This is a genomic window from Streptomyces sp. NBC_00038, from assembly GCF_026343635.1.
Taxonomy (GTDB): Bacteria; Actinomycetota; Actinomycetes; order Streptomycetales; family Streptomycetaceae; genus Streptomyces.
In genome coordinates this window covers 7,777,794-8,239,166 of record NZ_JAPELQ010000001.1, presented here as the reverse complement: position 1 = coordinate 8,239,166, position 461,373 = coordinate 7,777,794, and the positions used below count along the sequence as shown (strand labels likewise).

Sequence of the window (461,373 nt, the reverse complement as noted above, 5' to 3'; positions counted from 1 at the left end):
TGGCGGGCGCGTCCGGGAACAGGCCGTAACCCTCCACGCCGAGGCGGTAGTTGATCGAGACGAGGACGACGCCGTCGCGGGCGAAGTTGCGTCCGTCGTAGACGGGCACCGCCGAGGAGCCGCGGACCAGTGCCCCGCCGTGGATCCACACCATGACGGGGAGCCGGGCGCCGGGGCCCGGCTCCGGCGTCCACACGTTCAGGTTGAGACAGTCGTCGCCCGGCACGACGGGGTCGGCGAGGAGCCGCGCGAATGCCTCGGAGTACGGCGGCTTGGGCGGCGTGGGCCCGAAGGCACCCGCGTCCCGCACACCGTCCCAGGGCTCGGGCGGCACCGGTGGCCTGAAGCGGCGCGGGCCGAACGGCGGAGCCGCGTACGGGATGCCGCGGAAGACGGCGATCCCGTGCTCGTATCTGCCTCGTACGTCCCCGTGTGGCGTCCTGACCACGGGATCCGTCGACTCTGCCGCCGCTGCCGTCATCTGCCCACCAGCTCCTCGCCGCCCGTGAACCGTTCACATCAGAGCATCACATGATCTCCCGGTATTCCTGCGGACGTCGCTATTTGGCGTACATCACCGTGCCGAAGCCCAGCTGGTCGAAGCCTCCGCTGGCCGTGCCGTAGTCACCGCCGCCGCCCTCGGGGCGGACGCTCTCGGCCATGGCGGTGATGTAGGGGACGGACAGTCCGCGCCGGCGGGCGTAGTGGTAGTGCAGGATGTCCCAGACCGGCCGGACCTGGCCGCGACTCGCGGACGAGATCACGGTCTGCGACTGCTGGGCGCAGTTCTGGCCCGTGCCCCAGGTGTACGTCGTGTAGGGCACGTCCTGGCCCAGGTTGTACTTGGCGACGTACTGGGCGGCCTTCATGATCCGGTTGCTGTCGTAGCCGTACAGGTCCTCGCCCTGGGACCAGGCCATCTCGCAGAACGAGGCGATCTGTCCCATGCCCATCATGGTGTGGCCCTGGTCGCGGCCCGACTCCTGCCACTGGGCGAGGCCCTGGCTCTCGTACACGAAGGGGACGGCGTGGGTGATGGAGCCGTTGCCCGCGCCGGTCTTGAAGTAGTTGACCGCCTGGTCGTACTTGGCCGCGTCGTCGCAGAGGATGCCGATGGCCAGGATCGAGTTCATGTTGCAGAGATCCCAGTTGGCCCAGTAGTTGGTGATGCAGGCGTCGTTGTGCCCGGTGAGGAACTGGTTGTTGAGCGGGTAGAAGACGTTGAGCATCATCGTCTTGAACCGCGCGAGGTCGAATCCGCTGTAGCCGCGCATGAGTTCGGCGGCGTTGGCGAACTGGTAGCCGTAGATCCCGGCGGCCAGGAAGCGGTCGGCGTTCCCGGTCACCGAGGTCAGCGTGGCCGACCAGGCGTTGAGGATCCTGACGGCCGCGTCGCCGTTCGCGGTCGTCCCCGCGATCTTCCAGCGCAGGGCGTTCTGGTAGGCGGCGTGGATGTCGTTGTAGAGGATGCCGTAGTTCTGGCCCGTGCCGCCGCGGATGATGGTGGCCTGCGGGTTGGGGTTCCAGGTGGCGGCCGAGTGGCCGTTGGCGGTGAGGCGGTTCCAGCCGGAGAGCCACGGGTCGTCGCCCGCGGCGACCCGTACCTTGGCGCGGTTGAGTTCTCCGTAGGCGTGCAGCATTCCGGGGTGGGTGAAGGTCGCGGGTGCCGCGTGTGCGGCGGTGCCTACCGAGGCGCCGACGGCGAGGGCGGCTGTGAGACCAGCCGCCGTCGTCAGCAGGCCTCGACGGCTCAACTCTTTTGCCTGGCCTTGCTCGTGGGGGTTGGTGCGGCTCATGACTGCGCATCTCCAATCCAGTGGGGATGGATCTACTCGGTGATGGAACTCCTAGGGGGTGTCCGGGCTCGCGGTCACCGAGCCCGCCGCCTCTGCGGTCGTTATGAACTTCAGGGCCTTCACGTGCTCGTTGGCGTACATCGGCACGTAGTCCGAGGTGACGAACCAGCTCGGCTTGGTCATCGAGTCGGCGATCACCGTGCCGTTGACGACGAGGTTCTCGAAGGTGATGTTCTGGATCAGGCGGTCCTTGTCGTAGCCGATCAGCAGCGCGGTGCCGGCGTGGGTGCCGGTGTAGCTGAGGTCCTTGATGTGGACGCCGTCGATGCCGCGGCCCGCCGAAGTGTTGTACTTCTCGTTGAACATGATCCGCATGTTGATGAGCTGGCCCTCGCGGAAGTCCTCCACGCGCATGCCGTCGACGCGGACGTTCCTGATGAGGTTGCTGTCGCCGGGGTTGAGGGCGAGGACGCCCTGGTAGAGGATCTGCGGTTCGCGGTGGTCGCAGACGTCGATGTTCTGGAAGGTCAGGTTCTCCAGGACCTCGGGGGCGTCGGTGTTGCCGTGCGTGCCGACGTTGATGGGGTGCGCGACGTCCGCCCAGAGGGTGGAGTTCCTCACCGTGATGTCGCGGGTGTCGCCGTAGTACTCCCAGCGGTGGGTGTAGATGGCGATGCAGTCGTCGGCGTTGCGCATGAAGACGCCGTCGATGGTGACGTCGCTGCTGGAGAAGATGTCGATGCCGTCGCCCCAGGCCTTGGAGCTGAAGGAGCCGAGGCCGGTGATGGTGACGCTCTCGGACTCGGCGACCGTGACCGCGTAGCCGTCGGGGTTGAGCATCGTCACCGCGCCGATGGCGATGTTCCTCGACCCCTCGACGGTGCAGCCGCCGCCCGGTGACGCCCAGATCACTCCGCGCCCGGCGAGCCCCGCGTTCGCCACGTCCTTGAAGTGCACGCGGGACCTGAGCACCGCGCCGCCATCCAGGTAGACGGTCCTGCCCGAGGGGACGGTCACGACGCCGCCTTCGGTGGTGTGCAGGCCGGGGCCGAAGTAGAGGACGTCCGGGTCGTCGGGCGCGGGGCGGTCGGTCTCCAGAGGGCGGGCGAACAGGTGCAGCGCGTCGAAGACCTCGTCGTTGACCTGGACGACGAGGTTGCGCGGCTCGGTGAGCTCGAACCGTACGGTGTCGGCGCGCAGTTCGGGCTCGATGCCGTACGAGTCCGGACGGATCCGGGCCTTCCGCATGCCGCCCTTGACGTAGCCGACCTCGACTTCGACGGTGTCCGCGAAGTCGAAGAACGCTAGGGACGAGTTCTGGATCTGTCCGGCGCCGGTGGCGGTGCTGATGAGGTTGAGGGTGGCCAGGTAGGTGCCGAGATTCTGCCAACTGCCGCCGGGTGTACGGACCTTGACGGTGTAGCTCGCGTTGGTCGGAGCGCCGTCGGGGACGGGGTAGGTCACGAGCCGGGGGGCGCCTTCGGCTTCGGCGGCCTGGGCGGTCGTACGACGAGACGTGGACGTCCTCATGCCGGGCTCCTTGTGCGGAAGGATGCGGAGGGATGCGAGAGAGCGGGAGGGGAACTCCTACGGCTGATCGCGCAGTTCGAACCAGTCGAAGTCCGCGGAGACCCGGGTCCCGCCCAGGTCCTGGACGCAGACCCCGACGAACGCGCCGGTGAACCGCAGCCGGCTCCCGTAGTCGTCGGAGAGCTTGCTCGCGTCCAGGGCCGGGCCCACCTGCCGCCAGTCCGTCCCGTCCGGCGAGGCGGAGAAGCGGAGGTCCGCGCCGTCGAAGCGGGCCCGGAGGTGCACCAACGGCCAGTCGTCGGTGGACAGTTCGCTGTCCGGAAGCTCGCGGTAGGTGCCGTCGTCGGTGAGGACCACACCCAGCGTCCGGCCCACGCCCTCGACGTGCGTGAGCCGCAGGTAGTAGTGGGTGGACGTGTCGTACCAGCAGACCAGGCCGGCGAGTTGGCTGAAGTGCGCGGGGCGGAAGTCGAGGACCGTCGTCGCCTCGCAGTGCATCGAGGTGAGCGGCCGTGCGACCAGGCTCTGATCGAAGCGCGAGTGCAGACTCTGTCTGCCGCGCAGCCGCAGGTGGCCCGGCCGCTCGGCGAGCGTGAGCCAGTCCGGGGCGGCGGGCGTCCGCAGCGTGCCCCAACCCCCTTCCAGTACAGGCGCGTTGAAGTCGTCGAGCACGGCGGACGGCTCGACGGGCCCCGGCTCCACCCCCGTGGGCGCCGGAACCTCCACACTCGGTCTCCGCCCCCCGTCCGCCAGCCGCAGCCACCCCTCCGGCGTCCAGGTCACCCGCTGGAGGCAGGTCTCCCGGCCCAGGATGCAGCGCGGCCCCTCCTCGGTCTCTACGGGGCGTGAGGCCAGGTGGGCGAGGTACCACTCCCCCTGCGGGGTCTGGACGAGCTCGCCGTGCCCAGCCTTCTGCAGCGGCCACTCGGGGTCGTCGCGGGTGGTCAACAGCGAGCCGTCCGGGTCGAGTTCGTACGGCCCTGCCAGCTCACGCGAGCGCGCCATCACGATGCCGTGGTTCCAGCCCGTACCGCCCTCCGCGAGCATCAGGTAGTACCAGCCGTCGCGCCGGTAGACGTTGGGGCCCTCGATCAGCTCCTCCCGCGTGAGGATCGTGCGGGGCTGCCCGATCAGAGCCCGCTTCCCGGCGTCGTACTCCTGGAGCAGGATCCCGGCGAAGGACGGGTGTCCCTCGCGGGGATCCCACTGGATGTTGAGCAGCCAGCTGCGGCCGTCCTCGTCGTGGAAGAAGGACGGGTCGAAGCCGGAGGAGTTGAGGAAGACCGGCTCCGACCACGGGCCCTCGATCGCGGGGGCGGTGATCAGGTAGTTGTCGACGTCCTTGTAGGGGTGCCCGATGGTCCGCACGATGCTGTGGACCAGCCAGAACAGGCCGTCGTGGTACGACAGCGAGGGCGCCCACACTCCGGCGGAGTCGGCGACTCCGCGCAGGTCGAGCAGGTCGGTGCGGTCCAGGAGGTGACCGGCCGGTTCCCAGTGGGCGAGATCGGTCGAGCGGTGCACGGGCACGCCAGGGAACCATTCGAAGCTGGAGGTGGCGAGGAAGTACTCCGCGCCGACGCGCACGATGCTCGGATCCGGGTGGAAACCGGGCAGTACGGGGTTGCGGATGCGGCCCACGGTCATGCCGCCACCCGTATCCCTTGGCCGGCTTGGTACTTCATGCCCTCACCCCTTTCTGTTCCACGGCCCGCATGTTCGGCATTTCGAAAGTTTCAATGTTCGGGAATTCCGTGAATCCCCGCTTCTTCACTCCGTGTTGAGGCGGGCTTAATGTAGAAAGCGGTTGCTACGCGGTCAATGTTTCCGTCGCGTGAGCAGCCTTATTCGAAACTTTCGGGGCCCCTCGGGGGCCGGAGCGGCGGCCTTCGGGCGGGCCGGAGGGGTGGACTCCATGGTCCGTACGGGAAGCGTGGCCGGGCCGACGCTGGCGGTCGTCGCCCGGGAGGCGGGGGTGTCCGTGCCGACGGCGTCGAAGGTGGTCAACGGCCGGGAGGACGTGGCGCCGGAGACGCGCCGCCGGGTGACGGAGGCCCTCGACCGCCTCGGCTACGTCCGCAGACCCCGCTTCGAGGCGTCGAAGGCACCCGGTCTGGTCGACCTGGTGGTGCACTCCCTCGAAAGCTCCTGGTCGGGTGCGGTGCTGCACGGCGTGGAGGGGGCGGCGCACGACGCGGGCCTGGAGGTGGTGGTCTCGGCCGGGCTGACCCGGACCAGGGGCGGGCGCCCCGAGCGCGGCTGGCTGGACAAGCTCACCACCCGGGGCTCCTCGGGGGTGTTGTTCAACCTGGCCGAGCTGACTCCGTCGCAGTACGCCTGGCTCGACCAGCACCGCATTCCCTTCGTGATGATCGACCCGGTCCACGAACCGCCGCCGGGTGTCGTGTCGGTGGGAGCGGCGAACTGGCAGGGCGGCCTCCTGGCGACGGAGCATCTCCTCTCCCTCGGCCATGAGCGCATCGCCGTCATCGGCGGCTACCGCCGCAAGATATGCAGCAGCGACCGCATCGCCGGCTACCGCTCCGCCCTCGCGTCGGCCGGGATCCGCCACCGCCCCGAATACATCCGCTACGGCAGCTTCGACGAAACCGTCGCCCACTCCCGCATGCTGGAACTCCTCGACCTCCCCGAACCGCCCACCGCCGCGTTCGTCTGCTCCGACAAGATGGCCCTCGGCGCCTACCAGGCCCTGGCCGAACGGAAGTTGAACGTCCCGGACGACTTCAGCGTGGTCGGCTTCGACGACCTCCCCGAGTCCCGCTGGGCCACCCCCGCACTCACCACCGTGCGCCAGCCGCTCTCCGAGATGGCCGCGACGGCACTGCGCCTACTGGTCCGCCTGATGGCGGGCGACCAGCCGGAGGGCACCCGCACGGAGCTGTCGACCCGCCTGGTGGAGCGGTCGAGCACGGGCCCGGGGCCGGTGGCCCAAGAGGCAGCCGCCCAGGTGATGCCGCCGAGCAGATGCGCCCGGAAGTAGTACCACTCGCCCGTGAACTCCCGGACAAGCGGCAGGTGTTGGGTTGGACTTGGGCTCGTTGGCAAAGCGCGAGGCCAGGACCTCAGGAAACGTCCTTCCGCAACGACGCGATGAGACGGTCGAGGTCTCCGCGTGCCGTGTACGTACGGATCGGGTCGATGTAGTCGCGTGACTCGATGATCTGACCGTCCCGGACACGCATGACGAAGACGCAGGGCACCTTGGCCAGAGAGTCGTCCGGCAACGTGAACTCATAGGCGAACTCGGCGACGATCACTTCCGGATCGGCGGTCTCGTGAACGACGACATCGACGACTCGCCTCTTCGGCAAGAACTCCCGAACTTCCGGCGGCACCGTGAAGTGCTCCTGGAGCACACGCCGACTCGTCAACGGCTCGGACTCCGGCGTCGCCATCGGATGCCGGACATCGGTGACCTCGGCATACAGGTCGGGCAACTCGTCGAAGTTCCCGCCGGCGACCCCATGAACAAGCCGGAGAAACACCTCTCGCGGACTCGGACTCACAAGACCTCCCCAAGCAATACGCACAGGCAGTTGGTGATCACTATCCCCTGATCCATCGGTAGATCTTCGGTAGACCTTGCCGGGCTCACGGGTCCGACCGCGCAGACGGCCCTGATCGCCCTGCGGGGATGCCGCTCAACCACCGGCCCCCACCCCGTTGTCGGGCGCCCCGTCCCCGACCGGGGGCAGGTCGCCGCGCTCCACCGGTTCGGTGGCCGCCGCAGGTGCGGACGGCAGGAGGGCGGTGAGTTCGGCGGCGTCGGGGTGGTGGGCCCCGAGGGCGGCCTCGTGCAGGACGTCGCGCTTCACCGTGGCCGTGTCTCCGACGACGCGAATCACGTACCCGTCGCCCGGCACCAGGTAGTCGTGCTGCCCGCCGGAGCTGCGGTACCAGGCCTTGCCGTCGCGCGCGCAGGTGACGGTCTCGCCGGACGCCTCACCGACCGGCCGCTCCGGGCAGTTGTCGGCGGTCACCGTGCCCCGGTCCACGTACAGGTGGATCTGGGCACCGGTCTTCTGCGACCAGTACGCGCTGGAGAAGCCGTCGTTCCCGTACACGCCGACCGACTGCTGAGCGACGGTGAAGCCGGGCGCCTCGATGACGTAGACGAGCTCCGGGGCGACGCCCAACGCCTTTGCACGGGCGCTGAGTTCGGCCGGGTCGGCAGCCGCCCCGGCCTTCTCGTCACCGCACGCGACGAGCAGCATGGGCAGGAGCAGCAACGGCAGCGCGCGTACGGAACGGGCGGGTACGGAACGGATCATGCGCCCATCCTGCCGCACAGGTGTTCCACATGCCCCGCAAAGAGAGGCAGTCCGAGCGCCTCGCGCGTCAACGCGGCCAACAACACCGGTTGTTGAGTCGGATCGACCCCGGCACACACACCGACTCCGCAACAATGCGTGCATGTCCGACGACTGGCAGCGACAGATCCAGGCACTCCATGAGGAGTTGCTCCACCGCGACGACCCCGCCGCCTGGGTGCGTGAGGCCGACGCGATGGAGGCCTCCCGGCGTTATCCCCATCTCGCCCTGCGCGGGCCGGTGTTCGGGGTCGCGGTGCAGGACCCGGCGGCGGGGCCGGGGTGGCGCCTGCTGAAGCCGGTGGTGGACGGCATGCCGCAGATGGCCCGGGACGGGCTGAACTCGCATCTGTGGTTCACCGCGAAGGACGACACCGACGACCCGGCCGTACGGCGGGAACTGCTGGCGGCCGTGGCGGTCCTGGAGCGGGATCCGGCCGACGAGGTGGAGGCCTGCGGGGTGCGCTACCGGGTGGTGCGCGGGGACGAGTTCGCCCGCGTCGGGGACGACGGCCTGGAGCCGCCCCGGCCCACCGACCCGGAGCCGGTGGAGCGGTCGTGGCAGCGGCAGGTGCGCGACACACCCTCCCCGGACGTCGGTTTCGCCCTCGACCCCGACCACGCGGACGGCCCGGCGGCGGGCGCGCTGAAACTGGGGCTGCGGGACTTCGCGTACACGGGCTCCCGCTTCCCCGCCGACGTACGCGCGGACTCCGGGCGGGCGGTGGCCACCCATCCGAACGTCGTCCTGCTGCCCACCGGCTTCAGCCTGGCCGAGCGCGGCGAACACGGCTGGCGGCCGAGCGGCGCCCTCATGGCCACCCCGCACGACGCACGGCGCATGTTCTACGACGGCATGGCCGAGATGTGGGCGCTGCTGTACCGGTTCGACGACGCCAAGAAAGCCAGGTACGCGAAGGCGGCCGAGGAGTACCGTGCGCTCGGCCGCGCCGACGAGTTCCGCGTCGACGACCGCGTCTTCCGGATCTGCCGCGTGGAACGCGTGCTCCGTACGGGCCCCGCCGGCCCGGAATCCCCGCGCCCCTCGGACGTCGACGAGTACGGCCCCACGAAGATCCACCCGACGATGGACGAGACCGGCGCCTTGACCTACGAGTGACGGCGAGTCACGCAGGCCTTCCGCGCGTCACGGTTCGCTCGGCCCCTGATCCAGCCGGTACGGCGGATAGACGTCCGTCAGCAGTGCCGCGTACGCCATGACGCGGACCACCCAGCGGTGCAGCCCGATGTTGAGGTCGTACATGCCGCGCGGATAGCGGCCGGTGAACAGCAGCGAGACACCCGCGTAGAGGGCCAGCAGGCCCGCCAGTCCGCCCGCGAAGCGGAAGCCGCCCGCGAAGACGGCGGCCACGAACAGCTGCGGCAGCACCAGGAGCCACCACTTGACGAGAACGAGGCCACGGGAGAGCTGTTCGGCGTGGGCCACGTCCAGGTGCGCGGGATAGTCGGGCACGTCCGCCAGCGTGAAGGGCGGATAGCGGTCGGTGCCGAGCGAGCCGTACCCGTAGTACGCCACCCGCCAAGTCCAGCGCAGCACACCGACGTTGAAGTCGAACAGCGCGCGCGGATAGCCGCCGGTGATCAGGATCGCGAAGAAGGCGATCACGGTGACGACCAGGAAGGCGATCCAGAGGAAGACCAGGGCGACGTAGTGCGGAATCGCGAGCAGCCATTTGACCAGCCACAGCCAGCGGGACAGGGCCGGGTCGTACTCCGTCTCCAAGGTGACCGGACTCTTGGGGTAGTCGCTCAGCGCGGTGGTCACGTGGGCCATGTCGTTCCCCTCTCCCCCGCGGACGCGGAGCAGATCCGTCCGCTTTCACCGTATACGGGCCTTTCTTCCGTGTACAGCCGAGCGGCGAGCCCCGCAAGGTCCCGGGCCCGGACCGTGTCCGATTCGTTCAAGACCGGCCGCCGACGCCCTGCCTACCGTGGCCGCATGACTCCACGATTCGATGTGATCGGCCTCGTCGTCTCCGACATGGCCGCCTCCCTGGCCTTCTACCGTCGCCTCGGGCTCGTCTTCCCCGAGGGCTCCGAGGATCAGCCGCACGTCGAGGCCGAACTGCCCGGCGGGCTGCGCCTCGCACTCGACACCGAGGAGACGATCAGGTCCTTCCACGCCGGTTGGCGACCCCCGGCCGGCGGCGGCCGGGTCTCGCTCGCCTTCCTCTGCGACAGTCCGGCCGAGGTCGACTCCGCGTACGACACCCTGGTCGGCGCCGGCCATGAGGGCGAACTCAAGCCGTGGGACGCCTTCTGGGGCATGCGGTACGCGGTCGTCCAGGACCCGGACGGCAACGGCGTGGACCTGTTCGCACGACTGCCGGAAGCCAAGTAGGCCGTCGACACTAGGGGCGCCCGAGCAGCTCCCTCAGCGTCATCCCCGCCAACTCCCTTACGTCCCTCGCGAGATGGGCCTGATCCGCGAACCCCGCCCGGACCGCCGTCTCCGCGAAGGGCACCCCGTCGCGTGCGAGGGCAAGTGCCCGTTGGAGCCGCAGTACGCGGGCGAGCGTCTTGGGCCCGTATCCGAACGCGGCCAGTGAGCGGCGGTGCAACTGGCGTGCGCCCAGACCGAGTTCGTCCGCGACGGCGGCGACGGGGCGGCCCGTCTCCAAGGCCGACACGACCTCCCGCAGCAGCGGGTCGGAGGGTTCCGCGTCGGCCGCCCGTTCCAGCGCGACCTCTTCGAGCGCGCTCACGGGGTCGGCGGCCGAGTCGACCCGCGCGGTGAGGTGTCGTACCTCCGAAGCGGGCCAGAGGTCGGCCAACTCCACGCGTTGATCACGGAGTTCGTGGGCGGGTACGCCGAGGAACGCAGGAGCGGTGCCGGGAAAGAAACGGACGCCCGCCCAGCCGCCAAGGGCCCCCTCCGGGACGTACGCGCGCGTGTCCGGCCCGGCGACCAGCAGCCGCCCCTCGGTCCACAGCAGGTCCATGCACCCGTCGGGCAGCACGGGCCGCGCACCGGAGGCGGCCGGGGTGTTCGTCCACACCACGGCACCCGGCAGCCGGGACGCCCTCTCCGCGTACACGTACGACACGCTACGCCGCCCGCGTCCGATGCTCCTGCGGACTGACCCCGTACACCCGCTTGAAGGCGCTGGACAGCGCGAACGAGCTGCCGTAGCCGACCTGGCGGGCGATCGCGCCGATGGTGTCCTCGGTGTCGCGCAGCCGGTCCGCCGCGAGGGCGAGGCGCCAGCCGGTCAGGTACGTCATCGGGGGCTCGCCGACGAGTTCGCTGAAGCGGCGGGCGAGGGCCGCGCGCGAGACGCCGGCCTTGGAGGCGAGGGTCGCGACCGTCCACGGGTGGGCCGGGTCGTCCTGGACGAGCCGGAGCACCCGGCCCACGACGGGATCGGCGAGGGCCTGGTACCAGGCGGGTGCCTCGGCCTCGGGGCGGGAGAACCAGGACCGCAGCGCGGCGATGACCAGCAGGTCGAGCAGCCGGTCGAGGACGACCTCCTGGCCGGGTTCGTCGCGGACGATCTCCTCGGCGAGGATGTCGGTGAGCGCGCACTCCCACATGTCGGCGGTCAGTGTGAGGAGCGGCGGCAGCGCGTCGAGCAGCCTGCCGCTGATCTCGCCCTGCATCATGTACGTCCCGATCAGCATCACCGCCGAACCGTCGAGCCGGTCGCCCCAGCTGCGTACGCCGAGGTCCCAGTGGCCCTTCATGGAGCGCCCGTCGGGATAGCTGCACTCACCGCCCGGCAGGATCACCGCCTGCGGGACCGTCCCCGGGGCGTCGGCCACGGTGTACGGGTCCGGGCCGCGCGCTATGGCGACGTCGCCCGCGCCCAGCCGCACCCGCTCTCCCCCGTCCGCCGTGACCCACGCGTCACCGCGGACCAGGAGCATGATCGTCAGGGGGGCGCGGTCCTCGACGCGGATGCCCCAGGGCGGGTCGAAGCACGCACGGATCATGAAGGCGCCACGGGCGCGTGGGCCCTCCAGCAGGCCTGCGAGAGCGTCCATGGGGCCAGCGTAGACGCGCACATATGGGAATGAGCGGTTCAGCGATGGTTCCTTGCGGCGCACGGAAGTTCACTGGCCGTATGACGGAAAACACGGCACGTGCGAATGACATGACGGTACTGGTCACCGGGGCCACCGGACGCACCGGCAGCCGGGTCGCGGAGGCCGCGCGGGCGGCCGGGTTCACGGTGCGGGCCGGGTCCCGCTCCCAGGGCACCCGCTTCGACTGGGCGGACCGCTCGACCTGGGCGGACGCCCTGCGCGGCGCCGACGCGGCGTATCTCGCCTACCCCACGGACGTCGGCTCCCCGGAGGCCACCGAGGCCGTCGGCGCCATCGCCCGGGAGGCGGTCTCACTCGGCGTACGGCGGCTGGTGCTGCTGTCCGCGCGGGGCGAGGAGCGGGCGCTCGCGACCGAGGAGGCCCTCAGGACGTCGGGCGCGGACTGGACGATCGTACGAGCGGCCTGGTTCGCGCAGAACTTCAGCGAAGGTCCGCTGGTGGAGGGGATGCTCCACGGGGAGCTGGTGTTCCCGGCCGGTGAGGTGCAGGAGCCCTTCATCGACGTACGGGACATCGCGGACGTCGTGGTGGCCACGCTGACCTCGGGCGACCGGTACGTCGGGCAGGACATCACCGTCTCCGGGGCCCGGCTGCTGTCCTTCCGCGAGGCGGTCGCCGAGATCTCTGCGGCGACCGGCAGCGAGCTGGCGTACATCCCGGTGACCGCGCGACAGTACGGGGACACCCTGGCCGGGTTCGGGGTGCCGCAGCAGGAGGTCGACCTCCTCGTCGAGGTCTTCGAGGACCTCCTCGACGGCCACAACGCCCACCTCTCGGACGGCGTCCAGCAGGTCCTGGGGCGCGAGCCGCGGGACTTCACCGACTTCGTACGGGAGAACACGGCGGCCGGAGTCTGGAAGGCCTGAGCCCGCCCGGCGGTGTCATTCGCCCGACGGCGGCACGTCCCCGTTCTTGTGCTGCGGGTGGTGCGTGCTCTTCACATGCGTCCGCAGCCGGGAGGTCACGTCCTCCGGCGGGAGGAAGCGGGACCAGCGCTCCGGGAACTCGGAGGGCATGTCCGGGTCGTCGGAGTCGTCGAACTCGGCGTCGTACGAGCGGGACGCGGCGACGCGGGCGACGTACTCGGCGACCTGGGCCTCGCGCAGGCGTTCGTTGTTGGCGCGAGCCGCCGCCGTGGCGGCGGCCGGCCAGACGCGGTCGATGGCGGCGTTCACGGCGGCGCCGACCAGGACCGCGAACGCGGACACGCCAATCCACAGGAGGACGGCGACGGGCGCGGCGAGCGAGCCGTAGATCGTCGGGCCCTCGACCGTGTTGGTCAGGTAGATACGGAGCAGGAGGCTGCCGAGGACCCACATGCCGAGGGCCACCAGGGCACCCGGCACGTCCTCCACCCACGGGGACCGCACCGGCACTGACACGTGGTACAGGGTCGTCAGGAACACGACCCCCAGGACGATGACGACCGGCCAGTACAGGATCTGCACGACCGTCTCCGACCACGGCACGATGTTCACCACCGCGTCCGGTCCCGCCACCATCAGCGGCAGCGCGATCGACCCGATCAGCAGCGCCACGATGAAGAGCAGGAACGACACGATGCGGGTCTTCACGATCCCGCGGGTGCCGTCGAGGCCGTACATCACGGTGATGGTGTCGATGAAGACGTTCACCGCGCGCGAGCCCGACCACAGGGCGAACAGAAAGCCGAGCGAGATGATGTCGGGGCGGCCGCCCTTCGTCACGTCGTGGAGGATCGGCTCGGCGATGTCGTGCACACCCTTGTCGGACAGGACCGTGCGGGCCGCCTCCAGGATGTTGGTCTCCAGGCTGGCGATCGTGTCGGCGCCGGTCCATGCGTCCACATAGCCGAGCAGGCCGATCATGCTCAGCAGCAGCGGCGGCACGGAGAGCAGCGTGAAGAACGCCGCCTCCGCTGCAAGACCCAGGATCCGGTACTCCATGCACGAGTTGACCGTGTCCTTGAGCAGCAGCCAGGCGGTCCTGCGCTTCGACACGTTCCGGTACAGCGCGCGAGCGCGGTGAAGACGACCCGAGGGAGGCCGTTCAGGTGTTTCTTTTGCCTGGTGCACGTCCTTACCGTATCCGTATGCCAGCCACCACCCACACAGTGACCAACCAGCCTCCACCCCTGGTCGGATATGACGTCTTTGCCGCCGACCGGGCCCTCGTGGAGGCGGTCGAACGGCACCTCGAACCAGCTCTCCTCGACGAGGCGCGCGACGAGCTCACGGCGCTCGGCCGCACGTCCGGTTCCGCCCAGGTACAGGAGTGGGGCGTGCTGGCCAACGAGAACCCGCCCAAGCTCCGCACCCATGACCGCTACGGCAACCGGATCGACGAGGTCGAGTTCCATCCGTCCTGGCACCGGCTCCTCGGCAAGGGGGTGTCGGCCGGGCTGACGTCGGCCTGGTCGCGGCCCGGCGGGCATGTGCGGCGCGCCGCCGGTTTCGTGGTCTGGACGCAGGTCGAGGCCGGCAACGGCTGCCCCCTGTCGATGACCCACGCGGCGGTGCCCGCGCTGCGCACCGACCCGGCGCTCGCCGCCGAGTGGGAGCCGCGGCTCACCTCCACCGTCTACGACCAGGAGTTGCGGCCCGCCGCCCAGAAGGCCGGTGCGCTCTTCGGGATGGGCATGACGGAGAAGCAGGGCGGCAGCGACGTACGCGCCAACACGACCGAGGCACGGCCGCTCGCCGAGGACGGGACGTACGAGCTCACGGGCCACAAGTGGTTCTGCTCGGCGCCGATGTCGGACGGATTCCTGGTCCTCGCGCAGGCCCCCGACGGGCTGACCTGCTTCCTGGTGCCGCGCGTCCTGGCGGACGGCACACACAACGTGTTCCGCATCCAGCGGCTCAAGGACAAGCTCGGCAACAGGTCCAACGCGTCGAGCGAGGTCGAGTTCGACGGGACCTGGGCGCGCCGGGTCGGGGACGAGGGGCGCGGGGTGCGCACCATCATCGAGATGGTCGCCGCGACCCGGCTCGACTGCGTGCTCGGCTCGGCCTCGCTGATGCGGCAGGCCGTCGCGCAGGCCGTCCACCACAGCACCTACCGCGAGGCGTTCGGCGGCAAGCTCATCGACAAGCCGCTGATGAGGAACGTACTCGCGGATCTGGCCCTGGAGTCGGAGGCCGCGACGACGCTCGCGCTGCGGCTCGCCGCCGCGTACGACGACGGGAGCGAGCAGGAGCTGGCGTTCCTGCGGCTCGCGGTGCCGGCCGCCAAGTACTGGGTGACCAAGCGGTGTACGCCGGTGGCGGTCGAAGCGCTCGAGTGCCTGGGCGGCAACGGGTACGTCGAGGAGTCCGGCATGCCGAGACTGCTGCGCGAGTCGCCGCTCAACTCGGTGTGGGAGGGCGCGGGCAACGTCCAGGCGCTGGACGTACTGCGGGCGCTCCAGCGGGAGCCGGGGGCGCTCGACGCGTATCTGCGGGAGGTGGGGCGGGCGCGGGGCGCCGACCACCGACTGGACGGGGCGATCAAGAACCTGCTGACCGAACTCGCCGACCTGGAAGGCATCGAGGGCCGCGCCCGCCGTCTCGTCGAGCGGATCGCACTGGTGCTCCAGGGTTCACTGCTCGTCCGGTACGCGCCGCCAGAGGTCGCCGACGCGTTCTGCGCCTCACGCCTGGGCGGCGACTGGGGTTCGGCCTTCGGGACGCTGCCGCACAGTCTGGATCTGGCCACGGTGGTGGAGCGGGCACGGCCGGTTTCCTGAACGGCTCGGCGGCCGGTTTCCTGACCCGCTCCCGCGGGGACGGTCCTCGAATACGAGGTTCGCCGCGCTGATACGGGGGTGGTGCTGCGCCGACACGGCACCACCCCCGCTTTCAGGCCCCGTTCAAGGAGCACGACGCCGCACGGGCGACGTCATTGTCATTTTCTAGGAACCTTATGACCGTTGGCGAGAGTTGCAGACCGTTGCATTCCTTTGTGTACCTTGCGCGAACATCCGGCGTCCGAGGCCGAGAGCAGGCACGATGTGGGATGACGGCGGCGTCACAGCTTGTACGCGGTACTGGTTTCGGGAGTGCCCAGTGAAGACCACATCGTTCAACCCTGCCCGTTTCGCTCCCTTGGACGCGTCCGAATCTGCCCGGCGTCTGCAGGAAACCTGGGCCGCGACGCTCAGAGGCGACCGCTCCCCGATCGCGCCCCGTCCCGTGATCGGACAGTCATGGCAAAGAGTGAAACGTTTCGGCGTACAACCCGAACAGGGCACGGGCAGCGTCCTGTTGCAGGCCGAGGAGATCGAGCACCGCCGCACCTCGACCGCGCTCGCCGACGTGATGCCGGTCCTCAGCGGCGGCCTCGGCTCGGTGGCCGACGCCTCCCTGCAGATCATGGTGGTCACGGACGCGGAGGGCCGGGTGCTGTGGCGCGAGGGCAATGCGGGCGTGCTGCGCCGGGCCGACACCATCTGCCTGGAGGAGGGTGCCGCCTGGAGCGAGGACACGACGGGCACCAACGCGATCGGCACCGCGCTGACCGCCGGGGCCGCCGTCCAGGTGCACTCGGCCGAGCACTTCGTACGCACCCTGCACAACTGGACCTGCGCCGCGGCGCCGGTGCACGACCCGCGCGACGGGCGGCTCCTCGGCATCATCGACGTGAGCGGGCCCGACAGCACCTTCCATCCGGCCACGCTCGCGCTGGTCGACTCGGTGTCCCGGCTGGCCGAAAGCGAGCTGCGCACCCGGCATCTGGGGTCGATCGAACGGCTGCGCGCGGTGGCCGCGCCCATCCTGTGCCGGCTGGGCGGCAGGGCGCTGGTCGTGGACACCCACGGCTGGCTCGCGGCCGTCACCGGGATGCCGCCCATCGACCGGGTCCCGCTGCCCAACTCCTTCGGCGCGGGCCGGTACTGGCTGCCGCCCCTCGGAACCTGCGTCGCCGAGCCGTTGCCCGGCGGCTGGCTGCTCCGGGTCACCGAGGCCGACACCTCGGGGTGCGCGAGCCGGGTGGTCCTCGACCTCGGTGAACCCCGCCGGCCGTCCGCCACCGTCGCGGGCGCGGCGGGCAGTTGGGCCCAGGACCTGAGCCCACGCCACGCCGAACTGCTCTACGTGCTGGCCCTCCACCGCCGGGGACGCAGCGCGGCCGAACTCGCCCTCGACCTCTTCGGCGACCCGACCCGTACGGTCACGGTGCGCGCCGAACTGTCCCGGCTCCGCCGCCGGTTCACCGGCCTCCTCGACCACCGCCCCTACCGCTTCCGCGAGGAGGTGGAGGTCGAGGTGATCCTCCCGGACGACCCGGTCGACCTGCTGCCGCAGTCGACGGCACCCGCGGTGGTGGGGGCCCGCGTGAGCGGGAGGCATGAGGGACGCCAGTGAGCGGGGCCGCCCGTTCGGCGCCTCCGCCCGCACCTCCGAACCCTCACCGCATATACATTTCGTCAGTTTTCGTAAGTTTTCACCAGTGTCTTCCGGGGTATTTGACCTGGCCCGTGGGTCTCTGCCGTAGCATCCCTTGACAGGCCACCCCACCCGCCTCTCCGTCAACGCACGGATTGTGAGAGGCAGTTGGCCTACGTCGGGAGGACGCATGAGGCAGCGCGGCAGGCACCGTCGTCGTAGGAGGGGTCAGGCGCTGCGCGCCACGCTGGCCGGAACCGCCCTCGCTCTCACCGCGGCAGCCACCCTGATCAGCACCTCCCAGGCCACGGGGAGCGGAAACCCCGGCGCACTGGCCCCGCTCACCTCCTCGTCGGTGGCCGGAAAGCTCGGCCTCCAGGAGAAGCTGGTCTCCGAGGGCACGCTCGACACGCTCACCCGGCGGATGGGCGGCAACGTCGGTGTCGCCGGCATCCTCGACAGCGCCGACCACTTGATGCGGAACGAGGGCGACTGCGACGACTCGGAGCGCGCGGCGCTGCCCGTCGAGCCGACGGCCACGCGCGCGTACTGCTGGGACAGCGCAGACGCGAAGGCCCGGCAGTGGCTGCCGCAGTCCGTCACGACCTCCGGGGACGCCTACGAGGACGCCACCTGGGTCGACCGCCGGGTGATCCTGGCCGGCTGGACGCACGAGGACCAGCAGGCCGCCGACGACTCCCGGGCGGGCGAGCCGACAAGTGACGAGGGCCTCGCCCGGATCGCCTTCATCGACGCGACCGACCCGGACGCCCTCACGTACCGCTACGCCCTGCTCGTCGCGCCCCAGGACGGCGGCAAGGACTTCGAGGCGGTCCGCTCCCGCCTGGGCGGCATGGTCTGGTACCAGGACAAGCTGATCGTCACCGCCCGCAACGGGACCGCCCTGCTCGCCTTCGACCTGCGCCGCATCCTCGAGACCGATGTGAACAGCGCAGCGATCGGCAAGGTGAGCGGCGGCTACTCGGCGGACGGCTACCAGTACGTGATGCCGGCCATCGGCTCCTACGACCTGACCGGCGGCGCGTGCAGCCCGGTCGACGACCACGCCGTCCCCTGCTTCGGTTCGCTCTCGCTGGACCGCACCTCGAGCCCGGACAGCCTGGTGGCGACCGAGTCGTCCGTCCCCGGCGGCAGCGACCGCACCCGCGTCTGGCGGTACCCCTACAGCACCGCGTCCGACCGAACGGGACTGCTCGCCGCCGACTCCAAGGGCCGTGTCGACGTGGACGAGGCCTACGAGACCAAGGCCGCCGGAGTGTCGGGTGTGCTCTCGCACACACCGGACGGCGGTGACGAGCCCGAGTGGTACGTCGCCCAGACACCGGCCGACAACGGCAGGAACGGCACCCTCTGGCGGCAGACGGACAGCGGAGCCAAGGCGGCCACATGCACCACGGACCAGTCGTACGCCTGCTGGGGCCTGCACACCTCGTCGCTCTCGTACTGGCAGGAGACGGGTGAGCTCTGGACGCTGACCGGGACGGTGGCCGCCGACACCGCCTCCGGGCGCGTGCTCTACGCGGTTCCGCTGTCCTCGGTCGACGGTTCGCTCGAATAGGCGCCCCCGTGATTCCCTGACCGGCATGAGCAACGTCACTGTGACCACCTGGTCCCTGGAGCAGACGGCCGCGACCGACCTGCTCCCCGCGATCGCCCCCGACGGGGACGTCCGGATCGTCCGCGCCGAGGTCCCCTCCCCCGAGTTCAGCCGCTTCCTGTACGCCTCGGTCGGCGGCGACATCCGCTGGACCGACCGGCTCGCCTGGTCGTACGAGCGGTGGCAGGAGTACCTGGACCGGCCGGGCGTGGAGACCTGGGTCGCATACGACCGGGGGACGCCCGCCGGGTACGTCGAGCTCGACCCCCAGGACGACGGTGTCGTGGAGATCGCCTACTTCGGCCTGATACCCGCCTTCCGGGGGCGCCGGATCGGCGGGCACCTCCTCAGTCACGGTGTGGCGCGGGCCTGGGACCTGGCCGAGCGCGGGTCCGGGCGGACGGAGACGAAGCGGGTCTGGCTGCATACATGCAGCAAGGACGGGGAGCATGCGATGGACAACTACCTGCGGCGCGGCTTCAAGCTCTTCGACACCAAGGTGGAGGAGGAGCCGGAGGTGGCCGCACCCGGCCCCTGGCCGGGAGCTCGGGCCGTCTGACACGCGGCTGGCCTGCGGCGTACGGGCTCGTCGCCGCGCCGCGGCCCGGCGAAGGGCCCGGTCATGTGACCGACAACACCCTCGTCTCACGATCCGGGACAAGGGTGTCCACATGGTGGATGACGGTGGACTGTCCTGAGACCCCCATGACACGCTTCCGTCATGTCTGGAACTGGGATTGCCTTGGTGAGTCGGCGGCACGTCGACCTCGGCCGCATGTCCAGCGCCATCTGTCCGACGGGCTGACAGCCCCGGCACGGCCGGCATTTCCCCGTTTACCTCCCCTGCGCGATGAGGCGCACGCACTTATGCGTGCGCCCGTTTCCGCAGGTGTGAGCCGCTCTCCTTCCTGTCCCGCAGTCCCGAAGGACGTATCAACCATGGCCGCCACCCCGCAGAATCCCGCCGCAGCGCCCCGCCGCAAGGTGAGCCGTCACCGCGGTGAGGGTCAGTGGGCCGTGGGTCACTTCACCCCGCTCAACGGCAACGAACAGTTCAAGAAGGACGACGACGGTCTCAACGTGCGGACACGCATTGAGACGATCTACTCCAAGCGCGGCTTCGACTCGATCGACCCCAACGACCTGCGCGGCCGGATGCGCTGGTGGGGCCTGTACACCCAGCGCAAGCCCGGGATCGACGGCGGCAAGACCGCGATCCTGGAGCCGGAGGAGCTGGACGACAAGTACTTCATGCTGCGGGTGCGCATCGACGGCGGGCGGCTGACCACCGAGCAGCTCCGTGTCATCGGCGAGATCTCGCAGGAGTTCGCGCGCGGCACCGCCGACCTCACCGACCGGCAGAACGTGCAGTACCACTGGATCCGTATCGAGGACGTCCCGGAGATCTGGGAGCGCCTCGAAGCCGTCGGGCTTTCCACGACCGAGGCCTGCGGTGACACGCCCCGCGTCATCCTCGGCTCGCCCGTCGCCGGCATCGCCGAGGACGAGATCATCGACGGCACGCCCGCGATCGACGCGATCCACCGCCGGATCATCGGCAACAAGGACTTCTCGAACCTGCCCCGCAAGTTCAAGTCGGCGATCTCCGGCTCGCCGCTGCTCGACGTGGCGCACGAGATCAACGACATCTCCTTCGTCGGCGTGAACCACCCCGAACACGGCCCCGGCTTCGACGTCTGGGTCGGCGGCGGCCTCTCCACCAACCCGAAGCTCGGCCAGCGCCTCGGCGCCTGGGTCCCGCTGGACGAGGTCCCGGACGTCTACGAGGGCGTCATCTCGATCTTCCGCGACTACGGCTACCGGCGGCTGCGCACCCGCGCCCGCCTGAAGTTCCTGGTCGCCGACTGGGGTATCGAGAAGTTCCGCCAGATCCTGGAGGACGAGTACCTCAAGCGGAAGCTGGTCGACGGCCCGGCGCCCGACCAGCCCGTCGCCCGCTGGCGCGACCACGTCGGTGTGCACCGGCAGAAGGACGGCCGCTTCTACGTCGGCTTCGCGCCGCGCGTGGGCCGGGTGGACGGCACCACGCTCACGAAGATCGCCGAGCTGGCCGCCGCGCACGGCTCCGGCCGCCTGCGTACCACCGTCGAGCAGAAGATGATCGTCCTCGACGTGGCGCAGGAGCAGGTCGACTCGCTGGTGGAGGGTCTTGAGGCGCTCGACCTGACCGTCAAGCCCTCCTCCTTCCGGCGCGGCACGATGGCCTGCACCGGCATCGAGTACTGCAAGCTCGCGATCGTCGAGACCAAGGCGCGCGGTGCTTCCCTGATCGACGAACTCGAGCGCCGCATCCCCGAGTTCGAAGAGCCGATCACCATCAACATCAACGGCTGCCCGAACGCCTGCGCCCGGATCCAGGTCGCGGACATCGGTCTCAAGGGCCAGCTGGTCCTGGACGACGAGGGCAACCAGGTCGAGGGCTTCCAGGTGCACCTGGGCGGAGCGCTCGGTCTGGAGGCCGGTTTCGGCCGCAAGGTCCGTGGCCTGAAGGTCACTTCGGAGGAGCTGCCCGACTATGTCGAGCGCGTCCTCAAGCGTTTCCAGGAGGAGCGCGAGGACGGCGAGCGATTCGCCGTCTGGGCGACCCGCGCCTCCGAGGAGTCCCTGTCATGAGCGAGCGAGCCGCCCCCTTCTACTGCCCCTACTGCGGTGACGAAGACCTTCGTCCGAGTGAGGAGGGACACGGCGCGTGGGAATGCGCGGCGTGCAATCGAGCCTTTCAGCTGAAGTTCCTCGGGTTGCTGTCCCGGGGGCTCAAGCGAGAAGACGGTGGAGGGGCAGAGATATGACGACGATTCAGGAAGAGCGTACGGACGAGGACTTGAAGAGTCTCGCCGAGCAGGCGGGGCGCGATCTCGAGGACGCGTCCGCCCTGGAGATCCTCCAGTGGGCGGTCGCCACCTTCGGCAAGAAGTTCTGTGTGACCTCCTCCATGGAGGACGCGGTGGTCGCCCACCTCGCCTCCCGCGCCCTCCCCGGCGTGGATGTCGTCTTCCTCGACACCGGCTACCACTTCCCGGAGACCATCGGCACCCGGGACGCCGTCGAGGCGGTGATGGACGTCAACGTCATCACGCTCACCCCGCGCCAGACGGTCGCCGAGCAGGACGCCGAGTACGGCCCCAAGCTGCACGACCGCAACCCCGACCTGTGCTGCGCGCTGCGCAAGGTGAAGCCCCTTGAGCAGGGGCTCACCAGGTACAGCGCCTGGGCGACGGGCCTGCGCCGCGACGAGTCCCCGACCCGGGCGAACACCCCGGTCGTCGGCTGGGACGAGAAGCGCCGCAAGGTCAAGATCTCGCCGATCGCCCGCTGGACGCAGGACGACGTCGAGGCGTACGTCGCAGAGCACGGCGTACTCACCAACCCGCTGCTGATGGACGATTACGCCTCCGTGGGCTGCGCGCCCTGCACCCGCCAGGTCCTCGAAGGCGAGGACGCGCGCGCCGGCCGCTGGGCCGGACGCTCGAAGACCGAGTGCGGGCTGCACTGATGACCGCGACCACGAAGACCGTCGGTACGACCGCGACCGCCGAGAACCCCCAGATTTCCCAGGAGAACCAAGTGACGACCGGAGCCACCGTCTGGCTCACGGGTCTGCCGAGTGCCGGCAAGACCACCATCGCGTACGAACTGGCCGGGCGACTGCGCGAGGAGGGCCACCGCGTCGAGGTGCTCGACGGCGACGAGATCCGCACGTTCCTGACGGCGGGCCTCGGCTTCAGCCGCGAAGACCGGCACACGAACGTGCAGCGCATCGGCTACGTCGCCGACCTGCTCGCCCGCAACGGCGTGAAGGCCCTGGTCCCGGTGATCGCGCCGTACGCCGACAGCCGCGAGGCGGTGCGCAAGCGTCACCGGGTCAGCGGGGCAGCGTACATCGAAGTGCATGTCGCGACACCGGTCGAGGTGTGCAGCGAGCGCGATGTGAAGGGCCTGTACGCCAAGCAGGCCGCGGGCGAGATCTCGGGGCTGACCGGGGTCGACGACCCCTACGAGGCGCCCGAGTCGCCCGATCTGCGCATCGAGTCGCACACCCAGTCCGTGCAGGAGTCCGCGGCCGCGCTGCATGCGCTGCTCACCGAGAGGGGTCTCGCATGACGACCGTCGTGACTGTCTCCCAGGAGACCGGCAGCCCGTACGCGCTGTCCCACCTGGATGCTCTGGAGTCCGAGGCGGTGCACATCTTCCGCGAGGTGGCGGGTGAGTTCGAGCGGCCGGTGATCCTCTTCTCCGGCGGCAAGGACTCCATCGTCATGCTGCACCTCGCCCTGAAGGCCTTCGCACCCGCCGCGATCCCCTTCACGCTCCTGCACGTCGACACCGGACACAACTTCCCCGAAGTCCTGGAATACCGCGACCGCGTCGTCGCCGAACACGGCCTTCGCCTCCACGTCGCCTCCGTCCAGGACTACATCGACCGCGGCCTGCTCCGCGAACGCCCCGACGGCACCCGCAACCCGCTGCAGACCGTGCCGCTGACGGAGAAGATCCAGTCCGAACGCTTCGACGCCGTCTTCGGCGGCGGACGCCGCGACGAGGAAAAAGCCCGCGCCAAGGAACGCGTCTTCTCCCTCCGCGACGAGTTCTCCCAGTGGGACCCCCGCCGCCAGCGCCCCGAACTCTGGCAGCTCTACAACGGCCGCCATGCACCCGGCGAACACGTCCGCGTCTTCCCTCTCTCCAACTGGACCGAACTCGACGTCTGGCAGTACATCGCCCGCGAAGGGATCGAGCTGCCCGAGATCTACTTCGCGCACGAGCGTGAGGTCTTCAAGCGGTCCAACATGTGGCTCACCGCGGGTGAGTGGGGCGGCCCCAAGGACGGCGAGACCGTCGAGAAGCGGCAGGTCCGCTACCGCACCGTCGGCGACATGTCCTGCACCGGCGCCGTCGACTCCGACGCCACCACACTCGAAGCCGTCATCACCGAGATCGCCGCCTCCCGCCTCACCGAACGCGGCGCCACCCGCGCCGACGACAAAATGTCCGAGGCCGCGATGGAAGACCGCAAGCGCGAGGGGTACTTCTAACCATGACCAGCACCACCGAACCCACCGAGCCCTTGTCGGTCGAGCAGTTGTCGGCGACCACCCTGCTGCGCTTCGCCACCGCGGGGTCCGTCGACGACGGCAAGTCCACCCTCGTCGGACGCCTGCTGCACGACTCCAAGTCGGTCCTGACCGACCAGCTCGAGGCCGTCGAACGCGTCTCGCAGAGCCGCGGCCAGGAAGCACCGGACCTGGCGCTGCTCACGGACGGCCTGCGCGCCGAGCGCGAGCAGGGCATCACCATCGACGTCGCCTACCGCTACTTCGCGACCGCGCGCCGCCGGTTCATCCTCGCCGACACCCCCGGGCACGTGCAGTACACGCGGAACATGGTCACCGGCGCCTCCACCGCCGACCTGGCCGTCGTCCTGGTGGACGCCCGCAACGGAGTCATCGAGCAGACCCGCCGGCACGCCGCCGTCGCCGCACTCCTGCGCGTCCCGCACGTCGTCCTCGCCGTCAACAAGATGGACCTCGTCGAGTTCAAGGAGTCCGTCTTCGCCGCGATCGCCGAGGAGTTCACGGCGTACGCCTCCGAACTGGGCGTCCCCGAGATCACCGCGATCCCGATCTCGGCGCTCACCGGCGACAACGTGGTGGAGCCCTCCGCGAACATGGACTGGTACGGCGGTCCGACGGTCCTGGAGCACCTGGAGACGGTCCCGGTCAGCCACGACCTGACGAGCTGCCACGCCCGCCTGCCCGTGCAGTACGTGATCCGCCCGCAGACCGCCGAGCACCCGGACTTCCGGGGCTACGCGGGTCAGATCGCGGCCGGAACCTTCCGCGTCGGCTCCCCGGTCACGGTTCTGCCGTCCGGGCGTACGTCGACGATCGCCGGGATCGATCTGCTGGGCACGTCGGTCGACGTCGCCTGGACCCCGCAGTCGGTGACCCTCCTCCTGGAGGACGACGTCGACATCTCGCGCGGCGACCTGATCGTGCCGACCACGGACGCTCCCCCGATCACGCAGGACGTCGAGGCGACCGTCTGCCACGTCGCCGACCAGCCGCTCACCGTCGGCCACCGGGTGCTGCTCAAGCACGGCACCCGCACGGTCAAGGCGATCGTCAAGGACATCCCGTCCCGGCTGACCCTCGACGACCTGTCCCTGCACCCGCACCCCGGACAGCTCGTCGCCAACGACATCGGCCGCGTGAAGATCCGTACCGCCGAACCGCTGCCGCTCGACTCGTACGCCGACTCGCGGCGCACCGGCGCGTTCATCCTGATCGACCCGGCCGACGGCACCACGCTGACCGCGGGCATGGTCGGCGAGTCGTTCGCCTCGCCGGAGCCGGTCAAGTCCGAGACCGACGACGACGGTTGGGACTTCTGACGTGAATCTCGGCAGAGACTTCTACTCCACGTTCGCGAAGGAGGGCGGCCGCGTCGGCAGCGGCGCCCTCGGCAGCGGGCAGGGCGGAGTCGCGCGATGTGCGCGATGACGTACGCGCACCGCTTGCGCGCCCGGTCCCCCCACCCGCCGTCTCGGACACGACGAAGACCTGCCGACTTCCCGGCCACGACCTGAACCCCGTGACCGCCGGGCCAACGAGAGGAACCCCTCCCGTGCCTGCCATCCGCTCATCCGCCTTTCGGCGCACCGTCGCGGCGATAGCCGCGCTCCCCCTCCTCACCCTCGCCGCCTGCGGCTACGGCTCCGAGTCGAAGGACGAGGGCACCACGAAGGTCGCCGCCGGATCCGAGAAGATCGACGGTCTCGACTCCGTGAAGATCGGCTACTTCGGCAACCTCACCCACGCGACCGCGCTGGTGGGCAACCAGAAGGGCTTCTTCCAGAAGGAGCTCGGTGCCACCAAGGCCAAGTACGCGGTCTTCAACGCCGGCCCCTCCGAGATCGAGGCGCTGAACTCCGGCTCCATCGACATCGGCTGGATCGGCCCCTCGCCGTCCATCAACGGCTACACCAAGTCCAAGGGCACGAACCTGCGCATCATCGGCGGCTCGGCCTCCGGCGGTGTGAAGCTCGTGGTCAACCCGGACAAGATCAAGTCCCTGAAGGACGTCAAGGGCAAGAAGATCGCCACCCCGCAGCTCGGCAACACGCAGGACGTGGCGCTGCTCAACTGGATCTCGGACCAGGGCTGGAAGGTCGACGCGGAGAGCGGCAAGGGCGATGTGTCCGTCGTCCGCACGGACAACAAGGTGACCCCGGACGCCTACAAGAACGGCTCCATCGACGGCGCCTGGGTGCCGGAGCCGACCGCGTCCAAGCTGGTCGCCGAAGGCGGCAAGGTGCTGCTCGACGAGGCGGACCTGTGGCCGGACAAGAAGTTCGTGATCACGAACATCATCGTGTCGCAGAAGTTCCTCAAGGAGCACCCGGACGTCGTCGAGGCCGTGCTGAAGGGTTCGGTCGAGACCAACAAGTGGATCAACGCCAACCCGGACGAGGCGAAGGCCTCGGCGAACGCGCAGCTCAAGATCGACTCCGGTAAGGAGCTTCCGGCGGATGTGATCGACCCGGCGTGGAAGTCCATCCAGTTCATCAACGACCCGCTGGCCTCCACCCTCAACACGGAGGCGGAGCACGCGGTGAAGGCGGGTCTGCTGGAGAAGCCCGACCTTGCCGGCATCTACGACCTGACGCTGCTCAACAAGGTCCTCAAGGCCGAGGGCGAAAGCGCGGTCGACGACGCCGGTCTCGGCGCCAAGTAAGCCCGGATCCCGATGAGTTCCCAGGAGGTGACGACCATGGCCACCACACTCGCCAAGGCTGCCGACGGCGCCGAAGCAGTGAAGCATGCCGCCCGTATCGAGCATGTCTCGAAGTCCTTCGCCGGGCCCGCCGGGCAGCAGCTGGTCCTCGACGACATCACCCTCGATGTCGCACCGGGCGAGTTCGTCACCCTCCTGGGGGCCTCGGGCTGCGGCAAGTCGACGCTGCTGAACCTGGTGGCGGGGCTCGACGCCCCGTCCGCCGGCAGCATCTCGACGAACGGCCGCCCTGCCCTGATGTTCCAGGAGCACGCGCTCTTCCCGTGGCTGACCGCGGGCAAGAACATCGAACTCGCCCTGCGTCTGCGGGGTGTCGCGAAGGACGAGCGCCGCGACAAGGCCGAGGAACTGCTCGGACTCGTCCGCCTGAAGGGCGCGTACGGCAAGCGCGTGCACGAACTGTCCGGCGGTATGCGGCAGCGTGTCGCGCTGGCCCGCGCACTCGCGCAGGACAGTCAACTGCTGCTGATGGACGAGCCGTTCGCTGCCCTCGACGCCATCACGCGGGATGTGCTGCACGACGAGCTGACCCGTATCTGGCGCGAGACGAACGTGTCGGTGCTGTTCGTCACGCACAACGTGCGCGAGGCGGTACGGCTCGCGGAGCGCGTCGTGCTCCTGTCCTCCCGTCCCGGGCGGATCGCGCGCGAGTGGACGGTGGAGATCCCGCAGCCGCGCCGCATCGAGGACGCCGCCGTGGCGGAGCTGTCCGTCGAGATCACCGAAGAACTGCGTGGGGAGATCCGCCGTCATGGCCAGCACTGAGACCAAGACCGACGCGGTCCCCCGGGACACGCACGACCTCTCCGGTCTGGAGGCGGGTCTCGACGCCCTGGAGACGACCCAGACGGGCCGCACTCCCTTCCGGCAGACCTTCGTGCAGAAGATCCTGCCCCCGATCATCGCCATCGCGCTGGTGCTCGTGGTGTGGCAGGCGCTGGTCTCGTTCAAGATCGTGACCGACCCGAGCAAGCTGCCCTCACCGGGCGCCGTCTGGGACCAGATCGAGCAGGCCTGGCTGGAGGGCAAGCTGCTCGGCTACATCTGGACGAGCGTCTCGCGCGGCCTGGCCGGCTTCGTCCTGGCGCTCGCCATCGGTACCCCGCTGGGTCTCCTGGTGGCGCGCGTGAAGTTCATCCGTGCGGCGATCGGCCCGATCCTGTCGGGCCTGCAGTCCCTGCCGTCGGTGGCCTGGGTGCCGCCGGCCGTGATCTGGCTGGGCCTGAACAACTCGATGATGTACGCGGTGATCCTGCTCGGCGCGGTCCCCTCGATCGCCAACGGCCTGGTGTCCGGCATCGACCAGGTGCCGCCGCTGTACCTGCGCGCGGGCCGCACGATGGGCGCGACGGGCCTGCGCGGCACCTGGCACGTCGTCATGCCGGCCGCCCTTCCCGGCTATCTGGCGGGCCTGAAGCAGGGCTGGGCGTTCTCCTGGCGCTCGCTGATGGCGGCGGAGATCATCGCTTCCTTCCCGGACCTGGGTGTGGGCCTCGGCCAGCTCCTGGAGAACGGCCGCAACAACAGCGACATGGCGACCGTCTTCCTCGCCATCCTGCTCATTTTGTTCGTCGGCATCGCCATCGACCTGCTGATCTTCAGTCCGCTGGAGCGGTGGGTCCTGCGCAGCCGCGGTCTGCTGGTGAAGAGCTGAGCCGACCATGCGCCAACAGCCGGTCCTTCTGGTCATCGCCCACGGCAGCCGCGACCCGCGGCACGCCGCGACGGTGCACGCCCTGGTGCGGCGGGTACGGGCACAACGCCCCGGCGTCCGTGTCGAGACCGGCTTCCTGGACTTCAACATCCCGTCGGTGAACGGGGTGTTGGAGTCCCTGGCGGCCGAGGGCGTACGGGACGTGGTCGCCCTCCCCCTGCTCCTGACCCGCGCCTTCCACGCGAAGTCGGACATCCCGGCGGTCCTGCACGCCGCGCCGCGACAGCTCCGCATCCGCCAGGCGGAGGTGCTCGGCCCGTCGCCGCTGCTGCTCTCGGCCCTCGAACGGCGTTTGTACGAGGCCGGGTTGACGCCGGCCGACAAGTCCTCGACCGGGGTCGTACTGGCCTCGGCGGGGTCCACGGACCCGGAGGCGATCGCAGTGATCGCTGAAATCGCGCGGGAGTGGCGGCACACCGGCTGGTGCGCCGTGCGACCTGCGTTCGCCTCCGCGTCGGGGCCCCGCACGGAGGAAGCCGTACGCGAGCTCCGCGCCCTGGGCTGCGCCCGGGTCGCGGTCGCGCGCTACGTCCTGGCGCCCGGCTTCCTGCCGGACCGCATCGCACGGGGGGCCGCCGAGGCGGACGTACTCGCCGATGTGCTCGGTCCGGCGCCTGAGGTGGCACGGGTGCTCCTCGACCGGTACGACGAGGCGTCGCTGCCGGCGCTGGCCGCGGTGGGCTGAGCAGAACGGCTCTGGCGGCGGGGGCTGAGAAGACCGGCGGTCCTACCGGTGTGCGTCGCCCACGGCGGCCCGCCGCGGATCCCGTCCGCTCGCCGCCAGCGCGCGTTCGAAGGCGGGCGCGTCCTCGGGAACGGCCACCGGGTCGGCGAAGCCGTCGTACTGGCGGTAGAGGGCACCGTGCGTCTCGACGACGTCCAGGACGAGCCGCCCCGCGCCGTCCGAGACGCGGAACTCCTGGCCGGTGGCGGTCGCGACGTCCCAGCCGTGGACGGCCGTCTCCTTGACGATCATCGCGGCGAGCTCGGTGGCGGCCATCTTCGCCATCCCGAGGTCGACCTCGCCCTCCCACACGGAAGGGTCCTTCCATGCCGCGACGGCACGGTCCAGCTGGGCCGCGTACGCCTCGGCCCAGTCCGGGTCGGCCGTGAAGTCGCGCCCCGTCAGCTCCTCCGATAGCTGTTCGCGCAGCGCCCGGTGCTCCATTCCGTGCGAGGTGTAGAGCACCCAGTGGTTGACCAGGGTGCGGAGGTCCCAGTCCGCGCAGGGGGTGGGACCGGTCAGTGGGCTGCCGGCGGCCGTGACGCCGCGTGCGACGCGGGCGGCTTCGGCAGCGCATTCGGCCATGTACGGGTACACGCTGTCTCGGTTCATGCGTCCCACGCTAGGCACCCGGCCCGCGCCCCTCTTGAACAAACGCGACGCCGGGTTGACCTTGCCCCCGGGACAGACCCGAGGGTGCTCGTCATGGACCTCTACCTGACACAGAGTGCGTACAGCGACCCGGGCGACCTGGACACCGGTGACCTGCCACGCGATCCCGGCCGACTCGCCCACCTCGTAAGGGAATTGATCATCCACCGGCTGGAGGGATGGCGCTTCGGCCACGTCATCCCGGACGAACGACTGCACGTGGACGCCGAGGCGCGGTACGTGACCGAGCTGCTGCGGATCCTGCGGGAGCGCCGGGACGCACCGCTCACCCGGCCCCGCGCACCCGGGGAAAGGTTCGTCGGCACCTGCCGGGACTTCTCGCTGCTGCTGTGTTCGCTGCTGCGGGCCACGGGGACACCCGCGCGGATCCGCGGCGGCTTCGCCACGTACTTCATCGAGGGCTTCCACGAGGACCACTGGATCACCGAATACACCACGCCGGACGGAAGTTGGCGGCTCGTCGACGCCCAGGTCCTGCACGAGTCGTACGACGTGCCCTTCGACCCGCTGGACGTGCCGCGCGACCGGTTCCTGATGGCGGGCGAGGCTTGGCGGGCGTGTCGCACGGGGGAACTCGACTTCAAGACGTTCGGTTTCTCCGGCGCCCCGGAGCTGAGCGGGATGTGGTTCCTGCGCGCCCGTGTCCTGCAGGACCTGGCCGCCCTGCACGGCGTGGAGCCGCTTCCCTGGGACGGCTGGGGCCCCGAGATCCTCGACGACGCGTCCCTCACCGAGGACGATCTCGCCCTGATCGACGCCGTCGCCGACGCCCGCTCCGAGGACGAGCTGCGGCGCCTCTACCAGGACCCGCGCCTCACCGTCCCGGACGAGATCACCTCGTACACGACCTACGGCGGCAACCGTAAGGTCACCCTTCGACAGCGGTCAGCTCCTCCAGCTTGACGACGGTGTTCCAGTTGCGGGTGGTGGCGGTGATGCCCTTGAGGAGCCGCGGCTTGGACAGGGCTTCGCCCAACTTGGAGCGGCCGAGGCCGTCGGGGGCGTAGAGGTACAGGACGCGGTCGCCGAGCCGGAACTCCTCGGGGAGGAAGGCCTCCTGGTCGACGGAGGCGAAGCGCCCGGCGTCGACGGGGGCGGAGAAGTACGTGGCGTGCAGCTGCTTGCCCTCCAGTTCGGCGGCCGGGAACGGACACGCCTCCCGTACGGCCCTGAGGTAGGCGTGGTCGCGCACCAGCACGCCCACCGTGAAGCCGAAGTGCTTCTCTATGGCCTGTGCCAGCTCGGCGGCGAGGGACTCCTCGTCGCCGTGGCCGGCCGTGAAGACGGCGTTGCCGCTCTGGAGATACGTGCGTACGCCGCCGTACCCGAGCCCCTCAAGCAGTGTGCGCAGCTCGGCCATCGGCACCTTCTTGGCTCCGCCAACATTGATCCCGCGCAGCAGCGCCGCGTACGTCATCGTCGTCATCCGCACACCTTAGGGCGAGCGGTCACCCTGATCACGACCCCCGAGAAGCGCCATTAGGTGTAAGGGGCCGTGATCCTCCGCAGTGCGGAGACGGCGGGGTCCGCACGGAGGAGTCCGGCGCCCGGCGGCTCACCGGGCAGCACGACGAGACGCTCTTATCCGGCCCATACCTTCGAAGTGCGAGGTGGCGGCAGGGGGTTGTCACCGCAGACGAGGGGGCTTGCCCGTCATGGGGAACCGAGACACAAGGGTGCGGGGGATCGCCGCCCGAGCGGGCGGCTGGAGCGCCCGCCACCGATGGGCGGCTGTCGGAATCTGGGTGCTGTTCGTCGTCCTGTCGATGGGGCTCGGCTCGGCCATGGGCAGCGTCGAGGTCAAGGAGAGCGAGGCCCTCAAGGGCGAGACGCACACCGCCGCGAAGATAATCGAGGACGCGGGGATCGAGGAGCCGGCCAGTGAGAGCGTTCTGATCCAGGCGAAGGACGGGAACACCAAGGCCACGGACGCCGGGTTCCGGAGCGCCGTCGCGGAGGTCGTCACGGCGGTCGAGGGCACCGGCGAGGTCACCGACGTGACGTCGCCGTACGACGCCGGCACGGTCTCGAAGGACGGCCTCAGCGCGCTCGTGCAGTTCGACATGCGCGGCGAGGCGGAGACCGCGGGCGACCGCGTCGAGCCGGTGCTCAAGGCCGTCGAGGGGGTACAGAAGGGCCACTCCGAGCTGCGGATCGAGGAGATCGGCGGCGCCAGCATGAACGAGACCTTCGCCGACGCGACCGGCAAGGACTTCAAGCGGGCCGAATTCTCCGCCGTGCCCGTGGCGTTCGGCATTCTGCTGATCGCGTTCGGCGCGCTGGTCGCGGCGCTGGTGCCGGTGGCGCTGGCGATCACCGCGATCATGGCGACGATGGGCCTGATGGCCGTGGTCAGCCATGTGATGCCGATGAGCGACACGGCCAGCTCCGTGATGCTCCTCGTCGGTCTGGCGGTCGGCGTCGACTACTGCCTGTTCTACCTTCGCCGTGAGCGCGAGGAGCGCGAGGCGGGTCGCGACCCCGAGACCGCTCTGCGGATCGCCGCCGCGACCAGTGGCCGCGCGATCATCGTCTCGGGTGTGACCGTGTGCGTGGCGATGGCGGGCATGCTCTTCACGGGGCTCGCCGACTTCGAGGCGATGGGTCTGGCCTCGCTGATGGTCGTGGCGGTCGCCATGGTCGGTTCGGTGACGGTCCTGCCCGCCCTGCTGTCGCTGCTCGGCGAGCGGGTCGAGAAGGGACGGATCCCGTTCCTGCACCGCGCCAAGCGGCGCAAGAACGGCAACGGCCGCAAGAGCAACGGCGAGAGCCGCTTCTGGGGCGCCGTGCTGAACGTCGTACTCGCCAAGCCCGGCCTCGCGCTGGTCGTCGCGGCGGGCGCACTCCTTGCCATCTCCGCGCCCGCGCTCGGCATGAAGACGCAGAACCTCACCCTGGACCAGGAGTTCGGCGACTCGGTGCCGATCGTGGGCACGTACAACCGGGTCAACGACGCCTTCCCCGGCGGTTCGGATCCCGCCGTGGTGGTCGTCAAGGCGGACGACATCAACGCCGCCGACGTGAAGGCCGCGCTCGCAGACTTCCGTACGGAGGCGATCAGTTCGGGCGCCTCGCTCGGCCCGGTCGACATCAAGGTGCACGACGCGCAGAACGTCGCCTTCGTCTCCGTACCGCTGGTCGGCGGCTCCGATCAGGGCAAGGCGGAGCAGAGCCTGGGCCTGCTGCGCGACACGGTACGGCCGGACACCCTCGGCAAGGTCGACGGAGTCGAGGCGCCGATCACCGGGCAGGTCGCGGGGTCGCACGACTTCAACGAGCAGCTGGTCGGCTCGGTGACCCCGGTCTTCGCGTTCGTGGTCGTCTTCGCCTTCCTGCTGATGCTGCTCTCGTTCCGCTCATTGACGATCGCGATCACCTCGATCGCCCTCAACCTCCTTTCGGTCGCCGCCGCTTACGGCATCCTGGTCGCCGTCTTCCAACACGGCTGGGGCGCGTCGCTGGTGGGCGCTGAGGGGGTGGGTGCCATCGTCACCTGGCTGCCGCTGTTCCTGTTCGTGATCCTCTTCGGGCTCTCGATGGACTACCACGTGTTCGTGGTCTCGCGGATCCGTGAGGCACGGCTGCGGGGGCTCGACACCAAGGACGCGGTCCGGCACGGCGTGGTCACCACGGCGGGTGTCGTCACCAGCGCCGCGGTCATCATGGTCGCCGTCTTCGCGATCTTCGGAACCCTGTCCATGCAGTCCATGAAGCAGATGGGCGTGGGCCTGGCGGCCGCGGTGCTGATCGACGCGACCGTCATCCGCGGAGTGCTGCTCCCGGCCGTGATGGCCCTGCTCGGCGAGCGCAACTGGTACCTGCCGAAGTGGATGAACCGCCTGCCCGACCTCACGCACGACGAGTCGGCGGAGGCCTTGTCGCCGCCTCAGCCGCCCGCCGTGGAGGGCGAGAGGGTCGGGGTTTAGCCAATATCGGCTACTCCTGACCGTCGGCGGGCAGTTCGGCCTCGATGAGGTCGGCTGCCCGCCTTGTGCCGCCCTCCCCCGCCATCTGCTGCTGGATCTCGTGCAGGCGGCTCGCCACCCCGGAGTCCGCGGCCAGTGCGAGGACGGTCTCGCGCAGGTGCTTCGCCGTCGCCTCCTCCATCGGTACGTGTCGGGCGACGCCGAGCGCCTGGAGCATGTCGGCGTTCCCGAACTGGTCGACGGCCTGCGGTACGGCGACCATCGGCGTCCCGGTGGCCAGCCCCTCCTGACTGCCGCCCGCCCCCGCGTGGGTGATGAACACGTCGGCCTGGCGGAGGACCGAGAGCTGCGGCACCCACTGGTGCACCTCCACGTTGCCGGGCACCTCGCCCAGCTCGGCGGGGTCGACGAACTTCCCGATCTGCAGCACGACATGCCAGCCGGGCAGGTCGCCGAACGCCTTGACGCACTCCCGGTAGAAGTCGGGCTGCTTGGTGAAACTGGAGCCCAGCGACACGAGCAGCACCTTCTCGGCGCCCTCGGGGCGCTGCCACTCGCCCTGCCCGGCGCGGTCGCCCTGGCAGGCGCCGACGAAGGTGTGGACCGTCTCGTCCACCCGGTCCGCGTGCGGCTGGAGCACCTTCGGGATGAGCACGAGGGAGCGGGCGGGACGGCCACCGAACCGGTCGGGGTCCTGGGTGATCCCGTTCTCCGCCAGCCAGGCCTCGAAGCGTGCGTAGTACGCCCGTCCACGCTCGGTCTTGCGCGGTTCGGCCCACATCGGCTCGCCGACCTCCTCCTCGTAGCCGGTCCAGGCGACGAGGTTCGGCGACAGGGAGACGGCCGGGACGCCCCAGCGGTGCGCGAGGACACGGGCCGGGTAGGACGTGATGTCGTGAATCACGAGGTCCGGCTCATCGCCCTCGTACGCCTTCACGAGCTGCGGCAGCGCCTGGATGGCGTCCGCCAGGAAGGGTTCGACGTTGTCGAGGAGGGTGGTCCCCCAGGCGGCGGGGTCGTCGTCGGGGGACGGCAGCGTCGAGGTGTAGAGGACGGGTTCGGCGCCGGTCGCCGCGACCTTGTCGGCGAAGATCGGCGGAATCGCGTACGTGACCCGGTGCCCGCGCGCGACGAGCTCCCGGATCACCTCGATGCTCGGGTTCACATGCCCGTGGGCGGCGACGGAGAACATGGCGATGTGGGCGCGTCGTGTGGTCATGCGGAAAGGCTAAGCGAGACGAGACGTCTCGTACAACCTCATTTACGGGCGTCAGGCATCCGCACCACCACGAGTCCCGCAGGTGCCGGGCTCACCTCTGATATCGCGCCAGCACCAGATTCCCGTCCTCCACGAGCCGTTTTCTCAGCTCATCGAGGTCGATCGCCCCGCTGTAGTATTCCTGGAACGCGGGGGTGGCGACCTTGTCCTTCCACTCGGGGTAGCCGCGCACGGACTGGGCGGGCGCCGAGCGCAGGTGGGCGGCGAGCGCGGTGCCGGTCGCCCAGTCGTCCTTCGTGGTGTGCAGGGCAGGGTCCTTGAGGGCCTCGGTGCCGGTGGGCAGCATCCAGTCGCCGAGGGCGAGGCGGACCATGTTCTCCGGCTGGAGCAGGAAGTCGATGAACTCGGCGGCCTCCTTCTTGTGCGGGCTGTCCTCGGCGACGGAGAGGGTCTGCGGGCTGACGCCCTGGGTGAGGCCGTCCGCGCCGGCGGGAGCGGGCAGCACTTGCCACTCGAAGCCCTTCGGCGCCTGCTGGACGATCTGCTGCCGGTAGGAGAAGCCGAGCGGGACCATCGCGTACTTGCCACCGAAGAACCCGGGCAGCGTGTCGGAGCCGCCCATGCCGAGCGTCGTGGTCGACGCGCTCCCGTCCGTGTTCACCTCGTCGTGAACCGTCCTCGGCACCACCTCGTCGGCCGCGTCGAAACGGACCGTCACCTTGCCGTCCTCGCCCCGGTGGAACATCTGCCCGCCGGTGGAGAGGGAGAGGTTGAGCGTCGCGGAGACCGGTTCCTTGAGCGGCCAGGCGACCCCGTACTTTCCCCCACCGCTCAGTTCCTTCGCGATCGAGCGGAACTCCTCCCACGTCCACGGGTTCTCCGGTGTCGGGATGCGGACGCCCGACTCCTTGAGCCACTCGGCGTTGGCGATCAGGACGCGCGGCTCCTGCAGGAACGGCACACCGTAGATCCCGTCCCCGAAGGTCGCCGTCTCCCAACTGCGCTGCGGGATGTCGGACTTGAGCCGTTCGGTCAGCAACTCACTGAGATCCGCGAGATAACCGCCGTACGCGAAGTCCGCCAGGTCGTCCGAGGCGTCATGGATGATGTCCGGGGCCTCACCGCCCTCGAAGGAGGTGAGCAGCTGGTCGTGGACGCTGTCCCAACTCCCCTGCACATACTCGACCTTGACGTCCGGGTGCGCGGCATTCCACTCCTCCACCAACTCCTTGTTGGCGTCGACGGACTCCTCCTGCCAGGCGAGCGACTGGAACCGGAGAGTGATCCGTCCGTCGGAGGTGCCGTCGTCCGAGGAGCAGGCCGTGAGCAGCAGCCCCATGACCACCGCGAGGATCCATCGCGTACGCATCAGCTCTTCACCGCCCCGGCGAGCATGCCGCCCGTGATCCGCTTCTGGATGATCGCGAAGATGACCAGCGAGGGGAGGGTCGCGAGGAACGCCGCCGCGGCCAGTGGGCCGAGGTCCGCGACACCCTCGGCTCCGATGAAGTGGGTGAGGACGACCGGGAGCGTCTGTTTCTCCGGGGTCTTGAGGAGCACGAGGGCGAAGAAGAACTCGTTCCACGCGCTGATGAACGCGAACAGCGCCGTCGCCACGATGCCGGGCGCGAGCAGCGGCGCGGTGATGGAGATCAAGGTGCGCACTTTGCCCGCCCCGTCCACCGCCGCGGCCTCCTCCAACTCGGTGGGCACGGCCCGTACGTAGCCCACCAGCATCCACAGCGCGAACGGCAGCGCCCACACCACGTACACCATGATCAGTCCCGGCAGTGAGTTGATCAGCCGGAGGTTCTTGAGGACCAGGAACAGCGGGATGATCACCAGCACGAACGGGAACGCCTGGCTGACCACGACCCACCCGGTGGCGGCCTTCGCGAGCCGCGTGCGGTGCCGGGCCATGACGTACGCCATCGGGGTCGCGATCAGTACGGCGATGACGGCCGCGCCGAGCGCCGCGACGAGGGAGTTGAACGCGGCCTGCAGCAAGGGCTGTTCGTCGAAGGCCTGGCGGAAGTTGGCGAGGGTGGGGTTCCTGGGGATCCAGGTGGGGTGCAGGCTCGCCAGCTCGCGCGGGGGCTTGAAGGCGGTGGAGATCAGCCAGAGGAAGGGGAAGGCGAGGAAGACGAGATAGCCGAGCAGTGCGAGGTACTGGCCGACGCGGGCGCCCTTACTGGTCCTCATGCGTCCTCACCTCCCCTCAGGCGGCCCACGAGGAAGACGGCGAGGAGGACCGAGATCAGCGCGACCATCACGCAGCCCATCGCCGCCGCGTAGCCGAACTGGCCGTAGCGGAAGGCCTCTTCGTAGGCGAAGAGCATCGGCAGGCGCGTACGACCGCCGGGGCCTCCGTTGGTCAGCACGTAGACCAGCGCGAAGGAGTTGAAGTTCCAGATGAAGTTGAGCGCCGTGACGGCGAGCGCGATCGGCCGCAGGGCGGGCCAGGTGACCGTCCGGAAGCGGCGCCAGGCTCCGGCGCCGTCCATCGCCGCCGCCTCGTGCAGTTCGCGCGGGGTGTTCTGCAGGCCGGCGAGCAGGGCCACCGTCGTCTGGGGCATGCCCGCCCAGACGCCGACGACGATGACGGCGGGCAGGGCGGTCGCCAGACCGCTGAGCCAGTCGCGGCCGTCCCCGAGGCCGAGGTCGCGCAGCGTCTCGTTGAGAATGCCCGCGTCCGGGTTGTACACAATGCGCCACATGACGCCGACGACGACCTCGGGCATCGCCCAGGGGATGATCGCGAGGGCGCGCGCGAGCCAGCGCAGGCGGAGCTCCTGGTTGAGCAGGAGGGCGAGTCCGAGCGCGAGGAGGAACTGCGGCACGGTCACCCCGACCGCCCACAGCAGGCCGATCCGGAACGAGTCCCAGAACAGTGTGTCGTGCAGCAGGTCCTGGAAGTTGAGCACGCCGATCCACTGCGTGGACTGGGTCCGCCCCGACTGCGAGTCGGTGAACGCCAGCGCGATCCCGTACAGCAGCGGTCCGACGCTGAGCACCAGGATCGGGATGAGAGCGGGCAGCACCAGGAACCAGGCGCCGTGATCGGCGGGACGACGCTCCGCGCCCCCGCCGGACGCACGCTTCGTTGACCGCCTCGTCGCGGTCGCCAATGTCACGGATTCAGCTCCTTCGGGCGGCTCGTGCGGGTCTGGGCCCGGTCGTCACGGCGGCGGCGTCCGGCAGGCGGCACCGTGACGACCAGGCCCGACGTCCTGGCGGCCCCGTCATCGTGCTGATGGTCTGACGTGACGTCAAGACAGCGTGCAGCCCCCTTCGCGGGCGCCCGACCAGTGCGAATGCAACACTGGCCGACGTAAATGGCGCGATCGTGACGCCGTGTGCGGGGGCCGGCAGGAACCATGGGAGGCGAATGATGGACGAGGCACAGGCGCGGAACGTACTGGCCGCGGCGGGTGTGCTGCCGGAGCCGGTGCGGGAGGCGACTCTCCTCGCCCTGCGCGAGAACGCGGTGTTCGCCGCCGGTGACCTGGTGGTCAAGGTGGGGCGCGACGCCGAACTCCTCGACCGTGCGCGGCGGGAGCTGGACATCGCGGCCTGGCTCGCCGACGCGGACGTCCCTGCCGTGCGGGCCGCGGAGCCCAAGGCGCGGCTGGTCGACGGTCACCCGGTGACGGTGTGGCACCGGCTGCCCGATCCGGTGCGCCCCGCGGAGGCCCGGGATCTGGCCGAACTGCTACGGGTGGTGCACGCACTGCCTTCCCCCTCCTTCGCGTTGCCGCCCCGCGAACTGCTGGGCGGTGTGGAGCGCTGGCTGCGTCTGGCGGGCGACGCGATCGACCCCGCGGACGCGGCGTACCTGCGGGCCCGGCGCGACGGCTTCGCGACGGCCGCGGCCGCGCTCACCCCGCATCTGCCGCCGGGCCCGATCCACGGCGACGCGCTGCCCCGCAATGTCCATGTCGGCCCCGACGGACCGGTCCTGGTCGACCTGGAGACCTTCTCCGCCGACCTGCGCGAACACGACCTGGTGGTCATGGCCCTGTCCCGCGACCGCTACGGGCTGCCTGCCGAGGCGTACGACTCCTTCACCGAGGTGTACGGCTGGGACGTCCGTGAGTGGGAGGGCTGTTCCGTGCTCCGGGGAGCGCGCGAGACCGCCAGCTGCTCCTGGGTCGCCCAGCATGCGCCGAGCAACCCCAAGGCACTGGCCGAGTTCGAGCGCCGGGTGGCGTCACTGCGGGACGGCGACGAGAGCGTGCGCTGGTATTCGTTCTGAGGAACGCAGGGCTCGCCACCAGTCCCGGTCGGGGTACCTCTGAGGAACGACGGGCTCGCCACCAGTCCCGGTCGGGGTACCTCTGAGGAACGACGGGCTCGCCACCAGTCCCGGTCGGGGTACCTCTGAGGAGCGCCGGGCTCGCTACCGGTCCCGGTCCGGAGGTACGGATGTGCCGTGGGCCTCAAGAGCCGGCCACGGTTCGCCCGTGTCCCGGGCCTGGACCGTGCGGGCGGCGCGGCGCAGCTCCGCCAGGACCGTGCGCACCGCCTTGCGGGCCGTGCGCTCGGGGCGGTGCAGCGCATCGATGTGCCGTCTCGCCTGTACGCCGCTGAGCGGCTTGAGGACCAGTGCGGCATGCGGTCGCGTGGTCCAGCGGGGCATCAGCGCGAGGCCGCCCCCGGCGGCGACGGCCTCGGCGACCACCGCGAACTCGTTGATGCGGTGCGCGAGATGGAGCGGCCGGCCGGCCGCGGCGGCGATGGCCTCGATGGTGGCCATGACCGGGAAGCCGTCGTGCACGGTGATCCACGGCTGGTCGGCCACATCGCGTGGGGAGACACGCCGCTTGGTGGCGAGCGGGTGGTCGGCGGGCATCGCCACGTCCAGCGGCTCGCGCAGCAGTGTGGTCACGGTCACCGTGCGCGGCCATGGCGGGGCGTGGTCGAGGCGATGGGCGAGGACGAGGTCGTACTCCCTGGTCAGCCGGGGGAAGTCGTCCTGCGCCACGTCCTCGTCGGCGAGCGCCAGAACCGGTCGGCCGGGTCCGGCGAGGCCGCGCAGCAGCGGCGGGAAGAACGTCGCACCCGCGCTGTGGAACGCCGCCACCGACACCTCGCCGTCGGGGCGGTCGAGGAACTCGTCGACCGTGTGCCGGGCCCGCGCCAGAGCCGTTTCCACCTCGACCGCCGCGCCCGCCAGCGCCTGTCCGGCGTCGGTGAGCACCAGCCGTCGGCCCTGGCGCTCGGTGAGCGGGACCGGGATCGCGCGCTGCAGCAGCCGCAGTTGCTGTGAGATCGCCGAGGGCGTCACCAGCAGTGCCTCGGCGACCGCGGTGACACTGCCCAGTTCGCCGAGCTCCCGCAGGATCCTCAGCTGCCGTTCGTCCACGTGTCCCAGTGTAGGCGGACAATGTAGGGGAACTAAAAGATCGTTTTAGAAGGAGCCTCTGGGCTTCAGGGACACCCTCGGTGCACCGTAGGCAGGTGTCCGACACCCGCCGTACCGATCTGGTACTCCTCCTTGTCGCGCTCGTCTGGGGTTCCAGCTATCTGTCCGCCCAGACGGCCACTTCCGCCCTGCCCGTTCTGGTCGTCCTGTTCGTGCGGTACGCGTTCTCCGCGCTCGCCTGTCTCGGCCTCGTCGCCGCCCGCCGGGGCGCACCCCGGGGCGCGCGCCGATGGACCCGCGACGAGATCCGGGCCGGGGTGCCCCTGGGGGTCACCCAGGCCGCCGTCCTCGTCGTGGAGACGTACGGTGTCGCACACACCAGCGCCGCCAACGCCGGGCTGATCATCAGCCTGACCATCGTGCTCACCCCGCTCCTCGATCGCGCGGGCCGGCGCGGTGGGCTGCCTCCCGTGTTCTTCGCCGCCGCCGGGGTGTGCGTCCTGGCCGTCGGACTCCTGATGTCCGGCAACGGCTTCCACGGTCTCCGCCTCGGCGACCTGCTGATGCTCGCCGCCGCGCTGGTGCGGGCGGTGCATGTCGTGCTCGTCGGACGGCTCACCGCACGCCGGTCGATACGCCCGCTGCACCTGACGGCGGTGCAGACCCTCGTCGGCTCGGCCCTCTTCCTGGCACCGGCCGCGCACGACCTACCGACGCTGGCCCACGCCGACACCGCGACCTGGGCACAACTCGTCTATCTCGCCCTGTTCTGCAGTGTGTTCGCGTTCCTCGCCCAGACCTGGGCCGTGCAGCGCACTTCGGCCAGCCGGGCCAGCCTGCTCCTTGGCACCGAACCGATCTGGGCCGCCACGGTGGGCATCACCCTCGGCGGCGAACACCTCACCTGGCTCACCGGCCTCGGCGCGGCCCTGATGGTCGGCGGCACCTATTGGGGCCAGTCCGTGGAACGGGCCCATCGCACCGCCGCCGAGCCCATGGGGACCGGCGAAACCGCCATCACCGCCACGACGGCGCAGGACACCGAAGCTCAAGGCAGAGAAGCTCAAAGCTCCACAGCTCAACGCCTCGAAAAGGACACCCCATGCCCGACGACGACACTTACCGGCAGCTGATCTCCCTCCTCGACACCTCCTCCGTCGACTACCGCCTCATCGACCACGAACCCGAGGGCGCCACCGACACCGTCAGCGCGCTGCGCGGACACCCCGTCTCCCAGGCCGCCAAGTGCATCGTCCTGCGGGTCAAGACCGACCGCCGCACCACACGTCATGTGCTCGCGGTCGTCCCCGGAGACCGGCGGGTGGACCTGGACGCCGTACGGACGCTCTTCGCGGCCCGCTATGTCGGCTTCAGCGACGCGGAGACCGCGCAGCGGCTGGCCCGGGCCGTCCCCGGGAGCGTCCTCCCGTTCAGCTTCGACCCCGACCTCGTACTCGTCGCCGACCCGGACGTCGTCGCACAGCCGCGGCTGTACTTCAACGCCGCCCGTCTGGACCGCTCCTTGGTCATCTCGGGCTCCGCCTACGCCGAACTCGCCCGGCCGCGGGTCGCGCGCATCGCGAGCCCGGCGCCGGCGTGACGACGCTCAGTCCGTCGGGACCGGCTCGTCCGCCAACTCCCGCAAGGGCCAAGTCCCGTCCACCACCGCGTCCGTCTCGCCCTTGCGGCGCAGGAAGCTCTGGAAGTCGGCTGCCCACTCGGCATACCACTCGATCTGCCGGCGGTGCAGCTCCGCCGGGCCGAGGGCCGCGACCTTCGGGTGGCGGTCGGCTATCGCACGGGCCAGCCGGGCCGCGGCGAGCGCGTCGGCCGAGGCGTCGTGGGCGGTGTCCAGCGAGACCCCGTACTCCGTGCAGACCGCTTCGAGGTTCCGCTTGCCGCGGCGGTAGCGGTCCACCGAGCGGTCGATCGTGTACGGGTCGATGACGGGCGCCGGATCCACGCCGCCCAGACGGTCGCGCAGCGACGGCAGACCGTACCTCCGCAGCTCCGCGGAGAGCAGGGTCAGGTCGAAGGCCGCGTTGTAGGCGACGACCGGCACGCCTGTCTTCCAGTACCCGACGAGGACACCCGCGATGGCGTCGGCCACCTGGTCGGCGGGCCTGCCCTCGGCGGCCGCCCGTTCGTTCGAGATCCCGTGCACCGCCACCGCGTCCGCCGGAATCTCCACGCCCGGATCGGCCAGCCACTCCCGGCGCCCTATGGGCTCTGAGTCCTTGACCTCGATCACGGCACCCGTGACGATGCGCGCCTCGCGCGGATCCGTCCCGGTCGTCTCCAGGTCGAAGCCGATCAGCAGCTCCTGGTGCCAGCCCATGGGCGGCCCCCCTTCTTCGTGGTGCTTTCCCCCAGTGGTCTCCACGATCCCATGCACCACTGACAATCCGAGGGCCGCATTCCGCTTCCCCCGCCTCTCAGCGCGCCGGGAGCGTCAGGACACCGGCCGTGAATCCGCCCAGGCCACCTCGAACTCCTCGCGGTATGTGGAGAAAAGCCCCTCTTCGTCAACCTCGTCCGGTTTGACCACTCGGCCGCCGCCACGCAGCACCAGTACCGGCGCCTCCATGCCGCGCGTCCGGCGCAGATAGGACTGCACGACCGCGATGCCGTCCGAGCCGTCCCCGTCCACGAGGTACGCGGTGAAGCGGGGCGTCTCGTCGTACACCTGGATCTCGAAGGCGCCCGGGTCGCGCAGCCTGGACCGAACCCGGCGCATGTGCAGGATGTTCATCTCCACGGCGCGGCTCAACTCGCCCCGTTTGATGCCGAGTTCCCGCTCGCGCCGCTTCACCGCGCTGGAGGCGGGGTTCAGGAACAGCAGCCGCACCCGGCAGCCCGACTCGGCGAGCCGCACGAGCCGCCGCCCGGAGAAGTTCTGCACCAGCAGGTTCAGGCCGATGCCGATGGCGTCGAGACGGCGGGCGCCGCCGAAGAGATCCTCGGCGGGGAACTGACGCAGCAGCCGCACCCGGTCGGAGTGCACGCCGACCACGTCCGCGTACCGGTCGCCGACCAGGTTCTCGACGGCGTCGACGGGCAGCCTGCGCGCGGAGGGCACGTCGCTGCCGGCGCCGAGTATCTCCAGGAGTTTCGACGCGGCACGCTCGGCCTGCGCGAGGACCGCCTCGGACAGCGCCCGGTTACGCGAGACGACGTTCCGGGTGACTTCCAGCTCGTCCAGGGCGAGTTCGACGTCCCGACGCTCGTCGAAGTAGGGCTCGAAGCACGGCCAGTGCTGCACCATCAGCTCGCGGAGCTGCGGCAGGGTCAGGAAACTGAGGACGTTGTCGTCGGCGGGGTCGAGCAAGTACCCCTTGCGGCGGCTGACTTCGCGTACGGCGACCGCGCGCTGCACCCACTCCTGTCCGGCGGGTCCGGCGGCGGCCACCACCCATTCGTCGCCGTGGACGGGTTCGTAGATGGGACGGAGAACAGCGGCCACGACCGCGCGCAGCCGCTGCTCGACCAGGTTCAGCCAGATGTAGGCGCGGCCGGCCCGCTGGGCGCGCGTACGCACCTCGCGCCAGGCGTCGGCGCCCCAGTCCAACTCCGGTCCAATTGATCCCATTTCCATCGGCCGCGCCAGGGACACCGCGCCGGGTGGGACATCTGTGGAGTTCCCCTCGTGACCCTCGTCACCAGGAGGCAGCTCCAGCCCTCCCGAGCCCACCCGCGCACCGCCTTCCGCTCCCCCGAGCTCTTGCGTGGAGCAAGCCCCCACTCAACGATCAAGGAAGGGTACTCCGGGAGCGGTCGGCGGTGCAGCCCGATGGACAGGTCGTTTCTCAACTACCGTTTTGCGCTTGCCCGTTCTGATCGGCGAGAGCCGGCGGAGTGAGCGGATTCATAGCCGTGACGTCGCGCGGAGCGATGGAGAAGCCCTGCCAGTGGACCGGCATGGGCTGCTGGTCCTCGTCGCGCGCGATGTGGTGGAAGCCCACGTTGACCCAGACGACGGGGTGGGCGAGGTTCTGCCCGTTGACCCACTTGTCGACGGAATTACCTGCTCCGGTACCGCAGTTGAGCGGGTTGTTGCTGGCGAACTGTTCGCACCGCTTGTACTCGGTGAAGTAGATGTCGTGCTTGGTGAAGCTGCGCCCCGGGTACTTGGTGGTGGCGCCCGGGACGATCTCGTAGCTGCGCGCGTGCTCGTCCTTGTTCTTTCCGACCCTGCTGACGACGCGCCACCAGCGCATGTTCTTGGCGTCGCCCGCGAGTTCCTTGGTGATCTTGGTGCGGGTGGTCTTGTTGGTCGGTCCCTCGTTGCCGCTGGCGGGCGGGCTGACCACCGAGTCGTACTGCTCGACGGTGCTCCTGGAGGAGCCGTCCAGACCGAAGTTGAGCTTCCAGAAGACGTTGTGGCTGTGGCTGGTGGCGTACGACTTGGCGCCCTTGCCGATCGGCCAGCCGCGGCCGTCGCCCGCGTCGTAGTCACCGGGCGAGAGGCTGCCGGTGGCGCCGACGTTCATGTTGACGGTGCCGTCGTCCTGGAAGCGCCACTCGGTGATGTACTCGTACCAGCCGACCTGGTTGACGGTGTAGACCAGCAGGTCCTTGCCCTGCGCCTGGTAGACCTTGTTCGCCGTGTCGCCCTGCATGCGGTAGGCGTGGCCGCGCGTGCGGGTCGTGGTGCACAGGCCGTTGGCGGTGGGGCGGTCCGGGTTCCAGGCGTTGGGGATCTTGACGTTCTTGATGGTGCCGCCGGGACACTCGCCCGGGGCCAGGTCCATCAGCCCCTGCCCGAAGCCGGCGCCGGTGAGGTCGTCGTACTCGGCCTGCCCGTCGTCGTAGGGGACGTGGATCTGGGCGAGCTTGGCGCTGGTGAGGACCTTGATGGGGGCGGCCTCGCCCTTGGGCTGGTACGAGATGTTCTCCAGGACGAGCCCGGCCTCGCTCTCGTAGCGCCAGCACATCCGCCAGGTGGTGCCGGTGGAGAGCTTCTGCTCGATCCGGTAGGCCGCGCTGCAGTCGGCGGCCGCCGCGGGAGCGGCCTTGGGCTGGGCGACCGCCGGTCCCGCGGACGCCGCCGCGCCCACGGTCAGTGCGGCCACCGAGAGGCCCACCGCCGTCCGGCTGCGGGCACGGCTGTTTCTGTTCACGCGCATGACTAAGAGACTCCTTGCGAAAGCAGAGAAGTGGGTTGGGAAGGTGAACCAGCGGTGGCCGACTAGCCGAGCTTGCCGACCTTGCGGGCGCTCAGGTCGATCACCAGGTCACGGCTGTCGATCCACGGCCCGTTCTTCACCTTGGGGAAGAGCCGTACGCAGCGGTGCGTGCCGCAGTCCGCGAGCGCGGCGGGCTGGGCGCCCGGGGCCGCGCGGTAGACCATGCTGTTGAGGATCAGCTGATCCGGCGAGGTGAGTTCCTTCCCCGTGGCGTCCTTGTAGTCGGCCCTCAGGCCCGCGCCGAGCGGGTCGGCGATGAGCAGTTGCGCGGCTTCGGTCATCTCGTCGCCGCTGATGGGCGGCTGGACACCGTGCTGGGTGTCGGTCTGCTCGACCTTCCCGGTGTCCAGGTTGACGGTCTTGGTGACGAGCGCGTCGTCCTTGTAGTCGTAGAACCGGACCTCGGCGCGGCGTGGCGCGTTCGGGTCGTCCAGTTCGTCCACGGCAGGCTCGGCGAGGTCGACGCCGATCCGCTGCGGGCCGCGGTCCCCTTCGACGTTCTCGGCGGAATTGAGCAGCTGCCGGTTCAGCGCGATCCCCTCGACGCGCTCGGTCTCGTCGTCGGTCAGCGGGTCGCGGCCCTTGCCCTTGTCGCCTTCGGCCGGCGCCTGCTCGACCACGCCGGGCTCCGCCGCCGCCTGCCCCTGCTGCCCTGCCTCCTGCGAGGTCCCGCCGCTTCCCTTGGCGCCGCCCGAGTCGTCGGCCCCCGCCGAGCCCGGCAGAGTGATACCGATCATCACGGCCGTCCCGGCAACCGCGATGGCGGCACCCGCCACCACCTTGCCCAGATGGCGGTGCACTATGTTGCGCACATTTCCCCCTACTCCCCCTGATCCGTCTAGGAGTGTTTAGAGCCCCACTGGTTCGGCATACGACGTATGCCTGGTCATTGGGTAAGAGGGACGTAAGTCATAGGAGGTTCCCTCACTTTCGGGGAGACTCGGCCCGGAGCAGCCCCCAGGGGCACGGCACAACTGGAAGAGTCGTATCCATGCAGGTCTGGCCTGGAGAGGCATATCCACTCGGTGCCACGTACGACGGTGCCGGTACCAATTTCGCGGTCTTCTCGGAGGCCGCCGCCCGTATAGAGCTGTGTCTGCTGCACGACGACGGCTCGGAGACGGCGGTGGAACTGCGGGAGAGCGACGCGTTCGTACGGCACGCCTATCTGCCCGGAATCATGCCCGGGCAGCGCTACGGCTTCCGCGCGCACGGGCCGTACGCGCCCGGCCGCGGCCAGCGCACCAACTCCGCGAAGCTGCTGCTCGATCCGTACGCGCGCGCGATCAGCGGTGCGGTCGAGTGGGGCGAGGAGGTGTACGGCTACCACTTCGGGGAGCCCGACAAGCGCAACGACCTGGACTCGGCGCCGCACACCATGACGTCGGTGGTGGTCAACCCGTACTTCGACTGGGGCGACGACCGGCCTCCGCGCACCGAGTACCACCACACGGTGCTCTACGAGGCCCATGTGAAGGGCCTCACGATGCAGCACCCGGAGCTGCCCGAGGAACTGCGCGGCACGTACGCGGCGCTCGCCCACCCGGCGATCATCGAACACCTGACCAAACTGGGCGTCACCGCGCTGGAACTGATGCCCGTGCACCAGTTCGTGAACGACCACCGTCTGGTGGAGATGGGCCTCAACAACTACTGGGGCTACAACACCATCGGCTTCTTCGCCCCGCACAACGCGTACGCCTCCTGGGGCGACCGCGGACAGCAGGTCCTGGAGTTCAAGTCGGCGGTGCGGGCCCTGCACGAGGCCGGGATCGAGGTCATCCTGGACGTCGTCTACAACCACACGGCCGAGGGCAACCACCTGGGTCCGACACTCTCCTTCAGGGGCCTCGACAACGCCTCGTACTACCGCCTCTCGGAGGACCAGCGCTACTACACGGACACCACGGGGACCGGCAACTCCCTGCTGATGCGCTCCCCGCACGTGCTCCAGCTGATCATGGACTCGCTGCGCTACTGGGTCACCGAGATGCACGTCGACGGATTCCGCTTCGACCTCGCGGCCACCCTGGCGAGGCAGTTCCACGAGGTGGACCGGCTGTCGTCGTTCTTCGACCTGGTGCAGCAGGACCCGGTGGTCTCCCAGGTGAAGCTGATCGCCGAGCCCTGGGACGTCGGCGAGGGCGGCTACCAGGTGGGCAACTTCCCGCCGCTGTGGACCGAGTGGAACGGCAAGTACCGCGACACCGTACGGGACATGTGGCGGGGCGAGCCGCGCACGCTGGCGGAGTTCGCGTCCCGTCTGACGGGCTCCTCCGACCTCTACCAGGACGACGGCCGCCGCCCCCTCGCCTCGATCAACTTCGTGACATGCCACGACGGCTTCACACTGAACGACCTCGTCTCGTACAACAACAAGCACAATCAGGCCAACGGCGAGGACAACCGCGACGGCGAGAGCCACAACCGGTCCTGGAACTGCGGTGTCGAGGGCGAGACGGACGACGAGTCCGTCCTGGCCCTGCGCGGGCGCCAGAAGCGCAACTACATCGCGACGCTGATGCTCTCCCAGGGCGTGCCGATGCTCAGCCACGGCGACGAGTTCGCGCGTACCCAGGGCGGCAACAACAACGGCTACTGCCAGGACAGCGAGGTGTCCTGGGTGCCGTGGCCGGAGGAGGACGGCGAGCTCCTGGAGTTCACCCGCGCGATGGTGTGGCTCCGCCGCGACCACCCGGTCTTCCGGCGCCGCAGGTTCTTCCACGGGCGTCCCGTCCAGGGCACCCACGACGAGCTGTCCGACATCGCATGGTTCACCCCGGAGGGCCAGGAGATGACCCAGCGCGACTGGGGCTCGGCGCAGGCGCGCGCCCTGTCCGTCTTCCTCAACGGCAACGCGATCTCCGAGCCCGGCCCGCGCGGGGAACGCATCTCCGACGACTCCTTCCTGCTGATGTTCAACGCCTCACCGGGGCCCCTGGAGTTCGTGGTGCCCGTCAATCACGGGCGCCAGTGGCAGGTGATCGTCGACACGGCACGTCCGGAGGGAGTGGCGCCGGGAACGGGCGCGAAGGTCGAGGCCGGGGACCGGCTGTCACTGGTCGACCGGAGCATGACGGTGTTGCAGCGGCCCGCCTAGGCGAGTGCGTCAGCCGTTTCTCCGGGTGCACGCGCGCGTAGAGGGTCTCTCGCTCCAGGCGCGCGTGCCCGTTTGCAGGCCTCGATGTCACGAAAGGCGGCGGGGCGGGTACGTAGGTTCCCATGACACCTGAGCGTCCAGAACCGGTGACTCCCGAGCCCGTGGATCCCGAGCCCGCGGTTCCCGCCGTGCCGACCGCCACGTACCGGTTGCAGCTTCAGCCGGAGTTCCCCTTCGGGGCTGCCGAGGCTGCCGTGCCGTATCTGGCCGCGCTCGGCGTCTCGCATCTGCATCTGTCCCCCGTCCTGGAGGCGGTCCCGGGCTCGACGCACGGCTACGACGTCGTGGACCACGCGCGCGTACGGGGTGAACTGGGCGGGGAGGACGGGCTGCGCTCCCTGGCGCGCACCGCGCGGGAGCACGGGCTCGGTCTGGTCGTGGACATCGTGCCGAACCACATGGCCATGGCCCCGCGGCACAACCGCCCCCTCTGGGAGGTGTTGCGCGAGGGCCCCGAGTCGCCCTACGCGCGCTGGTTCGACATCGACTGGGACGCCCAGGGAGGACAGCTGCTGCTGCCGGTGCTCGGCGGCCGGCTCGGCACGGAGCTCGGCGAGCTGAAGGTGGACGGCGACGTACTGCGCTACTACGACCAGGTGTTCCCGCTGCGGGAGGGCACCGAGAAGCTGCCGTTGCCGCAGCTGCTCGACGCGCAGTGGTACCGCCCGGCGTGGTGGCGGCTGGCGAGGACCGAGCTCAACTACCGCCGGTTCTTCAGCATTTCGGAGCTGATCGGGGTACGCGTCGAGGACCCGGAAGTGTTCGCGGCGACCCACGCGAAGATCCTTGAACTGCTCGACGACGGCGTGGTCGAGGGGTTGCGCATCGACCACCCGGACGGGCTGGCGGACCCGGACACGTATCTGCGCCACCTGCACGAGGCGACGGACGGGCGCTGGACGGTGGTCGAGAAGATCCTCGCGGACGGCGAGCCGCTGCCTGCCGCCTGGCCCGTCGCCGGGACCACCGGCTACGACGCGCTGCGACAGATCGACGGCCTCTTCACGGACCCGGCGGGCGCGGGCGAACTCCTCGGCCAGTACCGGCGTTTCGCGGCCCCGCAGAGCGACCGGGGCGGCCACTGGGAGGCGACCGTGCGCCGGGCGGCGTACAAGGTGGTCACGCACGAACTGGCCACGGAGGTCGACCGCCTCACGCGCGTGGCGAGCCGCCTGTGCACGGCCTCCCCGGACCCCGCGCTGCGCGACCACGCCCCCTGGGCGCTGGGCACCGCACTGCGCGAACTCCTCGTACGGCTCGACGTGTACCGGCCCTACCCCTCCTCGGACGCCGCTCTGGTGGTCACCGAGGAGGCCGCCGCCGAGGCCCGGGCGGTCTTCACGGTGCCCGAGGAGGCGCACGCCGTGGACGTCGTACGGGACCTGGTGCTCGGGCGGGCCGGTGACGGACCGGGGCACGCGGAGTTCCGGGCCCGGTTCGCGCAGACCTCGTCCGCACTGCGGGCCAAGTCCGTGGAGGACACGGCGTTCTACCGCTATGTGCCCCAGCTGTCGGCGAACGAGGTGGGCGGGAACCCCGGGAGCCCGGCCGTGTCCCCGGAGGACTTCCACGCGTACTGCGCGCGCGTGCAGCGCGACTGGCCCGCCACCGGAACCGCCCTGTCGACCCACGACACGAAACGCAGCGCCGACGTACGAGCCGCCCTCTCCGTGCTCACCGAGTGTCCCGGGCAGTGGGCCGACGTCCTGACCGAGGTGACCCGCGAGGGCGCGGGCGTGCCCGACCCGCAGGTGGCGTGGGCCGCGTGGCAGACGGTGTTCGGGCTCGGCCCGGCCGACCCGGAGCGGGTGCAGGGAGCCCTGCTGAAGCACGTCCGGGAGGCCGGACTGCACACCGCCTGGACCGAGCAGGATCCCGCCTACGAGGACGCGGTGGCGGCGTTCGTCGCGGCCGGGCCCTGCGGGGCGCCAGGGCGGCGCGTGGCCGACTTCCGGGCGGCCCTGGCGCCGCATGTGCGGGCGAACGTCCTGGGGGCCGCTCTGGTCCATCTGACGATGCCCGGGGTACCGGACGTCTACCAGGGCACCGAGGGCGAGTACCTGGCGCTGGTGGACCCGGACAACCGGCGGCCCTTCGCACCTCTGGAGCAGGCGTCGGCGAAGGCCGCGCTGACCACGGGGGCCCTGCGGCTGCGCGGGCGGCGCCCCGCCGTCTTCGGCGACTCGGCGACGTACACGCCGCTGACGGCACAGGGCCCCGGCGCCGCAAACTGTGTGGCGTTCGTACGCTCCGGGGAGGTGATCACGGCCGTCACGCGGCTGTCGCTGCGGCTGGCGGAGGCGGGCGGCTGGCGCGACACCCTGCTCCCGCTCCCCGAGGGACGGTGGAGCGATGTGCTCACCCCGGGGCGGGAGTTCACGGGGCACGCGCGCGTGGCGGAGCTTTTCGAGCAGTTGCCCGTGGTGCTGCTCGAGTGGGTCAGCGAAGGCGCACCGGAAGGCTCCGCGGTGAGCGGCTGATCAGGCCCTCCGGGGTGGGCCGGAACCCCGGGACCCACCGGAGGTCCGGCAGGACCGTCAGAAGGGCGCGCAGGCCGTGTTCTGCGGTGAGCCGGGCGAGCAGGGTGCCGGGGCAGAAGTGCCGTCCGGAGCCGTATGCGAGCTGCCCCGGGTCGGTGCGGAAGGCGTCGTAGCGGTCCGGGTCGGCGAACCGTGCGGGGTCGCGGCCCGCGGAGCCCACCAGGCACGCCACGGTGGCGCCCACGGGTATCGCGCCGACCGGCTCCACGGCCCGCCGCAGGACGACGTGCAGCGGCGGATCGCGGCGCAGCGACTCGGCCCAGGCGCCGGCCGTCAGCGCGGGGCGGACGCGGACGACCCCCAACTGGCCCGGGTGGTCGAGGAGGTTGGCGAGGAACGACGCCAGGCCGCGGGCGGTCGCCTCGCCGCCCGCGCCGAGGACGGACCCCGCCAGGCCGACGACGGCCTCGTCGGACAGCGGTCGCCCGTCGGCCCGCGCCGTGCACAGCGCCGACAGCAGATCGGCACCCGGGTGGCAGCGGCGGCGGGCGATGTGCGGCCGCAGGAAGGTGTCGAGGTCGGGGTGGTGGCCGCCGAGATGGCCGAGGCCCGTGCGGCACCAGGCCTGCACGCGCGCGGTGTCCTCGTACGGCAGCCCGAGCGCGGCGACGGCCGCCGCGGTGGGCAGCCATTCGCAGAACTCGGCGACGAGATCGGCCTCCTGGCGGTCGGCGAGACGGCGGGCGAGGACGTACGCCGTGCGGGCGACGCCGGCGGTCAGGGCGGCCAGCGCGGCCCCCCGGAACGCCGGGGAGACAACGGCCCGGTGCGCGCTGTGCGTACCGCCCTCCAGGTGGGCCAGGGTGCGTCCGGGCGGCACGGCGACGAGCCGCGGGTCCGCGAGCGCGGCGCGCACATCGGCGTACTTGCTGACCAGCCAGGCGCCGAACCGCTCGTCGTACACGAGGGGATGGCGCTCGCGCAGGACGCGGTACAGCGGGTACGGGTCGCGCTCGGTGCCCGCGGCGAGGAGGCTCGGGGGTGCCGGACGGTTCGCCGTCGGTGGCGGTCCCGTCCTGGTCGCCGGGCCGGTCCGAGGGAGCGTGCTCGGCAGCGCGGGGCAGTGACTCGGCGGCGCGGCCACGCTTTCCGGCCACGGACTCAGCGGTTCGGAGGAGACACCCGGCCACAGGCTCAACAGTGGAGGCGCGTCCGCCGGTCGAAGGCTCCCAGGTGCGGGCCCGTCGTCCAGGAGGGCACCCGGAGTCGAAACCCGCGGCGGTCCCGTCGGTGTGGACGTCGGTGCGCCTTCGCCGGGAAGTCCGTGAGGACACAGCACCGCCGGCCTCCCGCCTCGGGTCTGCGCGCTGGACCCGCGCGCGGTTGGTCCCAGCCGACCACCGCGACGCCCGGACCGCAGGCCTCGTACACCCGAACGGGTGACACGGGCGTCTCCTGCGGCACCGATCCGGGCGAGGCGCCGACGGCCGTCGCCAAGGGCAGGTTGCACGGCCAGGGCGAGACGTTCCGGGCGCTCCAGGGGCGGGGCGTGCATCAGCGGTGAATCCGCCGTCTGTCGGTGCACACCCCCCTGCCAGCGGTAAATGCTATTTGGCGCCCCCTGGAGCCGCCCCACCATTTCCTTGACACTTCACTCAGTCCGTGGAGTACTGCGGAAAGCGACGCAGGGCGGACAAGTCGGGGGTGAGTCTCCTGCCGGAGTTGCGCTACCTCACTGTGACCGAAATCGTCTCGACCGCCCGGGCGTTGGCGGCTCACCGGCCCGGCCTGTGCGCGCTCAGACAAGTCGGTGTCTCGCGCGGGGGCAGACCTCTCCACCTGCTGTCCATGGGCCACGCACCGCGCGCGGTCCTCGTCGTGGCGGGCGCGCACGCGAACGAGCCGACCGGCGGCTCGACCGTGCTGGCGGTGGCCGAACGCGTTCTGCACGAGCGGGAGTTGCGGTCCGGCACCTCCTGGCACTTCCTGCTCTGCGCGGACCCGGACGGGGCGAGCCTCCATGTGACGCCGGCGCCGCGCACCCTGTTCGACTACCACCGCGGTTTCTTCCGTCCGGCCGGGCCCGAGCAGCCGGAGTGGTCCCCCTCCGTCCTGCCGCCCGACCAGCTGCCGCCGGAGACCCGCGCCCTCACCCGGGTGATCGATGAGGTGCGGCCCTACCTCCAGGTCAGCCTGCACGGCACCGATCTGGGCGGCAGCTGGGTGCAGTTGACCAAGGACGTCCCCGGACTGGCCGAGCCGTTCGCCAAGTCCGCGGCCGAGCTGCACATCCCGGTGGAGACGGCCGCGTCGGACGCCGCGGGCTGGCCCGCCTCCGGGCCCGGGGTGCATGTGATGCCTGCACCCGGCTCGGACGCGGCGTACCCGAGCATGCCCGACGACGCGCGGCACAGCACCTGGTACCACGCCCACCGGTACGGCGGTCTCACGGCGGTCGTCGAGGTGCCGATGTGGGCCAGTGACCTGGTGGACGATCCGACGCCGCACCCGGCCCCCGCGGCGGCGATGCGACGGCTGGCGCGCAGGCTGCTGTGGGACGCGCTCCAGGTGGAGGCGGCGCTCACGGAGGCGCTGCCGCGGCTCCAGGGCCTCGACGGGCCGCTCCTGCGCGCCTCCAAGTGGGCGCTGGACCTGGTGCCGGGCCTGGCCGACGACTGGGTGCGGACGCCGCCTACGAACACGACGATGGCGTACGTCGGCAGTGTCGACGCGTTCGGACGCCGGCTCCCGCTGCGGGCCGCCGCGATGCTGCTGCGGGTTCTGCGGGAAGCCGGCGACCGCGGGGCGCCGCGCCTCGAACGGCTCGTCGCCACCTGGAGCGACGCCTTCGCCGAGCGCTTCCGTGCCCGCTGGGTTCCCCTGGAGCACCAGGTCGAGCACCAGGCCCGTACGGTGATCGCGGCCGCCCGCCACGCGCGCGACACACAGCCCTGAATCGGCTGCTACGGAGTCAGCCTCCGAGCGCGAACACCGATCCCGTCTCGACTCCCATCATGCAGGTGTTCGAGAAGGTGTGCGTGTACTCGGTCCGCCGGCCGTTCCACTCCCCGCGCGCGGAGGCGGTGACCGGCGCGTAGATCATCGGGCAGAGGACATCGGCCCGCACGGGGATGCGGGTGATGTCCCCTTCGGCGGCGCTGAGTTCCTCGCAGGCCTGTGCCGCGTGGGTGTGGCCCTGGGGCGGATCGCAGAGCAGCAGTGTGCCGCGGGTGTCGCTGGACCGGGCGTCGCCGGTGGTGACCGTGAGGTACAGCCAGTTGCCTTGGACGGCCTGCTGAGACACCGCCGGGGCCGCGCCCAGGGTGAGGAGGGCGACCGCCGCGAGCAGACCGCCCCGTACCGCTTGAGTGGTTTTCGTCATTCCCGGTGCATCGGCACCGCGGCCTGCGAACCCCACCCCGTCTCACCCGAACGGGAGCGCACGGGCGCGTGCCGTCCGGCGAGTTCGAACGCGGAGAGCACCACGCGCGCCTGGTACTCGACCTGACGCGCGACCGGGATCCAGCGCGCGCCGCAGCCGTCGCGGTAGTCGGCGCACCACTCGTCGATCAGCCGGTCGAGCTCCGGCAGCACTCCGCGCGGGTCGTGTCCCGAGCCGGTCACGAGCTGGTGCAGCAGTCCCGCGGTGCGCAGGGCGACCCGGCGTCCCGCGAGGCGCAGGGCGGTCAGCCGCGCGGTGTTGAGCGGCGGCAGGGGGCGCGCTCCGCCGTCGTGCAGGTCGGGGTCCCACGAGTCGGCGAGACCGGGGCCGACCAGTAAATAGTCGTCCACGGGCGCGAGGAGGCAGGCCGCGTCGGGGGTGCCGTCGAGAACGGGGCGCACGCGGGCGAGGATGCCCTCCAGGAGCCGGGTGTCGCCGCGCAGGGTGTGGCTGACGGCGCGCAGTGCCGCGTCGGCGTCGGCGGGCGGTGAGGGGTCCTCCACGGCGGCGACACCCCACATGGGGGCCTCGACGACCGCTGTCACGGTGCCGTACGAGTGCGGGTGGAACCAGGTGGACTCGACGGCGGCCTCGGTTATGGCGGCCGCCAGGTCTCCCCTGCGCGGCGGCGGGATGCGGTAGACGGCGGGGCCGAGCGTCGGCCAGTACAGGGTGTCGTACGGACCGAGTTCGCGCGGGATGCCGAGGCGCGTCGCGTTGTGTGCGACGCGCTGGGCGATGCCGGGCAGCTCGCGGGTGAGTTCGACGAAGGCGCCGCCGACGTCGACGCCGTGCAGGGAGCACTGCAGGAAGGGCCGCAGTTCGTCCTGGAGGTCGAGGAGGGTACGGGTCTCGGGCAGGGTCGCCCCTGCCGCACCCTCGGGCAGCCACTCGGGCTGCTCCAGGAAGCCGGGCCGGAAGAAGTGCCTGAAGTAGTGGCCGAGGGTGTACGGGCCCGACAGCCAGGCCTCGTTGCGGCGGGCGCCGTCGGGGTCGAGGCAGAGCAGCAGGTTCCAGGTGGCGTCGGCGCCCTCGCACAACCGGGGGTCGGCGAGCGCCCGTTCGGCCAGCCGCAGGGCCGTGGCGCCGCCCACGGGTTCGTTGGCGTGCGGTCCGGCGACGACGAGGGCCTGACGGCTGCCGTGCCCGACGGACAGGAGCCACATCGGCGTGCCCGCCCGTGAGGTTCCCACGCGGCGCAGGCGGGCGTCGCGAGGACGGCGGGCGGCGAGTGCGGCCGCACGGGCTCCCAGCTCGTCCACGGTCGGGTAGCGGAGGAGCGGCGGCAGGGCACACCTCCACTTTTGTGGTGCCTTCGGTTCACCTGATGTGCATGTGTACGCACAGTCAGTCACGCCACTGGGGGTACGTCAACACCGTGGAGCGTAAGGAGAGTCGACGAAAACTGAGCGCAAATCCCAGGCCAGAGCTCAGCCGACGGGGGCCGACCGCGCCCCCGAGCGTTCAGTCGGACGCGAGCCGGAACGTCATCCGCCCGAAGCCGATCTGGTCGCCGTCCTTGACGACGGCGGCACCGATGACACGCCGCCCGTTGACGGTCGTGCCGTTGGTGGAGCCGAGATCGCGCAGCACCCACAGACCGCCCTGCCGGCTCAGCTCGGCGTGTATCCGGGACACCGTCTCGTGGTTGAGCCGCAGACCGTTGGCGGGGTCGCGGCCGATCCGCAGCGGGTACATGCCCGCCGGGTGGGGCAGCAGCAGCTTCGGGAGCTTCTCGGCCTGCCAGGCCCTGCGCACCCGTACGGAGAAGCCGGAGACCGCCTCGACGGTGCCGAACACCAGCTTCGACCAGCGGTTCTCGGTGGGCAGGTCGGCGGTGAGCACGGCCAGCTCGTCGGACCTGCGGGCGGTCAGCGCCAGCTCCATGCGGCGGATGAACGTGTCGTGCGAGAGGCGCCCGAGGGCGACGCCGTCACGGAGCGCCTTCAGCGCCCGGTCGCGCTCCGCGTCGGACAGCCGCGCGGGGTACGTGTGGAACTCGAAGGACGACGTCACGCTCGTGATTGTCGGGCAGCGCGGGCGGGGTGTCCAGAAAACCCGGAAACGGCGGCTGCGGCCGACCGGACCGTTCCAGGTGGAGAACACGCGGCAAAAGGGTGGATTCGAAAGCGAATTGATCTCACGTGAAGCACCATGGACGAGCTGCCTCACGGTGAGCGGACAACGGCGAGCGATCAACGGTGAGCGAACAAGGGGGAACCGTCAGTGCGGTTCGAGGTGTGGGCACCGCAGGCCGACCGGGTGACACTCCACTGCGAGGGTGCCACGCGCGCGTTGGAGCGCGATCCCGAGCGTGCCGGGTGGTGGACGGGTGACGCGGAGGCGCGGGACGGGACGCGGTACGGCTTCGCGCTGGACGACGGCCCCGTGCTGCCCGACCCCCGCTCCCGGCGGCAGCCGGACGGCCCCGACGGGCTGAGCGCGGTGGTCGACCCGGAGCAATACGGCTGGCGCGCGGAGTGGGCGGGGCTTCCGCTGCCGGGCGCGGTCCTGTACGAGCTGCACGTGGGGACGTACACCCGCGAGGGCACCCTTGACGCGGCCGCCGAGCGGCTCGGGCATCTCCGGGAACTGGGCGTCACACACGTCGAGTTGATGCCGGTGTGCCCGTTCCCCGGACGGCACGGCTGGGGGTACGAGGGTGTCTCGCTGTGGGCCGTGCACGAACCGTACGGCGGCCCCGAGGCGCTGAAGCGCTTTGTCGACCGGGCGCACGAACTCGGCTTGGGCGTCGTACTCGACGTCGTGCACAACCACCTCGGCCCGTCCGGCAACTACCTGCCCGCGTTCGGGCCGTACTTCACGGACACCCACCAGACGCCCTGGGGCTCCGCGGTGAACCTGGACGCGCCCGGCTCGGACGAGGTGCGCGCGTATCTCGTGGGCAGCGCGCTGGCGTGGCTGCGCGACTACCGGCTTGACGGGCTGCGCCTGGACGCGGTGCACGCGCTGCGGGACACCCGCGCGCTGACCTTCCTGGAGGAACTGTCGACGGCCGTGGACGGCCTCGCCGCGGACCTCGGGCGGCCGCTCTTCCTGGTCGCCGAATCGGATCTCAACGACCCCCGGCTCATCGCCTCCCGCGAGGAGGGCGGCCTCGGGCTGCACGCGCAGTGGAACGACGACTTCCACCATGTGCTGCACACCGCGCTGACCGGTGAGGCGCAGGGCTACTACGCGGACTTCGCGCGCGCCCCGTTCGCATCGCTGGCGAAAACGCTGACTTCCGGTTTCTTCCACGACGGCACGTATTCGAGCTTCCGCGGGCGGTCGCACGGCCGCCCGCTCGACCGTACGCGCGTCTCGGCCCACCGCCTGCTCGGCTACACCCAGACCCACGACCAGATCGGCAACCGCGCCCAGGGCGACCGGCTGTCGGCCTCCCTCTCCCCCGGACTGCTGGCCTGCGCCGCCGCGCTGACGCTCACCGGGCCCTTCACACCGATGCTGTTCATGGGCGAGGAGTGGGCCGCGGGCACGCCCTGGCAGTTCTTCACCGACCACACCGACCCCGAGCTCGCCGATGCCGTACGGCGGGGCAGGCGCCGGGAGTTCGCGGCGCACGGGTGGGCCGAGGAGGACGTCCCCGACCCCCAGGACCCGGCCACCCGGGACCGCTCCTGCCTGGACTGGTCGGAGCCCGAAGCGGCACACCACGCGCGCGTACTGGCCTGGTACCGCGACCTGATCACCCTGCGCCGGCAGCAGGCGGACCTCTCGGACCCCGACCTCGCCGCCGTCAAGGTCGCCTACGACGAGGAGGCCCGCTGGCTGGCCCTGCGGCGCGGGGACGTCCGGGTGGCCGTGAACCTCTCCAAGGAGACCGCGGAGATCCCCCTCGGCATCCGCCACGCGCGCGTGCTGGCCGCCTGGGAGCCGGTCCCGACGCCGGGCGAGGACGGGGTGTTGAGCGTGCCGGGCGAGTCGTGCGTGGTGCTGCGGCAGGCGTGAGCCGGTGGCGGGTCAGTCGTCGCCCGTGAGTTCCGTGACGCGTTCCAGCAGGATCGCCTCCCAGGCTCGGCGCAGTTGGGTCCTCAGGAGGGCGACGGGGCGCTCGTCACGCCCGTCGAGACGGTCGGCGAGGCGGATCACGGTGTCGCAGCGGGACAGCCACAGGCCGCGCAGACAGGGGCGGGCGCCGTACCCGGCCAGGGTGGCGGCGCGTACGGCCGCGGGGGCGCCGACGGCGACGGCGAGCCCGGCGATGTCCTCGGTGGGGTCGCCGATCACCGCGTCGGTCCAGTCGAGGACGCCGCGCACCCGGCCGTCGGCGCTGACGACGAGGTGTCCGCCCTTGAGGCCGTGGTGCACGAGGACGGCAGCGCCGGGCTGGCCGGCGAGCTTGACGGCGGCGGCCGCGGTGAGCTGGGTGAGCCGGGCGGGGTCGAACTCGTCGGCGGCCGCGAGCTGTTCCGCGGCCCGTTCGGCGGAGGTCCGCAGCGCCTCCAGGGAGCGCGGCGCGGCGCGCGGAACACCGAGGGCCTCGGCCTGTCGTACGGGCACCTCGCGCAGCCCTGTGAGCAGCGCCGCGAGGTCCGCCTCGCCGATGGCGGAGACGTCCTGTTCCTCGCCTGTGACGCCGGCCAGCCTGGTGTCGAGGGTGTAGCTCAGACCGGCGGCCCACTCGCCGTGCGCGACGCTCACCGGGACCGCGACCCCGACATGCGGGCGGACCACGTCTCGCAGCCGCAGTTCCCGGCGTTGGCGTGCGGAGGCCTCGCGGTCCGGGGCGAGCCGCAGGACATGGCGCGAACCGACCCACCAGGTGGAGTGTCCGCCGCCCTCGGTGACGAGCCGCACGTCGGGGCCCCGGCCCGCCGCGGGGGCGTCGGCGAGCAGGGAACGGACCAGTCGGCGGACGGTGTCCGCGGTCGGTGTCGGTGCCTGGGTCATGGTCGCGCCGCTGTCGTTCGGGGACGTGGGAACCGAGCGTGGAAGGACCTTCCGGTCGAGCGTGGGAAGAACTTCCGGTCAGTCGACGATCACCAGCTCTCGGGAAGTGGTGTTGAGACGGCGCCCGCCGTCCTCGGTCACCGTCACGATGTCCTCGATGCGCACTCCGAAGCGGCCGGGCAGATAGATGCCGGGCTCCACGGAGAAGCACATTCCGGGAACGAGGGGCAGTTCCTCGCCCTCGATCATGTACGGCGGTTCGTGGGTGGTGACGCCGATGCCGTGCCCGGTGCGGTGGATGAAGTACTCGCCGTACCCGGCCTCGGTGATGACCGCGCGGGCCGCCCGGTCGACGTCCTGGCAGGCGGCGCCGGGCCGCACCGCCCGGAAACCCGCCTCCTGCGCCTCGCGCACGATGTCGTGCACCGCGCGCTCCTCGTCGTCCGGTTCGCCGACGTGGACCGTGCGGGAGGTGTCGGAGCCATAGCCGTGCTTGAGGCCGCCGAAGTCGAGGACCACCATGTCGCCGCGTTCGATGACGCGGTCGCCTGCCTCATGGTGCGGGTTGGCTCCGTTGGGGCCCGAGGCGACGATGGTGAAGTCGACCTGAGAGTGCCCGAACTGCCGCAGCAGGGCGGCGACATCGGCGGCGACGTCCGTCTCACGGCGGCCCGCGAAGGAAACCTTCCTGATCTCCTCGTACGTCGCGTCCGCGGCGGCGCCGGCAGCCGCCAGCCGGTCCAGTTCCGCCGCGTCCTTGACACCTCGCAGCATCGGCAGGGCCTCGGTGAGGGCAACGTAGCTCGCGTCCGGCAGCCGCTTCTGGAAGCCGAGCAGGTGCAGGGCCCAGGTGTTGTCGCTGACGCCGAATCGGCCGGAGCCGGCGAGGAGAGCGCCGGTCGCCTCGTACGGATCCTTGCCGTCGGTCCAGTCGCGGAGTGCCAGCGTGGGGGCCGCCGCTGCCGCGTCCGGGGCCTCCAGGGTGGGCACGACCAGGACGGGATCCTGGCCGGGCCTGAGCACCAGCACGGTGAGCCGTTCGGTCTCCACGGGCCGGTACCCGGTCAGCCACACCAGATCGGGGCCCGGCGCGACCAGGACGCCGTCGAGCCCCGCGTCCGCGGCGGCATCGGCCGCGCGCCGCATACGGGCCTCGTAGTCACCGGCGGTGAAGGGCTCGGGTGTGCCGGTCATCCATGCCTCCGTCTTTCCCGGATTCCCCAGGGGGCTACGGGCAGCATCCTGCCCCTCCGGTGGGGCGGGCGCGAGCCGGTTGCCGCCATCGCGGCGCGCGGTCCCGATCAAGGCCAACCCTTGTCCGGCAACCCGGAGTTAATGGTCAGTCATTGCCATGCCATTAGACCTAATGGTTAGATCGACGTGTTCCATTAGTTCGATGAGGGGATGGGCATGCTCGTACTGGCACACATCAGCGACCTGCATCTGGATGGGACCGAACGGGCTACGGAGCGCGCCGAGCGGGTGCGCGACCGGCTGTGGGAGCTGCCCGGGCGTGTGGACGCGCTGCTGGTGACCGGGGACATCGCGGACCACGGCACGGAGGCCGAGTACGAGGAGGCGGCGCGCGTTCTCGGGCTGCGCGACGGCGCGGCGCCCTTCCCCGTACTCACCTGCCCGGGCAACCACGACAGCCGCGCGCCCTACCGCAAAGCGCTGCTCGGGGAACCCGCGGCCGACGGGCCGGTCAACAGCGTCCATGTCTTCGACGACGCGGCCGTCCTGATGTGCGACTCCAGCATTCCGGGCCGCGACGAGGGCGAGTTCGACGAGGAGACGTACGCCTGGATCGAGGCGACGCTCGACGAGCTGAACGGCGACCTGCCGACGCTGCTCGCCTTCCACCACCCGCCGGTGGCGCTGCACCACCCCTTGCCGGACGCGTACCAGCTGCGCGGGCCGCGTTCCCTGGCCGCACTGCTGGAGCGCAGGCCCGAGGTGGCCGGGCTCATCACCGGCCACGCGCACACGCCCGCCGCGACGTCCTTCGCCGGGCGGCCGCTGGTCGTAGGGCCCGGGGTGACGTGGACGCTGCGGCTGCCCTGGGAGGGCGAGGGCGCGGCTGACCGGGACGCTCCTCCCGGGTTCGCGTTTCATGTGCTCGACGACGAGGGGCGGCTGACGAGCCACTTCAGGGTGGCCTGATCTCAGGTCACGACCCCTGGGGTGGTGGACAACTGCTGCTGGTCGCCGTTCGCGTGCCGCACGGTGAGCGTGACGGACCTCCCGGGGTCGGCCGCGGCGACCGCCCGCGCCAGGTCGGCGGCCGACTCGATCCGGGTCTCACCGAAGGCGAGCAGGACGTCGCCGCGCACCAGGCCGGCCGAGTAGCCCGGGCCGGGGACGTGAACGCCGACGACGAGTGCGCCCGTGCCCTCGAAGACGTCCACAGCCTCGACGGCGAGCGTCGCCCGCACCGGCTCCTTCCCCGAGTCGTCCTCCGACTCCCCCGGCTCCTTCGCGGGCGTTGAACTCCCGCTGCCGGGCGCCGACTTGGAGTCACCGGGCGGTGCCGATCCGGAGGCCTGCCCCGACGGCCCGGACGGACCCGGTGCCCCCGCGCCTGCCCCTGCCGCCTGCTTCTGCAGATCCGCCAGCTTGCTCATCCCGATCACCGTGGCGCCCACGGTGCCGAGTCCGACGCCCGACAGGACCAGGACGGTCCCCACGAAGAGGCCGAACAGCAGAGTCATCAGCCGTTTGCCGCGTCGCCGTGCGGCGTGCGGACGCCGGGCGCCGGCTGACGGACGGCCACCGCCCGGCTCCCGACCGGGCATCGGCTTGGGACGCAACGCGGTCTGTTCCATTGATCGCCTCCGGCAGATGCTCTACGGACCGCCCCCCGGCTGTTGCTCTACCCGGCGCCCAGGCGCGCGACGATTCACGAACGAGTGAGACTGCAAAACGTGTTCGAGAAGTGTCAGTGGTGGCTGTTACGTTCTGTGACATGACCGAGCACGCCCTGCGGCTGCTGCGTGAGAACCCTCGCCTGGCCGAACTTGCCGCGTTCCCCTTCAACTTCGACCTGGACCGCGCGGACCACGGCGAGCCGGTCCGGCTCGCCTCCGGCCGTCCGCTGGAGCCGATAGCGGGGGACGACATGGGCGGCACGTACTTCCTGTGCGCGGACGGTCCCTTGCTGTACGCCGACTGGGAGGGCTCGGCCGGAGTCATCGGCAGCAGTGTCGACGAGGCGCTGGAGCTGCTGGTCGGACTGCCCAGCTGGTACGACCATCTCGGCCTCACGCCGGCGGACGGCGCGGAGCGGATCCTCGCGGCGGTCGCCGAGTCGGAGGCGGAGATCCGGGAGCACTACGGGATCGATGCCGAGCGGGCCGAACTGCGCGCTGCTCTGGGCCTGCCCGAGCGCTCCCCCGCGGAGCTCTTCGGCCTGCTGCACGCCGCCGTGTCACGCACCGAGCCCGACTTCCTGCTGCTCGGCGGGGTGGAAGGAAGTGCCTACAACCTGCTGAACCCGCACCCCCGTCCCCGCTGTGGGAGACGGTGCTCGAAGGGGGCCGCACCGATCTCGCTCTCCTGCGGGAAGGCTCGTCGTGGGAGGAGGTGGCCCGGGACCGGGCGCGCCGCGCACTCGCCCTGCGCGCCGCCCAGTACGACCGCCGGGACACCGACCTCGCGCTCCTGCGGCACCTCCTGAAGCACGAGGCCGAGGCCTCGATGACCGACGAACTTCGACTGGCCGCCGTCCTGGTGGGACTGCACGGCCTCGCCGAGGACCTGCCGCTGCTGTACGAGGTCCGGGAGACGACCTACGACACCTGGTGCGGGCTCGGCGGCATGCCCGAGCCGGGCGAGAGCGGGGACCGGCTGCGGGAGTGGGCGGAGGGCCTCGACTACTCGTGTTTCGGCACCGACCCTTCGGACGAAACCCTGTTCACCTGGACCGGGCTGGCGCGCGAGCAGGGCATGGTCGAGCTCGCCAGGGTCGCTCTGATCCGCCTTCTGGACGACATCGACTTCCGGGCCTATCAGAACGAGCGGCAGGGGAAGTCACCCGACAGCCTCGACACGGCACAACTGCGTTCGCTGGCCTACGAGTTGGAGGACCTGGGCGACACCTTCCAAGCACTGCGGGCCCATCGTCTGTACGTCCCTCTCGAGTCCAGTGTCCAGAACCGCGTCCCGGCGCTCCTGAAGCTCGCACGACTGGAACGGCAGACAGGTCGGCTCGCGGCGGCCATAAGTACCCTGGCCCAGCTGCGCGACGCGCTGGCCAGGCCGGCCGAGGACACCCCGCCGTACTGGCGCGGCACGAATCTCGGCGCGTTCATCGTCGAGGAGCACCACGAGCTGGCCGCTGCAGCCGCGGCCGACGGGAGTCTCACCGAGGGGGTCCGCGAGGTCACCGAAGCCGCCACGGCGCTCCTCGCGGAGCTCTCCGAGGCGGCGCGGGCGAGCGTCAGACCGGTGTCGACACCGGAGTCCCCGGCCAGTTGAAGGGGAGTGCGGGTACCCGGTCCGGTACGAAGCCGTGGGCGCGGCGGGCCAGGTCGGCGGCGCCGTAGCGGTGGCAGTCCTGGTGCCACTTCAGGATGCCGGCGAGCCAGTTCTGCAGCTCCACCACGTAGCCCTGCATGATCTGGCGCAGCTCCTCCGAGAGCTTGAAGTCCTCGTACAGGATGGGCAGTTCATGGGTGGCGACGTGCTGGAACTGCTGCATGCGCTGGGTCATCAGGTCGTGGATGACGTGGAGCGCGGTCGGGTAGTCGCAGCCGAAGAAGTTCTGCACGACGAGGATGCCGTTGTGGACCTCGCCCTCGTACTCGATCTCCTTCTGGTACGAGAAGACGTCGTTCAGGAGCATCGCGTAGTCCATGGCCGCGTTCTCCAGCGAGCGGACGGGGCCGCTGCGGTAGACCTCCGGCGGGACCTTCCGGCCGTGGCCGATGCGGCACAGGCTCATGGTGAGTTCGGAGCCGAAGGTGGCGCGGCGCATTTCCAGGTAGTCGACCGGGTCGGGGATGCGGTGCTGGAGCTGGTTGGACAGCTCCCACACCCAGCTCTCCGTCATCACGTCGACCGCGGCCCGGAACTGGCGCCGCTCGTCCGGGGTCATGTCCGCGGCGGTGCGCGCCCAGAGGTCGATGAGACCGCGCTCCATGCCGTTGGCGGGGACGGGGACCTCCTCACCGTCGATGGGCATGCAGGCCGACAGTCGTGCGGTGACCAGCTTGGCGGCGGCCAGGTCGCGGCGGTTGCCGAAGACGAGCGGGTAGTAGTCGTCGCCGTACGTGCCCCAGGCCAGCCACTGGGAGCTGACGTCGAGGGCCTCCGGTGTCGCGTCCGGGTGGATGCCCGCCGCGCACAACGGCAGGTCGTAGGCGAGGAGTTTGTCCTCGTCCCAGACGCCCTCCTGGAGCATCCCCATGTCGCGCATCCAGCCGGTGAGCCGGCCCCGGGCCCCCGCCAGATGCGGGCTGAGCGTCAGCTCGAACGGCATGTAGAAGTCGGGGAGTTGCGAGGGCCCGACCTTCTGGAACGGGACGTGGGTGTACGAGCGCAGCCGCTCCGCGCCGGCCGCCGAGAGCAGCGCGCCGATGTCGACGGCGGACGTCCCGAACCCGGCTGCACCGAAGGGCTCTCCCTGTGACAGGGCCCCCTCGTTCATGTAGCGGCTGGACCGCAGGTGCCATTCGTGGCCGCCGGACTGCCAGTCCTGGAGCCCCTGCGTGTACGCGGCGACCGCCGCGACCTCGTCCGGGGTGAGCCCCTTCTCCAGGGCCAGCGCGGGCACTTCGGTGAACGCTGTGTGCTCGAACTGGTGGAGCCGGGAGGTGAGCACGTCGTTGACGATCTCGGCGGCCTCCTGGGTCGTGCAGCCGAAGAAGGTCTCCAGGACGAGGACTCCGTTGCTGAGTTCGCCCTCGTCCTCGACCTCCCGCTGGTACGAGAACAGGTCGTTGCGCAGGTGCACCCCGTCGGAGAACGTCTCCATCAGCACCCGCAGCGGCCTCGACCCGGCGACGGCGGCGGGCACTTCACGGGTCGCGTACTCGACGAGCCCCGACGACCAGGGGGCACCGCCCACCTTGCGGCGCATCTCGATGTACTCGACGGGGTTGGAGACCCGCCCTTCGTTGATGTTGGAGAGCTCCCACAGCGACTCGTTCAGCAGGTGCTCGGTGGAGACCGCGAACCGCTTGCGCCACTCGACGGACATCGAGGGCACCGTGCGCGCCCAGAGGTCGGCGAGCCCCGCCTCGACGGGATTCTCCGGCTCCGGTACGGGAGTCGACAGGTCGAGCGGCATGAACAGCGGCAGCCGGTCGAGGTAGGCCTTGCCGCCGTCGCGGTCCTGGGTGCGTTTGAAGATCTCCAGGAAGTGGTCGTCGAAGAAGAACACCCACACGTACCAGTCGGTGATGAGCGAGAGCGCCGGGCCGTCGCAGTCGGGGTGCGTGTACGCGCAGAGCAGCCCGTAGTCGTGCGCGTCGAGGTCGGACTGCTCCCAGATGCCGGAGCCCTCCAGCATGCCCATTCCGCGGGCCCACTCGACCGAGTGGGCCCGCGCCTCGTCGAGATGCGGGTTCAGCCGCGCGGGATACGGCATGTAGAAGTGCGGGAGTTCGAACGGCTGCGTCATGGCCGGGCCCTACCCAGGGCCTTCCGGGGGCATCCACGAGCCCGGACATGATCACACCATCGCGTGAATCCGCGCTGAATGCCTGTGTGAATCCGTGCGCACAGGCACGGCGTACGCCCACGGTGTACGGGCGAAGGACGCTACCTGGACGGGAATTGGACGGGACCTCACCGGCTTCCGGACGATCGCGCGCCCGTGCCTCCAAGTCGCCGCCAACCCTTGTGGCGGCCGCGTCTACGCGCAGAGACTACGGGGGTTCACGCGTCCCCTCCCCTTCCCGGAGTCCCGATGAACCAGCCGAGCCCGCCGCACCGCCCGTTCTCACGCCGCGCCGCCCTCGCCGGACTCGCCGGAGCGGCGCTGGCCGGGTCGACGGCGTTCAGCACGTCCGCGGCCGACCGCAAACGCTCCGTACGCTTCGCCACCTTCAACGCCTCCCTGAACCGCGGTACTCAGGGCGCCCTGGTCACGGACCTGTCCACGCCCGGCAACATCCAGGCGCAGAACGTCGCGGAGACCATCCAGAGAGTCGATCCCGACATCGTCCTGATCAACGAGTTCGACTACGACGAGAACGGCACCTCGGTCGGCCTGTTCCTGCGCAACTATCTCGCCGTCGGCCACAACGGCGCCGAGCCGATCCGCTTCCCGTACCACTTCACCGCTCCCGTGAACACGGGGGTCGCCTCCGGGGTGGACCTCGACGGCAGGAACGGGGCGGTCACCACGCCCGGTTCGGACGCGTACGGGCAGGACGCCTACGGGTACGGCTGGTTCCCGGGCCAGTACGGCATGGTCGTGCTCTCCAAGTACCCGATCGACACCCGCGCGGTGCGCACCTTCCAGAACTTCCTGTGGAAGGACATGCCCGGCAACATCATTCCCGAGGGCTACTACAGCGACGAGGCCCGCGCGATCCTGCGGCTGTCCTCCAAGAGCCACTGGGACGTACCGGTCCGTGTCGGCCGCGACACCGTGCACTTCCTGGTCTCGCACCCGACCCCGCCCACCTTCGACGGCACGGAGGACCGCAACGGGCGTCGCAACCACGACGAGATCCGCCTGTGGGCCGACTACATCGGGGGACGCAGGCGGAGCGCCTACCTGTACGACGACAAGGGGGTACGCGGCGGGCTGCGACCCGGGGCGCGGTTCGTCATCGCGGGTGACCAGAACGCCGACCCGCACGACGGTGACAGCTACGACGACGCGATCCTGCAGCTCCTGGACCACCCGGCGGTGCGGCTGCCGAAGACGCCGCCCGCCAGCGCGGGGGGCGTCGAGGCCGCGAGGCTCCAGGGCGGCGCGAACACCTCGCACGTCGGGAACCCGGCGTACGACACGAGCGACTTCAACGACGTCGCGCCCGGCAATCTGCGGGTGGACCACGTCCTCCCGTCGAAGGGGCTGACCCCGCTGTCCAACGGGATCTTCTGGCCCACGTCGGACGACCCCCTGTACCGGCTCGTCGGGAACGGCACGACCGTGCCGACGTCCGACCACCGGATGGTGTGGCAGGACGTGCGGGTCGGCTGACGGCGAGTGGGGGCGGGCCTCCGGAGGCTCCGCCCCCTCGACCCCTCAGCCGCCGGAAAACACCGGCAGAACCTCCTGGGCCACCCACGCGAGCGCGTCGGGCAGCGCCTCCGTCGTCACCGGAAGCCAGAGGGAGCAGGAGGCGAGACCGGCCTCGGCGAGCCTGCCGAGTTCGTCGTTCACGCTGTCGGCGGTGGCCGCCTTGCCGCCGAGCGGCCGCCACGGCATGTCCACCGCCGGAGAGAAGCCCGGTGGTACCAGGAACGCGCCCGAGGTCAGCGCGAGGGTGTCCGGATCCCGGCCGGCCTCCTTGCCGAGCGTCGCGAGCCGTTCCCGTACGACGGTCAGGGCGGCCGCGTCGACTCCCGAGCCGTGCCACCCGTCGCCGTACCGCAGGGCCCTGCTCAGTGCCGCGTCGCTCTCTCCGCCGATCCACACCTCGGGTCCACCGGGGGTGCGCGGCCGTACTCCCAGCCGCATCCCCTCGGCCCGGCCCTCCCACAACTCCCGCATGACGGCGAGCTGTTCGTCCATCCGCTTGCCGCGCCCGCGCAGCGACGCACCCACCGCGGCGAACTCCGCCGCGTCCCAGCCGGTGCCGACGCCGAGCGTGAAACGGCCGCCTGAGAGTCGGTCGAGGGTGGCCGCCTGATGGGCGAGGACGACCGGGTTGTAGAGCGGCAGGATCAGGACGCTGGTCACCACCCGGATCCGGTCCGTCGCGCCCGCGATCGCCGACAGCAGCACCAGCGGGTCCGCGGTCACCCCCAAGTCACCGGCGAGCACATGGCTCCCCGCGACGAGGTGGTCGAAGCCCAGCCGCTCGGCCGTACGGGCCGTCTCCAGGACCCCGTCGAGTTCGCTCTCCTGCCCCGGCCACAGCCGGTGCGGGCCCACTCCGATCCGCATACCCTCAGCTCCTCTCACGCGCCTTCGCACGCCGCGACGTCAGGGCTCCGACACTAGTGTCAGGGTCAACGCACCGACAGCGGACGGCAGTTCGCCGTCACCGCCTGGCCTGAATCAACGCATGCGTGCCACTCGTGCGCCAGCGCTGCTCCTCGGCGGCGACGAGGGCGGCCTCGGTGCGGGCGACGAGGCCGACGGTCACGTCGGACTTGAGGGTGCGCAGGGCGGCGACCGGACCGGGGAAGTACGCGGTGGGGATCTCGAACGGTGTGGTGGCCGGGCGGAACCGGTCGCCGATCAGGCGGCGGTAGTTCAGGTCGCCCTTCATGATCGTCACGTCCGCCCCGGCGAACTCCTCGCGCAGGTCGTCCGGCATGTCGGCGTACGGCAGGGGCGCGCAGGAGAACGGGTGGGCCCGGACCGTGAGGCGGCCGTCGGTCATCGCCGACCAGAGGCGGTGGCCCGACTCACCGGCGGCGCCCTTCGCGGCGGTGAGCCGGCGCACCGCGTCGAGCACGTCAGCGGTCGTGGCGTCGGAGACGTAGTACGGGTACGGCTTCACGTGCAGGACGGCCCGCCCGGCGCGGCGACGGCGCAGGAGATGGTCGATGAGGAGCAGGTCGGGGATGAGTTCGCGGCCCGCGTTGTCCGCGACCACGCAGAGGGTGCCGCCTGCGAACAGCGACCGGAGCAACTCGCTGTCATCGGCTACGAGTTGGGGGCTGCCGGCCGTGTCTCCTTCGGCGCCGGCCAGGCGGAAGCCGAGGTCCGCGCGGTTGCCCCACAGCGAGCCGTGCAGCAGCGCCGACTCCTGGTCCTCGACGGGCTGGTGCGCGAGGTCGTCGAGGGCGGCGAGTTCCTCGTCGGCCTCCGGGGTGTCGAGTTCGGCGAGCTTGAAAGGACGGAAGGGGTCGATGCCACGCCAGGGTCCAGGGGCGAAGTACCCGACCGCTTCAAGGAGTTGGCGATAGAAGTAGCTCTCGGACCACAGGAAGGGCACGTCGAACCAGGTCCGGCCGAAGTACTCCCGTCCCCACGCCTCCCACTGCTCACGGTCCGCCGCCTGCGCACCGAGCGGTTCGATGACGCCCTCGGTGCAGTTCTTCAGCAGGGCGTCGAGCGCACGCTGCCGCTCGGGGCCGTACGGGAAGGCGTTCCGCACCTTGTGGATGAGCGCCGGGTGCCGCTCGGCCAGCACGCTCCAGGGGAACGAGCCCGGCACGTTGCTGAGGATCACGGGTGCGCCTTCGGCGTCAGACATGGCGGTGCGGTCCTCCGGTGCGGGGCAGGGCCTCGGCAGGCACAGTAGCGTCCTTGGCCTTGTCGTCATGGGCAAGCCGGTCCGCGTAGCCCGCCTCGGTCCACATGAGCATCTTGAACTGCTCGGGTGTCAGCGTCCCCTGCCACTGGGAGCCGTCCGGGCAGAACACCGACTCGCAGCCGGAGCAGTAGTACCCCGCCCGCCACAGCCGCTCGGCGCGCGATTCACCCCTGGGCACATCGGCCCTCTCGCGCGCCTCGCCGCGGATCACCACGATGGTCCCGACGAACAGAAGAACCGCGAGGAGCACTCCGCCGATCATGTACAGCGGCTTGTCCTGCTGCACACCGGTGTACGCGAGGCCGACGCCGAGGGCGGTGAGCACCATGCCTTCGAGGAAGTGCATGACCGAGTCGAAGGAGTCCGTCGCGCCGGGTGACACGGCCAGCCGGTCGGCCAGGCTGCCGCGTTCGGGCTTCCCATCGGTCCGCCAGTCGGCCTTCCCGCCGGCTGTCCGCTCGCCGCTGGTCTGCTCGACCGTACGCACCGTGGTTCCGCCGCAGCCCGGACACATCACGTCAGCTGCCCCTTGGGCCGACTCGTTCACCATGCCCGTCACAGTATCCGGCGCGCACAACGGCCTCGCGGCGCCCCGGACCCGGGACGCCGCGAGGCAACGTACGACCTACGACAGAAGCCGGTGGTCAGAAGGTCAGCTTCCAGCTGTTGACCGTGCCCGTGTCCTGCGCGGCCGTGTCCTGGACGCGGAGCTTCCAGGTGCCGTTCGCGGTCTCGCTGGAGGCATCCACCGTGTACGTGGTGCTGACGTTGTCCGCGGAGTCCGAGGAGCTGGCGGACTTCAGGCGGTACGTCGAACCGTCCGGGGCGACCAGGTCGATCACCAGGTCACCGCGGTAGGTGTGGGTGATGTCGACGCCGACCTGGAGGGCGGCGGGCGCGTTGCCGGTGCGGCCGCTGACGGTGATCGGCGACTCCACGGCGGAGCCCGCATCCGGGACGGCGACGGCCGAAGCGCTGGTGAAGGTGGTGCCCCTCGTGGAGCCGCCGGACCCGCTCACCGCCTGCACCGTCTTGGTCGCATCCGCCAGACCGGCACCGCAGCCACCGGTGCAGGCACCGGGCAGGGCACGGGCGTTGGTCTTGATCGCCGACTCGATCTGGGCCGGGGTCAGCGAGGAGTTCGCCGACTTCATCAGCGCGACCAGACCCGCGATGTGCGGGGTGGCCATGCTGGTGCCCTGGTAGTACGCGTACGACTCCGTGGACGGCGTCTTCGTACCGGAGTTCAGCGTGGAGAGGATGCCGTTCGCGGTGCCGGTGCTGGTCTGGCCGCCGGGGGCCGCGATGTCCACGAGGGTGCCGTAGTTGGAGTACGAGGCGCGGGCGCCGGTGCGGCTCGTCGCGGCGACGTTGACGACGTTGCTGCAGCTCGACGGGGAGAAGCCCGAGGTGTTGGCGTTCGAGTTGCCCGCGGCCACGACGACCGTCGTACCGCGGTTCACGGCGGCGGTGATGGCGGTCTGTGTGGCGGAGGTGCAGGCACCCGAGCCGCCGAGGCTCATGTTGATGACCTTGGCGACGTTGGCGTTGGCGGGAACGCCGGAGACCGTGCCGCCGGACGCCCAGGTGATGGCGTCGATGATGTCGGAGTCGTAGCCGCCGCACTTGCCGAGGACGCGCAGCGGGGAGACCTTCGCGTTGTACGCGATGCCCGCGACGCCCTTGCTGTTGTTGGTGACGGCGGCGATGGTGCCCGCGACGTGCGTGCCGTGCCAGGACGAGTTGCTGGAACCGGTGCCGGTGCCGCACTCGTCGGTCGCGTACCAGTCGCCCGGGTCGGCCGGGTTGCTGTCGCGCCCGTCGCCGTCGACCGAGACCGCGGTGTCGGAGATGAAGTCGTAGCCCGCGACGATGTTTCCGGCCACGTCGGAGTGCGTGACGTAACCGGTGTCGATGACGGCGACCGTCACACCGCTGCCGGTGGAGGTGGCCCAGGCACCCGGGACGTTCATGCCGGCCGTGGCCTCGAAGAGGTCCCACTGCTTGGAGTACTCGGTGTCGTTCGGGTCGGCCAGCGGCTTGTTGACGCGGTCCGGTACGACGTAGGCGACCTGCGGGTCGGCCTGGTACTGCGCGATGACGTCGGCGACGTCCGCCTTCTTGAGCTCGGCGCCCAGGTCGACCAGGGCCGCGCCGGTGCCGAGGCGGCGCTGGAAGTCGAGGTCCTCGCCCGCCTTCGCGCCCTTGGCACGGGCGTCGGCGTCGGCGGCCGTGTTCGACTTGGCCTCGGTGGCGCCGGACTTGTAGCCGACGATCAGGCGCTCGGCCGGAGCGGCGGCCGCGGTCGCGGTCGCGGCGACGGTGGTCTCGGCCGGAGCGGCGTCGGGAGTCTGGGCGACGGCGACCGAGGTGGTCGTACCGGCCAGCAGCGCGGCGGATATCGCGGCGACGGATATCAGCTTCCGTCTGGCGTCGCGGGTGGGGGAAGGACGCAAGGGCTTGCCTTTCGTGGCCGGCTCCGGGCAGCGCGGTGCGGGGCGGAGCAGCGGTCGATTCGCTTCGTCGTCGAAGCGGCGGGGGGTGCAAAACCAGAAAGCGGCGCGGTGGCCGACCATGCGCGTAGCGACCCGGTGAGGGGTTTCCTGTGGGGTGGCTGTGGTCGAACGATAGGCAAAGCGCAGGTAAGAGGGATACAGGGGAAACCCTCGATTTGGCTGGTAACCAACCCTCGGCTGTGGGCGGTTGGCCGGGAACACCCTGGTTCGCCACCGTTGCGGATCTGAACGCGGGGCGCCGGTTTCCCGTACTTCACGGTGCGGTGCGGCCGCTCAAGTGATGCGGTGCGGCCGCACCGGCTTCCCTGCTGTGCCTGGCTTGCCGCGTTTCCCGCCTTGCCGCTTTCCCTGCCGTGCCCGCCTTGCCGCTTTCCCTGCCGTGCCCGTCTTGCCGCTTCGAAGTGCCCCGCTGCCCCACCGCCCCGCCGAGGAGACCCGTCCCGATGACCGTGACCGCACACCGCACCGCCGCAGCGGCCGTCGTCGCCGTGGGGGTACCCCTGCTGCTCACCACGCTCGCCGCGGGTCCCGCCCAGGCACATGGCGCGCCGACGGATCCGGTCAGCCGCGTGGTGGCGTGCTCGCCCATAGGCGGAAGCAACACACGCACGGCGGCCTGCGCGGCGGCGATCGCCACGAACGGCGCGCCCTTCACGGCCTGGGACAACCTCCGGGTCGCCGGTGTCAACGGCCGCGACCGCGAGGTGATCCCCGACGGACAGCTCTGCAGCGGGGGCCTGTCCGCTTATAAGGGCCTCGATCTCGCGCGCGCCGACTGGCCTTCGACCCGCCTGACTCCCGGTGCGGCCATGACCCTCAAGTACAGCTCGACCATCCCGCACACCGGGACCTTCAAGCTGTATCTGACCAAGCCGGGTTACGACCCGACGCAGCCCCTGAAGTGGTCCGACCTGGCCTCTCAGCCGTTCGCCACCGCCACCGACCCGGCGCTCGTCAACGGCGCCTACAGCGTCAAAGCCACGCTGCCTTCCGACCGGACCGGCCGCCAGCTGCTCTACACGATCTGGCAGAACTCCAGCACGTCGGACACCTATTACTCGTGCTCGGACGTGGTCTTCGCCGAAACGGACAAGGGCGGGGGCGGGGCCGCCGCACCGGCGACGTCCTCACCGGCGCAGCAGACGCCTTCACCCACGACGAAGTCGCCGGAGCCGCCGCGGACGACCTCTCCGGCCGTGCAGACGCCCACACCCACGCAGGCGTCCGCTTCACCGGCCCAGGAGACCGCTCCCGACAACCTCACCCCCGTCGCCGACAGCGATTCCGGCGGCAACACCGCGCTCCCCCTGGTGGCAGGCGGAGCGGCGGCGTTCCTCCTTGCCGCGGGGGTCGCCCTCACTGCTTGGCGACGCCGCTGAACAGGGTCCCGGTGTGGATCAGTTGACGTACACCACCGGGCTGCCCTCCTGGCTGGTGTCCGTGACGGGCGCGTACTTGGCAGTGAAGTAGCCGTTGCTGAAGCACAGGGACGAGCCGGAGAACTTCGTGAACTGCTGACCGGTGAAGGCGATGCTGTTGTCGGCGTTGCTCGCCGTGCCGGAGAGGCTCGGCGCCCGGTAGACGCAGGTGATGCTGCCCAGCAGGGTGCGCAGGACGACGGTGGTCTGGATCGTCGAGCCGGCGGCCGGAGTGACGGTGACCGTGCCGTCGGAGGCCACCGTGGTGGTGTACGGGAGGTTGTCGACGGTGATGCCCGTGACGCCGAGCACCCCGATGACATTGCTGGTGCAACCGCTGGTGGCGAAGGTGTGTCCGGTGAGCGACTCGGTGGCCGTGCCCGGAGCCGCCGGGTTGTCGGTGACGGTGGCGGTGAAGGCAGACGAGGTGCAGGAGATGCCGCTCGTGCCGGTGCTGCTGGAGTAGAGCGTGGCAGCGGTGCCGCTCGCCAGCGAGGCGTTGAGGACGTCACCGACGGCGACGGGGGTCCCGCCGAGGCTGCCGGTGGTGAGTACCGGGGTGTCGGCGGCGGCGGCCGGGACGGTGGCGGACACCGCGAGCGCGGTGGCGACGCCGATGAGGGCGAGGAGGGATCGAGTACGCATGGGGGTGCCTCTTTCCGAAGGGGGTGCGGGTGCGTGTCCCAAAAGGGGGTGCGGATGCATGCCCCGGAGGGGGTGCGTGGGCAGGGGGCCGCTGCCGGCCCGTGGCGTCTTCTCCGTACGCGACGGGCCGGCAGCGACAACGGGGCTACCGGGCACGACCCAAGGGGGGAAGGCGACCGTGCCGGTGCCGTGGGGGGCTGAATGGGGGATTGCGCAGCGCGCATTCGAATGCGCTTCAGACGCGCATGGCATGCGCTTCGGGTGTGTCACGCCGCCCCGCGACAGAGCGGGGGCCAGGAGGGTGACAGGTGCCGCGCTGCGGATCCGGCGCCACGGATCCGTGGAAACAAGGGAGAGTTCTAGACCCGCCGGACGGTCAACGTCAAGGCAGGGAACGGAAGTTGGAGATCGGAGCGGCCGCCCCCTTCACAGGTACGGCACAAGCAACACCCTTTTCCCACAGGTCCCTTGACCCACAGTTGTAACCCCCGGTAACTTCCTCGACGGCTACTGAGGCGTAACAAGAAAGCCCTTCCATTCGCCAGGGGTGATGAGGGCGCGTTCGTCGCAGCCGCTGTCCGCGCCAGGACAACACGCCGCTGAATCTCCTACCCCGCATCGCCCATGCCCAGGGAGCAGACATGGCCTCGTCCTCGGACGCCACGGCGTCCACCTCACCCACCCCGTCCGACCCGGAGAGCACGGAAAGCGGTTCCGCCACCGACGGACCGGTCAGACGCGGGCGGGTCCGCCTGCGCAGAGCCGCGGTGATGGCGGTGCCGGCCACCGTGATCGCCGCGGGGCTGATGGTCCTCACCGCGGAGGGCGCTCTCGGCGTCCAGTTCGCCATCTCCGGCATGCCGTTCACGGTCACCGCCACCGAGCTCGACGGAACCGGCTTCGAGCAGTTCGGCGGCCTCGACTCGATGGCCGAGGGCAGCCCGAACACCGGCGACACCGGCGGCCAGGTCCTGGTCATCACCTCCGCGATCAAGAGCGCGACGCTCACCAAGCTGTGCCAGAGCGTCGACCTCGGCGGTACGAACCTGCTCATCAAGGCGGGCGGCGGCGAGGAGAAGGTCCAGGCGAGCCACCTCACCACCGACTCCACGGAGCTGTCGGGCGACGCGTCCTTCGAGAACATCGAGATCGGCAACGACGCCAGCACGCTCGACAAGGCCGGGGTCCAGGGGCCCATCGGCGTGTTCAGCCAGCAGGCCGACACCGTCCACATCGCGAACCTGCGGCAGACCAACTACGCGACCACGGCGGCGGTGTTCAAGCTTCCCGGTCTCAACCTCAGCTTCAGCTCCCGGGGTTGCTGATGAACGGCATCCGGAAGCCAGGGAACCCGAGGTCCGATTTCCGGCAGTGGCGCGCGCACCGGCCCTTCTGGGGCGGGCTGCTGCTCGCCCTGGCGGGGGCGGAGATCCTGCTCACCGAGAAGGCGTCCATGAAGGTCGTCATGCACATGGGCGCGCAGGGCCTGGCCGGCTATCTGCTGCCGACCTTGATGGTGCTCTGCGGCCTGCTGATCCTCTTCAACCCGGCCCAGCGCCTCTTCTACTCGATCCTCGGCATCCTCCTCACCCTCGGCACCTGGCTCACCTCCAACCTCGGCGGCTTCCTCGTCGGCCTTCTCCTCGGAGCCGTCGGCAGCTGCCTCGCGTTCGGCTGGCTCCCGGACCAGGAACCGCGCCGCCGCCGTTTCCTGCGTCGAGGCCACGCGTAGCCACCAGAACGATCAACTTGCCTGTACGCGCAGGGAAGTTGCCCTCGTACGCAACGGGCGCCCGGCGATCTCGCTGGGCAACCGGACGGCAGCTTAGGGTGATGTGCCGAACAACCGGCGAGTGCCTGATGCCGTGGAGGCTCCTGATGGGAAACCCCAGCCCCTTAGTGATCGATCCGACCGGCCGCGACATTCACGGCGAGGGCGTCCGCATCCGCGCGGCGGGGCCGGTGGCCCGCGTCGAACTCCCCGGCGGTGTGGAGGCATGGGCGGTCAGCAGCCCCGAGTTGCTCAAGAAACTGCTCACCGATCCCCGGGTGTCCAAGGACGCCCGGCAGCACTGGCCCCGGTTGGCGAACGGGGAGATCACCCCGGAGTGGCCGCTGTTCACCTGGGTCGCCGTGCAGAACATGTTCACCGCGTACGGCGGCGACCACAAACGCCTCCGCATCCTGGTCTCCAAGGCGTTCACCGCGCGTCGGACGGCCGCGCTCCAGCCGCGGATCGAGGAGATCGCCGGTGAGCTCCTCGACCGGATCGAGAAGGTCGCCCGTGAGTCCCAAGTCGTCGATCTGCGGGAGGAGTTCTGCTACCCGCTGCCGATCCAGGTGATCAGCGAGCTGTTCGGCCTGCCCAAGGAGCGGGGCCCGGAGCTGCGCCGGCTGGTGGACCGCATGTTCGACACCTCCGCCGACCCGGGCGAGATGTCCGCCGCCTGGGAGCGGTTGGACGTCGTGCTGCGCGAACTCGTCGCCGCCAAGCGGGAGTCGCCCGGCGACGACCTGACCACGGGGCTCATCGCGGCCCGCGACGAGGAGGGCGGTACGCAGCTCAGCGAGCAGGAACTCCTCGACACCCTGGGGCTGATGGTCAGCGCCGGGCACGAGACCACGGTCAACCTCATCGACAACGCCGTCCACGCCCTGCTCACGCACCCGGAACAGCTCGCCACCGTGCGGGCGGGCGGAGCCTCGTGGGACGACGTGGTCGAGGAGACGCTGCGGGTGGACGCGCCGGTCGCCAGCCTGCCGCTGCGGTACGCCGTGGAAGACCTCGACCTCGCCGGACTCGGCGTCCCCGGCGGGACCGTGATCGCCAAGGGCGAGGCGATCCTGGCCTCCTACGCCGCCGCCGGACGCGACCCCGAGCGGCACGGAAAGGACGCCGACCGCTTCGACGTCACCCGCACCGACAAGGAGCACCTGGCCTTCGGCCACGGCGTGCACCACTGCCTCGGCGCCCCGCTGGGCCGCATGGAGGCCCGCATCGCACTACCGGCCCTCTTCGACCGGTTCCCCGGACTCCGACTCGCCGTCCCCGAGGACGAGTTGCGGCCGGTGGACTCCTTCATCTCCAACGGCCACCGCTCCCTTCCCGTCCGGGTCTCCTAGGGCACGGTCACTCCCCGCGCCACCAGGCCAGCAGTCGGGCCCAGCCGCTCTTCGGACGGTCGGGCTCCGCCGCGGGCCGCTCCCCTGCCGCCACCGGCGCGGCGCTCGCGTACGACGGCCGCGCGCCCTCCGTCCGTACGACCGTTGTGGCGGGCGGGAAACGCACGGGCAGCGCGACGAGTGCTCGGTGGAACGGGCCGGGCCGCCAGACCAACTCCTCGACGGGAACTGCCAGTTCGACATCAGGGAGCCGGTCGAGGAGCTTCTCCACCGCGACCGCCGCGATCAGCCGGGCCGGGTTCTGCGCCGGGCAGTTGTGCGGGCCCGCGCTCCACGCCAAGTGGGCGCGGTTGCCCGCCCGTTGATCGGCTGCCAGAGCGGGGTCGGTGTTCGCGGCGGCGAGACTGACGACGAGCGGGGCGCCCGCGCGCAGCAGTACGCCCTCGTACACGACGTCGTGCATCGGGAAGTGCACGGCGTAGTTGGCCATCGGCGGGTCGGCCCACAGCACCTCGTCGAGGGCGTCCTCCACCGGCAGACTGCCGCCGGACAGGTCCCCCGCGAACCGGTCGTCGGACAGCAGCAGGCGCAGGCTGTTGGCGATCAGGTTCTGCTGGGGTTCGGTACCCGCGCCCATCAGCAGGACAAGGGTGTGGATCATCTCCTCGTCGGTGAGCCGGGCGGGGTGCGCCATCAGCCAGGACGTCATGTCCTGGCCGGGCCTGGCCCGCTTCAGCGTGACCAGGTCCAGCAGGGTGGCGGTGAGCAGTTCGTTCGCCTTCTCGGCGTCCACCCCGTCGAAGATCCCGGACATGCCCTCGACCAGCCGGACACCGTACTCCGCCGGGCAGCCGAAGAGGTGGTTGAAGACCAACAGCGGCAGGACCTGCGCGTACTCACCGAGCAGGTCGGCCGTCCCGAGCGGCGCGAACCGGTCGACGAGCGTGTCGGCGCTGCGCTCCACGTACCCGCGCAGCATGCTCGGCTCCACCCGGGCCAGGCTGTCGGCGATCGCCCCGCGCAGCCGGCGGTGTTCCTCCCCGTCGGTGAACAGCGCGTTCGGCCGGTACGCCATCATCGGCACGACCGGGCTGTCCATCGGTACGGTGCCGTCGGCGAGGTCCGTCCAGCGGCGGGGGTCCTTGGAGAAGGTCTCGGGACTGCGCAGGACGTGCAGGGCGGCGTCGTACCCGGTGACGAGCGTGGCCTGGACGCCGGGGGCCAGTTCGACGGGCGCGGTCGGCCCGGCCTTGCGCAGCCGCCGGTAGACGGCGGCAGGATCGGCCGCGAACTCCGGTCCGTGCAGCGGCTCGTGGAACGGGCAGCCCCGTGGGGGAACGGGCGGAGGTACGGCGGTCACGCTTGCTCCAAGTCGCCGGTGCGGGTCAGCAGATACTCGACGAGGGTGATCAGCGCCTCGGTGGACGAGACCGGGTCGCGCGCGTCGCAGCGCACGAGCGGGGTCGACGGCAGCAGGTCGAGGGCCTCGCGCACCTCGGCCAGACCGTGTGCGCAGGCGTCGTCGAAGTCGTTCAGGGCGACGGCGTACGGCAGCCCCAACTCCTCCAGTACGCCCATGACTTCGAAGGACTGGCCAAGGCGCCGGGTGTCGGCGAGGACGAGCGCGCCGAGGGCTCCGTGGGTCATGTCCTGCCACAGCTCGGTGAAGCGCTGCTGCCCCGGGGTGCCGAACAGGTAGAGGACCAGCGAGTCGTTGAGGGTGAGGCGGCCGAAGTCGAGGGCCACCGTGGTGGTCGTCTTGTCCGTCGTACCCGCCAAGTCGTCCACGAGGGCGCCGGCTTCGGTCATGGTCTCCTCGGTGCGCAGCGGCCGTATCTCGGACAGCGCGCCGACGAAGGTGGTCTTGCCGACCGCGAAGTGGCCCACGATCAGCAGCTTGACGGCCGTCTGCACGCTGGGCAGGAGATAGACGTCGTCAGAGGCGGGCGCGGAGCCCATTGAGCACCTCCTGGAGGATGCTGGTGTCGGACGGCTGGGCGGAGGGGATCGGCGCGCGGGTGACGATGTGGCCGCTGTCCATCAGGTCGGCGATCAGCACCTTCGTGACGCTGACCGGCAGCGCCAGATGCCCGGCCACCTCGGCGACCGACAGCGCTCCGGGCCGGCACAGCTCCATCAGCCGGCGCTTCTCCGGGCTCAGGCCGGTCAGCGGCAGATCCTCGGCGGCGATCAGCAGGGTGACGAGGTCCAGGGTGTTGCGGGACGGCTGGGAGCGGCCGTCCGTGACGACGTACGACCGCACCAGCCGCTCGCCCGGGCGGCCCCTGGGAGTCATACCGGGCTGCCGGTGTCCCGCCGGGCCGGGCTGGTCAGCTCCTTGCCGAGCCGGTCGACCAGTTTGTGCATGCGGTAGGTGACCGCCTCCATGTCCACGTTCTCGGTGGTCGACACCGCGAGGTGGGCACCCTCACCGGCGGCGACGAGGAAGACGTACCCGTGCGCGAACTCGATCAGCGTCTGCCGCCAGGGGGTGTCCGGGCTGCCGCAGAACTCGGCCGTGCTGCGGCTGATCGACTGCACCCCGGACAGGCCCGCGGCCATCCGCTCGGCGTCGTCCCGGCCGATGTCCGCGGAGTGGGCCCGGAGCATGCCGTCGGAGGACAGCAGGATCGCGTGCCGCGCCTCCGGCACCTTCAGGACCTCGTCGAGCATCCACCCCAGCTCGTTGGTCATGGGCGCGATCATCCCTGTGTGTTCCCTTCGGTACTGTGGGGGGTTTCATCGGCTGCGTCGGGGGTGTCCTGCGCGGCCCGCCCGAAGCGGGTGCCGCGGGCGAACGCGCCCATCCGCCGGGCCTGCTCCTCGGCCGACCGGTCCCCGGACTCCTCGGCCGGCGCGGCGGTGGCCGGTTCGGCGTTCTTCGCCTCCCGTGGCGCGCGGCGCCGCCGCTTCGGCAGGCCTCCGACGGTGGTCGCCGCGGCGGACGCGGGTTCGGCGGTACGAGGCTCGGGCGCCGACTCGGTGGTACGCGCCGGTTCGGCCGTGGGCGCGGGCTCCTGGACCGTGACCGCGGCCGTGTCCACGTGCGTGAGCAGTGCGGACGGTACGAACACCACGGCGCGGACACCCCCGTACGGCGAGCGTGTGTCCACGGAGACGCTGAACCCGTACCGCGCGGCGAGCACGCCGATGACCGCGAAGCCGAACTGGGGCGGATCGTCGAGCCGGGTCACGTCCACCGCGTGGCGCCCGGAGAGCAGTTCGGCGGCGTCCTCGGTCGCCTGGCCGTCCATGCCGACCCCGGCGTCGTCGATGACCACGCAGGCGCCGTTGTGCACGGACTGGACGTTGACCTCGACGGTCGTGTTGGGCTGCGAGTGGCGAGCCGCGTTGTCCAGGAGTTCGGCGATGGCGAGGACCACCGGCTCCACCGCCCGGCTCTCGACGGCGATGTCGACCTGCCCGATGATCCGGATCCGCCGGTAGTCGCGGATGCGGGAGGTCGCGCCGCGCACGACCTCGATCAGCGCGGAGGTGGACCGCTGCCGTCCGGGCCAGGAGCCGCACAGCACGGCGATGGCCTGGGCGCGGCGGCCGAACTGGGCGTTGGTGTGGTCGATTTCGAGGAGGTCGCGCAGCACGTCGGGGTGGTCGTGGCGGTCCTGCATCTCCGAGATGGACACCTGCTGCTCGTTGGCCAGGGCCTGGATCGAGCGCATCGACGCCTTCAGGGCGGCCTTCGCGGACTGGTCGGCACGGGACTGCGCGTGCTCCACGGAACCGGAGAAGCGTTCCAGGACGCTGTCGAGGCACTTGGCGAAGTCGGTGTCGGCCAGCCGGACGTCGAGCAGGCCGGCCGCGGGGCCCGGTTGCTGCGGGGAATCGGCGAGGGCCGGCAGGCGGACCGCGACCACATGGCGCAACTCCTCGTCCCGGGCCTGCAGTTCGTCCGCCAGTTCGGCGGTCCGCACGCGCTGCCGCGCGGTGATCCCGCGCTGGCGCACCAGCAGCACGGTGACGGCGAGCAGCCAGACGGCCAGGCACCAGAACGCCACCTCCGGTATCGGTTCGGTCAAGAGGTTCAAGGGGTTCAAGTCCTCTGAAGGCGTACGTGAGTCGATCGGGGCGCAAGTGACGCGGCGCACGACGCTAGCCGCGCGGCGGCTCCGGCACTTGCGCCCGCGCGCAAGGAAGTTGCTCTCATACGCACTGACTGTGTGGACGGGCCTGTCCGGCGGATCAGGTCGCAGGAACCCGACGGCGCCCCATCAACGCCGGTGAGCGGGGTCTGGTGCGTGCAGCTGCAAGGCGGAGGAGGGAGTCAACGCGGAGCGTTGGCGACCGACGACAACGCGGCAGATGTGCGTGCCAGACCCCACGTCTGCGGCAGGATCCGCCGGATAGGCCCTAGGCTGACCGCGAGTAACTGGGGCCATTCGTACGGGAGTTGATGGTGTCGTCGCTGTCCGCGGAAAGCTACCTGGTGGAGACGCGGACGACCGGGGAGGTGGATCCGCGTGAGCGGACCGACTTCTGGAGCGAGCACATCGGGTCCTACGAGCCCCGGATGGGCTTCCGGTACCCCCGCACCGACAACTTCCGCGGTGAGACGGTCCGCCAGCGCACCGAGGCCTACCAGCTCGTCAGGGTCCGGTCGGACGAGGTCGCGTACAGCAGGTCGGCGCGGCAGGTCCGGGAGGACCCGGACGAGGACTACCGGTTACTGCTTCCGCTCACCGGCGAGATCGTCGTACGGCAGAACGAGCGGGAGGCACGGCTGACCCCGGGAACGGGCACGCTCGTCTCCTTCGGGGCGCCCTTCGAGTGCCACCAGGACGCGTCCGCGCAGGCGTTCGTCCTCACCATCCCGGCCCACGAAGTGGACGGCCCACTGAACCGCAGGTCGCCGCTGGCCACCAGCATCGATCTGAGCAGAGGCCTCGGACGCGTGGTCAACTCCATGGTCAACGACCTGCACGCGGAGCGCGACCAGCTCACCGACCCCCAGTTCAACGCCGTCTCCGACCGCGTCGTCGAGCTGCTGTGCATGCTCGCCACCGCCGACGACCGCCCGGACGCGGCCGGGCATCTCACCGACGTGGAGACGATGGTCCGCCGCTACGTACGCGAGCACGCCGCCGACCCGGCCCTCACCGGTACGTCCATGGCCCACACCCTGGGCTGGTCCCTCCGCCAGATCCAGCTGGCCCTGCAGCGCGTGGGCACCACCCCCCGCGAACTGATCCGCGAGGAACGCCTGCGCCTGGTCCGCGATCGCCTCCGGTGCGGTGACTGCGAACACCTGACGATCACCGATCTCGCGTACGCCTCGGGCTTCTCCTCGGCCAGTGCGCTGAGCACGGCGTTCCGGCAGCGCTACGGGGTGAGTCCGCGGGAGATGCGGCACGGCGGGCGGCGTCCCTGAGCCGCCCGCTGAACGTGCCGTGGGCGATCACCAGCTGGGACAATCACCCGAGACGGTAATCTCCGGCAGAGATGGGTACGGCTTCGGGAGCGCGCATGGATCTGCGGCAGATGGAGGTCGCCGTCGCGGTGGCCGAGGCGGGCGGGTTCACCGCGGCGGCGCAGCGGCTGAACGTGGTCCAGTCCGCCGTGTCGAGCACGGTACGGGCGCTGGAGCGGGAGCTGGGCACCCCGTTGTTCGACCGCACCACGCACCGGGTGTCGCTGACCCCGGCAGGTGAGGCCTTCGTACCGGCGGCGCGGGCAGCACTGCGGGCCGCGGAACAGGTGCGGGCGGCGGTCGACGCCGTCCAGGGGCAGCTGCGGGGGCGGATCACGGTCGGCACGATGCAGGGCGTCTGGGCCGACCTCCACCGCCCGCTGGCCGCACTGCGCGCGGAGCACCCCGGTGTGGTGGTCCGGCTGCGGCAGGCCGCGGTGACCGACATCCGGCAGGCGCTGCGCGAGGGCACGGTGGACCTGGCGGTGGTCGCGCTCGACCGGCAGCAGCAGCGCGGCCTGGTGACCCGGCTGCTGTCCCGGGAGGAGATGGTGCTGGTGTCCGCGCCGGCGCGGGCCCTCGCGGGGACCGGTCCGGAGGGTACGGTCACGCTCGCCGAGGCCGCCCGGCTGCCGCTGGTGGACTTCACGCCCGGTTGGGCGATCCGTCTCGCCGTGGACCGGGCGTTCCGTGCCGCCTCGGTGGAGCGCGAGACGACCTTCGAGGTCAACGACATCGTCGCCGCGTCCGAACTCGTCCGCAACGATCTCGGCGTCTGCGTCATGCCCGCCTCGATCGCCGGCCGGTTCCCGGACCTGAGCACCCACCGCTTCGAGCGGCACGCGCCGGCCTGGAAGGTGATGGTGGTACGCCCGCGCGGGGAGGCACCGCCGGCGGTGGCCGCGCTGCTGCGGCACATGGCCTGAGGGGCCCATCTCCATATGCGATAACCAACATCTCGAACCATCGCCGCGTGCGGGGAAGCAGCCGGGCCCGTCGGACGCTGACGCAGGCATGAGTGCGACAAGGAAGCCCTCCGAGCTCCACACACCAGGCGGGCCCACGGTCACCGCCGAGGCCGCGAACGGCATACCGGGCTGGCTGGTGGCGCTGCTCGCCGTCGCCTGCGGCATGACGGTCGCCAACCTCTACTACGCCCAGCCCCTGTTGTCCGACCTGCGCGACGTCTTCCACATCAGCACGGCGGCCGCGGGCGGACTGATCACCCTCACCCAGGTCGGCTACGTCATCGGCATGCTGCTCCTGGTCCCGCTCGGCGACCGCCTGGAGAAGCGCGGTCTGGTCACCGTCCTGCTGGCGGTCACCACGCTCGCCCTCGTCGCGGCGGGCCTCGCCACCAGTTTCCCGATGCTGCTTGTGGCGTCGCTGGTCAGCGGAGCCACCTCGGTCGTCGCCCAGATCCTGGTGCCTTTCGCCGCGAGCCTCGCCCCCGACCACGCCCGCGGCCGCGTCGTCGGCCGGGTGATGAGCGGCCTGCTGACCGGCATCCTGCTCTCCCGCACGCTGAGCAGCCTGGTCTCCGACGCGGCCGGCTGGCGCGTGGTCTACCTCGGTTCCGCCGTCCTGATGGCGCTGCTCGCGGTCGCGCTGCGCGTGGCCCTGCCGCACAACGCGCCGACCACGACCATCCCGTACACCCACGTCCTGCGCTCCACCGTCCGCTTGGTGCGCACGCACCCGGTGCTCGTGCGCCGGGGCCTCTACCAGGCGGCGATGTTCGGTGCGTTCAGCGCCTTCTGGACGACGATCTCGTACGTCCTCACGGGCCCGCACTTCGACTACTCCCCCATCGGAGTCGGCCTGTTCGCCCTGGTGGGAGCGGCCGGCGCGGCCGTGGCACCCTTCGCGGGGCACTGGGCCGACCGAGGTCTGACCCGCCCGATGACCGGCGTCGCCCTCGCCGCGGCGGCCGTGGCGTTCGCCCTCGCGGGGTTCGGCGGCCACCACATCGTGCTCCTCGCGCTGGCCGCCGTACTGCTCGACATGGGCGTCCAGACCAGCCTCATCCTCGGCCAGCACACCATCTACCAACTCGACCCCGACGCCCGGGCCCGCCTCAACAGCGCCTTCATCGCGACCTTCTTCATCGGCGGCGCCCTCGGCTCCGAACTCGCCTCCGTCGCCTACCACTTGGCCGGCTGGACCGCGGTGACCGCCCTCGGTACGGCCCTCCCCGTCCTGGCACTCCTCTACTGGACGTCGGAACGCCGGGCACCCTCGGTGGCCTGACCAGCGGTTGCCGACCGCCGCAACTTCCGCACGGCAAGAGCGAGTTGCAGCCGCAGCCGCCCCTGCGGGGAGTGCACGTCCCAGCCGAGGACGTGCTCAGTCTGTACGAGGCGTTCCTGGAGCGTCGAGTGATGCACCGTCAGTTCGGCGGCGGCCGCGCGCAGGCTCGGCGAGGAGGACACCGCGTGGAGTGTCGCGGCCGCCCAGGGGGCCTCGGCGACAGCCCGTTCCACGGCGAGTTCGTCGGGCACCGGCGGGGTGTCCGGGCCCACCGCGTCCGCGAGCAGCGCCAGACCGCCGAGTTCGTCGGCGTACACCGTGCGGGGCCCGGGATCGTGCGCCGTCCCCTCGGCGGTCAGCCGGAGCGCGGTCCGGGCGCCGGCCCACGACCGCGGGAGCCCGTCCAGTTCCACGGCCGGCCCGACCCCGGCCCGCCGCGCCTCACTCCCGGCCCGTCCGACGGGCACGATCTCCGCACCGCCCCCGTACAGTGCCACGGCACACACCAACTCCCCTTTCCTCAGCCCTAGTTGGACTGCGGCATGCGCCCGTGCGGCCTTCGGCGCGGACGCATCGAGAACCACCTCGACGAGCGCGGGATCGGGGGCGGATGCGGCAGCGGGCGCCCAGCCACGAGTCCGGTCCAGAACGGCCCGTACGGCACCGGCGGCCCGCTCCAGGATCATCGCGCGGACCCCGTCGGGCGGGCCGGGGGTCTCCAGCCAGAGCGCGGCCGGGGGCTCCGAGGCTGACGTATCCGGGCAGGTGTCGGTCGCGGGGGAGGCGGTGGGGTCCAGCGGGGTCGGCGGCGGGGCGGCGTCGGGGGACGGCTGCGGCGGGGCGGCGTCAGGGGTGTCGAGCGATACCTTCGGCAGGGCGGCATAGGGGGTGCCCGGCGACACCGGGGCCGGGGCTGCGTCGAGAGAGCCCGGGGACTCCGATGGCGTGACGGCGTCGAGGGCGCCGAGCTTCGCCCTCGGCCGAACGGAATCCGGGATGCCCTGTGACGACGAAGCCGAGGCGGCACCCGGGCTCCCCTGCGACGCCGGGGTCGGGCCGGCATCCGGGTTCCCCTGCGACTTCGAGACCAGGCCGGCATCAAGACTGCCTGACCGCGCCGAGGCCGAAGCGGATTCCTCGGTACCCGGCGACGCCGACGGCAGGGCGGCATCGCGGGTGCCCAGCTGTGCCCACGGCCCAACAGCATCCGCGATGCCCGGCGGAACTGAGTCCGGGCCCTCGTCCGAGGACCCCGGCGACACCGAGACCGGGCCTCCACCCGAGACCCCCGGCGACACCGGGACCGGACCGGCATCGACCATGCCCAGCCGCCCCGAGGCCGAGGCAGCGTCGAGGGAACCCGGCGGCGCCGAGACCGGACCGGCACCCCGGGAACCCGGCGACACCACGGCCGGACCAGCCCCCCGGGAACCGGGCGACACCACGGCCGCACCGGCAGCCGGGACGGCCGACCGTGCGCCCGGTCCCGCCACTCCGAGGGTGTCGAGCGGCGCCCACGGCCACGTCGGGTCCACCGGTTCCGTGGAGTCCTCGCGGTGGCCGTCCGGGGCGACGCGGATTCGGACGCCGCGTCGCTCGTCGACCAGGCGGGCGGGGCAGCCGGAGAGGACGGCGGCGCCGCGTACCAGGGCCTCGATGCCTACGCGGCCCTCCATCAGGCGGTCGAAGTAGGCGATGACCTGTAGGGCGGCGCCCGCGTCGGGGTCGAGTTCCGCGAGGCGTCCTGCCAGCTCTCTCACAGACACCATCCTGCGACCGTGGGCCCGCCCTGCCAACCGTCGGGGGCCGGGGCATCGCGGGCGAACCGGCCGGTCAGGCGCCGAGGAGCCGGCGCAGCCAGCGGAGCCTGGTCGCCCGGCTCTCCTGGGACAGCGGCACCTGCGGAGCCAGCCCCTCGAAGCCGTGGAAGCCGCCGGGCCACACATGGAGCTCGGCGCGACCGCCCGCCTGCCACAGGCGGGTGGCGTACGCGACGTCCTCGTCGCGGAAGGTCTCCGCCGAGCCGACGTCGATGAAGGCCGGGGGCAGCCCGGACAGGTCGGTGGCCCGGGCCGGTGCCGCGTACGGCGAGACGTCGGGTCCGCCGCTCGCCTCCCCGAGCAGCGCGCGCCAGCCCATCTCGTTGGCGGTGCGGTCCCAGACGCCGAGCCCCACCATCTGGTGGCCGGACAGCGAGTCGTTGCGGTCGTCCAGCATCGGGCACATCAGCAGCTGGCCGATCAGCTCCGGCCCTCCGCGGTCCCTGGCCAGCAGGGCGAGGGCAGCGGCGAGCCCGCCTCCGGCGCTGCCTCCGGCGACGACGATGCGGTCCGCGTCGATCCCGAGTTCGCCCGCGTTCTTCGCCGTCCACACCAGGCCCGCGTAGCAGTCCTCGACCGGCGCCGGGTGCGGGTTCTCGGGCGCGAGCCGGTACTCCACCGACACCACCACGAGCCCCAGCTCCTCGGCCCAGTCAAGCGCCTCGGACACTCCCAGCCGGTTGTCGCCGACGACCATGCCGCCGCCGTGGGTGTAGTACACGGCCGGCAGCGGTGTGCTCACCCCGCTCGGCCGGCAGATGAGCAGCGAGACGTCCGGCGCCCCCTCGAACCCCGGCACCGACCGCTCCTCGACCTGGAAGGCGCCGCCGCGCCGCAGGTCCTCATCCGAGGGCCGCATGGGGTTCGCGCCCGCGCCCTCCCGCAGCAGAGGGATCTGCTCCAGCGTGAAGGTGATCGGAATCTGCTCCCTGACCAGTTCGAGCGCGGCGGCCAGCTCCGGGTCGAAGGGCGGCGGCGGAGGGACAGGACCGGTGTGTGCCGGTGAAATGGCGGTCGTCGGCTCGGCAGTCATGACGGCTCCTCGCGTTCCGGTCACTGCGGTGTGACCAGTGCGTTCATGGTGCCCCGAGGGCGAACCACCCGGGTACGCGCCGTTCGGCTGGAATCCCCCGCCATGCGGCGGGGCGCCATCCCGTGGTTTCCCTCGCCCGCGAGATGACTAGGGCCTGTCCGGCGGATCAGGTCGGAGGAAAGAGGCGGTGCCTCATCGACGCAGGTGAGCGGGGCTTGGTGCGTCGAGCTGCAAGGCGGAGGAGGGCGACGACGCGATGGGGGTCCCCCCGCTCGAGCGAAGCCGAGAGTGGGGGAGTCGGCAACCGACGACAACGCCGCAGATCGGCGCCCGCCGCGGAGCGGCTGATGTCACGGCCGCCCCGCGTCTCCGGCATGATCCGCCGGACAGGCCCTAGTGTCCTGGGAGACAGGTGCGACGCCTGATGCGTGGACTCCAACTCCGCGACGCGGGCGCTTAGTTGACGACGTAGGTCACCACTCGACGGAAGGAACGGCGTTGTCCGACAACCCAGGACCGGCCGGCCGCATCGACACCGAGACCGCGCACTCCGCACGGATCTACGACTACATCATCGGAGGGAAGGACTACTACCCCGCCGACAAGGAGGCGGGCGACGCGATGGCGCGGGAGTGGCCCGCCCTGCCGGTCCACATGCGGGCCAACCGCGACTTCATGAACCGCGCGGTGCGCCATCTCGCCCAGGAGGCGGGGATACGCCAGTTCCTCGACATCGGGACCGGCATCCCCACCTCGCCCAACCTCCACGAGATCGCCCAGTCGGTGGCCCCGGAGTCCCGGGTCGTCTACGTCGACAGCGACCCCCTCGTCCTCACCCTCTCCCAGGGCCTGCTGGCCGGCGCGCCCGAGGGCAGGACGTCGTACCTCGAAGCGGACATGCGCGACCCGGCGAGCATCCTGAACGCCCCGGAACTGCGCGAAACGCTCGACCTCGGCCGGCCGGTCGCCCTGACGGTCATCGCGATCGTCCACTTCGTGCTGGACGAGGACGACGCGGTCGGCATCGTCCGCCGCCTCCTGGACCCTCTCCCCTCGGGCAGCTATCTGGCGATGTCCATCGCCACCGCCGAGTTCGCGCCCGAGGAGGTGGGGCGGGTCGCGCACGAGTACGCGGCCCGCGGCATGCCCATGCGGCTGCGTACGCACGCGGAGGCCGGGGAGTTCTTCGAGGGCCTCGAACTGGTCGAGCCCGGCATCGCGCAGGTCCACAAGTGGCATCCGGACGATGCCGGTGCGGCCACCGCCGAGCCGATACGGGACGAGGACATCGCCATGTACGGGGCGGTGGCCCGCAAACCGTAGGAGCCGACCGCCGATTCAGGCGGGCTGCGGGGTCAGCCGGTGCAGCCCCCTGCGGTCGTAGTAGCGGGTCATCGCGAAGCCGAAGAGCAGCGCGAGGGCGGTGCCGATCGCGATCCACAGCCAGGCGCGGCCGAGGCCGGCGTCCGCGCGCGCGTCGAAGAAGAGGATGGCGCGGACGCCGTCGCTGAGCTGACGCATGGGCTCGAAGACGGAGAGGAAGCGGTAGAAGCCGGGGACGGCCTGCAGAGGGATGGTGGCTCCGGAGGACGGCAGGCCCAGGACGATGAACACGAACATGGACACGAGCTGGCCGATCCCGCCGAACGCGGCGTTGATGGCCTGCACACCGAGCCCGACCGCGAGACTGGCGCAGTAGGAGTAGATCCACAGCAGTGGCAGGTGGGAGGCGTCCATGCCGAGGATCGCGACGGTGGCCACCATGATCAGGGTGGTGGTGAGAACGGTGATCCCGGCGGTCATGCCCATCTTCAGCAGCAGCGACTGGGTACGGCTGAGGGGCACGGTCGGGCGGCGGGTGTGCCAGGGGCCGATCTCGGTGTCCGCGTAGCCGAGGGCGCTGTCGACGCCGGTGCCGATGATGTTGGAGCCCATGAAGCCGGCCAGCACGAGCAGCAGGGTGTAGTAGAACGCGGTCAGGCCGAGGCCGCTGTGCTCGCCGATGGGGTGGCCCACCTTGGTGGTGACAGTGACCGGGTCGGCGAGCAGCAGACGCTCGGTGGAGCCGGCCTTCGCGGTGGCGGGGGCCGCCGTCAGCTCCTTGCCGATGGCCAAGGAGGCCTGCTGGGCGGCCTGTTGGGTGATCCTGCTCGCCAGCGAGGAACCGAAGCTGCCCATACCGGGGTTGGTCAGTACGGTGATCGCCGGCCGCGCCTCGGCGTTCGCGGTGGTGAGCGCGGCGACGGAGGTGGTGAAGTCGGCGGGGACGACCAGAGCGCCGTAGATCTTCCCGGAGGCCAGCTGGTCCTGTGCCTGGGCGGTGGTGAGCGTGCGCCAGTCGACCGTGTCGGAGTTGCCGGAGGCGTCCGAGGTGATGGACCGGGTGATCTGCGTCCCCAGGTTCTCCTGCTGCCCGGGCAGCGGCTCGCCCCGGTCCGCGTTGACGACGCCGATGGGCAGGTCGTGCAGCGCGCCGTTCGGGTTGACGATTCCGCCCATGTAGAGCAGGGACAGCAGCAGTGCGAGGAGCCCGGTCAGAACGGTGGGCATCAGCCACAGCTTGGGGCGGCGCAGCAGCCCGGCGGCGCGCGCCTGCGGGGGAGCCGGTGCGGAGTCCGGTGCGGAAGCCGGTGCCGGAGCCTCGCGGTGATCGCTGTCGTCGGCAGCCATGGTTCTCCCTGGGTTCTGGGGCGGCACGAGTGCGTCACGTCAGGATGTGGGGTGGGACCGGAGGGCCCGATCAGCGACTCGCCGGACCTTCCGGGTGGCCGAGGGCGCGGCCGGGGCCTGGACGAGGCCGCCTTCGTCACCGAACTCGTCCGCCAGGGCGGTGACGGGCGAGTGACGGAGGGGTGACTGCGCCGCTGCACGATGCGGGGGCAGCTTCCGGCGGCCGGACGTCGCCGGGTGAGGGAGGCCGAGGACGCGATGGCGACGCAATTCTCCTATCCCGGTGTCTATATCGAGGAGATCGAGAGTTCGGTCCGGCCGATCACCGGCGTCGAGACGTCGGTGACGGCGTTCGTGGGGCTGGCCCTGACGGGGCCGAAGACGCCCACGGCGGTGGAGAGCTGGGCCGACTTCGAGGAACTGTTCGGCGGGCTGTGGGCCGGGAGCGACATGAGCTACGCGGTCTTCCAGTTCTTCCTCAACGGCGGCACCGAGGCGGTCGTCGTCCGCGTCGGCGGTGAGGTCACCTTCGCGGGGGCCGATCTGGGCGACGGCGTGAAGTTGAAGGCGAAGGTGCCCGGCAAGGCCGGGGAAGAACTCACGGCGACCGTGACGCACGACCCGAACGCCGCGAACGATGAGAACGCCGCGAAGCGCTACACGCTGGAGATCACCGACGGGGAGAGGGTCGAGACGTACGTCGTGTCCATCGACCCGGCGCTGCCGGGCCGGCGTCTGGACGCGGTGCTCGCCACCTCGCAGCTCGTCGAACCGGACACGAAGGTGTTCGACGCGCGGCCGGACGCCGTCGCGGGCGAAGCATTCACCGGCGGCACAGATGTGGTTCTCACGACCGGGGACGTGCTGGGCAACGCCTTGGCCGTCCCGCCCACCGGCATACAGGCCCTGCGCGACGTCGACATCTTCAATCTCCTCGTCATTCCGGCCCAGTTGCCGAAGACCGCGAACCCACCGGACGACCGCGACGACCGCGACGACAAGTGGGCGCCCGTGATCGACGCCGCCGCCCTGCTGTGCGAGCAGCGACGGGCGATGCTGCTCCTCGACCCGCCGTTCGCCTGGACGACGACGGCCCTGGCGGTGTCGGGGGCCCGTGCCGGCCTGCCCGTGGGTGGCGTGGCCGGGCGCAACGCGGCCGTGTTCTTCCCGCAGATCAACATCTCGGACCCGCTGGCGGACAAGGTCCGCCTCGTCGGCCCGGCCGGCACCGTCGCCGGAGTGATCGCCCGCACCGACCGTCGGCGCGGCATCTGGAAGGCGCCGGCCGGGATCGACGACGGCCCTCTGGTGGGCGTGCGGTCGCTCGCCTTCGGGCTGACCGACGCGCAGAACGGCGACCTCAACAAGCTGGGGGTGAACTGCCTGCGGACCTTCCCGGTCCACGGCCGGGTGCTGTGGGGCTCGCGCACCTGCCGCGGCGCCGACGCCATCGGCGACCCCTGGAAGTACATCCCGGTCCGGCGTGTGGCGCTCCACATCGAGGAGTCGCTGTTCGTCGGCACGAAATGGGTGGTGTTCGAGCCCAACGACGAACCCCTGTGGGCTTCGATACGGCTCAACGTCGGCACGTTCATGGACCGGCTCTTCAGGCAGGGGGCCTTCCAGGGACGTACGGCCAAGGAGGCGTACTTCGTTCGCTGCGACGCGACGAACAATCCGCAGAGCGACATCGACCTCGGCATCGTCAACATCGACGTCGGCTTCCAGCCGCTGAAACCCGCGGAGTTCGTCCTGATCCGCATCCAGCAGAAACGCCCCGACACCACGGCCCAGGGGAGCTGAGATGGCCCAGTTCTCGGTCAACACCGCCCGTCTGGACCCGTACAAGAACTTCAAGTTCCGGGTGAAGTGGGACAACAGGTACGTCGCGGGAATCAGCAAGGTGAGCGCCCTCAAGCGCACCACCGAAGTGGTGGAGCACCGTGACGGCGGCGACCATTCCAGCGCGCGCCAGTCGCCCGGGCGCACCAAGTACGAGCCGATCACCCTGGAACGCGGGGTCACCCACGACCCGGAGTTCGAGCTGTGGGCGAACAAGGTGTGGAACTACGCCAACGCGCAGGCCGCGCCGGACCAGCGGGACCGTGAGGTCGCGCTCGCGGGCTTCCGCAAGGACCTGGTGATCGAGGTGTTCAACGAGGCGGGCCAGAAGGTGCTGGCCTATCAGGTGTTCCGGTGCTGGGTGTCGGAGTACCAGTCGCTGCCGGATCTCGACGCCAACGCGAACGCGGTCGCCATCCAGCACCTGAAGCTGCAGAACGAGGGCTGGGCACGGGACTTGAGCGTCACCGAGCCCACCGAGACGGACTTCTGACGGGCGACCGGGGATCGGGACGGGGGCCGGGATGACTGCGGTAGCGGTAGGCGTGGTGAGCGCGCCGGAGCTGCTGGACGCCTGGGAGGCGGGCTGGGACAGCGATCCGCTGCGGCGCGGCCTTGCGCTGCACGCGGTCGCGCTGCGGACCACGGCGGCGACCGCCGCGGGCGTGCCGGTGGGACGCCGCGACCGCGTGCTGTTCGCCCTCCGGGCGGCGTTGTTCGGCACCTCGGTGGACGCGGTGTCCCGCTGTCCCGGCTGCGGGACGGAGGTCGAAGTCGCCTTCGACCAGCAGGAGTTGCTTGCGATCGACGAGGCCGGACGCGCGGCCGGTGAGACGGTGACCGTGCGGGAGGACGGCCGGGACTTCCGGGTGCGCATGCCCACGAGCGCGGACCTCGCCGCCGTCCTCGACTCCGGCACCCCGGCCCCGCAGGAGGCGCTCGTACGCCGCTGCGTGGCCGCCGGGCAACCGGGTCCCACCGCCGACGCGGTCGCCGATGCCTGGGCGGCGGCCGACCCGCTGATCGACCTGCGAATCGGCCTGGCCTGCCCCGACTGCGGTCTGGCCTGGGAGGAGCCCTTCGACGTCGTCGGATTCCTCTGGGCGGAGCTGGACGCCTGGGGCCGGCGGACCCTCATCGAGGTGCACGAGCTGGCTCGCGCGTACGGCTGGTCGGAGGCGGACGCCCTGGCGTTGAGCCCGTGGCGCCGGCAGTGCTACCTCGGGCTGGTGGGCACGTGAACGGTTCCCTGGGACGCCTCCTCGGCCGCAGCCGGGCACCGCTCGGCGGACTGCGGCCGCGCCCGGTGTCGCTGTACGAGCGCCGGTCGCCAGGGATGGTGGCGGTGGGCCCGCACGCTCCCGACGTCGGGGGCGCCGTGGACGTCGGCGTGGTCGAGGCTGTTGGTGAGCCGGCCGATGGCAAAGCCGCCGCCGAGGAGGCCGAGACCTTGCGTGCGCCTCGGATGCCGGGTGCGCGTCCTGAGCATCCGACGCCTGCGACTCCTCTGGAGCCTCTGGCGCCTCTGGCGGAAGAGCCGCCCGCGAACACCGCCAGTCCGCCGCGGAACCCGTCCCTCAAGCCGTCCCCGGCATCTCACCTGCCTTTGGTGCATGGCGACATGACGGATCATCAGCAATCGGCGCACCGTGTGACCGCGGCGGCGGAGACCGGGCCGCGCTCGGCTCCCCCGGCGCCGGAGATCCCGTACGCCCCGGAAGAACCACACCACTTTCCGGACACCGCTCCCGCCGCCCGGCTCTCCGTCCCCCCGAACCGCCCTCTCCTACGCGTGGATTCGACCCCGCCTCCCGCCCTGACCGGCGCGCCGCGCTCCCTCGCCCGGGAGGGGGAACCGGCTGTCGTGGTCGAGGTCTCCATCGGCCGTCTCGACGTACGCACTCCGCAGGTGCCCGCCCAGCCGCAGGTCTCCGCCCCGCGCCCCGCCGCCGTACGGGCGAACCACGCCAAGGCGCTGGAGAGCTATCTGCGCCGTCGTGCCGAGGGGGAGCTGGGATGAGCAACTCCCTGGCCATCGCCGCCGTGACGGCCACCCTGCGCACCCGGATCTTCGCCCGCCTCGGCGGTCCGCAGGTCACCGTCGCCCCGCCCAACCGGGCGCCCGACGCGGTGGGCGGCGACCATGTGAACCTCTTCCTGTACCGGGCGGACCTCAACCCGGCCTTCCGCAACGCCGATCCGCCCGGTTGGCCTCCCGGCGAGTCCCCACGCCCGGTGCTGCCGCTGGTCCTGCACTATCTGCTCGCCGCGTACAGCGACGACGAGGGCAAGGCCCACGAGCTGTTCGGGGCGGCGATGCTCGCCCTGCACGACGGTGCGGTGCTGTCGGGCGAGGAGATCCGCGCGGCCACGGCCGTTTCGCTGCCGTCCAGCGATCTGCACCTCCAGGCCGAGCGCGTGAAGATCACCCAGGAGACGCTGAGTCAGGACGACATCGCCAAGATGTGGACCGCCTTCGGGACGCCGTTCCGGATGTCCTCGGCGTACCAGGTGACGGTCGTCCTCATCGACAGCGCCCGGCCCGGTACCTCTCCGCTGCCCGTGCTGCGCCGGGGTGCCGACGACCGCTCGCCGGTGGCCCGCCCCGACACGGCCTCGCTCGCACCCGCCCTGCTCGGGGTCCGCTACGCGGCGCCCGGCCAGGTCAGCGCCCTGCCCGGCGACTCCGTCACGCTGCTGGTGGAGAATCTTCCGGCCGTCGCGCTGACCGCGCGGCTGCGGCATCTGCGGGTGCCGCGCACGGTCGACGTGCCGCTGCCGGCGCCCGCCGCCGGGGCCAACGAAGTCGAACTCGCGCTGCCCGCGCTCCCGTTGCCCGCCGGGCCGTGGGCGGTGGACCTCGCCGCCACCGCGGACGGCTCCTCCCGCACCAACGAACTCGCCCTCGGTGTCAGCCCGTCGGTCACCGCACTCGCGGCCGCGCCCGCAGGCGGCGCCCCGGGCCGGACGACGGTGACCGTGACCGCCTCGCAGCCGGTGCTCACCGGGCAGCGGGCCGCCGTCCTGGTGGGGGCCCGGCAACTGGCCCTGGATCCACTCGCCGCGGACACCGCGATCTTGTCGGTCATCGCCGAACTGCCGTCCGGGCAGACCCGGGTACGCCTGCGGGTGGACGGCGTCGACAGCGAGATCACCGACCGCGCCGCGGGCGCCTTCCTGACCGGACCGACCGTGGAGGTGACCATCCCGTGAGCCTCGGCGCCCCGCCCGACCTCCACTGGGAGGAGGCCAACAACCGCTATCTGACGGCGTCTTCGGCCTGGCTGCGGGCCCGTCTGGACGCGCTGGCCGCCACCAGGCGCGTCCGTACGGGGGCCTCGGCGCCGGGGGCGGCTCCCGCGCCGTCCACCGACGGCCGGCGTCAGCTGCGCCGGAGCCGGCCCGCCGAGTCGCGGCCCGCTCAGGGCAACGCCACAGGAAGCGCCGCGGGCGAGCCCGGCATCGACCGGCTCGCCGCCGACCGGAGGGACGCGGCCGAGCCGCCGGACACCGCGCCGCCCGCGCTGGTCCAGCTGGCGTCCCGGTTCGGTCTGACCGACTTCGAACGCGATGTGCTGCTGCTGGTGAGCGCCCCGGCCGTGGACCCCGGTATCACCGAAGGAATCGCCGCCGCACAGGGCGACCCCGCAGCGACCGCACCGACGTTCGCACTCGCGCTGCGGCTGTTCGACGACGCCCGCTGGGACGTGCTCTCCCCCGGACGGGCGCTGCGCCGCTGGAAGTTGGCCGAGGCGGTGCCCGGGTCCCCGCAGCCGCTGATCACCGCGCCGCTGCGGGCGGACGACCGGATCGCGAACCTCGTCCGCGGTCTGAACCACCTCGACGAGCGGCTCACCGGGGTCCTCGAACCGCTGCCCGACTCCGCCGCCGAGGTCGACTCACCCGCCTCGGTCCGACGCACCGAGGACGCGTTGGTGGCCGCCGTGCTCGCCGACACCCCCGACGGCCGGTTCCCCGTCGTCCAGCTCACCGGGGCCGACGCCGAGAGCCGCGCGCTCGTGACCGCCCGGGCCTTCGCCCGGCTCGACCGTGAGGTGTACCGGCTGCGGGCCGGGACGCTGCTGCGCGGCACACCGGACCCGGACACGGTGGCCCTGCTGTGGCACCGCGAGAGCCTGCTGCTGCCGGTCGCGCTCCTGCTGGACGCCACCGACGCCGAACCGGACGACGCGGCTCTCGCCGCCGCGGTGCACCGCTTCCTGTCCCGGACCGGCGGGCCCGTCGTGCTGGCCGCCGGCGAGGTGTGGCCGGTGACCGAACGGTCCGCCGCCGTGGTCGACGTGGCCGTGCCGTCACCCAGGGAACAGCGCGACCTGTGGGCCACGTCCACCGGACTCGACCCGGACGGCGTACCCGCCGCCCTGGCGGGGCAGTTCCGGCTGAGCCTGCCCGCCCTGGACCGCGTCGCCACCGCCCACCGCCAGGACACGGATGGTCTGTCCGGCGCGGACGCCGGTGCCCTGCTGTGGGCGGCCTGCCGTGCCGCCGCCCGGCCCCGCCTCCAGTCGCTGGCGCAGCGCTCCGTACCGCGTGCCCGGTGGGAGGACCTGGTGCTGCCCGGGCCGCAGATGGACGTACTGCGGGAGATGGCCGAGCACGTACGGCACAGCGCCACCGTCTTCGACGACTGGGGCTTCGAGGAGCGGATGAACCGGGGGCACGGTGTGACCGCCCTGTTCTCCGGCCCCAGTGGCACCGGCAAGACCTTCGCCTCCGAGGTGCTCGCGGGCGAACTCGGCCTGGACCTCTACCGGATCGACCTGTCCGCCGTGGTCAGCAAGTACATCGGCGAGACGGAGAAGAACCTGCACCGGGTCTTCGACGCGGCCGAGAGCGGTGGCTCCCTGCTGCTCTTCGACGAGGCCGACGCGCTGTTCGGCCGGCGCAGCGAGGTGCGCGACAGCCACGACCGGTACGCCAACATCGAGGTGAGCTATCTGCTGCAGCGCATGGAGGCGTACCGCGGCGTGGCCGTCCTCGCCACCAATCTGCGCACCGCCCTCGACCCGGCGTTCCTGCGCCGGCTGCGGTTCGTGGTGGAGTTCCCGGTGCCGGGTGAGGACGAGCGGCGGCGCCTGTGGGCGGCGGCCTTCCCCTCCCAAGTGCCGTTGGAGGACGTCGACTTCGGGCTCTTCGCCGACCTGCCGGCGACCGGCGCCGCCATCCAGGCCATCGCCCTGGGCGCCGCGTTCCGTGCTGCCGCCGCCGGACGCCCGGTCGACACCGGGACGGTGCTCACCGCGGCACGTGCGGAGTTCCGCAAGCTGGACCTGCCGATGCCCGCGATCAGCAGGGAGGGCACATGGCGGTGACGCGTGTTGTGCTGCGCATCGACCAGGTGGTCGTCGACCGGCTGGTCCTCGACTCGGCCACCGCGGCGGGCCGTTCGCCCGCGCGGATCGCGGAGCTGCTGACGCAGGCCCTGAGGGACCGCCTTGCCGACGGCGGCACGGCCGCGTTCGGGACGGAACCCGGCCGTGCCGCCGCCGGCCGTCTGTCCGTGACCGCGGACGGCGCGGGCCTCGACGGCATCGCCCGCGCCGCCGCCGCGGCGGTCGGCCGTGCACTGTCGGGCGACATGGGCTCCGGTCCCGCTCCCCACCGGGCTTCGCCGAGCGCGAACGGCGGTGGACCACGGTGACCTCCGCCTTTCCCCCGGGCACCCCCGTCGTCCCGCGCGGCGCGCTGGTACTACTCGATCCCGGCACCGGCGCCGTGCTGCGCGTCATCGCCTTGCAGTACAACCCCGACACGGTCACCCGGACGCTTCAGCCGCAGGGGGTCGGGGCCGAGGCCGGGGAGCGGAGTGAGGCGTTGCGGCTGCGCGGGCCCGCGCACGAGACCGTCAAGCTGGAGATCGAGCTGGACGCCACCAATGCGCTGGAGGACCCGCTCGGTCCGGACAGCGCCGCCGTGGCCGAGCACGGCCTGCTGCCGGTGCTCGCCGCCCTCGACCTGCTGGTGAACCCGACCGCGCGGGCCCTCCTCGACCAGGACGCCGCCGCCCGGTCGGGGGCGTTCGAGATCGCGCCGATGGAGTCGCCGCTGACCGTGTTCGTGTGGAGCCGGGACCGGGTGGTGCCCGTCCGGCTCACCGAGTTCACGGTCACCGAGGAGGCGTTCGACTCCAACCTCCATCCGATCCGGGCCAAGGTCTCCCTCGGCCTGCGCATCCTCACCGTCGACGACCTGGGCTTCGGCCACCGCGGCGGCGCCCTGTTCCTCGGGCACATGCGGCGCCGCGAGCAGCTCGCGGCCCTGCACCGCTCGGCCCGCCTCGGGTCGGCCGGCCTCGGCACGCCACCGGGAGGCAGCTGATGTTCACCGCCGCGAGCCGCTACGAGGACGTCGGGACCGCCCGGTACGAACCACCGGACGGCGGCGCCCCGGTCCCGTACGTACGCCGCAGACTGCTCCCTGATCCCGCCTCCCTGACGCCGGTCGCGGTCCACGTCGTGGGCGAGGACGACCGCCTGGACCGCGTCGCGGCCGCGGCGCTCGGCGACCCGGAGCTCTTCTGGCGGATCGCCGACGCGAACCCCGTGCTGGACCCGGCCGAGCTGACGGCGCGGCCCGGCCGCCGCCTGGTGATCGCGCTGTCCGCCGCCGCCGGGAGCAGCCATGGCTTCTGAACTCCTGCTGTCGCTGCGGCTCGGGGCGGTGCTAGCGGAGCCGGTGCCTCGCGAGGTGGCGGACGCGCTGCTGTCCGTCCAGGTCACCGAGGGCGTCGGCAGGCCCGGCGGATTCCAGTTGTCGTTCGCCACCGGAAAGCGGTCCTTGCTGTTCCGGGAGCTGCTCCCCCGGGGTGCGCTGGACCCGCCCGCCCGAACCCAGATCGTGCTCACCGTCCGCGGCCGTACGACCGTGCTGATGGACGGTGTGGTCACCCGCCACGAGATCGCCCCGTCCGCCGAGCCCGGACAGGCCAGGCTCACCCTCACCGGTGAGGACGTCTCGCGGATGATGGACATCGTCGACTTCAGCGGCGTCAAGTACCCGTGTCTGCCGCCCGAGGGGCGCGTCGCGGTGATCTGCTCCAAGTACCCGATGTACGGGCTGGTTCCGGCGATCGTGCCCAGCGTGTTCATGGTGCCGCCCAATCCGCTGAAGGAGGTGCCGAGCCACCAAGGCACCGACCTCGCCTACGTCAAGCAGCTTGCCGCGCAGGCCGGTTACCAGTTCTTCGTGGCTCCCGGCCCCCTCCCGGGCGTCAACATCGCCCATTGGGAACCGCCGAACAAGCTGGGCCTCCCGCAGGATCCGCTGCTGGTGAACTGCGATGCGGCCACCAATGTCGAGAGTCTGTCCTTCTCCTTCGACGGCTTCTCCGCCACGCAGTACGTCGTGCTGGTCCAGGACCCCGACACCAAGTTCCCCGTCCCCGTACCGGTCCCGGACGTCACCCCGCTCAGCCCGCCCATGGGCCGCCGCAAGCCGCTCCCGCTCAAGATCTCCCCGATCCACGGCCTGGCGAAGCTCAGTCCGGCGCAGGCGGCGGGCGTGGCGCTGGCCCGTGCCGCGGACAGCTTCGAGGTGATCTCCGGTCAGGGCAGCCTCGACGTGCTGCGCTACGGGCAGCCGCTGCGCTCCCGGCGCCCCGTACCGGTGCACGGCGCGGGCGAGGCGCACGACGGCACCTACTACGTCAAGAGCGTCACCCACTCCATCCAACGCGGCGCCTACACCCAGCAGTTCGCCCTGACCCGCAACGCCTTCCTGCCGCTGTGAGCCCGGCCACCCAGCAACTTACGGAGCAGTCATGACCAGCATGGACGACATCGGCTACGTGGAGTCGCCGGGCTTCTTCAGCCCGGCGCAGCGCGAGGACGCGGAACCGCCCGGCGTGCGGCGCTTCTACGGCAAGTACCGGGGCTCCGTCGTCCAGAACGTGGACCCGCTGGGCATGGGCCGGCTGCTGGTGAGCGTGCCGGATGTGCTCGGGGTGTTCCCGACCAGCTGGGCGATGCCGTGCGTGCCGCTCGCCGGGCTGCAGGCGGGCATGTTCGTGGTGCCGTCCCAACAGGCGGGTGTGTGGGTGGAGTTCGAGGGCGGTGACCCGGACCATCCGATCTGGACCGGCTTCTTCTGGGGCAGCCGCGCCGAGACCCCGTCGACGGTGAACACCCTCACGCCCGGCTCCCCGGTCTTCCTTGTCGAGAGCGCCGGCAAGAGCAAGGTCGCCGTCAGTGACACGCCTGTCGCCCCGATGAAGGGCGGCGGGGTGCTGGTGCAGTCGCCGTCCGCGTCGATCACCGTGGACAGCGCGGGCGTGACGATCACGGCGGCGAACATCAAGCTCGTCGGCCTCGTCGACATCAACAACGGCGCGCTCGTCGTCAAGACGGCGTGAGGAGGCCTGCCATGCCGGGATTCGTCCTCACCACGGCCGCGACCGTGGCCTGCACGCACCAGGGCCAGGCCGTCCTGACGCCCGGTCAGCAGCAAGTGCTGGCCGGTGGTGCGCCCCTCGTGACGACGTCCGACGTCAATGCCGTCGCGCCCTCCTGCGCGCTGTCGGGGTCCTCGCCGCCGACCCCGTGCGTGAAGCTCGACTTCTCCCCGGCCGCCTCGACGCGGATCCTCGTCCACGGCCGTCCGGTCGTCCTCCAGCCCGCCGGACCGGGCACGGGCACCTGCCTGTCCGCCGCGCAGGCACCGCAGGGCACTCCCGTCGTGTCCGCGATCCAGCAGCGGGTGGTGGGCACATGAGCACCCATCTCGGCTTCCCGTTCCACGTCGACGCGCGGGGCCGGTCGGCCACCACGACCGACGCGGACCACGTCCGCGACATGATCGAGCAGTTGCTGTTCACCGTCCCCGGCGAGCGGGTGAACCGGCCGGACTTCGGCTCCGGCGTCCTGCAACTGGCGTTCGCCCCGGGCAGCCAGGAACTGGCCGGAGCCGTCGAGTACTCCCTGCAGGCCGCCCTTCAACGCTGGCTGTCCGACGTGATCCAGGTCGAGAGGGTCGAGGTCCTGGCGGAGGAGGCGACGCTCAGGATCACCGTCGACTACGCCCTGCTCCCCACGGGCGAGCCCGGCACGGCGGTGCTGGAACGGGGGACCGGGCCATGACCGACCCGCTCGACCTCCTGGCCGGGACACGTGCGGACCGGACCCTGCACGTCCTGCTGCCCACCGACGAACCCGCCACCGCCGAATCGGAACGGAGGACCCGGCCGTGACCGACCCAGCCGACCTCCTTCCCGGCGAGCGCGCGGACCGGACCCGGGACCGCGGACTCGGCGCCGTCGTCGCCGTGAACGCCGACCGGACCACCCGGACCCTGCGTGTCCTGCTGCTCGGCAAGGCGCCGCACCCCGTGCCCGGTCCCGCCGCGGTACGGATCGAGGGGCCCGGCCGCGCCGTGCGGGCGCTGGCCGTACGGGTGGAAGGCTCGTCCTCCGCCACCCGGCGCGACGCGCTCCTCGTGACCCTCGACCGCCTCGGCGACCGCTCGCCGTACACGCTCGCGCTCGTCGACCCGGACCGGCCGGGAGCCCCGCTCGCCGGCTTCGACCCCCGGCACAGCAGCGCCGCCTTCACCTTCACCGCCGACTGCGGGGAGGAGATCGACTGCGGCGAAGAGACCGGCTGCGGGGAGGAGTTCGACCGCGGGGACAAGTTCGACCGCGCCCCCTCCGACGGCCGCACGGCACCCGCCGGGGCCGCGCCCGCCCTCGACTACCTGGCCAAGGACTACGCGAGCTTCCGCCGGCTGATCCTCGACCGGCTCGCGCTGACCGCACCGGACTGGACCGACCGGCAGGTCCCGGACCTCGGGGTCACCCTCGTCGAACTCCTCGCCCACGTCGGCGACCTGCTCTCCTACCGGCAGGACACGGTCGCCACCGAGGCCTATCTGAACACCGCCCGGCTGCGTACCTCGGTCCGCCGTCATCTGCGGCTGGTCGACTACCGCATGCACGACGGGTGCAACGCCCGTACCTGGGTGCACCTCCAGGTCCAGGAGCCCGCGGTACTGCGGGCCGGTACCTACCGGTTCGCCACCGCCGTCCCCGGGTTCACCGACCGCCCGCTGCTCGCCGCGGCGGACCTGCGCGGGCGGCCCGACGGCGGCTTCGAGACGTACGAGCCCCTGATCACCGCCGACTTGGCCCTGCACCCCGCGCACAACGGGATCGGGCTGTGGACCTGGGACGGCCAGGAGTGCCGCCTGCCCGCCGGGGCGACGACCGCGACCCTCGTCGACGCCGTGACCGCACCCGACGCGCAGGGCCACGTGGGGCGTCTGCTGGACCTCGGGCCCGGAGACGTGCTCGTCCTGGAGGAGGTGCGGGGACCTGCCACCGGAGTGCCCGGCGACGCCGACCCGCGGCACCGGCAGGCGGTGCGGATCACCGCCGTCGAGGAGACCGAGGACCCCGTCCACGAGCAGCCGCTGGTGCGGGTCACCTGGGCCGAGGAGGACGCGCTCGGCTTCCCGCTGTGTCTGGCGACCGTCGGCGGCGAGCAGTGCTGCCTGATCGGGGACATCAGCGTCGCCCGCGGCAACATCGCGTTGGCCGACCACGGCCGCGGTGCGACCGCACCGGTCCGGCTCACCGCGCCCTCCCCCGCCGCGACGCCCGTACGCTGCGACGGACTCGGCCGCCCGCGCCGGGACGAGGGGCCCGTGCGCTGGTCGCCACTCCTGGACGCAGGCCCACTCACCCGGCGGGCGCCCTACCCCGATCCCGCCCAAGTGGCCGCCGCCCAGGCGAGGTTGCTCGATGCGATTCCCCCGCGTGCGGCCGAGGCCGTCGAGGAGGTGTGGCACCGGGTCGTGTCGGGGCAGCCGCTCACCGACGACGATCTCGCACTGGCCCGCACCCTGTGGGGGGACCGGGCCGTGGCCGAGTCCGGTCTTGCGGAGGCCCACGACGCCGGGGAACGGCGGGCCGCGCTGGTCCTGCTGCGCTCCCGCTCGGCCGCCCTGCTGGCCCGCCGCACCGCACGTCTGGCCCGCCTCGCCGCCCGCGCCCGGGGCGGCACCCCGCTCGACGCCGGGACGGCCGCGGAGATCGCCGCGGGCTGGGGCAGCGGTCTGACCGCCGGTCTCGGTCCGGCCGACCCGCGCACCGCCGGGCCCGCGTCGGCCGCGCTGGTCCAGGACCCCCGGGCCGCCCTCCCCCAGTTGGCACTCACCTCCGAGGGTGAGCCCTGGACCGTACGGGCCGACCTGCTCGACAGCGGCCCCGACGATCCGCATGTCGTCGCCGAGGCCGACGACGACGGCGGTACCCGGCTTCGGTTCGGCGAAGGGCGGCTCGGCCGGGCCGTGACGGCCGGGCAGGAGTTCGTGGCTGAGCCGCGAGTCGGCAACGGGCCCGCGGGGAACGTCGGGGCCGACACGGTGGTCCACGTGATCGTCACCGAACCCATCGACGCCCGCGTCACCCTCGTACGCAATCCGCTCCCCGCGGTGGGCGGCACCGCACCCGAACCCGTCGCGGACGCCCGGCTGTTCGGCCCGACGCAGTATCTGCACCGCCTGGAGCGGGCCGTCACCGCCGACGACTACAGCTCCCTCGCCGGTGAGCTGCCCGGCGTCCAACGTGCGGCCACCGACCTTGCCTGGAACGGCAGTTGGTACGAGGCCGAGGTCGCGGTCGATCCGCTCGGCCGGCCGGATCCGCCACCCGCGCTGCTCGAAGCCGTACGCAACCGCCTCGAGCACGTCCGGCGCATCGGCCACGACCTGCGCGTGGACCCGCCCCGGCCGGTCCCGGTCGACGTCGGACTGCGGGTGTGCCTCACGGCGGACGCGCGCCGCGCCGCGGCCGGGCGGGAGCTGCGCGCCCGGCTCGGCAACGGCCGGGCGGGGCTGTTCCACCCCGACCGGCTCACCTTCGGCAGCGACCTGTACACCGGGCGCCTGGTCGCCGAGGCGATGGCCGTGCCGGGCGTCGTCTCGGCCACCGTGGTCCGCCTGGGCCGCGCCGAGGCGGTCACCCCCGGCGTACCGCCCGACGGGGTGCTGGCGTTCGGCCCGCTGGAGATCCCGTCGGGCGGCGCGGACCCTTCGCGGCCGGGGGCCGGAGTGCTGCGGATCGAGCTGGTGGGAGGACGGTGAACGCCCATGTGCGGTACTGGTGACGGCACTTGCTGTTGTGCCACGCAGGCGGAGACCCCGCTGCCGACGGCAAACGCGCCCGGCGCGGCGGCCCTGCACGTCCGCGTAGGCACCCACGCCGCCTTCCTCGCGGCGATGACGGGGGCCCTCGCGGACTCCGCGCACCCGGAGCTCGCGAAGCTCACCACCCGCGCCCCGGACGACCCGGCGCTCGCGCTCCTTGACGCGTGGGCCTGCGTCGGCGACGTACTGACCTTCTACCAGGAGCGCATCGCCGACGAGGGCTATCTCGGCACCGCCACCGAGCGGCGCTCCCTGGCCGAGCTGGGCCGCCTCGTCGGCTACCGGCCGCGACCGGGTCTGGCGGCGAACGCCTGGCTCGCCTACACCCTGGACCCGGACCCGGCGGACGTCGCGGTGACCGTCCCGGCCGGCTCGAAGGTGCAGAGCGTGCCCGGCCCGGGAGAGCAGCCGGTGGTGTTCGAGACGGCCGAGGAGCTGACGGCCCGGCCTTCGTGGGGCGAGCTGCGGCCGCGTACCCGTCGGCCGATGCTGCTGACCCGGCCGTGCGCGGCGTACCTGCCGGTCATCCATCTCGACGGGGTGAGCACCGGACTCGCCGCGGGCGACCGCCTGTTGTTCCACTTCGACGAGCCCGCGGCGCCCGAGGTCAGGGTCGTGGAGTCCGTGCACGCCGACCCCGTGCTGCAGACCACCGCCGTCAGCCTGCGCCAGGTGTCGCCCAAGCTGCGCGTGAAGTGCGAGCGCAGCGCCACGAACCTGAAGGCCAAGGCCTTCGTACGGCTCGACGTGCTGCGGGGCAGGGCCGCGCCCTTCGGCGCCACCTCGCCCCTCAAGCGGAAGGCGGGCGCGGCCGGCTCGGTACCGGAGTTCGAGGAATGGCCCCTGGTGGCCGAGCTGTACGACCTGGCAGAGGCCGACGGCAAGCGGGCCAGGCTACTGCCGCTCGACGGCGACAACCCGCGGATCCTGCCCGGCAGTTGGATCGTCGTCGACTCGCCCTCCGGGGAAAGCACACCGTTCCTCGTCGCGGGTGTCGGGACCCGTGGCCTCGCCCACTACGGGATCTCCGCCAAGGCCACCCAACTCACCCTGGAAAGCGCCTGGTTCGAATGGGCACATGCGGACAACGGGGTCGGCCTGGGACTGCATCGCGGCTACACCGTCCACACCCAGCCCGAACCGCTCACTCTCGCCGACGAGCCCGTCACCGACCCCGTCCAGGGCACATCCCTCGACCTCGACCGTGTGGTGGAGGGGCTGCCCCCGTCCCGTGCCGTCGTCGTCGCGGGCGTCCCCGTCGGCGCCACCGAACCCTCCGGCAAGGTCGTCCACGTCCTCGCCGCCCGTACGGTCACCGACATCAACCGCCCGGGCGCGGCCCCGTACACCGTGCTCGACCTGGCCGCCCCGCTCCTCCCGCCCTTCCGCCGCGACACCGTCACCGTGTGGGGCAACGCCGTACGCGCCACCCACGGCGAGACGAAGGAGGAGGCGGCCCTCGGCAGCGGCGACGCCTCCCTCCCGAACCAGCGCTTCACTCTCGGCCAGCACCCGCTGACGTACACCGCCGCTCCCGACACGGACGGCGCGCAGGCCGAACTCACTGTCCGCGTCGGCGAGTTGGCCTGGCACGAGACCGACGAGATCGCCCGGGCCGGTCCCACCGCGCAGGTCCACGAGCTCCGCCCGGACGACACCGGAACCGCCACCGTCGCCTTCGGGGACGGCAGGCGCGGCGCTCGGCTGCCCACCGGTACCGCGAACGTCGCCGCGCGCTACCGGGTCGGCCTCGGCCGCGCGGGCAATCTGCGGGCCGGGCAGCTCAGCCAGTTGGGGACCAAGCCCGTCGGCATCAGCTCCGTCACCAACCCGCTGCGCACCTCCGGTGGCACGGACGCCGACACCGACGCCGCCCTGCGCGGGCGGGCCCCACTGCCCACCCTGGCCATGGACCGCCTGGTCGGCCTGCGCGACTACGCCGACTTCACCCTCGCGCGCGCCGGAATCGGCAAGGCGACCGCCGACCGGCTGGCCGCGGGCGGCCGTGAGCTGGTCCATGTCACCGTGGCCGGGGTCGACGACGCCCCGGTCGACCCCGACTCGGACGTCCTTCGCTCCCTGGTCAAGGCGTTCCGCCGGTTCGGGGACCCGGGTGTGCCGGCCGTCGCGGGGCCCCGGGCCCGCTGGAACCTCGTCATCGAGGCCCGCGTCGGCATCGATCCGGACCGGTCCGCCGCGCTCCTCGAGCCGCGGGTGCGGGCCGCTTTCGAGCGGGCCTTCGGCTTCGAGGCGCGGGCTTTGGGGCAGAGCGCCCACCTCGCCGAGGCCGTCGCCGCGCTCCAGGGCGTGCCCGGGGTCGTGTTCGTCGACGTACGGCGCTTCGGCGCGACCCAGGGGGACACGGTCGCCGCCGCGGACACCGTCACCGGCACCGCGCCGCGCGTCCTGGCCCGCTCCGCCCGCGCCGAGGACACCCTGATCCACCCCGCGGACCTCGTCGTCGCCGCGCCCGGTCTCGCCCGCTTCACCGTGCTGAACCTGGAGGTGGCCCGATGAGCCCTTCACCGCCCGCCGACCGCCTCTACGGTCTGCTCCCCGCCATCCATCGTGTCCGCGACGAGGAGAGCGGCCATCCGCTGCGGGCCCTGCTGCGGGTGGTCGAGGACCAGGTCCGGGTGATCGAGGACGACCTCGACACCTGGTACGCGAACTGGTTCATCGAGACCTGCGAGGACTGGGTGGTGCCGTACATCGGCGCCCTCGTCGGCACCCGCCGTCCGCCGCCCGGCAGTTCCGCCGGGGCGAGCGCCGCGATCTCCCCGCGCCGCGATGTCGCGGACGCACTCGCCAACCGGCGGCGCAAGGGCACCACCGCCGCGCTCGAAGCCGTCGCCCTGGACAGCTCCGGCTGGCCGGCCCGGGCGGTCGAGCTGTACCGGCACCTCGTACGGGACCAGCACACCCGGCACCCGCGCCCGGACCGTCCCGCCACGCTCGACGTCCGTGACACCCTCGCCTGCGCCCGGCTCGGCGGCCCCTTCGACGACACCCCGCACCTCGTCGACGTACGGCGCCCGGACAGCACGGCGACCCGCGGACTGCACGGCATCCCGAACCTGGCGCTGTTCGTGTGGCGGCTGCGCGCCTTCCCGGTGACACGGGCGCCGGCGTTCTGCATCGACCAGCGCTACAGCCGCTATCTCGTCAACGTCCTCGGTATCGACACCCAGTTGTTCGCCCCCGCGCCCGAGGGCGCCGCGATCGCCCGGCCGGCCGGTCCCGGCGACGTACCGCATCCGCTGGGGCGGGAGGAGTTCGCCGATGCCGTCACGGAGTACTACGGGCCCGGCAAGAGTCTACGGATCTGGCGGGACGCTCCCGACAACCCCGTACCGGCGGACCAGGTCGTCGTCGCCGACCTCACCGACTGGCGCTACCGGCCGCAGCCGGGCCAGGTCGTCGTCGACCCCGTCCTCGGCCGGATCGCCTTCCCGCCCGACGAGGCGCCCGAGGACGGCGTCTGGGTGAGCTGGCACTACGGCTTCAGTGACGCAACCGGCGGCGGTGCCTATCCGCGCCCGGTGACACCGGTGGGCGAGCGGAGGCTGTACCCGGTCGGTGGCGCGGACGGGCTCGGTTCCCTCACGGCGGCGCTGCGGCAGTGGCGTACTGACAAGGCCGCGGACCCCTCCCTGCACGACGCGCTGATCGAGATCCGCGACTCCGCCGACTACACCGAGGCCCTGCGCATCGACCTCGACCCCGACGACCGTCTCGAACTGCGTGCCGCACCCCGGCAGCGGCCCGTCATCCGGCTGCTCAACCAGAAGGCCAACCGCTTCGACGCGCTCACGGTCCGCGCCACCGCGAAGAAGCCACCGCCCGGAACGGTCCGCGACTGTCCGCCGCCGGCCGCCCAGCGGCCGCGCCTGGTCCTCGACGGGCTCGTCGTCACCGGCCGCAGCGTGGATGTCGTGGGGCAGATCGGCGAGGTCGTCGTCCGCCACTGCACCCTGGTGCCCGGCTGGGAGCTGGACTCCGACTGCCGCCCCCGGTGGGGCGCCGAGCCGTCCGTCGAACTCCGCCGCACCACCGCCCGGTTGAGGGTCGAGCGGTCCGTCATCGGCACGATCGTTGTCGACCAGGACGAGGTGGCGGGCAACCCGCTCGACATCGAGATCCTCGACTCGGTCGTCGACGCCACGGACCGCGAACTGCCCGCCCTGACCGGCCCCCAGGACCGCTTCGCCCACGCGGCGCTCACCCTGCTGCGCTGCACCGTCATCGGCGACGTACGGGCCCATGTCCTCACCCTCGGCGAGGGCTGCGTCATCACCGGCTGCCTGCACACCCGGCGCCGCGACACCGGCTGCCTTCGCTACTCCTACGCCCCCGTCAGCCATCCCGGGCCGCCCCGCTACCGCTGTCTGCCCGACCCGGCGTCCCACGCGCCGCGGCCCCGCTTCACCAGCACCCGGTACGGCCACCCCGGCTACTGCCAACTCCACTCCACCTGCGATCCGCTCATCGCCGCCGGAGCCCAGGACGGTGCCGAGATGGGCGCCTTCCACGACCTCTACCAGCCCCAGCGCCTGAGCAACCTCGTCGACCACCTCGCCGAGTACGTGCCTCTCGGTGTCGAGGCGGCCGTCATCACCGCCACCTAGGGGGACCTGTCGTGCACGGCGACTTCTCGAACATCACCTTCTCGCCCGGCCACAACTACTCGACCGTCTTCGACCTCCAGGGCCGGGTCGGCCTGGACGCCAACCGCAACGAACAGACCGCGATCCTGCTCCACCAGCTGCGCACCACCATGGCCGACCTCGTCGGCCCGTACGCCGGGCCCGAAGGCGACCATCTGGGCTTCGGGATCAAGGACTTGACGGACAACGACTTCACCATCGGGGCGGGCCGCTACTACGTGGACGGCATCCTCGTCGACAACCCCGCCGACGTCGCGTACACCGCCCAGCCGCACGCCTTCATCGACGTCCGTGACGCCAGTGGCGCCGACAAGCTGTCCGACTCCCGCTATCTGCTCTACCTCAAGGTCTGGGAGCGGCACATCACCGAGGTCGAGGCCCCCGCACTGCACGAGCCCGCGCTGGGCCTGCACCATCCCGACTCGGCGAGCCGGGCGCAGGTGGTGTGGCAGGTCCGGGCGAAGACCCTCGACCCGAACGACGACCCGGAGGCCTGGCTCACCGCGCAGCGCGCTCCGCGGCGCGTCGGCGTCCTCCAGGTCCGGGCCGTCGCCGACGACTCCGCCATGGACGATCCGTGCATCGCCGCCCCCGACGCCGGATACACCGGCGAGAACCAGCTCTACCGTGTCGAGATCCGCGGCGGCGGCCGGGCGGGCGAAGGAGCCGGCTTCGTCTGGTCCCGCGACAACGGCTCGGTCATCCAGCCCGTCCGCCACTGCGACGACACCAAGGTCCAGGTCGCCGGCCTCGGCCGTGACCGGCACACCACGCTCGAACCCGGCCAGTGGGTCGAGGTCGTCGACGACGCCGTCTCCACCCGCCGCGAACTCGGCCTCCCCGAACCTGCCGCCCCCCTCCGCAAGATCGTCGACCTCGACATCGACACCCAGACCGTCATCCTCAACGCCACCCCCGCCCCTCCTGGCACAGGCACCGCCCCCTCCCGCCACCCCTACCTCCGCCGCTGGGACCACACCCCTCCCGACGACCTCCATTCCAAGGACGGCACCATCCCCGTCACCGAGGGCCCCTGGCTCCCCCTGGAACACGGCATCGAGGTCCGCTTCACCCCCGCCCCCGACGACCCCGCCCACGAATACCGCAACGGCGACTACTGGACCTTCCCGGCCCGCCGCACCCTCGCGGACGTCATCTGGCCCTATCCGGAGGGGAGTTCGCCGCATGGGGTGGCGTATCACTATGCGCCGTTGGCGGTGGTTACGGACGCGAAGGCGATCGCTGCGCTGCGGACGTCGTTCAAAGTCCCGTTGGACCGGCAGGTGTGAGGTGGCGTCATGATCCATGCACGGCTCGCAGGCCGCACGAGGTCGGCCGACCCTGCGTCGGCAGGACCGCGCTCCCTCGCCGACACCAGCCGGGGCCGACCGCTCGATCCGGTGAACCGGGCGTTCACCGAGCCGCTGTTCGGCCAGGATTTCAGCCAGGTCAGGGTGCACACCGACGAACGGGCCGCCGAATCCGCACGGTCGCTCGGCGCGCTCGCGTACACCGTCGGCCAGGACATCGTGTTCGGCGCCAACCAGTACCAGCCGCACGACCGTGCGGGACGATCGGTGATCGCGCACGAACTGGCCCACGTGGTGCAGCAGCGGGCGCGGCCCGCGCATCCGGCCATGCGGCTCGGCATCGGCGACGCGGGGACGGCGCAGGAGGCGGCGGCCGACCGGGCCGCGGACGCGGTGGCGCACGGCGAGAAAGTGCCCAGTGCGATGCCCACCGTGTCACCGACGATCCAGCGCAAGGTCGAGATGCGCGACGTCGGTCCGGGACAGCAGTCGGGATTCGACCGGCTGCAGGAACTGGTCGACCGGCTGAACTCCATGGCGGAGGGCGGAACGTTCTCGGCCCCCCTGGGAGGGATCACGGCGTACCGGGTCCGGGCCGACGAGGGCACGCTGGTGCGGGGGAGCCAAACGGTCGAGTTGGAGTACCAGGCCACGGAGGGGAGGACGCCGACCTTCTTCGAGACCCGGATGCAAGCGTTCATCGACGGGGAAACGGTGCTCCCGTTGCGGCTGACGAACCGGCATGGCCTGCTCGGTGACAAGGCGCTTGGATTCCACGACCGGGTCGAAGTCGACGAGTGGCAGTCCGGATACGTGGACGTCGATGATCTGCTCGCGAGCAGCGACCTCGCGCTTCAATCGCAGCTGTTGCACTTTCTCACCGAACGGTCGGCGACCCGCAACTACGCCGCCCGGATCGGCGGCGGCACACTCTTGGGCGCCGAGTTCGACCGCAAGCACGACATCGGCATCAAGGCGGAAGCTGAGCTGCTGCGTGACTTCTTCGGCGATCCGACGATTCAGTTACTGGAGGATTCCCCCAGGGCTACTCCTACGGTCCTGCGGGTGTTCCGGAACAGCCGGCGCGACCGGATCCTGCACCGAATCCGTCAAGGACACGGCGCCGACCATGGCGTTGACGCCTCGACGATCGAGGTGATCACCCGGGACGGCGCGACCCTCACCGCCGATGAGTACCGTCGGCTCCTTGAGGAGGAGCGGGTCGAGCGGCAACGCCTGCGCGGTGCGCCCGAACGGTTCGAAGGAGGGCGCCCGGTCCCCGCGCCCTGAGGGATGTCGGCGCGATCCTTGGGCGCCAGATGGCCCCGGTCACCTGGGACGGTCGTGTGCCGTCTGAAAGGCGTCCAGCCAGTCCCGTACGTCGGCGACGACCGCGTCCCGGCCGACCAGCAGGACGGACTCCCCGGTCACGCGCATGTCCGCGGTCCGGATCACCCGGGCGCGCAGGGCCTGCGCGCCGGGCTCGAACCAGACCGTGACGAGGAGCACGGCGCTCGGGGTCTCCGGAATGCCATCCATACCGGTCCGCTCGTCGGGGAAGTCGGGGCAGGCGGGGCGGCTTTCAGGATGACGGTCGGGCATCACGCGGTCGTCAGTCGCGGGTCAAAACGCAGGCCGGCAGCATCGCGGCGAAGTCCGGGGAAGGCGCGAGGCCGAGTTCCTCGTGGAGGAGGGCGCGGAAGGTGCGGTAGTGGCGGATCGCCTCCAGGACGTTGTTCTCGGCCAAGTGGACGGCGACGACCGCGCGGTGAGCGCTTTCGCGCAGTGGCTCCAGGCGGACGCTTTCGAGGGCGGCGTCGAGGGCGAGCGCGTGCCGGCCGTGGGTGATGAGGTGGTGGGCGAGCGCGTCCAGGGCGTGCAGGCGCAGTTGGCGCAGGCGTTCACGCTCGAAGAGGATCCAGTCGTCGTCCCAGCCGGGGAGCAGGTCTCCGGCGAAGAGCAGGTGCTGGGTGAGGTCGGCGGAGGGCTCTGGCCAGAGGTCGGCGCCCGGGGCGGGGGCCTCGACGACGCGGAGCGCCGAGTCCGCGAGGGCGCGGGCGTCGACCGTGACCGCCGTGGCCAGCGAGAGTGCGTCACCGTCGCTGCGTACGAGCGGCTCGCGGCCGCGGTGCAGGCGCCACAGCGCCGTACGGAGACTGCCGTGCGCCCGGTCCTCCGTGACGTCGGGCCACAGCGTGCCGGCCACGACGGTGCGGGTGCCGTGACCGCGCAGGCCGAGGTAGGCGAGGAGCCGTTGCGCGCCGGTGCAGACGTCGGCCTCGGCGGCGCCGTATTCGAGGGTGAAGCGGCCGAGCAGACGCAGCCGCGGTGCCGGGACCTGCGCGGTGCTCACGGCGTGCTCTCCGGCGAGGTGGGGTCGTAAACGCTCGGCCGGGTGGCCGGGGACACCGGCGCGGGGTGCGGACGCTGGCTCTCCAGGCAGCGAGCGCGCAGCCCGGGCCGCAGACACCACTCCCGCTTGTACTGACTCTCGTCCCACAGATCGCGCTCCATGGCCGCGATCGTCCACAGGAAGAGCGCCACCCCCAGCAGGAAGAGAAGGCCGGCCGTCAGACCCGCAGCCCAGGGCGGGGTGAAGTAGGCGAGCGCCAGGAAGACCCAGCCCGCGTGAACCGCCGAATAGACGACCCCCGCCGCGAACGGCTCGTTGATGACTCCCCCTACGGCATGCGGGCGGCCCGCGAACTGCCCGTAGACGTCGAGGTACCGCTCCAGCCGGCCCCCCGCGTCGATGAGGTACGCGCACTTCTTGATGCCGTGCACCTCGTACGCGAACAGCCCCAGCGTCACCACCGCGCCGAACAGCCCCACCGGCAGCCAGATCGGCTGCGGGTCGCCGGGGTCCCGGCCCAACAGCAGGCCCACACCGGCCCCGGTGACCACGGGCAGAAAGCCCAGCAGTTTCGCCCGGAAGTCGTCGATGGCGCGATAACTGACGCAGATCTCCTGGTAGACGGCCTTGAGCTGGTCGTCCGTCCTGACGGTGTCCTCAGTCATGAGAGCCCCTCCCCCGGTGCGGTCCGTGATCCGCGGGCCCATTCGATGGAACTGCGTGGCGTGGACCGGCGCATCGGGGAACTCCCCACATTCGCCGGGGACTTCACGACGCGCCGAACGCGGACACCGGGCAACGGTGCTCGGCGCGCCCCCGGCCAAGTCGCCCAGCCTCCGACGCCGCTTCGGCTCCCGGACACCCTGTGGTCACGCGGGCGGGGAACGCTCCCCGCGTCCCCTCTTGCCTCGCCTTGTATCCGTCCGACCCGTGACCCCGCGGGACGCGACGCGGAAGGACGACGTGCGCCGTGTCCCAGATCCGGATCGACGAGTTGCCAGGGCCGCTCACCCTGACCCGCTCACCCTCCCCCAGCCCCCCGCCCTCTTCCCCCTCTCCGTCCTTCTCCCCCTCACGCCATGTCCGGCTGGCACTCAGCCTGGTCCCGCTGCTGCTGATCGGTGCGTGGGCCGCCGTCGACTGGCGTGCGATGCACGACGGCACCGCGCGGCTGGCCTCCGCCGATCCCTGGTGGCTGCTGGCCGGGGTGGTGTTCACCTGCCTGTGCTGGGTGGGCGCCGCCGTGACCCGGCAGGGAGCCATCCCGGAGAGGCTTCCGCCGGGGCAGTTGCTCGCCTCGCAGTTCGCCGCCGGCGCGGCGAACCACGTCCTTCCGGCCGGGATCGGCGCTCATGCGGTCACCCTGCGCTTCCTCCAGGGCCGCGGCATATCCCTCGCCCGGGCGACCGCCTCGCTCGCCCTGTACTCGCTGGTCAAGCCGATCGCGAAGATGGTGCTGATCCTCGCGTTCCTTCTCGCCTTCCCCGGCACCCTGCGGATCGGCCAACTCGTCCCGGACGGGAGGACGTTGCTGCTGGTCGCCGCGGGCGTGCTCGTCGGTCTCGCCGCGACGGCCGTGCTCGTGACGGTCGTACGCCGGTTGCGGCGCCCGCTGTTCGAGTTCGTCCGCACCGCCCTCACCGACGCGCGGATCCTGCACACCCGGCCCAGCCGGGTACTCGCCCTGTGGGGCGGGGCGGCCGCCTTCCCCCTGTTCCAGGCGGGCGTGCTCGCCTCGGTCGGGGCCTCGCTCGGTCTGCCGCTGCCCTGGCCGCACGTGGTCTTCGCGTATCTCGCGGCCAGCGCGGTGGCCGGAGCCGTGCCCGCACCGGGCGGCATCGGACCGGTGGACGCGGCGCTGGTGATCGCCCTCGTGGTGTTCGGCGCGCCGATGACGCTCGCCACGGCGAGCGTCATCGGCTATCGCGTGCTGACCGTCTGGCTGCCCCTGCTGCCGGGCGCGATCGTGCTCTCGGCCCTGGTGCGCCGGAAGGTGCTGTGAGGCCCACGGCGGAGCAGCGACTCAGGCCGCGCCCTCCCGGGTCGCCCGCGCCGCCTTCGCCAGGTCCATGTCCGTCGTCTCCGGAGCCAGGAACTGCGACACCAGCCCGCCGAGGGCGAGTACACCCGCGCCGATGAGCAGAACGAACTCCGGGCCGTAGCGGTCGAGGCCCATCGGCAGCAGGAAGGTGCCGATCGCCGCGCCGATCCTGCTCATCGCGGTCGCGAAGCCGACGCCCGTGGTGCGCAGGGAGGTGGGGAAGACCTCCAGCGGGTAGACGGCGGTCAGCGCGCTGGAGGCCGCGTTGAGGAAGATGAAGAAGAGGAAGCCGCCCACGATGACCGGGGTGGAGGTCGGCCACAGTGCGACCAGTGCCAGGCAGCCCGCCGTGATCCAGAACGGCGGGATCAGCAGTCTGCGGCGGCCGATGCGGTCCACGACCAGGCAGCCCACCGTCACACCGGCCACAGCGGTGAAGGAGTAGACGAGCAGCGCCGCGACCGCGTTGTCGCCCATGTTCAGGGCCTCGAAGACCTGGGTCCAGAAGGTGCCGATGGCGAAGTACGGCAGCACGAGACACGCCCAGAAGACGCTCGCGAAGACCGTGGCACGCAGGTGGCGGCGGCTGAACAGGGCGCGGAAACCTTCCCGTTGACCCTGCGCGCGCTCGTCCAGCTCGGCGTCGACGTCGACTTCGATGCCGTACTTCTCGATCAGCGCCTCGGCCTCCGCCCGGCGCCCCTTGCTGAGCAGCCAGCGCGCCGACTCCGGGATGCCGCCGCGCAGCGACACGCACACCACGGCGATGACGGAGCTGCTGGCGAGGGACCAGCGCCAGCCGCCGTCCACATTGGCGAACAGGGCGCCGACGACGGTGGCCAGCGCGTAGCCGACGTACCAGCTGATCTCCAGGCTGGCCAGCAGCCTGCCGCGGCCCTGGCGCGGCGCGTACTCGGAGAGCAGCGGCGCGCCGATCGCGTACTCGCCGCCGATCGCCACACCCATCAGCAGCCGGATGAGGAAGAGTTGCAGTCCGTCCGTGACGAAGAACTGGAGCACCGAGCCGACCAGGAAGATCACCATGTCGACCAGGAACACCGGCCGGCGCCCGAACCGGTCGGCGAGCCGTCCGAAGAGCGGGCCGCCGACGAAGATGCCGATGAGCGGCGAGGCGCCGACCAGTCCCTCCATCAGGGTGGAGAGGTGGAGGTCGGTGGTGAGCGCGGCCATCGCCATGCCGATGCCACCGATGATGTAGCCGTCGATGCCCTGCCCTATCTGGGTGGCGAGCTTCAACTTGGTGTGCAGACGGCGGCGTTCACGTGTGGTGGCGGGGGTCGGTGGAGAACTGGGCTGCTGCTCGGTCACAGGCGTCGTTGCCATGTGCGGTCCTTGTCTTTTCGGTGTCCGGGCAGGCCGGGGCGGCGCCACGGCCTGCCCGGAGCAGAGCGGGGAAGAGCTCAAGGAAGTGGGGACGTAGGGGACTTGGGGAGGATCAGGTGACTGCGGGCCAGTCGAGGGCGATGTACTGCGTCTCCAGGAAGGCCTCGATGCCCTCGCGGCCGCCTTCCCGTCCGATGCCCGACTGCTTGACGCCGCCGAACGGGGCGGCCGGGTCGGACAGCAGGCCCCGGTTGACGCCGACCATGCCGGCCTCCAGCCGCTCGGCGATGCGCAGTGCGCGGGCCACGTCGCGGGAGTAGACGTACGAAGCCAGGCCGTGGACGGTCGAGTTGGCGCGGGTCAGCATCTCAGCCTCGTCTGTGAAGGTGGTGAGAGGAGCGACCGGGCCGAAGACCTCTTCGTGGAGGATCCGGGCGTCGTCGGGGACGTCGGTGAGGACGGTCGCCGGGTGGTAGAAGCCGGGTCCGGCGGGGACCATGCCGCGGGCCGCGACCTGCGCGCCGCGTGCGACGGCGTCGTCGACCAGGGAGCGGATCTTGTCCACGGCGGCCTGGTTGATCATGGGGCCGAGGGTGACACCGTCCTCCAGACCCGGGCCGGTGCGTACGGCGGACATGGCCGCGCCGAGCTTCTCGGTGAACTCTGCGGCTACGGAGGCGTGTATGTAGAAGCGGTTGGCGGCGATGCAGACCTCGCCGCCGCCGCGCATCTTGGCGTCCATCGCACCGCGTACGGCGGCGTCGACGTCGGCGTCCGCGCAGACGACGAAGGGGGCGTTGCCGCCCAGCTCCATGGTCACGTTGACGACGTTCGCCGCGGCCTGTTCCAGGAGCAGTTTGCCGGTGGCGGTGGAGCCGGTGAAGGAGAACTTGCGGACCCGCTCGTCGGCGAGCCAGGCCGAGACGACCTCGGGGGCGCGGTCGGTGGGCAGGACGTTCAGCAGGCCGTCCGGCAGTCCGGCCTCGGCGAGCAGCGCGGCCACCGCGAGGGCGGTGAGCGGGGTCTCCGGCGCGGGCTTGAGCAGCACCGGGCAGCCTGCCGCGAGCGCCGGGGCGATCTTCCGGGTGGCCATCGCGGCGGGGAAGTTCCACGGGGTGACGAACGCGGTGACACCGACGGGGTGCTTGCGTACGACATGACGGTAGCCGCCGCCGGGAGCGTCGCCGAAGGAGGAGCCGACTCGTACGGCCTCCTCCGCGAACCAGCGGAAGAACTCGGCCGCGTAACCGACCTCGGCCGCCGCGTCCCGGTACGCCTTGCCGTTCTCCAGGACGATCAGCCGGGCGAGCGTGTCGGTGTGCTCGCGCATCAGCCGGAACGTGTCGTGCAGGATCTCGGAGCGGCGCCTGCTCGGCGTCGCACGCCAGCCGTCCGCCGCCGCGACGGCCGCCTCGACAGCGGCGCGGGCGTCGTCGGCACCGGCCGCGGACACCTCGCGGACCAGGTCGCCGGTGGCCGGGTCGTATACGGGGTAGGTCCGTCCGTCGGCGGCCGGGAGCCAGCGCCCGCCGACGAGGAGATCGCCGTCGGCGAGCGGTGCCTTGGCCAGAGTGTCGATGCCGACGAGGTTCATGAGCTGCTCTTCTCTCCGTTCCGGACGGGGTTCGCCCGATGCGCGGTGAATTTACGAGCGCGTCATACCCACGACAAGGCCACTCCGCCGGATCGCAATGGGGGTTGCTCTGAGGGCAACTCACCGATCATGGGCGGAAGTAAGGGGTTCAGGTCAGCCGGGCCGCCGTCGGAGGTGTCCGACGCGGCTCCCAGCCCAGGAGCGCCGAGACCCGGCCCGCGGCGGCGGCCGTCGTCCGGCCCGCCGTGTCGAGCCGTTCGCCGAGCCGGGACTTCGGGGCCGAGATGTTGAGCGCGGCCACCACCCGCCCCCGGAAGTCCCGCACCGGCGCCGAGACACCGACGAGTCCGCTCTCGAACTCCTCACTGACGCGCGCGTACCCCCTGCGCCTGGCCTCCTGGATGAGCGCCCACAGTTCCTGTACGGGCATCTCGGCGGCGGTGCCGAAGCGGACGTACAGCTCGTCGGGTGTGGCGTCGGCGAGCAGTACGCGGCCTGCCGAGGTCTGCCAGGCGGGCACCCCGCGCCCCTCCCAGCCGTGCACACGGAACGAGTGTCCGGACAGCGACAGCAACGTAAGCACCTCGCGGTCGCTGAGCACACACAGGTGGCTGGTCTCCTCCAGCTCTGCCGACAGTGCGTGCATGACCGGCTCGGCCACCCGCACCAGACGGCTCTCCGACGTGCGTGCCACCAGCGAGAACAGGCGCCAGCCGAGGCGGTACTCCAGCGTGTCGGGGTCGCGCTCGACGATTCCCTCGGCGGCGAGCACCTTCAGGGCCCGGGACACCTGGGTCTTCTCGCGGCCCACCAGCTGGGCGAGGCGTACGACACCGAGGCCGCCGGCGTTCTGCGCCTCGTCGGAGGCGAGGGCTTCGAGGAGGTCGATGTCGCGGCGCAGGCCGTGTCCGCGCGAGGCCGAGGGGGTGTCCTTCACGCGCGCCATCCTAGGTGCGGCCGCCAGGAAGGAACCCCCAGGTCAACCCCGAAGTTGCCAGGAGAGCAACCGGCATTTCGATTCCCGTGACCGCCTTGCGAGGGGCCGGCGGCGGACCTAGATTCGCCGCATCGGGCCGGATGAACTGCACCGAATGCGGGGTTCATCCCTGTTCGCCCGATGAATCAGGTTCACCTGATGAACGCGTTCATGAATCCCGCACCCCATGGTCCAGGAGTTCCGATGCCCTCCCCCTTCGCCGCCACCACGCTGATCGGCGAGTCCTTCGTCGGTGACGGCGCCAACGCCGCCCACACGAACGTCGTGATCGGCCGCAAGGGCGGCCCGGTCGAGACGGCGTGGGCGACCGCGCTGGCCACACCGAGCGCCGGGCATGTGCCGTTCATGACGGTCCTGCGCCCGTCGGTGCCGGTCAAACCGCTCACCCTGTTCGTGAACAAGGCCGCCGCCGAAGGCGAGCTGCACCAGCGCGCGACCTGGGGCTCCGCACAGGCGGGTCTCGCGCAGGGCGTCACGGACGCCGTCACGGAGGGCCTGATCCCGGCCGGGGACGCCGACGACCTGCTGATCATCGCCGCGATGTGGATCAACCCGGCCGTGGACGACCTCGACGCCTCCTTCCGCAACCAGCGCGCGGCGGCGTACGGGGCGGTACGGGCCGCCGTGACGGGAACACCCTCCCTCGCGGATGTCCAGGCGGGCGCCGAGGAAGGCCCCACGAACCCGTTCTACACACCCACCCCCGAGGTGCTCGCCCGATGAAGATCACCGACATCACCCTCGACCGGCTGCGCCTGGAGCTGGACCCGCCCTTCCGCGCCGCCTGGGACCCCGAACCGCGCCGCACCTTCGACGCCACGATCGTCCGGGTGCACACCGACGAGGGGATCACCGGCATCGGCTCCGGCGACCTCATGGACGGCTTCGACACCTACAAGCACCTGTTCGTGGGTGAGGACCCGCTCGACATCACCCGGCACGTCAGGGCCATCGAGACGGCGAACTTCCACGGCGCCCACTATTGGCCCCTCGAAGCCGCCCTCTGGGACATCATCGGCAAGGTGCACGGCCGCCCGGTCGCGGAGCTGTTCGGCAACGCGGCGAAGAAGCTGCCCGCCTACGCCTCCTCGGGTGAGCTCAAGTCCCCCGAGGAGCGCGTCGCGACGGCACTCAAGGTGCGCGAGGCCGGCTTCCGGGCGATGAAGATCCGCATCGACCGCAACCGTGTCGACGAGGGCGTCGCGGCGGTGCGGGCCGTGCGCGAGGAGCTGGGCGACGGCTTCGAGATCATGGTCGACCTCAACCAGTCCTGGCGGATGGCGGGCGACACCGCGAACGCCTCCGACCTCGCCAAGACCCGCAAGATCATCGCGCGTCTCGCCGAACTCGACGTGTTCTGGGTCGAGGAGCCGCTGCCGTACGCCGACCTGGACGGGTTCAAGCGGCTGCGCGCCGAGAACCCCGGCGTGCGCATCGCCGCCGGCGAGATGCACCACTCCCCCACCGAGCTGCTGCGCTACCTCGAAGAGGACGCCCTCGACGTCTACCAGATGGACGTGGTCCTCGCGATCGGCATGCACCGCGCCCGCACGCTGGCCGAACTCGCTCAGCTGAAACACCGTCAATTCACCCCGCACAGCTGGACCAACGGCATCGGCGTGCTCGCCAACCTGCACGTCTCGGCGGGCGTCGGCGGCGGCCCCTTCTTCGAGTTCCCCTACGACCCGCCCGGCTGGACCCCCGAACGCCGCGACTTCATGCTCGCCGAACCGGTGCGCGTCAACGCGGACGGCGACCTCGAAGTACCCACGGCCCCCGGTCTCGGCATCGAGCTCGACGAGGACGCGATCGACCGCTGGAGGATCAAGTGACGTACACGATCGACGAGTTGCTGAACCGCTCCTACGAGGAGTGGCGGGCCGCGGCGGACAAACTCACCTTCGAGACCCGGCCGTTCATCGACGGCTCCTTCACGGACGCCATCTCCGGGGACACCTTCCCGAGCGTCTCGCCGCGCGACGGTTCGCTGCTCGCCCAGGTGCAGGCCGCCGGGGTCGAGGACATCGACAAGGCCGTACGTTCCGCACGTGCCGCCTTCGAGGACGGGCGCTGGCGCGACCTCCCGCCCAAGGAGCGCAAGGGCGTCCTGCTGCGCTGGGCCGAGCTGATCCTCGCGAACGCCGAGGAACTGGCCCTGCTCGACACCCTGGAGATGGGCAAGCCCATCACCGAGTCGGTGCGCGTCGACGTGGCCAAGGCGGCGGAGACCATCGCCTGGTACGCGGAGACCATCGACAAGACGTACGACGAGATCGCGCCCACCCCCGGCGACGCCATCGCGCTGATCACCCGGGAGCCGCTGGGTGTCGTCGGCGCGGTCGTCCCGTGGAACTACGCGCTGCTGATCGCCAGTTGGAAACTGGCGCCGGCCCTCGCCACCGGCAACAGCGTCGTACTCAAGCCCGCCGAGCAGACTTCACTGGCGGCGCTGCGCCTGGCCGCGCTCGCCACCGAGGCGGGGCTGCCCGACGGTGTCCTCAACGTCGTCCCGGGACGCGGTGAAGTCGCCGGGCAGGCGCTCGGCCGCCATCCCGAGGTCGACAAGATCGCGTTCACGGGCTCGGCGGAGGTCGCCCGGCTCTTCCAGGTGTACGCGGGCGAGTCCAACGGCAAGCAGGTGGCCGTCGAGGCGGGCGGCAAGTCGCCCCAGCTCGTGCTGGCCGACGCCGACATCGAGGCCGCCGCGTCCGCCGTGGCCTGGGGGATCTTCTACAACGCCGGGCAGACCTGCAACGCCGGTTCACGTGTCGTCGTCCACACCTCGGTGAAGGACCGACTCCTCGACGCCGTACGCCGGATCACGGCCGACACCTTCCACGTCGGCGACCCGCTCGACCCGGCCACGGTGATGGGCCCGATCGTCGACGAGTCCCAACTCGCCAAGATCCTCGGGTATATCGAGCGCGGCACCCAGGAAGGGGCGACCGTACTCTTCGGCGGGGAACGCATCCATACCGAGTCGGGCGGCACATTCGTCGAACCGACCGTCCTTGACGGCGTGGTGAACACCTCAGCCGTCGGCCAGGAGGAGATCTTCGGCCCCGTCCTCGCCGTCGTGTCCTACGACGGCGACGTCGACGAGGGCGTACGGCTCGCGAACGAGAGCGACTTCGGGCTCGTCGCCTCGGTGTGGACCCGGGACATCACCGTCGCGCACCGCACCGCGAAGCGGCTGCGGGCCGGCACGGTCTGGATCAACACCTTCGACGCCAGCGACGTCATCACCCCGTTCGGCGGCTTCAAGGCCACCGGCGCGGGCCGCGACAAGTCGCTGCACGCACTGGACGCGTACATCGCGCTCAAGACCACCTGGATCAACCTCGCCTGACCCTCGGCCGGTTCGAGGTCAGACACCAGCCCCACAGTTCGGCTCTTCTCTCCTTCTCTTCTCACCGCAGCGAGGACAACGATGAGGATCGGTTTCATCGGCCTGGGCAACATGGGACGTCACATGGCCCGCCATCTGATCCACGCGGGACACCTGGTCACCGTGTACGACACCCGGCCCGAGGCCGCCGCCGAGCATCTCGCGCTCGGCGCCCGGTGGGCCGAATCCCCCGCCGACTGCGCCAGGAACGCCGAGTTCCTGATCACCATGCTGCCCAACCCGCGCATCGTCGAGGACGTGCTGCTGCGGGGCGGCGCGGCCGAGGCGCTGCCGCCGGGGGCCCTGTGGATCGACATGTCGACGTCCACGCCCGCGTCGGCCGAACGCGTGGCGGCCGAGATCCTGGACGCGCGGGGCGTACGCCGCCTCGACGCGCCCGTCAGCGGGATGGCCCGGGGTGCCGAGGCCGGGAAGCTGCAGATCTTCGTCGGCGGCGCGGACGACGACTTCCGTATCGCGCTGCCCGCCCTCGAAGCGATGGGCGACCCGGACAAGATCCTGCACGTCGGCCCGCTCGGCGCGGGCTACACCGTGAAGCTCATGATCAATCTGCTCTGGTTCAGCCATCTGGTCGCCACCTCCGAGGTGCTCGCCATGGGCGTCAAGGCGGGCGTCGACCTGGGAGTGCTGCGCAGCTCGCTGCTCGCCAGCCCGGCCGCGTCCAACTTCCTGGAGAACGACGTCCTGTGCGTGCTCGCCGACGGCGACTACGACGACTCGTTCGCCATGGTCCTCGCCTGCAAGGACCTGGGCCTGGCCGTCGACCTCGGCCGCGACCTGGGCGTCTCCACCGAACTGTCGGCCCTGGTCGAGCAGATCTACCGCCGTTCCAAGGCCCAGCACGGCGACCTGGCGGGCGAGATGAGCCCGGTCCGCCTGTACGAGGCCCTTGCGGGACGGGAGTTCCGGCTGCCGAACCCGACCGCCGCGTTCGACGACGCGGCGTACGCGGTCTGACCCCGCCGGACCGAACCCCCATCGCACACCCTGTCAGGAGCCGCACCTCATGACATCCAGTCAGCGCGACCCGCTCGCGCCCCTGAGCATCGACCCCATCTGCCGCGTCGAGTTCGGCCCCGGCCGCATCGACCGGCTGCCCGAACTGATCGCGACGACCGGGCACCACCGCGCCTTCCTCGTCACCGACCAGGGCCTGCGCGCGGCGGGCGTCGTCGACCGCGTCCTCAAGACCCTCGAATCCGACGGCATCGAGTACGACGTCTACGACGAGGTGGCACCCAACCCGTCCACCGGCAACGTCGACGCGGGCGCCGCCCGGGCCCGCGCCTTCGGCCCGGCCGTGGTGGTCGCACTCGGCGGCGGCTCGGTGCTGGACGCGGCGAAGGGCATCTCCCTGCTCGTCGGCAACCCGGACGCCGTGGCCGCCGACGCCGACCAGCTGTGGGAGGCGGCGGCCGGACTGCCGATCATCGCGATCCCCACCACGTCGGGCACCGGAGCGGAGACGAACGGCTTCGGTGTCATCGAGGACGCCGGGGCGCGCCGCAAGGTCTACCTCGGCCATCCCTCGGTGAAGCCCCATATCGCCCTCCTCGACCCCGAGTTGACGCTCGGCCTGCCCGCACCCGCCACAGCCGCGACCGGCATCGACGCGCTCGTCCACGGCATCGAGTCGCTCGCCTCACGCGGCGCGAACCCGTTCTCCGTCGCGTACGCCACGCAGGCGGTGACCATGGTGGGCCGCGCGCTGCCCGCCGCGTACCGGGACGGCTCGGACCTGGACGCCCGCGCCGAACTGATGATGGGCGCCCACCTGGCCGGCCAGGCCCTGACCCTCTCCGGCCTGGGCCTCGTCCACGGCATCGGCCACGCCCTCACCGCGCACACCGGCACCCCGCACGGCGTCGCGCTCGCCGCCGTCCTGGAGGAGGTCATGAAGTTCAGCGCTCCGGCCGCGCGGCACGCGTACGAGCAGGTGGGTCGTGCGATGCGTCTTCCGCCGCCCGCGGACGGAGACTGGGGACGAGCCGCCGTGGACGCCGTGCGCGCCATCTCCGAGGCGCTGGACATCAAGCGGCCGCTGCGCGAACTGGGCGCCGACCCCGGGATGTTGCCGTCCATCGCCGCGGGCACGGTCGCCGACGCGGTGACCAAGAACTCGCCGCTGCTGCCGAGCGAGTCGGAGGTGCGGGAGATCCTGGGTCGGACGTACTAGCCCCGTACGCCCGTACGCCCGTACGCCCGGACGCGCAGGAGGGCGAGGCGCGGTGACTGGTGACATCACCAGGCACCGCGCCTTCGTGCGTTCTGGAGGCGCTCCGATTGCAGTCGGGATGCACTCGGGATGCGGCTTCGGATGCGCTCCGGATACGCAAGTTCACCTTGCGTTCCGCGAAGGGTGAGCCTCGTCCACGCGGCGGTACCGTCAGCCGCCGTCACACAGCTTCCGCCTCGCGTGACCGGACGGCAGGCATCCGGGCAGTCGCGAATCGAGCCGCTTCCGCACGCCACGAAAGACGGTCCTCCCATGTCTCTGTCCACCCGGCCCCGAAGAGCGCTGGCCGCATCGGTCGTCGGCACCACCCTGGTGCTGAGCGGCTGCGGAGCACAGTCCCAGACCCGCACCGTCTCCGGCCCGCTCACCATCGGGTTCGTGAACGGTTCCGACACCGCCTTCCACACGTGCCTGCGGAAAGCCGTCGAAGAGGAGGCCACCGCCCAGCGCGTCACGCTCTACACGGCCAACTCCCGCCAGGACCCCGGCACCGAGCTGTCCAACATCCAGGACATGATCTCCCGCGACGTCGACGCGGTCATCGTGCAGACCGTGAACGTCAGCGCGCTCGAGGACGACATCGCCAAGGCCAAGAAGGCGGGCATACCCATCTTCCTGACCACCTTCGTCCCCGAGGACACGGCGGACCTCCTCGGGGCGGTCGTCGTCGACCTCAGGAAGGTCGGGGAACTGGACGCCGACTGGGTCGCCAGGGACGCCGCCGGACAGCAGGTGGAGGTCGGCGTCATCGCCGGAGCGCCCGGCGCCGCCTCCGACCTGCTCACGTCCGGCTTCACCGAACGTCTGCCCGCCAACGCCGAGGTGGTGGCGACCGCGCCAGGCATGTTCGACGCCGCCAAGGCACAGGCCGTCGCCGCGAACATGATCCAGGCACATCCCGACCTGCGGTACGCGTTCGTCGCCAACGAGGAGATGGCCTTCGGAGTCCGCAAGGCCTTCGACGCGGCCGACGCCGAGGACGTCAGGATCGTGACGGTCAACGGCACCGACGAGGGCTTGGCCGCGCTCAAGGACGGACGCTTCGCCGCCACGGTCACCAACTCGGCGATGCGCATCGGTGAACTGGCGATGGAGAACACCGTGGACCTGCTCCGCGAGTACAAAGAGGTCGACAAGATCACCGAGCTGCCCATCCGCCTCATCACCGAGGACAACACGGAACTGGCCCCGATGTACTGCCCGTCGAACGACTACTGAGCACCACTGGCCCAGCGCGGGTGGAGTTGGTCACACCCGAAATCGTGGCCGTGTCACCGTAGTTGGAGTTCATTCCGGCCAGCACCTTGCCGGGGCCGGTCGACTACGAGCCGGTCTTCGTCCCGATGCCGTGGGCGAGAAGGCTCTCGGCGGTGTCCTCGATGGTGTCCTCGATGGGACGCGCTCGCCACCCGAGAAGCTTCTCCGCTTTGCCGCTTGTGGCGTCGAGATCCCGGCCGAGCTGGTGCCTGAGCAGTCGCAGTTCCGGGTTCACCATGCCCAGTGCGCGCGCAACCCACACGGGCAGTTCACGGGTCGGGGCCTTCGCGGCCCGTTCACCGAGGCGGTCATGCAGGATGCGTGCGATGTCGATGACGCGCAGGCTGTGCCCGGCGATCGCCAGGAAGCGTTCGCCGGCGGCTGCCGGATCGGTCATCGCGCGCAGGTGCAGATCCGCGACGTCGCGCACGTCGACGAAGCCCATCCCGAAGGGAGGGCACGCAGGAACCTGTCCCTCAAGCATTCTGCGCACCAGACGCAGGGACGGCGGGTCGTCCAGGCCGAGCAGGGGTCCAAGGACCCCCACGGGATGAACCGCCGCCAGTTCCAGACCGCCGCCCTCGTCCTGGATGAACTGCCAGGCGGCGCGTTCGGCGAGTGTCTTGGAGCGCTGGTAGGGCGGGATGTCGCTGTCGACGTCTGTCCAGTCCTGTTCGGTGAACGGGGTCGAGCGCGGAGGATGCCCGATCCCGATGGCACCGAAGGCGCTGGTCAGGACGGCCCGGCGCACGCCTGCGTCGCGGGCGGCGCGCAGCACCCGCAGGACGCCCTCGCGTGCCGGGACCACCAGGTCGTCGTCGTTGGCCGGCGTGTGGCGCAGGGTCGGCGAGGCGACGTGGAGGACGAAGTCGCAGCCGGCGACGGCGGCGTCCCAACCGTCGGACTGTTCGAGGTCGGCGCGTACGACCGTGAGACGGTCGTCGCCGAACGGCGTGGCCGCGTGCAGCCAGGAGCGCAGCGCCGGTTCGCGCCGCAGGTCGCGGACGGTGGTGCGGACGGTGTGCCCGGCATCCAGCAGGGCCTGGATGCACCAGCTCCCGATGAAGCCGGTTCCCCCGGTGACCAGTACCTGGGCCATCTGTCTCTCCTCAACTCTCGATTCGTGCGGCAAGGCGTGCCGGCGGATGCGGCGCACGGTGGCGCTGGACAGCGGCCACACTGCTTCCGAGGAGAGCGTGGCCGATCATGATCGGGTAGATGACGGCGCGCTCGAACAGGCCGATGTTCCACATCCAGCCGGTGAACACGTCGGTCATGAAGAGGGGGAACGCGATCAGCCCGGCGGTGCCGAGCGCGGTGCTCGCGATCGACCGGCCCCGGCTGAGACCGATGCGGGCGCCGCCGGTTCCGACGGCGATCGCCATGATGTTGCCGGCGAGCATGACGCCCTGCGCGCCGACGGTGTGGAACGCGATCAGGCCGTTGTCGACGTTGGTGTCGGAGCCCTGGAAGATGCCGACGAGCGAGACTCCGCCGCCGGCGAGGACGGCGAGGCCGACGATGATGACCGGGCGTGCGCCCTTGCGCGGGTCGAACAGGAGGAACGCGCCGACGATCAGGAGGGTTCCGTAGATCACCCAGCCGGTGTCCATGACGGCACCGAGGGGGGAGTTGGCGACCTGTCCGAACGCGGTCTGCGGCGGGCCGGTCAAGCCGAGGTGGCTGACCCAGTTGTACAGGGGCGAGTACGGCGGGTCCTGCCATGCGGCGGCGGTGATGAACTCGGCGATCCAGGACACGAGCGGGCCGAGGAGGATGAGGAGGGCTCCGGTGCGGGCAGCGGGACCGGAACGGACGATGGGGGTCATGCGAGAGCCATTCCGGGGACGCGCCTGCGGATTGCCTCCATCTCGGCTTCGTCCGAGACGCCCTGCCAGTCGTAGCGGGGGGTGTACGGGGCCTCCAGGGCGTGCACGTCCACGTCGGTGAGCTCGACATCCAGAGAGGCCACGGCCTCGTCGATCTGCTGGATCGAGCCGGCCCCGACCAAGGGTGCGGTCACGACCGGCTGGCGCCGCAGCCAGGCGAGCGCGACCTGTGCGCGGCTGACGCCACGGGCGTCCGCGACCTGTCCGACCGCGTCGATGACCGCGCGGTTGGATGCCTCCTCGGCCGGCGAGTAGAGCAGGTCCGCGTAGTCGCCGTCGGTCTCGGAGCGCACCGTCGAGCGGGCGTCGTCCCACGCGCGGGTGAGGCGGCCGCGGGCCAGCGGCGACCAGATGATCGTGCCGACGCCCTCGTCCAGGCACAGCGGGATCATCTCCCGCTCCTCCTCTCGGGCGAGGAGGTTGTAGTGGTCCTGCATGGACACGAACCGGGCCCAGCCGTTCTCCTTCTGCAGGTGCAGCGCCTTCGCGAACTCCCATGCATGCATGGACGAGGCGCCGAGGTAGCGGACCTTGCCGGCCTTCACGAGGTCGCTGAGCGCTTCGAGGGTCTCCTCCCAAGGGGTGGAGTGGTCGTTGCGGTGGATCTGGTAGAGGTCGATGTAGTCGGTGCCCAGGCGGCGCAGCGAGTGGTCGACCTCGGTCATGATCGCCTTGCGCGACAGTCCCCGTCCGTTGGGTCCAAGCCGCATCGGGTGGCGCAGCTTCGTGGCGATCACCACGGCGTCACGGTCGGCGAAGTCCTTGAGCGCCCGGCCGAGGATCTCCTCGCTGGAACCGTTGGAGTACATGTTCGCGGTGTCGAAGAAGTTGATCCCCGCCTCCAGCGCGTGCTTGATGAGCGGACGCGCGTCCTGTTCGCCCTTCGACCAGACGGGGTGCCCGCGGTCGGGCTCGCCGTAGGTCATTGCGCCGATCGCGATCGGGGACACGTCGAGGCCGGTGGTGCCGAGCTTGATGTAATGCATGACGCTCCTTAGACTATGTGGAGAGCTCTCCGCATACCGTAATGGAGAGCTCTCCACTTAGCAAGGTGAGGTCCTGTGGTCCGTTCAGACGCCCGCGAGAACAGGGCACGCATCCTCGCCGCCGCACGCGAAGCGCTCGCTGCGGACGGCAGCACGTCGATGAACCAGATCTCCCAGCGCGCGGGAGTCGGCGCGGGCACCCTGTACCGCAACTTCCCCACCCGCGAGTCGCTGGTCCTGGCCGTCTACCAGGACGAGGTGGCACGCATCACCGGCACCGTGCCCGAGCTGCTGGCCCGGCTGCCGGCACTGGAAGCGCTCCGCCACTGGACGACCGACCTCGTCGAGGCCATGCGCAGAAAGCACGGCCTCGGCGACGCCCTCGGCCCGGGCGCGCACCAGGCGATCAGCGAGCAGAGCTACGGGCCGGTCATCGCCGCGATCACAGAACTCCTCGACGCCGGCAAAAGGGACGGAAGCATCCGCCCGGACGCCGACCCGGGCGACTTCCTCCAACTCACCGGCGCCTTGTGGCGCGCCGCGTCCAGCCCCGAGGACCGGGCACCCCACATGCTCGCGCTCATCCTCGACGGACTCCGCACGCCTCGATAAGCGACGCACACACGACAAGGCCTGCCAGGCGGACGATTCACCGTCCCCTTCACGCTGGTGACCGGCGCACCCTTCGGCCCGGAGAACATCACGCCGACAAGGTCAGTAACGGCGACAAGCTCACAGCCATACCCGAAACCGGGCGGCTACCGGCGTCGCGGCGGCGAAGAGCCCCGGTTCTGCGCACGCCGACCGGCGTCGGCCGGCGTCTCGGAGAATGAGCCGGGCTGTCCGGACCAGCCGGCCGGAGCGCGGGGCGGTGCGCCGACCGGGGTACGGGACGGGCCACCGTACGGTGCGCCTGCCGGGCGCCGGCGCGCGGCGGAACCGCTCCAGTCCCCGTCGCCCAGGACCAGCAGCGGGTCGAACATCACCACCACTCCCGCGAGCACCAGGAAGATGACGGGGCCGATCAGCATGGGGAGCAGGAGCGAGTAGGCGGAACCGCCCGCCCATGAGCCGCCCTTGCTGTGGAGGTGCACACTGACGGCCGCCATGCCCGTGTAGTGCATGCCGGTCACGGCGATGCCCATGACGAGGCTGGCGCCCAGGCTCGCCATGAAGCCGCGGATCGTGACCGCCGCCCAGAGCGCGGCGGTCGCGGCGACGATGGCGATCGCCACGGACAGCCCGACGGTGACCGCGTCGTACCGCAGGCTGCCGTTCACGCGTATGGCCGCCATACCGACGTAGTGCATGACCGCGACACCGAGACCGGTGAACGTCCCCGCGATGAGCAGGGCCGTCGTGCTCGCGCCGTAGTGGCCGACCGCGAAGACGCCGAGGCCGACCACGAGTATCGCGACGCCGAGACTGAGGATCGTCAGGCCGACGTCGTAGCGGAGGCGTGATTCCTCGACCTGGAAGCCGATCATGGCGATGAAGTGCATCGTCCAGATGCCGCACCCGATCGACGTGGCTCCGAGCGCGAGCCAACCGGGCTTCCACGACTGCTCGTTGCGCAGGGACCTGGTGATGCAGCGCAGTCCGAGCGCCGCCCCCAGACACGCCATGACATAGGCGGTCACCGGTGTGACCATGCCGTAACTGAATCCGTCGACTGTGCCCTGCATATGCCAACATCCCCCCGGAATACGGCCGTTGTGGGGGACATGTGTACGTGCCATGACCGCGTGGAGCAAGTCGTTCCGGCCGATTCGCAATTAACTTCTTGTCACAGCCACCTCAAAAGGACCGGCGCGAACGTTCGCGCCGGTCCCGGAGAGCATGATCAGAATGCGGCCGAAGCGACCACGGAATTACGGTCGGGCCTCAGACGTCGGGCCTCAGACGTCGGGCCTCAGGCGTCAAGCCTCAGGCCTCAGGCTCCAACCGCAGCGAAATGCTGTTGATGCAGTACCGCTGATCGGTCGGCGTCGCATACCCCTCCCCCTCGAACACATGCCCAAGATGCGACCCGCACCGAGCACACCGCACCTCCGTGCGCACCATCCCGAGCGACCGGTCCTGGATCAGCTCGACGGCGTCGGTGTCCTTGGGGTCGAAGAAGGACGGCCAGCCGCAGTGCGACTCGAACTTCTCACCGGAGGTGAAGAGTTCGGCACCGCAGGCCCGGCAGGAGTAGACGCCCGTCGTCTTGGTGTCGGTGTACTCGCCGGTGAACGCCGGCTCCGTGCCCGCCTTGCGCAGGACCTTGTACTCGGCCGGGGTCAGCTCGGCGCGCCACTGCTCGTCCGGCTTCTCGATGTCGTACGACATGTTGCTCAACCCCTCACAGACGGTACGGCTACTTCGACAGGCGGGTCAGGATCTCCGGACCGAGGTCCGTGACGTCGCCCGCGCCCATGGTGAGAACGAGATCACCGGGCTTCGCCATTCCCGCGATCGCCGACGGCGCGTCCGCCTTGTCGTGGACCGGCGTCACATCCGCGCCGGCGGCCCGTGCCGCCTCGATGATCAGCTCGCTGGTGACGCCCGGGATCGGGTCCTCGCGGGCCGGGTAGATGTCCAGGACGACCGAGGCGTCCGCCAGGGACAGGGCCTCGCCCATCTCCTTGCCCAGTTCCTGGGTCCGGGAGAACAGGTGCGGCTGGAAGACGACCAGGATGCGGCCGGATGCACCCGCGCGCATCGCCTCCAGGTCCGCCGTCATCTCGGTCGGGTGATGCGCGTACGAGTCGACGACCTGGACGCCGGCCTCCTCGCCCTTGAGCTGGAGGCGGCGCTTCACGCCTGTGTAGGAGGCGAGCGCGGGAGCCAGCTCGGCGGCCGGGACACCGAGCGCCACGCCCGCGGCCAGCGCCGCGACCGCGTTGTGCGCGTAGTGGCGGCCGGGCACGGAGACCGTGAAGGTGAGCCGTGCGCCGTCCAGCTCGACGGTGACCTCGCTCTTGAGGCCGTGGGGGACGACGGACAGCACACGCACGTCCGCGTCCGCCGACTCGCCGTACGTCACCACACGTACGCGGCCCGGCAGCCGCCGCGTCAGCTCGCGCGTCCCCTCGTTGTCCGCCGAGATCACCAGCGTGCCGCCCTCGGTGACACGGTCCACGAACGTCTCGAAGGACTCGTAGATCTCGTCCAGGGACGCGTAGTTGGCGTGGTGGTCCAGCTCCGCGTTGAGGATGATCGCCACCTCGGGCGCGTACTTGTGGAAGCTGCGGTCCGATTCGTCGGCCTCGGCGACGAAGATCTCGCCCTCGCCGTGCAGGGCGTTGGATCCGGGAGCGTCGAGGTCGCCGCCGATCGCGTACGACGGCTTCAGCCCCAGCGTCGAGAGCGACACGGCCAGCATCGAGGTCGTCGTCGTCTTGCCGTGGGTTCCCGCGACCGCGATCGGGCGCAGGCCGTCCATCAGACGGGCGAGAGCGTCCGAACGGTGGACCACCGGGATGCCGAGCTCCGCGGCACGGGCCAGCTCCGGGTTGTCCGCGCGGATCGCGGAGGAGACGACGACGCAGGTGGCATCGGCGGCGAGATGGCCGGCGGCGTGCCCGATGTGCACCGTCGCACCCAGCGCGCGCAGCGCCTCGGCGGTCGCGGACTCCTTGGCGTCACTCCCCGCCACCTCGGCCCCCCGCTGCGCGAGGATCTTCGCGATGCCCGACATCCCGGCCCCGCCGATACCAATGAAGTGCGGTCGGTCCATGGCGGTAGGAAGGCCGGGTGCCATGCGTGTTTCTCCCAAGATCCGGTACGAGACTGAGCCCCCAGCCTATTCCGTACAGCGTGCGGCGCCTCGCAAGGGGCGCCGACGACGGTGCCGGTAAGGGGCGCGGGGCTGTGACATTGTGCGGCTCCGCCGCGTGGGCGCGACCAGCCACAGAGCACCCGCACCCCGAAAAGCACCTCACCCCCACGGCGCCCAGCGACAGGCGACTACACCTTGCTGTGCGAGAACAGCTTCAAAACCGGCACCCCCACCTTGTGCCGAGCCCGAGAGGCCCAGTCCCGGTGGAAGAACTCCTCCACGTAGTGGGGGTCGGTCAGCACGAGGACCTCATCCGCGTCGATCTCCTCGACCAGCGCCTTCAGCGCGTCCAGCGGATGGTCCTCGATGAGCCGCCCCTCGGCCTGGTTCCCGGTCGCCCGCAGCGCCACCAGCGACACCTCGAGGGCCTGCTGCCCCTGGCCTGCCGCCGCCTCGCCCTCGGGGGTCTCGTCCTCGTGAGCCGCCTCGTCCAGCTCGCCGAGGGCCACGTCGTCGATGGCCCGCAGCAGCCGGTCCGCCTGGTCGCCCCGGGGCTGGAGCAGCACCTGGAAGGCGACGGACTCGTCACCGTGCAAGGTGGTGACGAACTCCACGTCGGCGGACGTCAGGGCCTTCTCGATCATCAATACGCTTGTGAACACGACAGGTGCCCTTCTCCTCCATGGGCCGTTCCCAGGCCCCTGCGGAAACCATCCTGCCCCGTAACCGCACGGGGTCTGCGAAATTCAGTGTGCCCCGCCGAAGAAAAACGGAACGGGGTATTCCGCCGACTTGTCAGGACCGACGGTATCGGGAGTAGAGGAACCCGGCCTCTTCCAGCAAGGACGCCAGTTCGAACCGTTTGGGAACGGCGATCGACGGGCCTCCTGCGATGCGCTGGGCGTCTCCCGCGGTGAGCGTCGGGGAGACGGTGAGGCAGAGCTCGTCGAGCACCCCGGCCGCGATCAGCTGGCCCAGCAGGCGCGGGCCGCCCTCGGTCAGCAGCCGGGTCATGCCGAGGTCGCCGAGCGCGCGTACGGCTCGGGCGGGGTCCACACCCATGCCGTCCCCCGCGATCACCACCCGCGCGCCCGCCTTCTCGGCGGTCGCGACCCGGTCCGGGGCCGCCCCGGCGCCGGTCAGGACCAGTGTGGGCACCTCGGGCGAGGCGAAAAGCGGAAGCGAGAAGTCCAGGTCGAGGCTGGCGGTCACGATCGCGATCGCGGGCGCCGGGCCCTGTCCGGCCGTCTCCCTGCGCGCCGCGAAGGCCTCACGCGCGCGTGCCGGACGGTAACCCTCCTGGCGTACCGTTTCCGCACCCACCAGGACGACGTCCGCGAGCGCGCGCAGCACTCCGAAGATCCGCATGTCGGTGGCGCCGGAGATGGCCTGGGACCGCCCGTCGTGCTGGGCGGCGCCGTCCAGCGTCGACACCATGTTGGCGCGCAGCCAGGGCTCACGGACCTCGGGGTAGGCGTACGCCTCCGCCAGCTCGTCGAGCTCCCACTCCCGGTCCGTCACATCCGCATCAGGTGCCCCGCCGGAGGCCTGGGCTGCTGTTTCGTAGGTCACAGGGAACAGGCGTCGCATGACCTGCAGTGTGGCACGACCCTTAGAGTGGGGAACCGTGTCGACCTCCACCACCTCCGCCGGGTTCGGTCCGATAGCCGAAGCGACCCCGCTGTCCCTGTGCGCCCGCGAGCCGCATGTCCCCGCGGACCGGCTCGTCGCCGAGATGGTGCCGCCGCCGCGCTTCGACTCGGTCCGCTTCGCGACGTACATCCCGGACCCGAACCAGCCGAGCCAGCCCGAGGCCGTACGCGTCCTCAGCGGCTTCGCGGCCGGTCTGGGCGGGGCACACGCGGCAAGCTCGGGCAAGCGCAGACTGTTCGGCTTCGGGAAGGCCGCCAAGCAGGCCCCCACAGGCCCGCGCGGCGTCTATCTGGACGGCGGCTACGGCGTCGGCAAGACCCATCTGCTGGCCTCCCTGTGGCACGCGACCCCCGCCGAGCGCGAGCTCAAGGCCTTCGGCACCTTCGTGGAGCTGACGAACCTGGTCGGCGCGCTCGGCTTCCAGAAGACCGTGCAGACGCTGAGCGGCCACCGGCTGCTGTGCATAGACGAGTTCGAACTCGACGACCCCGGCGACACCGTCCTCGTCTCCACGCTGCTCGGCAAGCTGGTCGACGCGGGCGTGGCGCTCGCGGCCACCTCGAACACCCTGCCGGGCAAGCTCGGCGAGGGCCGGTTCGCGTCCGCGGACTTCCTGCGGGAGATCCAGGGCCTGTCCGCGCACTTCCGTCCGCTGCGCATCGACGGCGAGGACTACCGCCACCGCGGGCTGCCCGAGGCCCCGGCGCCGTTCTCCGACGAGCAGGTCACCAAGGCTGCGTACGCCACCGAAGGCGCGTCCCTCGACGACTTCCCGCACCTGCTGGACCACCTCGCACGCGTCCACCCGAGCCGCTACGGCGCTCTGACCGACGGTCTCAGGGCCGTCTGCCTCACCGACGTCCAGCCGATACCGGACCAGTCGACGGCGCTGCGCCTCGTGGTGCTCGCGGACCGGCTGTACGACCGCGAGGTGCCGGTACTCGCCGCGGGAATGCCTTTCGACAAGCTGTTCAGCGAGGAGATGCTGAACGGCGGCTACCGCAAGAAGTACTTCCGCGCGATCTCCCGGCTCACCGCACTGGCGCGGGATGCCAAGGGGCTCGTAAAGGACTAGGTCTCGTGAAGGGCTGATTCACGCCACGCACCCTCCCGTTTCGGGCTCTCTTCAGGGCGAAACGTAAAGTTAACCCTGCAAACAACTGGCCGCGTTAACGTAGATCTTGACGCTGACTGTTGACGTGTGTGAGCAGCCGGGAGGGGGCCCATGTTCCGAGGTACGACGGCCCGGACCCTGTTCGTGGTACTCGCCACGGTTCTGATGAGCCTTCAGTTCTTCGCTCCCACACAGGTGTTCGCTTCTGCGCAGAAGAGCGAGGTCGCCTCCTGCGGCGAGTCCGAGCACCAGCAGAAGCAGAAGGTGGCGCCGGCGCTCCGGTCCCGCGACCGGAGCCGTGACGAGGACCTGGTTCCCGAAGGGCCCGCCCGCGCCCTGCTGGCCGGCGATCCGGCGGCCGGTCATCCCCTCCCCCCGCCCCGCGGGACCGCCGTTCGCACGTCCAGATCGTCAACCGGCCATTCCCCCGCGGCACTTCAGGTCTTCCGCTGCTGAGCGGAGCGCATCCCCCCACGCTCCGTTCTTGTAAGCCGACGCGCCATCGAGGCGCGCCAGGAGGAACTGACACATGCAGCCCCTCATCGATCACGCCCGCGCGCACGGACAGCGCCCCGAGCGGTTCGCCCAGCTGGCCCAAGGCCAGTCCCCCCAGGTCCTGTTCATCACCTGCTCCGACTCCCGAGTCGTCCCCGCACTGATCACCGGCGCCCGCCCCGGCGAGCTCTTCGAGCTGCGCACCGCGGGCAACATCGTCCCGCCGTACGTCCCCGGGCGGCCGACCGCCGAGGCCGCCACCGTCGAGTACGCGGTGGACGTGCTCGGTGTCTCCGAGATCGTGGTCTGCGGCCACTCGCACTGCGGTGCCGTCGGCGCACTGGTGCGCGGCGACGACCTGACCGCCGTACCCGCCGTACGCGACTGGCTCGCCCAGGCCGAACCGCCGTCCGGCGCGACGCACGACGACCCGGCCGTCGCCGACGCGGTGCAGAACCACGTCCGCGCACAACTGCTCAGGCTCCGCGCGTACCCGTGCGTGGAACGCGCCCTGACGGCAGGTCAACTGCGCCTGCACGGCTGGTACTACGAGGTCCACACCGGTGCCGTACAGGCCCACCGTGCGGACACCGGCACCTTCGAGGCGCTGTGAGCCGCGCGATGAAACTCCCCCACCTGCGGCAGGACTTCGCCGCGTCCGTCGTCGTGTTCCTCGTCGCACTTCCGCTGTGTGTGGGCGTCGCAGTCGCCTCCGGAGTCCCGGCCGAACTCGGCCTGGTCACCGGCATCGTGGGCGGTCTGGTCACCGGGCTGATGCGCGGCAGCAGCCTTCAGGTCTCCGGGCCGGCCGCGGGGCTGACCGTGCTGGTCTTCGAGGCCGTGCGGGAGTACGGCCTCGCCGTCCTCGGAGTCGTCGTGCTCGCCACGGGTGTACTCCAACTGCTCATGGGTGCCCTGAAGTTGGGGCGCTACTTCCGGGCCATCTCGGTGGCCGTCGTGGAAGGCATGCTGGCCGGGATCGGGCTCGTCCTGATCGCGGGCCAGCTCTACTCGATGGCGGGCCTGAAGGCACCGGCCTCCGGTCTCGGCAAGCTCGCCGGGCTGCCGGCAGCGCTCGTCGACGCCGCGCGCAGCCCCGAGGCGCTGGCCTCGGTCGCGCTCGGCGCCGGAACCGTCCTCGTCCTCGTGCTGTGGAAACTGCTGCCCCGGCGGGTGCGTACGGTCCCCGGGGCGCTCGGCGCGGTCGCGCTGGCCACCCTCGCCTCGTGGGGGTTCGGACTGCCTGTGGCGAAGGTCGAGGTACAGGGGCTGCTGGGCTCCGTACACCTGCCGACCGCCGACGCCCTCGGGGAACTCGGACACGTCGGGGTGCTCGGCACGGTCCTCGCCTTCACCCTGATCGCCTCCGCCGAGTCGCTGTTCAGCGCGGCGGCCGTGGACCGCCTGCACGACGGGCCGCGGACCGAGTACGACAAGGAGCTGATGGCGCAGGGCGCGGGCAACACCGTCTGCGGGCTGCTCGGCGCGCTGCCGATGACCGCGGTGATCGTACGCAGTGCGGCGAACGTCCAGGCGGGCGCCCGGACGAAGGCGTCCCGAGTGCTGCACGGCGTCTGGCTGCTGCTGTTCGCGGCACTGCTGCCCGCCGCGCTCGGCGTCATTCCGCTGCCCGCCCTCGCGGGCATCCTGGTGCACGCGGGCTGGAAGCTGATCCCGCTGCGCGAGATCGCGTCACTGTGGCGTGAGCACCGGGGAGAGGCGCTGATCCTCGTCGTCACCGCGGTGTCGATCGTCGCCGTGAGCATGTTCGAGGGGGTTCTGATCGGGCTCGCGCTGGCCGTCGCGAAGACGGCGTGGGAGGCCTCGCACGTGCGCCTCGACGTCATAGACAAGGGAGCCGGGCCCGTCCAGGCGCACCTGTCGGGCAATGCGACCTTCCTGCGGCTCCCGAAGATCCTCGACAGCCTGGAGGCACTGCCGCAGGACCGGCCCATCGAGCTGGATCTCTCCGGCCTGCACCACCTGGACCACGCCTGCCGCACCGCACTGGAGAGCTGGTCGGCCCGGCACAGCGCGGCGGGAACCGACCCGGTGAAGGTCACCTCGGGGTCCTGACCCGGACCGGTGCGCTGTTCCCATGGGGCTGGGCCCGCTTCCTCGCGGGCCCAGCCCTGCGACGTACAGTGGACATATTGGTCATACTGGGCGGCTCGAAAGGGGGTCGCAATGCTCGAGGAGCTGCTGGTCGCAGGCGCGGCAGTCGCTTCCGCCGGGGTGGTGTACGTCGCGGCGGCGGCCCGGGTCATCAAGCAGTACGAGCGAGGCGTGGTCCTCCGGCTCGGGCGGCTCGCGGGAGCCGTGCGCGCGCCGGGGTTCACCATGATCGTCCCGGGCGTCGACAAGCTGCACAAGGTCAATATGCAGATCGTGACGATGCCGGTGCCGGCGCAGGACGGCATCACCAGGGACAACGTCACGGTCCGGGTGGACGCCGTCATCTACTTCAAGGTGATCGACGCCGCCGACGCCGTCATCCAGGTCGAGGACTACCGCTTCGCGGTCTCGCAGATGGCACAGACGTCACTGCGCTCGATCATCGGCAAGAGCGATCTCGACGATCTCCTCTCCAACCGCGAAAAGCTCAACCAGGGCCTGGAGTTGATGATCGACAGCCCGGCGATGGGCTGGGGTGTGCAGATCGACCGCGTCGAGATCAAGGACGTGTCCCTGCCGGAGACGATGAAACGGTCGATGGCCCGGCAGGCCGAGGCCGACCGTGAGCGCCGCGCCCGGATCATCAACGCCGACGCGGAGTTGCAGGCGTCGAAGAAGCTGGCGGAGGCCGCCGGGGTGATGTCCGAGCAGCCCGCCGCGCTCCAACTGCGGCTGCTGCAGACGGTGGTGGCGGTCGCGGCCGAGAAGAACTCCACGCTCGTACTGCCCTTCCCGGTGGAGCTGCTCCGGTTCCTGGAACGGGCGCAACAGGGGCCGCCGGCGGTTGAGCAGGCGGCACACCCGAGGTCCGAGAAGCCAGAGGTCGCGGTCGAGGCTGACGTCAAGGCTGAGATCGAGGCTGACAAGCCCGAGATCGAGTCAGGGATCCCCGAAGCCGACTTGTGAGACGTGCTACGCGCGTGGTTCCGGCCGCCTCGCCCCCGTGATACACACAGGCGGGTCACAGTCCTGTCCGCCAACAGGAAGGTTGCCCCATGCCTGAAAACGTTCGCTCCGCGACACGACGTCAGATACTGGCCCGCACAGGGGTGTTGGGCGCGTCGATCGCCTTCGCCGGAAATCTCGGCGAGCTCTTCGCGGGCACCGCCGCCGCGCAGGGCCTCGGCCACAGCGGGTACGGCCCCCTGGTCCCCGACCCGAACGGACTGCTCGACCTGCCGGAAGGTTTCCGCTACCGGGTGCTGTCCCGCGAGGGCGACCAGCTCCGCTCCGGGGAAGGCCTGGTGCCCAGCAACCACGACGGCATGTCGGCCTTCGCGGGCAGACACGGCCGCGTCCACCTGGTCCGCAACCACGAGAACCGCAACACCGGCAGGATCCCGGTCCCGACGATCGAAGGCCTGACCTACGACCCGATGGGCAAGGGCGGCTGTACGGCGCTGACCCTGGACGGCCGCAACCGTGTCCTCTCCGAACGGGTCGCCATCGCCGGAACCGCGGTCAACTGCGCGGGCGGGCCCACCCCTTGGGGCACCTGGCTGACCTGCGAGGAGACCGAGGACAAGGCGGGCACCAACGGCTACACCAAGGACCACGGATTCATCTTCGAGGTCGACCCGGTGAATCCCCGTCGCACGGGGGCCGTCCCGCTCACGGCGATGGGCCGCTTCCAGCACGAGGCGATCGCCGTCGACCCGTGGCGGGGCATCGTCTACGAGACCGAGGACGCGTTCCTCACACCCTTCGGCCTCTTCTACCGCTTCCTCCCCAACAAGCCTGAGGGCGACATCGGTTCACTGCGTGCGGGAGGCAGACTCCAGGCGATGCGCGTCCCCGGCGTACCGGACCTCTCCTCCATCCAGGAGACCGGAGCGAGCTTCGACGGCATCGAGTGGGTGGACGTGCCTGACCCGCTCGCGGCCCAAACCCCCATCCGGCTCCAGGACTTCGGGCCGAAGGGCATCACGCACGCCCAGAAACTGGAGGGCTGCTACTGGGGCGGAAAGTCCGTGTACTTCGTCTCGTCCTTCGCGCACAGCGCGGAGGGTTCGGCCGCGGACCACTTCGGCCAGATCTGGCGCTACGACCCCTCGGCCCGCCGCCTCACGCTCGTGATCGTCTTCGGTCCGGACACCGACGTGCAGCTCCCCGGCGAGTCCCCGGACAACATCTGCCTCGCACCGAGCGGCGGCCTCATGGTGTGCGAGGACGGCAACGGTGCGCAGCATGTGTACGGCGTGACCCGCAAGGGCGAGGTGTACGCCATGGCCCGCGGCGCCCAGAACATCGGCACCCCTCAGGCTCCCGAGTGGGGCGAGTTCGCGGGCGTCACGTTCTCGCCGGACGGCGAGACGATGTACGTGAACTGCTATACGCCCGGGACGACGTTCGCGGTGACGGGGCCTTGGCGCAACTGAGCGCCCCGCTGGATGTGCTGATGCCCGCGGGCAAATTGCCTCGCGGGCCCCGGCGACCCGCTGCTAGCGTCGCCCTCATGAAGCGTGCCGCCAAGAACACGACGACGCCGGAGAGTGTCCCGGCGCGCTGACTGCTGACTGAGTCCGAAGCCCCGGGGCGAGTTGCCCCGGGGCTTCGCCGTGTGGTCACTCGCCCACCCTCGATCGAGGAGACCGCCATGCACGACCACCGCCGACTCGGCCGTGAACTGGACCTGTTCGACACCGACCCGTTGATGGGCGCGGGCCTGCCGTACTGGCTGCCCGACGGCGCGACCGTACGTCATGCGCTGGAGGAGTACGTGCGGGACGCCGAGCGGCGGGCGGGCTATCAGCACGTGTACTCACCGGTGTTGGGCAAACGGGAGTTGTACGAGATCTCGGGGCACTGGTCCCACTACGGCGAGGACATGTTCCCGCCCATGGAACTCGGCGGCGAGCAGGTGGTCCTGCGGCCGAGCCTGTGTCCCCACCACGCCCTGATCTACCGCTCCCGCTCGCACAGCTACCGCGAACTTCCGCTCCGCATGGCCGAGTTGGGCGGCATGTACCGCGCCGAGCTGTCCGGCGTGCTCGGCGGACTCACCCGCGTACGCGCCATCCAGCTCAACGACGCGCACATCTTCTGCACCCCGGACCAGGTCGCCGAAGAGGCCCACGCGGCACTGGAGCTGATCCGCAGGGCGTACGCCGCGCTCGGCATCCGCGCGGCGCGCTACCGGCTCTCCCTGCCGGGCCCGGGCGGGAAGTACGTCGCCGACGCCGAGGTGTGGCGGCGGTCGGCCGTGCTGCTCCGCGAGGTTCTCGACCGTTCCGGTGTGGAGTACGAGGCCGTCGAGGGCGAGGCCGCGTTCTACGGCCCCAAGATCGACGTCCAGATCGCCGACCCGGCGGGCCGGGAGTCCACCCTCTCCACCGTCCAGGTCGACTTCCACCAGCCCGAGCGTTTCAACCTGCGCTACATCGGCCCCGACGGGGCGGGACACCGGCCGGTCATGGTCCACCGCAGCGTCATCGGCAGCCTGGAACGGGCCGTCGCCCACCTCGTCGAGGTGCACGGCGGCGCCTTCCCTGCCTGGCTCGCACCCACCCAGCTGGTGGCCCTCCCCGTCTCCGACGCCGAGGTCGACCAGGCCGCTCACCTGGTACGACGCTGCCTCGACCGGGGACTCCGGGCCCACCTGGCCGGCCCCGAGCAGGGCACCCTGGGCGCCCGCGTCCGCGCCGCCCGCCTCGTCCCGTACCAGGCGGTGATCGGCCCCAGGGAGGCGGCCGACGACCAGGTCGCCCTGCGCCTGCGCGACGGCCGCCGCCTCGACGCCCAGCCCGCCGCCGAGATCCTGCGCCGCATCGGCATGCTGATCGACGCCCACAGCACCGACCTGATCGACCAGAATCCCGTACTTCGAGGCGAGTAGCGGCCCACCGCCCTCCGCCGCACCATCGAGAGACACGGCCGGAAGGGGCACGCGGTGCCGAGGAAGGACGCCAAGAAGGACGCCCGCCGACCGCAAGTGGTACCGGAACTGGGCGGTCAGCAAGCTCCTCCTGGAGCACCTTGAGGCCCTTGACCCGCAGTACCCGAAGGCGGACTTCGATGTGGAGGAGAGCCGGAGGCGGCTGCTGAAGGACGGCTGAGTCTCCACGAGGTGGAGACCTCGTCCGTCGCTCGCCTGGGCGGGTGACTTCGCCGCCGTATTCGCCGGACGTCAGCGCGCGATGGACCATTAGTCGCATTTACCCGCTTATCTTCACGCGGTGACCATTCCTGTACGACGAATCGCCGCAGCCTGCGCCCTGGGCGCAGCGCTCGCCGCCTGCGGGGCCCCGAACACCCCGCACGCCGCCCGCCAAGCGCACCCCGCGCCGACCGGCGCCGTGCCCTCGAAACCCCCGACACTCGCCCCGGGCCCCGCCGGGCTGACCCCCGTCTTCAAGAACGGCCCGCGGACGCGGGACAAGACCGTCGCGCTGACCTTCGACGCGGACATGACCGCCGATCAGGGGGCGCGGGCGGCGGCCGGGGAGCACTTCGACAATCCGCGGCTGATCTCGACGCTGCGCGCGCACAAGGTGCCGGCCACCGTGTTCATGACGGGGCGCTGGGCGGACGAGTACCCGCAGGAGGCCAGGGCCATCGGGCGGGACCCGCTCTTCGAGGTCGCCAATCACTCGTACAGCCACTACGCCTTCACGGACGACTGCTACGGGCTGCCGACCGTTCCCGAGGACCGGATGCGGTCGGATGTGGAGCGGGCGTTCGCCGCCTTCAAGAAGGCGGGGGTTCCCCGTGCGATGCCGTACTTCCGTTTCCCGGGCGGGTGTTACGACCAGCGGGCGCTGCGGACGCTGAGCGCGGCCGGGGTGACCGCGGTGCAGTGGGACGTCGTCAGCGGGGACGCGTTCGCAACGGATGCCGACGCCGTGGCCCAGCAGGTGCTGGAGGGGGTGCGGCCCGGGTCCGTCGTCGTCATGCACTGCACGCGGAGTGCGGCTCCGGCGACCGAGGAGGCGGTGCGGACGATCGTTCCCGAGCTGCGGAAGAAGGGGTACCGCTTCGTGAAGGTGTCGGAGCTGATCGGGGCGGCGGGCCGCCACCGGTAGGCGGTCCCGTGGTCCGCCTTACGCTGGAACCATGAGCGACTACTGCGGCGCCGAGGCGGACCCGGCGCCCTTGCCACCCACCGCCGCCTCGACCGACGGGCCGCCGTTCGCCGAGTGCGTGCTGTGCCGGAAGCCTACGGAGTATCCGGAGTCGCACAAGGGGATCACGCTGTGCCCCGTCTGCGAGTGGCAGGAGGCGCAGCGCACCGCGTGTTCAGGCTGACCGGCGGGTGGTGAGCGCGCAGGCCCCGGCGAGCGCACCCGCCGTGAGTAGCCCGGCGGCGGCCAGCGGCGGCAGTAGCGGCACGGGGACCCTGCCCGCCCGCGAGCCGGTGATCAGGTCGGTGAGCACCGCCTGGGCCGGTGAGCCCGAGGTCACCAGCACGATTGGCGCCGCGAGCAGCATCGCGGGGACCGCGCGGCCCGGCGAGCGCAGCAGCGGCCATGCCATCCACGCGGACCAGGGTGCCGGGGGTCACATCGAGGTCGACGCCGCGCAGCACCCAGCGGCCGCGGAGCCCGTGACGTCAACCGACGCGTGTCAGCTGCAGATCACCGTTCATGGGGGCATCCTCGCGTCGCCGTACGGGCGCTCGCAGAAGAACCGATCTTCGGCCTGGCAGACTGGAGGGCGTGAGCAGCGACCCCACCGCAGTCGAGCCGACCCCCAACGGCAACAGCCCCTTCCGTTCCGAGCGCACCGCGCGCGACGAGGCACCGCAGTACGTGCTGCCTCTGGTCGTGCGCATCGAGAAGGCGGCTCCCCCGGCCCGTACCGACGCGCTGGAGACCGCGGCCCGCGCCGTGCTGACCATCCTCAGCGACGAGCGGTCGCTCGGGGACGGCGAGAGCGCCGGCGAGTGGGCGCAGGCGATCCATGACTGGCAGGACGCCAGGATCCGCAAGGTCGTCCGGCGGGCGCGCGGCGCCGAGTGGCGGCGGGCCGAGGCGCTGCCGGGGATCACGGTGACCGGGAAGTCCGCCGAGGTGCGCGTCTTCCCGCCGGTCCCGCTGGACGGCTGGCCCAAGGAACTCGCCAAGCTCCAGGTCTCCGGCACCGACCTCGAAGACCCCGAGCCGCCGATGGACGCCGACCTGACGGCGCCGGTGCTGTGGCTCAACCCGGACCTCGACATGTCGGCGGGCAAGACGATGGCGCAGGCGGGCCACGGCGCCCAACTCGCCTGGTGGGAACTGTCGGACGAGGAGCGCGCGGCCTGGCGCGACGCCGGCTTCCCGCTCACCGTCCGTACCGCGGACCCGGCCCGCTGGCGTGAACTCACCGTCTCCGGGCTCCCGTTGGTCCGCGACGCGGGCTTCACGGAGATCGCGCCGGGGTCGTACACGGTGGTCGCGGACCATCCGGCGCTGCGCCACGAGTGACCGCCCCGAGCAACCGCCACGGCGACAGCCCGCGCGCCGCGGCTACGCTTGCGGCACGTTCACGACGTATGCGGAGGTCACCATGGCCGGGACCCGGCTGGACGGCAGGGTCGAACGCGGCAACCGTACGCGGCAGTTGGTGCTCCGCCGCACCGTGGACATCGCCTCGGTCGAGGGACTCGAAGCGCTGTCCGTCGGCCGGCTGGCCACCGAGCTCGAACTCAGCAAGAGCGGGGTCTTCGCGCTCTTCGGTTCCAAGCAGGAGCTCCAGCTCGCGACCGTACGGGAGGCCGCACGCGTCTACGTCGAGCGGATCGTCCGGCCCGCGGCCGAGACCCCGGCAGGGATCGCCCGCCTCTGGCGGCTGTGCACGCTCTGGCTCGACTACTCCCAGGGCCGCGTCTTCCCGGGCGGCTGCTTCTTCTACGAGGTCGTCGCCGAGTTCGACGCCCGGCCCGGCCCGGTGCACGACGCGGTCGTACGCGCCCAGCGGGACTGGACGGACCACGTGGAGCGCACCATCGCGGAGGCATGCGAACTCGGCGACCTCCACCCCGGCACGGACGCCCCCCAACTCGCCTTCGAACTCGTCGCGTTGATGGAGACGGCCAACGTCGTCTCCGTCCTGCACGACGAGACGACCGCCTACCGAAGGGCCCGCGTCGCCATCGCCTCCCGGCTGCGTATCGCGGCGACGGATCCGTCCCGGGTTCCCGAAGTTCCCTGAGGGTCTGGCCGAAGTCCCTTGATCCGGCGGGCAATTGCCCTTCATGCGAGTGCGCGAAACAAGTAGCACGACCGTTCGCTTAGTTTTATGCTCGGGCCATGCGACGCCAAACGATCCTTCGCTCGCCCTGGCAGCCCGGCCCCGACGCGGACGCCCATCGCGGACCCGCGGTGGTGAGCTTCACCGACTTCACCTCCGACACTTTCCGGCGATCGTGGTCCGTCGCCCTCGACGGGCTCCGGCTCCGCCGGACCTGGCCCAGGACCCCGGGCGCGATCGGCATGTGGCTGTGGGCCGATCCATTGCAGCGGCGCTCGGGCTCCGTGGCCGTCTGGGCCGACGAGGCACGGCTCAAGGAGTTCGTCGGCCGGCCCGACCACATACGGATCGTGCGCGCGTACCGCGGCCATGGAGTGCTGCGGTCGGCGGACTGGGAGACCGCCCGGTTCGACGCGGCGGAGACGTGGGCGCACGCGCACCACCTGATCTCCGGAGGGCCCACCGCATGACATCGGCAGCACTGGACATCGTCGCCCTCGACCGGATCGCCGTACACGAGTCGCTCAGGGTCGTGGAGCTGGCACAGGAGGCGGACTGGGAACGGGACACGCCCTGTGCGGGGTGGACCCTGCGGCAGCTGGTGGCGCACATGGCCGCGCAGCACCACGGGTTCGCGGCGGCCGCGCGAGGAGCGGGGAGCGTGGCGGCGTACTGGCGGGAGCCGGAGGACATGAGCGAGCCGGGGCGGACGTACCGGGGAGCGGCGACGGCGGTGCTCGCCGCGTTCGCCGAACCGGGGGCCGCCGGGCGGGAGTTCGTGCTGCCGGAGCTCGGGGGCGCGTTTCCCGGGCGGATGGCCGTCGGCTTTCACTTCATCGACTACGTGGTGCACGCGTGGGACGTGGCCGCCACGCTCGGCGTCGGACTCGACCTCCCGGGGCACGTCCTGGATGCGGCGGTGGCCGTCGCGCGGCTGGTCCCGACGGATCCGGCGGGCCGGGGTCCGGGATTCGCCTTCGCGCCGGTGCTCGACGTACCGGTCGGGGCGGGCCCCCTGGAAGAGGCGCTGCGCCTGCTGGGACGCGCCCCGGAGAAGTGGCCGCTGCCGGGCGGACGAGGGTCGAGCCGAACATCCGATCGCAAAGAGGTTTGAGTGGAGGCTGAACAACACATCCGCCCCGCACGTACCTCCTGACGCTGGCCAAGTACAGATACCCAACGACCAGTTGGTTTCCCGGGAGGCTCATTGTGCGGCGTATCAACGGTACCGCCCTCGTCATGGCGGCACTCGTCGCCACAGTCGGCGCGCTCGCGTTCCCCGTGTGGTCGTACGCCGACCGCTCAGGCACCGGACAGGCGAATGTGGCGGCAGGCACCGTGAACACCCGCTGGGGTCCGCTGACCGCCCAGGACCGCGATCTGATCGTCCGCGTGCGGCTGGCCGGTCTGTGGGAGCTGCCGGCGGGACAGCAGGCGCTCGAACGCGCGCCCTCCGAGGCGATAAAGGAGGTCGCCGACCACCTCATCGTCGGCCACACCGACCTCGACAAGCGGGTGCGGATCGTCGCGGCCCAGCTCGGCGTCGCACTGCCGAACCAGCCGAACGACCTGCAGACCGGCTGGCTCAAGGAGATGACCGCGGCGACCGGCGCGGACTACGAGTACAAGTTCGTGAACCTGTTGCGGGCCGCGCACGGAAGCATCTTCCCGGCCATCGGCGCCGTCCGGAACACCACGCGGAACACCCTGGTACGCCAGCTGGCCTCGGACGCCAACCAGACCGTGCTCGACCACATCACGATGCTGGAGAAGACCGGGAAGGTCGACTTCGACGCCATCGCGAACGCAGCGGTGGCCACCTCCACCGCCAGCCCGACCGGCCCCGCGGCACCGGTGCCCGGCCAGGTGGCACCCTCGGCACCGGCCGCTCAGGCGACCGGCGACGTCTCGACCACGTCCTCGCCCTCGCCCGCCCCGCCGGGCACCGTGAACACCGCCCGGCCGGATCCGGTGGACTCGGACGGCGTGCTGGGATAGCCGCTCACGTAGGGCCCCGCGCCCCGGATCCGAACCTCAAATGTTGCTCTGAAGGTGATGAGTGCGAGGTTCGGACCCGGACGCCGGGGCCATACCTCCGTCACGCCGGAACGTCGGTCCGTCAAAGGAGACGACACAGCCGATCCAGGTGAAGCCGTGCAGGCGGAGTGGAGGAGGGGACGATGGAGCGACTGGGGACGGGCATCGGATGGCGGCCGGAGATCGCGAACGCCGTGGAGCGCATGCCGGGCATCGACTGGGTCGAGGCCGTGGCCGAGAACCTCTGCCCCGGCCATCTCCCGGAGTCACTGCTGCGCCTGCGTGAACGCGGGGTCACGGTGATCCCGCACGGCGTCTCCCTCGGCCTGGGCGGCGCGGACCGTCCCGACGCGGCACGCCTCACGGCCCTGGCTGAGCGGGCCGAGGCGCTGGGCTCGCCGCTCGTCACGGAGCACATCGCGTTCGTACGGGCCGGCGGGCCGTTGACCGCCTCGCCGCTCCTTGAAGCCGGGCACCTGCTGCCGGTCCCGCGCACCCGGGACGCGCTGGACGTCCTGTGCGAGAACATCCGTATCGCGCAGGACGCGCTGCCCGTTCCCCTCGCGGTGGAGAACATCGCCGCGCTGATCTCCTGGCCCGGCGAGGAGATGTCGGAGGGCCAGTTCCTCTACGACCTGGTCGACCGCACCGGCGTACGCCTCCTCATAGACGTCGCCAACCTCCACACGAACCACGTCAACCGGGGCGAGGACCCGGCCAAGGCACTCGACGAACTCCCCGTCGAAGCCATCGCCTACGTCCATGTCGCCGGCGGCTTCGAACGGGACGGCGTCTGGCACGACAGCCACGCCCACCCCGTCCCGCAGCCGGTCCTCGACATCCTCTCCGACCTCGCTTCCCGGGTGACGCCGCCGGGTGTCCTCCTGGAACGGGACGAGAACTTCCCGGAGCCCGGGGAGCTGGAGCGGGAGTTGGTGGCGATTCGGGGAACGCTGGAGCGGGCGGGGGCCCAGGCCCCCAAGAGCTCACTCCCGGAGCCGGTCGCCCCTCGCGAAACCGCCGCCGACACCGGCGCCGACATCAACACCGATCCCGCCCGCCAGCGTCTGGCCCTCGCACAGACCGCGCTGCTCTCCGCCCTCGTCGGGGGAACCCCCGTGCCCGAGGGGTTCGACCGGGTACGGCTCGGGGTGCAGGCGCGGGCGCTGGCCGCCAAGCGGGCGGACGTCGTGGCGAAGGTGGCGGAGGAGCTGCCGCAGATCCTGGCGGAGGGGTACCGGCCGGCGTTCCTCGCGTACGCGCAGGGACATCCGATGACCGGCGGATACCGGCGCGACGCCCTGGACTTCGCCGAGCACCTGCTCCTCGCGGGCCGCCCCGAGGACGCGGAGACGCGCAGGCGGCTGCGCGACTGGTGGCTGGAGCGCTCGGGTCCGGCCCCGCTGTCGGGCCACCCCGCCGCCCGCCTCGCCCGCGCCACTCGCCGGGTGCTGCTGCGCCGCTGAGCACGCGCGCGGCAGCCCCGCACCGCCGCGGAGTGTGCGCGGGTTAACACGGCCTTCTGTGAAGGTGATGTGCACGCCCTGTTTGCACGCCTTCGGGACGGTCTGACGCATGCCCGAACCACCACATCCAGCGCGTTCCACCCACCCCTCAACCCTGTTTTCCCGTACGGCAGTTGGCACAGCACCCGCAGTAGCATGCCAATCCGCACGCGGAACGCACTCATGTGCGGTGCCGCAACAGGAGGCACCATGCGATCCATCAACCGCACCGGATTGGTCAGTGGAACAGGGCTCATCGTCACGGGCCTCACGGCCACCCTGGTCGCCCTGGCCATCCCGATCTGGTCGTACGAGGACCGCTCCGGAACCGGCCTGGACACCTTGAACGCCGAGACCGTGTCGACGCAGTTCGGCCCGCTCTCGGCACTGGACCGGGAGTTCATCACCAAGGTCCGGCTGGCCGGGCTCTGGGAACTGCCCGCGGGCCAGCAGGCCCAGGAACGCGGCACCACGGTGGCGGTACGGACCGCGGGCGCGCATCTCATCGAGGGCCACACGTTCCTGGACGCCCGGGTCCGCAATGTCGCCGCGCGACTCGGCCTGGAGCTGCCCAACCAGCCCAGCGAGCAGCAGCGCGCGTGGCTGACCACGCTCGACGGGGCGCAGGGCGTGGACTACGACCGCGAGTTCGCGAACATCCTCCGCAAGGCCCACGGCAAGGTTTTCTCCCTCGTCGCCCAGGTCCGCGCGAACACCCGCAACTCCCTCGTACGCGACCTCGCCGACGACGCGAACACCACCGTGCTCGACCACATCAAGGTCCTGGAAGCCACCGGATACGTCGACTTCGACGCCCTCGCCGAGGACGCGGCCACCGCCGCCCCGCCCCCGATCACCAACTCCCCGGCCCTGCCCGCGCCCACCGGGTCCCCGGAGTCGCCGATTCCGGTGACCCCGTCCCCGGGCTTCACCCTTCCCCCGGCCGCCTCACGCGCCAACTCGTCCCCAACTCCTTAGTCGCATGAACGGGGAGCGGAACATCACATACCGCCAACGCTCCGTCCATCATGTGAATAAGGCATGGCGCTCGCCCGGCCCATCGCATAGAAAAACGCCATGTTCTGGGTACTTCTCCTGCTCCTGGCCTGGGCCGCGGCCGGCACCTCCTGCACCCGGCTGTGCCTCGCCGCCGTCCGCACGGCGGCCGTCGACGCGAAGGCTGCCCGCGACCACGGCCTCACGCTGTACGAGGCGGCGTTCCTGTCCGGCGGCCCGGCCCGGGTCGCCGAGCTGACCCTGGTGTCGATGGCCCGCCAGCACCGTCTGCTGCTCGCGCACACGGGCTGGGCGACCGTCGTGGACCCGCGTGGTCACGACGAGATGGAGCGTTCGGTCATCGGGGCGATCGGCCCGGAGGGCCAGTCCCGGATAGCGCCCGTGCGGGCGAGCGCGGCCGCCGCGGATTCGGTACGCCGTCTCGCGGACCGCCTGGTCGCCGCGGGCCTGGCCGTGCCCGACGGCGAGCGCGGCACCGTGGCCGGGGCCGTCCGCCAGGTCCAGGCCGCCGCGGCGGCGGTGCTCGTCCTGGGTGCCGTGGCGCTGCTGTTGCCCTCTCAGGCGCAGACGAGCGAGTACGAGGTGCCGGTCGCCGTCTGGTTCGCGCTCCCGCTCACCCTCACACTGAGCTGTCTCGCGATCGCCCGCATCGAGGTGCACCCCTACTCGCGCTGGGCGTCGCCGGCCGGACAGCGCCTGCTCGGCACTCTCGCCCGGCACCCCGACGGCACGGGCGACGACCGTACGTACCTCACCTCCGTCGCCGTACGCGGCATCCGTGCGATCGGCGAACCGGACCTGCGGGCGGCCTTCACCCACCGCGACGGAACCCCGGGACGAAGGGGCTGACAGGCGCGCCAGGGGGCGCATCGGGGTCATTGGAGCCGACACTGCCGCCCGGTCCTTTACTTCACCAACCGCCGAACGAAACATCCCCTTTGTCGCTGCCGTGCGCCGAAGGGAAACGCGATGAGAGCTGCCGTCCTCTACGGAACCGCAGGATCCTTGCTCCTGTCCGCCCTCGTCACCGTCCCCGCGGGGGGCGAACCACGCCGGCCGGGCGATCTCCTCGGGCCCGGGGCCGACACACGCGGCACCGCCGTCGCCGCCGAGCGCGCGGCGGCCGCCGGTGTCCGCTTCGGCACCTGCTCCAAGGAGGAGGACCTCCCCGACCATGTCCGGTGCGGCACGGTCAAGGTGCCCCTCGACTACGCCCACCCCGACGGCAAGCAGATCAAGCTGACCGTCAGCCGCGTGAAGGCCACCGGCAAGGACGCGAAGAATTCGAAGCGGAAGGTCCCGCGCCAGGGCGCCCTGGTCTACAACCCCGGTGGCCCCGGCGCCTCCAGCATGTACTTCCCGCTGATCGGCTTCCTCCCGGAGTGGAAGCGCCTCGGGGCGGCGTACGACCTCGTCGGCTACGCCCCGCGCGGGGTTGGCCGCAGCGCCCCGCTGTCCTGCCAGGACCCGAAGCGGCTGGTGAAGGGGCCCACGCAGTCGCCGACGTTCCCTTCGGAGTCGTACAAGAAGGAGCGGATCGCGGAGGCGAAGGCGTTCGCGCGCGGCTGCCTCAAGCGCTCCGGCAAGGCCGTCCAGCACTACACCTCGCTCAACAACGCCCGCGACCTCGACGTACTGCGCGCCGCGCTCGGCGAGCGGAGGCTGACCTTCATGGGCGCCTCGTACGGCACGTACTTCGGCGCCCTCTACGCGACGCTCTTCCCCTCGCACGTACGCCGGATGGTCTTCGACTCGGCGGTGAACCCCGACCCCGACCAGATCTGGTACCAGAACAACCTCGACCAGTCCGCCGCGTTCGAGATCCGCTGGGCGGACTTCCGCGCCTGGATCGCCCGGCACGACGAGGTGTACGGGCTCGGCGCCACGCCCGAAGAGGTGCTGCGCAGCTACGAGAAGGCGAAGGCCCGGCTCGCTGCCTCGCCCGCGGGCGGCAAGGTGGGGCCCGGACAGTTGCAGGGCGCGTTCCTCCAGGCCGGGTACTACGACGACTACTGGCCGCACCGCGCCCAGGCGCTGTCCGCGTATCTGAAGGGCGACCCCAAGCCACTGATCGAGCAGGCCGGACCGTATCCGGAGGCGGCCGCCGAGCAGGAGAACGGAAACGCGGTCTACACGGCCGTCGAGTGCAACGACGCGCCCTGGCCGACCGACTGGCGCACCTGGGACCGCGACAACACGCGACTCGCGCGCAAGGCGCCGTTCGAAACCTGGGACAACGTGTGGATGAACCTGCCCTGCGCCTACTGGCCCGTGCCGCGGCAGAAGCCCCTGGACGTGCGGACGCTGCCGGGAGCGCTGCCGCCGACCCTGATCCTGGCGGCCGAACGGGACGCCGCGACTCCGTACGAGGGTGCGGTGGCGCTGCACCGGCGGCTGTCCGGCTCGGTCCTGGTGACCGAGAACGGCGCCGGGACGCACGGGATCGGGGGCGGGCCCAACCAGTGCGTCAACGGCTACCTGGACGCCTATCTCCTGGAGGGCAGGCTCCCGGTACGGCGCGCGGCATGCGCACCGCACGCGGAGCCGAAGCCGGTGACACCGGACGATCGTTCGAAGGCCATGAAGAAGGCTTCCTAGGACCGCCCGGCGCTTCCGGTCCGCTCAGGCGAGGCCCGCGACCAGTTCGGAGATGTCCTTGCGGCGGCCCGTGTAGAACGGGACCTCTTCGCGGACGTGCATCCGGGCCTCGGAGGCGCGCAGGTGACGCATGAGGTCGACGATGCGGTACAGCTCGTCGGCCTCGAAGGCGAGGAGCCATTCGTAGTCGCCGAGGGAGAACGAGGCGACCGTGTTGGCGCGCACGTCCGGGAAGCCGCGGGCCATCTTGCCGTGGTCGGCGAGCATGCGGCGACGGTCCTCGTCGGGCAGCAGGTACCAGTCGTAGGAGCGCACGAACGGGTAGACGCTGATGTAGTTGCGCGGCGTCTCGTCGGCGAGGAACGCCGGGATGTGCGAGCGGTTGAACTCGGCGGGGCGGTGCAGCGCCATGTTCGACCAGACCGGATCGAGGGCGCGGCCCAGCTTGGTGCGGCGGAAGAGGTTGTACGCGTCCTGGAGCTGGTCGGCGGTCTCGGCGTGCCACCAGATCATGAGGTCGGCGTCGGCGCGCAGCCCCGACACGTCGTACGTGCCGCGGACGGTGACATCCTTCGCGGCGAGCTGGTCGAAGAGCTCCTGGACCTCGTCGGCGTAACCGGCGCGGTCCTCGGGCAGCACGTCCTTCAGCTTGAAGACGGACCACAGGGTGTAGCGGATGACCTCGTTGAGGTCCTTGGCCTTCTTGCCTGCGTTCGGGATCTTGGCGGGGGCGTCGTCACTCATGGGCCTATTCTCCCGCGCCGCCGTGCAGACTCTGCACCGGGTTCGCCATCAGGGCGTCCAGTCCGCCGCGGTCGCCGCCGAGCCGGTCCACGGCGGCGTACGCGCTCGCGATGCACGCGGGGATGCCGACCCCGTCGTACGCCGAGCCGCAGACGGCCAGCCCCGGCAGCTTGCCGACATGGTCGCGGATGCGGGCCACGCGCGCGTGGTGCCCGACGGGATACTGCGGCAGCCCGTCGTCCCAGCGCGTCACACGGGTCGCGACGGGCAGGGCGTCCAGGCCGGTGGCCTCGCGCAGGTCGTGCCGGGACACCTCCACCAGGTCGTCGTCCTCCCGCCCGAGCACCTCCGTCTCGCCGTACCGCCCGACCGAGGTCCGCAGGACGAGCAGGCCGGGGTTCTCCTCCGCGATCCAGCCCCACTTCCGGGAGGCGAAGGTGGAGGCCTTGATGGTGTGCCCGTCAACAGGCGGCACGAGAAAACCGCTCCCTTCGGGGAGGGTGATTTCGCTGCGCCGGTAGGCGAGGGTGACGAGCGCCATGGAGGCGTACTCCACGGTGGCCAGCTCGGCGGCGGCGGCGGGCGCCTCGGCGCGCAGCAGGTCGGCGGCAGCGGGGGCGGGCAGGGCGAGGACGACGGCGTCGGCATGGAGGACGCCGTCCCCGGCGACGACTCGCCAGCCGGTGTGCGCCTCCGCGCCAGTCACCCGGCGCAGCTCCGTCACCGGCGCCCCGGTGACGATCTCGGCGCCCCGCGCTCGCACCGACTCCGCGACCGCGAGCGGCAGTTGACCGACGCCGCCCTCGATGCCCATGAAGACCGGTCCCGTCTGCTGGTTCCGGGCGGCCTTGGCCTGGATCTCGCGGACCGCCTCCGTCAGGGAGTCGTGGGTCCGGGCGGCTTCGAAGAGCTGGGGAACCGCGGAGCGCAGCGAGAGGCGGTAGGCGTCGCCCGCGTAGACACCGCCGAGGAGGGGCTCGACCAGGCGGTCGACCACTTCGCGGCCGAGGCGGGCCGCCACGAACTCCCCCACCGCCACGTCCTCGCCGATCTCCGTGCGGGGCAGCTCGGCGTCCCGCTCGATACGGCGCAGGCCCTCGTCGGAGAGGACGCCGGAGAGGGCGGACGCGGTGCCGGGGACGCCCATGACGTGTCCCTTGGGCATGGGGCGCAGGGCGCCGCGGGTCCAGAGCGAGGCCGTCGCGGTGGCGGGAGGCTGGAGGCGGTCGGCGAGGCCCACCTCGCGGGCCAGGGCGATCGCCTCGGGGCGGCGCGCGAGCATCGACTCGGCGCCCAGGTCTACGCGTGCGCCCGCGATCTCGCCGGGCAGCAGCTTGCCGCCCACGCGGTCCGACGCCTCCAGGACGGTCACGCGCACACCGCTGTCCAGCAATCGGTGGGCGGCGGCCAGACCCGCGATCCCGCCCCCGACGACAACGACGTGTCCCGTACCCGTACGAGTGCCCTGTGCGCGCATGTCTCCACTGTCGCAGACCCAACTGACACTCCCACCAGGCCCCCGGTGTCCTCCGCGAGTCCTGACCGTGACCGCATCGGGACCGGATCCGCCCAACGTCCCACCCCGCTCCGGCGTCGAAGGAACGTCAGTCGTCACAACCCCGGGGGGATGCCCACATGCGCACACGAAGCTCCGTACGACCCGTACGCCCCACTCAGGTCCTGGCCGGGATTCTTCTTGCCGCCGCCCTCGCACTCGCCGGCTGCTCAGCCGCCGGTGACGACGGCTCGTCCAGCGATTCCGCCGCCGGCGCCGGGGACAAGGCCGCGGTCCAGGAGGGCGCCGCGGGTGCCGAGGACAGCAAGAGCGGGGCCCAGGCCCCCACCAAGGCCCCGGACCTCTCCGCGAACCGGATCATCCGTACCGCCTCCCTGACCGTGCAGGTCAAGAACGTGCCCGACGCCCTGGACGAGGCCCGCACCACCACCGCGAACGCGGGCGGCTTCGTCGGCGACGAGACCACCACCCGGGACGAGAAGGGCAACGAGCGCACCCGCGTCGTCCTGCGTGTGCCCACCGAGCGGTACGACGAGGTGCTCGCCGACATGGAAGGCACCGGCAAGCTCCTCGAACGTACGGCCAAGGCGCAGGACGTCACGGACCAGGTCGTCGACGTGGAGAGCCGCATCCAGACGCAGCGCGCCAGCGTGGCGCGGATCCGTGAGCTGATGGACCAGGCCACCAAGCTCAGCGATGTGGTCACCCTAGAGGGCGAGTTGAGCTCCCGTCAGGCCGACCTGGAGTCCCTGCTCGCCCAACAGGCCTCCCTGAAGGACCGCACCAGCCTGGCCACCATCACCCTGACCCTGTCCGAGACCCCCGTGAAGCAGGTGGAGAAGGACGACGATCCCGGCTTCGTGGACGCGCTCGCGGGCGGCTGGGACGCGTTCGTCACGATGCTGCGCTGGATCGCCGTGGCGTTCGGCGCGATCCTCCCGTTCGCGGCGGGTGCGGCGCTGCTCCTGGTGCTGTGGGCGCTGTGGGTGCGTCTCCTCCGCGCCCGGTTCCCGCGCCGCCCGGCCGCGGCTTCCCCGGCCGGCACGCTGCCCGTCGCCCCGCCTGTCCGGGAGCAGGAGGAGGGCCGCGAACAGGACTGAAATGCCGCGCCCCCGTAGCGTGTTCGTATGAGCATGAACCGTACGAGCGGTACCACCGGCGGGGTGACGGAGCGACTGGTCGTGATCGGCGGTGACGCGGCGGGCATGTCCGCCGCGTCACAGGCGCGCCGGATGCGAGGGCCGGACGAGCTGGAGATCGTGGCGTTCGAACGGGGGCACTTCACCTCGTACTCGGCGTGCGGCATCCCGTACTGGGTGGGCGGTGACGTCGCCGAGCGGGACGAGCTGATCGCGCGGACTCCCGAGGAGCACCGGGAGCGCGGCATCGACCTGCGGATGCGTACGGAGGTCACGGAGATCGACGTCGCGGGCGCCCGGGTCCACCCCTCGATCTCGAATCCGGGGCCGAGGGGTGGACGCCGTACGACAAGCTGGTGATCGCGACCGGCGCGCGCCCGATCCGGCCCGACCTGCCGGGCGTCGACGCGCCGGGCGTGCACGGCGTGCAGACCCTGGACGACGGGCAGGCCCTCCTCGACACGCTGGCCGCGACGGAGGGCCGCCGCGCGGTGGTCGTCGGCGCGGGGTACATCGGTGTCGAGATGGCCGAGGCGCTCATCAACCGCGGGTACGAGGTGACGGTCGTCAACCGCGGCAAGGAGCCGATGTCCACGCTGGACCCGGACATGGGCCGCCTGGTGCACACGGCCATGGAGGGCCTGGGCATCACGATGGTGAACGACGCCGAGGTCACCAAGCTGCTCACCGGCGAGGACGGGCGGGTGCGGGCGGTCGTCACGGAGGACGCGGAGTACCCGGCGGACGTGGTCGTGCTCGGCATCGGCGTGCGCCCCGAGACGGCGCTCGCCAGGGCCGCCGGGCTGCCCCTCGGGGACCACGGCGGGCTGCTGACCGACCTCGCGATGCGGGTGCGCGGGCACGAGAACATCTGGGCGGGCGGCGACTGCGTCGAGGTGCTCGACCTGGTCTCCGGGCGCGAACGGCACATCGCGCTCGGCACCCACGCCAACAAGCACGGGCAGATCATCGGCGCCAACGTGGGCGGCGGTTACGGCACCTTCCCCGGCGTCGTCGGCACAGCGGTGAGCAAGGTCTGCGAACTGGAGATCGCCCGCACCGGGCTGCGCGAGAAGGACGCACGCAGGGCGGGCCTGCAGTTCGAGACCGTCACCATCGAGTCGACGAGCCGCGCGGGCTACTACCCCGGCGCCGACCTCATGACCGTGAAGATGCTCGCCGAGCGCCGCACCGGGCGGCTGCTCGGCGTGCAGATCGTCGGGCGTGAGGGCGCCGCGAAACGCGTCGACATCGCAGCGGTCGCACTGACCGCGTGCATGACGGTGGAGCAGATGACAGCCCTGGACCTGGGCTACGCACCGCCGTTCTCACCGGTCTGGGACCCGATCCTGGTGGCGGCGCGCAAGGCGGTCGCGGCGGTACGCGCGCGTGGCGCGTGACCCCGAAGCTCTCCCCAGGTGGTCGCCTTACGCCGTCTCGTGTCCGGACACCGTCGTCCCGTTGATGCGGTCTATGGCCTGCCGGGCCTGCTCGGCGGGCGGCCGCCCGGGCAGCGAGGAGACGGAGGCGGAGGAGGTGACGGCCGCGGGCTGCGCCGTGGGGGGTTTCGCGTGCGCGGCGGCCCGGGCGGAGCGCAGCCGGTGGCTGACGGCCTCGTCGAGGGTCACCGGACGCTGCATCCGCGCCGCGAGCCGGCCGGCCTCCTGGCCGAGCGCGGCGACATCTTCCCAGGGCAGGTGCAGCACCAGGGCGATCTCCGCCTCACCGTCGGGCAGAGCTTGCATCGGAGGAGTAACTCGGTCGTTCATCGCCTGTGTCCTCACGTCTTCCTCGCGTCACGTCTTCGTCGCGGCGCGGGCGGTTGAGGAGACATACGCATGGGGGTGCGGGGGTGTTCAGCGGCTCAGGGCGCGCTTTGGGGCGTGAGGGGGCATAGGTGGGGCGCGGGGTGTGCGGGGAGGGCGTGGCCGGAGCGGTGGGCGCCCCGGCGCCGCGCGGAAGCGCTGGGCGCGGGAGCCGTTCTGGCGAAGGGCGCCGGCACCGGAGCGACGGCGTGCGCGTTCACGCTCGCGCCCTGCCAACACACGGATTCCCGAGGCGCATCGAGGGCACTACTTCCTTGTGGTCATACCCGTCCATGACGTCAACCCGGTACGGCGCACGCCCTATGTGACGTACGCGCTGATCGCCGCCAACGTGCTCGTCTTCCTCTACACGCCCGGCCTGGCCGGTTCCGTGGCGGGTGACAGCGGCCTGTCGCAGCTCTGTCATCTGCAGGCGTTCCTGGACCACTACGCCGCGGTGCCGCAGGAGCTGATCCACCACCAGATGCCGAGGCTGGTGCCCACGGGAGAGGTCGGCGTCGGCTCGCAGGGAACCGGCTGTGTGGTGGCCCCGCCGGACTACGACAAGTCGCCGGCACTGTCGGTGCTGACGGCGATGTTCCTGCACGGCAGTTGGCTGCACCTGCTGGGCAACATGCTGTTCCTGCTGATCTTCGGCAACAACATCGAGGACCGCCTCGGACATGTGCGGTTCACGCTGTTCTACGTGGCCTGCGGCTACGCGGCCGCGTACGGCTTCGCGTACCTGAACGACGACTCCGGCGACCCTCTGATCGGCGCCTCCGGAGCGATCGCCGGGGTGCTGGGCGCGTATCTGGTGCTCTACCCGAAGGCCAGGGTGTGGGTCCTGGTCCCGTTCCTGATCTTCCTGCCGCTGCGTCTGCCCGCATGGATGGTGCTGGGCTTCTGGTTCGTTCTCCAGGCGGTGTACTCGTCCGGCGAGGGAGTCTCCGAGGCCGGGACCGTCGCCTACGCGGCCCATGTGGTCGGCTTCCTCGCCGGAATGCTGCTGGCCTGGCCCCTGCGCCCGGGCACCCCGCCCCCACCGGAACCGCGCCGCCTGCTGTGGGGCAGACGGGCGCGGCACAGCTAGGGCCTCTAGGACCTCAGCGCGCGGTGTGCGTGTGCACGTACTCCACGAGCCGGGTCAGCGCGTCCGGGTCCATGGTCGGCAGGACGCCGTGGCCGAGGTTGAAGATGTGGCCTTCGAGATCCGCGGCCGCGTCGAGCACCTCGCGGGTCTTCGTCTCCACGGCCTCGGTCGAGGCGAACAGGACGGCCGGGTCGAGATTGCCCTGAAGGGCCTTGCCGGGGCCGACGCGTGTGGCGGCCACGTCGAGCGGGACGCGCCAGTCGACACCGACGACGTCCGCGCCCGCCTCGCCCATGAGGCCAAGCAGCTCACCGGTGCCGACACCGAAGTGGATGCGCGGAACGCCGTACGAAGCCACCGCCTCGAAGACCTTCGCGGACGCCGGCATCACCGAGCGCCGGTAGTCGGCGGGTGCCAGGGCGCCGACCCAGGAGTCGAAGAGCTGGACGGCGCTCGCGCCCGCCTCGATCTGCACCTTCAGGAAGGCGGAGGTGATCTCGGCGAGACGGTCGAGCAGGTCGGCCCACAGCTGCGGGTCGCTGTACATGAGCGCCTTGGTGCGCTCGTGGTTCTTGGACGGGCCGCCCTCCACGAGGTAGCTCGCGAGGGTGAAAGGCGCTCCGGCGAAGCCGATGAGGGGGGTCGAGCCGAGCTCGGCCGTGAGCAGGCCGATCGCCTCGGTGACGTACGACACGTCATCGGGGGTCAGATCGCGCAGCTGGGCCAGGTCGGCGCGGGTGCGGATCGGATTCTGGACGACGGGGCCGACGCCCGGCTTGATGTCGAGGTCGACGCCGATGGCCTTCAGCGGTACGACGATGTCGCTGTAGTAGATCGCCGCGTCCACGTTGTGCCGACGCACCGGCTGGAGCGTGATCTCGGCGACCAGCTCGGGCCGCGTGCAGGACTCCAGCATGGGGATGCCCTCGCGCACCTTGAGGTACTCGGGCAGCGAGCGGCCGGCCTGGCGCATGAACCACACCGGCGTGTGCGGCACGGGTTCGCGCCTGCACGCCTTGAGGAAGGCGGATTCGTACGTGGCTTTCGGCTGCTGCCCGTCCGGGCGCTCGTTGGCACTCACGACGGAAAGTCTCGCACGGCCCGCCGACAACCAAGTCCGGGGCACCCACTGCCCGGCCGACCCCGGCGCCCGGTACCGGACAAGCCCTCAGCACCCGGTCGGGCCCCGGGCACCTGCACTCGCGAAGGCGCGTTCATACGGCGCGATCCGGACAGTGGTCCCACGCACGGGTGTCTCTCCCTGCGCGAAGGCTCCGTTCCCCTTAACCTTCCCCGCATGGCTGCGGCTCAGGGACGACTGTCGGACGGCGCTGGCGGAATGGACGACTCGAAGGAGGGGAACCGAGATGCGATGGAGACGGCTCCGCCGCCCTTCCGGGCCGCCGTCGACGCACTGAAGGGCGCGCGGCTGCGGCCGGACATCGAGATCGACCCGACGCCTGCGCCGAAGCGCCTGGCCCCGTACGCGTACGCGTTGGAGGCGGCGGTCGTCTCCGACGACGAGGATCTGGCCGACGGCCGCCTTGTGCTGCTGCACGACCCGGCGGGGCACGACGCCTGGCAGGGCACCTTCCGTCTGGTGACCCTGGTCCGCGCGGAGCTCGAACCGGAGATGGCCGCCGACCCGCTGCTGCCCGACGTCTGCTGGTCGTGGCTGACCGGCGCGCTCCAGGCCCGCGGTCTGTCGTACGGCGAGCCCAGCGGCACCGTCACGCGCGCGAGTTCGCATTATTTCGGCGGCATCGCGGAGCGCCCGGCCGCCTCCCAGATCGAGATCCGGGCCTCGTGGACGCCTCGGGAGGGCATGGGCGGCGTACCGGACACGGCCACGCACCTCGCCGCCTGGTGCGATCTGCTCTGCCAGGTCGCCGGGCTCCCGCCGTTGACGCCGGGCGACGCGTCGGTGGTCACGCTGCCGCAGCGCCGGGGGCCGCAGTCCCGTTGACTCGACAGTCCGGCTGAGCGTGCGGTCACGTTGACCGCACGCTCTCTTTGAACCCGCCGTAACCCGCAGGGCCGTTGAGCGCATGGTTCGCACTGCGCCTTTGTCGATACGCCCACTTTCGGCCGTGTGATGACACGGAATGACGCGGATTGACGTCGAGCGACTCGGTTCGATCTTCGGATGATCGATCGCGTGTCCGAATTGCACGGATTGTTACTCACTAAATCGTGATCATTCTCTAAAGGCGGACGGGTTTGGTGCCGAAGACGTCTGTGACCTTGAAAGCACGGTTCGTCCCGGCTCAATCCCCAGAGCCGGTACCGTCCCGCACCCCAGGAGGCCTGGTGTCCGTTCTCCTCGAGCAGCCCGCAAGCCTGGTCGCCTACCGCCCGAACAAGCCGACTGCCATGGTGGTCGTGGCCGACCCCCGGGTCCGCTCCACCGTCACCCGCCATCTGTGGGCGCTCGGAGTGCGCGACGTCATCGAGGCGTCGTCCGTCGCGGAGGCCCGTCCCAGAATCGGCAATCCACGCGACATCTGCGTCGCCGACGTCCATCTGCCCGACGGCAGCGGGCTCACCCTGCTGTCCGAGACCCGTGCCGCGGGCTGGCCCAACGGCCTCGCCCTCTCCGCGGCCGACGACATCGGCGCCGTACGCAATGCCCTCGCGGGCGGCGTCAAGGGCTACGTCGTCACCGGCACCCGTAACAACGTCGGACTCCCCACCCGGCCCGGCGTGGCGCCGATCGGTTCGGCCGCCGCCCGTATGCACCGCCGCCCCCCGGGGTCCCCGAGCCACCCGGGCGGCTACCGCGAGCTCTCCGGACGAGAGGTCGAGGTGCTTCGGCTGGTCGCGGAGGGCCAGTCGAACAAGGCCATCGGCGTCTCGATGGGCCTGTCCGCGCTGACCGTCAAGAGCCACCTCGCCCGTATCGCCCGCAAGCTCGGCACGGGCGACCGCGCCGGGATGGTCGCGGTGGCCCTGCGCACGGGGATCATCCACTGACCCACGCCACCCACCCGTGAACCGGGTCCTTCACCGACCTGGCTGATTTACGACCCCGAGCGCCCGCTGGCGGAACATTCCGCCGGCGGGCGCTTTCCTGAGCGAGTACTGCTCGCTCGCCCTCCGCCGAAATCCGGGCTTCCCCGGTGATAGCGGGCGCTCGGCCGGACCGGGTTCCGGGCCCGGGAAGGCCTCGCGGAGGCACAATCGGAGCACCCGGGACACTCGGGACAAGAACCACATGCCGCCCCTGAGATCCACTTGAACAGCGTTTTCGCAGGTGAACCGACCAATGACTTGAAGATGCAGGTCAGGCGCTCGAACATCCCGATACCCTTGACAGGTGACCGACGCCCAAGAGACCGCAGCAGACAGCTCACTGCGAACCACCGGAGGCGGCCCTCCGGACGACGTCGAATCGGCGCCGATCCCTTTGCTTGAGCCCCGAGACGGCATTCCACCCGTCGTCGCCGACGATGCCTCGCTCGCCGAGGTGATCGCCGCCTTCGCCGCCGGATCCGGCCCCGTCGCCGTCGACGCCGAACGCGCGTCGGGCTACCGGTACGGCCAGCGCGCCTACCTGGTGCAGCTGCGCCGCGAGGGCGCGGGCACCGCGCTGATCGACCCCGTGGCCTGTCCCGATCTTTCGGGGTTCGGCGAGGCGATCTCCGGCGTGGAGTGGGTGCTGCACGCCGCCACCCAGGACCTGCCGTGCCTCCGCGAGATAGGCATGATCCCGTCCCGCCTCTTCGACACCGAGCTGGCCGGACGCCTCGCCGGGTTCCCCCGGGTCGGCCTCGGCGCGATGGTCGAGAGCGTCCTGGGCTTCGTACTGGAGAAGGGGCATTCCGCGGTCGACTGGTCGACACGTCCGCTGCCGGATCCGTGGCTGCGGTACGCCGCGCTGGACGTGGAGCTCCTGGTCGACCTGCGGGACGCGCTGGAGAAGGAGCTGGACCGGCAGGGCAAGCTGGAGTGGGCCCGGCAGGAGTTCGACGCGATCGCGCAGGCCGATCCGGCGCCGCCGCGCAAGGACCCCTGGCGCCGTACGTCCGGGATGCACAAGGTGCGCCGCCGCCGCCAGATGGCCGTCGTACGGGAGCTGTGGGAGGCCCGGGACCGGGTCGCGCAGCGGCGGGACATCTCGCCCGGCAAGGTGCTCGGGGACGCGGCGATCGTCGAGGCGGCGCTGGCCGTGCCGGCCAATGTGCACGCCCTGGCCGCGCTGAACGGCTTCGGACACCGCATGGGACGCCGTCAGCTGGAACAGTGGCAGGCCGCCGTCGACCGGGCGAAGGAGCTGCCGGACTCCGAGCTGCCGCAGCCCGGCCAGCCGGTGACCGGTCCCCCGCCGCCGCGCGCCTGGGCCGACAAGGACCCGGCCGCCGCGGCCCGGCTCTCCGCCGCGCGCGCCGCGGTGTCCGCCCTCGCCGAGCGGCTGAACATGCCCCAGGAGAACCTCATCACCCCGGACACCGTGCGGCGCGTGTGCTGGGAGCCGCCGTCGGCGCCGGACTCGGAGTCCGTGGCCACCGCGCTCGCCGGGTACGGGGCGCGCCCGTGGCAGGTCGAGCAGGTCGCGCCCGTGCTGGCGGCGGCGCTTTCGGAGACGGCACCCAAGGCCTGAGCGTCTGGCCGCTTGGCCGCTTGGCCGCTTGGCCGCTTGGCCGCTTGGCCGCTTGGCCGCTTGGCCGCTTGGCCGCTTGGCCGCTTGGCCGCTTGGCGCACGATGTCACGGTCCCGCGCCCCTCGCGGGGCGCGGTGACGTCGGGATCGCGCCATGATCTTCGGGCGGCGCAAGGGGATGCGGCTGGTCGCACGGTTCCTTTCGGGCGCTCACCGCGCAGCGGGTTTCCATGTGACCTTCGCCGCTCCCGCCTCCGGGACTGGGCAGCATGGTTACCCGCAAGTAGCATGTGGGTGAGCGCGCGCTCAGGGCGTGTGTGTCGCGCAGCAGTGCCATCCCGCATCTGGAGGAGAGCCATCGTGCCTCGTACCGTCAGGGACGTCGTCTTCGTCGACGGCGTCCGCACCCCGTTCGGCAAGGCGGGCCCGAAGGGCATCTACCACGAGACCCGCGCCGACGATCTCGTCGTGAAGGCCATCCGGGAGCTGCTGCGCCGCAACCCCGGTCTTGACCCCAAGAAGATCGACGAGGTCGCCATCGCCGCGACCACGCAGATCGGTGACCAGGGTCTGACTCTCGGCCGCACGGCCGGCATCCTCGCCGGTCTCCCCCAGTCGGTCCCCGGCTACTCCATCGACCGCATGTGCGCCGGCGCGCTGACCGCCGTCACGGCCACGGCCGGTTCGATCGCGTTCGGTGCGTACGACGCCGTCATCGCCGGTGGTGTCGAGCACATGGGCCGCCACCCGATGGGCGAGGGCGTGGACCCGAACCCGCGCTTCGTCAGCGACAAGCTGGTCGACGAGTCCGCCCTGTTCATGGGCATGACCGCCGAGAACCTGCACGACCGCTACCCGCACATCACCAAGCAGCGCGCCGACGAGTACGCCGTGCGCTCGCAGGAGAAGGCCGCCAAGGCGTACGCCAACGGCAAGATCCAGCAGGACCTGGTGCCGATCTCGGTGCGCAACACCAACCCGGAGGTCGGTGAGACCGGCTGGGGCCTGGTCACCGCCGACGAGCCGATGCGCCCGGGGACCACCCTGGAGAACCTCGCCGGGCTCAAGACGCCGTTCCGCGTCCACGGCCGGGTCACCGCCGGTAACGCCGCCGGTCTGAACGACGGCGCCACCGCGTCGATCATCGCGTCCGAGGACTTCGCGCGCGAGAACAACCTGCCGGTCAAGATGCGCCTGGTCTCGTACGCCTTCGTGGGCGTCGAGCCCGAGGTGATGGGTTACGGCCCGATCCCGGCGACCGAGAAGGCCCTCGCCAAGGCCGGCCTGTCGATCGAGGACATCAACCTCTTCGAGATCAACGAGGCCTTCGCCATCCAGGTCCTCGCGTTCCTCGACCATTACGGCATCGCCGACGACGACGCGCGGGTCAACCAGTACGGCGGCGCCATCGCCTACGGTCACCCGCTGGCCTCCTCGGGTGTGCGTCTGATGACTCAGCTGGCCCGCCAGTTCGAGGAGCAGCCGGAGGTCCGTTACGGCCTCACCACCATGTGCGTCGGCTTCGGCATGGGCGCCACGGTGATCTGGGAGAACCCGCACCACAAGGACGCCGGAGGCGACAAGTGAGCACTGCTGAACTCCTGAAGGGTGCGGCCGAGCTGTTCCCCGACGAGGTCGTGACGTCGGCGAACGTACGCCACCTCGACCTGCCCTACGGCGCCGGGCGCTTCGCGCTCATCACGCTCGACAACGGCTTCGACCACACCAAGCCGACCACCTTCGGCCCGGCCTCGCTGGCGAAGCTGGACGCCGCCATCGACCAGGTCGAGGCGGAGGCCGCGGCCGGCGACATCGTCGGTGTCGGCGTCACCGGCAAGCCGTTCATCTTCGCCGTCGGCGCGGACCTCAAGGGCGTGGAGCTCCTGAAGGACCACGACGACGCGCTCGCCATCGGCAAGGGCGGCCACGAGGTCTTCAAGCGGCTCGCGGCCCTCGCCGTCCCGACCTTCGCGTACTACAACGGCGCGGCGATGGGCGGTGGCGTCGAGGTCGGTCTGCACTGCGAGTACCGGACCGTCTCCAAGTCGCTCCCGGCGTTCTCGCTGCCCGAGGTCTTCCTCGGTCTGGTCCCGGGCTGGGGCGGCTGCACCCTCCTCCCGAACCTGATCGGCGCCGAGCGTGCGGTGAGCGTCATCATCGAGAACTCGCTCAACCAGAACAAGCAGCTCAAGGGCCAGCAGGTCTTCGACCTCGGGATCGCGGACGCCATCTTCGAGGGCGCCGACTTCCTGGAGCAGTCGCTGATCTGGACCGCGTCCGTCCTCAAGGGCGACGTCACGGTCGAGCGTCCGGAGATCGACCGCGGCGAGGCCTGGGACCAGGCCGTCGCCAAGGGCCGTTTCATCGCCGACGGCAAGGTGCACGGGGCGGCTCCGGCCGCGTACCGCGCGCTGGAGATCATCGCCGCGGCCAAGGACGGTGACCTGCAGAAGGGTTACGACGCCGAGGACGTGGCGCTCGCCGACCTGATCATGGGCGGCGAACTGCGCTCCGGCATCTACGCGTTCAACCTGGTCCAGAAGCGCGGCAAGCGCCCGGCCGGTGCCCCGGACAAGTCGCTGGCCCGTCCGGTCACCAAGGTGGGCGTCGTGGGCGCGGGTCTGATGGCCTCGCAGCTCGCCCTGCTCTTCCTTCGCCGCCTTGAGGTGCCGGTCGTCCTGACGGACATCGACCAGGCGCGCGTCGACAAGGGTGTGGGCTACGTCCACGCCGAGATCGACAAGCTGCTGCTGAAGTCCCGTATCAACCAGGACAAGGCCAACCGCCTGAAGGCCCTGGTCACCGGTGTGCTGGACAAGGCTGAGGGCTTCTCCGACGCCGACTTCATCATCGAGGCCGTCTTCGAGGAGATCGGCGTCAAGCAGCAGGTGTTCGCGGAGGTCGAGGCCGTCGCTCCGGCGCACGCGATCCTCGCCACCAACACCTCCTCGCTGTCGGTGACGGAGATGGCGTCGAAGCTGAAGAACCCCGAGCGGGTCGTCGGCTTCCACTTCTTCAACCCCGTCGCGATCCTCCCGCTCCTGGAGATCGTCCGCGGTGAGCAGACCGACGACGCGGCCCTGGCCACGGCCTTCGGTGTCGCCAAGAAGCTCAAGAAGACCGCGGTTCTGGTGAAGGACGCCCCGGCGTTCGTCGTCAACCGCATCCTCACCCGCTTCATGGGCGAGATCCAGAACGTCATCGACGAGGGCACGCCGGTCGAGGTCGCGGAGAAGGCGGTCGAGCCGCTGGGTCTGCCGATGTCGCCGCTGGTGCTCCTCGAGCTGGTCGGACCGGCCATCGGTCTGCACGTCTCGGAGACCCTCAACCGGGCCTTCCCTGACCGCTTCACGGTCTCCCCGAACCTCGCGGCCGTCGTCAAGGCGGGCAAGCGCGGCTTCTACGTGTACGACAGCGGGAAGCCCGAGCTCGACCCCGAGGTCGCCGCGCTGCTGAAGCAGGGCGATGTCGTCCTGACCGAGGAGCAGGTCCGTGACCGGGTCCTCGACACCGTCGCCCAGGAGATCGGGCTCATGCTCGACGAGGGTGTCGTCGCCGAGGCGCAGGACATCGACCTCTGCCTGATCACCGGTGCGGGGTGGCCCTTCCACCTGGGTGGCATCACGCCGTACCTGGACCGTGAGGGTGTTTCCGAGCGGGTGAACGGGAAGCGGTTCCTGGAGGCCGGGGTGGCTTCGGTTCCCGCGTAACCCATCCTGTGTGCGTGTGAGGGCCCCCGCTGCGGTGGGGGCCCTCTTCGTGCTTCAGTCGCACCAGGACCCCAGAGCCCGGAGGAACCGCCGTGACGACACTCGTGATCATCGACGCCGCCAATGTCGTCGGCTCCGTGCCCGACGGCTGGTGGCGTGATCGGCGGGGGGCCGCGGAGCGGTTGCGGGACCGGCTCGCGGTGGACGGGGTCCCCGGGCACGAGGGGCCCGTGGAAATCGTCCTCGTGGTCGAAGGTGCCGCACGGGGTGTGGAGTCCGTGCCGGGTGTACGGGTGGAGTCTGCGGCCGGGAGCGGGGACGACCGGATTGCCGAGCTGGCCGCCGAGGCGCGTGGCCGGTCCTGCCTGGTTGTCACGGCGGATCGTGAACTGCGGCGTCGGGTGGGTGAGTTCGGGGCGGAGGTGGTGGGGCCTCGGGCGGTACGTGGGGGCTCGTGAGGGGTGGTTTTCGCCCCCTCCGCCCCTACCCGTCCCTTGTTCCTGGGGGCTCCGCCCCCAGACCCCCGTATCGCGCTGACGCGCTCGTCCTCAAACGCCGGACGGGCTGAAGACTCTCCCCGGAGCTGAAAAGCGCAGCTCCCACGGGTGGGTGGGGGATCGGGATGGCGCCACCTCGTCCTCGAACGCCGGACGGGTTGAAAACCTCCAGCCCCGGGCCCCGGCCGGGCTGGGAAGTTCAGCCTCTCTCCCGTGCGTACAGCACCGCCCCGTCCACCACCCCCACCTCCTCGTACCCCCCGGCCAGCAGCCGTCGCAGCGACGGCACCCGGTCCGGCGCGTACGGCTTGTCGTGGGAGTCGTCGACTACCAAGGCCGGCGGGTGGGCCGCCATCTCCTCGCGGAAGACTGGCCAGGCTCCCTCGACGGCGTACTTCTCGCCTACCTGGGGGCCGTTGCGGCCGCCGCTGTAGTTGGTGAGGAGGCCGGCGGTGAGGTAGCGGCTGGCGGGGGTGCGGTCGGCCAGCCAGTAGATCTCCGGGTGTATGCCCCATACCAGGACGCGGTCGCCGGGGTCCGTGCGGTGGGCGACCGCGGCGGCGAGGCGTTGGGCGTGGGTGAGGTCGGGGCGGGGTGCGAGGAGGCCCCAGGCGAGGAACAGGGTGCAGCAGCAGGCGGAGGTGAGTACGGCCTTCACCAGCCGGTCGCGGGGCAGGATCTGCAGCGCGGCCGTCGCCAACAGGGCGATGGGCGGGACGAGTTGAAGGTAGTAGTGGCCGAAGAAGTGGAAGCCCAGGAGGACCGCCGCCGCTGACGAGGCCCCCCACAGCCAGAGCTCCGCCGAGCCGGTGCGGGCGATGCGCAGCACCCGTACCACCGGTGGGATCAGGCCCGCGCAGGCCACCGCCAGGATCGCGGTGTTGGTCAATCCCCGTCCCAGGACGTGGAGTTCGGATCCGGTGAAGGAGGCGTACGCACCCGATCCGGTGACCGTCCAGAACAGGAACCCCGCCGGGTCGGTGAGCAGCGCCACGGAGAGGACGGGGAGGACTGCTCCAACTCCCAGGCGTACCAGGTCGGTTCGCGGTACGCCGTGCCGGTACAGCAGCCACACCACCGGGACGAGCACCGCCCCGCCCGTCTGCTTCGCCAGGAACGCGCAGGCGACGGCGGCTCCGGCCGCACCCCAGCGGCGCCGGTCCGCGCACCACATCGCGGCGGCCGTGCAGGGCAGCATGAACACCTCGAAGGTCGCGGCCTGCGCGTCCTCGGGGTTGAGCCCGATGGAGGCCAGCAGATACAGCACTCCCGCCGTGCACCCCGCCCGGTCGCCCCAGCGGCGCCTGGCCAGCGACGCGAGCAGCACGGCGGTGGACAGTTGGGCCACCACCGCGAGGACCCGTACGGAGGTCAGCGACCCGGAGCCGAACACCGCGAAGGCCGCCTCGTACAGCCACGGCACGAACGGCGGCTTGCGGTCCACGACCGTCTCGTAGAGCTCGCCGCCGTCCGCCAGTATCCGGGCCTGGACGGCGAGATAGCCCTCGTCGGGGTTCCACAGCGGCTGCACGAAGGAGGGGGCCCGGGTGACGCAGGCGAGCAGCGTCAGCAGGGGCAGTGCCCGTCTCCAGAAGCCGCGGTCCGGTACTCGCGACTCGACTGCGGACCGTGGTGATTCCAGGAGCTCGGCGAGCATACGGTGCACGCTATCCGGCCCCGCAGTCTCCACCGAAGCGGGACATACGGGGCCGGAGCATCAACTGGGGGGATTGCAGGCCGACTACTCGGTGCCGCGGCCCGGCGGCTTCAGCACCTGGCCCACCGTCGTCTCCTCATGCAGGCCGAGACGGCTGTGCGAGCGCCCGTACAGGAAGTAGATGACGAAGCCGATCACCATCCAGATCCCGAACCGCAGCCAGGTCTCGGCGGGCAGGTTCAGCATCAGCCAGAGGGAGGCGAGGACGGAGACGATGGGGAGGAAGGGCACCAGGGGGGTGCGGAAGGAGCGGTGCAGCTCGGGGCGGGTGCGACGCAGGATGATCACGCCGATCGCGACCACGATGAAGGCGAAGAGCGTGCCGATGTTCACCAGCTCGGCGAGTTCACTCAGGCTGGTGAACCCCGCGAGGATCGCGATGATCACACCGAGCAGGATGGTCGGCCGGTGCGGGGTCTTGAAGCGCGGGTGGACGCGGGAGAAGAAGCGCGGCAGCAGTCCGTCGCGGCTCATCGCGAAGAAGACCCGGGTCTGGCCGAGGAGCAGGATCATGCACACCGTGGTCAGGCCGACGGCGGCGCCGAAGCTGATGAAGCCCGCGAACCAGGGGTGTCCGGTGGCCTTGAACGCGTCGGCGAGCGGCGCGTCCACGGACAGCTCGGTGTAGTGCTGCATGCCGGTCACGACGATCGCCACCGCGACGTACAGGGTGGTGCAGATGATCAGCGAGCCGAGGATGCCGCGCGGCATGTCCCGCTGCGGGTTCTTGGTCTCTTCGGCGGCCGTGGCCACGACGTCGAAGCCGATGAAGGCGAAGAAGACGACGGAGGCGGCGGTGAAGATGCCCATCACGCCGAAGTTGGAGGGTGCCCAGCCGAACATCAGCTGGATGAGCGGGGATTGGAGATCGCCGCCCGCGTCCACGGTCTGCGCCTTCGGGATGAAGGGGTCGTAGTTGTCGCCCACGATGAAGAAGGCACCGGCGATGATCACGACCATGACGACGGTGACCTTGATGGCGACGACGACCGCGGTGATCCGGGCGGAGAGCTTCATGCCGATCACGAGGATGCCGGTGAGGACCAGCACGAGTGCGGCGGCGAGGATGTCGAAGCCGAAGCCGTCGGCTCCCTCTCTCCCGCTGAGCGCCTCCGGCAGGTGCCAGCCCGCGTTGTCAAGGAGCGAGGCGATGTAGCCGGACCAGCCGACGGCGACCACCGCCGTACCGAGCGCGAACTCGAGGACGAGGTCCCAGCCGATGATCCAGGCGGGCAGCTCGCCGAGCGAGGCGTACGCGAAGGTGTACGCCGAGCCGGCCACCGGGACCGTGGACGCGAACTCGGCGTAGCAGATCGCGGCAAGCGCGCAGACGACCCCGGACACCACGAAGGCCAGGGCGACGGCGGGGCCGGCGTTGTTCTTGGCGACCGTGCCGGTGAGGACGAAGATCCCGGTGCCGATGATGACACCGACGCCGAACACGGTGAGATCCAGAGCGGACAGCGACTTCTTGAGTGCGTGCTCCGGCTCCTCAGTGTCCAAGATCGACTGTTCGACCTTCTTCGTTCTGAAGAGGGTGCTGCTCACGGGTGTACCTCCACGCTTGACGTCCTCGACATGATCGAGGGGGCGTGTGCTGCGCATGCCCCGGCGCGGACAGGTTCACGCGAATGGGCCGGTTTCACCACCCCTTCAGGGTGGTGAAACCGGCCCATCGGACCTGCGGAGTACGTCAGTCGCGCGCCGGCTCGGCGGCGTCCACCACCTCGGCGGTGGTGCGCTCGATGGGGGTCCCCCCGCTCGAGCGAAGCCGAGAGTGGGGGAGGCCGTCGAGCTTGGCGACGAGGCCGGTGACCTGACGGGCGATGTCCGGCGCGGTGAGGCCGATCTCCGTCATGACCTCCTTGCGGGAGGCGTGGTCGAGGAAGCGCGGCGGGATGCCGAAGTCGCGCAGCGGGACGTCGACGCCCGCGTCGCGCAGGGCCTGCGCGATCGTGGAACCGACGCCGCCGACACGGGAGTTGTCCTCGACGGTGACGACCACGCGGTGCTGCTCGGCGAGCGGGGCCATGGCCTCGTCGACGGGCTTGACCCAGCGCGGGTCCACGACGGTCGTGGAGATGCCCTGCTTGTCGAGGAGAGCGGCGATCTCCAGGCACATCGGGGCGAGGGCGCCGACCGAGACGAGGAGGACGTCCGGGGCGTCGGTGCCCGGCTCGCGCAGCACGTCCATGCCGCCGATCCGGCCGAGGGCGGGTACGGCCGGGCCGACCGCGCCCTTGGAGAAGCGGACCACGGTGGGCGCGTCGGTGACCTCGACGGCCTCGCGCAGCTGGGCGCGGACCTGGTCGGCGTCGCGCGGAGCGGCCAGCCTCAGACCGGGGACGACCTGGAGGATCGACATGTCCCACATGCCGTTGTGCGAGGCGCCGTCGGTGCCGGTGACGCCCGCGCGGTCGAGGACGAAGGTGACGCCGCACTTGTGCAGGGCCACGTCCATCAGGACCTGGTCGAAGGCGCGGTTGAGGAAGGTCGCGTAGACGGCGAAGACGGGGTGCAGTCCGCCGGTGGCGAGGCCGGCCGCGGAGACGGCGGCGTGCTGCTCGGCGATTCCGACGTCGTACACCCGTTTGGGGAAGGCCTTGGCGAACTTGTCGAGGCCGACCGGCTGGAGCATCGCGGCCGTGATGGCGACGATGTCCTTGCGCTCCTTGCCGAGCTTGACCATCTCCTCGCCGAAGACGGAGGTCCAGTCGGCGCCGGAGGAGGCGATCGGCAGGCCCGTGTCCGGGTGGATCTTGCCGACGGCGTGGAAGCGGTCCGCCTCGTCCTGGAGGGCGGGCTGGTAGCCGCGGCCCTTCTCGGTGAGGCAGTGCACGATGACCGGGCCGCCGAAGCGCTTGGCGCGGGCGAGGGCCGACTCCAGGGCCTCGATGTCGTGGCCGTCGATCGGGCCGACGTACTTGAGGCCGAGGTCCTCGAACATGCCCTGCGGGGCGATGAAGTCCTTGAGGCCCTTCTTGGCGCCGTGCAGGGTCTCGTAGAGGGGCTTGCCGACGACCGGGGTGCGCTCCAGGAGGTCCTTGCCGCGGGCCAGGAAGCGCTCGTAGCCGTCCGTGGTGCGCAGGGTCGCCAGATGGTTCGCGAGGCCGCCGATGGTCGGTGCGTACGAGCGCTCGTTGTCGTTGACGACGATCACCAGGGGGCGGTCCTTGGCGTCGGCGATGTTGTTGAGCGCCTCCCAGGCCATGCCGCCGGTGAGGGCTCCGTCGCCGATGACCGCGACCACGTGGTCGTCGCGCTCCAGGACCTGGTTGGCCTTCGCGAGGCCGTCGGCCCAGCCGAGGACCGTGGAGGCGTGCGAGTTCTCGATGACGTCGTGCTCGGACTCCGCCTGCGAGGGGTACCCGGAGAGGCCGCCCTTCATCTTCAGCTTCGAGAAGTCCTGACGGCCGGTGAGCAGCTTGTGGACGTAGGACTGGTGGCCCGTGTCCCACAGCACCCTGTCCTTGGGCGACTCGAAGACGCGGTGCAGAGCGAGGGTGAGCTCCACGACACCGAGGTTCGGGCCGAGGTGGCCGCCGGTCTTGGAGACCTCTTCGACGAGGAAGGTCCGGATCTCGCCTGCCAGCTGGTCCAGCTGCTCCAGGCTGAGCCGGTCCAGATCGCGCGGTCCCCTGATGCGGGTCAGCAGCGGCACCCGTGCCTCCTTGCGATAGAGCTGTTCGAGCTTTGCCGGGTCTGTCGAGTCTAATGTTCCGCCTTTCATGTCGGCGTCCGGGCTGTGCGTTGTACGTCACGCGAACGGCTGCAAATCGTCGTACGGGTGTTCCTGCGGCGCGACATGGAAGTACGCACAGGGGTGCGGACATAGAAGTGCCCGGTACCGCCATTGGTACCGGGCACTTCGCTCAGAGGGCTGCCGCTATGCGCGGCCGGCCGACTTCTGGGTACGGCGCGAGACCGAGTCCAGGACGACGGCGGCCAGCAGCACCACACCGGTGATCATGAACTGCACGGCCTGGGTGGAGCTGCCTCCCATGTACAGGCCCGTGATGATCGACTGGATGACCAGGATGCCGAGTACCGCCGACCAGGGGGTGCCCCGGCCGCCGAAGAGGCTGGTGCCACCGATGACGGCCGCCGCGATGGACATCATCAGGACGTTGCCGCCGCCGAGGGTGCTGTCCGCGACGCCGGACTGCGAGGCGATGAACAGACCGCCGAGGCCCGCGAGGAACCCGGAGATGGTGAACACCGAGATGCGGATCCAGGCGACGTTGATACCGGCACGGCGGGCGGCCTCGATGCCACCACCGACGGCGAAGATCTGCCGGCCGTAGCGGGTGCGGCGCAGCACGAAGCTGGAGACCACCACGATGAGCAGGAAGATCGTGATGCCGAGCGGCAAACCGCGGGCCTGGTTGAAGACGGCCGCGATACCGAAGGCGAGCGCCGCGACGACACCGGAGCGCAGCGCGATCTCGCTCAGCGGGCGGAACGGCAGGTCGACGGCCTTGCGCCGGCGCCGGTCGCTGAGCTGGGACAGCGCGTGGACGGCGACCGCGACGATGGCCGCGGTGTTGGCCCAGGCGACGTTGGAGAAGTAGGTGTTGTTCAGCGAGTAGATGACACCGTCGGCGATGTTGTTGAGCGAGAGCGTGTTGCCCAGGACCTGCAGCTGGAGGCCGCTCCAGCCCAGGAAGCCGGCCAGGGTGACCACGAACGCCGGGACGCCGATCTTGGCGAAGAAGAACCCCTGCATTGCGCCGATGGCGGCTGCGGCGAGCAGCGCGAGGATCACGGCTTGCGTCTCGTTCATGCCGTTCTTGACGGCCATCACGGCGGCGAGCGCCGCGGTCAGACCGGCGACGGAGCCGGCCGACAGGTCGATCTCGCCGAGCAGCAGCACGAAGACGATGCCGGTGGCGATGAGGCCGGGGCCGACGATGTACTGCGCGATGTTGCTGAGGTTGTCCGGCTCCAGGAAGCGGCCGGTGGTGGTCTGGAAGATGGCCCAGATGATGATCAGGCCGCAGACGACCGGGACGGCGCCGAGCTCGCCACCGCGGATCTTCCGCTTGAACTCGGTGAGGTAGCCGGAGAAGCCCTCCTCACGGATGAGCAGCCGGGGGTCCACCGCGGGGTTGGCCCCGGCGGCGGCCTCCGGGTTCTCGACGATGTGCTCGTCGACGGGCGTCGCCTCGGGCGTGGAGGTCTTGTCGGTGCTCACTTCTGAACCTCCCCGTTGCTACGGGCCGCACGACGGGTCACGGCGTTGTCCGTGGCGCCCGTGATGGCGGAGATGATTTCTTCCTGCGAGGTGGACTTCACCTCGAAGACGCCGTTGTTGCGGCCGAGCCGCAGAACCGCCACCTCGTCGGCGACAGCCTTCGCATCAGCCATGTTGTGGGTGATGAGGATGACGGCGAGGCCACGCTCGCGCAGTCGCTCGACCAGGTCGAGGACCTGAGCGGTCTGCTCGACGCCGAGAGCCGCGGTGGGCTCGTCGAGGATCACGACCTTGGGGTCGCCGACCAGGGCGCGGGCGATCGCCACGACCTGGCGCTGACCGCCGGAGAGCGAGGCGATCGGGATGCGCACGCTGGGGATGCGGATGGAGAGGGTGTCCAGGAGTTCCTTGGCCCGCTTCTCCATGGCGACCTCGTCGAGAATCGCGGCCTTGCCGAGCTCGCGGCCGAGGAAGAGGTTGGCCACGACGTCCAGGTTGTCGCACAGGGCGAGGTCCTGGTAGACGGTGGCGACGCCAAGGTTCTGGGCGTCGTGCGGCCGGCCGATCGAGACCGGCTTGCCCTCCCACTCGATGACGCCCTCGTCGATCGGGTGGACACCCGCGATCGTCTTGACGAGCGTCGACTTACCTGCGCCGTTGTCGCCCACCAGGGCGACTACTTGGCCTGCGGAAACATCCAGATCGACATCGGTGAGTGCCTGAACCGCACCGAACCGCTTGGACACTCCGCGCAACGCCAACACGGGCGTAGCGGACACGTGAACCATCTCCTTCGCCGCCTGACCGGCGGGGATTTACCACACTGACGAGGGGTGCCGCGCCGGGGCAACGGGGGCTGGGGTCAGCACCAGGGACCGGGCTACGTCCGCATCAACGCGCGAAAATCTGAGTTGTGCAAGGGCCGTGGGGGGATACGGCCCGAGAGGGGGGTGAAAGGGTGCCGACCGCGCGGCACAATTGCCTGCCGCTGCGGCCGGTCTTGGGGGTCCGGCAGTGGGTAAGGCGCCCCGCCCCGATCGCGGGGCATGCGGAGGGGCGGAGCGCCGTACCGGTCTGCTGACTACTCGATTCCGGCGGCCTTGCAGGCGGCGGCGTAGTCGGCGGTGCAGATCTCGGACACCTTGTAGAAGTTGTCCGCGATGATCGTGTCCTTGATGTTTTCCTTGGTCACGACGGTGGGCTCGAGCAGCGACGACGGGATGGCCTTGTTGCTGGGGCTGTCGATCGTCGTGTCGGCCAGCGAGTCGATCGCCTTGCCGTTCAGCAGGTTGACCGCGATCTCGGCGGTCTTCTCGGCCTCAGGCTTGTACGGCTTGTAGATCGTGAAGGACTGGGTGCCGGCGAGGATCCGCTGGAGGGCGGCGAGCTCGGCGTCCTGGCCACCGACCGGGATGTTCTTGATGCCGGCCGACTCGAGGGCGGCGATCACGCCACCGGCCATGCCGTCGTTGGCGGAGTAGACCGCGTCGAAGCCGTCCTTGCCGAGCGAGGTGATGGCGGCGCCGACCTTCTGGCCCGCGATCGCCGGGTCCCACTCACCGGACTGCTCGTAGACGATCTTGCCGACACCGGAGTCGAGGACCGAGTGCGCGCCCGCCTTGAACAGCGCGGCGTTCGGGTCGCTCTCCTTGCCGTTGATCATCACGACGTTGGCCGTGGCGGCCTTGGAGCCCAGCGCGTCGACCAGGGCCTGGCCCTGGAGCTTGCCGACCTTCTCGTTGTCGAAGGAGACGTACGCGGAGACCGGGCCCTCGGCGAGGCGGTCGTAGGCGACGACCTTCACGTCCTTGCTGGCGGCTTCCGTCACCCACGCCTTGGCGGACGGGGAGTCCACCGTGTCAAGGATGATGACCTTCACGCCGGAGGCGATGAGGTCGTCGAACTGCTGCTTCTGGGTGGAGACGTTCTCGCTGGCGTTCTTGTAGTCGACCTTGCAGTCGGAGCAGAGCTCCGTGATCTTCGCCTTGATCAGCGGGTAGTCGAACGACTCGTACCGGGTGGTCTTGCTCTCGGGGAGCAGCAGGCCGATGGTCTTGTTGTCGCCGGAGGAGCCACTGTTGTCATCCCCGGCCTCGCCACAAGCGGCGAGCGACGCTGCCATCGCGGTGGCGGTGAGAGCCACTGCGGCACGACGCGCGAACGTGTTCATTTTGTAAAACCTCCCTGACGAGGCCGCGTCGTTGCGGCCGAGGTGGCTCGAAGTCAACTCGGCCGTACGTGCGACGTCAAGAAGTAAATACTTAACGAGATGGCAACGGCCTCGTGCGTTCTCTAAGTGAAGGCGGGGCTCACGACATGCAGAGACCCGTCCAAAAGGGTCGAATCGCCCATCTCGCTGAGTGCGAGAGCGAGCGCTCCGAGGACCTCCGCACGGCCTCCAAGGGCCCCTGGAAGCACCGAGAGTTGACGAGCCGCGCTGGGGATCGCGTAGCGGGCGACCGACTCCCTGATGGGCCCGAGAACCAGCTCCCCGGCCTCGGCGAGATCGCCGCCGAGGACCACCCGGCTCGGGTTCAGCAAATTGCAGAGGTTCGCCACTCCACTGCCGATGTGGCGGCCGACGTCGGCGATCACCCGACGGCAGCCCGGATCACCGTCCCGCGCCAGCCTCACGACGCCTTCCATGCTCAGATCCGTGCCGTGGCTGGACTGGAGGAGCGGCAGCACATAGCGGGCGGCCGCGAAGGTCTCCAGGCAGCCCCGGTTACCGCAGCGGCAGACGGGGCCGGATTCATCAAGGGTAATATGCCCTATTTCTCCCGCTGTGCCACCTGGGCCGCGGTAGATCTTGCCGTTGATCACCAGGCCTGCGCCCACACCGCTCGCGACCTTGATGTACGCCAGGTCCTTGACCCCGCGCCCGCTCCCCCAGACCAGTTCTCCGAGGGCGCCCAGGTTGGCGTCGTTGTCCACGTGCACCGGCACCCCGAGCCGTCCCCCGAGCTCCTCGGCGGGCTTCGTGCCGGTCCAGCCCGGCAGGATGGCGGTGGAGCCGAGGGTTCCCGACTCGACGTCGATCGGCCCGGGCACGCCGAGACCCACGCCGGCGATCTTCGTCCGGTCGACGCCGGTTGCCGCGATCAGGCGGCTGACCAGCTCTTCCGCCCGGTCGAAGCCCTGCGCGGCGGAGGCGTCCACATCCAGCGGCTCGGACTCCTCGGCGAGCACCTGATGGGCGAGATTCCCGATCGCGACGCGCAGATGCGTATGCCCGAAGTCGACGCCGATGACGATGCCCGCGTCGCCGCTCAGACTGACGCTGCGGGCCCTTCGGCCGCCCGCCGAAGTGGGCGTGACCTCGACCGTTCCCCCGTCCTTGAGCTCCCGGACGATATTGGAGACGGTCGCTGCGGACAGGCCCGTCGTCCTCGCGATCTCCGCCTGCGTGAGCGAACCGGCGAGGCGCACCGCACGTACGACGCGCTCCAGATTGGCTCGGTGCAGCGACGACTGCGATCCCGGAGTCTCCACGACGACCTCCCGCGTAACGAGGCCGCCACGATGAGGCCCCGTCTATGTCCAACTAGTGAACTCTAAGCTGAGCCGTTTGGGTTACCTCCCGTCAAGAGGTTGAGCTGCATCCGGCACGGATGAGCACACGTGTGCGAGCGCGGTCCCCATGTGTGGACCGGCTTCATCCGTCGCCGACGCGTGGGAGAGGAGGGTTACTTGAGAGCGCCGGCCGTGAGCCCCGACTGCACCTGCCGCTGGAAAATGAAGTAGACGATCAAAACCGGCAGCATCGCGATCATCATGCCTGCCATCAGGGCGCCCCAGTCGTTCTCGTAACCCTGCTGCAGAGCGATCATGGCGAGGCCCTGGGTGAGAACGTACTTGTCCTCCTGCTGGTTGAGCACCATGGGCAGCAGGTACTGGTTCCACTGCCCGAGGAAGTTGAAGATCCCGATGCTGATCAGGCCCGGCTTGGCCATCGGCACCATCACCTGGAAGAAGGTCCGGGTGTGCGAGGCCCCGTCGATCATCGCCGCCTCGGCGACCGAGGTCGGCAGCGTCCGGAAGAACGCCGTCATGAAGAAGATCGTGAACGGCAGCGAATACGCGATGTAGACGAGGATCAGACCCTGGTACGTCGCCAGGAGCGAGGATCCCGGGAAGTCGCGGAGCACGAAGAAGAGCGGGATCACGAGCATGAAGACCGGGAACGACATACCGGCCACGAACGCGTAGTAGATGAGGCGGTTGCCCGGGAAGGTGAAGCGGGCCAGCACATACGCGGCCATGGAACCGAGGACCATCGTCCCGATCACCGAACCGCCCACCACGATGATGGTGTTGAGGAAGTACTGGCCCATGTTCGCCTTGTTCCAGGCGTTGGCCCAGTTCTCGAAGTGGAACGTGGTGGGCAGGCCCCAGGGGTCGGTGAGGATGCCGTTGCTGGTCTTGAAGGAGCTCCACAGCACCCACAGCAGCGGTACGCCCACCATCAGCGCCCACACGACGAGCATGCCGTGCGAGAAGACGTGCAGCACACCGCCCTCGGAGCTACGGCCGTCGGTCGGTCCGAGTTGCTTGGTGACAGCCGGACGGGGTTCGTCGGACTTGCTCACCGTTTCGGTATCGGTCGTCATCCGCCGTATCCCTAGTATTCGATCCGCTCACGCCGCGCGAAGCGCATGGTGAGGACTGCGAACGTCATGGTGACGATGAGCATGGCGATGCCCATCGCGGACGCGTAGCCGAACTGGCTGTCGCGGAACGCCGTGAGGTAGAGGCGCAGCGGCATGACGTCCGTGGCGCCGTCGGGACCGCCCATGTTCACCGACATGATCTGGACCAGGGCGAAGCCGTCGAGGGCGATGATGCCCATGTAGACCCAGCCGGTCTGGACCGTGTCCCACAGGAGCGGCAGGGTGATGCGGAAGAAGGTGTGGAAGCGGTTGGCGCCGTCCAGGAGTGCCGCCTCGTAGATGTCGCGCGGGATGGACGCCATGGCCGCCGAGAACAGCACCACGAAGAAGCCGACGTGCGACCAGATCATCACGGCCATGATGCAGAGCAGGGCGAGGTTCTTCTCGCCCAGCCAGGCGTTCTGCCAGCTGTCCAACCCCACCGTTCCGAGCAGGGAGTTGAGCATTCCGTCGGACGGGTCCGGGTTGTAGATGTTGAACCAGATGACGGCGATGATCGTGATCGAGATGACCTGCGGGAAGAAGAAGACGAAGCGGTAGAAGCTCGAACCGGCGACACCGGTGATCACTTCGTTCTTCCGGCTCTTTCCGCCGACATTGAGCATGAAGGCGAAGAAGAGGCCGAGTCCCAGAGTGACGATCGGGACGGCGATCAGCATGTAGACGTTGTGGCGCAGCGCGTTCCAGAAGTCCTCGCTGTTCCAGAGTTTCTCGAAATTGTCGAGGCCGACGAACTTCGCCGTTCCGACGAGGCCCGACCAGTCGGTCAGCGAGATCTGGAACGCCTGGACGAAAGGCGAGATCACGAAGACCGCGTAAATGATCACGGGTAGGGCCAGGAAGCCCACGATGAATCGGTATTTGCCGTGTTGCATTGCGCTTCCCGGCCCTTCCCCTTTTTTGAGTTCCGCGTTGCCGGACTGCCTCGGGTTCCGTGCTGCCGGACCGGCGGGCTACTTCTCCCGCTTGAACTTCTGAACGGAGTCGTCCTTGGCGACCGCGTCGGCGTACGCCTGTGTCTTCTTGATCCAGTCGGCGGCCTTCAGGTCGCCGGTGAGGAGCTGGCCGGTGAGTCCGCCGATCTTCTCGTCGGTGAGCGCCGGGTACCACTCCTGGAGCTGGAGGCTGATGAGGTTGTCACCGGCCGCCTTGAAGACACTGCTGGCGGAGGCGAGACCCGGTGAGAGAGTCATGCCCTCGGTCGCGTCGACGACACAGGTCAGCGACTTGACCTTGGTCGCGAAGTTCTGCGCGTGCTTCTTGGAGAGCATGATGCGCAGCAACTCCATGCCGCCGGCCGGGTTCTTGCCCTTGCTCGCCACGATGTACGGCTCACTCGGCTCGCCGCGCAGGGTGCCGTGCGGCATCTTGTCGCCGGCGCCGCCGTCGAAGAGGGCGCCGACGGCCATCGCGAAGTCCTTCGGGGTGGTCGGCGCGGCCTCGTTCTCCACCCAGGAGCCGTTCGGGATGAAGATGGCCTTGCCCTTGTTCCAGGAGGTCTGCGACTGGATGTGGGTCAGGCCCTGACTGCCCTCCAGGAAGTATCCCTTGGCGGCCAGTTCCTCGTAGTGCTCGGCGACCTGCTTCACCGCGTCGTTGCTGGTCCAGGCGTTCGGCTCCAGGTTGTCGATCGCGATCCAGCCGTCCATGCCGCCGATCTTGGCGATCTGGGCGAACAGGTTGAAGTGGACGTAGTACGGGTATTTGCCCGCGTACGTCCAGGGCGCGATGCCCTTCTTCTTGATCTCGCCGCAGAGGGTGACCATCTCGTCGAGGGTCTTGGGGTAGGTCCAGCCGTTGTCGTCCAGGGCCTTCTGCGAGAACCAGGTGCCGTAGATCGTGAAGGCGTAGTAGAGCACGTCGAAGACGTCGCCGTGCATGCCCTTCTCGATGGTGCTGGGGTGGATGACGTCCGAGATCTTCTTGCTCGCGTCGTCCATGGAGGCGGCGTCGAGGAGGGCCTGGAGGTTCTGCAACTGCCCCTGACTGGACAGCTTGTTCATGTCGAGGTGGTCGGCGCCGGAGTTGTCGATGACGTCCGGCGGGTTGCCGCCCGCGAAGCGCGGGGTCAGCTTGGGGCCGACCTGCTGGGTGCCGGTGTGCTTGACCGTGACGCCGTACGTCGTGTTGTAGTCGGCCTCGGCGTCCTTGGCGTACTGGTCGCCCAGGCCGCCCTTGAAGATGAACGCCTCCATCGCGGCGCCCTTCTCGACGCCCAGCGGGTTCGTGGCGGACTTCGCGCCACCGGGGGACTCCGACTCCTCGTCGTCGCCGCCACCGCCGCCGGTGGCACACGCGGACAGGAAGCTCATCGTGGGTACGGCGATCAGGCCGAGTGCCACGGACCGCTTGATCAGGTCGCGGCGTCCGACACCCTCGGGGTTGCTGTTCTCGGCGGAATTGGATCCCATGCTCAAGTCCTCGCCTTCTTCAGGACTCAGGCGGTGAACCGGATCCTCCCCGGCACCGCGGTTAGGTCAAGCTGGGGTCGTACGTGAGGGATTCAGTGGAACGACGCGGTGGTCGGTGTATGTGACACGGTCCGCCGCCTCCAGATTTCCCCCCGGGTCGCGCCTGTACACAGCCGTCGAACAGCTGGGCAGACGCCGACAGGTATAGTCCACTTTCCGCCAACGGAGCAAGATCGAATGCAGGTTTGGTTGTCGGTCTTTTCCGAGTTGAGACCTCCAGGAAATGTGGAGTGCCCGTGCGTTACCCCGAAGAAGATCGACAGGGTGCCAACCTCCCACGATGGGAGTAATGCGCGGCTTGTCGCGCGGCATTCACCCCGGACGCCACATTCAACACCCTTGACATCACTGACAACTTGACTCCCTACTGGTCCTTGCGCAGCGAATCTGACAACGTTGTCCAGGTGCAGGGAGGGTGCTCGCGCATGCAGCACAGAGCTCGGTACAGACGGAGTTCTTCGGCTAACCACAGATGGGGTTGGTCTACGGCTGTGGGGCTGGCCGCCTTCTCGCTACTGGCCGCCTCACAGGGCGCGGCAGTGGCCCTGCCCGTCCAAGCCGCCGCCCCCGACCAGGAGTTCGCGTCCTCGTTCGAAACGGGTGATCCCGCGCCGAACTGGCTGAACACGGTCGATATGACACCCGAAGGAGTGAAACGGACGTCGGGTGTCGACGGCGGCTACAGCACCGGCATCCCCGGAAACGTGACCGACCAGGTCACCGATGTCCGGGCCAGTGGCGAGAACACCGGTGGGGGCGAGGTGAAGGAGAACCTCGCCGACCTCGAGCCGAGCACCAAGTGGCTGGTCTTCGAGCCCACCGGCTGGGCGGAGTTCGACCTGAGCGCTCCGGTCAAGGTGGTCACGTACGCGCTGACCTCGGCCAACGACCACGACGAGCGCGACCCCCAGGACTGGACCCTGCAGGGCTCCACGGACGGCAAGGACTGGAAGACCCTCGACACGCGCTCCGGCGAGTCCTTCGGCGAGCGGTTCCAGACGAAGTCGTACGACATCGCGAGTCCCGTCGAGTACCAGCACTTCCGGCTCGACATCACCAAGAACAACGGCGGCGACATCCTTCAGCTCGCCGACGTCCAGTTCTCCACGGGCGCCACCGAGGACCCGACGCCCAAGGACATGCTCTCGCTGGTGGACCGCGGCCCGAGCGGCTCCCCGACGGCCAAGGCGGGCGCGGGCTTCACCGGCAAGCGGGCCCTGCGGTACGCCGGTACGCACAAGGCGGACGGCCGGGCGTACTCGTACAACAAGGTCTTCGACGTCGATGTGGCCGTCGGCCGCAACACCGAGCTGTCGTACAAGGTCTTCCCGTCGATGGCGGACGGCGACCTGGACTACGACGCCACGAACGTGGCCGTGGACCTGGTGTTCACGGACGGCACCTATCTGAGTGACCTCAAGGCCCTGGACCAGCACGGGTTCGCGCTGACACCGCAGGGGCAGGGCGCGTCCAGCGTCCTCTACGTCAACCAGTGGAACAGCGTCGCCTCGCGGATCGGTTCGGTCGCGGCCGGGAAGACGGTGGACCGGATCCTGGTGGCGTACGACTCCCCCAAGGGCCCGGCGAAGTTCCGCGGCTGGCTGGACGACGTGTCGCTGAAGACCGTGGCGCCCGAGAAGCCGAAGGCGCATCTGTCCGACTACGCGTCGACGATCCGCGGCACCAACTCCAGCGGCGGCTTCTCGCGCGGCAACAACTTCCCCGCGACGGCCGTCCCGCACGGCTTCAACTTCTGGACGCCGGTGACCAACGCGGGCTCGCTCAGCTGGCTCTACGACTACGCGCGCTCCAACAACGCGGACAACCTCCCGACCATCCAGGCGTTCAGCGCGAGCCATGAGCCGAGCCCCTGGATGGGTGACCGGCAGACCTTCCAGGTGATGCCTTCGGCCGCGTCCGGCACCCCGGACACCGGCCGTGACGCACGCGAGCTCGCCTTCAGCCACGAGAACGAGATCGCGCGCCCGTACTACTACGGCGTCACCTTCGAGAACGGTCTCAAGGCCGAGATGGCGCCCACGGACCACGCGGCCGCCCTGCGGTTCACCTATCCCGGCGACGACGCGAGCGTCGTCTTCGACAACGTCACCGACCAGGCCGGGCTGACGCTCGACAAGGAGAACGGGATCGTCACCGGCTACTCGGACGTGAAGTCCGGGCTGTCTACGGGGGCGACGCGGCTCTTCGTGTACGGGGTGTTCGACGCGCCGGTGACGGAAGGAACCTCGGCCGGGGTCAAGGGCTATCTGAAGTTCGACGCCGGCGACGACCGGACCGTCACCCTGCGCCTCGCCACCTCGCTCATCAGCGTCGACCAGGCCAAGGACAACCTCCGCCAGGAGATCCCCGACGGCACGTCCTTCGACAAGGTCAAGTCGCGGGCGCAGCAGCAGTGGGACGACATCCTCGGCACGGTCGAGGTCGAGGGCGCGACGCCGGACCAGCTGACGACGCTGTACTCGAGCATGTACCGGCTGTACCTGTACCCCAACTCCGGCTTCGAGAAGGTCGGTTCGAAGTACCAGTACGCCTCGCCGTTCTCGCCGATGCCGGGTCCGGACACCCCCACCCACACCGGCGCGAAGATCGTCGACGGGAAGGTGTACGTCAACAACGGCTTCTGGGACACCTATCGGACGACCTGGCCGGCCTATTCGCTGCTGACACCCGGTCAGGCGGGTGAGATGGTCGACGGGTTCGTGCAGCAGTACAAGGACGGCGGCTGGACCTCGCGCTGGTCCTCGCCCGGGTACGCGGACCTGATGACCGGCACGTCCTCGGACGTGGCGTTCGCGGACGCGTACGTGAAGGGTGTCGACTTCGACGCGGAGTCGGCGTACGACGCGGCGGTCAAGAACGCGACCGTCGTCCCGCCCTCGTCCGGTGTGGGCCGCAAGGGCATGGCCACCTCGCCCTTCCTCGGCTACACGAGCACGGACACCCACGAGGGTCTGTCCTGGGCGCTGGAGGGCTATCTCAACGACTACGGCATCGCGAAGATGGGCGAGGCGCTCTACAAGAAGACCGGCGAGAAGCGCTACAAGGAGGAAGCCGCGTACTTCCTCAACCGGGCGCAGGACTACGTCAACCTCTTCGACTCTCAGGCCGGCTTCTTCCAGGGCAAGGACGCGACGGGCGACTGGCGGGTCGAGTCGTCCAAGTACGACCCGCGCGTGTGGGGTTACGACTACACCGAGACCAACGGGTGGGGGTACGCCTTCACCGCGCCGCAGGATTCGAAGGGTCTCGCGAATCTGTACGGCGGCCGGAGCGGCTTGGCCGAGAAGCTCGACACGTACTTCGCCACACCGGAGACGGCCTCGCCGGACTTCGTGGGCTCGTACGGCGGGGTCATCCATGAGATGACGGAGGCCCGTGACGTACGGATGGGCATGTACGGGCATTCCAACCAGGTGGCCCACCACGTGAATTACATGTACGACGCGGCGGGCCAGCCCTGGAAGACGCAGGAGAACGTCCGCGAGGTCCTCTCCCGCCTCTACACCGGCAGCGACATCGGGCAGGGCTATCACGGCGACGAGGACAACGGCGAGCAGTCGGCCTGGTACCTCTTCTCCTCGCTCGGCTTCTATCCGCTGGTGATGGGCAGCGGCGAATACGCCGTCGGCTCCCCGCTGTTCACCAAGGCGACGGTCCATCTGGAGAACGGCAAGGACCTCGTCGTCAAGGCGCCGAAGAACAGCGCGAAGAACGTGTACGTGCAGGGTCTGAAGGTCAACGGCAAGAAGTGGACGTCGACTTCGCTCCCCCACTCGCTCATCTCCAAGGGCGCGGTGCTGGAGTTCGACATGGGCCCGAAGCCGTCCTCGTGGGGCACCGGGAAGAACGCGGCGCCCGTGTCGATCACGAAGGACGACAAGGTGCCCGCGCCGCGCGCTGACGTCTTGAAGGGCGCGGGCGCACTGTTCGACAACACGTCGGCGACGGACGCGAGCGTCGAGTCGGTGGAGTTGCCGGTCACCGCGTCCAGCAAGGGAGTTCAGTACACGCTGACGTCCTCGGACCACGCCAAGGCCCCGACGGGCTGGGTCCTCCAGGGCTCGTCCGACGGCGCGAAGTGGACCGACCTGGACAAGCGCTCCGGCGAGTCCTTCACCTGGGACAAGCAGACCCGGGCGTTCTCGGTCGCGAAACCGGGCTCGTACACCCACTACCGCCTCGTCCTCGACGGTGCGGCGACGCTGGCGGAGGTGGAACTGCTGGCCTGACGGATACCCCCCACGGGAGAGGGGCGGTCGCGGAGTCCTGACTCCGCGGCCGCCCCTCAGCCATTGGCGTGGGTCAGTTCACCGCGAGGGTGAAGACGTGGAGATCGGTGTTGTCGGGCAGTTTCACGCTCTGGATGGTCTTGCCGGACGGGGCCTGGAAGGGCTTGGTGGCGAAGACGTACGTGGCCACCGGATCCTTGTCCGCGCCCGCGACGTTGCGGTACGCGGCCCTGGCGACGGTCTCGTTGTCGTACTGGACGGTGCCGCCTCCGCCGCCGACGGTCCAGTCGGTGAAGGAGAGGTCGACGGGGTCGGTGGTGCCGTCGGTGTAGGTGACGGTCGCCTTGGTCTGCTGGTTGCCGTTGACCGCGCTGCCGATGAACGACAACTGGCTTGCGGCTCGGGTGAGTTCGATGGTCTGGCCGGTCGCCGAGGCGTTGTCGGGACGGGCGGGCGGCGAGTCGGGCCAGGTGTAGGTGAGGCCGCCGGACAGCGTGCCCTGTTGGCCGGGTGTCAGACCCGCTGCGGCCAGCGCCTGGCGGGAGTAGCTCCAGCCGCCGCCGTCGTAGTCGGCCTCGTCGTGGTCGCCGGCGTCGTCCGAGACGCCGGTGTTGTTGTACGCGGCGAGGAGGGAGCCGGGGGCGGCGACGGTGAGGGCCACCGGCTGCCCGTACGAGGTGTCGGCCGACGTCACGGTGACCTTGACGTCGTAGAAGCCCTGTCTGGCGTCCGAGGCGGCGGACAGGGTGATCGCCTGTGCGCCGTCGACCACCGTTCCCTCGGCGGGTGTTGCCGTCACACCCTCCGGCACGTCCACCCGGAAGCGGACCTCGGGGCCCGCGCCGCCGCTGAGGGCGAGGGCGCGGATGTCGAGCTTCGTGCTGCCGCCGGGTGCGAGCGTCGCGGTGGTCGGGCCCACGCCGATCTGGTACGGCTGCTCGCCCTCGCGGAAGGAGGGCGGAGCGGCGGCCTCACTGCTGCCCCACTGCTTGTTGGCAGTGGCACCCAGCGTGTAGTCGAGCGTGCCGCCGTTGCGGACGAAGGACGCCGGGAGCCAGGCGCGGTCGCTGGAACGGCCGTTGACCTTCAGCGACTGCACGTACGGGGTGTCGGCGGCCGCGCCCGTGGCACGGATCTTGATGTCGGCGCCGCCCGGGCGGTCGATCTCGACACGCGGGAACAGCGGTGAGGACAGGGTGAGTTCGGCGCGGGACGGCACCTGGGGGTACATGCCGAGCGCGGAGAAGACGTACCAGGAGGACATGGCTCCGAGGTCGTCGTTGCCGGGGATGCCGCCCGGCTGTGTCGACCAGAGCTGGTTCATGGCCGCGCGGACGGTCTCCTGCGTCTTGTAGGGCGCGCCCGCGTACGCGTAGAGGTATGGCACGTTGGTCGAGGGCTCGTTGTCCAGCTCGGACTTGTCGCCGCCGCTGCCCGTGAAGGCCCAGCTGCCGTCGGCGTTGTGGAAGAAGGTGTCCAGGCGGTCCAGGGCCTTGTCCTTGCCGCCCATGGCCGCGAAGAGCCCGGCGGGGTTGTGCTGCACCATCCAGGTGTACTGGGCGGCCGTACCCTCGACGAAGCCGTTGCCGGTCGCCGGGGTGAAGCCGGTGACCCAGCTGCCGTCCGCCTTGCGGTTGGCGATGTAGCCGCCCGTCGGGTCGGCGGCGATGTTGAAGTTGTTCTGCCACCACTGGGAGCGGGTGGCGAAGTCGGCGGCCGTCTCCTTCTCCCCTGCCGCCGTGGCCAGTTGGGAGAGGGCGAAGTCGGCGCCGGACATCTCCAGGGTCTCGGCGGCGCCGCCCCAGGCGTTGGACACGGACGGCATGTAGTGCTGTTCCAGGTACTTGTCGAGGGAGGGTCGCTGGCCCACCGAGAGGACCGGCTTGCCCGCCGAGGAGAGGTCCTGCTCGGTCGGCACCGTCGCCGCCTTGACCAGCGAGTCGAGGGCGCCGCGCAGGTCGAAGTCCGTGCCGCCGAAGGCCCTGATGCCGGCGAGCGCGGCCGGTGAGGGGTCGCCGTTCATGACGTGCGTGCCGCTCGCTCCGTGCAGCCAGCGGTCCCAGATCCCGCCGTTCTGCCGGGCGAGTTCGAGCAGCGACTGCGCGATGTCGGAGCCGGTGTCCGGGCTGAGGAGGGTCAGCAGCTGGACCTGGGAGCGGTAGACGTCCCAGCCGGAGAAGGTGCCGTACTGGGCCTTGTGACCCTTGCTCACGACATGGACCTTCTCGTCGCTGCCTCTGTATCTGCGGTCGGCGTCACTGATGACGTTCGGGTGCAGGAGGGCGTGGTAGAGCGCGGTGTAGAAGGTGGTGCGGTCGGCGTCGGTGCCGCCGCCGACCTTGATGGCGTCGAGCTCGTCGCGCCAGGCCCGGTGGGCGGCGTCCTGGACGTCCGCGAATGTCCGGGTCGGTGGGTTCTCCGCGGCGAGGTTGGCCTTCGCGCCCGCCTGACTGACGTAGGAGATACCGACCTTGACGTTCACGGGGCCGACGCCGGGCTCGAACTCCACATAGCCGCCCGCGCCCTTGCCCGCGACCGGACGGCCGCCGGTGGTGAATCCGCCGGTTCCGCCGCTCGCCGCCGTGGTCCCCGGGCTCAGCTTGTCGTCCTGCCAGGTGCCGGTCGCCTTGAAGTCGCGGTCGAAGGTGGCGGTGAAGTAGAGGGTGTAGTAGGCGCGTTGACCCTCCGGGTCGAGGTATCCGCAGAAGTTCCCGGAGGTCACGGAGCCGGAGACCGTGCGGGTCGCCGGGTCGATGTGGACGTCCGAAGCCGTCGACCCCACCTCGGAGTTGGCGGTGCGGATCAGTAGGGAGGCGGGCTTGTCGGCGGGGTAGGTGAAGCGGCCCGAGCCCGTGCGGGTGGTCGCCGTGAGGTCGGCGGTGACGCCGGAGGCGAGGCCCACCTTGTAGTGGCCGGGCTCCGCGCTCTCGTCGGCGTGCGCGAAGTCGGCGGCGTACACCGCGTCCTTGGTGTCGCTCGCCGGGGAGGAGGTGACCTCGCCCGCGTACGGGAAGAAGGGAATGTCGCCGCTGCCGCCCGCGCAGCCCGTGCCGGACATGTGGGTGAGGCTGAAGCCGCGGATGCGGGTGGCGTCGTACTGGTAGCCGCCTGGCGCGGCCGTACTGGTGGCGCTTCCCCGGGTGTTCTCGGGGCTCCAGGAGAGCATGCCGAAGGGTGCGACGGCGCCGGGGAAGACATTGCCGCCGTTCTTGGTGCCGATGAGCGGGTCGACGTACGCGGTGGGGTCCCGGACGAGGTCCGGTGGTGCGGCGGTCGCGGCGAGCGCCGGGGTGGCGCCGCCGACCGTCAGAGCGACGGCCAGCAGGATGTAGGACGGACGGAAACGCATGACGCGGCCCCTCCTCCTTCGGACGGGTCGCGCACCACAGGTCGCACAAGCCGCAGGGACAGTAACGTGCGCCACGGGTACCACGGAAGACCGCGTACGGGGCCGCAGGCTCGCCCGGTGGGCACCCCGATGGCTCAGCGTGCGGGCGACCGCGGACCAACTGGCTTGACATCGTTGTCCGTTGAGGCGATAGAGTCATGCACAGACCATTCGACAACGTTGTCGCCCACCATGGTCGCCACAAGCCACGCACCAACCCGGGCCGGATTTCCCCCGACCGGCCCGGGCTCGCGGACCGGGTGAGTTCGTACCACCCACCCGGTCCGCCCTGAGCCGATCAACCGACCCGACAGGGAAGGGCGGTTGACGGATCGTCACCTGCGCCCTGGACGACGTACCCGAACGTCGCGCTCTCGCCCGGATCGAGCTCCCCGTTCCAGTCGGCGTTGTGCACCATCACCTCCTGGCCCTCGTACGTCGCGTTGCCGTTCCAGAGGCTGGCGACCGACTGCCCGCCCGGGAGGGTCCAGTCGACCATCCAGCCGAGCATCGGCACATCGCCGGTGTTGGTGACGGTCACCTCGGCCTGGTAGCCGCCGGACCAGCTGTTCGTCGTACGACGGGTCGCCGCGCACGCACCGGGCGGGGGCTCGGTCGGGTCGCCCGGGTCGTGGATGCCCGTCACCTCGCCGTTGCCGCCGTCGAAGACGACGTCGGAGCAGGAGTAGAAGGTCTCCGCGCTGTCCGAGCGCTGCCAGACCACGTAGACGATGTGGCGGCCCGACTTGCCCGCCGGAAGCGTCCCGGACCAGGAGTAGTTGGCCTCTACCGTGCCCGGACTGCCGTTCAGCGGCGGGTGGTCGACCGTGAGGAAGGGCGAGTCCTCCATGTCGTCCCACGTCAGCGTCTGTGTGGGATCGAAGCCGTCCTTGGTGATGTAGACGTAGAACCAACCGGGGTGCGCGGCCCAGGCGTTGTAGGAGAAGTCGACCGTCGCGCCGGAGGTCAGGTGCGTGAGCGGCCAGTCGTCGCGCGGCTGGTTGAAGCCCGTGAAGTTGGTGTTGCCGCCGCTGCACAGCTCGCCGTCCGGGACGAAGCCGCGGGTGCGCCCTGCGCCGTCCGAGCGGAGCACCGAGAACCAGTTGTAGAACGGCGTGGTGCCGCTCACCTGCTGCGCAGCCTTGCAGGCCGGGTTCACGGGCTTGATCTCGCCGGTGTCGGTCAGCCCGTCCTGCCAGCACAGGAAGGTGCGACTGGCCGGCTTCATGGGGGTGCCGTGGGCTTCGGCCTCGCCGCCCGCGGTGACGACCAGGCCGAGCGCCGGGACGGTGGCGAGGAGGGCGAGCAGGACCAGGAGGACCGCTCTGCGGCGGGTGGACAGCGGTAATCGCGTCGCACGTGCAGGCATGAGCATGACAAGAGCCCCTTTGCTCAGTGTCGTGTGGGGTCCGGATGGGGTGGGAGCGACTCCGCGGCGGGTTCCGGTCCACCATGATGGGAGCGCTCCCACCCCATTCGGAAGTTAGCGCGCACGGGAACCTCTGTAAACGCCTCGCGCACAACGGCCGCACCCGCACACAGGCGGGCGCGGCCGTCACTGCACCTCCGCTACGGGCGGCCGCGCGCCGACGACTCCCGAGCAGTCACCTGAGCGGCATCCGAAGAGAACGCAGCGACACGGTCGGGCCCCGCGGACGGGAGTTGGGCGACCGGACCCGACTCGGCCGGGACCAGCGCCGGGCGACCCGCGGGCGGCAGCACGATCGCGAACTCCGTGTGCCCCGGCTCGCTCTGGACCTCGATCAGGCCTCCGTGTGCCGCCGTGATGGCCTCGACGATGGCGAGCCCGAGTCCGGAGCCGCCGTCCGCCGGTCCGCTGCGGGCGCGGGAGACATCACCCCGGGTGAAGCGCTCGAAGACGGTGGGGAGCAGGTGCGGCGGGATACCGGGGCCGTCGTCGCGTACGCGGATGGTGCAGTACGCCTCCGTGGCCTCCACCGAGGCTGTGACGGTGGTGCCAACAGGCGTGTGCACACGGGCGTTGGCCAACAGGTTGGCCAACACCTGATGCAGGCGCGCCTCGTCCCCGATGACGAGGGCCGGGGAGTCCAGGAGCAGCGCCAGCTGCCAGTGGTGGCTGTCCCCGGCCGCGCGCGCGTCCCAGACCGCCTCCGCGACGAGAGCGGCGAGGTCCACTTCGGCGGACTCCAGGGGCCGCCCCTCGTCGAGCCGGGCGAGCAGCAGCAGGTCCTCGACGAGTCCGGTCATCCGCGCCGACTCGGCGGAGACCCGCCGCCAGGCCAGGGTGGGTTCGATCCGCTCGGTGCCGCGGTTCATCAGTTCCGCGTATCCGGCGATCGACGCGAGCGGTGTACGGAGTTCATGGCTGGCGTCGGCCAGGAAGCGGCGCATGCGTTCCTCGCTGCGCTGGCGTTCGGTGAGCGAGGACTCGACGTGGTCGATCATGCGGTTGAGGGCGGCGCCGACCTGGCCGGCCTCGCTGCCGGGGTCGGTGTCGCGTTCGGGCACCCGGATCAGGCCGATGACCTCGCCGTGTCCGAGCGGTGAGCGGGAGACCTCGACCGCGGTGGCCGCGACCCGCCCCAGCGGGCGCAGCTGGCGCCGGATGACAACGGCGCAGACGCAGCCGGCGACGGCGAGACCCGCGGCGGCCACGACGGCCTCGACCAGCACCAGACCGCTGATCATGTCCTGTACGTCGGCCATCGGGAGGCCGGTGAGCACGGGATTCCCGTCGGCCTGGAGGGCGGTGACCCGGTAGGTGCCGAGGCCGGGGACGGTGCGGGTGTGCAGCGAGCCGTCGGCCGTGATGCCGTCGAGGGCGTCGCGCTGGGCGTCGGTGAGGGTCTGCTGGGTGCCGTCGCTGGTCACCACCTCGGCGGCGACGACGTTCCCGGCGCTGTCGAGCCGGGCACCGACGGTACCGACGGCCTGCCCCTGTTCCCCGAGGAACGCGAGGCCCGTGCCGACGTCCGGTCCGACCTGGACTCCGCCCTGGCTGCGCTCGGCGGTGTCGCTGACCCGCTGGTCGAGGTGGTCGAGCAGACTGGCGCGCTGGGCGAAGACCGTGGTGAGCGCCATGGCCACGTACACGGCGACGAGCGTGGCGCCGATGAACACCAGCAGCCGGGTGCGCAGGGACTTCCCCCGCAGCCGGGCCCAGAGCGAGCGGCGCCGCGAACGGGAGCTCATCTCCTGTCCTCCGGCGGCCTGATGGCGTACCCGACCCCGCGCACGGTGTGGATCATGGGTGCGCGGCCCTTGTCGAGCTTCCGGCGCAGGCTCGATATGTACACCTCGATCAGGTTTCCGCCGCCGTCGAAGGAGCTGCTCCACACGTGGTCGAGGATCTGGGCCTTGCTGAGCACCTGGCGCGGGTGGCTCAGCAACAGGCTGAGCAGGTCGAACTCCTTGGCGGTGAGCTGGACCGGCGTACCGTCGCGGTGCACCTCGCGGGTGTCCTCGCTCAGCACCAGGTCGCCGAGGACACGTGCGGACCCCTCGGACCGGTCCTCCTCCGCGCCGGAGCGCCGCAGCAGTCCACGCAGCCGCAGGACGACCTCCTCCAGCGAGAAGGGCTTCGTCACATAGTCGTCGGCGCCCGCCTCGAGGCCGTCGAGGCGGTACTCCAGCGAGTCCCGGGCGGTCAGCATGAGAACGGGCAGCTTGGGCCTCTCGTGCCGCAGCCGCCGCAGGACCTGGATTCCGTCCAGGTCGGGCAGCATTCCGTCGAGGACGACGGCATGCGGGGCGCAGCCGCGCGCGACGCGCAGCGCGCTCTCCCCGTCGGCCGCCGGATAGGGCCGCCAGCCCGCCTCCGTGACGGCCACGGAGAGCAGTTCCGTGAGGCCGGGTTCGTCATCGACGATCAGCACGCGCACACGGTCGCTTCGGGTGCCAGACATGTGACGATCCTGTCCCGGTCTGCTGGGGGAATCCTGTGTTCCGCCTGAGATGTGCCCATGTCCCGAAGGCGAGGTACGGGGGAAATGGCCGAGGGCCGCACCCCCGTTCCCGGGGATGCGGCCCTCAACTGCCTTACCTGGCCGCTTACTTGTCCGCTTACTTGCGGATCAGGCTGCGCAGCACGTACTGCAGGATGCCGCCGTTGCGGTAGTAGTCGGCCTCACCGGGGGTGTCGATGCGGACGACCGCGTCGAACTCCACACCGGTGTCGGTGGTGACCTTGACCGTACGGGGGGTGGTGCCGTCGTTCAGCTCGGTGATGCCGGCGAAGGAGAAGGCCTCCTCGCCGGTCAGGCCGAGGGACTCGGCGGACTGGCCCGCCGGGTACTGCAGCGGGATGACGCCCATGCCGATGAGGTTCGAGCGGTGGATGCGCTCGTAGGACTCGGCGATGACGGCCTTGACGCCGAGCAGCGCGGTGCCCTTGGCGGCCCAGTCGCGGGACGAGCCGGAGCCGTACTCCTTGCCGGCCAGGATGACCAGCGGGGTGCCCTGCGCGATGTAGTTGCGCGAGGCGTCGTAGATGAAGGAGACCGGAGCACCCTCGACGGTGAAGTCGCGGGTGTAGCCGCCCTCGGTGCCCGGTGCGACCTGGTTGCGCAGGCGGATGTTGGCGAAGGTGCCGCGGATCATGACCTCGTGGTTGCCTCGGCGCGAGCCGTAGGAGTTGAAGTCACGCCGCTCGATGCCGTGCTCGGTGAGGTACTTGCCCGCCGGGGTGTCGGCCTTGATGGCGCCGGCCGGGGAGATGTGGTCGGTGGTGACCGAATCGCCCAGCTTGGCGAGCACGCGGGCACCGGTGATGTCGGTGACCGGGGACGGCTCGTGGGCCATGCCCTCGAAGTACGGGGGCTTGCGGACGTAGGTGGACTGCGGGTCCCACTCGAAGGTGTTGCCGGTCGGGATCGGCAGCGCCTGCCACTGGGCGTCGCCCGCGAAGACGTCGGCGTAGGACTTGTTGAACATGTCCTCGCCGATGGCGTTCGCCACGACGTCGTTGACCTCGGCCTCGGTGGGCCAGATGTCTTCGAGGTAGACCGGCTTGCCGTCCTGGTCGGTGCCGAGCGCGTCCTTGGTGATGTCCACCTTCATGGAGCCCGCGAGCGCGTAGGCGACGACCAGCGGCGGGGAGGCCAGGTAGTTCATCTTGACGTCGGGGTTGATCCGGCCCTCGAAGTTGCGGTTGCCGGAGAGCACCGAGGTGACGGCCAGGTCGTGCTCGTTGACCGCCTTGGAGACCTCCTCGGGCAGCGGGCCCGAGTTGCCGATGCAGGTGGTGCAGCCGTAGCCGACGAGGTTGAAGCCGACCTTGTCGAGGTAGGGGGTGAGCCCCGCCTTGTCGAAGTAGTCGGTGACGACCTTGGAACCCGGGGCGAGCGTGGTCTTGACCCACGGCTTGCGGGTCAGGCCCTTCTCCACGGCCTTCTTCGCGACGAGCGCGGCGGCGACCATGACGTACGGGTTCGAGGTGTTGGTGCAGGAGGTGATCGCGGCGACGGTGACGGCGCCGTGGTCGATCTCGTAGGTCGAACCGTCGGGGGCCGTGACCGTGGTCGGGCGGGTCGGTACGCCGTTGGCGCTGGCCGGGGCGTCGGAGGCCGGGAAGGACTCCTTGCCCGCCTCGTCGTCGTCCTCGACGTAGTTGCGGACGTCCTGCGCGAACTGCTGCGAGGCGTTGGCGAGGATGATCCGGTCCTGCGGGCGCTTCGGTCCCGCGATCGACGGCACGACCGTGGAGAGGTCGAGCTCCAGCTTCTCGGAGAAGTCGGGCTCGGCGGCCGGGTCGAGCCAGAGGCCCTGCTCCTTGGCGTACGCCTCGACGAGCGCGACCTGCTGGGCGTCGCGGCCGGTCAGGCGCAGGTACTTCAGGGTCTCGTCGTCGATCGGGAAGATCGCGGCGGTGGAGCCGAACTCCGGCGACATGTTGCCGATGGTGGCGCGGTTCGCGAGGGAGGTGGCGGCGACGCCCTCGCCGTAGAACTCGACGAACTTGCCGACCACGCCGTGCTTGCGCAGCATCTCGGTGATCGTGAGCACCAGGTCGGTGGCGGTCGTGCCGGCCGGCAGCTCACCGGTGAGCTTGAAGCCGACGACGCGCGGGATGAGCATCGAGACGGGCTGACCGAGCATCGCGGCCTCGGCCTCGATACCGCCGACGCCCCAACCCAGGACGCCCAGGCCGTTGACCATCGTGGTGTGCGAGTCGGTGCCGACGAGCGTGTCGGGGTACGCCTGGCCCTTGCGGACCATGACCGTGCGCGCCAGGTGCTCGATGTTGACCTGGTGGACGATGCCGGTGCCCGGCGGGACGACCTTGAACTCGTCGAAGGCGGTCTGGCCCCAGCGCAGGAACTGGTAGCGCTCCTTGTTGCGGCCGTACTCCAGCTCGACGTTCTGCGCGAAGGCGTCGTTCGTGCCGAACTTGTCGGCGATCACGGAGTGGTCGATGACCAGCTCGGCCGGCGCCAGCGGGTTGATCTTCGCCGGGTCACCGCCGAGCTCCTTGACGGCCTCACGCATGGTCGCGAGGTCCACGACACAGGGCACGCCGGTGAAGTCCTGCATGATCACGCGGGCGGGCGTGAACTGGATCTCCTGGCTGGGCTGCGCCTGGGAGTCCCAGTTGCCGATGGACCGGATGTGGTCGGCGGTGATGTTCGCGCCGTCCTCGGTGCGGAGGAGGTTCTCCAGCAGCACCTTCAGGCTGTACGGAAGGCGAGCCGAGCCTTCCACCTTGTCCAGCCGGAAGATCTCGTACGACTCGTCGCCCACCCGCAGCGTGCTGCGGGCGTCGAAGCTGTTCGCCGACACGACAGTCTCCTTCATGCATATATGTGCGCTTGCTACCGCATCCTGCCGCCACGGCGTCTCGACGATCCGCTAAGGTAAGGCTAAGTTAGGTATGCCTTACTGGGGTGGCGGCTTTCGGTGCGCCTCGGCAGATATCTCGATGTCGAGATAACTCTAGTACATGGGCGCGGGCTGGTCATGCCCGGCCTCCTTCGGGGTACCCGGTGTGGACCGGGAACCACCCGGCGTAATCGCCACAAGAGGGGGCACCCATGCCACTCACGTTCCGCAAGAGTTTCCGCATCCTTCCCGGGGTACGGCTGAACATCAACCGCCGCTCACTGTCCATCACCACCGGCGAGGGCCGCGGTCCGCGACACACGCGCAGCACCACCGGGCGCCGGACCACGTCGCAGAATCTGCCGGGCCCCTTCGGGTGGCGGCGCACCAGGCAGAGCCGGCGGGACCACTGACTGCGAGCCGGGCGGGGGCCGAACTCCCCCGCCCCCGGCCCGCGATGAGGCCGACACCCGGATGGGCGCGCTCCGTTTCTCTTTATCTCACAGGAGATATACGGTCGCGCCATGGCAGACGACTACCTCGTACGCATCGGCAAGCTCATCCGTGACGCCCGGCAGCACCGGGGCTGGACACAGTCGCAACTTGCCGAGGCGCTCGGCACCAGTCAGAGTGCCGTCAATCGCATCGAACGCGGCAACCAAAACATCAGCCTTGAGATGATCGCCCGAATCGGTGAAGCCCTGGACAGTGAGATCGTCTCTCTGGGCTATGCGGGTCCGATGCATCTGCGCGTGGTCGGCGGACGTCGTCTGTCCGGTTCGATCGACGTCAAGACCAGTAAGAACGCGTGTGTTGCGCTGCTGTGCGCGACGCTGCTCAACAAGGGGCGCACGGTGCTGCGCCGGGTCGCCCGCATCGAAGAGGTGTACCGCCTTCTGGAGGTACTCGGTTCGATCGGCGTCCGCACCCGCTGGATCAACGACGGCGTCGACCTGGAGATCGTGCCCCCGTCCGAGCTGGACATGGAGTCGATCGACGCCGAGGCCGCCGTCCGTACGCGGTCCATCATCATGTTCCTCGGGCCGCTGCTGCACCGCATGGACCGCTTCAAGCTGCCGTACGCGGGCGGTTGCGACCTGGGGACGCGGACGATCGAGCCGCACATGATCGCGCTGCGCCGCTTCGGGCTCGACATCGCGGCGACCGAGGGGATCTACCACGCGCAGGTGGACCGCTCGGTCTCCCCCGGCCGCCCGATCGTGCTGACCGAGCGCGGCGACACGGTGACCGAGAACGCGCTGCTCGCCGCCGCCCGCCACGACGGCGTGACCGTCATCCGCAACGCCTCCTCCAACTACATGGTCCAGGACCTGTGCTTCTTCCTGGAGGCCCTGGGCGTACGGGTCGAGGGCATCGGCACCACGACGCTCACCGTGCACGGCGTGCCGAACATCGACGTCGACGTGGACTACTCGCCCTCCGAGGACCCGGTCGAGGCGATGAGCCTGCTCGCCGCCGCGGTCGTCACCGAGTCCGAGCTGACGGTGTGCCGGGTGCCGATCGAGTTCCTGGAGATCGAGCTCGCGGTCCTGGAGGAGATGGGCCTCGATCACGACCGTACGGCCGAGTACTTCGCGGACAACGGCCGTACGCGCCTGATCGACCTCACCGTCCGGCCCTCCAAGCTGGAGGCGCCGATCGACAAGATCCACCCGATGCCGTTCCCCGGCCTGAACATCGACAACGTCCCGTTCTTCGCGGCCATCGCGGCCTCCGCGCAGGGCAAGACGCTGATCCACGACTGGGTCTACGACAACCGCGCGATCTACCTCACGGACCTGAACCGCCTCGGCGGCCGGCTCCAACTCCTCGACCCGCACCGGGTCCTGGTCGAGGGCCCGACCCGCTGGCGCGCCGCCGAGATGATGTGCCCGCCCGCGCTGCGCCCCGCCGTGGTCGTCCTCCTCGCCATGATGGCGGCCGACGGCACCTCCGTCCTGCGGAACGTGTACGTCATCAACCGCGGCTACGAGGACCTGGCCGAGCGGCTCAACTCGATCGGGGCGCAGATCGAGACGTTCCGGGACATCTGAGCAGGGTGGCCGTCCTGGGCGGGTTCAGTGGAGGGTGCCGAGGAGTCCCACGTGGAAGGGCTGGAGCTCCTCGGTCCGGCCGTCCAGGATCTTCGTGATCCACTCGGGGTCGCCCAGCAGGGCGCGTCCGATGGCCACCAGGTCGAACTCGTCGCGCTCCATCCGGTCGAGCAGCGCGTCGATGCCGGTGACCGAACCCGGCTTCCCCTGGAACACGTCGATGAACTCGTTGTCGAGGCCCACCGATCCGACGCTGATCGTGGGCCTGCCCGAGACCTTCTTCGTCCAGCCCGCGAGGTTGAGCTCGGATCCCTCGAACTCGGGCAGGTGAAAACGCCGGGTCGAGCAGTGGAAGGCGTCCACCCCCGCGTCCGACAGCGGGGCGAGCAGGGTTTCGAGTTCCTGCGGCGACCGGGCGAGCCTGGCCTGGTAGGCGCCCACCTTCCACTGCGAGAACCGGAAGGTGATGGGAAAGTCCGGGGCGACCGCCGCACGGCAGGCGGCGACGATCTCGGCGGCGAAGCGGGCACGGGCGCCGAGGTCACCGCCGTACGCGTCGGTACGGCGGTTGGTCCGCTCCCAGAGGAACTGGTCGATCAGATAGCCGTGGGCCGCGTGCACCTCGATGCCGTCGAAGCCGGTCCGCTCGGCGGCCGCGGCGGATTCGGCGTAGGCGGTGACGACTTCGTCGATGTCTGCCCGCGTCATGGCCCGGCCCGTCGGCGTGCCGTCGACCCCGATGCCGGAGGGGCCGATGCTCGGGGCCTCGGGCACCGGAGGGGATCCGGCCTTCCGGTCCAGGCCCAGGTGCCACAGCTGCGACAGGATCCTCCCGCCCGCGCCGTGCACCGCCTCCGTCACCCCGGCCCAGCCGGCCAGGGCCTGTTCGCCGTGCATACGGGGGACGCGGTCGCTTGAGCCCGCCGAGTCATGGCCGACGTACGTCCCCTCGGTGATGACCAGACCGGCGCCGCCCGACGCGCGCCGCGCGTAGTACGCCGCCACGTCGTCGCCCGGCACGCCGCCGGGTGAGAACTCCCGGGTCATCGGCGCCATCACGATCCGGTTGGGGAGGGTGAGGCCGCCCAGGGAGAAGGGGCGCAGCAGGACTTCCCTGGCGCGCTCGGCGGGGGTGGTCGGCATCAGAAGGGTCTGCTTTCGGTCGGGGCGCGGGGCGCCGGTGTCTTACGGGATCAGGACGATGAGGAGTCAGTCCGCGGACGTCGCGGGGATCTGGACATGCTCTGAACTCCCCGCCAGTCCTGGCGACTTGGCGGCAGGAGTCCCTCGGACGAACCAGGCGAGGGCGAAGGCGGCGGCGGAGAGCAGGGCGGTGCCGATGAGGACGCCGTGCAGACCGCTGGTGAAGGCCTCCTGGAAGGCACCGCGCAGTCGCGCGGGCATCCCGTCGACCGAGGACGGGGTCAACTCGCCGCCGGAGGTGAGTTGTTCGGCGGTGCGCTCGCCGAGCCGGTCGGTGAGTTCGCCCGTCATCCGCCCGAGGTGCACGGCGCCGAGCGCGGCGACACCGAGCGAGCCGCCGATGATGCGCAGCAGCGTGACCGTCCCGGTGGCGGCGCCCATGTCGCGCGGGGGTGCCGTGTTCATCGTGGTGAGCAGCGTGCTCTGCATCAGCATGCCGACGCCGATGCCGAGGACCAGGGTGAGGGCCGAGGCCGCGAACACCGGGGTGTCCGTGTCGAGCAGGAGCAGCAGCAGCGCGCCGGTGACCGTGACGGCCCCGCCGGTGATCGGGACGACCCGGTCCAGGCCGCCCCGGTCCATCAGCCGCCCGGTGGTCAGCTGCGCCGCCAGCATGCCCGTCATCAGGGGCAGGATCTGCATGCCGCTGACGGTGGCGGTGGAGCCCTGCACGAACTGCATGTACTGGGGAAGGTAGTTGATCACCGAGATCAGTACGGCACCGGCCAGGAAGCTGAGTGCCTGGGCCAGGGCGAAGTCACGGCTGCGGAACAGCCGCGGCGGGATGACGGGTTCCGCCGCACGCTGTTCCACCCGGACGAATCCGGCGAGGGCCGCGGCGGCGACCAAGGCGAGCAGCACGGTCTGCGCCGATCCCCAGCCGTAGCGGGCGCCTGCCCAGCCGGCCAGCAGGGTGAGCGCCAGGATCGCGGTGGTCAGCAGCGCCGTGCCGGGATAATCGATCCGTCCGCCGGTGCGCTCCTTCGGCAGCCGTACGCCCTTGGCGACCGCGAACAGCGCGACCATGCCGAAGGGCACGTTGACGTAGAACACCCAGCGCCAGTCGAGGACTTCGGTGATGAAGCCGCCGAGCAGCGGTCCGCCGACGAAGGCGACCGGCAGCATCACGCCGACCATCGACTGGACGCGGCCGCGCTCGTGCGCGGGGACCAGTACGCCGATGACCGACAGCGCGCCGACCATGAGTCCGCCGGCGCCCAGGCCCTGGACGGCGCGGAAGGCGATGAGCTGTGCCATGTCCTGGGCGAGTCCGCACAGGACGGTGCCGACCAGGAAGAGCAGCACGGACCACATGTAGGCGCCCTTGCGGCCCTTGAGGTCGCCGAGTTTGCCCCAGATCGGGGTGGCGGCGGCCATGGTGAGCATGTACGACGTGACGGACCAGGTGTAGTGGTCCAGGCCGCCGAGGTCGCCGACGATGGTCGGCAGGGCGATGCCGACGATCTGTCCGTCGAGGGTGCCCAGGAAGATGCCGAGCATGAGCCCGAAGAGGCCGAGGTGAGGCAGCTTCGAAGGGGGCTGCGTGAGCGCCGTGTCGCCGGTCATGGCTGTGCTCGCTTCAGCCGGCGTACGGGCGGGCGGCGCGGGCGTCCCGAAGTGCCTTTCCCCACCAGGCCAGTTGGTCGAGCAGGACCTTGGCCGCGCCGTCGCACTCCGGGTCGAGGGGCTTGCCGTCCGGGCCGAACTTGTCTCCGTAGTTGTGGAAGCTGACCGTGTTGCGGATCGTCGTGGCGTGCAACTCGGCGAGGACGAGCCGTAGTTGCTCGACCGCGCGCAGGCCTCCCGAGATGCCGCCGTAGGAGACGAAGGCGACGGGCTTGGCGTGCCACTGCGTGTTGTGCCAGTCGATCGCGTTCTTCAGGGCCGCCGGATAACTGTGGTTGTACTCCGGGGTGATGATGACGAAGGCGTCGGCGGCCTCCAGGCGCGGGGCGACCGCACCGAGCAACGACAGGTCCTCGTCCGGCAGTTGCTGCCCGAAGGACGGCATGACGGTCGGCAGGGGCGTCTCGACCAGGTCAACGAGATCGACTTCCATGTCCTTGCGCTGGGCGATCCGGTCCTGCAGCCAGTCGGCCACCACCGGCCCGAAGCGTCCGTTCCTGGTGCTGCCGACGAGGGCCGCCACCTGCAGAGGGCTGTCGTTCAGGTCACTCATGCGGAACTCCTGGAAGTGTACGGCGTATCATTGGAGATACAACGTACACAGCAGTGTGTACGTTGTCCACTGCTGGTACGTTGTACACAAACCCGGCACCGGAAGGAGCCCCGCCCATGCCCGCTCGGAGGAAAGAGGAGAAGCAGGTGACGCCGGAGCCGTCCGGACCCAGGGAGAGCGCCTCCCTGTGGGAGCGCCTCGACCGCCCGGCGCCCGCGCCTCGCTCCACGCTCACCCCGCAGCGCATCGCCGCGGCCGCTGTGGCGATCGCAGACACGGAAGGCCTCGACGCCGTCACCATGCGGCGCCTCGCGGCCGATCTGGGGGTCGCACCGATGGCGGCGTACCGCTATGTGTCCGGCAAGGACGAGCTGCTCGAGCTGATGGTCGACCACGTCTACGGCGAGCTGGCGCTGCCCGAGGAGGCCAAGGACTGGCGGGAGGTCATGCGGGGGCTCGCCCTGCGCACCAGGACCATGCTCCTCGGGCATCCCTGGGTGACCCGCACGGCGGTGGTCACGCTGACCCCGAACCAACTGGCCGTACCCGAACGGGCCCTGTCCGCGCTCGACGGGCTCGGCCTGGACGCCGACACGATGATGGCGGTCTGCCGCACGGTCGACTCCTATGTGCAGGGCGCCGTGGGCTTCGAGATCGGCCTCAGCGAACTGCTGCGGGAGCAGGGCTGGTCCAGCACGAACGAGGCGCGCACCGGTCTGGCACCGCGCATGACGTGGCTGATGGGCACCGGCCGCTACCCGACGTACGAGCGCTATCTCCGGGAGGCGACCCGCAAGGACGACCTGGAGTGGCAGTTCGAGACCGGCCTCGATTCGGTCCTCGACGGGATCGCCGCGCGCCTGGGCATCTGAATTCGCGTCACTTCGGCGGCGTGGACGGCCATCGAGCAGCACGGCAGGGGCGACCTCGCCGCACTGCTCGCCGGTCGCGGCAGCTGGACCCTGCTCAGCTCTCGGTGAGCGTGATGTCCTGCTCCTGCCTCGCGTGGAAGTTCGGCAGCGGCAGGCCGCCCGGGCCGGGGCTCAGTTCCATCAGGGTGGCCTCGACGTGGGCGGCGCCCGGAGTGAGGGTGCCGGGCGTGCGCTTCTCCGAGTTGGTCCAGTTGTGCACCGCGCCGTCGCAGACCGCCGAGGTGCCGCCGATGCCCTGGCGCACCCGGGGGTCGCCCTGCGAGACCGAGGAGGACACGAACACGGGGCCGGAACTGCTCAGGCAGCGGTAGGTGCCGGAGAGGGTGATGGTTCCGTCGGCCGCGACCCGACCGGTGGGGTCGACGGTCAGCTGGTCGTACGGTCCGGACTGCGCAACGGCGGACGGGGCGGCGAGCAGGAGCAGCGCGGCGGCGGTTGCCGCGCCGAGGACCTGGCGCACGGACATGGGGATACCTCCTGGAACGGGGCCTGAAAAAGGGGCCTGGAAAAGGGCGCTCCACAGGTACCGGTCCACGCCCCGGAAGCCGGCGTCCGGCACCCCGAGGGCCCTGATCATCACTCCTTTGGTGGCGGATCCGCACCGTCCGTCTTGGGGACGTCCAAGTGTTGTCCGCGTGTTGTCACGCTTCACGGCCCGCTGTTCCGATGAGTTCGCCGCGCGCGCATGGTCTATGTATGCGAGGACGGCGACGACGCCGTCGGCACTCATCGCATACGACGTGGAGGTGCGCCATGTGTTCACACCAGTCTTCGTCCCCTTCCGCTTCCGCGGACAGCAACGCCCCGCACATCGTGGCGGCCCACCCCGAGCAGGGCTGGAACCTCCTGTGCAACGGCGCGATCGTCTTCGACGACACCGGCGAACTGCACCCCGACGGCAGCGTGGTCGCTCCCCGCCGGGTGTTCGTCGAGCAGCTGGCCGTCGCGGCCTGATCCCGTTCTCCGCCGGCCGGGTCCGGCGCCTGCACGGTGAGCCCGTCGAGCTCGACCGGATCCACCTGCGGCGATCCCAAGTGATCTTCGCGGACTAGAGTGATCAACGTGTCAGAGCAGCACGCACCACGGTCCCTCATCGTCACGTTCTACGGCGCGTACGGCCGCTTCATGCCCGGCCCGGTGCCGGTGTCCGAGTTGATCCGGCTCCTCGCCGCGGTCGGCGTGGACGCGCCCTCCGTACGGTCGTCCGTCTCGCGGCTCAAACGTCGCGGCCTGCTGGAACCGGTGCGTACGGCGGCGGGCGCGGCCGGGTACGCGCTGTCGCCCGACGCGCGGCAACTGCTCGACGACGGCGACCGGCGGGTGTACGCGACGGAGCCTCCCAAGGACGACGGCTGGGTACTCGCCGTCTTCTCCGTTCCGGAGTCCGAACGGCAGAAACGACATGTGCTGCGCTCGCGGCTCGCAGGTCTGGGTTTCGGAACGGCGGCCCCCGGGGTGTGGCTCGCCCCGGCCCGGCTCCACGAAGAGGCGCGGCACACGCTGGAGCGGCTGCGGCTCGACCCGTACGTGGAGCTCTTCCGCGGGGAGCATCTGGGCTTCGCCGCGACGGCGGACGCGGTGGCGCGCTGGTGGGACCTCACCTCGATCGCCAAGCAGCACGAGGAGTTCCTCGACGAGCACGCGCACGTGCTGCACGACTGGGAGCGGCGCGCGGACACCCCGCCGGAGGCGGCGTACCGCGACTATCTGCTCGCCCTGGACTCCTGGCGCCACCTCCCGTACACGGACCCTGGGCTGCCTACCGCCCTGCTTCCGCAGGACTGGCCCGGCGCGCGCTCGGCCGCCGTCTTCCGGGCGCTGCACGAGCGGTTGCGGGACGCGGGGGCGGTTTTCGCCGACGTACCCGGGCGGGTCTAGGCGCCGGCTCCCGCATGCCGGAAAGCGGCATAAGCGTCAACTTCGGTACGCAGGGACGCCTGTGGCATGTGATCTCAGTTACAACATCAGTCACTAAGACAACCCTCAGCCTCTTCCTTACCTCTTCTCATGTTCCTTACCTAGCGTCGTGAGCCGCACGACGCCAGGACAGGAAGAGGACTGCACGTATGACCAACACGGCAAGGGCTCAGGGAGCCACCGTCTGGCTCACGGGCCTGCCGAGTGCCGGCAAGACCACCATCGCCGGCATTCTGGGCAACCGCCTGAAGGCCGAGGGGCACCGCGTGGAGGTTCTCGACGGTGACGAGGTGCGCCGTTTCCTCTCCGCAGGCCTCGGCTTCTCCCGCGAGGACCGCAACACGAACGTCCAGCGCATCGGCCTGGTCGCCGAGGTGCTCGCGCGCAACGGCGTGCTCGCCGTGGTCCCCGTCATCGCGCCGTACGCCGACAGCCGCGAGGCCGTCCGCAAGCGGCACGAGGCGAGCGGGACGCCGTACGTCGAGGTGCATGTCGCCACCCCGGTCGAGGTGTGCAGCGAGCGCGATGTGAAGGGGCTGTACGCCCAGCAGGCCGCGGGCCGGCTCACCGGCCTGACCGGCATCGACGATCCCTACGAGCCGCCGATAGACCCGGCGCTCACGCTGGAGACGCACCTGCAGACCCCGGAGGAGTCCGCGGCCTCGGTGCACGCGGTGCTCGCGGCGAGGGGGATCCTGTGACCTCGGCAACGGCTGAGCGGTCCTTCACGCTCTCGCATCTGGACGCTCTGGAGTCCGAGGCGGTGCACATCTTCCGCGAGGTGGCGGGTGAGTTCGAGCGGCCGGTGATCCTCTTCTCCGGCGGCAAGGACTCCATCGTCATGCTGCACCTCGCCCTCAAGGCCTTCGCACCCGCCGCGATCCCCTTCACGCTCCTGCACGTCGACACCGGACACAACTTCCCCGAAGTCCTGGAATACCGCGACCGCGTCGTCGCCGAACACGGCCTTCGCCTCCACGTCGCCTCCGTCCAGGACTACATCGACCGCGGCCTGCTCCGCGAACGCCCCGACGGCACCCGCAACCCCCTCCAGACCGTCCCCTTGACGGAGAAGATCCAGTCCGAACGCTTCGACGCCGTCTTCGGCGGCGGACGCCGCGACGAGGAAAAAGCCCGTGCCAAGGAACGCGTCTTCTCCCTCCGCGACGAGTTCTCCCAGTGGGACCCCCGCCGCCAGCGCCCCGAACTCTGGCAGCTCTACAACGGCCGCCACGCACCCGGGGAACACGTCCGCGTCTTCCCTCTCTCCAACTGGACCGAACTCGACGTCTGGCAGTACATCGCCCGCGAAGGGATCGAGCTGCCCGAGATCTACTTCGCCCACGAGCGTGAGGTCTTCAAGCGGTCCAACATGTGGCTCACCGCGGGAGAGTGGGGCGGCCCCAAGGACGGCGAGACCGTCGAGAAGCGACAGGTCCGCTACCGCACCGTCGGCGACATGTCCTGCACCGGCGCCGTCGACTCCGACGCCACCACACTCGAAGCCGTCATCACCGAGATCGCCGCCTCCCGCCTCACCGAACGCGGCGCCACCCGCGCCGACGACAAAATGTCCGAGGCCGCGATGGAAGACCGCAAGCGCGAGGGGTACTTCTAACCATGACCAGCACCACCACCGCCATGGTTGGCGCACCCACCACCATCGACACGCTGCGCTTCGCGACAGCCGGTTCCGTCGACGACGGCAAGTCCACCCTCGTCGGACGCCTGCTGCACGACTCCAAGTCGGTCCTGACCGACCAGCTGGAGGCCGTCGAACGCGTCTCCCAGAGCCGCGGCCAGGACGCCCCCGACCTCGCCCTCCTCACCGACGGCCTGCGCGCCGAACGCGAGCAGGGCATCACCATCGACGTCGCCTACCGCTACTTCGCCACACCCCGCCGCCGGTTCATCCTGGCCGACACCCCCGGGCACGTGCAGTACACGCGGAACATGGTCACCGGCGCCTCCACCGCCGAGCTGGCGATCATCCTCATCGACGCGCGCCACGGCGTGGTCGAGCAGACCCGCCGGCACGCCGCCGTCGCAGCACTCCTGCGCGTCCCGCACGTCGTCCTCGCCGTCAACAAGATGGACCTCGTCGGATACGAGGAGAAGGACTTCGACCGCATCGTCGAGGACTTCGCGGGCCACGCCGCCGAGCTGGGCCTCCCCGGGTTCACGCCGATCCCGGTCTCCGCGCTCTGCGGCGACAACGTGGTGGAGCGTTCGGCGCACATGGACTGGTACGAGGGTCCGGCGCTCCTGGAGTTCCTGGAGACGGTGCCGGTCGGCTCCGACCTCCCGTCCGCTCCGGCGCGCTTCCCGGTGCAGTACGTGATCAGGCACGACGAAGTCCGCCACTACGCGGGCCAGCTGGTGTCCGGCACCCTGCGGGTCGGTGACCGCGTGACGGTCCACCCGTCCGGCGAGAGCTCCGAGATCGTCGGCATCGACGTGCTCGGCAGGGACGCGGACGTCGCGTACGCGCCCCAGTCACTGACCCTGCGCCTGGCCGACCAGCGCGACATCTCGCGTGGCGACATGATCACGGCGGGAGCGGACGTGCCCACGCTCACCCAGGACGTCCGGGCGGCCGTCTGCCATCTGGCCGACCGGGCGCTGCGCGTCGGTGACCGCGTCCTCGTCAGGCACACGACGCGGACCGTGAAGGCGATCGTCAAGGATCTGGGCGACGCGGCCGAGCTGACCGCGAACGACCTCGGCCGGATCACCCTGCGCACCGCCGAGCCGCTCGCGCTCGACGACTACGCCGACGTCCGCCGCACCGGCGCGTTCCTCCTGATCGACCCGGCGGACGGCTCGACCCTGACGGCGGGAATGGCCGACCTCTCCGCGTAGCACCCGGTCGGACGCCCCCGAGCCCCCAGCCCTCGGATACGAGGGGGGCTCGGGGGCTTTCGTGCGTTCGCCCCCGTACAGAGCCCGGGGGCCCGTCACTGAGTCACGGATCGTCTATAGCCCCGTAACGGTGGGAGCACGCGCGGGAGGCGGACCGTTCACCTGGGTACACAGCCTGATGCCGGGCCAAAAGTCCCGGAATACGCCCGCCGAGCGCCTCTGTCCGGTCGAGTCGTACCATTTCTATAGTTGAAAGCAGGACAGCCTGCTACATGAACGGACCCTCCTTGCCCGACACCCCCGCCCCTGCCTCCTGGCGCATCGCGCTGCCGCACACCGCCGCAGCCGTGCCCGTCGCCCGCGCGCTGGTCCGTACGGCGCTGGCCGAGCTGGAGCACGCGGCGGACAGCGACACCGCTGAGCTGCTCACCGCGGAGCTGGTCGCCAACGCCGTGGAGCACACCGCTGGGGACGGCCCCATAGAGCTGGTCGTCGAGCTGCTGCCGACCGGCTGCCAGGTCGAGGTGCACGATCCGGACCCGGCACCGCCGGGCGATCTCACGGTCCCCGACCCGGCCTGCGAGCCCGACCCCTGGCAGGAGCACGGCCGCGGCCTCCTCCTGATCCGCACCCTCAGCTCGTCCTGCGGCCACCGCCCCACGGGCTCCGGCAAGGCGGTCTGGTTCAGACTGCCGGTAGTACCGCAGCAGCGACGACCGGTGTAACCCCCGGCGGCCGACCCTCGCCGGTCAGGCCAGCGTCGCGACCAGGATCGCCTTGATCGTGTGCAGCCGGTTCTCCGCCTCGTCGAAGACGACCGAGTGCGCCGACTCGAAGACCTCGTCGGTGACCTCCAGCGAATCCAGGCCATGGGTCTCGTAGATCTCCCTGCCGACCTTGGTGCCCAGGTCGTGGAAGGCGGGGAGGCAGTGCAGGAACTTCACGTCCGGGTTGCCGGTGGCGCGCAGGACGTCCATCGTCACGGCGTACGGGGAGAGCGCGCCGATCCGCTCGTCCCACACGTCCTTCGGCTCCCCCATGGAGACCCAGACGTCGGTGGCGACGAAGTCGGCGCCCTGGACGCCCTCGGAAACACTCTCGGTGAGCGTGACGCGGCCGCCGCTGCCCTCGGCCAGCTTGCGGGCCCGGGCGACGATCTCGTCGGTGGGCCAGTACGCCTGCGGGGCGACGATACGGACGTCCATGCCGAGCAGCGCGCCGGTGATCAGATACGAGTTGCCCATGTTGAAGCGGGCGTCGCCGAGATAGGCGAAGGCGATCTCACCGAGCGGCTTGTCGCTGTGCTCCGTCATCGTGAGCACGTCGGCGAGCATCTGAGTGGGGTGCCAGTCGTCGGTCAGACCGTTGTAGACGGGCACACCGGCGTACGCGGCCAGCTCCTCGACCGCCGCCTGGCTGTCCCCCCGGTACTCGATCGCGTCGAACATCCGGCCGAGCACCCGTGCGGTGTCCTTCACCGACTCCTTGTGACCTATCTGCGAACCGGACGGGTCGAGATACGTCGTCGAGGCACCCTGGTCCGCCGCCGCGACCTCGAACGCGCAGCGCGTACGCGTCGAGGTCTTCTCGAAGATCAGCGCGATGTTCCTGCCCCGCAGGTGCTGGGGCTCGGCCCCTGCCTTCTTGGCCGCCTTCAGCTCGGCGGCCAGCTCGATCAGACCGCGGAACTCGTCCCCGGTGAAGTCCAGCTCCTTGAGGAAGTGGCGGCCGGCGAGGGCGGTCGGGACTGTCGCCATGGGGGCGCTCCAACGGTTACGGGACACGGACCTTTGGAATTCTATACGACGCTCAGCATGTCTATACGGCCGTGCGTTCGACCGGACAGCTCATGCAGCGCGGCCCGCCCCTCCCCCGCCCCAGCTCGCTCCCCGGGATCTCGATCACTTCGATGCCCTGTTTGCGCAGATGGGTGTTGGTGGTCGCGTTCCGCTCGTACGCGACCACCACGCCCGGTTCGACCGCGAGGACGTTGCAGCCGTCGTCCCACTGCTCACGCTCGGCCGCGTGCACATCCTGCGTGGCGGTCAGCACACGGATCTCGTTCAGGCCGAGGGCCGCGGCGATCGCGCGGTGCATGTGCTCCGGGGGGTGGTCGGTGACCTTCAGCTCCTTGTCCCCCACGCCCGGTTCGATGGTGTACGAGCGGAGCATGCCGAGCCCGGCGTACTGCGTGAAGATGTCGCCGTCGACCATGGTCATCACGGTGTCGAGGTGCATGAAGGCCCGCCGCTTGGGCATGTCGAGCGCCACGATGGTGCGCGCGGACCCGGCGGCGAAGAGCTTGTGCGCGAGCATCTCGACGGCCTGCGGGGTCGTCCGCTCGCTCATGCCGATGAGCACGGCGCCGTTGCCGATGACGAGCACGTCGCCGCCCTCGATCGTGGAGGGGTAGTCCGCCTGCCCCCGCGACCAGAGATTGAAGCTCTCGTCACGGAAGAGCGGATGGTGCCGGTAGATCGCCTCGAAGTGCACGGTCTCGCGCTGCCGGGCCGGCCAGCGCATGGCGTTGATGGAGACCCCGTCGTAGATCCAGGCGGAGGTGTCCCGGGTGAAGAGGTGGTTGGGCAGCGGGCCGAGCAGGAAGTCGTCGAGGTCCATGACATGGAAGCGCACCGAGGTCGGTTCCATGTGGGCGTCCAGGTACTCGCGCTTGGTCATACCGCCGACCAGTGCGGCCGCCAGCTCGGGGGCGGGCAGGGTTTCGAAGGAGGCCCTCAGGTGGTCGGTGGCGAGCGGCCCGTACTCCTTCTCGTCGAAGACCCGGTCCAGGACGAGCGATCTGGCCGCCGGGATCTCCAGGGCCTCCGTGAGCAGATCACCGAAGAGGTGGACGGTGACGCCGCGGTCGCGCAGGACGTCCGCGAACCCGTCGTGCTCCGCGCGGGCCCGGCGCACCCACAGCACGTCGTCGAAGAGCAGAGCGTCCTTGTTGCTGGGGGTGAGCCTTTTGAGCTCTAGATCAGGCCGGTGCAGGATGACGCGGCGCAGCCGCCCGGCCTCGGAGTCGACGTGGAATCCCATGCCTCCATCCTGACCATCCGGACGCCTGTTCACCCACCGATCGGGCCGACCCGCTCCGTTTGATCTCGTCCTCTTGACGATAAGCGGCCCTCTCCATTATCGTCGTGTTGACGAAAATGACGGACGAGGGTCGCTGAGGTGCTATCGGGCCGCTCAGCGACGAGGGGGTACCCATGGCCGACATCACCCGGCGTCTCGGCTGGCGCCATCTGCGGGGAGCGCCGACCGCCCATGTCCGGCACCACCGGTCGGGCGCTCTGGTGCACGACGGTCCCGGGCTCAGCTTCTGGTACCGCTCCCTGACCGCCGCGCTCTCCGAAGTGCCGGTCGACGACCGGGAGTTGGCGATGACCTTCCACGCCCGTACGTCCGACTTCCAGGACGTCGCGGTGCAGGCGACCGTCACCTACCGCGTCAGCGACCCGGCGATCGCGGCCGCCCGCCTGGACTTCTCCATCGACCCCGACACGGGCGCCTGGCGCGGTGCTCCTCTCGAACAGCTGGGGTCGCTGCTGACGGAGACCGCGCAGCAGCACGCGCTGGACGTCCTGGCCCGTACGTCGCTGGCCGCCGCCTTGATGGACGGTGTCGCGGCGGTACGGGAACGGATCGCGGGCGGGCTCGCCGCGGAACCCCGGCTGCCCGCGACGGGGATCGAGATCGTGGCCGTACGGGTCGTCGCGCTGCGCCCCGAGCCCGAGGTGGAGCGGGCGCTGCGCACTCCCGCCCGTGAGCAGATCCAGCAGGACGCGGACAAGGCGACGTACGAACGCCGTGCCGTCGCGGTCGAGCGGGAGCGCGCCATCGCCGAGAACGAACTCGCGAGCCAGATCGAACTCGCCCGGCGCGAGGAGCAGTTGGTCGATCAGCGCGGTACGAATGCGCGGCGCGAGGCGGAGGAGCACGCGGCGGCGGACGCGGTGCGCGCCACGGCGGAGGCGGCGCGCACGGTCCGCCTCGCGGAGGCGGAGGGCACCCGTGTGGTGCGGCTCGCCAAGGCCGAGGCGGAGGCCGCGCGCGAGGTCGGCGAGGCGCGGGCCGCGGCCCAGGCCGCCTGGCTGCAGGTCCACGGAGACGTGGACGTGGCGACCCTGCACGCCCTGACGGGCACCCGGCTCGCGGAGAACCTGCCCCGCATCGACAGCGTCACGGTGTCGCCGGACGTCCTGACGGGGCTGCTCGCCAAGCTGAGCAACGGGGCCTCCGGGGAACCGGCGTGAGTCTCGCACCGCGGGTCGTGCTGGTCCATCGCACCACGGAGTACGAGGAGTTGGTGGCCCGGCACGGCACGCACGGGCAGGCCGCCTTCTTCCTCTCCTCCCGGGGGCGGGACATCGAGGAGGTGGCGGAGCGGTTCCGCCGGACGCGGCGGGCGTTGGCCGACGTCGCCTCCGCCATTCCCCTGACATGGCGTCAAGCCCGGGTCGAGCGGGCCGACTTGGACCGGTTCCTCTTCGCCCCCGAGGACGTCGTGGTCGTCGTCGGGCAGGACGGTCTCGTCGCCAACGTCGCCAAGTACCTGGCGGGGCAGCCCGTTGTGGGGATCGACACCGATCCCGGGCGCAATCCCGGGGTGCTCGTGCGGCACCGGGCCGACGACGCGGGTGCGTTGATCGCCTCGGCGGTGGCCCGGGGCGGGGTGGCCGACGAACTCACCATGGTCGAGGCCGTCGCGGACGACACGCAGCGGTTGCTGGCGCTCAACGAGATCTACCTCGGGGCTGCGGGGCACCAGACCGTCCGGTACCGGCTGGGGCTCGACGACGACAGGGGTGTCGTCGAGCCCCAAGCCTCCTCCGGCGTGCTTGTGGGGACGGGGACCGGGGCCAGTGGGTGGCTGCGGTCCGTGTGGCAGGAGCGGGGTGGGGGGATGGTGCTGCCCGGCCCCACTGAGCCGCAGCTGCTGTGGTTCGTACGGGAGGCGTGGCCGTCGCCCGCCACCGGGACCTCGCTGGTGGCGGGGCAACTCGCCGTGGGGGCGGGGCTCCGGCTCACCGTGGAGTCGGATCGGCTCATCGCCTTCGGGGACGGGATGGAGGGGGATGCGGTGGAGTTGGTGTGGGGGCAGACGGTGCGGGTGGGGGTGGCGGGGGTGCGGTTGCGGTTGGTGGGGTGAGGTTTTTCGCCCCCTCCGCCCCTACCCATTCCCGTCACTTGGGGGCTCCGCCCCCAAACCCCCGCTCCTCAAACGCCGGAGGGGCTGAACACCTTCAGCCCGTCCGGCGTTTGAGGACGAGGCCGTCCAGGCCGACAGCGGGGGTCTGGGGGCGCAGCCCCCAGGTACGGGACGGGTAGGGGCGGAGGGGGCGAAAAACCTACAGCCTCGGGTCCACCGGCTCCGACTCCAGCGCCAGCACCCCGAACACCGCCTCGTGCACCCGCCACAGCGGCTCGCCCTCCGCGAGCCGGTCCAGGGCCTCCAGCCCCAGCGCGTACTCGCGGATCGCGAGCGACCGCTTGTGGTTCAGGAAGCGGCCGCGCAGGCGGGCGAGGTTCTCCGGACGGGTGTACTCGGGCCCGTAGATGATCCGCAGGTACTCCCGCCCCCGGCACTTGATGCCGGGCTGCACCAACCGCCCGGACGCGGAACGCACCACCGCACCGACCGGCTTGACGACCATGCCCTCGCCGCCGCGCCCGGTCATCTCCAGCCACCAGTCGACACCGGCCTGTACGGACTCCGGGTCCCCGGTGTCCACGAACAACCGCCGGGTCGTCTGCAGCAGGCCGGTCCCGTCGTGCTCGACGAGCCGGTCGATGAGACCGAGCTGCTCGTCGTGCGGGAGGGCGGCCAGGCTGCGCCCCTGGACGGCGAGGATCTGGAAGGGAGCGAGCCGCACGCCCTCCAGTCCGTCCGTGGTCCAGCAGTACCGCCGGTAGGCATCGGTGAACGCCGCCGCGTCGGCGGCCCGTTCGCGCTGCTTGGCCAGCAGGTCCCGCAGGTCGACACCGCGCCCCACGGCACCTTCGAGCGCGGCGAGCACACCCGGGAACACGGCCCCGGCGGCGGCGCCCACCGCGGCGTACTGCGTCCGCAGCAGCCCCGACGCCTTCAGCGACCACGGCATCAACTCGGCGTCGAGCAGCACCCAGTCGGTCCCGAGCTCCGCCCACAGGCCCGCGGCACTCACGGCGGCCCGTACCCGCCCGAGGATCTCCTCCGTCACCTCGGCGGAGTCGAAGAAGGGGCGACCGGTACGCGTGTACAACGCACCCGTGGGCCCCTCCACTCCGAACCGCTCGCGCGCGGCCTCCGCGTCCCGGCACACCAGCGCCACCGCCCGCGAGCCCATGTGCTTCTCCTCGCACACGACCCGCGCGACCCCGTCGTCCTTGTACTGGGCGAAGGCCTCGGCCGGGTGCTCCAAGTAGCCCTCGATGTGCGAGGTCGCCGTCGGAGCCATCGTCGGCGGCAGGTACGGCAGCAGCCGCGGGTCCACGGCGAAGCGGCTCATGACCTCCAGGGCCGCGGCCGCGTTCTCCTCGCGGACGGACACCCGGCCCGCGTGCCGTGTCTCGACGACCCGCCGGCCGTGCACGTCCGTGAGGGCGAGCGGCCGCCCCTCGTGTCCGCCGGGCGCCTCCGAGGCGAGCGGCTTCGCCGGCTCGTACCAGACCCGCTCGGCCGGTACGTCGACGAGCTCGCGCTCCGGCCAGCGCAGCGCGGTGAGCTTGCCGCCGAAGACGGCACCGGTGTCGAGGCAGATGGTGTTGTTCAGCCAGGTGGCGGTGGGGACAGGGGTGTGGCCGTACACCACGGCCGCCCTCCCCCGGTAGTCCTCCGCCCACGGGTACCGCACCGGCAGCCCGAACTCGTCGGTCTCGCCGGTGGTGTCCCCGTACAGCGCATGCGAGCGCACCCGGCCCGACGTACGGCCGTGGTACTTCTCGGGCAGACCCGCGTGGCAGACGACGAGGCGCCCGCCGTCCAGGACGTAGTGGCTGACGAGTCCGTCGACGAACTCCCGTACACCCGCGATGAATTCGCCGCTCTCCCCCTCCAACTGCTCGATGGTCTCGGTGAGTCCGTGCGTGTGCTGGACCTTGCGGCCCTTGAGGTGGCGGCCGAGCTTGTTCTCGTGGTTTCCGGGCACGCACAGGGCGTTGCCGGATCCGACCATGGACATCACTCGGCGCAGTACGCCGGGGGTGTCCGGGCCGCGGTCGACGAGGTCGCCGACGAAGACGGCCGTACGGCCCTCCGCGTGCACTCCGTCGACGTAGCCGAGCTTGCCGAGCAGCGTCTCCAACTCCGAGGCGCAGCCGTGGATGTCGCCGATGATGTCGAAGGGGCCGGTGAGGTGGGTGAGGTCGTTGTACCGCTTCTCGGTGCGGATCTCGGCGCTCTCGGCCTCCTCGACACCCCGCAGGACGTGCACCTTCCTGAACCCCTCGCGCTCCAAGTGCCGCAGGGAACGGCGGAGTTCGCGGGTGTGGCGCTGGATGACGCGGCGCGGCATGTCGGCGCGGTCGACGCGTGCGGCGTTGCGCTCGGCGCAGACCTCCTCGGGCACGTCGAGCACGATGGCGATGGGCAGCACGTCGTACTGCCTGGCGAGTTCGATGAGCTGCTTGCGGCTCTCCTGCTGCACGTTCGTCGCGTCGACGACCGTGCGGCGTCCCGCCGCGAGCCGCTTGCCCGCGATGTAGTGGAGCACGTCGAAGGCGTCGCCGCTGGCGCTCTGGTCGTTCTCGTCGTCGGCGACCAGGCCGCGGCAGAAGTCGCTGGAGATGATCTCGGTCGGCTTGAAGTGCCTTCGGGCGAAGGTGGACTTGCCCGAGCCGGACGCGCCGATCAGCACCACGAGGGAGAGGTCGGTCACGGGCAGGGTGCGCCCCTCGGTGTCGGTCATGCTGCCTTCTCCTCCTTCGTGGTCATGGTGAACACAGCCATCTGTGTGGGTGGCCCCACCTCGGGGTCATCGGGTCCGACGGGCACGAACTCCACGTCGTATCCATGCCGCCCGGCGACTCGCTCCGCCCACGCCTGGAACTCCTCCCGCGTCCACTCGAAGCGGTGGTCGCCGTGCCTGGAGTGTCCGGCCGGGAGGGTCTCCCAGCGGACGTTGTACTCGACGTTCGGCGTGGTCACGAGCACGGTCCTGGGGCGTGCGGAGCCGAACACCGCGTACTCCAGGGCGGGCAGCCGGGGCAGGTCGAGGTGCTCGACGACCTCGCTGAGCACGGCGGCGTCGTACCCCTTGAGCCTGTTGTCGGTGTACGCGAGCGAGCCCTGGAAGAGCTTGACGCGTTCGGCCTGCCGCTCTCCCATGCGGTCCAGCTTGAGCCGCCGCGAGGCGACGGTGAGCGCGCGCATCGACACGTCGACACCGACGATCTCGGTGAACCGCGTGTCCTTGAGCAGCGCCTGCACCAACTGGCCCTGTCCGCAGCCGAGATCGAGCACCCGCGCCGCGCCGGAGGCGTGCAGTGCGGCAAGGATCGCGTCCCGCCGCTGCACGGCGAGGGACACGGACTTCTCCTCCGGTTCCGCAGCGGCTTCCGAGTCGGCCTCCGTCTCCTCGCCCACCGCGTTGTCGATCTCCTCGACCGCGCTGTCGTCGGCCTCGGCGAGCCGTACGAGCTCCAGCCGCTCCATCGCCTCACGCGTCAGCGACCAACGGCGGGACAGATACCGGCTGGTGATCAGCTTCTGCTCCGGGTGGTCCGGCAGCCAGCCGTCGCCCGCCCGCAGCAGTTTGTCGACCTCGTCGGACGAGACCCAGTAGTGCTTGGCGTCGTCGAGCACCGGGAGGAGGACGTAGAGGTGACGCAGGGCTTCGGACAGGGTCAGCCGCTCCGACTCCAGTACGAGGCGCACGTACCGCGAGTCGCCCCACTCGGGGAACTCCGCGTCCAGCGCCACGGCCTCGACCGTCACCGTCCATCCCAGCGGCTCGAACAGGGCACGTACGAGGTCCGCGCCGCCCCGGGCGGGCAGTGCGGGCACCTCGACGCGGAGCGGGAGAGGCCGCGCGGGCAGCTCGGGCCGGGCGTTGCACTGGCCCTTCATGGCGCTGGTGAACACCGCGCTCAGCGCCACGGCGAGGAGCGAGGAGGCCGCGTACGGGCGGTCGTTGACGTACTGCGCGAGCGCGGCGTCGGGTGCTCCGCCACGGCCCTTTCCCTTGCCGCGCCGGACCAGCGCGACCGCGTCGACCTCGAGGAGCAGCGCGGCCGTGCACCGCTCGACGGACGCCTCGGGGTAGAGGACATGCGCCGTGCCGTAGGAGGTCGAGAACGTCTGCGCGTTGTCGGGATGCTTGTGCAGCAGGAAACCGAGGTCGGTCGCGGGGCGCTCTGGGGTGCCGGTGGCACTGATCGTCAGGAACACGGTGGGTTGCCTCTAAACGTCTTCTGAGCTGCGGAAACTTTTCAGGCGGACATCACGGTGGGCATTACGGCGGACATTGCGCGCACACATGTCGGCCTGGATGAACCGCGGTGATGGGTGAGCGCGCCTCGGTGATCACGGCTCCCGGCCCTTCCTCGACCTCGTAGCGATGCGTACGCCGCGCCGCGGTCAGCCCCGCGTGCGCAACGCCCCTTCTTCGGCGCGCCTGCACAACGTACAGCGAACACCTCGGGCGTACTCAGGCATTTTCCGCCGGCCGCACCGACCGGCCCGGCGGTCCTGACGCCCGTCGGGGCACCACAGCAGGATCACAGGCCGCGTACATGGACCTCACACGGACGGATGGCACTCTCGGCACAGCTGCCTGAGTGGGAAAGGTGTGCGCCATGAGCGATCACGACCCGACAAGCTCCCGCGAGCCGCTGGAGTCGAGCCGCCGGCCAGGGGTACGGCGATTGCCGCCGAACTCGAGAAGGGGACGGATCGCGGCCGCGGCGCTGCTGTGCGCGGTGATCGGACTCTCCGCCGGCTGCTCCTCCACCTCGGCGACCACCGCATCCCCTTCAGCGACGGCCTCGTCGCCCGCGGCGACGGGCAGCGGCTCCACCGGCAGTCCCGAGACCGGTGGCGGCGACTCCAACGCCCGGTCCGGACCGGCCGAGGGAGGAGCGACCGGCACGGTCGACACGGTGTCCGCGTCGGGCTTCACCATGACGACGGCGACGGGTCAGAAGGTGACCGTCGACGAGGCGTCCTCCACGACCTACCTCAACGGGACGACCTCGGCCTCGGCAAGTGCCGTCACAGCGGGCGCGAGCGTCCTCGTACTGGGGACGACCGACTCGACGACCATCACGGCCGCCCAGGTCACCGTGCAGCCGAACGGCGACGGCGGATCCGCGACCGCCTCGGCGGCCGGAGTGGTCCCCTTCCAGCAAGGCGCGTCGTCCGAGTCGAAACAGGTCGGCCAGATCCCGGCGAACTACAGCGAGGGGTCGGGGACGGTCGTCGGCGGAACGGAGGCCGACAAGGCCACGGAAGCCGCGCTGGCCGCCTACCCGGGAGGCGTCGTCGACCGTGTGGTGAAGCTGAGCGACGGCGAGTACGAGGTCCACAACATCGGCGTCAACTGGCCGCACCACGTGTTCGTGGACCAGGACTTCAAGGTGGTCGGCGCCGAGTAGCCGCGGCGCCAACGGGGAGCAGGGGTGAGCCTTCGCCGGGACGAAGGCCCACCCCCCTGTGGGTCAGAGCCGGTCGAGGATCTTGTTCATCTTCTCGATCTCGGCGGTCTGGGCGGTGACGATGGCGGTGGCGAGCTTCTTCGCGTCGGCGTTGCTGCCGTTCTTCTGCTCGTCCTCGGCCATGGTGATCGCACCCTGGTGGTGGCCGATCATGAGCTGGGCGAACTTCTTGTCGAAGTCCTTGCCCTTGGCGTCCTTGAGGGCGGTCATGTCCTGGTCGGACATCATCCCGGGCATCGCGGAGGATTCGCCCGAACCGTGATCCATGCCGGCCATGTCACCCGTCGACGACGAGGCCGAAGCCGACGGCAGTGGCTTGCCCCAGGACTTCAGCCAGCCCTCCATCGTGTTGATCTCGGGGTCCTGGGCCTTCTCGATCGCGGCGGCCAGGTCCTTGATCTCCTGGTCGTCGGCGCGGCCGTCGGCGAGCTCGGCCATCTCGACGGCCTGCTGGTGGTGCGGGATCATCTGCTGCGCGAACATCACGTCCGCGTCGTTGAAGGCGCTGTCCGGGGTGGCCGACGCCGAAGCGCTGCCGGTGCCGTGGTTCATCCCGGGCATGGACGAGTCGTGGGACGTGGAACCGTCCGAGCCACAGGCCGCAAGGGCCAGGGCGAGAACGGCGACGGTGCCGGCGGCCGCGAGAGTGCGGCGGCGGGCAGCGGAAGACGAGGAAACGGACATCACAGGTTTCTTTCCGGGTGGACGCGCCACACCGGTGGCGCGCGAAAGGGCAGGTTCTCCTGGCCGGTCCGGCTCAGGGCCGGATCCGGTGGATACCTGTCACGTCCGCGCGACGCACACCTGAAGGAGGAAAGCTCTGCCGCCCGATGGCGGTCCCCGCCGAGCCGGCCCCCACATCGCCGACGGACACCCCGCGAGCCCCCACACGACCAGGCCCACCAGGCCCAGACCTGCGAGCAGCCCGGTCGCGGGCAGCGGCAAACGGTCCCGGGCGGGAGTGGACACGCACAGCTCGCCGCTCATCGCGGCCATGGCGGTCGTGAGGGAGACGGCGGGGACGCCGGCCTGCTCGCCCTGCGCGGCCGTGTGGCCCGAATGCGCGGGCATGCTCACGGGCGCCGGCATGACGCCCTCGCCGTGACAGCCTCCGACGGCGTTCACCGGCGCCCCGTGCATGAGGAACAGCCCGAAGAGGACAGCACACAGCGCGAGCAGCCGGGACACTCCCGGTCCACACGCCAGCCTGCGGTCCACTCTGCCTCGCGCTCCCTCACTCGGTCGTGCACGTCTTTCGGTGCGGGCACGACGATACCCCCACCGGGTGTCTCGGCTCTTGCGCGTCCGGTTACGCGAGCTGCGACTGAACCTGCGCCGCGATCAGGTCGAGGTGGTCCAGGTCGTGGAGGTCGAGGATCTGGAGGTAGATCCGCTGGGAGCCGATCGCGGCGTACCGGCCGATCTTCTCGACGACCTCGTCCGGGGAGCCGGCCAGGCCGTTGGCCTTCAGGTCGTCGACGTCGCGGCCGATCGCGGCGGCGCGGCGGGCGACCTCGGCGTCGTCCTTGCCGACACAGGCCACGAGCGCGTTGGAGTACGTGATGTCCTCGGCCTTGCGTCCGGCCTGCTCGGCCGCGGCGCGCACCCGGCCGAACTGGCGCTCGCTGTCCTCGATCGAGGCGAACGGGATGTTGAACTCGTCGGCGTACTGGGCGGCGAGCCGGGGGGTGCGGGTCGCGCCGTGGCCGCCGATGAGGACGGGCACCTTCGCCTGGGCGGGCTTGGGCAGAGCGGGCGAGTCGGTGAGGTCGTAGTAGGTGCCGTGGTGGCTGAAGGTCTTGCCGACCTCCGTCGCCCACAGCCCGGTGACGATCGCCAGCTGCTCTTCGAGGCGCGCGAACTTCTCCTTCGGGAACGGGATGCCGTACGCCTTGTGCTCCTCCTCGAACCAGCCCGCGCCGAGGCCCAGTTCGACGCGGCCGCCGGACATCTGGTCGACCTGCGCGACCTGGATCGCGAGGACGCCGGGCAAGCGGAAGGTGCCGGCGGTCATCAGCGTGCCGAGCCGGATGCGCTTGGTCTCGCGGGCGAGCCCGGCGAGGGTGATCCAGGCATCGGTCGGGCCCGGGAGGCCGTCGGCCGAGCCCATGCTGAGGTAGTGGTCGGAGCGGAAGAAGGCGTCGAAGCCGAGGTCTTCGGTGGCCTTGGCGACAGCGAGAAGGGTGTCGTAGGTGGCGCCCTGCTGGGGCTCGGTGAAGATTCGAAGATCCATGCCTCCATCCTGCACGGTGGTGTGCCGGTCAACCCCACCGGTCCCGCCGGTCACTCCCGTCCCCGGTCGGGTGAAAATCCGTCAACCCCGCGTGTGCTGCGGGTTCGCGCCAGTGACCCCGCTCGGCGGTGATCGTTGGCTCGGGCGGAGCCGGACCGCCCGGCGCCCGTCGCCGGCGGTCGCCGGGGGCGTCACCCGCATCGGTCCCGCTCAGGGGCCAAGGGCCGAGGAGGCCGTCATGTCCCAAGACGCAGTTCCGCAGCAGGTGGTATCTACACAGCCGAAGGGGCTGCTTCAGCAGATGGAAGAGCTCATGGCGTCGCTCAACGCGGACCTGTCCCAGTTGGACGCGGACCTCTCGGGCACCCGGCCCGCCCTCACGGACGAGCCCGACGCCTGAAGCCTGTTACCGCCCGCGGCGGCGGGGCCACGTCCTGTCTGACCATTCCCCAGACTCGTCACCCCGCCGCTGAATCCCGCTCACGTTCCACGACCTGCCGGTCCCGCACCGCCAGCCGTCTCAGCATCTCCAGGACCCGGTCGCGGGACTCGTCCGCCGCGTCGATGGCCTCCATGCACTGCCAGTAGGTGCCGTGGTCGTCCGCCGCGCAGGCGATGCCGACGAGGGCTATGCCGACCTCGCCGAGGAGGCCGCCGAGGCAGAGGAGCGCCTCGCGGGCGTCGCCCAACTCGGTGAGCTGGGCGGCCCGTAACGCGCCGACGTCGAGGGCGGGAGCGCCTAGGACACCGCAGCCCCGGCCCGCGAGCTCGGTCAGGCCGAGGGCCTCGCCCCGGAGTTCAGGGGGTCCGGAGACGGCGAAACGGCTGCCGATCGCCTGAGCCAGGGAGTGCGCCTGCCACGCCTCCTCCATCACCTCCGGGGACTCCCCGGTCTCCGCCAGCGCACGCCTGCTCGCCACAATGAGACGCACCGCATCCATGCGCTGCCCCCGTCTGTCCCGACGCGCTCACCACACGTCCGCCCGAACTCCGCCGTCCACTACCCAGAGTGAGGGAGTCCAGGGCGAAAAGCCAGAGGAAGCCTGAAATCTGTGGACACGGAGTTGAGTGTGGACAACTCGCCAACTCCGGAGAGTGACAGGCTGCTGAATCCGCCGACCGTCACGACTCCTCCGGCGCCGGAAACCTCCGCTCATTGCGGTCGATCTTCGCGTCGAGCGCGGCGAGCGGGTCGATGCCGAGCACCTCGCAGAGCTGGAGCAGATAGGCCAGGACGTCCGCGACCTCGTCGGTGACACGGTGGGCGGTGTCCGCGTCGTCCATCACGCGGGCCGACTCCTCCGGCGTCAACCACTGGAAGATCTCGACCAGTTCGGACGCCTCCACGCTCAGCGCGGCGACAAGGTTCTTGGGGGTGTGGTAGGGCCCCCAGTTCCGCGCGGCCGCGAACTCGGCCAGGCGGCGCTGCAGCTTCGCTACGTCCAGTTCGGTCACGACTCACGTCCAACTTCCGTCACGACTTACGTCCAGTCCCTGCCACGGCCCACGGCTCACCGCTCACGGCCGACCTCCGCCACGGCTTACGCCTTCAGTCTCCGCCACGGCTTCATTCACCGCTTCCGCCACGGCTTCCCTCACGGCTAAAGATCCACCACCGTCGCACCCGGCACCTCGCAGGCCCAGGAAGCGTCGCTCACCGCGCCGACCAGCCGGATGTGCCCGCGTTCGCACATCCGCGCCGCCAGCCGCACCAGCTCCCCCGTCTGCCGGGCGTCCAGACAGCGGTCGAGACCGTCGGTCAGAACGGTCAGTGTCTGGAGCGCGGCGGGCACCTCTCCCGCCTGGTCGACCGCCAGCACGCCCGGTCCGGTGAGCAGCACCAGGGCCAGCGCCAGATACCTCAACTCGCCGTCCCCGAGCAGCCCCAGCTCCGTACGAACGCCGTCGCCGCGGTCGAGGAACCCGCGGATCATGCCGTCGCGCAGGGTCTCGCCCAGGACGTCCGTGACGGGGCCCGCGCATCCGGCCCCGACCGCGCCGACCAGCAGCGCATGCCGCCGGGCGCACTCCGCCCGCGTACGCCACAGCACTTCGGCGATGTTGTCGCAGCCCCGCAGCAGCAGGCCGGAGCCGACCGGGACCGGGGCACGCATCTGCCGGGGGCTCGGGTCGCAGGTGTAGACGGACCGCAGGGCGAGCACCATCTGCTCGGCGGCGGCGAGGACTTGGCGCTCCCCGGCGGTCCTGCCCGCGACGCGCAGCGGCAGGAGCGCGGTGCCGAGGCGGTCGTCGGGGAGGGGGCCGCGGGTCACCGCGGACGTGCCTCCGGTATGCCAGGCGGCCTGGACGAAGGGGCGCTCCGGGTCCCGTAGCGCCGTCTCCAGCAGGGTCACGCCGCCCGCCGTCAACCGCTCGCCCACGATGCGCAGTTCGGGCTCTGCCTGCACGGCGATGTCCAGGCGTACGGGGCCTTCGGGGCCGTCGACCGTGCAGCCGATGCGGAAGCCGCGGCGCCGTTGGGCGTCGGGCCGGGCCCGCTCGGGCACACAGGTGACCGGGTCCGGGAACACCTCTTCCAGCTCGGCGCCGCTACCCAGCCGTGCCAGCGCCTCGTACGCCCGCAGGGCACTGGTCTTGCCGCTGCCGCTCGGCCCCGCGATGAGGGTGAGCGGTCCCAGCGGGAACCGGACGCGCCGGTGCGTGGCGAAGGCGGCGAGCCGCAGCTCGGTGACGCCCGGGCGGTCGGGGCGCACCTCCGCCGCCGCGGGGGCCTCCAGGGATGACATGGTCATATCCGGACGTTAGGCCTCCGCCATCAGGCGAACCGTTCCGCCTCGGTGACCTTCCTACGATCGAGGGACGGACGGGCAGCATCGGAAGCCGGCAGCCGCCCCGCGCTTCATCCTCCAGGCGCCCCCGCCCCCTCCATCAGCCCGCTCACCTCGGTCCCCGGCGGTGTCAGCAGGAACACGTTCCGGTCCACGCGGTGCATACCGCTCGCCCGCCCGAAGACCACGCCCGTACTGAAGTCGAGGACCCGCTTGGCGACGTCGGTCTCGGCGCTGGTCAGGTCGAGGAGGACGGGTATTCCCGCCATCAGCGTCTCGGCGACCTCGCGGGCGTCCCCGAACACGTTGACCCGCAGCACCACGAAGCGCCGGCGCGCCTCCGTGGGAGCCTCGGGTATCGACCGGTGGTCGACCGCCGAGGGCCAGGCGTCCCGGCCCCGCAACGGAACGACCTGGGCGAGCCCCTCCCACTGTTCGTCGGTGGCGTCGTGACTGTTCACCGCTCCACCCCGTCCTGGCTCGCACTGGTTGTCTGCACCGGGCAATTCTTACGCATGGTCACCCGTTCGGCCCAACAGCGACACGGTCCGCGACCCGTTCGCGCGCGACGGCGCGGAGACGATGCGGACATAATTGGCCAAAACCAGCACCCCTCAGCAATCGAGGCCCTCCCCAATGAGTCTGAGCATCCGCAACCAACTCCCCGGCACCGTCGCCTCCGTCACCCCGGGTGAGGTGATGGCGACGGTGAAGATCCGTCTCGACGGCGGTCAGGACCTCACCGCGGCCGTCACCCTGGAGGCCGTCGAGGACCTGGGCCTGACCACGGGTTCCGCGGTCCGCGCGCTGATCAAGTCGACGGAGGTGTCCCTGGCCACCGGCCCGGTGAACGGGGTCAGCATCCGCAACCAGCTCCCCGGCACGGTCACCGACGTCGCCACCGGCGGCGCCATGGCCCGCGTCAAGGTCGACGTCGCGGGCGCCGAGCTGACCTCCGCGATCACCAAGGACGCGGTCACCGAACTCGGCCTGGCCACCGGCTCCCCGGTCGTCGCGCTCATCAAGGCCACCGAGGTGTCGCTCTCCAACGCCTGACGGGCGGCCACCCCTCTTACCCGCCTCACACCGGACTCTTCACGTCCGCCCGTACGCCGCTCACCTGCGCGAATTAGCGTCCGGAGCCGTGTATTGGGCAGATACGAGACCGTCGCGGACCAGCGGACAGGACCTCACAAGGGCAGCGCCGGACGAGGCACCCGCGCAGTGGCATCGGGTCCTGACGCTGCTCGCCGACATCAGCCTCTTCATCGGTACGCGTGCGGTGTGGACGCAGGCCGCGAGTCACCATCTGGTGGTGGCCGCGGTCGTCTCGCTCTGCTACGCCTCGATCCTCGCGACCGGCGTACTGGCCCTGGTCGTACGGCGGGGCCGCACGCTCGCCCGTCTCGACCTGTGCGTCCTCGTGACCGCGGTGACGCTCGCACTGTGCGCGTACGCCATGAACCACGGCGGCAGCGACGAGGCGGTGCTGACCACGCAGGCGGCCCATGAGTTCCTCGCCGGTCATCAGGTCTACGGGCGGCCCTGGCCCTGGCTGTTCGGTCACGGCGTCGCGCTCACCCCGACGATGACGGGCGGCTACGACTACACGTACGGCTATCCCCCGCTGCCCCTGATGCTCACCGCGCCGCTGCTGTGGATCGGTCACGGCGCCGCCGCGGCGACGCTGGTCAGCACCCTGGCGCTGATCGCGGGCGCGATCGTGATGTGGCGGCTGCTGCCGGTGCCGTGGCGTTCCGCGGCCACGCTGGTCTGCCTGGGCCTCGGTCTGCTGCCGGTGTACGGCAGGCTCGGCTATCCGGCGATCGTCGCGCTCGCCCTGCTGGTGCCGGTGGTGGTCGGCTGGCCCCGGATGGGCGGCGGCGGCCGGGGCGACTGGGTGCGGGCGGCCTGCCTGGGCGCGGCCTGCGCCGCGCAGCAACTGCCTTGGTTCCTGGCGCCGTTCCTGCTGGCCGGGATCTACACACTGCGCCGCGGCGAGCTGGGACCGCGCGCCGCCGCAGGCGCCGTGGGCCGGATCGCGGGCGTGGCCGCCACGACCTGGCTGCTGATCAACGCGTACTTCATCGTCAGCGAGCCGCGCGCCTGGCTCTCGGGCATCGCGCTGCCCCTGACCCAGAACGCGGACCTGCACGGCCAGGGCCTGGTCGGCATCTCCCTCTACCTCACCAACGGCAGCGGCCGCCTGGCCTGGTACTCCCACGCGAGCCTGCTCCTGGCCGCCGCCCTGCTGGCCCTCTTCGTCCTCTTCGTACGGCGGCTGGGTCCCGCGGCGACGGTCCTGCCCTGGTGCGCCTTCTTCCTGGCGACCCGCTCGCAGGACGGGTACTACCTGCTGATGACCCCGTTGTGGCTGGCGGCGGCCGTCACCGCGCCCCCGCAGTCCTTCACCACCGCGTGGCAGCCCCGCCCGGCCTTCCTGCGCGGTCCGCACCGGCGCGGGGCCCGCGCGGCAACTGCCCTGCTCCTGCTGACCCCGTCCCTGGCTGCGGTGACACTGGCGGCGACGGGCTCACCACCCCTGCGTATGCAGGTCCTCGGCGCCCGCCGGAACACCGGCGCCCTCGCCGAACTCACCGTCCGCGCAACCAACCTCGGCGACTCGGCGCTGCGCCCCCACTTCACCCTCACCACGGGCCAGGGCATGGGCCGTTACTGGTTCATCGCCTCCGGCCCGACCACAATCCCCGCCCACAGCTCCGCGCGGTACGAACTCCTGCCGCCCAGCGGCAGGTTCGCCCTCCCCCGCGCCGGAGTGCGCATCCGCATACGGGCCTTCTCGGCCTCGCCGACGACCCTGTCGAGCGCGGACGTGCACCTGCCGGCCGTCGAGAAGAGCTGACGCGTCTCTTCACCGCGGCCGGTGCCAGCGGATCCAGGCGGCCTGGCCGCCGTCGACGAGGAGGTCGGTGCCCGTGATGTACGGCGCCCCGGGACCGACGAGGAAGGCCACCACCTCGGCGATCTCTCCGGGCGTTCCGGTCCGGCCCGCGCCGCACGCGTCGAGCATCTTCAGCATGTGCTCGCCGGACGGCGACTCGGCCTCGGCCTTCGCCATCGCGGTGGAGATGACACCCGGGCTGACGGTGTTCACGCGGGCGCCGCGGAGGTTCCAGGCGAGTGCGGCGGCCTGTACCCGCAGGTGGTTGGCGCGCTTGGACACGATGTACGCGGACTGCGCGTCGTCTCCGATGGCGGTGACGACGTCGAGCCCCAGGAGTTCCTCGGTGGGAGTCGTCGCGAGGGCGGCCTCCTCCGCACTGCTCAAGGACGCGTAGTGACCGGCCATGCTGGAGACGCACACCAGTGACATGCCGTGGGAGGCCACCTTCTCGAAGACGTCGATCACATGCGCCGTGCCGACCAGGTCGACGTCGAGAATCTTCTTCGCCGTCCCGGTGGCGGGCGAGACGCCCGCGGTGTGCACGACGGCGGTCAACCGGCCCTCGCCGTACGCCGTTTCGGCCAGCCATTCGACCGAGCCCCGGTCGGACACGTCGGTGAGCACACCCCGCGCCTCGTATCCCTCATCACGCAACGCCCTCACGGCCCGGTCGAGTTGCGCGCGCGAGGCGTCGGCGACGATCAGCGTCCGCCCGCTGCCGAGACGGCGCGCGATCGCGGCACCCATGCCGCCCGCTCCCGTGACCACGACCACGTCACGGCGGGACTCCTGCGATCGGTCATCCACGGTCAACCTCCTTGTTCTCGGCTCCTGTTGAGGACCGCACGGCCTCGCTCCACGGGGCGCGCGCCGCGATCGCCTGGCGCCAGGGGCGGATCGCCTTGGGCGGCATGCCGACCGCGAGGGCTCCGGTCAGCCGGTCGCCGGTGCGATAGGCGACCACGAACCGGCGCTCGTCCAAGTCCCCTTCCACCACGGCGACTTCGTCATGGCCGCGCAGGTAGCCGAAGGCCTGGATCTTCATGTCGTACTGGTCGGACCAGAAGTACGGCACGGGCGCGAACGGCTTGCGGGCCTCGGGGTTGAGCAGGTTCCGTGCGGCGGCCATGCCCTGCTCGGCGGCGTTGGTACGGTGCTCGATGCGCATCGAGGTGCCGAACAGCGGGTTGTACCAGCGGGCGACGTCACCGGCCGCGTACACGTTCCGCGCGGCCTCGCAGTACTCGTCGCACACCAGACCGTCGCCCAGGGTCAGCCCGCTGCCCTCCAGCCACTCGGTGTTCGGCAGCGAGCCGACGGCCACCAACACCTCGTCGGCGTCGATCAGTTCACCGTCCCCGAGCCGCACCCCGTCGTCGGTCACCTCGCTCACCGTGACCCCGGTGCGCAGGTCCACGCCGCTCACCAGGTGGGCTCCCGACAGCACCCGACCGACCTCTTCGCCGACCGCGTGGGCCAGCGGCACCGGGGCCGGTTCGAGGAGGGTGACCTCGGCACCCAGACCCCGGGCCACGGCGGCCGCTTCCGCCCCGAGGAATCCGGCTCCGACGACGACCAGCCGCAGTCCGGGGCCCAGTCGTTCCCGCAGGGCCAGGGCGTCGTCCAGGGTGCGCAGTACGTGCGCGCCCTCGCCCGGGAGGCGGCGTGGCCGTACCCCCGTTGCCACGATCAGACCGTCGTACGGCACCGGCGGGCCGTCGGCCAGCAGCACCGTGCGTGCGGCGAGGTCGAGGCCGGTCGCGGTGGCGCCGAGGCGCAGGTCCAGGTCCAGGGCGCCCAGGTCGCCGGCCGTGCGCAGGCCCAGCCGTTCGGGCTCCCACTGAGCGGCCAGGATCTGCTTGGACAGCGGCGGCCGGTCGTACGGGGCGTGCGGTTCGTCGCCGACGAGGGTGATCGTGCCGTCGTACCCCTCGCGGCGCAGCGTCTCGGCCGCCGCGAGTCCGGCGGCCGAGGCACCGACGACGAGGATCCGCCTGAGGTCTCCGCTCACTTCTCGACCAGCCGGATCGCCGCCGCCGGGCAGATCGCCACGGCTTCCCGTACCCCGTCGAGGAGTTCGGCGCCGGGCTCCTCCTCCAGCAGGATCGCGACGCCGTCGTCGTCCCGCTGGTCGAAGACCTCCGGGGACGCGACGACACACTGCCCCGATGCCACGCACTTCGGCTCGTCCAGTTCTACACGCATGGGTTTCTTCCTCGGCTGTTCTGTGTGTGTGGGGGGGGGTCACCAGGTGACGGGCAGGCAGCGGACGCCGTACGTGGTCCCGCTGTTGTCGAACTCCAGCTGCTCGATCGGGGCCGCCAGGCGGAGCGTGGGGATGCGGCGGTAGAGCGTGCTGTAGACGACCTGGAGTTCCAGGCGGGCGAGGGACTGGCCGAGGCACTGGTGGGGGCCGTAGCCGAACGCGTTGTGGTGGCGCGCGGGCCGGGAGAGGTCCAGCCGGTCGGCGTCGGGGAAGACTTCCCTGTCCCAGTTGGCGGCGGTGATCTCGACGAGGATGCCGTCCCCGGCGCGGATGGTCCGGCCGTCGATCTCGATGTCCTCCTTGGCGACCCGCCGCAGCCCGGAGTGGACGATGGTCAGGTAGCGCAGGAGTTCCTCGACCGCGTTCGCGACGACCTTCGGGTCCTCGGTGTCGCGCAGCGCGGCGAGCTGCTCGGGGTTCTCAAGGAGGGCGAGGGTGCCGAGGCTGATCATCGTGGCGGTGGTCTCGTGCCCGGCGATGAGCATCGCGACGCCCATGTGGACGGCCTCGCTGCGCGTCATCTCGCCGGCGTTGACCCGGCCCGCGAGTTCGGACAGCGTGTCGTCGCCCGGGTCGGTGAGCTTCTCGCCGAGCAGCTTGTCCAGGTAGTCGCCCATGGCCCGACTCGCCGCCTGGGACTCGGCCGGCGGCGCGGCCCGGTCGAGGGCGAGGCTGCTGTTGCGCTGGAAGAACTCGTGGTCGGCGTAGGGCACTCCGAGGAGTTCGGAGATCACCAGGGACGGCACGGGGAGGGCAAGGGCCGTGAGCAGGTCCGCCGGGTTGGGGCCCGCGAGCATGTCGTCGATGAGATCGTCGACGATCTTCTGGATCGGCTCCCGCAGCTTCTCGATCCGCTTGATGAGGAACGGTCCTGTGACCATGCGGCGCAGCCGGGTGTGTTCGGGGGCGTCGGTGTTGACGATCATCCTCGGGGTGAACGGAGCGATCTGGGCCCGGTATTCGCTCACGTGCGGAAAGCTGCCGAAGTGGTCGTCGTTGCTGACGCGGGGATCGGCGAGCAGGGTCCGCTGCTGGGCGTGGCCGGTGATGAGCCAGGGCTCGCTGCCGTCCCAGATCTTCACCTGGGTGACCGGCGTCTCGTCGCGCAGCGCTTCGAGGGCGGGCGGCGGCGCGAAGGGGCAGCCGCTCGCCCTGGGCATCGGGTACTCCGCGATCCGGGCGGCGTCGTCTTCGGGGCCTGTCACTGTCTCGGCCATGTCACTCCTCGGTGGGGGCTCCGTCGGAACAGCGAACGGAGAACGGAGAGCGGGGAATTCGGGGTCGCGAGGCTGGTTGGGGAGCCTCGGTGATCACATGGAAGCGGAACGGACTGACAGCTTCCGATCAGATACCTGACAGCGGGCTGACGTGACGGAGGTCACGTACGCGGAGAGGAGGCTCGATCGACCGGCCGTCCCGTCGTCTTCAACTCTTCGGCGATTACCGGTAGATGCAGGGGTGACCGATCGCCGGGCGCTACGCCGATTCCCTGGGGACTGTGATGTCGGACTTCGCGAACAGGACGGGTGCCGCGTTCGTCGCGGGCGGCACGGGCGGCATCGGCGCGGCGGTCGTGCGGACGCTGGCCGAGCGGGGCAGCGACGTGGCGTTCACCTATCGCGCGAACCAGGCGGCGGCCGACGGTCTCGCCGGTGAGGTGAAGGCGTACGGGCGCCAAGTGCTGGCGCTGCGGCTCGATTTGAGCGATGAGTCGGCCACGGCGGAGGCGGTGATGGAGGCCACATCGGCGTACGGCGGCATCCACACCGTCGTGTACGCGGCGGGCCCGCCCGTTCCGATGGTGCATCTGAGCAGAGTGTCGCCGAGTCGGTACCGCGCCCAACTCGACGCGGACGCGGGGGCGTTCTTCAACCTGGTTCATGCCGCGCTGCCGAGACTGCGGGAGAGCCGGGGCAGCGTCGTCGCCGTCACCACCGTGGCCACGCGCCGGTTCCCGGTCCGGGACGGGCTCTCGTCGGGCACGAAGGGCGCGGTCGAGGCGGTCGCCCGGGCACTGGCCGCCGAGGAGGGTCGGTACGGCGTACGCGTGAACTGCGTCGGCCCCGGCATGCTGACGGACGGCAACGCCGCACGTCTGATCAGTTCCGGCGAACTCGACGACACGGCCCTTGAGATCACCCGCCGCAACATCCCACTGCGCCGGTTCGGCACCGCGACGGACATCGCCGAGGCGGTCGCGTTCCTGGCGTCCGACCGCGCCGGTTTCATCACCGGGCAGGCGCTGGGGGTGGACGGCGGGTACAGCGTCTGAGCGGTCCCGGGGACCGCCTTGCCTCGGGCCGGCTGTTCATAATCGCGTGGACCGGCCCAGCCAGTATCCGAACCCCCGACGCGTGTGGATCAACGCCGGCTGCTCCTGGTTCACCTTGCGCCGGAGGCGGGACAGGAGCTGCTCGATCGCGTTGTCGGCACGGACCTCCCCCCAGACGTGCCGGCCGATCTGCCCCTTCGAGATCACCTGTTCCGAGTTGACCAGCAGATAACGCAGCAGCCGGTACTCGGCGGGCGTGAGGTCGAGAGCCCGGCGCCCGCGCCATGCCTGGCAGGTGCTGTCGTCCAGGACGAGATCGCCGTAGTACGGCGTACTGCCCCGCCACGCGGGTGCCCTGCCACGCAGCAACACCTGTGCCCTGGCCAGCACTTCGGCTATCCGGAACGGCTGGGTGACGTAGTCGCTCGCGCCCGGCCCGAGCCCGGGGATCAGCCGGCTCAGGTACTCGCAGGCGACCAGGAAGAGGACCGGCGGACGGTCGGCGGCGGGCGTGAGCCGGTGTCCGCGGGACAGGCCATCCATGTCCGGCAGCGTCACGTCGAGGACCAGCAGGTCGAACCGGTGCTCCATGAGGCGTGCGTGCGCCTCGGTTCCGCAGCCGGCCGTGTCGATCTGATAGCCCGCCAGCTCAAGTGTGGTCGAAAGCAGTTCGACGGCGGCGGGGTCGTCCACCGCGACCAGTACGTGCTGCCCGTTCCCACGGATCGGCGACGGCTTCTCGCCGACGCTCCCGTCCACGGAAAGACCATTCAGCATCGACATCACAGAACCCATTCGCGTAGGGATCCAGCTTCAGACCGGGTCGGCACGGATTCCTCCGTGGATCTCCGGACGGAGCACGCCTGCGCGGACTCCGGAAAGCACTACATCCGTGGAGCGGTGCGCCGGATCGGCGGTGGGCCGGCCGGGCGGTACGACGGGAAGCGGACGTCCGCGCCGTCAGGCTCGTGAGGCGTGGGTGCCCGCGTACGAGACGTCCACGTCCTCCGCCGAGTGGAAGTCGTCGACCATCCGGTGGAACAGGCCGGCCAGCTGCCGCAGTTCCTCCGGGGACCAGTCCTTCAGGGCGACCTCCATGCCCCGGCAGCTCGCCTCGCGGATGCGGTCGATGGCCTCCTGGCCGAGCGGGGTGATCTGGATCCGCTGGGCGCGCCGGTCGTCCGGGTCCGGAACGCGGGTCACATAGCCCGTCCGCTCCAACTGCTGCACCTGACGGGTGACATGGGACGCCTCCACCGCAAGCCGGCCCGCCAGCTCGCCGAGACGCAGCGGCTCCGAATCGGCGACCTGCCGCAGGAGCGCCACGGCCGCGCGGTCCAGCGTCACTCCGGCCAGGGCCATCAGGCGGTCGTGCTGCCGGACCCGGCCGGTCAGGTAGGAGATGCGGTTGAGGGCGCTCTCGATCGCCGCGATGTCGGTCGAGACCGAGTCGCCTGCTGGCGGTGTGGTGGGCATGGACACACTTTACCATCTACTTGCCTGACTCAAGTAAATTAACGAGTAGCTTGCTTGACTCAAGTAACTCACACATGCTTGCCTGACTCAAGTACTGCGTTCTCAGTAGTCCGGATTGTCGGCAGGCGCACGACGACGGGACACCCCTCTCCCGGCGAGCCTGCGAAGTCGAGCACTGCGCGTATCAGGCGAACACCGCGCAGGGACCACCTGAGACGGAAGACAGGACACCGAGATGGGAACGTACACACGAGTGGGGCTGGCCGGCGCAGGTGTCACCTGCGGCCTGCTGCTCCTCGCGCTCAGCGTCGGGCACAACGGCGACGACGACCCGGCCGTCTCCACACAGCCGGGGAACGCGGTCACCGCGCCGCCGAAGGGCCCGTACGTCGCCCTCGGCGACTCCTACACCTCCGGCCCGCGGATCCCGGCCCAGACAGGCACGCCCGCGGGATGCGACCGCTCCGACCGCAACTACCCGGCGCTGGTCGCCCAGGAGCTGAAGATCAAGGCGGCCGACTTCCGGGACGTGAGCTGCAGTGGCGCCACCCTCGCCGACCTGTCCGCACCGCAGACCACCGGCGACGGGGTCAACCCCGCCCAGTTGTCGGCGTTGTCGGCCTCCACCCGGCTGGTCACCATCGGCATCGGCGGGAACGACATCGGCTTCGGCTCGCTGGTCGAGCAGTGCGTGAAACAGGGCGCCGTCTACGTCGCGACCGGCCGAGGCAAGTACACCGGCGACGACGCGCCCTGCCGCGGCCGGTACGTCTCCGACTCCGGCGGCACCGACAAGGTGCGGCAGAGGATCCAGGCGGCGGGGGAACGCCTGGCCGACACGCTGCGCGAGGTCGGGCGCCGTGCTCCGGGGGCCCAGGTGTACGTCGTCGGATACCCGGCGATCCTGCCGGCCCAGGGCGCCGGTTGCGACGACGACATGACCCTCGCGCCCGACGACGCGACGTTCCTCGACGACAAGGAGCGCCAGCTCAACAGCGTGCTGCGGGAGCGGGCGGCGTCCGCCGGGGCCGGATACGTCGACACGTACACCCCCTCCGTCGGCCGTGACGCCTGTTCGGCGCGGGAGACCCGCTGGGTCGAGCCCCTCATCCCGGCGAACCCCGCCGCCCCCGTGCACCCCAACGAGCGCGGGGAGCGCGGCATGGCCGACGCCGTCCTGCGCACGCTCAAGGCTTCGCGATGAGCCCGGCGCGCACCGCGAACACCGGCCGGCCGTACGCGCGTACGGCCCTTCCAACCAGTGGATCGAGAAAGAGGAGTACGACATGAGCAGCACCGGTTTTGAGGGACGCAGCGTGCTCGTCACCGGAGCGGGGTCCGGGATCGGGCGGGCCGCCGCCCTGGAGTTCGCCGGGCAGGGTGCGAAGGTCCTGGTCGCCGATCTGAACAAGGACTCCGCCGAACAGGTCGTCAAGGAGATCGAGGAGGCGGGCGGCGTCGCCCGCGCGGTCGTCGGCGATCTCAGCGACCCGCTGGTGGTGGACGAGGTCGTCGCGACGGCCGTGGACGCCTTCGGCGGCGTGGACGTGCTGGTGAACAACGCCGGCGTCATGGACAACATGTCGGCCCTCGCCGACACCACCGACGCCGAGTGGGAGCGGGTCATCCGGGTCAACCTGACGGCGCCGTTCCTGCTCAGCCGGGCCGTGCTGCCGCACATGCTGGCGGCGGGCCGCGGCTCGATCGTGTTCACCGCGTCCGAGGCGAGCCTGCGGGGCAGCGCGGCCGGTGCCGCGTACACCGCCTCCAAGCACGGCATCGTCGGCCTGACGAAGTCCCTCGCCGTGATGTACCGGGGCCAGGGAATCCGCACCAACGCCATCGCCCCCGGACCCACCGCGACCAGCATCCAGGTCGATGCCGAGCGGACGGCCCACGGCCCCGGTGTCATCGGCCCCTACATCGGCCTCTCCGGCAAGGTGGCCGACCCCAGGGAACAGGCCGCCGCCATCGTCTTCCTCGCCTCCGACGCGGCAAGCAACGTCAACGGCGTGATCCTGCCGGTCGACTTCGGTTGGGCCGCGGTCTGACGACCGGTCGCAGCGGAGCAGCCGGGCAAGTCCGGCAATCAGCCCTCAGCCATCGCGCATCACCCCATCGCCCCATCGCCAAGAGAATGCGAGCAATTCCATGACCACCATGAAGTCCGTACGGACCGGCGCGGTCGGCAAGGTCGAGGTCGTCGACGTCGAACGTCCGACGCCCGGCCCCAAGGACGCGCTGCTGCGGATCCGCGCCTGCGGCATCTGCGGCACCGATGTGACCTTCCTGCATATGGGCGGGATGCCGTTCGGGCCGGGCGGTTCGATGATCTCGGTGCCGCTGGGGCACGAGCCGGCCGGTGAGATCGTCGAGGTCGGGGCCGAGGTCACCGGTCTGAAGGCGGGCGACCGGGTGGTCGTCAACCCGCAGGGCGCGCCCTCCGGGATCATCGGCTGCGGCGGAAAGCTCGGCGGCATGAACGAGTACCTGCTCATCGAGGACGCCGTCGTGGGCAGGAGTGTGTCCGTCTTCCCCGACCACGTGCCCTTCGACGTCGCCGCGCTGAACGAGCCCATGGCCGTCGCCCGGCACTGCGTCAACCGCTCCGAGGCCGAGCCCGCCGACAAGGTGGTCGTCTTCGGCGCCGGACCCATCGGGCTCGGCGCCACCATCTGGCTCAAGCTGCGCGGCGTTGAGCACGTGGTCGTCGCCGACGTCATCCCCGAGCGCCTGGAGACCGCGCTCGCCATCGGCGCGGACGCGGTCATCAACTCGGCCACCGAGGACGTCACCGCCCGCCTGACCGAACTGCACGGGCAGGCGGCCAACGCCCTCGGCCAGCCCCGCGCCGGCACCGACATCTACATCGACGCCGCCGGGGCTCCCGCCGTCTTCAACGCCACCATCGCCTCCGCCAAGTGGGGCGCGAAGCTGGTCATGGTCGCCGTACAGAAGAAGTCCGACGCCATCGACCTCGGCGGCATGCTGCGCAGCGAACTGACGCTCATCGCCTCCCAGGGCTACCCGACGGAGATCTTCGAGGTGACCGCGGAGATCGCCGAGCACCATGAGCGCTTCGCGAAGCTCATCAGCCACCGCGTTCCGTTCTCCGAGGTCGAGCACGCTTTCGAGCTGACGATGACGCCGGGCGCGGCCGAGAAGGTCGTCGTCACCTTCGGCGACGAGACCTAGACACCAGGCCTGGACACCGTGCATGGCGTGGTCCCCGGGCTGTCGTGCTCGGGGACCACACGCCGGGCCTGGCGTACTGCGTTCTCAGTAGTCCGGATTGTCGGCAGGCGCACGACGACGGGACATCCCTCTCCCCGCGAGTCTGGGGATGTATCCGAGATCAGATGTGGAGACCTCTGCCCGTGGCTACTTTTCTCTATCGACTGGGCCGGCTGGCCTTCCGACGGCGCTGGTTCGCCGCCCTCCTATGGGTGGCGGTGCTCGGCGGCGTCGGCTTCGGCGCGGCCACGGCGCCCGCCGCCCCCGAAGCGAGCAACTCGATGCCGGGCATCGAGTCCCAGAAGGCGTTCGACCTGATGGAGCAGCGCTTCCCCGGCTCCACGGCCGACGGGGCGAACGCCCGGATCGTGTTCGTCGCGCCCGACGGGCAGAAGGTCACCTCGTCCGAGAACCGTGCGGTCATCGAGAAGTTCGTGGCCGAGGCGTCCGACGGTTCGCAGGTCGCCAGTGCGGTGAGCCCCTTCCAGGCGAAGGCGGTGAGTGAGGACGCCTCGACCGCGTACTCCACCGTCACCTACAAGGTGACGGCCGACGACCTCTCCGACGCCGCCAAGAACACCCTCAAGGCAGCAGTCGAGGAGGCCCAGGGTTCGGATCTGACCGTCGAGGTGGGCGGAACCGCGCTCGCGACCCAGCCTTCGGCGGGCGGTATGGCCGAGGTGATCGGTATCTCCATCGCGGCCGTCGTCCTGCTGATCACGTTCGGTTCGCTGACCGCCGCCGGGCTTCCGCTGCTGACCGCGATCATCGGGGTCGGCGTCAGCATGGCCGCGATCATGGCCCTGGCCAGTGCGTTCGGCCTGTCCTCGACGACCGGCACGCTGGCCTCGATGCTGGGCCTCGCGTGCGGAATCGACTACGCCGTGTTCATCGTCTCCCGCTATCGCGAGGAGCGCGCCAAGGGCCGTACGCCCGAGGAGGCGGCGGGTCTTGCCACCGGCACCGCCGGGTCCGCGGTCGTCTTCGCCGGGCTCACCGTCGTCATCGCGCTGGCCGGCCTCGCGGTCGTCGGCGTGCCGATGCTCACCAAGATGGGCCTGGCCGCCGCGGGAGCGGTCGCCGTCGGCGTCCTCATAGCGCTGACGCTGGTCCCGGCCCTGCTCGGTTTCTGGCCGAACGCCGTGCTGTCCCGTTCCGCCCGCAAGCGCGGCCGGGCCAAGGAGGCCGGCGAGAACAACGGGGGCACCCGCTGGGCACGGTTCGTGCTGCGCCGTCCGCTGCCCGTGCTCCTCCTCTCGGTCGTCGGCCTCGGCGCCCTCGCCATCCCGGTCCTCGACCTCCAGCTGGGCACCAGCGGGGACGAGGCCAAGCCCACCTCCACCACCGAGCGCCGCGCCTACGACGACCTCGCCCAGGGCTTCGGCTCCGGCTTCAACGGCCCGCTGACCATCGTCGTGGACGCCAAGGGCGCCGCCGATCCGAAGGCCGCGGTCCAGGTGATCGAGGAGAAGATCGGTGACACGGAGGGAGTCGTCTCCGTGTCGGCCGCGCGGTTCAACCCTGCCGGTGACACGGCCGTCTTCTCCGCGGTCCCGGCCGACGCGCCCACCAGCGAGAAGACCAAGGACCTCGTCCAGACCATCCGCGACGACCGTCCCGCGACCGAGTCCTCGACCGGCGCCGAGTTCGAGGTCACCGGCACCACCGCGCTGAACATCGACGTCGCGCAGAAGATGCAGGACGCGCTGATCCCGTACCTGATCGTCGTGGTCGGCCTGGCCATCGTGCTCCTGATGGTGGTCTTCCGCTCGATCCTCGTACCGATCAAGGCGGCCTTCGGCTTCCTCCTGTCGGTCCTCGCCGCCCTCGGTTCCGTCGTCGCGGTCTTCCAGTGGGGCTGGGGCGCGGACCTCCTCGGCGTCGAGTCGACCGGCCCGATCATGAGCATGATGCCGATCTTCCTGGTGGGCATCGTCTTCGGTCTCGCGATGGACTACGAGGTGTTCCTCGTCGCCCGTATGCGGGAGGCGTACGTCCATGGGGACGGGCCCGGTCAGGCGGTGGTCACCGGGTTCCGGTACAGCGCCCGGGTCGTGGTGGCGGCCGCGCTGATCATGATCGCGGTGTTCTCCGGGTTCATCGGCGCCGGCGAATCCATGATCAAGATGATCGGCTTCGGTCTCGCCATCGCCGTCCTCTTCGACGCGTTCGTCGTCCGCATGGCGTTCGTACCCGCGGTCCTCGCGCTGCTCGGCAGGGCGGCGTGGTGGATGCCGCGCTGGCTGAACCGGCTGCTGCCGAAGGTCGACGTGGAGGGCGAGGCGCTCGGCCGGCGGTCCGTCACCGCCGCCCCCGTCCAGGCCGACGCGGCCGACCTGGAGAAGGCCCGGGTCTGAGGACACCGCCGCCTAGGGCCGTCCGTGCTTGCGACACGGGCGGCCTTCGGCGGCGGTTCGACCGCGGTGACGCTCACGATGGACCCAGCCCATCCCGACCGGAGAACCGATGATCACCAACTTGCAGCGGTACGCGAAGGACCATCCCCGCTTCGTCGACTTGATGGTCATCGTGCAGGTGCTGCTCCTCGCCGTCCTCGGCAGCGCGACGAGCCTGCGGGAACCGTCGGGCGTCGCGGTCCCCTGGTGGCCCGGCGTACTCCTGGGAGTCATCGGTTCCGTGGCCCTCTGGTGGCGCCGCAGCCACCCCCGCACCGTCGTGGCGGTGACCGCGGTCACCGTCAACACGGGCAGCGCGGTGGGCTACCTGCTGACGCCGCTGCTCCTCGCACCGCTGATGGTCGCGCTGTACGCGCTGGCCATGTACACCGACCGCAGGACGGGCCGCACCGCCCTCCTCGCCGTCGTCGTCCTTCTCGTCGGCACGGCCGTGTTCGGCGACCACTACGACCACCCGTGGCCACTCGAGACCATCGGCCCCGTCTTCTGGGTGCTGTCGCCGCTCGCCTGGGGCACCGCGACCCGGCTGCGTCACGCCTATCTGGAGGCCGTGCAGGCCCGCGCCGAACACGCCGAGCGCACCCGCGAGGAAGAGGCGCGGCACCGGGTCGCCGAGGAGCGGGTACGCATCGCCCGCGAACTGCACGACGTCGTCGCCCATCACATGGCCCTGGCCAACGCCCTGGCGGGCACCGCCGCACATCTCGCGCGCACCCATCCCGACCAGGTCCCGCGGATGCTCGACGACCTGGCCGGCACCACCTCCTCGGCGCTGCGTGAACTCAAGTCCACCGTCGGCCTGTTGCGCCAGGTGAACGAGCCCGACGCGCCCCTCGAACCGGCCCCCGGACTCGGGCAGCTCTCCGACCTGACCACCGCGTTCGCTGCCGCCGGGCTCAAGGTCTCCGTCGTCACCGAAGGTGAGGAACAGCCTCTCTCACCGGGCGTGGACCTGACGGCGTACCGGATCGTGCAGGAGGCACTGACGAACGTGGCGAAGCACGCCGCCGCGAAGACGGCGCGTGTTCGCCTCGCGTACTCGCGCGATCGGCTGACCGTCACTGTCAGCGACGACGGGGACGCTTCGGCCCCCGCCGTTCCGGGACCGAGCGGGGGGTTCGGTCTCATCGGTATGCGGGAACGCGCTCAGTCCGTCGGGGGGCATCTGCAGGCGGGGCATCGGCCGGGCGGCGGGTTCACTGTGACTACGGAATTGCCCATCCGTGCGTAGGCGCTCCGCTGGGGGGCGGTGTTTCGGCTGCGGGTTCGTTGTGGCTGGTCGCGCCGTTCCCCGCGCCCCTACCCGGCGTCTGCCTGGTCCCTCGTATTCAAGTCACCGTACAGATCCGGAAGTAGAAAATGACCATCCGCGTTCTTCTCGCCGACGACCAAGCCCTCCTGCGGGCCACCTTTCGGATCCTGATCGACTCCTGTGAGGATCTGGAGGTGGTCGCGGAGGCGACTGATGGGAAGGAAGCGGTCGAGCTTGCCCGTGTGCACCATCCCGACATCGTGCTCATGGACATCCGGATGCCCGGCACGGACGGTCTCGCGGCCACCGCGGCGATCTGTGCCGACGTGGACCTGTCGGCCACCCGCGTCCTGATCCTCACCACGTTCGAGATCGACGAGTACGTCGCCCAGGCGCTGCGCGCGGGGGCCAGCGGCTTCCTCGGGAAGGACGTCCGCGCCGACGAACTCCTGGACGCCATCCGCACCGTGGCCGCCGGAGACACCCTCCTGTCCCCGCTGGCCACCCGCGCCCTCATCACGCGCTTCCTCACCACCCCGGCACCCGGCACCCCGCTGGCGCTCCCCGGTGCCCTCGACGCCCTCACCGCCCGTGAACGAGAGGTGATGGCGCTGGCCGCTGAGGGCCACTCCAACACCGAGATCGCCGAGCGGCTGTTCGTCAGTCCGCTGACCGTACGGACCCATGTCCACCGTGCGATGACGAAGCTCAACGCGCGCGACCGGGCCCAACTGGTCGTGATCGCCTACCAGTCGGGCCTGGTACGCCCCACGCCGCCGCAGGGCTGATCGCAAGGCGGCGTCTCTGCTGTACTGGACCAATGCCATGCGCCGATCCCGAAGAACTCGACCGCGGCGACGAGGTCGGGCCGTGAGCGGCGGCGAGCGACAGGTCCCCGGTGCCTGCCCGCTGGACTGTCCGGACGGCTGCGCCTGGACCGTGACCGTTCGGGACGGGCGGGCGACCGGGCTGCGCGGGAACCGCGAACACCCCTACACGCGGGGCGCGTTGTGCGTGAAGGTCAACCAGTACCTGGAGCACACCCGCGCCCCGGGCCGCCTGATGTTCCCGCTGCGGCGGGTGGGTGCGAAGGGCGAGGACAGGTTCGAGCGGATCGGCTGGGACGAGGCACTGGCGGAGATCGCCGCCCGTCTGCGCGAGACGATCGACACCCACGGCGGCGAGGCGATCTGGCCCTACCAGGGCACCGGCACCCTCGGTTTTCTGCAGGGCCTCCAGGGCCGGGCGGGCAGCCGCCTCTGGAACGTCCTGGGCGCCTCCCGCCACCGGATGACCATCTGCGCGAGCGCCGGGTCCGCGGGACTGCGGTACACCCAGGGCACCAGCCAGGGCATGGACCCCGAAGACCTGCGCCACTCCCGCCTGATCCTCCTCTGGGGCACCAACACCCTGACGACCGGCCACCACTTGTGGCGGCTGATCCAGGAGGCGCGTACGAAGGGTGCGTACGTCGTCGCCATCGACCCGGTCCGTACCCGCACCGCGGAACAGGCCGACGAGCACCTGCCGATCCGCCCCGGCGGCGACGCCGCGCTCGCCCTCGCGCTCCTGAACGTGGTCCTGTCCGAGGGCGCGGAGGACCGCGCCTACCTGGCCGGGCACACCCACGGCTGGGAGCAATTCCGGTCCCGCATCGAGGAGTTCACGCCGGAGCGGGCCGCCCTCGACACCGGACTTACCGCCGAGCGGATCACCGCCCTGGGGCGGCGGCTCGCCCACACCCGGCCCACCGCGATCCGCACCTCCATGGGCATGCAACGGCACGCGGGCGGCGGCACCGCGCTGCGCACCCTCGCGTGCATACCGGGGGTGACCGGCGACTGGCAGCACCCGGGCGGCGGCCTGCACTACGCCACCGACGGCGCCCACGGCGGCGACCTCGCCGCCCTCACCCGTGACGACCTGCTCCCCCACCCCGTACGCGGCCTGTCCATGACCCGCCTCGCCGAGGGCCTGCTGAAGACCGACGACCCGCCCGTGAAGGTCCTGTTCGTCTACGGCGCCAACCCGGCCGTCAGTTCGCCGGACCAGACCCGCATCCGCCAGGGCCTGGCCCGCGAGGACCTGTTCACGGTCGTCCTCGACCACTTCCGCACCGACACGGCCGACTGGGCGGACATCGTGCTCCCCGCCACCATGCAGACCGAACACCTCGACATCCACGACGCCTACGGCCACCACTACCTGGCCTGGAACGAACCCGCCGTCCCGCCGCCCGGCGAATGCGCCTCCACCACCGAGACGTTCCGCCGTCTGTCCCGCGCGCTCGGGCTGACCGAACCCGCCCTGTACGACTCGGACGAGGACCTGGCCCGCCAGTTCCTCGACTCGGACCACCCCTCCCTGGAGGGCATCACGGTGGAGAGTCTCCGGGAACGCGGCTGGGCCCGCCTGATCACCGACCGGCTGCCGTTCTCCGACGGCTTCCCCACGCCGAGCGGCAAGCTCGAGTTCGTCTCGGAGACGGCCGCGGCCGACGGCCACGACGCGCTGTCCGGCCACGTGCCCGCGGCGGAACCGGCCTCCGCCCGCCACCCCCTGGTGCTCATCTCGGCCGCCCAGCACTTCACCATCAACACCGTCTTCGGCAACAAGCCGGAGCTGCGCCGCCGCGCGGGCCCGCCCACGGTCGTCCTCCACCCCGACGACGCCGCCCCACGCGGCCTGAAGGCCGGCGACCGTGCCCGAGTCATCAACGACCGCGGTTCCTTCACCGCCCTCATCGCCGTCGAGGACCGGGTCCCCCCGGGAGTCGCCCTCACCGAGAAGGGCCACTGGCCCAAACTCCAGGAGGACACCGGGACGGGCGTGAACGCGACCGTCGCCGAACGGGACACCGACCTCGGCGGGGGCGCGGTCTTCCATGACAACCGGGTCGAGATCGTGCCGCTCTGATCCCTTTCCGGTTCCCTCGATTCAATTCAGTCTGATGTGAGCGGCTATCGGCAAGTGGTCGCTCCCCGTCCCGGGCAGCGACCAGACTTCGGTGACTTTCGCCGAGCGGGCCATTATCTGGTCGATGCGCGCCATGGGCAGAGACGCCGGCCAGCTGAATGCGAATCCCGAGGCCGCCGCGTTCAGCCGCGAACTGACCGGTGCCAGACCGCGGTCGTCCACAGTGCTGTTGAGGTCCCCGAGCAGAATCACCTTGTCCAGCGGCTCGGCCGCGATCGCTTCGCCGAGGAGTACGGCGCTCTCGTCCCGCAGCGCGGAACTGAATCCGCTCGTCGGGCCGAGGCGCACGGACGGCAGATGAGCCACATAGACGGCGACATCCCCCTGTGCCGTCCTGGCGGTCGCCCGCAGCCCGCGGTTCCAGCCCTCCCCGATCCCCTCCGGCTTGATGTCCACCAACCGCACGTCGGAGAGCGGGTACTTCGACCAGAGCCCGACCGTGCCCTCGGTCGCGTGGTGGGGATGGTCCGCCGCCAGGACCGCCGCGAAGGCCGGCAGTGCGGAAGGCGTCAGCTCCTCCAGGGCGATGAGGTCGGCCCGAGTCTCGGCCAAGGCCCTCGCGGTGCCCGCCGGGTCCGGATTCACGTCGCTGACATTGTGCTGGAGCGCGGTGATCCGGCCTGCCGGGTCCGCCGGGTCATCGCCGGGAAGAAGCAGATCGCCGAAAAGGCTCATCCAGGCCGCGACGGGCAACAGCAACGCGATCAACCCGACAAACGAGCGGCGCAGCAATGCCGCGGCCAGCAGTCCCGGGACGGCCAGTCCGAGCCAGGGAAGAAACGTCTCGAGAAGGCTGCCCAGGCGCCCCAGCGTATTGGGCAGAACGGAATGAAAGACCAGCAGGAGAGCGAGCAGCAGGGAAAACAGCGCCAGAACGCGCCCTTGTCTCCAGCCCGGCCACTCGCACGACGTCACGCGACCACATCGTAGGCGCACCGCAAGCGCTCGACCCGCCACCGGGACGAGCACATGCAGTCGGGACTCCGTCACACGGAGCGACTTCCCTTGGCCGAATCCCTCCCCGTGCCCCTCTGCTCACGCGCCCCTTCCGTAATCGGTCCCGGCATTACTGGACCTGGTGCGCCGAAGCACAGAGACTCCAGGGACAATTCGTCTGTCGCAGTCGCCTCACCAAGGGGTTCACGAATGATCACGCTCACGAAAGAAGACGGCCCGGCGGATCTGGATGGGGTGACCCATCTGACCATCGGAGCGTCCTGGGACCCGACCGTTGGAAGCAGCGGCGGCATCATAGGGAAGATCCGCCAGAAGGTCGGTACGGACCTCGACCTGATCGCCATCGCGATGCAGGGTGCGGAGCCGGTGCGGCTGGCCGGCCTCGACTCCCTGGACCCGCTGGGCAACGGCTCGCTGCTGCACAGCGGGGACAACCAGACCGGACAGGGGGACGGCGACGACGAGACGGTGACCGTCAACTTCGCCAAGGTGCCGGGCAACATCACGTCCATCGTGTTCGTCGCCGCCGCGTACAAGAAGGGCAGCAACTTCCAGAAGGCGCGGAACATCAGCTTCAAGGTGTACGACGCCACGGGCGGCAGCTCCCAGCAGGTCGCCGACATCTGGCCGAGCCTGCTCAGCTCCGACAACGGCTGCGCCGTGGCCAAGGCCATGCGGGACGGCGCGACCTGGAAGCTCCAGGTGATCAACGAGACCGGGAAGATCAAGCAGGGCGACGAGAAGGCCCTGATGCGCTTCGCCGTGAGCAAGTAGCGCGGTCCGGGTCGGCGCCGACACCGGCGCCGACCCGACCTGCGGCAGGGCGCGACGGTCGCAGCCCTACTCGGCTCCCTGTTCGGCCGGTTGAGCCAGTCCCGCCGTCCACTTCTCCTCGATGCGGCCGAACTTCCACACCAGCAGGGCGACCGCCCAGGTGGCGAAGAACAGGCCGACGATGACGTAGCCGATGACGTTGAGGTCCAGGGCGGAGACCCAGTCCCAGAAAACGCCGTGCAGACCGGCCTTCTCGGCGATCAGGCCGAGCAGTTCGACGGTGCCGATGATGAGGGCGACGGCGGCCGAGAGGCCGGTGATGGTGAGGTTGTAGTAGACCTTGCGCACCGGCTTGGAGAAGGCCCACCCGTACGCGAAGTTCATGAACGAGCCGTCGATCGTGTCGAGCAGCGACATACCGGCCGCGAACAGCACCGGCAGGCACAGGATGGCGTACCAGGGCAGCCCGGAGGCCGCGCCCGAGCCGGCGAGCACCAGCAGGGCGATCTCGGTGGCCGTGTCGAAGCCGAGGCCGAAGAGCAGGCCCAGCGGATACATCTGCCACGGCTTGGTGATCGACTTCATCAGGCGGCCGAGGAGCCGGTTCATGAAGCCCCGGTTGTTGAGCTGCTCCTCCAGCGCGGCCTCGTCGAAGTGGCCGGAGCGCATCCCGCGGAAGACCTTCCAGATCCCGGCCAGGATCAGGAAGTTGATGATCGCGATGACGTAGAGGAAAACCCCGGAGACGGTGGTGCCGATCCAGCCGGTGACGCCGTGCAGCTCGGAGTCGTCGTTCGCCACCGGCCCGGCCAGCGCCTTGACGCCGAGGGAGAGCAGGAGGGCGAGGCCGAAGACGATGCTGGAGTGGCCGAGCGAGAACCAGAAGCCGACGGACAGCGGGCGCTGCCCCTCGTTCATCAGCTTCCGTGTCGTGTTGTCGATGGCCGCGATGTGGTCGGCGTCGAAGGCGTGCCGCATGCCCAGGGTGTAGGCGGTGATCCCGATGCCGATGCCGAAGGTTTTGGTCCCCAGGCTGTAGTGCTCGGGGGCGACCACGGCCACGAGCGTGAACCAGCCGATGACGTGCAGCGCCAGGATGAACGCCGCCATTCCACCGAGGTTCATCCATTCCTTGCGCGTCACGCCCTCCACCCTTATGCGGCCGCCCAGCACCTGCAATCAATGTGCAGTAAAACTCCAGGCAGGAATCGGCCATCACCGGGAAAAGCCCAGGCCACGCGTTCGAGGGCCCGACGGACACTCCGCGGCTCGTCGCACATGAGGATCCCGTCCTCCTCACACGCCCTCGGTCACAGCTGTGTGGAGGGTGTAACCCCCGATGATCGAACGGCGTGACAGCCGCGTAACGGGCACTTCGTACCGTCGGCGGAGGAAGCATCCGATCACCTCGAAGGGCCGCCGGTGACCACGACCCCCACGCAGGTGCGGACGGTCTGCTCGTACTGCGGCGTGGGCTGCGGGATGGTGCTCGACATCGGGATGGGCCCCGACGGGCGGCGTACGGTCCTCAAGGCGTCCGGCGACAAGGCGCACCCCGCCAACTTCGGCCGTCTGTGCACCAAGGGCGCGACCACGGCCGACATGCTCGCCGCCCCGGGCCGGCTGACCACCGCGCTGACGCGCACCGAACGCGGGGCGCAGGCCGAGCCCGCCCCCGTGGAGGCCGCGATCGCCGAGACGGCGCGTCGGCTGCGGGCGGTGATCGACGAGCACGGGCCCGACGCCTTCGCCTTCTACGTCTCCGGGCAGATGAGCCTGGAGGCCCAGTACCTGGCGAACAAGCTGGCCAAGGGCTTCGTCCGCACCAACCAGATCGAGTCGAACTCGCGGCTGTGCATGGCGAGCGCGGGCACCGGCTACAAGCTGTCGCTCGGCGCGGACGGCCCGCCCGGCTCCTACCAGGACTTCGACCGCGCGGACGTCTTCCTCGTCATCGGCTCCAACATGGCCGACTGCCACCCGATCCTGTTCCTGCGCATGATGGAGCGGGTCAAGGCGGGCGCGAAGCTGATCGTCGTGGACCCGCGCCGCACCGCCACCGCCGCGAAGGCCGATCTGTTCCTGCAGATCAAACCGGGCACGGACCTCGCGCTGCTGAACGGCCTGTTGCACCTCCTGAACGAGAACGGCCACACCGACCCCGACTTCATCGCCGCCCACACCGAGGGCTGGGAAGCGATACCGGAGTTCCTCGTCGACTGCCCGCCCGCCACGGTCGCCGAGCTCACGGGCCTCGCCGAGGCCGACATCCGGGAGGCGGCCCGGCTCATTGGCTCGGCCGGTGAGTGGATGAGCCTCTGGACCATGGGCCTCAACCAGTCCACACACGGCACCTGGAACACCAACGCCCTGATCAACCTGCATCTGGCGACGGGCGCGATCTGCCGCCCCGGCTCCGGTCCGTTCTCGCTGACCGGCCAGCCCAACGCCATGGGCGGCCGGGAGATGGGCTACATGGGTCCCGGCCTGCCCGGCCAGCGGTCGGTGCTGGTGGACGAGGAGCGCGCCTTCGTCGAGGAGCTGTGGGAGCTGCCCCCTGGCACGGTCCGCAAGGACGGGGTCGGCCAGGGCACCATCGAGATGTTCCAGAAAATGGCGGACGGGGACATCAAGGCCTGCTGGATCATCTGCACCAACCCCGTCGCCTCCGTGGCCAACCGCAAAACCGTGATCGAGGCCCTGGAAAGGGCCGAGTTCGTCGTCGCCCAGGACGTCTTCGCCGAGACGGAGACGAACGCGTACGCCGATGTCGTACTGCCCGGAGCGCTGTGGACCGAGACCGAGGGCGTCCTCATCAACAGCGAGCGCAACCTCACGCTCGCGCAGCCCGCCGTGGAGCCGCCCGGGGAGGCGATGGCCGACTGGCGGATCATCGCCGCCGTCGCCCGCGCGATGGGATACGAGAAGGGCTTCTCGTACGAGAGCGCGGAAGAGGTCTTCGAGGAGATCAAGCGCGCCTGGAATCCGAAGACCGGATACGACCTGCGGGGCGTGACCTACGAACGGCTGCGGTCCACCCCGGTGCAGTGGCCGGCGGCGAGCACCGACGGGCCCGACCGCAATCCGATCCGCTACGTGGACGCGGACGCCGCCGCCGGTCCGGTCTTCCCGACGGCGAGCGGCCGGGCGGTGTTCTACGCCCGCCCGCACGTCCCGCCCGCCGAGATGCCCGACGACGACTACCCGTACGTCCTGAACACCGGGCGGTTGCAACACCAGTGGCACACCCTCACCAAGACGGGCAAGGTCGCCAAACTCAACAAACTCAACCCCGGGCCCTTCGTGGAACTGCATCCGGGCGACGCCGCCGCGCTCGGCATCGCCGACGGCGACTCGGTGGAGGTCGCCTCGCGGCGCGGACGAGCGGTGCTGCCGGCCGTGGTGACGGACCGGGTTCGGCCGGGCTGCTGCTTCGCGCCCTTCCACTGGAACGACCTGTTCGGCGAGTACCTGGGCGTCAACGCCGTCACCAGTGACGCCGTCGATCCGCTCTCCTTCCAGCCGGAGTTCAAGTTCTGCGCGGTGTCGCTGACGAAGGTGGCGGCTCCGGTGTCCGTGGCCGCTGCGGCGCCTCTGGTGGTTCCGCGACCGGCCGCTCCTCCCACCGCCGGTCCCACCGCCGGTTCCGCCGGCGTCTTCGGGATCGAGCCCGCCCCGCCGCCCGTGCTGGCCGAGCACGAGCGCCAGTACCTGGTCGGCTTCCTCGCCGGGATCGACTCGGGCGCTCCCGGCGTGCCGGTGCTGCCGCCGGGCGCGCCGTTCAGCCCCGAGCACGCGCTGTGGGTCAACGGCGTGCTGGCCGGCATGTACTCCCGGGCCGTCCCCGGAATGCCCGCCGCACCCGCGGCACCCACCGCCCCCGTCCGGGAGGTCGTCGTCCTCTGGGCCTCGCAGACCGGCAACGCCGAGGAGTTCGCGGTGGCCGCCGCCGACCGGCTCACCACCACCGGGCACAAGGCCACCCTCCTCGACATGGACGACGCCCACCCGGGGAACCTGCCCTCCGGTGCCGACGTCCTGCTGATCACCAGCACCTTCGGTGACGGCGACGCCCCCGACAACGGCTCCGGATTCTGGGACGCCCTGGCCGCGCCCGACTCACCCCGCCTGGACGGTGTGCGGTACGCGGTCCTCGCCTTCGGCGACTCCTCGTACGACGACTTCTGCGGCCACGGCCGCCGCGTCGACCAGCGCCTCGACGAGCTGGGCGCGGTGCGTCTCGCCCCACGGACGGACTGCGAACCCGATTACGAGCTGACGGCCACGGCCTGGCTCGACGAAGTCCTCACCGCCTTGAACGGTGCCCCGGAAACGAACTCGCCCGCCGCGCCCGTACGCGTTTCCAGGCCGAAGAAGCCGGCCCCCGTCACCGCCGGCCTCACCGGCAACCGGCTCCTCAGCCGGCCCGGCGCGGGCAAGGAGGTCCGCCGCTTCACCTTCGACACCCGCGACAGCGAGACTCCGCTCCGCTACGAGGCCGGGGACGCCCTCGGCGTACGCCCCGTCAACTCCCCGGACATCGTCACCGAATGGCTGGCCGGCACCGGCATCGACCCGGCGGCCGCAGTGGATCTGAACGGCATCGGGGAGTTCCCTCTCCACGAGGCCCTGCTCCGGCACCTCGACATCACGCGCATCACCCCCGACCTGCTTCGCTTCGTCGCCGAACGCACCCACGACCGCGTACTGAAGAAGCTGCTGCGCCCCGACAACAAGGACGAACTGGCCAAGTGGTCCTGGGGCCGCCAGGCCGTCGACGTCATCGCCGAACACCCCGTCCGGGCCTCGGCGCAGGAGTGGGCCGAGGTGCTGAAGCCGCTCCAGCCCCGCCTGTACTCCATCTCCTCCAGCCCCCTCACCGACCCCCACCTCGTCTCGCTGACGGTCTCCGTCGTCCGGTACGAGAACCCGGACGGGCGACCGCGCCAGGGCGTCTGCTCTCCCTTCCTCGCCGATGCCGCCCCCGGCACCCCCGTGCCGGTCTTCGTCCAGCCCTCCCCGAAATTCCGGCCGCCTGCCAACCCCGCCACCCCCATGGTGATGGTGGGTCCCGGCACCGGGATCGCGCCGTTCATCGGCTTCCTCCACGAGCGCCGCGCCCTCGGTCACCGCGCGCCCAACTGGCTGTTCTTCGGCGAACAGCACCGGGCCACCGACTTCTACTACGAGGACGAGCTGACCGCCTTCCTCGCCGACGGCACCCTGAGCCGGCTGGACACCGCCTTCTCCCGCGACCAGCGCGCCAAGGTCTACGTCCAGGACCGCATGCGCGAACACGGCCCCCAGTTGTGGTCATGGCTCCAGGACGGCGCCCACTTCTACGTGTGCGGCGACGCCTCCCGCATGGCCAAGGACGTCGACCGGGCCCTGCGCAACATCGCCACCGTCCACGGCGGTCTGGACGAGGACGGGGCCGCCGCGTACGTCAAGCAGCTCGCCGCCGACAAGCGGTACGTCCGCGACGTGTACTGATCCCCCGGTCCGTCGGGCCGCCGTGACGCCGCCGGGCCGCGCGCAGTACGGTCGCACGCACGACGGGAGAGCGGAAGAGGAACTCCATGAGCACGAACGCGGGCGAGACCGGACGCCTTGAGGACGCGGTGCTCACGCGTGCCGCGCAGGCGGGTGATGTGGCCGCACTGGGTCTGCTCCTCGAACGGCACCGGGCAGGTATGCGCGCGGTCGCCGTGAGCATTCTGGGACCGGGGCCCGACGTCGACGACGTGGTCCAGGACGCGGCCATGACCGCGCTCCGGCGTGTGGGCGACGTCCGCGACCCGGCGGCCGTGGGCCCCTGGCTGCGGATGATCGTGCGCAACGCCGGCCGTTCCCTGCTGCGAGGCTCCGTCGCCTTGCAGCCACTCGACGAACTGCATGTGCCCTCCACGGACGCCGGTCCGGAGCGGTGGCTGGAGCACCACACGATGCGGGACTGGATCTGGGAGTCCATCGAAGAGCTTTCCCCCGCACTGCGACTGCCCCTGGTACTGCGTCACTTCAGCACCCACGTCACTTCCTACGAGCAGATAGCGGACGTCTGCGGGGTCCCGGTCGGCACGGTCCGCAGCCGGCTCAGCCAGGGACGGTCCAAGCTGGCGACCGCCCTCGCCGCCACGGCCGACGCCCCGCACGGCGACACCGCGCGGCGCACCCGCGCCAGCCGCATCGAAGCGCACGAGACGCTGGCCGCCGCCGAGAACGGACACTTCGGCGCGCTGCTCACCGAACGCTGGTCCCCAGAGGTCGCCCTGCTCAGGGGGAACGACCCGGTGGGCGACAGGAATCGGCTGGTGCACGGAATGGAGTGCGACCTCGAAGCCGGCGTACGGCAGCGCCTCTCCCATGCCGTGGCCGGCCGGTCGCTCGTCATCTGGGAGATGGACATCCTCAATCCCGCCGACAACCCCGAGCACTGCCCGCCCGAGGTGGCCTGGCTCATGACCCTGGACGACACCGGCCGCGTACACCGTCTGCGCCTGTTCCACGCCAGGCCGTCGCGGGCCACCAACCCGCTCCTTCCAGTGTGACGGCCATCACACGATTCGGATCGAACTTCGTTCTGCCTCCGGCGTCCTGTCGGTGTCGTTGACACTTGCCGGATACGGAGACACCCACATGACGACCTCCTTGACCGACCCGACCGACCCCACCGATCTGACTGATCCGGCCGATCCGACCGATCCGACCGATCCGCTGGCCGTCGGAACGCACACCGTCGAAGTCGACGGACTCGTGCAGCGCTATCACGTCCACGGCACGGGCCCGGTGTGCGTCGCGCATTCCGGCGGGCCCGGCATTTTTTGGGAGTACCTGCGGATGCCCGCGCTGGAGCGGCATCTGACGGTCGTCTACCCCGAGCCGATCGGCACCGGAGCCTCCGACCGCCTGCCCTCCCACCCGAACGGCTACACCCGGCCCCGCTACAGCCGGTTCCTCGATGCGCTGATCGAGCACCTCGGCGTCCCCGAGGTGCACCTGCTGGGCCATTCGCACGGCGGCTTCGTCGTCCAATACCACGCCCTGCACTTCCCCGAGCGCGTCTCCGGGGTGATCCTCTACGAGAGCGCGCCGGTGACCGGTCCCGAACACGGCGCCGAGGCCATGCGCCTGGTGCAGTCGTTCGCCGAGCTCCACTTCGACCACCCCGAACTCCCCGAGGTCCTGGCGGCATTCCAGGCCATCCCCACCATCTCCGACGACACGCAGATGACGGCCGTCGCCAGGGGGATCATCCCCTCGTACTTCGCCGACTACTGGGGCCGGGAGGAGGAGTTCGCGCCCATGCGTGCCTCCGTGACGGCCACGCACATCTCCGGCCTGGACGAGAACCTCTCCCCCAACGTCATCGACGACCGTGCGGCCCTCGGCTCACTCACCGTGCCGGCCCTCGTCGTCGTCGGCCGCCACGACGTCATCTGCGGGGTGCGGTGGGCCGAGGAACTGCACGGGCTGATCCCCGGATCGGAACTGCTGATCCTGGAGAACAGCGGGCACTTCGGCCACATCGAGGAACCGGCCGCGTTCTCCCAGGCTGTGACGCGTTTCGTGACGGCCACGGCACACGGCACTCGGTGACCGTCGACTGCTGAAAGAGATCTGAAAAGAGAGCGGAAAGAGAAACAGATTCATGACTACCGACGTTCAACCGTCCGTCACGGAGCAGTCCGAGGCCGAAGCACTCTTCCGATTCCAGACGGGGGCGCCCGAGCCCGTCCGCAAGGCACTGGGAATGAGCGCCGCGCGGATCGGCGGCGGAGTGGTGCTCTCGATGCGCAACGACAGCACCCACTTCTGGAGCAAGGCCCTCGGCTTCGGTGTCACCGCACCGGTCACCGCCGAGTTGATCGGCGAAGTCTGCGGCTTCTACCGGGCTGCGCGGACTCCGCAGGCCGTCTTCCAGATCGCACCCGCCTTCCTGCCCGAGGAGTGGCAGGAGACATGTGAACGGGAAGGCATCGTCCCGGATTCCTCCTGGGTGAAGCTCGTCTGCCCGACCGACGAGGCTGTCGCCCGCGCCGACGCCCTGGACATCACCCCGGACAGAATCCGCGTCGCCCCGGTGGAGGCGGAGCAGGCCCCCGAGTGGGGAACGGTCATGATGCGGGCATTCGGCATGCCGGTCGAGCAGTACGCGGAGATGAGCGCCGCGTCCGCGACCCGGCCCGGCTGGCATCCCTTCGCCGCCTGGCTGGACGGGGAACTCGTCGGAACCGGAACCCTGTTCGTCCGCGGTGATACGGCGCAGCTGTTCGCCGGCGCCGTGCTGCCCCACGCGCGGGGACGCGGTGGCCAGACCGCTCTGCTGGCAGCCCGGGCCCGAGTGGCACAGAAGCTGGGGTGCCGTCTGCTCATCGCCGAGACGGGCGCCGAGACCCCGGGGACCCACAACACGTCCCTGCACAACATGCTCCGCCTCGGCTTCCAAGTGGCCTACGAACGCCGCAACTGGCGCTGGCGGCTCATCCCCGACGAACGCTGAGACGGCCTGACCGGCCGTCTCGAGGACGGCCGGTCAGTCGAGTTCAGGCAATTCGCGCCTGAACTCAGGTAATTCGCGATCTCAGTTGATTCGCGTCGCGAATTCCGACTCACGCGTTGGCGTGGCCGCCTGTGGGGCGCTTTCGCTGATTCCGAACCGTCGGTGGAACCTGCGGAGAGGTCCCGGTGCGTACCAGGCCGTGCGGCCGAGCAGTCGCATCGCGGCAGGCAGCAGTACTCCGCGTACGGCGATGGCGTCGATGAGGATCGCCAGACCGCTTCCGAGGCCGAACATCTGCATGAAGCTGACCTTCGCCGTGGCGAACGCGAAGAATCCGACCGCGAGGAGACAGGCCGCGGCGCTGACGATTCTTCCGGTGTGTCCGAGGCCGTGGACGACGGCGGCCTCGGTGCTCTCACCGGCGTCGTGGAGTTCCTTGATCCTGCTGGTGACGAACACCTCGTAGTCCATGGACAGACCGAAGGCGATGCAGAAGAGCAATACCGTCATGGAGGTGTCCATCGGCTGGGCGGTGAATCCCAGTACGGAGCTGAGATGGCCGTCCTGGAATATCCATGTCATGGCGCCGATCGCCGCCGCCAGGCTGATCATGTTCAAGGCCAGCGCGCGGAGCGGCTGGACGATGCTTCCGGTGAAAAGGAAAAGGAGGATGAAGGTGGTGACGGCGACCAGGCCGGCGGCAAGGGGCAGTCGGCTCGCGATCGATTCCTTGGTGTCGAGCAGCTCCGCGTCGCCGCCTCCCACCAGGACCTCCTCGGAGCCGGCGGGCGCGTCGACGTCTCGGACCACACGGACGAGGGACTGGGCGCTGTCCGACTTGGGCGGAGCGGTGCCGATGACGGTGACTCGCTGTGCGTCGGGGCGGTTCAGGGCTTCACTCGTCGGGCCGGGGGCGCCCGAGCTTCCCTGTTCGTAGGTGCCTGTGGCCGCCTCGACTCGCACGACCCCCTTGATGAGCGACAGCTTCTCCGCGTAGGTGTCCAGGGCCTCGTCACCCACGGACCCGTTGACGACCACGTGGATGGCCGCCTCGTCGTCGCCCTCGAAGTCCGCTTGCAGTGCCGTGGACACCTGCCGGCTCGCGGCGTCCTCGGGAAGGACCCGTTCGTCGGGGGTACCGAACGTGACGCCCAAGAGTGGGGCCGCGGCGAGCAGCAGTACCGCGAGGACCGGCACGCTGATCAGCACGGGCCGGCGCATCACGGTTCCGGCCAGCCGGCCCCAGAACGGTGCCCGCCTGCGATGACGGTCGGCCTTGGGCCAGGGGAGCCTGCCGTTGTTGATGCGATGTCCAAGGAGCATGAGCAGAGCGGGCATCACGAAGAGGGTGCCGACGGCGGCGATGACGACCACACCCACGCCGGCATAGGCGAACGAGCGGAGGAAGTACTGCGGGAAGACGAGGAGTGCGGTGAGCGCGACCGCGACCGTGCCCGCCGAGAACACGACCGTACGTCCGGCGGTGTGCACCGTCGTTCGGACCGCGTCGGCGACGCTCGTCCCGAGGGCGAGCTGCTCCCGGAATCGGCTGATCATCAACAGCGCGTAGTCGATGCCGAGTCCGAGCCCGAGTGCGGTGGTCAGGTTGATCGAGAAGACCGACACGTCGGTGACGCTGCCCAGGAGAGCGAGTTCCGCGAAGGTCCCGGCGACCGCCACCGTGCCGATGGCGAGCGGCAGCAGAGCCGCGACCACTCCCCCGAACACGATGAGAAGCAGCAGGAGCGTCACGGGGACCGCGATGACCTCCGCGAGAAGAAGGTCCTGGAGTACCTGCTCCGACAGTTCGGCGCCCACCGCGGTACCGCCGCCGGCCTGGACGGTGAGTCCCTCGTGCCGGCCCGCGTACGCGTCGATGATGTCCTGCGCGTGCTCCTCCCGGGTCGATTCATCGCCCTTCACATGCGCGAGGACCATGGCCGAGAGGCCGTCACGGGCCAGCAGTGAGTCGCTGTGCGTGTCCCAATAGGAGACGACGTTGCTGAGCTCGGTCTCCTTGCGCAGCTCGGCCACCAACTGTGCGCCGTCCTGCTCCACTTCCGGGTCGGTGACGCGCTGTGCGCCACTACTGACCAGCAACACCAGGTTCGCTTCCCCGCCGAATTTCTCGTCGATGACCCGACTCGCCCGTGTCGACTGCGAGTCCGGGTCGTCGAAGCCGCCTCCCACGAGTTTCCCGAAAGCTCCCACGCCCACAACACTCATCGCAGCGACGAGCACGGAGGCCACGACGAGCACGATTCCGGGCCGCCGGACCGTCAATTCCGCAACGCGGTCAAACATGTCATTCCTTTCATTGAGGGGGATCCTGATACGAGGCCGTTCGGCTGCGCGCAGACAAGACGGAGGACCGGCCTACTAGTTCGCTTCGGGAAACGTGAGCTGGGTCACAGCGCCGGAGGGGCTCTCGGGCCGGCCCCATACGATGAGGCGTGTCCTCCTGGAGCCAAGCCCTGACCCTGTCCTCGGCGAGCGCCTGGGACGAGGTCTTCACCGACCTGCACGGCGCGAGCCGCATCAAAGTCCCGGATCGCCACGCTCCTTGGAGCGGACGCCTGGAGTGGCAGCGGTCGAAGGCCTACGGTCTCGCCCTGTGCTCGGGCGGCGAGGAAGTGGTGCACAGGGACGCCCGGCACATCCGGTCCGATCCCCGGGGCACGTACGAACTGCTCGTACCGCTCGCCGGGACGGCCTGGGTGGAGCAGGGGTCGTCGTCCGGCGAGATCGGGCCGGGCACCATGGTGTTGTGCGACATCGACCGCCCGCTGACGTTCGCGCACGGTGCCGAACTCCGGGGGATCTCCTTCTTCATGGCCGGCCAGAACGTCGCAGGGCGCAGCCCGATCGCGGCCGGGGGGCCGCACATACTCAGCGGTGCCGGCGGACTGGGCAGAGTCGTACGGCAGTTGACCACCACACTGCACGAGGAGCGCGAGCAACTCTCCGAGACGACCTTCGACATCGCCTGCGACCGGCTGCTCGACCTGGTGTGTCTGGCCGCGGAGGGCGGCAACGACTCGGCGCCCACGGGGCAACGGGCGACGGTCGAGGCCTCGATCCGGCACTACATACGCCGGCACGCCTGCGACAGAGACCTCGACGTCGTCGGCATCGCACGGGCACTCGGCTGGTCCGCCCGCTACGTCCAGCAGGTGTTGCAGGCGGCCAACACCACCTCACGCGAGCTCATCCGCCGCGAACGGCTGAACGTCGCCCGCACCCGCCTGGCCGGCGCGAGCTGGTCCACGTACTCGATCGCGGAGATCGCCCATTCCTGCGGCTTCGGCAGTCACGCCTCGTTCGCCACCACGTTCCGGGAGGAGTTCGGCCTGACGCCTCGCGAAGCCAGACGCAGCACGCGCGGCGGCTAGCCGTTTGCCGGGCTGAAGTACCGGCGTGGATTGTCGACCAGCATGGTGGTGAGCTGCTCCTCGGTGACGCCGACACGGCGTAGCGCCGGGAGTACCTCGTCGTGCAGGTGGGTGTGGTGCCAGTTCGGCGCGATCTGCTCTCGTACGCCGGGCGGGAACCAGTCGATGTGACAGGACGCGTCGTGCGACAGCACCATCCGTTCGGCGAACCCTTCACGCGCGAGAGTCGCGACGGTCGCCACCCGCTCGTCGGCGGGCAGGAGGATGTCGAGGCCGAAGCGGTCCATTCCGACGTAACTGCCGTTGTCGATGAGCCGGTGCAGATAGTCCAGGTCGGCGGTGTCGCCGCTGTGGCCGATGACGACCGCGCCGAGGTCCACGCCTTCGCTGCGCAGGACGTCCTGCGCGATGAGCCCCGTACGGGCGCTCGCGCTGGTGTGCACGGTGATCGGAGCGCCCGTCCGCAGGTGCGCCTGGGCCACCGCTCGCATCACCCGCTCCACACCCGGGGTGAGTTCGCCCTCGATCGCGCACTTCAGGAACGCGGCCCTGATGCCGGTGTCCGCGATGCCCTCGGTGAGTTCGCGGACGAACAACTCGGTCATGCCCTCGGGGCCGCCGAGCATGGTTCCCGGCCCGTGGTAGCGGAAGAAGTCGGGGATGTCGGCCAGCGTGTAAAGGCCGGTCGCCGCGACGATGTTGAGGTCGACCTGTTCGTTGACCACGGCGACTCGCGCGACATTGCGACCGAGCCCGATGACGGTGGGGTCGACGATGGTCGTGACGCCGGTCGCGGCCAGGGCTTTGAGCCGGGTCACGGCGTCGCTGACGCGCTCCTGCTCGTCCCAGGTCTCCGGAAGGCTCTGCCGGAGTTCCTCGCTGAGCACGAAGACGTGTTCGTGCATCAGTACGGCGCCGAGGTCACTCACCGCCACGGGACCGCGGACAGTCTGCACCTGCGGGGTCGCGGTCATTCGGCGACACCGGCAGCGGCCTGCTTGATCAGGTCGGCCACGGCCCCCGGCTGGGAGACGTAGACCGCGTGGCTGCCGTCGGTTCCGGTGACCGTGCTGCCCGCCCGCTGCGCCATGGCCCGTTGCGCGGCAGGCGGGATCATCTGGTCGTCGGTCGCCACCAGGTACCAGCTCGGCTTGTGCCGCCAGGCCGGTTCGGTGACGGTGCCGCCGAGCGCGTCGAGGCCCCAGGGCACCTGGGCGTCGGCCATGAACCCCGCCTCGGCCGGGGGCAGATCGGCCGCGAAGGAGGCGTGGAACCTCTCCCGGTCGAGGAACAGGAAACCGTTGACCGGCGGGAGGATCGGCGGCACCGGCGCCCCCGGTTCGGGATCGGCGATCAGCGTGCCGACGGACTCACCCTTGTCGGGCGCGAACGCCGCGATGTACACCAGCGCCGCCACGCCGTCATGGTTGCCGGCCTCGGTGATGACGGCCCCGCCGTACGAATGCCCCACCAGAATCGCCGGCCCGTCCTGCTCGTCCAGGATCTGCCCGGTCGCCGCGACGTCTCCCTCAAGGGAGTACGTCGGGTTCTGCACAACGCTGACCCGGAAGCCGTCCTCCGTCAGCAGGCGGTGCACCCCTTGCCACCCGGAGCCGTCCACGAATCCCCCGTGGACGAGCACAACGTTGTTCACCGGTTGCCTACTCATTGATGTTCCCCACTTCGATGACACCGCGAGCGATCGGCTCGCTTGCTTCACTCGAAGTCGACCTTTCCAGGCCCGTGGCGAGCCGTCTTTCGCGTCGGCGCGCAGTCCTTTCGCGGGGACGCGATGCTCGTCGGCAACGGGCGAGTGGTCCGGGCGGCCGAACAGTCCTCTCCGACCGCCGAAGGGGGCCCGGCTGTGCCGGGCCCCCTTCTTCTTCTGACAGCGGGACGGGATGTGGACCTTCGACCTCAAGAGCGTCGGCCTCAGGAGCGTCGGCCTCAGGAGCGCAGGCCCCGGGAGAGTCCCCCGATCACGCCGGGTCGAGCGCCCCCGGCTGCCGCGGTCCTGCCGTCTGTCCCATGGTGCGCGGATCGATGGGGCGGCCGACGAAAACCGGGGCGTCCGACTGGTAGAAGATGTCGATGTCGGCCTCCTCGCCGCCGACGATCAGCGTGTCCCAGGCGCCGCTCTCCTGGAGGGACCGCAGGGTCGACGGAGCGAGGGTGGACAGGTGGTCGCGCAGTTCCTCGTCGCTGGGCAGTCCGGGGAGGCGGGGGGCGAGGCGTTCGCGGATCGCGCGCATCCTCTCCAGCAGGAGGTCGAGATCGGACCGCTCGCCGTCAGGCTGGGCGGCGACCCGTTCCCCTTCCATGCTGTCGGCGATGATGTCCTTGATGGCACGGGTCACACCCCGTTCGTCGGTGGTGACCATGGCGTTCCAGGCCCGGCTCTTGTGCCGGTACTGGAGCATGGACATCGCCGCCTCGTGCCGGATGAAGTCGGCGTCGCGCAGCGGACGGCCCTGCCAGACCCGGCTGAGGGAGCGGGAGAGCGAAACGGCCGAGGCGAGGCCGCTGTTGAGGCCGCGCCCGGGCCAGAAGTGGATGGCGTTGGCCGCGTCGCCCAGCAGGAAGCCGTACGTTCCGGGGCTCTTGGCGGTAGGGCGGCTGAGCTGGGCCGTGAACCGGGGGCGCTGCACCATGTCCAGGCGGAACGAGGTGATGGCGGTGAGATCGTCCTCGGGGACGCCGAACATCCTCAGGCCCTCCTGGATCCGCTTCCACAGCGGCGAGCTGCGCAGCAGAGCGGGCAGGAACAGAGTCCCGTGCGTCGGGCAGACGAACTCGTTGTCCTCCTGACGGCTCATCAGACAGGGCCGAGCCGCCACGCACTCCTCGAAGACCTGCCGGACCGGGTCGATGCCGATCACGGCGCCGGCCTCCTCGCGGGTCAGCCTCATGTTGAGGAACCCCTCGCCACGCAGCGAGTTGAGCAGGAACCGGTTCTGCGCCACGGTCAGCAGAACGCTCATGGGGTCCGAGAGCCGGGACTTGACCCGCAGTCCAAGGACCAGGTCCTGAAGGTGCTCCCCGTCGAGGGAGTAGATCGAGGAGTCGGCCGCGCCGAAACGGTCCGCGAAGTGCTCCCGGGTGCGCGACCCGCCGCCCTCGGCGATCACCAGGACGTGTTCCTGGGAGAGCCGGTGCTGCTGCTCCGACGCATCGAATCGCTTCGGCACGAGGCGGATCGCGGACTTGGCGTTGGCCAGTTCCAGCAGCTTGTCCTCGATGTAGGCGATCCGGATGTTGCGGGGCGGGCGGCCCTCCACGGAATCCGGTCCCAGGGGCCACATCTCGGAGAATCCGCCCGCGTCGAACAGCGCCGACTGCATCTCCTCGGTGAGCGCGAGGTACTGACGGCTCTGGGCGGTGACGACCTGCATGCGCCGGTTGTTGCCGTGGGTCTCGTCCTTCCAGACCACGGTGGAGCCGTTCCTGATCCACCGGCCGTCGTAGACGGTGATGGACGCCTTCCCCGGCAGGGCGTTCTCAAGGAGCAGGGCGAAGGCCAGGCCGACCGGGCCTCCTCCGGACACCGTGACCCGCAACTCACCCGGGTTCGCCGAGGCGTTGGCGCGGGGCAGGTCGAGCTGGGAGAGGTCGATGACCGTCTCCACGGCCTCCTGCGTCTCGAACAGGAAGGTCTCGTCGCCGATACGTATGGAGTCGCCGGGCACGAGCACGTGCCGGGTGACGGGCTGGTCGTTTACAAAGGTGCCGTTCTTGCTGCGGTCGTAGAGGACGAACGCGCCGTCCTCCGTCACGATCTCGGTGTGCAGACGGGAGGCGCTGACACTGACGATGACCACGTCGTTGTCGCCCTTGCGCCCGAATCGCAGCGGAGCGCTCCCCAGAACCACGCTCTGACCGGCGAAGGGACCCGTGCGTCCCACGATGACCGACGACACAGAAACTCCTTGCGAACGTCTCGGGCACGGACAGAGGAACCGCACCCTGCGGGTGATCCGCTACGAGGGCGGGAGTCGTGCGCCCCTCCCCCGAACTCCGGTCCAGTGGGGCTCACTTGACCGGTGATGTCCGAGTCGGCCCGGCATCGGTCCGACTCGTGCTTGTTGAAGTATGGCCGATGCGCGGGGATGACTCGGCTGCTCCGCGTCGGCCCTGACGCCCGGTTGGCTAGCCGCCACTCGTAGAGGTGCAAGTCACCGAGAACGGCACCGAGTTGGACACCGCCTCGAACGGTGAGCGGATCTCCACGGCCATCTCACTGCGGAGGGTTCCGGACTGCGCATACGTCGACAGCCGCACCGTCTCCTTGTGGGTGCGGGGGCCGCCGTCCGGGAACGACAGCGTCCGCCACTGCCGGTCGATCACGGACCCGTTCGTCGAGACCCACCGGTACGAGAACTGGAAGGGCAGCTCGGACACCGTGAAGGTCGCGGTGAACCAGGGAGCCTGCGAGTCCGCCGGGGGGCAGTCCCCGACGTACGTGGTCGCGCCCCCGGTCGCGGTGACCGAGACGGGCTGCTCGGCAGAATCGTCCGACCCGCTGCTCGCCGCCCCGGAGGAAGAGGCCTGCGCCTGCCCCGTGGGCGAGCTGCTGCCCTTGCTGCCCTCATCATCGTCGCCGCCGAGCACATAGCCCAGGCCGCCCACGAGCAGCGCGAGCACGACGGCTCCCGCCGCGTAGCCGATACGCCGTGTCCCTTTCGTGGGGCCGTGACCGGACACTTCGGCGTCCCCGGGATCAAGCACCACCGGCGAGGCGAGCGCTGCGGAAGCGGCCGCGGGTACGGGCCCTGATACGGAGGGCGACTCGGCCGTGCCAGAAGCCGAGGCGGCCTCCGGCGCGGGAAGGGGCGGGGCGGGAGAAGCGGGGACTCCGGGGGCGGCGGGGCCGGTGGGGCTGTCCACGGTGGGCGGGGAGGCGGCGTCGGCGGACGAGCGGGGCGCCGGGGTGGCCGTCTCGGCGGTGGCCGCAGGTACGGCGCCGGGAAGCGAGGGCTGCGCTTGGGCGTAGGGGGTGCGGGGGTCTGCGGCGGCCGGGGGTACGGCGGCCGCGGCGGTGGGTGTGTCGGCCGGTGGTACGTCGACCGTGGCCGTCGCCCCCTCTTCCGGTGCGGCGGGTCCGGCGGCTGTGTTCGCCGACGCCTCGGAAGCCGCAGGTTCCTTTGCTGTGGAAGCGTCGACTGTCACCGTCATGTCCCCGGCGTCCGTGGCACTGTCCGGGACAGGCGACAACGCCGAGACGGTCGGTGCCCCGGCCGTGGGCATGGCCGCGGGAGCGGTCTCCCCGAGCGGGGACTCGGCGGTGGGCAACTCCTCGGTGGCCACTGCGGGCAGCGGGGCGGACGGCGCCGTGGCCGTGCCGGCGCCGGAGGCGCCATCAGCACCAGCCAGGCGCAACTCCTGCTCGGCCTGTTCGGCCGACATCCGAGCGTCGGGGTCCTTGCGCATCAGGCCCTCGATGACGGTCGCGAGGGGTCCGGCCCGATGCGGCGGGGGCAACTCGTCGTCGACGATGGCACGCAGAGTGCTCAGCGGGGTGGTCCGGCGGAAGGGCGAACGGCCCTGAACGGCCGTGTAGAGCAACGCTCCGAGGGACCACAGGTCCGACGCGGGGCCGGGGTTCCGGCCCAGTGCCCGCTCCGGCGCCAGGTACTCCGGAGAGCCGACGAGCTCACCGGTCATCGTCAGCGCGGAATCCCCCTCCACGGTGGCGATGCCGAAGTCGGTGAGCACCACCCTGCCGTCGTCCGCGAGCAGGACGTTGGCGGGTTTCACGTCACGGTGCAGCACCCCGACGCCGTGCGCAGCGCGCAGCGCAGCCAGCACCTCGGCACCTATGCGGGCGGCCTCCCGCGGCGGAAGGGCACCCTGGGAGCCGATCACGTCGGCCAGCGACCCACCACGCACGAACTCCATGACGATCCAGGGTCGGCCGTCGTCGGTGGCGACGTCGTGGACGGTCACCACACCGCGAGCACTGATGCGCGCCGCCGCCCAGGCCTCCCGCTCCAGGCGGGTGTACATCCGCTCGACCTGCGCCACGGCCAGTCCGACAGGAGCGCGTACCTCCTTGACGGCGACCTCGCGGTGCAGCACCTCGTCGCGGGCGCGCCACACAGTGCCCATACCGCCCTCGCCGAGAACGGACAGCAAGCGGTAGCGACCGGCGACCAGCCGTTCGGCACCCGCGTCCGGCGACGCCGTGTTCTGTTGTGGCATGAGGGCCCTGCTCCTTGTCCCTTGCGAACGGCCGAGAAGTGGCGACGCCCCCGTCCGATCCATGACCTGCCGGCCCCGAAGGACACAGCCCTTGGACAGTATGATCAAACACCTGAAATTCGTGAAGTGCGGACCCGGGTAAACGCTCGTACTACCGCTCGCTGTACGGAAGTTGTGACGTCGCGGTGGTCATACCGTCGACTTCCTTTCGAGGCCCCTGACAGGTTCGCATCCAGCGCTCGGCGCCGCAGGGAGCTCCTCCCATACGAGGCATGCGTGCAGGCAGTCGGCCCCTGCGCAGCGCGGGCGATGTCCACAGATCGATCACCAGTCTCACGTCCACGCCGCAGGGCGTACCGGCGCCGTAGGCCGGCAGCCGTTCGGCATGACGGCGACCGCATCCACGAGACCCGTTCGGCGGTCGCAGGTGTTCCCAAATCCAAAACTTAATGATACTTAGTTTTAGTGTTACGGTGATTTCACGTCACGGAGGTACCGATGGTCGACACAACCGCCCCAGCCTCCGCCCTCCAAGACACACACCGCATGATCCGGCTCGGCCGCATCGGCCCGTTCCTCCTTCTGGGGCAGCTGGCCTGGGCTCTGCCCGGTGCGGCCGGCGCGACGTTGCTGCAGTCGCTGGCAGCAGACATCGATCCGGCGAACAAGGTGCGGGTGGTCACGCTGATCGCGGCCTCCGGCGCTGTCGCCAGTGCCGTTGGCACAGTGGCCGGCGGGTTCCTGTCGGACCGCACACGCAGCAGGATCGGCCGCCGCTCGCCCTGGCTGCTGGGTTCGTCGCTGCTGGCCACGGTCTCGTTGGTCGCGTGCGGCCTGACGACGTCACTGGTGGCCATCGGCGCGCTGTACGCCGTCTTCCAGCTGGGCATCGGTATCTGGACGGCCGCGCTGTCCGCACTGATACCGGACCATGTGGCCGCCAAAGCGGTGGGGCGTGCCTCGGCCTTCGCCGGGCTGGGATTTCTGCTCGGCCAGACCGCAGGCGGCGTGATGGCAGGGATCTTCGTGACCAGTCCTGGACACGGCCTCATTGCGGTGCCGTGGCTCATGGTGATCACCGCGGTGCTGATAGCCGCCTTCGTGCCGACGGCGGACAACCGTGACACACCCCGCCCGGCGCGTCGCCCCGGGAAGCGGCGCGCGCTTCTGCCGCCGGCCTCGCGGGACTTCTGGCTGGCGTTCACCGGCCGGTTCCTGTTCACCATGTCGATCGTGATGGTCACGCAATTCCTGCTCTACCTGCTGACCGACTATCTGGGCATGAGCCGCTCCGACGCGGGCGGTGTGATCGCAGGCGCCACCGCACTCGTGGGGGTCCTGTCCGCGGTGACGACGGTCGTGGCGGGGGTGCTCAGTGACCGCCTGGGCCGCAGGAAACCCTTCGTGGGCGGCGCGGCGCTGCTCCTCGCGGCGGGCGTCGTGCCCTTGCTGGCCGCGCCGAGTGTCACCACCGTCTTCGTCTTCTTCGGTGTGGTCGGGCTGACGCTCGGCACCTATCTCTCCGTCGACCAGGCACTGATGGTCGCGGTACTGCCCGATGCCGAGACCGCCGCACGGGACCTGGGACTGCTCAGCATCGGATCCACCCTGCCCGGCGTGGTCGCACCTGTCGTGGGCGGCGTACTGGTGGCTGCGACCGGCTACCTGAGTGTCTTCATCGCATCACTGGCCCTGGCCGTCGTGGCCGCGGCCGTCATCACCGGAATCAGGAGCACACGATGAACCAGCCGCTTTCCCCCTCCACGTTCCCGCCCGGCTTCCTGTGGGGAACCGCCATCGGCTCGCACCAGTCCGAGGGAAACAACCACGCCAGCGACTGGTGGTACCGCGAGACGCAACCCGACTCCAGGATCGCGGAGCGGTGCGGTGACGCGATCGACAGCTACCACCGCTGGCCCGAAGACCTCGACCTTGCGGCGGGGGCCGGGTTCACCGACTACCGGTTCGGCATCGAATGGTCCCGAATCGAACCCGCCGACGGCCAGGTCTCCCGGGCCGCGCTCGCGCACTACCGGCGCATCGTCGAAGGAGCCGTGGCGCGCGGCCTGCGCCCGATGGTGACACTCCATCACTTCACGCTTCCTCTGTGGTTCGCCGCGGAGGGCGGCTGGCAGCGCGCCGATGCCGAAGAGCGCTTCCTCCGCTACGTCGACGCACTGGCACCCGTCCTTGAGGCGGGGGTGAACCGGGTGGAGACCATCAACGAACCGAACATCGTGGCGTGCCTCCCTCAGCTGGAGCAGAACGGAGGAGATCTCTCCGCAGGACTGCCCGTGCCGGACGAGAAGCTGACGCAGATCATGATCGCCGTCCACCGGGCGACGGTGGAGCGACTGCGCGCCCGGCATCCGCACCTGGAGGTCGGCTGGGGCGTGTCGGTGCAGGACTACCAGGCCGAGCCCGGTGCCGAGGCCGCCACCGACGCCTACGCCGAGCCGCGCGACCAGGTCTTCCTGCGCGCGGCCAAGGGCGACGACTTCGTCGGGGTGCAGACCTACACGCGCGGCAGGATCGACCCGGCCGGCCGCGCGGTCGCCCCCGACCCGGCTGCCCAACACACCATGACGGGCTGGGAGTTCTACCCGCACGCCCTGGGCGGCGCCGTTCGGCGCGCAGCGCGCGTCGTGGGGGACACGCCCCTCATCGTGACGGAGAACGGTGTGGCGACGGCCGACGACGCCGACCGCGTCCGCTACACCACCGGTGCCCTGCGGTCGCTGCGCGCCGCCATGGACGACGGGGCCGATGTGCGCGGCTACTTCCACTGGAGCCTGCTGGACAACTGGGAGTGGGGTCAATGGGGTCCGACCTTCGGGCTGGTCGCCGTGGACCGGACGACGTTCGCTCGCACCCCCAAGCCCTCGCTGTCCTGGCTGGGCGCACTCGCCCCCGCCAAGTCCTGAGCCGTCCTGGAGCATGCCCGGGCATGCCGCACCCACGGGAGACGAAGTGAGTACTCCAGAAACCGCCGGTCTTGGCCGGGCAACGCCCGAGGAGGTCGGCCTCTCCACGGCCGGTCTGCAGCGCGTCGACGCGGCCGTCCAACTCAAGGTCGACGAAAGGGTGATCGCCGGAGCGGTCACCCTGACGGCCCGGCACGGCCGCATCGTGCGCACGAGCGTGCTGGGCCGACCCGCACGGGCCGGTGACCGACGCCTGGCCGAAGACACCATCTTCAGGATCTTCTCCATGACCAAGCCCGTCACCGGCGTGGCGATGGGGATCCTGGCCGATCGCGGGCTGTGGGCGCCGCAGGATCCGATCGCGAAACACCTGCCGGAGCTGGCCGACCTGAAGGTGTACACCGGAACCGATCGCCAGGGACGGCCGCTCCTTGAGGAACCCGCGCACCCGCCCACCGTGGGTGAACTGCTCACCCACACGGCGGGATTCTGTTACGGCAAGAGGCGCGGCGACCGGGTCGAGCGGGCCGCTGTCCGCAAGAAGGTCCTGCGGGCCACCGGCACGGACGACTTCCTGGCACGTATCGCCGCACTCCCCCTGGTCTTCCAGCCCGGTACGCAGTGGCGCTACAGCGTGGCCATGGACATCCAAGGCGTGCTCATCGAACGCCTCAGCGGCCAGAGCCTGCCGGACTTCTTCCAGGAGCGCATTTTCCGGCCCCTCGGCATGCGGGACACCGCCTTCCATACGCCGCCCGACAAGCTCCACCGCCGCGCCCGGCTCTACTACACCCTGGGCCCGTTCCACCTGCAGCGGGGACCGAACCTGTTCGTCAAGGACCACACGCACCCGCCCGCGTTCGCCTTGGGCGGCATGGGCCTGGTGTCCACCGCCGCCGACTACGCCCGCTTCGCCCAACTCCTGCTGAACCGCGGCGAGTTCGCCGGACAGCGGATCGTCAGCGCGGCAAGTGTCGAGACACAGATGACCAATCACCTGCCCGACGCCCTGCTGACCCACGAGTACCAGGCGGGCCACTACCGCATCCGGCCCGGATTCGGATACGGCTGGAACGGCGCGGTCGTACACGACCCCGAACAGGCCGGCCTCCCCGTCGGGCGCGGCACCTACATGTGGGACGGCGCCGCAGGCACCTGGTTCTGGGCCGACCCCGAGCACGACCTCATCCACATCGGGATGATCCAGCTGCTGTCCTACTCCGCGCCACCCCTGCAGAGGATCACCCAGCACCTCATGGCCGACGCCATCCTCGACTGACATTCCAAGGACAGACGCACCATGACCGCAGCCCGTTTTCCCCTCGGCCCGTTCACCCCCAGCCCGGCCAACCCGATCCTTCAACCGCACAGCGACGGCTGGGAGTCCGCCAACCTCTACAACCCGGCCGCCATCGTCGAGGGCGACGAAGTCGTCCTGCTGTACCGGGCCCACGCAGCCGACAAGATCTCCCGCATCGGCATGGCCCGCAGCCGCGACGGGATCCACTTCGAACGCCTCGGCACCCCCGTACTCGAACCCGAGCAGCCCTACGAGCAGGCAGGCTGCGAAGACCCCCGCATCACCCGCGTCGACGACACCTACTACCTCACCTACACGGGGTTCGACGGCACGACCGCCCAACTCTGTCTGGCCACTTCCACGGACCTGCGCACCTGGACACGCCACGGGCCGCTCTTCCCCGGCTTCAACACCTGGAGAACCCTTCCCTACGGCTCCGACCAGCCGTGGAGCAAGGCGGGCGTCATCCACCCCGAGCCGATCGAGGGCCACTACTGGATGTGGTTCGGCGAAGGCTCCCTCTATGCCGCCACCTCCACCGACCTGCTGCACTGGACCCCCGTCACCGACGACCAGCACCCTTTGTACGCACCCACTCCCGGCGCCTGGGACGGCACCCTCGTGGAGATCGGGGCGCCACCGGTCGAGACCGAGGACGGGCTGCTGGTCTTCCTCATCAACAACGCGACGGCGACGTCCCCTTCACAGGTGCATTACCAGTGCGGACAGATCGCCATCGCCCGGCGGGACCCCGGCACCGTCCTGGCCAAGATGACCCGGCCCTGGCTGCGGCCACACACCCACGAGGACACCCACGGACTCGTCCCCAACGTCACCTTCGTCGAGGGACTCGTCCACTTCCAGGGCCGCTGGCTGGCCTACTACGGACAGAGCGACACCACCCTCGCCGTCGCGGTCCATGACCCCGCCGGGCAGAGCTGGCGGACGACAGGGCAAGCACCACACGCAGCCGACCGCTGAACCAGCGCAGACCAAGCCCCGCGTCCGGCTGCCCGCTTTCACCCAGGGCCCGCGGGACATCCGCCCGTCTCTCCGCGAAAGGTGCACGTAATGCCGCTCGACCCACGACTCGTCCCGTTGCTCGAACAGTTCAACGCACAGCCGCAGCCGACCCGGACCACGGCCGAAGAGCGACGCAACGCCCTCGCGCACACACCCGTGGCCGAGCAATTCGCCGCGCTGATCGCCCCACCTCCCGCCGTCGCGCGCGTGTGGGAAGAGCACCTCTCCGTCGCCCGGCCCGCCGATGAGATCACGGTGCGCGTCTACCGTCCCGAACAGGCCGAACAGAACACTGCGGGAGCCCTTCTGCACATGCACGGCGGCGGATGGTGGTCCGGCACTCTTGAGGACGTCGACGACCGCTGCCGCCACCTGGCCGACGGAGCCGGCATCGTCGTCGTGTCCCTGGCCTACCGCCTGGCACCCGAACACCCCTGGCCCACAGCGGTCCACGACGCCCTCGGGGCCCTGCGGTGGATGGTCGCCCACGCCGCACGGCTCGGAATCGACCCCGCCCGGATCGGGGTGGGCGGCGAAAGCGCCGGAGCCAACATCGCAGCCGCCCTCGCCCTGCTCACCCGCGACCTGAACGGCCCCGGCCTGCGCATGCAACTGCTGGAAATCCCCGCGCTCGACCTCACCCTCTCGTCGCCCTCCAGGCAGACCCACGGAGCGGAATACGCCCGGAACCGGGACGAGCTCACCTGGTGCGTCGAGCAGTACGCCGCAGACCATGATGTCAAGGATCCGCTGGTGTCACCGCTGCTGGCGCACGACCTGACCGGACTTCCCCCGGCGGTGATCACCGCCGCCGAATACGACCCTCTGGCCGACGACGCACTGCGCTACGCCGAGCGCCTGCGCCAGGCCCAAGTGCCGTGCACCCACACCGAGTATCCGGGGCTGTTGCACGGAGCTCATCACATGACGGCGCTGCTGCCCGTCGCGCAGCGCTGGCAGGACGACGTCGTCGCAGCCGTCGGCCACCACCTCGACCTCCGTACCCGCTGAGGACCTTCGTCCCACGGCCAACCGTGACGAGGCCGTCAGGTCTCCCTCACGTCGTCGGCCGTGAGCGCTCTGTACAGGCGCTTGAGGTCGCCCACGACATCGACGGTCGGGTCACGCAGCCACTGGAGCTGAAGGCCGTCCATCGCGGCGACCAGGACCCGGGTCTGCCACTCGTGACCCGGTCCCAGCATCTGCGCCCCCAAGTCGGCCAGTTCCTCCGAGCGGCGCCGCATGAAGCGATGTGCGGGGTGCTGCGGATCGGCGGCAGCGGCGCTCATGTCGACGAACAGCTTGACCAGCCCAGGGGTCCCGATGGTGTGTTCCATCAGCGCCAACACCCCGTCCGGCGTTGCGAGATCATAGGTCTCGCCGTACGTGCGGTCCCGCTCCTCCAGAATGGCGACGAGCAGGTCGTCCTTGCTGTCGAAGTAGTGCAGCACCGCGGCCTCTGTGACTCCGACCGCTGCCGCGATCGACCGCAAAGTCGGCCCCTGCCGACCCGACGACTGGTAGACCTCAAGCGCGATCTTGAGAATCTCGGCTCGCCGGGCGATGCCTTTCGCGTACGGGCCTCGTGGAGTCTTCGTGGTCATACCACGAACCTACCCTCCGTGAGCGGGCCTCCCACCGGGCCTTGCCCCCAACCGATGGCAGGCCTCTTCTCACACCGCCAACAGCCTGGAAACAGCCCTGTTCAGGAGCCCTTCGCCGCAGGCTCCAGAATCGCCACGCACTCCACATGATGAGTCATCGGAAACAGATCGAACGCCCGCAGCGTCCGCACCTTGTACCCACCGTCGCGGAAGTACCCCAGGTCGCGGGCGAGCGCCGCCGGGTCGCAGGCGACGTACGCGATACGGCGGGCGCCGAGTGAGGACAGGTGCTCGACGGTCTTCTTGCCGGCGCCGGCGCGGGGCGGGTCGAGGACGATGAGGTCGACCTCGGTGATGCCGGTGCGCGGGAGGACGGATTCGACCTTGCCCTGCTCGATGCGGACGCGGTCGAAGGCGGCGAGGTTGTGGCGGGCGTCCTCGACCGCACGCTTGCCGGACTCGATGCCGAGGACCGCGCCCTTGTCGCCGAGGCGGTCGGCGAGGGCACCGGCGAAGAGGCCGACGCCGCAGTACAGGTCGAGCGCCATCTCGCCCTTGCGCGGCATCAGGCCCTGCATGACGGCCTTCATCAGGGTGTCCGCGGCCTGCGGGTGGACCTGCCAGAAGCCGCCGCTGCCGACGCGGTAGGTGCGGCCGTCGGCGCGCTCGCGGACGAAGGCGCGGCCGTGGACGCGGTGGATACCGCCGTCGTGCTCCTCGACTCGCATGACGGAGACGGGCTTGTCGAGCTCGACGAGGGGCAGGCGGGCGCCGGGCCTGGGCTCCAGGATCACCATGCGGTCCTGGGATCCCGTGGCGGCGATCGCCTCGACGGACGCCATGCCGGACCAGTCGCGCTCCTCGATGCCCAGCTCGCTGACGCCGGGCGCCGCGATCATGCAGTGCTCGATCGGCTCGACCTCGTGCGAGCGGTGGCGGCGCAGCCCGGCGTTGCCGTCCGCGTCGACGGCGTACTGCACGCGCGTGCGCCATGCCGGGACCTGGCCGGCCGGCAGCTTGTCGCCCTCCGCGGGCATCACCGTGCCGTCCCAGCCCGCCTCCTCCGGCGTGAGGCCCGCGAGCCGCTGCAGCTGCTCGGCGACGACCTCGCCCTTCAGCCGTCGCTGGGCGCCCGGCTTGGCGTGCTGCCAGTCGCAGCCGCCGCAGCGGCCGGGACCGGCGTACGGGCAGGGGGCCTCGACGCGGTCCTTGGACGGTTCGAGCACCGTGACGGCGTCGGCGCGCAGGAACCGCGCACCCTCCTCACCCTCCGTCACACGCGCGAGGACCCGCTCGCCGGGCAGGGCGTGCCGGACGAAGAGGACCTGGCCCTCGGCCGTACGGGCGATGCAGTGCCCGCCGTGGGCGACAGGGCCGATCTCGACCTCGTACTCCTCCCCCACCAGCGATTTCTTCGGTTCTGCCTGCATGGCGGGGTGACTCCAGATGCGAAAGGGTGCGGAAACGGTGCGGAATGGGGGAACGGCCGGACAACAGCCCACCAGTCTACGTGGACACCGCCCGGCCGCTCACCACGAAGCCACGGAGCCTCAGCCCTTCGGCGACCCCGACGACCCCGACGACCCCGTCGGCTCCTTCGGACGCTCCTGGGCAGGCCCGCGCCGCACCGCTCCCGGCGCGTTCCACTCCTGCCGCTTGCGGGCCCGCTTCCGCGCGACCTCGGAGGACTCCAGCTGGTAGGGCACCGACGTCACCATCACACCCGGCGTGAACAGCAGCCGGCCCTTCAGCCGGAGGGCGCTCTGGTTGTGCAGCAGATGCTCGTACCAGTGGCCGACCACGTACTCGGGGATGATCACGGAGACCGCGTCGCGCGGCGACTCCCGGCGCAGCCCCTTCACGTACTCGATGACGGGACGCGTGATCTCGCGGTAGGGCGAGTCGAGGACCTTCAGAGGTACGTCGATGCCGCGCCGCTCCCACTCCTCGCGCAGCGCCTTCGTCTCGGCCGGGTCGACGTTGACGCTGAGCGCCTCCAGGGTGTTGGAGCGCATCAGCTTGGCGTAGGCGAGAGCGCGCAGCGTCGGGCGGTGGATCTTGGAGATCAGGACGACGGAGTGGACGCGGGAGGGGCGGACGCTGTCGTCGGACGGCCCCTCGGGCGCGGCCAGTTCCTCGGCGACCCGGTCGTAGTGCTTACGGATCGCGCTCATCGTCGCGTAGAAGATCACCATGCCGAGCAGCGCGACCCAGGCGCCGTGCGTGAACTTGGTGACGAGTACGACGACCAGCACGAGCCCGGTGAAGAAGGCGCCGAAGGTGTTGATCGCCCGGGAGCGGATCATGTGGCGGCGCTTGGCCTGGTCCTTCTCCGTGCGCAGGTGGCGGTTCCAGTGCCGGACCATGCCGGTCTGGCTCAGCGTGAAGGACACGAACACACCGACGATGTAGAGCTGGATCAGGCGGGTCGAGTCGGCTCCGTAGACGACGACCAGGAGCATGGCCGCGCCCGAGAGCAGCACGATGCCGTTGGAGAAGGCGAGGCGGTCGCCCCGGGTGTGCAGCTGGCGCGGGAGGTAACGGTCCTGCGCGAGGATCGAGCCGAGCAGCGGGAAGCCGTTGTAGGCGGTGTTGGCGGCGAGGAAGAGGACCAGCGCGGTGGCGGCGGCCAGCACGATGAACAGGAAGCTGCCCTTGCCGAAGACGGCCTCGGCGACCTGCGAGATCACCGGGTTCTGGACGTAGTCGGAGCCGACCGCCACCCCGTTCTGGAGCAGGTCGACGGCCGGGTTCTCGGCCATCCGGACCTTGGTGACCATGGCCAGGGCGATGATGCCGCAGAACATGGTGACGGCGAGCAGGCCCATCGCCGCGAGTGTGGTCGCGGCGTTCTTGGACTTGGGCTTGCGGAAGGCCGGGACACCGTTGGAGATCGCCTCGACGCCGGTGAGCGCGGCGCAGCCGGAGGAGAAGGCGCGCAGCAGCAGGAAGACGAGGGCGAAGCCGGCGAGTCCCTGGTGCTCGGCCTCGATGTGGAAGTCGGCGGTCGGTGCCTTCATGGTGTCGTCGAGGACGAGCCCGCGGAACGCACCCCACGCGATCATGATGAAGACGCCCGCGACGAAGACGTACGTCGGAATCGCGAAGAGCTTTCCGGACTCCTTCACTCCGCGCAGGTTCATCAGCGTGAGCAGCACGATCACGGCGACCGCGCAGAGCACCTTGTTCTCGACGACGAAGGGGACCGCGGAGCCGAGGTTCTCGATGCCGGAGGAGATCGAGACGGCGACGGTGAGGACGTAGTCGACGAGCAGCGCGCTGGCGACCGTGAGGCCCGCCCGGGGGCCGAGGTTGGTGTTGGCCACCTCGTAGTCGCCACCGCCGCTCGGGTACGCGTGCACGTTCTGCCGGTAGGAGGCGACGACGGTGAACATCAGCACGACGACCGCGAGCGCGATCCAGGGGCTGAAGTGGTAGGCCGACACGCCCGCGATGGAGAGGACCAGGAGCACTTCTCCGGGTGCGTACGCCACGGAGGAGAGCGGGTCGGATGCGAAGACGGGGAGTGCGATGCGCTTCGGCAGGAGTGTTTCTCCGAGCCGGTCACTGCGCAGTGCGCGCCCGATCAGGATCCGTTTGGGCACGTCGGTCAGTTTGGACACGCAGAGGATCGTAAGCGTTCGAACGGGGGGCCGCCCACCTGCCGTCCGACATCTGGCGTCCGAGTGAAAACGGGCACATGCCGCGCTGCGGATTCCGTAGCCGCCGAGATCCGCGTGCCTATATGAAAAACATCCACATTTGCCCGCTTATGGAGGTTCCATGCACGCCACCGCGGAGCTCATCGGCGCGGCCGCCGGACTCATCGGCCTCGGAATCCTCACTCTTGTGAGCGTCCGCAGCATCAACCGCCGCTGATCGTGGCCGATTGCCACTGATCGCGGAAATCCCGCAGGCGAACGTGCACGGGGGTGCCCTCGACTGACCGCGCGTGTGTAGCTTGGGCGGCGGTCTGAGACCCTGTTTAGCCTGAGCCGTAACCATTCACATTCGGAAGGACGGTCGTGCACATCGTCATCATGGGCTGCGGAAGAGTGGGTTCCGCTCTTGCCCAGACCCTGGAGCACCAGGGGCACACGGTCGCCGTGATCGACCAGGACCCCACCGCCTTCCGACGACTGGGCTCCGGGTTCGGCGGCCGTCGCGTCACCGGAGTCGGCTTCGACCAGGACACCCTGCGCGAGGCGGGCATCGAGGAGGCCGGGGCGTTCGCCGCGGTCTCCAGCGGTGACAACTCGAACATCATCGCCGCCCGGGTGGCCCGCGAGATGTTCGGCATCGAGAACGTCGCGGCGCGCATCTACGACCCGCGCCGCGCCGAGGTCTACCAGCGCCTCGGCATCCCGACCGTCGCCACCGTCCGCTGGACGGCCGACCAGATGCTCCGCCGGCTGCTGCCCTCGGGCGCCGAGCCGCTGTGGCGCGACCCCACCGGCGGGGTACAGCTCGCCGAGGTGCACACCTCCACCGCCTGGGTCGGTCACAAGATCAGCCGGCTCCAGGACGAGACCGGCGTGCGCGTGGCGTTCCTCACCCGGCTGGGCGAGGCGGTCCTGCCCACCTCGCAGACCGTGCTGCAAGAAGGCGACCTGGTGCACGTGATGATGCGCACGTCCGACGTGGACAAGGTCGAGGCGTCCTTCGCCAAGGGCCCTGAAGAGGAGACCGGTCACTGATGAGAGTCGCCATTGCCGGTGCCGGTGCCGTCGGCCGCTCGATCGCGGGCGAGCTCCTGGAGAACGGTCACGAGATCCTGCTGATCGACAAGGCGCCGACCGCCATCTCGGTCGAGCGCGTCCCGCAGGCGGAGTGGCTGCTCGCCGACGCCTGCGAGATCACCTCCCTCGACGAGGCGGCGCTGCAGCGCTGCAACGTGGTCATCGCGGCCACCGGCGACGACAAGGTCAACCTCGTCGTCTCCCTGCTCGCGAAGACCGAGTACGGGGTCCCGCGGGTCGTCGCCCGCGTCAACAACCCCAAGAACGAGTGGCTGTTCAACGAGTCCTGGGGCGTCGACGTCGCCGTCTCCACCCCGCGCCTGATGTCGGCCCTGGTCGAGGAGGCCGTCAGCGTCGGCGACCTGGTCCGCCTGCTCCGCTTCAGCCACGGCGACGCCAACCTCGTCGAGCTGACCCTGCCGCCGGAGTCCGCCCTGGCCGGCACCCAGGTCGGCGACGTCGAGTGGCCCGAGGACACGTCCCTGGTCACCATCATCCGCGGCACCCGCGTCCTGACCCCCACCCGGGAGGACTCCCTGGAGGCCGGCGACGAGCTCCTCTTCGTGGCCGCTCAGGCCCGCGAGGAGCAGCTGGAGGACCTGCTGTCGGTGCGCCGCGAGGACGCGACGAGCTAGTCGGCCGAGATACGAGGATGGGGGCGCCCGGAGATTCTCCGGGCGCCCCCATCCTCGTATCGGAAGCGGCTGTTACGCCTCTCGGCGGTGGCTGGTCGGCGCGGTGTCGCCGCGCTCCTGGGCCAGCGCTGCCTTGCGCTCCTTCTCCGCCTTCTCCTCGGCCTCCATCTCGGCGAACACGTCGATCGGCGGCGGAGCCTTCGCGAGGAAGACCCAGGTGAGCCAGACGGCGAGCAGGAAGGGCGGGATCTTCAGGGCGATCAGGACCCAGCCGAACTGGGTGGTGTCGCCCCACCAGTAGAGCGGGAAGAGGATGGCGCACTTGGCCAACAGGATCAGGCCCCAGGCCCAACTGGCCTTCGTGTACGCCTTCTTGCGGCCGGGGTTGCGGGTGCGCCAGGAGAGGTTCTCCTTGAAGACCGGGCCGAGCATCAGGCCGATCAGGGGGGCGCCCGCGAGGGTGGTGATGATGTAGGCGAGGGCCAGGCCGAGCGTGTAGAGCATGCCCGGCAGGTAGAAGTCCTTCGCGTTGCCCGTCATCATCGCGAAGACCACACCGAAGGCGACGCCGAAGACACCGCTGAAGGCGTGCTTGACGGTGTCCTTCATGATCAGGCGGACCACGACGAGCAGCACGGACATGGCAAGGGCGGCGATGGCCGCCGAATGCAGGTCCTTGTTGATCGTGAAGATGGTGACGAAGAGGAGGCCGGGCACGACCGTCTCGACCATGCCCCGCACACCGCCGAACGCCTCGAAGAGCGCGGCCTCCGTCACCGCCCTCGAATCCTGCTGGGCGTCTTCGGTCGGCTTGTCGAGCGACGTCACCGGCTACTCCCGTCCGAGCGGTCTGAGTTCGTACTTCGGGTTGAACAGCACCCTACGGCCCCGGCTCATGGAGACGCGGCCCGATGCGATGAGCTTGCGCCCCGGCTCGATCCCCACGATGGAGCGCCGGCCGAGCCACACCACGTCCAGGGCCGCCGAGCCGTCGAACAGCTCGGCCTCCAGGGCCGGGACTCCCGCGCGCGGCCGCAGAGTGACCGTGCGCAAGGTACCAGTAACCGTCACGATCTGTCGGTCGTGGCAGTCGCCGATGCGCGTACAGCCCGCGGTCTCGGCGTCCTCGCGCAGCTCCTCGGACTCCAGGTCCTCCTGGGACGAGGAGAGCCTGTCCAGCATGCGCCGGAACCGGCCCGCCGGCTTTTCGGAACGAGGAACAGCACTCATACCGAAAGCGTACCGGGGGCCGCTCACAGCGTCGTACCCGCGAGGGTCCGCGTTCGAACATATCCCCGAGGGTCAGCGTTCGAACCGGTATCCCATCCCCGGCTCCGTGATGAAGTGCCGCGGATGTGAGGGGTCCACCTCCAGCTTGCGGCGCAGCTGCGCCATGTAGACCCGCAGGTAGTTCGTCTCCGTGCCGTACGACGGCCCCCACACCTCCTGGAGCAGCTGCTTCTGGCTGACCAGGCGGCCCGTGTTGCGCACCAGGACCTCCAGGAGGTGCCACTCCGTGGGGGTCAGGCGCACATCGCGTCCGTCGCGGTTGACCTTCTTGGCGGCCAGGTCGACGGTGAAGTCGTCGGTCTCGACGATCACGTCGTCGTCGCCGCCCCCGGTGGGCTCCGCGCGGCGGACGGCGGCGCGCAGCCGGGCCAGCAGCTCGTCCATGCCGAAGGGCTTGGTGACGTAGTCGTCGGCGCCGGCGTCGAGGGCCTCGACCTTCTCGTCGGAGGAGTGCCGGGCGGAGAGCACCAGGATGGGCACCCGGGTCCAGCCGCGCAGCCCCCTGATCACCTCGACGCCGTCCATGTCCGGCAGGCCGAGGTCGAGCACGACGACGTCGGGGTGGCGGGCGGCGGCGAGCTGGAGTGCGGTGGCGCCGTCGGGGGCCGCGTCGACCTCGTACTTGCGTGCCTTCAGGTTGATGACGAGGGCTCGGGTGATCTGGGGTTCGTCATCGACCACGAGGACCCGGGTCATGAGGCCTGCCTTTCTGCTGCTGGTGCTGGTACCGCGGTGTTCAGGTCGGGGCGGCTGTGGACCGCCTGGAGCGTGAGCACCATGGTGAGTCCGCCGCCGGGGGTGTCCTCGGCGTTCAGTGTGCCTCCCATGGCTTCGGCGAACCCGCGGGCGACCGCCAGGCCGAGGCCCACGCCGGTGCCGCGCGGAGCGTCACCGTAACGCTGGAAGGGCGCGAAGATCCGGTCCTTGGCCTCGTCCGGGACACCGGGACCGCGGTCCACCACCCGCATCTCCACCCGGTCGGCCATGGCGCTGGCCGCCACCAGGACGAGTTCGTCGGCGGGGCTGTACTTGACGGCGTTCTCCACCAGATTGGCGACCGCCCGCTCCAGCAGCCCCGCGTCGACCGCGACCATCGGCAGGCTCTCCGGGATCTCCAGCTCGACGCTGTCCTCGGGTACGCCGCCGAGCGCCATCGGGACCACCTCGTCGAGGTCGATCTCCCGGATCAGCGGAGTGACGGTGCCGGTCTGGAGGCGGGACATGTCCAGCAGGTTGCCCACCAGATGGTCCAGCCGGTCGGCGCCGTCCTCGATGCCTTCGAGGAGCTCCGCCTGGTCCTCCTCGGACCAGGCCACGTCGTCCGAACGCAAGGACGAGACCGCCGCCTTGATCCCGGCCAGCGGAGTGCGCAGGTCGTGACTGACGGCGGCCAGCAACGCCGTACGGATCCGGTTGCCCTCGGCCAGTTCCTTGGCCTGGTCGGCCTCGTGCTGGAGTCGCTGCCGGTCCAGGACGACCGCGGCCTGCGCGGCGAACGCGGCAAGCACCCGGCGGTCGGAGGCCGGCAGGACGCGCCCGGACAGCGCGAGCGCCATGTGATCACCGACCGGCATGTCCACGTCCGCGTCCTCGGGACGCTCGACCAGCGGACGAGGGCCCACACTCCCCGCGCACGTCCACGGCGCCACGTCGCTCTCCCGCTCAAGGAGCGCCACCGACTCCATCCCGAAGGTCTCCCGGACCCGCTCCAGCAGCGCCTCCAGGCTGGTCTCGCCGCGCAGCACACTGCCGGCGAGGAAGGAGAGGATCTCGGACTCGGCGCGCAGCCTCGCCGCCTGGTGGGTGCGGCGGGCCGCGAGGTCCACCACGGAGGCCACGGAGACGGCGACGCCCACGAAGATCGCGATGGCGACGATGTTCTTCGGATCGGCGATCGTGAGCCGGTGCAGCGGCGGTGTGTAGTAGTAGTTCAGGAGCAGGGAGCCGAAGGCCGCCGAGGCGAGCGCCGGGTACAGGCCGCCGAGCAGGGCCGCCGCCACCGTCACCGTCAGGAACAGCAGCATGTCGTTGGCGAGCCCGAGATCCACCGTGTTCAGGAGCAGCGCCAGGACCACCGGGCCCCCCACGCCGACGATCCAGCCCCAGATGATCCGGGACCGGCCCAGCCGCGCACCCCGCGCGACCGGCAGCCCCCGGCCCTTGGCCACCTCGTCGTGGGTGACGATGTGCACGTCCAGGTCGGAGCCCGATTCCCGGGCGACCGTGGCGCCCACGCCCGGCCCGAAGACGTACTGCCAGGTCTTGCGGCGCGAGGAGCCGAGCACGATCTGTGTGGCGTTGACACCCCGCGCGAAGTCCAGCAGCGAAGCCGGTATGTCGTCCCCGACCACGTGGTGGAAGGTGCCTCCCAGGTCCTCGACCAGGGTGCGCTGGACGGCCAGTTCCTTGGGCGAGGCGGAGGTCAGCCCGTCGCTGCGGGCGATGTAGACGGCCATCACCTCGCCGCCCGCGCCCTTCTCCGCGAGCCGAGCGGCGCGGCGGATCAGCGTCCGGCCCTCCGGACCGCCGGTCAGCCCCACCACGATCCGCTCGCGCGAACCCCAGATCTTCGAGACCCGGTGATCGGTGCGGTACTCGGTCAGGTACTCGTCCACCCGGTCCGCCACCCACAGCAGCGCCAGTTCGCGCAGCGCGGTCAGGTTGCCGGGCCGGAAGTAGTTCGACAGCGCCGCGTCGACCTTGTCGGACTTGTAGATGTTGCCGTGCGCCATCCGCCGCCGCAGCGCCTGTGGCGACATGTCGACCAGCTCGATCTGGTCGGCCCGCCGGACCACCTCGTCCGGAACGGTCTCCCGCTGCCGTACGCCCGTGATCGACTCCACCACGTCACCCAGCGACTCCAGGTGCTGGATGTTGACGGTCGAGACGACATCGATCCCCGCGGCCAGCAGCTCCTCGACGTCCTGCCAGCGCTTGGCGTTCCGCGAACCGGGGACATTGGTGTGCGCGAGTTCGTCCACCAGGGCGACGGCCGGGGCTCGCTCCAGTACGGCGTCCACGTCCATCTCGGTGAAGAGGGAGCCCCGGTACGCCAGCTCCCTGCGCGGGAGCTGCTCCAGGCCGTGCAGCATCACCTCGGTGCGCGCACGGTTGTGGTGCTCGACGAACGCGACGACGCAGTCGGTGCCCCGCTCCACGCGCCGGTGCGCCTCGGAGAGCATGGCGTAGGTCTTGCCGACGCCCGGTGCCGCGCCGAGGTAGATCCGAAGCTTGCCGCGTCCCATGGCCCCTATTGTCTTCCTGTCACCGCTGTGTACGCAGCGTCGACCCTACGGCCAACAATCCCGGCAAAAGGGGCGGGGGGTCTGCCGGGGAGTGACTTTGACGCAACCCTGATGCGGGCCTGGAAGACATCGGCCGGGTGTCTGGTGACGTCACCAGACACCCGGCCGCGGAGTGCGTCAGCTGAGGTTGTCCCCGTGGGTCAGCGTCTCCCAGGCGACGAAGAGGTTGTTGGTGCCGGACGGACGGTTCTGCATGGTCAGGTTCTGGGTGTTGGTCATGCCGTAGCCGAGGCGGTTGTGCATGGCGTTGTAGCCGACCTCGGTGATCGGCCCGAGCCCGAGGGTGAGGGACCCGCCGCACAGCGAGCTGGGCACCGCCTCGCCCATCTGGTACCTGGACTGGAAGCCGAGCGCCTGGCGCAGCCGCTCGCCCACGTCGGTGGTGTACAGGTCGATGCCCTGGATCCGGCTGGTCTCTGCGACGTGCGAGATGGCGGAGATGCCGTACCCGGTGTGCACGAAGTCGCGGCAGGTCTCCTGGGTGAGGCCGGTGGTGAAGGTGGACTGCCCCTGCCAGTACGCGACGATCTTGGCCGTGGTGTTGAGGTTCTGGCTCGGCACGGTCTTCGGCACGGCGCCGTCGGAGGAGAGGTAGACGTACGCGGCCGTACGCGTGCGGAACTTCGCCATCGCGGAGTCCCACACCCCCTTGTCCTCCAGGAAGACGGAGATGCCGATGGCGGCCTCCATCATCGACAGCTCCCAGTTCCCGTTGGAGTTGGAGCCGTTGATGATCTCGGGCAGGTAGACGTTCCGCAGCATGGTCCCGAAGCGCGCGGAGTTGGCCCAGGTGCCGGTGTACGTGTACTTGATGATCTCGGCGGCCTTCGGCCACGAGGAGCCGGCCCAGCCGGTCTGCAGGGGCGCGTTGCTGTTGGTGTGGTCGGTGATCGTGGCCGACCAGGCGTCCATCAGCTGGATGGACTTCTGCGCGTAGCGGGCATCGCGGGTGATGTACCAGGCGAGGGCCGTCGTGTACGCGGCTATCGCGTCCTCACGCTCGTCCGTGCAGCCGTAGTTGGGGTTCGAGTACGAGCCGCACTCGACGACCGAGCGAGGGGCGGGGGTGCGTGTCAGCGAGGCGTACTTGCTCGCCAGCATCTGGTCGTACGCACCCTTCCAGGGCTGGGCGCCGGCCAGGACCTGGGTGCGGGTGAAGTCCAACTGCCCCCTGGAGACACCGACTCCGGGGTGCACGAAGGTGGCGGGCGCGGCCTCGGCCTTCTGCTGGGCGCCGGGCAGGGAGAGGAACGCGGCGACCAGGGCCGCGGTCGTGGCAACGGCGACGAGGAAGGCCGGGCGCCGTCTGCGGTGGCGGGCTGTGGGGGTTTCGGGCATGTGACGGGATCCGTTCTCGTATGTGAACGACACACTGGGGACTGAACACACGCGTTGGCCGGGACCATAGGTCCAGACCAAACTTCCGTCAAGGCCTGAAGAAAGACCCGCACCTCAACTGCCCTTCGTGGAGCAGAGTTTGGGCACACGACAGGGCGGCTTGGGCATACGAAAGGGCCGCACCCCCCGTGAAGGGGGTACGGCCCGACTCTCGTGCCGAGAACCCTCAGCGAACCTCGGTGATCTCCGGTCCGCGCTGCAACTGCCCCATGCCGCCGGAGAAGCGGGAACCGGCCTGCTCCTCCTGCTGGACACCCTCGGCGACCATCTGCGCGTCGTCCGGCAGCTTCAGGACGATCGGGTCGCGGGGAGCCATCGGGCCCTCACCGCGGACAACGACCGTGTCCCGGAAGATCTGCTCAAGCAGGCCCGCGGCCTGCGGCTGCACCGCACCCTGCCCGGAGATCACTCCGCGCAGGAACCAGCGGGGGCCGTCCACACCGACGAACCGTACGACCTGGAAACCGCCCGTGCCGTCCGGCAGCTGCACCGGAACCTGCGCGCGCAGCTCCCAGCCCAGCGGGCCCTCGACCTCGTCGATGACACCGCCCTGCTGGGTGATGCCGGAGGCGATCTCCTCACGCACCTCGCCCCAGATGCCCTCGCGCTTGGGAGCGGCGAAGACCTGCAGCTGGATGGCGCTGTCCTTCAGGACGACGGTGGCGGCGACGATCGCGTCACCCGCGACCTCGACCCGCAGCTCCATGCCGTCGACTCCGGGCACCAGAATGCCGCCCAGGTCCACACGGCCCTCGGCGGGGTCGCGCACCTCCGAGTCGTCCCAGGGACCGTCGGGCCGCGGCTCCGGCTCGAGCCTCACCCGCTCCCGTTCCGTCCCGTCCGCCTCAGTGTCGACATCGTCGACGACCTGCTCGGCCTCGCCCGCCGCGTCCTCGGCGGCACTGCCCTTCTTGCGACGTCCGAACACGTCACTGTCCTTCCCGGTCGGATACGACCGAAGCGTATCGATTCCCACCCGCCCCGCCGCCCACGGCGGCATGACCGCCGGTAGACCCGAAGCCCCCTGCGGCCCGCACCGAGTCGGGAAGCTCCGCGACCTCCTGGAAGCGGACCTTCTCGACCTGCTGGACGACCAGTTGGGCAATCCGGTCGAAGCGCTCGAACCGCACGCACTCGCGCGGGTCGAGATTCACCACGATCACCTTGATCTCCCCACGGTACCCGGCATCCACCGTCCCCGGGGCATTCACGAGGGCGACACCGCAGCGGGCGGCCAGCCCGGAACGGGGGTGTACGAAGGCCGCGTACCCCTCGGGCAGCGCGACAGACACCCCTGTGGGCAGAACGGCCCGTTCACCCGGCTTCAGTTCACAGCTCTCGGTGGTGCGCAGATCCGCTCCCGCGTCACCGGGGTGCGCGTACTCGGGCAGCGGAACTTCCGGGTCGACGCGCCTGATCAGCACATCCACAGGATTACGGGTCACGGGTTCACCTCGAAGGCGCGGGCGCGCCGGATCTGGTCCGGGTCGTTCATGGCCGCCCGGATCTCCTCCTGGCGGCCGTTGTCGATGAAGTGGTCGACCTTCACCTCGATGAAGAGGGCCTCGGCCCGGACGGCGACGGGCCCCTCGGGGCCGCCGATCCGCCCGGTGGCGGTCGAGTAGATCTTGCGTCCCGCCACGGCCGTGACCTCGGCCTCCAGATACAGCACGGTGTCCACGGGCACGGGCCGTACGAAGTCCGTCTCCAGCCGTCCTGTCACCGCGATGGTCCGCAGCAGCCAGTTCAGCGAGCCGAGCGTCTCGTCGAGCGCGGTGGCGAGCACGCCGCCGTGCGCGAGACCGGGCGCACCCTGGTGGGCGGCCCGCACGGTGAACTCGGCCGTGATCCGGACCCCGTCCCCCGCGCGGGCTTCGAGGTGCAGCCCGTGGGCCTGTCCCTCGCCGCACCCGAAACACTGTCCGTAGTGCGCGCCGAGGAGTTCCCCGGGCGGGGGTGCGTCGGGATGCCGGACCGGCGCGACGGCGTCGGCGGGAGGCTTCAGAACTGAGGATGTACCACTCACAGCCGCTGACCTTACCCGCGCGTCGGGGATGGGTACGCACCGTGCCAAGCTTGGGCTTATGCAGCTCTCCGCCTCGCCGTACGAAGAACGTCTCAACGCGCCCCGCACCTGGTGGCTGGTCTGCTTCCTGGTGGGCGTCTCGATGGCCCTGATCTTCCTGCCGTTCGGTGCGCTGCCGCTGCTCGGCGGCCTGGTCGGGGGCACCGCGGTCGCGGCGGTCGTGACGAGTTCGTACGGCTCGATCCGCATCCGGGTCGTGGGCGACTCCCTGATCGCGGGCGACGCGAAGATCCCGGTCGCGGCCCTCGGCGATGCCGAGATCCTGGACCCGGAGGAGGCGCGCGCCTGGCGCACGTTCAAGGCCGACGGTCGCGCTTTCATGCTTCTGCGCGCCTACATCCCCACCGCACTCCGCGTCGAGGTGACCGATCCGTCGGACCCGACGCCCTACCTGTATCTGTCGACCCGGGAGCCGGAGCGGCTGGCAGCGGCGCTTGAGGCCGCACGGGCGAAGGCGTAGGGACGGGCGCCCTCAGAACGGTAGGGGCGGGCACCCTCAAGACGGGCGGGACGAGCTCAGTTCCCGAGCTCCTTGGGGATCTCCCCCATCCGCAGGGGGTCGGCGGGCAGCTCCAGTGGCGGCAGCTCCGGAAGCGCGTCCCACGGCACCTGGGACTTACGCAGGTCCTTGCGGATGTGCTCCGCGATGCGTTTGGTGTCGCGGCGGTTCATGACCGCTCCGACCGCCGCGCCGATCATGAACGGCATCAGGTTGGGCAGGTCCCGGACCACGCGCTTCATGATCTGCTGGCGCAGCTGGCGCTTCATCGGGCCGCCCAGGGCCGCGTTGAGAGTCGCCGCCTTCGTCACGTCGATCCCGCGCTCGGTGGACCAGGAGTTCAGATACCCGGTACTGCGCTGCGCCAGATTCCCCGGCGGCCGTACGCCGTACACCTCGTGCAGTTCGGCGATCAGCTTGAGCTCGATCGCGGCGACGCCGGTGATCTCGGCGGCGATCTCCGTCGGCATCGCGGGCGGCACCGGAAGCATCGCGGCCGCGCCGATGCCGGCGCCCACCGCGGACGTCGCGTTGGCCGCGCCCGCGACGAGTTTGTCCGCGAGCTCCTCGGCGGTCAGCCCGGGGAACTGCCGACGGAGGGCCGCGAGGTCCCGTACGGGGATACGCGGAGCGATGTCGATGATGCGGTCGGCGAGGTAGGACAGTCCTGCCCTGGCCCTGCTGCCGCCCTTGCGGACGCCTTCCCTGACTCCGTCACGGACGACGGCCGCACGGCGCTTCGCCGTGGGCGCCGGGGTGCCCACGGGCACCAGGTCGTCCGCGGGCGCGGAAGCCCCTGACGACGTTGTCGCGGGCGCCCGCTCGAGCGAGGCTGATCCTGGTCCGGAAGAGCCCCGCTCGTCGTCACGCACGCCTTCAGAGCCGTCTGACGGCCCTTCGTCCGCTCCCCGTCCGGAGGAGCGGCGCTTCCAAGGAGGGGTCGAGCCAGTCACGGCCGACCCTGCCTCAGTCGCAGTCGCGGCAGATCGGCTGGCCGTTCTTCTCTCGGGCCAGCTGGCTGCGGTGGTGCACCAGGAAGCAGCTCATGCAAGTGAACTCGTCCTGCTGCTTGGGAAGGACCCGGACGGCCAGCTCTTCGTTCGAGAGGTCCGCGCCGGGCAGCTCCAGGCCTTCTGCTGCCTCGAACTCATCCACGTCGACAGACGACGTCGACTTGTCGTTCCGGCGAGCCTTCAGTTCCTCAAGGCTGTCCGAATCGACGTCGTCGTCGGTCTTGCGTGGGGTGTCGTAATCCGTTGCCATGTCGCTCTCCCCCTCTGGGTGTCTGCGGTGTCTCAGCGCACGTAACGCGTGAGAGGCCGGACTTGTGCCCGACCCGAGGCGGAGATTTTGCCTCACATCAAGGTCTGTTACTCAATCGACACCCAACCGGACTCCTCAAGAGTGATCGGCTTGGATGGCGATGCGGACCGTACACGGTCCTAAGGCCGCACTTCAAAGGCGTCCCACCCTGTACTTCCCGTGATCTAGACCCCCGAAAACCCGGATTTTCCCGGCTTTCCGGCAGGCTTCTTGATCACGGAGAGTAGATGGCCGGAAAATCGCCCTTGTGATCGATCACACACGAGGCTCCCGGACGTATGCCCAGGAAATTCCGCGCAAAGCGAACATCCTCGCGTGTCGGCGACATGGTCTCAGATCGGCAGGGTGACTCGCATCACGAGGCCACCTCCTTCGCGCGGCTGAGCGACGATGTGACCCCCGTGCGCCCGGGCCACCGACCGGGCGATCGACAGGCCGAGGCCCACGCCCTTGTCGCTGCCCGTGCGCTCCGTACGCAGCCGCCGGAAGGGCTCGAAAAGATTGTCGATCTCGTACGCGGGAACCACCGGCCCCGTGTTCGACACCACCAGGACCGCCTGACCGTGCTGGACCTCCGTCGTGACCTCGACCCAGCCGTCCTCCGGCACGTTGTACCGGACGGCGTTCTGGACGAGGTTCAGCGCGATCCGCTCAAGGAGGACGCCGTTGCCCTGGACGACCGCCGGGGCGCGCTCCCCGCGCATCTCCACGCCCTTGGCGTCCGCCTCGGCGTGCACCTGGTCGACGGCCTGCGAGGCGACCTCGGCGAGGTCCACGGGCTTGCGCTCGACGATCTGGTTGTCGCTGCGGGCGAGCAGCAGCAGGCCCTCGACGAGCTGCTCGCTGCGCTCGTTGGTGGCCAGCAGGGTCTTGCCGAGCTGCTGCAGCTCCATCGGCGCCCCGGGATCGGAGAGGTGCACCTCGAGAAGCGTGCGGTTGATCGCGAGCGGGGTGCGCAGTTCGTGCGAGGCGTTCCCGACGAAGCGCTGCTGGGCGGTGAAGGCCCGCTGCAGCCGCTCCAGCATGTCGTCGAAGGTGTCCGCCAGCTCCTTCAACTCGTCGTCCGGGCCGTCCAGTTCGATCCGCCGGGAGAGGTCCGAGCCCGCCACCGCGCGCGCGGTGCGGGTGATCCGGCCGAGCGGCGAGAGCACCCGTCCCGCCATCGCGTAACCGAAGGCGAAGGCGATGATGGCCAGGCCGAGCAGGGCGAGCAGCGAACGGCTGAGCAGATCGTCCAGGGCATGCTGGCGCTGCTCGTTGACGCAGGCGTTCATCGCGTTGTTGAGCTCGGTCGCCGAGGGCTGGGCCGGGAAGTTGCAGGACTGGCTGCTCACTCCGCCGGAGACGATCCTGAAGGGCAGATCACTGCCCACGTTCAGGGCCTGCGCGGCGAGCAGATAGATGATCGACAGCAGCATGATGCCGGCGATCAGGAACATGCCGCCGTACAGCAGCGTCAGCCGTATCCGGATGGTCGGCCTCAGCCAGGGGAACGGGGGCTCCACCCTTCTGGGGTCCCACGTGGGCTTCGGAGGCGCCGTGGGAGGCGCGGGGGTCGTGGCCACGGTGGATCAGATCCGGTAGCCGGAGCCGGGCACGGTGACGATCACGGGGGGCTCGCCGAGCTTGCGGCGCAGGGTCATGACCGTGACCCGTACGACGTTGGTGAAGGGGTCCGTGTTCTCGTCCCAGGCCTTCTCCAGGAGCTGCTCCGCGGAGACGACGGCGCCCTCGCTGCGCAGCAGCACCTCCAGGACGGCGAACTCCTTGGGCGCGAGCTGGACTTCCTTGCCGTCGCGGAAGACCTCGCGGCGGTTGGGGTCGAGTTTGATCCCGGCGCGCTCCAGGACGGGCGGCAGGGGCAGGCTCGTACGGCGGCCGAGGGCACGCACGCGTGCCGTCAGCTCGCTGAACGCGAAGGGCTTGGGGAGGTAGTCGTCGGCGCCGATCTCCAGGCCCTCGACGCGGTCGCTGACGTCGCCGGACGCGGTGAGCATCAGCACGCGCGTGGGCATGCCGAGCTCGACGACCTTGCGGCAGACGTCGTCGCCGTGCACGAGCGGGAGGTCGCGGTCGAGGACGACCACGTCGTAGTCGTTGACTCCGATGCGCTCCAGGGCGGCCGCGCCGTCGTACACGACGTCGACGGCCATGGCCTCCCGGCGCAGTCCGGTGGCCACCGCATCGGCGAGCAGCTGCTCGTCCTCGACGACGAGTACACGCACGTCGCTGTCCTTCCTCTGTCCACCCGCGTAGCGCCGTTTCGGCGCGCGCGGGCAGGGTCTGTCGTGGGTAAGACCTCCATCCTGCCCTTTTCGGCCATAAGTCGGCTGTAAGACGGGTGAGAGCGCGTGGGAATGCCAGATTTTCTCGTGCGGTTGAGGTTTCCACGGAAGGGAGCGGGGGGAGGACGGCTTTACACCCCGCGATCACGCTCTGCTTGTGGCAAGCCACCTTGTGGTACGTCAATCCGCTTTCCGCAGAGTGGGCGTGGGTGTCCGGCACCGTCGCCGCCCAGCCGGGCAGCGCTGGGCACCCCTTGGAGACGTGATCGCCCCTTCCGAACGGCACACCCCCGTGCCATCGACCCACGACCCAGGACGAGGGGGCGCAGCATGGACGCTTTCACCGCAGGACTTCTGCAGCGCATAAGGGCTACCGAGTCCGACCTGACGCGGGCTCGCGAAACAGGCGACGACTTCCTCGCGGAGGTCGAACAGGCCGAGCTCGACGACCTGCACCGCCTCGCCGCCGAGCACGGCGTGGAGGTCGGCGCGACGCGCGTCTGATCAGTTCTTCTCCGATACTTCTCTTCTCCGAATCTTCATCCGTACGAGAGCGGGCCCCGGCATCGATCCAGTGCCGGGGCCCCGCTCTTTTTGCCGCCTGTTCCTAAGCGCGGCGGCCGCGCTGTTGTACGCGCCGTCAGTCGTGCCAGGCGCCGAACTCCTCCAGGAGCCGCTGGAGGGGCTCGAAGACGCCCGGGGAGGCCGCCACCGCCAGATCGCCTCCGGGACGCTCACCGGGGCGCCCACCGGTCAGGGCGCCCGCCTCACGGGCGATCAGGTCGCCCGCCGCGAGGTCCCAGGGGTGGAGCCCACGCTCGTAGTAGCCGTCGAGGCGGCCGGCCGCGACGTCGCACAGGTCGACCGCCGCCGAGCCGGAGCGCCTGATGTCACGGAGCAGCGGGATCAGCCGCTGGGCGACGTCGGCCTGGTGGGTCTTGACCTCGGTCACGTAGTTGAAGCCGGTGGAGACCAGTGCCTGGTCCAGGGGCGGCGACGGGCGGCAGGTCAGCCGGCGTTCGCCGACCCAGGCTCCGGTGGCCCGGGCGCCACGGCCGCGTACCGCGTGGTAGGTCTCGCCGCGCATCGGCGCCGCGACGACTCCGACGACGGTCTCGCCGTTCTGTTCGGCGGCGATGGACACCGCCCAGGTCGGCAGCCCGTACAGGTAGTTGACCGTGCCGTCGAGCGGGTCGACGACCCAGCGGATGCCGCTGGTGCCCTCCGTGGCGGCGCCCTCCTCGCCGAGGAAGCCGTCGGCGGGGCGGTGCTGGGAGATCAGGTCGGTGATCAGCTTCTCGGCGGCGATGTCCATCTCGGTGACGACGTCGATCGGGCTCGACTTGGTCGCGGCGACCGTGAGGTCCGCCGGGCGTCCGTCCCTCAGCAGCTCACCGGCGCTGCGGGCGGCCTGGTGGGCGAGCTGGAGCAGTTCGGTGTGCAGGGGCTCGATCACGGGGCTCCTCAGGCGTACGGACTGTCGGCGCCCGCGGCGGCGGGCTTCGGGGCGCGGGCGGGGCAGCAGCCCACGGGGCACAGGTCGTGACTCGCGCCGAGCGCACCCAGGGCGCAGGGTGTCACCTGGCGCCCGCTCTCGGAGGCGGCGCGCTCCAGAACGAGTTCACGGATCGCCGCGGCGAACCGCGGATCGGCGCCCACGGTGGCCGAACGCCGCACCGGCAGTCCCAGCTCCGCCGCCTTGGCCGTGGCCTCCGTGTCGAGGTCGTACAGGACCTCCATGTGGTCGGAGACGAACCCGATGGGGGCCATCACGACGGCCGGGACACCGGCGCCGTGCAGCTCTTCCAGGTGGTCGCAGATGTCGGGCTCCAGCCACGGGATGTGGGGCGCTCCCGAGCGCGACTGGTAGACGAGCCGCCAGGGGTGCTCGATCCCGGTCTCCTCGCGCACGATGTCGACGATCAGGCGCGCGACGTCCAGGTGCTGCTCGACGTACGCGCCCCCGTCACCGTGGTCCTCCACGGGCCCGGACGTGTCGGCGGCCGCGTCCGGGATGGAGTGCGTCGTGAAGGCGAGGTGCGCGCCCTCCCGTACGTCCTGGGGCAGTTCGGCCAGGGACTTCAGGACGCCGTCGGCCATGGGGCGGACGAAGCCGGGGTGGTTGAAGTAGTGCCGCAGCTTGTCGACCTTCGGCAGGTCCAGTCCCTCGGCCTCGAGGGTGGCCAGGGCCTCGGCGAGGTTCTCGCGGTACTGGCGGCAGCCCGAGTACGAGGCGTACGCGCTGGTGGCGAGGACCAGGATGCGGCGGCGGCCGTCGGTGACCATCTCGCGCAGGGTGTCGGTCAGGTACGGCGCCCAGTTGCGGTTGCCCCAGTGGACGGGCAGGTCCAGGCCGTGGTCGGCGAAGTCCTTGCGGAGGGCGTCGAGCAGGGCGCGGTTCTGGTCGTTGATGGGGCTGACCCCGCCGAACAGGAAGTAGTGCTGCCCCACCTCCTTGAGCCGTTCCTTGGGGATGCCTCGCCCCCGCGTCACGTTCTCCAGGAACGGGACCACGTCGTCCGGGCCTTCCGGGCCGCCGAACGAGAGCAGGAGCAGGGCGTCGTAGGGGGTGGCATCGAGCACATCTGGCATGCCTTCGATCCTGCCATCCGTCGCTGACAGCCGGACAACGGCCACATGACGAGCGGCGCCAGGGAGTGCGTTAGGGTCACCTCACCCGTAAGCTGTATCGGCCAGATTCACGCCTTACCGGTGTTCAGGCCGCCCGTAGTGACCGGGGGCCGAGCCGAGCCGACCGGAGTTCCCCGTGCCCAGCCCGTACCGCGCCCTGTTCGCCGCCCCCGGCACCAAGGGATTCTCCGCCGCGGGCTTCCTCGGCCGGATGCCGTTGTCGATGATGGGCATCGGCGTGGTCACGATGATCTCCCAGCTCACCGGGCGGTACGGCCTCGCGGGCGCCCTGTCGGCGACGATGGCGCTGGCCGCCGCGGTGATGGGCCCGCAGGTCTCCCGGCTGGTGGACCGGCACGGGCAGCGTCGAATACTGCGCCCCGTGACGCTGTTCGCCCTGGCCGCGGCCGCCGGGCTGCTGCTCGCGGCGAAGTTCGGGTGGCCGGACTGGGTGCTGTTCGTCTGCTCGGCCGGTATCGGCTGCGTACCGAGCATCGGCGCGATGATCAGGGCGCGCTGGGCGGCCCTCTACCGGGACACCCCGCAGCTGCACACCGCGTACTCCTTCGAGTCCGTGATGGACGAGATCTGCTTCATCTTCGGACCGATCATCTCCATCGGTCTGTCCACGGTGTGGTTCCCGGAGGCCGGGCCGCTGCTCGCCGCCTGCTTCCTCGCCGTCGGCGTCTTCTGGCTGACGGCCCAGCGCGCCACCGAACCTGTGCCCCATCCGCGCGAGCACCACAAGGGCGGTTCGGCGATGGCATCGGCCGGACTCCAGGTCCTGGTGGCCACGTTCGTGGCGACCGGAGCGATCTTCGGTGCCGTCGACGTGGTCACGGTGGCCTTCGCCGAGGAGCAGGGCCACAAGGGCGCGGCGAGCATCGTCCTGGCGCTGTACGCGGCGGGCTCCTGTGTGGCGGGAGCCGTGTTCGGGCTGCTGCACTTCAAGGGGGCGCCCGAACCTCGGTGGCTGCTGGGCATATGCGCGATGGCCGTGAGTATGATCCCCCTCCTACTGGTCGGAAACTTGCCGTTTCTGGCTGTGGCGCTGTTCGTTGCGGGCCTGTCCATCGCTCCCACGATGATCACCACGATGTCCCTCATCGAACAGCACGTACCACGCGCGAAACTGACCGAGGGCATGACCTGGATCAGCACCGGGCTCGCGGTCGGGGTCGCGCTCGGTTCCTCCGTGGCCGGCTGGGTGATCGACGCCGCCGGTGCGAAGGCCGGGTACGGGGTTCCGGCGGTGTCCGGAGCCGTCGCGGTCGCGGTGGGTTTCCTCGGGTATCGCCGGCTGAGCAGGCCGGTTCCGCATCGGGGAGGGACCCATGAGCAGCACAGCGAACGGGAAGAGCGGAACGTGGCGTAACTGGGCGGGCACGGTCACCGCCCGGCCGGCACGGGAGGTCACTCCCGCTTCCGTGGAGGAGCTCTCCGCGGCCGTGCGCAGGGCCGCCGAGGACGGTCTGAAGGTGAAGGCCGTCGGCACCGGGCACTCCTTCACGGCCGTCGCCGCGACCGACGGTGTATTGATCCGCCCTCAACTGTTGACGGGGATCCGCAAGATCGATCGCGAGGCGGGCACCGTCACCGTCGAGGCGGGCACCCCGCTCAAGCGTCTCAACCTGGCTCTCGCCCGCGAGGGGCTGTCGCTCACGAACATGGGCGACATCATGGAGCAGACGGTTTCCGGCGCGATCAGCACCGGGACGCACGGCACCGGGCGGGACACCGCCTCGATCGCCGCTCAGATCAAGGCTCTTGAGCTGGTCACGGCCGACGGCTCGGTCCTCGTCTGCTCCGAGAAGGAGAACCCCGAGATCTTCGCGGCGGCGCGGATCGGAATCGGCGCCCTGGGGATCATCACCGCGATCACCTTCTCCGTAGAGCCCATTTTCCTGCTCACGGCCCGCGAGGAGCTGATGAGCTTCGACAAGGTCACCGCCGACTTCGACGACCTGGTCGCCGAGAACGAGCACTTCGATTTCTACTGGTTCCCGCACACCGACAACTGCAGCGCCAAGCGCAACAACCGCAGCGCGGGGCCCGAGAAGCCGGTGTCGAAGATCAGCGGCTGGATCGAGGACGAATTCGTCGGCAACGGCGTCTGGCAGGTGGCCAATCTGCTCGGCCGTGCCGTGCCCGCCACCATCCCGCCGATGGCGAAGGTCTCCAGCCACGGGATGTCCTCGCGGACCTACACCGACATTCCCTACAAGGTCTTCACTTCTCCGCGCCGGGTGCGCTTCGTGGAGATGGAGTACGCCATTCCGCGCGAGGCCCTCGTCGAGACGCTGCGCGAGCTGAAGACGATGATCGACCGGTCGTCCCTGCGGATCAGTTACCCCGTCGAGGTCCGCACGGCCCCCGCGGACGACATCACGCTCTCCACGGCGTCGGGGCGGGAGAGCGCGTACATCGCCGTCCATATGTTCAAGGGCACCCCCTATCAGGCGTACTTCACCGCCGCCGAGCGGATCTTCACCGCGCACGAGGGGCGGCCGCACTGGGGCAAGGTCCACACGCGCGACGCGGAGTACTTCGCCGGGGTCTACCCGCGCTTCGGTGAGTTCACCGCGCTGAGGGATCGGCTTGACCCGGATCGGCGCTTTGGGAACGACTACTTGCGCCGGGTGCTGGGCTCGTAGCCGTCGCGCTGGGCGTGGGGGTCGGGGTGTCGTCCCCGGCCTGTGGGGTGGCGCTGGAACTCGGCGTCGGCGTGGGTGTGTTGGCGCCGCCGTCGTCCTGGGTGGCACCGGCGCCGCTCCCGCCGGACGGCTGCGCGGAGGAGGACCCGGCCGAAGGCGTCGTACCGGACGTGCTGGATGTACTCGATGTGCCGGGCTCCGACGTGGAGTTGGAGCCGCTCCCCTTCAGGGCGTCGCCGACGGTCGTGCTCCGGCCGTCACCGCTGAAGCTGTGGCCCGACACGAGTTCGTACGACGTGATGCCCGCCATGGTGACGCCGAAGACGAGCGCCGCCGCGACCACCGGTCGCCGCCAGCTCCTGGCCCGCGCGCGGTAGACGGTCCCCTCGGTGAACTCCCCCGCGGCCGGAGCCTGCTGGGCCCTCGGCCTGGCCTGCACCGTCACGTCGCGGATCTGCTCGCCGGTGCGCTTGAAGAAGTGCTGGAAGACCGTGCCGCCGCAGGTGGCGACCACGCTGACCAGGCCGGCGCCCAGCATCGTGCCGTAGACCCCGAAGTAGGAGGCGAGTTTCGCGGCCACCACCGCGGCCACCGCGCTGCCCGCCACTTGCGGGACGCTCAGATCCAATCGTTTCTTCCCGGCCTCCTCACCGATCACCGACTCCGCACCCACATCCGGCTTTTCACGCATTCCCGGACCTTTCCTGCCTTTCCCGTACTTGATCGACTTGCCTCACTTGATCGACCGACTGCACGAGAAAGGGACGTACGGGCGAAACGATTAGTTCCGATTGCGACGATTACGTGAAGTGCGCCACTTTCGATGGTCACAAAAACGGCGCATCCGCCGGCCAACTACCACCCCCTGCTCGAAGTTGGGCGGCGTGCCGATCCACGCAAGTGGCCCGAATGGAGTACTCTTGCGAGCCCTGGGACCGGACTCCCGCCAGGGTGTCCGGGGCCTGTCAGGACCGCCGGGAGGGGGCTCGTTGCACAGGGTGATGGAGTTCGTCACTTAGCGTTGCGAATAGGTAACCGTGCCATAACGGCGATCCCGGGCCTGTGCCCGACACGCCGGGCAACTCGGCAAGGTTGTGGCAGGCTGCACCCGGGCAGGCCACACTCGACTAGCGGAAGCAGCGACGCACGTGACGTCGGCAGGCACCACCCGGGAGGTCCCCATGCCGGAACTGCGTGTCGTGGCCGTCTCTAACGACGGCACACGGCTGGTGCTGAAGGCTGCGGACAGCACGGAGTACACGCTTCCGATTGATGAGCGTCTGCGCGCCGCTGTACGCGGCGACCGTCCCCGCCTCGGCCAGATCGAAATCGAGGTGGAGAGCCATCTCCGCCCCCGAGACATCCAGGCACGTATACGTGCCGGCGCCTCCGCGGAGGAGGTCGCCTCGCTCGCCGGAATCCCCGTCGACCGGGTGCGGCGCTTCGAGGGGCCTGTCCTCGCCGAGCGTGCCTTCATGGCCGAGCGCGCAAGGAAGACCCCTGTCCGCCGCCCCGGCGAGAACGCGGGACCCCAGCTCGGTGAGGCCGTGCAGGAGCGGCTGACGCTGCGCGGCGCCGAGAAGGAGACCGCCCAGTGGGACTCGTGGCGTCGTGACGACGGCACGTGGGAAGTGCTGCTGGTCTACCGGGTCGCGGGTGAGCCGCACTCGGCGAGCTGGACGTACGACCCGCCACGGCGGCTCGTCCAGGCCGTCGACGACGAGGCGCGCTCGCTGATCGGCGAGTCCGACGACCTCTCGGCGGCCGCCGAACCGAGCTTCCCGTTCGTGCCGCGGATCGCCCGGCTGCCCCGGGACCGCCCGCTGGACCGCGCCCTGGACCGGCAGATGGAGCGGCCGAGCCTGCCCGCGCCGTCCGCGGAGCCGGTCGAGGAGTCCGAGCGCGACTCGCTCACCAGCCTCCTGGAGGCGGTGCCGAGCTTCCGCGGCGACATGGTGGTGCCCGAGCGCCCCTCCACCACGGAGCGGCCCGACACGGAGGAGCCCGCCCCCGAGCCCGAGCCCGAGGAGCCCCCGGCTCCCGCGGCATCGGCCGGTGCCGGATCCGCCTATGCGGACGTGCTCATGCCCCGCTCGGTCGGCGCCCACCGCGACCGTCTCGTCGGCGCGACCGACCGCCAGGCCGAGGCCGACGGCGTCCGCCCGGGCCGCCGCGCGGCGGTCCCGAGCTGGGACGAGATCGTGTTCGGTACACGGCGGAAGAAGCAGGACTGATCAGTCGTACGACGGTGGGGCCCGCGCGAGTTCGGCGCGGGCCCCACCGCCGTTACTGAGGGTCGGGACCGGCCGCCGCTACTGAGGGTCCGGACCGACCGCGACCGGGCGGCTCCCGTCCCTGGACCACTCCGACCAGGAACCCGCGTACAGCGCGGCCGGGATACCCGCGACGGCGAGCGCCAGCACCTCGTGCGCGCCGGAGACGCCCGAACCGCAGTAGACGCCGACCTCGGACGTGCCGGTCGCGCCAAGCGACTTGAAGCGGTCGGCGAGTTCGGCGGCGGGCATGAACCGTCCGTCGTCCGTGACGTTCTGCGTGGTCGGCGCGGAGACCGCACCGGGGATGTGCCCGCCCACGGGGTCGATCGGTTCGACCTCACCGCGGTACCGCTCGCCCGCCCGGGCGTCGAGCAGCAGTCCGGTACGGGCCAGCGCCGCCGCCCCGTCCGCGTCGAGCAACGGTCGCGCACCGGGCACGGGTACGAAGGTCCCGGCAGCGGGGGCGGGCAGCTCCGAGGACACCGGACCGCTCCAGGCCGTAAACCCGCCGTCAAGCACGCGCACGGACGGATGACCCGAATAGCCCAGCAGCCACCACGCGCGCGCGGCGCCCCAGCCGAGCCCGCCGTCGTACACAACGACATCGCGGTCCGCCGAGACACCGGCGGCACGCATCGCCGCGCCGAAGACTTCGGGATCGGGCAGCGGATGACGGCCCCTGTCCCCCGCCGGACCTGCAAGTTCAGAATCCAAATCGACAAAAACGGCGCCGGGAATGTGCGCCTTCTCGTACTCGGAGCGCAGACTCGGGCCGCCCAGCTGCCAGCGGACGTCGAGGACGACTGGAGGGTTCGGTCCGGCCAGGTCGCTCGCCAGCTCGGGTGCGGAGATGATGGCGTTCATGGCCACCATCCTTGCGCACGGGGTGGCCGCGTCGTCCATGTCGGGCTACTGTGCTCCGCCGGGCGGGTCCGATCACCAGGCGTATGGGATCGGGCACATGCTGTACAGCCGATGGACACCACGCGGCAATCGTGCGGAAACGGACGGGAAACGGCTCATCGGGCATCCTCCGGCCGTAGGCCGCTGAACGACGGCGCGGCCGGGACGCACGGTGCGACCGGTGGTGCGAACATCGGCACGGGGCTTATGGGCACGCGAACGCGGTACGCGTGCGGTAGGCGGAAGGTGACCCGGCCACCGCGAGGGGCCGAGAAGAGAGTGACGATGACCGAGGCACGGGGGTCGGCCGGCCTGAACGGCACAACGCACGCTCGGCACGCACCCGGCACACCCTGCTGGGTGAGCCTGATGGTGCACGGGATGGCCACGACCCAGGACTTCTACGGAGCGCTGTTCGGCTGGGAGTTCCAGCCGGGCCCGCACCAGCTCGGGCCCTACGTACGGGCCCTGCTCGACGATCAAGAGGTGGCGGGGATCGGGCAGCTGCCGCCCGACCGGCATCTGCCCATCGCCTGGACGCCGTATCTCGCCTCGGACGACGTCGATCTGACCGCCGAGACGGTGCGGCTCAGCGGCGGCACCGTGGGTGTCGGCCCCCTGGACGCGGGCGAGGCGGGCCGCATGGCGATCGCCTCGGACCCGACGGGCGCCGTTTTCGGGATCTGGCAGGCGGCCGCCCACCTGGGCATCGGGATCACCGGCGTGCCGGGTACGCCCGCGTGGAACGAGCTCGTGACCCGCGACACCGAGAGCGTCGTCAAGTTCTACCAGGGGGTCTTCGGCTACGAGCTGGAGCCGGTCGTCTCGGCCGACTTCGACTACGTGACCCTGCACCTCGAAGGCAGTCCGGTGGCCGGCATCCACGGCGTCGGCCACGGCCTGCCCCGCGACCGGGGCCCGCACTGGATGACGTACTTCGAGGCCGCGGACGTGGACGACATGGTGGCCCGGGTCACGGACCTCGGCGGGCATCTCCTCAAACCCGCCCACGACTCGCCCTACGGGCGGGTGGCGACGGTGGCGGATCCGGAGGGCGCGATGTTCTCCGTGATCAACACCGTCCGGTGACAAGGTCCTGCGACAGCGTCGCCACGCCGTCGAGGGGGGGTGAGGTCGCGAGGAGGACGGAGGTTGCCGCGCCCTGCTCGACGGTCTTGATCAGGTCCGCGGGGACCCTGCCGCTGCCCCGCCCGCCGGTGTGGCGTTGCAGGTTCGTGTAAATGGCGCCGGGCATCAGGGCGTTGGCCGTGATGTTGTCGTCGGCCCAGCGCCGGGTCGCCTCCACCGCGAAGAGGACGTTGGCGGTCTTGGACTGACCGTAGGCGAGCCACGGATCGTAGGGGCGGAAGGCGAAGTCGATGTCGTCCCACACGACCGGTGACTGCTGGTGGCCCGTGGAACTCACCACGACGACGCGGGCGTTGCCGTCGGCGGCCAGCGCGTCGTGCAGGCCGGTGGCGAGGGCGAAGTGGCCCAGGTGGTTGGTGGCGAACTGCCACTCCCGGCCCTGGTCGGTGTACTGCTCGGGGCAGGCCATGACGCCCGCGTTGTTCACCAGTACGTGCAGCGGGCCCCGCCAGGCGGCGGTGAAGGCGGCGATGGACGCGGGATCGGCCAGGTCGAGGTGCGCGACATGCACCTCCTGGTTGCCGGTCGAGGCGGTGATGTCCTTGGCGACGCGTTCGCCCGCCGCCATGTCCCGGACGGCGAGGGTGACTTCCGCACCGGTGGCGGACAACGCGCGGGCCGTCTCCGCCCCGAGGCCGGAGGAGGCGCCGGTGACCACGGCGCGGCGGCCGGTGAGGTCGATCTCTTCCGCGACCTCGGCGGCCGTGCTGGAGAAGCCGAAGGGGGTGGTGATGGCGTTCATTCATCAACTCCCTGCTGTGTGCTGAAGCGTGCGGGATGCGTTCAGGGCTTGAGCATCCGGTCCTGCTCCACCGGGGGTGTGCCGTCGTGCCAGGGCAGGGCCTTGCCGAAGCGGACCAGCTCGCCGTAGAGGGCGGGATCGACGTGCTCGGCGAAGATCAGGTCGAGTACGGCTCCGGCGGCCCGGGCCGGCGACTGGGCATGGCTGTAGTCGCTGAACCAGGGGCGCGAGGTGGCGGTGTCGACCATGCCGGGGCACACGGCCGCGATCAGGGTGCCGGTGGCGAGGTCGTGTTCGCGGCGTTCGGCGGCGAGCGCGCGGACGGCGGCGACCTGGGCGACCTTCGAGGGCACGTTCAGCCAGATCGGCCAGCCCGCCTCCGCGGCCGTCCTGTTGTGGACGGCGCTGCGCCACGACTCGACGGCGTACTCGACCTGGTCGAGGCTCGCGCCGTCGAACAAGTGGTGCAGCCGCGGGTCGAGATGACCGAGCGTGCCCAGGCTGCTGGCCACGACGAGCAGCCGTCCGCCCGGGCGCAGGGCAGGACCGAAGGAGCGCAGGATCGCGTGCGTGGCGGTGTTGGAGACGTCGATGAACTCGTCGGCCCGCTCGGCCTGCGACTCCTCGGGCAGCACGCGCGCGATCGCGTTGGAGATGACGACGTCGACCCCTCCGTGGCGGGCCCGGAGGTCCTCGGCGAGGCGGGCGATGGCTTCGGCTTCGGTGACGTCCAGGACGCGGCCCTCGATGCGGGCGCGGGTACCGGGGAGTTGGGTGACCTCGCGGGCGGCGTCCGTCACGCGCCGGTGGCTGCGGCCGGTCAGCAGAACCAGGTCGTCCGGGTTCATACGGGCCGCCAGTCCTTCGACGAGGGCCCGGCCGAGTCCTTGGTTGGCGCCCGTCACGAGGGCGATGCGTGAAGCGTTCATGCACTCCACGTTAGGAACGCCACGTCCATGAGTCCAACGAGAGTTCGGCACGGCTAGTATGCGTGAACGTCATGGACTTCACCGATGTGTCACTGACCGCGCTGCGCGTCTTCCGCGCCGTCGCCGAACAGGGAACCTTCACCGCGGCCGCCGCTTCGCTGGGCTACACCCAGTCGGCGGTGTCCCGGCAGATCGCCGCGATCGAACGGGCCGCGGGCGCGGAGCTGGTGGAGCGGCGGCGCGACGGAGTACGGCTCACCGCGGCAGGCCACGTCGTCATGCGCCGCGCGACGGTCGTGCTCGACGAGATCGACGCGACCGCCAGGGAGCTGTCAGGGCTGCCCGGCCAGGCCGGTACGGTCCGCCTGGGTTGGTTCCCCAGCGCCGGCGCCGTCCTGCTGCCCCGAGCGTTGGCCGCACTGCGCCACACGGATCCCGGCCTTCAGGTGGTTGGCCGGGAGGGCAGCACCCCGGCACTGGTGCGAGCACTGCGGGCCGGCAGCCTCGACCTGGCGCTGCTCGCGTCGTCGCCGCCGTTCCGGCCGCCGGACGCCGAGTCGCCCCCGCTCACGCTGCACACGCTCACCGAACGTGCGCTGTGCCTGGCGGTGCCGGCCACCCATCCCCTCGCCCGCGGCGACTTCGTCGACGTGGCCGACCTGCGCGGGCAGCGCTGGATCGCGGGCTCCTCCTCGGGAGAGGACCGGCTGATGGGTGTGTGGCCTGGCCTGGACGAGCGGCCCGAGATCGCCCACACCGCCCGCGACTGGCTCGCCAAGCTCCAACTCGTCGCCGCCGGCTGCGGACTGACCACCGTGCCCGCCGTCCTGGCGTCCGCCGCGCCACCGGGTGTCCGCGTCCTCCCCGTCCGCGGCGGGCCCCAGGAACAGCGGCGCCTTCTCCTGGCCAGCCTCCCCCACCCGCCGACCGATCCGGTCACCCGCGTGGCAGCCGCCCTCCGCACCGCGGCTCTCGACGCCGACACACCCGCTGCGTCCCCGCCGCCCTCATGACGACAAGAGGGCCTACGTCTTCCACGGCACCGTCAAGCAGATGTGACCGGCAGGACGTCGGGAGACAGCACGCTCGCGTGGGCCGAAGCGCTGGTCATCCGGCGACGGTGGTGACGGCGGCACAAGACCTCGTAACCGATCTCCCCCACCGGGCGGTTGACGTCTCCGACGACCACCTGGGCGCCCTCGACCACCATCTCCCCGCCGACCGTGCGGGCATTGTGCGTGGCCCGGGCGCCGCACCAGCACAGGGCCTCCACCTGGAGGGCCTCTATCCGGTCGGCCAGCTCGATCAGCCGCTGCGAGCCGGGGAACAGCTTGGTGCGGAAGTCGGTGGTGATACCGAAGGCGAAGACATCGAGCCCCAGGTCGTCGACGACCCGTGCCAGCTGATCGATCTGGTCCGGCGCGAGGAACTGCGCCTCGTCGACGATCACATAGTCGACCCTGCCGCCCTTGGACAGCTGATCGACCAGATACCCATACAGGTCCATGCTCTCGGTGGCCTCGACCGCCTCCGTGACCAGGCCGAGGCGCGAGGACAGCTTTCCCTCGCCCGCGCGGTCGTCCCGCGTGAAGATCACACCCTGAAGCCCGCGGGCCGAGCGGTTGTGCCCGATCTGCAGTGCCAGAGTGCTCTTCCCACAATCCATGGTTCCGGAGAAGAACACCAGCTCAGGCATGGGAAGTTGGGCACCTTTCGGCAACGGGGAGAGGGGGAGGTGTCAGGAACGTACTTGCAGGAGCGGGACGTGCTGCTCCACCGATGTCATCGAGCCGTGGTTGCCGACCATCGCCGACTCCTTCGGCTCCCGCTCGGACGCGGTGATCAGGACGTCGTCGCGAGCCGCCGCGACCACGTCGCCGATACGGGCGTACACCCGCTCGTCGATCTGCGGGCCGAACCAGCCCGCCGCGATCGCCTCGTCCCGCGAGGCCACCCAGAACTGCTCGCCGAGCACCTCGCGCCAGCAGGTCAGGACGTCCGACTCGGCGCCGGGTACGGCGTAGACGTGCCGGGCGCGGCCCTCGCCGCCGAGGAGGGCGACTCCGGCGCGCAGCTCCCAGTCCTCGTCGAAGTCGATGCGGTGCTGCTCGTCGAAGGGGATGTCGATCATGCCGTGGTCGGCGGTGACGTACAGGGCCGTACGCGGCGGCAGTTGCTCCGCGAGACGCTGGACCAGGCGGTCGACGTACATCAGCTGGCCGCGCCAGGGGTCGGAGTCGACGCCGAAGCGGTGGCCCTTGCCGTCCACCTCGGCGTAGTACGTGTAGACCAAGGAGCGGTCGCCCGCGGCGAGTTGTGCGGCGGCGACGTCCATGCGCTCCTCGCCGGTCAGCCGGCCGTGGAACGTTCCGCCACTGAGCGCGATCTTCGTCAGCGGGGTGTTCTGGAAGGCGGGCGAGGAGACCTGGGCGGTGTGCACGCCCGCCGCTTCGGCAAGCTGGAAGACCGTGGGGTACGGCTGCCAGGCACGCGGGTCCGTCCACGGGTTCCAGCGCAGCTGGTTCATCAGCTCGCCGGTCTTCGGGTTGCGCGCGGTGTAGCCGGGCAGGCCGTGCGCGCCGGGCGGCAGGCCGGTGCCGACGGAGGCGAGCGAGGTCGCGGTGGTGGCCGGGTAGCCCGCGGTGATCGGGCGGCCGGTGCCTCCTCGCGAGGACGCCAGGAGCGACGTCATGAAGGGGGCCTCGTCGGGGTGCGCCTTCAGCTGCTCCCAGCCGAGGCCGTCGATCAGGAAGACGCAGTTCCGGTCGGCCTCGGTCAGCTCGGGTATGGCGGCGGTCATGCCGGGCACGGCCATGCCCGCGGCGAGCGTGGGGAGCAGATCGGCGAGCGAACCGGCGCCGTACTCGGGGACGGGGGCGGTGTCGAGGGCGAGGGGTTCCGGGTGGTCCCAGGCGGGCAGGACCATCAGCGCGCGATGTCCGCGGTCGCCTCGGAGAGGGCCTGCGCGAAGGCGAGGGCCTGGCGCACCGTCTCCGGGCCGTCCCCGGCCTCGCTGACGCGCAGGCTCAGGTCGTCCGCCGTCGAGTTGCCCGTGTAGCCGTGGTCCGCCTCGCAGTTGGGGTCGCCGCAGGCGGCGGGCTCCAGGTCGATGCGCGAGACCGCGCCCCAGCCGATGGTGAGGACGACCTCGCGGGGCAGCGTGCCCGGCGCGTACGACTCGGGATTGGCGACGACCCGGCTGACGACGACCGAAGAGATCCGGCCGAGCTTCACGGACTCCGTCGACGTGGTGGCGTACGGCGTCGGGGAGGTGGTGTCCTCGGCCTGCTCGTCGGTGTGGCTCACGATGAAACGGTTGCCCGTGAGGACGAGCACCGTGACGTGCCGACGCACCTCGTTGGCGTCGAACGTCGTCTCCTGATGAACCAGGTACGACCGGATGGTGTCGCCGCCGATCGCGGCCTCCACCGCCTCGGCCACGAGGGCCGGGTAGTAGCCGCTGCGCTCGATCGCCGCTCGCAGCCCCTGGGTCGTCGTACTGGTCTTGGCCATGATGTCCATCTTACGGGCGCCCACTGACTGCGAGGCACCGCTCGGAAGGTCCGCCTGACGGAGATCGGTTTCCCGTCCGAAGGAGATCAGTAGACGGGGAGCGTCCGCGGGCCTAGGTCGTCGCGGACGGGAGCGCGGTCCAGCCGCACGGTGGCGCCGAGCGCGCTCAGGCCGTGCGTGGCGACGACCACGGGCTCCAGAGCGACCGCGACGACCTCCGGGTGATCGTCGACCAGCCGCGAGAGGCGCAGCATCAGCTCTTCGAGGGCCGCCGTGTCGACCGGGTCGGAGCCGCGCCAGCCGAAGAGGAGTGGCGCCGTCCGGATCGACCGGACCAGCGAGGCCGCGTCCCGGTCGGTGACCGGAATCAGCCGGTGCGCGGTGTCCCCGAGCAGCTCCGAGGCGGCCCCGGCCAGCCCGAACGACAGCACCGCTCCGGCCGCCGGGTCGATGACGGCCCGTACGACGGTGTCGACCCCGCGCGGCGCCATGGCCTGCACGACCGGCCGCAGCTCGGCCGGCTTCCCGAACAGCTCGGTCAACTCCGCGTACGCCCGCCGCAGTTGCTGCTCGTCCGCCAGATCGAGCCGTACGCCGCCCAGGTCGGCGCGGTGCCGCAGGTGCGGGGCGGTGGTCTTGAGGGCCACCGGGTAGCCGAGCTCGCGTGCGGCCCGCGCCGCGTCGTCCGGTGTCGGAGCGGGCAGGGCAGGCCGTACGTCGATGCCGTACCGCCCGAGCAGCTCACGGGTCTCCTCCGTGCCGAGGGTCAGCCCCTCCCCGCCCTCTTCCTGCGCAAGGAGAGCGTCGATCTGCCCGGCGGCACCCTTCTCGTCGATGTCCTCATACTCCGGCACCCGACCGGGCTCAGCGGCATCCCGCCGCCACTGGCCGTACTTCACAGCTTCGGCGAGGGCCCGGACAGCACGTTCGGCGGCGGGGTAGGCGGGGATGAGGCGGGAGTCGGGTGGGGGCGGTTCGGTGGTGGTCGACTGCGCGGCTTCTGCGTCTGCCGGGCGGTCCGCTCGGGCAGCGGGTGGCTGCGCGGCTTCCGGGGCGAGCGGGCGGTCGGCTCCTGCGGCGGGTGGGTGTGTGGTCTGCGGGTGGTCGGCTCCCGCGACGGGCGCGTGCGCGGTCTGCGGGCGGTCGGCTCCCGCGACAGGCACGTGCGCGGACTGCGGGCGCTGCGCTTCCGCTGCGTGCGAGCGGCTCGCTCCGGTGGTGAGCGAGCGCTCGGCTCCCGCGACGGGCTCGCGCTCCGCCTGCGGGCGCTGCGCTTCCGCAGCATACGGGCGGTCGGCTCCCCCGGCAGGCGGGCGGTCCGCTCCCGCAGCAGGGGCGCGCCCTGCCTGCGGATGTTGCGCTCCCGCCGCCTGCGAGGGGTCGGCTCCTACGGCAGGCAGCCGCTCCGCTCCGGCGACAGGCTCGCGCCCCGCTGGCAGGCGCTCCACTTCCGCCGCGTGTGGGCGGGCGGCTCCCACCGCAGACGGGCGGTCCGCTCCCGCGGCGCGCTGGCGCTCCGCTCCCGCAGCCTGCGAGCCGTCAGCTTCGGCGGTGGGCAGGCGTTCCGGAGAGCGATCGGGGTCCCCCCGCTCGTGCGAAGCCGAGAGTGGGGGACGGTAGGCACCGCCCACAGCTCCGGGTGCCGTGGCAGCGGCAGGTGGTGCGGTGCTGGCAGCCGCCGACAGCGCTTCGGCGAGCCCACCGAGCTCGACGTGCACGACGAGCACCGGCTTGGCCGGAGCCGAGGCGGAGGCAGCGAGTAGCGCTTCGGCCAGGGCCGCGTCCTGAGCGCCGGTCTCCCCCACCGCCGGGATGGCGGTGACCACAACGGCGTCGCAGCCGTCATCGGCAAGGGCCTGCGACAGCGCACCCCGGAAGTCCTCCGCCGACGCCCCCGTCGTCAGATCCAGCGGCGGCAACGGCCGAAGCCCTTCGGCGAGACACGCGTCGTAAGTGAGCAGCCCCAGCGACTCCGAGTTCCCGAGGATCCCCACCCGGGGCCCGGGAGGAAGCGGCTGGCGTGCCAGCAGAAGCCCCGCATCGACGAGCTCGGTGATCGTGTCCACCCGGATCACCCCGGCCTGCCGCAGCAACGCGGACACGGTGGCGTGCGGCAACCGCGTGGCCCGTACGGCATGCCCCTGCGGAGCGGCGGCGTGCCGGGTTCCCTGCACCACGACCAGCGGCTTCACCGCGGCCGTCCGCCGGGCGAGCCGGGTGAACTTGCGCGGGTTGCCGATGGATTCGAGGTACATCAGGGCGACGTCGGTGTCCGGATCGTCGTACCAGTACTGGAGTACGTCGTTGCCGGACACGTCCGCCCGGTTCCCGGAGGAGACGAAGGTCGACACGCCGGTGGTGCCGGTGACGCCGCCGCCCCGCCGGTGCAGGCGGGAGAGCAGGGCGATCCCGATCGCGCCCGACTGGGCGAACAGGCCTATCCGTCCGGGCCGGGGCATCTCCGGCGCGAGCGAGGCGTTGAGCCGCACGTCGGGAGAGGTGTTGATGACCCCGAAGGCATTGGGGCCGATGATGCGCATGCCGTACGTGCGGGCCTGGCGGACGAGTTCGCGCTGGCGTTCCCGCCCTTCGGCGCCGCTCTCGGCGTACCCCGCCGACACGACCACGAGCCCCTGCACGCCGTGGTCACCGCACTCCGCGACGACCTCGGGGACGTACGGCGCCGCCACGGCGACGACCGCGAGGTCGACGGGCTCGCCGATGTCACCGATGGATCGGTAGGCGGGCACTCCGTCGATCTCGCTCTCCTGGACCGCGCTGTTCACGGCGTACAGCCGCCCCGTGAAGCCGGCCTCGCGGAGGTTCGTGAGGACACTGCGGCCCACGCCGCCGGGCGTGCGGCCGGCGCCGATGACGGCGACCGAGCCGGGTGCGAGCAGCCGGTGCACGGACCGGGCCTCGGCGCGCTGCTCCCGTGCACGCTGCACGGCGAGCGACCTGTCGGTGGGTTCGAGGTCGAACTCCAGGCGTACGACGCCGTCCTCGAAGTGCCGCTTCTGCTGGTACCCGGCGTCCGTGAACACCTTGATCATCTTGTTGTTGGCCGGCAGTACCTCGGCGGCGAACCGGCGGATGTCCCGCTCGCGAGCCACGGCCGCGATGTGTTCGAGGAGGGCGGAGGCGACGCCGCGCCCCTGGTGGGCGTCCTGGACGAGGAAGGCGACCTCGGCCTCGTCGGCGGGCGCGGAGGCGGGCAGGCCGTCGGCGTTGATGCGGTCGTAGCGTACGGTGGCGATGAACTCGCCGCCCACCGTGGCCGCGAGTCCCACCCGGTCCACAAAGTCGTGGTGCGTGAAGCGGTGAACGTCCTTCGCGGACAGGCGCGGATACGGCGCGAAGAAGCGGTAGTACTTCGACTCGTCGGAGACCTGCTGGTAGAAGCTGACCAGGCGCTCGGCGTCGTCGACGGTGATGGGCCTGATGCGTGCCGTACCGCCGTCGCGCAGCACCACGTCCGCCTCCCAGTGGGAGGGGTACTCGTGCCGGTCCGACGAGTTGTCCATGCGCCCACAGTACGGCTCGCGTACGACAACGGCGCGAGGCAGTCTTGGGGGACCGAAGTCGGATCCAGGCCGGGATCCGACAACGGGGTCCGGGACGGCGGCAGACGGCAACAGACGGTTTGTCACCGAATGCACCCGCTCCGGACGCGCTTCACGATATGGGACACTGGTCTAGACAACTTGAGCCACCTGAAGGGCAGCATCACATGGCTGAGCGCCGCGTCAACGTCGGCTGGGCCGAGGGCCTCCACGCCCGCCCCGCCTCCATCTTCGTCCGGGCGGCCACGGCCTCCGGCGTCCCCGTGACGATCGCCAAGGCTGACGGCAACCCCGTCAACGCGGCCTCCATGCTCGCGGTCCTCGGCCTGGGGGCCACGGGCGGCGAGGAGATCGTCCTCGCGTCCGACGCCGAGGGCGCGGACGTCGCCCTGGACCGTCTGGCGAAGCTGGTCGCCGAGGGGCTCGAGGAGCTTCCCGAGACCGTCTGAGGTGCAGTGGCGGTTTTCATCGCTCCAAAACACCGGCAAGGGCCCACCCGAATTATCGGGTGGGCCCTTCGCAATTCCATTGTGCGGGCAGCATAAATAATCTCCCGCGAATTACTCCTCTTTGTATACGGCGCTCTTGTTAATGCCGCAGGCCCGTCATGTTTACGGGATGTTGCGAAGTCCTCACACGGTCCGGGCGATCCCCCGCGCCGGGAAAGCGGAGCCGGTGCGCGGCCGTCGCCCGTTCGGTGTGCAGGGCCGTGATCGCCCGCGCCCGCTCACTGTCGCCGCGCGCCACGGCGTCCACGATCCCGCCGTGCTCCGCCCAGGATTCCGCGGGGTTGGCCGGCGCCTCGACCGCGTACATCCAGGCGATCTTGTGCCGCAGCTGGGCGAGTGTCGAGGTCAGCGCGGTGCTTCCGGAGGCCTGCGCGAGGGTCTCGTGGAACCAGCCGCCCAGCGAGCGCAGATCCTCGCTGTTGCCCCTCCTGGCCCGCTCCTGACCCAGTCTGACCAGGCCTCGGAGCACCTTGAGGTGGGCCTCGGTGCGGCGCTGCGCGGCCCGGGCGGCGCCCAGCGGCTCAAGGAGCATGCGCATCTCGAGCAGGTCCCCGGCCTCCTGCTCGGTCGGCTCCGCGACGCACGCGCCCGCGTGCCGCCGGGTGACGACGAAGCCCTCTGCCTCCAGCGTGCGCAGGGCCTCGCGCACAGGGACGCGCGAGACTCCGTAGCGGCGCGCGAGCAGTTCCTCGGTGAGCCGGCTGCCGCGCTCGTAGACACCCGCGACGATGTCGTCGCGGATCGCTGTGCATACCGAGTGCGCAGGAACACGCATACCGGACCTCCGCTTTAATCCCCGTGAAACGCCGTCGATTGACGCTTGTTCAGTGACTCTATTGCAGAGACTCGGAATTTCCGATGGCGGGCCGGAATCCATGGATATTTTTTGGACAGGAAGCGGTTCGAAACGACAAGGCCCCGGCTCGTGCGAGCCGGGGCCTTGTGAAGTACGTACGCGAGTGATCAGACGTTCACGCCGGAGCGGCGTCAGATGTTCACGTCGTGCGAGCGGAGGTACGCGACGGGGTCGATGTCCGAGCCGTACTCGGCGGTCGTCCGGGCCTCGAAGTGGAGGTGCGGCCCTGTGGTGTTGCCGGTGGACCCGGAGAGGCCTATCTGCCGGCCCGGGGTGACCGTCTGGCCCACGGAGACGCCGATGGACGACAGGTGGCCGTACTGCGTGTACGTGCCGTCGTTCATCTTGATGACGATGTTGTTGCCGTAGGCGCCGCCCCAGCCGGCCTCGACGACGGTGCCGGAGCCGACCGCGTGGACCGAGGTGCCGGACGCGGCGTGGAAGTCGATGCCGGTGTGGCTGCCGGAGGACCAGAGGCTGCCGCCGGTCTTGTAGCCGGTGGAGATGTACGAGCCGGTGACCGGCGGGACGAAGGTGTTGAGGCGCTTGCGCTCGGCCTCGCGGGCGGCGCGCTCCTTGGCCTCGCGCTCCTCCTTGGCCTTCTCCGCGGCCTTCTTCCTCGCGGCCTCGTCGGCCTTCTTCTGTGCGGCTGCCTCGTCGGCGGCGTGCTGCTGGGCCGCGGCCTGCGCGTCGATCTGGTCGGCGATCGTGTCACCGATCTCGACGGCCTGGGTCAGGCCGGTCTGCTCGACGGAGTTGTCCGCGGCGAGCGCCGGGGCGGCCAGGGAGCCGAGGACACCGGTGGTGGTGAGCGCCGCGACGCCGATGGCGTTCGTGGTCGTGCGCTGCACGCGGCTCGGGCGACGGTGCTTCCCTGTGCCACAGGTGAACGCCATGGAGGGGCTGATCCTTTCCTTCCTTCTCGCCTACCGGGTTAGCTGACGGGTTCGGAGCAGGAAGGTCTCCTACGGACCACCTCCGGGGAGGGCGTCCGATTCACCCCAGGGACTGCGTGTGGGTCCCCGGCTCCCCTGGCTCGCGCCGTACGGGGACTAAGCGATGGCTGTCCGGTGCCGCGGGTGCGGCGCACTGCCTGACGAACAGCCGGACCGACGCTAAACGGGACATCTTTCAATCGACAAACGGATCACGGCTTTTGTAGCGCATGCCACAGGGCAGACAGGCAACCTCTCTATCAATACGGACAAATGGGGGCCCAGGAGACTCCGTGGTCTCCTGGGCCCCCAAGGGCACTGCTGTCCTACTCCGCCGGAACGACGCTCACTTCACCGATTCCGAGGGCCTTGACGGGCTCCTCGATCGTCGCGGCGTCGCCCACCAGGACGGTCACCAGGCGGTCCACCGGGAAGGCGCTCACGGCGGCCGCGGTGGCCTCCACGGTGCCCGTGGCGGCGAGCTGCTGATACAGCGTCGCCTGGTAGTCGTCGGGCAGATGCTGCTCGACCTGGTCGGCCAGCGTGCCCGCGACGGCCGCCGCCGTCTCGAACTTGAGGGGCGCCACACCCACCAGGTTCTGTACGGCGATGTCGCGCTCGGCGTCCGTCAGGCCCTCCGCGGCGAGGGTGCGCAGCACCTTCCAGAGGTCGTCGAGCGCCGGGCCCGTGTTCGGGGTGTCCACGGAGCCGCTGATGGCGAGCATCGCGATGCCCGAGCCGTCCGGGGCGGAGCGCAGGACCTGGCCGAACGCCCGCACACCGTAGGTGTAGCCCTTCTCCTCGCGCAGGACGCGGTCCAGGCGCGAGGTGAGGGTGCCACCGAGGCAGTACGTGCCGAGCACCTGGGCGGGCCAGACGCGGTCGTGCCGGTCGGCGCCGACACGGCCGATGAGCAGCTGCGTCTGGACGGCGCCGGGACGGTCCACGATGACGACCCGGCCGGTGTCGTCGGCGGTCACCGGCGGCACCGGGCGCGGCTCGGCGGACGAACCGGTCCAGGAGCCGAGCGTGTCGGCGAGCAGCGCGTCGACGTCGACTCCGGTGAGGTCGCCGACGATCACGGTGGTGGCCGTGGCGGGGCGTACGTGCTTCTCGTAGAAGGCGCGTACGGCCCCCGAGTCGATCGCCTCGACCGTCTCCTCGGTGCCCTGGCGCGGGCGCGACATGCGCGACGTGGCCGGGAACAGCTCCTTGGAGAGCTCCTTCGCGGCGCGGCGGGCCGGGTTGGCGGTCTCGTGCGGGATCTCGTCCAGCCGGTTGCGCACCAGCCGCTCGACCTCGCTGTCCGCGAACGCCGGTGCCCTCAGGGCGTCGGCGAGCAGATCGAGGGCCTTCGGGAGGCGTGAGACGGGGACTTCGAGCGACAGGCGTACGCCGGGGTGGTCGGCGTACGCGTCGAGCGTGGCGCCGCAGCGCTCCAGCTCGGCCGCGAACTCCTCGGCGGAGAGCTTGTCGGTGCCCTCGGAGAAGGCCCGCGCCATGATCGTGGCGATGCCGTCGAGGCCCGCGGGCTCGGCCTCCAGCGGCGCGGCGAGCAGCACCTCCACGGCGACGACCTGCTGGCCGGGGCGGTGGCAGCGCAGCACGGTCAGGCCGTTGCCCAGGGTGCCTCGCTCGGGTGCGGGAAAGGCCCACGGCCTGGCCTCGCCGGCCTGCGGCTGGGGGTGGAACTCCATGGTGGCGAGCTCGGTCACTTCGCCGCCTCCTCGTCGGTGTCTTCAGCGTCTTCAGCGGCGATCGGTTCGTAGACGAGTACCGCGCGGTTGTCGGGGCGCAGGCGGGACTTGGCGACCTCCTGGACCTCCTCGGCGGTGATGTCGAGGACGCGCTGCACGGCGGTCAGGGCGAGCTGCGGGTCGCCGAACAGGACGGCGTACCGGCACAGTTCGTCGGCGCGGCCCGCGACCGTGCCGAGCCGGTCCAGCCACTCGCGCTCCAACTGGGCCTGGGCGCGCTCCATTTCCTCGGCCGTGGGACCCTCCTCGGCGAACCGGGCGAGCTCCTCGTCGACGGCGGCCTCGATGACGGGGACCTCGACATCGCCGGACGTCTTCACGTCGAGCCACCCCAGGGAGGGCGCTCCGGCGAGCCGCAGCAGGCCGAACCCGGCAGCGACGGCGGTGCGGTCGCGGCGTACGAGCCGGTTGTAGAGCCGGGAGGACTCGCCGCCACCGAGGACGGTCAGCGCCAGGTCGGCAGCGTCACCTGCGCGCGTACCGTCCTCCGGGAGCCGGTAGGCGGCCATCAGCGCGCGCGAGGGAACCTCTTCCTCGACGACCTCGCGCAGCTCCTCGCCCATGGTGTCGGGCAGGGCGCCGTCGCGCGGGGCGGGCTTGCCGTCGTGCCCGGCGATGGAACCGAAGTACTTCTCGATCCAGGCGAGCGTCTGCTCGGGGTCGATGTCCCCGACGACCGAGAGCACCGCGTTGTTGGGCGCGTAGTAGGTGCGGAAGAACGCGCGGGCGTCCTCCAGGGTGGCCGCGTCCAGGTCGGCCATCGACCCGATCGGGGTGTGGTGGTACGGGTGGCCCTCGGGGTACGCGAGCGCGGTCAGCTTCTCGAACGCGGTCCCGTAGGGCACGTTGTCGTAGCGCTGGCGCCGCTCGTTCTTGACGACGTCCCGCTGGTTCTCCATGGACTCGTCGTCGAGCGCGGCGAGCAGCGAGCCCATGCGGTCCGCCTCCAGCCAGAGGGCGAGCTCCAGCTGGTGGGTGGGCATGGTCTCGAAGTAGTTGGTGCGCTCGAAGCTGGTGGTGCCGTTCAGCGAACCACCGGCTCCCTGCACCAGCTCGAAGTGGCCGTTGCCCTTCACCTGTCCCGAGCCCTGGAACATCAGGTGCTCGAAGAGGTGGGCGAGTCCTGTACGCCCCTTGACCTCGTGGCGCGAGCCGACGTCGTACCAGAGGCACACCGCGGCGACCGGGGTCAGGTGGTCCTCGGAGAGCACCACGCGCAGGCCGTTGGCCAGGCGGTGCTCGGTCGCTGTCAGCCCGCCGGAGCCTGCCTCAGCTGTGGCCGTGTGACCCATGGGCATGTACGTCCCTTCGATCGCGGAAAACTACGGATTTCCTGTCGGTCCTGCCACTGTATGCAAGCGCGCGGACAGCTGGCGAAGTTCCCGCGCCTCCTACGCCCAGAGCGAGAATCGCGAACGGCGAACGCCCCTTCGACGGACCCTCGAAAGCCCTCAACGGACGGGTCGTGGTCCGCGTTGTCAGTGGGGCGGTCCACAATGGTGCGCGTCAGAACCCGTTCATGCCCCGGCAGAGACTGTGAAGGAGTCGCAGCAGCGATGGCCCGCCGCAGCACGAAGACCCCGCCGCCAGACGACTTCGAGGAGCGCATCCTCGACATCGACGTCGTCGACGAGATGCAGGGCTCCTTCCTCGAGTACGCGTACTCGGTCATCTACTCCCGAGCCCTGCCGGACGCCCGCGACGGCCTCAAGCCGGTGCACCGCCGCATCGTCTACCAGATGAACGAGATGGGCCTGCGCCCCGACCGCGGCTATGTGAAGTGCGCCCGCGTCATCGGCGAGGTCATGGGTAAGCTCCACCCGCACGGCGACTCGTCGATCTACGACGCGCTGGTGCGCCTGGCCCAGCCCTTCTCGATGCGCCTGCCGCTGGTCGACGGCCACGGCAACTTCGGCTCGCTCGGCAACGACGACCCGCCGGCCGCCATGCGTTACACCGAGTGCCGGATGGCCGACGCCACGTCGCTCATGACCGAGTCCATCGAAGAGGACACGGTCGACTTCGCGCCGAACTACGACGGCCAGGAGCAGGAACCGGGCGTCCTCCCGGCGGCGTACCCGAACCTGCTGGTCAACGGCGCGTCGGGCATCGCCGTCGGCATGGCCACGAACATGCCGCCGCACAACCTCGGCGAGGTCATCGCGGCCGCCCGCCACCTGATCCGCTACCCGGGCGCCGACCTGGACACGCTGATGAAGCACGTCCCGGGCCCCGACCTGCCCACCGGCGGCCGGATCATCGGCCTCTCCGGGATCAGGGACGCGTACGAGAGCGGCCGCGGCACCTTCAAGATCCGCGCCACGGTGTCGGTGGAGGACGTGACGGCCAGGCGCAAGGGCCTCGTCGTCACCGAACTGCCCTTCACCGTCGGCCCGGAGAAGGTGATCGCCAAGATCAAGGACCTGGTCGGCGCCAAGAAGCTGCAGGGCATCGCCGACGTGAAGGACCTCACGGACCGCACGCACGGCCTGCGCCTGGTCATCGAGATCAAGAACGGCTTCGTGCCCGAGGCGGTCCTGGAACAGCTCTACAAACTGACGCCGATGGAGGAGTCCTTCGGCATCAACAACGTGGCGCTGGTGGACGGTCAGCCCCTCACCCTCGGCCTCAAGGAGCTCCTCGAGGTCTACCTCGACCACCGCTTCGAGGTCGTACGCCGCCGCAGCGAGTTCCGCCGCACCAAGAAGCGCGACCGGCTGCACCTGGTCGAGGGCCTCCTCGTCGCCCTGATCGACATCGACGAGGTCATCCGCCTCATCCGCTCCAGCGACAACTCGGCGCAGGCGAAGGAACGTCTGATCGAGCACTTCTCGCTCAGCGACGTCCAGACCCAGTACATCCTGGACACGCCGCTGCGCCGGCTGACCAGGTTCGACCGCATCGAACTGGAGACGGAGCGCGACCGGCTCAACGGCGAGATCGACGAGCTGACCGGCATCCTGGATTCGGACACGGAGCTGCGCAAGCTGGTCTCCACCGAACTGGCCGCGGTGGCCAAGAAGTTCGGCACCGACCGGCGCACGGTGCTCCTGGAGTCCGCGGGCGCCACCGCCGCGACGGTCCCGCTCCAGGTCGCGGACGACCCGTGCCGGGTCCTGCTGTCCTCGACGGGCCTGCTCGCCCGTACGGCCAATGGCGACCCCTTCGGAGAAGCCGAGGAGGCCAAGCGCACCAAGCACGACCTGATCGTCTCCGCGGTGCCCGCCACGGCTCGCGGCGAGATCGGCGCGGTGATCTCCTCCGGTCGCCTGCTGCGGCTGAACGTGATCGACCTCCCGCAACTTCCGGAGACGGCATCGGCGCCCAACCTCTCCGGAGGCGCGCCGATTTCGGAGTTCCTGTCCTCCCTGGAGGCGGACGAGACGGTGATCTGCCTGACGACGCTCGACGAGTCGTCGCCGGGCCTGGCGATCGGCACGGAGCAGGGCGTCGTCAAGCGCGTGGTCCCCGACTATCCCTCGAACAAGGAGGAGTTGGAGGTCATCACGCTCAAGGACGGCGACCGGATCGTCGGCGCGGTCGAGCTGCGCACCGGCGAGGAGGACCTGGTCTTCATCGCGGACGACGCCCAGTTGCTGCGCTATCAGGCCTCGCAGGTCCGCCCGCAGGGCCGGGCGGCGGGCGGCATGGCGGGCATCAAGCTCACCGAGGGCGCGAAGGTGATCTCCTTCACAGCGGTCGACCCGGCGGTGGACGCGGTGGTCTTCACGGTCGCCGGCTCACGCGGCACGCTGGACGACTCCGTCCAGACGACGGCCAAGCTGACCCCGTTCGACCAGTACCCGCGCAAGGGCCGCGCCACGGGTGGCGTGCGCTGCCAGCGGTTCCTGAAGGGCGAGGACTGCCTCTCGCTCGCCTGGGCGGGCCCGGCCCCGGCACGGGCCGCGCAGAAGAACGGCACACCGGCCGAACTGCCGGAGATGGACCCGCGCCGCGACGGCTCGGGTGTGTCCCTGGCGAAGACGGTGGGAGTGGTGGCAGGCCCGTCGTAGACGGATCCGGTTACGCCGAATCCTTGTCCTGTACGTAGCGGAGGACGCCCCACATGCTGTGCTCGTCGGCGTGTGGGGCGTCCTCTTTGCACGCCTCCAGTTCCTTGGCCAGGGCAGCGGTGTCGATGCCCGAGCCGATGAGAACGAGCTGGGTGAGGCGCTCGGCGGCGCCACGGGCCCAGGGTTCCGGGTAGAAACGCAGGAACCGTCCGACGGCGTGCACGGCGTAGCGGTTGCCGCGGTCGTGGGCGCCGAAATCGACGTACCCCTTGATGCGGTAGAGCCCTTCGGGCCTGCTGTCGAGGAAGTCCATCAACCGCCGGGGGCTGAGCGGGACTTCGGAGGTGAGGGAGACGGATTCGTAGGCGGAGTGGAGGTGGCCGGCGTGGTCGTGCCCTTCATCCTCGTCCTGCTCATGGAGATCGTCCTCATGGAGATCGTCGAAGGACAGCTGCCCGATGCGCTCCTCGGTCGGCCTGCAGTCGAAGAGGAACTCCGGATCGATCCGGCCGTAGGTGGCGGACACGACGGCGGCACGATCGGCGAGTTCCCGGACGACGCGGAGCACCCGCTCGCCGTCCGCCGCGCGGTCGACCTTGTTGACGACGACGAGATCCGCGAGGGCGAGATGCCGGTCGATCTCGGGATGCTTCTCACGCGTGGAGTCGAACTCGGCGGCGTCGACGACCTCGACCAGCCCCCCGTACACGATCCGCGGATGCTCACTGGCCAGCACCATCCGCACCAGCTCCTGAGGCTCGGCGAGCCCGCTCGCCTCGATCACGATGACGTCGATACCGGCCGAGGGCTGAGCGAGCCGTTCCAGATAGACGTCGAGCTCACTCCCGTCGACGGCACAGCACAGGCACCCGTTCCCCAGGGAGACGGTGGAATCCCCGAGCGCCCCGGCCACCGCCATCGCGTCGATCTCGATCGCACCGAAGTCATTGACGACGGCCCCGATCCGGCTGCCTCCGCTGCGGTGCAGGAGGTGGTTGAGCAGGGTGGTCTTACCGGAGCCGAGGAAGCCGGCGAGGACGATGACGGGGATCTGCCGCACCGCGGGTTCCCCCGCCGAGGGCTGCCTGCTCGGGATCGACTTCTGCCGCACCGCGGGCTCCCCTGCGGAGGGCTGCTTGCCCGGGATCGGCTGCGGACTGGGCTGGCTCAACGGGCGACCTCTTTCACACCGGTGCGTACACCGGCTCGGGACCAGCTCCCGTACGCGGGCGGCTCACGCACCGGCACTCGTACGAGGAATGAATGCCGACCCAGGATACGAGTGGGAGGAAACGCCGCGAAGTGAACGATTGTTAGCGGCGCTCGCGGGGCACACGTTGGGCAAGGCGCCGAGAAACGCGACCCGCACTTCCCTCCGTGCGCCTCCTCTCCGCCTCCCTGCCGATCAGAGCCGCTCGGCAAAACTGGGAGACGGCAAGCGCGCCGCCCACCGCTCGCCGGTCCTCCCTGTCGCCCCACAACCGACGACCGGCGGAACGGTCGCCTGATTCGGGGGTTGACATGGCCACACAGAAGTCCGGCACGCGGGGGTTGCGTGCCGTCGCCACGGCAGGGATGGGCCTGGTGACTGGAGCCCTCGCCACGCTGGCCGCACAGCGGCAATCACTCGACTCGCTGCGTGTCCGCATCGAGTACCTGGAGCGGCAGGCGCAGACACAGCGCGACACCAATCGCGCCCTTCAACAGCGCCTGCACTGGGAGCTGTTGAGCAAGGCCATGGACGACCCCGAGCTGGCCGAGGTGCTGGACACCTACGACGAGGCCGTCTCGGCAAACAAGCAGCGCCAGTTTCTCTTCGCCAACGCCCTTTACACCAACGCACTCTGCTACTACCAAATCGGCAACATAAGCCGGGAGGAGTTCTTCGGCTTCGTCCGTGGCATCCTGCAGAACCGTATCTTCCGTGAGTACTGGTACGCCACAAGGCCGCACCGGGCGACCCTGATCGACGCCTCCGAGGAGGCCGAACTGGGACGCATGGTTGACGACCTCCTGCGCCAACTCGAAGAGACGGACATCGACGAGTGGTGGGTGGTGGGGGAGCCTCCGGCCGAGTAGTGCCGCCCTCGGTGCGCCGCCCGTCTCTCCCGCACGCCGGGGAATCACACCACTGTTGCGAGGGATCACACCGTCGGGCGATAACGAACTCGTAAATTGAGCCGTTGCTGCTGTTGCCAAAGGGTTGACTGCACGCGATCGCGAAAGGGTCACCCCCACCGAACAGTCGCTCCATGCCGCCGGTCGTCGAGGTAGCAGCCCCACAGGGCTGCATCGCGCCGCGCAGCCACAGCGCGCAGGCGTCCAAGCCTTGAGACCAAGGGGAACTTGAACAGTGAGTCAGATCAACCGTCGGCTGGGTACTCCTCCGAGCCTTCGAGGGAGTGTATCCGGGCAGAATTGCCCAGATATCTTCGAATTGACCGACGGGAACTTCGCGGTAATCGGCACCGATGCCACGGAAACGCTGGAGGCTCTACTCCCCGCCGACGCGACCCGCGGCGAGGACGGGCGCATCGTGCTGCTCACCCGCGAGACCCTGATTTACGCCAAGGCAGACATTCCCTTGGTCACACCAGGCCTTGACGCGCCCCGCTTGCTACCCGGCGCAGCCCCGTCAGGGGTGGCCGAAACCAGGCCTGCGCCAGAAACCGCATACAGGGAAGGTCGACAACAGGTGAAAATTGAACGACGCCTCGGCGTGCCGCCTCAGAAGCGAGGCAGCCTCACCGGGCAAACCTGTCCTGACATCTTCGAACTGAGCGACGGAAGCTTCGCCGTCATCGGCACGGAGGCCACAGAAGCACTCGACCAAGAGTTGCCGGCCGACGCCGCTCGTGCGGACTACGAACGCATCGTCGTCATCAGCCGCGAAACGCTGGTGCGCGCCAAGGCCGACATCCCGGACCTCTGACGGCACCGCGCGGACACGCGCTGATGTGAATTTCCTGGCTCGGCACCAAACTGGAGGTGCCGAGCCCTCTACATTTCTTCTCTCGAGACTCGGTCCGTCAAGGGCATCAGGTCAGGCCAGGTGCGGCACCGCCACCGGCGCCCCCGGCCCCACATACCGAGCCGCCGGCCGAATGATCTTCGAGTCCTCCGCCTGCTCCAGGATGTTCGCGCTCCACCCGACCACCCGTGCCGCGGCGAAGGTCGGCGTGAACATCTCCCGCGGCAGGCCGCAAAGTTCCATGACCACGCCCGCGTAGAACTCCACGTTGGTGTGGAGTTCACGGCCGGGCTTGAGCTCGGCCAGGATCGCTTCCACCTGGCGTTCGACCTCGACAGCGAAGTCGACCAACGGGCCGCCGAACCCGCGCGCGATGCCGCGGAGCATGCGCGAGCGGGGGTCTTCCGTCCGGTAGACGGGGTGGCCGAAACCCATGATGCGTTCGCCGGCGAGGACGCGTTCACGGATCCACGGGTCGATGCGGTCGGGGGTGCCGATCGCGTCGAGGGTGTCCAGGGCGCGGCTCGGGGCACCGCCATGGAGGGGACCCGAAAGGGCTCCTACGGCGCCGACCAGGCAGGCCGCCACGTCCGCCCCGGTGGACGCGATCACCCGCGCCGTGAATGTTGATGCGTTGAATCCGTGGTCAATGGTTGAGATGAGGTATTGCTCGATCGCCCGGGTACGCGCATCGTCCGGCTCCGAACCAGTCAACATGTAGAGGTAGTTGGCGGCGTACCCGAGATCCTCGTGCGGCTCCACCGGTTCCAGCCCCTGCCCGAGCCGGTACAGCGCGGTGAGCAACGTGGGCACGGCCGCACACGCCGCGAGGGTGTCCGTGCGACGCCGGCCGGCGTCGATGTCGTACACCGGCCGGAACCCCAGCGAGGCTCCGAGCAGGGACAGCGCGGTGCGCAGCCCGGCGAGCGGCCCGGAGTGACCGGTCGCCGCAGCGATCGCGGGCAGCGCGGCGCGCACCTCGTCCGGCAGTCTGCGCAGCTCAGCGGTCCGCCCGGCGAACTCGGCGCGCTGTCCCGCGTCCGGCAGTTCACCGTGAACCAGGAGATGCCAGACGTCCTCGAACCCGCAGGCCTGCGCGAGTTCGACGGCCGAGTACTGGCGGTAGTGGTAGAAGCCCTCCAACCCCCTGACGTCACCCAATTCAGTGTCGGTGACGACGACGCCCGCGAGTCCTCGCGGTACGTCGACAGAGGTGGTCGCGGCCCTGCTGATCGACATGTTTCCTCCCTGGACTTGATTCGACTGTCCATGGTTGACTCAATCTCTGTCAATATTGATTGAATCAATACATCGATCCATGGATACGGTGGCGCACATGAGGGATCAACAAGCGGCAACCCGAGACGACGAGGGCCGGCGGCTCAGCACCAAGGAGACCGCCGAGCTCCTCGGGGTGAAACCCGAGACCGTGTACGCGTACGTGAGCCGCGGCCAGCTCGGCAGCCGACGCGAACCCGGCGGCCGTGGGAGCACGTTCGACGCCGGGGAGGTGGAGGCGCTCGCACGGCGCAACAGACGGGAGACCGGCGGGAGTTCAAGCACCGGCGGGGAGCTGTCCGTCCGTACCGGCATCACCCTGATCGACGACGACCGGTACTACTACCGCGGCGTCGACGCGACCGAACTGGCGGCCCGGCACTCCTACGAGGAGATCGCCGAGTGGCTGTGGACGGGAGAGCTGCGCCCCGGCGTGCTGTTCAGCGCCCCGAAGGCATCCGTGACCGCCGCCCGCCGCGCCGTCGACGCGCTGCCCGAACACAGCGGCCCGACGGACCGGCTGCGCGTCGCCGCGATCGCCGCCTCGGCCAACGACCCGCTGCGCTTCGACCTCTCCGAGAACGCCGTCCTCGGCACCGCACGCACCCTCATCCCCACCCTGGTCGCCGCCCTCCCACGGACGCGGCACGCCCCCCGGGACGACGGCCCACTGGCCCACCGCCTGTGGACACGGCTCAGCGGCCGTACGCCCGACGAGGCGTCACTGCGCGCGCTGGACGCGGCACTCGGACTGCTCGTCGACCACGATCTGGCCGCCTCGACGCTCGCGGTCAGGGTCGCCGCGTCGGCCCGGGCACACGCCTACGCTGCCGTGTCAGCCGGTCTGGGCGTCCTCGAAGGCCCTCTGCACGGCGCGGCCAGCGGACTCGCGCACCGGCTACTCCTCGACGTCCTGGAGCAGGGCACCGCGGCCCCCGTCGTCGCGGACGAGCTGCGCGCCGGTCGCCGTGTCCCGGGGCTCGGCCACCGTCTCTACCCCGGCGAGGACCCACGCGCGCGTGCCCTCTTCGCCCTCCTGGAGGAGGTTCCCGGCGCGGCGCCCGCCCTGGCGGCGGCCCAGGACATCGTGGCCACCACCGCCCGCCACAGGCCGCTGCACGCCAACGTCGACATGGCGCTCGCCGTCCTCACGGTCGCCTCCGGCATGCCCGCCTCCGCAGGCGAGACGGTCTTCGCCGTCGCCCGTACGGCGGGCTGGATCGCCCACATCCTGGAGGAGTACGAAGAGCGCCCGTTGCGCATGCGTCCCAGCGGTCGGTACGTGGGCGCGCGCCCACCACAGCCGCTCCCCGGGTGAGCGCTCCCTCACGCCGACGCGCGCTGAACGCGCCGAAAGTGCGCCCCCTCCACGCGACCGGAAGTCGCCCTGGCCGAAGTCAGGTTAGGCTCACCTCTGTGAGTACGTGCACGACCGCGTCCCGGGACCTCGATGAGCCCCTCGCGGGGACCGCGGCCACCGCGAAGACATGGCTGCTGCTCGAGCAGCCCGGTCCCTGGGGTGCCAAGGCGCTCACTTCGAGCCACCTGGACCCCGTGCTCGGCCGCGCCCTCGAAGCAGCCGCGGCGGACACCGGCGTACGGATCGCACTCATCCGGCGCCCGGGACGGCACGCCGACTTCGGTCAGCCCGCCGAGCGCCAGGTGTATGCAGCCCACACAGCTCCGGGAAACGTTTGGCTGCACAGCGCCACAACGTCCGACCCTGAGCAGTTGCTCAACCTCGACTTCACGGCGCTCGGTATGGGTGACCATCACACCTTCGAGGCCGTTCTTGAGGGCCAGGCCCACACCGGCGACCCACTCGCCCTCGTCTGCACCAACGGCAAGCGCGACCGCTGCTGCGCCCTGCTCGGCCGCCCCCTCGCAGCCGAGCTCGCCGCCTCCGGAGTGGAGGGCGCCTGGGAGGTCACCCACCTCGGCGGTCACCGCTTCTCGCCCACCCTGCTCGTCCTGCCGTACGGATACGCGTACGGGCGGGCCGAGGCCCATGCCGTCAAGGAGATCCTCCAGGGCGTCCAGGAGGGGCGTGTGGTCACCGAGGGCTGTCGCGGGGGCTCCGCCTGGGAACGTCCCGGACAGGCGGCCGAGCTGGCCGTGCGTACCGCCGCCCGAGAGCACGCCGTGGACGCCCTGAGCGTCGTCCGCACGGACGGCGAGGCCCCGCGCTGGGAAGTGACCGTCGCCCACACCGACGGCCGCGTGTGGCGCGTCGTCGTCGCGCAGGGCACCTCGCTCCCGCCCCGCTCGGAGAGCTGCGGCTCGGCCCTGGGGTCACCGGCTCGTATGGACGTAGTGGCGGTACGGGAATTGTCCCCGGCCGCGCTTCCTCTCCCCTGCTGATCGGCTCTCGGCCCGACAGAGGCGTGCCGCGGCGAGACACCGGAGGGGCCAGTTCACGGGTCTGGCGCGGGACCGGGCGGTGCACTAGACACGCCGCCGACCCACCGACGGCCACATCTCCGCCGCTCGACGCCACCCGAGCCCAACCGGGCCCAGTACCCACACCCTGTCCTGACCATCCACTCCCCGCCCTCAAACCCGGCGCCCAAGAGATCCATGCCACACCCCTACGGCAGGACCCGCTCACCGCCGTACCGTCATAGGCATGAGCCCCACTCCCCCCGTACGACGACTGCGCCTCGGTCTGCCGCGGCGGGCGTTCTCGCAGGTACTGCTGATGCAGGTGGCGATCGCCGCGGGTGTCGCCGTGCTCGCGACCGGGCTGTTCCTCGCCCCGCTCAGCGCGCAGCTGGACGACCAGGCGATGCGACGCGCGCTCGCGATCGCGCAGACCACGGCGGTCCAGCCGCAGATCGCCGAGGACCTGCAGACGACACGGCCGTCCGTGGACGGGCCCGTGCAGGCCGAGGCGGAGCGGATACGGAAGGCCAGCGGGGCCGAGTACGTCGTGGTGATGAACATGCAAGGCGTGCGCTGGTCGCACACCGACACCACGCAGATCGGCAAGGTCGTCTCGACCGACCCCAGCCAGGCCCTGGCCGGCAAGGACGTCATGGAGATCGACGACGGCACCCTGGGGCGCTCCGCCCGCGGCAAGGTGCCGCTGCGCGACGCCGACGGGGACATCGTCGGCGCGATCTCGGTCGGCATCGAGTACGACAGCGTGCGGGCCCGGCTGATCCACGCGATCCCCGGGCTGCTGGCGTACGCGGGCGGAGCTCTGGCGGTCGGTGCGCTGGCCGCGTATCTGATCTCCCGCCGGGTTCAGCGGCAGACCCGTGACCTGGCCTTTTCTGATATTTCAGCGCTGCTCGCGGAGCGTGAGGCGATGCTGCACGGCATCCGTGAGGGCGTGGTCGCGCTGGACGGCGACGGCCGCGTACGCCTCCTCAACGACGAGGCGCAACGCCTGCTGGGGCTCGACGCGGAGGCCATCGGACAGCCGCTCGACGACACGCTCGGACCGGGCCGTACGACCGATGTGCTGGCCGGACGCGTCACCGGCACCGACCTGCTCACCGTTCGCGGCCAGAGGGTCCTGGTCGCCAACCGCATGCCCACGGACGACGGCGGCGCCGTGGCCACCCTGCGCGACCGCACCGAGGTGGAGCAGCTCGGCCGCGAACTCGACTCCACACGCGGCCTGATCGACGCCCTGCGCGCCCAGGACCACGAGCACGCCAACCGGATGCACACACTCCTGGGGCTGCTCGAGCTGGAGATGTACGACGACGCCAAGGAGTTCGTCGGCGAGGTGGTCGGTGACCACAGGGTCACCGCCGAACAGGTCACCGAGAAGGTCCACGATCCGCTGCTGGCCGCCCTGTTGGTCGGCAAGTCCGCCGTGGCGGCCGAGCGCGGCGTGGCCCTGTGGATCTCGGACACGACGTTCTTGCCGGATCGCCTGGTTGACCCAGGGGGGCTGGTGACAGTCGTCGGCAATCTGGTCGACAACGCTCTCGACGCCGTCGCGGGCACGCCTCACGCGCGCGTGGAGGTCGAATTGCGGGCCGCGGGGCGTACCGCCGTGCTGCGGGTACGGGACACCGGTCCCGGAATCCCGGAGGACCGGTGGGAACTGATCTTCACGGACGGCTGGTCCACCAAGAAACCGCCCGCGCACGGAAAGCGCGGCATAGGTCTGCCCATGGTGCGTCGGCTCGCCGAACGGCAGGGTGGCAGCGCGCAGGTGGCCGAGGCGGACGGCGGAGGCGCGGAGTTCACCGTCGTACTGCCGGAGGCACTCAGGGAACCGGTGCTCGAGCCGGCGGCGGGGCTCGCGCCAGGGACGGGCCCCAAGCTCCTGCCCGAACCGTCTCCGGAGTCCCCTGCCGTCACCACCACAGCCATGGATGCCAAGGAGGGGTCGCGATGATCGAGGTCCTGGTCGTGGACGACGACATCCGGGTCGCGCGGGTCAACGCCGCATACGTGGCGAAGGTGCCGGGCTTCCATGTCGCGGGTGAGGCCCACAGCGCGGCCGAGGCTCTGAGCCGGATGGAGGCGCTGCCCCACCTGGACCTGGTCCTCATGGACCACTATCTGCCGGACGACACGGGCTTGGCGGTCGTCCAGGAGATGCGCCGGCGCGGCCACCAGACCGACGTCATCATGGTGACCGCCGCCCGTGACATCTCGACGGTCCAGGCGGCGATGCGGCAGGGCGCGCTCCAGTACCTGGTCAAGCCGTTCGCCTTCGCGGGCCTGCGCGCCAAACTGGAGGCGTACGCGGATCTGCGGCGCACCCTCGACGGCGGCGGAGAGGCCGAACAGGCCGAGGTGGACCGGATATTCGGCGCCTTGTCGGCGAACACGGAGACGGACCTGCCCAAGGGCCACTCCGCCACGACCGCGGAGCTCGTACGCCGCGCCCTGGTGAACTCCGAGGGCCCCCTGTCGGCCCAGGAGGTGGCGGAGGAGACCGGACTGAGCAGACAGACCGCCCAGCGCTATCTGAAGCTCCTGGAGCGCACGGGACGGGCCCGGCTGACCCTGAAGTACGGCGACGCCGGCCGCCCGGAGCATCGCTACGTCTGGGCGACCCACGTCTGAGGGCATGTGGCGAAGCCCTCAGACGGCCCCGGCCCCGGTCAACGACCGCACCTCGGTCTCCGCGTGCTTGGCCTGGTCCGGCGGCTCCGCCGAGGTGACCGTGCCCAGCCAGCCCGCGAGGAAGCCCAGCGGGATGGACACTAGGCCCGGGTTCTGCAGCGGGAAGTACTGGAAGTTCACTCCCGGGAACAGCGATTCGGGGCTCCCCGACACCACCGGCGACAGCAGCACGAGCAACAGCGCGGGCACCAGGCCCCCGTATACGGCCCACACCGCGCCGCGCGTCGTGAAACCCCGCCAGAACAGCGAGTACAGCAGGACCGGCAGGTTCGCGGAGGCGGCGACCGCGAAGGCGAGGCCCACCAGGAAGGCCACGTTCAGGTCGCGGGCCAGGAGGCCGAGCGCGATCGCGACCACGCCGATGCCGACCGCCGCGGTGCGCGCCACGGCGACCTCGCTGCGCGGCTTGGCACGCCGTCGTCGCAGCGACGCGTACAGATCGTGGGCCACGGACGCCGAGGACGCCAGGGTGATTCCGGCGACGACCGCGAGGATCGTCGCGAACGCGATGGCGGCGACGATCGCGAACAGAACCGTTCCTCCCGTTGAGTCGGCGCCACCGCCCAGATCGAGCGCCAGCAGCGGAACCGCCGTGTTCCCAGCCGCGTTCGACCCACGCACGGCTTCCGGACCGACGATCGCTGCCGCACCGAAACCCAGCACGAACGTCATCAGGTAGAAGCTCCCGATGAGGCCGATCGCCCAGACCACCGAACGCCGCGCGGCCCGCGCCGTCGGCACGGTGTAGAACCGCGACAGGATGTGCGGCAGCCCGGCCGTGCCCAGCACCAGCGCGAGGCCCAGGCTGATGAAGTCGAAGCGGGCCGTCCAGTCCCCGCCGTACTTCAGCCCGGGCGCGAGGAACGCGTCACCGTGTCCGCTGCGCTCCGCGGCCGAACGCAGCAGCTGGTTGAAGTCCCCGTGGAACCGGACGAGGACAAGCACGGTCAGCGCAATGGCCCCGCCCATCAACAGGACCGCCTTGACGATCTGGATCCACGTGGTGGCCCGCATCCCTCCCATCGACACATAGATCACCATGAGCGCACCGACGCCGATGACCGTCCAGTTGCGCGCCGCCTCGCTCGTGCCCCCGAGCAGCAGCGCGACCAGGCTGCCCGCTCCCACCATCTGCGCCACCAGATACAGAACGGACACCGTCACCGAAGAAGTTCCCACGGCGATCCGTACCGGCCGCTCGCTCATCCGGGCGGCGACTACGTCGGCGAGCGTGAACCGCCCGCAGTTGCGCACGAGTTCGGCGACCAGGAACAGGACCACGAGCCAGGCCACCAGAAAGCCCACCACGTACAGGAGCCCGTCGTAGCCGAAGAGCGCGATCAGTCCCGTGACGCCCAGGAAGGACGCCGCCGACATGTAGTCGCCGGAGATGGCAAAACCATTCTCCATCGGCGAGAACAGCCGCCCGCCGGCATAGAACTCCTCCGCCGAACCATGCCGGTTGCGGCTCACCCACGTCGTGATCGCCAGCGTCACCGCGACGAACGCGCTGAACAGCAGCAGCGCCAGCGTCTGATGGTTGCCGCTCACCGCTCACCACCTCTGACACTCCGGGTCAGCTCCTGGGTGTCCCAGCGCAGATCGAGCGCGGCCCGGTCCCTGCGCAGCCGCGCATGCCGCGCGTACGCCCAGGTGAACAGGAAGGTGGTGACGAACTGTCCGAGCCCCGCGACCATCGCCACGTTCACCGCGCCGGCAACGGGCCTGGCCATGAAGCCGGGTGCCGTCGTCGCCGTCACCACATAGCCGACGTACCAGGTGAAGAAGACGGCGACACCGGGGACCACGAACCTCCGGTACCGGCTGCGCACCTCCTGGAAGGCGGCACTGCGCTGCACCTCCAGATAGACGTCTGCCGTCCCGCCCGCCCGACGTTCATGCTCCGGGTGCGCGGGCGGCACGGCGGGAGCGGGCGCACCCGTGCCGTCCAACTCACCCCAGCCGGAGGCAAGCGCGTCGTACCAGGGGTCGTCGAACCGGACCTTCCCGGTTTCACGACCGTCGTGCTTCTCCACCGAACTCTCCTTGTCCGCGGCCCGTTTCCGCCGCGTGCCCAAGGATGTGCAGATCGGGAAGATCCCGGACTCTTCTCCCCGCGCTCTTCACTCCATCAGGTGACTCAGCCTGCCGGTGGCCGTACGAGACCCTTCCCATAGGCGTAACGGACTGCCTGAGCACGGTCCTTGATCCCGGTCTTGGCGAAGAGGTTGTTGATGTGGGTCTTCACCGTCGCCGTGGAGACATGCAGCGCGCGGGCGATCTCCTGGTTGGTGAGGCCTTCGGCGATCAGGAGCAGCACTTCCGTCTCGCGCGCGGTGAGCCCGTCCGGCGGTTCCGGAGGCGTGACCGGCTCCGGCTCCGACAGCCGCTCCAGCAGCCGTCGTTGGACACTCGGCGAGAGTCCCGCCTCCCCGGAGAGCACGCTCCGCACCGCCCTGACGATCTCGTCGCCTCCGGCGTCCTTGGTCAGATAGCCCCGCGCCCCCGCTCTGAGTGCGGGAAACAGCGACTCGTCGTCCTCGTACGTGGTGAGCACGACGACCTGCGTACCCGGGTACTCGGCGCGGATGCGCCGGGTCGCCTCGACACCGTCGCAACGAGGCATCCGCAGATCCATCAGCACGACGTCCGGGGCGAGTTCGGCGACAAGGGCCACGGCCTCGTCACCGTCCCCGGCCGCGCCGACGACCTCGATCCCGGGCAACAACCCCAGCAGCATCACAATGCCCTCGCGCACCACGGTCTGGTCGTCCGTCACCACGACCCGCGCCGGCTTCCTCCCCTCCTCATCCGTCATACGGGCACCTTCAGCGTCACCACGAACCCCTCCTCGTCCGGCCCGGCCTCCAGCGAGCCGCCCAGCAACTCGGCCCGCTCACGCATGCCGAGCAGACCGTACCCGGCGCCGGAGCCGCTGAGCTCGCCCGGCATCCCTCCCGAGTCCCGTACGCCCAGGGTCACTTCGCGCTCGCCGTAGTCCAGCCAGATCTGGACCTTGGCGCCCTGAGCGTGCTTGCGGACGTTCGTCAGAGCTTCCTGCGCGACCCTGCGCACCGCCTGCGAAGCCTCCGCACGCAGCGGCTGCCTTTCACCCGTCACGGTGACATCGGCACCGTCGGTCGTGGCGACGAGCTCACTCAGGAAGTCCTCCAGCGGGGACATCTCGCCGCGCAAGGCGGACAGCGCCTGCCGGGTCTCGGCGAGCCCCTCCCGTGCCATCCCCCGTGCCGCCACGACCCGTTCGAGGATCGTCTCCCGGTCTGCACCGCGCTCGATGAGCAGACGGGCCGCCTCCAGGTGCACGAGCTGTGCCGAGAGGCTGTGCGCCAGCACGTCGTGGATCTCCCGCGCGATCCTGGCCCGCTCCGCGAGCGCCGCCGACTCCGCCTCCGCCACCCGCGCCGCTCGCTCCTGAGCCAGCAGTCGTTGCGCACTCCCCCGCGCTTCCGCGTCCAGGCGCAGCACATACCCGGCCAGGGCGAGCCCCACCGTCGTGGCCAGGGTCGTCAGCCAGACATCGTCGTTGACCACCGCGTACGCCCCCAGCGCCACGGAAGTCGCGGGAAGCGCCGCCGCAAGAGGCAACCGCTCGATGGCACCGATGGCGCACCCGCACCACAGCACGAGGGCTGGAACCCGGAATCCGACGCTCTCCCCCACCGTCGCGATCCCGAGCAGCAGCGCGAGCAGCCCCAGCGAAGGCAGCAGGCGGTGTTCAAGCGTGGTCCGCCAGAAGCCCCACGCAGCGGCCCCGCACGCCACGACTCCCAGAACACCTGCCGCGATACCCCAGCCGTGCAGGTCGCTGTCGGTGAAGGTTGTCCCCAAAAGGATGCCGAGGGCGCCAATGCGCGTGGCCCATGCGAGCATGCGCCGGGGACGGGTCAATTCCGCTCGGGACAGTGCCTCGCGAGAGGGCCAGCGCGTCCAGACGTTCGCCGTCACACACGCTCCTTCCACGGGGCCCGGGCCACGCCGTCACCGTACGCCGCGCCCCGCCGGCTCGCCGGGTGCAGGGATTGTGACCGCCAGGCCAGAATTCCGGAGCGGACCAACAACGTGGCAGCGAGAGCCACCAGCACCATGGCAGTGGCGTCCTGGTGCACACCAAGGAGGGCGCCGATGCCGAACAGGCCCACGCGCAGGCCTATCCCCACGATCCATACGACCGCGCTCGCCTTGGTGCCCTGGCCCCACACCGAGCCGTCCGGCGCCGTCCATATCCGCGTCGTCCACGCCCAACCGGCTCCGGTGGCCAGACCGATGAGCAACTCCACACCAAGCAGGAGAATCGCCTCCGCCTGGTGGTGAGGGTCGATCACCCCCGGCTCTCGCAGAGCTATGAAACCCAGAACGGCAGGCAGGATCCACCAGCGCCTGTCCGAACTGATCCTTTGCGCGCGGAACTGCCGCACGATCATCAGCACGACAACGGCGAAGATCGCCAAGGCATCGACCAGCCCAGACATCACGGCCTCCGTGGACAAAGAGCGAGTACCGACAGCGGGAGCTGTCGACGCCTTCGACGCTACGGAAAATGGCTGGTCAGCAGATCGGAGCCAGGGTGGACCACGGGTGGATCTCCGCCCAGACCAGACCTCCACCCACGGGTGGAGCCCCACACAACACACCTGCCGGCCCAGGACGTTTTTCGCCCCCTCCGCCCCTACCCAACCCGAACCTGGGGGCTCCGCCCCCAGACCCCCGCTCGCCCGAAGGGCTCGTCCTCAAACGCCGGACGGGCTGGAGATACCTGGCCCGGGCTGAAAAATGCAGCCCCCACAGGTGGGTGGGGATCGGGACGGCACCACCCCACCCTCGGGCGGCAGACGGCAGACGGCAGACGGGTGGACACACCCACCCCGGCCGGAACAGTGCAGAGACACCAGTGGGCGGGAGATCGACATGACGCGGCCTCACCCTCAGAAGCCGAACCGGATCCTCACAAGCCGAACCGGCTGGAGAGGTCCCCCCGCCGGAAACGCACCCGCAGCCGCCCACGCACGGAAGGGGCCGGGGGCCGGTACATCAAATGCCCGTCGCATACGTGGTCACACCGAAGCCAAGCCATCCAACAAACCAAAGTGTCCATCGGCGACGGGCGGATGTACCGGCCCCCGGCCCCGACCCCCCACCGACCGGCAGGCGCCAGCCACAGCCCAGCAGCCGCGCCTACGCATCGATACGAGACCGATCCAACGTAGCCGCCGAACTCGAAATGAACTCCTTACGCGGAGCCACGTCATTCCCCATCAGCAGGTCAAACACCTGCTCGGACGCCTCCAGGTCAGAAATGTTGATCCGCCGCAGAGTCCGATGGCGCGGATCCATCGTGGTCTCGGCCAGCTGGTCGGCATCCATCTCACCGAGACCCTTGTACCGCTGGATCGAGTCCTTGTACCGCACGTTCTTGCGCTGCAGCTCGAGCACCGTCTCCCGCAGCTCACGGTCCGAGTACGTGTAGATGTACTTGTCCTGCCCCTTCTTGGGCTGGCTGAGCTCAATCCGGTGCAGCGGCGGAACCGCCGCGAACACCCGCCCGGCCTCGACCATCGGCCGCATGTAGCGCTGGAACAGCGTCAGCAGCAGCGTGCGGATGTGGGACCCGTCCACATCGGCATCGGTCATCATGATGATCTTGCCGTAGCGGGCCGCGTCGATGTCGAAGGTCCGACCGGACCCGGCCCCTATGACCTGGATGATCGCGCCGCACTCGGCGTTCTTGAGCATGTCCGTGACGGACGCCTTCTGGACGTTCAGGATCTTGCCCCGGATCGGCAGCAACGCCTGGAACTCGGAGTTCCGGGCGAGCTTGGCCGTACCCAGCGCGGAGTCACCCTCGACGATGAACAGCTCGCTGCGTCCGACGTCGTCACTGCGGCAGTCGGCCAGCTTGGCGGGCAGCGAGGAGGACTCCAGGGCCGTCTTCCGACGCTGCGCGTCCTTGTGCTGACGGGCCGCGATCCGCGTACGGGCGGCGGCGACGGCCTTCTCCATCACGACCCGGGCCTGCGCGGCAGCGTCCCGCTTCGTGGAGGTCAGGAAGTCCTTGAGCTCCTTTGACACGACGTTCGTCACGATGCGGCGCGCCGCCGAGGTGCCCAGGATCTCCTTGGTCTGGCCCTCGAACTGCGGCTCGGCGAGGCGGACGGTGACGACTACGGTCAGGCCCTCCAGCGCGTCGTCCTTGACGATGTCGTCCTCGGCGACGCGCAGCAGCTTCTTGGCCCGCAGCACCTCGTTCATCGTCTTGGCGACCGCCTGCTCGAAGCCTGCGACGTGGGTGCCGCCCTTGGGCGTGGCGATGATGTTCACGAACGACCGGAGAGTCGTGTCGTACCCGGTGCCCCAGCGCATCGCGACATCGACACCCAGCTCGCGGGTGACCTCGGTCGGCGTCATCTGCCCGTGGTCGTCGAGGACCGGGACGGTCTCCTTGAAGCTGCCCTGTCCGGAGAAACGGAGGACGTCGCAGACCGGCTTGTCGGTGGCCAGGTACTCACAGAACTCGCTGATGCCGCCGTCGAAGCGGAAGGACTCCTCGCCCTTGCTGCCGCCCTCCCCGAGCCCGTACTCGTCGCGCACGACGATGGTCAGGCCCGGCACCAGGAAGGCGGTCTGACGGGCTCGCTGGTGCAGGCCCTCCAAGGAGAGCTTGGCGTCCTTGAGGAAGATCTGACGGTCGGCCCAGTAGCGCACGCGCGTGCCGGTGCGGGTCTTGGGGATCCGCTTGAGCTTGCGCAGCCCGCCCGCGGCGTCGAAGGCCGCGTCGGGACCGTCCGCCTTGAACTCGCCCGGGGTGCCGCGCCGGAAGCTCACCGCGTGGGTGTTGCCGCTGCGGTCCACCTCGATGTCCAGGCGGGCGGAGAGCGCGTTCACCACGGAGGCGCCGACGCCGTGCAGACCGCCGGAGGCCGCGTACGAGCCGCCGCCGAACTTTCCGCCGGCGTGCAGCTTGGTCATCACGACCTCGACACCGGAGAGGCCGGTCTTGGGCTCCACGTCCACCGGGATGCCACGGCCGTTGTCCCGCACCTCCACCGAGGCGTCGTCGTGCAGGATCACCTCGATGTGGTCGCAGTAGCCCCCCAGGGCCTCGTCCACGGAGTTGTCGATGATCTCCCAGAGGCAGTGCATCAGGCCGCGGCTGTCGGTCGACCCGATGTACATGCCCGGGCGCTTGCGCACGGCCTCGAGCCCCTCGAGGACGAGCAGGTGCCGCGCGGTGTAGTTGGAACCGTCCCGGTCTGCTCCGGTCAGCAACGCAGTGGACGGCACGGACGTCTCGGCGGTCACGCGGTTCGCTCCTCGCTGAATTTCAAATGGGGCCCTTTTGGGTAAGGGCCGGGCTTCGGTCCCCGCTGAGAGGGTACCGAGGCCTGGTAGAGCCGTTGTAACGCCACCCTCGCACGAACTCAGACTAGTCCAGGGTCGTATGGGTGTTCGATCCCTCGATGGAGTGAAGTACATATCACGTTCCCTTCGGGGCATGAACCATTTAGGCTCCGGGCACGTCCTCATGAACAACCGGCAAGCCAGCCGGGAGGACCGACCCCCTGACAGACAGCGCGAACCCGTAAGACACGAAGACACGCAATACGGCCCATTCGCCGCCACCTGGCAGCAGACAGCCGCCCCGGAGAGAAATTTTCGAGGAAAAGCCACGAGCGGGAACGTTTTCGGCCTGGTTGGATGTTGACCCTGGTACGACAGCTCGTCGAGCTAGAGAAGAGGCGACGTGACTACTGTTCTGACCCCCGCGAGCCCGCTGACGGCCGCTGACCGCTGCGACCGTTGCGGCGCCCAGGCATATCTGCGCGTCGTCCTCCTGAGCGGCGGAGAACTGCTCTTCTGCGCCCACCACGGTCGCAAGTTCGAGCCGGAACTCAAGAAGATCGCCGCTGAGATACAGGACGAGACGGAGCGACTGACGTCCGTTCCGGAAAGCGTCAACGACGAAGAACGCTGACACTTCGCATCAACGACGAGCGGGTGCCGGCATCAGGCCGGTGTACGGGCGGCCACTCCCTGGACACAGGGAGTGGCCGCCCGTACTCGTACCGCGCCACGGGAAGCGCTCAGCGGCTCCCGCCGAGCCTCCGGACGACATCGGAGACCCGTGTGTAGACACCGGGGCTCCCTGCCCGCCCACAGCCGCTCCCCCACGACACCAGGCCGATGAGCCGCCCCTGGGCCACCAGCGGCCCGCCGCTGTCCCCCTGGCAGGCGTCCCGCCCGCCCGTGAGCTCCCCGGCGCACAGCATGGACGCCGCCTGGTAGGTGCCGACGGAGCTGCCCGGATAAGCGCGCTCACAGGCGTCATCGGGGAGCACGCTCACACGCGCGGCCCGCAGACTGCGCGCATAGTCGCCGCCGCCCGTCGTATCGCCCCAGCCGTAGACCACGGCGGCCGTACCCGGCGCGTACGCAGCGTCTCCAGCGGGCGCCATACGGACGACCGAGCTGTCGGGAAGCGGCGAGGCGAGGGTGAGCACGCCGAAGTCCCCGGCGTTCGTATAGCTGTCGTACTCGGGGTTGACCCAGATGCCGCTCACCGCGATCTCCTTGCCGTCGCCCGACAGCAGGTCTCCCCGGCCGGCGACGACCTTCAGGTCGCGGACCTGTTGCGGCGGCGCCCCCAGCACGTCCGTCCCCAGGCAGTGGGCCGCGGTCAGGACCGTGGAAGGGCTGATCACCACGCCGCCGCAGAACTGTCCCGCGCGCGTACCTCCGAACCGGTCACGGCTGGACAGCGCCACTGTCCACGGAGTCTCGGAGATCTCGACCGGAAAGCCGCCGATGATGATGCTGTCGGCCGCAGCCGGGGCGGGGGAAGCCAGCGGTATCGCGACCGCAGCGGCCGCGAGGGCCAGTGCCGAGGCAAAGGGACGGCGCATGCGCGCTCCTCACTCTGGGATGGTCATGGAAAACCCAGAGTGATCCAGTGAGCGGGGGCTCGCACTCCGCGCACAGACTGAGGGCCCGGCTCCCCCGTGGGAGCCGGGCCCTCAGTGACGTACGGCCGAGACCTAGTCGAGGTAGTCGCGCAGCACCTGCGAGCGCGACGGGTGACGCAGTTTCGACATCGTCTTGGACTCGATCTGGCGGATCCGCTCGCGCGTCACGCCGTACACCTTGCCGATCTCGTCGAGGGTCTTCGGCTGACCGTCGGTGAGACCGAAGCGCATCGAGACGACGCCCGCCTCGCGCTCGGACAGGGTGTCGAGTACGGAGTGCAGCTGCTCCTGGAGGAGCGTGAAGCTGACCGCGTCGGCCGGGACGACTGCCTCGGAGTCCTCGATGAGGTCACCGAACTCGCTGTCGCCGTCCTCACCCAGGGGGGTGTGGAGGGAGATCGGCTCACGGCCGTACTTCTGGACCTCGATGACCTTTTCAGGGGTCATGTCGAGCTCCTTGGCCAGCTCCTCCGGGGTGGGCTCGCGGCCCAGGTCCTGGAGCATCTGGCGCTGCACGCGCGCGAGCTTGTTGATGACCTCGACCATGTGCACCGGGATACGGATGGTGCGGGCCTGGTCGGCCATGGCGCGGGTGATCGCCTGACGGATCCACCAGGTGGCGTACGTGGAGAACTTGTAGCCCTTGGTGTAGTCGAACTTCTCGACCGCGCGGATCAGACCGAGGTTGCCCTCCTGGATGAGGTCCAGGAAGAGCATGCCGCGGCCGGTGTAGCGCTTGGCCAGGGAGACCACCAGACGGAGGTTGGCCTCCAGGAGGTGGTTCTTGGCGCGGCGCCCGTCCTCAGCGATGATCTCCAGCTCGCGCTTGAGCTTGGGGGCCAGCTTGTCGGCGTTGGCCAGCTTGTCCTCGGCGAACAGACCGGCCTCGATGCGCTTGGCGAGCTCGACCTCCTGCTCGGCGTTGAGGAGGGGGACCTTGCCGATCTGCTTGAGGTAGTCCTTGACCGGGTCGGCGGTGGCACCGGCCACGGCGACCTGCTGGGCCGGCGCGTCGTCCTCGTCGTCGTCGGAGAGGACGAAGCCCTTGTTCTCGGCCCCCTCCTCTTCCTCTTCGCCGGGCTTGCCGCCGGGGGTCTCCTCGGCCGCATCGTCGTCGACCAGTTCCGCATCGTCCTTCTTGGCGGTGGTCTTCTTCGCGACGGCGGCCTTCTTGGCGACCGTCTTCTTCGCGACCGCCTTCTTGGCGGTCGTCTTCTTGGCAGCGGACTTCTCGGCGGTCGCGTCCTCAGCCGGGTCGTCGGCGGCGGGCACGGCCGGGGCGGCGGTGGCGGTGGCCTTCTTGGTGGTCACCGTCTTCGCCGCGACCGTCTTGGTGGCGGTGCGCTTGGCCGGACTCTTCGCTGCGACGCTCTTTCGGGGGCGCTTTGGCTCCGCGGCACTGACCATCAGCGTCACACCCTCTTCCTCGAGGATCTGGTTGAGGCTGCGCAGTACGTTCTTCCACTGAGTGGCCGGAATCTGGTCAGCTTCGAAGGCCCGACGCACGTCATCGCCGGCGATCTGCCCCTCAGCCTTTCCCCGCTCGATGAGCGCCATGACAGAGACGGACTCGGCGATCTCCGGCGGGAGCGTACGGGATGTGCTGGCCGACACGAACAACCTCTCGGAACGTTGGAAAACGGCTTCCGGCCCCGTCCACAACGGACAGGAACCGACGACCGCCGACTTGGGGATGGGCCGACGGCGCGGGCGGGGGCCGGGAAGATGCACAGCGCCATGAACGGCGTCTGTATTCCCTCCTCGGCTGCCACCTCTTAGGTCATCGCGCTGCCTCGGCAAGCGTTACGCCCAATCTGCGTGGCCCGAGTCACACCCCGTAAGCGCGCAAAAGCGGCCAGATACGGTCAGAGAAGGTCAGCCGATCGGTCCGCCGCCCCTCACACCGCCGGACCCCGCCAGGTCCATGGAGGATCCGACGGGGTCCCGCGGGAGATGGTTCGCCGGCCGGGCGATGCCACGAGAGGGCACACGCCCCCGACCGTGCCGCCCTCGGTGCGCGGTCAGTGCTCGCGCGGCGCGGGCACCACGCGCTCCACCTCAGGATGGACGGTGAGCAGTTGCCGCATGGCCGCCTCGGCCGCCGCGCCGTCGGCCGCGGCGAGGGCCTCGACGATCCGGGCGTGGTGCCCCAGGGAGGCGTCGTTCGGCCGGTCACAGCCGGTGACGGGGTTGCCGGAGACCTGGAGCGCGGCCGACACGATCCCGGAGAGGTGCTCCAGCATCCGGTTGCCCGCGAGCTGGATGAGCAGCGCGTGGAACTCCGCGTCGGCCCGCGAGAAGGTGAGGGAGTCACCCTGCGCCATGGAATGGCCCATGATCTCGACCATGTCGCCGAGCCGCTGCTGGACCTCCTCACGCCCGTGACCCGCGGCAAGACGGGCGGCGAGCGGCTCGATCGTCCAGCGCAGCTCGCTCAGCTCACGTCGCTGATCGTCGCGCTGCGGTCCGAAGGCCCGCCATTCGATGATGTCCGGGTCCAGGAGATTCCAGTCGCTGACCGGGCGCACCCGCGTACCGACGTTGGGGCGGGCGCTGACCAGCCCCTTCGCCTCCAGGACGCGGAGCGATTCACGAACGACGGTACGGGAGACCTCGAACCGCTGACCGATCTCCTCGGGAACGAGCGGGCGGTCCGCGCCCAGGTCGCCGGAGACGATCATCTGGCCGAGCTGCTGGACGAGTTGACCGTGCAGCCCGCGTCCGCGGCTGCCCGCGGCACGCCGGCCCACGCGGCCCAGCTCAGGGTCCGCGCTCTCCCACGCGGGGGGACCCACGCGGCCGGCACCAGGGGCCTCGGCATAGGGATAGCGGTCGAGTTCGCCCGGGCCGGCCAGGCCGGAGTCTGCGGAGCGGGCGGCGGTCATCATGGTCTGCGCAAGGGTACTCACGGATCCTTTGTCGGCGCTGTCCCCAACTCCCTTGAGGTCTTTGGTGAAAAGCACACGAAAGGGTGATCGCTCACCCCGTCGCAATTGACGCCTTATCGGAAAGAAATGGACGTTCTCCGGGGAGTTGTGCGCACCACGGAACCGGAGAGGCGCCGACGGTCGTCATCGGACCCTGCTCCGCAGTGTCGTGAGCAGATATGCGCAGAGCAGAGCGGTCAGCGACAACATCAGCGCACCGCCCACAGGTTGGGCGACCATCCGCACGCCGGCCGCCAGATAGCGCTCTCCTCCGAACGGCCACTGCATCAGCATCAGCTCTCGCAGCCTTCCGGAGAACCCGGCCGCGGTCCGCACAGACGGCCCCTCCAAGACCTTTTGTACGAGCGGTACGACGAGGATCGGCACGGCGAGCACCGCCGCGAGCCCGGCGGTCGTGGACCGGAAGATGCCCGCGGCCAGCACGCCCGCCCAGGCGCAGCCCACCACGAGGCCGGTCCAACTCGCGCTCAGGGACAGCCAGTCGGCGGGAACTCCGGTGAGCTCCCGTCCGTAGACGAGATAGAGCGCTTCGAGGTCGCATCCGATGGTGAGAAGAGCCAGCATCAGCGCGGTGACCGAGGCGACGAGGAGTTTGGCGGTGAGCAGTCCCAGGCGGCGGGGGACGGTGCCGCGGTCCGCGGCCAGGGCGGGGTGGCGGAACTCGTCGCCGAAGGCGATCGCGCCGAGCAGTCCCGCACCGAGGGCGGCCGGCGGCAGCGGGAGCTCTTGCGGCCAGGCGGCCAGCAGGCGCGGCTGGGGCGTGTGACCGATTCTGGCCAGCAGCACGGACATGAGGGCTGAGACGGCGAGGACTGCGACCGTGGTGAGGTATCCGGTGCCGACTCCGGCGGCGCGGCGCAGTTCGTAGCGCAGGGGGCGCAGGGGGCTGGGCGCCTGGCGCACGGCGATGGGCGGCGGGAGGGGCGACAGGCCGTCCACGGTCGGCGTCGCGGCTGGGCGCGACTCGTCGCCAGGGTGCGCGTCGCCCTCGGCCGGCGGCGCGGCGAGGGGCCCCATGTCGCCGATTTCGTCGGCGAGTTGGTGTACGAGGACGCCGTGCCGGAAGGCGGTCTCCCCGACGTCGGCACACGTGCTGCCGTACACCGAGAGCCGGTTGCCGTCCTCGCGCACGATCTCGACGGAACGCCGCGCGGTGCGGGCCTCCTTTGTCAGCAGGGCACCGAGCCGGGCGGCGTGCGGGCTGCGGACGGCGACTCGGGGCCGCAGCCGGGTGCGGGCGAAGTCCGCGACCTCCTGGTCGGCGACGAGTCGGCCCGCTTCCAGCGTGACGACCCGGTCTGCGGTGTGCGCGGCCTCCTTGGGGTCGTCCGTGGTGAACAGCACCGTGCCGCCCTGGGCCGCATGCGCGCGCAGAATCCCATGCAGCCAACGGCCTTCGCGGGCGGAGAGCCCATCGGCCGGGTCGTCGAGGACGAGGGTGTGCGGGTCGGACAGCAGTGCGCACGCCAGACCGAGGCGTCGGTCCATGCCCCGTGACAGCGTGCCCAGGCGCTCGTCGCGCAGGCTGACGAGCCCCACCACTTCGAGGACTTCGTCGGCACGCCGCACGGGCACACCGGCGGCGGCGCACAGCATGCGGAGCTGGCCACGGACGGTCCGCGCCGGATGGCCCGGCACCTCGCCCAGGAGTACGCCGACTTCGCGCGACGGGTGAGCGATCCGGTGCAGCGGGCGGCCTCTGAAGTAGGTGATTCCGCGGCCCTGTTGGAGTTCGAGCAGGAGCTTCAGCACCGTCGTCTTGCCCGCACCCGGGGCTCCGACGATCGCTGTGACCCGGCCCCCGCGCGCCTCGAAGGACACGTCGTCGACGGCGGGCGGAAGCTCCTTGCGTGGGTTGCTGGTCAGTCCGATGGCCTGGATCACCCGAAGCAAGATAGCGCGAAATGTCTGATTTTGCGGGCATCTTGAGGCTCGTCTCGGACGGGACTCGGGGCGCTCACGGGGACACTCCGGCCCTCAACGCCCGGACCTGCGTTCTCCGCTCTTCGTCAGACCTCGGGGCGCAGCATCGGTGGATTGAGCAGCGTGGCACCGCCCGCGCGGAAAAGCTGGGCCGGCCGGCCGCCCTGGCGGGTGGTCGTACCGCCCGTGGGCACCAGGAAGCCCGGAGTGCCCGTCACCTTGCGATGGAAGTTGCGCGGGTCGAGCACCACACCCCAGACGGCCTCGTACACCCTTCGCAGCTCCCCGACGGTGAATTCCGTCGGACAGAAGGCGGTGGCCAGCGACGAGTACTCGATCTTGGACCGGGCGCGCTCCACGCCGTCCGAGAGGATCTGCGCGTGGTCGAAGGCGAGGGGTGCCGCCTGCTCGCCGTCACGGCCGTAGCCGCCCTGCTGCAGCAGCTCCTCGACGGGCGCCCAGCGCGCGCTGTTGGCGTCGCCGCCCGCCCTGGGCGCGGGCAGATCGGGGGCAAGGGCGAGATGGGCGACGCTGACCACCCGCATCCGCGGGTCGCGCTTGGGGTCGCCGTACGTCGCGAGCTGCTCCAGGTGTGCACCGTTGTCCTGGGCTGGAGCGGACGGGTCGTGGGCGCACAGCCCGGTCTCCTCGACCAGCTCACGCGCCGCCGCCTGCGCCAGATCCTCGTCGGTCCGTACGAAGCCGCCCGGCAGCGCCCACCGACCCTGGAACGGCTGCTCGCCCCTGCGTACCGCCAGCGCACACAGGGCGTGGCGGCGCACTGTCAGCACAACCAGGTCCACGGTCACGGCGAAGGGCGGAAAGGCTGACGGGTCGTAGGGCATGCCGCGATCATAGTCGTCTGCCTGACGATAAACACGCCCTTCGCCGACCGCTTCCACGGCTGATCCACTTCCGTCCGGTACAGGTCTCCCCGACCGCGGCCGGTCGCCGTCCGCAGACGCTTCACGCAAGGTCACACTCCCAACTGCAGCCCTTCTGCCGCTTCCTCGACCATGGCCAGGCCGAGCCTGCTGACGCGTACGGAGAAGGGGGCGCCCGCGATCCGCAGCCCCGTCAGCCCGATCTCGCCCAGCGGAGCGCTGCGGACCGGGCGCAGAGTCACCGTCCCGGCCGGGGCGTCCGGGCGGATCCCCGCGAGGGCGGTGAGGAGCAGTACGCCCGCAGCGGCCGCCGTGGCCGCGGGTCGGCAGGCCGCGGGATGGGCCAGCGGCGCGCTGCCCTGCGCGCGCTGCTCCCCCGCGTACATCTCGGGCAGCCGGTGGCCGAAGGCCTCGGCCGCCGCGAGCACTCCGCGCAGCAGCGAGCTCGCCTCCTTCTCATAGCCCGCGGCGGCCAGCCCCGCGACGGCGACCGCGCTCTCCTGAACGCGTACGGCGCCGGCGCGATGGCCGAACGGGTTGTACGCGGCCTCCTTCACCCCGAGGCTGCGCAGCCCCCACCCCGAGTCCATGTCGGGGCCACCGAGCAGCCGCGCGAGCTGCTCGGTCTGCACCTTGTCGAGCAGGCCGGGGGCAGTCGCGCCGGAGCCGAGCAGACCGGTGTCGAGGAGGTGGGCAGTGGCTGCGCCGAGATGCGGCACGAGGCGTCCGTCCGGGGAGCGGGCGGCCGCCGGTCTGCCTCCTCCCCGGTCTTCCACCCAGAAGTCCTCGCGGAACGCGGTCCGCAGCGCCTGGGCCCACTGCCGCAGCCCCGCGCTACCCGGCCGGCCGTGAGCGTCGAGCAGGTCGGCGCCCAGCAGCGCCGCCCGGTGGGCGTGCGCCTGTGTCTCGCAGCGGAGCGGCCCGCCGGGGTACGAGTCGGGGAGGTAGGTGCTGTCGCCGACAGCAGTCCGCAGCCACTCGAGGCACCGCTCGGCCGTGGGCAGAAGCTCCTCGACCTCTTGCGCCGCGAGCCCCCAGCGCCGGGCCTCCGCGAGGAGCACGGGGAACAACAGGGTCGCCTCGGTTGCCGTGCACCCCGGCGGCAGGTGCGGGCCCGCGTCCCTGCGCGGTCCGGGAATCAGTCCGGACCGCGGGCCCGCGAGTTGGGTACGCGCGAGACTCCGCAGGGTGCCCGCTGCGAGCCGGGTTCCGAGCGGCAAGGTCATACGCGCCGCGGCCAGCGCTTCGGCCGGGGCCAGGCCGCACCGCCAGGGAGCCCCGGCCGCGAGGTGTGTGTCGGAAGGGTGCCCGGGGTCCCGCACCAACAGAGCCCGGAGATCCTCGACGCAGGAGTGCAGGAGTGCCTGGACCCTTGGGTCGTCGCCCGCTGCCCGGGCCTCGGCGAACGGGCTTGTCGAGCCGCGTCCCACCGCTCTGCCGACCCCGGCGCCGTCCGGCCGGACGCGCAGCTCCACGCTCCGGGTGCCGCCGGGCGGCAGTTCGAACTCCCAGCGGAGCAGTCCAGCGGAGGCCAGTGCGTCGGTGGGCGGCGGATCGGCGGTGACTGCCGAGTGTCCTGCGGCACAGGACCAGCGCAGGCCGGAGTCGTGGACGCTGGCGGGCAGTTCGGGCCCGGCTCTGCCCGCGGCCACCGAGCTCAGTTCCGCGAAATCGGTACCCAGGGCGACTTCGACGGGCAGCCGAAGCGTACGGGTGGCCGCGCTCCGCAGGGTGATCCGCTCGGTGCCGTCCGCGTGCCGTGTCCGTTCGACGACGACGTCGGGATCCGGGCCTCCGTCGGCGGAGGCGCGCAGCGTCCCCACGAAGCGAGCACGGTCGGCCGCGAGCATCCGGGCCTGAATCGCGAGCGGTTCGCGTCCGGCGACCCGGACCTGGCACCGGGAGAGCATCCGCCGTCCCGCGCGGTAGAAGCCCTCCAGCCCCTGGCCGGTCAGTTGCCCCTGATCCGTGGAGATCGCCAGTCCCGGCAGGGCAACACAGATCAGGGCAGTGTGGACGGGGGGCAGGTCCACAGTCCGGGGCGGCGTGGGCAGCGACGCTTGGGGAGCCAGGGAGCCGCCTGCCGCCGTGAAGTTGGGCCGGGCGCTGTCCCTTGCAGCGCGCGGGTTCAATGGGCCGCTGCGACTCGTGAAGGGCTGCGGGGTCTTGCGTAGGGGCGGACGGTCGCCGTCGGGGGCCGAGGACGGGGTGGGCAAGGACATGGGGCGGTTTCCTCCGCGCTCGGCGCGCCTTGGGCGCACTCGGCGCCGGGTGGGGGCTCCGGAGGGTCGGGGACGTTGCGGCGGCGCGGCCCGGGCCACGGTTCCGCCACTCAGGTGAACGGAGCGGCCCCGCCCGGGGTCACGCTCTCGGCCGGGCAAGCCGACCGAATGGCGGTGGGGCGGCGGGCGGGGCGTGACGCGCCGCCGAAGTGCACTGTCGGCATGCTCGGCGTCGCCGACGCTCAGGCCCGGGGCTGCGCAGCCGTTGTCCCCTGCGCGCCGGAGGTGCCGTACGCCGTCGTCGGCTCGATGGGAGCCGGTGCTCACGTGTCTTCCTCCGCACCATGCCTACCGCCCTCACGGCGGGCCCGTGACCGATTGCTCGCGCCCTCGGCAGCACGTCCTGGTCCGTCCCCGGCGGGCGAGACCCCATCCGTGGGCCGACGCCGCCGGGCACTGCCTCCCCCAGGAGTCCGTCGACTCGGACGCGCTTCGCCGCTCCCTGCCGGACGCGCCCGGCGACGGCGCCGGGCCGCGGTACCTGGCGGCTGAGACGCTCCTTCGCCCGGACCAACGTCGGTCGAGGACGCCACGACGTCGAGTGACTGTGACAGGGCCACAGGTCCAACCACTGGTCCGGCCGACCGGGAACCCTGCGCCGGTTCAGCTGCCTCGAGCGGTGCCGCGAGACCCTTGGGCTGCTCGGTCCCCGCTACGACACGGTCGGTGCGTTCCGCGCGCAGGCAGCGGCGGACCGATTCCGGGTCCAGGCCCTCGTTGCACGCCTGGTGGAGGAGGCGGGCGAAGAGGTAATCGGGATCGGCACCGAGAGCCATGGCCAGAGCCTCGCGCGCTTCAAGCTCGTCACCGGTCGACCAGGCGACCCACCCGGCAAGCGTGAGGGGTGCCGCGGCGTGTTCGCGGTAGGGGCCGACGCAGCGGCGCGCCAAGGCTCGCCACAGCCGCAGGGCGGGTCCGGCCTCCTTGCCCTCCATCCACTCGGCGGCACGGTCGCGGGTCGTGCGGTCCTGAAGACCGAGGATCAAGGTGGCCGCCTCCTCATACTCCACGAGGCCGTCGTCACGCAGGTCCGCCGGACGTGTCCCGGACACCGGTGGAGCGTCGGCGAACCGAACCATGACCCGCTGAGCGAGTTCGAGGGTCTCCTTGGCGACAGCGGCACGGTTCTCGCCGTCCAGAATCCTGGGAACGAGGGCCATGCTCGCCGTGTCGAGCGCGACTTCCTGCTCCAGCGCGACCGCCGTCTCCCACGGAACGAGCCTGGCCGTCAGTTCCCGCAGGGTGCCCCGCACCTGGAGTCCGGCATAAGTCGCGGCCGCGGCGAGAACCGAGGTGCCGGGCAGGCCCATCGACTCACCCTCGGGCGAACAACACCCCTGGCCCGGGCAGCAGTACGACCAGAAGCGACCGTCGGAGATGCAGAGGGCCTCGATCACCGGAACGTCGAGGCGGCCGCAAGCCGTACGCAGCAACTGCGCCAGCGAGCGCAGCCGTTCCATGACCTCCCGTCCCGTCTCACCGCGTGCCGGTTCCTGGCAGAGGTAGGCGACCATGCTCTCGGGACGGACACCTCGGCGCTCACTTCCCTTCACCAGCCCCTGCGCCAGCTGCTCGGCCACGGACGGCCAGTCGTCGGCGTTGGCGGGGATGCCGAGTCGAGCACGCCCGCCGAAGCGACCGCGCCGCTCTCCGTCGTGCAGGGCGACCAGCACGATGCTGTCCTCGGGCCGGTACCCCAGCAAATACGGCAGGGCGTCGGCCAGTTCCGCCGGTGTGCGCAGGGTCACCTGATGCTCGCCACACGGGCCGCCGGGGGCGCCGTGTCCCGCGCGCTGCCCGCGGGTATCGGCCGCTGGATCCGGCTCGGGGGTGCCGTGCCCCGTGTACTGCCCGGTCCCGCCATGGCCCGCGCGACCGGCGCCGCCAATACGCCCGGCCGGCTCCGTGGGCTCGACTCGCCCGCCACCGAATCCGTTGTCGGACGTGTCGTCGGACCTTTCGTCAGACCTTTCGTCAGACCTTTCGTCGGACGTCTTGCCGTACATGTCGCCGGACCAGCCGGCCGCTTCGTCGTGATTCGTCATGCCGTGACCATCCCGCGAATCTCAAAATTCCGCTTTGCCCTGTGGATAACCATGACCATGAACACGACAGGATTTGTCCACAGCTCACCGGCCTCGTTCGCGCGATGTCCGACCCATCGGGTTGCATGGGGCCATGACCAACGAAGACCCGCGACCCACGGCCAGTGAAGAACTGCGTATTGCGGCCGATGCCGTGCTGGCCCGCCTCGTCGGCGCCCGGCCCGGCGAGGCCCGGCTGCGCGAGGATCAGTGGCGTGCCATTGAGGCCCTGGTGGCCGACAAGCGCAGAGCCCTGGTCGTGCAGCGCACCGGCTGGGGCAAGTCCGCGGTGTACTTCGTCGCGACCGCCCTGCTGCGCGAGCGCGGCGCCGGGCCCACCGTCATCGTCTCGCCGCTCCTCGCGCTCATGCGCAACCAGGTGGAGGCGGCGGCACGCGCGGGAATCCGCGCGAGGACCATCAACTCGTCCAACACGGAGGAGTGGGAGACGATCCAGGCCGAGGTCGCGGCGAGCGAGGTCGACGTTCTCCTGGTGAGCCCGGAGCGGCTCAACAATCCCGACTTCCGGGACCAGGTGCTGCCCAAGCTGGCCGCAGCGACGGGCCTGCTCGTGGTCGACGAGGCGCACTGCATCTCCGACTGGGGCCACGATTTCCGGCCGGACTACCGTCGGCTGCGCACCATGCTCGCCGATCTCCCGCCCGGCGTTCCCGTCCTGGCCACCACCGCGACGGCCAACGCGCGCGTGACGGCCGATGTAGCCGAGCAGTTGGGTACCGGAGTCAGCACGGACGCCCTCGTCCTGCGCGGGCCGCTCGACCGGGAAAGCCTGAGCCTCGGCGTGCTGAGGCTCCCGGACGCCGCCCACCGGATGGCATGGCTCGCCGAGCACCTCGGTGACCTGCCGGGCTCGGGCATCATCTACACGCTCACCGTGGCCGCCGCCGAGGAAGTCACCGCCTTCCTGCGCCAGTGCGGGCACACGGTGGCGTCGTACACCGGAAAGACGGAGAACGCGGACCGTCAGCAGGCCGAGGAGGACCTGCTCGCCAACCGCGTCAAGGCTTTGGTCGCCACCTCAGCGCTGGGCATGGGCTTCGACAAGCCCGATCTCGGATTCGTGGTTCACCTGGGTTCGCCCTCCTCCCCCATCGCGTACTACCAGCAGGTGGGACGCGCGGGCCGCGGAGTGGAACACGCGGAAGTGCTGCTCCTGCCGGGCAAGGAGGACCAGGCGATCTGGCAGTACTTCGCATCGATCGCCTTTCCTCCGGAGGAGCAGGTGCGCCGCACGCTGGATGTACTGGCCCAGGCAGGCAGGCCGTTGTCGCTCCCCGCCCTGGAACCACTGGTGGAGCTGCGCCGGTCCCGCCTGGAAACGATGCTCAAGGTGCTCGACGTGGACGGGGCGGTGCGGCGCGTACAGGGCGGCTGGATCTCCACGGGCACACCGTGGACGTACGACACCGAGCGCTACGCCTGGGTGGCCAAGCAGCGGGCGACCGAGCAGCAGGCGATGCGCGACTACATCACGACGACCGGCTGCCGTATGGAGTTCCTTCGGCGGCAGCTGGACGACGAGGGAGCGGCACCGTGCGGGCGCTGCGACACCTGCGCGGGAGCCCGGTTCGAGGCGTCCGTGTCCCCCGGGGCGCTGGACACGGCCAATGGCGAGCTCGGGCGCGCGGGCGTCGAGGTCGAGCCCCGGAAGATGTGGCCGACGGGCCTGCCGGCGGTCGGCGTCGACCTGAAGGGACGTATCCCGGTCGGCGAACAGGCCGCGCCGGGGCGCGCTTTGGGGCGACTCTCGGACATCGGCTGGGGCAACCGGCTGCGGCCGATCCTCGCGCCCCAGGCACCGGACGGACCCGTGCCGGACGATGTCGCCAAAGCCGTGGTCGGTGTGCTGACCGACTGGGCGAAGGGACCCGGCGGCTGGGCCTCGGGGCAGCCCGACGCACAGCCTCGCCCGGCCGGTGTCGTCACCGTGGCCTCGCGGGCGCGTCCGCAGCTCATCCAGTCGCTGGGCGCGCGGATCGCGGAGATCGGCCGGCTGCCGCTGCTGGGTTCCGTGGAGTACGTCGGTGCGGCCGCCCAGATCTCCCGGAGCAACAGCGCCCAGCGGCTCAAGGCGCTCGACGGAGCACTCACCGTGTCACCCGAGCTGGCTGCCGCTCTGAAAACAGCGGACGGTCCCGTGCTGCTCGTGGATGACGCGACGGAGACCGGCTGGACTCTCGCGGTGGCCGCGCGCATGCTTCGACGAGCCGGTGCGCAGGGGGTGTTGCCGCTGGTCCTCGCCGTGCAAGCGTGACTCTCGTGTCGCCACCAAGAACAGTGGGCAGGGATATAGGCGACGTATAGCCGGAAACCGGTCGGTGGCCCCAATTGCTCGTTGCCGCATCCCAGTTCGACAGGAAGAATTGGGATCGCTCCCCGCACGCCTCATCGGTGGTCCGGTAGGGCTGTGCCGCGGCGCGCTCCCCCAAGTCCGACCCCCGCCCGCAGTGTGGGCGCGTAGCCGAAGGGAGGAACGTGACCTTCGGATTCGCTCCGTCCTCGGCGGCATCCTTGTCGACGTCTGCCGATCTGTCCGCCGCTTCCACCGACCCGCTGGCCCGGATGCTCGAACCCGCCGAGTGGGCCTCCGCCGGGATTCCGCTGCTGCGCAATCCCCGTGAGGTCGTCAGCGGACTGCACGCGCGGCACCGGCCAAGGCCCGCGACCGCGGTCGTGGCCGTCCTTGATCCGGACGAGCGGCTGAGCGCGAGCGCCTCGTTCACCCGGCGTCCCGATCCGGCGGACGGCTGGATGTTCCGCAACGCGCTGCTGGCGCAGCTGCGCCGGGTCATCCCGCACGACCTGCGGCGCCGCACTCCGGTGCGGACGGCTGTGCTGCTCTACTGCCGTGACGGCGACGCGCGTTGGACGGAGGAGGACGGGGCGTGGATGTGGGGGCTGCGGGACGCCTGCACGCTCCACGGGCTGCGCTGTGGGGCGTACATCACACTGACGCGTGACGGCTGGCAGGTCCTCGGCGAGGGCCGCGGCGGACGCCGTCCGAACACGGATTCACCCCCGGAGTCCTTCACGGCGACGGAGGCACCACCGCTGCTGCCACGCACCGGCGGCGCCGCCTCGGAGGTACTGCGCCGGGCAGCCGCCCGCTGAGCCCGAGTCATTCGCAGCCCAAGGCCGCTGCCTCCGTCAGCCAAAAGCGGGGCGACCAACCTCCCCGGCGCGCCGACAGGGCGTACGGCTACTGAGAGGACGTACGGCCAAGCGTCACGAGGAAGCACCCGCGCAGGCCGGCCGAGATGGCAGCACCTGGCGAAACGCGTCTCGAACCCCCGCCTCCGAGGCCGCAACTGTCGTACGCCCTGTACCGGCACGCACGATCCCGGCAGCACCCGTCCGTACGCCAGTGCCGCCGACAGGCCCCGCATGCGGCAAGCTCGCAAGGAACACCGGCTGGGGGCACCGCCGATGGAACACCCCGCACCGGCGCGCAGTCATCCGCGCACGTCAGGATGACCGCCGGACAGGTGCCGCCGTGGCGGCACCCTCAGCGTCCCCCGAGCGAGCCCCGGACGAGGTCCGGAGCGCGCTCAGACCCCCGCGCCCAGCACCGAGTTGATCTGCTGCGGGTCACCGCAGACGATCAACAGGGCACCGGCCCGGCCAAGGGCCAGTGGCAGGGCGGTGGCGGCGACAGGGTCGGAACCGCCGTTGACGGCGACCACGACCACGGGACGGGACACGGCCCGGCCCACGGCTGAGGCGTCGGCGTAGAAGACGTCGTCGCCCGCGTCGTGCTGCGCCCAGTAGGCGGCTTCGCCGAAGGAGAGTTCGTGCGCGGCCCACGGGTGCGGTTCGCCGGTGGTGATCACCAGCACCTCACCGGGGGCGCGGCCCGACTCCAACAGCAGGTCGACGGCTTCTTCGGCGGCGTCCAGCGCGCCCTCGACCGAGGCCGGGATGAGCTGGATCTGCGGAGTGGCGGCTGCAGCCGCCGGGGCGGACGGCCCCGGAGCGGCCACGACCGGCTCGCGCGGGGTGCGTTGGGCCGGCATCGGCCGGACAGGACCCGGGCGGCCGGGACGCGGCGGAGCCGCGGGACGGGGACCAGGTACGGGACGGGGGGTCGGCGCGGTGCGGCCACTGGCCGGAGTGGCGCGGGGACCCTGGGCACTCTCGTGAATCTGAGGCTCCTCGGGAATGAGAGGCATGAGCTGATATTTATCAAACGCCGGTGCGACTCGCGTCGGCGGGTGGCACATGAGTGCGAGCGGAACCGTCAGAAGTCGAAGCCGAGCTGGCCCTCGATCTCCGGAACGCTTCCATCCGCCCAGCTGCGGACCTTCTTGAGGTGCCGCCACTGGGGCAGCGCATCAAGATACGCCCATGACAGCCGGTGGTACGGGGTGGGGCCCCGCTCCTCCAGTGCGGCCTTGTGCACGGGCGACGGATACCCGGCGTTGGCCGCAAAACCGAAGTCTGCATGGTCGATACCCAGTTCGGCCATCATTTTGTCGCGCTGAACCTTGGCGATCACCGAGGCCGCCGCGACGGAGACGCAGGACTGGTCGCCCTTGATCACCGTACGGACCCGCCAGGGAGAGCCGACATAGTCGTGCTTCCCGTCGAGAATGACCGCGTCCGGACGCTCGGGCAAGGCCTCCAGCGCGCGTACGGCCGCCAGCCGTTGGGCGGCCGTCATCCCCAGGTTGTCGATCTCCTCCGGAGACGCATGACCAAGGGCGTACGAAGTCACCCATTTCTCCAACTCGGCTGCGAGCGCGGTACGCCGCTTGACGGTCAGGAGTTTGGAGTCGGTGAGCCCTTCCGGGGGACGACGCAGTCCCGTGACGGCGGCGCAGACGGTGACCGGGCCGGCCCAAGCGCCGCGCCCCACCTCGTCGACACCGGCAATGATCTTCGCTCCGGTCGTTGCGCGGAGGGAGCGCTCGACGGTGTGGGTGGGTGGTTCGTACGGCATGGCGTCATCAGACTACGCCGCCCGGAGCCCCTCGCGACACCCTGGTTTCCCCGAGCGACCACGGACTCCCCGGCGAGGCCCGACCAGACACCCTGAGCGACATCGATCGGACTCGTCGACCAAGACCGATCAGGCACCTCGAGCCAGGTGGATCAGGCACCGAACTCAAATGCCGCTCAGACAGCCTCCCGCCGCAGCAGCGGGACCATCAGCTGGTCGATCATCTCCTCCAGATCCCGGTCGCTCCATTCGCTCGCGCACACCTTTGAGCGGTACATCATCATCGCCGGAATGGCATCGAAGACGTATGCGTTCGCGGCGTCGGGTCGCACCTCTCCCCGCTCCATTCCGCGATTGATGACCTCGCGAAGAAGGTGCAGGGTCGGCTCGACGACCCCGCCGAGGATCACGGCATGGAAGCGTTCGGCCTGGGCCGCATCGCATTCGTAAAGAACTGAGCGAAGCGCGAAACCGGGTTGCGAGAACATCGCCTCGCGCACCCGCCGGCACAGTTCGAGCAGGTCCTGACGGACACTCCCGAAGTCGGGCGCCTCCGTCAGGCTCGGCAGTCCGGCCTGGAGCGCGTCCGCGACAAGGTCCTCCTTGGACGGCCAGCGGCGGTAGACCGCGGCCTTGCCGGTCTGGGCGCGCGCCGCGACACCCTCCATCGTGAGGCCGTTCCAGCCGACCGTACTGAGCTGCTCCAGCGCGGCCTCGAGGATCGCCCGTTCGAGTACGGCACCGCGTCGACGCGGGGAGGCCGTCTGAGCGGGGGCGGCCGTCCAACGCGAAGTAACCATCTGAGTGTCTCCGTTGAGCATGAGGGAGCGGGGTTTCCAGGGCTCGGCGAGCGGTCGCGTGACGTCACGCGGCAGAGACTTCAGTGAACGCTTGCGTTCACTGTCGGGGACTCACTACCGTTGACGCAACAGTGAACGCGAGCGTTCACTAACGCACTTGTGGGGGACCCATAGTGACAACCTCTCAGTTGATTCAGGACGGCCCAAAACCAGGAGCGGCCCGTCGGGAGGGACATCCCGGCATCGCACTCACCGTCATCGCTGCCTGCCAACTCATGGTGGTACTCGACGCGACGATTGTGAATATCGCCCTACCGCACATTCAAGACGCGCTCAAGTTCAGTACGACCGATCTCACCTGGGTGGTCAGCGCCTACACCCTCACCTTCGGTGGCCTGTTGCTACTCGGCGGGCGCGCTGGCGACATCCTCGGTCGGCGCCGGGTCTTCATGACCGGCATCCTGCTCTTCACCTTCGCCTCACTGCTGGGCGGATTCGCCCAGGAACCCTGGCAGTTGCTGGCCGCGCGAGCCCTCCAGGGAGTCGGTGGCGCGATCGCGTCGCCCACCTCGCTGGCCCTCATCACCACCACGTTCCCCGAAGGCCCGGAGCGGAACCGGGCCTTCGGAGTCTTCGCCGCGGTCTCGGCCGGCGGCGGCGCCGTCGGGCTCCTCGCGGGCGGCATGCTGACCGAGTGGCTCGACTGGCGCTGGGTGCTCTTCGTCAACGTGCCCATCGGTGTGCTGATCGCCGTGCTCACACCGCTGTACATCAGCGAGTCCGAACGTCATCCCGGACGCTTCGACATCTCCGGCGCGCTCACCTCGACAGCCGGAATGGCCGCCCTGGTGTACGGGTTCATCCGCGCCGCGGAGGAGGGCTGGCGTGACAGCCTCACCATCGGGTCCTTCGGCGCCGCGATAGTGCTGCTGGCGGCCTTCGTGTTCATCGAGATGCGGGCCAAGGAACCGATCACCCCGCTGAAGATGTTCGCCGACCGCAACCGCTCGGGCACGTACGTGATCATGCTCAGCCTGGCCGCGGCCATGTTCGGCATGTTCTTCTTCATCGTCCTCTTCGTGCAGAACGTACTGGACTACACACCCATCGAAGCAGGCCTGGCCTTCCTGCCGGTGACGGTCGCGATCGCGATCGGCGCAGGTCTCTCCCAGCGGTTCCTGCCTGTCCTCGGGCCTAAGCCGTTCATGCTCGTCGGTTCGGCGCTCGTGGCGCTCGGGCTCGGCTGGCAGACCTTCATCAACCCCGACAGTTCGTACGTCGGTGGGGTGCTCGGCCCGATGCTGCTGTTCGCCTTCGGCATGGGGTTGAACTTCGTCACCCTGACCCTCACCGCGGTCTCCGGTGTCGCCGTCCACGAGGCGGGTGCGGCCTCGGGCCTGCTCAACGCCACGCAGCAGGTGGGCGGCTCGCTCGGTCTCTCCATCCTGACCACGGTCTTCGGCTCGGCCAGCCGCGACGAGGCGGAGAAACAGATCCCGGACTTCATGGCGAACGCCTCGGTCGAGCAGAAGGCCGAGTTCGCCAAGACACAGCAGCTGCCCGCCCCTTGGGGTCACGAGGTGCTCGCCAACGGCATTTCGACCGCCTTCATCCCGGCCGTCGCCATGGCCCTACTGGCTCTGGCCACCGCGACGTTCGTGATCCGGGTCCGCAAGAGCGACCTGGACGCCCTCGCCGGCACGGCAAGCACAGCAGGGCCGGCCGGAGGCTGACGCGGGCTGCGGAGGGCCGGACCCGGGGTCCGGGGACCGACGGCGAGGACGCCGGTCCGGCCATCCGCAGGAAGACCGCGTCTCAGCGGCCCGGGTCACCTCAGCGACAGCTGTCGCCCAGTGACCCCGGGCCAGTCTCACCGGTACATGAGCTCGTCGCTCAGCCCGTTGCACGCGCTCCAGTCCGCATCCTTCGACACCGGCTGGTCGGCGAGAATGTCCCGGGCACGCGCCTCCCCCCAACTGGTGGCGTACCAGGGTTCGCCGCCCTCCTCCAGGTCAGCCGCGATGGATCGCAGCGCACACGAACGCATCGGTTCCTTCAGCTGGTCAAGGGCGGGTACCGCGTCGGCGGACAGGCCGCGCGCGTAGTCGAGGTCGAACTTGCCGGTGTCCTCGTACCGCTGGACGTTGCGCTCGGCGATCAGGCCGTCCGGCGACATCAGCCCGAACGCGAGCACACCCGCGGCCGCACTCGCCGCGACCACTCGCGGCAACCAGCGAGCGCCCCACACTCCTGCCGCCATGATCAGCACGATGACCAGGCCCAGCCAGAGCTCCACGGCCACCACGGAGACCCTCAGCCGCGTCAGCCCATAAGCCTCCACATACATGTCCATACGCCGCACCGCCGATGCCACGACAACGAGCGCCAGCACGCAGAGAGTTCCCAGCACACCGCGCACCAGCTTCCGGTCGCGCCCGCCGTCACGCGGCGCCCAGCGCAGGGCGAAGACGATGACGAGCAGGGTCAGGAGCGTGACGAGGAGCAACTGCCAGAAGCCCTGGCGCGCGTATTCGGCGTACGTCTGGCCGGTCTTCTTCAGCACGGATTCGTATCCTCCGAAGAGGACGGCGAGTTGGACGGCGTTGAAGGCCGCGAAGAGCCCGGTGAGCACGATCAGCGGCAGCGCCCACTCGAGTCGGCCGCGGGGGCGTCCCGCAGGCACTTCGACCCGGTCCCACTGGACGGGCGCGGCTGCCGTGTGCGCCACCGCGAGCGCGCCGACCAGGCCGAGCAGCAGGAGCAGGAAGCGCCAGGGTCCACCGGAGACGGAAGCGTCCGGCACCAGACCACCGAGCAGATCCGCGAAGGCAGCGTCGGCGCCCGCGAACAGCGCCCCGAAGACCAGCAGCAGAACCGCCGTCACGGCGAGCGCGCGAAGCCCCGCTCCGACGTTGCCACGGGTGCTCCCGGACCGTTCGCGCAGTCCGCGCCAGCCCCACGCGGGGCCGGTGACCAGAGCATTGAGTATGCCGATGGGGCCCAGCAGGACGGCCGGCCAGGTGCGGCCGCCGTGCACCGCCATCGAGCCCAGCGCGACCGCCGCGACCACGGCCAGGAACGAAGGCCAGTCCGCGTCGCGCAGGGCGGGCACGGACAGCAGGGCGATTCCGCCGATGCCCCAGACGAGCGTCCACGCGCGCGGGCGTCGTCCCGCGGCCTGGGCGGCGAAGTACGCGGCGAGCGCGGCCGGAATCGCGACCATCACGAGGTTGAGCGCCAGACCGTCACCCAGGAGCAGCATGCTGAGCAGTCCGGTGGCCAGCGCGGCCCACAGTGTGGCCGTACGCACCGGGGCGGGGGCCTCCACCTGAAGCTCGGCAAGCCAGGGAACGGGGACCGGCGACAGATTGGCCCAGTCCGTGTCCTCGTCCTTGTCGAGCTCGGTCACGTCACCCTTGGAGGCGGATCCGGGGACGGCGTCTTCAGGATCACGAATTGCGCTCGAACCGACGCTCTCCGGCGCATCGGGCTCGGCATCTCCCGGTCGCGCGGTCCCCTGATCTCTCGGCTCGGACGTGGACGGTATGTCGGACACGGAACCCCCTCCCTGCCGGTCCTGACGCAGCCCACAACACGCCGCTACGGCGGAAGGGCTGGTGACCGGTGTCTTGTCGGCGCACGCCCGGCATGATCAACAGGCGGCGTGGCGGAAAGGGTATCCACAGGCAACCTGCGTCAGGGCGTGGCGGTGGCGCTGTAGCAAGCCTGTGACAGAGGCAGCCGCTACCGGCACGGACGTCGGTGCGGTGCGACGCACCCCCTGACGGGACCGTCAGCGTCCCGGAGCTCTCCGAGGCGGATCGCCTCCCACGAAGCTCACGAAACAAGCCGCATAAGCACAGACGGGAAGCAGCACGGCACTCCCCCGAACTCGCACTGCGACCCACCGGCGACGCCCACCGCGGCCCTGAGTCCCTGCGGCCCCGGGTCCCTGCGTCACCGCGTCACCGCGTCACCGCGTCACCGCGTCACCGCGTCACCGCGTCACCGCGTCACCGCGTCACCGCGTCACCGCGTCACCGCGTCACCGCGTCACCGCGTCACCGGCACGATCCGCCGGAGCGGCTCTACGCCCCGCTCGCCATACGCCCGTACGCCGCCCCCGGCATCCAGTCCGGCAGCCCTTCCGTCCGCTCCAGCCACGTCCCAGGCGGCGCCCCGGCCCTCCCGGAGGCGACGACGCCGCCCACGATGGCGCAGGTCGTGTCCATGTCGCCGCCCACCTGGGCGGTCGCCCAGAAGGCCTTCTCGTAGTCGCCCAGGCCTCTGGCAGCCGACCAGAGCGCGAACGGAACGGTGTCGTGGGCCGTAGTACGCCGCCCACAGCCGAGGACGGCGGCGACAGTGGCGGTATCGGCGTAGTCGAGCATGTCCCGGGCGCGCCGCAGCCCGGCGCCGACGGCGCTGCGCGGGACGAGCGCGATGACGCCGTCGAGCAGAGCCTCGGCGCTCGGCGGACCGGCGGGGTCGGCGGCCAGCGCGGCGGCAGCGGCGACGGCCATGGCGCCGACCACGGCCTCGCGGTGCTGGTGTGTGGGGTACGCGGAGATCTCGGCCTGGTGCGTGGCCTGCTCCGGATCGTCCGCGTACCAAGCCCCCAGAGGGGCGATCCGCATCGCGGCGCCGTTGCCCCACGAACCCTGTCCGTTGAAGAGGGCGGCCGACAGCTCTCGCCAGTCGCCACCCTCCCTGATCAGTCTCAGCAGCCGGTTGACCGCGGGGCCGTAACCCCGGTCGAAGTCGTGGTGCTCGGCGAAGGAGCGGGCCAGCTCGTCCTGGTCGATGCGGTCGTGTGCGGCCAAAACGGCCACTACGGAGCAGGCCATTTCGGTGTCGTCGGTCCATTGCCACGGTCGGGGCGGCAGCTCACGGCGCTTGAGCAGCGGGTAGTTCGCGGGCACGAAGAACTGCGAGCCCAGCGCGTCCCCCACCGCGAGTCCACGCAGGCTGGCCATGGCGCGGTCCAGGCGTCCGGGGGGAGAGGAGTCAGCGGTCATCGCCCTGCCACTCTATCCGGTGATTCCGTACGGTTCCGGATCACGCCAGCGTTCGAAAGGCCGGTCGAGGGTGTACCTGCCGTCCTCGCCGAGAACGAGCATCCGCGACTCCCCGTTCCCCGGATTCGACAGCGATTCGAAGTCCGCGACCGTCCAGTGGAACCAGCGCATGCAGAACAGCCGCATGGCCAGGCCGTGAGTCACCAGGAGCACGTTCGGCGGGTGGTCGGGCGCCTCGAAGCTCCGGTAAAGGCTCTCCAGGAAGCCGCCGACCCGGTCGTACACGTCGGCTCCGGACTCGCCCTGCGCGAAGCGGTAGAAAAAGTGCCCGTACGCGTCCCGGTAGGCCTTCTGAAGGCGCACGTCGTCGCAGTCCTGCCAGTTGCCCCAGTCCTGCTCGCGCAGCCGAGGCTCCTCGCGCACTCGTACGAGCTCCGGGTCGAGGTGAAAGGCGCGGAACGTCTCGTGCGTACGGCGGTACGGGGAGACGTAAACGCTTACGCTCTCGCGCCCGAACACCTCCCGCAGCCGCTTTCCGGTCTCCTCCGCCTGCCGCCAGCCGAGTTCGGTGAGCGCCAGGGCATGGTCGGGCTCGCGTTCATACACGGTGTCATCGGCGTTGCCCGTTGACTCGCCGTGCCGGACAAGGACGATGCGCCGTGGTCGTGCCATGCCAAGACCCTAAGACGAGTGACCCCGGATCGAGCACTCGTACGGGCTCCATACGGCGTAGATCACACAACATCGGCACACACGGGGCGCGGGCAGGCGGCCTCGTCAGACCGTCCAGGCGGGCTCCAGCTCCACGATGTCGCCCGCGAGGGCGGCCACGTCGGCCTCGGTCTGAGCGCGCAGCGCGAGCCGTTCCACGCGCTCGGAGCGGTACTTGCCATGCTCGGCGGCCGACTGCCACATGGAGAGGATCAGGAACTCATGTCCTGGCGCCTCGCCGAAGAGGCCCCGCACCATGCCGGGTGAACCAGCCATCGCCGGGTTCCAGACCTTCTCCTGCATCAGCGCGAAGTGCTCGGCCCGTTCCTCGTGGATACGGCAGTGGGCCACCCGCAGCAGATCGGTGTCCGTGAAGCGCGGCTCGAAGCCGGTCTTCACGTCGAAACGGTGGTCGAACAATTTGACCTGGGAATCCTTGAAGGTGCCCGATTGCGTCGCGGCGAGCCGGTCGTGAGAACGGGCCATGAAGGAGTCGTAGAAGGCACGGCTCTCCCAGAACGCGAAAATGTGCGCGACGCCGGACCGCCCCCGGCTCCATCCCCCGCCCTGTCCCCGGAATCCCGGCTCCCCCAGAAGCCCCGCCCACTTTCGCTGCCCCCGCTCGAAACCGCGGCGGTCCACCACGGTGCAGCGAATCCACTTGACCAGCACCGCGCCATCGTACGGCCATGGAACGTGGCGCCGGTCACGCTCCGGCGCACTGCATCCGCACGAGCGCCCCCGCGCGCGTGGCACGATGGGCAACCAACCCTGATTTCACAGCAGTTGGGTCGGGAAGCAGATGGGAAACGGGGAGGGGAGATCTGGTGAACGGTCTCAACAAGGGCATCCGCAAGGTCGAGCTCGCGGTGAAGTGGGACCCGAGTCCCGTAGGTGAGCCCTCGACCGATCTCGACATCATCGCGGCGACATATCTGGCGGCCGACCTGCAAGGAAAGCCCGCCTACGTAGTGCACTTCGACAGCCGCTCCCCGGACGGCACCATCTATCTGAACCGGGACAGCAAGGACGGCAAGGGCTTCGGCTGGGACGAGGTCATGACGCTGGAGCTGAACCGCCTCGACAGCCGCTACGCGCGCGTGGTCGTCGGCGTACTCATCCAACAGCGCTCCGGCCACAAGACGTTCGTCGGCGTGGCCAACCCCGCTCTGCGCATGCGCGAGGGCTACACCGTCCTGGCGGAGGACGAATTCGGCGACGTCCTCGGATCCACGGCGGCCACCGTCGGGGAGTTTCTGCGCGACGGTTCCGGAGAGTGGACTTTCCACCCCGGCATCCGTGGATACGACACGGACCCGGCGACCTTCGCCAGGGTCATGGGGAGCGGCGAGGACTCCTGAAACGCTCTCCTTGGAGAGGCGTTTTCGAAAGAGACCCCTCCGTAGGAGGGCATTAAGGCTCCGGTAGGGCATCAGCAAAGCGCGGAAAACGCTGAAGGGCGGCACGGCCAGTGGCCGTGCCGCCCTTCAGCTCTTCAGATCAGCTGCAACCGCTGGTCGAGCCGCAGCCCTCGCAGATGTAGCAGGAGCCGGCCCGCTGCATCTTCGTACCGCAGGAGAAGCACAGGGGGGCGTCCGCCTGGATGCCCAGCTGCATCTCCACCAGTTCGGCACTGGTGTGGGCCTCCAGCGGGGCGGGCTTGGCCGCCTCGACCACAACCTCCGCCTTGGGGGCGGCGACGGCCTTCAGTTCCTGCGCGCGGGGCGCGGACTGAGCAAGGCCCTCGACATCCACGTCGTCGTCGGACGGCTCGTAGGACCCGGTCTCCAGGTGACGCTGACGCTCGTCGATGGAGTGGATACCGAGCGCGGAGCGCGTCTCGAAGGGCAGGAAGTCCAGCGCCAGGCGGCGGAAGATGTAGTCGACGATCGACTGCGCCATCCGCACGTCCGGGTCGTCCGTCATGCCGGCCGGCTCGAAGCGCATGTTCGTGAACTTGGAGACGTACGTCTCCAGGGGCACGCCGTACTGCAGACCCACCGAGACGGCGATGGAGAAGGCGTCCATCATGCCGGCGAGGGTGGAGCCCTGCTTCGACATCTTCAGGAAGACCTCGCCGAGACCGTCGTCCGGGTAGGAGTTGGCGGTCATGTAGCCCTCGGCGCCGCCCACCGTGAAGGAGGTGGTGATGCCGGGACGGCCCTTGGGGAGACGCTTGCGGACCGGGCGGTACTCGACGACCTTCTCGACCGCGGTACGGATGGTCTCCTCGGCCTTGGCGGTGACCTCGGCCTTCTCCTTGTCCTTGGTCTTCGCGGAGAGGGGCTGGCCGACCTTGCAGTTGTCGCGGTAGATCGCGAGCGCCTTGACGCCCATCTTCCACGCCTCGAAGTAGACCTCTTCGACGTCCTCGACGGTCGCCGTCTCCGGCAGGTTGACCGTCTTGGACAGCGCGCCGGAGATCCAGGGCTGGATCGCGGCCATCATGCGGACGTGGCCCATCGCGGAGATGGAGCGCTCGCCCATGGCGCAGTCGAAGACCTCGTAGTGCTCGTGCTTGAGGCTCGGGGCGTCGATCACATTGCCGTTGTCGGCGATGTGGGCGACGATCGCCTCGATCTGCTCCTCCTGGTAGCCCAGGCGGCGCAGGGCCTGCGGCACGGTGCCGTTGACGATCTGCATCGAGCCGCCGCCGACCAGCTTCTTGAACTTGACCAGCGCGAGGTCGGGCTCAAGACCGGTCGTGTCACAGGACATCGCGAGACCGATGGTGCCGGTCGGGGCGATGACCGAGGCCTGCGCGTTGCGGAAGCCGTTCTTCTCACCGAGGTGGAGAACGTCCTGCCAGGCCTCCGTGGCGGCGGCCCAGATCGGACTGTCCAGGTCGTCCACGCGAGGGGCCACGGCGTTGGCGTCGGAGTGCTGCTTCATGACGCGCTGGTGCGGCTGCGCGTTGCGGGCGTAGCCGTCGTACGGGCCGACGACCGCGGCGAGTTCGGCGGAACGCTTGTACGAGGTACCGGTCATCAGCGAGGTGATCGCGCCGGCGAGGGAGCGACCGCCGTCGGAGTCGTACGCGTGGCCGGTCGCCATCAGGAGGGCGCCGAGGTTGGCGTAACCGATGCCCAGCTGACGGAAGGCGCGGGTGTTCTCGCCGATCTTCTGGGTCGGGAAGTCCGCGAAGCAGATGGAGATGTCCATCGCGGTGATGACCAGCTCGACGACCTTCGAGAAGCGGTCGACGTCGAAGGACTGGTGGCCCTTGCCGTCGTCCTTCAGGAACTTCATCAGGTTCAGCGAGGCGAGGTTGCAGGACGTGTTGTCCAGGTGCATGTACTCGCTGCACGGGTTCGAGCCGTTGATCCGGCCGGACTCCGGGCAGGTGTGCCAGGCGTTGATGGTGTCGTCGTACTGGATGCCGGGATCGGCGCAGGCCCAGGCCGCCTCGGCCATCTTGCGGAAGAGCGACTTGGCGTCGACCTCCTCGATGACCTCGCCGGTCATACGGGACGTCAGGCCGAACTTGCCGCCCGCCTCGACCGCCTTCATGAACGTGTCGTTCACACGGACCGAGTTGTTGGCGTTCTGGTATTGGACGGACGTGATGTCGTCGCCGCCCAGGTCCATGTCGAAGCCCGCGTCACGCAGGGCGCGGATCTTCTCCTCTTCCTTCACCTTGGTCTCGATGAAGCCCTCGATGTCGGGGTGGTCGACGTCGAGGATGACCATCTTGGCCGCGCGGCGCGTGGCGCCACCCGACTTGATCGTTCCTGCGGAGGCGTCGGCACCGCGCATGAAGGAGACGGGACCCGAGGCGTTGCCGCCCGAGGAGAGCAGCTCCTTGGAGGAGCGGATGCGGGAGAGGTTCAGGCCGGCGCCGGAGCCGCCCTTGAAGATCATGCCCTCTTCCTTGTACCAGTCGAGGATCGACTCCATGGAGTCGTCGACGGACAGGATGAAGCAGGCGGAGACCTGCTGGGGCTGCGGCGTGCCCACGTTGAACCACACCGGGGAGTTGAAGCTGAAGATCTGGTGCAGGAGCGCGTACGCAAGCTCGTGCTCGAAGATCTCGGCGTCGGCGGGCGAGGCGAAGTACTTGTAGTCCTCGCCGGCCTTCCGGTACGTCTTCACGATGCGGTCGATGAGCTGCTTGAGGCTCACCTCGCGCTGCGGGGTGCCGACGGCACCGCGGAAGTATTTGCTGGTGACGATGTTGACCGCGTTCACCGACCAGGAGTCGGGGAACTCGACGCCACGCTGCTCGAAGTTGACCGAGCCGTCGCGCCAGTTGGTCATGACGACGTCACGGCGCGCCCATTCCACCTCGTCGTACGGGTGCACGCCAGGAGTGGTGTGAATGCGCTCGATGCGCAGTCCCTTGCTGGCCTTGGTTCCCTTGGCGCGGGAACCTCGTGCCGGACCGCTCGCCGTCTCTGTCATGCCGCCTCCCTGTATCGGGCTAAAACGCCCAGAAGTGCCTCGTTCTTCCCGTGGCACGGTGTGTGTCTGATGCTGCGCGCGCCGCATACGGCCGCCCGCAACAGGTCTGTGGTCGCCGCCGGCGAGCCGACCCGAGTCGGCCTTTCCGTCAGTCGGCGGCGTTGGCGGGCACGGGGACCTGGACGGCCTCTCCGGACCCGCGGTCGCTTTCCGGGCGCTCCGCGGAGGCGTCTTCGTCGTCCGCCTCGTCCGCAGCGGGGCGCTGCCTCGTCTCTTCCCTGAGTTCCACGATGGCCGCCTCGAAGTCCTCGAGCGAGTCGAACGCCCGGTAGACGGACGCGAATCGCAGATAGGCGACGAGGTCGAGTTCCTGCAACGGGCCGAGTATGGCCAGTCCCACGTCATGGGTGGTCAGTTCGGCACTTCCGGTGGCCCGCACCGCCTCCTCGACCCGCTGGCCGAGCTGGGCGAGTGCGTCCTCGGTGACAGGCCGCCCCTGGCACGCCTTGCGGACGCCATTGATGACCTTGGTACGACTGAAGGGCTCGGTCACGCCGGAGCGCTTGACCACCATCAGCGAGCACGTCTCCACGGTCGTGAAACGACGGGAGCAGTCGGGACACTGGCGGCGCCTGCGGATCGACGTGCCGTCATCGGTCGTACGACTGTCGACGACACGGCTGTCGGGGTGCCTGCAGAAGGGGCAGTGCATGGCTCCAACCCTCCTTCACAGCACGACTCATAGAGCTCGGGAGACCCCTTGGGTCCCTCGAAGCAGCCCCAAGCATAGGCGATGACCGAGGGGCCGGAGACCCGGGGGACCACAACTTCTGGGCTGCTGTTGCAATCCAACCACTACATGTGGGGCTTGACCCGTAAATTCACTGATGACGCGCGTGTCGCACACGTATTGGCATGTGCCGCAAGGCCATACCGATTCCAGACACACAGGGATAGCGTGGTCGCCGCACGGAATGGGGGGCGGTTCCCGGTCGACGGGGCACCGGATGGCAGACTGGGCAGCGGCCCAGGTCGACCGGCGCAGTCGCCGCCCCGGCGGTGGAGAGTACAGCAATGAGACCTTTTGTCCGCCAGGTGCAGCGTTAGCCATACACCCAGACACATGATCGCGACAGGCAATCCACACTTTTTCACTCGAACGTGTGTTTGGCGCAACCTTTCGAAAGCAACTACCGTTGTCCAGCAGGGAGACCATCGAGAGGGGCCGACGTGACCACCACCGCAGACAGCGCCACCATCACTGCCCAGGACCGCTCCCAGGGCCGACTCGAGCCGGTGCATGCGATGAACGAAGCTGCGAATCATGAGGGGCCCAAGCGTTCCCTGCCGGGCCGACCTCCAGGCATCCGGGCGGACAGCTCGGGCCTCACCGACCGCCAACGCCGGGTGATCGAGGTCATCAGGGACTCCGTGCAGCGGCGCGGCTACCCGCCGTCGATGCGGGAGATCGGACAGGCTGTCGGCCTTTCCAGCACCTCCTCGGTCGCGCATCAACTGATGGCACTTGAGCGCAAGGGCTTCCTGCGGCGCGACCCGCACCGCCCGCGCGCGTACGAGGTCAGGGGCTCGGACCAGTCCTCGGCACAGCCCACGGACACCGCGGGCAAGCCGGCCGCGTCGTACGTCCCGCTCGTGGGCCGTATCGCCGCAGGTGGGCCGATCCTGGCCGAGGAGTCGGTGGAGGACGTGTTCCCCCTCCCCCGCCAGCTGGTCGGCGACGGCGAGTTGTTCGTCCTGAAGGTCGTCGGTGACTCGATGATCGAGGCCGCCATCTGCGACGGGGACTGGGTCACGGTCCGCCGCCAGCCGGTCGCGGAGAACGGCGACATCGTGGCCGCCATGCTCGAAGGCGAGGCCACGGTGAAGCGCTTCAAGCGCGAGGACGGGCATGTGTGGCTCCTGCCGCACAACTCCGCGTACCAGCCGATTCCCGGCGACGAGGCGACCATCCTCGGCAAGGTCGTGGCAGTGCTGCGGCGCATCTAGCACGCCCTGACGGGCGCGATACTCCGCCCCGCCCTTGACCGGGCCCCGGGACCAACTGCGCCGGTTCCGGGGCCCTGTGCGTTTTCTGGCCGGGGGCCTCGGGCTGTGCTTGTTCTGGCCGGGGCTCGGGCTGTGGGCCATTTCTGGCCAGGTCCGTGGGGGCGCTGCGACCGGTGATCGGTGACGCCACGGGGCAGGCCGGTGTTGTCCGAACTCCTGCCTCTGCATACCTCTGCAGGGAGCTCGGCCAAGGCTCGCGGGGGACTGCCTGAGGGCAGCAACGCCCTGGGGGCGGCCGCGCACGCCACCCCGGCGCGTCACGCCCGCCCGCCGCGTAGGCGCTACGCGTCCTCCGTCTTCCGCGCGGCCTCGTCAATCGCGGCCAGGGACCTCCGCACCTGGTTACGGTCCGTCGTGTACCAGAACTCGGGCAGTGACGCCTTCAGATAGCTGCCGTAGCGAGCCGTGGCCAGGCGCTGGTCCAGTACGGCGACAACGCCGCGGTCCCCCGACGCTCGTACTAGGCGACCGGCGCCCTGCGCCATGAGCAGGGCCGCGTGGGTGGCGGCGACGGCCATGAAGCCGTTGCCCCCCTTGTCCTCGACGGCCTTTTGGCGGGCGCTCATCAACGGGTCGTCCGGGCGAGGGAAGGGGATCTTGTCCATGACGACCAGCTGGCAGCTGGGACCCGGGACGTCCACGCCCTGCCAGAGCGAGAGCGTGCCGAAGAGGCAGGTCTTCGGGTCGGCAGCGAAGTTCTTGATCAGCTCGCCGAGCGTCTCCTCGCCCTGGAGCAGGATGGGGTACTCGGGGATGCGCGAGCGCAGTTCCTCGGCCGCGAGCTGGGCGGCCCGCATCGAGGAGAACAGTCCGAGCGTGCGGCCTCCGGCGGCCTGGATCAGCTCGGTGAGCTCGTCCAACATGTCCCCGCGGTCGCCGTCGCGCGCGGGGCGCGACAGGTGCTTGGCAACGTAGAGAATGCCTTGCCTGGGGTAGTCGAAGGGCGAGCCGACGTCGATGCCCTTCCACTGCGGAAGGTCTTCGCCCTCGATGCCCTCCGGGGCGAGCCCAAGGGAGGCTCCCACTCCGTTGAAGTCACCGCCGAGCTTCAGCGTCGCGGAGGTCAGGACGACGGAGCGGTCCGTGAAGAGCTTCTCCCTGAGGAGCCCGGACACGTTCATGGGAGCGACGCGCAGGGACGCACCGAAGCGGTCGTGGCGCTCGTACCAGACGACGTCCCATTCCGAGCCGTTGGTGATCCGCTCGGACACATCGTGCACGGTCTCCAGCGAGGCGAGCGCCTGCTTACGTACCGCGTCCTCGTCCTGGACGGACTTGTCGCGCGTGGAGCCGAGCGCCGAGATCACCGTACGGGTGGCATCGCGTAGCGCCATCAGTGCGTACCCGAGATCCTCCGGGATCTCCTCCAGGCGCCCGGGCAGGGCCAGCTCCATCAGCCGCTCGAAGCCCTCGGCAGCGGTCTGGAGCTGGTCGGCGGCCTTCTCGTTGACGAGTTTCGCGGCGCGACGGACGGCACGGTTGACCTGGCCGGGCGTGAGCTCGCCGGTCGCGACGCCGGTGACCCTCGAGACCAGCTCGTGGGCCTCGTCCACGATCAGCACCTCGTGCTGCGGGAGGACCGGCGCGCCCTCGATGGCGTCGATCGCAAGCAGCGCGTGGTTGGTGACGACGACCTCGGCGAGTTTGGCGCGCTCGCGGGCCATCTCGGCGAAGCACTCGGCTCCGTAGGTGCATTTACTGGCGCCCAGGCACTCCCGGGACGACACGGACACCTGGGCCCAGGCGCGGTCGGAGACGCCTGGCGTGAGGTCGTCCCGGTCCCCGGTTTCGGTCTCGTCCGACCAGTCCCGCAGTCGCACCAGGTCCTGGCCGAGCTTGCTGGTGGGAGCGGCCGCCTCGAACTGATCGAAGAGGCCCCCGTCCTCTTCCTGGGGCACACCCTCGCGCAGGCGGTGCAGACACAGATAGTTCGACCGGCCCTTCAGCATCGCGAACTCGGGGCGCCGGCGCAGCAGCGGATGCAGCGCGTCCACGGTCCGCGGAAGGTCCCGCTCCACAAGCTGCCGCTGGAGCGCCAGGGTGGCGGTCGCCACGACCACCCGCTCCCCGTGCGCGAGCGCGGGTACCAGGTAGCCGAGCGACTTTCCGGTGCCGGTACCTGCCTGGACCAGCAGGTGGGAGCTGTCGTCGATGGCGCCCGCGACGCTTTCGGCCATGGTCACCTGGCCAGGGCGCTCCGTACCGCCTACGGCAGTGACGGCAGCATGCAGGAGTTCGGGGAGTGAGGGCTCTGTCATAGCTCTGCCACCCTACGGGGCACCACTGACAACCGGGCGATCAAGGTGGTGGCGACGGTCGTGATCAGGACGAGCACCGGTCGCGTGATCAAGGCTGGTGGAGGGGGTTCGGGACGGTGCCGTGTACGGCGGCGTGCGGGCGCTCCGGGCGGTCACGGTAGCCATCGAGATGCAGGCGGTTCCGGTTCAGACACAGGCGCGCGATACGAGGAGTGAGCAGGTCGAAGGTCTCGTAGCGCTCCTTGAGCTCTGGGAATCGCGTCTGGTGGCGGATGATCTCCGCTCGAACGAGGGACCAGAACTCGTCCTCCGGGACACCCAGTTGCTCCTCGCAGAGCGGTGCGAGATAGCGGAACACCCCCACAAAGAGCCCGGAATGGATGAACTGCGTCAGGAACGCGGGTGGCTCTGTGAGCAGCACACGCCGTACGTCGTCGGGCATGGATGCGTGCTCGGGCAGGGGGTCCGCGCTCACGTTGACGTCGTCCACGAAGTCCTTCACCGCGAGCCTGACGGGAACGTCATGGTCGTCGAAGACAACGATCGCGTTCTCTCCATGTGGGCTGAAGACAGTGCCGTACCGATAGAGAAAATGCAGCAGCGGAGGCAGCAGGGCGGCGAAGAGCCGACGCAGCCAGACCTTGGGGGCCAGACCCGATCGGGCGACGAGCTGCGCCGTGAAGGAACGGCCCTCCGGATCGGTGTACAGAAGCGCCGCCAGTGTGCGGGCGCGTTCTCCGGGGGCCAGCTGACGGGGGACCGGCTCGCGCCAGATCGCGCCGAGTAATTCCTTGTACTGGTAAGGAACTTCGGGGAGGGCGTCGTACTCAGGGTGCCCGACGGTCACCGATGCGACCTCGCCCAGCAGGATCACCCGGCAGGTGTCACGCAGGAACGGGTCGGCGTCGCGCAGGGCGTGCATCCAGGCGGTGACGGCGGGGGCCGCGAGCGTCCGCTCCGTCGGAAGCCCGCGCCACACCAGGGTGTTGAGCACGGAAAGCGAAAGCTTCACGGTGTGCCGGTCGGGGCGCGAGACGTTGAGGAACGTCCGGATCGACTGCTGGGCCAGGCGCAGATCGCCGTCCGAGTGCAGCGGCACGATCTCGCCCGCGGCGACGGCGGACGCGAAGAGCGGCAGCACGATGTCGTCCCACTGCCAGGGGTGCACAGGCAGATAGAGGTACGACTCCGGCGCGAGCCCACGCGCGCGGAGTACCCCGTCGAAGGATTCCCTGGTGGCGGGGGCGAGCTCGCGCGCGTAGAGCTGTTCGGCGGTGTCGAGGCCCGGGACACCTCGGAAGCTGGCGAGCGTGGTCCGCACCGCGATCCACGGAAGAGCCGTCGCTCGGCGAGCCTCCGGCGCCCAGTCCGCGGCGTCCCTCGCGGAGAAACCGAGGCGACCCTTGTTGAGCACGATCCAGGGGTGGCCGGTCTGGTGGCCCTCCAGTTCCGCGTATCCCAGGTCGGCCAATTCGGCCGCCGTCAGGGCGTTGTGGTCGAGGCGCGTGTCTGCGGCGAGCGTGGTGCTCAGCTCGCGAATGACATGGCCGAGCGTCGCACCGTCCAGCCCCAGCGTGCCGCGCGCCCGGGTGAGGAAACCGAGCGGGTCGGTGAAGGGCCGCGGCTCCTCCTCTCCTTCCGTTTCCTTGAGAGCCAGCGAGGCGGGGTCGACGCGCCAACTGTCGTACGCGGTTCGGCGGGCGCGGAAGCGGAGGCTGCCGCCGGCGTCGAGGCGGAGGGAGTAGGGGGCGTGTCGGGAGTGCGGGGCAGGTGGATTGCCGGACACGGACGGGGCAGCGTCGCCGGTGGGTGCGGAATCCACGGCAGTCCGGTCCAAAACCGGGGCCGGGGATGCCTCGGGGTACGAGGACAGGTTCGGCGATGGGTCTGGGGAAGGATCCAGGGACGGGTCCGGGGGCGCGGTTGGGATCAGCTTCCGCGACTGACCGGAAGTCTGGTCCGAGGCTGGGGGTGCGGCTGCGGCTGCGGCTGCGGCTGCGGCAAGCCCCGACTCACGATCTGAGGATGGAAAGGGGACCAGGGTTGGTTTCCGCTCAAGATCCGGGGACGCGGTCGAGTCCAGCAATGGCTCCGGCTCCGGCTCCGGCTCCGGCTCCGGCTCCGGCTCCGGCTCCGGCTCCGGCTCCGGCTGGATGATCCCCTCGTGCGCGAACTCTCCGATCATCTTGGCGAGCAGCCGGCGGCCGGCCTGCTCCCACCGGTCTTTGCGCAGCTCAGGAGGGTCATACAGAGCGGAAGGGTCGCTGGAGGCAGGGGTGGCGGATGAATTCGGCACGAGCACTCCTCGACAGGGAACCGGATCGGGACGAGCGGTGTACTACATGTGACGGCGCTACAACAGATCGCGCAGGGCCCGGTCTCGGACCATCAGGGCTGCCCGCTTGTCGGGCAGGTCGACCTCGGCGGAGAACCGAAAGCCCGCGCTCAGGAAAGCGGAGACGGAGGGGGTGTTGCGAAGGTCGGGTTCCGCGACGACGCGAGCGCACGAGGGGCGCTTGTCCAGTACGAGGTCCGCGACAGCTCTGAGCAGGGTGGAGCCGAGGCCTCGCCCACGGTTGGCGACACCACCGATGAGGAGGTGGATTCCGGTGTCGTGCGGTCGGGCGGGGTAGTGGCGCGCCAGGAGGTCCAGGTCCGCGCGGTAGATCTCCCAGTAGCTCATCGGCGTGCCCTCCAGCACACCGAGGCAGGGGATACTGCGTCCGTCCCCGTCCAGCTGACGACGCAGGTGCTCTTCGGCCACGGACTCGGGCCCCGCCAGCTCCCAGAACGCGGCGACGGCAGGGTCGTTCATCCAGCGGGTGACGAGCGGGAGATCACGCTCGACGCATACGGGGACGAGGTGGAGGGCGCCCGCGGGAGTGTCGGTCGGCCCCCAGTCGGCTACGCGGTCGAGCAGGTCGTCACCCGCCGGGGAGACGTCGGCCTTCTCCGTGCTCTTCCGCTCTCCGCCGGCATCGCCGTGAGCCCTGGCTTCCGCGGCGAGGAGCGCGATGAACTCGTCGGGCAGACGCAGATCCAGGGTGTCCTCGCAGTCCGCGCCGGCACCAGGGCTCGAACCAGGCCCCGTGTTGGTGCCGAGTTCGGTGACGGAGGCGGTACCGGCGTCGGTGCTCGCATCGGGAGGCACGGCGACGCTCCTCTCAGGAGACGGGGTGGGTCATGTTCCTCAGGAATGAAGGGGGTTGGTGATGGTGACGTAGACGGACTGGGTGTCGACGGGACCGACGAGTTCGTCGAGGCCGTGCAGTCGGGTGAGCAGGTTGGCCTTGCAGCGCAGGACGCGTGAGTCGAGCAGGTGGGCGGGCAGGGACGTACGCAGCCGAGCAGGCCCGGTGGCCACGTCGGTGAGGAAGCGGCGGAAGGCTGCGAGCAACAGCTCTTCGTCGGCCAGGTGTTGGGAGCCGAATGCGCCGACGAGGCCGAGCACGTTGTTGATCGCGAGGTAGTAGGCGAAGCGTTCGTCGGTGACCTCGTCGGAGACGAACGTGTCGCTGTGTTCGCCGATGCCGGGCAGCCGGGCGTCGAGTTCCGCGCGCCGTGACTCGCGGAAGTAGTAGCCCTGGTTGTCGCGGTAGCGGCCGCCCGTGGGCCACCCCTCGGGATCCAGCAGAAGCAGCGTGTTCTGCTGGTGCGCTTCCAGAGCGATCCCCGCCTCGCCGTCCAGCCATAGCACGGGGCGTACGACCTGCTCCAGGTAGCGCAGGAACCACTCGGTGGCGACGGCGCCGCGGGGACGGCCGGTGCGGCCGGCGAGGCGGGTGACGATCTCGGCGAGCCGGGACCGCATCAGGGGCCTGCCCTGTGTCTGGTCCCGCGTGCCGGATTGGGCGTGGGGCCTGGGTGAGACCAGTCCCGCGATGCAGCCGGCGTCGTCCGCCGGGCCGAACGGGTTGTGGCGGATCATCACGTCGAGCCCTGGCATGGGGTTGCCGTCCGGGTCGTCCACGGCCAGCCAGGCCGGGTCGCGGACGATGTCGAAGCCCGGGTGGACGGCCTGCCACTGCTTGAACAGGCCGCTGCGCAGCAGACGGTGGACCTCCACGCCACGGTGGAGTTCCTTGCGGAGGTTCTCACGACGGGAGTTGGTGATGCGCACGCCCAGCGACAGCTTCAGCATCGCGGGGGCGCCGGAGCGGTAGAGAGTGCGGACCGAGGAGGTGGGGTGCCAGGCGGAGCCATGCGGGCCGAGGTCTTGGAGCAGTCCCGCGTCCAGCAGAGCCGCGGCCTCGGGACGGTGCCGGATCTCGCTCATCTGCCAGGGATGCAGTGGCAGGGCGGCGTACCCGTCGGGGAGCGACAGCCCGGCTCCGGCCAGCCGTGCCGTGAGCTGTTCCGCGGTGACGGGGCGGCCGCGTTCCGTCCACGCCGAGTCGGCAGCCAGCACAGTGGGTGCCACGGCCATCCAGTGCAGCGGGAAGGAGCCGCGCAACTCCGGTGAGTACAGCCTGGCTTCGGCCTCGGAAAGGCCCTCCCGGCTCTTCGGGGTGGGGTGCAGCGGGTGTCCGAGCAGGAGCGCCTGCTCGGCGGTGAGGAAGAGGTCGGGCTCGTCGGCGGGGTGTTCCCTGCGGTCACCGATGAACACGGCGGTACGCCGAACTGAGTCGGCAACACGGCCGACAAGATCGGCACCGTCACCGGCGGGGCTGTGCGAAACGCCCGCTTCGGGGTGGGGCGCTCGCGCTTCGCGAGGTGGTCCGGGGGGCGTGGCTGCCGTGCCGTGCGTAGCTGCCGTGGCCGGCGTAGCTGCCGTGGCCGGCGTCGCGGCCCTGGCGGTTGCAGGGTCCGTGTTGGCTGCCCGCGTGCCGGTGGCCGCTTGTCGCGCGAACAGTGCCGCGACCGTGACCGCGTCTGCGGGCGGTGCCTCATCGGGGGTGTCGGCGAGGTAGGGGAGGCCGAAGCGGTGCCAGCCGGTGGGGGACCAGTAGTGGACGGGGGTGAGCAGGGTCGTGCCGCTGGCCGGGAGTGCGATGCGGAGGGTGCCGTCCTCAGGGGCGGGCAGGTTGTTCTCCCGTACCCAGCAGCGCAGCAGGTTCTCGACAGCCGCCGCCTGGGCCGCGGTATGCGGGTCGGGGTGCTCCAACAGGTCCGCGGTGACGCCGCGCAGCCGCTCGGACTCCCGGGCCCCTTCCTTCTGGCGGGGGACCGATTCGCCCCCGGGCACGAGCGGGGTCTGCGTGCCATGGGCCGCACGCTCGTGGGTGTGGGGACGACCGTCGGATGCGGGGGTGGCGTTCAAGAGAGTTCCTTGTGGAGTCGTTCGGGTTCGTGCGACGACGAACCGGGGCGGTACGGGGTGCGTCGGGCCTTTGGCGTTCCTGGTGGATTCGGGTGGGGGCGGCGGGTGGAAGTGAAGTGGGTGGAATGTGGAATTGGGATGGCGGATCGGTCCGGGTGGTGCGGGGTCGGTATGAAGGACCGGCTTCCACGGGGTGTCGGGGTGGGCGGTGCTGCTCCGAAGCGTGGCTCACGACGGGTGGGGGCCGGGATGGGCAGGAGTACGGCGCCCGTACGAGCCCCAGGGCCCCCGCTTCGTAGGGCGGATCCAAGCGCCGTACGACGTCGCGCTCCGGCGACGCACGCCTCGCACTCCAACGCCGCGAGCAGCACTGTGCGGTCCCCCGGTGTCCTCCGGTGTCCTCGGTCACTGCACCGCCCCTTCGCCGCCCCAGTGATCCGGGCGGCCCGGCGCCCGGACGGGCGCGACCACGGAACCCCCCGAGAGCCCGGCCACTTCTGCCCTATCCGGCGTGTTCGTCCCGGACATCGCCGGGATCCCGAGCCTGACCGCAAGGCGTGTCCTCACCCTCAAGCCCACCTCCACCACCGGGCCCACCGCCACCACGCCTCCGGCTCTCTCCGCGCCCCTGGTGCCCTCGCGCCACCGCCCCCACCGCGTCCGCGAGTCGGTCGAGTACTGCGGTTGCCTGTTCGTCGCTGATGGTCAGCGGGGGGAGGAGTCGCACGACGCTGGCGTGGCGGCCGCCCAGTTCCACGATCAGGCCTCGGCGGAGGCACTCGCGTTGGACGGCGGCGGCGAGTTCGGGGGCGGCGGGTCGGGAACCGCCGGCAGCGGGGTTCGGGGCCGCCTCGGGGTCCACCAGTTCCACGCCGATCATCAGTCCGCGGCCGCGTACGTCTCCGATGCAGGAGAACTCGTCGGCCAGTGCGCGGAGTTGGGCGAGCATGCGAGCGCCGAGAGTGCCCGCGCGTTCGGCGAGGTGGTTTTCGCGGACGTATGCGAGGGTCGCCGTGCCGGCGGCCATGGCGAGTTGGTTGCCGCGGAACGTGCCCGCGTGGGCGCCGGGTTGCCAGACGTCGAGGTCGTCGCGGTAGACGACGACGGCCAGCGGCAGGCTTCCGCCGATGGCCTTGGACAGGACCATGACGTCCGGTGTGATCCCGCTGTGTTCCACCGCCCAGAAGGTCCCGGTCCTGCCGACCCCGGTCTGGACCTCGTCCGCGATCAGGGGGATGGACCGTGACGCGGTGATATCACGCATCCGGCGCATCCACGCGTCGGGCGCCGGAATCACCCCGCCCTCGCCCTGGACGGGTTCGAGGATCATCCCGGCGGGCTGCGGCACGCCCGACTTGGGGTCGTCGAGCATGGACTCGGTCCAGCGCGCCGCCAGTTCGGAGCCGCGGTCACCGCCGATGCCGAACGGGCAGCGGTAGTCCTGCGGATAGGGGAGGCGCGCGACACGTACGTCGGTCGCGCCCCCGGATGCGTCGAGCGCCCCCGCGGTCATCCCGTGGTAGGCGCCGGTGAACGCGAGCATCCCGGTGCGTCCGGTCGCCGCGCGCACCAGTTTGAAGGCGGCCTCGACCGCGTCCGTCCCGGCAGGTCCGCAGAACTGCACCCGGGCGCGGGCGGCGAACTCGGGCGGCAGCGTGCGGAACAGCTCCGTGGTGAAGGCGTCCTTGACGGGTGTGGCGAGGTCGAGGACGTGCAGCGGGGCTCCGGAGTCGAGGACCTTCCTGATCGCCTCCAGGACCACCGGGTGGTTGTGCCCCAGGGCCAGGGTGCCCGCCCCGGACAGGCAGTCGAGGTAGCGGCGGCCGTCGGCGCCCTCGATCGTCAGGCCGCGTGCACGCACGGGGACGATGGGCAGGGCGCGTGCGTAGGTGCGCGCCGCGGACTCGCGCGCGGACTGGCGCCGCAAGATCCCTTCGTGCGCCGCGCGCGCCCCCTCAGAGGCGCGGGACACACCTTCACGCGCCCCTTCAGCCCCACCGACAACGCCGGGCGCCCCCTCCCGCGTCTCCTCGGGCTCACGCCCCACCGGCACCACCGCAGACTCGGTCACGGCCACGACTTCAGGTCCTCCCGCTGTCCAGAGGCGAGTTGGCGGAGGGGTCCCGAACGCATGCGGCAGGTCCCCCGTACGTACCAACGACGCCACCCGCGCGGGGAAGCGGGTGACTCGAAAATCCCTGCCGTGACGGAACCGCTGCGGGTCCGACCCGGGGCGGGGCAGCAGGCTCGACAGCCGCGCCGCCCGCCGCTTACGACCGGGCCTCAGCGGTGGCCGATCACCAGAACACCGCGGCGCCGACCTTCTTCCGCTGCCGCAGTCGGGGCTGCGCCAGCCCGTGTACCCACGGCCGGATCACACCCGGAGAGCAAGACCGGCAGGAAGAGGGCAAGGTCACAGCCCTGCCCTCTGCTGCTCCTTTGTCCGGCTGGCCTAACATCCGAGCATGACGGTCCTGCCTGACGACGGGCTTTCGCTGGCCTCCGAATTCCCTGACGCCACTCATGAGCAGTGGCAGCGCCTCGTGGCGGGCGTACTGCGCAAGTCGGGCAGGGAAGTCCCGGAAACGGCAGCCGAAGATGCTCTGTCCACCGCGCTGGAGGACGGGCTCGGCATCCGGCCCCTGTACTCCGCGCACGACGCCGCGCCCGATGCCGGCCTACCCGGTTTCGCCCCCTTCCTACGCGGTGGCCGTGCCGAGGGGAACACCGTCGGCGGCTGGGACGTACGCCAGCAGCACACGGCCGTCGACGGCGGCGCGGTGCTCGCGGACCTGGAGAACGGCGTCACCTCGCTCTGGCTGGTCGCCGGTGCGGGCGGGATCCCGGTGCCTTCGCTCGGCCGGGTCCTCGACGGCGTGTACCTCGACCTGGCGCCCGTGGTCCTGGACGCGGGACGTGATGTGGAGTCCGCCGCACGGGAGTTGCTGCGGCTGTACGAGGAGCGGGGTGTCGCCAAGGAGGCGGCGCGCGGCAACCTGGGTGCCGATCCGCTGGGCCACCAGGCCCGTACGGGGGACGAGCCGTTCGGCTTCGCGCCGGTCGCCGGCCTCGCGCGGCTGTGCGCCGAGGGATACCCGGGGCTGCGGGCACTGACCGTGGACGCCTTGCCGTACCACGAGGCCGGTGGCTCCGCCGCTCAGGAGTTGGGCTGCTCGCTGGCGACCGGTGTCGCCTATCTGCGGGAGCTGGACGAGGCGGGTCTTTCGGTCGAACAGGCCTGCGCGCAGCTGGAGTTCCGGTACGCGGCCACCGCCGACCAGTTTCTGACGATCGCCAAGCTCCGGGCGGCCCGCAGGCTGTGGGCGCGCGTGACCGAAGTCTGCGGTGCCCCGGTCGGGCAGCTCCAGCACGCCGTGACCTCGCCGGTGATGATGGCACGCCGTGATCCGTGGGTGAACATGCTGCGTACGACGGTCGCCACGCTGGCCGCCGGGGTCGGCGGCGCCGATGCCGTGACCGTGCTGCCCTTCGACCACGCCCTCGGTCTGCCGGACGCGTTCGCGCGGCGGATCGCCCGCAACACCTCGACGATCCTGGTCGAGGAGTCGCACCTGTCGAGGGTGATCGATCCGGCGGGCGGCTCCTGGTACGTGGAGCGGCTCACCGACGAACTCGCGCACGCGGGCTGGGAGTTCTTCCAGTGGATCGAACGGGAGGGCGGCCAGGCGGAGGCCCTTCGCTCGGGCCGGCTCGGTCAGGAACTGGCGAAGACATGGGAGGCGCGGAGCGCGAAGCTCGCCCAGCGGCGTGAGCCCGTGACCGGGGTCAGCGAGTTCCCGAACCTCGCCGAGCGGCCCGTGGAGCGCGTTCCCGCGCCCGCTCCTCCCGCCGGCGGACTCCCCCGGGTGCGGCGCGACGAGGCGTACGAGGCGCTGCGCGCCCGCTCGGACGCCCACCTGGCGGCGACCGGGTCCCGGCCGCGGATCTTCCTGGCCGCCATGGGTCCCGCCGCCGCCCACACCGCGCGCCTCACCTTTGCCTCGAACCTGTTCCAGGCCGGTGGCATCGAGCCGGTCACGGAGGGCACCTTCGAGGACAGCGGTGCCACCGAGGTCTGCCTGTGCTCCAGCGACGCGCTGTACGAGGAGCAGGCCGCGGATACCGCCCGGGCCCTCACGGCGGCGGGTGCCGGGCATGTGTTCCTCGCCGGCCGGCCCGGGCAGTACCCCGGTATCGACGGCTATGTCTTCGCGGGCTGTGACACCGTCACCGTGCTCTCCACCGCACTCGACCGTATGGGAGTGTCCTGATGGGAATCCCCGACTTCTCCGGGATCGAACTGGGGACGCCCACCGCCGACGGCGGCCCCGACGAGTGGCGTACAGCCGTGAAGAAGGCGACGGGCGGGGACGACCTCCTCTGGGAAACCCCCGAGGGCATCGCGGTCAAGCCGCTCTACACCGGGCAGGACGTCGAGGGCCTGGACTTCCTGGGCACCTACCCGGGCATCGCCCCGTATCTGCGCGGCCCGTACCCGACGATGTACGTCAACCAGCCCTGGACCATCCGCCAGTACGCGGGCTTCTCCACCGCCGAGGAGTCCAACGCCTTCTACCGGCGCAACCTCGCGGCCGGTCAGAAGGGCCTGTCCGTCGCCTTCGACCTGCCCACCCACCGCGGCTACGACAGCGACCACCCGCGCGTGACCGGTGACGTCGGCATGGCGGGCGTGGCCATCGACTCGATCTACGACATGCGCCAGCTCTTCGACGGCATCCCGCTCGACAAGATGACCGTGTCGATGACGATGAACGGCGCCGTGCTGCCGGTGCTGGCGCTGTACATCGTGGCCGCGGAGGAACAGGGCGTACCGCCCGAGAAGTTGGCCGGGACCATCCAGAACGACATCCTCAAAGAGTTCATGGTCCGCAACACGTACATCTATCCGCCGAAGCCGTCGATGCGGATCATCTCCGACATCTTCGCCTACACCTCGCAGCGGATGCCGCGCTACAACTCCATCTCCATCTCGGGCTACCACATCCAAGAGGCGGGCGCGACGGCCGACTTGGAGCTGGCGTACACGCTGGCCGACGGGGTGGAGTACATCCGGGCGGGGCGGGGCGCGGGGATGGACGTGGACGCGTTCGCGCCCCGGCTGTCCTTCTTCTGGGCGATCGGCATGAACTTCTTCATGGAGATCGCCAAGATGCGGGCGGCGCGGCTGCTGTGGGCCAAGCTGGTCAAGCAGTTCGACCCGCAGAACGCCAAGTCGCTTTCCCTGCGCACCCATTCGCAGACCTCGGGCTGGTCGCTGACCGCGCAGGACGTGTTCAACAACGTGACGCGTACGTGTGTGGAGGCGATGGCGGCGACGCAGGGCCACACCCAGTCACTGCACACCAACGCCCTCGACGAGGCGCTCGCCCTGCCCACCGACTTCTCGGCACGCATCGCCCGCAACACGCAGCTGCTGATCCAGCAGGAGTCGGGGACGACCCGGGTGATCGACCCGTGGGGTGGCAGCGCGTACGTAGAGAAGCTGACGTACGACCTCGCACGCCGGGCCTGGCAGCACATCGAGGAGGTCGAGGCGGCGGGCGGTATGGCCAAGGCCATCGACGCAGGCATCCCCAAGCTGCGCATCGAGGAGGCGGCGGCCCGCACCCAGGCGCGTATCGACTCCGGACGCCAGCCGGTCATCGGCGTGAACAAGTACCGGGTCGAGACCGACGAGCAGATCGACGTCCTCACGGTCGACAACTCCTCCGTACGCACGCAGCAGATCGAGAAGCTGCGGCGGCTGCGCGCGGAGCGCGACGAGCGGGCGTGCCAGGACTCGTTGGACGCCCTGACCCGCGCCGCCGGGGGCACCGGAAACCTGCTGGAGCTGGCCGTGAACGCGGCCCGTGCGAAGGCCACCGTCGGCGAGATCTCCGACGCCCTGGAGAAGGTGTACGGACGGCACTCGAGCCAGATCCGTACGATCTCCGGTGTGTACCGCAACGAAGCCGGCGATTCCCCGAACGTCGAGCGCACCCGGTCGCTCGTGGGCTCCTTCGAGGAGGCCGAGGGCCGTCGCCCCCGCATCCTGGTCGCCAAGATGGGCCAGGACGGCCACGACCGCGGCCAGAAGGTGATCGCCACGGCCTTCGCGGACCTCGGCTTCGACGTCGATGTCGGCCCGCTGTTCCAGACCCCGGCGGAGGTCGCCCGGCAGGCCGTCGAGGCGGACGTGCACATCGTCGGGGTGTCCTCGCTGGCCGCCGGGCACCTCACGCTCGTACCGGCGTTGCGGGAGTCGCTCGCCGAGGAGGGCCGTGAGGACATCATGATCGTGGTCGGCGGGGTGATTCCGCCGCAGGACGTGCCCACGCTCCTGGAGATGGGTGCGGCTGCCGTCTTCCCGCCCGGGACGGTGATCCCGGACGCGGCGTACGACCTGGTTCAGCGGCTGGCCACCGACCTCGGGCACACCCCGTGATCGATGTCGACACCTATGTGAAGGGCGTGCTCGACGGGAAGCGGGCGCTGGTGGCACGCGCCATCACGCTCGTCGAGTCGACGAATCCCCAACACCGGGCCATGGCGCAGGAGTTGCTGACCGAGCTGCTGCCGCACAGCGGGAAGGCGCGGCGGATCGGCATCAGCGGGGTGCCCGGCGTGGGCAAGTCGACGTTCATCGACGCGCTCGGCACCCTGCTCACCGGGCTCGGCCACCGGGTCGCGGTGCTGGCCGTCGACCCCTCGTCGAGCCGTACGGGCGGTTCGATCCTGGGCGACAAGACCCGGATGGAGCGCCTCGCCGTGGATCCCGCGGCCTTCGTGCGGCCCTCCCCCACCGCCGGCACCCTGGGCGGCGTCGCCAAGGCCACGCGCGAGTCGATCGTGGTGATGGAGGCGGCGGGCTACGACGTCGTGCTGGTGGAGACGGTCGGCGTCGGCCAGTCCGAGACAGCGGTCGCCAACATGGTCGACTCCTTCCTGCTGCTGACCCTCGCCCGCACCGGAGACCAGTTGCAGGGCATCAAGAAGGGCGTCCTGGAACTGGCCGACGTGATCGCCGTGAACAAGGCGGACGGCCCGCACGAGCGTGACGCGCGCGCCGCGGCTCGCGAACTGGCCGGAGCCCTGCGGCTCATGCACTCCGCCGAAGCGGCATGGACCCCGCCCGTACTGACGTGCAGCGCCCGCGAGTCGACGGGCCTGGACACCGTCTGGGAGCGCCTCGACCAGCACCGCACGCTCCTCGACTCGACCGGCCGGCTCGCCGCCAAGCGCCGCGACCAGCAGGTCGACTGGACCTGGACGATGGTGCGCGACGAGCTGCTTCGCCGGCTGAACGGCGATCCGGCCGTACGCGCCCTCGCGCCCGCCCTCGAACAGCGGGTCCGCGCCGGGGAGTTGACGGCCACACTCGCCGCCGAACGCATCCTGGGGGCCTTCGGGGGCGAGACGGGCTGAGCTAGGCTGACCGGTGCAGCTGGTTCGCCCCGTCCGCCAGGCGGGATGCGTCGCAAGAGGGAACCCGGTGGGAATCCGGGACTGCCCCGCAGCGGTGAGTGGGAACGACCGCCGTCATACGCACTGGAGCCGAGAGGTTCTGGGAAGCGACGGTCAGTAGGTGTCCGCCGTACGGAGAACGTACGGAGTACGCGCCCGCGAGTCCGAAGACCTGCCCGCTGCCCGCGCGCGACCGATCGTGCGCGGACATCCCGGTGACCTCGTGGGCGGGTCGGCGTACATACCAGGCAGACGACCGCGCCTCGCCGCTCGAGAGTCGTTCCGTCCGGTTCGTCACCCCTTCGCGCTCTCGTCCCGTCCCGGGATCTCAGGGAGACATCTCGCGAAGGAGATTTCCGTGACAACGAAGTCCGCAGCCGCGGCAGTACGGGCCACCGTGCACGGCTACCCCCGTCAGGGCCAGGGCCGGGAGCTCAAGAAGGCGATCGAGGGCTACTGGAAGGGCCGCGTCGACGCCGACGCCCTCCGGGCCACCGCCGCCGAACTGCGCCGGGCCAACTGGCGCCAGCTGGCCGGGGCCGGCATCCACGAGGTGCCGACCGGCGACTTCTCGTACTACGACCACGTCCTGGACACCACCGTCATGGTCGGCGCGATCCCCGAACGCCACCGGGCCGCCGTCGAGTCCGACGTGCTGGACGGCTACTTCGCGATGGCGCGCGGCACACAGGATGTGGCGCCCCTGGAGATGACGAAGTGGTTCGACACCAACTACCACTACCTCGTACCGGAGTTGGGCCCGAACACCGTCTTCGCCACCGACTCCACCAAGCAGGTCACCGAGTTCGGCGAAGCTCTCGCACTCGGCCTCACCGCCCGCCCGGTCCTCGTCGGCCCCGTCACCTACCTCCTGCTCGCCAAGCCCGCGCCCGGCGTGGCCCCGGACTTCGACCCGCTGACCCTCCTCGACCGGCTGCTGCCCGTGTACGCCGAGGTCCTCGGGGACCTGCGAGCCGCGGGCGCCGAGTGGGTGCAGCTCGACGAACCGGCCCTCGTCCAGGACCGCACGCCCGCCGAGCTGAACGCCGCCGCGCGCGCCTATCGTGAGCTGGGCGGGCTCACCGACCGTCCGAAGCTGCTGGTCGCCTCGTACTTCGGCCGGCTCGGCGACGCGCTGCCGGTGCTGGCCAAGGCTCCTGTCAACGGTCTCGCCCTGGACTTCACCGACGACGCCGCCGCCAACCTGGACGCCCTGGCCGCGGTGGGCGGACTGCCCGGCAAGCGCCTGGTCGCGGGTGTGGTCAACGGCCGCAACATCTGGGTGAACGACCTGTCGGCCTCCCTCGCCACGCTCGGCACCCTGCTCGGGCTGGCCGGTCAGGTCGACGTGGCCGCCTCCTGCTCGCTGCTCCACGTCCCGCTCGACGCCGCCGTCGAACGCGACATCGAGCCGCAGATCCTGCGCTGGCTCGCCTTCGCCCGCCAGAAGACCGCCGAGATCGTCACCCTCGCCAAGGGCCTCGCCCGTGGGACCGAGACCATCGCGGCCGAACTGGCCGCCAACCGGGCCGACCTGGCCTCCCGCGCCGGCTCGGCGCTGACCCGCGACCCCGCGGTACGGGCCCGCACCGCCGCCGTCACGGACGCCGACGCCCGCCGCTCCCAGCCGTACGCCGAGCGGGCCGCCGCCCAGCGCGCCCACCTCGGTCTGCCGCTGCTGCCGACCACCACCATCGGCTCCTTCCCGCAGACCGCCGAACTGCGCGTCGCGCGGGCCGACCTGCGCGCGGGGCGGATCGACGGCGCCGGGTACGAGGAGCGCATCAGGGCCGAGATCGGCGAGGTGATCTCCTTCCAGGAGAAGACCGGTCTTGACGTCCTGGTGCACGGTGAGCCCGAACGCAACGACATGGTCCAGTACTTCGCCGAACAGCTGACGGGGTACCTCGCCACCCAGCACGGCTGGGTCCAGTCGTACGGCACCCGTTACGTCCGCCCGCCGATCCTGGCCGGCGACATCTCCCGCCCCGAGCCGATGACGGTGCGCTGGACGACGTACGCCCAGTCCCTCACCGACCGCCCGGTCAAGGGCATGCTCACCGGACCGGTCACCATGCTCGCCTGGTCCTTCGTCCGCGACGACCAGCCGCTCGGCGACACCGCCCGCCAGGTCGCCCTCGCCCTGCGCGACGAGGTCGAGGAGCTGGAAGCGGCGGGGACTTCGGTCATCCAGGTCGACGAGCCCGCCCTGCGCGAGACGCTGCCAATGCGGGCCGTGGACCGTCCCGCGTACCTGGCCTGGGCCACCGAGGCGTTCCGGCTCACCGTCGGCGGCGTACGCCCGGACACCCAGATCCACACCCACATGTGCTACGCCGAGTTCGGCGACATCGTCCAGGCCATCGACGACCTCGACGCCGACGTCATCAGCCTGGAGGCCGCCCGCTCCCACATGCAGGTCGCCCGCGAGCTGGCCGGGCACGGCTATCCGCGCGAGGCGGGGCCCGGCGTGTACGACATCCACTCCCCCCCGCGTGCCGAGCACCGACGAGGCGGCCGCCCTGCTGCGCAAGGGACTTGAGGCCATCCCCGCCGAACGGCTGTGGGTCAACCCCGACTGCGGCCTGAAGACCCGCGGCTGGCCCGAGACCCGCGCGTCCCTGGAGAACCTGGTCGCGGCGGCCCGGACGGTCCGCACGGAGCTCGCGGGATCCTGATCCGACCGGCCGGCCGAGAGGGCAAGCCCCGGCTCCCTCTCGGCCGGCCCCTTCTCAAGGTCCCGTACGAGTTCCTCTTCATGCGGTACGTCAATGCGGAACGGGCGCTGCCTTCGCGGGTGCGGCCTCAACAGCTCGCGGAGTCAGCAGCCGCTGCGCCAACTCGCCGAAGATCAGGCCGAATCCGGTCCACAGAGTGAGCTGGATGGCGAGGGCCGAGGTGCGGAACCGCCACAACAGGGTGGCCGGGAAATCCTGCGGGACCTCGTTGACGGCCGGCAGGAACGCGTACGCGAGACCGATCACCAGGACGAAGAAGGCGACCGCGGCGACGGTGGCATACCACGTGCCCCACCTGGGTGCGAGCCGCTTGCCGAGGATCACGGCGGCGACCGCGAGGAGCACGCTGAGCAGCATCATCAGGAAGTAGAGGGTCGTGCGCTTCCCGATGGTGTCGGGGTCGCCGACGGACGGCGGGTTGGCCGGGTACTTCAGGAACGGTACGACGTACACGGCGAGCAGGGCGGCACCCGAGAGCAGCAGTGCCGTGGCGCGCGGGGTGAAGCGGCCGACGCGGCCGAGGGCGAAGCAGTAGGCGAGGGCGGCGATGCCGCCGAAGGCGACGCCGTAGATCAGGACGCCGGTGGCGAGGCCGCCGGTGGACTGGAGGCTGCGGCTGACGATCTCGACCTCGTGCTCGTGCGCCGAGGCGTGGGCTTCTTCGAAGCCGATGGCGTCGTCGACGCTGGGCTCGCCCAGGAAGTAGGCCACGAGAAGGGCGAGCACGCCGGCGCCCAGGCCGGCGAGCATGCCCCGCACGAGGAGGTTCCTGACGGTTGCGGAGTTCATTGGTGCGCGGTGTCCCTCGTCAGTGGCAGGGGAACCCGAGCAGGTGGCGGCCGTCGTGCACCCACTCGTGGACGGCCTCACCGGAGACGACGGAGGTGGCGCCCTGCTCGGCGCCGACGAAGTACAGCAGCACAAGCATCAGGACGCCGAAGAAGACCGCCCAGGGGACGATCGCGCCGATCGGCAGCTTGACGGGAAGGGCAGGGGTGGCTGTCGGCGGTGCGACGGTCTGCGCCATGGCAGGACCTCCTCGGGAGTTCGCGTCCCATATCGGTGGTGCGATGGACGACAGGTGCGGGTCTGACTTGCGAGACACTCCGCCGGTACAGGCGGTCCGTTTCGTTCACAGTGGCGCGACCGTGCCGGATTTCCACCGGCTTCCGCCAAACCGTCGTCGATATCCCACAGACCGTACCGCGTGTCGGGTTCATGGCCAAGACCGCACATCCCGCCGTGATCTTCGTCTCCCGGGACGGCGTCGCAGGCGGCTCCGCCCGGCCTCCCGGCCGAACTCGGCCGTCCGCAAGGCGGGTTGCGCGTCGCGCCGGGAGGCTCGACATTGCGCGCCCGAATGTTAGGGGCGCACAGGTGGAAGGAATGAGCCCTGTACGCGCCCCCGCGTACGTGGGAGAAAATGCGCCATGTCAGCGGTCAACTGTGGCTGAGATCTCGTACCCCACCGCCAACTCGTCCAGGAAAGCAGGTCGGCTGCCGTGCTGTTGCGTCTGCCCACGTCCGTGTCCGAAGCCCAGGAGTGCATGGCCGAGGGAGCGGTGCCGATAGGAGGGGCGACGCTGGTGTGGGCCACCTGGCAACAGGACGGCTTCCCCGAGCAGGCCATGTCGCTGCGCGAGCTTCCGGAGGCCAACGTGATCGGGCGCGGGGCGCTGGGCGCGGCCGTGGTGCTGAACCGGATCGACGGCCGTGTGCCGGAGGTGCTGCACCGGGCGGCCTCCTCGGTGGGGACCGGAGCCGTGCGCCGGACGGCCACGGTCGGCGGCAACCTCGTCGGCAGCACGCTGCGCTGCCTGCTGCCCGCGGCACTCGTACTGGACGCCCGTGCGGTGGTCCTGGAGGCGGACAGCGTCTACGAGACCGACCTGGCCGAGGTCCTGGCCAAGAGCCACCTGCTGCTCAGCCTCCGCTGGCGTGAGCCGATAGCCAGCAGCTATCACAAGCTGGCCGGTGAAGCGGGTGGGCCGCCGCCTCTCGTCGTCGCCGCAGCTCTGCACGCCGCCGACGGTGGAGGGACCCGTCTTCGTGTCGCCGTCCGCGACGGATACGAGGTGCTCACCGAGAGCACCAAGGGCGACACCGGCCCGGAGGAGATACTCGACGCCCTGCGCCGCACGGTCATCGGCTCGCTTCACCCCACGGCTTGGGAAGCGGTCCGCCAACAGGTCACCGACCTTGTGCCCCGCCCCGCCGGTAGTTGAGGTACCCGCGTTCAACGCAGGCCGCTGACGTGGGTCGTTGACGTCGCCGTCGATGGCCGGCCCGGATGATTGCCAGCTCAGGCAGCCTGTTGCGGAACCGTTGCCGTTCCATCGGATGTCCCCCACAGCGACCGCATAGTCTGTGATGCCGTTCGGGTGACACCGAACGGCCGACGCCGATTGGCGCCCGAGGTCTCATACGTCCAGGGGGAGTTACACCATGCGATCCATACGCCCGCCCTTCGCCGCTCGTCGAGGGAGGGGCGCGCGCCGCGGATCCTCCCCCGCGCTGGCCGCCGTCTGTCTCACCGCGGCACTGGCGCTGACCGCCACCGCCTGCGGTTCGAGCGACAACACGGCCGGAAGCGCGGCCACTTCGTCCGCGGCCCAGAACGGCGACGACAAGATCACGATTCCGGACGACATCAAGGACAAGCTCAAAGAGCACGGGATCGATGTCGACAAGTGGAAGGACGGCGCCTGGAAGAACTGGGACAAGGACGACTGGCTGCGTGAGGCCGAGGACTACATCAACCCGATCATCGAGGGCCTGTGGGACCCGGACCGGATGCGGGATGCCGAGGATCCGGACAAGGACAAGGGCGTCGACGAGAACGACCTCTCCGGCGACCAGGGCGTCACCGACCCGACCCCGGCTCCGGTGACCGCGAAGGCCGTGCCGACGGCGTACCACGACAACGCCCCCGAGGCGGGGAAAGTGCTCTTCGACTCCCCCGAGGGCACGATGGTCTGCTCGGCGACGGTGGTCGAGGACCCGGCCAACCCCGGCAAGTCCAACCTGGTGTGGACCGCGGGCCACTGCGTCCACTCCGGCAAGACGGGCGGCTGGTACCGCAACATCGCCTTCGTTCCCTCGTACAACAACGACGGTGCCACAGCCGCCGAGTTGGCCACCGCCACGAAGGCTGAGCTCGCGCCGTACGGCGTCTGGTGGAGCGACTGGGCACAGACCTCGGACCAGTGGATCGAGCAGGGCGGTGCCACGGGCGGCCAGGGAGCCCCGTACGACTTCGCCGTACTGCATGTGACGCCGGAAGAGGGCGGCGACGGCAAGTCCCTTGAGGAGACGATCGGTTCGGCGCTTCCGGTGAACTTCACCGCTCCGGCCGTGCCGAAGGTCGCGAGCATCACGGCGACGGGCTATCCGGCGGCGGCGCCGTTCGACGGCGAGACCATGCACCAGTGCACGGACAAGCCGGGGCGGCTGTCGATCGTGCAATCCGATCCGACGATGTACCGCATCGGGTGCACCATGACGGGCGGTTCGTCCGGCGGCGGCTGGGTGGCCACGGGGGCCGACGGCAAGCCCGCGCTGGTGTCCAACACCTCGATCGGCCCGGTCAGTTCGGGCTGGCTGGCGGGTCCGCACCTCGGCACAGTGGCCAAGGGCGTGTACGACGAGGTGAGCGAGAAGTTCGCCGGACAGTGACACGACGGACGTAGCGGCGTCTGGACACATGACGAAGGCCCGCCCCCTGTGAGAGGGGGCGGGCCTTCGTACGTCCGTCTCTACGAGAGCGCCGGCGCCGGAACGTACGGCGCCAGATCCGCCGCCAGTTCCTCGTGCACCCGCACCTTGAGCAGCGTGCCCTCCGGGGTGTGCTCCTCGGAGATCACCTCGCCCTCGTTGTGCGCGCGGGCGACCAGCTTGCCGTGGGTGTACGGCACGAGCGCCTCGATCTCGACCGAGGGGCGCGGCAGCTCGTTGTCGATGAGCGCGAGCAGCTCGTCCATGTTGAGACCCGTACGGGCCGAGACCGCGATGGAGCGCTTCTCGATCCGCATCAGCCGCTGGAGCACCAGCGGGTCGGCCGCGTCCGCCTTGTTGATCACCACGATCTCGGGCACCTTGGTGGCGCCCACGTCACGGATGACCTCGCGCACGGCGGCCAGCTGCTCCTCCGGCGCCGGGTGCGAACCGTCCACCACGTGCAGGATCAGGTCGGCGTCGCCGACCTCCTCCATGGTGGAGCGGAACGCCTCGACCAGGTGGTGCGGCAGGTGCCGTACAAAACCGACCGTGTCGACCAGCGTGTACAGCCGCCCGCTCGGGGTCTCGGCCCGGCGCACGGTCGGGTCGAGGGTCGCGAACAGCGCGTTCTCGACGAGCACGCCCGCGCCCGTGAGGCGGTTGAGCAGCGAGGACTTGCCGGCGTTGGTGTAACCGGCGATGGCCACCGAGGGCACCTTGTTGCGTCGGCGCTCCTGGCGCTTGATGTCGCGGCCCGTCTTCATGTCCGCGATCTCCCGGCGCATCTTCGCCATCTTCTCGCGGATACGGCGCCGGTCCGTCTCGATCTTGGTCTCACCGGGACCACGGGTGGCGAGGCCGCCGCCCGAGCCGCCGCCCATCTGACGGGACAGCGACTGACCCCAGCCTCGCAGCCTCGGCAGCATGTACTGCATCTGCGCGAGTGCGACCTGCGCCTTGCCCTCTCGGGACTTGGCGTGCTGGGCGAAGATGTCGAGGATCAGGGCCGTACGGTCGATGACCTTGACCTTGACGACGTCTTCGAGGTGGATCAGCTGGCCGGGGCTCAGCTCACCGTCGCAGATCACGGTGTCGGCGCCGGTCTCCAGGACGATGTCCCGCAGCTCATTGGCCTTGCCGGATCCGATGTACGTGGCCGCGTCGGGCTTGTCGCGGCGCTGGGTCACGCCGTCGAGCACCAGCGCACCCGCGGTCTCCGCGAGGGCTGCCAGCTCGGCGAGGGAGTTGTCCGCGTCCTGCACGGTCCCCGAGGTCCAGACGCCGACGAGGACGACCCGCTCCAGGCGGAGCTGTCGGTATTCGACCTCGGTGACGTCCTCGAGCTCGGTGGAGAGGCCCGCGACGCGGCGCAGGGCCGCGCGCTCGGAGCGTTCGAACTGGTCGCCGTCCCGCTCTCCGTCGATCTCGTGGCTCCAGGCGACGTCCTCTTCCATCAGGGCATCGGCCCGAAGACCTTCGGGGTGGTTCTGCGCGAGGCTCTGCGCGTCCTGGGAAGGGGAAGAAGAGGAGGTCATTGGATCCTTACGTCTATGGGGACACCGATACGACGACGGACACCGTCCGTCACAGGGAAGAACGTCCCAGGCCACCAGGAGATTCCCGGATTCCGCCGGGTCAACCCCGCGGGGACCGTGTCACCGGCCCCGATGGGGCCGTGCCACTGACCCGGACGGGCCCCTGGAAGGACCCATCGGAGTGGCCGTGCCGCCGACCTGAAAGATGGTCGCACGGCACGTCCCGTCTCGTCACGCGAGTTATCGGGCGCTCTGCGAGGCCTGAGGTGCGTCGCTCTTCCAGTCCGGGTGCCCCGGCATCGGCGGGGTCTTCTCGGCGTACAGCCACGCCTTGAAGAACCCGCTCAGGTCACGGCCCGCGATGCGGGAAGCCAGGTCCTCGAAGTCCGCCGTCGACGCGACCCCGTCGTGGTGGACGCTCACCCAGAGCCGTTCCAGCTGCTCGAAGGCCGGACGGCCGATCTCTTCGCGCAGCGCGTACAGCACCAGCGCGGCCCCGTCGTAGACGTTCGGCCGGAAGATGCTGATCTTCTGCCCCGGCTGGGGCCCCTTCGGTGCCGCGGGCGGTCCCCCGGCGGCCCGCCAGGAGTCGGACGCCCCGTAGGCGGCCTTCATGCGCGTCGCCATGGGCCTGTCGGCCTTCTCCTCGGCGTACAGCGCCTCGTACCAGGTGGCGTGCCCCTCGTTGAGCCACAGGTCGGACCAGGTGCGGGGGCTGACACTGTCGCCGAACCACTGGTGCGACAGCTCGTGCACCATGATCGACTCGACGTACCACTTCGGGTACGCGGGCTCGGTGAAGAGCTCCTTCTCGAAGAGGGAGAGTGTCTGTGTCTCCAGTTCGAAGCCGGTCCGCGCGTCGGCCATCAGCAGCCCGTACGTCTCGAAGGGGTACCTGCCGATCTTCCCCTCCATCCAGGCGATCTGGTCGGGGGTCTTCTTGAGCCACGGTTCCAGCAGTTCGCGGTCCTTGGTGGGCACGACGTCGCGCACCGGCAGCTCGTGCGGCCCGGTGCGGTGCAGCACGGTGGAACGGCCGATGGACACCTGGGCCAGCTCGGTCGCCATGGGGTGCTCGGTGCGGTACGTCCAGGTGGACGACTTCCCCGCACGGTCCGTTCCGGCGGGCAGACCGTTCGCCACGGCCGTGTACCCGTCGGGCGCGGTGACGTGGATGGTGAACATCGCCTTGTCGGAGGGGTGGTCGTTGCACGGGAAGACCAGGTGCGCGGCGTCGGCCTGGTTGGCCATCGCGAGCCCGTCCTTGGTCTGCACCCAGCCGCCGTCCTGGTTCGCGGCGGGCACCGGGTCGCTGGTGTGGCGCACGGTGATCCGCATCCAGCCGCCCTCGGGCACCGGCTCCGCGGGCGTCACCACCAGGTCTTCCCCGGCGCTCTTGAAGGACGCGGGCGCCCCGTTGACGTCGACCGACCCCACGGTTCCGTGCGCGAAGTCAAGATTGACCTGACCGAGCCGGGCGGACGTCAGAGCGTCGATCGTGGTGACGGCCGCGAGCGGCTTGCTGTTCGTGCCGGGGTAGGTGAAGGCGAGGTCGTACGACGTGACGTCGTACCCGGGGTTGCCCAGGTGCGGGAAGAGCCGGTCGCCGACGCCGAGCGGCGTGGCCGGCGAGGGCGCGCTCGCGGCGATGAGGCAGCCGGAGACGGCCGAGGCGAGCAGGGCCGCCTTGACACGGCGGGTCCTGGGGAGGGCTGTCCTGGGGACGGGAAACCTGGGGCGGGGGGTGAGCGGCATGGACCACGGCTACCAGCGCGCACCCGCCGTACGGTGACGACGCGCGCCGGGTCCACCCGAAAGGGTCCTCCTACTGCGCGGCCGCCGCCTGGTGCCGCGCCCTGCTCACGTCGTACACCCCCGGCACGTTCCGCATCGCCCGCATCAGCCCGGGAAGGTGTGCCGCGTCCGGGAGTTGGAGCGTGTACGTGTGCCGCACGCGCTGCTGGCTGGGCGGTTCGACGGTCGCCGAGACGATGGCGACACCCTCCAGGGCGATCGCTTCGGTGAGATCGGCGAGCAGATGCGGACGCCCGAACGACTCGGCCACCAGCGTGACCCGGCACTCGGTGGTGTCACCCCAGCTCACACCGACCTCCGCGCGCCCCACGCCCTTCATGCTCTCGACCGCCGCGCATTCGACCCGGTGGACGGTGACCACTCCCCCGCGCACGGAGAAAGCGGTCACTTCGTCGGGCGGCACCGGCGTACAGCAGCCCGCGAGCCGTACGGACGCGCCGGACTGGTCGACGACGGCGTTCGCGGCGCCGGGGCGGGCGGCAGGCCCTTCGGCGGTCGGCCGGGGAGCCGCGGCGGGAGCCTCGGGCTCCTCGGAGTCACTGGGCGAAGGGTGCGCGGCCAGCCAGCGCTGGATGGCGATCCGCGCGGCGGGCGTGTGCGCGTGCTCCAGCCACTCCCTGGAGGGCTCGGAGGCCGGATCCTGCCCCATGAGCAGTTGAACGGTGTCTCCGTCCCGTAGGACCGTACTCAGCGTCGCCAGGCGGCCGTTGACGCGCGCACCCATGCAGGCGTGCGCGTCGTCGCCGTACTGCGCGTACGCGGCGTCCACGCAACTGGCGCCCTCGGGAAGGCCCAACGAGCCGCCGTCGGCGCGGAACACGGTGATCTCGCGGTCCTGGGCGAGGTCTTCGCGCAACGTGGACCAGAAGGTGTCGGGGTCCGCGGCGCCCTCCTGCCAGTCGAGGAGCCGGGAGAGCCAGCCGGGGCGCGTCGGGTCGGCACGCTCGCCGTCCACAGAACGCTCCGCCTGCTCCCGCGAGGACTGCTCCTCCGAGGGAGGAGCGTACGGATTGCCGAGCGCGATGACGCCGGCCTCGGCGACCTTGTGCATCTGGTGGGTGCGGATGAGGACTTCGGCGATCTCGCCGTCCCCGCGCGCGACGGCCGTGTGCAGCGACTGGTAGAGGTTGAACTTGGGTACGGCGATGAAGTCCTTGAACTCCGAGACCACCGGCGTGAGACAGGTGTGCAGTTCGCCGAGGACTCCGTAGCAGTCGGCGTCCTCGTTCACCAGGACCAGGAGCCGTCCGAAGTCGGCGCCGCGCATGGGGCCGCGTTTGCGCGACACGCGGTGCACGGAGACGAAGTGCCGTGGCCGGATGAGGACTTCGGCCTGCAGGCCCGCCTCGCGCAGCACCGCGCGCACGTCTTCGGCGATCTCCGCGAGCGGATCTCCGACGCGCGCGGTGTTCTCGACGATCAACTCCCTGGTGTGCTGGTACTCCTCGGGGTGCAGGATCGCGAAGACGAGGTCCTCCAGCTCGGTCTTCAGCGCCTGGACGCCGAGCCGTTCGGCCAGCGGAATCAGAACGTCCCTGGTCACCTTGGCGATTCGCGCCTGCTTCTCGGGGCGCATGACACCGAGGGTCCGCATGTTGTGCAGCCGGTCGGCGAGTTTGATCGACATCACCCGGACGTCGTTGCCGGTGGCGACGAGCATCTTGCGGAACGTCTCGGGCTCCGCCGCGGCCCCGTAGTCGACCTTCTCCAGCTTGGTGACACCGTCGACCAGGTAGCAGACCTCGTCGCCGAACTCCTCGCGCACCTGATCGAGGGTCACTTCCGTGTCCTCGACGGTGTCGTGGAGCAGGGAGGCGGTCAACGTCGTGGTCTCCGCGCCGAGTTCGGCGAGGATCAGGGTCACGGCGAGCGGGTGCGTGATGTACGGCTCGCCGCTCTTGCGCATCTGGCCGCGGTGCGAGGACTCGGCGAGCACGTACGCCCGCCGCAGCGGCTCCAGGTCGGCGCTGGGGTGGTGGGCGCGGTGCGCCTCGGCCACGTGGCCGATCGCGTCGGGCAGCCGGTCGCGGGCGGCGGGGCCGAGCAGCGCTGCCCGGCCCAGGCGCCGCAGATCGATCCGCGGAAGGCCCTTCCTGCGGTGCACCGGCGATCCCCCCTGCTCATGGGGGTCGTCCCGCTCGAGCGAAGTCGAGAGCGGGGAAGAAACCGAGAGCTTGGGGGAAGGCATTACAGGGCCTGGCGTCGCGGGATTCGTCGCCTCCGCACTCATGGGCACCTCCGGCTGCGTAGACCGGCGGACGGGTGCCCCATGGCGTACACGGCTCAGGGGATGGTGTCGATCCCCCGTCCGGGCCGGTGCTTGATGCTACCGAGCCCACCACGTGCGGCTGACCGCCTCTCGCCGAGCGTGAAACGGATCACCCATTCGAGCGAAGGTTCAGGGGTTTACGGTTTCGAACCATTCGGCGAGAAGCTCACCTTCGGCCACGATCACCGCGGGGCCCGTCATCTCGATCTCGCCGTCCGGACGCTCGGTGATCACCAGGCGTCCGCCGGGCACATCGACGGTGTACGTCGCAGGAGCGCGGGTCACGGCAGGGTCCGCGCCGTCCCGGCGGGCCGCGGCGACGGCCACGGCACACGCGCCCGTGCCGCACGAGCGGGTCTCGCCTGCGCCGCGCTCGTGGACACGCACGGCGACGTGCTGCGGGCCCCGGTCGACCACGAACTCGACGTTGACCCCGTCCGGGTACGCCGACTCCGGGCTGAACGGCGGCGGCGCGTACAGATCGCCGGCGTGCGCGAGGTCGTCCACGAAGGCGACCGCGTGCGGGTTGCCCATGTTCACGTTGCGCGCGGGCCAGCTCCGCCCGCCGACGCTCACGGTGACGTCCCCTTCGGGGAGGAGCGCCTTGCCCATGCCGACGGTCACGTCTCCGTCCTTGGCGAGGTGCACCGCCTTCACGCCCCCGCGCGTTGCGATCGCGAAGTCGCCTTCGGCCACATGTCCCGCTCGCTGCAGATAGCGCGCGAACACACGCACTCCGTTGCCGCACATCTCGGCGATCGAACCGTCGCCGTTGCGGTAGTCCATGAACCACTCCGCCTCGGCCGCCATCGCCTCGGCCTCGGGGTGCGCAGCCGACCGTACGACATGCAGCAGACCGTCTCCGCCGATGCCCGCGCGGCGGTCGCACAGGGCGGCGACGGCGGTCGCGGGCAGGTCGATGGCGTTCTCCGGGTCCGGGATGATCACAAAGTCGTTCTCGGTCCCGTGCCCCTTGAGGAAGGCGATCCGCGTGCTCATTCCTCGATCGTACGTGTTCGGTCCGACACTCCGGCGCGCACGGGGCCTCGGCTCAGCCAAGGCGACACACCACAGAGGTGAGGCCGGGCCGCGCACGCCCCGGGTACGTCAGCTCAGTACGTCAGCGCAGCCGGGCCACGCGCCACACGGCGAGCACTGCCACCGCCGCGACGACCACGACGTACGCGATCACCACGCGCCAGTCCGGGCGGCGGCCCGAACCGCGCTGCGGGAATCCGGGCCAGGTGTAGCCGACCCGGCGGGCGGCCATCATGCCCCAGCCCGCCGCACACGAGCAGATCAGCAGTCCGAGCATGGCGACCACGGCACCGCCGTCGCCGAACTCGAAGGCCAGCGGGAAGGCGAACATCAGGGAGCCGATCGCGGCCAGGGCCACGATGGGCGCGAGCTGCCAGATGCGCAGCCGGCGCTGGGGACGCAGCTCGACCTCGACCTCGGGCTCCGGGGACATCTCGCCGGGTCCGGGCCCGTCGGCGATCACACCGTCCGGGGTGTCCTCGGGTCCGTCGGAACTCAGAGGTTCTCCATCCGGATCGATCTCCAGACGATCTCCGTCCGGATCGATACCGTGCTCAGTGTCTCGTGCAGTGTCACGAGGGCCGGCCTCCATCGCCACGCGCCCTCCCAACTCGGCATTCACTGGTCGATCGAAGCTCGATGATGGCACGGCGCCGGAGGCCGGGATGACGGCCGGAGCGTCCCGATGCCATGACGTGATCAGGCTGTGACCGGTCGTTCGACCAACGCCAGCGCGAGCTGCGGGAGTTCTGTGAGATCCGCCGCAGCCCCACTGAGCCAATGCACCCGCGGGTCGCGTCGGAACCATGAATCCTGACGGCGCGCGAAGCGCTTGGTCGCGCGTACGGTCTCGGCGCGCGCCTCTTGTTCATCACACTCCCCCGCAAGCGCCGCGAGCACCTGCTGGTACCCGAGTGCGCGCGCCGCCGTGCGCCCCTCGCGCAAGCCCTGCGTCTCCAGCGCGCGCACCTCGTCGACGAGCCCCGCCTCCCACATGCGGTCCACCCGGCGCGCGATGCGCTCGTCCAGCTCGGGGCGCGCGACGTCGACGCCGATCTGCAGGGTGTCGTACACCGAGTCGTGGCCCGGCAGGTTGGCGGTGAAGGGCTTGCCGGTGATCTCGATGACTTCGAGGGCGCGGACGATACGACGGCCGTTGCTTGGCAGGATCGCGTGGGCGGCCTCGGGGTCGGCCATGGCCAGTCGCGCGTGCAGCGCCCCGGAGCCGCGCAGCGTGAGCTCCTCCTCAAGGCGGGCCCGCACCTCGGGGTCGGTGCCGGGGAACTCGAGATTGTCGACGGCCCCGCGGACGTACAGCCCGGAGCCGCCCACCAGGATCGGCCAGCTGCCCTCGGCGAGCAGCGCGTCGATCCGGGCACGGGCGAGCCGCTGGTACTCGGCGACGCTGGCCGTGACGGTCACGTCCCAGATGTCCAGGAGGTGGTGCGGGATCCCACCGCGTTCCTCGGGCGTCAGCTTGGCGGTGCCGATGTCCATCCCTCGGTACAACTGCATGGAGTCGGCGTTGACGACCTCGCCTCCGAGACGCTGGGCGAGGAAAACGCCCAGATCGGACTTTCCTGCCGCGGTCGGTCCGACGACGGCGATGACCCGGGGGGCGGGGGGTGTGCTTCTCACCGTCCCAGTCTCGCAAACCTCAAGGCCTCTCCTCGAACGAGTTAAGTGACGGCGCGAGTCCGGGGTCGTTGCCTGTTGCGAGGTTCCAGCCGCCGGTTTTCGAGGACCGGTGACCCGGGCGACGCAATGGGACGCACCGGGCAACGCGGGATTTCGCCCTCACGAGTAACGTATGGAGTGGATATGGGCGTTTTTGCACGGCTTCTCCGGAGGTCGAAGGCTACGGAGGAGGCGTCAACCGCTGAGGTGCAGGCCGACACACTGACGGCCGAGACCGAGGCGGAGGTGGCGGAAGAGGCGAAGGGTTCGTCCGAGACCGAGGACGAGGCGACGGCGGAGACCGCCGGGGCCGCCACCACGGAGGACGTCGAGATCCCCAAGCAGCAGACCGCCGAGAAGGCTGCCGACAACGAGGCCGGCGAGGGCGCCCGCAAGTAACTGCCCCGCGAGGGAAGGCGGACCATGGGTCTCCTGGACAATCTCAAAGCCAAGCTGGCGCCTGCCAAGGACAAGGTCTCGGACCTCGCGCAGCAGCACGGCGACAAGGTCAGTCATGGTCTCGACAAGGCCGCGAAGGTCGTCGACGAAAAGACCAAGCACAAGTACAGCGACAAGATCCAGACGGGCACGGGCAAGGCGAAGGGTGCCATGGACCGCCTCGCGCACAAGGACAGTGGCGGCGCCACACCTCCACCGGACGCGCCGCCCCCGCCCGCGGCTTCCTGAACACAGCACACATCGCCGGACGGCCGAGGAGCACTCAGCGCTCCCGGCCGTCCGCCGCCTTCAGAGACCTCCAGGCAAGGCCCGCCATGACACGGGGGCCCACGCCACCGGGACCGACCACGACGGAGAGGTCGGCAACGCCGCCAGGCTAGAACCGGTACCAGCCACCCGGACGGCCCTCAAGCACCACCGCTCTCAGGGGCACCCTTGAATCACCGCCCCAAGCCGCCGAAACCGTCCCAGGAGGCCCTCAAGACCAGGCCGCCACCAGATACCCCACCCCGTAAGGCGCGTCCTCGTACAGCAGTGCGCCGCCGAGCCCCGCTCCGTCCGCCGCGCCCGCGAGGACCTGCCAGGGGGCGCGCCCGGAGACCTTCAGCTCCTGCGCCAGTTCCGCGTCGAGTGCCTTGAGGGTCGGCACGTCCGCCGCCTCCAGCGCACGCGCGACCCCCGCGTCGAAGCCCGCCGCGCGCTCGTCGAGATAGCCGGGCGCCTTGAGCGTCCGGCACGCGCTGGCGTCGCCCATCACCAGCAGTGCCACCCGCCCGGCCTGCGCGCCGATGTTCTCCCCGACTTGGATACACCGCTCGGCCTCGAGAGGTTCCCCCACACCGAGACCCTCGACCGGGGCATCGGACCACCCCGTGCGCCCGAGAAGCCACGCCGCGACGGCGAGCGAGGTCGGAAGCTCACGCTCCGAAGCGCCCGGGTCCGACGCACCACTTCCCAGGCGTACGTTTCCCAGGCGTACGTCGAGATCCACGCCGAACCCGCGGAAGGAGCCCCCGGCCCCCTCAGGGTGCGGTCCGCGCCCGTTGTGGTCGGCGGGGCCCACGACGACCAGCAGATCGGGGCGGGAGGCGGCGAGCACGCCCAGCGCGTCCGTGCAGGCGGCGCGCGCGGCATCCAGCTCGGGCGCCGCTCCGGCGGCGACGTCCGGGACGAGCAGCGGCGGACAGGGGCAGACTGCGGCGGCTACAAGCATGATCGGCAGCGTAGCCCCGCTCGGCGGCGGAACGTCACTCCTCGATCAGCACGTCGGCACGCCGGCCCCATCAGTACGTCGGCACGCTGGACCGCTTCCCGGCGCGCGGCGGAGTCAGTCGCAGCCGCACCCGCTGCTCGCCGCGACCGGCAGCGGCTCGGGCGCGCCGATCTTCGGCAGGCCGAGCATGACGCCCGCCGGCTTCGCGGCCGCGGCGGCGTTGCGCTTCTCCCACGCGTCCCCCGCCCGCGTGCGGCGCACGTTCAGGACGGCGCCCTCCGCGAGGAGGTGGTGCGGGGCGGCGTACGTGATCTCGACGGTGACGACGTCGCCGGAGCGCACGTCCTCGTCGGGCTTGGTGAAGTGGACCAGGCGGTTGTCGGGGGCGCGGCCGGAGAGGCGGTGTGTGGCGCCGTCCTTGCGGCCCTCGCCCTCGGCGACCATCAGCTCCAGGGTGCGGCCGACCTGCTTCTTGTTCTCGTCCCAGGAGATCTCCTCCTGGAGGGCGACGAGACGCTCGTAACGCGCCTGGACGACCTCCTTGGGGATCTGCCCCTCCATGGTGGCCGCCGGCGTTCCGGGGCGCTTGGAGTACTGGAACGTGAACGCCTGTGCGAAGCGGGCCTCGCGGACCGCGTGCAGGGTCTGCTCGAAGTCCTCCTCGGTCTCGCCGGGGAAGCCCACGATGATGTCGGTGGTGATCGCCGCGTGCGGGATGCCGGCCCGCACCTTTTCGATGATCCCCAAGTAGCGCTCCTGGCGGTACGAGCGGCGCATCGCCTTCAGGACCGTGTCCGAGCCGGACTGCATCGGCATGTGCAGCTGCGGCATGACGTTCGGCGTCTCGGCCATCGCGGCGATCACGTCGTCCGTGAAGTCACGCGGGTGCGGCGAGGTGAAGCGCACCCGCTCCAGGCCCTCGATCTTCCCGCAGGCCCGCAGGAGCTTGCTGAACGCCTCACGGTCGCCGATGTCACTGCCGTAAGCGTTTACGTTCTGCCCGAGCAGCGTGATCTCGGAGACGCCCTCGCCGACCAGTGCCTCGATCTCGGCCAGGATGTCGCCGGTCCTGCGGTCCTTCTCCTTGCCGCGCAGCGCCGGGACGATGCAGAAGGTGCAGGTGTTGTTGCAGCCGACGGAGATGGAGACCCAGGCGGCGTACGCACTCTCGCGGCGGGTCGGCAGCGTCGAGGGGAACGCCTCCAGCGACTCGGCGATCTCGACCTGCGCCTCTTCCTGTACGCGGGCGCGCTCCAGGAGGACCGGCAGCTTGCCGATGTTGTGCGTCCCGAAGACGACGTCCACCCAGGGAGCACGCTTCACGATGGTGTCGCGGTCCTTCTGGGCGAGACAGCCGCCGACGGCGATCTGCATGCCGGGGCGTTTCGTCTTCATCGGGGCGAGCCGGCCGAGGTTGCCGTACAGCCGGTTGTCGGCGTTCTCCCGTACCGCACAGGTGTTGAAGACGACGACATCCGCGTCGCCGTCCGCGTCCTTGGGCGCGCGTACGTAACCGGCATCCTCCAAGAGGCCCGAGAGGCGTTCGGAGTCATGGACGTTCATCTGGCACCCGTAAGTGCGCACTTCGTATGTCTTGGATTCCTGAACGTCCACTGCCTGGCTCCGGTCGCTGCTGCTCATGTGACAAGGGTAGGCGGTACCCGGAGTACCTCTTGTCCCCCTAGGCGTCGGTAGGCGTCCACCCCTGGCTCCGCAGGATCTCGGACACGTCCGGCGCCCTGTAGTGGTCCCCCTTGAGGACCTTGCCGTCGGCCCGGCGGGCGACGCTGCCGTCGGGGCCCAGCTTCGTCATGTTGGACCGGTGGATCTCGGCGATCACCGCGTCGAGGTCGATCCCGTGGACGAGCGCCGTGCCGTACGCCACGTACACGACGTCGGCGAGCTCGTGCGCCAGCCGGTCCAGGGGGCCCGTGACCGAGACCTCGGCGACCTCGGCGGCCTCCTCGGCGAGAAGTTCACCGCGGTGGGCGGCGAGCTCCGGGGAGACCTCCGTCGGGACGGTGCGGGCGGCGAGGCCGAAAGCGACGTGGAATTCACGGACCAGGGAAGCGGGAGAGGGCTGCATCGAGGGCTCCATGGGGGACTGCATCAGGTGACCCTATCGAGGGGAATCCGGAGAACCTGCCGACGGAATACCGGCTCGCCTGCTGACGGGGTCCCGTCAACAGGGGCGTCCCGATCCGCACCCCCGCGAGCCCCGCCCTGGTCAGAACCGCGCCCGGACTGGCAGGATCGCGCGCATGTTCCAGGCACTTCCCCACATCGGCAGGCGCCGCGCGCTGCTTGGTTCGGCTGCCGGTTTCGTGGTCTTCGGGCTGCTGCTGTGGTGGCTGCTGCCGCTGGGCGAGGAGTCTCCTGGCGGGAAGATCACGTTCAGCACGGGTACGCCGACCGGCGTCTACCAGAAGTACGGCGAGCTCCTTCAGGGCGCCCTCGCCAAGGACATGCCGCGCCTGGACGTACAGCTCCTGAACAGCGACGGCTCGCAGGAGAACGTCCTCCGGGTGGCCACGGGACAGGCCGACTTCACCGTCGCGGCGGCCGACGCGGTGGAGACGTACATGCTGCAGGACAAGCCGGGAGCGGACCAGCTGCGCAGCTGCGCCCGGCTCTACGACGACTATGTGCACCTGGTGGTCCCGCGCACGTCGTCCGTACGGTCCGTGGCGGACCTGCGGGGCAAGAAGGTCGCCGTGGGACCGACCGGCTCCGGGGTCCGGCTGATCGCGAACCATGTGCTCGAAGCGGCAGGGCTCGACCCGACGAAGGACATAGAGCCGTTGGCCGACGGCATCAGCACCATGCCGGACCTGCTCAAAGAGAAAAAGATCGACGCCTTCTTCTGGTCGGGCGGCCTGCCGACGAGTGCCGTGCTGGAGCTCTCCAAGACCTCCGACATCAGGCTGGTCCCGATAGGGAGCGACTTGATCAAGAAGCTGCACGAACAGGGCGGCGCCTCCCGCTACTACCGGGCCGCGGTCATGCCCGCCGATGCCTACCCGAAGGCGCAGCTGGGCTCATCGGTGCAGACGGTGGCGGTGGCGAACCTGCTGGTCACGCGCGAGGACGCGAACGCGAAGCTCACCGAGGAGCTCACCCGCACGGTGATCGACAGCCGCGACCGCATCGGCCTCAAGGTGCACGCGGCGCAGCTGGTGGACCTACGTACGGCCATCTACACCGACCCGCTCCCGCTGCACGAGGGCGCGCGACGCTACTACCTGTCGGTCAAGCCCTAGCCAATCCCTGGCCACCCCGTCCGGCTCCGCCGCCATCCCGTCCGGCTCCGCCCAAACCGCAGCGGCTCCATCCAGAACCGCAATCGCCCCCTCCGAGGCCGCCACAGCCCCCTCCAACGCCGCCACAGCCCCCTCAGGAGCTGGACCGCGACCTCGGCACCCGCACCGTCACCCGCAGGCCGTGCGGCTCGTGATGGTCGTACGCGATGGAGCCGCCGGCCGCCGCGAGCAGTGCGCGGGAGATGGACAGGCCCAGTCCGGAGCCCTTGATGTTCTGGTGTCCGGCGCTGCGCCAGAAGCGGTCGCCGATGCGGGTCAGGTCCTCGTCGCTGAGGCCAGGGCCGCCGTCGGTGACCACGACGGTCGAGGACTCGCCGTTCGAGGCGACCTCCACCTCGACGCTCTCCCCCTCGGGCGTGAACTTCAGCGCGTTGTCGATCACAGCGTCCAGGGCACTGGACAGCGTGACCGGATCGGTCCAGGCGGTCGTGGCCGGGCAGGTGCCGACGAGCCGCACGCCCTTGCTCTCGGCGACCGGTCCCCACGCGGCCACCCGCTCGGACGCGAGCTCGCCGATGTCGGTGAGCCGCAGGTCCGCCTCGGCATGCTCGGCGAGCGCCAGGTCGAGGAGGTCGTCGAGGACCTGGGCGAGGCGCTTGCCCTCGGTTTGGACCGAGGCGATCTCCTCATTGCCCTCGGGGAGTTCGAGGGCAAGGAGTTCGATACGCAGCAGCAGCGCCGAGAGCGGGTTGCGCAGCTGGTGCGAGGCGTCGGCGACGAAGGCGCGCTGCTGCTCCAGGACGTCCTCGACGTTGTCCGCCATCTCGTTGAACGACCGGGCCAGGCGCCGGAGTTCCGGCGGCCCGCCGGCGGCCGCGACGCGGGACTTCAGGCGTCCGGTCGCGATGTCGTGGGTGGTGGCGTCGAGGACTCGTACGGGCCTGAGCACCCAGCCGGTGAGACGCAGCGCTGCACCGAGGGCGAGGAGCATCGCGGCGATCTCGCCCGCGCCGATGATCAGCCAGCCGTGCAGGGTCTTCGAACGCATGTGCCCGGTGGGCGAGTCGGTGACGACGACGGCGACGACATCACCGTCCTTGACGACCGGGGACGCGACGATGAGCCGGTGCCGTTGCCAGGGCCAGACCTGCTCGGGGTCGTGGCTGCGGCGGCTCCCCAGCGCCTCCTCGAAGGCTTCGCGTCCCTCGCCCGTCTTGGGCAGCAACCAGGTGTCGGGGGCGTTGGCCATGGGATCGTCATCGCGGTAGAAGACGCCGGCCCGGATGCCGTACAGGCTGTAGTAGCGGGCGAGTTCCTTGCTCAGGGTCTCGCGGCGTTCGTCCGTGGTGCCGCCCGTCCCGGTACCGGTCGACGGGTCGGCGACGTACTGCGCGAGTGACGCGAAGCGCGCCGTGTCGTCGATGCGGTCGACGACCACCTTCTGCTGCTGCGCGGCCGCGAGGCTCACGGCGAGCGGGATGCCGAGCGCGAGCAGCACGGCGGCCATCAGGACGATGAGCAGCGGGAAAAGACGTGTGCGCACCCGTCCCCGCTACGCCGCAGGGGCGACGAGCCGGTACCCGACGCCGCGCACGGTCTCGATCAGTGCCGGCATGCGCAGTTTGGAGCGCAGGGACGCGACATGCACCTCCAGGGTGCGCCCGGTCCCCTCCCAACTGGTCCGCCACACCTCGCTGATGATCTGCTCCCTGCGGAACACCACTCCGGGCCGCTGGGCCAGGAGCGCGAGAAGGTCGAACTCCTTGCGGGTCAGTTGGACGATCGAACCGTCCACACTGACCTGGCGGGTGGGAAGTTCGATGTGCACGGGACCGAGTCGCAGCCCGCTCTCGGCGGAGGCCGAGGCGTCGTCGTGGACGCTGCGCCGGCTGACGGCATGGATACGCGCGAGCAGCTCTCCCGTGTCGTACGGCTTCACTACGTAGTCGTCGGCTCCGAGGTTGAGGCCGTGGATCCGGGAACGTACGTCGGCACGCGCGGTGACCATGATCACCGGGGTACTGGTCCGCTTGCGGATCTTGCCGCAGACCTCGTAGCCGTCCTGGTCGGGCAGGCCCAGGTCGAGCAGGACGACCCCGAAACCGTCGCTCTCCGGCACCAGCGCCTGGAGCGCCTCCTCGCCGCTACGGGCGTGCGTGACGTGGAAACCGTGCCGCGCAAGGACCGCGGACAGGGCGGCGGCGACATGGTTGTCGTCCTCGACGAGGAGCAGTCTCATCCCGTCCCCCTCCGGTTCATCGGTCGTACGGTCTCGGATTGTAAAAGTACGGGCACGCGCGCGCGTGCCCCTCGCAGTCACGCCGATGGGTAAGGACGGCGTCAAGGGCCTTCGGGTTGCGTGCGGCTTCCGTTACCCAGCCGGTACGCGTCCCGAGGATGATCGTTACGTGGCGTGTCCGCCCGCTATCGGATCGTTATGCTCAATTTCCCCTCAGATGTAATGACGCTGGTCGTACGGGGTCACTACTGTCCTCCCAAACCACGAGGACGGAGCCAAAGAGCGATGACCGAAGTATCGGTGGCCAAGGACGCCGTGGCCGCGACCGAGGAACTGGTCGTCCTGAAGAGCGTCAACAAGCACTTCGGCGCGTTGCACGTGCTCCAGGACATCGACCTGACGATCGCCCGTGGCGAGGTCGTCGTGGTCATCGGGCCCTCCGGGTCCGGCAAGTCCACCCTGTGCCGCACCATCAACCGTCTGGAGACGATCGACTCGGGCGACATCTCGATCGACGGCAAGCCGCTGCCCGACGAGGGCAGGGCGCTCGCCCGGCTGCGGGCCGACGTGGGCATGGTCTTCCAGTCCTTCAACCTGTTCGCGCACAAGACGGTGCTCGAGAACGTGATGCTGGGCCAGATCAAGGTTCGCGGGGCCGACAAGAAGGTGGCGGAGGAGAAGGCCCGCGGCCTGCTCGACCGCGTCGGGGTCTCAACCCAGGCGGACAAGTACCCCGCACAGTTGTCGGGCGGCCAGCAGCAGCGTGTCGCCATCGCGCGGGCGCTGGCGATGGACCCCAAGGTCATGCTCTTCGACGAGCCCACCTCGGCGCTCGACCCCGAGATGATCAACGAGGTCCTGGAAGTCATGCAACAGCTCGCGCGCGACGGCATGACCATGATCGTCGTCACCCATGAGATGGGCTTCGCTCGTTCGGCTGCGAACCGAGTGGTGTTCATGGCCGACGGACGCATCGTCGAAGAAGCTGTGCCGGACCAGTTCTTCAGCAATCCCCGCAGCGACCGTGCCAAGGACTTCCTGTCGAAGATCCTGCACCACTGATCGTCTGTTGTACCTCTCCGTCACCGACGGCCCGCATCCGTCTTCATTCCAAAGGATGTTCACCATGAAGCTCCGCAAGGTCACCGCCGCCTCGGCCGCCGTGCTCGCCCTCGCCCTGTCCGCCACCGCGTGCGGTAGCGACGACAGCGACGACGCCGACTCGGGCTCCAGCGGCGGCGGCACGATCAAGGTCGGCATCAAGTACGACCAGCCCGGTCTCGGCCTCAAGGAGCCCGACGGTTCCTTCTCCGGCTTCGACGTGGACGTGGCGACGTACGTGGCCAAGGAACTCGGCTACGACGCCGACAAGATCGAGTTCGTCGAGACCAAGAGCGCCGACCGCGAGAACGCAATCGCCCGCGGCGACGTGAAGTTCATCGCGGCCACGTACTCGATCAACGACGAGCGCAAGGAGAAGGTCAACTTCGCCGGCCCCTACCTGCTGGCCCACCAGGACCTGCTCGTCAAGACCGACTCCGACATCGCCAAGGGCACGGACCTCAACGGCAAGAAGCTGTGTTCCGTGACCGGCTCCACCTCGGCGCAGAACGTCAAGGCCGACATCGCCCCGGATGCCCAGCTGAAGGAACTCGGCGGCTACTCGGAGTGCATCGCCGCTCTGCAGAGCGGCGCGGTGGACGCGGTGACCACCGACGACTCGATCCTCGCTGGCTTCGCCGCGCAGGAGAAGTACAAGGGCCAGTTCAAGCTCACCGGCCTCAAGCTGAGCAACGAGAACTACGGCATCGGCGTGAAGAAGGGCGACACCGCGACCACGGACAAGATCAACGCCGCCCTCACGAAGATGGTCAGTGACGGTTCGTGGCAGAAGGCCGTCGACGCAAACTTCGGTCCGGCCAACTACAAGAACGAGCCCGCGCCGAAGATCGGCGTCATCGTCTCGTAACGCAAGGCCCCGGCCAAGCAACGCAGGGTTCCATGACGCGCCGCTGCCCACCGCGATCAGGGCGGCGGCGCGCCATGCCCTCCACGTAAGCCAGACACCCGGAAGCGCGGGAGATCGTGTTCGACTTTCTTGAAGGTTACGACGTCCTCGAGGCGTTCTGGATGACGGTGAAGCTCACCGCCCTCTCCGCCCTCGGCTCCCTGGTCCTGGGCACCCTGCTGGCCGCCATGCGGGTCAGCCCGGTCCCGCTCATGCGCGGGTTCGGCACCGCCTACGTGAACATCGTCCGGAACATCCCCCTGACCGTCATCATCGTCTTCGCCTCGCTCGGCCTCGCCGACATCTTCGGCGTGACGATGGGAGCCCCCGACGATTTCAAGGTCCAGGGCTTCCGCCTCGCCGTGCTCGGTCTGGTCGGCTACCACGCCGCATTCGTCTGCGAGGCGCTGCGCTCCGGCATCAACACCGTGCCCCCCGGACAGGCCGAGGCGGCACGCGCCATCGGGCTGAGCTTCAGTCAGGTCCTGGGGCTCATCGTCCTTCCGCAGGCCTTCCGTTCGGTCATCGGCCCACTGGCCAACGTACTGATCGCGCTGACCAAGAACACCACGGTGGCGGCCGCGATCGGCGTCGCCGAGGCGGCCTACCTGATGAAGGAAATGATCGAGAACGAGGCCCAGACGCTCGCCATCGGTGCGGTCTTCGCCTTCGGGTTCGTGGTACTGACCCTGCCGACCGGCCTCCTCCTCGGCTGGCTGAGCAAGCGACTGGCGGTGAAGCGATGACCTCGGTGCTCTACGACACTCCCGGTCCCCGCGCCAAGCGGCGCAATGTGATCTTCTCTGTGGTCTTCTTCGTCCTGCTCGCCCTCTTCCTGTGGTGGATCTGGCGAACCATGGACGACAAGGGCCAGCTGAAGTGGGACCTGTGGGAGCCGTTCACCACGTCGCAGGCCTGGACGACCTACCTGCTGCCGGGCCTGGGCGACACGCTGAAAGCCGCGGCGATCTCCATGGTGATCGCCCTTCCGCTGGGCGCGGTCTTCGGCATCGCACGCCTCTCCGACCACCGATGGGTGAGGGGCACGGCCGGAGCGGTCGTCGAGTTCTTCCGGTCGATCCCGGTGCTGCTGCTGATGCTGTTCGCCAACGAGTTCTACGTCCGCTCCACGGACATCAGCAGCGAGCAGCGACCCCTCTACGCGGTCGTCACCGGCCTGGTGCTCTACAACGCCTCGGTCCTCGCCGAGATCGTACGAGCGGGCATCCTCTCGCTGCCCAAGGGGCAGTCGGAGGCCGCCATGGCGGTCGGTCTGCGCAAGGGCCAGACGATGAGCTACATCCTGCTGCCGCAGGCGGTCACCGCGATGCTGCCGGCCATCGTCAGCCAACTCGTCGTGATCGTGAAGGACACCGCGCTGGGCGGCGTGATGCTCGGGTTCACCGAGCTGCTCAACTCGCGCAGCACGCTGGCGGCCAACTACGCCAACGTCATCCCCAGCTTCATCGTGGTCGCGGTCATCTTCATCATCGTGAACTTCATCCTCACCAGCTTCGCCAGCTGGCTGGAGGGCAGGCTGCGGCGCAGCAAGAAGGGCACGGGCGTGGTCCTCGGCGAGGACGCGGTGGAGATCAACCCCGCCGCGGTGGGGGGCGGCTTCGGGACGGGTGGCGAGGGTGGCGGCCCGAGCGGCTTCACCTTCACCGACAAACCACCCCGATGATCTGATGCACAGTCAAGTGGCTTGAGCGACAGGGAGGCAGTGGCGTGATCGCCGCTGCCTCCGTCACTTGACGCAAGCACCGGACAATGGGTTGCATACGTTCTGTGATCGTGTACCCCGCTCCAACTGCCTGTTCCAGTACGTCCCTCAGGGCACCGCTCCGGGCAGGGGGCACCACGCCGTGGACCCGGTGATCATCGTCGGAGCGGGGCCCGTGGGGCTCACGCTCGCCCTTGCGCTCGCCCGCCAGGAGGTCCCCTCCGTGGTCCTCGACGAAGGGCCGGGCAAGGACGAACAGCGGCCCGCGCGGACGGTGGTCCTGCGCGAGGACACAGCCGCGCTGGTCGAGCGCTTGACCGGTTTTCCCCTCTCCGAGGCCGGTTTCCGTTGGGCCGGATGGCGGTCGATGCGGCGCAAGCAGGTGATGCGCGAGATCAGGTTCGGTCCAGAGGGCTCCGAGGACGTGGACGGCTCGGAGGGTCGGGGCCGCGCGGCGGGCCCCGCCGGTTCGGACGCCCCTGGTGACGCCGAAACCTTCACCGCCCCCTTGCACCTCGCCCAGCACGTCCTGACCACTGCCCTGCGCGGGGCTCTCGCGGGCGAGCGGCTGGTCAAGATCGCCACGAGCAGCCGCCTCGACTCCGTCGAGCAGGAGACCTCGGGCGTCACCGCGCACACACGCGGCCCCAAGGCCACATGGTGGCGCGGCAGTTACCTCGTCGGTTGCGACGGGCCACGCTCGACGGTGCGCAAACTCCAGGACATCCGCTTCCCGGGCCGTACGGCCGTCGAACGACACGCCGTGGCGGCGCTGCGGACGGAACTTCCGTGGCCCGGCGAGGCGTTGTTGCACCGGATGCCGCCGTGGCGGACGTCGGGCCCTTCGGCGGGCGAAGTGACCGCCCGCCCCCTCGCCGACGACGTGTGGCGACTGGACTGGCTGCTGCCCCCGGGCAAGGACCTGGTCACGCCCGATCTGCTGGTGGCGCGCATCAGGGAGACCCTCGGCGGCTGGAGCGGCGGCTCCACACCTCCGTACGAGCTGCTGGACACCGGAGTCCACACCGTCCACCACCGCCTCGCCCGCCGGTGGCGGTCCGGCCGCGTCTTCCTCGCCGGTGACGCCGCGCACCTGCTCGGCGCACTCGGCACCCAGGGCCTGGACGAGGGGCTGCGGGACGCCGACAACCTCGCCTGGAAACTGGCCCTTGCCTGGCACCACGGACCGCACGAGCCGCTGCTCGACAGCTACCAGGCCGAGCGGCGCGCGGTCGTCGCCGCCCGGCTGCGCTCCGCCGACCAGTCGCTGCCACTGCTGCGCGGCGGCGGAGGGCTGCGTTCGTACGTCCCCGGGTCGGCCCGGGGACACGACACGCTGCTCACGGACGGTCACCTGGGGCGCGGCCCGCTGGGTGCGCCGGGAGCGTACGCCGATTCGCCGCTCGCGCCTCCGTACGCCGAGTCGGAGACTCCGGTGGACACTGCGCCCGGTGCACCCGTGGTCGACGTACGAGTGACGGCGGAGGACGGTTCGTTCGTACCGCTGCGGGAGCGACTCGGGCGCGGGGCGCTGCTCGTGGTGCTGATCGCGCCCGGTACCGGCGTGTGGGAGCGCAAGCACTGGGTGACGGCCGGAATCATGCCCCGGCTCGCGGCCGCCGTGACCGCACTCCCGCACCCGGCCGAGCTGCTGGTCGCGGAGAACTACCCGGGCGCGGCGGCGCACACCGTGCTGCTCATCCGCCCCGACGGGCACCTGGTCACCGCGCTGAGCGGGGTGCGCCCGGCCGATCTGTACGCGGCGGCCGAGGCGACGCTGGGCGGACCGGCGAAGGCCGAGGCGACGGCGAGTACCGGCTGATCCGGCGGCCGCTCGAGCCCGGCTTGAGCTGCCGTGGACCAGGGGTCCACATAGTGACTGTCAGTTGACCCTCCTCCACCTCCATGGTGTACTCCGGATCGTGACCGATACCTGTGTGCACCTGTGGCGGAGGGTCCATATGGACCTCGTCCGCTACGCGGGCTGCATCTGTCACCCGTCCTGCTGATTCGCATCCTTCTCCCGCGCGAGCCGCCTCTGCATGGCCGCGGGCTCCAAGCGAAACCCTCAGGACGGTACGTGTGTCTGTGTCACCCTCTGTTTCCGCGCTTTCCGCGCCCCCACAAACTCCCACCCAGGCCGAGCTGCTCGACTTCGTGCGCCGTAGCGCCGCCGACGCCGAACTGATCGCCTCGCTCCCGCTCGATCCCGAAGGCCGCACCTGGGTACGTCTCGAAGGCCCCGGGGGCAGCGAGGCCTGGCTGATCGGCTGGCCGCCCGGTACCGGAACCGGCTGGCACGACCACGCCGACTCGGTCGGCGCCTTCCTCACCGCGTCGGGCGAACTCAAGGAGTACTCGCTCGCCGCCCGGCTGCCCACCGACGGTTGGAAGACCCTCGAACTCACCGAAGGGGTCGACCGCGAGCGGCAGTTGACGGCCGGCAAGGGCCGCTCCTTCGGCCGCCACCACGTGCACGAGGTACTCAACGAGTCCACCGAGGAGCACGCCATCTCGGTCCACGCCTACTACCCGCCCCTGCCGCGGATCCGCCGCTACAGCCGCACGGGCCAGGTGCTGCGCCTGGAGCAGGTCGAGCGCCCGGAGGACTGGCAGTGACCGCTCAACGCCCGTTGGGAGTCGACGAGTTGCTGGATCGGGTCCGCGAGGGGCTCGACCGCGTGGAGGCCAAGGAGGCGTACACCGCCGGGCAGGCCGGCGAGGCCCTCCTGGTCGACATCCGGTACGCCGCCCTGCGCGAGCGCGACGGCCTGATCCCCGGCGCCCTCGTCGTCGAGCGCAACGAACTTGAGTGGCGGCTCGACCCCCAGGGCAGCCACCGCGCCCCGGAGGCCACGAGCCACGACCTGCGGGTCGTGGTGGTGTGCAACGAGGGGTACGCATCGAGCCTCGCGGCCCTGTCCCTGCGGCAGTTGGGACTGCACCGGGCGACCGACCTGGTCGGAGGCTTCCAGGCGTGGAGGACGGCCGGGCTCCCCGTGACGGGCTAGTCCGTCGTCCGTACGAGGAGTTCTTGCCTACGAGGAGTTCTCCCCTGCTGTGGTGGGAGTTCCGCACGTCGCACGTGGAGTTCTTCACGCGCCACGTGCGGTTCTTCACGTCGTACGTGGATGTGGGCGGAGGGCTTGCCCCGACCGCCCCGCCGGATCAGAACCCCTCGTCCCCAAGACCTTCCGTGTCCTCGCCCTCTTCCTCCAGCGCCCGGCGGACCACTCGCAGGGCCATGCCCTCGGGATAGCCCTTGCGGGCGAGCATGCCCGCGAGGCGCCGCAGCCGCTTGTCCCGGTCGAGGCCGCGTGTGGCACGCAGCTTGCGGGCGACCAGCTCGCGCGCGGTCGCCTCCTCCTGCTCGGAGTCGAGCTGCCCGACGGCCTCGTCGATCAGCGTCGGGTCCACGCCCTTGGTCCGCAGCTCCTGCACGAGCGCCCGTCTGGCCAGGCCCCGGCCGTGATGCCGGGACTCCACCCAGGCGTCCGCGAAGGCGCCGTCGTTGATCAGGCCGACCTCCTCGTACCGTGACAGCACCTCGTTCGCCACGTCGTCGGGGATCTCGCGCTTGCGCAGCGCGTCCGCGAGCTGTTTCCGCGTGCGCGGGGTCCCGGTGAGCAGGCGCAGGCAGATCGCCCGCGCCCGCTCAGCCGGGTCCCCTGGGGGCTCCCCCTTCTCGGCCCTCGACGAGGAAGGGGCGCCTCCGTCCTGTGGGTCGCCGGACGATTCGCCGAAACCGGCACGCCTCCGACGCCCTCGTCCACCGCGCGGCCCGCCGTCACCGCGCCGACCGCCGCCCCGGCGCGAGCCACCGCCAGGCGAACCGTCGCTCCAAGGCAGGCCTTCACCGCCCCGCGAGCCGCTCTCCGGCGACGACCCGCCGCCGTCCGGGTCACCGCCGTAGAACCCGCCGGCGCCAGACACCCCAGCGCCGCCGTACGCCCCGTCACCGCCGTACGCTCTGTCGCCGTCTCCGGCCGAGCCGCCCATGCCCCCGTCGTACCCCTGCCCCTGCCCCTCCGGGGCGCCAGGGTAGGCGTACTCGGCCCAGTCGGTTCGTCGCGTCATGGGCTAGCTCTTGGCCGCCGCGGCCTTGGGCTTGGTGGCCTTGGTCGCCGGAGCGGGCACCGTCTTCGCCGCCTCGTCCGAAGCGACCGTGACCGCCGCGTCCGCGCCGGGCTCGGCGGTGGGCTTCTCCGGCTTCACGCCGACGCCCAGCTTCTCCAGGATCTTCTTCTCGATCTCGTTGGCGAGATCGGGGTTGTCCTTGAGGAAGTTGCGCGCGTTCTCCTTGCCCTGGCCGAGCTGGTCGCCCTCGTACGTGTACCAGGCGCCGGCCTTGCGGACGAAGCCGTTCTCCACGCCCATGTCGATCAGGCCGCCTTCACGGCTGATGCCATGCCCGTAGAGGATGTCGAACTCGGCCTGCTTGAAGGGCGGCGCGACCTTGTTCTTGACGACCTTGACGCGGGTGCGGTTGCCGACCGCGTCGGTGCCGTCCTTCAGCGTCTCGATGCGCCGGATGTCGAGTCGCACCGAGGCGTAGAACTTCAGTGCGCGGCCACCGGTCGTGGTCTCCGGGGAGCCGAACATCACGCCGATCTTCTCGCGGAGCTGGTTGATGAAGATCGCGGTGGTCCCGGACTGGTGGAGCGCGCCTGTGATCTTGCGGAGCGCCTGGCTCATCAGGCGGGCCTGCAGACCCACGTGCGAGTCACCCATCTCGCCCTCGATCTCCGCGCGCGGCACCAGGGCTGCGACGGAGTCGATGACGATCAGGTCGAGTGCACCGGAGCGGACCAGCATGTCCACGATCTCCAGAGCCTGCTCGCCGTTGTCCGGCTGCGACAGGATGAGGTTGTCGATGTCGACGCCGAGCTTCTTCGCGTACTCGGGGTCGAGGGCGTGCTCGGCGTCCACGAAGGCCACCTGGCCGCCCGCCTTCTGCGCGTTCGCCACCGCGTGCAGAGTCAGCGTTGTCTTACCGGAGGACTCCGGTCCGTACACCTCCACCACTCGGCCGCGCGGCAGTCCGCCGACGCCGAGGGCGACGTCGAGGGCGGTCGACCCGGTGGGGATGACCTCGATGGGCTCATTCGGCCGCTCGCCCAGGCGCATCACCGCGCCCTTGCCGAATTGCCGTTCAATCTGTGCGAGTGCGGCGTCCAACGCCTTCTCGCGGTCGGTTCCTGCCATGGGTTCCACCCGATTTGCTTGAGTCGATCGCTTCACGTCAAAGACGCTAACGCCTGCCACTGACAATGCGCCCCGACGCCCGTCCAGCCTGTGGATAACTCGGGCACATCTCCATGAAAACCCTGCCGAAATCCCCGTCGAGAACTCGGCCGGAGACTCCATGAGAATGGATGTTCGATTTCAGTGTCAAGCGCACCACGCGGCATCACCGAGAGTTCGTTCGCGCTCCGACACCGGCTGGATCCCGGGCCTCGCACCTCACCCGAGCATCCGGCTTGCACAGCGCCCGCCGTTGCACGACGGCCGTCACGGGAGCCGGATTCCGGCCGTGTTCACCTGGTGAACAGCCGCCGTATGCGCGCGAAGAGGGGGCTCGAGCCCCGCTCCCGGTGACCGTGCACCCGAGGGTCGTCCGTGACGTCGTACCGCTTCACATAGGCGCCCAGGAAGGCCTGCAGTGTGGCGACCGCGGGGATGGCGATCAGCGCGCCCACCGCACCGAGGAGCGCGGTGCCCGCGACGACCGACCCGAAGGCGACCGCGGGGTGGATGTCGACGGTCTTCGCGGTCAGCTTGGGCTGCAGCACATAGTTCTCGAACTGCTGGTAGATCACGACGAAGATCAGCACCCACAGCGCGTACCAGGGATCGACCGTGAAGGCGATCAGCATCGGCAGGGCGCCCGCGAGATAGGTGCCGATCGTGGGGATGAACTGCGAGACCAGGCCCACCCAGACGGCGAGCACGGGCGCGTAGGGCACGCCCAGGGATTCCAGCAGGATGTAGTGCGCGACCCCTGAGATGAGCGCCATCAGTCCGCGTGAGTACAGATAACCGCCGGTCTTGTCCACGGCGATCTCCCACGCGCGCAGGACCTCCGCCTGCCGGGCGGGCGGCAGTACGGAGCACAGCGCGCGGCGCAGCCTCGGCCCGTCCGCGGCGAAGTAGAAGGAGAACAGCGTGATCGTCAGCAGCTGGAAGAGGCCTCCGAGCACCTGGGTGGAGACGTCCAGGACACCGGTGGCACTGTTCTGGACGTAGTTGCGCAGCCAGTCGGAGCGGAGCAGTCCCTCCTGGACGTCGACCCGCTTCAGGTCGGTGTTGAAATGCGCGTTGACCCAGTTGATGACGGAGTCGAGGTAGTTCGGGAAGTCCTCGACGATCTTGATGATCTGGCCCGCGAGCATGGAGCCGAGCAGCGTGACGAATCCGGCGGCGAAGATCAACAGGCCGAGGAAGACCAGGAAGGTGGCCAGGCCTCTACGCATGCCGTACGAAGCCATCCGGCTCACCGCGGGCTCGATGGCGAGCGCGAGGAAGAACGCGATGAGGATGTTGATCAGCAAGCCGGTGAGCTCGTGGAACGCCCAACTGCCCAGCTGGAACACGGCGATGAGCGCGAGTGCGAGCACCATGGCGCGCGGCAGCCAGCGCGGCATGCGCCCGCCCTGCGCGGCGGCGTCCCCGGCCGGGGGGCCGGCGGGCGGCGTCGTGCCGAACGGTGATGCCTGCTGGGCGACCTGATCGGTCTCGTCTGTCGGGGCCACGGAGCAAGTCTCGCCCACGCCACCGACAATCGGGCCCCCGCCCCGGATCTTCGTGCTCCGTCAGCGGTTTTCGTACGGAACGTCCACGGCCGCGCACACCACGCGCCACACGTCCTTGGCCTCCCAGCCGGCGTTGAGCGCCTCGTGCACGGTCCGCCCGCCCAGCTCCGTCATCACGTGATCGCGCGCGAAGGTGTCGGCGTACTCCGTACCGAAGTGATCCGCCATCCGCTGCCAGAAGACCGTCAACCGCATGACTCCAGTATCCCGCTCCTGAGGGTGGGCCCTTGCCGGGACCGCTTGTGGAGACCGCTTTCCGTCCTACGGTCTGACCCATGGCCGAATCCGGAGCATCCCCACTCCCCCCGACGCCCCCGGCGCACTCCCCGCTCTCGCGCGCCGAGCACTTCATCTGGCTCACTGCGCGCGTGCTGGAGCAGCGCCGCTTCGAGTACCACTTCCTGAACAGCGACGTCGGCGGCGCCGACGCGGTGGAGACCGCGCTGGCCGCCTACCGCAATGAAGACGACGGCTACGGTCACGCGTTGGAACCCGATCTGCGCGGCCCGGTCAGCCAGCCGCTGCACACCGGGCACGCGCTGCGCGTGCTCGACTCGATCGGGCGCTGCGGCGGACAGCGCGTGGAGCGTGTGTGCCGCTATCTGACCTCCGTCTCGACGCCGGACGGCGCGCTGCCGGCGATCCATCCCAGCCAGCGCGGCTATCCGACGGCTCCCTTCGTGCCGGTCGTCGACAACCCACCGAGCGAACTCCTCGCCACCGGGCCGGTGGTGGGCCTGCTGCACCGCAACGAGGTGTGGCACGCCTGGCTGTTCCGGGCGACCGACTTCTGCTGGCAGGCGATCGAGTCCCTGGAGAAGTCCCACCCGTACGAGATCGAGGCCGCCGTGACCTTCCTGGACTCCGCACCCGACCGCCCGCGCGCGGAGGCGGCCGCCGACCGGCTGGGCCGCCTGGTACGCGAACACCGGCTCGCGGCGCTGGACCCGGAGCGCCTCGACGCGTTCCCCGTAGCGCCCGGCTACGCGCCCGGTGAGCGGCATTTCCCGCACGACTACGCGAAGACCCCGGGCTCACTCGCGCGCGCGTGGTTCACCGACGAGGAAATGACGCGCTCGCTCGACCACTTGGCGAACGAGCAGGAGGAGGACGGCGGCTGGCCGATCCGCTGGCGCCAGTGGGCGCCGGGCACCGCCCTGGAGTGCCGCCCCATCGTGACGATCGAGGCGCTGCGCACGCTGAGGGCGTACGGACGGCCCATCGGCTGACCCTGCGGGTGCCGTGACGGACGACGGGCGTACGGCCCGGCCGCGGGCCCACGTGTCCTGGGCACCCCTGAGGAACAGCGCCGCACGTCAGCCCGTGATCGCCCGCACCCCCGCCGTCACCACCACGGCCGCGGCGACCACGAGCAGGAAGGGGGCCCGCAGGATCAGTGCGACGGCGGCCGCGGCGAGCCCCGCGGCTTTCGCGTCCACCACCAGGACGTGCCCGTCGGCGAAGGTCTGTTGGGCCGTGAGGGCGGCTAGGAGGGCAACGGGCAGCAGGGCGGCGAGGCGCTGGACGAGTGGCCGCTCCAGTACCCCGGCGGGGATCAGCAGGCCGATGAGCTTGACGACATAGCAGCCGACGGCGGTCGCGCCGATCGCGATCCAGATGCTCATCGGTCCCCCCTTGGTGCCTCGTCGGCGGTCCTCGCACTGCGGCGGCCCTCTACGTAGAGGGCCGCCGGAGCGGCGAGCGCGGCCACCAGGACGGGGACTCCGGCGGGCAGCACGGGCAGCAGACCGAGGCCCAGGAGGACCGCGACACCCGCGACCGCACGCTCCGTAGTGGTCTTCAGCATCGGCGCGAGGAGCGCGAGGAAGACGGCGGGCCCTGCGGCGTCCAGTCCCCACGCATCGGTGTCGCCGATGGCCTCGGCCCCGACGGCGCCGAGCAGCGTGGTGAGGTTCCACAGCACGTAGAGGGTGAGTCCGGTGACCGTGAACCCGATGCGGACGCTGCGGCGGGTGGGCTGGGCGAGGGCGACGGCTGTGGTCTCGTCGATGACCCACTGCGCGGCGAACGGGCGCACCGCGCGCGGGAGGGCCAGCAGTTGCGACAGCCGCAGTCCGTAGAACGCGTTGCGCACTCCGAGGAAGAAGGCGCCCGCGGCAGCCGTGAGCGGGTTGCCCCCGGCCGCGAGGGCGCCCACGAGCGCGAACTGTGAGGCGCCGGTGAACACCAGCAGGCTGAGCGCGCAGGTCTGCAGCAGCGTGAGCCCGCTGCCCGCCGAGGTCACCCCGAAGGCGAAGCCGGACAGGCCGACGGCGACCCCGACTCCCAGGGCGTCCCGGACGACGGCTGCGTCGGGTTTTCCACCGTCTTCTTTACGTATGTCTGCGAGAGCTGTCTGTTCTGCCACGCCTTGGACGGTAGGAGCAGTCGCCCTTCGCCGTCTTGTACGTTCTTGCGCTCACGCTGGTAGGCGCCCGGGGGGACGCCCACGATCCGGGTGAAGTGACGGTTGAGGTGTGGCTGGTCGGTGAAACCGACGGCGACGGCCGCCTCGGCGGGCGCGGAACCGGTGTCCAGGAGGTGGCGGGCCCGGCGTACGCGGGCGTCGGTCAGCCAGGTGTGGGGCGGCATCCCGTAGGCATCGCGGAACGCTCGCAGCAGCGCGAACGGGCTGGTGCCGAGTTCGGTGGCGAGCAGCTCCAGAGTCGGGGGCTCGGCCATCCGCTCGTCCAGCACGGCACGCGCGCGTGCCGCGACATGAGTACCGGCGGTGCGCACGGCCCGCTGCGGCAGCGGGCCTCCGTTCAGGCGCAGCAGCCGGGTCACTGCCACCCGCAGCAGGGTGTCGGCCGCGAGCGCGTTGCCCTCCTCCGCGGCCCTGAGCACCTGGTGGACGAGACCTGCGGCGTACGGGTCGTCGAGCACGGGACTGCTGAATCCGGGAGTACCGCGGATCGTGGTGGTCTCGGCGGCGATCTCGGCCACCAGTTCCGGCGACGGGTACACCGCCCCGTACCGCCAGCCCTCGGGGACGCCGGCGCGGCCGGTGTGCGGGGTGTCGGGGTTGACCAGCGCCAGGGTGCCCGGGCCCGCGTACTGGTCGGCGCCGCCGTGGTGGAAGACCTCGACGCCGTCGGCGATGGCGGCGATGACGAAGTTCTCGTGGGTGTGCCGCACGAAGATCTTCTCGACGTATCGGGCACGCAGCAGATCGACACCGGGCAGTTCCGCGTACTGCCAGTGCCGCGCCCGCTCCGCCGAAGCCGCCATGCCCCCATTCTGCGTCAGCGGGTCGCACGGGTGCGTCGGGTCCAGCGGCGCCCCACGGAAAGGACCGCCACGAGCACCTCGCGAACACATTTCAGCAGGTCAGAGCGCTTGTCAGTGGCTGGGTGCAGGATGGACGCATGGTCAGCTCCACGCACCGAGCCCTCGACGGCTTCTCCCCCGCGACCCGCGGCTGGTTCACGGGGGCCTTCTCCGCGCCCACCGCGGCCCAGGCCGGGGCGTGGGCGGCCATCGGTGCGGGCTCGGACGTCCTTGTCGTCGCCCCGACCGGTTCCGGCAAGACCCTGGCCGCGTTCCTCGCCGCGCTCGACCAGCTGGCCTCGGCCCCGCCGCCGGCCGACCCCAAGAAGCGCTGCCGGGTGCTGTACGTGTCACCGCTCAAGGCCCTCGCGGTGGACGTGGAGCGGAACCTGCGCAGCCCGCTGACCGGCATCCGGCAGGAGTCGGTTCGGCTCGGGCTGCCCGAGCCCGAGGTGAAGGTGGGCATCCGCTCCGGCGACACCCCGCCCGCCGAGCGCCGTGCTCTGGCCACCCGCCCCCCGGACATCCTGATCACCACTCCCGAGTCGCTGTTCCTGATGCTCACATCGGCCACGCGCGACGCACTCACGGGCATCGAGACGGTGATCCTGGACGAGGTGCACGCCGTCGCGGGCACCAAGCGCGGCGCTCACCTCGCACTCACCCTGGAGCGCCTCGACGAGCTGCTGCCCAAGCCGGCACGCCGCATCGGTCTCTCCGCCACCGTGCGCCCGGTGGACGAGGTCGCGCGCTATCTCTCGCCCCAGCGCAAGGTGGAGATCGTCCAGCCGCCCTCCGGCAAGGAGTTCGACCTCTCGGTGGTCGTCCCGGTCGAGGACCTGGGCGAACTGGGCGGCTCCCCGGTCGCCGACGGCAATGAGGGAGCCGAGAAGCCCTCCATCTGGCCGCACGTCGAGGAGCGGATCACCGACCTCGTCCAGGCCCACCGCTCGACGATCGTGTTCGCCAACTCCCGCCGCCTGGCGGAGCGACTCTGCAACCGGCTCAACGAGATCGCGTACGAGAGGGCGACCGGCCGGCCCCTGGAGGAGGCCCACTCCCCGGCCCAGCTGATGGGCGGCTCGGGCGCCGCCCAGGGCGCCCCGCCGGTGATCGCCCGCGCCCACCACGGCTCGGTCTCCAAGGAGCAGCGGGCCCTCGTCGAAGAGGACCTCAAGGCGGGCCGTCTGCCCGCCGTGGTCGCCACCTCCAGCCTCGAACTCGGCATCGACATGGGCGCGGTGGACCTCGTCATCCAGGTCGAGTCACCGCCGTCCGTGGCCTCCGGACTCCAGCGCGTGGGCCGCGCCGGCCACCAGGTGGGGGCGATCTCCACCGGCGTCGTCTTCCCCAAGTACCGGGGCGACCTCGTGCAGGCCGCCGTGGTCACCGAGCGGATGCGCACCGGCTCCATCGAATCCCTCCGGGTCCCGGCCAACCCCCTGGACGTGCTGGCCCAGCAGATCGTCGCGATGACCGCCCTCGACACCTGGCAGGTCGACGACCTGCTCGCCACGGTCCGCCGGGCGGCCCCGTTCGCATCGCTCCCGGAGTCGGCGTTCACGGCCGTGCTCGACATGCTCGCGGGCCGCTATCCGTCCGACGCCTTCGCGGAGTTGCGGCCCCGGGTCGTGTGGGACCGCATCACCGGTACGGTCACCGGGCGCCCCGGCGCGCAGCGCCTCGCCGTCACCTCCGGGGGCACGATTCCCGACCGCGGGCTTTTCGGGGTCTTCCTCGCGGGAGCCGACCCCAAGAAGGGGGGCGGCAGGGTCGGCGAACTCGACGAGGAGATGGTCTACGAGTCCCGTGTGGGCGATGTCTTCACGCTGGGCACCAGCTCCTGGCGCATCGAGGACATCACGCGCGACCGCGTCCTGGTCTCCCCCGCACCCGGCGTTCCCGGCAGGCTCCCCTTCTGGAAGGGCGACCAGCTCGGCCGCCCACTCGAACTGGGCCGCGCGGTCGGCGCGTTCCTCCGCGAGGTGGGCTCCCTCCCCAAGGAGGACGCCCGGCTCCGGCTGCTCACCGCGGGACTGGACACCTGGGCAGCGGACAACGTGCTCTCGTACCTCGCCGAACAGCGCGAGGCGTGCGGTCACATCCCGGACGACCGCACCATCGTCGTCGAGCGTTTCCGCGACGAGCTGGGCGACTGGCGGGTCGTCGTGCACTCCCCCTTCGGTGCCCAGGTCCACGCCCCCTGGGCCCTCGCACTCGGCGCCAAGCTCTCCGAGCGTTACGGCATGGACGCCCAGGTCATGCACGCGGACGACGGCATCGTGCTGCGGCTGCCCGACGCCGACCTGATGGGCCTCGACCTGCTCGACCAGGCGCCCAGCAAGGCGGGCACCGAGTACGACGCCGAGCAGGCGCCCGTCGGCGCCGCGGACGTCGCCTTCGACAAGGGCGACGTCAACCAGATCGTCACCGACCAGGTGGGCGGCTCGGCACTGTTCGCGTCCCGTTTCCGCGAGTGCGCGGCCCGGGCACTGCTGCTGCCGCGCCGCAGCCCCGGAAAGCGCACCCCGCTGTGGCAGCAGCGGCAGCGCGCCGCCCAACTGCTCGAAGTGGCGAGCGAGTACGGCTCGTTCCCGATCGTCCTGGAGGCCGTTCGCGAATGCCTCCAGGACGTCTTCGACGTCCCTGGCCTCACAGAGCTGATGGGCGACATCGAGTCCCGCAAGGTGCGCCTGGTCGAGGTCACCACCCCGGAACCCTCGCCTTTCGCCCGCTCCCTGCTCTTCGGATACGTCGCCCAGTTCCTGTACGAAGGCGACTCCCCCCTCGCCGAGCGGCGCGCCGCCGCGCTGTCCCTGGACTCACGGCTCCTCGCCGAACTCCTCGGGCAGGCCGAGCTGCGCGAGCTGCTCGACGCCGATGTCCTGGCCGAACTTGAGCGGGAAGTCCAATGGCTCACCGAGGACCGCCGGGTCAAGGACGCCGAAGGCGTCGCCGACCTGCTGCGCCTGCTCGGCCCACTCACGGACGCCGAGCTGGCCGAGCGCGGCGCCGGGCCGCAGTGGGCCCAGGAGTTGGCCGCCTCGCGCCGCGCCATCCGGGTCCGGATCGCCGGGGCGGACCACTGGGCCGCGATCGAGGACGCGGGCCGGCTGCGTGACGCACTCGGGACAGCCCTGCCCGTCGGTGTCCCGGAGGCCTTCACCGAGCCGGTCAAGGACCCGCTCGGCGACCTCCTCGCGCGGTACGCGCGCACCCACGGCCCGTTCACGTCGACGACGGCCGCCGCCCGCTTCGGGCTCGGCACGGCCGTCACCGACGGCGCCCTGCATCGGCTCGCCGCGGCCGGACGCGTCGTACAAGGGGAGTTCCACCCGGCGGGCATCGGTCAGGAGTGGTGTGACGCGGCGGTACTGCGCAGACTGCGGCGCCGTTCGCTCGCGGCGCTGCGCCATGAACTGGAGCCGGTGCCGCCCGCCGCGCTGGCGCAGTTCCTGCCCCAGTGGCAGCACATCGGCAGCGGGCACGGGCTGCGCGGCATCGACGGACTGGTGCGCGCCATCGAGCAGTTGCAGGGCGCGTCCGTTCCCGCGTCCGCGTTGGAGAAGCTCGTCCTGCCGTCCCGGGTCACCGGTTACGCCCCCGCGCTGCTCGACGAACTCACCGCCGCCGGAGAGGTGGTCTGGGCCGGGGCCGGGTCACTGCCGGGCAAGGACGGCTGGGTCTCGCTGTACCTGGCGGACGCGGCTCCGCTGCTCCTGCCCTCCCCGCACCCCCTGGAGACGACCGCGCTCCACCAATCCATCCTGGACACCCTCTCCGGGGGATACGGCCTCTTCTTCCGCCAGATCGCCGACCAGGTCCGCGCGACCACGCATCCCGACGTCACCGACCCTCAACTCGCCGACGCGGTCTGGGACCTGGCCTGGTCCGGACGGCTCACGAACGACACGCTCGCGCCCATGCGCTCCCTGCTCGGCTCGGGCCGCACCGCCGGGTCCACCGCCCACCGCGCCAAGCGCTCGATCCCGCGCGGCCGCTACGGCTCCCTGACCGGCGCCGCCCGACCCCAGTCCCGTACCGGCCCGCCGACCGTGGCAGGCCGCTGGTCCCTGCTCCCCGACCGCGAGCCCGACCCCACCGTGCGCGCCCACGCCCTGGCCCGTACCCTGCTCGACCGGCACGGCGTGGTGACCCGGGGCGCGGTCGCCGCGGAGGGCATCGAGGGCGGCTTCTCCGCGATCTACCGCATCCTGTCCGCCTTCGAGGACAGCGGCCAGGCACGCCGCGGCTATGTGGTCGAAGGACTCGGCGCGGCCCAGTTCGCGATGGACGGCGCGGTGGACCGCCTGCGCGCGGCGGCGAACGCCCGCGACCGGGGCGAAGCCCTGTCCGAACCGGACCTCTCGAACGGTTTCCCCGTCCAGTACGGCTTCCCGGGCGACCGCGGAACCGCGAGTTCATCGAGCCTCCCGGTCGACGGCGACTCCTCGAGTAGCCCGGGTTTCCTAAGGGCGCATGGCACCGCCGACGCCTCGGACCTCCCCGGCCGCCGCACCTCCGCGGGCATCCCGGACTTCCCGGACGATCCCGGTTCCCCGCGCACCCCCGGCTTCCCGGACGACGCCGACCACGACTCCGGCTTCCCCCACGGCCTCGACCCCAGCGACCCGCTCAGCTTCGCCAGCAGTCCCGGCGATCCGGGCGACCTCGGCGGCCCAGGAGACTTCGACACGGCAAGCTCCCCCGCCTTCCCGGACGCCTCCGGTCTCGCCGACGACCACCACGGCTTCTCCGCCGACTCGGCCGACTCCGCCTTCCCAACCCGCTCCACCTCCCCGTACGGCTCCGGATTCCCGAGTACCACCGGCCATTCGGGCAACCGCATCCGCGGCCGCGCGACCACCCAAGCCGTCGTCCTGGCCGCCGCCGACCCCGCCAACGCATACGGCGCGGCCCTCCCCTGGCCCGAGCCCCCGACCGGCGCGGGACACAAGCCCGGCCGGAAAGCCGGCTCCCTGGTCGTGCTCGTAGAAGGCGAGCTGACGCTCTACATGGAGCGTGGCGGCAAGACCCTGCTGGCCTGGCCCTCCGACCCGGAAGGCACCATCACGCAGGACGCCCGTCTGCGGACCGCCGCTGAGACCCTCGCCGAGGCGGCCCGCGCCGGCTCGCTGGGCACGGTCACGGTGGAACGCGTCAACGGCGCCTCCGCCCTGACCTCCCCCTTCGGCACACTCCTGGAAGGAGCGGGCTTCATCGCGACCCCCCGCGGACTGCGCCTGCGCGCGTAAACGCCCTCCAAGAGGCACGGCCACTCCCCAGAAACCTGGGCCGGCACCGAGCGATCCGACACCCTCAGAGCCCCGGGACACCCGGCCACCCCAGTGCATCACCGAGGCATCTGCGAGGCACCGCCAAGTCCCCCACCCCCGACATGCCACCCTGGACCCATGCCCGAAGGAGACACCGTCTGGCAAGCCGCGAGGCGACTGCACCTCGCCCTCGCCGGCAAAGTGCTGATCCGCTCAGACCTACGGGTGCCGAGGTACGCGACCGCCGACCTCACCGGCCGCACCGTCCTGGATGTGACCTCGCGCGGCAAGCACCTCCTCACCAGGATCGAGGGCGGGCTGACCCTGCACTCCCATCTGCGGATGGACGGCTCATGGAAGGTGTACGCGAACGGGCAACGCTGGAGCGGCGGCCCGGCCCACCAGATCCGGGCCGTCCTCGGCACCGCGGACCGCACGGCCGTCGGCTACCGGCTCCCCGTACTGGAGTTGCTCCGCACCACCGACGAGGACCGAGCCGTGGGCCATCTCGGCCCCGACCTCCTGGGCCCGGACTGGGACCCTGACAGGGCTCTGGAAAACCTGCTGCGCGACCCGGCCCGCTCCCTCGGCGAAGCCCTGCTCGACCAGCGCAATCTCGCCGGCATCGGCAACGTCTACAAGAGTGAGCTGTGCTTCCTCCTCGGCGTCACCCCCTGGCTCCCCATCGGCGCTCTCCCCGCCGACCGCGCCGCCCACCTGCCCGCCCTCGCCAAGAAGCTCCTCGAATCCAACCGCGACCGCCCTGCCCGCAACACCACGGGCCTCGGCGCCCGGGGACACAGCGCCACGGGGCGCGACCAGAACCTCTTCGTGTACGGCCGCGCACCCCGCCCCTGCCTGCGCTGCCACACCCCGATCCGCGCGGCCGACCAGGGTGACGGCTCCCGCGAGCGCCCCACCTACTGGTGCCCGACGTGCCAAGCGGGCCCCACCCCGCCATCGGGCACCGCCAAACCCCGCACGAGTCCTCGACGTACAGCCAATTGACGACCCGTCAGAAACCCTCGTACCGTCCCTTCATGCCCCTCAAGGCGTACGACCTCACCGGACGCACCGCATTCGTCACCGGCGCCGCCAGCGGCATCGGCCGCGCTTGTGCCGTACTGCTCGCGGAGGCGGGTGCCACCGTCCACTGCGCGGACCGCGACGCGCAGGGCCTGCATGAGACAGCGACCCTGATCAAGGGTCAGGGCGGCGCCGCCCACACCCACCCGCTCGACGTCACCGACCGGGACCAGCTCAGGCAGGCGGTCAGATCCTGCGAACGCGTCGACGTCATGGCGGCGGTCGCCGGGATCATGCACAGCAGCCCGGTCCTGGAGACCAGGGACGAGGACCTCGACCGCGTACTGAGCGTCAACTTCAAGGGCGTGCTGTACGCCTGCCAGGAAGCGGCCCGCGCGATGATCGAGGCCGGTACTCGCGGCAGCATCATCACGATGGCCTCGGGCGCCGTCGACACGGGCGGCCCGGGCCTGCTCTGCTACGGCGCGGCGAAGGCGGCGGTCGTCCAGTTGACGAAGACGCTGGCGACGGAGATCGGCCCGCACGGCATCCGCGTCAACGCGGTGGCGCCCGGCTGGATCCGCACACCGATGACCGACCGGCACGACGGGGAGGAGCAGGCACACACCGAGGCGTTCATGGCCCGACTGTCCCCCCTCGGCCGCGTCGGCGAACCGGAGGACATCGCCCACGCCGTGCTGCACCTCGCCTCCGACGCCTCGGCGTTCACCACAGGCCAGATCCTCCGCCCCAACGGCGGCGTGGCGATGCCTTGGTAGCCCGCACACAGAAAACTGGCAAGACACCTCACCGCACACCCGGCGCACGCATCTCGCGCGCCCCGCGCTCCCGACGAGCCCTGCGCCCCCGCCACGTCTCCCGCCACCGATCGGACCCAACGGCCCCCGCAGCCCGCGCCTTCGCCACACAGTGCACCGGCAGCAGGCTCAGCCCCCATCCGCCGGCCGCGACCGCCCCCTCCAGAACCCCAGCATCAGGCACCAGCGCGAGCCGGAGCACGCTCCACCACCACAGCCCGCCAAGCCCCAGAACCGCCCCCCAGCGCACTATCCGCCCCGCCATGTCCAACACCTCCAGCCGGACGCTAGAACACCACCCTCACGCCCGACAGGGCGCATCAGCAGCACACAGGCGCACCCCGAGCCACCGCGACGGACGGGTCACCGGTTCTCCGCCTGGACGTTCTCCGCCTGGAACATCCAATGGTGCTTCTCCAGGTCCGCCGTGATCCCGATGAAGATGTCCTGGCTCACCGGATCCGGGTCGGCGGTCGCCGCCACCCGTTCCCGCATCCGCGTGATCACCGCTCCGAGCGCGTCCACCAGCGCCCCCACGGCGTCGGTGTCCTTGACCCAGCCCTCGGGCGTCCAGCCGATGCCACTGCTGGAGGCCACGGTCGCGGCCCGCCCGTCGGGCGAGACGCCCAGCGTCGAGGCACGCTCCGCCACGGTGTCGGAGTGCAGGCGGGCGGTGTCCACGACCTCGTCGAGCTGGAGATGGACGGAGCGGAAACGCGGTCCGACCACGTTCCAGTGGATCTGCTTCGCCACGAGGGAGAGGTCGACCAAGTCGACCAGTGCGCCCTGCAATGCCTCGGACACGGTCTTCAGGTCCGCGTCGGACAACGAGCTCTTGACGACGTACATCAGAATCCTCCGATTGCTTACGACCTCACCAACCATTACATATATGGCCAATTTGGGTCACTCGGAGGAAAGCGAAAGCCCCGGCCGCTACCTCCAGGTCTCCCTGAAGGCCCCGACCGGGGCTTTACACACGCGTTCTCAGTTCATGAGCGTCAGGCGGCGACGACGTCGACAGCCTCCGCAGGCGCCTTGATCGTGACCCGTTCCGGTGGCACACCGGTCACCGAGACGGAATTGAGCATCGGGCGACGCACCGGTGCGGGCACCGGTTCGGTGGCCGCAGCCGACTGTGCCAGCTCGGCGAGGGCGAGCTCGTCGCTCACTTCCCGCATGAGCTCGGACATCCGTACGTCCAACGCGTCGCAGATCGCGGAGAGCAGCTCGGAGGATGCCTCCTTCTGCCCCCGCTCCACCTCGGAGAGATAGCCGAGTGAGACTCGGGCGGACGAGGAGACTTCGCGCAGAGTACGGCCCTGGCGCTGGCGCTGCCGACGCAGCACGTCACCAAGCAGGCGACGGAGCAGAATCATCGGTGGCTCCCTCCTCGGACCGCGTAGCCGCATCCTTCACGCCCCACCGTACCGCCTTGCGCCGCGGCCGTGCGGGGAGCGATGTCGTGTTCACTCAGGGCTGCAAACATCAAAACCCCCCGTTCTGTTCCGTATCCTGTGCCCGCTCATTCCCGGTCTGTTCGCCCGCAAGCCCCTTCAGGAGCAGTGCGAGTACGCTCCGTGCACTCTCCATACGGATTTCCGCACGGCCGCCGTTCAACCGCAGCGGTACGACTTTCCCGCCACCAGTTGCATCGAATACCGCGTCCGGCGGTCCGACGACGGCCACGAAAACCGTCCCGACGGGCTGTCCGTCCTGGGGTTCGGGCCCTGCGACACCGGTCGTGGCGATCCCCCAGTCCGCGCCGAGGGCCTGCCGCACTCCGGCCGCCATCTGGGCCGCGACCTGCGGATCCACCGCACCGCGCTCGGCCAGCAGAGTGGCGTCGACACCGAGCAGTTCATGCTTGAGCTCGGTGGCGTACGCGGTCACGGAGCCCCGGAACGCCCGGGACGCCCCAGGCACCGCTGTGATCTCCGTCGCCACCAGGCCACCAGTCAGCGACTCGGCCACGGCGAGCGTCTCGCCCCTCACCGTGAGTAGTCGAAGCACTTCGGTGGCCAGGGAATTCACCGCTCCGCCTCCTGGGCGGCCGCCAGGCGCTCGGCGATTCCGCTCCTGCGGAGCACAATGGCCTGTCTCACATAGTCGAGCCCGGTGACCACGGTCAGGACGACCGCCACGGCCATCACCCACCACCGCAGGGTGGCCAGCGGCCCCGTCAGCGCCAGGACGTACATCCCGACCGCCGTGCCCTGAACCAGCGTCTTCAGCTTGCCGCCGCGGCTCGCCGGGATGACCCCGTAACGGATCACCACGAAACGCAGCAGGGTGATCCCGAGCTCACGCCCGAGGATCACCCCCGTCACCCACCACGGCAGATCGCCGAGATAGGACAGACAGATCAGCGCCGCACCCATGATCGCCTTGTCGGCGATGGGGTCGGCGATCTTCCCGAAGTCCGTGACGAGGTTGTACGTGCGCGCCAGATGACCGTCGAAGATGTCGGTGATCATGGCGACGGCGAAGGCCGCCCAGGCCCACGCGCGCATGGCGGGGTCGTACCCGCCGTCGGCCAGCATCAGGGCCACGAAGCCGGGCACGAGGACGAGCCGGATCATGGTCAGGATGTTGGCGATGTTCCAGAGGCTGGCCTGGTTGACGGCCGCAGCGCCCAGCTTCCCGGCCCGCACCGGCTTCGCGCCCCCCGGAGCGCCGGGAGCGCCCGCCGCACCTTTCGTGCTGGGGGAGCCGCCCGCCGCGGATGCCGGGACTCCGGTCATCTGCCCGCCTCCTCAGTACACGGGAGCGAGCCCAGGAGCGGCTCGGCCACCAGGTCGACACCTTCCGTACCGACCACCTTGGCCTCGACGATACGGCCGACCGTCAAACCTTCGCCGCTCGTGAACAGCACCTGGCCGTCGGTCTCGGGCGCCTGGTGCTCGGCACGCCCGAAGGCGCCTTCCGCCGAGTCGACCGACTCCACAAGGACGTACACGGTCTCCCCGACGCGCTCCTCGGCCCGCTGCGAGACGAGCTCCTCGGCCAGCCGGGAGACGCGCGCGAGCCGCTCGGCGACGACGTCCTCGTCGAGCTTGTGCTCGTACGTCGCCGCCTCGGTGCCGTCCTCGTCCGAGTACCCGAAGACACCGATCGCGTCGAGCCGCGCACCGGTGAGGAAGCGCTCCAGCTCCGCGAGGTCGGCCTCGGTCTCGCCCGGGAAGCCCACGATGAAGTTGGACCGCACACCGGCCTGCGGGGCCTTGGAACGGATCGTGTCGAGCAGCTCCAGGAAGCGGTCGGTGTCACCGAAGCGCCGCATCGCGCGCAGCACGTCGGGCGCGGAGTGCTGGAAGGAGAGGTCGAAGTAGGGCGCGATGTTCGGCGTCGAGGTGAGGACGTCGATGAGTCCGGGGCGCATCTCGGCCGGCTGCAGGTAGCTGACCCGCACGCGCTCGATGCCGTCGATCTCCGCCAGCTCGGGCAGCATCGTCTCCAGGAGGCGGATGTCGCCGAGGTCCTTGCCGTACGAGGTGTTGTTCTCGGAGACCAGCATGACCTCCTTGACGCCCTGCTCGGCGAGCCAGCGGGTCTCGTTGAGCACGTCGCTCGGGCGGCGCGAGATGAACGAACCGCGGAAGGACGGGATGGCGCAGAAGGAGCAGCGCCGGTCGCAGCCCGAGGCGAGCTTCACCGAGGCGACGGGCGAGCCGTCGAGGCGGCGGCGCAGGGGCGCGCGGGGGCCGGACTCAGGAGCGACGCCCTCGGGGAGGTCCGAAGGAGCACCGTGGCCGGGAAGAGCCACCTCTTCGCCCGCGCTCTGCCGCTCGGCGGGGCTGATGGGCAGCAGCTTGCGACGGTCGCGCGGGGTGTGCGCGGCGTGGATGCCACCGTTCAGGATGGTCTGGAGGCGGTCGGAGATGTCGGCGTAGTCGTCGAAGCCGAGTACGCCGTCGGCCTCGGGCAGCGCCTCGGCGAGCTCCTTGCCGTACCGCTCGGCCATGCAGCCCACGGCCACGACGGCCTGGGTTCTGCCGTGGCCCTTGAGGTCATTGGCCTCAAGGAGGGCGTCGACGGAGTCCTTCTTGGCGGCTTCGACGAAGCCACAGGTGTTGACGACGGCTACGTCCGCGTCCTCGGCGTCCTCCACGAGTTGCCAGCCGTCCGCCTCCAAGCGGCCTGCGAGCTCCTCCGAGTCCACCTCGTTACGGGCGCAGCCAAGGGTGACGAGTGCGACGGTACGGCGTTCAGGCATGGGCTCAAGACTACTTCGTCCCGCTGACAGCCCACGTCGACGGGGTTGGCCGATCTTGGCCAACCCCGTGCCCGCATGTCCCTTGAGCCGCTTATCCGACCTCGGGGTCGCCCTTCGTGTACGTCAGGCGTTCGACCTGGCCGGGCTGGAACTCGTCCTTGATCTCCTTGCCGTTCACGTGCAGCTGGATGGCGCCCGCGTCGCCCAGCACGAGATCGATCTTCTCCTGGTCCTGGAAGGTCTTGGACTGGCCCTGCTCCAGGAGACCGTCGAAGAGCAGCCGCCCGTTGTGGTCCTTGGCGGAGATCCAGCTGCGCCCGTCGGGGGCGCTCACCTGGACGGTCACCTTGTCCTGCGGGGCGGCCGCGATGGCGCTGTCGGACGGCTTCGGGTCGGCGGGCTTGGTGACGGTCGGCTTGGGCGCGGGCTTGCTGGTGGTCGGCGTGGACCCTTCCGCGACCTGCGTCTTCGCGTCGCTCCCGCTGTCGCCGCCCTTGACCACGGTGAAACCGACGAAGCCGATCACCGCGACGATCGCGGCGACCATGGCGGCGGTCCAGTTCGGCCCGCGCCGCTCGGGACGGATACGTTCCGCCTCGAAGAGCGGAGCGGCCGGCGTGGGCGCGGGGCGACCGCCGTGCTCGGCGTCGTAGCGCGCGAGCAGCGGGGCCGGATCAATATGGACGGCGCGTGCCAGGGTCCGGATGTGACCGCGCGCGTAGACATCGCCACCGCAGGGGGCGAAGTCGTCCTGCTCGATCGAGTGCACGATGGCGATACGGACCCGGGTGGCATTGCTGACGTCATCGACCGTCAGCCCGGCTTCGACACGGGCCTGCCGCAGGGCACGGCCGATCGAAGGCTGCTCTGCCGCGCGGTCGTCTTCGAACGGACGCTCGTCTTCGGGGGGGTTGCCGTCGGGGGAATTGCCGATGGACACGGGGGCGCCTTTCGAGCGTGTAGCCACCTGTGCTGGAGGTTCAGTTTAGGGGGGGTACGAAAGGATGGGGCAACCGGGCGGTGGGACTTCTTACGCCATCAGAATGGCCGGTCATCCTGATGTTGGGACATGTACGTGTCCCCTCCCTCAACTTGACGTACGGCGAAGGGAAACGGTTGCCCACCGTTCCCTTACGGGTGAGTCACGTTCGGATACCCATCCATGGCGAACCCACTCGTACGGCGACCGACCTGTCCCGTTTCCCTACGCTTCAGCTTCCCCACGAATCACGGCGAGCACTCCATCCAGCTCATCGGCCTTCACAAGAACGTCACGCGCCTTGGAGCCCTCGCTCGGACCGACGATGCCGCGGGACTCCATGAGGTCCATCAGGCGGCCGGCCTTGGCGAAGCCGACGCGCAGCTTGCGCTGGAGCATCGAGGTGGACCCGAACTGGGTGGAGACGACCAGCTCGGCGGCCTGGCACAGCAGGTCGAGGTCGTCGCCGATGTCCTCGTCGATCTCCTTCTTCTGCTTGGTGCCCACCGTGACGTCGTCCCGGAAGACCGGCGCCATCTGGTCCTTGCAGTGCTGCACGATCAACGCGACCTCGCCCTCGGTCACGAAGGCGCCCTGCATACGGGTCGGCTTGTTGGCCCCCATCGGCAGGAACAGCCCGTCGCCCTTGCCGATCAGTTTCTCGGCGCCCGGCTGGTCGAGGATGACGCGGCTGTCGGCGAGCGAGGAGGTGGCGAAGGCGAGCCGGGACGGCACGTTCGCCTTGATCAGACCGGTGACGACATCGACGGACGGCCGCTGCGTGGCCAGCACCAGGTGGATACCGGCCGCACGCGCGAGCTGCGTGATGCGCACGATGGAGTCCTCGACGTCCCGCGGCGCGACCATCATCAGGTCCGCGAGCTCGTCGACGATCACCAGCAGATACGGGTACGGGCTCAGCTCGCGCTCACTGCCCTCGGGCAGCTTCACCTTGCCGTTCCTGATGGCCTCGTTGAAGTCGTCGATGTGCCGGAACCCGAACGCCGCGAGGTCGTCGTAGCGCAGATCCATCTCCCGTACGACCCACTGCAGCGCCTCGGCGGCCCGCTTCGGGTTGGTGATGATCGGCGTGATCAGGTGCGGGATGCCCTCGTACGCCGTCAGCTCGACGCGCTTGGGATCGACGAGGACCATGCGCACGTCCTCCGGGGTCGCGCGCACCATGACGGACGTGATCAGGCAGTTGATGCAGGACGATTTACCGGAACCCGTCGCTCCGGCCACCAGGACGTGCGGCATCTTCGCGAGGTTGGCCATCACATAGCCGCCCTCGACGTCCTTGCCGAGCGCGACCAGCATCGGGTGGTCGTCCTCGGCGGCGTCGGCCAGCCGCAGCACATCACCCAGGTTGACCATCTCGCGGTCGGTGTTCGGGATCTCGATGCCGACCGCCGACTTGCCGGGGATCGGGCTGATGATCCGGACGTCGGGGCTGGCGACGGCGTACGCGATGTTCTTGGCCAGCGCCGTGATCCGCTCGACCTTCACGGCGGGGCCGAGTTCGACCTCGTACCGGGTGACCGTCGGACCGCGCGTGAAGCCGGTGACGGCGGCGTCGACCTTGAACTCCATGAAGACGTTCGAGAGAGAGGCGACGACCGCGTCGTTGGCGGCGCTGCGCGTCTTGCCGGGGCCGCCGCGCTCCAGGAGGTCGAGCGACGGCAGGGAGTACGAGATGTCGCCGGAGAGCTGGAGCTGCTCCGCGCGCGGGGGCAGCTCACGGGGCGCGTCGGGCGCCGCCTTGGTGAGGTCGGGCACGACGGGCTCGACCTTGAGCATCTCCTGCTTGGGCCGCTTGGCCCCGGGAACGGCCTTGGCACGCGCGGCCGGCACCGGCGTCGTCTCCTCGTACCCGTCCCGCTCCACGCTGACGCCCTGCGTCAGATCGGCCACCAGCGGCGAGGGCGGCATCCCGTGCAGCACGGCCCCGTCGAGCGCGGCAGCGGCGGCCGCTGCGACGTCCACCGCGTCCATCGGCCGGTTCATGTCGGGCTGCTGCATGGCGGGCCGCCTGCGGCGCCCACGGCGCTTGCTGAGCGCCTCCTGCTCGGCGCTGTCGGGGTCGTACGCCTCAGGGGCGCGAGAGCGCCTCCGGGAGCCCGCAGGGAGCGCTTCGCGCCACTGCTCGTCGTAGCGCTCGTCGTCCTCCCCGAGGCCGTCCTCGTCCTCGTCGGCCTGGACGATGCCCAGCTTCTGGCCCAGCAGCCGCAGCCGCTGCGGAATCGCGTTGACCGGCGTCGCCGTGACGACGAGCAGGCCGAAGATCGTGAGCAGCACCAGCAGCGGCACCGCAAGGACGTCGCCCATCGTGTACGTCAGCGGGGTGGACGCGCCCCAGCCGATGAGCCCTCCGGCGTCCCTTATCGCCTGCATGCCGTCGCTGCGCGCGGGCGCCCCGCACGCGATGTGGACCTGGCCCAGCACGCCGATGACGAGGGCGGAAAGGCCGATCACGATGCGGCCGTTCGCCTCGGGCTTCTCGGGATGCCGGATGAGCCGGGCCGCGATGACGCCGAGCAGTATCGGGACCAGCAGGTCGAGGCGGCCGAAGGCACCGGTGACCAGCATCTCGACGAGATCGCCGACGGGGCCCTGCAGGTTGGACCAGGTTCCCGCCGCGGTGATCAGCGCGAGGCCGAGGAGCAACAACGCGACACCGTCCTTGCGGTGCGCCGGGTCGAGCCCCTTCGCTCCCCGCCCTATCCCGCGGAACATCGCCCCGACGGCGTGCGCGACCCCCAGCCAGAGGGCGCGGACGAGTTTGTACACACCCGCGGTCGGATTGGGTGCCGGGACGGGTGCGGGCTTCTTCGCCGCGGCCTTCTTGGCAGGCGCCTTCTTCGCGGCGGCCTTTTTCGCGGGGGCCTTCGTCGGAGCGGCCGCCTTCTTCGCGGGCGGCTTCTTGGCTGCGGACTGACGTGAGGCCATGTGTGTGAGGTTACCGGTGGAGACGACAGCGGACACGTGTGCCTACTGCTTCACCCGTTCGTGTCGCCCGGACCCGAGCCCGAAACTGACGCCGGTTCACCGGCCTTGCGCTGCTTGGCACACGAGGCCGCCCTGGTGGCGACACCCCGGGCCAGGGGTACGCCCACCCTCCGACCAGCCCGCTCAGTTCTGCGACGGCACCGAAGCCGCGCCACTCCCCGTACCCGGTTCCAGCGCGTCCAGCGCCCTGCGCAATCCCGTGAGTTTGCGTTCGAGATGGGCTGCGGTCGCCACCGCCGCCGCGTCGGCCGAGTCGTCGTCGAGCTGCTTGGACAGCGCCTCGGCCTGCTCCTCAACGGCCGCGAGCCGCGCGGAGAGTTCGGCGAGCAGCCCGGCGGGCTCCTTGGCCTCGCCCAGCGTCGCCTTGCCGCCACCCTCCAACTGGAGCCGCAGCAGCGCCGCCTGCTCCCGGAGTTGGCAGTTCTTCATGTAGAGCTCGACGAAGACGGAGACCTTCGCGCGCAGCACCCATGGGTCGAACGGCTTGGAGATGTAGTCCACCGCACCTGCCGCATACCCCCGGAAGGTGTGATGCGGGCCGTGGTTGATGGCGGTGAGGAAGATGATCGGGATGTCCCGGGTCCGTTCTCGCCGCTTGATGTGCGCGGCGGTTTCGAAACCGTCCATGCCCGGCATCTGGACGTCCAGCAAAATGACCGCGAAGTCGTCCGTGAGTAGCGCTTTGAGCGCTTCCTCCCCGGACGATGCCCGTACCAGTGTCTGATCGAGCGCGGAGAGGATCGCCTCCAACGCCAGCAGATTCTCCGGCCGGTCATCGACCAGAAGGATCTTGGCCTTCTGCACCATGGCCCGCCCTCCTCGCCCCGGCAGTGCACCGGGCGCCGCCCCAGGGGACGACTCCGTTGCGCCGCCCGTCCTTGTGCCGGTCATGGTAGCCGCACCCCGCCTGTCGCCACACCCTGTCACCGCGATGTCACTGTGCACGAAGCAGAAACGTAGCGGGAGACCAGAAGGTTCCCCGAATCCCGTACTTCTACACGGCGTCGGCCACAGTCAGTTATGCGAGAACGAGCGGCCGGACAAGAGAGCCGACGCGAGACCCGACAAGAGAATGTCACTGTTCACGCATCCACTGATCCATCACCGAGAGCAGATGATCGGGGTCGACCGGCTTGGTCACGTAGTCGGAAGCGCCCGACTCGATGGCCTTCTCCCGGTCGCCCTTCATCGCCTTCGCCGTGAGCGCGATGATCGGCAGCCCCGCGAACTGCGGCATCCGGCGAATCGCCGTCGTCGTCGCGTAACCGTCCATCTCCGGCATCATGATGTCCATCAGCACGACCGTCACATCGTCGTGCTGCTCCAGGACTTCGATGCCCTCACGCCCGTTCTCCGCGTACAGCACCGAGAGGCCGTGCTGCTCCAGCACGCTGGTCAGCGCGAACACGTTGCGGATGTCGTCGTCGACGATCAGCACCTTCTCGCCCTCGAACCGGATCCCGCGGCGCGGCTCCGGCGCCGTGTCCTGTCGGCCCCCGGGCATCCACTGATCCGGAGCCGCGCCCGAGGAGCCGTCCGGCTGCCCCGTCAGCGCGCTCGGCTGCTCAGCCGTGGACACCGTCCTGCGGCGCCGCCGGAAGAGCGCGGCGGGCCCGTTCTGGGTCTCCTGGTACGACTTCACCTCGGCCGGCGTCTCGATGCCGGCCCCGGCCAGCTCCGCCTCCGAGGCCAGCAACTCCCCGGCCTCCAGCGCCGGCGCGAGCTGCCCATAGCCCTGGGGCGGCAGTTCGCTGGGGTGCAGGGGCAAATACAGCGTGAACGTGGAGCCACGTCCGGGCTCGCTCTGCGCGTGGATCTCGCCGCCCAACAGCCGCGCGATCTCCCGCGAGATGGAGAGCCCCAGGCCCGTACCGCCGTACTTGCGGCTCGTCGTGCCGTCCGCCTGCTTGAAGGCCTCGAAAATCACCCTCATCTTGCTGGCCGCGATCCCGATGCCGGTGTCCGTCACGGAGAACGCGATCAGATCGGCGTCCGCGTCCCGCAGCGAACCCGCCTCCAGGAGCTGTTCCCGGATGGCCACCGGAACCTCCGCGCCGGCCGGCCTGATCACCAGCTCGACCGCTCCGGAGTCGGTGAACTTCACCGCGTTGGACAGCAGGTTGCGCAGCACCTGGAGGAGGCGCTGTTCGTCGGTGTGCAGCGTGGCGGGCAGTTCCGGCGATACGCGTACGGAGAAATCGAGGCCCTTCTCTGCCGTCAGCGGACGGAAAGTGGCCTCTACGTAGTCGACGAGTTGGACCAGCGCGATGCGGGTCGGCGACACGTCCATCTTGCCCGCCTCGACCTTCGACAGGTCGAGGATGTCGTTGATCAGCTGGAGCAGGTCCGAGCCCGCGCCATGGATCGTCTCGGCGAACTCGACCTGCTTCGGGGTGAGGTTCGAGTCCGCGTTGTCGGCGAGCAGCTTGGCCAGGATCAGCAGCGAGTTGAGCGGCGTACGCAGCTCGTGCGACATGTTCGCCAGGAACTCGCTCTTGTAGCGCATCGAGACGGCGAGTTGCTCGGCGCGCTCCTCCAGGACCTGCCGGGCCTCCTCGATCTCGGTGTTCTTGACCTCGATGTCGCGGTTCTGCTGGGCGAGCTGCTCGGCCTTCTCCTCCAGCTGGGCGTTGGAGTCCTGGAGTGCCTTCTGCCGGCTCTCCAGCTCGGCCGACCGCTCCTGGAGCTGCTCGGTCAGCTCCTGCGACTGCTTCAGCAGCACCTCCGTCTTGGTGTTGACGGAGATGGTGTTGACGCTCGTCGCGATCATCTCGGCGATCTGGTTGAGGAAGTCCTTCTGGATCTGCGTGAACGGCGTGAAGGACGCCAGCTCGATCACGCCGAGCACGGTCGCTTCGAAGAGCACCGGGAGGACGATCACCTGCGCCGGCGGCGCCTCGCCGAGCCCGGAGGAGATCTTCAGGTAACCGCTCGGAGCGTTCTCCACGAGGATCGTGCGCTTCTCCTTGGCGGCCGTCCCGATCAGCGCCTCACCGGGCCGGAACGACGTCGGCATGGAGCCCATCGAGTAGCCGTACGACCCGAGCATCCGCAGCTCGTACGCGTCCTCGTCCTCCGCCGTCGCGTCCTTGCCGTCGACCAGCGGCATGGAGAGGAAGAACGCGCCGTGCTGCGCGGCGACGACTGGAGTCAGCTCGCTCATGATCAGCGAGGCCACGTCGTCGAGGTCGCGGCGGCCCTGCATCAGGGCGGAGATGCGGGCGAGGTTGCCCTTGAGCCAGTCCTGCTCCTTGTTGGCGATGGTGGTGTCGCGCAGGTTGGCGATCATCTTGTTGATGTAGTCCTGCAGCTCCTGCATCTCGCCGGAGGCGTCCACATCGATCTTCAGGTTCAGGTCGCCGCGGGTCACCGCGGTCGCCACGCGCGCCATCGCGCGCACCTGCCGGGTGAGGTTCCCGGCCATCTCGTTCACGGACTCCGTGAGGTCGCGCCAGGTGCCGTCGACGTCCCGCACCCGCGCCTGGCCGCCCAGCTGGCCTTCCGTGCCCACCTCGCGGGCGACTCGGGTGACCTCCTCGGCGAAGGAGGACAGCTGGTCCACCATCGTGTTGATGGTGGTCTTGAGCTCCAGCATCTCGCCGCGCGCGTCGATGTCGATCTTCTTGGTCAGATCACCCTTCGCGATGGCCGTGGTGACCATCGCGATGTTGCGCACCTGACCGGTGAGGTTCGACGCCATGCCGTTCACGGACTCGGTGAGGTCCTTCCACGTGCCGGCGACCCCCGGTACGTGCGCCTGCCCGCCGAGGATGCCGTCCGTGCCCACCTCGCGGGCCACCTTGGTGACCTGGTCGGCGAACGAACTCAGCGTCTTCACCATCGTGTTGACGGTGTCGGCGAGCTGAGCGACCTCGCCGCTCGCCTCGACGGTGACCTTCTTGGTGAGGTCACCGTTGGCCACCGCGGTCGCGACCTGGGAGATGTTCCGCACCTGGCCGGTCAGGTTGTTGGCCATCAGGTTGACGTTGTCGGTGAGGTCCTTCCAGATGCCCGTGACGCCGGGCACCCGCGCCTGACCGCCCAGGTTGCCGTCCGTGCCCACCTCGCGGGCCACCCGGTTCACCTGCTCGGCGAAGTTCGAGAGCTGGTCGACCATCGTGTTGACGGTGGTGACGAGTTCGAGGATCTCGCCCTTCGCGTCAACGGTGATCTTCTTGGACAGGTCCCCCTTGGCGACCGCGGTGGTGACCTCGGAGATGTTCCGCACCTGGATGGTCAGGTTGTTCGCCATGAAGTTCACGGACTGCGTGAGGTCTTTCCAGGTCCCGGAGACGCCCTGCACCTCGGCCTGGCCGCCCAGGATGCCCTCCGTGCCCACCTCGCGGGCCACCCGCGTCACCTGGTCCGCGAAGCTCGACAGCTGGTCCACCATCGTGTTGATGGTGTTCTTCAGCTCCAGGATCTCACCGCGCGCGTCCACGTCGATCTTCTGCGACAGGTCACCCCGGGCCACCGCCGTGGAGACCTGGGCGACGTTCCGCACCTGCGCGGTGAGGTTGCCCGCCATGCTGTTCACGGAGTCGGTCAGATCGCGCCACACACCGGCGACACCGGGCACCTGTGCCTGCCCGCCGAGCCGCCCCTCCGTGCCCACCTCGCGCGCGACCCGGGTCACCTGGTCCGCGAAGGCGGAAAGCTGGTCGACCATCGTGTTGATGGTGTTCTTCAGCTCCAGGATCTCACCGCGCGCGTCCACGTCGATCTTCTGCGAGAGATCGCCGCGGGCCACCGCCGTGGTGACCTGGGCGATCTGCCGTACCTGCGAAGTGAGGTTCCCACCCATGAAGTTGACGGAGTCGGTGAGTTCCTTCCACGTACCGGATACGCCGTCCACCCGGGCCTGACCGCCGAGGCGGCCCTCGGTGCCCACGTCCCGGGCCATCCGCGTGACCTGGTCCGCGAACGAGGACAGCTGGTCCACCATGGTGTTCACGGTGTTCTTCAGCTGAAGCATCTCGCCGGATACATCGACGGTGACCTTCTGCGACAGATCACCGTTGGCGACCGCCGTCGTCACCTGCGCGATGTTGCGCACCTGACCGGTCAGGTTCTGGAACGCCGTGTTGACGGAGTCAGTGAGGTCCTTCCAAGTACCGGCCACACCCGGGACCTGCGCCTGGCCGCCCAGTTCACCCTCGACACCCACCTCACGCGCCACGCGCGTGACCTCGACACCGAACGAAGAGAGCTGGTCGACCATCGTGTTGACGGTGTTCTTCAGCTCCAGCATCTCGCCGGCGACCTCGACGCTGACCTTCTGCGACAGATCACCGTTGGCCACGGCCGTCGTCACCGCGGCGATGTCCCGCACCTGAGTGGTCAGGTTACGGAAGACCGTGTTCACCGAATCGGTGAGGTCCTTCCACGTCCCCGCCGCACCCGGCACGATCGCCTGCCCGCCGAGCCGCCCCTCGCCACCGACCTCGTTCGCCACGCGCGTGACCTCGTCGGCGAACGTCCGCAGCGTCTCGGTCATCTGGTTGATGGTCTCGGCGAGCTGCGCGACCTCACCGCGCGCGGAAACCGTCACCTTCTGTGACAGATCACCGCTGGCGACCGCCGTCGTGACCTGCGCGATCCCGCGCACCTGGGCCGTCAGATTCCCGGCCATAAGATTCACCGAATCAGTGAGGTCTTTCCACACACCCGCCACACCGGGCACCTTCGCCTGGCCGCCGAGCTCACCCTCCGTACCCACCTCGCGTGCGACTCGCGTCACCTCGGAGGAGAACGAAGAGAGCTGATCCACCATCGTGTTGACGGTTTCCTTCAGCTCCAGCATCTCGCCGGCCACATGAACCGTGACCTTCCGGGACAAGTCACCCTTGGCGACCGCCGTGGTCACGAGAGCGATGTCACGCACCTGAGCCGTCAGCCGGTACGCCATGGTGTTGACGGAATCCGTGAGATCTTTCCATGAACCGGACATACCGCGCACCCGGGCCTGCCCGCCCAGCTTGCCCTCGGTGCCCACCTCGCTGGCCACTCGCGTGACCTCGTCCGTGAACGTCGACAGCTGGTCGACCAGGTTGTTGACCGTGCGCCCGACCTTCAGGAACTCACCGCGCAGCGGGTGCCCGTTCCCGTCCGCCGCCTGCGCCCGCAGGTCCATCCGCGGCGACAGATCGCCCTCCGCCACCGCCGAAAGCACCCGGCCGACCTCGGAGACAGGTCGTACGAGATCGTCGACGAGCGCGTTCGAGGCGTCGATCGCGGCCGCCCAGGACCCCTCGGAGGCCCCCGATTCCAGCCGTTCCGTGAGCTTTCCCTCACGCCCGACCATGCGCCGCACCCGCGACAACTCACCCGTCAGATGCAGATTCCGGTCGGCCACCTCGTTGAAAACCGCCGCGATCTCGGACATCACGCCGTCGCCGGAGACCGTGAGCCGCTTGCGGAAGTTTCCGTCCCGCATCGACACCAGGGCCGCCATCAGGCGGTTCAGGGCAGCGGTATCCACCTCGGTGGTGCCGTTGCGCGGTGGGCGCTGGTTGTTCAGGGACCGTCCGCCTTTCGCGCGCGTCTCAGTGCCCCGCGTCGCTGCGCCAGACTCCACTGTGTCCCTCCCACAAGGGTCGACCATTACTGCTTGGCGTACTCGGGTACTACTGCTCGGCGTTCTGGAAGGCACTCACCCTGCCCGGACCTTCTCCTGAAGCTTGCCCAGTGTTTCACCATGCCTGAACCAGGCCATAACAGTTCGGCAGCTTCGCACACCGTCCGCACACCCTCAGGGCGGAAACAGTGCGACCGGCATCCGCATGGACGGCGAAGGTAAGTAACCTTGCATGCGGCTGTCCAGCGGCGCCGGTCCCGTCCGGCCTGGGCGGTGGCACGAGCACGAGCGGGCAGGCATCGGAGGGGCGCCGCACCATGACCACCGGACTGCATCCTGGGGGATCGCCCCAGGATCCCCGGCCGAAGGGGAACCACGCTCTGCCCCGGCAGGAGCGGGTCGGCCACGGAGCCTCGCATGCCGAAAACCGGACAAGGAGTTCTGTGATCACCGCGCGTGCGGCCGCCAGTTTCGATCCCGTGGGGCGATCGGTCGCGACCGCCCGCTCCTTCGTACGTGACACCCTCCAGGGCTGGGGCTTCGCCGACATCGTCGACGACGCCGTGGTCCTCACCAGTGAGCTGGTCACCAATGCCGTAGTACATGCGGGCACCTCCGCGGACGTCTTGTGTCTGCGCAGCGACGACGGCGTGCGCATCGAGGTGGCGGACCGCTACCCGGAACGTGAAATTCCACTCCAGGGAACGGCTGTCAACATGGGCAGCCCGGACAACGAGGGCGGCCGCGGCCTCCAGCTCTGCGCGGCCCTGGCAGGCCGCTGGGGCGTCGAGTACACGCCCACGCAGAAGCAGGTCTGGTTCCAGCTCGAACTCCCCGAGCGCGCGGTGGGCACGCGCACCGCGGGCCCGGCCCTCCCGGCCGACCTCCTCCCGCTCGCCGACGGCCGGGTACGCGTCGCGGTCGTCCAGATCGACCGGACCGGCGCGATCAACGCGTGGAACGAGGACGCGGAGGACCTCTTCGGCTACACGGCCGAACTGGTCATCGGCAAACCGCTCACCGACCTCGCCGCCTGGCCGCACACCCCGGGCACCAGCACCGGCATCGTCGAGGCCCTCCAACTCTCGCGCTGGGAAGGCACATACGGCATCCGCGGCGCCAACGGCCGGGTGACTCCCGTCTACGCCTCACACCTCCGGGTCCGTGACACGGGCGGCGAGCCCTCCACGGTCTGCCTCCTCGTACGGGACCACGAACGCGCCGTCCTCCAGACCCCGTTGCGCGTCTCGGCCACCGACACCACCACCAGCTCCGAGGGCCAGGCCTCCGACCCCTTCGAGGTCTTCATCGGCTCCCCGGCCCCCGACGACCTGGACGGCCTCCTTCAGCGCACGGTGGAGCGCGCCCGCGACATGCTCGACGGCGACTCCGCCTTCCTCCTCCTGGCCACCGACGACGAAACGGAGTTGGAGGTACGAGCCTCCACCGGCCTCCCCTCCGCCCGCCAGCGCTTCGCCCGCGTCCCCGTCGAAGCGGGCCCCGGGCGGTACGGCTCGGCCCGTATGCCCGCCGTACACGAGGACTTGACGGTCGTCCCCGGCGCCGTGCCCCTCTTGAGCGGCACCGGCATGCGCTCGGTCGTGACCGTTCCGCTGAAGGTCGAGGGCCGCCTCACCGGCTCGCTCGGAGTCGCCGCCGAGGGACAGGGCAGGTACTCGAACGAGGAGGCCCTGCGCCTCCAGTTCGCCGCCGACCGCATCGCGCTCGCGGTGGAATCCGCCCGCCTGGGCGAGCTGGAACGCCTACGACGCGGCTCGCTCTCCTTCCTCGTGGAGGCCTCCGACCTGCTCGCCGGCACCCTGGACCGCGACCAGACGCTGGCCCTCATGGCCCAGATGACGGTCCCGACGCTGGCCACCTGGTGCGCCGTCTACACCATTGCCGACCAGGCCTCCGACCCGTATCTCTCATACGTCCTGCACGAGGACGAGGAACGCATCGACGGCCTCAAGGCCTTGCTGTCGAAGATCGCCCCGCCGGACCCGGTCCCCACCCCGGGCGCCCGCGTCTGGTCGGCCCCCGCCGAGGCGGCCCACGAGGCAGCGCTGCGCACCTCCATGCGCAGCCTCGGCGAACGCGCGACGCTCAGCTCGGGCATCGGCACAACTCTCGCTACAGCCGCGGCAGTCGGCGGCGAAACGGTCGTGCTCCCCCTGGTGGCCCGCAACCGCGTCATCGGGATGCTGACGCTCGGCAAGCCCTCCGACGAGCACTTCCGCCAGGAAATCCTGGAACTCGCCGAGGACTTGAGCCGCAGGGCCGCCCTGGCACTCGACAACGCCCGCCTGTACTCGGAGCGCACGGCCATCAGCCAGTCCCTCCAGCGCAGCCTCCTGCCCCCGGAACTCCCCCACATCGAGGGCGTCGAGGTCGAGGTCATCTACCGAGCGGCCGGCGAGGGCAACGAGGTCGGCGGCGACTTCTACGACCTCTTCCCGATCCGCGACGGCGCGTACGGCTTCGCCATCGGCGACGTCTGCGGTACGGGTCCGGAGGCGGCGGCGGTCACAGGCCTGGCCCGGCACGCGCTCAGGCTGCTGGCCCGCGAGGGCTTCACCGGCCCGGCCGTCCTGGAGCGCCTGAACTCCGCGATCCTCGACGAGGGAGCCCGCAGCCGCTTCCTCACGCTCCTGTACGGCGAGTTGTGGCCCCAGGAGGACGGCTCGGCGCTCCTGAAGGTGGTCTGCGCCGGCCACCCCCTCCCGCTCCGCCTGCGCCAGGACGGCACGGTCGAACCGGCCGCCGAACCACAACCGCTGCTGGGCGTCATGGACGACCTGGAGCTCTACGAGCAGACCATCACGCTCGACCCGGGCGACGTGCTCCTCTGTGTCACGGACGGCGTCACGGAACGCCGCGAGGGCACCCGCATGCTCGGCGACGACGGCCTCATCGACGTCCTCACCACCTGCACAGGCCTTACAGCAGGCGCGGTGGCCGCCCGCATCATGCGGGCGGTCGAACGCTTCGCCTCCGACGCCCCGTCCGACGACATGGCGATTCTGGCGATGCGCGTTCCGGGCCTCCACAAGGACTGAGGCACGGCTTCCGCGAACGACAAAGGCCCCCGCCCGTAAGGGCGGAGGCCTTTTCTCTCTTGAGCCCCCCAACGGAATCGAACCGTTGACCTTCTCCTTACCATGGAGACGCTCTGCCGACTGAGCTAGGGGGGCCTGTCACCTTTTCGAGGTTTCCCTCGCGGCAACGAGATAGATCATACCCCGAACGGAAGCGTGTTCCCAACCTGTCCCGTACGCCCGTCCCGTTGGGTCAGACCGCGGGCTGCACCAGTCCGCCGAGCGCATTGCATGCGGAGACGATCCGCTGCATCTCCCGCTTCGTCAACGACGCGTCCACGGGCAGCACGAGTGTCTCGTCCGCGGCCCGCTCGGTCTCCGGAAGGCACACGTCCCGACGGAACCCGGCCATGCGGTGCACAGGCGTCTTCACCGGCACCCGGCCCTCAACTCCCCTGGCCCGCACGGCCCGTGCGAAGGCGTCGCGGTCCGGCCGCCCATTGCCCGGCACCCGCACGACGTACTGCTGGTACGTGTGCCCGTCGCCACCGTCCGGCGTCCGCACCCCGCGCAGCCGCGCGTCGAGATACGCGGCCCGCGCCCTACGCTGCGCGATCTCGTCGTACGGCGCCTCGGACTCACCCTGCTCCAGCACCAGAAGCCCGTGCCGCTGCCCGAGTTCCCGCAGCCGCACCATGTCCGCCGACCGCCCGAAGCGGTGTACGACGACGATGGCCGCCGTCCGCGGAGTCACGACGGCTTCGACCGCGTCGGCGTCCAGGCAGTACGTCATGGGGTCGATGTCGGCGAACGCGACCGTCGCACCGGCCTTGGCGGCGGCCTCGGCGACCTCGACATTCCCGAAGGCCGGCACGATGACCTCGTCACCGGCTCCGACGCCTGCGGCCCTGAGCATTGCGGCAGTACCCATGTAGCGGATGTTGGTCGCGCAACGTGAATTTCAAGTAACGCAAAACAAAAAAGAGCTGGTCCCTGAACCGAAGTTCAGGGACCAGCTCTCTAAATTTAGTTCGGCGGCGTCCTACTCTCCCACAGGGTCCCCCCTGCAGTACCATCGGCGCTGTGAGGCTTAGCTTCCGGGTTCGGAATGTAACCGGGCGTTTCCCTCACGCTATGACCACCGAAACACGGTGAAACTTCTCAAACCGGAGCCGTGGCATGGCTACAACGGTTGTTCGTGGTTTCAGAACCAACACAGTGGACGCGAGCAACTGAGGACAAGCCCTCGGCCTATTAGTACCAGTCAGCTTCGCCCATTACTGGGCTTCCACATCTGGCCTATCAACCCAGTCGTCTACTGGGAGCCTTAACCCCTCAAAGGGGGTGGGAATACTCATCTCGAAGCAGGCTTCCCGCTTAGATGCTTTCAGCGGTTATCCCTCCCGAACGTAGCCAACCAGCCATGCCCTTGGCAGGACAACTGGCACACCAGAGGTTCGTCCGTCCCGGTCCTCTCGTACTAGGGACAGCCCTTCTCAATATTCCTGCGCGCGCAGCGGATAGGGACCGAACTGTCTCACGACGTTCTAAACCCAGCTCGCGTACCGCTTTAATGGGCGAACAGCCCAACCCTTGGGACCGACTCCAGCCCCAGGATGCGACGAGCCGACATCGAGGTGCCAAACCATCCCGTCGATATGGACTCTTGGGGAAGATCAGCCTGTTATCCCCGGGGTACCTTTTATCCGTTGAGCGACGGCGCTTCCACAAGCCACCGCCGGATCACTAGTCCCGACTTTCGTCCCTGCTCGACCCGTCGGTCTCACAGTCAAGCTCCCTTGTGCACTTACACTCAACACCTGATTACCAACCAGGCTGAGGGAACCTTTGGGCGCCTCCGTTACTCTTTAGGAGGCAACCGCCCCAGTTAAACTACCCATCAGACACTGTCCCTGATCCGGATCACGGACCCAGGTTAGACATCCAGCACGACCAGACTGGTATTTCAACGACGACTCCACCCGAGCTGGCGCTCGAGCTTCACAGTCTCCCAGCTATCCTACACAAGCCGAACCGAACACCAATATCAAACTGTAGTAAAGGTCCCGGGGTCTTTCCGTCCTGCTGCGCGAAACGAGCATCTTTACTCGTAGTGCAATTTCACCGGGCCTATGGTTGAGACAGTCGAGAAGTCGTTACGCCATTCGTGCAGGTCGGAACTTACCCGACAAGGAATTTCGCTACCTTAGGATGGTTATAGTTACCACCGCCGTTTACTGGCGCTTAAGTTCTCAGCTTCGCCACCCCGAAGAGTGACTAACCGGTCCCCTTAACGTTCCAGCACCGGGCAGGCGTCAGTCCGTATACATCGCCTTACGGCTTCGCACGGACCTGTGTTTTTAGTAAACAGTCGCTTCTCGCTGGTCTCTGCGGCCACCCCCAGCTCACGGAGTAAATCCGATCACCGGTGATGGCCCCCCTTCTCCCGAAGTTACGGGGGCATTTTGCCGAGTTCCTTAACCATAGTTCACCCGAACGCCTCGGTATTCTCTACCTGACCACCTGAGTCGGTTTAGGGTACGGGCCGCCATGAAACTCGCTAGAGGCTTTTCTCGACAGCATAGGATCATCCACTTCACCACAATCGGCTCGGCATCAGGTCTCACCCTCGTGTCATCCGGATTTGCCTAGATGACGGGCTACACCCTTACCCCGGGACAACCACCGCCCGGGATGGACTACCTTCCTGCGTCACCCCATCACTCACCTACTGCAGGTCTGGTCCGTCGGCTCCACCACTTCCCTTTCCCCGAAGGGTCCGGGACGGCTTCACGGACTTAGCATCGCCTGGTTCAATGTTTGACGCTTCACAGCGGGTACCGGAATATCAACCGGTTATCCATCGACTACGCCTGTCGGCCTCGCCTTAGGTCCCGACTTACCCTGGGCAGATCAGCTTGACCCAGGAACCCTTAGTCAATCGGCGCACACGTTTCTCACGTGTGTATCGCTACTCATGCCTGCATTCTCACTCGTGAACCGTCCACCACTAGCTTCCGCTGCGGCTTCACCCGGCACACGACGCTCCCCTACCCATCCCAGCCCCCGTTGGGGGTATGTGCTGGAATGACACGACTTCGGCGGTACGCTTGAGCCCCGCTACATTGTCGGCGCGGAATCACTAGACCAGTGAGCTATTACGCACTCTTTCAAGGGTGGCTGCTTCTAAGCCAACCTCCTGGTTGTCTGTGCGACTCCACATCCTTTCCCACTTAGCGTACGCTTAGGGGCCTTAGTCGATGCTCTGGGCTGTTTCCCTCTCGACCATGGAGCTTATCCCCCACAGTCTCACTGCCGCGCTCTCACTTACCGGCATTCGGAGTTTGGCTAAGGTCAGTAACCCGGTAGGGCCCATCGCCTATCCAGTGCTCTACCTCCGGCAAGAAACACACGACGCTGCACCTAAATGCATTTCGGGGAGAACCAGCTATCACGGAGTTTGATTGGCCTTTCACCCCTAACCACAGGTCATCCCCCAGGTTTTCAACCCTGGTGGGTTCGGTCCTCCACGACCTCTTACAGCCGCTTCAACCTGCCCATGGCTAGATCACTCCGCTTCGGGTCTTGAGCGCGCTACTAAAACGCCCTATTCGGACTCGCTTTCGCTACGGCTTCCCCACACGGGTTAACCTCGCAACACACCGCAAACTCGCAGGCTCATTCTTCAAAAGGCACGCAGTCACGAGAACAAGAGCAAGCTCTTGTTCCGACGCTCCCACGGCTTGTAGGCACACGGTTTCAGGTACTATTTCACTCCGCTCCCGCGGTACTTTTCACCATTCCCTCACGGTACTATCCGCTATCGGTCACCAGGGAATATTTAGGCTTAGCGGGTGGTCCCGCCAGATTCACACGGGATTTCTCGGGCCCCGTGCTACTTGGGTGTTTCTCAAACGAGCCGTTGACGTTTCGACTACGGGGGTCTTACCCTCTACGCCGGACCTTTCGCATGTCCTTCGCCTACATCAACGGTTTCTGACTCGTCTCACGATCGGCAGACCGTGAAAGAGAAATCCCACAACCCCACATACGCAACCCCTGCCGGGTCTCACACGCATATGGTTTAGCCTCATCCAGTTTCGCTCGCCACTACTCCCGGAATCACGGTTGTTTTCTCTTCCTGCGGGTACTGAGATGTTTCACTTCCCCGCGTTCCCTCCGCATACCCTATGTGTTCAGGTATGGGTGACAGCCCATGACGACTGCCGGGTTTCCCCATTCGGAAACCCCCGGATCAAAGCCTGGTTGACGGCTCCCCGGGGACTATCGTGGCCTCCCACGTCCTTCATCGGTTCCTGGTGCCAAGGCATCCACCGTGCGCCCTTAAAAACTTGGCCACAGATGCTCGCGTCCACTGTGCAGTTCTCAAACAACGACCAACCACCCGTCACAACCCGCCGAAGCAGATTTTCACCGGGGCCGGCACTGAAGATCCAGACTCAAAGTCCGTACCCTCAGACACCCAACAGCGTGCCCGACACCCCTCGCCACTCGTGATCAGCTTTCCACGCCCCGAAGGCCAGTACTTGCAGCCCGAGATGGACCGAGGTGCCGAATAATCAACGTTCCACCCATGAGCAACCACCGCCGGACGTGTGCCGGCGTAATGGCCCTGGACCACCAAGCAAGCTTGGCGGCCTAGATGCTCCTTAGAAAGGAGGTGATCCAGCCGCACCTTCCGGTACGGCTACCTTGTTACGACTTCGTCCCAATCGCCAGTCCCACCTTCGACAGCTCCCTCCCCACAAGGGGGTTGGGCCACCGGCTTCGGGTGTTACCGACTTTCGTGACGTGACGGGCGGTGTGTACAAGGCCCGGGAACGTATTCACCGCAGCAATGCTGATCTGCGATTACTAGCAACTCCGACTTCATGGGGTCGAGTTGCAGACCCCAATCCGAACTGAGACAGGCTTTTTGAGATTCGCTCCGCCTCGCGGCATCGCAGCTCATTGTACCTGCCATTGTAGCACGTGTGCAGCCCAAGACATAAGGGGCATGATGACTTGACGTCGTCCCCACCTTCCTCCGAGTTGACCCCGGCAGTCTCCTGTGAGTCCCCATCACCCCGAAGGGCATGCTGGCAACACAGAACAAGGGTTGCGCTCGTTGCGGGACTTAACCCAACATCTCACGACACGAGCTGACGACAGCCATGCACCACCTGTACACCGACCACAAGGGGGGCACCATCTCTGATGCTTTCCGGCGTATGTCAAGCCTTGGTAAGGTTCTTCGCGTTGCGTCGAATTAAGCCACATGCTCCGCTGCTTGTGCGGGCCCCCGTCAATTCCTTTGAGTTTTAGCCTTGCGGCCGTACTCCCCAGGCGGGGAACTTAATGCGTTAGCTGCGGCACCGACGACGTGGAATGTCGCCAACACCTAGTTCCCACCGTTTACGGCGTGGACTACCAGGGTATCTAATCCTGTTCGCTCCCCACGCTTTCGCTCCTCAGCGTCAGTAATGGCCCAGAGATCCGCCTTCGCCACCGGTGTTCCTCCTGATATCTGCGCATTTCACCGCTACACCAGGAATTCCGATCTCCCCTACCACACTCTAGCCTGCCCGTATCGACTGCAGACCCGGGGTTAAGCCCCGGGCTTTCACAACCGACGCGACAAGCCGCCTACGAGCTCTTTACGCCCAATAATTCCGGACAACGCTTGCGCCCTACGTATTACCGCGGCTGCTGGCACGTAGTTAGCCGGCGCTTCTTCTGCAGGTACCGTCACTTTCGCTTCTTCCCTGCTGAAAGAGGTTTACAACCCGAAGGCCGTCATCCCTCACGCGGCGTCGCTGCATCAGGCTTTCGCCCATTGTGCAATATTCCCCACTGCTGCCTCCCGTAGGAGTCTGGGCCGTGTCTCAGTCCCAGTGTGGCCGGTCGCCCTCTCAGGCCGGCTACCCGTCGTCGCCTTGGTGAGCCACTACCTCACCAACAAGCTGATAGGCCGCGGGCTCATCCTTCACCGCCGGAGCTTTCAACCCCCCTGGATGCCCAGAGGAGTGTTATCCGGTATTAGACCCCGTTTCCAGGGCTTGTCCCAGAGTGAAGGGCAGATTGCCCACGTGTTACTCACCCGTTCGCCACTAATCCACCCCGAAAGGCTTCATCGTTCGACTTGCATGTGTTAAGCACGCCGCCAGCGTTCGTCCTGAGCCAGGATCAAACTCTCCGTGAATGTGTACCGGTAATCCGGTGCGACACCACGAGAGCGGAACCGAAGGGAGGAATAATCCCCACGGTCCACAGCGTCCTCGCTGATGTTTTTCTTCAAAGGAACCTCGCCCCGGCCGATCGGCCGGAGACGGGGTATCAACAAACTTGGCGTTGATTTTTGGCACGCTGTTGAGTTCTCAAGGAACGGACGCTTCCTTTGTACTCACCCGAGAGACTCTCTCAGGCTTTCCTCCGGGCAGTTTCCCTTCGGTCTTGCGTTTCCGACTCTATCAGACAGTTTCCCGATCCGATTTCCTCGGCGCTTTCCAGGTTTCCGCTTTCGCGATTCCCTTTCCGGCGGTTCCGACTTTATCAGAAGTTCTGAGTCGGAATTCCCGCCCCGTTCGGGGACTGGTTCCGGCGCACGAAGCGATCCGGGTTCCCGTTCAGGCGGAGCCGTAAACGTACTGGAGCGGGGCGCCTCGATGCAAATCGAGGCGCCCCGCTCCGGGTTGGCGCGTGCGAGGGTCAGACCTCGACGACGACCGGGAGGATCATCGGGCGTCGGCGGTAGTTGTCCGAGACCCACTTGCCCAGCGTGCGGCGGATGAGTTGCTGCATCTGGTGGGGCTCGACGACGCCGTCCTGGGCCGACTTCTCCAGGACCTCCCTGACCTTCGGGATGACGTCGCTGAAGGCCGAGTCGTCGATACCCGATCCGCGGGCCTGGACATGCGGGCCGCCGGTGATCTTGCCGGTGCTGGCGTCCATCACCACGAAGACCGAGATGATGCCCTCGTCGCCGAGGATGCGCCGGTCCTTGAGCGCGGGCTCGCCCACATCGCCGACCGAGAGGCCGTCGACGTACACGTATCCCGCCTGGACCTTGCCGGAGATCTTGGCCTTGCCCCCGATGAGGTCGACGACGACGCCGTCCTCGGCGATCACGATGCGGTCGTGCGGGACACCGGTGAGGGCGCCCAGCTCGGCGTTGGCCCGTAGGTGGCGCCATTCGCCGTGAACCGGCATCAGGTTCTTCGGCTTGCAGATGTTGTAGAAGTACAGGAGCTCGCCGGCGGACGCGTGCCCGGAGACGTGCACCTTGGCGTTGCCCTTGTGGACGACGTGGGCGCCCCAGCGGGTCAGGCCGTTGATGACGCGGTAGACCGCGTTCTCGTTGCCCGGGATGAGCGACGACGCGAGGATCACCGTGTCGCCCTGGACAATGCGGATCTGGTGATCGCGGTTGGCCATCCGGGACAGTGCGGCCATCGGCTCGCCCTGGGATCCCGTGCAGACCAGAACGATCTCGCTGTCGGGCAGGTCGTCGAGCGTCTTGACGTCGACGACGAGGCCCGGCGGGACCTTCAGGTAGCCCAGGTCCCTCGCGATGCCCATGTTGCGGACCATCGAGCGGCCGACGAAGGCGACCCTGCGGCCGTATTCGTGGGCCGCGTCCAGGATCTGCTGGATGCGGTGCACGTGGCTGGCGAAGCTCGCCACGATGATGCGCTTGCTGGCGCCGGCGAAGACCTGGCGCAGCACGTTCGAGATGTCGCGCTCGGGCGGGACGAAGCCCGGGACCTCGGCGTTCGTCGAGTCCGAGAGGAGAAGGTCGATGCCTTCCTCGCTCAGACGCGCGAAAGCGTGCAGGTCCGTGAGGCGGCCGTCCAGCGGGAGCTGGTCCATCTTGAAGTCGCCGGTGTGGACCACCATGCCCGCGGGGGTGCGGATGGCGACCGCGAGGGCGTCCGGGATGGAGTGGTTGACCGCGACGAACTCGCAGTCGAAGGGGCCGATGCGCTCTCGGTGGCCCTCCGCGACTTCGAGCGTGTAGGGGCGGATGCGGTGCTCCTGGAGCTTCGCCTCGATGAGAGCGAGGGTCAGCTTGGAGCCGATGAGCGGGATGTCCGGCTTCTCGCGGAGGAGAAACGGGACGCCGCCGATGTGGTCCTCGTGACCATGTGTGAGGACGATGCCCTCGATGTCGTCGAGGCGGTCCCTGATGGACGTGAAGTCCGGCAGGATCAGGTCGATTCCGGGCTGCTCCTCCTCGGGGAAGAGCACTCCGCAGTCGACGATCAGTAGGCGGCCGTCGTACTCGAAGACCGTCATGTTCCGGCCGATTTCACCGAGACCGCCGAGCGGGGTGACCCGAAGGCCGCCCTTCGGGAGCTTCGGCGGGGCGCCGAGTTCAGGATGCGGATGACTCAAAAGACTCTCCTCACCACGCGCGCCACGTACCTGGCAAGGCACGTGGCGCGCGTGACGTTCGTGCAGTAGCAGTTGTCATGTGGGTTGCAGGCCCTGTGGCCTGCGTGGTCGTACATATTCAGTTGTGAAGTCTGTAGTTAGAGCTGTACCCCGCCGGCGGCAAGATCGATCTTGAGCTGCGCCGTCTCCTCGGGCGACAGCTCGACCATCGGGGCGCGCAGCGGTCCGGCGGGCAGGCCCTGCAGGGTGAGCGCCGCCTTGGTCGTCATGACGCCCTGGGTGCGGAACATGCCGGTGAAGACGGGGAGCAGCTTCTGGTGGATCTCGGTGGCCTTCTGGACGTCGCCGCTCGTGAAGGCGTCCACCAGGGCGCGCAGCTCCGGGGTGACGACGTGGCCGACGACCGAGACGAAGCCGACCGCGCCCACGGAGAGCAGCGGCAGGTTCAGCATGTCGTCGCCGGAGTACCAGGCGAGGCCGGAGCGGGCGATGGCCCAGCTGGCCCGGCCGAGGTCACCCTTGGCGTCCTTGTTGGCGACGATACGCGGGTGCTCGGCGAGGCGCACGATGGTTTCGGTGCTGATCGGTACGCCGCTGCGGCCGGGAATGTCGTAGAGCATCACCGGCAGCTCGGTGGCGTCGGCGATGGCCGTGAAGTGCCGGTACAGGCCCTCCTGCGGGGGCTTGTTGTAGTACGGCGTCACGGTCAGCAGGGCGTGCGCGCCGGTCTTCTCGGCGGCTCGGGCGAGCTCGATGCTGTGGTGGGTGTCGTTCGTGCCGACGCCTGCCACGATGTGGGCGCGGTCGCCGACCGCCTCCAGTACCGCTCGTAGAAGATCCGCTTTCTCCGCGTCGCTGGTGGTCGGGGACTCACCGGTGGTGCCGTTGACGACCAGGCCGTCGTTGCCTGCGTCCACCAGGTGGGTTGCGAGCCGCTGCGCGCCGTCGAGGTCGAGCGCGCCGTCCGCCGTGAAGGGCGTGACCATGGCGGTGAGGACCCGCCCGAAGGGGGTCTGCGGAGTGGAGGTCGGAGCCATGGGTAATACGCTACTCGCTGCTCAACGCGGGGTCTGCCCTCGGGGCAGGCGACAAGTCGTGACAAAGGTGGAGCCCGGCACTGCCTGCTCGGGGGTTCAAGCAGTGCCGGGTCCGTTTGATCAGGCTAGATGAACTTCTCGAAATGCCGCAATACGGACACTTCGCTCGGTCCACCCGTACATCAGTGCCGGAAGGCGTGCGGAAGCGCGCTACGGCGCCACGCGCCCGTTGGCGTTGAAGGCCGCGTACGTGAGCGGCATCAGTTTCGCCCACTCCGCTTCCATCTTCTCCCCGACCATCTCGATCTCGCGCTGCGGGAAGGACGGGACCTTGGCCAGCTCGTGCTGGGTGCGCAGGCCGAGGAAGTGCATCAGCGAACGGGCGTTGCAGGTGGCGTACATCGACGAGAAGAGGCCGACGGGGAGGACCGCGCGGGCGACCTCGCGGGCTACTCCGGCGGCGAGCATTTCCTGGTACGCCTCGTACGCCTGACGGTATGAGTCCTCCATGACGCGGCCCGTCAGCTCCTGCTGCGCAGGGGTGCCCTCAACGAAGACGTACTTGCCGGGGCGGCCCTCCTGGATCAGCTTGCGGGACTCGCCCGGGACGTAGAAGACCGGCTGGAGCTCCCTGTACCGGCCCGACTCCTCGTTGTACGACCAGCCCACGCGGTGCCGCATGAACTCGCGGAACACGAAGATCGGGGCGCTGATGAGGAACGTCATCGAGTTGTGCTCGAAGGGGCTGCCGTGCCGGTCCCGCATCAGGTAGTTGAGCAGGCCCTTTGAGCGCTCCGGGTCCTTCTTCAGCTCGTCCAGCGACTGCTCACCGAGGGTCGAGACGCGGGCGGCGAACAGCACGTCCGAGTCGGACGCGGTGTGCTTGACCAGCTCGACGGTGACATCGCTGCGGAAGCTGGGCTTGAGGTCGTCGGCGGGGGTGTCGGTCACGGTGGAGAGGGTCCTTCCCATCACAGGCTCGGGCGGCGACCACTCTACGGCCCGGTACCGACAACGGGCGTTCGGTGCCGTGCCGCGACATTAGTCGGCGAACTTCTGCGAATTCGGTGAAACTGGGCACCCTTTGGGGCGTTCGCTCGTCTGTATTGGTGACAACGATTCGTTCGAGTCCCCAGAGGAGAAGCAGTCCCCATGCTCCGTCGGCGCGAGCCCATTCCCTTCGCCTTCATCGCCGAAGCCGACCAGTTCCGCAGCAATGTCACTCCCCCGCCCCGTGAGCGTCAGTCCGCCAGTCAGCTGGTCGGCCGCTGGCTGATAGGACTCACCGTGGTCGCGGGGCTCGTGGGCGCCCTGATCATCGGAATGCCCGCATTGTCACTGGACAAGTCGTCCGCGGACCAGACATCCGCGACTACGCACCAGTCCGAAGCGTCCGACGGCCACTGACTCATCCGGACCCCCAAGGGTGGTGAGCAGGCACCCGGCTCGATAACCTCACCGGGCACAGCCCAAGTGTGGATTGAGTGAGGATCAATCGTGCCCCTGCCCTTCCTGACGGCGGACCGCGCTTTTGACGAGGTGGCCGATGGCCTCGCGCTGCCGTTCGACGACCGCGACCACTGGCGGCGTCCCTACCGGCCCGGGCCGTGGCGAGTGGGCGCGGCCGCGCTCGTCCTGCTGCTGGCCTCGTACGTCCTGTTCGCCGCGGTGATCATCGCGGTCACCGGAACCCCGACCTCCGCCGCGGTCTTCCTCGGCGGGGCCGCGCTCGCCATACTCTGCGCGCTGCGGCTGCTGCGGGTGGGCGTCTGGGTGAGCTCGCAGGGACTGCGCCGAGTGGGCTTCTTCCGTACGACCACGACGCCCTGGGAGCGGGTCGTCGCGGCACGGACCGTGCAGCAGCCGGTGCGCTGGCTCGGGCTGCCGCGCACCGTGCAGGGGCAGGCTCTGGTCCTCGTACGCGGGGATCGTGCGCCCGAGGACCTGCCGCCGCTGCTGACCTCGCACAACGCCGACTTCCTGGCGCGCGTGGAGGCCTTCGACCGGGCAGCGGACGCCATCGAGGTGTGGGCGGACGAGTACCGGCGGGCCTGAGGCTCAGCGCCGACGGGAATTGCGAAGGGGCCGGTCCGCACATCGCGGGCCGGCCCCTTCGTCGTATCTCTCAGGTCTCTCAGGCCTCCACCGGAGGCCTGCCCTCGTGCAGTGTGATCGCTCGCTGCATCGCCTTGCGGGCGCGCGGGGTGTCGCGGGCGTCGTGGTAGGCGACCGCGAGGCGGAACCAGCTGCGCCAGTCGTCCGGGGCGTCCTCGGTCTCGGCCTTGCGTTTGGCGAAGACCTCGTCGGCCGAGTCGCGGTCGATGCGGCCGCCCGCCGTGCGCTTCAACTCGTCGACGGGCAGGCCGCCTTCGGCATCGAGTTCGGCGGCAAGGCGGTTGGCCTTCCGGACGAACTCGGTGTTCTTCCAGAGGAACCAGACGCCGATGACCGGCAGGATCAGCACCGCGACACCGAAGGTGACGGTGAGGAGCGTGCCGGCCTGGATGAGCAGGACGCCACGCCAGCCGACCAGCACGAAGTAGGCGACCAGGACGGCCGCCGTGATGGCGTAAGTGATCTTCGCGCGCATGGCTTCTAGTTCAGGTCCAGGAAGTGTTCCAGGCCGAAGGTGAGGCCCGGAGTGGTGACCACGCGGCGAGCGCCGAGCAGGATGCCCGGCATGAAGCTGCTGTGGTGGAGGGAGTCGTGGCGGATGGTGAGGGTCTCGCCCTCGCCGCCGAGCAGGACCTCCTGGTGGGCGAGGAGGCCACGGAGGCGTACGGCGTGCACGGGCACCCCGTCGACGTTCGCGCCGCGGGCGCCGTCCAGGGCGGTGGCCGTGGCGTCGGGCTGCGGGGCGCTGCCCGCGCGCTCCCGGGCCGCGGCGATGAGCTGGGCGGTGCGCGTGGCGGTGCCACTGGGGGCGTCCACCTTGTTCGGGTGGTGCAGCTCGACGACCTCGACGGACTCGAAGTACGGCGCGGCCACCTCGGCGAACTTCATGGTCAGTACGGCGCCGATGGAGAAGTTGGGCGCGATGAGCACACCCGTCTCCGGGGAGCCGGACAGCCAGGTCCGCAGCTGCGCGAGGCGCTCGTCGGTCCAGCCCGTCGTGCCGACCACGGCGTGGATGCCGTGCCGCACGCAGAAGTCGAGGTTGTCCATCACCGAGGCCGGCGTCGTCAGTTCGACGGCGACCTGGGCGCCGGTCTCGGTCAGCGTCTCCAGCTTGTCGCCCCGGCCGAGCGCGGCCACCAGCTCCAGGTCCTCGGCGGCCTCGACGGCTCGTACCGCCTCGGCTCCGATACGGCCCTTCGCACCGAGGACCGCCACGCGCAGCTTGCTCATCTTCTTGCTTCCTTAGTCGAGGACGGTCGAGGGCTTATGCGACCGCGTCGTGCAGACGGGACGCCTGCTTGTCCTTGAGCGGGCCGATGACCGACAGCGAGGGCCGCTGTCCCAGGATGTCGTGGGCGACCGAGCGGACCTCGTCCGGGGTGACCGAAGCGATCCGGACCAGCATGTCGTCGACGGACATCTGCTCGCCCCAGCACAGTTCGCTCTTGCCGATACGGTTCATCAGCGCGCCGGTGTCCTCCAGGCCCAGGACGGTGGAGCCCTGGAGCTGGCCGATGGCGCGGCCGATCTCGTCGTCCGAGAGGCCGTGCTCGGCGACGTGGTCGAGCTCGTCGCGGCAGATCTTGAGCACGTCGTGGACCTGGCTCGGGCGACAGCCCGCGTACACGCCGAAGAGGCCGCAGTCGGCGAAGCCCGAGGTGTACGAGTACACGCTGTAGGCCAGGCCGCGCTTCTCCCGGACCTCCTGGAAGAGGCGGGAGGACATCCCGCCGCCGAGGGCGGTGTTCAGGACGCCCAGGGCCCAGCGGCGCTCGTCGGTACGGGCCAGGCCCGGCATGCCGAGGACGACATGGGCCTGCTCGGTCTTGCGGCCGAGCAGTTCGACGCGGCCAGCGGTGCGGATGGCGCGGCGGCCGTCCCGCGGCGCGAACGGGACGGCGTCGGGGCCCTTGAGGGCTCCCGCCTTCTCGAAGGCGGCGCGGACCTGTCGTACGACCTTGTTGTGATCGACGTTGCCCGCGCAGGCCACGACCAGGTGCGTCGGGTCGTAGTGCTTCTTGTAGAAGCGGCGGATGCGGTCGGCGGTGAGGGCGTTGACCGTGTCGACTGTGCCGAGGACCGGGCGGCCGAGGGGGGTGTCGCCGAGCATGGTGTGCGCGAACAGGTCGTGCACGCAGTCACCCGGGTCGTCCTCGGTCATCGCGATCTCTTCGAGGATCACACCGCGCTCGGCGTCGACGTCCGCCTGCTCGATCAGCGAGCCGGTGAGCATGTCGCACACGACGTCGATGGCGAGCGGGAGGTCGGTGTCGAGCACGCGCGCGTAGTAGCACGTGTACTCCTTCGCCGTGAACGCGTTCATCTCGCCGCCGACCGCGTCGATGGCGGAGGAGATGTCCAGGGCGCTGCGCTTCTGGGTGCCCTTGAAGAGCAGGTGCTCCAGGTAGTGCGTGGCGCCGTTCAGGGTCGGCGTCTCGTCGCGGGAGCCGACGTGCGCCCAGATGCCGAAGGTGGCGGAGCGTACGGAGGGGAGGGTTTCGGTGACGATGCGCAGGCCGCCGGGGAGGGTGGTCTTGCGGACCGTACCGATGCCGTTCTCGCCCTTGATGAGGGTTTGGGTACGGGCGACGGCCCGCGCCTCAGAAGAGGTGCGGGCCGTCGCCGTGGAGCTGCTCGACGTCACTTGTCGGTGTCGTCCTTCTTGTCGTCGCCCTCTTCGCCCTCGACCACGGGGATCAGGGAGAGCTTGCCGCGGGAGTCGATCTCGGCGATCTCGACCTGGACCTTGGAGCCCACGGCGAGCACGTCCTCGACGTTCTCCACGCGCTTGCCGCCGGCGAGCTTGCGGATCTGCGAGATGTGCAGCAGTCCGTCCTTGCCCGGGAGCAGCGACACGAACGCACCGAAGGTGGTGGTCTTGACGACCGTACCCAGGTAGCGCTCGCCGACCTCCGGCATGGTCGGGTTGGCGATCGAGTTGATCGTGGCGCGCGCGGCCTCGGCCTGCGAACCCTGCTGGGCACCGATGTAGATGGTGCCGTCATCCTCGATCGTGATGTCGGCGCCGGTGTCCTCCTGGATCTGGTTGATCATCTTGCCCTTGGGGCCGATGACCTCACCGATCTTGTCCACGGGGATCTTGACCGTGATGATCCGCGGGGCGTTCGGGGACATCTCGTCCGGCGTGTCGATCGCTTCCATCATCACGTCGAGGATGTGGAGGCGGGCGTCGCGGGCCTGCTTGAGGGCCGCTGCCAGGACGGAGGCGGGGATGCCGTCCAGCTTGGTGTCGAGCTGGAGGGCGGTGACGAACTCCTTGGTGCCGGCGACCTTGAAGTCCATGTCACCGAAGGCGTCCTCCGCACCGAGGATGTCGGTGAGGGCGACGTAGTGCGTCTGGCCGTCGATCTCCTGGGAGATCAGACCCATGGCGATACCGGCGACGGGGGCCTTGAGGGGCACACCGGCGTTGAGCAGCGACATGGTGGAGGCGCAGACCGAGCCCATGGACGTCGAGCCGTTGGAGCCGAGGGCCTCGGACACCTGACGGATCGCGTAGGGGAACTCCTCGCGCGTGGGCAGGACCGGCACGATCGCGCGCTCGGCGAGCGCGCCGTGGCCGATCTCGCGGCGCTTGGGGGAGCCGACGCGGCCCGTCTCACCGACGGAGTACGGCGGGAAGTTGTAGTTGTGCATGTAGCGCTTGCGGGTCACCGGGGAGAGGGTGTCCAGCTGCTGCTCCATGCGGAGCATGTTGAGGGTGGTGACGCCCAGGATCTGGGTCTCGCCACGCTCGAACAGCGCCGAGCCGTGCACGCGCGGGATGGCCTCGACCTCGGCGGCGAGCGTACGGATGTCCGTGACGCCACGGCCGTCGATGCGGACCTTGTCCTTGATGACGCGCTCGCGCACCAGGGACTTGGTCAGCGAGCGGTACGCGGCGGAGATCTCCTTCTCGCGACCCTCGAACTGCGGGAGCAGCTTCTCGGCGGCGATCTCCTTGATGCGGTCCAGCTCGGCCTCGCGGTCCTGCTTGCCGGCGATGGTGAGCGCCTGGGAGAGCTCACTCTTGACCGCGGCGGTCAGGGCCTCCAGGACGTCGTCCTGGTAGTCGAGGAAGACCGGGAACTCGCCGGTCGGCTTGGCGGCCTTCGCGGCGAGGTCGGCCTGGGCCTTGCAGAGCACCTTGATGAAGGGCTTCGCGGCGTCCAGACCGGCGGCGACGACCTCCTCGGTCGGCGCCTCGGCGCCGCCCGCGACCAGCTGGATGGTCTTCTCGGTGGCCTCGGCCTCGACCATCATGATCGCGACGTCGCCGTCCTCCAGGGCGCGGCCCGCGACGACCATGTCGAAGACGGCGTCCTCGAGCTCGGTGTGCGTCGGGAACGCGACCCACTGGCCGTTGATCAGCGCGACGCGGACGCCGCCGATCGGGCCGGAGAAGGGCAGACCGGCCAGCTGCGTGGACGCGGAGGCGGCGTTGATCGCCACGACGTCGTACAGGTGGTCGGGGTTGAGCGCCATGATCGTCGCGACGACCTGGATCTCGTTGCGCAGGCCCTTCTTGAAGGACGGGCGCAGCGGGCGGTCGATCAGGCGACAGGTGAGGATGGCGTCCTCGGAAGGACGGCCCTCGCGGCGGAAGAAGCTGCCGGGGATCTTGCCGGCGGCGTACATCCGCTCCTCGACGTCCACCGTGAGGGGGAAGAAGTCGAGATTTTCCTTGGGCTTCTTGGAGGCGGTGGTGGCCGACAGCACCATGGTGTCGTCGTCCAGGTACGCGACGGCGGAGCCGGCGGCCTGCCTGGCCAGCCTGCCCGTCTCGAAGCGGATGGTGCGGGTGCCGAAGGAACCGTTGTCGATAACGGCCTCGGCGTAGTGGGTCTCGTTCTCCACTAGCGTTTTCTCCGATACTTTTCGTCTTTCGCCCCGTCCTGCCCGTGTGGCAGGGGGGCAGTGGCGGAGAAGCGCTCCTTCTGGTGCTGGCCGGTCTTCGATCGAAGCACCCGGGTTCGCATTTCCCGGGGGCCACTACCGAGGACCGGCGGCGGCGAGGTGCGCTTCTCCTCGTTCAGTTTCGTGACGCTGCCCTACCCGGCGGGTGGGGCGCCATCACGCTGTGTCGTACGGGCTCGTGCCGTACGTCCTGTGTCATGCGTATTGCGTTGTGCTACCACAGTACAAAGCGTCAGTGACACTCCGCACGTAGAGCGTGTACCGCGATCCGCCCGTGGACCACGTGGAGCGGTCCGTACGCGGGGCGCAAACAGCAAAAGGAGCGGCTCCCTAGAAGTGGGAACCGCTCCCTTCACGGCGTCTTACTTGGCGCCCGCCGCACCGCGGCGGATGCCAAGGCGGTCGACCAGCGCACGGAAGCGCTGGATGTCCTTCTTGGCCAGGTACTGCAGCAGGCGGCGACGCTGACCGACCAGGATCAGCAGACCACGGCGGGAGTGGTGGTCGTGCTTGTGGGTCTTGAGGTGCTCGGTCAGGTCCGAGATCCGGCGCGAAAGCATGGCGACCTGGACCTCGGGGGAGCCGGTGTCGCCCTCCTTCTGACCGAACTCGCTGATGAGCTGCTTCTTCGTTGCGGCGTCGAGCGACACGCGTACTCCTCGTAGTCTGTGGTGTGCCACCGAGTGCCCCTGGTCCACATCTCAGGGGAGCTTCCGTTACTCGGGAGGCGGGATCCGCCGGGCGCGGCCTCCGGAGCGGTGAGCTCTGGGGGTGCGTACACAAGCGGCCGTTACACAGGGTACCAGCCTGGAGAGACCCGTTCGTCCCGCGCCGGCCAGGGTCGTGACCTGCCCATTCCCCCGTACGGAACACGCTCTGCCAAGTAGGGTGAACGCACAGTTCGTTCGTGTGTCAGGAAGGGGCCGTCGCACCATGGCCGAGGGACAGGACAACGGCGTCGAGACGCAGGCCGAGGACGTCGAGGCGCGCAAGGAGCGGGAGAAGAACGAGCTCTACGCCCTCGACATCTCCGGCGTCGAGTGGCAGAGCGCTCCGGGTACCGAGGAGCACGAGGAGCGCGTCGAGATCGCGTATCTGCCGGAGGGCGCCGTGGCCATGCGGTCGTCGCTCGACCCCGACACCGTGCTTCGGTACACGGAGGCGGAGTGGCGGGCGTTCGTGCTCGGGGCGCGGGACGGGGAGTTCGATCTGGAGCCCGCGCCGCACAACGGTGGCGTGCCGGCCGAGTAGCCGGGTCGGGGTTGGTGTCGGGGGCGGCGTCGCGTCCGCGGTAGGTCGGGCGGCGCTTGGTGGTTGGCGCGAGCGTGGCGGGTCCCCTTCCACCGTCGTCATGTTGAACGCGTCCCCAGCTGTGCCTCGGCCGCCTCGATAACGGCCGCCTTGAGGGCTCCGGAGTTCTCCTACGGAAGTCGGTACTCACGCCGCACCGCCGCCGAGACCGGATTGTTGGGTACGCCACGCAGGATGGACCGATCCGGCACAACCTCCGCCAGAAATAGGGGGTTTGAGGTCGTTTCACACCTTCTTCTGTTCGACTTGTTCACCACTATCACCCGTTTTATTCATCGTTGGGGAGAACGTTTACGCCTCCTCTGGGCAGGATGTGTCGTAGTGGGCAGCAGCGGTGGGGTGGACGGGCCTGCCGTACTGACAGTCGTGGTGATTAGGCTGGGACCGGGCGCGACGCCAGACCCGTGCACGGCCGCCCGCGTCCAGGGGGATAGCCGGGTGGATCGGTCGACCTCGGACAGCTTCGGACGACTTCGCACGACAAGAGACGGTCGCCCCGGCACGGCATGAGGGTGCTCGACCACACCAGGAGGAACTGTGAACAGCGATCGGGACGGGAACCGCGGGGGCTGGGCCACACCCGGCGATGACCACTCCGACGCGGAGTCCGCCGTCGAGACGACGGGCGAGTTCACTATCGACTACGCGCCGCCGGCCTGGTACACGCAGAACGCGTCGGGGGGGTCAGGGGCTTCGGAGGGTTCGGACCCGGACGAGGAGTCCTCGGCGCCGGAGCCCGAACCCGAGCCCGAGACGGTGGAGCCGACTCCCCCGGCCGCGGTGCCTGGGCCCGGTGCCGGTGGGCCGACGGCTCTGCCGAACTTCTCCGCGGGTGGGTTTCCGCCCCAGTGGTCGCCGCCGCCTGCCGCCGTTCCGGGTCCGCCGGTCGTCGCTTCTTCCGGCGAGGGTGCGGGCGGGACAGACGCCGACTCCGAGAACGGGGATCTTGAGAGTGGCGCCACGATGCGGATCTCCCCTGTCGCTCTGAAGCGTGAATTCGCGGAGCGGGCGGGTGCGTCTCCGGCGCCGGATCCGGTCTCGGAAGAGGAAACGGCGGAGGGCTCCGCTGAGGTTGTGGTCGAGCCTGAGGTCGTGGTCGCCCCCTCGGTCGAGCCCGAAGCGGAGCCCGAGCCCGAAGCAGAGTCCGAGTCCGTGGAGACCTCCTCGGTGGATGCCGAGGACGGCGACAGCAACGACGTACACCCGGACGAAGAAGCCGAGGTCGAGGTCGAGGTCGACGCCGAGGTGGCCGCCTCCGACGCGGGTGATGCGTCCGACGAGGCGGTTGTCCCGGAGGCCGCGGACATCGCCGACGTAGTGGAACTGCACGCCGCGGCCGACGGCGATGCGGTCGACGCGGCAACCGATGACGACGTGCCGCAGCGGCCCGACGCGACGGTGACCGAACCGCAGGATGCGGAACCTCAGGACATTCAGCCTCAGGACATTCAGCCTCAGGACGTTCCGCCTCAGGACGTTCCGCCTCAGGACACGAAGCTCCATGACGCGGAGCCTCACGACGCCGTGCCCCACGACGTAGAGCCCGAGGACGTAGAGCCCCAGGACGTAGAGCCCGAAGCCGTGTCCAACGCAGCCGAGGCCGTTCAGGACGCTCCCCCCGCATGGGCTCCGCCGCCGTTGCCCCAGGGTGGGCTGCCTCCGTTGCCGCCCGCCTACCAGCCTGCGGCGCCCGCTCCCGCCGCGCAGTGGCCCGCGTCCACCGAGCCCGCCGTGACCGAGGCCGGTCAGGCACCTGTGCCGCCCCAGACGCATGCGGCCGCACCCGCACCGGGCCAGCCGTTCCAGCCGCCCGCACCGGCCCCCGCACCCGGCCGGCCGTTCCAAGCCCAGCCCCCCGCTCCCCAGCCGGGCCAGCCATTCCAGCCGCCCGCCCCCCAGCCCACGGCACCGGCGTGGCCCTCCCCCAGCGCGCCCGTTGCCACCGGACCGGCGCAGGCGCCAGCACCGGTGTACCCGCCCGCCGTCGAGAACCCGGTTCCGGCGCCACCGCAGGCTCCGGCTCAGGCACCGCAGGGGAGTTACGGGTTCCCGCAGCCCAGCGTCCCGGCCCCGAGCCCCACCCCGCAGGGCAGCTACGGATTCCCGCAGCCCGGCGCCCCCGCATCTGGCCCCGGTCCGGCTCCGGCGGCGCCCAACCCGCCTGCCCCGGCACCCGCTTACGGCTTCCCGCAGCAGGTAGCACCCGCGGTTCCGCAGCCCCCGGCCCCGCAGCCGGGATACGGCTTCCCCCCGCAGCAGCCCGCGCCGGAGGTACCCAACTCCCCCGCGCCGCAGGCCGGTTACGGCTTCCCGAATCAGCCGCCCGTCCCGCAGGCGCCCAACTCGTCGGCACCACAAGCCGGTTACGGCTTCCCGCACCAGCCCGCGCAGTCCGTACCCCCCGCCGACCCGCGTCCCCCGGTCCCGCCGACGCAAGCGGCCCCGCCGTACCCGCAGCAGGGGCAGCCGCAACCGCAGCCCGGCCAACCGCCCGTACAGCAGCAGTACGAGGCACAGCCCCCGCAGGCGCACGCGCCCGTCGACCCCCGCGCCGGGACGGCCTGGCCGCAGCCCGTGCAGCACGACCAGCGCCAGCCCACCAACCCCGGTGCCGCCCCTCTCGGGTACACCGCGGCGGTGGAGCTCTCCTCCGACCGGCTGCTCAACAACAAGAAGCAGAAGGCGAAGAGCGGTCGTCCGGCTGCCGCCTCTTCGCGGTTCAAGCTCGGAGGGAAGAAGGAGGAGGCCGAGCGGCAGCGGAAACTGGACCTGATCCGGACGCCGGTGCTGTCGTGCTACCGGATCGCCGTCATCAGCCTCAAGGGCGGCGTGGGCAAGACGACCACGACCACCGCGCTCGGTTCGACGCTCGCCACCGAGCGGCAGGACAAGATCCTCGCGATCGACGCCAACCCGGACGCGGGCACGCTCGGGCGCCGCGTGCGCCGCGAGACCGGGGCCACCATCCGTGACCTCGTCCAGGCGATCCCGTACCTCAACTCGTACATGGACATCAGGCGGTTCACGTCCCAGGCCGCCTCCGGCCTGGAGATCATCGCCAATGACGTCGACCCGGCCGTGTCGACCACGTTCAACGACGAGGACTACCGGCGCGCGATCGACGTACTGGGCAAGCAGTACCCGATCATCCTGACCGACTCCGGCACGGGTCTGCTGTACAGCGCCATGCGCGGTGTGCTCGACCTCGCCGACCAGCTCATCATCATCTCGACGCCGTCCGTCGACGGTGCGAGCAGCGCCAGTACGACGCTGGACTGGCTGTCGGCGCACGGGTACGCGGATCTCGTCTCCCGGTCCATCACCGTCATCTCCGGTGTGCGGGAGACCGGCAAGATGATCAAGGTGGAGGACATCGTCTCCCACTTCGAGACGCGGTGCCGGGGCGTCGTCACCGTGCCCTTCGACGAGCACCTGGCCGCGGGCGCCGAGGTCGACCTCGACATGATGCGGCCCAAGGTGCGGGAGGCGTACTTCAACCTCTCCGCCTTGGTGGCCGAGGACATCGCGCGGCACCAGCAGTCCCACGGGCTCTGGACGTCGGACGGCAACCCGCCGCCGGTGGCCGCGCCGCCGCTGCCGGGGCAGCAGTACCAGCAGGCGCCGGGGCAGCAGTATCAGCAGGCCCCTGGCCAGCCGGCCCCGGGTCAGGCCCCGCCCGCCCCCCAGCCTCCGCAGCAGCCCCAGCCCGGACAGCCGTATCCGCCGCAGCCCGGTCAGCCCTACCCGCCGCACCCCGGACAGGGCTACCCCCAACAGCCCGGACAGGGCTACCCGCAGCAGCCGGGACAGGCCTATCCGCCGCCGCAGGGACAGCCGTACCCCCAGCCCGGCCAACCCTTCCAGCCGCCGGCACCCCCTCAGCAGTAACCCGATCGGCCCCTTTCGGGGACCGATTCCGCCTGGGCCCGCACCGTCTTCGTACGGTGCGGGCCCTGCGCGTATCCATGGGCGTTTCCCGCCGTCAGGCCCTCACCTGGAGGGCTTCAGCGGTCTGAACCAATGAGTGAAAAATGGGCGTCAACTCGTTATTTCCGCAGGCCACATGGGGTTCATGCGCCGTTGACTCGCGGAGACCGCCGCTGGTAGACACACACACCAACCCCGCCGGCGTCCCCCTGATCAACGTGGTCCAGCAGTTCAACAAGCCATCCCTGTGCGAGCGATGACGCGAGGTCACCGACCCATGAACAGACAGCATCAGCACGGCAGAAGGCTCCTGCGGCTCATCGCCGCCGCGGGAGCCGCGGCGCTCACTCTCACCGCCGGGCTCGCGACCCCACTCAACCCGGCACCCCAGCAGGCGCAGGCCAAGGCGGACAAGAACGTCCTCACCGTCGCGGTCGCGCAGAGTGTCGACTCGCTGAGCCCGTTCCTGGCGAGCCGCCTGGTCAGTACGAGCATTCACCGGCTCATGTACGAGTACCTGACCAACTACGACCCCGCGGACAACCACGCGATCCCAGGCCTCGCCACCAAGTGGGAACCCTCGGCGGACAAGCTCACGTGGACCTACACGATCCGTTCCGACTCCAAGTGGTCGGACGGCGAGCAGGCCACCGCCGAGGACGCGGCCTGGACCTTCAACAAGATCATGTCCGACGACGGCGCGGCCACGGCCAACGGCAGCTTCGTAGCCAACTTCAGGAAGGTCACGGCCCCCAGCCCCACCGAACTCGTCATCGAGCTGAAGAAGCCGCAGGCCACCATGGCCGCGCTCGACGTGCCGATCGTGCCCAAGCATGTCTGGGAGAAGGTCGGGGACTTCTCGAAGTTCAACAACGACAAGAGCTTCCCGATCGTCGGCAACGGACCGTTCGTCCTCACCGACTACAAGGCCGACAGCTACGTACGGCTCAAGGCCAACAAGAGCTTCTGGCGCGGCTCGCCCAAGTTCGACGAGCTGGTCTTCAAGTACTACAAGGACAACGACGCCGCCGTCGCCGCCCTGCAGAAGGGCGAGGTGTCCTTCACCTTCGGTCTGACGCCCGCCCAGGCGGCCACCCTCGAGACCCAGAAGAACATCAAGGTCAACGACGCGCCGGGCCGCCGTTTCTACGCGCTCGCCGTCAACCCGGGCGCCCAGGCCAAGAACGGGCAGAAGTTCGGTGACGGGCACGAATCACTGCTCAACGAGAAGGTGCGGCAGGCGCTGTTCATGGCCGTCGACCGCAAAGCCCTCCTCGACAAGGTTTTCCAGGGTCACGCCGTCGAAGGCGCCGGCTACATCCCGCCACGCTTCGCGGAGTACTCCTGGAAGCCGTCCGCGAGCCAGGAACTGTCGTACGACCCGGCCGAGGCGGCCCGGCTCCTCGACGAGGCGGGCTACAAGAAGAACGGTGACGGCAAGCGCGTCGGCAAGAACGGCAAGCCGATCGACTACCGCGTCCTGTGCCACGCCACCGACCCGAACGACAAGGCGGTCGGACAGTACCTGAAGGAGTGGTGGGGCGAGCTCGGCATCGGCGTCACCCTCAACTGCCTGGACAACGTGACCGATCCCTGGCTCGCCGGCACGTACGACCTCGCCTTCGACGGATGGTCGGCCAACCCCGACCCCGACTTCCTCCTGTCGATCCAGACCTGCGGCGCGCTCCCGGCGACCCCCAAGGACACCGGAGCAACCGACAACTTCATCTGCGACAAGCAGTTCGACGACCTGTACGGCCGGCAGCTCGCCGAGTACGACACCGCCAAACGGGCGGACCTCGTCAAGCAGATGCAATCGCGGCTGTACGACACCGGGTACATGAACGTCATGGCGTACCCGAACGCGGTCGAGGCCTACCGCACCGACCAGATCGAGTCGATCGAGACGATGCCGAAGGCCGCGGGCAACATCTACGGCCAGGACGGTTACTGGAGCTGGTGGTCGGCGGTTCCGGCGGCCTCCTCCGGTGAGTCCTCCGACGGTTCGAGCTCGACGGGGGTCATCATCGGCATCGTCGCGGGCGTCGTCGTCCTCGTGGGCGCCGGGGCGTTCTTCGCGATGCGGCGCCGCTCGACCGCCGAAGACCGCGAGTAGCCCCACGCACGCCACCACTGACACACCACCACTACCGAGCCACGCACACCGCCACTACGGAGCCACGAGCAGCGAGCTGCCTCCACCGAGTGAGAGTCCATGACCGCTGAAGCAACACCCTCGCTGGTCGAGGCGACCGGCGGTCCGGCTGAGGCCGGGCCGTCGGTCCGCAGGCCGCGGGCGGGCACCAGGACCGCGTATCCGCGGTATGTGGCGGGCAAGTTGGGCGGCGCGGCCGTCTCGCTGCTCGCCGTCCTCGTCACCAGTTTCTTCCTCTTCCGGCTCATCCCCGGCGACCCCGTCAAGTACATGACGGGCGGCCGTCAGGTGTCGGCGGAACAACTCGCCAACTACCGCAAGGAGTTCGGGCTCGACCTGCCGATGTGGGAACAGTTCACGGACTACTGCGCCAAGGCGCTCACGGGTGACCTCGGCACGTCGTACCAGTTCCGCGCCCCCGTCATCGACAAGATCACCGAGGCGCTCCCGAACACCCTCCTCCTCACCGGCACCTCGTTCATCCTGTACACGGCGCTCGGCATCTTCATCGGCACCCGCTCCGCGTGGCGCAACGGCGGGGTCGGTGACCGCCTCAACACCGGTCTGGCGCTGACCCTTTACTCCATCCCGTCCTTCTGGCTCGGGCTCCTGCTGATCATCGTCTTCTCGGTGGGCATCGGCCCGATCCCCGGTCTCTTCCCGACCGGCGGCATGGAGTCGGGGGGCGAGACCGGTTTCGCGTACGTCGTCGATGTCGCCCACCATCTCGTGCTGCCGGTGGTGACACTGGTCGCCGTCGAGTACGGGCAGACACTGCTCGTCACGCGTTCGGCACTGCTAGACGAGATGGGCAGCGACTATCTGACGACGGCCCGGGCCAAGGGTCTGCGGGACGACCTCGTACGGCGCCGCCATGCCGTGCCCAACGCCCTGCTGCCGACCGTGACGCTGATCTTCATCAACCTCGGCCGGACGGTCGCGGGCGTCATCCTCGTCGAGACCGTCTTCTCCTGGCCGGGCCTGGGCGGGCTCTTCTACCAGGCGCTCAGCGTGCCCGATCTGCCCCTGGTGCAGGGGCTGTTCTTCGTCTTCGCGGCGGCGGTGATCGTGATGAACACGCTGGCCGATCTGATCTATCCGCTGCTGGATCCACGGGTGGGCCGATGACAACCGAATCCACCGCGGCCGAGCAGGCCGCACCGGTGTCCGCGAAGAGTCCCCGGGCTCTCGCCCGGCAACGCCGCCGCGCCTCCGCCGCCCGCTTCTGGAAGCAGTACCGCACCCACCGGGCAGGCGTCTTCGGCCTCGCCGCCCTCGGCCTCTTCGCGCTCATCGCGCTGACCGCACCGCTGACCGTCGGCTCCGACGTGCAGAGCGTGACGAACGCGCCGGGCGGTCCGATGGAGAGCCCGAGCGCCGAATTCCCGCTGGGGACGGACCAGTTCGGGCGCAATCTGCTCGGGCTCGTGGTGTGGGGCGCCCGGGTGTCCCTGCTCGTCGGGCTGCTCGCCGCCGTGCTCTCGGTGGCGATCGGCGCGCTCATCGGGATCACCGCGGGACACTTCAGGGGCTGGTTCGCGACCGTGATGATGCGGATCACGGACTGGTTCCTGGTCATGCCGACCCTCGTCCTGGCGATCGCGCTGGCGACCGTGATGTCCCGGTCGCTCGGCACGATCATCCTGGCGATCGGTGTCACGACCTGGCCGACGACGGCCCGGCTGGTGCGCGCGCAGACCCTGGCGGTGGAGTCGCGGCCGTACATCGAGCGGGCCAAGGCGCTCGGCGGCGGGCACTGGCACATCATGTCCCGCCATGTGCTGCCGAATGTGATGCCGCTGGTGCTGGCCCAGACGACTCTGATCATCTCCTCCGCGATCCTCGCCGAGGCGACGCTCGCGTTCCTCGGTCTCGGCGATCCGACGGTCGTGTCGTGGGGCGGGCTGCTCCAGGACGCGCGGGAGGCGGGCGCGGTCAGCGCCGGGAAGTGGTGGTATCTGGTGCCACCGGGTATCGCGATCGCGGGGGTCGCGCTGGCGTTCACGCTGTGCGGGCGCGCGGTCGAATCGGTCCTCAACCCCAAGCTGGGGGTGGCACGTTGAGCACTCCGACCGAACCGAATACGACCGGTCACCGTCTCCTGGAGGTCCGGAACCTCGAAGTGACCTACGCGGGCGGAGCGGCCGCCGTACGAGGTGTGGACCTCGCGCTCGACGCGGGCCAGAAGCTCGGCATCGCGGGCGAGTCCGGCTGCGGCAAGTCCACACTGGCGCTCGCGCTGCTCCGGCTGCTGCCAGCCGGCACACGCACGACCGGCGAGATCCTGCTCGACGGCGAGGACGTACTGACGATGAAGTGGGGCCGGGTGCGGGCGGTCCGCTGGGCGGGCGCCTCGATCGTCTTCCAGGGCGCGATGCACTCGCTGAACGCCGTGCACCGCATCGGCGACCAGATCGCCGAGCCGATCCTGCTGCACAAGAAGGCGACTCCGGCGGGCGCGAAGCGGAAGACCGCCGAGCTGCTCGAACACGTGGGCCTTCCCACCGCCCGCGCTGACGCCTACCCGCACGAGCTCTCCGGCGGCCAGCGCCAACGCGTCATGATCGCCATGGCGTTGGCCTGCGATCCCCGGCTCGTCATCGCCGACGAACCGACCACCGCGCTCGACGTGATGATCCAGGCGCAGATCCTCCGCCTCATCCAACAGCTCGTCACCGAGCAGGAGTTGGGCCTCATCATGATCAGCCACGACCTCGCGGTGCTGTCCGACACCTGCGACCGGCTCGCGGTGATGTACGCGGGGCGGGTGGTCGAGGAAGGGCCCGCGCAGCAGGTCTACGAGGATGCCCGACACCCCTACGGCCAAGCGCTGTCGGCCGCCTTCCCGCGCATCGGCGACACGGCTTCGCGGTTCGCGCCGCGCGGCCTGCCGGGCGACCCGCCGGATCCGTCGGCGCTGCCGTCCGGCTGTACGTTCCACTCCCGGTGCGCGGTGGCGCTCGACTCCTGTGTGACGGAGGACCAGGTACTGCGGGACGCGGGTGCGGGACGGTGGGCGGCCTGCGTGCACATGGACGCGGGCGTGGAAGCGGAACCAGCCAGGAGCACTCCATGACGACACCTCCCGCGACGACATCACCGTTGCTCAGCGCCGAGGGCCTGCACATCGCCTTCCCCGGACGCCACGGTGCCGACCGTGCCCGTGCCGTCGACGGAGTCGACCTCGACATCCGGCGCGGCGAGATCGTCGCGCTGGTCGGCGAGTCGGGCTGCGGCAAGACGACGCTGGCGCGCTCCCTGCTCGGTCTCGTCCCGCCGACCGGGGGCCGCGTCACGTTCGACGGCAAGCCCCTCGACTACTCCTCGCGCTCGCTGAAGGCGTACCGCAAACGCGT

382 protein-coding genes, 1 tRNA gene, 3 rRNA genes, 7 pseudogenes and 3 riboswitches (2 of these 396 running past the window's edge) are annotated in these 461,373 nt (G+C 70.1%); of the genes and pseudogenes, 185 read left to right on the top strand and 208 right to left on the bottom strand.

All coding sequences use genetic code 11. From position 1 onward, the window contains the following. From OG219_RS37155 to OG219_RS37140, 4 genes are all read right to left on the bottom strand, one after another. A protein-coding gene (locus tag OG219_RS37155) for a carboxylesterase/lipase family protein (RefSeq protein WP_266834078.1) crosses the window boundary here: on the bottom strand, positions 1-481 show its start. The gene continues 1,100 nt to the left of window position 1, outside the view; 481 of the gene's 1,581 nt are visible here — the first part of the coding sequence; its start codon is at positions 479-481; its stop codon lies beyond the left edge, outside the window. A gap of 79 nt (positions 482-560) precedes the next feature. Continuing rightward, a complete protein-coding gene (locus tag OG219_RS37150) occupies positions 561-1,796 on the bottom strand; it encodes an alginate lyase family protein (RefSeq protein WP_266834076.1) in 1,236 nt (411 codons plus the stop codon). A gap of 51 nt (positions 1,797-1,847) precedes the next feature. Continuing rightward, positions 1,848-3,326, bottom strand: a complete 1,479-nt coding sequence (locus OG219_RS37145) for a glycosyl hydrolase family 28 protein (protein ID WP_266834074.1) — start codon at positions 3,324-3,326, stop codon at positions 1,848-1,850. Positions 3,327-3,383: 57 nt separating this feature from the next. Continuing rightward, positions 3,384-4,973 (bottom strand): glycoside hydrolase family 43 protein, encoded by a 1,590-nt coding sequence (locus OG219_RS37140; RefSeq protein ID WP_266834072.1) that lies wholly within the window; start codon positions 4,971-4,973, stop codon positions 3,384-3,386. Between the two features lie 268 nt (positions 4,974-5,241). Here OG219_RS37140 and OG219_RS37135 point away from each other — a divergent pair, with 268 nt between their 5' ends. Then, on the top strand, positions 5,242-6,327 hold the full coding sequence (locus tag OG219_RS37135; RefSeq protein WP_266834070.1) for a LacI family DNA-binding transcriptional regulator: 1,086 nt from the start codon (positions 5,242-5,244) through the stop codon (positions 6,325-6,327). 82 nt (positions 6,328-6,409) lie between these two features. Here the strand turns inward: OG219_RS37135 and OG219_RS37130 are convergent, their stop codons facing one another. Together OG219_RS37130 and OG219_RS37125 are read right to left on the bottom strand one after the other, a co-directional pair. Next, positions 6,410-6,832: a nuclear transport factor 2 family protein gene (locus tag OG219_RS37130; protein ID WP_266836356.1), complete on the bottom strand. Its 423-nt coding sequence runs from the start codon at positions 6,830-6,832 to the stop codon at positions 6,410-6,412. A 156-nt stretch (positions 6,833-6,988) separates the two neighbouring features. Then, positions 6,989-7,618, bottom strand: coding sequence for a hypothetical protein (locus tag OG219_RS37125; protein WP_266834068.1), 630 nt, complete (start codon positions 7,616-7,618; stop codon positions 6,989-6,991). 142 nt (positions 7,619-7,760) lie between these two features. Here OG219_RS37125 and OG219_RS37120 point away from each other — a divergent pair, with 142 nt between their 5' ends. Continuing rightward, a complete protein-coding gene (locus OG219_RS37120) occupies positions 7,761-8,777 on the top strand; it encodes a DUF5954 family protein (protein ID WP_266834066.1) in 1,017 nt (338 codons plus the stop codon). 27 nt (positions 8,778-8,804) lie between these two features. Here OG219_RS37120 and OG219_RS37115 read toward each other — a convergent pair whose 3' ends face one another. After that, entirely contained in the window at positions 8,805-9,452 is a 648-nt protein-coding gene (locus tag OG219_RS37115; RefSeq protein WP_266834064.1) for a DUF4389 domain-containing protein, read from the bottom strand. Between the two features lie 165 nt (positions 9,453-9,617). Here OG219_RS37115 and OG219_RS37110 point away from each other — a divergent pair, with 165 nt between their 5' ends. Further along, positions 9,618-10,019, top strand: coding sequence for a VOC family protein (locus OG219_RS37110; RefSeq protein ID WP_266834062.1), 402 nt, complete (start codon positions 9,618-9,620; stop codon positions 10,017-10,019). Between the two features lie 10 nt (positions 10,020-10,029). Here the strand turns inward: OG219_RS37110 and OG219_RS37105 are convergent, their stop codons facing one another. Further along, positions 10,030-10,716: a helix-turn-helix transcriptional regulator gene (locus tag OG219_RS37105; protein ID WP_266834060.1), complete on the bottom strand. Its 687-nt coding sequence runs from the start codon at positions 10,714-10,716 to the stop codon at positions 10,030-10,032. Positions 10,717-10,726: 10 nt separating this feature from the next. Next, positions 10,727-11,662, bottom strand: coding sequence for an AraC family transcriptional regulator (locus OG219_RS37100; protein WP_266834058.1), 936 nt, complete (start codon positions 11,660-11,662; stop codon positions 10,727-10,729). Positions 11,663-11,742: 80 nt separating this feature from the next. Here OG219_RS37100 and OG219_RS37095 point away from each other — a divergent pair, with 80 nt between their 5' ends. Next, positions 11,743-12,591, top strand: coding sequence for an NAD(P)H-binding protein (locus OG219_RS37095; protein ID WP_266834056.1), 849 nt, complete (start codon positions 11,743-11,745; stop codon positions 12,589-12,591). Positions 12,592-12,606: 15 nt separating this feature from the next. On the opposite strand, the gene OG219_RS37090 is transcribed toward OG219_RS37095, so the two are convergent. Then, entirely contained in the window at positions 12,607-13,779 is a 1,173-nt protein-coding gene (locus tag OG219_RS37090) for a YihY/virulence factor BrkB family protein (RefSeq protein WP_266834054.1), read from the bottom strand. 17 nt (positions 13,780-13,796) lie between these two features. On the opposite strand from OG219_RS37090, the gene OG219_RS37085 reads away from it, so the two are divergent. From OG219_RS37085 to OG219_RS37020, 15 genes are all read left to right on the top strand, one after another. Then, positions 13,797-15,431 (top strand): acyl-CoA dehydrogenase family protein, encoded by a 1,635-nt coding sequence (locus OG219_RS37085; RefSeq protein ID WP_266834052.1) that lies wholly within the window; start codon positions 13,797-13,799, stop codon positions 15,429-15,431. A 262-nt stretch (positions 15,432-15,693) separates the two neighbouring features. Continuing rightward, positions 15,694-17,049, top strand: a complete 1,356-nt coding sequence (locus OG219_RS37080) for a helix-turn-helix domain-containing protein (RefSeq protein ID WP_266834050.1) — start codon at positions 15,694-15,696, stop codon at positions 17,047-17,049. A gap of 211 nt (positions 17,050-17,260) precedes the next feature. Next, positions 17,261-18,649 carry a hypothetical protein gene (locus OG219_RS37075; protein ID WP_266834048.1) on the top strand — a complete coding sequence of 463 codons (1,389 nt, stop codon included), beginning with the start codon at positions 17,261-17,263 and terminating at the stop codon, positions 18,647-18,649. A 25-nt stretch (positions 18,650-18,674) separates the two neighbouring features. After that, the gene (locus OG219_RS37070) at positions 18,675-19,247 is read left to right on the top strand and encodes a GNAT family N-acetyltransferase (protein WP_266834046.1); all 573 of its coding nucleotides are present in this window, start codon (positions 18,675-18,677) and stop codon (positions 19,245-19,247) included. Positions 19,248-19,409: 162 nt separating this feature from the next. Continuing rightward, a complete protein-coding gene (locus OG219_RS48295) occupies positions 19,410-19,493 on the top strand; it encodes a putative leader peptide (RefSeq protein WP_353962415.1) in 84 nt (27 codons plus the stop codon). A gap of 134 nt (positions 19,494-19,627) precedes the next feature. Then, on the top strand, positions 19,628-21,322 hold the full coding sequence (locus tag OG219_RS37065) for a nitrite/sulfite reductase (protein ID WP_266834044.1): 1,695 nt from the start codon (positions 19,628-19,630) through the stop codon (positions 21,320-21,322). Further along, positions 21,319-21,498 carry a hypothetical protein gene (locus tag OG219_RS37060; RefSeq protein ID WP_266834042.1) on the top strand — a complete coding sequence of 60 codons (180 nt, stop codon included), beginning with the start codon at positions 21,319-21,321 and terminating at the stop codon, positions 21,496-21,498. Before OG219_RS37065 ends, OG219_RS37060 begins: the two co-directional genes overlap by 4 nt. After that, positions 21,495-22,202, top strand: coding sequence for a phosphoadenylyl-sulfate reductase (locus OG219_RS37055; RefSeq protein WP_266834040.1), 708 nt, complete (start codon positions 21,495-21,497; stop codon positions 22,200-22,202). The genes OG219_RS37060 and OG219_RS37055 overlap by 4 nt, the downstream gene beginning before the upstream one ends. 71 nt (positions 22,203-22,273) lie before the next feature. Beyond that, positions 22,274-22,810, top strand: coding sequence for an adenylyl-sulfate kinase (cysC, locus tag OG219_RS37050; protein ID WP_323183366.1), 537 nt, complete (start codon positions 22,274-22,276; stop codon positions 22,808-22,810). After that, positions 22,807-23,742, top strand: a complete 936-nt coding sequence (cysD, locus tag OG219_RS37045; RefSeq protein WP_266834036.1) for a sulfate adenylyltransferase subunit CysD — start codon at positions 22,807-22,809, stop codon at positions 23,740-23,742. The genes cysC (OG219_RS37050) and cysD (OG219_RS37045) overlap by 4 nt, the downstream gene beginning before the upstream one ends. Before the next feature lie 2 nt (positions 23,743-23,744). After that, positions 23,745-25,100 carry a sulfate adenylyltransferase subunit 1 gene (locus OG219_RS37040; protein WP_266834034.1) on the top strand — a complete coding sequence of 452 codons (1,356 nt, stop codon included), beginning with the start codon at positions 23,745-23,747 and terminating at the stop codon, positions 25,098-25,100. 233 nt (positions 25,101-25,333) lie between these two features. Beyond that, positions 25,334-26,443 (top strand): aliphatic sulfonate ABC transporter substrate-binding protein, encoded by a 1,110-nt coding sequence (locus OG219_RS37035; RefSeq protein WP_266834032.1) that lies wholly within the window; start codon positions 25,334-25,336, stop codon positions 26,441-26,443. Positions 26,444-26,479: 36 nt separating this feature from the next. Beyond that, positions 26,480-27,268 (top strand): ABC transporter ATP-binding protein, encoded by a 789-nt coding sequence (locus OG219_RS37030; protein WP_266834030.1) that lies wholly within the window; start codon positions 26,480-26,482, stop codon positions 27,266-27,268. After that, positions 27,255-28,157: an ABC transporter permease gene (locus OG219_RS37025; RefSeq protein ID WP_266834028.1), complete on the top strand. Its 903-nt coding sequence runs from the start codon at positions 27,255-27,257 to the stop codon at positions 28,155-28,157. Before OG219_RS37030 ends, OG219_RS37025 begins: the two co-directional genes overlap by 14 nt. A 7-nt stretch (positions 28,158-28,164) precedes the next feature. Beyond that, on the top strand, positions 28,165-28,902 hold the full coding sequence (locus tag OG219_RS37020) for a sirohydrochlorin chelatase (protein WP_266834026.1): 738 nt from the start codon (positions 28,165-28,167) through the stop codon (positions 28,900-28,902). A 42-nt stretch (positions 28,903-28,944) separates the two neighbouring features. On the opposite strand, the gene OG219_RS37015 is transcribed toward OG219_RS37020, so the two are convergent. Beyond that, complete coding sequence (locus tag OG219_RS37015; RefSeq protein ID WP_266834025.1) at positions 28,945-29,553, bottom strand: TIGR03086 family metal-binding protein; 609 nt, start codon at positions 29,551-29,553, stop codon at positions 28,945-28,947. 93 nt (positions 29,554-29,646) lie between these two features. Here OG219_RS37015 and OG219_RS37010 point away from each other — a divergent pair, with 93 nt between their 5' ends. Continuing rightward, a complete protein-coding gene (locus OG219_RS37010; RefSeq protein ID WP_266834023.1) occupies positions 29,647-30,516 on the top strand; it encodes a transglutaminase-like domain-containing protein in 870 nt (289 codons plus the stop codon). On the opposite strand, the gene OG219_RS37005 is transcribed toward OG219_RS37010, so the two are convergent. Further along, positions 30,482-31,039 (bottom strand): DUF1697 domain-containing protein, encoded by a 558-nt coding sequence (locus OG219_RS37005; protein ID WP_266834021.1) that lies wholly within the window; start codon positions 31,037-31,039, stop codon positions 30,482-30,484. The two genes, OG219_RS37010 and OG219_RS37005, sit on opposite strands and share 35 nt — an antisense overlap. 229 nt (positions 31,040-31,268) lie before the next feature. Between OG219_RS37005 and OG219_RS37000 the strand changes: the two genes are divergently transcribed. Next, on the top strand, positions 31,269-33,539 hold the full coding sequence (locus OG219_RS37000) for an MMPL family transporter (RefSeq protein WP_266834019.1): 2,271 nt from the start codon (positions 31,269-31,271) through the stop codon (positions 33,537-33,539). A gap of 10 nt (positions 33,540-33,549) precedes the next feature. Here the strand turns inward: OG219_RS37000 and mgt are convergent, their stop codons facing one another. From mgt to OG219_RS36980, 4 genes are all read right to left on the bottom strand, one after another. Continuing rightward, complete coding sequence (mgt, locus tag OG219_RS36995) at positions 33,550-34,758, bottom strand: macrolide-inactivating glycosyltransferase (protein WP_266834017.1); 1,209 nt, start codon at positions 34,756-34,758, stop codon at positions 33,550-33,552. Positions 34,759-34,849: 91 nt separating this feature from the next. Continuing rightward, on the bottom strand, positions 34,850-36,127 hold the full coding sequence (locus OG219_RS36990) for an ABC transporter substrate-binding protein (RefSeq protein ID WP_266834015.1): 1,278 nt from the start codon (positions 36,125-36,127) through the stop codon (positions 34,850-34,852). Next, on the bottom strand, positions 36,127-36,960 hold the full coding sequence (locus OG219_RS36985) for a carbohydrate ABC transporter permease (RefSeq protein WP_266834013.1): 834 nt from the start codon (positions 36,958-36,960) through the stop codon (positions 36,127-36,129). The genes OG219_RS36990 and OG219_RS36985 overlap by 1 nt, the downstream gene beginning before the upstream one ends. Then, positions 36,957-37,892: a carbohydrate ABC transporter permease gene (locus tag OG219_RS36980; RefSeq protein ID WP_266834011.1), complete on the bottom strand. Its 936-nt coding sequence runs from the start codon at positions 37,890-37,892 to the stop codon at positions 36,957-36,959. Before OG219_RS36980 ends, OG219_RS36985 begins: the two co-directional genes overlap by 4 nt. Before the next feature lie 257 nt (positions 37,893-38,149). Between OG219_RS36980 and OG219_RS36975 the strand changes: the two genes are divergently transcribed. After that, positions 38,150-39,013 (top strand): phosphotransferase enzyme family protein, encoded by an 864-nt coding sequence (locus OG219_RS36975; protein WP_266834009.1) that lies wholly within the window; start codon positions 38,150-38,152, stop codon positions 39,011-39,013. 144 nt (positions 39,014-39,157) lie between these two features. Here the strand turns inward: OG219_RS36975 and OG219_RS36970 are convergent, their stop codons facing one another. Continuing rightward, a complete protein-coding gene (locus tag OG219_RS36970) occupies positions 39,158-40,123 on the bottom strand; it encodes a LysR family transcriptional regulator (protein WP_266834007.1) in 966 nt (321 codons plus the stop codon). A gap of 95 nt (positions 40,124-40,218) precedes the next feature. On the opposite strand from OG219_RS36970, the gene OG219_RS36965 reads away from it, so the two are divergent. Next, complete coding sequence (locus OG219_RS36965; protein ID WP_266834005.1) at positions 40,219-41,256, top strand: DMT family transporter; 1,038 nt, start codon at positions 40,219-40,221, stop codon at positions 41,254-41,256. Then, positions 41,226-41,723 carry a YbaK/EbsC family protein gene (locus OG219_RS36960; RefSeq protein WP_266834003.1) on the top strand — a complete coding sequence of 166 codons (498 nt, stop codon included), beginning with the start codon at positions 41,226-41,228 and terminating at the stop codon, positions 41,721-41,723. The genes OG219_RS36965 and OG219_RS36960 overlap by 31 nt, the downstream gene beginning before the upstream one ends. A 6-nt stretch (positions 41,724-41,729) precedes the next feature. On the opposite strand, the gene OG219_RS36955 is transcribed toward OG219_RS36960, so the two are convergent. From OG219_RS36955 to OG219_RS36940, 4 genes are all read right to left on the bottom strand, one after another. Further along, on the bottom strand, positions 41,730-42,461 hold the full coding sequence (locus OG219_RS36955) for a 3'-5' exonuclease (protein ID WP_266834001.1): 732 nt from the start codon (positions 42,459-42,461) through the stop codon (positions 41,730-41,732). A gap of 114 nt (positions 42,462-42,575) precedes the next feature. Further along, entirely contained in the window at positions 42,576-43,814 is a 1,239-nt protein-coding gene (locus OG219_RS36950; RefSeq protein WP_266833999.1) for an SAV2148 family HEPN domain-containing protein, read from the bottom strand. 115 nt (positions 43,815-43,929) lie between these two features. Further along, a complete protein-coding gene (locus OG219_RS36945; RefSeq protein ID WP_266833997.1) occupies positions 43,930-45,249 on the bottom strand; it encodes a copper amine oxidase in 1,320 nt (439 codons plus the stop codon). Between the two features lie 62 nt (positions 45,250-45,311). Further along, positions 45,312-46,121 (bottom strand): Tat pathway signal sequence domain protein, encoded by an 810-nt coding sequence (locus OG219_RS36940; RefSeq protein ID WP_266833995.1) that lies wholly within the window; start codon positions 46,119-46,121, stop codon positions 45,312-45,314. A gap of 179 nt (positions 46,122-46,300) precedes the next feature. On the opposite strand from OG219_RS36940, the gene glgX reads away from it, so the two are divergent. After that, complete coding sequence (glgX, locus tag OG219_RS36935; RefSeq protein WP_266833993.1) at positions 46,301-48,409, top strand: glycogen debranching protein GlgX; 2,109 nt, start codon at positions 46,301-46,303, stop codon at positions 48,407-48,409. A gap of 122 nt (positions 48,410-48,531) precedes the next feature. Next, entirely contained in the window at positions 48,532-50,949 is a 2,418-nt protein-coding gene (gene treY / locus OG219_RS36930; protein WP_266833991.1) for a malto-oligosyltrehalose synthase, read from the top strand. Here the strand turns inward: treY and OG219_RS36925 are convergent. After that, entirely contained in the window at positions 50,909-52,093 is a 1,185-nt protein-coding gene (locus OG219_RS36925; RefSeq protein WP_266833989.1) for a cytochrome P450, read from the bottom strand. The genes treY and OG219_RS36925 overlap by 41 nt on opposite strands. Positions 52,094-52,273: 180 nt before the next feature. Here OG219_RS36925 and OG219_RS36920 point away from each other — a divergent pair, with 180 nt between their 5' ends. Together OG219_RS36920 and OG219_RS36915 are read left to right on the top strand one after the other, a co-directional pair. Then, positions 52,274-52,513: a hypothetical protein gene (locus tag OG219_RS36920; protein WP_266833987.1), complete on the top strand. Its 240-nt coding sequence runs from the start codon at positions 52,274-52,276 to the stop codon at positions 52,511-52,513. Between the two features lie 140 nt (positions 52,514-52,653). Further along, a complete protein-coding gene (locus tag OG219_RS36915) occupies positions 52,654-53,904 on the top strand; it encodes a M14 family zinc carboxypeptidase (protein ID WP_266836355.1) in 1,251 nt (416 codons plus the stop codon). Between the two features lie 16 nt (positions 53,905-53,920). Here OG219_RS36915 and OG219_RS36910 read toward each other — a convergent pair whose 3' ends face one another. The 3 genes from OG219_RS36910 to OG219_RS36900 all read right to left on the bottom strand — a co-directional run bounded on the left by OG219_RS36910 (position 53,921) and on the right by OG219_RS36900 (position 56,407). Continuing rightward, the gene (locus tag OG219_RS36910) at positions 53,921-54,331 is read right to left on the bottom strand and encodes an SSI family serine proteinase inhibitor (protein ID WP_266833985.1); all 411 of its coding nucleotides are present in this window, start codon (positions 54,329-54,331) and stop codon (positions 53,921-53,923) included. After that, positions 54,328-55,653, bottom strand: a complete 1,326-nt coding sequence (locus OG219_RS36905; RefSeq protein WP_266833983.1) for a M14 family zinc carboxypeptidase — start codon at positions 55,651-55,653, stop codon at positions 54,328-54,330. The genes OG219_RS36910 and OG219_RS36905 overlap by 4 nt, the downstream gene beginning before the upstream one ends. Before the next feature lie 202 nt (positions 55,654-55,855). After that, positions 55,856-56,407 carry a DUF1707 and FHA domain-containing protein gene (locus OG219_RS36900; protein ID WP_266833981.1) on the bottom strand — a complete coding sequence of 184 codons (552 nt, stop codon included), beginning with the start codon at positions 56,405-56,407 and terminating at the stop codon, positions 55,856-55,858. Between the two features lie 210 nt (positions 56,408-56,617). Between OG219_RS36900 and treZ the strand changes: the two genes are divergently transcribed. Next, positions 56,618-58,363 (top strand): malto-oligosyltrehalose trehalohydrolase, encoded by a 1,746-nt coding sequence (treZ, locus tag OG219_RS36895; RefSeq protein ID WP_266833979.1) that lies wholly within the window; start codon positions 56,618-56,620, stop codon positions 58,361-58,363. A 12-nt stretch (positions 58,364-58,375) separates the two neighbouring features. On the opposite strand, the gene OG219_RS36890 is transcribed toward treZ, so the two are convergent. Further along, positions 58,376-59,305, bottom strand: coding sequence for an aminoglycoside phosphotransferase family protein (locus OG219_RS36890; RefSeq protein WP_266833977.1), 930 nt, complete (start codon positions 59,303-59,305; stop codon positions 58,376-58,378). A gap of 78 nt (positions 59,306-59,383) precedes the next feature. Next, entirely contained in the window at positions 59,384-60,499 is a 1,116-nt protein-coding gene (locus OG219_RS36885) for an aminopeptidase P family protein (RefSeq protein WP_266833975.1), read from the bottom strand. Positions 60,500-60,715: 216 nt separating this feature from the next. Between OG219_RS36885 and OG219_RS36880 the strand changes: the two genes are divergently transcribed. After that, positions 60,716-61,468 carry a phosphodiesterase gene (locus OG219_RS36880; RefSeq protein WP_266833973.1) on the top strand — a complete coding sequence of 251 codons (753 nt, stop codon included), beginning with the start codon at positions 60,716-60,718 and terminating at the stop codon, positions 61,466-61,468. A 2-nt stretch (positions 61,469-61,470) separates the two neighbouring features. Here the strand turns inward: OG219_RS36880 and OG219_RS36875 are convergent, their stop codons facing one another. After that, complete coding sequence (locus OG219_RS36875; protein ID WP_266833971.1) at positions 61,471-62,130, bottom strand: PDZ domain-containing protein; 660 nt, start codon at positions 62,128-62,130, stop codon at positions 61,471-61,473. 697 nt (positions 62,131-62,827) lie between these two features. On the opposite strand from OG219_RS36875, the gene OG219_RS36870 reads away from it, so the two are divergent. Continuing rightward, positions 62,828-63,781, top strand: a complete 954-nt coding sequence (locus OG219_RS36870; RefSeq protein WP_266833969.1) for a hypothetical protein — start codon at positions 62,828-62,830, stop codon at positions 63,779-63,781. Here the strand turns inward: OG219_RS36870 and cyc2 are convergent. After that, on the bottom strand, positions 63,744-65,927 hold the full coding sequence (gene cyc2 / locus OG219_RS36865; protein WP_266833967.1) for a germacradienol/geosmin synthase Cyc2: 2,184 nt from the start codon (positions 65,925-65,927) through the stop codon (positions 63,744-63,746). The genes OG219_RS36870 and cyc2 overlap by 38 nt on opposite strands. Positions 65,928-66,215: 288 nt before the next feature. Between cyc2 and OG219_RS36860 the strand changes: the two genes are divergently transcribed. Further along, a complete protein-coding gene (locus OG219_RS36860; RefSeq protein ID WP_266833965.1) occupies positions 66,216-67,463 on the top strand; it encodes an endonuclease/exonuclease/phosphatase family protein in 1,248 nt (415 codons plus the stop codon). 45 nt (positions 67,464-67,508) lie between these two features. Here the strand turns inward: OG219_RS36860 and OG219_RS36855 are convergent, their stop codons facing one another. The 4 genes from OG219_RS36855 to OG219_RS36840 all read right to left on the bottom strand — a co-directional run bounded on the left by OG219_RS36855 (position 67,509) and on the right by OG219_RS36840 (position 72,149). Then, positions 67,509-68,372, bottom strand: coding sequence for a TIGR03619 family F420-dependent LLM class oxidoreductase (locus tag OG219_RS36855; protein ID WP_266833964.1), 864 nt, complete (start codon positions 68,370-68,372; stop codon positions 67,509-67,511). Between the two features lie 97 nt (positions 68,373-68,469). Continuing rightward, positions 68,470-69,633 carry a damage-control phosphatase ARMT1 family protein gene (locus OG219_RS36850; protein WP_266833963.1) on the bottom strand — a complete coding sequence of 388 codons (1,164 nt, stop codon included), beginning with the start codon at positions 69,631-69,633 and terminating at the stop codon, positions 68,470-68,472. After that, a complete protein-coding gene (locus OG219_RS36845) occupies positions 69,626-70,243 on the bottom strand; it encodes a hypothetical protein (RefSeq protein ID WP_266833962.1) in 618 nt (205 codons plus the stop codon). The genes OG219_RS36850 and OG219_RS36845 overlap by 8 nt, the downstream gene beginning before the upstream one ends. Positions 70,244-70,337: 94 nt before the next feature. Beyond that, positions 70,338-72,149, bottom strand: coding sequence for a S8 family serine peptidase (locus OG219_RS36840; protein WP_266833960.1), 1,812 nt, complete (start codon positions 72,147-72,149; stop codon positions 70,338-70,340). Positions 72,150-72,652: 503 nt separating this feature from the next. Between OG219_RS36840 and OG219_RS36835 the strand changes: the two genes are divergently transcribed. Then, the gene (locus OG219_RS36835) at positions 72,653-73,588 is read left to right on the top strand and encodes a lytic polysaccharide monooxygenase (protein ID WP_266833958.1); all 936 of its coding nucleotides are present in this window, start codon (positions 72,653-72,655) and stop codon (positions 73,586-73,588) included. Between the two features lie 18 nt (positions 73,589-73,606). On the opposite strand, the gene OG219_RS36830 is transcribed toward OG219_RS36835, so the two are convergent. Further along, positions 73,607-74,272 carry a Tat pathway signal sequence domain protein gene (locus tag OG219_RS36830; protein ID WP_266833956.1) on the bottom strand — a complete coding sequence of 222 codons (666 nt, stop codon included), beginning with the start codon at positions 74,270-74,272 and terminating at the stop codon, positions 73,607-73,609. A gap of 641 nt (positions 74,273-74,913) precedes the next feature. Between OG219_RS36830 and OG219_RS36825 the strand changes: the two genes are divergently transcribed. From OG219_RS36825 to OG219_RS36815, 3 genes are all read left to right on the top strand, one after another. Further along, positions 74,914-75,597: a DUF6230 family protein gene (locus OG219_RS36825; RefSeq protein ID WP_266833954.1), complete on the top strand. Its 684-nt coding sequence runs from the start codon at positions 74,914-74,916 to the stop codon at positions 75,595-75,597. Next, on the top strand, positions 75,597-76,004 hold the full coding sequence (locus OG219_RS36820) for a DUF6114 domain-containing protein (RefSeq protein WP_266833952.1): 408 nt from the start codon (positions 75,597-75,599) through the stop codon (positions 76,002-76,004). Before OG219_RS36825 ends, OG219_RS36820 begins: the two co-directional genes overlap by 1 nt. A 146-nt stretch (positions 76,005-76,150) precedes the next feature. Next, positions 76,151-77,395: a cytochrome P450 gene (locus tag OG219_RS36815; RefSeq protein WP_266833950.1), complete on the top strand. Its 1,245-nt coding sequence runs from the start codon at positions 76,151-76,153 to the stop codon at positions 77,393-77,395. Positions 77,396-77,402: 7 nt separating this feature from the next. Here the strand turns inward: OG219_RS36815 and OG219_RS36810 are convergent, their stop codons facing one another. Genes OG219_RS36810 through OG219_RS36790 form a run of 5 tightly spaced genes read right to left on the bottom strand, consistent with a single transcriptional unit; the run spans position 77,403 to position 81,432 of the window. Continuing rightward, positions 77,403-78,755, bottom strand: coding sequence for a cytochrome P450 (locus OG219_RS36810; protein WP_266833948.1), 1,353 nt, complete (start codon positions 78,753-78,755; stop codon positions 77,403-77,405). Next, positions 78,752-79,354 carry an ATP/GTP-binding protein gene (locus OG219_RS36805; RefSeq protein WP_266833946.1) on the bottom strand — a complete coding sequence of 201 codons (603 nt, stop codon included), beginning with the start codon at positions 79,352-79,354 and terminating at the stop codon, positions 78,752-78,754. The genes OG219_RS36810 and OG219_RS36805 overlap by 4 nt, the downstream gene beginning before the upstream one ends. Then, positions 79,332-79,691 carry a DUF742 domain-containing protein gene (locus OG219_RS36800; protein ID WP_266833944.1) on the bottom strand — a complete coding sequence of 120 codons (360 nt, stop codon included), beginning with the start codon at positions 79,689-79,691 and terminating at the stop codon, positions 79,332-79,334. The genes OG219_RS36805 and OG219_RS36800 overlap by 23 nt, the downstream gene beginning before the upstream one ends. Continuing rightward, complete coding sequence (locus OG219_RS36795) at positions 79,688-80,101, bottom strand: roadblock/LC7 domain-containing protein (RefSeq protein WP_266833942.1); 414 nt, start codon at positions 80,099-80,101, stop codon at positions 79,688-79,690. The genes OG219_RS36800 and OG219_RS36795 overlap by 4 nt, the downstream gene beginning before the upstream one ends. Next, entirely contained in the window at positions 80,098-81,432 is a 1,335-nt protein-coding gene (locus tag OG219_RS36790; RefSeq protein ID WP_266836354.1) for an ATP-binding protein, read from the bottom strand. Before OG219_RS36790 ends, OG219_RS36795 begins: the two co-directional genes overlap by 4 nt. Before the next feature lie 377 nt (positions 81,433-81,809). Between OG219_RS36790 and OG219_RS36785 the strand changes: the two genes are divergently transcribed. From OG219_RS36785 to OG219_RS36775, 3 genes are all read left to right on the top strand, one after another. After that, positions 81,810-82,781: a helix-turn-helix domain-containing protein gene (locus OG219_RS36785; RefSeq protein ID WP_323183320.1), complete on the top strand. Its 972-nt coding sequence runs from the start codon at positions 81,810-81,812 to the stop codon at positions 82,779-82,781. A 95-nt stretch (positions 82,782-82,876) separates the two neighbouring features. Further along, a complete protein-coding gene (locus OG219_RS36780) occupies positions 82,877-83,746 on the top strand; it encodes a LysR family transcriptional regulator (RefSeq protein ID WP_266833940.1) in 870 nt (289 codons plus the stop codon). Between the two features lie 88 nt (positions 83,747-83,834). Then, positions 83,835-85,070 (top strand): MFS transporter, encoded by a 1,236-nt coding sequence (locus OG219_RS36775; RefSeq protein WP_266833938.1) that lies wholly within the window; start codon positions 83,835-83,837, stop codon positions 85,068-85,070. Here OG219_RS36775 and OG219_RS36770 read toward each other — a convergent pair. The 3 genes and pseudogenes from OG219_RS36770 to OG219_RS36760 form a co-directional block, all read right to left on the bottom strand. Further along, positions 85,031-85,798 (bottom strand): annotated as a pseudogene (locus OG219_RS36770) (helix-turn-helix domain-containing protein); the annotation flags it as partial. The gene OG219_RS36775 and the pseudogene OG219_RS36770 overlap by 40 nt on opposite strands. Before the next feature lie 777 nt (positions 85,799-86,575). Next, positions 86,576-86,830 (bottom strand): annotated as a pseudogene (locus tag OG219_RS36765) (hypothetical protein); the annotation flags it as partial. 73 nt (positions 86,831-86,903) lie between these two features. Next, the gene (locus OG219_RS36760; RefSeq protein ID WP_266833936.1) at positions 86,904-87,923 is read right to left on the bottom strand and encodes an alpha/beta hydrolase; all 1,020 of its coding nucleotides are present in this window, start codon (positions 87,921-87,923) and stop codon (positions 86,904-86,906) included. Positions 87,924-88,421: 498 nt separating this feature from the next. Between OG219_RS36760 and OG219_RS36755 the strand changes: the two genes are divergently transcribed. Continuing rightward, positions 88,422-89,246 (top strand): SAM-dependent methyltransferase, encoded by an 825-nt coding sequence (locus OG219_RS36755; RefSeq protein WP_266833934.1) that lies wholly within the window; start codon positions 88,422-88,424, stop codon positions 89,244-89,246. Positions 89,247-89,261: 15 nt separating this feature from the next. On the opposite strand, the gene OG219_RS36750 is transcribed toward OG219_RS36755, so the two are convergent. Beyond that, on the bottom strand, positions 89,262-90,593 hold the full coding sequence (locus OG219_RS36750) for a YhgE/Pip domain-containing protein (protein ID WP_266833932.1): 1,332 nt from the start codon (positions 90,591-90,593) through the stop codon (positions 89,262-89,264). 51 nt (positions 90,594-90,644) lie between these two features. Here OG219_RS36750 and OG219_RS36745 point away from each other — a divergent pair, with 51 nt between their 5' ends. The 4 genes from OG219_RS36745 to OG219_RS36730 all read left to right on the top strand — a co-directional run bounded on the left by OG219_RS36745 (position 90,645) and on the right by OG219_RS36730 (position 93,676). Continuing rightward, the gene (locus OG219_RS36745; RefSeq protein ID WP_266833930.1) at positions 90,645-90,779 is read left to right on the top strand and encodes a hypothetical protein; all 135 of its coding nucleotides are present in this window, start codon (positions 90,645-90,647) and stop codon (positions 90,777-90,779) included. A 72-nt stretch (positions 90,780-90,851) separates the two neighbouring features. After that, positions 90,852-92,396: a phage tail sheath C-terminal domain-containing protein gene (locus OG219_RS36740; protein WP_266833928.1), complete on the top strand. Its 1,545-nt coding sequence runs from the start codon at positions 90,852-90,854 to the stop codon at positions 92,394-92,396. A gap of 1 nt (position 92,397) precedes the next feature. Beyond that, entirely contained in the window at positions 92,398-92,928 is a 531-nt protein-coding gene (locus tag OG219_RS36735; RefSeq protein WP_266833926.1) for a phage tail protein, read from the top strand. 31 nt (positions 92,929-92,959) lie between these two features. Beyond that, the gene (locus tag OG219_RS36730) at positions 92,960-93,676 is read left to right on the top strand and encodes a hypothetical protein (RefSeq protein WP_266833924.1); all 717 of its coding nucleotides are present in this window, start codon (positions 92,960-92,962) and stop codon (positions 93,674-93,676) included. On the opposite strand, the gene OG219_RS36725 is transcribed toward OG219_RS36730, so the two are convergent. Next, positions 93,652-93,924: a hypothetical protein gene (locus tag OG219_RS36725; protein ID WP_266833922.1), complete on the bottom strand. Its 273-nt coding sequence runs from the start codon at positions 93,922-93,924 to the stop codon at positions 93,652-93,654. The genes OG219_RS36730 and OG219_RS36725 overlap by 25 nt on opposite strands. 132 nt (positions 93,925-94,056) lie before the next feature. Between OG219_RS36725 and OG219_RS36720 the strand changes: the two genes are divergently transcribed. From OG219_RS36720 to OG219_RS36650, 15 genes are all read left to right on the top strand, one after another. Further along, positions 94,057-94,455: a hypothetical protein gene (locus OG219_RS36720; RefSeq protein ID WP_266833920.1), complete on the top strand. Its 399-nt coding sequence runs from the start codon at positions 94,057-94,059 to the stop codon at positions 94,453-94,455. Next, entirely contained in the window at positions 94,452-95,648 is a 1,197-nt protein-coding gene (locus OG219_RS36715; RefSeq protein ID WP_266833918.1) for a DUF4255 domain-containing protein, read from the top strand. The genes OG219_RS36720 and OG219_RS36715 overlap by 4 nt, the downstream gene beginning before the upstream one ends. Then, a complete protein-coding gene (locus tag OG219_RS36710; protein WP_266833916.1) occupies positions 95,645-97,768 on the top strand; it encodes an ATP-binding protein in 2,124 nt (707 codons plus the stop codon). The genes OG219_RS36715 and OG219_RS36710 overlap by 4 nt, the downstream gene beginning before the upstream one ends. Then, positions 97,759-98,097: a hypothetical protein gene (locus tag OG219_RS36705; RefSeq protein ID WP_266833914.1), complete on the top strand. Its 339-nt coding sequence runs from the start codon at positions 97,759-97,761 to the stop codon at positions 98,095-98,097. The genes OG219_RS36710 and OG219_RS36705 overlap by 10 nt, the downstream gene beginning before the upstream one ends. Beyond that, positions 98,094-98,774, top strand: coding sequence for a hypothetical protein (locus OG219_RS36700; protein WP_266833912.1), 681 nt, complete (start codon positions 98,094-98,096; stop codon positions 98,772-98,774). The genes OG219_RS36705 and OG219_RS36700 overlap by 4 nt, the downstream gene beginning before the upstream one ends. Beyond that, a complete protein-coding gene (locus OG219_RS36695; RefSeq protein ID WP_266833910.1) occupies positions 98,774-99,088 on the top strand; it encodes a hypothetical protein in 315 nt (104 codons plus the stop codon). Before OG219_RS36700 ends, OG219_RS36695 begins: the two co-directional genes overlap by 1 nt. Further along, positions 99,078-100,184, top strand: a complete 1,107-nt coding sequence (locus OG219_RS36690; RefSeq protein WP_266833908.1) for a hypothetical protein — start codon at positions 99,078-99,080, stop codon at positions 100,182-100,184. The genes OG219_RS36695 and OG219_RS36690 overlap by 11 nt, the downstream gene beginning before the upstream one ends. Positions 100,185-100,215: 31 nt before the next feature. After that, the gene (locus OG219_RS36685) at positions 100,216-100,806 is read left to right on the top strand and encodes a phage baseplate assembly protein V (protein WP_266833906.1); all 591 of its coding nucleotides are present in this window, start codon (positions 100,216-100,218) and stop codon (positions 100,804-100,806) included. An 11-nt stretch (positions 100,807-100,817) separates the two neighbouring features. Further along, entirely contained in the window at positions 100,818-101,165 is a 348-nt protein-coding gene (locus OG219_RS36680; RefSeq protein WP_266833904.1) for a hypothetical protein, read from the top strand. Beyond that, complete coding sequence (locus OG219_RS36675; RefSeq protein ID WP_266833902.1) at positions 101,162-101,530, top strand: GPW/gp25 family protein; 369 nt, start codon at positions 101,162-101,164, stop codon at positions 101,528-101,530. The genes OG219_RS36680 and OG219_RS36675 overlap by 4 nt, the downstream gene beginning before the upstream one ends. A gap of 106 nt (positions 101,531-101,636) precedes the next feature. Beyond that, the gene (locus OG219_RS36670) at positions 101,637-104,531 is read left to right on the top strand and encodes a putative baseplate assembly protein (protein ID WP_266833900.1); all 2,895 of its coding nucleotides are present in this window, start codon (positions 101,637-101,639) and stop codon (positions 104,529-104,531) included. Between the two features lie 6 nt (positions 104,532-104,537). Next, entirely contained in the window at positions 104,538-107,111 is a 2,574-nt protein-coding gene (locus tag OG219_RS36665) for a putative baseplate assembly protein (protein ID WP_266833898.1), read from the top strand. Further along, positions 107,108-109,222, top strand: a complete 2,115-nt coding sequence (locus OG219_RS36660; RefSeq protein ID WP_266833896.1) for a hypothetical protein — start codon at positions 107,108-107,110, stop codon at positions 109,220-109,222. The genes OG219_RS36665 and OG219_RS36660 overlap by 4 nt, the downstream gene beginning before the upstream one ends. An 11-nt stretch (positions 109,223-109,233) precedes the next feature. After that, positions 109,234-110,550, top strand: coding sequence for a DUF6519 domain-containing protein (locus tag OG219_RS36655; protein ID WP_266833894.1), 1,317 nt, complete (start codon positions 109,234-109,236; stop codon positions 110,548-110,550). Positions 110,551-110,559: 9 nt separating this feature from the next. Then, positions 110,560-111,861, top strand: a complete 1,302-nt coding sequence (locus OG219_RS36650) for a DUF4157 domain-containing protein (protein ID WP_266833892.1) — start codon at positions 110,560-110,562, stop codon at positions 111,859-111,861. A 39-nt stretch (positions 111,862-111,900) separates the two neighbouring features. Here OG219_RS36650 and OG219_RS36645 read toward each other — a convergent pair whose 3' ends face one another. From OG219_RS36645 to OG219_RS36635, 3 genes are read right to left on the bottom strand one after another with little or no spacing between them, the layout of a single operon-like run. Next, entirely contained in the window at positions 111,901-112,173 is a 273-nt protein-coding gene (locus tag OG219_RS36645; RefSeq protein WP_266833890.1) for a hypothetical protein, read from the bottom strand. 10 nt (positions 112,174-112,183) lie between these two features. Continuing rightward, positions 112,184-112,924 (bottom strand): BTAD domain-containing putative transcriptional regulator, encoded by a 741-nt coding sequence (locus tag OG219_RS36640; protein WP_266833888.1) that lies wholly within the window; start codon positions 112,922-112,924, stop codon positions 112,184-112,186. Then, complete coding sequence (locus OG219_RS36635; RefSeq protein ID WP_266833886.1) at positions 112,921-113,589, bottom strand: hypothetical protein; 669 nt, start codon at positions 113,587-113,589, stop codon at positions 112,921-112,923. Before OG219_RS36635 ends, OG219_RS36640 begins: the two co-directional genes overlap by 4 nt. Positions 113,590-113,894: 305 nt before the next feature. Between OG219_RS36635 and OG219_RS36630 the strand changes: the two genes are divergently transcribed. Then, complete coding sequence (locus OG219_RS36630) at positions 113,895-114,926, top strand: lysylphosphatidylglycerol synthase transmembrane domain-containing protein (RefSeq protein ID WP_266833884.1); 1,032 nt, start codon at positions 113,895-113,897, stop codon at positions 114,924-114,926. A gap of 21 nt (positions 114,927-114,947) precedes the next feature. Here OG219_RS36630 and OG219_RS36625 read toward each other — a convergent pair whose 3' ends face one another. The 3 genes from OG219_RS36625 to OG219_RS36615 form a co-directional block, all read right to left on the bottom strand. Next, complete coding sequence (locus OG219_RS36625) at positions 114,948-116,309, bottom strand: MFS transporter (RefSeq protein ID WP_266833882.1); 1,362 nt, start codon at positions 116,307-116,309, stop codon at positions 114,948-114,950. A 112-nt stretch (positions 116,310-116,421) separates the two neighbouring features. Then, positions 116,422-117,903, bottom strand: a complete 1,482-nt coding sequence (locus OG219_RS36620; protein ID WP_266833880.1) for an NAD-dependent succinate-semialdehyde dehydrogenase — start codon at positions 117,901-117,903, stop codon at positions 116,422-116,424. 148 nt (positions 117,904-118,051) lie between these two features. Beyond that, positions 118,052-118,849 (bottom strand): IclR family transcriptional regulator, encoded by a 798-nt coding sequence (locus OG219_RS36615; protein ID WP_266833878.1) that lies wholly within the window; start codon positions 118,847-118,849, stop codon positions 118,052-118,054. A gap of 234 nt (positions 118,850-119,083) precedes the next feature. Between OG219_RS36615 and fae the strand changes: the two genes are divergently transcribed. The 6 genes from fae to OG219_RS36585 all read left to right on the top strand — a co-directional run bounded on the left by fae (position 119,084) and on the right by OG219_RS36585 (position 125,763). Further along, on the top strand, positions 119,084-119,623 hold the full coding sequence (gene fae / locus OG219_RS36610) for a formaldehyde-activating enzyme (protein ID WP_266833876.1): 540 nt from the start codon (positions 119,084-119,086) through the stop codon (positions 119,621-119,623). Beyond that, positions 119,620-120,732, top strand: a complete 1,113-nt coding sequence (locus OG219_RS36605; RefSeq protein ID WP_266833874.1) for a mandelate racemase/muconate lactonizing enzyme family protein — start codon at positions 119,620-119,622, stop codon at positions 120,730-120,732. Before fae ends, OG219_RS36605 begins: the two co-directional genes overlap by 4 nt. Continuing rightward, a complete protein-coding gene (locus tag OG219_RS36600) occupies positions 120,729-122,249 on the top strand; it encodes an aldehyde dehydrogenase (RefSeq protein WP_266833872.1) in 1,521 nt (506 codons plus the stop codon). The genes OG219_RS36605 and OG219_RS36600 overlap by 4 nt, the downstream gene beginning before the upstream one ends. A gap of 81 nt (positions 122,250-122,330) precedes the next feature. Then, positions 122,331-123,266 (top strand): NAD(P)-dependent oxidoreductase, encoded by a 936-nt coding sequence (locus tag OG219_RS36595; protein WP_266833870.1) that lies wholly within the window; start codon positions 122,331-122,333, stop codon positions 123,264-123,266. A gap of 49 nt (positions 123,267-123,315) precedes the next feature. Continuing rightward, positions 123,316-124,485, top strand: coding sequence for an iron-containing alcohol dehydrogenase family protein (locus OG219_RS36590; RefSeq protein WP_266833868.1), 1,170 nt, complete (start codon positions 123,316-123,318; stop codon positions 124,483-124,485). Positions 124,486-124,797: 312 nt separating this feature from the next. Then, the gene (locus OG219_RS36585; protein WP_266833866.1) at positions 124,798-125,763 is read left to right on the top strand and encodes a sugar ABC transporter substrate-binding protein; all 966 of its coding nucleotides are present in this window, start codon (positions 124,798-124,800) and stop codon (positions 125,761-125,763) included. A gap of 103 nt (positions 125,764-125,866) precedes the next feature. On the opposite strand, the gene OG219_RS36580 is transcribed toward OG219_RS36585, so the two are convergent. From OG219_RS36580 to OG219_RS36570, 3 genes are read right to left on the bottom strand one after another with little or no spacing between them, the layout of a single operon-like run. Continuing rightward, positions 125,867-126,901: an aldehyde reductase gene (locus tag OG219_RS36580; RefSeq protein ID WP_266833864.1), complete on the bottom strand. Its 1,035-nt coding sequence runs from the start codon at positions 126,899-126,901 to the stop codon at positions 125,867-125,869. Between the two features lie 10 nt (positions 126,902-126,911). Next, the gene (locus OG219_RS36575) at positions 126,912-127,631 is read right to left on the bottom strand and encodes a DUF998 domain-containing protein (RefSeq protein WP_266833862.1); all 720 of its coding nucleotides are present in this window, start codon (positions 127,629-127,631) and stop codon (positions 126,912-126,914) included. Then, on the bottom strand, positions 127,628-128,677 hold the full coding sequence (locus tag OG219_RS36570; RefSeq protein WP_266833860.1) for an aldo/keto reductase: 1,050 nt from the start codon (positions 128,675-128,677) through the stop codon (positions 127,628-127,630). The genes OG219_RS36575 and OG219_RS36570 overlap by 4 nt, the downstream gene beginning before the upstream one ends. Positions 128,678-128,752: 75 nt before the next feature. On the opposite strand from OG219_RS36570, the gene OG219_RS36565 reads away from it, so the two are divergent. After that, positions 128,753-129,289, top strand: coding sequence for a TetR/AcrR family transcriptional regulator (locus tag OG219_RS36565; protein ID WP_266833858.1), 537 nt, complete (start codon positions 128,753-128,755; stop codon positions 129,287-129,289). Between the two features lie 146 nt (positions 129,290-129,435). Here OG219_RS36565 and OG219_RS36560 read toward each other — a convergent pair whose 3' ends face one another. The 5 genes from OG219_RS36560 to OG219_RS36540 form a co-directional block, all read right to left on the bottom strand. Next, positions 129,436-130,362 carry an MHYT domain-containing protein gene (locus OG219_RS36560; protein ID WP_266833856.1) on the bottom strand — a complete coding sequence of 309 codons (927 nt, stop codon included), beginning with the start codon at positions 130,360-130,362 and terminating at the stop codon, positions 129,436-129,438. 241 nt (positions 130,363-130,603) lie between these two features. After that, entirely contained in the window at positions 130,604-131,008 is a 405-nt protein-coding gene (gene msrB / locus OG219_RS36555; RefSeq protein ID WP_266836352.1) for a peptide-methionine (R)-S-oxide reductase MsrB, read from the bottom strand. A gap of 28 nt (positions 131,009-131,036) precedes the next feature. Next, positions 131,037-132,422: a UDP-N-acetylmuramate--L-alanine ligase gene (gene murC, locus OG219_RS36550; RefSeq protein ID WP_266833854.1), complete on the bottom strand. Its 1,386-nt coding sequence runs from the start codon at positions 132,420-132,422 to the stop codon at positions 131,037-131,039. A 206-nt stretch (positions 132,423-132,628) separates the two neighbouring features. Further along, the gene (locus OG219_RS36545; RefSeq protein WP_266833852.1) at positions 132,629-133,102 is read right to left on the bottom strand and encodes an indole-3-glycerol phosphate synthase; all 474 of its coding nucleotides are present in this window, start codon (positions 133,100-133,102) and stop codon (positions 132,629-132,631) included. Positions 133,103-133,235: 133 nt separating this feature from the next. Then, positions 133,236-134,030: a pyrimidine reductase family protein gene (locus OG219_RS36540; RefSeq protein ID WP_266833850.1), complete on the bottom strand. Its 795-nt coding sequence runs from the start codon at positions 134,028-134,030 to the stop codon at positions 133,236-133,238. A 37-nt stretch (positions 134,031-134,067) separates the two neighbouring features. Here OG219_RS36540 and zapE point away from each other — a divergent pair, with 37 nt between their 5' ends. The 10 genes and pseudogenes from zapE to OG219_RS36490 all read left to right on the top strand — a co-directional run bounded on the left by zapE (position 134,068) and on the right by OG219_RS36490 (position 143,121). Further along, positions 134,068-135,168, top strand: a complete 1,101-nt coding sequence (gene zapE, locus OG219_RS36535; RefSeq protein ID WP_266833848.1) for a cell division protein ZapE — start codon at positions 134,068-134,070, stop codon at positions 135,166-135,168. Between the two features lie 150 nt (positions 135,169-135,318). Continuing rightward, a complete protein-coding gene (locus tag OG219_RS36530) occupies positions 135,319-135,663 on the top strand; it encodes a hypothetical protein (RefSeq protein ID WP_266833846.1) in 345 nt (114 codons plus the stop codon). Positions 135,664-135,736: 73 nt separating this feature from the next. Then, positions 135,737-136,315, top strand: coding sequence for a carbonic anhydrase (locus tag OG219_RS36525; RefSeq protein WP_266833844.1), 579 nt, complete (start codon positions 135,737-135,739; stop codon positions 136,313-136,315). An 8-nt stretch (positions 136,316-136,323) separates the two neighbouring features. Further along, positions 136,324-137,778, top strand: a complete 1,455-nt coding sequence (locus tag OG219_RS36520) for a SulP family inorganic anion transporter (RefSeq protein WP_266833842.1) — start codon at positions 136,324-136,326, stop codon at positions 137,776-137,778. A gap of 111 nt (positions 137,779-137,889) precedes the next feature. Continuing rightward, positions 137,890-138,783, top strand: a complete 894-nt coding sequence (locus OG219_RS36515) for a slipin family protein (RefSeq protein ID WP_266833840.1) — start codon at positions 137,890-137,892, stop codon at positions 138,781-138,783. A gap of 89 nt (positions 138,784-138,872) precedes the next feature. Next, positions 138,873-140,255 carry a PhoX family protein gene (locus OG219_RS36510; protein ID WP_266833838.1) on the top strand — a complete coding sequence of 461 codons (1,383 nt, stop codon included), beginning with the start codon at positions 138,873-138,875 and terminating at the stop codon, positions 140,253-140,255. 203 nt (positions 140,256-140,458) lie between these two features. Further along, positions 140,459-141,712: a threonine--tRNA ligase gene (thrS, locus tag OG219_RS36505; RefSeq protein WP_323183365.1), complete on the top strand. Its 1,254-nt coding sequence runs from the start codon at positions 140,459-140,461 to the stop codon at positions 141,710-141,712. Positions 141,713-141,794: 82 nt separating this feature from the next. Next, positions 141,795-141,932 (top strand): annotated as a pseudogene (locus OG219_RS36500) (polyphosphate kinase 2 family protein); the annotation flags it as partial. Between the two features lie 120 nt (positions 141,933-142,052). Then, positions 142,053-142,898, top strand: a complete 846-nt coding sequence (locus OG219_RS36495) for a polysaccharide deacetylase family protein (RefSeq protein ID WP_266833834.1) — start codon at positions 142,053-142,055, stop codon at positions 142,896-142,898. A 31-nt stretch (positions 142,899-142,929) separates the two neighbouring features. Beyond that, positions 142,930-143,121, top strand: a complete 192-nt coding sequence (locus tag OG219_RS36490) for a hypothetical protein (protein ID WP_266833832.1) — start codon at positions 142,930-142,932, stop codon at positions 143,119-143,121. On the opposite strand, the gene OG219_RS36485 is transcribed toward OG219_RS36490, so the two are convergent. Next, positions 143,113-143,349 carry a hypothetical protein gene (locus OG219_RS36485; RefSeq protein ID WP_266836437.1) on the bottom strand — a complete coding sequence of 79 codons (237 nt, stop codon included), beginning with the start codon at positions 143,347-143,349 and terminating at the stop codon, positions 143,113-143,115. The genes OG219_RS36490 and OG219_RS36485 overlap by 9 nt on opposite strands. Further along, a pseudogene (locus tag OG219_RS36480) lies at positions 143,345-143,461 on the bottom strand (ABC transporter ATP-binding protein); the annotation flags it as partial. The pseudogene OG219_RS36480 and the gene OG219_RS36485, both read right to left, overlap by 5 nt. A 70-nt stretch (positions 143,462-143,531) precedes the next feature. Between OG219_RS36480 and OG219_RS36475 the strand changes: the two are divergent. From OG219_RS36475 to OG219_RS36435, 9 genes are all read left to right on the top strand, one after another. Continuing rightward, positions 143,532-144,281 carry an aminoacyl-tRNA hydrolase gene (locus tag OG219_RS36475; RefSeq protein ID WP_266833830.1) on the top strand — a complete coding sequence of 250 codons (750 nt, stop codon included), beginning with the start codon at positions 143,532-143,534 and terminating at the stop codon, positions 144,279-144,281. A gap of 82 nt (positions 144,282-144,363) precedes the next feature. Beyond that, positions 144,364-145,008 carry a TetR/AcrR family transcriptional regulator gene (locus OG219_RS36470; protein WP_266833828.1) on the top strand — a complete coding sequence of 215 codons (645 nt, stop codon included), beginning with the start codon at positions 144,364-144,366 and terminating at the stop codon, positions 145,006-145,008. 98 nt (positions 145,009-145,106) lie between these two features. Next, a complete protein-coding gene (locus tag OG219_RS36465) occupies positions 145,107-145,517 on the top strand; it encodes a hypothetical protein (RefSeq protein ID WP_266833826.1) in 411 nt (136 codons plus the stop codon). Next, positions 145,514-146,161 carry a TIGR03086 family metal-binding protein gene (locus OG219_RS36460; RefSeq protein WP_266833824.1) on the top strand — a complete coding sequence of 216 codons (648 nt, stop codon included), beginning with the start codon at positions 145,514-145,516 and terminating at the stop codon, positions 146,159-146,161. Before OG219_RS36465 ends, OG219_RS36460 begins: the two co-directional genes overlap by 4 nt. 95 nt (positions 146,162-146,256) lie before the next feature. Then, entirely contained in the window at positions 146,257-147,045 is a 789-nt protein-coding gene (locus OG219_RS36455) for a DUF4142 domain-containing protein (protein WP_266833822.1), read from the top strand. 182 nt (positions 147,046-147,227) lie between these two features. Continuing rightward, complete coding sequence (locus tag OG219_RS36450; protein ID WP_266833820.1) at positions 147,228-148,550, top strand: DUF692 domain-containing protein; 1,323 nt, start codon at positions 147,228-147,230, stop codon at positions 148,548-148,550. Between the two features lie 249 nt (positions 148,551-148,799). After that, positions 148,800-149,567 (top strand): DUF4142 domain-containing protein, encoded by a 768-nt coding sequence (locus tag OG219_RS36445; protein ID WP_266833818.1) that lies wholly within the window; start codon positions 148,800-148,802, stop codon positions 149,565-149,567. Positions 149,568-149,666: 99 nt separating this feature from the next. Then, positions 149,667-150,455, top strand: coding sequence for a TIGR04222 domain-containing membrane protein (locus tag OG219_RS36440; protein WP_266833816.1), 789 nt, complete (start codon positions 149,667-149,669; stop codon positions 150,453-150,455). A 120-nt stretch (positions 150,456-150,575) separates the two neighbouring features. Next, positions 150,576-152,204, top strand: coding sequence for an alpha/beta hydrolase (locus OG219_RS36435; protein WP_266833814.1), 1,629 nt, complete (start codon positions 150,576-150,578; stop codon positions 152,202-152,204). Positions 152,205-152,228: 24 nt separating this feature from the next. Here the strand turns inward: OG219_RS36435 and hemQ are convergent, their stop codons facing one another. Both hemQ and hemG read right to left on the bottom strand, forming a co-directional pair. Further along, positions 152,229-152,948 (bottom strand): hydrogen peroxide-dependent heme synthase, encoded by a 720-nt coding sequence (hemQ, locus tag OG219_RS36430; protein ID WP_266474122.1) that lies wholly within the window; start codon positions 152,946-152,948, stop codon positions 152,229-152,231. 4 nt (positions 152,949-152,952) lie between these two features. Continuing rightward, positions 152,953-154,425 (bottom strand): protoporphyrinogen oxidase, encoded by a 1,473-nt coding sequence (gene hemG, locus OG219_RS36425; protein ID WP_266833812.1) that lies wholly within the window; start codon positions 154,423-154,425, stop codon positions 152,953-152,955. A 158-nt stretch (positions 154,426-154,583) separates the two neighbouring features. On the opposite strand from hemG, the gene OG219_RS36420 reads away from it, so the two are divergent. Beyond that, positions 154,584-155,564, top strand: coding sequence for a DUF4349 domain-containing protein (locus tag OG219_RS36420; protein ID WP_266833810.1), 981 nt, complete (start codon positions 154,584-154,586; stop codon positions 155,562-155,564). Positions 155,565-155,591: 27 nt separating this feature from the next. Then, a pseudogene (locus OG219_RS36415) lies at positions 155,592-157,003 on the top strand (FAD-dependent oxidoreductase). Between the two features lie 27 nt (positions 157,004-157,030). Here the strand turns inward: OG219_RS36415 and OG219_RS36410 are convergent. After that, positions 157,031-157,372 (bottom strand): hypothetical protein, encoded by a 342-nt coding sequence (locus OG219_RS36410; protein WP_266474126.1) that lies wholly within the window; start codon positions 157,370-157,372, stop codon positions 157,031-157,033. A gap of 313 nt (positions 157,373-157,685) precedes the next feature. Between OG219_RS36410 and OG219_RS36405 the strand changes: the two genes are divergently transcribed. Continuing rightward, complete coding sequence (locus OG219_RS36405) at positions 157,686-158,501, top strand: rhomboid family intramembrane serine protease (RefSeq protein ID WP_266833808.1); 816 nt, start codon at positions 157,686-157,688, stop codon at positions 158,499-158,501. Positions 158,502-158,514: 13 nt separating this feature from the next. Here the strand turns inward: OG219_RS36405 and hemE are convergent, their stop codons facing one another. After that, positions 158,515-159,582, bottom strand: coding sequence for a uroporphyrinogen decarboxylase (gene hemE / locus OG219_RS36400; RefSeq protein ID WP_266833806.1), 1,068 nt, complete (start codon positions 159,580-159,582; stop codon positions 158,515-158,517). Between the two features lie 258 nt (positions 159,583-159,840). Between hemE and OG219_RS36395 the strand changes: the two genes are divergently transcribed. The 6 genes from OG219_RS36395 to OG219_RS36370 all read left to right on the top strand — a co-directional run bounded on the left by OG219_RS36395 (position 159,841) and on the right by OG219_RS36370 (position 167,268). Next, positions 159,841-160,467: a DUF3000 domain-containing protein gene (locus tag OG219_RS36395; RefSeq protein WP_266475036.1), complete on the top strand. Its 627-nt coding sequence runs from the start codon at positions 159,841-159,843 to the stop codon at positions 160,465-160,467. Between the two features lie 344 nt (positions 160,468-160,811). Further along, complete coding sequence (locus OG219_RS36390) at positions 160,812-161,474, top strand: response regulator transcription factor (protein ID WP_266474130.1); 663 nt, start codon at positions 160,812-160,814, stop codon at positions 161,472-161,474. A gap of 343 nt (positions 161,475-161,817) precedes the next feature. Further along, positions 161,818-163,101 carry a ribonuclease D gene (locus OG219_RS36385; protein ID WP_266833804.1) on the top strand — a complete coding sequence of 428 codons (1,284 nt, stop codon included), beginning with the start codon at positions 161,818-161,820 and terminating at the stop codon, positions 163,099-163,101. A gap of 359 nt (positions 163,102-163,460) precedes the next feature. Then, complete coding sequence (locus tag OG219_RS36380) at positions 163,461-164,687, top strand: acetyl-CoA C-acyltransferase (protein WP_266833802.1); 1,227 nt, start codon at positions 163,461-163,463, stop codon at positions 164,685-164,687. Beyond that, the gene (locus OG219_RS36375) at positions 164,684-166,810 is read left to right on the top strand and encodes a 3-hydroxyacyl-CoA dehydrogenase NAD-binding domain-containing protein (protein WP_266833800.1); all 2,127 of its coding nucleotides are present in this window, start codon (positions 164,684-164,686) and stop codon (positions 166,808-166,810) included. Before OG219_RS36380 ends, OG219_RS36375 begins: the two co-directional genes overlap by 4 nt. Positions 166,811-166,902: 92 nt before the next feature. Further along, the gene (locus OG219_RS36370; RefSeq protein ID WP_266833798.1) at positions 166,903-167,268 is read left to right on the top strand and encodes an NTP pyrophosphohydrolase; all 366 of its coding nucleotides are present in this window, start codon (positions 166,903-166,905) and stop codon (positions 167,266-167,268) included. A 238-nt stretch (positions 167,269-167,506) separates the two neighbouring features. On the opposite strand, the gene OG219_RS36365 is transcribed toward OG219_RS36370, so the two are convergent. The 10 genes from OG219_RS36365 to ngcE form a co-directional block, all read right to left on the bottom strand. After that, on the bottom strand, positions 167,507-168,964 hold the full coding sequence (locus OG219_RS36365; protein WP_266833796.1) for a glycosyltransferase family 39 protein: 1,458 nt from the start codon (positions 168,962-168,964) through the stop codon (positions 167,507-167,509). Between the two features lie 84 nt (positions 168,965-169,048). After that, positions 169,049-170,572: an amino acid permease gene (locus OG219_RS36360; RefSeq protein WP_266833794.1), complete on the bottom strand. Its 1,524-nt coding sequence runs from the start codon at positions 170,570-170,572 to the stop codon at positions 169,049-169,051. 145 nt (positions 170,573-170,717) lie between these two features. Further along, the gene (gene dxs, locus OG219_RS36355; RefSeq protein ID WP_266833792.1) at positions 170,718-172,685 is read right to left on the bottom strand and encodes a 1-deoxy-D-xylulose-5-phosphate synthase; all 1,968 of its coding nucleotides are present in this window, start codon (positions 172,683-172,685) and stop codon (positions 170,718-170,720) included. 225 nt (positions 172,686-172,910) lie between these two features. Further along, entirely contained in the window at positions 172,911-174,167 is a 1,257-nt protein-coding gene (locus OG219_RS36350) for a sugar ABC transporter permease (protein WP_266836351.1), read from the bottom strand. Between the two features lie 47 nt (positions 174,168-174,214). Further along, a complete protein-coding gene (locus OG219_RS36345; protein WP_266833790.1) occupies positions 174,215-175,006 on the bottom strand; it encodes an ATP-binding cassette domain-containing protein in 792 nt (263 codons plus the stop codon). A gap of 293 nt (positions 175,007-175,299) precedes the next feature. After that, positions 175,300-176,388, bottom strand: a complete 1,089-nt coding sequence (locus OG219_RS36340) for a sugar ABC transporter substrate-binding protein (RefSeq protein ID WP_266833788.1) — start codon at positions 176,386-176,388, stop codon at positions 175,300-175,302. Positions 176,389-176,510: 122 nt separating this feature from the next. Then, positions 176,511-177,710, bottom strand: a complete 1,200-nt coding sequence (locus OG219_RS36335) for an ROK family transcriptional regulator (RefSeq protein WP_266833786.1) — start codon at positions 177,708-177,710, stop codon at positions 176,511-176,513. Positions 177,711-177,904: 194 nt separating this feature from the next. Next, complete coding sequence (locus OG219_RS36330; protein ID WP_266833784.1) at positions 177,905-178,828, bottom strand: carbohydrate ABC transporter permease; 924 nt, start codon at positions 178,826-178,828, stop codon at positions 177,905-177,907. Between the two features lie 11 nt (positions 178,829-178,839). Beyond that, positions 178,840-179,763: a carbohydrate ABC transporter permease gene (locus tag OG219_RS36325; RefSeq protein WP_266833782.1), complete on the bottom strand. Its 924-nt coding sequence runs from the start codon at positions 179,761-179,763 to the stop codon at positions 178,840-178,842. Between the two features lie 78 nt (positions 179,764-179,841). After that, positions 179,842-181,299, bottom strand: coding sequence for an N-acetylglucosamine/diacetylchitobiose ABC transporter substrate-binding protein (gene ngcE / locus OG219_RS36320; RefSeq protein WP_266833780.1), 1,458 nt, complete (start codon positions 181,297-181,299; stop codon positions 179,842-179,844). Positions 181,300-181,784: 485 nt separating this feature from the next. On the opposite strand from ngcE, the gene OG219_RS36315 reads away from it, so the two are divergent. Beyond that, a complete protein-coding gene (locus OG219_RS36315; protein WP_266833778.1) occupies positions 181,785-185,609 on the top strand; it encodes a GH92 family glycosyl hydrolase in 3,825 nt (1,274 codons plus the stop codon). Between the two features lie 73 nt (positions 185,610-185,682). Here OG219_RS36315 and OG219_RS36310 read toward each other — a convergent pair whose 3' ends face one another. The 5 genes from OG219_RS36310 to acnA form a co-directional block, all read right to left on the bottom strand. Then, positions 185,683-188,958: a GH92 family glycosyl hydrolase gene (locus OG219_RS36310; RefSeq protein WP_266833776.1), complete on the bottom strand. Its 3,276-nt coding sequence runs from the start codon at positions 188,956-188,958 to the stop codon at positions 185,683-185,685. 337 nt (positions 188,959-189,295) lie between these two features. Further along, entirely contained in the window at positions 189,296-190,372 is a 1,077-nt protein-coding gene (locus OG219_RS36305; RefSeq protein WP_266833774.1) for a lytic polysaccharide monooxygenase, read from the bottom strand. Between the two features lie 194 nt (positions 190,373-190,566). Then, on the bottom strand, positions 190,567-192,171 hold the full coding sequence (locus OG219_RS36300; protein WP_266833773.1) for a cell wall metabolism sensor histidine kinase WalK: 1,605 nt from the start codon (positions 192,169-192,171) through the stop codon (positions 190,567-190,569). Then, complete coding sequence (locus tag OG219_RS36295; RefSeq protein ID WP_266833771.1) at positions 192,168-192,884, bottom strand: response regulator transcription factor; 717 nt, start codon at positions 192,882-192,884, stop codon at positions 192,168-192,170. The genes OG219_RS36300 and OG219_RS36295 overlap by 4 nt, the downstream gene beginning before the upstream one ends. Positions 192,885-193,041: 157 nt before the next feature. Next, positions 193,042-195,756: an aconitate hydratase AcnA gene (gene acnA, locus OG219_RS36290; RefSeq protein WP_323183319.1), complete on the bottom strand. Its 2,715-nt coding sequence runs from the start codon at positions 195,754-195,756 to the stop codon at positions 193,042-193,044. A gap of 251 nt (positions 195,757-196,007) precedes the next feature. Here acnA and OG219_RS36285 point away from each other — a divergent pair, with 251 nt between their 5' ends. Together OG219_RS36285 and OG219_RS36280 are read left to right on the top strand one after the other, a co-directional pair. Next, positions 196,008-196,208: a DUF4236 domain-containing protein gene (locus tag OG219_RS36285; protein ID WP_266833767.1), complete on the top strand. Its 201-nt coding sequence runs from the start codon at positions 196,008-196,010 to the stop codon at positions 196,206-196,208. 111 nt (positions 196,209-196,319) lie between these two features. Further along, a complete protein-coding gene (locus OG219_RS36280) occupies positions 196,320-197,849 on the top strand; it encodes a UDP-N-acetylglucosamine 1-carboxyvinyltransferase (protein WP_266833765.1) in 1,530 nt (509 codons plus the stop codon). 24 nt (positions 197,850-197,873) lie between these two features. Here the strand turns inward: OG219_RS36280 and OG219_RS36275 are convergent, their stop codons facing one another. From OG219_RS36275 to OG219_RS36265, 3 genes are all read right to left on the bottom strand, one after another. Beyond that, the gene (locus OG219_RS36275) at positions 197,874-198,992 is read right to left on the bottom strand and encodes an NADH:flavin oxidoreductase (RefSeq protein WP_266833763.1); all 1,119 of its coding nucleotides are present in this window, start codon (positions 198,990-198,992) and stop codon (positions 197,874-197,876) included. 66 nt (positions 198,993-199,058) lie between these two features. Then, positions 199,059-200,618, bottom strand: coding sequence for an MDR family MFS transporter (locus tag OG219_RS36270; protein WP_266833762.1), 1,560 nt, complete (start codon positions 200,616-200,618; stop codon positions 199,059-199,061). Positions 200,619-200,631: 13 nt separating this feature from the next. Continuing rightward, positions 200,632-201,231, bottom strand: a complete 600-nt coding sequence (locus tag OG219_RS36265) for an NADPH-dependent FMN reductase (protein WP_266833760.1) — start codon at positions 201,229-201,231, stop codon at positions 200,632-200,634. Positions 201,232-201,347: 116 nt separating this feature from the next. On the opposite strand from OG219_RS36265, the gene OG219_RS36260 reads away from it, so the two are divergent. After that, positions 201,348-202,103: a TetR/AcrR family transcriptional regulator gene (locus OG219_RS36260; RefSeq protein ID WP_266833758.1), complete on the top strand. Its 756-nt coding sequence runs from the start codon at positions 201,348-201,350 to the stop codon at positions 202,101-202,103. A gap of 94 nt (positions 202,104-202,197) precedes the next feature. Here the strand turns inward: OG219_RS36260 and OG219_RS36255 are convergent, their stop codons facing one another. Further along, positions 202,198-202,629, bottom strand: coding sequence for a DUF6299 family protein (locus OG219_RS36255; RefSeq protein ID WP_266833756.1), 432 nt, complete (start codon positions 202,627-202,629; stop codon positions 202,198-202,200). Between the two features lie 287 nt (positions 202,630-202,916). Between OG219_RS36255 and OG219_RS36250 the strand changes: the two genes are divergently transcribed. From OG219_RS36250 to OG219_RS36225, 6 genes are all read left to right on the top strand, one after another. Beyond that, entirely contained in the window at positions 202,917-203,117 is a 201-nt protein-coding gene (locus tag OG219_RS36250; protein WP_266833754.1) for a DUF5999 family protein, read from the top strand. 99 nt (positions 203,118-203,216) lie between these two features. Continuing rightward, entirely contained in the window at positions 203,217-204,041 is an 825-nt protein-coding gene (locus OG219_RS36245) for a PaaX family transcriptional regulator C-terminal domain-containing protein (protein WP_266833752.1), read from the top strand. Between the two features lie 188 nt (positions 204,042-204,229). Then, positions 204,230-204,781 carry an adenylyl-sulfate kinase gene (cysC, locus tag OG219_RS36240; RefSeq protein WP_266833750.1) on the top strand — a complete coding sequence of 184 codons (552 nt, stop codon included), beginning with the start codon at positions 204,230-204,232 and terminating at the stop codon, positions 204,779-204,781. Beyond that, positions 204,778-205,698 carry a sulfate adenylyltransferase subunit CysD gene (gene cysD / locus OG219_RS36235; RefSeq protein ID WP_266833748.1) on the top strand — a complete coding sequence of 307 codons (921 nt, stop codon included), beginning with the start codon at positions 204,778-204,780 and terminating at the stop codon, positions 205,696-205,698. Before cysC (OG219_RS36240) ends, cysD (OG219_RS36235) begins: the two co-directional genes overlap by 4 nt. A 2-nt stretch (positions 205,699-205,700) precedes the next feature. After that, positions 205,701-206,942 (top strand): sulfate adenylyltransferase subunit 1, encoded by a 1,242-nt coding sequence (locus OG219_RS36230; protein ID WP_266833746.1) that lies wholly within the window; start codon positions 205,701-205,703, stop codon positions 206,940-206,942. 272 nt (positions 206,943-207,214) lie between these two features. After that, complete coding sequence (locus OG219_RS36225) at positions 207,215-207,667, top strand: ATP-binding protein (protein ID WP_266833744.1); 453 nt, start codon at positions 207,215-207,217, stop codon at positions 207,665-207,667. 24 nt (positions 207,668-207,691) lie between these two features. On the opposite strand, the gene argF is transcribed toward OG219_RS36225, so the two are convergent. Beyond that, complete coding sequence (gene argF / locus OG219_RS36220) at positions 207,692-208,699, bottom strand: ornithine carbamoyltransferase (protein WP_266833742.1); 1,008 nt, start codon at positions 208,697-208,699, stop codon at positions 207,692-207,694. A gap of 61 nt (positions 208,700-208,760) precedes the next feature. Then, a complete protein-coding gene (locus tag OG219_RS36215) occupies positions 208,761-209,984 on the bottom strand; it encodes an arginine deiminase (protein ID WP_266833740.1) in 1,224 nt (407 codons plus the stop codon). Between the two features lie 173 nt (positions 209,985-210,157). On the opposite strand from OG219_RS36215, the gene OG219_RS36210 reads away from it, so the two are divergent. Together OG219_RS36210 and OG219_RS36205 are read left to right on the top strand one after the other, a co-directional pair. Next, positions 210,158-211,204: an SPFH domain-containing protein gene (locus tag OG219_RS36210; RefSeq protein WP_266833738.1), complete on the top strand. Its 1,047-nt coding sequence runs from the start codon at positions 210,158-210,160 to the stop codon at positions 211,202-211,204. Next, complete coding sequence (locus OG219_RS36205; RefSeq protein ID WP_266833736.1) at positions 211,201-212,100, top strand: hypothetical protein; 900 nt, start codon at positions 211,201-211,203, stop codon at positions 212,098-212,100. Before OG219_RS36210 ends, OG219_RS36205 begins: the two co-directional genes overlap by 4 nt. Positions 212,101-212,299: 199 nt before the next feature. Here OG219_RS36205 and OG219_RS36200 read toward each other — a convergent pair whose 3' ends face one another. Both OG219_RS36200 and OG219_RS36195 read right to left on the bottom strand, forming a co-directional pair. Continuing rightward, complete coding sequence (locus OG219_RS36200; protein ID WP_266833734.1) at positions 212,300-214,837, bottom strand: polynucleotide kinase-phosphatase; 2,538 nt, start codon at positions 214,835-214,837, stop codon at positions 212,300-212,302. Continuing rightward, positions 214,834-216,318 carry a 3' terminal RNA ribose 2'-O-methyltransferase Hen1 gene (locus tag OG219_RS36195; RefSeq protein ID WP_266833732.1) on the bottom strand — a complete coding sequence of 495 codons (1,485 nt, stop codon included), beginning with the start codon at positions 216,316-216,318 and terminating at the stop codon, positions 214,834-214,836. The genes OG219_RS36200 and OG219_RS36195 overlap by 4 nt, the downstream gene beginning before the upstream one ends. A gap of 407 nt (positions 216,319-216,725) precedes the next feature. Here OG219_RS36195 and OG219_RS36190 point away from each other — a divergent pair, with 407 nt between their 5' ends. Further along, positions 216,726-217,523 (top strand): hypothetical protein, encoded by a 798-nt coding sequence (locus OG219_RS36190; protein ID WP_266833730.1) that lies wholly within the window; start codon positions 216,726-216,728, stop codon positions 217,521-217,523. Between the two features lie 63 nt (positions 217,524-217,586). Here OG219_RS36190 and OG219_RS36185 read toward each other — a convergent pair whose 3' ends face one another. The 3 genes from OG219_RS36185 to OG219_RS36175 all read right to left on the bottom strand — a co-directional run bounded on the left by OG219_RS36185 (position 217,587) and on the right by OG219_RS36175 (position 219,816). Further along, on the bottom strand, positions 217,587-218,267 hold the full coding sequence (locus OG219_RS36185; RefSeq protein ID WP_266833728.1) for a DUF305 domain-containing protein: 681 nt from the start codon (positions 218,265-218,267) through the stop codon (positions 217,587-217,589). A gap of 99 nt (positions 218,268-218,366) precedes the next feature. Beyond that, complete coding sequence (locus OG219_RS36180; protein ID WP_266833726.1) at positions 218,367-218,801, bottom strand: hypothetical protein; 435 nt, start codon at positions 218,799-218,801, stop codon at positions 218,367-218,369. A 91-nt stretch (positions 218,802-218,892) separates the two neighbouring features. After that, positions 218,893-219,816: an LLM class F420-dependent oxidoreductase gene (locus tag OG219_RS36175; protein WP_266833724.1), complete on the bottom strand. Its 924-nt coding sequence runs from the start codon at positions 219,814-219,816 to the stop codon at positions 218,893-218,895. Between the two features lie 238 nt (positions 219,817-220,054). Here OG219_RS36175 and OG219_RS36170 point away from each other — a divergent pair, with 238 nt between their 5' ends. Next, complete coding sequence (locus OG219_RS36170; RefSeq protein WP_266833722.1) at positions 220,055-220,216, top strand: hypothetical protein; 162 nt, start codon at positions 220,055-220,057, stop codon at positions 220,214-220,216. Positions 220,217-220,274: 58 nt separating this feature from the next. Here OG219_RS36170 and OG219_RS36165 read toward each other — a convergent pair whose 3' ends face one another. From OG219_RS36165 to OG219_RS36150, 4 genes are all read right to left on the bottom strand, one after another. Further along, complete coding sequence (locus tag OG219_RS36165) at positions 220,275-220,757, bottom strand: DUF6099 family protein (RefSeq protein ID WP_266833720.1); 483 nt, start codon at positions 220,755-220,757, stop codon at positions 220,275-220,277. 181 nt (positions 220,758-220,938) lie between these two features. Beyond that, complete coding sequence (locus tag OG219_RS36160) at positions 220,939-221,271, bottom strand: nucleotide pyrophosphohydrolase (protein ID WP_266833718.1); 333 nt, start codon at positions 221,269-221,271, stop codon at positions 220,939-220,941. 146 nt (positions 221,272-221,417) lie between these two features. Further along, positions 221,418-222,569 (bottom strand): AAA family ATPase, encoded by a 1,152-nt coding sequence (locus tag OG219_RS36155; protein WP_266833716.1) that lies wholly within the window; start codon positions 222,567-222,569, stop codon positions 221,418-221,420. Between the two features lie 107 nt (positions 222,570-222,676). Then, positions 222,677-223,066 (bottom strand): cell division protein SepF, encoded by a 390-nt coding sequence (locus OG219_RS36150; protein ID WP_266833714.1) that lies wholly within the window; start codon positions 223,064-223,066, stop codon positions 222,677-222,679. 175 nt (positions 223,067-223,241) lie between these two features. On the opposite strand from OG219_RS36150, the gene OG219_RS36145 reads away from it, so the two are divergent. Then, positions 223,242-223,661 (top strand): molybdopterin-binding protein, encoded by a 420-nt coding sequence (locus OG219_RS36145; RefSeq protein WP_266474193.1) that lies wholly within the window; start codon positions 223,242-223,244, stop codon positions 223,659-223,661. An 88-nt stretch (positions 223,662-223,749) separates the two neighbouring features. Continuing rightward, positions 223,750-225,468, top strand: a complete 1,719-nt coding sequence (locus OG219_RS36140) for a hypothetical protein (protein WP_266833712.1) — start codon at positions 223,750-223,752, stop codon at positions 225,466-225,468. A 9-nt stretch (positions 225,469-225,477) separates the two neighbouring features. On the opposite strand, the gene OG219_RS36135 is transcribed toward OG219_RS36140, so the two are convergent. Genes OG219_RS36135 through OG219_RS36120 form a run of 4 tightly spaced genes read right to left on the bottom strand, consistent with a single transcriptional unit; the run spans position 225,478 to position 228,993 of the window. Continuing rightward, entirely contained in the window at positions 225,478-226,317 is an 840-nt protein-coding gene (locus OG219_RS36135) for an SDR family oxidoreductase (RefSeq protein ID WP_266833710.1), read from the bottom strand. Next, positions 226,310-227,521 (bottom strand): NAD(P)/FAD-dependent oxidoreductase, encoded by a 1,212-nt coding sequence (locus OG219_RS36130; protein WP_266833708.1) that lies wholly within the window; start codon positions 227,519-227,521, stop codon positions 226,310-226,312. Before OG219_RS36130 ends, OG219_RS36135 begins: the two co-directional genes overlap by 8 nt. Next, on the bottom strand, positions 227,518-227,715 hold the full coding sequence (locus tag OG219_RS36125; protein ID WP_266833706.1) for a ferredoxin: 198 nt from the start codon (positions 227,713-227,715) through the stop codon (positions 227,518-227,520). Before OG219_RS36125 ends, OG219_RS36130 begins: the two co-directional genes overlap by 4 nt. 39 nt (positions 227,716-227,754) lie before the next feature. Next, positions 227,755-228,993 carry a cytochrome P450 gene (locus tag OG219_RS36120; protein ID WP_266833704.1) on the bottom strand — a complete coding sequence of 413 codons (1,239 nt, stop codon included), beginning with the start codon at positions 228,991-228,993 and terminating at the stop codon, positions 227,755-227,757. A gap of 284 nt (positions 228,994-229,277) precedes the next feature. Between OG219_RS36120 and OG219_RS36115 the strand changes: the two genes are divergently transcribed. After that, positions 229,278-230,048, top strand: coding sequence for an SDR family NAD(P)-dependent oxidoreductase (locus OG219_RS36115; RefSeq protein ID WP_266833702.1), 771 nt, complete (start codon positions 229,278-229,280; stop codon positions 230,046-230,048). Between the two features lie 36 nt (positions 230,049-230,084). Here OG219_RS36115 and OG219_RS36110 read toward each other — a convergent pair whose 3' ends face one another. Together OG219_RS36110 and OG219_RS36105 are read right to left on the bottom strand one after the other, a co-directional pair. Next, positions 230,085-230,807 carry a response regulator transcription factor gene (locus tag OG219_RS36110; protein WP_266833700.1) on the bottom strand — a complete coding sequence of 241 codons (723 nt, stop codon included), beginning with the start codon at positions 230,805-230,807 and terminating at the stop codon, positions 230,085-230,087. Between the two features lie 201 nt (positions 230,808-231,008). Next, positions 231,009-231,524 (bottom strand): MarR family winged helix-turn-helix transcriptional regulator, encoded by a 516-nt coding sequence (locus OG219_RS36105; protein ID WP_266833699.1) that lies wholly within the window; start codon positions 231,522-231,524, stop codon positions 231,009-231,011. A 235-nt stretch (positions 231,525-231,759) separates the two neighbouring features. On the opposite strand from OG219_RS36105, the gene OG219_RS36100 reads away from it, so the two are divergent. The 7 genes from OG219_RS36100 to OG219_RS36070 all read left to right on the top strand — a co-directional run bounded on the left by OG219_RS36100 (position 231,760) and on the right by OG219_RS36070 (position 241,343). Next, complete coding sequence (locus OG219_RS36100; RefSeq protein WP_266833698.1) at positions 231,760-232,728, top strand: SGNH/GDSL hydrolase family protein; 969 nt, start codon at positions 231,760-231,762, stop codon at positions 232,726-232,728. Between the two features lie 82 nt (positions 232,729-232,810). Further along, positions 232,811-233,575 carry an SDR family NAD(P)-dependent oxidoreductase gene (locus tag OG219_RS36095; RefSeq protein ID WP_266833697.1) on the top strand — a complete coding sequence of 255 codons (765 nt, stop codon included), beginning with the start codon at positions 232,811-232,813 and terminating at the stop codon, positions 233,573-233,575. A 100-nt stretch (positions 233,576-233,675) separates the two neighbouring features. Then, positions 233,676-234,719 carry a zinc-binding dehydrogenase gene (locus OG219_RS36090; RefSeq protein ID WP_266833696.1) on the top strand — a complete coding sequence of 348 codons (1,044 nt, stop codon included), beginning with the start codon at positions 233,676-233,678 and terminating at the stop codon, positions 234,717-234,719. A 182-nt stretch (positions 234,720-234,901) separates the two neighbouring features. Continuing rightward, positions 234,902-237,115, top strand: a complete 2,214-nt coding sequence (locus tag OG219_RS36085) for an MMPL family transporter (RefSeq protein WP_266833695.1) — start codon at positions 234,902-234,904, stop codon at positions 237,113-237,115. Between the two features lie 109 nt (positions 237,116-237,224). After that, positions 237,225-238,406, top strand: a complete 1,182-nt coding sequence (locus tag OG219_RS36080) for a sensor histidine kinase (RefSeq protein WP_266833694.1) — start codon at positions 237,225-237,227, stop codon at positions 238,404-238,406. A gap of 128 nt (positions 238,407-238,534) precedes the next feature. Then, a complete protein-coding gene (locus OG219_RS36075) occupies positions 238,535-239,215 on the top strand; it encodes a response regulator transcription factor (protein WP_266833693.1) in 681 nt (226 codons plus the stop codon). 82 nt (positions 239,216-239,297) lie between these two features. Beyond that, positions 239,298-241,343 carry a molybdopterin-dependent oxidoreductase gene (locus tag OG219_RS36070; RefSeq protein ID WP_266833692.1) on the top strand — a complete coding sequence of 682 codons (2,046 nt, stop codon included), beginning with the start codon at positions 239,298-239,300 and terminating at the stop codon, positions 241,341-241,343. A 21-nt stretch (positions 241,344-241,364) separates the two neighbouring features. On the opposite strand, the gene OG219_RS36065 is transcribed toward OG219_RS36070, so the two are convergent. After that, on the bottom strand, positions 241,365-242,318 hold the full coding sequence (locus OG219_RS36065; RefSeq protein ID WP_266833691.1) for an endonuclease/exonuclease/phosphatase family protein: 954 nt from the start codon (positions 242,316-242,318) through the stop codon (positions 241,365-241,367). Positions 242,319-242,549: 231 nt separating this feature from the next. Here OG219_RS36065 and OG219_RS36060 point away from each other — a divergent pair, with 231 nt between their 5' ends. After that, a complete protein-coding gene (locus OG219_RS36060) occupies positions 242,550-243,134 on the top strand; it encodes a TerD family protein (RefSeq protein WP_266833690.1) in 585 nt (194 codons plus the stop codon). A 66-nt stretch (positions 243,135-243,200) separates the two neighbouring features. On the opposite strand, the gene OG219_RS36055 is transcribed toward OG219_RS36060, so the two are convergent. Beyond that, positions 243,201-244,277, bottom strand: a complete 1,077-nt coding sequence (locus OG219_RS36055; RefSeq protein ID WP_323183318.1) for a HoxN/HupN/NixA family nickel/cobalt transporter — start codon at positions 244,275-244,277, stop codon at positions 243,201-243,203. Positions 244,278-244,556: 279 nt separating this feature from the next. Here OG219_RS36055 and OG219_RS36050 point away from each other — a divergent pair, with 279 nt between their 5' ends. From OG219_RS36050 to OG219_RS36035, 4 genes are all read left to right on the top strand, one after another. Continuing rightward, complete coding sequence (locus tag OG219_RS36050) at positions 244,557-248,627, top strand: bifunctional nitrate reductase/sulfite reductase flavoprotein subunit alpha (RefSeq protein ID WP_266833689.1); 4,071 nt, start codon at positions 244,557-244,559, stop codon at positions 248,625-248,627. Between the two features lie 86 nt (positions 248,628-248,713). Beyond that, complete coding sequence (locus OG219_RS36045; RefSeq protein ID WP_266833688.1) at positions 248,714-249,682, top strand: RNA polymerase sigma factor; 969 nt, start codon at positions 248,714-248,716, stop codon at positions 249,680-249,682. An 88-nt stretch (positions 249,683-249,770) separates the two neighbouring features. Further along, positions 249,771-250,730, top strand: a complete 960-nt coding sequence (locus OG219_RS36040) for an alpha/beta fold hydrolase (protein ID WP_266833687.1) — start codon at positions 249,771-249,773, stop codon at positions 250,728-250,730. A 52-nt stretch (positions 250,731-250,782) separates the two neighbouring features. Continuing rightward, on the top strand, positions 250,783-251,634 hold the full coding sequence (locus OG219_RS36035; RefSeq protein WP_266833686.1) for a GNAT family N-acetyltransferase: 852 nt from the start codon (positions 250,783-250,785) through the stop codon (positions 251,632-251,634). 81 nt (positions 251,635-251,715) lie between these two features. Here OG219_RS36035 and OG219_RS36030 read toward each other — a convergent pair whose 3' ends face one another. Next, entirely contained in the window at positions 251,716-253,938 is a 2,223-nt protein-coding gene (locus OG219_RS36030) for an MMPL family transporter (RefSeq protein ID WP_266833685.1), read from the bottom strand. Between the two features lie 149 nt (positions 253,939-254,087). Between OG219_RS36030 and OG219_RS36025 the strand changes: the two genes are divergently transcribed. Then, entirely contained in the window at positions 254,088-255,026 is a 939-nt protein-coding gene (locus OG219_RS36025) for an AraC family transcriptional regulator (RefSeq protein WP_266833684.1), read from the top strand. Here OG219_RS36025 and OG219_RS36020 read toward each other — a convergent pair. From OG219_RS36020 to OG219_RS36005, 4 genes are all read right to left on the bottom strand, one after another. Continuing rightward, a complete protein-coding gene (locus OG219_RS36020) occupies positions 255,023-256,000 on the bottom strand; it encodes a phosphotriesterase (RefSeq protein ID WP_266833683.1) in 978 nt (325 codons plus the stop codon). The two genes, OG219_RS36025 and OG219_RS36020, sit on opposite strands and share 4 nt — an antisense overlap. Then, positions 255,997-256,695 carry an alpha/beta fold hydrolase gene (locus OG219_RS36015; protein WP_266833682.1) on the bottom strand — a complete coding sequence of 233 codons (699 nt, stop codon included), beginning with the start codon at positions 256,693-256,695 and terminating at the stop codon, positions 255,997-255,999. The genes OG219_RS36020 and OG219_RS36015 overlap by 4 nt, the downstream gene beginning before the upstream one ends. A gap of 310 nt (positions 256,696-257,005) precedes the next feature. Beyond that, positions 257,006-258,943 (bottom strand): FHA domain-containing protein, encoded by a 1,938-nt coding sequence (locus OG219_RS36010; protein WP_266833681.1) that lies wholly within the window; start codon positions 258,941-258,943, stop codon positions 257,006-257,008. A 229-nt stretch (positions 258,944-259,172) separates the two neighbouring features. Beyond that, a complete protein-coding gene (locus OG219_RS36005; protein ID WP_266833680.1) occupies positions 259,173-261,224 on the bottom strand; it encodes a serine/threonine-protein kinase in 2,052 nt (683 codons plus the stop codon). A gap of 498 nt (positions 261,225-261,722) precedes the next feature. Between OG219_RS36005 and OG219_RS36000 the strand changes: the two genes are divergently transcribed. The 5 genes from OG219_RS36000 to OG219_RS35980 all read left to right on the top strand — a co-directional run bounded on the left by OG219_RS36000 (position 261,723) and on the right by OG219_RS35980 (position 267,482). Continuing rightward, positions 261,723-262,967 carry an MFS transporter gene (locus tag OG219_RS36000; RefSeq protein ID WP_266833679.1) on the top strand — a complete coding sequence of 415 codons (1,245 nt, stop codon included), beginning with the start codon at positions 261,723-261,725 and terminating at the stop codon, positions 262,965-262,967. Next, complete coding sequence (locus OG219_RS35995; protein WP_266833678.1) at positions 262,964-264,148, top strand: glycoside hydrolase family 1 protein; 1,185 nt, start codon at positions 262,964-262,966, stop codon at positions 264,146-264,148. Before OG219_RS36000 ends, OG219_RS35995 begins: the two co-directional genes overlap by 4 nt. Positions 264,149-264,194: 46 nt before the next feature. Then, the gene (locus OG219_RS35990) at positions 264,195-265,427 is read left to right on the top strand and encodes a serine hydrolase (RefSeq protein ID WP_266833677.1); all 1,233 of its coding nucleotides are present in this window, start codon (positions 264,195-264,197) and stop codon (positions 265,425-265,427) included. A 21-nt stretch (positions 265,428-265,448) separates the two neighbouring features. Further along, positions 265,449-266,429, top strand: coding sequence for a glycoside hydrolase family 130 protein (locus tag OG219_RS35985; protein WP_266833676.1), 981 nt, complete (start codon positions 265,449-265,451; stop codon positions 266,427-266,429). 90 nt (positions 266,430-266,519) lie between these two features. Next, entirely contained in the window at positions 266,520-267,482 is a 963-nt protein-coding gene (locus OG219_RS35980; protein ID WP_266833675.1) for an alpha/beta hydrolase, read from the top strand. A 35-nt stretch (positions 267,483-267,517) separates the two neighbouring features. On the opposite strand, the gene OG219_RS35975 is transcribed toward OG219_RS35980, so the two are convergent. From OG219_RS35975 to OG219_RS35965, 3 genes are all read right to left on the bottom strand, one after another. Then, positions 267,518-268,075, bottom strand: a complete 558-nt coding sequence (locus OG219_RS35975) for a TetR/AcrR family transcriptional regulator (RefSeq protein ID WP_266833674.1) — start codon at positions 268,073-268,075, stop codon at positions 267,518-267,520. Between the two features lie 101 nt (positions 268,076-268,176). Then, on the bottom strand, positions 268,177-269,505 hold the full coding sequence (locus tag OG219_RS35970; protein ID WP_266833673.1) for a class I SAM-dependent RNA methyltransferase: 1,329 nt from the start codon (positions 269,503-269,505) through the stop codon (positions 268,177-268,179). Between the two features lie 120 nt (positions 269,506-269,625). After that, positions 269,626-271,698, bottom strand: coding sequence for an APC family permease (locus tag OG219_RS35965; protein WP_266833672.1), 2,073 nt, complete (start codon positions 271,696-271,698; stop codon positions 269,626-269,628). A 402-nt stretch (positions 271,699-272,100) separates the two neighbouring features. Here OG219_RS35965 and OG219_RS35960 point away from each other — a divergent pair, with 402 nt between their 5' ends. After that, positions 272,101-272,772 (top strand): TrkA family potassium uptake protein, encoded by a 672-nt coding sequence (locus OG219_RS35960; RefSeq protein WP_266833671.1) that lies wholly within the window; start codon positions 272,101-272,103, stop codon positions 272,770-272,772. Beyond that, the gene (locus OG219_RS35955) at positions 272,772-273,449 is read left to right on the top strand and encodes a TrkA family potassium uptake protein (protein WP_266833670.1); all 678 of its coding nucleotides are present in this window, start codon (positions 272,772-272,774) and stop codon (positions 273,447-273,449) included. The genes OG219_RS35960 and OG219_RS35955 overlap by 1 nt, the downstream gene beginning before the upstream one ends. Before the next feature lie 72 nt (positions 273,450-273,521). Here OG219_RS35955 and OG219_RS35950 read toward each other — a convergent pair whose 3' ends face one another. The 8 genes from OG219_RS35950 to OG219_RS35915 all read right to left on the bottom strand — a co-directional run bounded on the left by OG219_RS35950 (position 273,522) and on the right by OG219_RS35915 (position 281,468). Then, positions 273,522-274,277, bottom strand: coding sequence for a DUF3159 domain-containing protein (locus OG219_RS35950; RefSeq protein WP_266833669.1), 756 nt, complete (start codon positions 274,275-274,277; stop codon positions 273,522-273,524). Between the two features lie 3 nt (positions 274,278-274,280). Further along, entirely contained in the window at positions 274,281-274,679 is a 399-nt protein-coding gene (locus OG219_RS35945; protein ID WP_266474235.1) for an OB-fold nucleic acid binding domain-containing protein, read from the bottom strand. A gap of 72 nt (positions 274,680-274,751) precedes the next feature. Then, positions 274,752-275,435 carry a response regulator gene (locus OG219_RS35940; protein ID WP_266833668.1) on the bottom strand — a complete coding sequence of 228 codons (684 nt, stop codon included), beginning with the start codon at positions 275,433-275,435 and terminating at the stop codon, positions 274,752-274,754. After that, positions 275,432-277,984 carry a sensor histidine kinase KdpD gene (locus OG219_RS35935; RefSeq protein ID WP_266833667.1) on the bottom strand — a complete coding sequence of 851 codons (2,553 nt, stop codon included), beginning with the start codon at positions 277,982-277,984 and terminating at the stop codon, positions 275,432-275,434. Before OG219_RS35935 ends, OG219_RS35940 begins: the two co-directional genes overlap by 4 nt. A gap of 177 nt (positions 277,985-278,161) precedes the next feature. Next, complete coding sequence (locus tag OG219_RS35930; protein ID WP_266833666.1) at positions 278,162-279,382, bottom strand: alginate lyase family protein; 1,221 nt, start codon at positions 279,380-279,382, stop codon at positions 278,162-278,164. 226 nt (positions 279,383-279,608) lie between these two features. Then, positions 279,609-280,370, bottom strand: coding sequence for a DUF3710 domain-containing protein (locus OG219_RS35925; protein WP_266833665.1), 762 nt, complete (start codon positions 280,368-280,370; stop codon positions 279,609-279,611). 1 nt (position 280,371) lies between these two features. Next, a complete protein-coding gene (dut, locus tag OG219_RS35920) occupies positions 280,372-280,887 on the bottom strand; it encodes a dUTP diphosphatase (RefSeq protein WP_266833664.1) in 516 nt (171 codons plus the stop codon). Next, positions 280,884-281,468 (bottom strand): PaaI family thioesterase, encoded by a 585-nt coding sequence (locus OG219_RS35915; RefSeq protein WP_266833663.1) that lies wholly within the window; start codon positions 281,466-281,468, stop codon positions 280,884-280,886. The genes dut and OG219_RS35915 overlap by 4 nt, the downstream gene beginning before the upstream one ends. A gap of 58 nt (positions 281,469-281,526) precedes the next feature. On the opposite strand from OG219_RS35915, the gene OG219_RS35910 reads away from it, so the two are divergent. Then, positions 281,527-281,988 (top strand): DUF3093 domain-containing protein, encoded by a 462-nt coding sequence (locus OG219_RS35910; RefSeq protein ID WP_266833662.1) that lies wholly within the window; start codon positions 281,527-281,529, stop codon positions 281,986-281,988. A gap of 56 nt (positions 281,989-282,044) precedes the next feature. Here the strand turns inward: OG219_RS35910 and OG219_RS35905 are convergent, their stop codons facing one another. The 4 genes from OG219_RS35905 to OG219_RS35890 all read right to left on the bottom strand — a co-directional run bounded on the left by OG219_RS35905 (position 282,045) and on the right by OG219_RS35890 (position 285,575). Continuing rightward, positions 282,045-282,980: a hypothetical protein gene (locus OG219_RS35905; protein WP_266833661.1), complete on the bottom strand. Its 936-nt coding sequence runs from the start codon at positions 282,978-282,980 to the stop codon at positions 282,045-282,047. A gap of 13 nt (positions 282,981-282,993) precedes the next feature. Then, positions 282,994-283,290: a DUF4193 domain-containing protein gene (locus tag OG219_RS35900; RefSeq protein WP_003997302.1), complete on the bottom strand. Its 297-nt coding sequence runs from the start codon at positions 283,288-283,290 to the stop codon at positions 282,994-282,996. Positions 283,291-283,682: 392 nt separating this feature from the next. After that, a complete protein-coding gene (locus tag OG219_RS35895; protein WP_266833660.1) occupies positions 283,683-284,915 on the bottom strand; it encodes a HAMP domain-containing sensor histidine kinase in 1,233 nt (410 codons plus the stop codon). 6 nt (positions 284,916-284,921) lie between these two features. Beyond that, the gene (locus tag OG219_RS35890) at positions 284,922-285,575 is read right to left on the bottom strand and encodes a response regulator transcription factor (RefSeq protein ID WP_266474245.1); all 654 of its coding nucleotides are present in this window, start codon (positions 285,573-285,575) and stop codon (positions 284,922-284,924) included. 390 nt (positions 285,576-285,965) lie between these two features. Between OG219_RS35890 and OG219_RS35885 the strand changes: the two genes are divergently transcribed. After that, positions 285,966-286,139, top strand: coding sequence for a hypothetical protein (locus OG219_RS35885; RefSeq protein ID WP_167459062.1), 174 nt, complete (start codon positions 285,966-285,968; stop codon positions 286,137-286,139). 136 nt (positions 286,140-286,275) lie between these two features. Here the strand turns inward: OG219_RS35885 and OG219_RS35880 are convergent, their stop codons facing one another. Together OG219_RS35880 and OG219_RS35875 are read right to left on the bottom strand one after the other, a co-directional pair. Continuing rightward, positions 286,276-287,091, bottom strand: coding sequence for an inositol monophosphatase family protein (locus OG219_RS35880; protein ID WP_266833659.1), 816 nt, complete (start codon positions 287,089-287,091; stop codon positions 286,276-286,278). 8 nt (positions 287,092-287,099) lie between these two features. Further along, positions 287,100-288,227 (bottom strand): ferrochelatase, encoded by a 1,128-nt coding sequence (locus OG219_RS35875; RefSeq protein ID WP_266833658.1) that lies wholly within the window; start codon positions 288,225-288,227, stop codon positions 287,100-287,102. Positions 288,228-288,402: 175 nt separating this feature from the next. On the opposite strand from OG219_RS35875, the gene OG219_RS35870 reads away from it, so the two are divergent. Next, positions 288,403-289,641, top strand: a complete 1,239-nt coding sequence (locus OG219_RS35870; RefSeq protein WP_266833657.1) for an MFS transporter — start codon at positions 288,403-288,405, stop codon at positions 289,639-289,641. After that, positions 289,601-290,920, top strand: a complete 1,320-nt coding sequence (locus OG219_RS35865; protein ID WP_266833656.1) for a D-arabinono-1,4-lactone oxidase — start codon at positions 289,601-289,603, stop codon at positions 290,918-290,920. The genes OG219_RS35870 and OG219_RS35865 overlap by 41 nt, the downstream gene beginning before the upstream one ends. Here the strand turns inward: OG219_RS35865 and OG219_RS35860 are convergent. Beyond that, positions 290,844-291,611: a hypothetical protein gene (locus tag OG219_RS35860; RefSeq protein ID WP_266833655.1), complete on the bottom strand. Its 768-nt coding sequence runs from the start codon at positions 291,609-291,611 to the stop codon at positions 290,844-290,846. The genes OG219_RS35865 and OG219_RS35860 overlap by 77 nt on opposite strands. 490 nt (positions 291,612-292,101) lie before the next feature. Between OG219_RS35860 and sepH the strand changes: the two genes are divergently transcribed. Next, complete coding sequence (gene sepH / locus OG219_RS35855; RefSeq protein WP_266833654.1) at positions 292,102-293,154, top strand: septation protein SepH; 1,053 nt, start codon at positions 292,102-292,104, stop codon at positions 293,152-293,154. Positions 293,155-293,232: 78 nt separating this feature from the next. Here the strand turns inward: sepH and OG219_RS35850 are convergent, their stop codons facing one another. Beyond that, positions 293,233-294,060: a sulfurtransferase gene (locus tag OG219_RS35850; RefSeq protein ID WP_266833653.1), complete on the bottom strand. Its 828-nt coding sequence runs from the start codon at positions 294,058-294,060 to the stop codon at positions 293,233-293,235. 324 nt (positions 294,061-294,384) lie between these two features. Here OG219_RS35850 and OG219_RS35845 point away from each other — a divergent pair, with 324 nt between their 5' ends. Beyond that, positions 294,385-295,188, top strand: a complete 804-nt coding sequence (locus OG219_RS35845) for a VOC family protein (protein ID WP_266833652.1) — start codon at positions 294,385-294,387, stop codon at positions 295,186-295,188. Here OG219_RS35845 and OG219_RS35840 read toward each other — a convergent pair. After that, on the bottom strand, positions 295,172-295,990 hold the full coding sequence (locus OG219_RS35840; protein ID WP_266833651.1) for an SDR family NAD(P)-dependent oxidoreductase: 819 nt from the start codon (positions 295,988-295,990) through the stop codon (positions 295,172-295,174). The two genes, OG219_RS35845 and OG219_RS35840, sit on opposite strands and share 17 nt — an antisense overlap. A gap of 41 nt (positions 295,991-296,031) precedes the next feature. Beyond that, positions 296,032-296,919 carry an SDR family NAD(P)-dependent oxidoreductase gene (locus OG219_RS35835; RefSeq protein ID WP_266833650.1) on the bottom strand — a complete coding sequence of 296 codons (888 nt, stop codon included), beginning with the start codon at positions 296,917-296,919 and terminating at the stop codon, positions 296,032-296,034. 71 nt (positions 296,920-296,990) lie between these two features. Between OG219_RS35835 and OG219_RS35830 the strand changes: the two genes are divergently transcribed. Then, positions 296,991-297,932 carry a LysR family transcriptional regulator gene (locus OG219_RS35830; RefSeq protein WP_266836349.1) on the top strand — a complete coding sequence of 314 codons (942 nt, stop codon included), beginning with the start codon at positions 296,991-296,993 and terminating at the stop codon, positions 297,930-297,932. 32 nt (positions 297,933-297,964) lie between these two features. Here the strand turns inward: OG219_RS35830 and OG219_RS35825 are convergent, their stop codons facing one another. The 4 genes from OG219_RS35825 to OG219_RS35810 all read right to left on the bottom strand — a co-directional run bounded on the left by OG219_RS35825 (position 297,965) and on the right by OG219_RS35810 (position 303,956). Then, positions 297,965-298,615, bottom strand: coding sequence for a thymidine kinase (locus OG219_RS35825; protein WP_266474261.1), 651 nt, complete (start codon positions 298,613-298,615; stop codon positions 297,965-297,967). Positions 298,616-298,657: 42 nt separating this feature from the next. Continuing rightward, positions 298,658-299,845 carry an alkaline phosphatase family protein gene (locus OG219_RS35820; protein ID WP_266833648.1) on the bottom strand — a complete coding sequence of 396 codons (1,188 nt, stop codon included), beginning with the start codon at positions 299,843-299,845 and terminating at the stop codon, positions 298,658-298,660. Further along, positions 299,845-300,432 (bottom strand): DUF5998 family protein, encoded by a 588-nt coding sequence (locus OG219_RS35815; protein WP_266474263.1) that lies wholly within the window; start codon positions 300,430-300,432, stop codon positions 299,845-299,847. The genes OG219_RS35820 and OG219_RS35815 overlap by 1 nt, the downstream gene beginning before the upstream one ends. Before the next feature lie 86 nt (positions 300,433-300,518). Continuing rightward, positions 300,519-303,956: a GNAT family N-acetyltransferase gene (locus OG219_RS35810; protein WP_266833646.1), complete on the bottom strand. Its 3,438-nt coding sequence runs from the start codon at positions 303,954-303,956 to the stop codon at positions 300,519-300,521. Between the two features lie 206 nt (positions 303,957-304,162). Between OG219_RS35810 and OG219_RS35805 the strand changes: the two genes are divergently transcribed. Beyond that, entirely contained in the window at positions 304,163-304,444 is a 282-nt protein-coding gene (locus OG219_RS35805) for an HPr family phosphocarrier protein (RefSeq protein WP_266833644.1), read from the top strand. A 139-nt stretch (positions 304,445-304,583) separates the two neighbouring features. On the opposite strand, the gene OG219_RS35800 is transcribed toward OG219_RS35805, so the two are convergent. From OG219_RS35800 to OG219_RS35785, 4 genes are all read right to left on the bottom strand, one after another. Next, positions 304,584-305,279, bottom strand: coding sequence for a GntR family transcriptional regulator (locus OG219_RS35800; RefSeq protein WP_266474267.1), 696 nt, complete (start codon positions 305,277-305,279; stop codon positions 304,584-304,586). 212 nt (positions 305,280-305,491) lie between these two features. Next, positions 305,492-306,256 carry a M23 family metallopeptidase gene (locus OG219_RS35795; protein WP_266833642.1) on the bottom strand — a complete coding sequence of 255 codons (765 nt, stop codon included), beginning with the start codon at positions 306,254-306,256 and terminating at the stop codon, positions 305,492-305,494. 12 nt (positions 306,257-306,268) lie between these two features. Continuing rightward, a riboswitch (cyclic di-AMP (ydaO/yuaA leader) is annotated at positions 306,269-306,429 on the bottom strand. Positions 306,430-306,621: 192 nt separating this feature from the next. After that, positions 306,622-308,010 (bottom strand): pitrilysin family protein, encoded by a 1,389-nt coding sequence (locus tag OG219_RS35790; protein ID WP_266833640.1) that lies wholly within the window; start codon positions 308,008-308,010, stop codon positions 306,622-306,624. Then, positions 308,007-309,350 carry a pitrilysin family protein gene (locus OG219_RS35785; RefSeq protein ID WP_266474276.1) on the bottom strand — a complete coding sequence of 448 codons (1,344 nt, stop codon included), beginning with the start codon at positions 309,348-309,350 and terminating at the stop codon, positions 308,007-308,009. Before OG219_RS35785 ends, OG219_RS35790 begins: the two co-directional genes overlap by 4 nt. A 258-nt stretch (positions 309,351-309,608) precedes the next feature. Between OG219_RS35785 and OG219_RS35780 the strand changes: the two genes are divergently transcribed. Next, a complete protein-coding gene (locus OG219_RS35780; RefSeq protein ID WP_266833638.1) occupies positions 309,609-312,065 on the top strand; it encodes a DNA topoisomerase (ATP-hydrolyzing) subunit A in 2,457 nt (818 codons plus the stop codon). Between the two features lie 10 nt (positions 312,066-312,075). On the opposite strand, the gene OG219_RS35775 is transcribed toward OG219_RS35780, so the two are convergent. Continuing rightward, a complete protein-coding gene (locus OG219_RS35775) occupies positions 312,076-313,161 on the bottom strand; it encodes a GTP-binding protein (protein WP_266836348.1) in 1,086 nt (361 codons plus the stop codon). A 425-nt stretch (positions 313,162-313,586) separates the two neighbouring features. On the opposite strand from OG219_RS35775, the gene OG219_RS35770 reads away from it, so the two are divergent. The 3 genes and pseudogenes from OG219_RS35770 to OG219_RS35760 all read left to right on the top strand — a co-directional run bounded on the left by OG219_RS35770 (position 313,587) and on the right by OG219_RS35760 (position 314,997). Further along, positions 313,587-314,144, top strand: coding sequence for a DUF6082 family protein (locus tag OG219_RS35770; RefSeq protein ID WP_266833636.1), 558 nt, complete (start codon positions 313,587-313,589; stop codon positions 314,142-314,144). Positions 314,145-314,418: 274 nt separating this feature from the next. Next, positions 314,419-314,649 (top strand): annotated as a pseudogene (locus OG219_RS35765) (hypothetical protein); the annotation flags it as partial. Between the two features lie 111 nt (positions 314,650-314,760). Next, positions 314,761-314,997: a hypothetical protein gene (locus OG219_RS35760; RefSeq protein ID WP_266836347.1), complete on the top strand. Its 237-nt coding sequence runs from the start codon at positions 314,761-314,763 to the stop codon at positions 314,995-314,997. Positions 314,998-315,108: 111 nt separating this feature from the next. Here the strand turns inward: OG219_RS35760 and OG219_RS35755 are convergent, their stop codons facing one another. Next, the gene (locus tag OG219_RS35755; protein ID WP_266833634.1) at positions 315,109-316,275 is read right to left on the bottom strand and encodes a citrate synthase/methylcitrate synthase; all 1,167 of its coding nucleotides are present in this window, start codon (positions 316,273-316,275) and stop codon (positions 315,109-315,111) included. A gap of 97 nt (positions 316,276-316,372) precedes the next feature. Between OG219_RS35755 and OG219_RS35750 the strand changes: the two genes are divergently transcribed. The 4 genes from OG219_RS35750 (at position 316,373) to OG219_RS35735 (ending at position 321,348) form a co-directional block, all read left to right on the top strand. Next, positions 316,373-317,632 (top strand): citrate synthase, encoded by a 1,260-nt coding sequence (locus OG219_RS35750; protein ID WP_266833632.1) that lies wholly within the window; start codon positions 316,373-316,375, stop codon positions 317,630-317,632. A 98-nt stretch (positions 317,633-317,730) separates the two neighbouring features. Then, a complete protein-coding gene (locus OG219_RS35745; RefSeq protein ID WP_266833630.1) occupies positions 317,731-318,675 on the top strand; it encodes a sucrase ferredoxin in 945 nt (314 codons plus the stop codon). A gap of 265 nt (positions 318,676-318,940) precedes the next feature. Next, entirely contained in the window at positions 318,941-320,671 is a 1,731-nt protein-coding gene (locus OG219_RS35740) for a sensor histidine kinase (RefSeq protein ID WP_266833628.1), read from the top strand. Beyond that, positions 320,668-321,348, top strand: a complete 681-nt coding sequence (locus OG219_RS35735) for a response regulator (protein ID WP_266833626.1) — start codon at positions 320,668-320,670, stop codon at positions 321,346-321,348. The genes OG219_RS35740 and OG219_RS35735 overlap by 4 nt, the downstream gene beginning before the upstream one ends. An 18-nt stretch (positions 321,349-321,366) precedes the next feature. Here OG219_RS35735 and OG219_RS35730 read toward each other — a convergent pair whose 3' ends face one another. From OG219_RS35730 to OG219_RS35705, 6 genes are all read right to left on the bottom strand, one after another. Further along, positions 321,367-322,959 carry a cation acetate symporter gene (locus tag OG219_RS35730; protein ID WP_266833624.1) on the bottom strand — a complete coding sequence of 531 codons (1,593 nt, stop codon included), beginning with the start codon at positions 322,957-322,959 and terminating at the stop codon, positions 321,367-321,369. Then, positions 322,956-323,444 (bottom strand): DUF485 domain-containing protein, encoded by a 489-nt coding sequence (locus OG219_RS35725; protein ID WP_266833622.1) that lies wholly within the window; start codon positions 323,442-323,444, stop codon positions 322,956-322,958. Before OG219_RS35725 ends, OG219_RS35730 begins: the two co-directional genes overlap by 4 nt. A gap of 104 nt (positions 323,445-323,548) precedes the next feature. Then, positions 323,549-324,226, bottom strand: coding sequence for a response regulator transcription factor (locus OG219_RS35720; RefSeq protein WP_266833620.1), 678 nt, complete (start codon positions 324,224-324,226; stop codon positions 323,549-323,551). Continuing rightward, a complete protein-coding gene (locus OG219_RS35715) occupies positions 324,223-325,374 on the bottom strand; it encodes a sensor histidine kinase (RefSeq protein WP_266833618.1) in 1,152 nt (383 codons plus the stop codon). The genes OG219_RS35720 and OG219_RS35715 overlap by 4 nt, the downstream gene beginning before the upstream one ends. Beyond that, positions 325,371-325,898, bottom strand: coding sequence for a DUF1453 domain-containing protein (locus OG219_RS35710; RefSeq protein ID WP_266833616.1), 528 nt, complete (start codon positions 325,896-325,898; stop codon positions 325,371-325,373). Before OG219_RS35710 ends, OG219_RS35715 begins: the two co-directional genes overlap by 4 nt. Positions 325,899-326,601: 703 nt before the next feature. Further along, positions 326,602-328,725 (bottom strand): type IIA DNA topoisomerase subunit B, encoded by a 2,124-nt coding sequence (locus OG219_RS35705; RefSeq protein ID WP_266833614.1) that lies wholly within the window; start codon positions 328,723-328,725, stop codon positions 326,602-326,604. A gap of 442 nt (positions 328,726-329,167) precedes the next feature. Between OG219_RS35705 and OG219_RS35700 the strand changes: the two genes are divergently transcribed. Further along, the gene (locus OG219_RS35700; RefSeq protein ID WP_121406526.1) at positions 329,168-329,398 is read left to right on the top strand and encodes a hypothetical protein; all 231 of its coding nucleotides are present in this window, start codon (positions 329,168-329,170) and stop codon (positions 329,396-329,398) included. Between the two features lie 109 nt (positions 329,399-329,507). On the opposite strand, the gene OG219_RS35695 is transcribed toward OG219_RS35700, so the two are convergent. The 7 genes from OG219_RS35695 to OG219_RS35665 all read right to left on the bottom strand — a co-directional run bounded on the left by OG219_RS35695 (position 329,508) and on the right by OG219_RS35665 (position 340,468). After that, on the bottom strand, positions 329,508-330,326 hold the full coding sequence (locus OG219_RS35695; RefSeq protein ID WP_266833611.1) for a serine protease: 819 nt from the start codon (positions 330,324-330,326) through the stop codon (positions 329,508-329,510). Between the two features lie 132 nt (positions 330,327-330,458). Next, positions 330,459-332,000, bottom strand: a complete 1,542-nt coding sequence (locus tag OG219_RS35690; RefSeq protein ID WP_266833609.1) for an RNA polymerase sigma factor — start codon at positions 331,998-332,000, stop codon at positions 330,459-330,461. A 407-nt stretch (positions 332,001-332,407) separates the two neighbouring features. Next, positions 332,408-333,295: a FadR/GntR family transcriptional regulator gene (locus tag OG219_RS35685; protein ID WP_266833607.1), complete on the bottom strand. Its 888-nt coding sequence runs from the start codon at positions 333,293-333,295 to the stop codon at positions 332,408-332,410. Between the two features lie 162 nt (positions 333,296-333,457). After that, positions 333,458-335,218: an ATP-binding cassette domain-containing protein gene (locus tag OG219_RS35680; RefSeq protein WP_266833605.1), complete on the bottom strand. Its 1,761-nt coding sequence runs from the start codon at positions 335,216-335,218 to the stop codon at positions 333,458-333,460. 125 nt (positions 335,219-335,343) lie between these two features. Then, positions 335,344-336,102 carry an NUDIX hydrolase gene (locus OG219_RS35675; RefSeq protein WP_266833603.1) on the bottom strand — a complete coding sequence of 253 codons (759 nt, stop codon included), beginning with the start codon at positions 336,100-336,102 and terminating at the stop codon, positions 335,344-335,346. 131 nt (positions 336,103-336,233) lie between these two features. Continuing rightward, positions 336,234-338,363, bottom strand: coding sequence for a glycogen debranching N-terminal domain-containing protein (locus OG219_RS35670; RefSeq protein ID WP_266833601.1), 2,130 nt, complete (start codon positions 338,361-338,363; stop codon positions 336,234-336,236). Between the two features lie 323 nt (positions 338,364-338,686). Further along, a complete protein-coding gene (locus OG219_RS35665; RefSeq protein WP_266833599.1) occupies positions 338,687-340,468 on the bottom strand; it encodes a DUF4192 domain-containing protein in 1,782 nt (593 codons plus the stop codon). A 133-nt stretch (positions 340,469-340,601) separates the two neighbouring features. On the opposite strand from OG219_RS35665, the gene OG219_RS35660 reads away from it, so the two are divergent. Next, the gene (locus tag OG219_RS35660) at positions 340,602-342,782 is read left to right on the top strand and encodes a RecQ family ATP-dependent DNA helicase (RefSeq protein ID WP_266833597.1); all 2,181 of its coding nucleotides are present in this window, start codon (positions 340,602-340,604) and stop codon (positions 342,780-342,782) included. A 221-nt stretch (positions 342,783-343,003) separates the two neighbouring features. Next, complete coding sequence (locus OG219_RS35655) at positions 343,004-343,639, top strand: hypothetical protein (protein WP_266833595.1); 636 nt, start codon at positions 343,004-343,006, stop codon at positions 343,637-343,639. Positions 343,640-344,076: 437 nt separating this feature from the next. Here OG219_RS35655 and OG219_RS35650 read toward each other — a convergent pair whose 3' ends face one another. The 3 genes from OG219_RS35650 to OG219_RS35640 all read right to left on the bottom strand — a co-directional run bounded on the left by OG219_RS35650 (position 344,077) and on the right by OG219_RS35640 (position 346,267). After that, entirely contained in the window at positions 344,077-344,697 is a 621-nt protein-coding gene (locus OG219_RS35650) for a hypothetical protein (protein ID WP_266833593.1), read from the bottom strand. Between the two features lie 68 nt (positions 344,698-344,765). Next, positions 344,766-345,467: a ribonuclease HII gene (locus tag OG219_RS35645; protein ID WP_266833591.1), complete on the bottom strand. Its 702-nt coding sequence runs from the start codon at positions 345,465-345,467 to the stop codon at positions 344,766-344,768. Positions 345,468-345,643: 176 nt separating this feature from the next. Then, positions 345,644-346,267, bottom strand: a complete 624-nt coding sequence (locus tag OG219_RS35640; RefSeq protein WP_266833589.1) for a TetR/AcrR family transcriptional regulator — start codon at positions 346,265-346,267, stop codon at positions 345,644-345,646. 173 nt (positions 346,268-346,440) lie between these two features. Between OG219_RS35640 and OG219_RS35635 the strand changes: the two genes are divergently transcribed. Continuing rightward, positions 346,441-348,000: an MFS transporter gene (locus tag OG219_RS35635; RefSeq protein ID WP_266833587.1), complete on the top strand. Its 1,560-nt coding sequence runs from the start codon at positions 346,441-346,443 to the stop codon at positions 347,998-348,000. A 137-nt stretch (positions 348,001-348,137) separates the two neighbouring features. On the opposite strand, the gene OG219_RS35630 is transcribed toward OG219_RS35635, so the two are convergent. The 4 genes from OG219_RS35630 to OG219_RS35615 form a co-directional block, all read right to left on the bottom strand. After that, entirely contained in the window at positions 348,138-349,595 is a 1,458-nt protein-coding gene (locus tag OG219_RS35630) for a DUF4173 domain-containing protein (RefSeq protein ID WP_323183364.1), read from the bottom strand. A gap of 760 nt (positions 349,596-350,355) precedes the next feature. After that, entirely contained in the window at positions 350,356-351,285 is a 930-nt protein-coding gene (locus tag OG219_RS35625) for an ADP-ribosylglycohydrolase family protein (RefSeq protein WP_266833585.1), read from the bottom strand. A gap of 12 nt (positions 351,286-351,297) precedes the next feature. After that, on the bottom strand, positions 351,298-351,957 hold the full coding sequence (locus OG219_RS35620; RefSeq protein WP_266833583.1) for a histidine phosphatase family protein: 660 nt from the start codon (positions 351,955-351,957) through the stop codon (positions 351,298-351,300). A 105-nt stretch (positions 351,958-352,062) separates the two neighbouring features. After that, positions 352,063-352,668: a DUF4937 domain-containing protein gene (locus OG219_RS35615; protein ID WP_266833581.1), complete on the bottom strand. Its 606-nt coding sequence runs from the start codon at positions 352,666-352,668 to the stop codon at positions 352,063-352,065. Between the two features lie 155 nt (positions 352,669-352,823). Between OG219_RS35615 and OG219_RS35610 the strand changes: the two genes are divergently transcribed. Beyond that, positions 352,824-353,357, top strand: a complete 534-nt coding sequence (locus OG219_RS35610; RefSeq protein ID WP_266833579.1) for a TerD family protein — start codon at positions 352,824-352,826, stop codon at positions 353,355-353,357. Positions 353,358-353,496: 139 nt separating this feature from the next. Here OG219_RS35610 and OG219_RS35605 read toward each other — a convergent pair whose 3' ends face one another. Both OG219_RS35605 and nrdR read right to left on the bottom strand, forming a co-directional pair. After that, complete coding sequence (locus OG219_RS35605; RefSeq protein ID WP_266833577.1) at positions 353,497-356,397, bottom strand: vitamin B12-dependent ribonucleotide reductase; 2,901 nt, start codon at positions 356,395-356,397, stop codon at positions 353,497-353,499. Positions 356,398-356,545: 148 nt separating this feature from the next. Further along, a complete protein-coding gene (gene nrdR, locus OG219_RS35600; RefSeq protein ID WP_266833575.1) occupies positions 356,546-357,109 on the bottom strand; it encodes a transcriptional regulator NrdR in 564 nt (187 codons plus the stop codon). 518 nt (positions 357,110-357,627) lie between these two features. On the opposite strand from nrdR, the gene lexA reads away from it, so the two are divergent. Further along, positions 357,628-358,404 carry a transcriptional repressor LexA gene (gene lexA / locus OG219_RS35595; RefSeq protein ID WP_266833573.1) on the top strand — a complete coding sequence of 259 codons (777 nt, stop codon included), beginning with the start codon at positions 357,628-357,630 and terminating at the stop codon, positions 358,402-358,404. A 341-nt stretch (positions 358,405-358,745) separates the two neighbouring features. On the opposite strand, the gene OG219_RS35590 is transcribed toward lexA, so the two are convergent. The 5 genes from OG219_RS35590 to OG219_RS35570 form a co-directional block, all read right to left on the bottom strand. After that, complete coding sequence (locus OG219_RS35590; protein ID WP_266833571.1) at positions 358,746-360,722, bottom strand: ATP-dependent DNA helicase; 1,977 nt, start codon at positions 360,720-360,722, stop codon at positions 358,746-358,748. 88 nt (positions 360,723-360,810) lie between these two features. Beyond that, complete coding sequence (locus OG219_RS35585; protein ID WP_266833569.1) at positions 360,811-363,018, bottom strand: IucA/IucC family siderophore biosynthesis protein; 2,208 nt, start codon at positions 363,016-363,018, stop codon at positions 360,811-360,813. 57 nt (positions 363,019-363,075) lie between these two features. Next, on the bottom strand, positions 363,076-363,873 hold the full coding sequence (locus tag OG219_RS35580; protein WP_266833567.1) for a GNAT family N-acetyltransferase: 798 nt from the start codon (positions 363,871-363,873) through the stop codon (positions 363,076-363,078). Positions 363,874-363,912: 39 nt separating this feature from the next. After that, on the bottom strand, positions 363,913-365,982 hold the full coding sequence (locus OG219_RS35575) for an IucA/IucC family siderophore biosynthesis protein (protein ID WP_266833565.1): 2,070 nt from the start codon (positions 365,980-365,982) through the stop codon (positions 363,913-363,915). 502 nt (positions 365,983-366,484) lie between these two features. Continuing rightward, the gene (locus OG219_RS35570) at positions 366,485-367,954 is read right to left on the bottom strand and encodes a diaminobutyrate--2-oxoglutarate transaminase family protein (RefSeq protein ID WP_266836345.1); all 1,470 of its coding nucleotides are present in this window, start codon (positions 367,952-367,954) and stop codon (positions 366,485-366,487) included. Positions 367,955-368,447: 493 nt separating this feature from the next. On the opposite strand from OG219_RS35570, the gene OG219_RS35565 reads away from it, so the two are divergent. From OG219_RS35565 to metE, 4 genes and pseudogenes are all read left to right on the top strand, one after another. Beyond that, on the top strand, positions 368,448-370,253 hold the full coding sequence (locus OG219_RS35565; protein WP_266833563.1) for a methylmalonyl-CoA mutase family protein: 1,806 nt from the start codon (positions 368,448-368,450) through the stop codon (positions 370,251-370,253). Next, positions 370,253-372,427 carry a methylmalonyl-CoA mutase gene (scpA, locus tag OG219_RS35560; protein ID WP_266833561.1) on the top strand — a complete coding sequence of 725 codons (2,175 nt, stop codon included), beginning with the start codon at positions 370,253-370,255 and terminating at the stop codon, positions 372,425-372,427. The genes OG219_RS35565 and scpA overlap by 1 nt, the downstream gene beginning before the upstream one ends. Next, positions 372,424-373,407: a methylmalonyl Co-A mutase-associated GTPase MeaB gene (gene meaB / locus OG219_RS35555; protein WP_266833559.1), complete on the top strand. Its 984-nt coding sequence runs from the start codon at positions 372,424-372,426 to the stop codon at positions 373,405-373,407. The genes scpA and meaB overlap by 4 nt, the downstream gene beginning before the upstream one ends. Positions 373,408-373,410: 3 nt before the next feature. Then, positions 373,411-373,641, top strand: a riboswitch (cobalamin riboswitch). Between the two features lie 163 nt (positions 373,642-373,804). Continuing rightward, positions 373,805-376,124 (top strand): annotated as a pseudogene (gene metE, locus OG219_RS35550) (5-methyltetrahydropteroyltriglutamate--homocysteine S-methyltransferase). A 90-nt stretch (positions 376,125-376,214) separates the two neighbouring features. Here the strand turns inward: metE and OG219_RS35545 are convergent. Together OG219_RS35545 and OG219_RS35540 are read right to left on the bottom strand one after the other, a co-directional pair. Further along, a complete protein-coding gene (locus OG219_RS35545; protein WP_266833557.1) occupies positions 376,215-376,973 on the bottom strand; it encodes a CbtA family protein in 759 nt (252 codons plus the stop codon). Positions 376,974-376,992: 19 nt separating this feature from the next. After that, positions 376,993-377,211 carry a CbtB domain-containing protein gene (locus tag OG219_RS35540; RefSeq protein WP_266833555.1) on the bottom strand — a complete coding sequence of 73 codons (219 nt, stop codon included), beginning with the start codon at positions 377,209-377,211 and terminating at the stop codon, positions 376,993-376,995. A 60-nt stretch (positions 377,212-377,271) separates the two neighbouring features. After that, positions 377,272-377,355, bottom strand: a riboswitch (cobalamin riboswitch). A 331-nt stretch (positions 377,356-377,686) separates the two neighbouring features. Here OG219_RS35540 and OG219_RS35535 point away from each other — a divergent pair. Both OG219_RS35535 and OG219_RS35530 read left to right on the top strand, forming a co-directional pair. After that, positions 377,687-378,409 (top strand): FAD binding domain-containing protein, encoded by a 723-nt coding sequence (locus tag OG219_RS35535; protein ID WP_266833553.1) that lies wholly within the window; start codon positions 377,687-377,689, stop codon positions 378,407-378,409. Between the two features lie 220 nt (positions 378,410-378,629). After that, on the top strand, positions 378,630-379,859 hold the full coding sequence (locus OG219_RS35530; protein ID WP_266833551.1) for a serine protease: 1,230 nt from the start codon (positions 378,630-378,632) through the stop codon (positions 379,857-379,859). Positions 379,860-379,939: 80 nt separating this feature from the next. On the opposite strand, the gene hflX is transcribed toward OG219_RS35530, so the two are convergent. The 6 genes from hflX to miaA all read right to left on the bottom strand — a co-directional run bounded on the left by hflX (position 379,940) and on the right by miaA (position 388,196). Then, positions 379,940-381,436 carry a GTPase HflX gene (hflX, locus tag OG219_RS35525; protein ID WP_266833549.1) on the bottom strand — a complete coding sequence of 499 codons (1,497 nt, stop codon included), beginning with the start codon at positions 381,434-381,436 and terminating at the stop codon, positions 379,940-379,942. Between the two features lie 240 nt (positions 381,437-381,676). Beyond that, positions 381,677-383,191 (bottom strand): M1 family metallopeptidase, encoded by a 1,515-nt coding sequence (locus OG219_RS35520; RefSeq protein WP_266833547.1) that lies wholly within the window; start codon positions 383,189-383,191, stop codon positions 381,677-381,679. Positions 383,192-383,261: 70 nt separating this feature from the next. Beyond that, a complete protein-coding gene (locus OG219_RS35515; protein ID WP_266833545.1) occupies positions 383,262-385,481 on the bottom strand; it encodes a bifunctional (p)ppGpp synthetase/guanosine-3',5'-bis(diphosphate) 3'-pyrophosphohydrolase in 2,220 nt (739 codons plus the stop codon). A gap of 168 nt (positions 385,482-385,649) precedes the next feature. Beyond that, on the bottom strand, positions 385,650-386,519 hold the full coding sequence (gene dapF / locus OG219_RS35510) for a diaminopimelate epimerase (RefSeq protein WP_266833543.1): 870 nt from the start codon (positions 386,517-386,519) through the stop codon (positions 385,650-385,652). 121 nt (positions 386,520-386,640) lie between these two features. Next, positions 386,641-387,150: a hypothetical protein gene (locus OG219_RS35505; protein ID WP_266475054.1), complete on the bottom strand. Its 510-nt coding sequence runs from the start codon at positions 387,148-387,150 to the stop codon at positions 386,641-386,643. Between the two features lie 107 nt (positions 387,151-387,257). Continuing rightward, positions 387,258-388,196 (bottom strand): tRNA (adenosine(37)-N6)-dimethylallyltransferase MiaA, encoded by a 939-nt coding sequence (gene miaA, locus OG219_RS35500; RefSeq protein WP_266833541.1) that lies wholly within the window; start codon positions 388,194-388,196, stop codon positions 387,258-387,260. Positions 388,197-388,442: 246 nt separating this feature from the next. Here miaA and OG219_RS35495 point away from each other — a divergent pair, with 246 nt between their 5' ends. Continuing rightward, positions 388,443-388,634, top strand: a complete 192-nt coding sequence (locus tag OG219_RS35495; RefSeq protein WP_323178371.1) for a gliding motility protein — start codon at positions 388,443-388,445, stop codon at positions 388,632-388,634. A gap of 24 nt (positions 388,635-388,658) precedes the next feature. Further along, positions 388,659-388,922, top strand: coding sequence for an antitoxin (locus OG219_RS35490; protein WP_266833538.1), 264 nt, complete (start codon positions 388,659-388,661; stop codon positions 388,920-388,922). 250 nt (positions 388,923-389,172) lie between these two features. On the opposite strand, the gene OG219_RS35485 is transcribed toward OG219_RS35490, so the two are convergent. The 3 genes from OG219_RS35485 to OG219_RS35475 all read right to left on the bottom strand — a co-directional run bounded on the left by OG219_RS35485 (position 389,173) and on the right by OG219_RS35475 (position 391,993). Next, positions 389,173-389,907, bottom strand: coding sequence for a class III extradiol dioxygenase subunit B-like domain-containing protein (locus OG219_RS35485; protein ID WP_266833536.1), 735 nt, complete (start codon positions 389,905-389,907; stop codon positions 389,173-389,175). Positions 389,908-390,021: 114 nt separating this feature from the next. Continuing rightward, entirely contained in the window at positions 390,022-391,548 is a 1,527-nt protein-coding gene (gene miaB, locus OG219_RS35480) for a tRNA (N6-isopentenyl adenosine(37)-C2)-methylthiotransferase MiaB (protein WP_266833534.1), read from the bottom strand. Between the two features lie 40 nt (positions 391,549-391,588). Beyond that, on the bottom strand, positions 391,589-391,993 hold the full coding sequence (locus tag OG219_RS35475; protein WP_266836344.1) for a MazG nucleotide pyrophosphohydrolase domain-containing protein: 405 nt from the start codon (positions 391,991-391,993) through the stop codon (positions 391,589-391,591). A 175-nt stretch (positions 391,994-392,168) separates the two neighbouring features. On the opposite strand from OG219_RS35475, the gene OG219_RS35470 reads away from it, so the two are divergent. Then, entirely contained in the window at positions 392,169-393,167 is a 999-nt protein-coding gene (locus OG219_RS35470; protein WP_266833532.1) for a TAXI family TRAP transporter solute-binding subunit, read from the top strand. A gap of 133 nt (positions 393,168-393,300) precedes the next feature. Here OG219_RS35470 and OG219_RS35465 read toward each other — a convergent pair whose 3' ends face one another. Both OG219_RS35465 and OG219_RS35460 read right to left on the bottom strand, forming a co-directional pair. After that, a complete protein-coding gene (locus OG219_RS35465) occupies positions 393,301-394,710 on the bottom strand; it encodes a HAMP domain-containing sensor histidine kinase (RefSeq protein WP_266833530.1) in 1,410 nt (469 codons plus the stop codon). 9 nt (positions 394,711-394,719) lie between these two features. Then, positions 394,720-395,406 carry a response regulator transcription factor gene (locus OG219_RS35460; RefSeq protein WP_266833528.1) on the bottom strand — a complete coding sequence of 229 codons (687 nt, stop codon included), beginning with the start codon at positions 395,404-395,406 and terminating at the stop codon, positions 394,720-394,722. 285 nt (positions 395,407-395,691) lie between these two features. Here OG219_RS35460 and OG219_RS35455 point away from each other — a divergent pair, with 285 nt between their 5' ends. From OG219_RS35455 to OG219_RS35425, 8 genes are all read left to right on the top strand, one after another. Next, positions 395,692-396,468, top strand: a complete 777-nt coding sequence (locus OG219_RS35455; protein ID WP_266833526.1) for an amino acid ABC transporter ATP-binding protein — start codon at positions 395,692-395,694, stop codon at positions 396,466-396,468. A gap of 64 nt (positions 396,469-396,532) precedes the next feature. Continuing rightward, a complete protein-coding gene (locus OG219_RS35450; RefSeq protein WP_266833524.1) occupies positions 396,533-397,375 on the top strand; it encodes a glutamate ABC transporter substrate-binding protein in 843 nt (280 codons plus the stop codon). 116 nt (positions 397,376-397,491) lie between these two features. Beyond that, positions 397,492-398,160, top strand: coding sequence for an amino acid ABC transporter permease (locus OG219_RS35445; RefSeq protein ID WP_266833522.1), 669 nt, complete (start codon positions 397,492-397,494; stop codon positions 398,158-398,160). Then, positions 398,157-399,098: an amino acid ABC transporter permease gene (locus OG219_RS35440; protein ID WP_266833520.1), complete on the top strand. Its 942-nt coding sequence runs from the start codon at positions 398,157-398,159 to the stop codon at positions 399,096-399,098. The genes OG219_RS35445 and OG219_RS35440 overlap by 4 nt, the downstream gene beginning before the upstream one ends. Positions 399,099-399,279: 181 nt before the next feature. Then, a complete protein-coding gene (locus tag OG219_RS35435; protein ID WP_266833518.1) occupies positions 399,280-400,959 on the top strand; it encodes an FAD-dependent monooxygenase in 1,680 nt (559 codons plus the stop codon). Positions 400,960-401,098: 139 nt separating this feature from the next. Then, complete coding sequence (locus OG219_RS48290) at positions 401,099-401,146, top strand: hypothetical protein (protein ID WP_353962414.1); 48 nt, start codon at positions 401,099-401,101, stop codon at positions 401,144-401,146. A gap of 73 nt (positions 401,147-401,219) precedes the next feature. Then, a complete protein-coding gene (locus OG219_RS35430; RefSeq protein WP_266833516.1) occupies positions 401,220-401,756 on the top strand; it encodes a cysteine dioxygenase in 537 nt (178 codons plus the stop codon). Then, positions 401,747-402,148: a rhodanese-like domain-containing protein gene (locus OG219_RS35425; RefSeq protein WP_266836343.1), complete on the top strand. Its 402-nt coding sequence runs from the start codon at positions 401,747-401,749 to the stop codon at positions 402,146-402,148. Before OG219_RS35430 ends, OG219_RS35425 begins: the two co-directional genes overlap by 10 nt. Before the next feature lie 157 nt (positions 402,149-402,305). Here the strand turns inward: OG219_RS35425 and recX are convergent, their stop codons facing one another. The 4 genes from recX to OG219_RS35405 all read right to left on the bottom strand — a co-directional run bounded on the left by recX (position 402,306) and on the right by OG219_RS35405 (position 406,144). Beyond that, positions 402,306-403,214: a recombination regulator RecX gene (gene recX, locus OG219_RS35420; RefSeq protein WP_266833514.1), complete on the bottom strand. Its 909-nt coding sequence runs from the start codon at positions 403,212-403,214 to the stop codon at positions 402,306-402,308. A 3-nt stretch (positions 403,215-403,217) separates the two neighbouring features. Beyond that, a complete protein-coding gene (gene recA, locus OG219_RS35415) occupies positions 403,218-404,342 on the bottom strand; it encodes a recombinase RecA (protein ID WP_266833512.1) in 1,125 nt (374 codons plus the stop codon). Positions 404,343-404,674: 332 nt separating this feature from the next. Then, positions 404,675-405,889 carry an AI-2E family transporter gene (locus OG219_RS35410; RefSeq protein ID WP_266833510.1) on the bottom strand — a complete coding sequence of 405 codons (1,215 nt, stop codon included), beginning with the start codon at positions 405,887-405,889 and terminating at the stop codon, positions 404,675-404,677. A gap of 60 nt (positions 405,890-405,949) precedes the next feature. Beyond that, the gene (locus OG219_RS35405) at positions 405,950-406,144 is read right to left on the bottom strand and encodes a DUF3046 domain-containing protein (protein ID WP_266833508.1); all 195 of its coding nucleotides are present in this window, start codon (positions 406,142-406,144) and stop codon (positions 405,950-405,952) included. Positions 406,145-406,224: 80 nt separating this feature from the next. On the opposite strand from OG219_RS35405, the gene OG219_RS35400 reads away from it, so the two are divergent. Beyond that, positions 406,225-407,178, top strand: coding sequence for a hypothetical protein (locus OG219_RS35400; RefSeq protein WP_266833506.1), 954 nt, complete (start codon positions 406,225-406,227; stop codon positions 407,176-407,178). 87 nt (positions 407,179-407,265) lie between these two features. Here OG219_RS35400 and OG219_RS35395 read toward each other — a convergent pair whose 3' ends face one another. The 3 genes from OG219_RS35395 to OG219_RS35385 are packed head-to-tail and all read right to left on the bottom strand — an operon-like array spanning position 407,266 to position 409,180. After that, positions 407,266-407,574 (bottom strand): AzlD domain-containing protein, encoded by a 309-nt coding sequence (locus tag OG219_RS35395; protein WP_266833504.1) that lies wholly within the window; start codon positions 407,572-407,574, stop codon positions 407,266-407,268. Beyond that, entirely contained in the window at positions 407,571-408,290 is a 720-nt protein-coding gene (locus tag OG219_RS35390; RefSeq protein WP_266836342.1) for an AzlC family ABC transporter permease, read from the bottom strand. Before OG219_RS35390 ends, OG219_RS35395 begins: the two co-directional genes overlap by 4 nt. After that, a complete protein-coding gene (locus OG219_RS35385) occupies positions 408,191-409,180 on the bottom strand; it encodes an AraC family transcriptional regulator (RefSeq protein WP_266833502.1) in 990 nt (329 codons plus the stop codon). Before OG219_RS35385 ends, OG219_RS35390 begins: the two co-directional genes overlap by 100 nt. A gap of 137 nt (positions 409,181-409,317) precedes the next feature. On the opposite strand from OG219_RS35385, the gene OG219_RS35380 reads away from it, so the two are divergent. The 3 genes from OG219_RS35380 to OG219_RS35370 all read left to right on the top strand — a co-directional run bounded on the left by OG219_RS35380 (position 409,318) and on the right by OG219_RS35370 (position 416,300). Continuing rightward, positions 409,318-414,474 carry an ATP-dependent helicase gene (locus tag OG219_RS35380; RefSeq protein ID WP_266833500.1) on the top strand — a complete coding sequence of 1,719 codons (5,157 nt, stop codon included), beginning with the start codon at positions 409,318-409,320 and terminating at the stop codon, positions 414,472-414,474. Positions 414,475-414,633: 159 nt separating this feature from the next. Next, entirely contained in the window at positions 414,634-415,503 is an 870-nt protein-coding gene (locus tag OG219_RS35375; RefSeq protein ID WP_266833498.1) for an Fpg/Nei family DNA glycosylase, read from the top strand. Between the two features lie 32 nt (positions 415,504-415,535). Beyond that, positions 415,536-416,300, top strand: a complete 765-nt coding sequence (locus OG219_RS35370) for an SDR family NAD(P)-dependent oxidoreductase (protein WP_266833496.1) — start codon at positions 415,536-415,538, stop codon at positions 416,298-416,300. Positions 416,301-416,328: 28 nt separating this feature from the next. Here OG219_RS35370 and OG219_RS35365 read toward each other — a convergent pair whose 3' ends face one another. From OG219_RS35365 to OG219_RS35320, 10 genes are all read right to left on the bottom strand, one after another. Then, positions 416,329-416,604, bottom strand: coding sequence for a hypothetical protein (locus tag OG219_RS35365; RefSeq protein WP_266833494.1), 276 nt, complete (start codon positions 416,602-416,604; stop codon positions 416,329-416,331). A gap of 98 nt (positions 416,605-416,702) precedes the next feature. Next, positions 416,703-417,188 carry a Dps family protein gene (locus OG219_RS35360; RefSeq protein ID WP_266833492.1) on the bottom strand — a complete coding sequence of 162 codons (486 nt, stop codon included), beginning with the start codon at positions 417,186-417,188 and terminating at the stop codon, positions 416,703-416,705. A 152-nt stretch (positions 417,189-417,340) separates the two neighbouring features. Then, positions 417,341-417,718 (bottom strand): helix-turn-helix domain-containing protein, encoded by a 378-nt coding sequence (locus OG219_RS35355; RefSeq protein WP_037620346.1) that lies wholly within the window; start codon positions 417,716-417,718, stop codon positions 417,341-417,343. Between the two features lie 109 nt (positions 417,719-417,827). Then, the gene (locus tag OG219_RS35350) at positions 417,828-418,373 is read right to left on the bottom strand and encodes a CinA family protein (RefSeq protein WP_266833490.1); all 546 of its coding nucleotides are present in this window, start codon (positions 418,371-418,373) and stop codon (positions 417,828-417,830) included. Then, positions 418,370-419,083, bottom strand: a complete 714-nt coding sequence (gene pgsA / locus OG219_RS35345) for a CDP-diacylglycerol--glycerol-3-phosphate 3-phosphatidyltransferase (RefSeq protein ID WP_266474409.1) — start codon at positions 419,081-419,083, stop codon at positions 418,370-418,372. The genes OG219_RS35350 and pgsA overlap by 4 nt, the downstream gene beginning before the upstream one ends. Then, positions 419,080-420,555 carry a 30S ribosomal protein S12 methylthiotransferase RimO gene (gene rimO, locus OG219_RS35340; protein ID WP_266833488.1) on the bottom strand — a complete coding sequence of 492 codons (1,476 nt, stop codon included), beginning with the start codon at positions 420,553-420,555 and terminating at the stop codon, positions 419,080-419,082. The genes pgsA and rimO overlap by 4 nt, the downstream gene beginning before the upstream one ends. 91 nt (positions 420,556-420,646) lie before the next feature. After that, entirely contained in the window at positions 420,647-421,495 is an 849-nt protein-coding gene (locus OG219_RS35335) for a helix-turn-helix domain-containing protein (RefSeq protein WP_266833486.1), read from the bottom strand. A gap of 264 nt (positions 421,496-421,759) precedes the next feature. Further along, positions 421,760-424,483: a DNA translocase FtsK gene (locus tag OG219_RS35330; protein ID WP_266833484.1), complete on the bottom strand. Its 2,724-nt coding sequence runs from the start codon at positions 424,481-424,483 to the stop codon at positions 421,760-421,762. A 183-nt stretch (positions 424,484-424,666) separates the two neighbouring features. Then, positions 424,667-425,350 carry a two-component system response regulator gene (locus OG219_RS35325; protein ID WP_266474415.1) on the bottom strand — a complete coding sequence of 228 codons (684 nt, stop codon included), beginning with the start codon at positions 425,348-425,350 and terminating at the stop codon, positions 424,667-424,669. A gap of 268 nt (positions 425,351-425,618) precedes the next feature. After that, a complete protein-coding gene (locus OG219_RS35320) occupies positions 425,619-431,120 on the bottom strand; it encodes a HAMP domain-containing protein (protein ID WP_266833482.1) in 5,502 nt (1,833 codons plus the stop codon). A 317-nt stretch (positions 431,121-431,437) separates the two neighbouring features. On the opposite strand from OG219_RS35320, the gene OG219_RS35315 reads away from it, so the two are divergent. Next, positions 431,438-434,179 carry a SpoIIE family protein phosphatase gene (locus OG219_RS35315; RefSeq protein WP_266833480.1) on the top strand — a complete coding sequence of 914 codons (2,742 nt, stop codon included), beginning with the start codon at positions 431,438-431,440 and terminating at the stop codon, positions 434,177-434,179. Between the two features lie 62 nt (positions 434,180-434,241). On the opposite strand, the gene OG219_RS35310 is transcribed toward OG219_RS35315, so the two are convergent. The 8 genes from OG219_RS35310 to thyX form a co-directional block, all read right to left on the bottom strand. Beyond that, a tRNA-Thr gene (locus OG219_RS35310) sits at positions 434,242-434,314 on the bottom strand. Positions 434,315-434,411: 97 nt separating this feature from the next. Then, entirely contained in the window at positions 434,412-435,074 is a 663-nt protein-coding gene (locus OG219_RS35305; protein WP_266836341.1) for a DegT/DnrJ/EryC1/StrS family aminotransferase, read from the bottom strand. 113 nt (positions 435,075-435,187) lie between these two features. After that, positions 435,188-435,304: ribosomal RNA gene (gene rrf, locus OG219_RS35300) — 5S ribosomal RNA — on the bottom strand. Between the two features lie 88 nt (positions 435,305-435,392). Continuing rightward, positions 435,393-438,516: ribosomal RNA gene (locus tag OG219_RS35295) — 23S ribosomal RNA — on the bottom strand. 316 nt (positions 438,517-438,832) lie between these two features. Next, a 16S ribosomal RNA gene (locus OG219_RS35290) occupies positions 438,833-440,360 on the bottom strand. The 16S, 23S and 5S rRNA genes sit together here, the layout of an rRNA operon. A 506-nt stretch (positions 440,361-440,866) precedes the next feature. After that, positions 440,867-442,552: a ribonuclease J gene (locus OG219_RS35285; RefSeq protein ID WP_266833478.1), complete on the bottom strand. Its 1,686-nt coding sequence runs from the start codon at positions 442,550-442,552 to the stop codon at positions 440,867-440,869. 137 nt (positions 442,553-442,689) lie between these two features. Next, entirely contained in the window at positions 442,690-443,589 is a 900-nt protein-coding gene (dapA, locus tag OG219_RS35280; protein WP_266833476.1) for a 4-hydroxy-tetrahydrodipicolinate synthase, read from the bottom strand. A gap of 210 nt (positions 443,590-443,799) precedes the next feature. Next, entirely contained in the window at positions 443,800-444,540 is a 741-nt protein-coding gene (gene thyX, locus OG219_RS35275) for an FAD-dependent thymidylate synthase (RefSeq protein WP_266833474.1), read from the bottom strand. Between the two features lie 201 nt (positions 444,541-444,741). Here thyX and OG219_RS35270 point away from each other — a divergent pair, with 201 nt between their 5' ends. Next, a complete protein-coding gene (locus tag OG219_RS35270) occupies positions 444,742-444,996 on the top strand; it encodes a hypothetical protein (RefSeq protein ID WP_266833472.1) in 255 nt (84 codons plus the stop codon). Between the two features lie 90 nt (positions 444,997-445,086). Then, positions 445,087-445,644 (top strand): hypothetical protein, encoded by a 558-nt coding sequence (locus OG219_RS35265; RefSeq protein WP_266833470.1) that lies wholly within the window; start codon positions 445,087-445,089, stop codon positions 445,642-445,644. 79 nt (positions 445,645-445,723) lie between these two features. Here OG219_RS35265 and OG219_RS35260 read toward each other — a convergent pair whose 3' ends face one another. The 5 genes from OG219_RS35260 to rpsO all read right to left on the bottom strand — a co-directional run bounded on the left by OG219_RS35260 (position 445,724) and on the right by rpsO (position 451,274). Further along, entirely contained in the window at positions 445,724-446,179 is a 456-nt protein-coding gene (locus OG219_RS35260; protein WP_266833468.1) for a hypothetical protein, read from the bottom strand. 5 nt (positions 446,180-446,184) lie between these two features. Beyond that, positions 446,185-446,937 carry a 4-hydroxy-tetrahydrodipicolinate reductase gene (gene dapB, locus OG219_RS35255; protein WP_266833466.1) on the bottom strand — a complete coding sequence of 251 codons (753 nt, stop codon included), beginning with the start codon at positions 446,935-446,937 and terminating at the stop codon, positions 446,185-446,187. A gap of 34 nt (positions 446,938-446,971) precedes the next feature. Then, complete coding sequence (locus OG219_RS35250) at positions 446,972-448,351, bottom strand: pitrilysin family protein (RefSeq protein WP_266833464.1); 1,380 nt, start codon at positions 448,349-448,351, stop codon at positions 446,972-446,974. After that, a complete protein-coding gene (locus tag OG219_RS35245) occupies positions 448,348-450,564 on the bottom strand; it encodes a polyribonucleotide nucleotidyltransferase (protein ID WP_266833462.1) in 2,217 nt (738 codons plus the stop codon). Before OG219_RS35245 ends, OG219_RS35250 begins: the two co-directional genes overlap by 4 nt. A 422-nt stretch (positions 450,565-450,986) precedes the next feature. Then, positions 450,987-451,274, bottom strand: a complete 288-nt coding sequence (rpsO, locus tag OG219_RS35240; RefSeq protein ID WP_019064787.1) for a 30S ribosomal protein S15 — start codon at positions 451,272-451,274, stop codon at positions 450,987-450,989. Between the two features lie 283 nt (positions 451,275-451,557). Between rpsO and OG219_RS35235 the strand changes: the two genes are divergently transcribed. The 7 genes from OG219_RS35235 to OG219_RS35205 all read left to right on the top strand — a co-directional run. Further along, complete coding sequence (locus OG219_RS35235; protein ID WP_266833460.1) at positions 451,558-451,875, top strand: DUF397 domain-containing protein; 318 nt, start codon at positions 451,558-451,560, stop codon at positions 451,873-451,875. A 597-nt stretch (positions 451,876-452,472) separates the two neighbouring features. Continuing rightward, the gene (locus OG219_RS35230) at positions 452,473-455,823 is read left to right on the top strand and encodes an SCO5717 family growth-regulating ATPase (protein ID WP_266833458.1); all 3,351 of its coding nucleotides are present in this window, start codon (positions 452,473-452,475) and stop codon (positions 455,821-455,823) included. A gap of 316 nt (positions 455,824-456,139) precedes the next feature. Further along, positions 456,140-457,978 carry an ABC transporter substrate-binding protein gene (locus tag OG219_RS35225; protein ID WP_266833456.1) on the top strand — a complete coding sequence of 613 codons (1,839 nt, stop codon included), beginning with the start codon at positions 456,140-456,142 and terminating at the stop codon, positions 457,976-457,978. A gap of 99 nt (positions 457,979-458,077) precedes the next feature. Then, a complete protein-coding gene (locus tag OG219_RS35220; protein ID WP_266833455.1) occupies positions 458,078-459,145 on the top strand; it encodes an ABC transporter permease in 1,068 nt (355 codons plus the stop codon). After that, entirely contained in the window at positions 459,142-460,080 is a 939-nt protein-coding gene (locus tag OG219_RS35215) for an ABC transporter permease (RefSeq protein WP_266833453.1), read from the top strand. The genes OG219_RS35220 and OG219_RS35215 overlap by 4 nt, the downstream gene beginning before the upstream one ends. Further along, positions 460,077-461,093, top strand: a complete 1,017-nt coding sequence (locus OG219_RS35210; protein WP_266833451.1) for an ABC transporter ATP-binding protein — start codon at positions 460,077-460,079, stop codon at positions 461,091-461,093. The genes OG219_RS35215 and OG219_RS35210 overlap by 4 nt, the downstream gene beginning before the upstream one ends. Continuing rightward, on the top strand, positions 461,090-461,373 hold the 5' portion of the coding sequence (locus tag OG219_RS35205) for an ABC transporter ATP-binding protein (protein WP_266833449.1). 718 nt of this gene lie beyond the right edge of the window; 284 of the gene's 1,002 nt are visible here — the first part of the coding sequence; its start codon is at positions 461,090-461,092; its stop codon lies off the right edge, out of view. The genes OG219_RS35210 and OG219_RS35205 overlap by 4 nt, the downstream gene beginning before the upstream one ends.

Coding starts and splice junctions, on each gene's coding strand:
- OG219_RS37150 (WP_266834076.1), bottom strand. CDS start 1,796: ATGAGCCGCACCAACCCCCACGAGCAAGGCCAGGCAAAAGAGTTGAGC.
- OG219_RS37145 (WP_266834074.1), bottom strand. CDS start 3,326: ATGAGGACGTCCACGTCTCGTCGTACGACCGCCCAGGCCGCCGAAGCC.
- OG219_RS37140 (WP_266834072.1), bottom strand. CDS start 4,973: ATGACCGTGGGCCGCATCCGCAACCCCGTACTGCCCGGTTTCCACCCG.
- OG219_RS37135 (WP_266834070.1), top strand. CDS start 5,242: ATGGTCCGTACGGGAAGCGTGGCCGGGCCGACGCTGGCGGTCGTCGCC.
- OG219_RS37125 (WP_266834068.1), bottom strand. CDS start 7,618: ATGATCCGTTCCGTACCCGCCCGTTCCGTACGCGCGCTGCCGTTGCTG.
- OG219_RS37120 (WP_266834066.1), top strand. CDS start 7,761: ATGTCCGACGACTGGCAGCGACAGATCCAGGCACTCCATGAGGAGTTG.
- OG219_RS37115 (WP_266834064.1), bottom strand. CDS start 9,452: ATGGCCCACGTGACCACCGCGCTGAGCGACTACCCCAAGAGTCCGGTC.
- OG219_RS37110 (WP_266834062.1), top strand. CDS start 9,618: ATGACTCCACGATTCGATGTGATCGGCCTCGTCGTCTCCGACATGGCC.
- OG219_RS37100 (WP_266834058.1), bottom strand. CDS start 11,662: ATGGACGCTCTCGCAGGCCTGCTGGAGGGCCCACGCGCCCGTGGCGCC.
- OG219_RS37095 (WP_266834056.1), top strand. CDS start 11,743: ATGACGGAAAACACGGCACGTGCGAATGACATGACGGTACTGGTCACC.
- OG219_RS37085 (WP_266834052.1), top strand. CDS start 13,797: ATGCCAGCCACCACCCACACAGTGACCAACCAGCCTCCACCCCTGGTC.
- OG219_RS37080 (WP_266834050.1), top strand. CDS start 15,694: ATGTGGGATGACGGCGGCGTCACAGCTTGTACGCGGTACTGGTTTCGG.
- OG219_RS37075 (WP_266834048.1), top strand. CDS start 17,261: ATGAGGCAGCGCGGCAGGCACCGTCGTCGTAGGAGGGGTCAGGCGCTG.
- OG219_RS37070 (WP_266834046.1), top strand. CDS start 18,675: ATGAGCAACGTCACTGTGACCACCTGGTCCCTGGAGCAGACGGCCGCG.
- OG219_RS48295 (WP_353962415.1), top strand. CDS start 19,410: ATGTCTGGAACTGGGATTGCCTTGGTGAGTCGGCGGCACGTCGACCTC.
- OG219_RS37065 (WP_266834044.1), top strand. CDS start 19,628: ATGGCCGCCACCCCGCAGAATCCCGCCGCAGCGCCCCGCCGCAAGGTG.
- OG219_RS37060 (WP_266834042.1), top strand. CDS start 21,319: ATGAGCGAGCGAGCCGCCCCCTTCTACTGCCCCTACTGCGGTGACGAA.
- OG219_RS37055 (WP_266834040.1), top strand. CDS start 21,495: ATGACGACGATTCAGGAAGAGCGTACGGACGAGGACTTGAAGAGTCTC.
- cysD (WP_266834036.1), top strand. CDS start 22,807: ATGACGACCGTCGTGACTGTCTCCCAGGAGACCGGCAGCCCGTACGCG.
- OG219_RS37040 (WP_266834034.1), top strand. CDS start 23,745: ATGACCAGCACCACCGAACCCACCGAGCCCTTGTCGGTCGAGCAGTTG.
- OG219_RS37030 (WP_266834030.1), top strand. CDS start 26,480: ATGGCCACCACACTCGCCAAGGCTGCCGACGGCGCCGAAGCAGTGAAG.
- OG219_RS37025 (WP_266834028.1), top strand. CDS start 27,255: ATGGCCAGCACTGAGACCAAGACCGACGCGGTCCCCCGGGACACGCAC.
- OG219_RS37020 (WP_266834026.1), top strand. CDS start 28,165: ATGCGCCAACAGCCGGTCCTTCTGGTCATCGCCCACGGCAGCCGCGAC.
- OG219_RS37015 (WP_266834025.1), bottom strand. CDS start 29,553: ATGAACCGAGACAGCGTGTACCCGTACATGGCCGAATGCGCTGCCGAA.
- OG219_RS37010 (WP_266834023.1), top strand. CDS start 29,647: ATGGACCTCTACCTGACACAGAGTGCGTACAGCGACCCGGGCGACCTG.
- OG219_RS37005 (WP_266834021.1), bottom strand. CDS start 31,039: ATGACGACGATGACGTACGCGGCGCTGCTGCGCGGGATCAATGTTGGC.
- OG219_RS37000 (WP_266834019.1), top strand. CDS start 31,269: ATGGGGAACCGAGACACAAGGGTGCGGGGGATCGCCGCCCGAGCGGGC.
- mgt (WP_266834017.1), bottom strand. CDS start 34,758: ATGACCACACGACGCGCCCACATCGCCATGTTCTCCGTCGCCGCCCAC.
- OG219_RS36990 (WP_266834015.1), bottom strand. CDS start 36,127: ATGCGTACGCGATGGATCCTCGCGGTGGTCATGGGGCTGCTGCTCACG.
- OG219_RS36985 (WP_266834013.1), bottom strand. CDS start 36,960: ATGAGGACCAGTAAGGGCGCCCGCGTCGGCCAGTACCTCGCACTGCTC.
- OG219_RS36975 (WP_266834009.1), top strand. CDS start 38,150: ATGGACGAGGCACAGGCGCGGAACGTACTGGCCGCGGCGGGTGTGCTG.
- OG219_RS36960 (WP_266834003.1), top strand. CDS start 41,226: ATGCCCGACGACGACACTTACCGGCAGCTGATCTCCCTCCTCGACACC.
- OG219_RS36955 (WP_266834001.1), bottom strand. CDS start 42,461: ATGGGCTGGCACCAGGAGCTGCTGATCGGCTTCGACCTGGAGACGACC.
- OG219_RS36945 (WP_266833997.1), bottom strand. CDS start 45,249: ATGCGCGTGAACAGAAACAGCCGTGCCCGCAGCCGGACGGCGGTGGGC.
- glgX (WP_266833993.1), top strand. CDS start 46,301: ATGCAGGTCTGGCCTGGAGAGGCATATCCACTCGGTGCCACGTACGAC.
- treY (WP_266833991.1), top strand. CDS start 48,532: ATGACACCTGAGCGTCCAGAACCGGTGACTCCCGAGCCCGTGGATCCC.
- OG219_RS36910 (WP_266833985.1), bottom strand. CDS start 54,331: ATGACGAAAACCACTCAAGCGGTACGGGGCGGTCTGCTCGCGGCGGTC.
- OG219_RS36890 (WP_266833977.1), bottom strand. CDS start 59,305: ATGACCCAGGCACCGACACCGACCGCGGACACCGTCCGCCGACTGGTC.
- OG219_RS36885 (WP_266833975.1), bottom strand. CDS start 60,499: ATGACCGGCACACCCGAGCCCTTCACCGCCGGTGACTACGAGGCCCGT.
- OG219_RS36880 (WP_266833973.1), top strand. CDS start 60,716: ATGCTCGTACTGGCACACATCAGCGACCTGCATCTGGATGGGACCGAA.
- OG219_RS36875 (WP_266833971.1), bottom strand. CDS start 62,130: ATGGAACAGACCGCGTTGCGTCCCAAGCCGATGCCCGGTCGGGAGCCG.
- cyc2 (WP_266833967.1), bottom strand. CDS start 65,927: ATGACGCAGCCGTTCGAACTCCCGCACTTCTACATGCCGTATCCCGCG.
- OG219_RS36860 (WP_266833965.1), top strand. CDS start 66,216: ATGAACCAGCCGAGCCCGCCGCACCGCCCGTTCTCACGCCGCGCCGCC.
- OG219_RS36855 (WP_266833964.1), bottom strand. CDS start 68,372: ATGCGGATCGGAGTGGGCCCGCACCGGCTGTGGCCGGGGCAGGAGAGC.
- OG219_RS36850 (WP_266833963.1), bottom strand. CDS start 69,633: ATGTCTGACGCCGAAGGCGCACCCGTGATCCTCAGCAACGTGCCGGGC.
- OG219_RS36845 (WP_266833962.1), bottom strand. CDS start 70,243: ATGGTGAACGAGTCGGCCCAAGGGGCAGCTGACGTGATGTGTCCGGGC.
- OG219_RS36835 (WP_266833958.1), top strand. CDS start 72,653: ATGACCGTGACCGCACACCGCACCGCCGCAGCGGCCGTCGTCGCCGTG.
- OG219_RS36830 (WP_266833956.1), bottom strand. CDS start 74,272: ATGCGTACTCGATCCCTCCTCGCCCTCATCGGCGTCGCCACCGCGCTC.
- OG219_RS36825 (WP_266833954.1), top strand. CDS start 74,914: ATGGCCTCGTCCTCGGACGCCACGGCGTCCACCTCACCCACCCCGTCC.
- OG219_RS36820 (WP_266833952.1), top strand. CDS start 75,597: ATGAACGGCATCCGGAAGCCAGGGAACCCGAGGTCCGATTTCCGGCAG.
- OG219_RS36815 (WP_266833950.1), top strand. CDS start 76,151: ATGGGAAACCCCAGCCCCTTAGTGATCGATCCGACCGGCCGCGACATT.
- OG219_RS36805 (WP_266833946.1), bottom strand. CDS start 79,354: ATGGGCTCCGCGCCCGCCTCTGACGACGTCTATCTCCTGCCCAGCGTG.
- OG219_RS36800 (WP_266833944.1), bottom strand. CDS start 79,691: ATGACTCCCAGGGGCCGCCCGGGCGAGCGGCTGGTGCGGTCGTACGTC.
- OG219_RS36795 (WP_266833942.1), bottom strand. CDS start 80,101: ATGATCGCGCCCATGACCAACGAGCTGGGGTGGATGCTCGACGAGGTC.
- OG219_RS36780 (WP_266833940.1), top strand. CDS start 82,877: ATGGATCTGCGGCAGATGGAGGTCGCCGTCGCGGTGGCCGAGGCGGGC.
- OG219_RS36775 (WP_266833938.1), top strand. CDS start 83,835: ATGAGTGCGACAAGGAAGCCCTCCGAGCTCCACACACCAGGCGGGCCC.
- OG219_RS36760 (WP_266833936.1), bottom strand. CDS start 87,923: ATGACTGCCGAGCCGACGACCGCCATTTCACCGGCACACACCGGTCCT.
- OG219_RS36750 (WP_266833932.1), bottom strand. CDS start 90,593: ATGGCTGCCGACGACAGCGATCACCGCGAGGCTCCGGCACCGGCTTCC.
- OG219_RS36740 (WP_266833928.1), top strand. CDS start 90,852: ATGGCGACGCAATTCTCCTATCCCGGTGTCTATATCGAGGAGATCGAG.
- OG219_RS36735 (WP_266833926.1), top strand. CDS start 92,398: ATGGCCCAGTTCTCGGTCAACACCGCCCGTCTGGACCCGTACAAGAAC.
- OG219_RS36730 (WP_266833924.1), top strand. CDS start 92,960: ATGACTGCGGTAGCGGTAGGCGTGGTGAGCGCGCCGGAGCTGCTGGAC.
- OG219_RS36725 (WP_266833922.1), bottom strand. CDS start 93,924: ATGCTCAGGACGCGCACCCGGCATCCGAGGCGCACGCAAGGTCTCGGC.
- OG219_RS36720 (WP_266833920.1), top strand. CDS start 94,057: ATGACGGATCATCAGCAATCGGCGCACCGTGTGACCGCGGCGGCGGAG.
- OG219_RS36715 (WP_266833918.1), top strand. CDS start 94,452: ATGAGCAACTCCCTGGCCATCGCCGCCGTGACGGCCACCCTGCGCACC.
- OG219_RS36705 (WP_266833914.1), top strand. CDS start 97,759: ATGGCGGTGACGCGTGTTGTGCTGCGCATCGACCAGGTGGTCGTCGAC.
- OG219_RS36695 (WP_266833910.1), top strand. CDS start 98,774: ATGTTCACCGCCGCGAGCCGCTACGAGGACGTCGGGACCGCCCGGTAC.
- OG219_RS36690 (WP_266833908.1), top strand. CDS start 99,078: ATGGCTTCTGAACTCCTGCTGTCGCTGCGGCTCGGGGCGGTGCTAGCG.
- OG219_RS36685 (WP_266833906.1), top strand. CDS start 100,216: ATGACCAGCATGGACGACATCGGCTACGTGGAGTCGCCGGGCTTCTTC.
- OG219_RS36680 (WP_266833904.1), top strand. CDS start 100,818: ATGCCGGGATTCGTCCTCACCACGGCCGCGACCGTGGCCTGCACGCAC.
- OG219_RS36675 (WP_266833902.1), top strand. CDS start 101,162: ATGAGCACCCATCTCGGCTTCCCGTTCCACGTCGACGCGCGGGGCCGG.
- OG219_RS36665 (WP_266833898.1), top strand. CDS start 104,538: ATGTGCGGTACTGGTGACGGCACTTGCTGTTGTGCCACGCAGGCGGAG.
- OG219_RS36660 (WP_266833896.1), top strand. CDS start 107,108: ATGAGCCCTTCACCGCCCGCCGACCGCCTCTACGGTCTGCTCCCCGCC.
- OG219_RS36650 (WP_266833892.1), top strand. CDS start 110,560: ATGATCCATGCACGGCTCGCAGGCCGCACGAGGTCGGCCGACCCTGCG.
- OG219_RS36645 (WP_266833890.1), bottom strand. CDS start 112,173: ATGCCCGACCGTCATCCTGAAAGCCGCCCCGCCTGCCCCGACTTCCCC.
- OG219_RS36635 (WP_266833886.1), bottom strand. CDS start 113,589: ATGACTGAGGACACCGTCAGGACGGACGACCAGCTCAAGGCCGTCTAC.
- OG219_RS36625 (WP_266833882.1), bottom strand. CDS start 116,309: ATGGCAACGACGCCTGTGACCGAGCAGCAGCCCAGTTCTCCACCGACC.
- OG219_RS36620 (WP_266833880.1), bottom strand. CDS start 117,903: ATGAACCTCGTCGGCATCGACACTCTGGCCAAGGCACCGCTCGCCGAC.
- OG219_RS36615 (WP_266833878.1), bottom strand. CDS start 118,849: ATGGCGCGCGTGAAGGACACCCCCTCGGCCTCGCGCGGACACGGCCTG.
- fae (WP_266833876.1), top strand. CDS start 119,084: ATGCCCTCCCCCTTCGCCGCCACCACGCTGATCGGCGAGTCCTTCGTC.
- OG219_RS36605 (WP_266833874.1), top strand. CDS start 119,620: ATGAAGATCACCGACATCACCCTCGACCGGCTGCGCCTGGAGCTGGAC.
- OG219_RS36595 (WP_266833870.1), top strand. CDS start 122,331: ATGAGGATCGGTTTCATCGGCCTGGGCAACATGGGACGTCACATGGCC.
- OG219_RS36590 (WP_266833868.1), top strand. CDS start 123,316: ATGACATCCAGTCAGCGCGACCCGCTCGCGCCCCTGAGCATCGACCCC.
- OG219_RS36585 (WP_266833866.1), top strand. CDS start 124,798: ATGTCTCTGTCCACCCGGCCCCGAAGAGCGCTGGCCGCATCGGTCGTC.
- OG219_RS36580 (WP_266833864.1), bottom strand. CDS start 126,901: ATGGCCCAGGTACTGGTCACCGGGGGAACCGGCTTCATCGGGAGCTGG.
- OG219_RS36575 (WP_266833862.1), bottom strand. CDS start 127,631: ATGACCCCCATCGTCCGTTCCGGTCCCGCTGCCCGCACCGGAGCCCTC.
- OG219_RS36570 (WP_266833860.1), bottom strand. CDS start 128,677: ATGCATTACATCAAGCTCGGCACCACCGGCCTCGACGTGTCCCCGATC.
- OG219_RS36560 (WP_266833856.1), bottom strand. CDS start 130,362: ATGCAGGGCACAGTCGACGGATTCAGTTACGGCATGGTCACACCGGTG.
- msrB (WP_266836352.1), bottom strand. CDS start 131,008: ATGTCGTACGACATCGAGAAGCCGGACGAGCAGTGGCGCGCCGAGCTG.
- murC (WP_266833854.1), bottom strand. CDS start 132,422: ATGGCACCCGGCCTTCCTACCGCCATGGACCGACCGCACTTCATTGGT.
- OG219_RS36540 (WP_266833850.1), bottom strand. CDS start 134,030: ATGCGACGCCTGTTCCCTGTGACCTACGAAACAGCAGCCCAGGCCTCC.
- OG219_RS36530 (WP_266833846.1), top strand. CDS start 135,319: ATGTTCCGAGGTACGACGGCCCGGACCCTGTTCGTGGTACTCGCCACG.
- OG219_RS36525 (WP_266833844.1), top strand. CDS start 135,737: ATGCAGCCCCTCATCGATCACGCCCGCGCGCACGGACAGCGCCCCGAG.
- OG219_RS36520 (WP_266833842.1), top strand. CDS start 136,324: ATGAAACTCCCCCACCTGCGGCAGGACTTCGCCGCGTCCGTCGTCGTG.
- OG219_RS36515 (WP_266833840.1), top strand. CDS start 137,890: ATGCTCGAGGAGCTGCTGGTCGCAGGCGCGGCAGTCGCTTCCGCCGGG.
- OG219_RS36510 (WP_266833838.1), top strand. CDS start 138,873: ATGCCTGAAAACGTTCGCTCCGCGACACGACGTCAGATACTGGCCCGC.
- OG219_RS36490 (WP_266833832.1), top strand. CDS start 142,930: ATGAGCGACTACTGCGGCGCCGAGGCGGACCCGGCGCCCTTGCCACCC.
- OG219_RS36485 (WP_266836437.1), bottom strand. CDS start 143,349: ATGGCATGGCCGCTGCTGCGCTCGCCGGGCCGCGCGGTCCCCGCGATG.
- OG219_RS36470 (WP_266833828.1), top strand. CDS start 144,364: ATGGCCGGGACCCGGCTGGACGGCAGGGTCGAACGCGGCAACCGTACG.
- OG219_RS36465 (WP_266833826.1), top strand. CDS start 145,107: ATGCGACGCCAAACGATCCTTCGCTCGCCCTGGCAGCCCGGCCCCGAC.
- OG219_RS36460 (WP_266833824.1), top strand. CDS start 145,514: ATGACATCGGCAGCACTGGACATCGTCGCCCTCGACCGGATCGCCGTA.
- OG219_RS36450 (WP_266833820.1), top strand. CDS start 147,228: ATGGAGCGACTGGGGACGGGCATCGGATGGCGGCCGGAGATCGCGAAC.
- OG219_RS36445 (WP_266833818.1), top strand. CDS start 148,800: ATGCGATCCATCAACCGCACCGGATTGGTCAGTGGAACAGGGCTCATC.
- OG219_RS36440 (WP_266833816.1), top strand. CDS start 149,667: ATGTTCTGGGTACTTCTCCTGCTCCTGGCCTGGGCCGCGGCCGGCACC.
- OG219_RS36435 (WP_266833814.1), top strand. CDS start 150,576: ATGAGAGCTGCCGTCCTCTACGGAACCGCAGGATCCTTGCTCCTGTCC.
- hemQ (WP_266474122.1), bottom strand. CDS start 152,948: ATGAGTGACGACGCCCCCGCCAAGATCCCGAACGCAGGCAAGAAGGCC.
- hemG (WP_266833812.1), bottom strand. CDS start 154,425: ATGCGCGCACAGGGCACTCGTACGGGTACGGGACACGTCGTTGTCGTC.
- OG219_RS36420 (WP_266833810.1), top strand. CDS start 154,584: ATGCGCACACGAAGCTCCGTACGACCCGTACGCCCCACTCAGGTCCTG.
- OG219_RS36410 (WP_266474126.1), bottom strand. CDS start 157,372: ATGAACGACCGAGTTACTCCTCCGATGCAAGCTCTGCCCGACGGTGAG.
- OG219_RS36395 (WP_266475036.1), top strand. CDS start 159,841: ATGGACGACTCGAAGGAGGGGAACCGAGATGCGATGGAGACGGCTCCG.
- OG219_RS36365 (WP_266833796.1), bottom strand. CDS start 168,964: ATGCTCGCCGAGCTCCTGGAATCACCACGGTCCGCAGTCGAGTCGCGA.
- OG219_RS36345 (WP_266833790.1), bottom strand. CDS start 175,006: ATGGTTCACGTGTCCGCTACGCCCGTGTTGGCGTTGCGCGGAGTGTCC.
- OG219_RS36340 (WP_266833788.1), bottom strand. CDS start 176,388: ATGAACACGTTCGCGCGTCGTGCCGCAGTGGCTCTCACCGCCACCGCG.
- OG219_RS36330 (WP_266833784.1), bottom strand. CDS start 178,828: ATGACGACCGATACCGAAACGGTGAGCAAGTCCGACGAACCCCGTCCG.
- OG219_RS36325 (WP_266833782.1), bottom strand. CDS start 179,763: ATGCAACACGGCAAATACCGATTCATCGTGGGCTTCCTGGCCCTACCC.
- ngcE (WP_266833780.1), bottom strand. CDS start 181,299: ATGGGATCCAATTCCGCCGAGAACAGCAACCCCGAGGGTGTCGGACGC.
- OG219_RS36315 (WP_266833778.1), top strand. CDS start 181,785: ATGCAGCACAGAGCTCGGTACAGACGGAGTTCTTCGGCTAACCACAGA.
- OG219_RS36310 (WP_266833776.1), bottom strand. CDS start 188,958: ATGCGTTTCCGTCCGTCCTACATCCTGCTGGCCGTCGCTCTGACGGTC.
- OG219_RS36305 (WP_266833774.1), bottom strand. CDS start 190,372: ATGCTCATGCCTGCACGTGCGACGCGATTACCGCTGTCCACCCGCCGC.
- OG219_RS36300 (WP_266833773.1), bottom strand. CDS start 192,171: ATGAGCTCCCGTTCGCGGCGCCGCTCGCTCTGGGCCCGGCTGCGGGGG.
- OG219_RS36295 (WP_266833771.1), bottom strand. CDS start 192,884: ATGTCTGGCACCCGAAGCGACCGTGTGCGCGTGCTGATCGTCGATGAC.
- OG219_RS36285 (WP_266833767.1), top strand. CDS start 196,008: ATGCCACTCACGTTCCGCAAGAGTTTCCGCATCCTTCCCGGGGTACGG.
- OG219_RS36280 (WP_266833765.1), top strand. CDS start 196,320: ATGGCAGACGACTACCTCGTACGCATCGGCAAGCTCATCCGTGACGCC.
- OG219_RS36275 (WP_266833763.1), bottom strand. CDS start 198,992: ATGCCGACCACCCCCGCCGAGCGCGCCAGGGAAGTCCTGCTGCGCCCC.
- OG219_RS36270 (WP_266833762.1), bottom strand. CDS start 200,618: ATGACCGGCGACACGGCGCTCACGCAGCCCCCTTCGAAGCTGCCTCAC.
- OG219_RS36265 (WP_266833760.1), bottom strand. CDS start 201,231: ATGAGTGACCTGAACGACAGCCCTCTGCAGGTGGCGGCCCTCGTCGGC.
- OG219_RS36260 (WP_266833758.1), top strand. CDS start 201,348: ATGCCCGCTCGGAGGAAAGAGGAGAAGCAGGTGACGCCGGAGCCGTCC.
- OG219_RS36255 (WP_266833756.1), bottom strand. CDS start 202,629: ATGTCCGTGCGCCAGGTCCTCGGCGCGGCAACCGCCGCCGCGCTGCTC.
- OG219_RS36250 (WP_266833754.1), top strand. CDS start 202,917: ATGTGTTCACACCAGTCTTCGTCCCCTTCCGCTTCCGCGGACAGCAAC.
- cysC (WP_266833750.1), top strand. CDS start 204,230: ATGACCAACACGGCAAGGGCTCAGGGAGCCACCGTCTGGCTCACGGGC.
- OG219_RS36230 (WP_266833746.1), top strand. CDS start 205,701: ATGACCAGCACCACCACCGCCATGGTTGGCGCACCCACCACCATCGAC.
- OG219_RS36225 (WP_266833744.1), top strand. CDS start 207,215: ATGAACGGACCCTCCTTGCCCGACACCCCCGCCCCTGCCTCCTGGCGC.
- argF (WP_266833742.1), bottom strand. CDS start 208,699: ATGGCGACAGTCCCGACCGCCCTCGCCGGCCGCCACTTCCTCAAGGAG.
- OG219_RS36215 (WP_266833740.1), bottom strand. CDS start 209,984: ATGGGATTCCACGTCGACTCCGAGGCCGGGCGGCTGCGCCGCGTCATC.
- OG219_RS36210 (WP_266833738.1), top strand. CDS start 210,158: ATGGCCGACATCACCCGGCGTCTCGGCTGGCGCCATCTGCGGGGAGCG.
- OG219_RS36200 (WP_266833734.1), bottom strand. CDS start 214,837: ATGACCGACACCGAGGGGCGCACCCTGCCCGTGACCGACCTCTCCCTC.
- OG219_RS36190 (WP_266833730.1), top strand. CDS start 216,726: ATGAGCGATCACGACCCGACAAGCTCCCGCGAGCCGCTGGAGTCGAGC.
- OG219_RS36185 (WP_266833728.1), bottom strand. CDS start 218,267: ATGTCCGTTTCCTCGTCTTCCGCTGCCCGCCGCCGCACTCTCGCGGCC.
- OG219_RS36175 (WP_266833724.1), bottom strand. CDS start 219,816: ATGGATCTTCGAATCTTCACCGAGCCCCAGCAGGGCGCCACCTACGAC.
- OG219_RS36170 (WP_266833722.1), top strand. CDS start 220,055: ATGTCCCAAGACGCAGTTCCGCAGCAGGTGGTATCTACACAGCCGAAG.
- OG219_RS36165 (WP_266833720.1), bottom strand. CDS start 220,757: ATGGATGCGGTGCGTCTCATTGTGGCGAGCAGGCGTGCGCTGGCGGAG.
- OG219_RS36155 (WP_266833716.1), bottom strand. CDS start 222,569: ATGACCATGTCATCCCTGGAGGCCCCCGCGGCGGCGGAGGTGCGCCCC.
- OG219_RS36145 (WP_266474193.1), top strand. CDS start 223,242: ATGAGTCTGAGCATCCGCAACCAACTCCCCGGCACCGTCGCCTCCGTC.
- OG219_RS36125 (WP_266833706.1), bottom strand. CDS start 227,715: ATGCGTGTAGAACTGGACGAGCCGAAGTGCGTGGCATCGGGGCAGTGT.
- OG219_RS36120 (WP_266833704.1), bottom strand. CDS start 228,993: ATGGCCGAGACAGTGACAGGCCCCGAAGACGACGCCGCCCGGATCGCG.
- OG219_RS36115 (WP_266833702.1), top strand. CDS start 229,278: ATGTCGGACTTCGCGAACAGGACGGGTGCCGCGTTCGTCGCGGGCGGC.
- OG219_RS36105 (WP_266833699.1), bottom strand. CDS start 231,524: ATGCCCACCACACCGCCAGCAGGCGACTCGGTCTCGACCGACATCGCG.
- OG219_RS36100 (WP_266833698.1), top strand. CDS start 231,760: ATGGGAACGTACACACGAGTGGGGCTGGCCGGCGCAGGTGTCACCTGC.
- OG219_RS36095 (WP_266833697.1), top strand. CDS start 232,811: ATGAGCAGCACCGGTTTTGAGGGACGCAGCGTGCTCGTCACCGGAGCG.
- OG219_RS36090 (WP_266833696.1), top strand. CDS start 233,676: ATGACCACCATGAAGTCCGTACGGACCGGCGCGGTCGGCAAGGTCGAG.
- OG219_RS36080 (WP_266833694.1), top strand. CDS start 237,225: ATGATCACCAACTTGCAGCGGTACGCGAAGGACCATCCCCGCTTCGTC.
- OG219_RS36075 (WP_266833693.1), top strand. CDS start 238,535: ATGACCATCCGCGTTCTTCTCGCCGACGACCAAGCCCTCCTGCGGGCC.
- OG219_RS36060 (WP_266833690.1), top strand. CDS start 242,550: ATGATCACGCTCACGAAAGAAGACGGCCCGGCGGATCTGGATGGGGTG.
- OG219_RS36045 (WP_266833688.1), top strand. CDS start 248,714: ATGAGCACGAACGCGGGCGAGACCGGACGCCTTGAGGACGCGGTGCTC.
- OG219_RS36040 (WP_266833687.1), top strand. CDS start 249,771: ATGACGACCTCCTTGACCGACCCGACCGACCCCACCGATCTGACTGAT.
- OG219_RS36035 (WP_266833686.1), top strand. CDS start 250,783: ATGACTACCGACGTTCAACCGTCCGTCACGGAGCAGTCCGAGGCCGAA.
- OG219_RS36030 (WP_266833685.1), bottom strand. CDS start 253,938: ATGTTTGACCGCGTTGCGGAATTGACGGTCCGGCGGCCCGGAATCGTG.
- OG219_RS36020 (WP_266833683.1), bottom strand. CDS start 256,000: ATGACCGCGACCCCGCAGGTGCAGACTGTCCGCGGTCCCGTGGCGGTG.
- OG219_RS36015 (WP_266833682.1), bottom strand. CDS start 256,695: ATGAGTAGGCAACCGGTGAACAACGTTGTGCTCGTCCACGGGGGATTC.
- OG219_RS36005 (WP_266833680.1), bottom strand. CDS start 261,224: ATGCCACAACAGAACACGGCGTCGCCGGACGCGGGTGCCGAACGGCTG.
- OG219_RS36000 (WP_266833679.1), top strand. CDS start 261,723: ATGGTCGACACAACCGCCCCAGCCTCCGCCCTCCAAGACACACACCGC.
- OG219_RS35995 (WP_266833678.1), top strand. CDS start 262,964: ATGAACCAGCCGCTTTCCCCCTCCACGTTCCCGCCCGGCTTCCTGTGG.
- OG219_RS35985 (WP_266833676.1), top strand. CDS start 265,449: ATGACCGCAGCCCGTTTTCCCCTCGGCCCGTTCACCCCCAGCCCGGCC.
- OG219_RS35980 (WP_266833675.1), top strand. CDS start 266,520: ATGCCGCTCGACCCACGACTCGTCCCGTTGCTCGAACAGTTCAACGCA.
- OG219_RS35975 (WP_266833674.1), bottom strand. CDS start 268,075: ATGACCACGAAGACTCCACGAGGCCCGTACGCGAAAGGCATCGCCCGG.
- OG219_RS35970 (WP_266833673.1), bottom strand. CDS start 269,505: ATGCAGGCAGAACCGAAGAAATCGCTGGTGGGGGAGGAGTACGAGGTC.
- OG219_RS35955 (WP_266833670.1), top strand. CDS start 272,772: ATGAGAGTCGCCATTGCCGGTGCCGGTGCCGTCGGCCGCTCGATCGCG.
- OG219_RS35945 (WP_266474235.1), bottom strand. CDS start 274,679: ATGAGTGCTGTTCCTCGTTCCGAAAAGCCGGCGGGCCGGTTCCGGCGC.
- OG219_RS35940 (WP_266833668.1), bottom strand. CDS start 275,435: ATGACCCGGGTCCTCGTGGTCGATGACGAACCCCAGATCACCCGAGCC.
- OG219_RS35935 (WP_266833667.1), bottom strand. CDS start 277,984: ATGGGACGCGGCAAGCTTCGGATCTACCTCGGCGCGGCACCGGGCGTC.
- OG219_RS35930 (WP_266833666.1), bottom strand. CDS start 279,382: ATGCCCGAAACCCCCACAGCCCGCCACCGCAGACGGCGCCCGGCCTTC.
- OG219_RS35910 (WP_266833662.1), top strand. CDS start 281,527: ATGCAGCTCTCCGCCTCGCCGTACGAAGAACGTCTCAACGCGCCCCGC.
- OG219_RS35900 (WP_003997302.1), bottom strand. CDS start 283,290: ATGGCAACGGATTACGACACCCCACGCAAGACCGACGACGACGTCGAT.
- OG219_RS35885 (WP_167459062.1), top strand. CDS start 285,966: ATGGACGCTTTCACCGCAGGACTTCTGCAGCGCATAAGGGCTACCGAG.
- OG219_RS35875 (WP_266833658.1), bottom strand. CDS start 288,227: ATGCCAGATGTGCTCGATGCCACCCCCTACGACGCCCTGCTCCTGCTC.
- OG219_RS35865 (WP_266833656.1), top strand. CDS start 289,601: ATGAGCAGCACAGCGAACGGGAAGAGCGGAACGTGGCGTAACTGGGCG.
- OG219_RS35860 (WP_266833655.1), bottom strand. CDS start 291,611: ATGCGTGAAAAGCCGGATGTGGGTGCGGAGTCGGTGATCGGTGAGGAG.
- sepH (WP_266833654.1), top strand. CDS start 292,102: ATGCCGGAACTGCGTGTCGTGGCCGTCTCTAACGACGGCACACGGCTG.
- OG219_RS35850 (WP_266833653.1), bottom strand. CDS start 294,060: ATGAACGCCATCATCTCCGCACCCGAGCTGGCGAGCGACCTGGCCGGA.
- OG219_RS35845 (WP_266833652.1), top strand. CDS start 294,385: ATGACCGAGGCACGGGGGTCGGCCGGCCTGAACGGCACAACGCACGCT.
- OG219_RS35840 (WP_266833651.1), bottom strand. CDS start 295,990: ATGAACGCCATCACCACCCCCTTCGGCTTCTCCAGCACGGCCGCCGAG.
- OG219_RS35835 (WP_266833650.1), bottom strand. CDS start 296,919: ATGAACGCTTCACGCATCGCCCTCGTGACGGGCGCCAACCAAGGACTC.
- OG219_RS35830 (WP_266836349.1), top strand. CDS start 296,991: ATGGACTTCACCGATGTGTCACTGACCGCGCTGCGCGTCTTCCGCGCC.
- OG219_RS35825 (WP_266474261.1), bottom strand. CDS start 298,615: ATGCCTGAGCTGGTGTTCTTCTCCGGAACCATGGATTGTGGGAAGAGC.
- OG219_RS35820 (WP_266833648.1), bottom strand. CDS start 299,845: ATGGTCCTGCCCGCCTGGGACCACCCGGAACCCCTCGCCCTCGACACC.
- OG219_RS35815 (WP_266474263.1), bottom strand. CDS start 300,432: ATGGCCAAGACCAGTACGACGACCCAGGGGCTGCGAGCGGCGATCGAG.
- OG219_RS35810 (WP_266833646.1), bottom strand. CDS start 303,956: ATGGACAACTCGTCGGACCGGCACGAGTACCCCTCCCACTGGGAGGCG.
- OG219_RS35805 (WP_266833644.1), top strand. CDS start 304,163: ATGGCTGAGCGCCGCGTCAACGTCGGCTGGGCCGAGGGCCTCCACGCC.
- OG219_RS35800 (WP_266474267.1), bottom strand. CDS start 305,279: ATGCGTGTTCCTGCGCACTCGGTATGCACAGCGATCCGCGACGACATC.
- OG219_RS35795 (WP_266833642.1), bottom strand. CDS start 306,256: ATGGCGTTCACCTGTGGCACAGGGAAGCACCGTCGCCCGAGCCGCGTG.
- OG219_RS35785 (WP_266474276.1), bottom strand. CDS start 309,350: ATGCCCATGGGTCACACGGCCACAGCTGAGGCAGGCTCCGGCGGGCTG.
- OG219_RS35780 (WP_266833638.1), top strand. CDS start 309,609: ATGGCCCGCCGCAGCACGAAGACCCCGCCGCCAGACGACTTCGAGGAG.
- OG219_RS35770 (WP_266833636.1), top strand. CDS start 313,587: ATGGCCACACAGAAGTCCGGCACGCGGGGGTTGCGTGCCGTCGCCACG.
- OG219_RS35755 (WP_266833634.1), bottom strand. CDS start 316,275: ATGTCGATCAGCAGGGCCGCGACCACCTCTGTCGACGTACCGCGAGGA.
- OG219_RS35750 (WP_266833632.1), top strand. CDS start 316,373: ATGAGGGATCAACAAGCGGCAACCCGAGACGACGAGGGCCGGCGGCTC.
- OG219_RS35740 (WP_266833628.1), top strand. CDS start 318,941: ATGAGCCCCACTCCCCCCGTACGACGACTGCGCCTCGGTCTGCCGCGG.
- OG219_RS35735 (WP_266833626.1), top strand. CDS start 320,668: ATGATCGAGGTCCTGGTCGTGGACGACGACATCCGGGTCGCGCGGGTC.
- OG219_RS35720 (WP_266833620.1), bottom strand. CDS start 324,226: ATGACGGATGAGGAGGGGAGGAAGCCGGCGCGGGTCGTGGTGACGGAC.
- OG219_RS35710 (WP_266833616.1), bottom strand. CDS start 325,898: ATGTCTGGGCTGGTCGATGCCTTGGCGATCTTCGCCGTTGTCGTGCTG.
- OG219_RS35695 (WP_266833611.1), bottom strand. CDS start 330,326: ATGCGCCGTCCCTTTGCCTCGGCACTGGCCCTCGCGGCCGCTGCGGTC.
- OG219_RS35675 (WP_266833603.1), bottom strand. CDS start 336,102: ATGCCCTACGACCCGTCAGCCTTTCCGCCCTTCGCCGTGACCGTGGAC.
- OG219_RS35670 (WP_266833601.1), bottom strand. CDS start 338,363: ATGTCCTTGCCCACCCCGTCCTCGGCCCCCGACGGCGACCGTCCGCCC.
- OG219_RS35665 (WP_266833599.1), bottom strand. CDS start 340,468: ATGACGAATCACGACGAAGCGGCCGGCTGGTCCGGCGACATGTACGGC.
- OG219_RS35660 (WP_266833597.1), top strand. CDS start 340,602: ATGACCAACGAAGACCCGCGACCCACGGCCAGTGAAGAACTGCGTATT.
- OG219_RS35650 (WP_266833593.1), bottom strand. CDS start 344,697: ATGCCTCTCATTCCCGAGGAGCCTCAGATTCACGAGAGTGCCCAGGGT.
- OG219_RS35645 (WP_266833591.1), bottom strand. CDS start 345,467: ATGCCGTACGAACCACCCACCCACACCGTCGAGCGCTCCCTCCGCGCA.
- OG219_RS35640 (WP_266833589.1), bottom strand. CDS start 346,267: ATGGTTACTTCGCGTTGGACGGCCGCCCCCGCTCAGACGGCCTCCCCG.
- OG219_RS35625 (WP_266833585.1), bottom strand. CDS start 351,285: ATGACCGCTGACTCCTCTCCCCCCGGACGCCTGGACCGCGCCATGGCC.
- OG219_RS35620 (WP_266833583.1), bottom strand. CDS start 351,957: ATGGCACGACCACGGCGCATCGTCCTTGTCCGGCACGGCGAGTCAACG.
- OG219_RS35605 (WP_266833577.1), bottom strand. CDS start 356,397: ATGACAGAGACGGCGAGCGGTCCGGCACGAGGTTCCCGCGCCAAGGGA.
- nrdR (WP_266833575.1), bottom strand. CDS start 357,109: ATGCACTGCCCCTTCTGCAGGCACCCCGACAGCCGTGTCGTCGACAGT.
- OG219_RS35590 (WP_266833571.1), bottom strand. CDS start 360,722: ATGACAGAGCCCTCACTCCCCGAACTCCTGCATGCTGCCGTCACTGCC.
- OG219_RS35565 (WP_266833563.1), top strand. CDS start 368,448: ATGACGGTCCTGCCTGACGACGGGCTTTCGCTGGCCTCCGAATTCCCT.
- scpA (WP_266833561.1), top strand. CDS start 370,253: ATGGGAATCCCCGACTTCTCCGGGATCGAACTGGGGACGCCCACCGCC.
- OG219_RS35545 (WP_266833557.1), bottom strand. CDS start 376,973: ATGAACTCCGCAACCGTCAGGAACCTCCTCGTGCGGGGCATGCTCGCC.
- OG219_RS35540 (WP_266833555.1), bottom strand. CDS start 377,211: ATGGCGCAGACCGTCGCACCGCCGACAGCCACCCCTGCCCTTCCCGTC.
- OG219_RS35530 (WP_266833551.1), top strand. CDS start 378,630: ATGCGATCCATACGCCCGCCCTTCGCCGCTCGTCGAGGGAGGGGCGCG.
- hflX (WP_266833549.1), bottom strand. CDS start 381,436: ATGACCTCCTCTTCTTCCCCTTCCCAGGACGCGCAGAGCCTCGCGCAG.
- OG219_RS35520 (WP_266833547.1), bottom strand. CDS start 383,191: ATGCCGCTCACCCCCCGCCCCAGGTTTCCCGTCCCCAGGACAGCCCTC.
- OG219_RS35515 (WP_266833545.1), bottom strand. CDS start 385,481: ATGAGTGCGGAGGCGACGAATCCCGCGACGCCAGGCCCTGTAATGCCT.
- dapF (WP_266833543.1), bottom strand. CDS start 386,519: ATGAGCACGCGGATCGCCTTCCTCAAGGGGCACGGGACCGAGAACGAC.
- OG219_RS35505 (WP_266475054.1), bottom strand. CDS start 387,150: ATGGAGGCCGGCCCTCGTGACACTGCACGAGACACTGAGCACGGTATC.
- OG219_RS35490 (WP_266833538.1), top strand. CDS start 388,659: ATGGGTCTCCTGGACAATCTCAAAGCCAAGCTGGCGCCTGCCAAGGAC.
- OG219_RS35485 (WP_266833536.1), bottom strand. CDS start 389,907: ATGCTTGTAGCCGCCGCAGTCTGCCCCTGTCCGCCGCTGCTCGTCCCG.
- miaB (WP_266833534.1), bottom strand. CDS start 391,548: ATGAGCAGCAGCGACCGGAGCCAGGCAGTGGACGTTCAGGAATCCAAG.
- OG219_RS35475 (WP_266836344.1), bottom strand. CDS start 391,993: ATGCAGCCCTCTCCCGCTTCCCTGGTCCGTGAATTCCACGTCGCTTTC.
- OG219_RS35470 (WP_266833532.1), top strand. CDS start 392,169: ATGTTCCAGGCACTTCCCCACATCGGCAGGCGCCGCGCGCTGCTTGGT.
- OG219_RS35460 (WP_266833528.1), bottom strand. CDS start 395,406: ATGAGACTGCTCCTCGTCGAGGACGACAACCATGTCGCCGCCGCCCTG.
- OG219_RS35455 (WP_266833526.1), top strand. CDS start 395,692: ATGACCGAAGTATCGGTGGCCAAGGACGCCGTGGCCGCGACCGAGGAA.
- OG219_RS35450 (WP_266833524.1), top strand. CDS start 396,533: ATGAAGCTCCGCAAGGTCACCGCCGCCTCGGCCGCCGTGCTCGCCCTC.
- OG219_RS35440 (WP_266833520.1), top strand. CDS start 398,157: ATGACCTCGGTGCTCTACGACACTCCCGGTCCCCGCGCCAAGCGGCGC.
- recX (WP_266833514.1), bottom strand. CDS start 403,214: ATGACGCGACGAACCGACTGGGCCGAGTACGCCTACCCTGGCGCCCCG.
- recA (WP_266833512.1), bottom strand. CDS start 404,342: ATGGCAGGAACCGACCGCGAGAAGGCGTTGGACGCCGCACTCGCACAG.
- OG219_RS35405 (WP_266833508.1), bottom strand. CDS start 406,144: ATGCGGTTGACGGTCTTCTGGCAGCGGATGGCGGATCACTTCGGTACG.
- OG219_RS35400 (WP_266833506.1), top strand. CDS start 406,225: ATGGCCGAATCCGGAGCATCCCCACTCCCCCCGACGCCCCCGGCGCAC.
- OG219_RS35395 (WP_266833504.1), bottom strand. CDS start 407,574: ATGAGCATCTGGATCGCGATCGGCGCGACCGCCGTCGGCTGCTATGTC.
- OG219_RS35385 (WP_266833502.1), bottom strand. CDS start 409,180: ATGGCGGCTTCGGCGGAGCGGGCGCGGCACTGGCAGTACGCGGAACTG.
- OG219_RS35380 (WP_266833500.1), top strand. CDS start 409,318: ATGGTCAGCTCCACGCACCGAGCCCTCGACGGCTTCTCCCCCGCGACC.
- OG219_RS35375 (WP_266833498.1), top strand. CDS start 414,634: ATGCCCGAAGGAGACACCGTCTGGCAAGCCGCGAGGCGACTGCACCTC.
- OG219_RS35370 (WP_266833496.1), top strand. CDS start 415,536: ATGCCCCTCAAGGCGTACGACCTCACCGGACGCACCGCATTCGTCACC.
- OG219_RS35365 (WP_266833494.1), bottom strand. CDS start 416,604: ATGGCGGGGCGGATAGTGCGCTGGGGGGCGGTTCTGGGGCTTGGCGGG.
- OG219_RS35360 (WP_266833492.1), bottom strand. CDS start 417,188: ATGTACGTCGTCAAGAGCTCGTTGTCCGACGCGGACCTGAAGACCGTG.
- OG219_RS35355 (WP_037620346.1), bottom strand. CDS start 417,718: ATGATTCTGCTCCGTCGCCTGCTTGGTGACGTGCTGCGTCGGCAGCGC.
- pgsA (WP_266474409.1), bottom strand. CDS start 419,083: ATGACCGGAGTCCCGGCATCCGCGGCGGGCGGCTCCCCCAGCACGAAA.
- rimO (WP_266833488.1), bottom strand. CDS start 420,555: ATGCCTGAACGCCGTACCGTCGCACTCGTCACCCTTGGCTGCGCCCGT.
- OG219_RS35330 (WP_266833484.1), bottom strand. CDS start 424,483: ATGGCCTCACGTCAGTCCGCAGCCAAGAAGCCGCCCGCGAAGAAGGCG.
- OG219_RS35325 (WP_266474415.1), bottom strand. CDS start 425,350: ATGGTGCAGAAGGCCAAGATCCTTCTGGTCGATGACCGGCCGGAGAAT.
- OG219_RS35315 (WP_266833480.1), top strand. CDS start 431,438: ATGACCACCGGACTGCATCCTGGGGGATCGCCCCAGGATCCCCGGCCG.
- OG219_RS35305 (WP_266836341.1), bottom strand. CDS start 435,074: ATGCTCAGGGCCGCAGGCGTCGGAGCCGGTGACGAGGTCATCGTGCCG.
- dapA (WP_266833476.1), bottom strand. CDS start 443,589: ATGGCTCCGACCTCCACTCCGCAGACCCCCTTCGGGCGGGTCCTCACC.
- OG219_RS35270 (WP_266833472.1), top strand. CDS start 444,742: ATGCTCCGTCGGCGCGAGCCCATTCCCTTCGCCTTCATCGCCGAAGCC.
- OG219_RS35260 (WP_266833468.1), bottom strand. CDS start 446,179: ATGCGCGCGAAGATCACTTACGCCATCACGGCGGCCGTCCTGGTCGCC.
- dapB (WP_266833466.1), bottom strand. CDS start 446,937: ATGAGCAAGCTGCGCGTGGCGGTCCTCGGTGCGAAGGGCCGTATCGGA.
- OG219_RS35235 (WP_266833460.1), top strand. CDS start 451,558: ATGGCCGAGGGACAGGACAACGGCGTCGAGACGCAGGCCGAGGACGTC.
- OG219_RS35225 (WP_266833456.1), top strand. CDS start 456,140: ATGAACAGACAGCATCAGCACGGCAGAAGGCTCCTGCGGCTCATCGCC.
- OG219_RS35220 (WP_266833455.1), top strand. CDS start 458,078: ATGACCGCTGAAGCAACACCCTCGCTGGTCGAGGCGACCGGCGGTCCG.
- OG219_RS35215 (WP_266833453.1), top strand. CDS start 459,142: ATGACAACCGAATCCACCGCGGCCGAGCAGGCCGCACCGGTGTCCGCG.